Raw genomic sequence first — 461,373 nt, 5'->3', positions numbered from 1 at the left:
GATCCCGCCGCCCCCGTCTCGCATCAGCTGGCCCTCGTCGTGCGCGATCTGGCCGTGGTCATCGGACGGCTGACGGATGCCGCGGCCGCCGCGCGAGGCCTCTCCGCGGCGACCGACTGGCAGTCCGCCGCCGCCGCCGCCTTCCACGAGCGAGCCGAGGCCTGGGCCGGCGAGGTGTCAGGGCTCGTGTGCCTTGCCGAGAGCGCTCGGATCGATGCGTGTCACGCCCGTGACCGGGCGGCGCTGCGCGAAGCCGACGCCTACGCGGCCGCCTTCGCCCCGGCGGGCGCCCGATGAGCGGCGGCGGCCCTGCCCCGCAGCCCGGCGGCGACCTCGGGCTCGGCGGCGACCCCGGGGCCGACGGCGGTCGCCGGGGCGACCTCGGCGACTGGCTGAGCGGACTGGTGCAATCCTGGCCGCGAGCCGACACGGGGCTCGAGATCCGGGGCGGCGGAGCCGTGGCCGTCGACACCGGCAGCCTGCGGCACGCGGCGTCGCGGTTCGTCGCCGCCGAGGCCGACCTCGACGAGATCTGCCGGCGGCTCGGCACCTCGCACGGGGTGCTGCTCGGGCTGCGCGGGCATGCGTGGGACGCGGTCTCGTCGGTGACGGTGCTGTTCCAGCGGCTGGTCGAGGTGAGAGCCGAGGCCGAGCGGATCGCGGCGGCGCTGCGCGAAGCGGCCATCGCCTACGAGCTGGTCGAGCTGAACGCCGAGCACCGCGCGGCGGTCGCGGCGGGCGACGACGCGCGGGCGGCGGCGCTCGATGCGCGGGTGACGCGCTTGAGCCAGGAGCACCCCGAGGCGTGGCGACGCACTGGGGGCCGAGGTCGATCGCACGGTGAACTGGCCCGGCGAACTCGCGCGGCAGGCCGCCGAGAGCGGGCTCGTCGTGGGCGCCGAGTTCGGCGGGCCCGCCGGCATCGCCACCGGCGCCGCGATGGGCGTCGGCACGATCGCGGGTGCCGCGGTGCTCGGGATCGGCGGGCAGGGGCGGCTCTCCCGTGACGCGCGGCTCACCGGTCGGGCGGGCGCCGTGACCCTCACGACGGTGCGTCCGGCGGCGGCGTCCGGCGCGCCGCAGAGCCTGACCGCGGTGACGCAGCGGATGCCGGGGGCCGGGGACTCCCGCGTGCGCGTCGAGAAGTACACGATGCCCGACGGCTCGAAGCAGTTCGCGGTGTACATCGCCGGCATGCAGTCGTTCGCCTACGGGGGCGACGACCCGTGGGACAACCAGGCGAACCACGAGCTCTACACGGGCCGCGAGTCGGAGTCGTTCGCCGCGACGAAGCAGGCGCTGGTCGCGGCCGGTGCCGAGCCGGGCGACGTCGTGCACGCCTTCGGGCACTCGCAGGGGGCCATGATCGGCTCGCACCTCGCGCTCGACGGCGAGTACGACACGCGCACGCTCGTCACCTTCGGCAGCCCGGTCGCGGCCGACGTCGGCACCGGCACGCTCAGCGTGACGGTGCGCCACACCGACGACCCGGTGGCGGCGCTCGCCGGCGGCGGCCACAACGCCGCCGTCGGGGCTCCCGGCAGCTTCGTCGTCGAGCGCGTGGCCGACACCGAGGTCGGGCTCGCCGATGCCGCCGTGCCCGGCCACCGGATGACCGCCTACGCGGAGACCGCGGCGCTCGTCGACGCCTCGACCGACCCGCGCGTCGGCAATCTGCGCGACGTCTTCGACGACCTGGGCGCCGCCGAGTCCGTCGAGGTCACCGAGTACGCCGCGACCCGCGGCTGAGCATCAGCTCTTCGAGCGCGGACGCAGGATGATGCCGAAGAGCCAGTTGATGAGCGAGATGATGATCGCCGCGACGACGCCCCACCAGAAGTCCTCGACGCGCAGGCCCCAGTTCCAGAAGCCGGTGATCCACGCGGTCAGCCACAGCAGGAACGCGTTGATGACCAGGCCGATGAGGCCGAGCGTCAGGATGTACAGCGGGAACGCGAGCACCTTGATGACGGTGCCGATGATGGTGTTGACCAGCGCGAAGATCGCGGCGACGAGCAGCAGCGTGAGGACCAGCTGCAGGGTCTCTCCCGGCGGGAACGGGATGACGAAGACCTGCAGCGCGGGGATCAGGGTCACGACCCAGATGGCGAAGGCGTTGATCACGACGCGGATGAGGAAGCCCATAGTGCGCCAGTCTGGCATGCACCCCGAGCGCGGCCAATGGTTTTCCGGTGCCGCGCGGGGTGCGGCATCCGTCGTCGCTCGTAGACTCGGGAGCGTGACCGATGCCCCCGAGATCCCCGTGCGCGTGCGCCCCGAGGTGGCCGCGCTGCCGCCCTACAAGCAGGGCAGGCAGGCCGGCGCCGAGGCGTTCAAGCTCTCCAGCAACGAGAACCCGTTCGACCCGCTGCCGGGCGTGCTCGAGCGGGTGCAGGCGGCCACGGCGCTCAACCGGTATCCGGATGCCTCCGCCGCCCGCCTGCGGGAGCGCCTCGCAGCGCGGTTCGGCGTCGGGGTCGACGCCGTCCACATCGGCGCGGGCAGCGTCTCGATCCTCGCGCAGCTCGTGCAGGCGACGTGCGGCCCGGGCGACGAGCTCGTCTACGCGTGGCGATCGTTCGAGGCGTACCCCTGGCTCGCCGTGGTCGCCGGCGCGACCGCGGTGCACGTGCCGCTCCGCGCGGGCGCACGCCACGACCTCGACGCGATGGCCGGCGCGATCACCGATCGCACGCGCGCCGTCATCGCATGCAGCCCCAACAACCCCACGGGGCCGATCGTCACGCAGGCCGAGTTCGACGCGTTCGTGGAGCGCGTCCCGTCCGACGTCCTGGTGATCCTCGACGAGGCGTACGCCGAGTTCGTGACCGACCCCGACGCCGTCGACGGCCTGCGCGAGCCCGGTGGGCCCCGCCGTGCGAACGTCGTCGTCCTGCGGACCTTCTCGAAGGCGTACGGGCTCGCGGGGCTCCGCGTCGGCTACGCCGTCGGGCATCCCCGCGTGCTCGACGCGGCGCGCAGCACCGCGATCCCGCTGTCGGTCACCGCACACGCCGAGGAGGCTGCGCTCGCGAGCCTCGAGGCCGAGGCCGAGCTGCTCGAGCGGGTGCGCGAGATCGCCGGGCGCCGTGACCGGCTGGCGGCCGCCCTCCGCGATGCCGGCTGGAACATCCCCGAGGCGCAGGGCAACTTCGTGTGGCTGCCCAGTGGAGACGAGACGCTGACCTTCGCGTCGGCGTTCGAAGAGGCGGGCCTCATCGTGCGCCCGTTCGCCGGTGACGGCATCCGGATCTCGGTCGGCGAAGAGGGATCTGTCGACAAGGTCCTACGGATTGCGGCATCCGTTGTGAAGGACCTCCCAGAGGGCCATCCCGGAGTGCGGGCTAGCGTAGAACGGTGACTCCGCCCGAAGATTCGGTGACGACCGACGCCACGGCGCCCTCGGCACAGACCTCGTCCGAACCCCCCACGCTCGTCCGCTTCCTCCAGGCCGACGGCTCGTTCGCGCCGAGCCCGGCCGCCGAGCCCTACCTCGAGCTCGTCGAAGGCCTCGCCGACGCCGACCTCGAGCAGTTCTACCGCGACATGGCCGTCATCCGCGCGTTCGACGTGCAGGCGACCAATCTGCAGCGGCAGGGCCAGCTCGCGCTGTGGCCGCCGAGCTACGGGCAGGAGGCGGCGCAGGTCGGCTCGGCGCGCGCCGCGCGAGCCCAGGACCACCTCTTCCCGTCGTATCGCGAGCACGTCGTGACCCGGATCCGCGGCGTCGACCCGATCGACATCATCCGGCTGATGCGCGGACTCACCCACGGCGGCTGGAACCCGTTCGACCCGAAGAACGGCAACACGCACATCTACACGCTCGTGCTCGGCGCCCAGACGCTCCACGCCACCGGCTTCGGCATGGGACTCACGCTCGACGGCCGCTGCGGCACCGGCGACCCCGAACGCGACGAGGCCGTCATCGTCTACTACGGCGACGGCGCGTCCAGCCAGGGCGACGTGCACGAGGCCATGGTCTTCGCGAACAGCTACCGCACCCCCGAGGTGTTCTTCCTGCAGAACAACCAGTGGGCGATCTCGGTGCCGGTGTCGACCCAGTCGCGCTCGCCGCTGTACAAGCGCGGCGAGGGATACGGGATGCCGAGCATCCCGATCGACGGCAACGACGTGCTCGCGAGCTGGGCCGTCACCCGCACGGCGCTCGACGAGGCGCGTGCGGGCCAGGGGCCGCGGGCGATCGAGGCGATGACCTACCGGCTCGGCGCGCACACCACCAGCGACGACCCGACGAAGTACCGCACGTCCGACGAGGAGGAGTCGTGGCGGCGCCGCGACCCGATCGCGCGCATGAGGGCGTACCTCTTGGCGCGGGGCGCGTCGGAGGCGTTCTTCGCCGACGTCGAGGCCGAGTCGCAGGCCCTCGCCGACGACACCCGCACGCGCACCAATGCACTCGGCGGCCTCGAGGCCGACAGCATGTTCGCGCACGTGTATTCCGAGGCGCACCCCCTGATCGACGAGCAGCGGCGGTGGCTCGCCGACTACGAGGTATCCTTCGCAGGAGGCGCATCGTGAGCACCGATACCACCCGGTCGTCGAGCGAGGTCACCTCGACAGGCTCAGGAACCGCGGACGAGACGAAACGCCCCGAGCCGTCCGCAAACGCCCGGGCCGAGGCATCCACCGTCCAGACCATGCCGTTCAGCCGCGCCATCAATGCCGGCCTGCGCGCGGCGATGGCCGCGAGCGACCGCGTGCTGCTGATGGGCGAAGACATCGGCAAGCTCGGCGGTGTCTTCCGCGTGACCGAAGGGCTCGTCGCCGAGTTCGGAGACCGCCGCGTGCTCGACACGCCGCTGGCGGAGTCGGGCATCGTCGGGACCGCGATCGGCCTGGCGATGGCGGGCTTCCGGCCCGTCGTCGAGATCCAGTTCGACGGCTTCGTGTTCCCCGCGTTCGACCAGATCACGGCGCAGCTCGCCAAGATCACCAACCGCCACGAGGGCGCGGTGCAGATGCCCGTCGTCATCCGCATCCCGTACGGCGGGCACATCGGCGCGGTCGAGCACCACCAGGAGAGCCCCGAGGCGTACTTCACGCACACCGCCGGGCTCCGGGTCGTGAGCCCGTCGACGCCGAACGACGGCTACTGGATGATCCAGGACGCGATCGCCTCGGCCGACCCGGTGATCTTCCTCGAGCCCAAGAGCAAGTACTGGCAGAAGGGCGAGGTCGACACGTCGGCGCGCGCTCTGCCGCTGCACGCGTCGCGCGTCGTCCGCCGCGGCACCGACGTCACCCTCGTGGGCCACGGCGCCATGGTGACGACGCTGCTGCAGGCCGCGTCGATCGCCGAGTCCGAGGGCACGTCGTGCGAGGTCGTCGATCTGCGGTCGCTGTCGCCGGTCGACTACGGCCCGATCCTCGACTCCGTGCGCCGCACCGGACGGATGGTCTACGCCCAGGAGGCGCCGGGCTTCACGAGCCTCGGCTCGGAGGTCGCCGCCACCGTGATGGAGAAGGCGTTCTACGCCCTCGAGGCGCCCGTGCTGCGCGTGTCGGGCTTCGACACGCCCTTCCCCGCCGCGAAGCTCGAGGGCGCCTACCTCCCGGACGCCGACCGGGTGCTTGAAGCCGTCGACCGCGCCCTGGCCTACTGACCGTGCCCCTCTCCTTCCCGCGAGAGTGCAGCTGATGGACGAGAGTATGGGTACTTGCCTACCCCTCGTCCGCCCGCTGCACTCTCGCGGACAGGCGGGGGCTGAAAGGGACCGAACATGAGCACTCAGACCTTCCTCCTCCCGGACGTCGGCGAGGGACTCACCGAGGCCGAGATCGTGCAGTGGCGCGTGAAGCCCGGCGACAGCGTCGCGGTCAACGACGTGCTCGTCGAGATCGAGACGGCGAAGTCGCTGGTCGAGCTGCCGTCGCCGTTCGCCGGCACGGTGGGCGAGGTGCTGGCCGCCGAGGGCGAGACCGTGAACGTCGGAGCGCCGATCATCACGATCGCCGCGACGACGGATGCCGCAGGCCCGACGACCGTCGGCCAGTCCGAGCACGGCGAGCCCGGCGACCCCTCCGGCGACGGCGGCGACGGCGCGGTGCTCGTGGGTTACGGCACCGGGGGTCACGTGCAGTCTCGGCGCAGGAAGCCCGCGGCTCCCGCGGAGCAGCGGGTCGCGGCATCCGTCGGCGTCGTCGCGAAGCCCCCGATCCGCAAGCTCGCCCGCGACCTCGGCGTCGACCTCGCCGCGGTCCAGCCGAGCGGTCCCGCCGGCGAGGTGACGCGCGACGACGTCATGCGCCACGCGTCGCAGGCGAGCGTGTTCCGCAACATCGAGACCCCCGCGTGGGGCGACGTGCGCGAAGAGACGATCCCCGTGCCCGCCCGCGAGCCCGCCGGGCCCCCGGCGGTCGCCCCGGCCAAGCCGGTGCCCGATGCCACCCTTCGCCAGGCTCAGGAACCGGGCCGCGAGGAGACGATCGCCGTCAAGGGCGTGCGCAAGGCCACGTCGTCGGCGATGGTGCAGTCCGCCTACTCCGCACCGCACGTGTCGGTGTGGACAGACGTCGATGCCACCCGCACGATGGAGCTCGTCAAGCGGCTCAAGGCCTCGCCGGACTTCGCCGACGTCAAGGTCTCGCCGCTGCTGATCATGGCGCGAGCGGTCATCTGGGCGGTGCGCCGCACGCCGATGGTCAACGCCGCGTGGGTGGATGCCGAGGGCGGCGCCGAGATCCGCGTGCGCCGGTACGTCAACCTGGGCATCGCCGCGGCGACGCCGCGCGGCCTGCTCGTGCCGAACATCAAGGACGCGCAGGACCTGTCGATGCGCGATCTCGCCCGCGCGCTCGAGAAGCTCACGCTGACCGCGCGCGAGGGGCGGACGACGCCGGCCGATCAGCAGGGCGGCACGATCACGATCACGAACATCGGGGTCTTCGGGATGGACGCCGGCACACCCATCATCAACCCGGGCGAGTCGGGCATCGTGGCGCTCGGCACGATCCGTCAGAAGCCCTGGGTGGTCGACGGCGAGGTGCGCCCGCGCTTCGTCACGACCGTGTCGGGGTCGTTCGACCACCGGGTGATCGACGGCGACGGGATGTCGCGGTTCATCGCCGACGTCGCCTCGATCCTCGAGGAGCCCGCGCTGCTGCTCGACTGAGGCGAGGGGCATGACGGCGGGGTTCGAACGTCCTTCCGGCTCGATTTGAGAACGATTATCAGTAGCTGTAGCCTCGAGGGATGACCGCGAAGCGACGCTCCCTGACCCTGCTCGGCCTGGCCGCGGCATCCGTCGTCACCCTCGCCGGGTGTGCCGGAACGCCGGCCCCCGCGGGCGACAGCACGGACGCAACGCTCACGGTCGTCGCCTCGACCAACGTGTACGGCCAGATCGCCCAGGAGGTCGGCGGCGACCTGGTCGAGGTGACCGCGATCGTCACGAGCGACTCGCAGGACCCGCACTCGTTCGAACCGAGCGCCCGCGACCAGCTGGCCGTGGCCGACGCCGACCTCATCATCGAGAACGGCGGCGGCTACGACGCGTACATCGACGCGCTCATCGAGGCCAGCGGCACCGAGGCGCCGGTCCTCACCGCCGCCGAGTTCTCGCACGACTGGCCCGAGAACGAGGGTCACGACGACGAGTCGACGGATGCCGAGCCCGACGCCACCGCGACCGAGGAGTCCGACGAGCACGCCGACGAAGTCGGCGAAGATGCCCACGCCGACGAGGACGAGCACGAGCACGAGCACGTCGAGGGCTTCAACGAGCACGTCTGGTACGACCCGCACACCATCGCGTACGTCGCCGAGGCGATCGCCGAAGAGCTCGGCGAGCTCAGCCCCGCCGATGCCGCGACGTTCACCGCGAACGCCGAGGCCTTCGTCGCCGAGGTCGAGGATCTCGAGGCGTCGCTCGACGAGCTCGCGTCCGCGCACGAGGGAGAGAGCGTATTCATCACGGAGCCCGTGCCGGTGTACCTCGTCGCCGCCGCCGGCCTCGAGAACGTCACGCCCGACGCCTTCAGCGAGGCGGTCGAAGAGGGGCAGGATGTCGCGCCGGCGACGCTCCTCGAGTCCCTCGGCCTGCTCGAGTCGGGCGACGTGCGCGTCGTCATCACGAACTCCCAGACCGGCGGCGCCGAGACCGGCCAGATCGTCGACGCGGCCGAAGCCGCCGGCATCCCGGTGATCGCATTTTCGGAAACGCTCCCCGAGGGCCAGACTTACATCTCGTGGATGCAGGCGAACATCGAGGCGCTGAGCGCGGCATTGGACGCGTGAGCGCCGGCCGGCCCCAGCGCAGCACCGCCGCCGACACACCGCCGATCCTCAGCATCCGCGACGCCGCGCTGCGGCGCGGAGACCGCGAGCTGTGGTCGGGCCTGGATCTGGACGTGCACGCCGGAGAGCTGATCGCGGTGCTCGGCCCGAGCGGGTCCGGTAAGACGACCCTGCTGCGGGCGATCCTCGGCCTGGAGGACCTCTCGGGCGGCACCATCGAGGTGCGCGGCGCCGAGCGCGCCGCCGGTGATCCCCAGGGCCCCCGCGGCCGGCGGCACCGCGGAAACCGGCGCATCGGCTACATCCCCCAATCCCGCCCGCTGCCGCGCGACACCGCGCTGCGCGGTCGCGACCTGGTGATGCTCGGCGTCGACGGCCACCGCTTCGGGCTTCCGATCCCGCGCCGCGGCGACCGGGCCCGCGTCGACGCGCTCATCGACGGGGTGGGTGCGCGCGAGTTCGCGGACCGGCCGGTCGGGCAGTTGTCGGGTGGCGAGCAGCAGCGGCTCCGTGCGGGCCAGGCGCTCGCCGACGACCCCGTGCTGCTGCTGTGCGACGAGCCGCTCACGAGTCTCGACCTCGCCAACCAGCAGGCCGTCATCGGTCTCATCGACCGGCACCGGCGTGAGAAGGACGCCGCCGTGCTGCTGGTGACCCACGACATCAACCCGCTGCTGGGCAAGGTCGATCGCATCCTGTACATCGCGAACGGCCGGTTCACGCTGGGGACGCCGCAGGAGGTGCTCCGCTCCGACGTGCTGACCGCGCTCTACGGCGCGCACGTGTTCGTACTGCGCGCGGGCGATCGGCTGGTGGTCGTCGGCGCTCCCGATGCCGAGGCATCCCATCACCACCACGACGGCCAGGTGCACGAATGACGGGACCGCGCGCATGAACTGGGACGACATCGCCGACGCGATGTTCGGCGGCCTGCCGTTCTACGGCGAGATCCTCGCGCTCGTGTCGAACTCGGTGTGGGCGGGCGCGGCGCTCGGCCTCGTCGGCGGCCTCATCGGCGTGTTCGTGATGCAGCGCGACATGGCGTTCGCCGTGCACGGCATCAGCGAGCTCTCGTTCGCCGGCGCCGCCGCCGCGCTGCTCATCGGGTGGGACGTCGTCACGGGCTCGATCGTCGGATCGCTCATCGCCGCCGCCCTCATCGGCGTGCTGGGGGCGAAGGCGCGCGACCGCAACTCGATCATCGGCGTGCTCATGCCGTTCGGCCTCGGTCTCGGCATCCTGTTCCTCTCGCTCTACGACGGCCGCAGCGCCAACCGGTTCAGCCTGCTCACCGGGCAGATCGTGTCGGTGCAGACCGGCCAGCTCGGCTGGCTGGTCGCGATCGGCGTCGTCGTGCTGCTGGGACTGCTGCTCATCTGGCGCCCGCTGCGGTTCGACTCGCTCGACCCGCAGTCCGCCGCGGCGCGCGGCGTGCCCACGACCGCGGTGTCGCTGGCGTTCATGCTGCTGCTCGGCCTCATCGTGGCGGTCGCGGTGCACATCATCGGCGCGCTGCTGGTGATGGCGCTGCTCGTGACGCCCGCGGCCGCGGCCATGCGCGTCGCGTCCGGTCCGCTGTCGGTGCCGCTGCTGTCGGCGCTGTTCGGCTTCGTGTCGGCCGTGGGCGGCATCCTTCTCGCGATCATGGGCACGCTGCCGGTGAGCCCGTACATCACGACGATCTCGTTCGCGATCTACGTCGTGTGCCGCATCGTCGGGGCCCGCCGCGGTCGCGTGACCCGCGCGCCGGCGTCTGCCCCCGCCGCGGCGTGACCCTGCGCGGGCCGGGCCCGGGCGCGAGCGCGCGCTCGGCGCGGGCTCGGGCGCGTTCGTTCCCGTTCGTTCGGGTGGCACGACACGCGGGGTGGGTGTGGTGATTCCGCGTGTTGTGCCACTTGAAGTGGGGGCGGGCGCGGGGCTCGTTCGTTCGGGTGTCACGACACGCGGGGTGGCTGTGGCGATTCCGCGTGTTGTGCCACTTGAAGTGGGGGCGGGCGCCGGGCTCGGGCGTTCGGGTGGGCGGGGCGGCGTGACGCGCGCGCCGGGCTCGTTCGTTCGGGTGGCACGACACGCGGAGTGGGTGTGGTGATTCCGCGTGTTGTGCCACTTGAAGTGGGGCCCGGGGCCGGGCTCGGGCGTTCGGGTGGCACGACACGCGGGGTGGGTGTGGTGATTCCGCGTGTTGTGCCACTTGAAGTGGGGGCGGGCGCGGGGCTCGTTCGTTCGGGTGGCACGACACGCGGAGTGGGTGTGGTGATTCCGCGTGTTGTGCCACATGAAGTGGGGGCGCAGCGGCGCCTGCGCGCGCCCGGCCTTTGCTCAGGACCCGCCGGTAGACTCCCGGGCATGGCCCAGCGCAATACGTGGCAGCGCGAACGCGTGCGCGAAGCGCTCGCCGACGCCCGTGGCTTCGTGAGCGCCCAATCGCTGCACGCGACCCTGCGCGACGAGAACACCGGTATCGGACTCGCGACCGTGTACCGCGCGCTCGCGGGCCTCGCGGCCCAGGGCGCGGCCGACTCGCTGCAGAGCCCCGAGGGCGAAGCCCTGTACCGCGCGTGCGTCAGCAGCGACCACCACCACCACCTGATCTGCCGTTCGTGCGGGCTGACCGTCGAGATCGAGGCGAGCGACGTCGAGCAGTGGGCCAAGAGCACGGCCGAGCGCCACGGCTTCCGCGACGCCGAGCACATCGTCGACATCTTCGGGCTGTGCGCTTCGTGCGCGCAGGCTCGGGACGAGAAGCGTGACGCGGACTGACCCCGCCCTGCGGGTCGGCCATGCCGGCCACGCCCACGGATCGACGGATGCCGCGCCGCGGCCATCCGCGCAGGCGCGCACCCTCCTCTGGCTCGGTGTCGGGCTCGCCGTCATCGCCGTGCTCTTCGTCATCGACTGGCTCGCGCCGGCGCTGTTCCCGGCATCCCTGTCCACCCGCGCTCAGGACGGACTGACGCTCGCGGTCAGCGTGCTCATCGAGTCCCTGCCGTTCGTCGCGCTCGGCGTGGTGCTGTCGATCGTCGTGCAGGTGTGGGTGCCGCCGGGCGTCATCGAACGATGGATGCCGCGCCGCGCGTGGGCGCGCCGCGCGGTGCTGTCGCTGCTCGGCATGATCGTGCCGGTCTGCGAATGCGGCAACGTGCCGTTCGCGCGCGGTCTGCTGATGCGCGGGTTCTCGGTGTCCGAGACGCTCACATTCCTCATCGCGGCGCCGATCGTGAACCCCATCGTGATTATCACGACGCACCAGGCGTTCGGCTCGAGCGACGGCATCCTGGTCGCGCGCCTGCTCGGCGGCTACGCGATCGCGAACCTCATCGGATGGCTCTACTCGCGGCATCCGTCGCCCGACACGCTGCTGACGGACCGCTTCCGCGACACGTGCGCCCTGGTGACCCACGAGCCGGGCGGCAAGGGGCGCCGCACCATCGCGCAGTTCGTGGTCGAGCTGCGCGCGGTCATGCCCGCGCTCGTCATCGGCTCGGCGCTCGCCGGCGCCGTGCAGGTGCTCATCCCGCGCGAGGCGCTCGTCGCCATCGGCTCGAACCCTGCCCTGTCGATCGTCGCGATGATGACGCTCGCGATGGTCGTCTCGATCTGCTCGAACGTCGACTCGTTCTTCGCCCTCTCGTTCGCCTCGACCTTCACGCCGGGATCGATCGTCGCGTTCCTGCTCGTCGGACCCATCGTCGACGTCAAGATGCTCGCGCTCATGCGCACGACGTTCACATGGCGCACCCTCGGCGGCATCGTCGTCGTGGTGGTGCTGGCGGCGTTCGCCATCGGGACGGCGGTGAACCTCCTTGCGTAGCGCGCAGTTCCTCGGCACACGGTGGCTCGGCGTGGGGCTCGCCGCGATCCTCGCCGTCGTCACCATCTCGCTCGCCGTCACCGGACAGCTCGCCCTCTACATCAACCCCGACTCGACGTGGTTCGCCGTGTCGATGGCGGTGGTGGTGCTCGTCGGCACGGTGGCGTCGTTCGCGCTGCCGCTCGGCGCCGAGTCCGACCACGGTCATGACCACGGCCACGGCCACGGCACGGGCTCGGGGGGAGCGGGCGGTCACGGCGTTTCGTCTCGCTTCGCTCGCTCAACGACCGGGGGTGAGGAGTCGGCGGACGGTCACGGCTCCGCGGAGGGTCACGGCGTTTCGTCTCGCTTCGCTCGCTCAACGACCGGGGGTGAGGAGTCGGCGGACGGGCACGGCTCCGCGGACGGTCACGGCGTTTCGTCTCGCTTCGCTCGCTCAACGACCGGGGGTGAGGACGGCGTTTCGTCTCGCTTCGCTCGCTCAACGACCGGGGGTACCGAGCCGGCCCGCTTCGCTCGTTCGACGAACGGGGGCGCCGAGGGCGTTCCGGCCCGCTCGACGAGCGGGGAGGTCGCGGCCGTCGCGGCGACCGTGGTCGGCGGCATCGCGGCATCCGGTGTCGTCGTGCTCACGCTCGTGCTGCCGCCTGCGTCGCTGAGCGCCGAGCTCGCGATGTCGCGCGATGTCGGCGCGACCCCGCTGTTCGGCGGCGCCGACACGATCCAGCTCGCATCGACCGGCGACACCGCGTCGTTCGGCGTCGGCGAGTGGTCGACGGCGTTCGCGACCGCCACCAACCCCGACGCGTTCGACGGCGACCCGGTCGAGCTCACCGGGTTCGTCACGCCCGGCGAGGACGGCGACTTCGACATCACGCGCCTCGTGATCACCCACTGCGTGATCGACGCGCAGCCGGCGAGCGTGCCGGTCGTCGCCGGCGACCTTCCCACGACCGGGCAGTGGGTGACGGTCACCGGCACGGTGCGCTCGTCGTCCGACGGCCGGCTCGTGCTCGAGGCGGCGTCGGTGGAGGAGATCCCCGAGCCCGAGGACCCGTATGAGTACTGACGCCGGCACGCGGCGGGCGCGGACCCGGCGTCGTCGCGGGCGCGCGTTCGCGGGCGCCTTCGCGATCGTCGTCGGCGCGCTCGCGGTGGTCGGCCTCGCCGGCGCGGCCGCGAGCGTCGCGCAGGGGCCGCGGGTCACCGACGTCTTCGTGGATCCCGTCGCGGCGGCCGAGGCATCCGGTTCCCGTCTCATCCTCACCACGTCGCACACGCTCGCCGAGGTCGACCCGTCGCAGGTGACCGTGACACCCGCGACGCCGTTCGAGGTCGACACGTCGGGGCGGAGCGTCGGTGTGCGCTTCACCCTGCCGCTGTGGGACGACACCGAGTACACGGTCGAGATCGCCGATGTCGCCTCGCTCGGCGGCGGGCCCACGGGGACGATCACCGAGACGTTCCGCACGCCCGAGGCCGAGGTGTTCCTCCTGCAGCGCGGCACCGACGACGGCGACATGATCTACCGCACCGACCTCACCGGACAGGCCGCGGTGCCCGTGTTCACGCATCCGCACATCGAGGACTTCCGCGCCACCGCGACCCACCTCGTGGTGTCGGTCCGCACCGAGAACGACCGTGCCGGGCTCCTCGTCACCGACCTCGACGGCGAGAACCCGCGCGAGCTGCCGCTCCCGGGCAACGGCTACGTCTCGAACCTCCAGAGCGCCGACCGGGGCGAGCTCATCGGCTACACGTTCTCGGACGCCACGCTCACCGCCGACTCCGGCCGGGAGAGCCGCCTGTTCACCGCGTCGCTGAAGGATGTCGAGGCCGACCCCGTCGAGATCGCCGTCGACGGCGCCGACCCGCGCGTCGCCGAGTGGCGGTTCGTGCCCGACACCGACAGCATCCTGCTGCTCTCGTTCGACGGGTCCCTGCTGCTGACCGGCTCGACCGGCTCGACCGGCTCGGCCGGCTCGACCGGCTCGGCCGGCTCGGGCGCGACGGCGCAGGGCGCCACGGCATTGGGGGCGGCGCTGGGCATCGACGGCATCGCCCGCGGGTCGAGCGAGGCCGTCGTCGACCGGCTCGAGCAGTCCGTCACGATCGACCTCACCGACGCGAGCGAGGCGCCGCTGGTCACGCCCGACGTCGAACTCGGAGGCACGACGTCGGTGACGCCGCTGCCGGACGGCTCGACGATCCGCACCGCGGCGGTGCTCGACGGCGACGTGCCGACCGGGCGCACGTCGGTCGCCCTCGTCGCCCCGGACGGCGAGACGCGGCTGCTCACCGAGATCGCCGAGACGGATGCCGTGCTGCAGGTCTGCGTGTCGCCCAGTGCGCGCTACGCCGCGGTGCTGGTCGCGCCCGACGCCGTCGGCAACCCGTACGACACCTACCAGCTGCCGCTGCCCGAGCGGCCCGAGACCCGCATCCTGCAGATCGCCGACGGCGAGCCCGTGGTGGCCCTGCTCGGCACGGCGATCTCGTGGTGCCAGGTGCCGTCGCTGTGACCCGGCACGCGCCGACGGGCGTCCGGCCGGCGAAGCGCGACGACCTGCTCGGGCTCGCGTCCGAGGTCGCCCCGAACCTCCTCGGCGGCCGCCTCACCACGGTGGTCGACGGCGAGACGGTGGTGGTCCGGATCACCGAGGTCGAGGCGTACCACGGCCTCGGCACCGGGCCGGTCGCCGACCCCGGCTCGCACGCGCGCATGGGGCCGACCGCGCGCAACGCCACGATGTGGGGCGAACCCGGTCACCTCTACGTGTACCTGAGCCACGGCATCCATTCGTGCGTCAACGTGGTGTGCGGTCCCGAGGGCGTCGCCGGCGGGGTGCTGCTGCGCGCGGGCGAGGTGATCGAGGGGACGGATGCCGCGACCCGGCGCCGGCCCGCCGCGCGGTCGGCGCGCGACCTCGCGCGAGGACCGGGGCGTTTCGGCGACGCGGTGGGGCTGCGGCATCCGGTGCACGACGGCATCGACGCGATCACCGCCGACCCGCGCCACGGGGCCACGGCGCGGCTCGAGCTGCCCGATGGACCGCTCGCCGACATCGCGTCGGGCCCGCGGGTGGGTGTCGCCGGTGTCGCCGGCACCGCCGTGTTCCCGTGGCGGTTCTGGATCCCCGACGACCCGACCGTGTCGCCGTTCCGCTGGGGCCGAGGCGCCCACGAGGCCCACCTGGAGCGCGACGCCTCGACGGGCGCGGGGCGTCGCACGCCGCGCATGCTAGACTGACTGTTTGTCTGCGCGCACTCCAGCACGCAGTTCGCGTTTCGCCTCGCTTCGCCTGCTCAACGACCGGAACTTCCGGGCGGTGACGGCGTGCGTCGGAATGCAGACAAGGGATCTTGGGTGTGACCGTCCGGTCACACGGTACTAAGGAGACATCACCATGGCAGCAGTGTGCCAGGTGACTGGAGCAGTTCCCGGCTTCGGTCACAACATCTCGCACTCGCACCGCCGGACGAAGCGCCGCTTCGACCCGAACGTGCAGAAGAAGACCTACTTCGTTCCGTCGCTGGGTCGCAACATCAAGCTCAACGTCTCGGCCAAGGGCATGAAGGTCATCGATGCCCGTGGCATCGAGGCCGTCGTCCGTGACCTCAAGGCGAAGGGTGTGAAGCTCTGATGGCCAAGAAGGCTCAGGACGTCCGTCCGATCATCAAGCTGCGTTCGACCGCGGGCACGGGTTACACCTACGTCACGCGCAAGAACCGCCGCAACAACCCCGACCGCATCGTGCTGAAGAAGTACGACCCGGTCATCCGCAAGCACGTCGAATTCCGAGAGGAGCGCTGATCCATGGCTAAGAAGAGCAAGATCGCGCGCAACGAGCAGCGCAAGGCGGTCGTCGACCGTTACGCCGCCAAGCGCGCCGAGCTGAAGAAGGCGCTCGTCTCGCCGACCTCCACCGACGAGGAGCGCGAAGCCGCTCGCGTGGGCCTGCAGAAGCTGCCCCGCAACGCTTCGCCCGTGCGCGTCCGCTCGCGCGACGTCATCGACGGCCGCCCCCGCGGTGTGCTCACGAAGTTCGGCATCTCGCGTGTCCGCTTCCGTGACATGGCCCACCGCGGCGAGCTGCCCGGCGTGACCAAGTCGAGCTGGTAAGCATCCGGTCGCAAGACCTCTCAGAAGGCCCGGAGTTCCTCGGAACTCCGGGCCTTCTGCTGTGTGGGACTTCTGCTGTGCGGGCCTTCTGCTGTGCGCCGTCAGTCCAGCCGGTGCCCGTAGCTGCCGGCGACGGCGCGCAGCACGTCGTCGGTCGACTCGCCCGTGATCTGCGGGTACTGGTCGGTGAGCACGCGCGCCAGCTCGTCCATCACCTGCGCCAGGAATGCGCCGGCGGCGTGCAGATCGCCGTCGTCCGATCGCAGAGCGCCATCGCGAAGCACCATGGCGTAGCCGATCGCGCGGGCCGCCGACAGCCGCTCGTCGCGCTCGGTGAAGTAGAAGATCTCGTTGCTCTGCACGAGTTCGGCCGTGAGCTCTGCGATCAGACGGGCCACGGAGGAGACGACGGATGCCGCCCGCGCCGTGGAGATGGTCGCCGGAAGCGTGGTGAAACCGGAGGCGTGGAGGCTCGTCAGCTCGATCGCGAGGGCGCGGCGGCGTGCCAGGGCGGGATAGATCTGCATGAACCACGACACGGCGGCGGACAGCAGCGCGAAGCCCGTCAGCGCTTCCAGAGGCGACAGCGCGCGGATGATCGGCTCCACCGCCACGACGTCGCCGAGACCCAGCGTGGTCATCGCGACGAGGGAGTAGGTGAGCGCCTCGAGGAACGGGTGGTAGTCGCCCGGGTCGACGCCGCTGTACGAGAAGCCCTCGGGGACGTGAGGCAGGTAGATCAGCGCCCAGCCCACGGCGACCATCACGAGCCAGGCGCCGATGGTCGCGACGACCGTCAGCGGTCCGCTGACCGCGAGGGGCCGGCGCCTTCGCGACAACGACCACACCGCGCGGAACAGCAGTGTCGTGAGCCGGCCGGTGGATGCGGGACGCAACAGGGTGTGGAACACGTCGTTGAGCGCCACGGCGATCAGGAGGATGCCGGCGAGCGTGCTGACGACGGTCATGCCGCCACACTAGTTCGCCGGCAGGCGTGAGCGCGGTCTCCGGGGCGCGGGACGGGTACCCGGTGGGTTGTCAAGGTCAGGACCGCCGCGCCGGTGGGATCCTATGCTCTGAGTCATCCGACGCGGAGGGGGACCGGTGGATCTCGATCCGTTCTTCGAAGAGCGACTGCGCGTGCACCGCAGGTACCTGTTCGACCAGGCGCTGGGCTCGGTGCGCTCACGGCTGAGCGCGCTGTGGCCGTTCGCCAAAGGGCCGGCCCCGGTCATGGGCATGGGCGGCGGGGGCGCTGGTGCGGCATCGACGGCCGCTCACAAGCCGAAAGGCGACGGTGCCGCCGCCCCCGGCACGACGACGGCGCCGGTCGGTCCGCGCGCTCGCGCGCGGGCGCGGCATCGCAAGGCGGCGCTCGCGTGGGACCGCCGTGAGTTGCACAACGTGGGCATGGCGGGGCCGCGCATCCGCACCACCGAGCACGTCGTGGAGGTGCCGGGTCACCCTGCGGTGCGGGTGCGCGTGTACCACCCCGACCCCGAACCGGCCCCGCCGCACGGCGTGCCGGGGGTGCTGTCGCTGTTCGGCGGCGCCTTCCGCATCGGCGGCATCGGATACCCGACGACGGATGCCGCGCACCGACGTCGTGCGCTCGACGCGGGGGCGGCCGTGGCCGCGGTCGACTACGCGCTGGCCCCGGAGTACCCGTACCCCGTCGCGATCGAGCAGGCGTACGCCGCACTCGAGTGGCTGTTCGCGTCGGCCGGCGAGCTGGGCATCGACAGCCGGCGCATCGGCGTCGCGGGAACGTCGGCGGGAGCCAACCTCGCCGCAGCGGTGACGCTGGTGAACCGCGACCGCGCTCGGCTCCCGCTGCGGCTGCAGGTGCTCGAGGTGCCGGTCGTCGACCTCACCGGGCGGCACCTCGACCTCCGCGCGACGCGGGCTCTCGGCATCCCCCGCTTCATCGCCCTGCGCGAGCTGCGCTCGGTCGCCCGCACGTATCTGCCCGATCCCGCGGTGGCCCGCCACGCGTACGCCTCGCCGCTGCTGGCCGCGTCGCACGAGGGGCTGCCGCCGGCCGTGATCCTCACGGCCGAGTACGACCCCCTGCGCGGGGACGGCGATGCCTACGGTGCGGCGCTGCGCCGGGCGGGCGTCGACGCGAGCGTCGTGCGCTACCAGGGCGTGACGCACGACACCCCGATCTTCGGGGGCACGCTGCCCGCCGCGCGGCGCTGGCACGACGACGTCGTCAGCGCCCTGCGCCGCCTGCACGCCTGACCTCGCTCCGACGGGCGGATGCGGCATCCGTCTACTGCTTCGCCGGCTCGGTGCGGACCGCGTGGCTCGTCGCCCACTCGAGGGCGAAGTCGGCGATCTCCTCCCAGCCGTCCTGGCTGACCAGGCGGTGGGTGCGGCCGGGGTACTCCTTGTACTCGACGACGGCGGGGCTGCCCGACGCCCGGTACTTCTTGACGAGGGCCCGGCCGATCGCGGGCGGCACGACGTGGTCGATCTCGCCCGTGATCACCAGGAACGGGGCGCGGTCGGCCCGGCCGTAGTCGACGTGCGTGACGCCGTGCTTCTCGTCGAGCACCGACGTGACGCCCTCGAAGAAGACCTTGTTGTACGAGTTGACGGCGTACTCCTCCCAGAGCTTGTCGGACTCCGTGCGCGGGAGGTCGTTGCCGAATGTGAAGTGGAAGTGGCGCTTGCTGAGCGGCTTGGCGCCGTTGACGCCGAACGGGTTCGACAGGATCGGCGTGCCGGTCCACAGGGTCGACAGCGGGAGCGTGGTGACGCCGGCCGTCTGGCCGGGTGCGACACCCACGTACGCGACGCCGAGGCCGCGGTCGGCGAGCAGCTGCGTGAGGACTCCCCCGAAGGAGTGGCCGATGATGATCGGCTTCTCGGGCAGGGCGCGGATGATGCGCTCGTAGTGGTCGGCGATCTGCTTCAGGCCGATGCCCTTGAGCGCCTCGGGGTGGCGGCGGATGTCGTCGACGGTGCGGTCGTCGATGCCGGGCCAGCCCGGGACGAGCACCTGGTGGCCGGCGGCGCGGAAGCGCTCCGCCCAGGTGTCCCAGCTCTTCGGGGTCATCCAGAGTCCGTGGATCAGGACGATGGGGGTCTTGGTCGTGGTGTTCATCTCGTGCTCCTTCGGTTGATGGTCCTGCGGTGGTGGGGTGGTGCATCTGCGATAGTAGACCGAACGTTCTATCTATGCAAGACTATTCCCATGAGAACTTCGGATGCCTCGCCCGCCCGTCCCTCCCCCGCACGGCAGCGGCTGCTGCAGGCGGCGACCGAGCTCTTCTACAACGAGGGCATCCACTCCGTGGGCGTCGACCGCATCATCGAGACCGCCGGAGTCACGCGCGCCACGATGTACAAGCAGTTCGACGGCAAGGAAGGGCTCGTTCTCGCGTACCTGCAGGGCGAAGACCAGGGCCTGCGCGGGCTTTTCGCCCAGGCGGCCGAAGCCTCGGACGACCCGGCCGTACTCCTCGACCTCGTCGTGACCGGCATCTCCGACGACATCCGCGACCGCCACACGCGCGGGTGCCCGTTCATCAACGCCGCCGCCGAGTACCCGGCCGAGGGCCCGGTGCGCGACCTCATCGCCGACCACCGCGAGTGGTTCCGCAGGACGCTCGAGCAGCTCGCCGCCGGAGCCGGTCTGTCAGCTCCCGGTGAGGTCGCGGCATCCCTCGTGCTGCTGCGCGACGCCGCGCTCGTGGGCGGCTACCTGGACGGTCAGGATCGCGTCGCGCCCGCGTTCGCGCGCACGGCGCGAGACGTCATCGCCGCGCACCGGGGCTGAGCGGACGCCGGGTCACGCCGGGGACTCCTCCAGGCGGAGCTCACGCGCGACGATGCGGGACGCCACCAGACTCAGCGGGAGGCGATTGTGGCGCGCATAGCCGCGGATCAGCTCGAACGCGTCGGAGATCGGGACGTCCGCAGTGAAGGAGACGACACCCTTCGCCTGCTCGATGACGACACGGCTGCTCAGGGCGACCTTGAGCTGCTCCGCGAGCAGCTCCGACTCGCGCAGCGAACGCTCGTGGAGGATCCCGATGGTGGCGACATCGGCGAACGCGCGGACCGCCGCCTGCGACTCGCCCGGCAGCGCGCCTTCGGCCGCGTTCATGATGTTCAGCGTCCCGATCGTGCGCTCCCGCAACCGCAGCGGCACCGCGTAGATCGACGAGAAGCCGTTCGCAAGGGCTTCGGCGCGGAACGCACCCCACTCCGTCGCCGACTGCAGCGACACGACGGCGACCGGCTCGCCCGTCCGGTAGCACTGGATGCACGGGCCGTCCTGGGCGGCCAGCTGCATGATCTCGACCAGCCGGCTGGCTTCGCTGGTCGACGCGACCAGCTCCAGCTGGCCGGTGCTCTCGTCGGTGAGCAGGATGCCGGCCGCGGTGACACCCAGGATGTCGCGGCACGCGTCGACGAGAGTCTGCAGCAGATCCACGACGTCGTAGTCGTCGACGAGCGTGTCGGCGAGTGCCGTGAGGGTGTTGAGCAGGCGTGAGTCGAAGGTCGTCTGGTTCATCGGATCGCCTCGATCTCGCCGTCGACGCGGTGGAAGCCCAGCCGCCGCTCGACGATGTCGGAGGCGATGGCCATCACGGGCTCGCCCGCCGCGAACGCGTGGCCCTGGATCACCAGCTGAGCCTCGTCGGCCGTGATGTCGAGCTGCGCCAGCACCATGCCGGTCGCCTGGTGCACGACGCGGCGCGTGGAGAAGCCCTCGGCGTCCTGATCCTTCGTCCGGCCGATCGCGTCGCGGAGAAGGCTGTGGCCCAGCACGCGCGCCATCGCCGAGGCCTGGCGAGTCTGATCCGAGGACAGCGTCAGCCGTTGCCTGGTGAACAGGTCGACGGCGCCGAAGCGCAGCGACCCGACCGCGACGGGGAACGCGTAGATCGATGCCGCCGGCACTCCCTCGGACGCAGCGGGTGCGAAGGCGGGCCACCGGCGCGCGCCGCCGCGGGCGAGGTCGGGCTCGCCGACGGGCTCGCCCCGTCGCATCGCATCCCAGCAGGGTCCTTCGCCGAGGTCGAACTGCAGCTCGTCCAGCCGCCGCGCGTCTGCGCCGGTGGCCGAGACGATCCCGGTGCCGAGGACGTCGCCGAGCGTCGACACCGACGCGCCGTCCACGGGGAAGACGGTCAGAAAGGTGCCGCTGTAGTCGTCGGGCGTGCCGGTGCGTTCCAGGACGGCCATGGCTGTCGCGAAAGCGTCGTCCATGCGGGCCTCCCAGCACGCCGCGTCTCATCGCGGTTGAGGAAATCGTAACCCTCGTCGGTGTGCGCGGGATGGGAGCGGCCGATGTCCGCACGGGTCCCGCTCGTAGCCCCATCTGTCACATTCGTCACTTCCGTCACACGACACGCCGCATGAAACCCGGGAAATCCGCGGAAATACGCGGATCTGGGAGGCATGTCGGGTACATTCGGTCCCGGTCGATCCGACCAGCCGGGGGGCGAAGCCGTCCGGTCCGAGCAATGACAAGACGGCCTCCGCCGTCTTTGGAGGACATACCAAAATGGCCGACAAGTCCATCACCAAGACCGAGCTCGTCGCGAGCATCGCCAGCGCGACCGGCCAGAGCCAGGCCGCCGTGTCGGGTGTGCTCGACTCCCTCTTCTCCACCGTCTCGGAGGCGGTCGCCAAGGGCAGCAAGGTTTCGATCCCCGGCTGGATCTCGTTCGAGCAGGTCGCCACCTCGGCGCGCACCGGCCGCAACCCGCAGACCGGCGAAGAGATCAAGATCCCCGCGGGCAAGCGCGTGAAGGTCACCGCGGGCTCGAAGCTCAAGGCTGCCGTCAAGTAATCCGACGCAGACCAACAGGAGAGGGGATGCCGCGATCTGCGGCATCCCCTCTCCTGTTGTCTGCGGGGGGCGGGGTGCGGGAGTGCCGGCGTTTCGTCTCGCTTCGCGGGTCCTGAGTAGGGCGCTCTGCGCCCGTATCGAAGGGCGCTCAACGACCGGGGGGTGGGAGTGCCGGTCGTTGAGCGAGCGAGCGCCAGCGAGCGAGACGAAACGTCCCGGGACAACGCGCAACCCCGGCCACCGCGGATCAACCCCCGAAGACCGCGACGTAGGCTGGACGTGTGAACCCCCGCGCCCTGCGGGCCGCCGGGCCCGCGATCCTCGTCGTGGCCGCGCTGGCCGCCCTGATCTGGGCGCTCGGGTTCGGCGGCGGTGCGGCGCCGCTCGCGATCGCCGACCCGGGCCCTGTCGCGCGCTGGGGGCTTCCGGTCGCGAAGCTGTTCGTCAACCTCGCCGCGGCGGGCATGGTCGGCACGCTCGTTACGGCCCTGTTCGCGCTGCGTGCCGGAACCCGCGAGTTCGATGTCGCGCTCGACACCGCGTCGATCTCGGCGGCCGTCTTCACCCTGGCGGCGGCGGCGACCGGGTTCCTGACCTTCATCGTCGCGTTCAATCCCACCATCGACGCCGGGCCCGAGTTCGGCGGGCAACTCGGCCGCTTCCTCGTGGAGTGGGAGCTCGGCCGCACGTGGCTCATCACGACGATCGCCGGAGCCGCCCTCACCGTGCTCACCTTCGCGGTGCGCTCGTGGACCGCGACCGTGTTCGTCGCGCTGCTGGCGGCGGCATCCCTCGTTCCGATGGGGACGCAGGGCCACTCGGGCGAGGAGGCGTTCCACCACGAGGCGATGACGGCGCTGATCCTGCACATCATCGCCGCGGCGGTGTGGCTCGGCGGCCTGCTGCTCATCGTCATCGTGCGGCCGCTGCAGTCGCGCGAGCAGCAGATCGCGACGGTGTCGCGCTACTCGAGCATCGCGATCGCGGCGTTCGCGGTGGTCGCCGTCTCGGGCATCGTGCGGGCGGGTCTCGGCCTGCAGGACTGGGGCGCGCTGTTCAGCCCGCTCGGGCTGTTCTCGCCCTACGGAGCGATCCTCGGCGTCAAGATCGTCGCGCTCATCGCGCTCGGCCTCTTCGGCGCCTGGTACCGCACGCGCCTGATCGGGCGCATGGGAGCGGCCGCGGCATCCCGCGCCTTCTGGACGCTCGTCGCATTCGAACTCGTGCTGATGGGCCTCGCGAGCGGCGCCGCCGCCGCCCTCGCACGCACTCCTCCTCCGAACGCCACGACGCTGCCCCTCGCGCAGACGCCGGCCGAGCGGCTCTCGGGCGCGCCGCTGCCGCCCGAGCTGACCCTCGAGCACTGGCTGACCGCATGGAACGTCGACCTGCTGTGGGCGGTCGCAGCCGGATTCGCGGTGTTCTTCTACCTCGCCGGTGCCTGGCGCCTGCGCCGCCGCGGCGACACCTGGCCGCTCTACCGCACGATCATGTGGATCGCCGGGCTGGCCCTGCTGGTGTGGGTGACCGGAGGCGTCATCAACGTCTACCAGGACTACCTGTTCAGCATGCACATGGTCGGCCACATGCTGCTGACGATGGCGATCCCGGTGCTGCTGGTGGCGGGTGCGCCGGTGACCCTCGCGGCGCGGGCGATCCGCAAGCGCGACGACGGCACGCGCGGCGGGCGCGAGTGGATCCTGTGGGCCGTGCACTCTCCGGTCGCGCGCGTGCTGACCAACCCGTTCGTCGCGGCCGGTCTCTTCATCGGATCGCTGTGGGTCTTCTACTACACCGACCTGTTCCGGTGGTCGCTCTACGACCACCTCGGACACGAGTGGATGGTGGCGCACTTCCTCATCACGGGCTACCTGTTCGTGCTCACGCTCATCGGGATCGATCCCGTGCCGTACCGCCTGCCCTACCCCGGGCGGCTGCTCCTGCTCATCGGTGTCATGGCCATGCACGCCTTCTTCGGCATCGCGATCATGATGCAGGAGGGCCTCATGGTCGCGGAGTGGTTCGGCTCGATGGGCCGCACGTGGGGCGCGACGCCGCTCGAAGACCAGTACGCCGGCGGCGGCGTCGCGTGGTCGATCGGCGAGATCCCGACGCTCATCCTCGCGATCACGGTCGCGATCCAGTGGAGCCGCAGCGACGCCCGCGAGACGAAGCGCCGCGACCGGCATGCCGACCGGACCGGGGATGCCGAGCTCGAGGCCTACAACGCCCACCTCGCCGCCCTGGCCGACCGCGACGCCCGGGCGGGCTCGAAACGCTGAGCGCGACCGCGGCTCAGGTGGTGTCGGGCCCGGTGACGACGATCGACAGGCTGCCGTCGGGCGTCACCGAGATCGTGCCCGTCACGATGAACGGCACGTCTTCGCTGACCTCGCGCACCTTGCCATCGAAGATCGAGCGGATCTCGACATCGATGTGCGCGATCGCCTCGGCGGGCAGGAGCGTCCAGCCGGCGCCGTCGGGCGCGACATCGACGGTCGGCTGGCGCGTGATCGACCACGCCGGGAGCGAGTCGATGCGGTCCTGCACGAAGTAGCCGAACGGGCAGGCGGTCGGCTGCAGCACCTCCTGCGTCGCGCACGCGGTGAGGAACTCCTCGACCTTCTGCTGCACGACGCCCACGAACTCCTCGGTGGGCTGCGCCTGCACCGTGATCGGGATCGTGTGGAAGGGGCTGTCGGAGAGGACGGCCACCCCCGGCGTGCTGGCGATCCGGTTGTCGACCGACACCGAGTACAGGCCGGGTGAGAAGACCAGCAGCGGCACGGGCGCGGTGGGATCGGCATCCACCCCGTCGGGCGAGGCCTGGCGCTTGTCGACCGTGAAGCCGTTGACGTCGAAGCTCATCGAGCCGACCACGGTGAGGTTCATGACCGCGAGCGGGCTCGTCGCGAACCGCCACGTCGGGGCGAGCCCGATCGAGCCGTCGCGCTCGACCTCGAACGTGGTGACGCCCGGGTAGCCGCGCGCGTCGTACTCGACGGTGACCAGCGTCACGTCGCCCCGCTGCTCCTCCGAGACGACGCGGACGTCCGAGAGGGGAGCGAGCGCGGCCCCGCGCAGGAGGGCTTCGGATGCCGTGGCCGCGAGCCCCGCCGCTTCGAGGTCGGCGGTGCTCACGCTGACCCCGGGCACCGCGAGCGCGTCGGTCGCGCGCTGATCGGCGAGGAGGCCGATGTAGCGCTCGACGAACGCGGACGGGCTGTAGAACTCGCGCTCGATCGCCGCCCAGGCGGCGAACACGGCGGCCACCAGCACCACGCCCACCACGCCCAGGAGCGTCAGATCGAGCCACAGGCGCGACCGGCGCTGCGGCTTGCGCGGGGGCTGGATCAGGACGGGGCGGGCGTCGGGCGGGGTCGCGGAGCCGGCCGGAGGCGCACTCGCGCGACCGGGTTCCGTGTCCACCGCCCCTTGGTCCACCCGCCCAGTCTAGAAAGCGCCGGCCGGGAGCGCCCTGTGGACCGGGACCTGTGGACAACTCGCCTCGCCGTGCCTGTGGATGGAGGGATGCCGTCCACCGATGCCCGCGTGGAGGGCCGGGCGGAGGCATCCGGTCGTTAGCATGAATCGGTGACCACGCCCACGTCCGCCGGTCTCGCGCTCTCGTCCGAGCAGGAGGCGCTCTTCCGGCTCATCGAAGACACGCGCGAGCACGTCTTCGTGACCGGTCGCGCCGGCACGGGCAAGTCGACCCTGCTGCAGCACCTCGCGTGGAACACCTCGAAGCAGATCGCGGTGTGCGCGCCGACCGGCGTCGCCGCGCTCAATGTCGAGGGACAGACGATCCACTCGCTGTTCAAGCTGCCCCTCGGCGTCATCGGCGCGCACGACGAGCCGCAGTCCGACGCGACGCGCAAGCTGCTGAACGCGATCGACACGCTCGTGATCGACGAGATCTCGATGGTCAACGCCGACCTCATGGACGCGATCGACCGTGCGCTGCGCCAGGCGCGGGGGCGGCGCGGCGAGCCGTTCGGCGGCACGCAGATCGTGATGTTCGGGGACCCGTATCAGCTCGCGCCGGTTCCGCCGCGCGGCGACGAGCTGAGGTACGTGCGCGACCACTACCGCTCGTTCTGGTTCTTCGACGCCAAGGTGTGGGTGGGTGAGGCCGCCACCGACGGCATCCTGGACGTCGGCTCGTACGGCGCCGAGCTCAACATCCGCGAGCTGGTCGACATCCACCGGCAGGCCGACCCGGCCTTCAAGGCGATGCTCAACGCGGTGCGCTACGGCCGGGTGACCGCCGACATCGCGCAGATCCTCAACGACACCGGCGCCCGGACCCCGCCCGACCCCGCCGACGGGGAACATCCGATCATCACGCTCGCCACCCGCAACGACATCGTCAACGCCATCAACCGTCGCCACCTCGACGAGCTCGTGGGCCGCGAGCAGACCGCCGTCGCCGAGGTCAACGGCGATTTCGGGCGGGGGGATGCCGCCTACCCGGCCGACCTCGAGCTGAAGCTGAAGGTCGGAGCACAGGTGATGTTCCTGCGCAACGACACCGCGGCGTTCGGCGAGCCGCCACGGTGGGTCAACGGCACCATCGGCACCGTCACCCGCATCGCGGGCGACACCGTGCGAGTCGACGTCGAGGGCGAGGAGTTCGACGTCGAGCCCTCGGTCTGGGAGAAGTACCGGTACTCGTACAACCCGGGCTCGAAGTCGCTGACGCGCGACATCGTCGCCGAGTTCACCCAGTTCCCGCTGAAGCTCGCGTGGGCCGTGACGATCCACAAGTCGCAGGGCAAGACCTACGACCGCGCGGTCATCGACCTCGGCTCGGGCGCCTTCGCCCCCGGGCAGACCTACGTGGCGCTGTCGCGGCTGACCTCGCTCGACGGGCTGTACCTCTCCCGCCCGCTGCGACCGCGCGACATCCAGGTCGACCCCGACGTGCAGCGGTTCATGGCCTCCGCGGTGCGCCGGCCCGCGGCATCCTGAACCCTCCTCGACGGATCCCGCCGCGTTTCGTCTCGCTCGCTGGCGCTCCCTCGCTCAACGACCGAGTGTGAGGATGCGTCGTGCTGCTTGTGGGCTGGGGCGTTTCGTCTCGCTCGCTGGCGCTCCCTCGCTCAACGACCGAGTGTGAGGATGCGTCGTGCTGCTCGCGGGTCCGGTCGTTGAGCGAGCGAGGAACGAGCGAGACGAAACGCGCTCAGGCGACCTGGGAGGAGGCCTTCGCGGCGGCGAGGTCGTCGAACAGCTCGGTGTTGAAGCGGTAGGCCAGCAGCACCTCGTCGATGACGCGCTCCTGCTCGGCGGCATCCCACGGGGCCGCGTCCAGCTGCTCGCGGTAGACGTCCTTGAAGACCTTCGGGTCGGCGATGTCGTCGAAGAGGTAGAACCCGATGCCGTTGGTCTCGAAGCCGAACCGACGCGCCATGAGGCGCCCGATGAACTGGCCGCCGGACAGGTCGCCGAGGTAGCGCGTGTAGTGATGGGCGACGAAACCGCCGGCCCACGTGGCGCCGACCTCGTTGATGCGGTCGACGTAGCGCCGGGTCGTCGGCAGCGGCTCGATGCGCTCCCGCCAGTCCGGGCCGACGAGGTACTCGAGGTCGGCCTCGAGCGCGGGCAGTCGGGTCAGCTTGTCGCTGAGGAACACCGCCGCGACGGGGTCGTTGCGCATCTGACCGGCGGTGCGCTCCAGCGCCTCGTAGATGAACCAGTGCTGGGCGACCAGCGCGACGTAGTCCTCGCGCGTGCCCTCGCCCTTCATGAGATCGGCCATGAATCCGGCGGTCTCGCTCGACGAGTGCGCGCGGCTGGAACGCTCGCGGAGCGCGGTGGAGAACGGGATCGGGTCGCTCATGCGCCCAGTGTACGAGATTTAGGGTCGCCTAACCTAGCGTCGCCTCACGCGTGGGGACGGGGCTCGACACCGAGCCGCCGGCACGCCTCGTCGTACAGCGCGACGACTTCGCGCCGCACCTGCGGGCGTTCGTCGATGGGGCCGCCCGGCCAGGGGACCGCGACGACCGCCGTCGAGCCGTCGGCGAGCGTGACCGTCCACCGGCCCCCGTCGCCGTCGAACCCCTCCATCCGTGACGCGACGATGCGGTCTGCGGCGATGCCGGCGTCCGCGGCGAACGCGCGGGCGATGAGGAGGTTGTCGTCGCCGTGGTCGCCGTTCATGTGACCGAGCACGCCGGCGAGCACGGCATCGTCGAAGAGGTGCGTCATGGTGACAACCCTACGGAGGCCGCGGCAGGCGGAAGGCACCGCGGTGTGTTTGAATTCAAGACACGATCATCGGGGGGTGAGCATGCGGACCCGCTCCAGGAACCACCGCGTCAGCGCGGCGGTCGCGGGCGCTGTGGCGTCGTTGCTTGCCCTGTCGGCGTGCTCGGCCGACACGCACGTCGACATCGACGTTCCGCCGCAGTCCGAGGTGCAGCTGCCCGACGAGACGGTGCAGCGGTTGCAGGATGCCGTCACCCACGCGATGGAGGCCACCGGATCGTCGGGGGCCATCGTGGGGGTGTGGGCGCCGTGGAGCGGCAGCTGGGTGACCGGAATCGGCACGCAGCGCCCCGACGGCGGCGGCGACGTGACGGCCGACATGCAGTTCCGCGCGGGGAAGGTCACGCGGGCGATGACGTGCGACGTGCTGTACGGAGTGGCCGCGGCCGGCCACGTGAAGCTCAGCGACAGCATCACGAAGTACGTCTCGGGCGCGCCCGATCTCGCCGGTGTCACGCTCGGCCAGCTGTGCGACGGCACATCGGGCATCGGGTCGTTCACCGGCCGGCTCTACTCGTCGTGGCTCACGAACCCGGGGCGCGAGTGGGAGCCCCGCTATCTCGCGACCTTCGGGATCGGGCAGCCGCGGGCGGGAAAGCCGGGGGTCGCGTACCGCGACTCGGATGCCGGCTACGTGCTGCTGGGGCTCGCCCTCGAGCGGGCGACCGGCACGTCCGCCGCCGAGCTCTTTCAGACCTACGTCGCCGACCCGCTCGACCTCGAGGCGACGGCGCTCGGCGCGCTCGACGGCGCGGCGGTGCTGGCCGGCGGTCAGTCCATGCCCGGCGAGGGCGGCGCGCTGGACTGCGCGCAGTCCCGTGATCTCACGGACGCCTCGTGGACGCTCGGCTACACCGACTCCGGCGCGGTGACCGACATCGACGACCTCGGCCGGTACGTCCAGGCGCTGGCCGCCGGCGCATTGGCGCCCGCCGACGACAGGCTCGACTCGCCCCTGCCGGTCGCCGCGGACGGACCCTCCTGGTACCTGTCCGACGGTGGCGCGCTGCTGGCGGCCTCGCTCGTCGGGCAGGCCGGCAAGATCCCCGGCTACATCACCGCGGCGTTCGCCGACCCGTCGAGCGGGTTGACCGTCGCGGTCGTCCTCAACAACTCGGCGGCGAACGGCAGCGTCGGCGCGTACCTCGCGTGGGAGCTCGCGGCCATCGCGTCCAAGGCGCCTGCGGCCGGTGGGGCGACGATCCCCGAGGCGGGACTGCCGTGGACGGCCGAGCAGTACCACGAGGCGATCACGGCCGCGGCGGTGTGCGCGCCGCCCGCGGAGTGACCGCGCACCCGGCAGGTCGATCGGCGGCGACTCCCGCGATCCTGCTCGTGATCGCCGGCCTGGCCTGCCAGGAGGTCGGCGCGTCGCTCGCGGTGCTGCTGTTCCCGCAGGTGGGGCCACTGGGGATGGTCATGCTCCGGCTGGTCTTCTCGACCGTCGTGCTGCTGCTGATCGCCCGGCCGCGGCTGCGGGGGCACTCCGGCGCGGACTGGCGCGCCGTGGCGCTCTTCGGCCTGGTCCTCGCCGTGATGAACGGCCTGTTCTACCTCGCCCTGGAACGCCTGCCGCTCGGCGTGACGGTCACGATCGAGGTGCTCGGCCCGCTGGTGCTGTCGATCGTCGCGAGCCGCCGCGCATCGGCGTGGCTGTGGGCGCTCCTCGCACTCGCGGGTGTCGTCGCGCTGGGCGGCGGCGGGTGGGACCGGCTCGACCCGATCGGCGTGCTCTTCGCGCTCGGCGCCGCAGCGAGCTGGGCGTTCTACATCCTCGCGTCGGCGCGCGTCGGCCGTGCCTTCCCCAAGCTCGACGGGCTGGCGCTCGCGATGGCGGTGGGTGCCGTGATCTCCCTGCCCTTCGGGATCGCGGATGCCGGGCCCGCCCTCCTGCGGATCGACCTGCTCGCCCTGGGCGCGGCCGTGGCGGTGCTGTCGTCGACGATCCCCTATGCGCTCGAGCTCATCGCGCTGCGGCGGCTGCCGGCGGCGGCGTTCGCGATCCTGATGAGCCTGGCGCCGGCCACCGCCGCGCTCGCCGGGTTCGTGCTCCTCGGCCAGCACCTCACGTGGCTCGAGGGGGTGGGCATCGCGCTGGTGATCCTCGCGAGCGTCGGCGCGGTGCGCTCGTCGACCCGCGCTGCGCGCGAGGCCGCCGAGCCCCTCGCCTGACCGGTGCGCGGGCCTCGAGTCCTCCGCGGGCGGGGGTCGCGGCATCCGTCGTCGCCGGCGCCCGGGTTCTCGGATCCGGATTTCGGAGTTCGCGCCGGTTTTCGGATGCCTCGGCGGCGGTGGCTCCGGAAAGCCGGCGAATCTCCGAATTCCGGAGCCGCCTCGCGAGGCCGCAGGCTCAGCGGGCGGGGGCGGTCGAGTCGCGCGCGCGGAGCTCGGGCAGCAACGACACGCGCTGCACGGGGCGGCGCGGGCCGTCGGCGAGGCGCGCGACCATCGTCTCGACGGCGAGGCGGCCGACCTGCTGCTTGGGCGGGCGGAGCGCCGTGATCGCGGGGTCGGCGCTCTCGGCGACCTCGTCGTCGTAGGCCATCACGGCGAGGTCCTGCGGCACCGACCAGCCGTGGTCGCGCGCGTGCTGCTGCAGCAGCACCGCCTGCGGGTCGGAGTGGATCAGCACGGCGGTCGTCCCGGTCTCGCGGCAGGTGGCGAGGAGGTCGTCGATCGCACGATCGCGCTCGGCGCCGTCCAGAGCGTCGAGGGCGGTGTCGAGGTCGAAGGTCGAGGTGAGGCCGAGCTCGTCGACCGCGCGCGACCAGCCGTGCCGCAGCTGCTTCGAGGTCGGCGATCCCGGAGATGCGAGCAGGCCGACGCGCCGATGCCCCAGCGACGCGAGGTGCGCCGCCGCGAGAGACCCGCCGAAGACGTGGTCCGAGGTCACCCACTCCAGCCGGGTGAGGGCGAGCCCGGACGGCACCCGGCGCTCGGCGAGCACCACGGGGATCGGGAGCCCGTCGAGCCAGTGCAGCAGCGCCGACCCCTCGGGGCCCTGTGTCTCCGTCGCCACGATGAGCCCGTGCAGCGTGCCGGAGTCCACCAGCGAGCTGATCTGCCGGCGCTGGTCGGCGGGGGAGTAGCTCGCCCCGCGCAGCACCAGCTGGACTCCGGCATCCGTCGCCGCCGCGCGGGCGCCGATGATGATGTGGGGCCAGTAGTACCCGAGCGAGGGCACCACCATGCCCACGCGGAAGCGGGGCGGCCCCGAGGCCGGCGCCCGCTGCGGCACCGACGTGTCGAGCCGGCTGCGCAGCGTCGCGCCGCCGTGCACGCGGGTCAGCAGACCGCGGTCGGCGAGCGCGCCGATGTCGCGGCGGATCGTCAGCTCGGCCACCCCGAACTCGCGCGCGAGATCGGCGACACGGACGGATCCGACGCGGCGCAGCTCGTCCATGATGCGCTCGCGCCGCGACAGGCCGAACGGCGGCGGCGTGTGGGGCTCCACGACGATCTCCTTCGACCCGTGCGTGCGAACGTGTTCGATTGACGATAGCGGGCACCGACGGATGCCGCGGAATCACGGCATCCGTCGACGCGTCCTGTTCGATCCGATTCGACTCTGTTCGTATCTGATTGCTTCGCTTTGCCGCGGGGGCACCGTGGTGGTTCCCTGACAGGCGACCCGAGTGGGCTCTCTTTCGACGACGAGGAACTCCATGGCGAAGATGTCATCGGCCCGGATCGCTGCCGCCCTCACCGCGGCCGCGGTGACGCTGGCCACGGTCGCGATCCCCCTTTCTCCCGCGGCCGCTGCGGGAGCCGACCCCGTCACGGTCACGCTGAACGGTGCCGACATCGCGGCGGCGGCGCAGAACCGGAACGGACTCACCTTCAAGGGCTTCGGCGTGCTCTCGGCGAACTCGACGAGCGCGCTGCTGCTGGACTACAAGGCGCAGCATCCCGACAAGTACTGGGAGCTCATCGAGACGCTGTTCGGCGGCGAGCACCCGATCATGAACACCGTCAAGATCGAGATGGGCAACGACCGCAACACCTCGACCGGCCCCAACCCGGCGACGATGCGCTCGCGGGACGAGTACCCGAACGTGCTGCGCGAGCCCGGCTTCCAGCTCGCCGCCGACGCGCAGCTCGTCGCCCACGGCGACATCCACGTCAGCATCCTGCGATGGACCCGCCCGACGTGGGTCACCAGTCACGCCGACCAGTACATCTGGTACAAGAACACCGTGCTCGCGGCCTACCGCGAGCTCGGCATCATGGTCGACTCGATCAACCCCGACACGAACGAGACCGGCAACCCCGACATCCCGCTCTACAAGGACTTCTCGAGGTGGATCGCCGACGACACCAAGGGCTACGAAGGCGCGACAGCCGCCGACCCGAACAACGGCTTCGCGTCGGAGGAGGAGAAGAACCTCTTCCACGCGATCCAGACGATCGCCGCCGACACCGTGGGCACGCCGCCGGTGTCGTTCGGCAACGCCATGACCTCGACCACCGACCCGTCGCTGCGCGATGCCGTCGACATCGTCGGCTTCCACTACTCCAGCGCCGACGACAGCGCCGGCAACATGAAGAAGATCGCCGAGCAGCTCGATCTCGAGGTGTGGAACTCGGAGGGCCAGTCGACGTTCTCGAGCTCGGCCGACCGCCCGAACAACAACGCGAGCGACGAGCAGGGTGGCTTCGGCACGCAGTTCGGCGGCACGAACAGCGCCCTCGAGATGGGCAACTGGGTCACGACCGGGTTCGCCGCGTCACGTCGCACGATGAACATCTTCCAGCCGGCGATCGGCTCGTTCTACGACGGGTTCCAGTACTCGTCGAAGGAGCTCGTGAACGCCCGTGAGCCGTGGTCGGGCTGGCTCGCCTACGACGGCGGGCTCGCAGTGATCGAGCAGTTCACGCAGTTCGCGAAGCTCGGGTGGGAGAACGCCGACAACACCGCCGGCATCTGGCGGGCGATCCCGCAGGCCTCGCGCAGCGAGCTCGGCACGGGCAACCCGCCGGGCGGCGCGCGGGCGGGCGGAGCCTCGTACACGACGCTCGCGGCGCCCGACGCCACCGACTTCTCGACCGTCATCATCAACGACTCGAAGTTCGCCAAGACCTACCGCATCGTCGCGAACGGCCTGAGCCTCGGCGCAGACCAGACCGCGGAGCTGTGGGAGACCCGCGCCGCCGACGCGGGCGAGGCGTACGACGCCAACTACCTGCAGCCCATCGGCGAGATCGCACCGGCTGCCGACGGGTCGTACTCGGTCACGGTGAAGCCGTGGTCGGCGCTGACCGTCACGACGCTCGACCACGCGACGGCCGGAGCGGACGGCACACTCACCCCGAGGGACGGCTACGGCAGCTCGCTGCCGAGCTCGAAGGAGTACACCGCGGCCGGCGGCGGACGGGACGCGCTCGACACCGACGCCTCGGGCGCGGTCAACGGCGTGACCGATGACGGAATCCTGTACGGCGACGACTTCGACTACCGCGAGCAGGGCACGATCCAGGGCTACGACCCCGCGACCGGGCAGCTCGTCGACACCGGCCAGTCGTTCCTCGACGTGCGCGGCGCCCAGCCGCGGCCGGCGGGAACGCCCGCCGTGGACGCCGCAGACAACGGCGTGACCCCGCGGTACACCAACGATACGAACGGCGCTTTCGAATCGGTGCTCACCGCGGACGCCGCGCACGGCCGCGTGCTGCGCCAGCAGGTGGGACCGGGCATGGCCGGCGGAGCCTGGAACGCGGGCGACCCGAAGACCACGATCGGCGACGCCCGCTGGGCGAACTACACCGTCTCGGCGGATGTGCTCTTCGAGGCGGCCGGAGCACAGTACGCGACGATCGGCGCCCGGGAGCAGGGCGGCACGGCGAACGGGCAGAACGTCTCGGCCGCCGAGCTGAGGATCGACCCGGCGGGCGCCTGGACGTTCCTGCGCTACGGCACGACGCTCTCGGCCGGAAGCGTCGCGAGTATGCCCGAGGCGGCATTCAAGGCCGGATCGGGCGTCTGGAACACCATCGCGGTGAAGGTCGCCGGCAACGCGTACTCCGCGTTCGTCAACGGCGTGCAGATCGCCACCTACACGGATGCCGCGCCGCAGGCGGCGGGGCGGATCCAGCTCGGCTCGAGCTTCAGCTTCGTGCAGTTCGACAACCTGAAGGTCGAGACCGTGCCCGGCTACACGCCGTACTACGCATGGATCGTCGACGGCATGCATCAGACGAGCTGGGAGGACACCTCGGTTCCCGTCCTCGACTTCGACGGCAGCTGGAGCCACGTCAACGGTCAGGGCATGTTCGAGTGGCAGCGGACGGCGTCCAAGAGCACGGCGAAGGGCGCGGCGATGACGTACTCGTTCACCGGCACGGGCCTCGACATCATCGGCACCAACAGCGGGGCGACGACGCTCGACGTCGTGGTCGACGGCGTGACCATCGTCGCGGCCGCCCCGACCTTCGCCGCCGGCAGTGAGAAGACGACGTTCATGCTGCGCGGACTCCGGAACGAGCCGCACACGGTGGTCATAAAGACCGCGAACGACAGCTCCCTCAACGTCGACGCGGTCGGCGTCATCCACGCCTCCGCCGACGCCGCGAGCGTCGACACGGCACCGCTGTCGGCCGCTGTCGAGTCGGTGGCCGGGCTGGACGAGGGCGAGTACAGCGCCGAGACGTGGGCCGTGTTCGCGGCGGTGCGCGCCGCGGCACAGAACGCGGTCGACGACCCCGAGCAGTACGGGCTCGACGCCGAAGGAGCCGCCGCGATCGCCGCACGACTCACCGCAGCGGCCGACGGCCTGACCCCGAAGGATGTCAGCCCGGACGTGCTCGACCTCGGGGTCATGACCGTGGTCTCGGGCGATCGCACGCTGCCCGATGCACTCGAGCTCGGCGGCGGCGATGCCGAGGTGACCTGGAGTCTCGCGTCGGAGGCGGCGGCCGCGACCACGGCCGAGCTGGCGACCTTCGCGGCCTCGGGACGGTCGACCGAGAAGCTCGCGTCGGGCTACTACCAGCGCTTCAGCGCGACCGTGCTCGTCGTGCCCGCCGACCTCGAGTACTTCATCGACTCGGGCTCGAGCGGCGCCGCCGAGGGCTCGGCCTATGCCGCTGTCGCCGCATCCTTCCCCGACCTGCGCAACGACGCCGCCGACCAGAAGTGGGACGGCACGAGCGCCGGCCCGACCTGGGGGTACTCGACGACCGCGACGACCCTGCAGGCGGGGAACCCGCAGGACTGGGGCTCGTCGTTCGTCGGCGCCGACTACAACAAGCCCGTCACCTACCACCTGCCGCTTCCCGCGGGCTCATACAACATCGTCGCCGTGCAGGCTCCGCGTGCGGGGCTGACCACGAACGTGTACGCCAAGGTGCGCGCCGCGGGCGCCGAGACGACGAAGACCGCGGTGTCGACGGGGGCCGCCACCCCGGTGGCGCAGCCGCTCACCCTCGAGAACGACGCCGTGGTCGGCGTCGAATTCGGCACCAACGGCACGAGCGGCTACAACGCGCGCCTCGCGCTCGTGTACGTCCAGCGGCTGCCGCGGGATCTGGGCGTGCAAGGCGCGCTCGCGATGAAGGACGAGCTGCCCGGGACGGTCACGGTCGCCGGTGCCGAGAAGGCGGTGGAGTGGGATGCCGCATCCGCCGCGCAGCCGCGCGCCGAGTACGCCAGGCTCACGGTCACCGGCCGGCTCGCCGACAGCGGCGAACGCGTGGTCGCGGCCTTCGAGATCGTGCCGCCTGCGCTCGTCTACTACATCGACTCGGGAACCGGCGGGGTGGCCTCGCCGCAGTACTCGGCGGTCGCGGCGGCGGTGCCGAATCTGCGCAACGACAAAGTCGATCAGGTGTCGGCATCCGCCGACCAGTGGGGATATGTCGCCGACGGCATGAAGACCAAGGGCGCCACCGACATCAACGACAAGTACTCGACCGGCCTGTACCAGGACACCACGCGACTGATCTACCGGCTACCCCTCGAGGCGGGCACGTACGCACTCACCGGCGGCTTCACCGAGTGGTGGAACCTCAACCGCACGATGAACCACACGGTGTCGGTCGCGGGCACCGAGCTCGCCAAGGGCAACATCCCGCTGTCGGGCTCGAACACACCGCTCGCCGCGCCGCTGACGTTCACGCTCGCCGCGCCCGCGACGGTCGACTACGTCGTGACCAACGAGGGCGCGGGAAGTGAACGGCCGGTCATCTCGTGGCTCGCCGTCGCCGACACCACGCTGCCCGGCGCGCCGCAGAAGCCCGCGGCGACCCGCGCCGGCGACACCTCGATCACGGTGACGTGGGAGGCCCCGGCGCTGATGGGTCCCGGATTCTCGGGCTACCGCGTGTACGAGGCGGGCGGCGACGAGCCGGTGTGCGAGGCCGCCGAGACGAGCTGCACGGTGACATCGCTCGAGCTCGGATCCACCCACGCCTACGAGATCGCCGCGGTCAACGAGCTCGGTGAGGGCGAGCGCTCGGCGGCCACGGCACCCGTCACCCTTCCCGAGGTCGCGTCGGACGACGGCGCCCGCACCGCGCCGGCCCGGGCATCGCTGGCCTCGAACGACGGCTGGGACACCGGTCTCGAGGACGGCACGTTCCAGGTGACGATGAACCTGTGGTGGGGCGAGAACGGCTCGCTGTTCAAGCTGTACCGCGACGGCGAGCTCGTCGCCAAGATGCCGCTCACGATGGACTCTCCGCGCGCGCAGCGAGCCGTGGTCGACATCGAAGGGCTGCCCGACGGCACGTACGCGTTCACCGGCGAGCTGGTGAACTCGAAGGGCACGACGGCCACGCAGCCGCTCACCGTCACGGTGACGGATGCCGCACCCGGCAAGCCCGCGATCTCGGCGGCCAACAAGGACGGCGACGGCACGTACACCGTGGTCGCCGACCTGTGGTGGGGCACCAACGCCACGTCGTACCGGTTCCTCGAGAACGGCGCCGAGGCGGGCGCCGGCACGCTCGTGGCGGCGAGCCCCGGCGCGCAGCGGGCGAAGCTCGAGGTGACCGGCAAGCCGGTGGGCACGTACGTCTACGTGGTCGAGTTCACCAACGCAGCCGGCACGACCGCCTCGAAGGAGCTCAACGTCAAGGTCACCAGGTGACGGAGGGGGTGACCGGATGCCGCGACCCGAGGCATCCGGTCACCCCGCCAGCGCGTCGTGGCTCTTCTGGTTCTCCCACACGGCATCCATGTTGGCGATCGCCCACTCCTCGAGCGCGCGCAGCGGCTGCTGCAGTGAGCGCCCGAGCGGCGTGAGCGCGTATTCGACGCGCGGCGGGATCTCCGCGTAGACGGTGCGCGTCACGAAGCCGTCGCGCTCGAGCGAACGGAGCGTCTGCGTCAGCATCTTCTGCGAGATGCCGCCCACGGCAGAAGCCAGCGCCGAGAAGCGATGCGGACCGGTGTCGAGCACTCGCACGATCAGGACGGTCCATCGGTCGCCGATGCGGTCGAGCAGTCGTCGGCTCGGGCAGTCGGGCCGATACGGGTCCCACGGGATCTGACTCACCACGGAGTTCCCTTCTTACTGCAAAGTGCGTTCTTCCGGAGCTCCTTATTCTCTCGTAAAGTAACTGACTTACCGAAAGAGAGCAAGGAGAAGCGGTACATGGCACACATCACGGTTCTTGGTGGCAGCGGGTACGCGGGCTCGGCCATCGTGGCGGAGGCGCACCGGCGCGGGCACCAGGTCACGGCGGTCAGCCGGAACGAGCCGGCGCAGCCGATCCCGGGCGTCGAGTACGTTCGCGGCTCGGCGCTCGATGCGAGCGTGCTCGACGCCGTCACCGCCGGCCGCGACACCGTCATCGTCGCCCTCTCGCCGCGCGGCGACATGGCCGGCAAGCAGGAAGGCGTCGTCGAAGACCTGATCGGGCGGCTCGCGGGCACCACGACGCGCCTCGGCTACATCGGCGGCGCGTCGTCGCTGCACGTCGAAGAGGGTGGCCCGCGCGTGTGGGACGTGTCGCACGAACAGCTCCCGGCCGACGTCAAGCCCGAGATCGAGACCGGTCTGAATGCGCTCGACCTGCTCACGGCGAGCCCCGAGACGCTCGACTGGTTCTACGTGAGCCCGCCCGCCGACTTCGGGTCGTGGCTCGCCACCCCGTCCAAGGGCACCTATGTGCTCGGCGGTGACGTGCTGCTGCGCGACGCCGACGGGACGTCGACGATCTCCGCCGCCGACCTGGCACTGGCGATCGTGGACGAGCTGGACTCGCCGGCGCACCACCGCCGCCGCTTCACCGCGATCCACTGACGACGTCTCATCCCGCCGCCGCGCCGCGCGTCACGCGCCGCGCGGCGGCGCCGTCGATCCCCGCACGTTGAGGGTCGGGTTGAGCACCACGCGGTGCACCGCCCGCGCCGGGTCCTCGAGGCGGCGGGCGACCAGGTCGACCGCGGCCCGCCCGACCGCGCCGCGCGGCGGGCTCACCGCGGTCAGCGCGGGCGTGAACAGCTCGGCGACCTCGTCGTCGTACGCGATGATCGACAGGTCGCCGGGCACCGAGATGCCGCGATTGAGCGCGAGGTCGACGAACGCCATCGCCTCGGGGTCGGAGTGCACCACGAGCGCCGTGACCGAGTTCGACAGCGCGGCGTCGAGGGCCGCGTCCACCACCGCCGAGAAGTCGGGGCTCGTGCGAGGCGGGAGGCTCGTCTCGAAGTGGTCGGCCGGCGTCAGGCCGAGCTCGGCGCACGCGGCCTGCCAGCCGGCCGCGATCTTGCGGGACGTCGGCGAGTCGCGCGCGATGATGAGTCCCACACGGCGATGGCCGAGCGAGGCCAGGTGGCGCGCTGCGAGGACGGCGCCCAGCGCGTGGTCGGTCGTGACGTTCTCGACCGGACTGCCCTCCGGGAGCACGACGGCGTCGCGCTCGACCAGCACGCTCGGCACGCCGCAGCCCGCGAGCCACTGCACGACGTCCTGCGCGTGCGGCGTGTCGGTGTTGGGGGCGACCACGAGGCCGCGGACGCCCTCGGTGTGCACGAGCCGCTCCAGCACCGGGCGCTCGTCCTGCAGCTCGTACGACGCGCCGCGCAGCACGACGCGCATGCCCAGCTGCGCAGCCTCCGCCTCGGCGCCGCGGACGACGCTCGGCCAGTAGAAGCTCAGCGACGGCACGAGCATCGCGATGGACCCGGTGCGCGATCGCGCCCCCGCGGGGTCGGACTCGTCGAGTCCGTTCGCCGCGGGCACGGCGCCGCCGTGGACGCGCACCAGCAGCCCCTCGCGCTCCATCTGGGCGAGGTCACGGCGCAGGGTCACCGGCGCGACGCCGAGCTCGTCCATGAGCTGCGCGACTCGTACGGCGCCGTCGCGCTCGAGCGCGGCCAGCACGTGCGCCCGTCGCTCGGCGGCGAGCAGTGCCGGGTGCTGGTCGGTCATCGTGTGTCCTCCGCGTTCGTCAGGTCCTGTTCTACCGTGACCGCGACCCGCTCGCGGGTCGTCACGTCGAGTTCGAGCCGTGTCAGGCGGGGCCCCCACACGCTCGAGAGCATCGGATCGTCCAGCTCGAGCACGACGATCGACGTGCCGATCCCCTCCGGCCACGCGATCCGCACGGGCGTCGCGCCGTCGAGCGGCGTGACGTGAGCGGATGCCGCAGACAGCCGTACCTCGCCGGCGAGCAGCATCCGCACCGTGGTGTGTTCGCGGGGGCGCGTTTCGTCTCGCTCGTTCCTCGCTCGCTCCACGACCGGGGGGTGTGTGGTGTGGTCGTGGGTGGCGGGAGCCGACGCGGTCCAGGTGTCTTCGATGACGACGCGCCCGGGGGCGCGCTCGAGGCGCACGGTGCGGCGCCACGACGAAACGGCGGCGCCGGGATACGCCCGTGCGATCTCGGCCGTGAACGACGAGGTGTCGCCGGAGATCGCCGCCCGCGCGCCGGATGCCGCGAAGGGGCGGCCGGCGCCCTGCTCACGACCGCCGATCACGGGCACGTTGTGCCAGCCGCTCTGCATCGTCCAGATGTCGTAGCGATCCGGCCCGAACGTCTGCAGCGTGTAGGTCGGGCGGCCCGCGTCGACGACGACGGGCACGCCGTCCGAGGCGACCACGAACGACCCCACGTCGTTGTGGTTGTGGTGCTCGTCGTTGTGCCCACCCTTGGCGGCGACGGCGAGCCCGGCCGGCGTGCCGGCCGTGCTTCGCGCGAGCAGCACCTCGGTGGACGGGAACCAGACGTCGCGCGGCAGGGGGGAGTGCTCGGGCGCGGCCTCGATCCACGCGGTGTCGGTGAGCCCGCGCAGCAGGCGTCCGAGGCCCGCGCGCTCGTCGGCGACGGGCGCGCCGGCAGTGCGGTGCGACGCGGCGTGGGCGGCGGCATGATCGTCGCCGAGCGCCCGGGCGGCGCGGTGCAGTGCGTGCCAGGGCTGCGCCTCGGCGGGCTGCGCCTGCCCGTCCGCGAGGTTCAGATACCAGGGGCCGCCGAGGTGCACGCGATGCGGGAAGGCGACCGTCTCGCGCAGCGCGGTGATGCCGGTCGCGTCGAGCACGCCCCCGGTCGCGTGGCGCAGCACGTCGAGGGCCTCGAGCGCCCGGCACGCGCCGTTCCACCAGTACGAATAACCCTCGTCGATCGCGCCGTCGTCGGGGAGCGCCGTGACGTAGCGGTCGAGGCCCTCGACGGCGAGGGCGACGACGTGGGCGCGCTCGTCGCGCTCGGCGGGGCCGTCGAGCAGCCGCAGCGCGGCGACGAGCACGTTGCCGTGGATCCACGGGTTCCAGTTGTGGACGTCGCCGTCGAGCCCCAGCCAGTGCCAGTCCCGGCGTCGCGTGAACGGCTCGAAGACGCGCGTGCGAGCCTCGTGCCGGATGCGGGCGCGGAAGCCGGGGTACCGGGCCTCGACGACCTCGCCCAGCACGTGGTCCGTCCACGCCAGCTGCGCGACGACCTCGCCGGCGCCGAGATCCAGGTACGGCTCGGTGACGGTCGCGAGCACCGAGCCCCGCGCGGCGAACGCGTCGTCGTGGGCGGGCCAGCACCACGAGCTCTGCTCGCACAGCAGCCACACGCCGTCGAGCACCTCCGACAGCCACGTGTCGTCGAGCGTCGTCGCGGCCGCGACCACCGCCCGGCTCAGGCGCTGCTGACGCGCGAACGCCGCGTGCTCCCAGCCCTCGCGATCGCCGTCCGCGTGGACGCGCGCCGCTGCGCTCGCCAGCGGGATGGGCCAGGTCTGGGAACGGTCCGCTTCGGCGCGGGAGAGGATGGATGCCACGGCCTCCGCATCGGCCGACCCCGAGCCGCCCCACACGGTGCGGTCGCGGGCGGGCGAGACGGGCAGCGACGACGACGGCGGCTGCAGCAGGGCGGGCAGAGCGGCCGCGAAGGCTGCGGCATCCGTCCCCGCCTGCGGCGCGAACGCGGCGGCGAGCCGGCCGTGGAACCGGTCGTCTCGGGCGGCCGTCGGCATGGTTCCTCCTCGAATGTCCGAATCGACGTCGACTCGGTCGTCAGTAAAGCGATCAAAAACGATCATAACGAATCTGATTCAGCCTTGCAATGACCGAAATGGATTGCTACGCTCCCAAACGGTCGCTTCAATGGCGAACACATCGAAGGAGATTCCGTGACCGTCCCCATCCCGCAGCAGCCCCCGTCGCCCATCGCGACGCGCGCCGACTGGACGCGGGATCACTGGCTCGCCTACGCCGACCGCCTCCTCGACGCCGCGCGCGAGCACGCCTCGGCCGGTCACGCACGCATCACGTTCCCGGGCGCCGAGGGAGGCTACGGCCGCGCGGTGGACGGACTCGAAGGATTCGCCCGTACGTTCCTGCTCGCCGGCTTCCGCATCACGGGCGCGCGCGGCGAGGGCACCGACGAGCTCGCCGACTTCTACCGACGCGGCATCGTCACGGGAGTCGACCCCGACGCCGACGACCGCTGGGTGCGGCTCGACGAGCATGCGCAGGCCAAGGTCGAGGCGGCATCGCTCGCGCTCGTGCTCGACATGACGCGGCCCTGGATCTGGGACCGGCTCGACGCGCTCACGCAGCAGCGCGTCATCGACTACCTCGCGCCCGTCGTCGGCGACGCGACCTACCCGAAGACGAACTGGCTGTGGTTCCGGGTCGTCGTGCAGACGTTCCTGCGCTCGGTCGGCGGCCCGTGGTCGGCGCAGGACATCGCGGACGACCTCGCGCTGCACGAGGACCTCGTGCGGGAGGACGGCTGGATCTCCGACGGCTTCGAGCGCTCGTACGACCACTACGTCGGCTGGGCCCTGCACACCTACCCGGTGCTCTGGGCGCGCATGCACGGTGCGGACGAGCTCGCCGGCGGGCGCACCGCCGCCGACGTGGCGCGCCTGGACCGCTACCTGGAGGATGCCGTCGCCCTCGTCGGCGCCGACGGCTCGCCGCTCGTGCAGGGGCGGAGCCTCATCTACCGCTTCGCGGCCGCCGCGCCGTTCTGGGTCGGCGCGATGGCGGACGTGCCGTCGGTGCCGCTCGGGCAGCTGCGCCGCGCCGCGAACGCGATCGTCGGCCACTTCGACGACCACGCGGTCCCGGCGGCGGACGGCATCCTCACGATGGGCTGGCACCACGAATGGCGCGAGCTCGCGCAGTCGTACTCGGGGCCGGGCTCGCCGTACTGGGCGGTCAAGGGGCTGCTCGGCATCGCCCTGCCCGCCGACCACCCGGTGTGGACCGCACCGGCCGAGCCGCTCCCGATCGAGACCGGCGACGACCTGCGCGCGGTGCGCGCCGCCGGCTGGGTCGTCTCGGGCACACGGGCCGACGGCATCGTGCGCATCGCGAACCACGGCACCGACCACGCCGCCGCCGGCAGCCTCGTCGGCGACTCGCCGCTCTACGCCCGCATTGGCTACTCGACCGCGACGAGCCCGCTCGCCGACGCCCGCGCGTGGGAGGAGCCGCTCGAGCAATCCGTCGCCCTCGTCGACGGCGCGGGCCGTGCCACGCACCGCGCCGCGATGGAGCTCCTCGACGTGCGCGTGCAGGACGACGCCGGCGGTCGCGTCGCCGTCGCGGGCTCGGTGTCGCGCGCCCACTGGGTCACCCCGCGGCCGTCGGCGCATCGTCACGGCTCAGGGCTCGAGGGCGATGTCGAGCTCGCGGGCGTCGTCACGGTGCACTCGCTGCTGCGCGGGCCATGGGAGCTGCGCCTCGTGCGGGTCGACGCGCTGGAGCCGGGGGTGGACCCCGGCTCCCTGCGCCTGCGCGTCGGAGGCTGGGCTCTCGCGTCGGGTGACGCGATCACGGCGTCCGGGGGAGAGGGTCTCGGTGCCGGCGCAGCGCCGCTCGCAGCCACGGCCTTCGCCGGCGGCCTGCGCTCCGGCATCCGTCCCGTCCTCGGCCACGGCGTCGCGACCGTCGAGACGCGTCACGACGCCAGCCCGCTCGGACCCGAGGCGGCCGTGCCGCTGGTGACGTACCCGGTCGCCGTCGGCGACTGGACCGCGACCCTCCTCGAGCTCACCGCCGCCGACGCCGAGCCGGCAGCGGACGCCGCCGTCGCCGTCGGCGCGGACGGAGACCAGACCACCGTCACGGTCACGTGGCCGGACGGGACGGCGACCACGAGTCGCCTCGTGAACCCCGGAGACGCGTTCGGCGCGAACCGGTAACCCGATGGGCCCGATGACGGGTCCGCAATCACAAAGGAGTACCCCCAGAATGAAGCGCAAGTACGCAGCCGCGGCGGGAATCGCCGTTGTGGCGACGCTCTCGCTCGCCTCCTGCAGCGGCGGCCCCGAAGCCGCGCCGGAAGAGTCGGGCCCCGTCACCCTCACGCTCTCGGGCTGGAGCCTGGACACCACGCCCGAGTTCCAGGCGCTGGCCGACGCGTTCCACGAAGAGAACCCCGACGTCACCATCGAGCTCAAGGGCTACGACCCCGCCGAGTACAACACGCTCCTCACCGCCGACCTCGCCGCCGGCGCCGGCCCCGACATCATCACGCAGAAGGAGGTCAAGTTCGTCCCGACGTTCGTCGACGGCGGCCAGCTCCTCGACGTGTCGGACGTCGAGCTGCCCGACGGCATCAGCGGCGCCTCGTCGTACGAGGTGGACGGCGCGGCGTACGCGGTGCCCTACCGCAACGACTCGTGGGTGCTGTTCTACAACAAGGCCCTCTTCGACCAGGCCGGCGTCGAGCACCCCGACGGCTCGTGGACGTGGGACGACTACAGCGAGGCCGCCGCAGCGCTGACGGAAGGCCTGTCGGCCGCGGGCAGCGCCGCCAAGGGCGCCTACCTGCACCGCTGGCAGTCGACGGTCCAGGGCTTCGCGAACGCCCAGACCGGCTCCGACATCCTCGAGGGCGATTACGAGTACATGGAGCCCTTCTACGACGACGTCCTCGCGCTGCAGACCGCGGGCGACCAGGTCGACTTCAACACGTCCAGCGCCAACCAGCTCACCTACCAGGGCGAGTTCGGCAAGCAGAACGCCGCGATGCTCCCCATGGGCACGTGGTTCGTCGCGACGCTCATCGCGCAGCAGGCCTCCGGCGACGCCGATGACTTCGAGTGGGGCATCGCGCCGATCCCGCAGGTCGACTCCTCGACCGCGGGCCTGGACAACACCCCGGTGACCTTCGGCGACCCGACCGGGTTCGGCATCAACGCCGCCATCGACGAGTCCAAGGTGCAGGCCGCGAAGGACTTCCTCGCGTTCGCCGCGGGTGAAGAGGGCGCACAGATCCTCGCCGGCATCGGCATCACGCCGGCGCTGCTGACCGACTCGGTCGTCGAGACGTACTTCGCGGTCGACGGCGCGCCCACCGACGACCTGTCGAAGTTCGCCTACTCGACGCACGAGGTGTTCCCCGAGAACCCGACGTCGAACAAGACCGCGGCGATCCAGGGAATCCTGGGCGACATGCACACCGCGATCATGTCGGGCTCGGTGTCGGTCGCCGACGCCATCGCGGAGGCGCAGCAGCGCGTCGCCAACGAGGTCGGCCTCGACTGAGCATGACGCACTGAGCCTCACCGCTCACCCCTCCGGCAGGCTCGGACCCGAACCGAGCCTGCCGGAGACCACTCCCCGACTCGCATCCACCCGGAGGTCCGCCATGGCGACCATCACCGCCACCGAGACCGGTGCCGCGCCGCCGCCTGTGCCCGTGAGCCGCCGGCGCTCGAAGCTGCGGCTGCGCAACACCCTCATCGGGTGGAGCTTCATCCTGCCGAACTTCCTCGGCTTCGGGCTGCTCACGCTCATCCCCATCGTCGTGCTGTTCTACATGTCGTTCACGAACTGGAACGTGTTCGGCAAGGCGGACTGGATCGGCCTCGCCAACTTCGAGCGGCTGATCGGCGACGGCAGCTTCCGCGTCTCGGTCGTCAACACCCTCTACTACTCGGCGCTGCACATCCCGCTGACGATCGCGGTGTCGCTCGGGCTCGCGCTGCTGCTGAACAACAAGCTCCGCGGCGTCGCGTTCTTCCGCACCGCCGCGTTCTTCCCCTACATCACCTCGATCGTGGCGATCGCCGTGGTGTGGAACCTCCTCTTCAGCCCCGACTACGGGCCGATCAACGAGTTCCTCCGATTCATCGGCATCCAGAACCCGCCCGGCTGGCTGACCTCGCCCGAATGGGCCATGCCCGCGGTGGTCATCGTCGGCACGTGGCGCGACATGGGCTACTACATGATCCTCTTCCTCGCCGGCCTGCAGACGGTGCCCCGCGAGCTCCACGAGGCCGCCCGCGTCGACGGTGCGAGCGTGTGGCAGCGGTTCGTCAACGTGACGCTGCCGTGCCTGCGGCCGACCATGTTCTTCGTCACGGTGATGCTGACCATCAACTCGTTCAAGATCTTCGACCTGATCCTCGTCATGACCGACGGCGGCCCCGGCCAGTCCACGCTCGTGCTGTCGCAGTTCATCTACCGCAAGGGCTTCGAAGAGAGCCAGTTCGGGTACGCGTCGGCGGCGGCGGTCGCACTGTTCTTCATGTGCATCGTCGTGACGATCCTGCAGTTCCTGTGGAACAAGAAGCGGAGCATCTGATGGCCGTGACGACCCAGACCTCCTCTGACCTGCAGACCGTCGCGATCGTGGCGCCGCCCGCGCCGCGCCGCGGGCTGCGCAAGCTCGCAGGCGGCGCGCCCCGTCCCGTCGACACCGAGAGGATGACGCCGCGCAGACGCCTCGCGCGCATCGCGATGTACGTCGCGCTGATCGTGTTCGCGATCGGCCTGCTCACGCCGTTCTTCTGGATGGTGATGAGCTCGCTGAAGGCGCCGAACGAGGTCTTCTCGGTGCCGGTGTCGTGGTTCCCCGAGACGTTCGTGTGGGAGAACTACGTCGACATCTGGACCAAGACGAACATGCTCACCTGGATCCGCAACACGCTGTTCCTCGCGGTGGTCGTGACGTTCCTGCAGGTGCTGACGGGCTCGTTCGCGGCCTACGGGTTCGCCCGCATGCGGTTCCGTGGCCGAGACGTGCTGTTCCTGCTCTACGTCGGCACGATCGCGGTGCCGTGGCAGTCGTACATGATCCCGCAGTTCATCCTGCTGTCGAACCTCAAGGTGTCGAACACGCTGTGGTCGATCATCCTGCTGCAGGCGTTCGGCGCGTTCGGCGTGTTCCTCATGAAGCAGTTCTACGAGACGATCCCCGAGGAACTGTCGGAGGCGGCGCGCCTGGACGGGCTGAGCGAATACGCGATCTGGCGCCGGATCATGTTGCCGCTGTCGATCCCGGCGCTGGCCTCGCTGACGCTGCTGACCTTCGTCAACACCTGGAACGACTACCTCGGACCGCTCATCTATCTGCGCGACCCGAACCTGTGGACGATCCAGCTGGGACTCAAGAGCTTCGTCTCGAACCTCTTCGACACCAACTACGCCCTGCTGTTCGCCGGTCTCACGATCTCGGTGATCCCGATCGCGATCATCTTCCTGCTCGGGCAGAAGTACTTCGTCGAGGGCATCGCCACGAGCGGGCTGAAGGGGTAGTGCCGTGAAGAAGCTCGACAGCCTCAACCGCCTGGTCCGGCACGACACGTGGGCATCCATCATCGGGATGCTGTACCTCGCCCTCATCGTGAACCTGCTGCTGGTGGTGGCCTGCCTGCCGCTGGTCGCCCTGCTCATGACGACGGATCCGGTGAGGTCGTGGCCGCTGCTGGCGCTCGCGGCCCCGCTGGCCGCGCCGGGCCTCGCCGCCGCCTTCCGGGCATTCCGCGAGCACCACGCCGGCGGTCTCGGGCCCATCCGCGCGTTCGTCACCGGGCTGCGCGAGACGTGGCGCCGGGCGCTGGTGATCGGCGCGGCGGTCACGGTGGTCGTCGTGGTGCTTCTCGTGGACGTGCGGATGCTGTCGGCCACGCCCGCGGCGGTGTTCACGGTGCCGCTCCTGGCCGTTCTGGTGGTGCTCGCCGCCGCCATGGGCCTGCTCTCGCTCGTCGCGATCGCCGAGGTGCCCACCGCGCGCCTGCGCGATGTGCTGCGCGCAAGCGTCTACCTCGGGCTGCAGCGCTGGTACCTGACCGCCGTCTCGCTCGCCGCGCTCGCCGCCCAGGCCGCGGTGTTCGCGACGGCGCCCGCCCTCGGACTCGGGCTCACGGCATCCGCCGCCCTCTACCTCGCATGGACGAACTCGCGGTTCACGCTGCGTCCCGTGCTCGACCTCGACGAGGCCGTCGCCGCCTGACGGCGCGGCGCCTCGCTCTCCCCGACGAAGGAACCCTGACTCATGACGTCCTCTTCGCCCTCCGCGGGCACCCGCTCGGCCGCCACCACCCCGGTGGCCGGGTCCGACGACGCGATCGCCGCCGCTGTGTCGACGATCCGCCGCAACATCGCGACCTTCGGCGGCGGGTTCCCCGGCGACACCACCGTGGGCGACCGCTACCCGCTCCGGCCGGCGGAGGGCGGCATCCCGGTGGGCGGGAACCGCGGGTGGACGACGAGCTTCCGCACCGGCATGCTGTGGCTGGCATGGGAGCTGACCGGCGACGAGGTGTTCCACGACGCCGCGCGCATCGACGTCGCCGACTTCGAGCGCCGCGTGCGCGACGAGGAGGACCTCGACACCCACGACCTCGGGTTCCTCTACACGCTGTCGACGGTCGCCGCATGGCGCCTGATCGGCGACGAGGCGGCGCGGGATGCCTCGCTGCTCGCGGCCGACCACCTCATGCGGCGCTTCCTCGAGCCCGCGGGCATCATCCAGGCCTGGGGGGATCTGTCCGACCCCGCGCAGCGCGGCCGCACCATCATCGACAGCCTCATGAACATGCCGCTGCTCACGTGGGCGGGCGAGCAGACCGGCGACGAGCGCTTCGCCGACGCGGTCCGCCGTCACACCGAGCAGCTGCGCGAGCACATCCTGCGCGAGGACGACTCGACGTTCCACACCTTCTACTGGGACGCCGAGACCGGGCAGCCTCTGCGCGGCGCCACCGAGCAGGGCGCGTTCGACGAGTCCTGCTGGGCGCGAGGGCAGGCCTGGGGCGTGTACGGCTTCGCGATGAACTACGCCGTGACCGGCGACGAGCGGCTGCTCGAGGCATCCCGTCGCTGCGCGGAGTACTTCCTGCGTCACCTGCCCTCCGACGACGTGCCGTTCTGGGACCTCGTGTACACCGACGGCAGCGACGCCCCGCGCGACAGCTCCGCGGCGGCGATCGTCGTGTGCGGCCTGTTCGAGCTCGCGACGGTCGAGACGGATGCCGAGCGCGCGGCCGAGTGGACGGCAAGGGCGAACGCGATCCTCGCGTCGCTCATCGCCCACTACACGCCGGCCGTGCCCGAGGCCTCGGACGCGCTGCTCCTGCACTCGGTGTACGACCTGCCGAAGGGCAACGGTGTCGACGAGGGCACGCTGTGGGGCGACTACTTCTACCTCGAGGCCCTCATGCGCGCGACCCGGCCCGAGTGGAGGAAGTACTGGTGAGGCTCGTCTCGTACCGCGGCCCGGACGGCGTGCGGCCCGCCGCGGTCGTCGTGGGCGACCGGCTGCTCGACCTCGGGAAGGTGGCGGGCGACGTCGTCTCGATCCTCGAGGCCGAGGAGCTGCGCGCCGCGGCACGTGCGTCGGTGGCGGCGGCCGACGCCGCGACGCTCCCGCGGCTCGACCCCGCTTCACTGGTCGCGCCGGTGCGGCCCGGCAAGATCCTGTGCCTCGGCTACAACTACCGCGGACACGTGCCGGACGGTGCCGAGCCCGCGGCGGAGCCGGAGTACCCGGACGTCTTCGTGAAGACCCCGAACACCCTCGCCGGCCCGGACGACGCCGTCGTCATCCCGCCCGGCGCCACCGATGTGGACTACGAGGGCGAGCTCGCCGTGGTCATCGGACGCCGGGCGCGGCGCGTCTCGATCGACGATGCGCTCGATCACGTCGGGGGCTACATGATCCTCAACGACGTGTCGGACCGCGCGTGGCAGCGGCGGCAGAGCCAGTGGGCGCTCGGCAAGTGCTCCGACGGGTTCGCGCCGCTCGGGCCCTGGGTGGTGACGGCCGACGAGGTCGCCGACCCGCAGGACCTGCTCGTCGAGGTGGTGCGCGACGGCGTCGTCACGGTGTCGCAGTCCACCTCGACCACGATCTTCAGCGTCGCGTTCGTCATCCATCATGTGAGTCAGGTGCTGACGCTCGAACCGGGGGATGTCGTGTCGACCGGCACGCCGCAGAAGCTCCCGGCCGCGCAGGCCGTGCACCGACCGCTCGCCGACGGAGACGCGGTGACCGTGCGCATCTCGGGCATCGGCGAGCTCACCACCCGCTTCACCACCGCTCACCCTCGCTCAACGACCGGTGACGACACAGGAGACAACGCATGATCCTCGACTCGTTCCGTCTCGACGGGAAGATCGCCCTCGTCACGGGGTCGAGCCGCGGACTCGGCCAGGGGGCCGCGGTCGCGCTCGCCGAGGCAGGGGCCGACGTGGCGCTGCTGGACCGCGGCGATGCGTCCGCGACCGCCGAGCTGATCGCCGCGACGGGCCGTCGCGTGCACCGCGTGCAGCGCGACCTGGTGTCGGCGGCACCGCAGGAGCTGTCCGCCGCGGTCGACGAGGTGGTGGCCGAGCTCGGTGGGCTCGACATCCTCGTCAACAACGCCGGCACGATCCGCCGCGCACCCGCCGCCGACTATCCCGCCGGGGACTGGGACGACGTGCTCGCCGTCAACCTCGACGCGGTGTTCCATCTCTCGCAGGCGGCCGGTCGCCACATGCTCGCCCAGCGGAGCGGTCGCATCATCAACGTCGCGTCGATGCTGTCGTTCCAGGGAGGAATTCTCGTTCCGGCATACACCGCGTCCAAGCACGCGGTCACGGGGCTCACGAAGGCCCTCGCGAACGAGTGGGCCGCGCACGGCGTCACCGTCAATGCGATCGCGCCGGGCTATATGGCCACCGACAACACCGCTCCGCTGCGGGCCGACCAGGACCGCGCGGCATCGATCCTCTCGAGGATCCCGGCCGGGCGGTGGGGCGAGGCCTCCGACCTCCAGGGCGCGTTCGTCTTCCTCGCCTCGGACGCCGCCGCGTACGTCACCGGAGCCGTGATCCCGGTCGACGGCGGCTGGCTCGTCCGCTGAACCCGATCCCACCTTCGACAGGAGACCCCCGTGACCGAGAGCCACATCCCGCAGCGCTACGCGACGAACCCGGCCCAGATCCCCGGCATGACGACGCAGGACCTGCGCGACACCTACCTCATCGCCGACGTCTTCGCGCCCGGTGAGATCCGCCTCACCTATACGCACCACGACCGCATCGTGCTCGGCGGCGCGGTGCCCGCGGGAGGTGTCCTCGACCTCGGCGGATACCCCGAGATCCGCAGCGAGTACTTCCTCGAGCACCGCGAGGTCGGCATCGTCAACGTCGGCGGCACCGGCACGGTCACCGCCGACGGCGAGGTCTACACGCTCGTGAAGGGCGCGTGCCTGTACCTGGGCCGCGGCATCCGCTCGGTCTCGTTCGCCGACGCGGGCGATGCGGGCGCGCAGTTCTACCTCTTCTCCGCTCCGGCGCACACCGCGTACCCGGCGGCGCTCGTGTCTCCGGGCGAGGGCACCGTGCGCGAGCTCGGCGATCAGCTCACCTCGAACCGCCGCACGCTGAACCAGTACATCCACGAGAACGGCGTCAAGAGCTGCCAGATCGTGATGGGGGTCACCGAGCTGCACCCGGGCTCGATGTGGAACACGATGCCGGCCCACACGCACGACCGCCGCACCGAGTGCTACCTGTACTTCGACGTGCCGGCGGACGCCCGCGTCATCCACCTCATGGGCGAGCGCGAAGAGACCCGCCACCTCGTCGTCGCCGACCGTCAGGCGGTCATCTCGCCGTCCTGGTCGCTGCACTCCGGCGTCGGCACGGCGGCATACTCGTTCGTATGGGCGATGGCGGGAGAGAACCAGGCGTTCGACGACATGGACGCGGCACCCGTCACCGACCTGCGGTGAGCGGGGACCCCGCGATGCCGGCGAAGACACTCCTCGCGGCCGGCGAGACGATGGCGATGGTCGCGCCGGTCGTGGCGGAGCCGGTCGCCGACGCCGATGCGTTCCTGCTGGATGCGGGCGGCGCCGAGTCGAACGTGGCCGCCCACGTCGCCGCAGCCGGGCACCGGGCGCTGTGGTTCAGCCGGCTCGGTGACGACGCGCTCGGGCGTCGCGTCGCGCGGCAGCTCGCGGCGCGCGGAGTCGACGTCTCGCGGGTGGTGTTCGACGACCGGCATCCGACGGGGCTGTACGTGAAGGACCCCGGCAACGGCGTGCTGTACTTCCGGCGGGGGTCCGCGGCATCCCATCTCGACGTCGCCGATGCCGACGCGGTCTCGTTCGACGGCGTGGATGTGCTGCACGTGTCGGGCATCACCGCCGCGATCTCGGCGTCGGCGGCCCAGTTCCTCGTGCGGGTGATCGCCCGGGCGCGGGCGGCCGGCGTGCCGGTGTCGTTCGACGTGAATCACCGCGCTCCGCTGTGGAGCGCCGAGACCGCAGCGCCGGTGCTGCTCGCGCTCGCGCGGTCCGCCGACCTCGTGTTCGTCGGCCGCGACGAGGCCGAGACGCTGTGGGACACGGCGACCGCGGCCGAGGTGCGGGCGCTGCTGCCGCACGTGGCCGAGCTGATCGTCAAGGACGGCGACGTGGGAGCCACCGCGTTCGCGGGCTCCGACGAGGTGTTCGAGCCGGCGCTCGTGGTCGAGGTCGTCGAGGCGGTCGGCGCCGGCGACGCGTTCGCCGGCGGCTACCTCGCGAGCCTGCTGTCGGGCGCGACGGTCGCCGAGCGCCTGCGCGCCGGGCACGCCCGCGCCGCCCGCACGCTGCAGACCACCACCGACTCGATCGACGATCCGGCATCGTGACCGCCACGCATGGGTGGAACGTCTGCGGTGGTCGCCGGCCCGGCTCGGGGGCGCCTCCCGGGGCCGGGTCGTGGCGGGGTGAGGCAAGAGCGAGCATGAACTTCGAAGAGAGGACAGACGGATGACCGAGCAACAGGACGACTGGTTCGAGCGGGCTTTCGCCGGGGCGCCGCTCATGGCGATCCTGCGCGGCATGGGCGTCGATCGCTCGGTGCGGCTCGCCGAGACCGCATGGGACCTCGGTCTGGACTCCGTCGAGGTGCCGCTGCAGACCGACGAGGACGAGCGGGCGCTGCGCGCGGTCGTCGAGCGCGGTGTCGCGCGCGGCAAGAGCGTCGGCGCCGGCACGATCATCACACCCCGGCAGGTGACGCTCGCCGCCGAGTCGGGTGCCGAGTACCTCGTCTCGCCCGGGCTCGACCCGGCGGTCGTGCGGGCCGCGCAGGATGCCGGCATCCCGATCCTCGCCGGCGTCGCGACGCCGAGCGAGGTCCAGCTCGCCGTCTCGCTCGGTCTCACGTGGCTCAAGGCGTTCCCCGCGACGTGGCTCGGCAGCGGCTGGTTCCGCCACATCCGCGGACCGTTCCCGCAGGTGCGGTTCGTCGCGACCGGCGGCCTCGACGCGTCCAACGTCGAGGAGTTCCTCGACGCCGGGGTGCGCGTCGCCGCGGTCGGATCGGCCCTGGAAGACGCGTCGCAGCTCGAGCGCCTGGCGGCGGTGCTGCAGGCGAGAGCCGTGCGATGACGGCGGCCGAGGCATCCGGTTCTGCACGCTCGTTCGAGATCGGCGAGTCCGACTTCCTGCTCGACGGCGAGCCCTTCCGGGTGCTGTCGGGGGCGCTGCACTACTTCCGCGTGCACCCGGGGCAGTGGGCTGACCGCATCCGCATGGCGCGGCTCATGGGCCTCAACACGATCGAGACCTACGTCGCATGGAACGCGCACGAGCCGCGGCGCGGCGAATGGGACGCGACCGGGTGGAACGACCTCGGCGCGTTCCTCGACCTCGTCGCGGCCGAGGGGATGCACGCCATCGTGCGCCCCGGACCGTACATCTGCGCCGAGTGGCACAACGGCGGACTGCCGGTGTGGCTGACCGCGATGCCGGAGATCGGGCTGCGCCGATCGGAGCGGGCGTACCTCGCCGAGGTGACGACGTACCTGCACCGCGTGTACGAGATCGTCGCACCGCGCCAGATCGACCGCGGCGGGCCGGTGATCCTCGTGCAGATCGAGAACGAGTACGGTGCGTACGGCGACGACACCGCGTACCTCGAGCATCTCGTCCGGGTGACGGAGGATGCCGGCATCACGGTGCCGCTCACGACCATCGACCAGCCGACCGACCAGATGCTGCGCGACGGCAGTGTCGCCGGTGCGCACCTCACCGGCTCGTTCGGGTCGCGTGCGGCCGAGCGACTGGCCGCCCTGCGCCGGTATCAGCCGAGCGGTCCGCTCATGTGCGCCGAGTTCTGGGACGGCTGGTTCGACTGGTGGGGCGGGCAGCATCACACCACGTCGCCGGGCGACGCGGCCGCCGAGCTCGAGACGCTGCTCGAGGCCGGGGCATCCGTCAATCTCTACATGTTCCACGGCGGCACGAACTTCGGGCTGACCAACGGCGCGAACGACAAGGGCCGCTACCTGCCGATCGTGACGTCGTACGACTACGACGCACCGCTCGACGAGCGCGGCGACCCGACCGCGAAGTACTTCGCGTTCCGCGATGTGATTGCGAAGTACGCGCCCGTGCCCGACGAGGTGCCGGCGGTGAGCGGACCGGCGCCCGAGTTCGCCGTCGCTGTCGAGCCTGTCGACGTCGACCCGGTCGCCGTGGACCTCGCCGGCGCCGCGTCGCAGGTCGCGGTCGAGCCGCCCACGTTCGAGCAGCTCGGCTACCTGAGCGCACTCGTGGCGTACGAGACCGACCTCGGCGGTCGCGGGGGAGCGCTGCGGTTCGGCGACGTGCGCGACCAGGCCTGGATCTCGGTCGACGGGGTGCCGGTGGGCGCGGTGTCGCGGACTCGTCACGAAGACGCGCTGCGCGTGCCCGCGGGGCGGCGGCTGCGCGTGCTGGTCGAGGAACAGGGCCGGGTCAACTACGACGTGCGGCTGGGCGAGTCGAAGGGACTCATCGGGCCGGTGACGCTCGACGACGTCGCCCTCGCCGAGTGGACGGCCACGCCGATCGACGTGGCCGCGCTGGGACGAGCGGCGACGGATGCCTCGCCCGCCGCTGCAGCGCCGACCGCCGACGTGGGCCCGTTCGTGCTGCGGGGCTCGTTTTCGCTCGATGCGGCCGTCGACCTCTTCCTCGACACCGCCGGATGGGGCAAGGGCTTCGCCGTCGTGAACGGGTTCCTGCTCGGCCGGTACTGGAGCAACGGTCCGCAGCGCACGCTCTACGTCCCCGCGGCCGTGGTGTCGGGAGGGGCGAACACGGTCGTCATGATCGAGCTGGATCGCGTCGTGACCGAGCCCCTCGTGCGCTTCGTGTCGAGCCCCGACCTCGGCCCGCGCGAGGAGTAGCGGATCGCGGATCCCGGGACGACACCGCGGTCCGGAATGGGCCGCACCAGGGCTGGGCTGGTTGACTGACCCGGGTGACTCTTCCCCTCGCCTCCGGGCAGCTGCCGGCTGCGCGGGTCGCCGTGTGCGGACCCGCTTCGTGGAACCATCTGATCCTGCTCGACCGTCTTCCCAAGCCCGAGCCGCACATGCAGTTCGCGCTCGGGATCTCGTCAGGCCGTCGTGGCGCTGTCATCCGAGCACCTGCACCCGGCCGTCGCCGCCGGCTGCTAGGCCCAGACGCGACCAGCCGACGAGCATCCTCGAGCGGCGTGCAGGCAGTCGGTTGGACTCGCCGTCAGGCTCCCGTCGTCTCTCCGCGGCGGACGGTCCGGACGATGCCTCCCGCGAGCTCGGGCCACAGCTGGTGGGCGATGAGGTGGCCCATTCCGGGGTGGATCTGCAACTCGGCCCCTGGCAGCGCTTCGGCCATGTCGACGGCCGAGACCCAGTGCAGCACGTCGTCGTCGCGCCCGTGAAAGACGAGCGCGGGAACGCCGACCCGACGCAGCGCCTCGAGCCGCTCGGGCGCGCGCAAGAGGGCGGACCATTGCCTCGCGAATCCCTCTGGCGCGTAGCCTCGGTCGAACGCGGTGCCGGCTGCCCACGCCATCCACTCCTGATCGACCGGGTATCGGTCTCCGACGCTCTCCGCAGCGGAGTAGGCAATCGCGCCCGCGACGAGTTGCTCCCTCGTATGCCGCACTGGCGGCTCGAGGAGCTCGGGGCGCTCGCCGTGGAGGATGTAGCGAGGGTCCCGACCGGGAATGGTCGAGATCAGACCCAGGCTGCGCACCCGGTCGGGATGCCCGATGGCCGCCATCTGCGCCATCATGCCGCCCATCGAATGCCCGACGAGGTGCGCTGCCGGTACCTCGAGATGATCCAGCACGCGAATGACGTCGTCCGCCATATCGGCGAGATCGTAGCCCCCGTCGATATCGTCCGGCCCCCCGAATCGAGCGGACAGGCCCACGTCGCGATTGTCCATGCGCACGACGCGGAGTCCTGCCGCGACGAGCATGGCGACGAGGTCGTCGTGCCAGCTGATCAGCTGCGCACCGCCGCCGGAGAGCAGCACGACCGGCGGACCGTCAGAGCCGCCGGATACTTCGTAGTAGATCGCAGGACTGTCGGTGTGAGGCATCCGGGACCTTTCTGTCGATGGCGCCGCTGCGGCGTCTGGGGACGGTGCTGCTTATGCGTCGACGACGAGCCTCGGTGAGAGGGCGCGCGAGACGCACGGGTAGATCGTGGTCGAGACGTCGTCGGTGTTGAGCGAGTCCCGGTGCTCGGGCGTGCCGTCGAGCACCCGCAATGCGCACGAGCCGCACACTCCTCGCAGGCAGGAGCCGCGCACTTCGACGCCCGCTCCCTGCAGCGCCTTGAGCATCGATCGGCCCGCCGGCACCTCCACGGTCACCTCCGACCGCGCGCAGCCGACAGAGAATGCCTCGTCCGGCCGGAACTCCCTCTTCTTCGGCTCGAAGCGCTCCACATGCAGCCGTGGACCCTGCGGAAGCATCGTTCCCGCCCCGACGAGCGCATCGATGAATCCCTGCGGCCCGCAGGCGTAGACGTCGGTGTCGGCGGTGAGTCCGTGCAGCAGCTGTGAAGCGTCCAGGCGCCCGCGCTCACGGCTGATGTGCGTGCTCGCACGATCCCCGAATACGGCGAGCTCTTGCTGGAAGGCGACGTCGTCACGGGACCGGGCGAGGTAGACCAATCGCCAGTCTGCGCCGGTGGCGGCAAGGTGGCGGGCCATCGACAGGATCGGTGTGATGCCGATACCGGCCGCGAGCAGCAGGTACGAGGAGGCGTCTCCGAGAGCGAAGAGGTTGCGTGGCGGCCGCACCCACACGGTGCTCCCCACGCGCAGGAAGGAGTGGATGTAATGCGATCCGCCTCGCGACGACGGCTCACGGCGTACCGCGATCCGGTAGGCGCCCGTGTCCGCGGGGTCGCCGCAGAGCGAGTACTGACGCTCGTGCCGCGTGATCAGCTGCACATCGATGTGCGCCCCGGGCTCCCATGCCGGCAGAGGGGAGGCATCCGGATTCTCGAGTCGGATGCCGACGATCGAGGGGGTCTCGTTCGTGATCTCTCGGACGACCAGCGCCGTCATACCCTCCCGGCTGCGCATTCAGTACAGTGCGCGGTAGGCGCTCGAGGTGGCGTCGTCGATCACGTCGCCGACCGAGGTGTCCCAGCCGGACATGCTCGCCCAGATCTGGCCGGACGAGGGCACGTGGCTCGCAAGATCCTGCATGTCGGAATCCCACAGCCCGGCGCGGAGCAGAGCGCGGCCGCAGTGCAGGTAGACCTCCTCGGTGTGCACCACGATCGCGAGATCGGGCACCGAGTGATCCTGCTCCAGCATGCCCAAGAGCGTCGGGTCGTCGGTCACGAAGGCGGTGCCGTTGATGCGCAGCGTCTCGGTCATGCCCGGGACGAAGCAGAGCAGGCCGATGTGGCCGTTGGTGACGATGTTGCGCATCGAGTCGGCGAGCTTGTTCCCCAGGCGATCCGGAATGACGACGGTGCGCTCGTCGATCGCACGGACGAAGCCCGGATAGTCTCCGCGGGGCGAGCAGTCGCAGTTGCCCGTCGCATCTGCCGTCGACAGGCAGCAGAAGGGGGAGTGGGCGAGAAACGCCAGGCAGTTCTCGTCCAGGTGATCCGTGATCTTCCGGAAGGACGCGTCATCCGGTTCGCCGAGCGTCGCGCGGATCTCGTCGAGTCCCACGGCGCGAAAGTCCGTCGAGAGCATGGCCTCGACGCTATCCGACCGCAGCTCGCCACGCCTCGTCACGCCGGCACAGAGTCGAGGGGTGAATGTGTGCTCTGGGCACAGGAATCCGCCCTCAGAACCTCAGCGGCTGCCCGCACCGAGCAGTCTCACTCGACAGGCGAGCTCGACGGCGAAGCGCGTGTCGGGATCATCGAGGTCGACGTCGAGGACTTCCCGCGCACGCCGAATGCGATAGCCGACCGCGTTGGGATGCAGGTTGAGCTCCCGCCCAGCCTGCACGAGCGAATTGCGGTTGCTCAGATACGACAGGAGGGTGCGCACTGCCGTGGCCGACCGCTCGGCCCCCAGCGCGTCGAGCGGCTGCAGGATGTCGTCGAGGAGATTGCGGCTGATCGGCGAGGCGTAGAAGTCGAGGAGCAGTCGTCGCAGTCCTGTGACGTCGGTCAGTTCGACGGCGTCCAGCCGGCCGCCCGCGATCGCGGAGTCGGCGGCCACTCTGGCTTCGGCGGCGGACTGCCGAAGCCCCGCGGCTCCCGTCTGCGGGGTGCCGAGTCCCACCGTGTACGTCCAGTCGTCGCCCGCGATGCGCCGCGCCTGCGCCTGCACCTTCAGCATGACGTCGCGCAGTCGACGCTGATGATCGCCGGCGCCGTGCTCCTCCGTGCTCACCGCGATCACGTCGTCCTGGATGAATGCGATGTGCCACCGCTCGGGACGATCCTCGATCAGCTGGAGAGTGAACAGCTCGAGCGCGGCCTCGACGAACCGTGGGGCGCGTAGGCCCGGATCGCTGCGGTGGCGCGGCCGCATCCAGGCGACGGCGTGGGACAGATGCAGCGGCAGCCCGAGCCGCGCCGCTGGGGCGATGAACCCGTCGACCCTCCCGGCCTCGGCGAGCACGAGCTCGACGATGAGGTCTGCGCGCGACTGGTTCGGCGCGAATCGCGCCTGCAGATCGCGCTGCATCGCGCGGGAGACGAGCGAGGCGATCACGGGAAGAGCGACCGTGGCGGCGGGGTCGGATGTCTCGGCGACGAGTCGGCCGACGGGCACCTCGCCGACGAACACGGCATCGCCGTCGGTCCATGACGTCGCCAGGCGATCGCTCAGTTCGATGCGGACGCCCAGTGCCGCTCCCGCCGCTTCGAGGATCGCGGCGGCTGCGTCGCCCCCCGGCTCGGCGGCGGCCTGCGTGGCCTTCTCGACGGCGTAGGCGGCACGGGTCATCGACTCGGCGGCGCCGCCGCTCAGCATGCGATCGATCGCCACGGCGAGGTCGGGCGGGCGCATCTCGTGGGCGATGATCAACGGGACGGCGCCGCGATGTGCGAGTACGACGGCGGTCTCGGTGGCCGAGAACCCGGCCGGCATCACGATGCCGGCGAGCCCCCTCGCGCTGGCGTGACGGATCGCGACATCCACCAGATAGGGCGGCGGGGAGTCCTCCCCAGCGATGACCGCCAGCGTGCCCGCTGTGAGCGCGGCGAGCTCGGGCAAGGTCGTCACGTCGACGCGCTCGATCGGCGCGCCCTCGCGCGGGCCGGCGACGAGTTGAATGCCCAATCTATCGGCCTGCATCAGGAGGTCAGCGGTGGTCAGTTGTGCCACGGGCACAATCTACGCCGATTCTCTGGGCTGTAGACACATTGTCGGTTCAAGGAGCGCTACCTACTGTCGTGACATGGCATACCCGTCCCTCGCCCCGTCGTCTGGTGAGCGCACCGCGCAGGTCACCGCTGACGACATCGATGCGCTCGCGGCAGGCGCCGCGATCTTCGGAACGGGAGGAGGCGGCGCCGTCTACACGGCGCAGCTCACGACCGAACGCGCGATCCGTGAGAACGGTCCGGTATCGCTTGTGACCGTCGACGAACTGGGTCCCGATGACGCGGTCATCATGATGAGCGGGATCGGAGCGCCCACCGTCGGCATCGAGATGCTCTCGTCGGTCGAGCAGGTGCGAACACTCCTGCGTGAGGCGGAACGCGTTGCCGGGCGGCCCATCACGGCGATCATGCCCGCCGAGATCGGCGGCAGCAACGGCGTCTCGCCTGCGGGATGGGCTGCGCGGCTCGGCGTGAAGCTGCTCGACGCCGACGGCATGGGGCGGGCCTTTCCCGAGGCCACCATGATCTCGACGAACGTGGCGGGCGTGCCCTGCGACTTCGCCGTGCTCAGCGATGTCGTGGGCAACGTCGTGGTGCTGCACACGGTGGATCTCGCCTGGCTCGAGCGCCACGCCCGCGCCGTGACGGTGGCGGCCGGTGGGATCTGCCTCGGTGCCCACTACCTGCTCACGGCCGAGTCTGCCGCCGGCGCGGTCATCCCGGGGACGGTCAGCACCGCCATCCGAGTGGGCCGTGCCCTCCTCACCGCGGCCGATCCCGTCCCGGCGATCGCCGACGCACTCGATGCCGACGTGCTCATCTCCGGAAAGATCACCGACGTCTCCCGCCGCACCGAGGGCGGCTTCGTACGGGGATCGATCACGATCTCCGGTATCGGCGCCGACCGCGGGCGCCTCCAGCGCGTCGAGCTGCGCAACGAGAACCTCGTCGTGCTCGAAGACGGGGAGGTGCTCGCGACCGTCCCCGATCTGATCACGGTCGTCGACTTCGAGACGGGCCACGCCATCTCCACCGAGATGCTGCGCTACGGACAGCGCGTCGCGGTGCTCGCGTGGGCATGTGACCCGCTGTGGCGCACCGACCGCGGCCTCGAGCTCGCAGGACCACGCGCGTTCGGCTACGACCTGCCCTACGTGCCGTTCGAGAGGAAGGGGTCGCGATGACCGCGGAGCGCGATCTGTCCATCGGCGTCGATGTCGGAGGGACCAACACCGACACGGTCGTCGTCGACAGCGACGGGGCGGTGCGCGCGTGGACGAAGCAAGCGACCACCGAGGACGTCGTAGGAGGCATCCGTGCCGGCATCTCCGCCGTGCTCGCGCAGCTCGGCGACGGGCGCAGCAGGGTATCGCGCGTGATGCTCGGCACCACCCACGCGACCAACGCGATCGTCGCGCGACGCAACCTCGACCGTGTCGCTCTCGTGCGGCTCGGCGCACCGGCCGCGACCGAGTGGCCACCGTTGACCGGGTGGCCGGCAGACCTCTCCGATCGTGTCCTCGCGGGATCGGCGATGCTGGGCGGCGGGCATATGGTCGACGGAACGCCGATCACGCCGCTCGATCGGGACGGCATCCGCCGTTTCATCGATTCGCTCGACGGAGCCTTCGACAGCGTCGCGGTGTGCGGCATCTTCAGCCCGTCGTCCCCGGATCAGGAGCGTGAGGTCGAAGCTCTCATCCACGCGCACCTCGGCCCGACCGTTCCCGTCTTCCTCAGTCAGGACATCGGGCCGGATGGACTGCTCGAACGCGAGAACGCCACCGTCCTCAATGCCGCGCTGCGCGGGGTGGCCTCCGACGTCACGCGAGCGCTCGTCGCCGTGGTGGCCGAGGAGGGCCTGGACGTCGCGACGTTCTTCGCCCAGAACGACGGCACGCTGATGTCGCTGGACTACGCCGTCCGCTACCCCGTGCTCACCATCGGTTCGGGGCCGGCCAACTCGATCCGCGGCGCCGCATTCCTCTCGGGCGCCTCCCATGCGATCGTCGTGGACGTCGGCGGCACGACGAGCGACCTCGGCGTCCTGGTCGACGGCTTCCCTCGCGAGTCGACGCTCCCGCGCGAGATCGGGGGAGTGCGGACCAACTTCCGCATGCCCGACATCCTCAGCCTGGGGATCGGCGGCGGCACGATCATCGACACGGCGACCGGCGCCGTCGGACCGGGTTCGGTCGGCTATCGCATCGCGCAGGAGGGGCTTCTTTTCGGCGGCTCCACCGCAACGCTGACGGATGCCGCAGCGGCGGCGGGCCACGGCATCGGAGGTCGTGCGCTCCCGGCCATGCCCGCGGCACGACGGGAAGCGCTCCTGAGAGCGATCGCGGTCGCCCACGAACGCATCGAAGAGGCCGTCGAGCGGCTCTCGCTCGGGCGCGTCGATCTTCCCCTGATCGTGGTCGGCGGCGGCGCCATGCTCGTTCCCGACGGACTGTCGGGTGTGGGTCCGGTCATCCGTCCCGAGCGGGGGGAGGTCGCCAACGCCGTGGGCGCCGCGATCTCGCTCGCGGGCGGTCGCGCCGACCAGATCTCGGATCTCGAGGATCGCGACGCGGCCATCGCGGCGGCGTCGCAGGCCGCGATCGCGAAGGCGATCCAGGCCGGGGCGGATCCGCTCACGGTCGAGGTCGTCGAGGTGCTCGAGACGTCGCTGTCGTACACCACCCGGCCGACCATCAAGGTCTCGGTCAAGGCCGCCGGACCACTCAGCCAGCTGGCCGCGGTCGCGCCGGCCGTCGGATAGCACCCGCATCACCGACAGCAGTACCCGACAAGAGGAGATAGGCAATGAAACGCAGCAGGCTCGTCCCGGTCCCGGTCCCGGTCGCGGCCGGGGCCGTCATCCTCGCGATGACACTGGCGTCATGTTCGGGGTCGTCCGACCCTCAGGGGAATGCCGAGGAAGGCGAGTTCGTCTCCGGGGGCACGTTCGTGAAGTCGCTCAGCGACGACCCGGGCGACATCAATCCGATGAAGACCGTCTCGCCCGACACGTGGGAGGTCGTCACCCTGGCGTACGAGTCCCTGATCTACATCACCCCCGATGGTGAGGCCGAGCCTTGGCTCGCTGACAGCTGGACCGAGACGGGGACGGAGGCGACGTACGAGATCAAGGAGGGCATCACGTGCGCGGACGGCTCGCCGTTCACCGCCCAGACGGTCGCGGACAACATCAACTACAACGCCGACCCCGCCAACGCGACGTTCTCGTACGGCACCGTGATCACCGAGGCGGTCTCGGCGACGGCCGAGGGCAACACCGTGACCGTGACGAGCACGGTGAACGATCCGTTCCTGGCCACCAACATCGGCACCATCCTGATGGTCTGCGACGCTGGGCTCGCCGATACGGCAGCGCTCGCCGACACGACCGACGGCACGGGGCTGTTCCAGTTGAGCGAGGCTCGCCCCGGCGACGCCTACATCTTCACCAAGCGGGACGATTACGAATGGGGCCCCGACGGCGTCACGAGCGACACCGTCGGACTCCCGGACACGATCGAGGCGCGCATCATCGCGGATCAGAGCACAGTCACGAACCTCCTGCTCTCGGGTGAGCTGAACTCGGGCGTCGTGACCGGCCCCGACCAAGAGCGACTGGAAGCGGCCGGACTGGAGTACGTCGGGGTGCGCAATCCCGTCGGGCAGATGCTCTTCAACGAGCGGGAGGGTCGTCCCTTCTCCGACCCGCTCGTCCGGGAGGCGCTGTCGACCGCGATCGATCGTGACGAGGTCGGTCCCGTGATCGCCGGCAGCACGGGTCTGCCCGCGGTCTCGCTCGTGCAGAAGACGCCGCTGCTGTGCGTGCAGGATCCGCCGAGCTGGACTCTCCCCGACACCGACCTCGACCGGGCGGCGGAGCTGCTCGATGAGGCCGGCTGGGTGCTGGGCGATGACGGCGTCCGCGCGAAGGACGGGAAGCCGCTCGAGATCAAGTTCATCTACGACGCCCCGACGGCCTCGCACGCGCCGGCGGCCGAGCTGGTGAAGGAGACGTGGGACGAGCTGGGTGTCGTCACGACGCTGGTCGCCAACGACTCCGCCGCCTGGTCGGATCAGCTCTACACGAGCTTCGACTGGGACACCGGATGGATCCAGATCGCGCCGGGCAGCCCGGTGGTGCTGGCGCTCTTCTTCGCGGGAGCGACTCCCGACGAGGGTGGGCTGAACTTCATGTTCGTGGACAATCCGGAGTACAGCGCGCTGGCCGAGCAGGCCAAGACGGCGTCGCCGGAGGAGGCGTGCGGACTGTGGCAGCAGGCCGAGCTGGAGCTCATCGAACGATTCGACACCTTCCCGGTGATCGACAACATCCTGCCGAACTACCAGAGCGGTGCGGTGTTCGACCAGCCGAACTTCATCATGCCGACCACGATCCGGATGCTGGGCTGACACCATGACGACGCCGCCTCCGCCCATCGCCGCCGACCTGGCGGACGCGCCCACGTCCGCGCTCGCGGTGCGGGCGGAGGGGCTTCGTCGCCCGCGCCTGTCGGCGCGCGGGTCGTTCCTCCTCCGTCGGCTCGGAAGGCTCTTCGTCTCGCTCCTGGTCGTCGTCGTCGCGTCGTTCTTCCTCGTCCATCTCGTGCCGGGAGATCCCGTGCGCGCCGCGCTCGGCATCCAGGCATCGCCCGAGCTCGTGGCCGCGACCAGAGCCGAGCTGGGTCTGGACAAGCCGATCCTTCAGCAGTTCGCGGACTACGTCGCCGGCCTCCTCCACGGCGATCTCGGCGTGTCGATCCGCACCGGGCGGCCGGTGTCGGACATGATCGCGCAGCGATTCCCTCCCACCGCGACCCTCGGAGTGGCAAGCTTCCTGGTGGCGCTGTTCGCCGCCGTGCCGATCGGCATCGGCGCCGCTCTGAGCACGCAGCGGCGAGGTCGTTCCGCGCTCGACGCGACCCTGTCGGGAGTCCTCGGCATGCTCATCGCGGTGCCGGGGTTCCTCCTCGCGGTGGGGCTCATCGCGCTGTTCGCCGTGCAGCTGGGCTGGCTGCCGGCGGCCGGATGGGGCGAACCGCAGGACGCCATCCTGCCGGTGCTCGCGCTGGCCCTCGGGCCCATGGCCTACCTCGCACGCATCGTGCAGGTCGAGATGGTGGGTGTGCTCGGCGCGACCTACATGACCACGGCGCGCGCGAAGCGCCTGCCCTCGCGCCTGGTCTACATGCGCCACGCGCTGCCCAACATCATCACGGCCTCGCTCACCGTCGGCGGTCTGCTGCTGAGCGGCCTGATCGCGGGGACGGTGCTCATCGAGACGATCTTCGCGATCCCGGGAATGGGCGGACTCATGGTGCCCGCCGTCGGGGCGAAGGACTACCCGGTCGTCCAAGGGCTCGTGATCGTCTACGCGCTCATCATCCTCGGCGTCAACCTCGTCGTCGACCTGATTCTCGTGACCGTCGACCCGCGGTCCTCGATCACGGAGGGCTGACTCATGCAGCTGCGCGCCCGTCTGCTCTCCCCCGTCGGCATCGCCGCGATCGTGGGCTCCCTGCTCCTGGTGCTCGTCGCCGTGCTGGGGCCGATCGTGTTCGCCTCCGCCGCCGAGACGAGCTCCGTTCCCGACCGGCTCCTCCCGCCGAGCCTCGCGCACCCGTTCGGAACGGACGACCTCGGCCGCGACATCTTCGCCCGGGTCATGGTGGCCGCGCGGCTCTCATTGCTGCTGACCCTCGGCGCCACCGTGGTCTCGACCGTGGGCGGCATCGCGTTCGGCCTCATCACGGTCATCCTGCCGCGGCATCCGCGACGGTGGATGACGGGACTGCTCGACGTGCTGCTCGCCTTCCCCTGGCTGCTGATGGTGCTCTTCTTCACCGTCATCTGGGGCGCGAGCGCCTCGAGCGCGATGCTGGCGATCGGCATCTCGGGGATCCCGTTCATGGCGCGACTGGTGTACAACCTGGCGTCGTCGGTCTCGGGACGCGACTACGTCCGTGCGGCCCGGGTGGTGGGGGTGGGGCCCTTCGGCATCCTCGTCCGCCACATCCTGCCGAACATCGCCAACCCGCTCCTCGTCAACGCGGCGGCCACGGCGAGCGTCACGCTGCTCTCGTTCGCGGGGCTGTCGTTCCTGGGCCTGGGTGTCCAGCCTCCGGAGTACGACTGGGGCCGGCTTCTGCAGGACGGCATCACCCGGATCTACGTCAACCCGCTCGCCGCGATCGGGCCCGGCATCGCGGTGGTTCTCGCCGGCCTCGTGTTCACGTTCGTCAGCGAAGCGCTCGGCGACAACAGGGGCGCGGGATTCCGGGCGGTGGGAGCCCGCTCGGCGGGGGCGGCCCTGCTGCAGCGCGCGGCGTCGCGGCGCGCAGAGCCTGGCGCGCAGGGGGCCGGCGCACCGGTGGCCGGCACGGAGTCGGGGTCGGCACGCCCCGTCGCCGAGGTCCGAGAACTGCGGATCGCCTTCCCGACGCCGGAGGGCGGCACGGTCGAACGCGTGCACGGGGTCGACGTGCGTGTGAACTCCGGCGAGATCGTGGGGATCGTCGGCGAGTCCGGATCCGGCAAGTCGCTCACAGCCATGGCTCTCGCGGGCCTGCTCGGCGGGGATGCGCTCGTGACGGTGGCGGCCCACCGGTTCGACGGCGTGGACATGACCCGGCCGATCTCGGCCTCCGATCGCTCGAAGCTGGGCATCGAGCTCGGCATGGTGTTCCAGGATCCGTTGACCTCGCTCAACCCCGGCCTCACGGTCGGACGCCAGCTCACCGAGGTGCCGGAGGTGCACCTGGGGATGAGCCGGGCCGAAGCACGCGATCGGGCGACGGCGGCACTCGATGCGGTCGGGATCGAGCACGCGCGCACCCGGCTGTCACAGTATCCGCACCAGTTCAGCGGCGGAATGCGCCAACGCGCGATGATCGGCATGGCGCTCACCGGGCGTCCGAAGCTCATCATCGCCGACGAGCCGACGACCGCGCTCGACGTCACGGTGCAGCGTCAGGTCCTGGGCGTCCTGCGCGCGGCGCAGCGCGACACCGGCGCGGCGATCATCTTCATCTCACACGACATCGCGCTCGTCTCGGCGTTCTGCGACCGGGTGCTCGTGATGAAGGACGGGCGGATCGTCGAGGAGCTCGATGCGCAGCGCATCCGTGAGGATGCCGTGCACCCGTACTCGCGCGCGCTCGTCGCCTGTCTGCCCGACATGACGTCCGACCGGACCCAGCCCCTTCCCGTCATCCCACCCGAACTGGCGGCGGCCGCCCTCGCCGAGGAGGTGAGCGTGTGAACGCGCTCCAGATCGACCGACTCACCGTTCGCTACGGCCGTGCGACCGTCGTGGACGACGTGTCCATCGCCGTCCCGGAAGGACGAACGGTGGGGCTGGTCGGCGAATCGGGATCGGGCAAGAGCACGATCGCCGCGGCGGCTGTGGGTCTGGTGCACCCCGCTGCAGGCGAGATCCGGGTCGGCGGAGTCGTCGCGTCGGGACGCGGTGCCGCCGCCCGCGAGGCTCGGCGGCGTCTTCAGCTGGTCTTCCAGGATCCGTTCTCGGCGCTCGATCCACGGATGTCGGTGGGTGACTCGATAGCCGAGGCGCTGCGTGCGACCGGCCGGCCGTGGAGCCGCGCCGACAAGGTCGCGCGCGTACGCGAGCTGCTGGGTCTCGTGCACCTCGACCCGGATCGGGCTGACGAGCTTCCCGCCGCGTTCTCGGGCGGGCAGCGCCAGCGCATCACGATCGCGCGCGCCCTCGCCGGTGAGCCGTCCGTGCTGATCGCCGACGAGGTGACCAGCGCGCTCGACGTGTCGGTGCAGGGCGCGATCCTGAATCTCCTGCGCGAGCTGCAGGACCGGCTCGGACTGTCGATGCTGTTCATCTCGCACAACCTGGCCGTCGTGCGCTACGTGAGCGACGAGGTCTGCGTCATGCGGCACGGGCGAATCGTCGAATCGGGGCGAACCGAAGAGCTGCTCGCCGCGCCGGCAGAGACCTACACGCGGGAACTGCTCGAGGCGGTTCCGGTGCTGGGCGTGCGGATGGTCACCGGGTGACGGCCGCATCGTCGGCGCGGGGTGACGGCGCCGGCGAAGACGGACTGTCGCGGTGCAGCGTCTCGGGGAGGAACGCGATGCCCACCAGCCCGATGACGCTCAGGCCCACGAGGTAGCCCGCGACCAGCCACGGTGTGCCGCCGCTCGCGGCAACGAGCGCTGTGGCCACGAGCGGGGCGGTGCCGCCCACGAGCGCCGCCGGGATCTCGCGTGAGATCGCGATGCCGCTCCAGCGCATGCGCGTGGGGAAGAGCTCGGCGAGCATCGCGGCGCTGACCCCGATCGTCGCGCCCTGGATCACGGCGAGACCGAGGATCAGCCCGGCGGCGACCAGGAGCGAGTTCCCGGTGTTAAAAAGGACGAACATGGGGAACGCGAACACGACGCCGAAGATCGCGGCGCCAAGGAGCACCGGCTTGCGGCCGATCCGGTCGGCGAGCCGGCCGAAGAGCAGCGTCGCGGGGATCGTGAGCAGCTCGGCGACGATGAGGGCGATGAGCGCGTGGGTCGGATTCACCGACAGGGTGCCGGTCGTGTACGAGAGCGAGAAGGTCTGCACGACATAGACCCACGGCAGGGCGAAGACGAACAGCGCCATCCCCGGGAGCAGGAACCGCCAGTGCGTGCGGACGGCCTCGGCGAGCGGCGCGCTGGCCACGGCGCCTGCGCGCTCGGCATTTTCGAACGCCGCCGTCTCCTTGACACGGAGCCGGAAGTACAGGGCGAACGCCACGATGACCACGCTCGCGATGAAGGGAACTCGCCAGCCCCACGACAGGAACTGGTCCGCCGGGAGCAGGCTGATGAGCGCGAACGCGGTCGTGGCCAGTGCCATGCCGACGTACACCGACGCGCCCGGGAAGCCCGCGATGAACGCCCGGTTCCGGTTGGGCGCCGACTCGCTGGCCATCGTCATGGCCCCTGCGAACTCTGCACCCGCGCCTGCGCCCTGGAACAGCCGCAGCACGATGAGCAGGATGGGCGCCCAGATGCCGATCGCCTCGGCCGTCGGGAGCAGGCCGATGAGCGTCGTCGCGGTGCCCATCATCAGCAGCGTCACCAGGAGGGTCGTCTTGCGGCCGACGCGGTCGCCGAAGTGGGCGAAGATGAGGCCGCCGATCGGGCGGGCACCGAAGCCCACCGCGAAGCCGGCGAATGCGCCGAGCAGACCGGCAAGCTCGCCGGCGCCCGGGAAGAAGAGCGGCGCGAAGACGAGCGCCGATGCGAGCCCGTACAGCGTGAAGTCGTACCACTCGATGACCGTTCCCACCGAGCTGCCGATCACCGCTCGCCGGCGTTGCTGCGAGCTGTCCAGTCCGGATCGGTCGATCTCGTCGACGCTGTCGTCGTGCATGACACTCCTTCGTGCGGGTTGGTGCGGGGTGGTGCGGGGTGGTGCGGGTGGTGCGGTGACTCAGCTCCGGCGACGCCATGCGAGTCCGTGTGCCCGGTCAAAGCTACGGGCTCAGCGCCACGTGCCGGATGGACGATGACCACGCGGATGCCTGGGAGTGCTGGGTGATGACCACATACGTCGTCATCCGAGGGCGACGCCCTGCAGCCGCCGATTTCCCGGCGACCAGAAACACGGCGGAAACGTGTCCGACCTCCCCGCGTCGGAATCGGCCGTCGTGCGTGTGCTCCACACATTCCCGCGCCTTCAACATGGGACATCGGCCCATAGGCGGCGATTCCGCGGCTCCCGCACACTGACAGGCAACGAGCCGGTGGTGCGCATCGGCCGCGCGAGAAGCGGAGCATCATGGAGTCTTTCGAGGTGGCTGTCGTCGGCATGGGGGCACTCGGCAGTGCAGCCACGTACCAGCTCGCGCGCCGGGGTGCGAAGGTGGTGGCCTTCGAGCAGTACGAGCTGGGCCACGTGCGAGGCGCCTCGCACGACACGTCGCGGATAGTGCGGACCTCGTACGGAGCCCCCGAGTACGTGCGGCTCGCGCAGTCCGCGTACCGCGACTGGGCCGATCTCGAGCGGGAGTCGGGCGAGCGGCTGCTCACGATCACCGGCGGTGTGATCTTCCTCCCGATCGACGGCCCCTACTCGGCCTCGGACTTCACCTCGGCGCTGAGCGAGTGCGGCGTCGAGCACGAACTGCTCAGTCCCGCTGAGGTGCAGGCGCGCTGGCCGCAGTTCCAGGTGCCCGAGAACGTCGAGACGGTTTACACCGCCGACACCGGCATCGCCCACGCGTCCCGGACGGTCGCGACCCTGCAGATGAGGGCCCGCGTGCACGGCGCCGACATCCGCGACCGCACGGCTGTGGAGTCGCTCACGCCGGACAGCGCCGGGGTGATCGTGCACACCTCTGGAGGCGACATCCGTGCCCGCAAGGTGATCCTGGCCACCGACGCGTGGACGAACACGCTCCTCGAGCCGCTGGACGCGGCCATCCCGCTGGATGTGATGCAGGAGCAGGTCACCTACTTCCGCCCGTCGGCGCCGCATGACTACGACCCCGCGCGGTTCCCGGTGTGGATCTGGGAGGACGACGAGTGCTACTACGGCTTCCCCACGTACGGCGAGCCGACCATCAAAGCCGCACGCGATGTCTCGGAGAACCGGATGACGCCCGCAATGCGGTCCTTCGTCCCCTCACCCGAGCTCACTGCACAGCTGTCCGGCTTCGTGACGGGGCTCATCCCCGGTGCCGGGTCCGAGCTGCGCACGATCACGTGCCAGTACGCGCTCACCAAGGACCGCCGCTTCGTGCTCAGTGCGCTGCCGCAGCACCCCGACATCATCGTCGGCCTCGCCGCCGGGCACGGCTTCAAGTTCACCCCGGCGCTCGGCCGCGTGCTCGCCGAGCTGGCGCTGGAGGGCGAATCCACCGATGACCTCAGCGAGTTCGGCGCCGTCGCAGCGATGGCCCAGTGAGGCGTCGCGGCGCCGGCCACCGCGTACGGACCCGCCCACAACCCGTCCCTGCTATGGAGGATTCGCCCATCATGCGACCGTTCCCGTGGGGCGCCGCACCGTTCAGGCGGCTTCACACGCTCAGTAGCGTGACCGCCATGTCACCGACGACACCCTCCGTTCTCGCCGCCCATGCGCGGGCGAGCGCGGACGAAGGTCGTCGCTCGCCGAGCGCTGGGGAGTGATCGGACGTGACCCGATACATCCTCTCTCGGCTGCTGTCGTCGCTGTTCGTCCTATTCGTGCTGTCGGTGCTCGTGTTCTCGATGGTGCGTATCATTCCGGGCGACCCGCTGGCCGCCTTCGCCGATCCCGCCAACCCCGACCCGGCGAAGCTCGCCGCCCTGCGCAGCGAGCTGGGTCTCGACCAGCCGTGGATCACGCAGTACTTCGTGTGGCTACTGGGGGTGGTTCAGGGCGATTTCGGCCGTGCGATCACCGTGCCGGGCGAGGTGTCGGACCTCATCGCGTCCCGGCTCCCGTTGAGCCTCACTCTCGCAGTCATGGCGACGGTGTTCGGCACGGTGATGGGCATCCCGGCCGGGGTCCTCGCCGCGACGCGGTGGCGGCGTCCTTCCGACCACGCGGTGCGCGGACTGTCGTTCATCCTCCTGGCGACGCCGCCGTTCGTCCTCGGCACAGTGCTCATCCTGATCAACTCACTGACGCTGCGCCTGCCGCTGGTCGGCTACTCGGGAGCGGCCTCGGATCCGCTGCGCGCATTCGGGGTGCTGCTTCTGCCCGCGCTGCTGATCGGGATCGTGCTCGCCGCGATCATCGCCAGGTACACGCGCGGAACGCTGCTGGACACACTGGGGCAGGATTTCGTCCGGACTGCCAGGGCCAAGGGCGCCTCGCCGGGTCGACTGGTCGTGCGTCACGCACTGCGCAACGCACTCATCCCGGTCGTCACCGTGATCGGCATCGAACTGGCAGCCCTTGTCGGCGGCACCGTGGTCATCGAGGCGGTGTTCTCCCTGCCCGGGATGGGCTCGCTTCTGCTCACCGGCATCCGCTCGTCGGACTACCCAATCATCCAGGCCACGGTGCTCCTCATCGGCGTCGTGTACGTGCTGATCAACTTGGTCGTCGACCTGCTCTATCCACTGATCGATCCCCGAGTGAGGGTGCACACACGATGACCGTGACAAGGGAGCTCACCCTCGCCAGGGCCGCGGGGAGCCGTCCGCGCCGCCGGCGCCTCGGCCCGGCGTTCTGGAGCGGGGCCGGCATCCTCGGCGGCATCCTGATCCTCGCGGGCTGGATGACACTGTGGCCGCCGTACGACCCGTTCGTCGCGTCCGGCCACCCCATGGCCGGCCCCAGTGCCGAGCACCTTCTGGGCACCGACAACCTCGGCCGCGACACGTTCACGCGTCTCGTGCTCGCCGCCCGGACCAGCCTCGTGATCTCGGGTGCCGCCGCCCTCCTCGGTGCGGTCATCGGCACGTTCTTCGGGCTGATCGCCGGTTTCGTCGGCGGCCGAGTGGATGCCGTCATCATGCGGATCGTCGACGCGATCCTGGCCCTTCCGGCCATCCTGGTCGCCCTGGTCGTCGGCGTCATCGTCGGCAACGGCGCGGGGCCGCTCATCCTCGCGCTGGGGCTGGTGTTCGCTCCCGGCTTCGCCCGGGTCATGCGCGCCCCCGTCATCGCGCTCCGAGAGCGGGACTTCGTCCTCGCCGCCACCCTCAGCGGCGTCCGTCCCACCCGGGTGATCGCCGAGCACCTGCTCCCGAACGTCCTCACGCCGCTGTGCGTGCAGTTCGCATCGGTCGCCTCGCAGGTCGTCTTGATCGAGGCGGCGCTCAGCTATCTCGGCCAGGGCGTGCAGGCGCCCGAGCCCTCCGCCGGCCGGATGATCAGCGAGTTCACCCGCTTCATGCAGGTGCAGCCGCTGCTCATCATCCTCCCCTCCATCGTGATCATCCTCCTGTCGGCCGCGTGGAACCTCCTCGCCGACGGGTTGCAGGACTACCTCGCTCCCCGACGCGAGCCGGCGTTCTCGCTGGGTCGTCACCGCTCTCGTCGCCGCGACTCTGCACCGGCATCCGACCGCACCACCACATCCACGAAGCACACACCAACGGAGAAGCAATCATGAACAGACGACACTGGGCGGGCGTGGCAGCGCTCGCCGTCGCGACCCTGACGATCGCCGGATGCACGTCCGGCGGCGCGACAGGCGCCGAGGAGGAGCCCGGTGAGCCGGTCGCAGGCGGCACGCTCACGTGGGGCGTGTCGGCGGAGCCCTCGGCGGGAGGCCTCGACCCGATGGTCGCGTCCGCCATCGCCGCCGAGGTCATCGACTCGATCGCCTACGACACCCTCCTCACCCGCGACGATGACGGCGACGTCGAGCCGGCTCTGGCCACCGAGTGGGAGCAGCCCGACGAACTGACCTGGGTGTTCCAGCTCCGCGATGACGTCACCTTCGCCGACGGCACGCCGTTCGACGCCGGCGACGTCGTGTACTCGTTCGAGACGCGAGCGGACGGCGGCTCCAACGCCACCTACCTCAGCAGCATGGAGAGCGTCGAGGCGACCGGCGACCACGAGGTGACGTTCCACTTCAGCCAGCCCGACGGCACGTTCCTCGACGCCGTCTCGGCCCGCCAGACCTTCTTCATCGTCAGCGAGGAGGCGTACGGGAACGCCACCGAGGAGGAACGTCAGACCCGCACCGTCGGCACCGGCGCATTCCAGGTGACGGACTGGGAGCAGGGCGTCTCCATCACGATGGAGAAGAACGAGGACTACTGGGGCGACGAGCCGTACCTCGACGAGATCGTGTTCGAGCTGTACCCCGACGAGAACACTCTCCTGGCCGCCGTGCAGCAGGGCAGCGTGCAGGCGGCGTCGTTCATCGACGGGAGCCTCGCCCAGCAGGCGGAGGCATCGGGCTTCACCCTCGGCGACGCCGCGTTCCGTCAAAATCTTGCGATCTACATCAATCCCGAGTCCGGCCCGCTCGCAGACGTCGACGTCCGTCGTGCGTTCTCGCTCGCCCTGGACCGCGGGGCCCTCGTCGAAACCGCGATGCTCGGCAACGCAGGCGTCTCCTTCGTTCCTCCGGCCGGCGACCCGGGTGCTCCCGATGCCGCCGACCTGCCGTACTACACGCGGGATGTCGACGAGGCGAAACGGCTCCTCGAACAAGCCGGCCAGCCCAACCCCGAGATCACCCTCAGCTACATGGGTGACGTCGCGGCGGCGCACCACCCGGTCTACGAGATGATGCAGCAGCAGCTCGCGGAGGCGGGTATCACGCTGAACCTGAAGGCCACCCCGCTGGCCGAGATCTCGCCGATCTTCACCACGGGCGAATCCTGGACCGATCTGGTCGCGATCCCGGGCAGCCCGAGGGCCTCGGCCGTGTTCTACCTCGAGCCGGTCCTGCTCGAAGGGGGCGTCTACAACCACTGGGACGGAAACCCGGATGCCGCCAAGGCGCGCGAGCTCCTGCAGCAGGCCAAGGCCGCGACCTCGCCCGAGGAGTACGCCGACCTCGTCGACCAGCTTGCCACCGAGGCCGCCGAGCAGGCGCTGGAGTTCGTCCCCGCCGCAGTTCCGGTGTACTTCGAAGTGTGGGACAGCAGCAAGCTGCACGGCTATGAGAGCGACGCGTTCTACTCGCGTTCCGCTCTCGACACCAGCTGGCTCTCGCAGTGACACGCGCCCGGGCGCTTCCCCTCCCGGAGCGCCCGGGCGCTCATCCCGGCCCCACCAGACCGAAAGAGAGTCGCGCATGACCGATGACGCAGACGCCCTCCGCGTCGACGACCTGACCATCGCCTACGGCGCCGCGCCCCCGTCCGTCTCGGGTGTGTCGCTGCGTGTGCGCGAAGGGGAGATCGTCGGCGTCATCGGCGAGTCCGGCAGCGGCAAGTCCAGCGTCGCCCTGGCGATGATGGGCCTGCTGCCAGACTCGGCACGCATCACGGCCGCGAACATGGAGATCGCGGGCGTCGACATGAAGGGAGCCACCGAGCGCGACTGGGCCGAGGTGCGTGGCGTGAAGGCGTCGATGGTGTTCCAGGAGCCGATGTCGGCGCTCAACCCGTGCATGCGGATCGGCGCTCAGATCGCCGAAGTGCTGCAGATCCACGGCAACGCGGACAAGGAGGGCGCGCGCGCCCGGGCACTGGAGATCCTCCGGCTCGTGCAGATGCCGGACGCCGAGAAGCGTCTGCACTACTACCCCCACCAGCTCTCCGGAGGTCAGCGTCAGCGCGTGGTCATCGCGATCGCCGTCGCCGCCGGGCCGTCGCTCCTCGTCGCGGACGAGCCGACCACAGCGCTCGACGTCACCGTGCAGGCCCAGATCCTCGACCTCATCAAGGGTCTGCGCGACGAGACCGGCATGGGCGTGCTGTTCATCAGCCACGACCTCGGGGTCATCGGCCAGCTGTGCGAGCGCGTCGCGGTGATGTACCGCGGCCGGGTCGTCGAGTCGGGGTCGGCGCGCCGGGTCCTCGAGGATCCGCAGCACCCGTACACGAGGGCATTGCTCGAGAGCATCCCGCGTCCATCTGTTCCGGTGCGTTCGCCGCTTGCCGTGATCCCGGCCGTCAACGACTTCGCCGAGATTCCCGCGGTCTTGGAGGACGTCGCATGAGCGACGACGTCCTGCGGGTGAAGAACGTCACCCAGCGTTTCGGCCATGGCGACAGTGCGATGATCGCGCTCGACGACGTGAGCCTGAGCGTGCCGCGCGGCGAGACTCTCGGCCTGGTCGGAGAGTCCGGGTCGGGCAAGAGCACCCTCGCGCGCGCGATCCTGCTGATGCGCAGACCCACCGCGGGCACCATCGAGTTCGACGGCGCCGACGTCACGGGCCTGCGTGGCAGCGCCCTGCGCCGCCACCGGCGCCGCGTGCAAATGGTGTTCCAGGACCCGAACGACTCGCTCGATCCGCGCTTCACGGTGGGCCGCTCGATCGCCGAGCCCCTGGTCGCCGCCGGCATCGGTCAGAAGGAGCGTCGCCGACGGATCGCGGATTCACTCGATCGGGTCGGCCTGCCGACCGACGCGGTCGCACGCTACCCGCACGAGTTCTCGGGTGGCCAGCGTCAGCGCATCGCGATCGCCCGAGCGATGGCCGCGGACCCCGAGTTCGTGGTGCTCGACGAACCCACCTCGGCGCTGGACGTGTCGGTGCAGGCGCAGGTGCTGAATCTGCTCGTGCAGCTGCAGAACGACACGGGCGTCACCTATCTGTTCATCACGCACAATCTCTCCGTCGTGCACCACATCGCCCATCGCGTCGCCGTGATGCACCGCGGCGAGGTCGTGGAGGAGGGAACCGGTGATCAGGTCATGAACGCGCCGCAGCATCCGTACACGCAGCGCCTGCTGGAGTCGATGCCGGTCCTCTATCGCACCTGAATCGCCACGCCGTCCAACCGAGGAGGATCAGCATGCGAGTGCAGAAGCGCGGCGACAACGCCCACGAGTGGGAGCTCTACGACGGTGCGGGAAGCATCGGCATCGAGTGGTACTTCAAGGAGACCACGGCGCTGCCCGTCTCGGTGATGCGGTATCAGCTGATGCCGGGCGCCGAGGAAGGCCAGCATCATCATCTGGCGGGCGACCCGGACAGCTGTTCCACGGACAGCTCCGACGAGATGTACGTCGTCACGCGTGGCGAGGTCGTGGTCACCTCCGGGACAGAGCGTCGGGTGCTGCATGCCGGCGATGCGTTCTACGCACCGGAGGGCATGCGGCACGGCGTGCGCAACGATTCCGACATGGTCGCCGAGCTGATCCTCGTATTCGGCCCGCGCGGGCGCCACCCGTTCTCCCAATCGGAGACGGAGGGGTTCGACGCCGACGCCGCCCGCTGAGCGCGCCCGTCACCCGCGGCGGGCCTCCAGCCGCTCACGGAGCTCGTCGAGGCGGACAGCGATCCCGATGCGGAACATCCGCTCGTCATCGCGCCAGTCCGTGCCCAGTACGTGGTCCAGGCGATCCAGGCGCTGCAGGATCGTGTTGGTGTGGAAGTTCAGCGCCCGTGCGGTGCGCGTGGGGCTGGCGTTGTTGCGGACGAACGCCCGGAGCGTGCCGAGCAGGTCGGCGTTGCGTTCGGTGTCGTACTGCCGCACAGGGCCGATCGTGTCGCGGAGGAACGCAGCCAGCCCCTGCGAGTCGGAGTCGAGCACGGCGGAGTAGGGGAGGAAGTCATCCACGTGCGCGGTGAGGTCGGACAGATCGAGTGCGGCAAGCAGCCGTGCGGTCCGCATAGCCCCTTCGAACGACGCCGGCAGCGATCCCTTCGTCGGGCGCGGCACCACGACGGTGACGGGATGCTGGATGGATGCCGCGATGTGGGCGCGAAGCTGCTCCGGTGCGATCTCACCCCCGCGGCTGGACTGAGCGGCGACGACGAAGCCGCGATACTCGCCGACGAGGGCGCGGTCGTCGAGCTGGCGTGCCAGCGCCCGTGCGGCGGACGTCTGCTGATCGCCGGGCACCGCCACGAGCAGCAGGGAATCGAGCTCCGCGAGGTCGACGCCGAGGCGCCGGGCCCGCCGGTCCACATCCGACCGCCGTTCCGGCACGTCGTCCAGGAGGTCCGCCATGAGCTCGCTGCGCACGCGGTGGTCGGCGCCCGCCGCGGCCTCCTGCTGCAGCTCGAGCAGGGCGCCGACCTGAGCCGCGCGCTCCACCGTCCGGAAGTCGACGGCGCCGAGCTCGAAGTCCCCGTCGCCGAGCAGCAGCGCGCCGAACTGCCGACTTCCTGCGGTGAGCGCCGCGACCGCGCGGACCCCAGGACCCGCGACCGCGACGCAGTGGCCGTGACGTCGGCTCTCCTCCAGTGCCGCGCGTACCGGTTCGTCGAGCGAGAGCATGACGGGCGGGAGCGGCAGACCCGCGGCGGCGATGATCCGCTCCTGCGCGTCGACGATCGCCACTGCCCGCCCGAGCGCGGAGGCGAGCGTCTCGGCCACCGGGGCGAACCCGCCGCCGGCGAGCACGGCCTGCACGAGCTCCTGGTGCACGGTGTTGGCCCGGTCGCGCTCGACCAGGTGCGCGGTGAGGCTCGCGAGCGTGCGCCTGCTGGCATCCTCGGACTCCTGCAGGTCTCGCAGCGTCTGGGTGGTCTGGAGGATGACGGACGCATGGTCGGCGAGCGCCGACAGCAGGGCGACCTCATCGGGGGAGAAGGTCTTCTCGGTCCGGTTCGCGACGAACAGCACGCCGAGCACGTCGTCGCTAGTGAGCATCGGCACGCCCAGCAGTGACACCAAGCCTTCGGCCGAGACCGCGTCGTCGATGCCGGCGTCGTGCCGTTCCTGCGCGTACCCGGTGTAGTCGGCCACCCAATGTGCTGTGCGGGACTCCACGACGACGCTCGCGAGCCCGCGGCCCGGCGGCACGCGGAGCGTCTGGAAGGACGCACTCACTGATCCGCTGGTCTCGCGGACGCGCAGCTCACGCGTGTCGGGATCGAACTCCGAAAGGTAGGCGAGATCGACCCCCATCATCTCGTGGGCGCGCTGCACGAGCCGGGCGAGCACGGCGTCGCTGTCCCGCAGCTCCGCGAGCTCGCGCGCACTGGAGAACAGGGCCGACAGCTCGTGCTCCCGTCGCCGCAGCCGCGACAGCTCGCGCTGCGCCCGGCCGACGCGCTCGACCAGCGCTGCGGCATCCATCTCGGTCGCTCCCAGTCGAAGCAGCGCATCGCTGACACCGGTCGGACCGACCCGTTCAGGGTCGTATGCGGCATCCAGGAGCGCGGCGATGGGCTCGGTGTTCTCGGGCATCGGGTTCCGAGTCTAGGTCGCGCCGACGTGCTTGACGGTGTGCCATCCGCCTACAGAGGGGCCCTGGTGCTGAGTGTTCCACCCATCGTGGGGCACGCCCGCCGCTCCTAATGTCGTCCTTGACCGCAGCGCCGAGGACCCGGTGGCGGTTCCGAAGGAAGGTGGCCGATGCCGATCAACAGCCGAATCTCAGGTCTGCGCGACCACACCCCCGACGAGCGGCTCACCCTCGTCGCAGAGCGTGCCGGTCTCGACTCGGACGCGCTGGAGGCGCTGCGGCCCGACGCCGGACTCTCGCTCGCCCAGGCCGACCACATGATCGAGAACGTGGTGGGCCTGATCGGGATCCCCGTCGGCATCGCCACGAACTTCACCATCGACGGTCAGGACCGGCTGGTCCCGATGGCCACCGAGGAGCCGAGCGTCGTCGCCGCGGCCTCCAACGCCGCCCGGGTGGCCCGCGGGCACGGCGGCTTCACCACCTCGTACACCGGCGACGTGATGATCGCGCAGATCCAGGTGCTCGACGCGGTCGAACCGCACGGCACCCGCTTCGCACTGCTCGAGGCGCGCGACGAACTGCTCGCCCTCGCGAACGAGCAGGATCCGCTGCTCGTGTCGCTCGGCGGCGGCGCGTTCGACGTCTCCGTCCGGGTCCTGCGTACGCGGGCCGGTACGCAGGTGATCCTGCACCTGCACGTCGACGTGCGCGACGCCATGGGCGCGAACGCGGTGAACACGATGGCGGAGGCGATCGCCCCGCGCGTGGCAGAGCTCGCCGGTGCCCGCACCCTGCTGCGCATCCTGACCAACAAGGCCGAGCTGCGACTCACCCGTGCGCGCGCGGTGTTCGACGCCGAACTGCTGGGCGGCGCGCAGGTCGTGGACGACATCGTCGCCGCCAGCGCCTTCGCCGAGGCAGACCCCTACCGCGCCGCGACGCACAACAAGGGCATCATGAACGGCATCACCGCCGTCGTCCTCGCCACCGGCAACGACACGCGCGCGGTGGAGGCGGGCTGCCATTCGCACGCCGCCCGCTCGGGCAGCTACGCCGCCCTGTCGCAGTTCGAGAAGGATGCCGACGGCAACGTCGTCGGCACGCTCGAGGTGCCTCTCGCCGTCGGTCTCGTCGGCGGCGCCACACGTGCGCACCCCACGGCACGGGCGGCGGTGACGCTGCTCGGAGTGCAGACGGCCCGCGAGCTCGCCGGCGCGATCGCCGCCGTCGGGCTCGCGCAGAACCTGGCCGCGTGCCGCGCGCTCGCCGCCGAGGGCATCCAGCGCGGGCACATGACGCTGCACGCCCGGACCATCGCCGCCAGCGCCGGCGCCGATGTGGACGAGATCGGGCCGGTCGCCGCGCGGATCGTCGCGGAGCGCCGGATCCGCGTCGAATACGCAAGGGAGGTTCTGGCCGAGCTGCGCGGGGACGGGGCGGGCGCATGACGCGCACCCCGCCCGGACCGCGCGTGCAGCGGGAGCCGGGGCTGCCTGCGCGAGTCACGGTGTTCGAGGTCGGCCCGCGGGACGGCCTCCAGGCCGAGACCGACATCATCCCCGCCGCCGTGAAGACGGAGCTGTGCCGCCGGCTCTACGCCGCCGGCACCCTCAACCTCGAGGTGACCAGCTTCGTGCCGCCGACATGGATTCCGCAGCTGGCGGACGCCGAGCAGGTGGTGGCCGCGCTCGACGTGCCGGACGGGGCTCGGGCCGTGGGCCTGGTGCCGAACCTCCGCGGGCTCCAGCGTGCCCTCGATGCCGGCATCAGGGAGGTGTCCGTCGTGGTCAGCGCCACCGAGGCGTTTGCGCAGGCCAACCTCAACACCACCCGCTCCGGTGCGATCGACCGTGCAGTGGAGGTCGTCGCCGCCGCGACGGCGCAGGGTATCCCGGTGCGCGGCTACGTCTCGATGGCGTTCGGCGATCCCTGGGAAGGGGCGGTCGACACGGCTGCCGTCACCGAGGCGGCGGCCGTGCTGCACCAGGCGGGGAGCCGCACCGTCGCCCTCGGCGATACCATCGGCGTCTCTACCCCCGGTTACACGGCCGCGGTCATCGCCGAGACTCTTGCGGCAGGCATCCCCGTCGAATCCCTCGCGCTGCATCTGCACGATACTTACGGTCAGTCGCTGGCGAACGTGCACGCCGCGCTGCGCCTGGGTGTCGCGGAGTTCGACTCCTCGGTAGGGGGCCTCGGTCGCTGCCCGTACGCCAAGGGCGCGACAGGTAACCTCGCGACAGAGGACCTGGTGTGGATGCTGCACGGCCTCGGAATCGAGACCGGGCTCGATCTCGACGCCCTCGCGGCCACCACGCTCTGGCTCTCCCGGATCCGCAACGTGCGTGCCTCATCCAACGTGGCTCGCGCGCTCGCTGCGGCTGGGTTCGACACGCCGGATCCCGTACTGGAGGCACCGTCCGCATGACCCTCAGCCCGCTCCCCGCACCCGGTGCGCTCGCCGGGGTCACCGTGCTCGACTTGTCCCGAGTGCTCGCCGGCCCGTACGCCGCGCAGATGCTCGCGGATCTCGGCGCCACGGTGATCAAGATCGAGAATCCACGCGATCCCGACGTATCGCGCGGCTTCCCGCCCTACCTCACCGACGGCGAGGAGGAGTTCAGCGCCTACTACGCGCAGTACAACCGAGGCAAGCTCGGCGTGGGACTGGACCTCGCCACGCCGGAGGGCGTGCAGGTGCTCAAGGATCTCGTGTGCTCGGCCGATGTGCTCGTCGAGAACTTCCGGCCCGGCACGATGGACAAGCTCGGCGTCGGCTACGACGTTCTGAGAGAGGTGAACCCGAAGCTCGTGTACACCGCCATCTCGGGCTACGGCCGGACCGGTTCGCGCAGCAGACGCCCCGCCTTCGACAACACCGCACAGGCCGCCGGCGGGATCTGGTCGATGAACGGCTACGCCGACCAGCCGCCGGTGCGGGTCGGGGTCACGATCGGCGACCTCTCCGCCACCCTCTTCGCGGTCGTCGGAACGCTGGCCGCGCTCCGGCACGCCGAGACGACCGGGGAGGGCCAGGTCGTCGACGTCGCGCAGGTCGACAGCATCGTCGCCCTGACCGAGACCGCGGTGGTCGACTACACCGTCAACGGCGCGGTGGCCTCGCCCCAGGGCAACGCCCACGCGTGGGTGCGCCCCTACGAGCTGTTCGACTGCGCCGACGGCCAGGTGTTCTTCGGCGCGTACACCGACAAGCTGTGGAACGCGAGCTGCGACCTGTTCGGCACCCCGGAGCACAAGGACGACCCGGAGCTCGACACGATGCGCAAGCGATTCGACGCCGACGTGTACGAGCGTCGCGTCAAGCCCATCGTGGCGGGGTGGCTCGCGACGCGCACGAAGCAGGAGCTCGAGGACCTCGCCGGCGACATCGTGCCCCTCACCGCGATCAAGACGATCGGCGAGGTCGTGGACGATCCCGGCACGGCCGAGCGCGACATGATCGTGTCCGCCGACTACGGCGATCTGGGTGTGCTGCGGATGTTCGGCCAGCCGATCAAGCTGTCGGCCACGCCCGCGACCCCGGCGCGTACGGCCAACCGGTTCGCGGAGCACGCCGACCAGGTGCTCGCCGAGTTCGCCGGGTACGACGCCGAGCGCATCGCCGAGCTGCGGGCGGCGGGAGCTCTGCCGTGACCGTCGTGCGCACCGAACGGATCGGGGAAGCGGTCGTCGAGGCCTATCGCGGCACGTTCGCCGTCGCCGACGCCCCGGCACGCGACGGCCACGAGCTGCCCCCCGCGTGGGAGGGCGTGTTCTTCCCGTACACGGCCGCGCTCGCCGATCTGCGCCCCGACGGCTCGCCCGCTCGAGACGGGGTCGTGCCCGAGGTGGACCTGCCGCGCCGCATGTACGCGGGCGAGACGACGGAGTTCCTCCGGCCGATCCGCATCGGCGACGACGTGACGCAGACCACGAGCCTCGGCTCCGTCGTCGAGAAGGCCGGCTCGCGTGGCCGGCTGATGTTCGTGGACGTCGAGCGCGAGTACGCCGTGAGCGGCGAGACGGCGGTGCGCAGCGTCTGGCACGACGTGTTCCTGGAGGCCGCCGATCCGGCCGCTCCGGCGCGACCGGCGCGGCCCGATCCCTCCGCCTCGGCGGACGCGGATTGGGTCGAGGAGCTGACACCGGACGCCCGGCAGCTGTTCCGCTTCTCAGCGCTGACGTTCAACACGCACCTCATCCACTACGACCGCGCGTGGGCACGCGACGTAGAGGGTCTGCCCGACCTCCTCGTGCACGGTCCGCTCACACGCATCCTCCTGATGGACGCCGCGCGCCGACACGTGCCCGGCCGCCGGCCCGCACGTCTGGACGTGCGCGCGATCGCGCCGGTTCTCGTGGATCGCCCGCTGCGGATCGTCGGGCGCACCGAGGGCGACGCGACTCGCGTGACCGCCGTGGACGACGAGGATGTCGTCCTCGCGACCGCGGACGTGGACTGGGCGTGAGAGCACTCCACCGCCCCGACATCCGCGCCTTGATCGCATTGGAGTCATCATGAGACCGAACCCCGACTACGCGCTCGACGACATCGACGCCGTCCGCGCGCTCGTGCGCGAGCATCCCTGGGCGACGATCGTCAGTCACGTGCCGGGGGGAGGCCTCGTCGCGTCGCACTATCCGGTCCTTCTCGACGAGAGCGCGGATGGCGTCGTGCTGCTCAGTCACGTCGGTCGTCCGGATGAGCGACTGCACCGGCTGGGCTCGCACGAGCTGATGGTGATCGTCTACGGTCCGCAGGGCTATGTCTCGCCCGGCTGGTACGAGACGCCGACGGCCGTCCCGACCTGGGACTTCGCCGTCGCGCACCTGTTCGGGACTCCGGAGATCCTTTCGGACGAGGAGAACCTGCAGGTGCTGGAGCGCCTCGTCGCGCGGTTCGAGAGTGCGCTGCCCGAGCCGTTCCTGATGAACAGGACGCTGGAGAACGCGGACTACGCTGCGCGGATCGTGCACGGCACGGTCGGGTTCCGGATGCGGGCGGAGCGCATCGAGGCGAAGGAGAAGATGAGCCAGGACAAGCCCGCCGAGGTGATCGCACGGGTCGTCGAGGCCCTGCGCAGACCGGGCCCGTATGAGAACCCGAAGCTCGCCGACCGGATCGCGACCGTGAACGGACAGGAGGTGCCGACATGACCGCCTTCGTGGGCGTCGCCGACATCGTGCAGTGGATCTCGCGCCGCGGAGCCGAGGCGATCTTGGCCGAGCTGACCGACGTCATCGAGGCCGACTTCCGTCGCTGGGAGTCGTTCGACAAGACGCACCGGATCGCGAGTCACACGCCGTTCGGCGTGATCGAGCTGATGCCGATCAGCGATCCGGACGTGTACGCCTTCAAGTACGTCAACGGCCACCCGTTCAACCCGGCCCGGGGCTATCAGACGGTGACAGCGTTCGGCGTGCTGGCCGACGTGCACAACGGCTACCCGGTGTTCCTGGCCGAGATGACCCTGCTCACCGCGCTGCGCACCGCCGCCACCTCGGCGATGGTCGCCCGGCACCTCGCCCGCGCGGACTCCACCACGATGGCGATGATCGGTGCCGGGAGCCAGGCGGAGTTCCAGGCCCTGGCCTTCCGTGCGGTGCTCGGAATCGACCGGCTCCGGGTCTACGACGTGGACCCCGCGGCATCCGCCAAGTTCGTGCGCAACCTCGCGCCGCGCGGCTTCGACATCACCATCTGCGCGTCCGCGTCCGAAGCGGCATCCGGTGCCGACGTCGTCACGACCTGCACGGCCGACAAGGCGGTCGCGCAGGTGCTCACCGACGCCGACGTCGCGCCGGGCATGCATATCAACACCATCGGCGGCGACTGCCCGGGCAAGACGGAGCTCGACCCGCGGATCCTCGGGCGCGGACCCGTGTTCGTGGAGTACGCACCGCAGACCCGCATCGAGGGCGAGATCCAGAACGTCGCGCCCGATTTCCCCGTAACGGAATTCTTCAGGGTGGTCACGGGGGCGGCCAGGGGCCGCAGCTCGGCCGACGAGGTGACGGTGTTCGACTCCGTCGGATTCGCGATCGAGGACTTCTCGGCCCTCCGCTACCTCCGTGCCGATGTCGCAGGCACGGGCCTAGAGAGGCACATCGACCTGGTCGCCGCACCCGACGATCCGAAGGATCTCTTCGGCTTCGCGACTGCACCTGTTCCCGCCTTCTGACGTGTCCACGCCACGCGACCTGTGCCACATCGCGTACCGCTGCCACTTTCCTGATCGGAGCATCATGATGGAGCCCGTGACTCTCCGGGGCGCCCGCCCGTTCGACGGCGGCGAGCCCGTCGACCTCGTCCTCCGCGACGGCGTCATCGCCGAGATCGCGCCTCTCGGCACTGCGGACGCCTCCGGCGAGGTCGTCGACGTCGATGGTCGCTGGATCGGGCCCGGGCTGTGGGATGCGCACGTGCACTTCACGCAGCATGTGATCCGCCGCCGTCGGCTCGACCTCACCGAGACCCGCACGGCGGACGATGTGCTCGACGTCGTCCGGCGCGCCGGCGCCGCGGACGCGCCGCTGACGAACGGCATCCTCATGGGGTACGGCTTCCGCGACGGCCTGTGGCCCGTGCCGGCGACGCTCGTGGCGCTGGACGAGGTCGTGCCGGATGTGCCGGTCGTGCTCGTCAGCGGCGACCTGCACTGCGGGTGGATGAACAGCGCAGCCGCCCGGCGCTTCGGCGTCGAGCTCGACGCCACCGGACTGCTCCGCGAGGGCCCGTGGATCAGCCTGCTGCACTCTTTCGACGAGGCCTCCCAGCTGCCGCTGAGCGCCTACCGCGAGGCGGCAGACGCCGCTGCGGCACGGGGCGTGGTCGGAATCGTCGAGTATGAGAAGACCGACAACGTCGCCGAGTGGTCGTCGCGCACTGCGGGCGGGGTCACGAGCCTCCGCGCCGACATCGCGGTGTGGCCAGACCTGCTCGAGTCGGCGATCGCCGCCGGACGCCGCACGGGCGACGCCGTGGACGACCAGGGGCTCATCAGGTTCGGACGCCTCAAGGTCGTGGTGGACGGCTCGCTCAACACCCGCACCGCGTGGTGCTGGGACCCGTACCCCGGCATGGATGCGGGGCACCCGCACGCGTGCGGAATCGAGGGCGTGCCCATCACCGAACTGCGGCGCCTGCTTGAGCGGGCTCGCGACGCCGGCATCGAGGCTGCCGTGCACGCCATCGGCGACCGCGCGAACACCGAGGTGCTCGACACGTTCGAAGCGCTGGGCATGAAAGGCGTGATCGAGCACGCGCAACTCGTCCGCGACGACGACTTCGCCCGGTTCGCAGAGCTCGGGCTGATCGCGAGCGTTCAGCCCGAGCACGCCATGGACGATCGCGACGTGGCCGACCACCACTGGGCCGGCCGTACGGGCCGTGCCTTCGCATTCAGGTCACTGCATCGCGCCGGCGCCGCCCTGCGCCTGGGCTCCGACGCCCCGGTCGCGCCGCTGGACCCATGGATCTCGCTGGCCGCGGCCACCGCTCGCAGCCGCGGCGACCGGGAGGCGTGGCATCCCGAGCAGCGGCTGCCGCTGAATGTCGCGCTCGCCGCCTCGGTGCGCACGTCTCTGGCGATGGGCCAGCCCGCCGACCTCGTGCTCACCGAACGCGACCCGTATGCGAGCGACCGCGACGAGCTGCGCGCGATGCCGGTCGCCGCGACGCTGCTCGGCGGCCGGTTCACCTGGCGGGAGGTCTGAGACGGCCATGACGACGACGACCTTCACCAACGCTCGGGTGTTCACGGGCGAGTCCGAGACCGCATTCGCTTCGGCCTTCCGGATCACGGACGGCCTCGTGGATTGGGTCGGGGAGGCGGCGGATGTCACCGAACCGGGGGCCATCGACCTCGGCGGCCGGACGGTCGTGCCCGGGCTTCTGGACAGCCATACCCACCCGGCGCTGCTGGCAGGGACCGCGGCGGCGGTGGAGTGCTTCCCGCCTGCCGTGACGTCCATGGACGCGCTGGTCGACACGCTCCAGCGGCACGCCGGGACGGTGACCGGCCCGGACGGGTGGGTGCTCGGCCGCGGGTTCGACGACACGAAGTTCGCGGACGGCCGCATGCCGACCGCGGCGGATCTCGACCGCATCGCCACGGACCGTCCCGTGCTGGTCTGGCGCTGCGACGCCCACTCCGCCGTGTGCAACTCGCGCGCCCTGGAGCTCGCCGGCATCACCGCGCACACGCCTGACCCGGACGGCGCACGGTTCGAACGGAACGCGGACGGCAACCCCAACGGCGTGCTCACGGAGATCGCCGCCGTCGACGCGGTTGCGAAGTTCATCCCTGCGCCCACGCGCGACGAACAGCTCGCCGCCATCGGGTCGATCGGCGACGAGCTGGCCTCGCGCGGCATCGTCGCCGTGTGCGACCTGCTGTCCACTCGGATCGATGATCCGCTCGCGACATTCCGTGCCGCCGCCGAGCGCGGTCTGCGCACGCGGGTCGCGCTCTACCCGGGCTGGGATCCGGCGGCTCCGCTGGCCGACCTCGATCCGGGTGATCGCGAGGGGCAGATCCGCGTGGCAGGCGTGAAGGTCGTGCTCGACGGCGCCTATTCCAACCGCACGGCCTGGGTGCATGCGCCCTACCCGGACTCGTGCGACCACGGCCTGCGCCTGGTCGACGACGAGGACGTCCTCGCCGCGGGCGACTGGGCCCGGCGCAACGGCGTGCAGCTCGCGGTCCATGCCATGGGCGACCGGGCGCTGGATCGCGTGGTGGAGCTCTTCGAGGATGCCGAGCCCTGGCTCGACGGCATCCCCTCGGTGCGGATCGAGCATGCCACGATCGTCAGCGGCGCCTATCTGGAGCGCCTGACCTCGGCGCGGATGTCGTTCGGCGTCGCGACGCACACCGTGTTCTTCTTCGCCGAGTACGACGGCTACGAGAAGGCCCTGCGCGTGGAGCAGGTGCCGGACGCCTATCCGATCGCCCGTCTGTACGACGGTCTCGGCCCGCTCGCGCTGTCGTCCGACCGACCCGCCACCGCCTGGAGCGGCGCCGACGACGTGATGCTGTCGGTCGAAGCGGCCGTCCGCCGCCGCACCTACAACGGCGTGGAGTTCGGCCCCGAGGCCGCGATCACGGTGCCGCAGGCGCTGCTGCTGTACACCTCGCGGGCGGCGTCCCTCTCGCCGCTGACCGGCGTGGGCACGATCGCACCCGGCTTCGACGGCAGCTTCGCCGTGCTCGACCGCGACGTCTTCACCGTGCCCGTCGAAGAGATCGCCGCCGTCCGCGTCGCCGAGACCTGGATCCGCGGCGAGCGGGTCTTCGCCTGCTGACCTGATCGGCACGACGACAGCCGAGGGGCTCACACATGACCGACGACATGAACGGGGCGTTCCGGCCGCTCTCCGGCATCCGCATTCTCGACTTCACGCGCCTGCTCGCCGGTCCCTACGCCACGATGACGCTCGCGGAGCTCGGTGCCGACGTGATCAAGGTCGAGCAGCCCGGCATCGGCGACGAGACGCGGCACTGGGGTCCACCGTTCGTGCACGGCGCGAGCGCGTACTTCCACGCGATCAATCGCGGCAAGCGCAGCATCGCACTCGACCTCGCCGATCTCGCCGACCGCGACGTCGCCCACCGACTCGTCGGCTCTGCGGACGTGCTGGTGGAGAGCTTTCGCCCCGGCGTCGCCGACCGGCTCGGGATCGGTGCTGCGGCGATGCGCGAGCGGTTCCCGCGGCTCGTGTACGCCTCGATCAGCGGCTTCTCGCAGCGCGGGCCGCTCTCGGCGGAGCCGGGCACGGCGGTGACGGTGGAGGCGGAATCCGGGCTGATGCACGTCACCGGCTACGAGGGCGCCGATCCGGTGCGCTCGGGCGTCGCGATGGTTGACATCGCGACGGGCATGTCGATGATCAACGGGGTGCTCGCCGCGCTGCTCGAGCGAGAGCGCACGGGGGTCGGCCGCCGGCTCGAGTTCTCGCTGTTCGCCACCGCGCTCAGTTCGCTCGGCACGGTCATCGCCGCGGCCTCGGCCGGCGCGCCGCCGTCGAAGCCGTGGGGCAGCTCCCATCCGTCGATCGTCCCGTACCGTGCGTTCGCGGCCGCCGACGGGTACGTGGTGCTGGGAGCGACGAATGACGCCATGTTCGCCCGGCTCGTCGCCGCGCTCGATCTCGGCGACGAGGTCGGCGCTGCACGCTGGGCTCGCAACCGGGACCGGGTGGAAGGACGAGACGAGCTCGAAGGCATCCTCGCCGCGCGGATGGCCGAGCTCCCCGTCGACGCCGTCGTCGAGACATTGAAGGCTGCGCGCGTGCTGGTCGCCCGGGTGCGCAGCCCCGAAGATGCCGCTCGGGGCCCGCAGGCCGACGCGCTGGGGCTCATCGAGCACGACGACGGCGTCTCGATCGCGCGCTCGGCGCTGGGGACCAACGGCACCCGGCATCTCCCGCGCGCACCGCAACTCGATGCGGACGGTGCGCAGCTGCGCGCCGAGCTGGGGCTCTGATGACGGGATGCCGGGGGCCCGGCGATCCGGTGAAGGCGCTGCCCGCGAGTCAGAGCGACGGACATGGATCGGGGTCGCTCGGTGAGATCCCGACACACGGAGAGGGCGGATTCCGGATGAGAGCACAGTTCGAGGCCGCGGCGGAGGAGCTTCGCGACGACCTGGTCGCGGTGCGGCGTGAGCTGCACGAAGCGGTGGAGGTGGGTCTGGATCTCCCGCAGACGCAGACGATCCTGCTGCGCGAGCTGGACGGGCTGGGGCTGGAGATCAGCCGCGGCAAGTCGCTGTCGTCGATCACTGCGGTGCTGCGCGGCGGACGTCCGGGTCCCGTCGTGCTGCTGCGCGGCGACATGGACGGGTTGCCGATCGCCGAAGCGACCGGCCTCCCGTTCGCCTCGACCTCGGGCGCGATGCACGCGTGCGGGCACGACCTGCACATGGCGGGAGTCCTCGGGGCCGCCCGGCTTCTCGCCGACCGGCGCGAGGAGCTGCCCGGAACCGTCGTGTTCATGTTCCAGCCGGGCGAGGAGGGGCAGGCCGGCGGTCGCCTCATGATCGATGAGGGCGTGCTCGATGCGGCGGGCGAGAGGCCCGTCGCGGCCTACGCGCTCCACGTCGACAGCGCCACCCCGCGCGGCCGGCTCGTCACCCGCGAGGGAACGATGATGGCCAGCGCCAGTGCGCTGCGGATGACCCTGCGCGGCACCGGCGGCCACGCCGCGTTCCCTCAGCTCGCGATCGATCCGGTGCCGGTGGCCGCGCAGCTCATCCTCGCCGTGCAGGCGTTCGCCGCCCGCCGCCTGCCCGCGACGGACCAGGCCGTGCTCTCGATCACGCGGCTCCGCAGCGACTCGGAGGCCGGCAACGTGCTGTCGGCGACCGTCGACATCGAGGCGAACATCCGCACGCTGTCGACGGCGACGCTCGACACCGTGCGCGAGCACCTGCCCGCCCTGCTGGCCGGCATCGCCGAGGCGAACGGCTGCACTCTGGACACGGAGTTCATCGCGTCGTACCCCGTAACCTACAACGACCCCACCGAGACCCGAGAGGTGCTCGCCGCACTCGATGAGCTGGTGGGGGCGGAGCGCGTGACGCGGCTGGAAGCGCCGTCGATGGCGTCCGAAGACTTCTCGTACGTGCTGCAAGAGGTGCCGGGAACGCTGGTGTTCGTCGGCGCGGCCCCTGACAGCGGCCCGCTGCCGCTGCACTCCGAGCACGCCCTCTTCGACGACGCCGTCCTCCCGCTGCAGGCGACGGTGCTCGCCGAGCTCGCCTGGCGGCGGCTCGAGCGCGGCTGACCGAGGAACAGAGAGGGAGGCTGCGGCAGCCATATCCTCGCTCATGAATGTGGCCGGCGCGCACATACTCCGATGCGACCCGCCCTGACAGGCTGGGTCGAGCCGTCGTCAGTGGTGACGCGGTGGAAGGGATTCACCATCATGACCTCGGCACCCACCGGGACCCTCGCCTCACCGGAGAGCTCTGCGCCCTCCGATACCGCCGCCTCCTCGCAGATCCGCACGATCGTCGCCTCGAGCGTCGTCGGCACCACGGTGGAGTGGTTCGACTTCTTCGCCTACTCCACGGCTGCCGCGCTCATCCTCAACTCGCTGTTCTTCCCGGAGTACGACCCGCTCGTCGGCACGATCCTCGCCTTCGGCGGCATCGCCGTCGGCTACTTCGGACGACCGCTCGGATCCATCGTGTTCGGCCACTTCGGCGACCGGATCGGCCGCAAGCGGATGCTTGTGCTGTCGCTGGTGACGATGGGCATCGCCACTTTCCTCATCGGCCTCCTGCCGACGTACGCCGCGATCGGGGTCGCTGCCCCGATCCTCCTCATGGTGCTGCGTTTCGTGCAGGGCTTCGCTCTCGGCGGCGAGTGGGGCGGTGCGGTCCTGCTCGTCGTCGAGCATGCCGCACCGCGTCGGAGAGCGTTCCTGGGCAGCTTCCCCCAGGTGGGCCTCGCGCTCGGACTCACGCTGTCCACTCTTGTCTTCCTGCCGCTGGTGGCGCTTCCCGGCGACGCGTTCGCAACGTGGGGTTGGCGGATCCCCTTCCTGATCAGCGCCGTCCTGGTGCTGGTCGGTCTGTTCATCCGGCTTCGCATCACCGAGACGCCCGAGTTCGAGGAGATGCGCAGCGCGGGGCAGGCCGCGCGCGTGCCGCTGTGGGACACGCTCAAGACGCACACCGCTCAGGTGCTGCTCGCCGCGCTCAGCTTCGCCGTGATCGGCGCCGTCTTCTACATGCTCTTCACGTTCAGCCTCACCTACGGCACCGAGTTCATCGGACATGACCCGTCGCAGATGCTGACCATCGCGACGATCTGCTCGGTGCTCGCCCTCGGCGGTCTGCCGCTGGCCGGCCGGTTCGCCGACCGCTTCGGCGTCGCCCGGGTTTTCGGTGGCGGAACGGTGCTCTCGATCGTCCTCGCCTTCCCGGCGTTCTGGCTGATCGACACCGGCAGCCTGGCCGCGGCGTATGTCGCCTATATCGCCATGACCATCGGCTTCTGCGCCACGTACGGCACGCTCGGTGTGCTGTACGCGCAGGCGTTCGCGGTCCGCATCCGCTACACCGGGATGTCGCTGGCCCTCGGCATCGGCACCATCGCCGGATCGGCGTTCGTGCCGATGATCTACCTCGAGCTGCTGTCGGTGTTCGAGGGGTCGTGGGCGATCGCGCTCTACATCGTCGCGGCCGGCCTCGTGACGCTCGTCTCGTCGGCGCTGCTGCACCGCCTCACCGCTCGCGCCACGCGCCGTGCCGAGGCACCCGTCCCCGCCGTCTCGAAGGGATCCGCTCGATGATCGACGCGACCGCCCACAGCCCGGTGCTGGACGCCTGGGAGGAGGTCGACGCTGCGCACGGGTCGCTCGCGGGTGTCGTCGTCGTCGACGTGACGCGCGTCGTGGCCGGACCGTACTGCTCGATGATCCTCGCCGATCTCGGCGCGACGGTGATCAAAGTGGAGAACCCGGACGACCCGGACTACACCCGCACCTTTCCGCCGCTCCTGCCGCGAGAGGGAGCGGAGCCGCTGAGCGGGTTCTTCGCCCAGTACAACCGCAACAAGCTCGGCATGACGTTGAATCTGAAGAGCCCGGACTCCGCCGACGTGCTCGACCGGCTCGTGGCGCGGGCCGACGTACTTGTGGAGAACTTCCGCCCCGGCACCATGGATCGGCTCGGACACGGCTACGAGCGGCTGCGGCAGGTCAACCCGCGCCTCGTCTACGCCGCGCTCAGCGGCTACGGGCAGTCCGGCCCGTACCGCAGCAGGCCGGCATATGACAACAGCGCCCAGGCGACCGGAGGTCTGTGGTCGATGAACGGCCCGGCGGGCGGGCCGCCCACTCGCGTCGGGACCATCATCGGCGACCTGGCGGCGAGCCTGTACGGCGTGATCGGGGTGCTGGCCGCCCTCCGGCACGTCGAGCGGACCGGCGAGGGCCAGTTCGTGGACGTCTCACAGCAGGACTCGGTGCTCACCCTCACCGAGAACGCCGTGGTGTCGTACACCGCCGAGAGCAAGGTCCCCGAGCCGCTGGGAAACGCCCATCCATTCGTCCGTCCCTACGAGCTGTTCCCGTGCCGCGACGGCTACGTGTTCTTCGGCGGCTACACCGACAAGTTCTGGCGGATCTCGTGCGAGACGTTCGGGAGCGCCGCCGACTGGGACGCGCACCCCGACCTCCACACCATGGCGACCCGTTTCGACGGCGACGTGTACCGCGAGCAGGTGCGACCGATGATCGAGCGCTGGTTCGCGCACCGCACGAAGGCAGAGCTCGAGGCACTCGCGGGCGATCTCGTGCCGTTGAGTGCGGTGAAGGATATCGGCGAGGTCGTCGAGGATCCTCAGATCGCCGCGCGCGACATGATCGTCGAGGCCCAGTACCCCGGGCACGGCGCGCTGCGAACGTTCGGGTCGCCGATCAAACTGGACCGCACGCCGCCGCGAACGGGAGGTCTGGCCCCCGAGACCGGTCAGCACACGACGGATGTCCTGCGCGATCTGCTCGGCTTCACCGCCGACGAGGTCGACGCCCTGCGCTCGGGCGGGACCGTCTGATGGGCAGGGTCCGGCTGGAGCGCTCCGGCGGCATCGGCGTCATCACGATCGACCGACCCGACAAGCTCAACGCGCTCACGCTGGCGATGTACGGCGAACTGGGCGAGGCGTTCGCCGAGGTCCGCGACGACCCGCGAATCGGTGTGGCGGTTCTCACGGGCGCGGGCGACCGGGCGTTCTGCGTCGGCGCCGACCTGGCCGAATCCATCCCCGCGCTCACCGAGGAGCGCTTCGACATCAGCGAGTGGGATGCCGCCCACCAGAAGCACTCCACGCTCGAGAAGCCGGTGGTCGCGGCTGTCAACGGGCTGTGCTTCGGCGGCGGGTTCGAGATCATGCTCTCCACCGACATCCGGCTGGCTTCTGCCGATGCCGTTTTCGCGCTGCCTGAGACCGGCGTCGGGGTCGTGCCGGCGGGTGGGACGCTGGTGCGGTTGATCCGGCAGATCCCCTATGCGTTCGCGATGGATCTGATGCTCCGCGGCACTCGCATCGACGCCGACACCGCGCTGCGGTACGGGCTCGTGAACAGGGTTGTGCCGGGGGCGGAGGTGTACGCCGAGTCGATCGCCGTGGCAGAAGAGCTGCTCTCCAAGAGCGGCACCGCCGTCGCGACCGTGAAGCGGGCGGTGCGCTCGCTGGCAGATCTGCCCGAGGACGAGGCGTTCCGGCAGGAAGCGGTGCTCGGTCAGCAGGCTTTCGCGAGCGACGACGCCCGCGAAGGGCTCTCGGCCTTCGCCGCGCGGCGCCCGCCGGTGTTCCCGTCGCACGTCGGCGCCGGGGTGGCATGACCGGCGATCGTCGCTCCTAGACTGCTGTCAGTCTCATCGCCGCTGCCCGAGGAGGTGCGTTGGCCGACACGCCACGTGCACGCCCGCGCTCCGCGGCGGCGGCGCTCGTTCGCGAGGTCGTCGTCGCAACGCGCGCCGAACCCGGTAGCGGGATGGCTGCGTTGGCTCAGCTCTTGGCCCACGCGGACGTCGCGGCGACCGAGGCCGAGGAGCTCCTCGCGTCGGTGCGAGAGTCGCAGCAGTCCACGGCGCGCCTGCGCCGTCGCGCCGCTGAACTGGAGGCGCTGTTCTCCACGGCCCGCGAACTGGTGCGTCTGCAGGACGTGACCGACGTGCTGCGCCGCCTGGTGGAACGCGCTCACGAGCTGATGGGCACGGACGTCACCTACCTCTCGGAAGTCGACAACGAGAGCGGCGATCTGCGTGTGCGGTATTCCGCAGGCACCGTGACACCCGAGTTCAGGGACCTGGTGGTTCCCGCCGGGTTCGGCCTCGCCACCATGGTCGCGAGCACGCGTGAGCCGGCCTGGGTGAGGGAGTATGCGCGGATGGGGGAGGCGCCGCACGACCCCACGATCGACGCCGCTGTCGAGCGCGAGGGACTGGTGTCGTTCCTCGGCGTGCCGCTCGCCGTGGGGGACCAGGTGCTCGGCGCCCTGTTCGCGTGCAACCGGTTCGCGCACGACTTCATCCCCGACCAGGTGCTGCTTCTCTCGGCTTTCGCCGATCACGCCGCGAGCGTGCTGCACAGCGCTCGAGTGCTGGCCGAGAGCGCGGCGGCCCGTGCGCGTGCTGAGGACGCATATCGGGAGCTGGAGAGTCATGTCGCCGCGACCCACGTCGCCAGCAGCGTCCATGAAGAGCTGACCGCTGCGGTGATGTCGGGCGGTACTGTCGTCGACCTCGTCGCGACCGTATCCGACCGGTTGGGGCGCCGGGTATGGGCGCTCGACGAGACCGGACGTCCGCTCGACGCCCCGAGCTCAGGCCTGCCGTCCCGGCGCGCGCTCGCCGATGCGATGCGGGAGAGTCAGGCGAGCGGGCACGCCGCTACGATCGTCGAGGATCGGCGACATTGGATCGTCGTGGCGATCCTCGGCGCGGACCGCGTGCTCGGAGCGATGGTCGCGGAGGAAGGCGACGCGCCAGCCGACGCCGTCGCACGGCCGACGCTCGAGCGCGCGGCGCACGTCGCCGCGCTGGTGTCGTTCAAGCGCGATGCCGTGACCGCATTGCGCGTCCAGCGGCGCGCACGTCTCCTGCTCGGGCTTCTCGACGCGCCGGAAGGACGGCTCTCCGAGCTCTCGGCCGAGCTCGCGACGCCGATCACCGCGTGCGCGGTGATCGACGTGCGTGGCCGTGACCGGGCGCTTCCCGTGGCGGCAGACACGGTGGGAGACGATGGCTTGGTGGCGCAGCGCGAGCACCACCTGATCATCGCGTGGGCCGTGCCGGATCCCGCGGCAGCCACCGAGCGGGTCCGGCGCGCGCTCGCCGACCATCTGCGCGACTCGGAGGTGACCGCGGTGGCCGGCCCGGACCTCGCAGGCGTCGCAGAGCTGCACAACGCCGTGGACCGCGCGGCAAGAGACATTCGCTTCCTGGCCCCGCTGGGGATCACGGGCGCGACCGTCCGCTCGGACGCGTTCGCGCCGTATCACGTGCTCACCTCGGCGGAGCCTGAGACGGCTGCGCGGTACGTGGACGACCTGCTCGGTCGGGTGCGGGCGTGGGACACCCGACGCGGCACCGCGCTCGTGGAGACCCTCGCGACGTACTTCGACAGCGGTGAGAGCCGCCAGGGTGCGGCGGCGGCCCTGCGTGTCCACACGAACACGGTGCAGCAACGCTTGGAACGCATCTGGTCCCTGATCGACGGCGACTGGAACGACCCCGAGTTCCGCTTCCGCGTCCAGGCCGCGGTGCGTCTCGATCGATTGCGCCGCACGCTCGTGGGCGGTGACGAGACGCGCTCATCCGGCTGACCACGGGCGAGAGTGGAGGAAGCCGCCACACTTCGCTGGGATACCGAGCTGGACACGGAGCAGGTCAGGTGCTTGTTCAGCACACCGACGCAGCGCGGGATGCGACGGGATGCCGAGCACGGCCGCGACCACACCGCTCTGTGGCACGAGGTGTGGGTCCCGAACGAGCGCGACTTCGAGGCGCGCTTCTCGCCTCGGGAGCGAGCCGACGTGCTGGTGCGCTGAGCACCGTCCGGAGGCACGGCATCCGTCGCCGACCCCGCCCCGAACCGCACCCGCGCGCGTGACCTATCGCAGCCCGGCCGCCGGCTCGGGCCGGTGCACGCCGCGGGGCCGATACCCGAGCGCGTGTGAGATGCCGACGAGGTCGGCGAGGTACCAGACGATCGCGAGCCACATCTCGGTGCCCTGCAGCCCGGGCTCGGCCTCGGCGGTGCCGTGGGCGGCGGGGCTGGGCTCGCGGAAGGACAGGCCCGCGCCGGGCACCCAGATCGCCAGCGCGTCCGACAGCAGGTCCGTGGCGAGCGCCCGCACCTCGTCGCCCCGATACCCGGTGCCGCGCGTGAGCCACAGTGGGTGCACGATGTCGAGCACGTTGCACGCGTCGCGCACGCCGGGTGCGAACCAGCGCGGATCGCGCGCATGGCGCAGCACCGTGTCGATCACGCGTTCGGGATACGGCAGCGGCACGCCGAACTGCGCGAACGTGCCGCGCGACGCCCGGTAGAAGCCGTTGACGACCGGGAGCAGCCCGCGGTCGGCCGTCGGCGCGCCCCACATGCCGGTCTGCGGATCGGCGCGCGTGAGCAGCCAGCCGAACAGGGCCTCTTCCACACCCGCGGGAATCGGATGCCTCGCCCGCCGTGTCCACAGCAGCGCGGTGCCGAACCCGTCGATGTGGTGCCCGGCGTTCCAGGCGTCGGTGGTCCACGGCAGGCTTTCGCAGAACGCGACCACCCGTTCGGGCGTCGCGGCGGTCACCCAGGTGAGAGGAGCCTCGAACGCCGACCCGAGCAGATCCAGCGCGTACCCGGTGCTCAGCACGTGGTACGCGACATCGTCGTGGGCGAACCCGAGGCCCGCCACCTGGCGGCCGTCGTCCCCCAGCGGTGCGACGACTCCGGTGGTGGCATCCTGCCAGTCCTGAAGACGGCGGACCTGCGCGTCGGCCGGGAGCTGCGGCGGCGCGGCGCCGAGCAGCAGGTCGGCGATCTCGATCGCGTCGCACTGGGCTCGCACGGTCGCAGCGGTACCGGGCCGGTCGACGAAGAGCCCCAGGTCGTCGCGCCATGCGCGCTGCAGGAGAACGGATGCTTCGGCCCGTGCGCGATCGGCGAACTCGGCGACGCGCCGCGCGAGGCCGGCGGAGTGGCCGGCCGCCGGGTCGGCGGTGACGTCGGGGGAGTGGTTGCTGGTGAGGTCGGCGGTGAGGTCGACGCTGGGGAGTGCGGCGGGATCTGAAACGAGACCCGCTGTCGCACCCGTGTCGGGCCCTTCGCCCGTCACGCCCCCGTCACGCTCTCCGTCCGTCGCGCGCGACGCGGTGGCCGCGAGCCGCTGCGCCGCGATGTCGGTCGGGCGCCAGGCCGCGGCATCCGTCTCGCCCTCCCTCGCCTCGGCGGGCTGCGCGGTCCCTCCCGACTCGTCGTCGGTGCCGCGGGCCGCCGCCTCGGCCGCTGCGCGAGGCTCGACGCCGGTGTCTTCGGGAGCGACGCGCCAGCGGATGAACTTCGCGGGGTTGCCGCCGACGATCGCGCCGTCGGGGACGTCCTTGGTGACGACCGCGCTCGCCGCGAGCACCGAGTGCGACCCGACGCGCACGCCGTCGAGGATCACGACGTGGGAGCCGATCCAGACGTCGTCGCCGATGACGATGCCCTTCGAGGTGAGGGGCTGGCGGAAGACGGGCTCGCCGGGCTCCATCGAGTGGTTGAAGCCGAGGATCGACGTGTGCGCCCCGATGCGCACCCCGTCGCCCATCGTGACGGTGCCGCGGATCACGGCGTACGGGTTGATGCTGCAGTCGGCGCCCGCGATCAGCTCGCCGGTGAGGTAGGCGCCCGCGGCCACGTACGTGCGGTCGCCGAGGCGCAGCACCTCGTTGTCGACCGACGCGAGTTCCGACACGAAGCACTCCGTGCCGAGCCGGTGACCGGGCCGGCCCGCGACGATCGAGCGCTGCCACGCGAGCTGCCCCTCGCGGGCGTCGGCATCGGCTTCGCGCCAAAAGTCCCACGGCGAGAACTCGTGGGCGGCGACGGAACGTGACATGGAGGGGCTGACGGGAATCGAACCCGCGCTGTCTGCTTGGGAAGCAGAAGTTCTGCCATTGAACTACAGCCCCGGAGCCCGGCGAACCAGGCTCGCAGGCACCTGTTACGGCGCCCGGCCAGCATAACAGCACCGCCCCGCTAGGCTGGCCCCGTGCTGCTGAGTGACCGCGACATCCGGCTCGAGATCGACGCGGGGCGCATCGGCCTCGACCCGTGGGAACCCGCGATGGTGCAGCCCTCGAGCGTCGACGTCCGCCTCGACCGCTACTTCCGGCTGTTCGACAACCACAAGTACCCGTTCATCGACCCGGCCGAGGACCAGCCCGACCTGACGCGCCTCATCGAGGTCGACCCGAGCGAGCCGTTCATCCTGCACCCGGGCGAGTTCGCGCTCGGCTCGACGTTCGAGCAGATCACGCTCCCCGACGACGTCGCGGCCCGGCTCGAGGGCAAGTCCTCGCTGGGTCGCCTGGGTCTGCTCACGCACTCGACGGCGGGCTTCATCGACCCCGGATTCTCGGGCCACGTCACGCTCGAGCTGTCGAACGTCGCGACGCTGCCGATCAAGCTGTGGCCCGGCATGAAGATCGGCCAGCTCTGCTTCTTCCGGCTGTCGTCGCCGACCGAGAACCCGTACGGCTCCGGTCCGTACGGCAACCGGTATCAGGGTCAGCGCGGGCCCACGGCCTCGCGTTCATTCCAGGGCTTCCACCGCACCGACGTGGGGGCGACGGATGCCGGGAGCCGCGGCGCCTGACGACGTCGATGCACGTCGAGCCCGTGGGCCGGCCCTCCCCGGCAACGCGCCCGCACGAGCCGTTCACGTCCGGACGCCGGAACGTCGCCGTCTGCTCCCTCGGCGTTCACTCGGCAACGCGACAGTGAGGCGCGGACGCGCCCATCCCCCAGTTCGGCGCGCCCTCATCGAAGACGAGGAAGGACGCGACCCCAGATGCGGCCGATCAGCAGGCGCCCCCACGACCGACCGAGCGGTGAACCCACGACCTGGACGGGAAGGACCGCGCTCGCGGCGGCGGCGGTCGCCGGTGCCCTGGTGCTGTCGGCGATGACCACGCCCGCGGCATCCGCCGCCCCCGGCGGAGGAAAGGAGCCCACGCCTCCGCCCGCCGCACCCGCCCTGGCTCCCGCCGACGGCGCGTACCTCGAGGGGCAGGTGACCATCGCGGCCGACGCCACCACCGCGGGCGACCCGGTGTCGAGCCTCACGATCGACGATCAGCCGATCGGCGCCACCCCGACGCCTGGTGTCTCGCACCTCACCTTCGACATCGGCAGCAACTCCGCCGCGGTCGGCTACCGCAACTGGATCGTCGTCAACGGTCACCGCATCGACCAGGACCGCACCTGGGTCTCGGAGCGCGTCGCGCTGCCGGTGCCCAACGACTGGCTCGTCACGGGCGAGAACATCGTCGAGATCTTCGCGGGCACCTCCGAGACGGCGTGCGGCGTGAACTATGACGACTTCGTGCTCAGCGACGTCGGGCTCGAGCTGCTCGGCGAGATCGCCGACGGCGAGGAGAACCCCTTCACGTTCTCGTTCGGCGACGGCGACTGCGGAACGCAGCCCGGCGACATCGTGCACGCCGAGCTCTCGTTCTTCGTACTCGGCGACCCGCTCGCCTCGCAGGGTCTCGCCGCGGACGTCGACACCTCGACGCTCGCCAACGGCGCGCACCGGATCGTCGCGACCACCGCGGCGGGCGGCACCGTCGCCCACACGGTGACGGTGAACAACGCCCCCGTCGGCGCGCCGGCGCTGACGCCCGAGGATGGCACGCTCGTCCGCGGCACGCAGACGGTCACCGCCGCGCAGTCGGCGACGGGCGCGGGCGGTGTCGCATCGCTCACGATCGACGGCGCCGAGCCGGTCGCGGTCGAGAGCCTCGGCGCCGGGTCGTCGACGTTCAGCTTCGACGTCGGATCGAACTCGATCGAGCACCGGTACCAGAACCACCTCCTCGTCAACGGCCACAAGGTCGACATCCTCGGCGACTGGGTCAGCCAGCGCGTGGAGGTGCCGGTGCCCAACCGCTACCTGGTCGCCGGCGACAACGTCATCGAGATCGTCGCGGGCGACATCAGTTCGAGCTGCGGCGCGAACCTCGACGACTTCGTCATCTCGAACCTCGCACTGAGCGTGAGCACGGGCACGGCCGCGGGTGTGTCGGTCGCCCCGAGCTACTCGATGGGCGACGGCAGCTGCGGCTCGTCGAGCACCGCCCTGCCGAAGGCCGAGACGCGCTGGACGGTCGACGCACCGTCGGTCGCGGTGCTGCCCACCCTCGGGTCGGGCGAGGCGACGCTGAGCTTCACGGTCGGCTCCAACTCGATCGACTCGTCCTTCGCGAACCTGCTCTTCATCAACGGGATCCGCTACGTCCTCGGCGGCGACTTCGTGAACGAGCGCGTGAACGTCGTCGTCCCCAACGAGTGGCTGCTGCCCGGCTGGAACACGGTCGACGTCGTCACGGGCACGACGGCGACCGGCTGCAACCGCGACGACTTCACGATCTCGGATGTCGCGCTCACGCCGGCGTCCGGCTCGGCGACACCGCAGCGGGCGAAGACGTCCTACGCCCTGGGCGACGGCACATGCGGCTCCAACATCAACCTGTTCCGTGAGGTCGACCTCCACTTCCTGGTGACGGATGCGACAGCCCAGGGTCTGCGCACGGAGCTCGACACCACCTCGGTCGCAGACGGCGCGCACGTGCTGGCCGCGGCGTCCACCACCGGCGAGATCGCCACCCGGACGCTCCTGACCGACAACTCGGCGCCCGCCGTGACGGCGAGCACGCCCGCCGCCGGGGCGACGATCTCGTCGGCCGTGGCGCTCGACGTGCAGCTCGACGACGCGACGGGTCTCATGGGCACGCCCGAGCTCACGCTCGACGGGCAGCCGATCTCGCTGGGGGCCCCGGTCGGTCCCGGTCTCGGCGCCGGCGAGCACACGATCGCGGTGACCGCCGCGGACGCCCTCGGCAATTCGGCGACGCGCGAGATCGTGTTCGCCTCGGCGGGCATCCCCGACACCCCGACCGCCCTCGCCCCGGCGGGAGGGACGACGGATGTCGCGGGCACCGTGACGCTCGAGGCGACGGTCTCGGAGCCCGACGGCGGAGCGGTGGCGGCGGAGTTCCAGCAGGCGGAGATCCTGACCCCCAATCAGGGGTGGCAGGGCTCCGCGGTCGAGGTGCCGACGACGCTGTCCGTGGCGGGCGAGCGCAAGGTGGGCAGCACGAAGGCGCTCGCACCCGGTGACGGCGTCACACTCGATTCCCCCGCGAGCCGTGAGGTCTCGTTCCAGCGCTTCGACGTGCAGGTCAAGGGCCAGGTCGGCGACCCGGTGCTGCGCTGGGAGGGCGTCATCGACCCGACGCGGGTCGTCTCGCTGCGGGCCTGGAACACCGAGACCTCGACATGGGATGTGCTGGCGAGCTCGCGCGGCGCGCTCGAGGGCGACACCGAGCTCATCGCGATCGTCGACGAGCGCTATCTCGACGGGCAGCAGGTGCATGTGATGATCACGGGCGAGGATCCCTTCGCCGACGAGATCCACCCCGGCACCGAAGGCTTCGCCGACCCGTCGTCGTACGACTTCTCGATCGCGCACTTCACCGACACGCAGTACCTGTCGGAGGGAGCGGTCGAGCAGGAGACGGCGGCCGAGCGGGCCATCTGGGAGAAGGCCTACGGTGACACGACCCGCTGGATCGCGGCGAACGCCCGGGAACGCAAGATCAAGTACGTCGCGCACACCGGCGACATCATCGAGAACAACATCCGCACGCCCGCGGACGACGCGATGATGCAGCAGGTGATCGGCGAGTTCGAGGTGTCGTCGCGGCAGCAGCGCATCCTGGACGAGGCGGGCGTGCCGAACCAGGTGATCGCCGGCAACCACGACAACCGGTCGGGCACCGAGGACGGCCCCGGTGCGATGTACAACCAGTACTTCGGACCCGACCGCTACGCGGCCGCCGCCGGCCAGTGGGTCGACGCCGAGTACGGCGGCCCGTGGCGTGAGGGCGACAACCAGAACAACTACACGCTGTTCTCGGCGGGCGGCATCGACTTCGTGTCGGTCGGTCTCTCGTACGGCGTCACCCGCGAGGAGGCCGCCTGGGCGGACTCCATCTTCAAGCGGTACCCGGAGCGCAACGGCATCCTGCTGTCGCACGACTATCTCGCCGCGGGCACGCAGCGCGACGGCCGTGACGCGGCGTTCGCCGCTCCCGACGGGTCGATGCTGTTCAAGACCGTCGTGGCCGAGAACCCCAACGTGTTCCTGATCCTCGCCGGCCATGTGCACGGCGTGGGCACGAACGTGAAGCCCGAGGTCGGGGAGGTCGCCCACGGCGTGGTCGAGCTGCTCGCCGACTACCAGGCCTACACGATCACGGCCGAGGAGCTGGGGCTCACCGAGATCGGCGGGTACGCTCCGACCGACCGGCTGCGGTTCGGCGCGAGCTACCTGCGCCTGCTGCAGTTCGACGTGGACCGCGGCGAGATGATCGTCGACACCTACTCGCCGTTCCTCGACGACTTCGGCGCCGGAGAATACGACCCGGCACTGCGGTACGACCCCGAGGCCGACAACATGGTGCTGCCGGTCGATCTCACCTCGCGCACGACGAGCTTCCGCACGGACTCGCTGGCGCTGTACAACCCGATCGCCGTGATCGGCAAGTCGACGGTGCCGTCGGGCGGCGTCGCGTCGGTCGAGTGGCAGAAGCTCAAGCGGGGCACCGCGTACGCGTGGCTCGTCATCGCCCACTCCGAGGGCGGCGGACGCACCGCGTCGCAGCCGAGCGTGTTCGTCACCAGCGGCGCGAAGCCGGGCACGGTCACGCCCGAGCTCGAGCCGTACACGACGCCGTCCCCGACGCCCGCGCCCACTCCGAGCACACCGGAGCCTACGGCGCCGGCGACCGAGACGCCGATCGCGCCCGAGCCGACCGAGACCCCTTCCGGGGAGTGATCTCGATCGGCTGATCCGGGGCGCTCCGCGTTTCAGGGCGTCGCGCCCGGGACGGGGGCGGCCGCGTACACCCGCACCTGTGACCCGTCGAGCACGAACTGCAGAGCGGTGCCCGGCTCGAATCGCTCGCGCAGGCCGGCGGGCGCCTGCTCGGTGACGAGGATCGCCGCGGTCGCGGGGAAGGTCCCCGCGCTGCATCCCGCGCCCATCATGCCGTTGGAGGGGGCACGCAGCACGTACAGGCAGTTGCTGACCGTGCCCTCGGGCCCCATCTGCTGCGGAACGCGCACCGGTGTCAGGCCGTGGAAGTCCTGGAAGGTCGCCCCGCCCTCCGGCGGCGGGCTGAAGAAGCCCTCCGGCCACGAGCCGTCGGGATCCTCCGCGAGCACGGCGACCTGACCCGACCACACCGCCTGCATCGACACGGACGCGGCCGCGCCGAGCAGCGCCGCCGCGACCAGCGATGCCGCCCAGAGCACCGGCATCCGTCGCCGCCACCAGGGCGGGGTCTCGGGACGCGTCGTGCCCTCGGCGGGGGATGCGGCGTCGCCGTCGGGTGCGGCCGGCGCCTCGGCCGCCGCGGCCTCGCCGGCGTCGGCAGCCGGCGCGAGTGGCGACGCATCCGCGGCTCCGGGCGCGTCGCCCGCCGAGGATTCGTCCTCCGGTGCGGTCCCCGCTGGGGCGACGAGCTGTGGTGCAGCCGCCTCGTCGTCGAGACGCTCGCGCTCCTCGAGCTCACGCAGACGCTGCATCGCCACAGGATCGTCCTGGATGTCGGCATCCGGCCCGTACGCGCGCTCGCGCAGTTCGCGCAGCTCGGCGCCCGGGTCATCGGCGATCGCAGACATCGAGGCCCATCTTGCCCCATCCGCGAACTGCCGAGGCCGCCCGGGCGGACCCGGGCGGCCTCGGACTCTCGGTCGTGCGCGTCAGTCCGCCGGAAGGAAGATCCGCTCGGGGATCTCCTCGTAGGCCTCGGGGTCGAGCGACTCGATCGATCCGTCGGCCACGGCCGTGATGAGGCCCTTGAGGCCGATCTCGACCTGCTTGGTGAGGAATCCGTTGCGCTTCTGCCCGTCGGACTGCGTGTTGCTCGACGTCTCGAACAGAACGGTCGCGCTCCCGCGCAGTGCGAACGAGCCCAGCGCCGTGCCCGGCAGGTTCGTGTTCTGCGGGTACAGCGTGAGGTCGCCGAAGGCGGATTGGCCGTGGCCCTGCAGGGCGTCGTAGACGGCGACGTTGGCGCGCCGGGAGGCGTCGTAGTCGAAGTTCGGCCAGTCCCCGAACTCGGTCGGGTCCGCGATGAACCGCGCCGAGATCGACAGCGGAGACATGTCGCCGGTGCCCTCCTGTGCGTAGCACGGCCACTGGTTGTGGAGGTCGACGAAGTAGTCGACCACGCCGAACTCGCTCTCCAGGCCCGCGTAGACGTCGCGCAGGGTCTGGGCTTCGGGCGTGATGTACCAGCCGGTGTCGGCGCTGTTGCCGGGGAAGTCCTGCGGCTGCGGGACGTAGTCGAGATCCGGGTTGAAGTCGCGGTTCACGTCGAAGCCGGGAACGGCGGGCTGGTAGTTCCATGCCGGGTCCACACCGGCGAGCTGCGGGAAGTCCTCGACGACGTCGTCCCAGCTCATGTGGTTCTGCCGCGTGTCGCGCTCGCCGCCGTCGACATTGAGGCGCGGGATCGCCACGATCGTGACGTTGTCGCGGATCTGCTGAGCCGCACGCGTGCCGGCGCCGAACTCGCGCAGCAGCGACAGGAGGGCCTCCGTGCCGTGGTTCTCGTTGCCGTGGATCTGCGACTGCACCAGCACGACGGTGTCGCCGGTGCCGACGCGCGCCTGGTAGATCTCGCGGCCCTCGTTGCTGTAGCCCGCGACCGAGACGTCGACGACTCCACCGGTCGTGTGCTCGATCTGCTGGAGCTGCCTGGTGAGCTGGTCATGGCTCACGAATCCCGCACGGTTGCCCGCGGACTCGGTGCCGCAGTGGGAGTTGACGGGAATCGCCTGAGCGGCGGGTGCGGCGACGATGCCCGCGGTTGCGACCAGGACGGCACTCGTGAGGGGTGGCGACGGTGACTCTTCTTCTGCGCACGATCTCTCCAGTTCTGCATGTTCTCGTTCCTTGCATGCCGATGCATGAAGGCCTCGAGTACATGCCAGCGCAGGGAGGTCGACCGAGGGAAGCGGTTGCCGAACCTTCTCACCGAAGGCTCATCTGCGGGATCGGTCCGCCCAGCCGCTCATCGAGAGGCGGGGACTCAATGCGCGGTGCGGACTCCGACGGCGTCGTGCACGATGACGGCCGCGGCGCGCGCGCCCTGGCCCGCCGCCACGATCAGCTGCTGCGGGCCCGGGGACGCGGCATCCCCCGCGGCGTATACGCCGGGCACCGACGTGCGTCCCGAGCGATCGGTCACGAGGTTGCCGAACCGGTCGCGCTCGAGGTCGAGCCCGGCCGCGAAGTCGAGCGCGGGGTGCCACTGCGGTCGCACGAACCCGCCGTCGACGGCGACGCGCTCCCCGTCGGCGAGACGCACCGCCGACACGGCGCCCCGCTCGCCCTCGAGGTCGTCGATGACGCGGCGCTCGACCACGATCCCGGATGCCGCGAGCTCGGCCTCCTCGACCGTGTCGAGCGCGTCCGTCCCGTTCGTGAAGACCGTGAGCCGGTCGGTCCAGCGCGCGATCAGGCGTGCGCGGGCGGCGAGGTCGGGCGTCTCGCCGATGAGCGCGAGGGAACGGTCCTGCAGCTCCCACGCGTCGCACGCGGCGCAACTGAAGATCGTCATGCCGTAGTAGGCGCGCAGGCTCGGGATGCCCGGCAGCGTCTCGCGCAGCCCGGTCGCGATGAGCACCGACCGCGCGGCGACGGCAGGAGGGATGCCGGCGCCGCGGCCCTGCAACGCCACGACGAAGCGCATGCCGTCCGAGGAATCGATCGGGAGCAGCCCCGACACGGCCGTGCGATCGAAGAGTCGGACGTTCGAGTAGGCGGCGAGTTCGGCCCGGGCGAGCTTGCGCAGCTCGAGCGGAGGGATCCCGTCCCGCGTGAGGAAGCCATGCGAGCGCAGCGTCGCGGCGTTGCGGGGGCGTCCGGCGTCGACCACCACGACGGACGCTCGCGCACGACCCAGATTGAGCGCCGCCGAGAGCCCTGCAGGGCCGCCGCCGACGATCACGACGTCGACCTCGGTCCCCGGCGCCTCCACGGCTTCGCCGACGTATGCCGTATCAGTCATGCTCATCTCCCTGCGGCGGGAGCGCGGCGATGATCGGGTGGTCCATGTGGATCACGCCGACCTTGGCGGCGCCGCCGGGCGAGCCGATCGCTTGGATCGAGCCCGTCGATATCTCGAAGAAGTCGACGTTGGCCTTGTAGTAGTCCTGCCACTCGTCGGGCAGGTCGTCCTCGTAGTAGATCGCCTCGACGGGGCAGACCGGTTCGCATGCTCCGCAGTCGACGCACTCGTCCGGGTGGATGTACAGCGACCGCTCGCCCTCGTAGATGCAGTCCACCGGGCACTCGTCGATGCAGGCGCGGTCCTTGACGTCCACGCAGGGAAGGGCGATCACGTACGTCATAGGACGAGTGCTCCTGAGCGCGAGACGGCCACCTGCTCGTCGCGGGGAACGACCTTGACGCGCTCGCGCGTGTGGACGTGGTTCGCGCCCAGCTCACGCTCGTGCGCGTCGAGCGCCAGCCAGCCGTCCCACGTCGTGTACGCGACCTCGCGCTCGTCGAGCAGGTCGAGGACGTCGCCCTCGACGACCGGAGCAGACAGCGCGCCGGCCTGGGCGTCGGCCACGAGGTGCGCGACGGTCTCCATCGCGTCGGACTTGGTGTGCCCGATGAGACCGACGGGTCCGCGCTTGATCCAGCCCGTGGCATAGAGCCCGGCGATGACCGGCGCGTCGACGTCGCCGGTGGTCGCGGCATCCGTCACCCGTCCTTCGACGTTCGAGACGACACCCGCGCGGGCGTCGAAGGGCGCGTCGATCACGGGCGTGCCGTAGTAGCCGACCGCCCGGTACACCTGCTGCACCGCGATCTCGCGGAACTCGCCGGTGCCGCGCACGCGGCCGTCGCCGTCCGGCTCCGTGCGCTCGAAGCGCAGGCCCTCGACCTTGCCGTCGCCGAGCACCTCGACGGGCGAGTGGTAGAAGTGCAGGTGCAGGCGGCGGCTCGCGCCCGTGGACTCGCGCGTGCGCCAGCTCTCGAGGATGCGGAGCATGACCTTGAGCTGGTTGTTCGCCGGGGTGTGGCCTTCGAGGTAGGCGAAGTCCTCGTCGTGCACGACGATGTCGACGTTCGGCACCTCGCCCAGCTCGCGCAGCTCGATGGGGGTGAACTTGATGTCGCCCGGGCCGCGGCGGCCGAACACGTGCACGTCGGTGACGGCCGAGGACTCGAGGCCCGCGAGCACGTTGTCGGGGATCTCGGTCGGGCGCAGGTCGACAGCGTGCTTGGCCAGCACGCGCGCGACGTCGAGGGCGACGTTGCCGTTGCCGATGACCGCGACCTCCTTCTGGTCGAGCGGCCACTCGGTGGGCACGTCGGGGTGCCCGTCGTACCATGCGACGAAGTCGGCCGCGCCGTACGAGCCGGGCAGGTCGATGCCGGGGATGTCGAGCGCCGCGTCGCGGATGGCGCCGGTCGCCAGGATCACCGCGTCGTAGCGCTCGTGCAGCTCGTCGAGCGAGATGTCGCGGCCGACCTCGACGTTGCCGATGAAGCGCGTGTCGCGACGGTGCTCGACGACGGAGGAACGATCGAGCATCTCGTGCAGCGAGTTGACGATGCCCTTGATGCGCGGGTGGTCCGGAGCGACGCCGTAGCGGATAAGGCCGTACGGAGCGGGGAGCGACTCGAACAGGTCGATCGCCACCGACCCGCCGGCGTCCCGCACCGTGTGGGTGAGGATGTTGCCGGCGTAGATGCCGGCGGGGCCGGCTCCGACGATCGCGACGCGGAGGTTCTGGAGGTTCGACGAGGTCACTGGGCGGGGGCCTTTCGCGTGCGCTCGGGGGCGAGCGGGTCGTACAGGGAGGGATGCCACGCATCCTGGTCGTCGAGGAGCGACGAGGGAGCGTACTGAAGCGCGGCGGGCGCATACGGGCTGAGCCGCACGACGTCGCCGACGACCACGACGGCGGGGGAGCGGATGCCGCGTTCCGCCGCCTGATGGGCGATCGTGGCGAGCGTGCCCACCGTGACGCGCTGGCGTGCGCCGTAGCCGTCCTCGACGACGGCGACAGGGCAGTCCGCTCCGCGCTCGCCGCGGGCGAGGATGATCGCGGAGTGCGCGAGCGTGCCGACGCCCATGAGCAGCACCACTGTGTGGTCGCGGCCGCCGCCGAGGTCGCGGATCTGGTCGTGGCCGGTCGCGACGGTGAAGGCGGTGGCGACACCGCGATGCGTGAGCGGGATGCCGGCGATCGCGGGAACCGAGATGGCGCTGGTGATGCCGGGCACGACCTCGACCGAGATGCCGGCGTCCTGGCACGCGGCGAGCTCTTCGCCGCCGCGCCCGAACACGTACGGATCGCCGCCCTTGAGCCGGACGACGGCCTTGCCGTCCTGTGCGAGCTGCACGAGCAGTGCGTTGATCGCGTCTTGCGGCACCGCGTGGTGGCCGGGGCGCTTGCCGACGTCGACGACCTCGGCGCGGAGGTGCACGCCGTCGGCCGCGAGTCCGTCGAGCACGGCGCGCGCGCCGAGCCGGTCGGCGACGATGACGTCGGCGGCCTCCAGAGCGCGCAGCCCCTTCACCGTGAGGAGCCCGGCGTCGCCCGGGCCGGCGCCGACGAGCCACACCTTGCCGGCGGCCGGGGGCGTTTCGTCTCGCTCGTTCCTCGCTCGCTCAACGACCGGGATGAGGTCTTCGGTCGTTGAGCGAGCGAAGCGAGGCGAAACGCCTCGAGACTCGAGTCCGGCGTCGGTCATCGCGCACCTCCGGTGATGAGGAGCCCCCGGCGCTTCAGCATCCGTCGCTCGAGAGGGCCGAAGAAGACGAGCTCGATCAGGATGCCGATCGCGAGGATGAGGATGATCGTGCCGAGCACCCCGGCGAGATCGGCGAGCTCGCGCGACTGCTGCAGCATCGAGCCCAGGCCGAAGCCGATGGAGCCGCCGGTCGCGATGATCTCGGCCGCCATCAGCGAGCGCCACGAGAACGCCCAGCCCTGCTTGATCCCGGCGAGGTAGCCGGGCAGCGCGGCGGGGAGGATCACCGAGGTCGCCAGCTGCCAGCGCGACGCGCCCAGGACGGTGCCGACCCGTCGCAGCTGCGGGGGCACCTGGTCGATGCCGGCGATGAGGCCGTTGACGATGGAGGGGATCGCCCCCATGAGGATCACGAAGTAGACCGTCGCGTCCGAGAGGCCGAACCAGATGATGGCGGCAGGCACCCAGGCCACGGACGGCAGCACCTGCAGGCCGGAGATGATCGGGCCGACGGCGCGCCGGATCGGGCGCACCTCGGCCAGCAGGAGACCGATGGGCGTGCCGACGACGATCGCGATCAGGAAGCCGACGACGCCGCGTTCGAGGCTCGTCGTGACGGCCTCCTGCAGGCGTCCGGTGTCCCACGCCAGGCCGAGCGCGTTCCACACGTCGAGCGGGCTGGGCACCTTGTCGGGTCGAGGGTCGGCGATCACGACGTACAGCTGCCACGCGACGATCAGCAGGACGAGGAAGACGATCGGCGGCACGACGCTCGCCGCGAACCGGCGCCAGCGGCCCGCCTCGCGGTCGGTCGTTGTCTGGAGCCGGTCGAGCCCGGCCTCGAGCGAGCGGAGGTCGTCGGTGTGTACGGATGCCGCGGCATCCGTCCTGTCGATGGTGGAGGCGTCACGCGGCATTGCGGCGGATCTCCTTCCGCAGCTGGTCGGTGATCTCGACCGAGAGCGCAGCGACCTCGGGCGACTCGATGCGGCGCCCGGTGGTCTTGGCGATGGTCCACTCCTGCACGATGCGGCCGGGGCGGCTGCCCATCAGCACGACCCGCTGGCCGAGCCGCGCCGCTTCGCGCACGTTGTGCGTGACGAACACGATGGTTCGGCCGGTCGCGCGCCACACGCGCTCGAGCTCCTCGTGGAGGAGGTCCCGCGTGATGGCGTCGAGGGCGGCGAACGGCTCGTCCATCAGCAGCACCGGGCGGTCCTGCGCGAGCGCGCGGGCCAGGGCCACGCGCTGGCGCATGCCGCCCGAGAGCTCGTGCGGGCGCTTCTCGGCGGCATCCGCGAGGTTCACGGTGTCCAGAAGCGCGATCGCCTTCTCGCGGCGCTCGCGACGTGCGACCCCGCGCAGCCGCAGCGCCAGCTCCACGTTGCGGCGTGCGGTGAGCCACGGCATGAGCGCGGCCTCCTGGAACATGACGGCCGAACCCGCGGGCGGGGTATCGATGCGCCCGGACGTCGGCCGGTCGAGCCCCGCGATGAGGTTGAGGAGCGTCGACTTGCCGCAGCCCGAAGCGCCGAGGAGGCACACGAACTCGCCGGGGGCGATGTCGAGCGAGACGTCATCGAGCACGACAGGGCCGGTGCCGAACCGCTTCGAGACGCCGTCGATGCGCACCGCCGGCGCGGGTGCGGTCGCGGGCGCGCGCACCGGCGCGACGCCGTCGAAGCTCGGGCCGAGCGGTGTGGACGCCCCCGCGCCCGGCGTCGCCTGAGCGGCACCGGACGCGGGAGCGGGAGCGGAGTTCATGTCAGTCCTCACCGAGTCCTGCCGCCGACACGGTGTCGGCGCCCGCGGCCTCGAGCAGCTCGTTCAGCAGACGCAGGTCGAACAGGCCCTCGATCGAGCCCTCCTTCTGCGTGCCGGCCGCGATGCCGTCCTCGACGAGCACCTCGAACGTGTCGGCGTGCGGGTCGACCGAGAACGTGACGTGCTCGAGCGCGCGCGTGATGACCTCGTCGGCGAGCGGCTTGCCGGTCTCGGCCTGGATCGCCCCGTTGATCACGGTGGGCGCGTCGGCGGGGTTGTCGGCGATCCACTGCACGGCGGCGGCGTGGCCCTCGAGCAGGCCGGCGACCACGTCGGGGTGCTGGTCCAGGAACTCCTTGCGCACCAGCAGCACCGTGGTCGGGAACTCGCCGTCGTCCCACAGATCGGCCTCGTCGACCAGCACGTGCGCACCGGCGTCGACGATCAACCGCGACACCCATGGCTCGGGAAGCCACGCGCCGTCGAGCGCGCCGTCCTGGAACAGCGTCAGCGTCTGGGCGTTCTCGGTCGGCGTGATCTGCACGTCACCGCCGCCCGAGGTGTCGGTCTCGTACCCCTCGCCGGCGAGCCAGGTGCGCAGCGCGACGTCCTGCGTGTTGCCGAGCTGGGGAGTGGCGAGCGTCGTGCCCTCGAGGTCGTCGACATCATCGATCCCGTCGCGCACGACGAGTGCGGCACCGCCCGTGGCGGCTCCGGCCACGATGCGCGCGGACTCGCCCCGCGACTGGATGAAGGTGTTGATCGACGGATTCGGGCCGATGTAGGTCGCGTCGATCGCGCCCGCCGAGAGCGCTTCGATCGCGGCGGGTCCGGCGTTGAACACCTGGGTCGTGACCTCGATGTCGCCGAGGGAGTCCTCGAAGAGGCCCTCCTGCACCCCGACCAGAGCCGGCGCATGCGTGACGTTGGCGAAGTATCCGAGTCGCAGCTCACTCACCGAGTCGCCCGTCTGACCTGGATCAGCCGAGGCGGCGGCACAGCCGGTCATCATCGCGGCCACGAGTCCCAGGGTGGTGATCGTCGTCGCAGTGCGGATGTTGTTCACGGTGTCGCCTCCTTCGTTCGGCTGATGCAGGGATGGGTGGAGCGGGTGCGAACCGGCGGATCAGTCGCGCACGATGCCGGCGGCGAGTGTCGCACCGTCGGACGGGTGGATCACGAGGAACGAGCCCCCGTGGCGGCTGGTGCGGTACGGCTCGAGCGGCAGGTCGGCCGCCAGGCGCACGCGCACGCGGCCGATGTCGTTGGTCTCGAGCGTCTGCGCCGGCACATGGGTCAGCTCGTCGAGGTCGTAGCGCGATTCGATCTGGGCGACGATCGCCTGCACGGTCGCGGTGCCGTGCTTGACGAGCACACGGATGCCGGGGGTCAGCGTCCGCGTGTCGAGCTGGAACAGCTCGGCCTCGAACTCGCGCCGGGCGGCAGGGAGCGAGCCGGCCGCGACCACGACGGCGCCGCGGGCGGTGTCGACGTCGTCGGCGAGCTCGAGCGACACCGACTCCGGGGCGGTCGCCTCGTCCACCTCGACGCCGGCGGAGCGGATGCCGGTGACCGTGGTGGCGATGCCGGACGGGAAGATCTCGACCGGGTCGCCGACGCGCACCGCGCCGCTCGAGATCCGGCCGGCGACCGCGCGGTAGTCGCGCAGGCGCTCGGCCTCCGCCGCGTCGGCGGCGACCTCGGGCGCGAGGCCGCCCTGCGGGCGGAGCACGAGCTGCACCGGCAGGCGCAGCGGCTCCCGGTCGTCGGGCTCCGCGGATGCATCCTGTCCAGACGCGGCCTCGGACTGATCCGCGCCGGGGAGCGTCTCGAGCAGCTCGAGCAGCGCCGGACCGTCGTACCACGGGGTCCGCTCCGACAGCTCGACGATGTTGTCGCCCTCGAGCGCCGACACCGGCAGCACGTGCAGGTCGTCGATGCCGAGCTCGGTCGCGACGACAGCGGCATCGCGGGCGACGCCGGCGAAGGCATCCGCCGAGAAGCCGACGAGGTCGATCTTGTTGACCGCGAGGATCACGTGGGGCACGCGCAGCAGCGCGACGACGGCGAGGTGGCGCCGCGTCTGCTCGACGACGCCCTTGCGTGCGTCCACGAGGACGACCACCGCATCGGCTGTCGTCGCACCGGTGACCATGTTGCGCGTGTACTGCACGTGGCCGGGGCAGTCGGCGAGGATGAACGACCGCGAGCCCGTGGAGAAGTAGCGGTAGGCGACGTCGATCGTGATGCCCTGCTCGCGCTCGGCGCGCAGGCCGTCGGTCAGCAGCGCGAAGTCGAACTCGCCGTGCGCGAAGCCGCGGTCGGCCGACGTGCGCGCGACCTGCTCGAGCTGGTCGGCGAGGATCGCCTTGGAGTCGTGCAGCAGGCGGCCGACGAGCGTCGACTTGCCGTCGTCGACCGATCCTGCCGTCGCGAAGCGGAAGAGGGTCGGCGTCTGCGGTTCGTCTCGTCGCTGCGCTCCGCGCTCAACGACCGTGTCGGCATCGGTCGTTGAGCGCCCGAAGCGAGACGAAACGCCCTGCGTGGTGAGAGCGGTCATCAGAAGTACCCCTCCTTCTTGCGGTCTTCCATCGCGGCCTCGCTGAGGCGGTCGTCGGCGCGGGTCGCGCCTCGCTCGGTGAGGGTGGAGACGGCGACCTCGGCGACGATCGCGGCGAGGGACGAGGCATCCGATTCCACCGCTCCGGTGCAGCTCATGTCGCCCACCGTGCGATAGCGGACGGTGCGCACCTCGACGGTCTCGCTCTCGCGCGGCGGCGAGAACGGGCCGACGGGGCGCCACATGCCGTCGCGCGAGTAGACCTCGCGCTCGTGCGCGAAGTAGAGCGGCGGCAGGGCGATGCCCTCGCGCTCGATGTAGCGCCACACGTCCAGCTCGGTCCAGTTCGAGATCGGGAACGCGCGCACGTGCTGGCCGGGCGTATGGCGGCCGTTGTACAGGCTCCACAGCTCGGGCCGCTGGTTGCGCGGATCCCACTGGCCGAACTCGTCGCGCAGCGAGATGATGCGCTCCTTGGCGCGCGCCTTGTCCTCGTCGCGGCGCGCGCCGCCGAAGACGGCGTCGTGGCGGCCCGCGGCGATCGCGTCGAGGAGGGGGACGGTCTGCAGCGGATTGCGCGTGCCGTCGGCCCGCTCGTGGAGGCGGCCGTCGTCGATGTAGTCCTGCACGCGTGCGACCTCGAGACGGATGCCGAGCCGCGCGACGGTCTCGTCGCGGAAGGCCAGCACCTCGGGAAAGTTGTGACCGGTGTCGACGTGCAGCACCGGGAACGGCACCTTGCTGGGCGCGAACGCCTTGGTCGCCAGGTGTAGCACGACCACGGAGTCCTTGCCGCCGGAGAACAGCAGCACCGGGCGCTCGAACTCGGCGACGACCTCGCGGATCACGTGGATCGCCTCGGCCTCGAGCACGTCGAGGGTGGAGAGGGGGGAAGGGCGTTTCCCAGAACAGGTGATCTCGCGGACGCAGGAGGATTCCTCGCGGATCGTCCTGCCTTCGCCAGATGTCCTGATTTCAGAGACGGAGGTCTCGGTGAGTGTCTCGGTCATACGTGGAGTCCGCATTCCGTCTTCGAGAGGCCGGCCCAGCGGCCGGATCGGGGATCTTCACCGGGAGCGACGGGCTTCGTGCACGGTTCGCAGCCGATCGAGGGGTAGCCGTTCGAGACGAGGAGGTTGACCGGCACCTGGTGCGCGCCCGCATAGTCGAGCAGGTCGTCGAAGGTCCACGCGGCGACCGGGTTGACCTTGACGAGGCCGTTGCGCTCGTCCCACGTCACCAGCGGCGTGTTCGCGCGGGTCGGCGCCTCCTCGCGGCGCACGCCGGTGAACCACACCTCGTACCCGCCCAGCGCGTCCTGGAGCGGCGCGACCTTGCGGCGCGCGCAGCACAGCGCCGGGTCGCGCTCGAAGAGCTTCGCGCCGAACTCGGCGTCCTGCTCGGCGACGGTCTGCTCGGGCAGCACGTCGACGATCCGCACGTCGAGTACGCGTCCGACCTCGTCGCGCGTGAAGCGGGTCTCGGCGAAGTGGTAGCCGGTGTCGAGGAACAGCACATCGACGCCCGGCAGCTGCTCGGCGACGAGGTGGGGGAGCGCGGCGTCGGCCATCGAGCAGGCGACGGCCGCGGCATCCGTCCCGAAATTGCGGGCGACCCACGCGACCACGTCGGCGGGGGATGCCTCGTCCGCGGCGAGGCTGCGCAGTTCGCGCTCGCCCTGCTCGGCGAGCGCCTTGAGCTCTTCGCGCGAGCGCTTGGCGGTGAGGCGCGGTGCGAACGACACGGTCACTGGAGGGCCTCCTCGTCGGCGCGGTGGGCCCACTGGGCGAACGTCTCGTCGGCAGCGGCGTCGCGCTCGTCCAGGAACCGGCGCACGACGCGGTCGACGTAGTCGGCGATGCCGTCGGCGGCGACCTTGAGACCGCGCACGGTGCGGCCGAGGCCCGGCTCGTCGCGGTCCTGCGAGGCGAGTCCGCCGCCGAGGTGCACCTGGTAGCCGGGGACCTGCTCGCCGTCGATCATGACGAGCTGACCCTTGAGCCCGATGTCGGCGGTCTGGATGCGGGCGCACGAGTTGGGGCATCCGTTGACGTGGAGCGAGATCGGATGCGGGAGGTCGAAGCCCTTCAGCCGCTCCTCGAGGTCGAGCACGGCGGCGGTGGCGTTGACCTTGGTCTCGACGATCGCGAGCTTGCAGAACTCGATGCCGGTGCACGCGATCGTGCCGCGGCGCAGCAGGCTCGGCCGCGCCTGCAGCCCGAGGGCGTCGAGGTCGGCGATGAGCGGCTCGACGCTCTCTTCCGGCACGTCGAGGATCACGAGCTTCTGGTGCGGCGTCGTGCGCAGGCGCGTCGAGCCGTGGGCCTCGATGACGTCGGCGAGCTTCGTGAGGATGGGGCCCGACACGCGGCCGACGATCGGCGTGACGCCGATGTAGAAGCGGCCGTCCTTCTGGCGGTGCACACCGACGTGATCGCCGTGCGTCTTGGGCTTCGCGGGTGCCGGGCCGTCGGGCAGGGCGGCGCCGAGGTACTCGTCCTGCAGCACCTGCCGGAACTTCTCGACGCCCCACTCCGCGAGCAGGAACTTCAGGCGGGCCTTGTTGCGCAGGCGCCGGTAGCCGTAGTCCCGGAAGATCTGGGCGACGCCGTGCCAGGCATCCGCCACCTGATCCGGCCGGACGAAGACGCCCAGGCGCTCGCCGAGACGCGGGGTGGTCGAAAGCGCGCCGCCCACCCACAGGTCGTAGCCGACACCGAGCTCGGGGTGCTCGACGGCGACGAAGGCGACGTCGTTGATCTCGTGCACGACGTCTTGGCTGGGGTGACCGGTGATGGCGGACTTGAACTTGCGGGGCAGGTTCGCCAGCGACTCGTCGCCGATGAAGCGCTCGGTGATCTCGTCGATCTGCGGTGTCGGGTCGATGAGCTCGTCGGCCGCGATGCCGGCGACGGGCGAGCCCAGGATGACGCGCGGCACGTCGCCGCAGGCCTCGGTCGTCTGCAGGCCCACGCCCTCGAGCCGGCGCCAGATCTCGGGCACGTCCTCGACGCGGATCCAGTGCAGCTGGATGTTCTGGCGGTCGGTGATGTCGGCCGTGTCGCGCCCGAACTCGGTCGAGATGCCCGCGATGACGCGCAGCTGCTCGGTGGTCAGCTGTCCGCCGTCGATGCGCACGCGGAGCATGAAGTACTCGTCCTCGAGCTCTTCGGGGCTCAGCGTCGCGGTGCGGCCGCCGTCGATGCCGGGCTTGCGCTGCGTGTACAGGCCCCACCAGCGGAAGCGTCCGTGCAGGTCGGTCGGGTCGATGCTGGCGAAGCCGCCCTGGGCGTAGGTGGACTCGATGCGCTCGCGCACGTCGAGCCCGCCGCCCTCCTGCTTCCACTCCTCGTTGCCGTTGAGCGGCGCGGTGCCGTCGATCTTCCACTGGCCGTTGGGCTTGGACGACGGCCGGGGAGGGCGAACGGCAGCGCGCGGCCGCTCAGGGCTGCTGAGCGCTTCGGTCTCGCTGATGGTCACGGTGCCTCCGGGGGACTCCCGAGCGGGGCTCGGGCGGACTCCATCGAGTCCATTCCGTGAGGCTAGAAGCGCGTGCGGCCAGGGCCTATCCGGATGTCAAGCGGCGTTAACCGACGTAACCGTGCGTCACACAGTTGCGCCGGTGAGGATCGCGGCCCCGATCCGGCGGCGGGGAGCCGCGAGGGCCCGTCACCGTCCTGTCATCGAATGGTCAGCGCTAGAACGTGTCGGACGCGCCGCGCGTTCATCCACGCGCCGGATGGTCTGTCGTGGCGGCGGGGCCGCCGCCATATTGGGGAATGGCGCCGTGCGGCGCGGAAAGAGAAGCGTCGTGACTGACGTCGTCGCGATCGAGGGGCCGGGGTTCGGGCGCCCGCGCATCACCTTCACAGTGTTCCGGTCGATGGACGACCCGATGCTGCGCTCGTGGGTGCGGTTCCGCTCGCCGCTGGTGGGCTCATCGGCGCCCGACGAGCCGCATGCACCGGGCCGCGGAGACGATCCGCCGTGGCGCGGGCGGCCGGCCGAGGCCGCCGAGCCGGGGTTCTGGCGGCTACTGGCCTCGAACAACCGCGAGGTGGGGCGGAGCTACCTGCTGTACCGCAGCTTCGAGCACGCCCGTGCGCACGTGCAGCAGGTGCAGGCCGAGCCCGACGCGCTCGCGGTGGCGTTCGTGTCAGGCCCGCACAACGGTGCGCGCGGATGGGTCGTGACGTTCCAGGGCACGCCGGTCATGACGTGCGCCCGGTGGTACGACTCCACGTCGGCGCGCGCCGCGGCGGCGGCCGGAGCGCTCTCGGCGCTGCCCGCCGCCCACGTGGCGGACGGGCCGGATCGCAGCGGACCGTCCGGGCGCTTCCTCCGGCGCGCCGAGCAGGGCGCCGGCATCGCCTGACGCGCCCCGCGGGTCTAGGCGGCGGGCAGGACGGCGAGCAGGTCGGCGACGAAGACGATCGTCTCGCCGGTGAGGTCCTCGTCGTTGATCTCGCCCTCGCCGTACGCCTGGCCGGGGGGAATGGCCACGAGCACCTGCGAGCCGATCGTCTGACCCTCGAGGGCCTGCCGGTAGCCGGGGATGATGTCGGTCGTGACCAACGCGGTCGGAGACCCGTTGCTCCAGCTGGAATCGATCGTTTCGCCATTCGACCAGCGCACGCCGAGGTACTGCACCATCACGGTGTCTCCGGGTGCGACGACGGCGCCGTCACCCTTCTTCAGCAACGCCACCTTCGTCTCGGTCGGCGGGTCCCCGGCAGGCATGGTGATGGTCGGAGCTCCCGTGTCGGAGAGCTCGACCGTCGGCATTCCCTCGACGGGCTTCTGATCGACGCCGGTCGCGCGGCCGACCCGAGAGCTCAGCACGTCGAGCACCCACACGCTCGCGGCTTCCTGATCAGTCGCGGGCACCGCGACGACCAGACGCGAGCCGACCGTGGCGCAGCCCACGAAGGGTCCGATCGCGGCTGCGGGGATCGGCAGTCCGGGCGCCCCGTCGTATCCCTGCGAGCTCACCAGCTCGCCGCTGGTGGCGTCGAACACCGTCGCGGCGTAGTCGACGAGGCTCGCGCCGTCGAGCTTCTCGCCGTCGCCTTCGACGACAACGCTGCGCTCGGTCGCCGAGATGATCAGCGGGTCGGCGAAGGTGACGGATGCCGGTGCCCCGACCTCGCCGTCGACCACGATGCCGTCCGACACCGTGCCCGACGGGGCCGCCATCGCGCAGAGGTCGACGGTGGGCGCGACCTCGGTCTCGGTCGTCTCGTCGCCGGTCGCGGCACACCCGGCGACGAGCACCGTGGTGACGGCGGCGGCTGACAGGGCGGCGAGGACTCGGGAGCGCACGCGGAACCTCCGGGTAGGGCGGTGAGCGGGGACGAAGGGGGAATCGGCGCGGCTCATCCGACCGAATAGAGGACGGTGCCGTCGCCGTCGAGCACGACCGCGTCGATCGCCCCGGGGACCTGCAGGTCGTACGCGAAGCGGGTCCACACGCGGTCCGTCACGCGGGTCACGCCGAGCACGCCGTCCTCGGCGGTCAGCGCGAGGGGCCAGCCGCCGCCCTCGTAGGCGGCGGTCAGCGGTCCGGTCGCCGACAGGCCGGTGGACTGGGCGTCCCACGCGACGTCGCCCCGCGTGATCCGGATCACCTCGCCGTCGATCGCCGTCATGGCCTCGGGCGCGGGGCCGTCGACGTACACGGCGTCCACCTGGGCTCCGACCTCGAGCCGCGTGTCCGAGACGTTCCACAGCCCGCCCTCGGCGGGAGTGAGGTGGTAGAGGTAGCCGGACTGCTGCAGCATCGCGTGCAGCCGGTTCCCCGGCAGGGCGACCGCGCTCACCGTGCCCGAGAAATCGTGGCCGGTCCAGGTCTTGGTCCAGCCGGTGGCGTCGCGCACGATGTGGAGCAGCTTTCCGTCCTCCACGGCGAACAGCTCAGGAGACCCGGTCCCGGTGTCGGCGCCCGAGATGCTCGTCGCGTCGAGCGCGAGGCCCGTGGGCGTCTTCGTCCACTCGCCGTCGACGACGGCGATCTGGTTCAGCATCCCTCCTTCGCTCACCATCACGGTGGCGGTCCGGGCACCCATGTCGATCGCGGTGAAGACGTCCGAGCCGACGCTGATCCCCGTCGAGATCGAGGCGTACCCGCCGTCGCCCTTCTCCCGGATCTCGTAGAGCAGCCGGGAGTCGGTCGCCGGCGCGGTCTCCGCTGCGGCAGGGTCCGCCGGATCGGCGGTCCCCGCCCCGGTCAGGAACGCGATCGGATCGACGTGCTGTCCGTCCTTGGTCACCTCGAAGTGCAGGTGGCGCTCGACCCGGTGGAGATCTCCGCGCTGGCTGCCGCCCATGTATCCGATGAGCTGGCCCGCTTGGACGCGCTCGCCGAGCTCGACGACCGGCGCCGATGCGAAGTGGGCGTACCGGGTCGCGTATCCGTCGGCGTGCGCGATCTGCACCTGATTGCCGAAGCCGTGGCGATCGCGCCGGCTGGTGCGCCACGTGCCGTCGACGACGATGCCGTCGGCGACGGCGAAGATCGGCTGACGGACGCCGCCCTGGGCGTCGATCCCCATGTGCCGGCGCACGACGCGACCCTGCCCGTCCGTGCGGGGATCGAGGAACCGCGTGCCGGGCAGGTCGTTGTAGATCCAGGGATTGGTGGGGTAGACCCGTCCGAAGGCGGCGGGCGCGGCAGCGGGGAACGGCCCGACGGGAGCGAGCGGCCCGGCGCCGCCCGGCGCGGGCGACGGGACGTAGGGGATCCAGGGGCCGGGAGCGGATCCGGGCGAGGACGGCGTCGGCGCCGGTCGTGGGGGGACGGATGCCGAAGGCTGCTGGCGCGGCTCGGTCGGGCCGGGCTCGGTCGGTCCCGGAGTCGGTGTCGGCTCGACGGGCGTCGGGTCGGACGGGGTGGGCGCCGGGTCGGTCGGGGTGGAGTCGCCCGGTGCCGGGTCGGCGGGAGGTGTGGCATCAGCGGTCACGACGCGCGTGTACGCTGTCGCGGCGGAAGGGATGCCGGCACCCACGAGGCCGGCCGACACGGTCATCGTGCAGACCAGGAGCAGGGCACGTCGCGCGGACGATCGACGGCGGGAAACCAACACCACGTCACGATCAGAGGCAAAGGTGACGTTCAGGTGACGGGTGTGCACTGTACGGATGTATGTGGGGGCACATGTCTGATCGCGCAGACGAGGCACACGCGGGCACGGCCCGTGCCGCCGGCGGCTCGCCCGGAACCTGGCTGGTGATCGCCGTCCTTGCGACGCTCGCGGTGCTGGCCGGCTGGATCGTGGCCGGCGCGCTGCAGACCCCCGACCCGGACGGCTACCTCGTTGCGCCACCGGCTGATGCCGAGCCCGCAGTGGGAGACTCCTCGGCGGACGCTCCGCAGCCGCAGGACTCCGTCGCGACGCGCGGCGCGGGCAACGCCGATCGCGTCGACGCGGAGTGGGCCGCGCGCACCGCGGCCGCCACGGGCATCCCGCTGCGGGTGCTGCTCGGCTATGCCGGAGCGGAGCTCGCGATGACCGCGGACGCGCCGGGTTGCGGCATCCGTTGGAGCACGCTCGCCGCGCTCGGCCGCATCGAGTCCGCGCACGGCACCCACGCCGGTTCGGTGATCGGCGAGGACGGCCTGACCCGACCGGGCATCTTCGGCATCGATCTCACGGGCGACTCCAGCGCGCGCATCGACGACACCGACGACGGCGCGTGGGACGGCAAGGCCGACATCGATCGCGCGGTCGGGCCGATGCAGTTCATCCCCGCCACGTGGGAGGCGTGGGGCGCCGACGGCAACGGCGACGGCGTGAACGATCCGCAGCACATCGACGACGCGGCGCTCGCCGCCGCCCGGTACCTGTGCCACCACGGCGATCTGACGCAGCCGGGCAACTGGCGGACGGCCATCTTCGCGTACAACCACCTCGACTCGTACGTGAACGCCGTCGCGCGGGCGGCGAACGACTACGCGGGTCGCGCACCCCGAGGCTGAGGCGGCCGCCCCGATCGCGGCCACGTGCCGGCCACCTTCCGGACAGGCCTCGATCCGATTCCGGTAGGCCGTCCGTTCACCGTGTGACCCGACACTCTCGGGAGTGGGCGGCTCCTCGCGCGTGCTCGCGGGCCGGTTCCGGCTCGGCGAACTGCTCGGCACGGGCGGCTCGGCATCCGTCTTCGCCGCCGTCGACGAGCGCACCGGACTGAGTGTCGCCCTGAAGGTGCTGCACCCGCACCTGTCGGAGCGGCCGGCGGCGCGTGAGGCGTTCCTCGCCGAGGCCCGCCGCGCGCAGCCGCTGCGGCACCCGCACATCGTCGGCGTGCTGGGAGTGGGCGTCGACCGCGACGCCGACGCGCCGGTCGCGTGGATCGCGCTCGAGCGCGCCCCCGGGTCGAGCCTTGCGCAGCACGTCTCGAGGCACGGGCCGCTGTCGCCCGCCGATGCCGTCGTGGTGATCGACGGCGTGCTGCAGGCGCTCGAGGCGGCCCACGCGATCGGTCTCATCCACCGCGACGTCTCGCCTTCGAATGTGATGGTGGCGCGGGATGCCTCGGGCGCGCTCGCCGCGGACGCTGTGCGCCTGCTCGACTTCGGGCTCGCCGACGCCGCGGGCACCGCCGCACTCGGAACCGATGACCTGCTCAGCGTCGAGGCGAAGGGCCGCGCGGGCGTGATGGGCAACGTCAACTACATGTCGCCCGAGCAGGTGCGGGGCATGCCGATCGATGAGCGGGGCGACGTGTACCAGGCGGGCGCGCTGCTGCACTTCACGCTCACCGGGCGCCCCCCGTTCCCGCACGAGACGACGGGGCAGACGCTTCGGGCCCACCTCGAGACGCCGCCTCCGCTCCCGTCAGCCTCGAACGGGAACACCCCGCGCAGCCTCGACCGGCTCGTGGTGCGCGCGATGTTCAAGGATCCCGGCGATCGTTTCGCCTCCGCGGCCGCGATGCGCGCCGCCCTGAATTCGGTCGTTGAGCGAGCGAGGCACGAGCGAGACGAAACGTCGCGGGTTGCGGCCCGGTCATCGGTCGTTGAGCGAGCGAGGCACGAGCGAGACGAAACGTCGCCGGCTGCGGCCCGGTCATCGGTCGTTGAGCGAGCGAGGGACGAGCGAGACGAAACGTCGCACACCCCGGACCTCCCCATTCCGGTCCCTGAGACCGTCGACGCCCTGAACGCCACCCGCGTGCTCGGCCGCACCGTCGTGCCGCCTCGGCGCGAGGCATCCGTCGTCGTCTCGTCACGACCGCCGCGCCGCGTGCGCTCGGGCGCCGCCGGGTGGCTTGCCGCGGTCGGTGCTGTGGCGGTGTTCGCGGTCGTCGTGGTGCTCGCGGCGACCAGCCCTCCGACCGAGTCCGTCGCGCGCCCCACGGCGACGCCGACCCCCACACCGGCGGCCGTCGTCCCCGAAGCACAGCCGCAGCCGCCGCCCGATCCAGTGGCTCCGGTGGTCTCACTCCTGGAGGTCCCGGAGCTGGCCGGGCTCGCGATCGGCGACGCGATGCGGGCGCTCGCCGGTGCCGGGCTGGCTGTCGGAGATGTCGTGCACGCGGACTCGCCCTATGCGCGCGACATCGTGCTCGAGGCGAGTCCGGAGGCCGGGCACCGCGTCGCGGCGGGCGCCGCCGTCGGCTTGACGGTCGCCTCGGGCCGGAACGTGGTGCCGGACGTCGCGGGTCACGGGCGCGAGGCGGCCGTCGCCGCGCTCACCGCGGCCGGGTTCGCGGTCGCCTTCGGACGCGCTCCGCGCCGGCCGACACGGCACCCGGGGCGATCCTGGGGACGGCACCCGGAGCGGGCACCGGGGCGGCGGTCGGCGGCTCGGTGACGATCATCGAGGCGGCGGCGCCCGAAGAACCGCGTCCGACGCCCACCCCCACACCGACCCCGACACCCACGCCGCCGCCCCCCGAGACCTCGCCCTGACGCGCGCCCACGCTCCTCAATACGCGGGACAGGTGTCCTTGACCGACCGGATGCCCCCCGTTCACATTGCGCGCTCACGCTGACGAAGGCCGTGGGAGCCCACCCGACTCCGCGCCGCCGCACACCGATTCCCGCAAGCTGCCCGAGGAGACGCATGACCGCTTCGTGGCGTCCCGAGGTGCTCGGATGAGTCACGGCGTGCCGACCGGCCCGACGCGCGCCGCCGACGGCGCGACCGCGGTGCTCACCGACGAGACGACGATTCTGCCGCCCCTGCGCGACGCGTTCGACGCCCCGCAGGTGAGGGATCTGAAGAGCACGCCGACGGCAGCCGACACGATCTTCCGCCGCACCGCGTACGGCGCGGGCGGCATCACCGTGGCGATCATGCTCGCAGTCGGCGTGTTCCTCGCGCTGCGCGCGGGGCAGGCGCTGCTGCCGCCAGACGGCGTGGGGCTGAGCTTCCTCACCACCCAGGAGTGGTCGCCCGAGACCGGCCAGTTCGGCATCGCCGCGGTGCTGTTCGGCACGTTCACGATCGCGATCATCGCGATCTGCATCTCGCTTCCGCTCGCACTCGGCACCTCCCTCCTCATCTCGGAGGTGCTGCGCGGGCGCCTGAAGCAGTGGTCGATCACACTCGTCGACCTCATGGCCGCCGTGCCCAGCGTCGTGTTCGGGCTGTTCGGCGTGTACTTCCTGCAGGAGGCCATCATCCCGGTCTCGCGCTGGATCTCGACGTACTTCGGCTGGATCCCCGTGCTGGCGGTGACGGATGCCGAGGGTCACGCCCTCACCGACGCCTCGGCGTTCACCTCCTCGGCCTTCATCGCCGGCATCGTCGTCGCACTGATGGTCGTGCCGACCCAGACCTCGATCATGCGCGAGGCGTTCATGCAGGCGCCGGCGGGCGAGCGCGAGGCCGCGTACGCCCTCGGATCGACGCGCTGGGGAATGATCGGCGCGGTCGTGCTCCCGTTCGGCCGCGGCGGCATCATCGGCGGCACCATGCTCGGGCTCGGCCGTGCCTTGGGCGAGACGATCGCGGTCTACATGATCATCTCGCCGATCTTCGCGATCAACTGGCAGGCGCTGAAGACGGGCACGAACTCGGTGTCGGCCCTCATCGCGCTGCGGTACGGCGAGGCGAGCGAGTTCGGCCTGTCGGCGCTGATGGCGGCGGGACTCGTGCTCTTCCTCATCACGCTCGTCATCAACTTCACCGCGTCGTCGGTCGTCGCCCGCTCGCGGTCGGGCGCCCAGAGCGAGGGATGACATGACGATCACCGTCGAACCACCCCGTCTCGAGGCATCCGGAACCTCCGATACGGACGTGCCCGATGTCGTCGAAGCAGGCGGCGCCCCGCGCACGACGATCCCCGCCCGCGACGACATCGAGATCGGCGAGCGCCGCCAAGTGCACTCGGCGCGGCTGGACGACCGCTACGCGATCCTCGGCGCGGCCGCCGGCGCCCTCGCACTCGCGGCGCTGCTGTTCGGCTGGATCGCGCCGCTGAGCGGGGTCGTCGGGTTCATCGCTGTCGCGTTCCTCGCGTTCCTGGTGTTCTACGCGCTGCTGGTGAGCATCACGGGCGACAGGCGGGAGGTCGTCGACCGGGTCATGACCGTGGTGCTCGCGAGCGCCGGCGTCATCCTCTTCAGCGCCCTGACGTTCGTCGTCATGTTCACGCTCGTGCGCGGCTGGCCGGCGCTCATGAACCTGAACTTCTTCTTCCAGGACATGGAGTTCGCCGGCCCACTCGACGGACTCGACGTCGGCGGCATCGCGAACGCGATCGTCGGGACGCTGATCCAGATCGGCATCGCGCTGGCGATCTCGATCCCACTCGGAATCGTGACGGCGCTGTTCCTCAACGAGATCGGCGGCCGGTTCGCCCGGTTCGTCCGCACGATCGTCGACGCCATGACCGCACTGCCCTCGATCGTGGCCGGCCTGTTCATCTACTCCGCCTTCATCCTGGTGTTCACGAACCAGCGCTCCGGCTTTGCGGCCGCTCTCGCGATCACCGTGATGATGCTGCCGATCATCATCCGCGCGTCGGACGTCGTGCTGCGGCTCGTACCGGGCAATCTCCGTGAGGCCTCGTACGCGCTCGGGGCGTCGCGGTGGCGCACCGTGTGGCACGTGGTGCTGCCGACGGCGCGCTCGGGACTGGTCACCGCGATCATCCTCGGCACCGCGCGTGGTATCGGCGAGACCTCGCCCGTGCTGCTCACGTCGGGCATCACGAGCGTCATGAACACGAACCCGTTCGAGGGCCCGATGATCTCGCTGCCGCTGCAGGTGTTCACCTTCGTCGGGTCGCCCGAGCCCAACTTCATCGCTCGCGGGTTCGGCACGGCAGCCGTGCTGATGCTGCTCGTACTCACCCTCTTCGCGATCGCGCGCGTGCTGGGCGGCCGCGGCGCGGGCGAACTGTCACCGCGTCGGCGCCGGGCAGCGCTGGCCCGTTCGCGGCGCGACCTCGCCCGCTTCGACGCCGCCGTCGCGGCCCGCGCGATCGAGACGACCGGGTACGCCGGATTCGGCTACCAGCGCGACCCCCGCTCCGCCCGCCCACAGGAGGAAACGAAATGACCCGGCCGAATCGCCGCCGCCGCGTGAGCCTGATCGCGGCCTTCAGCGCGCTGCTGGTCGTCGTCGGCATCGCGCTGCCCGCGCACGCCGCGACGTACGAGCCCATCACCGGCACGGGCTCGACGTGGTCGCAGAACGCGCTCGACCAGTGGCGCCGCAACGTCGCGCAGAACTACGGCATGACGGTGAACTACTCCGGCGTCGGCTCGACCGCCGGCCGACGCGACTACATCAACAGCAGCGTCGACTTCGCGGTCAGCGAGATCCCCTTCCAGCAGCAGCCCGAAGACGGCTCGGCGCCCGAGATCCCGCCGCGCGGATACGCCTATATGCCGATCGTGGCGGGTGGCACGGCGTTCATGTATCACCTCAACATCGGCGGCAAGCGCGTGACCAACCTGCGGCTGTCGGGGCCGGTGATCACGAAGATCTTCACCGGCGCGATCACGAAATGGAACCACCCCGAGATCCAGGCCGACAACCCGGGTCTCGCGATGCCCGACAAGGCGATCGTGCCGATCGTGCGCTCCGACGGGTCGGGCACATCGGCGCAGTTCTCGCTCTGGATGTCGAGCCAGCACGGCGACCTCTGGCCGCACGGCATGAGGTCGCAGTTTCCGACTCCCGCGAACGGAAAGGCGCAGAAGGGCTCCGATGGCGTCTCGGGATACGTCGCGCAGGGGTACGGCGAGGGTTCGATCACGTATGTCGAGTACTCCTACGCGATGAAGGCCGGGTTCCCCGTGGCGAAGGTGCTCAACCGCGCCGACTACTACGTCGAGCCCACGGCCGATTCGGTGGCCGTCGCGTTGCTCAAGGCGCAGATCAACCCCGATCTCACCCAGAATCTCGGAAACGTGTACGCCGACGGAGATCCGCGCACGTACCCGCTCTCGAGCTACTCGTACATGATCGTGCCCACCGCGGTCGGCGGCACGTTCACCGAGAAGAAGGGCGCGACGCTCGGCACGTTCGCCAGCTACATGCTGTGCGAAGGACAGCAGCAGGCCGAGGATCTCGGGTATTCGCCGCTGCCGATGAACCTCGTGCTGGCGGGGTTCGAGCAGATCCGCCGCATCCCCGGTGCGGGCGCGTCGAACGTCGACCCGAACTCGTGCAACAATCCCACGTTCAAGCCCGGCGACTCGCCCAACAACAACCAGCTCGCGCTCACCGCACCGCCGCCCGCCGCCTGCGACAAGCGCGGGCCGAACCAGTGCACGACCGGCACGGCGGGCGCCCCACAGGAGACTCCCACGACCGGGACCGGTGGCGGCGGGGCCGCGTCGAATGCACCGGGAGCCAGCGGGGGCACCGGCGCGGCTCCCGTCGGCGGTGACCCTGCGGCGGCGACGGCCGACACCGGCGCCGCCGTCTACGACGCGGACGGCAACCTCATCTCGGGCAACGGAGCCGTCGCGGGGGCGGCCGTGTCGTCCCCCTTCACCGTCGACAGCGAGGGCTGGGGCTGGCAGCAATCGGTGATGCTGTGCGCGGTGCTGCTGCTCATCGCCGCCGTCGCCGTGCCACCGGTCCTGTCGCCCCGCCTGCGGCGGAGGGCGCCGGGATCTGGAGCGGCGCGATGAGCCGGATGTTCGCGCGAGCCGGCCTGACGGGGCTCACGGTCGCCGTCCTGACGGCGTCGCTGATCGGAGCGGGCGGTGCGCTGATCCACGCCGAACCGGCCGCAGCGGCCGAGGGTGAGGCGACATCGAGCGCAGTCACGCTCACGAACGAAGGGGACGCGCTCAATCCGGATGGGGCACCGTTCCCCGACCTCGAGGTCACGATCTCGCAGACGAAGGACCTGGTCTCGCAGGGCATCCGTGTGAGCTGGACCGGCGGGAAGAAGTCGGCGAAGCCCGACCAGAACCAGGGCGGGGCGAACTTCCTGCAGATCGCGCAGTGCTGGGGCGAGGATCCCGCCCACCCGGGCCACCCCGACCGCCGCACCTGCCAGTACGGCGGGGGCCGCGGTCCCGGCAGCGACCGCGACGGTTCGATCGACCTCGAGTCCGTCCACAGCGAGGATCGGAAGTACACGGCGGATCTCGGCTGGTACGCGTACAGTGCCATCCCCTTCGTCGCCAGCAACCCCGCGGGGATCGTCGACGAATACGCCGCACCCGCCGATCGCGTCCTCAACAACTTCAGTGCGCCGGGCGTGGTGAAGCCCGAGGATCAGCAGGCCGACATGGCGAACAATCAGTTCTTCAGCGCTTACACGACGAACGAGGTGCGCTGGGCTGGTGCGGGTGCCGACGGGTCAGGGTCGGTGTCCTTCGAGGTGCAGACGGCGATGCAGTCCACGGCTCTCGGCTGCGGCACGCCGATTCCGCGGGCCGACGGCTCCGCGGTCGGTCAGTCGTGCTGGCTCGTGATCATCCCGCGCGGCACGAGCGACTCAGGCGTACCGAACATCACACGCTCCGGTCTGTACTGGGATGCGTGGGAGCATCACCTCGCGGTGAGGCTCGAGTTCAAGCCGCTCGGCGTGCGCTGCCAGATCGGTCAGGCCGAGCGGCAGCTGGCAGGCAGTGAGCTCGTCGCGGGCGCCGTCGCGTCGTGGCAGCCAGGGCTCTGCCAGGGCGAGGACGGTGCGCCTTTCGTGCTCAGTCAGGGAAACGAGGCGGATGCCGCGGTCCGCGCGGCGGGGACCGAGCCGAGCCCGCTCGCCTTCACTTCGCGATCACTCGACCTCGGTCGCGTCGGTGACACGACCGACCCCCTCGCCTACGCGCCCGTCGCCATCGCGGGGATCGCTCTCACCTTCGCGATCGACCGGGAGCCGAATCCCAACACCGAGAACGCCGACTACCGCGATAGGGCCGGCCTGCCCTTCACCGAGATGAAGCTGACGCCTCGGCTCGTGGCCAAGCTGCTGACGGCCTCGTATCTCGACGCGCTTCCGAACCGGGCCGACAAGGACCACCTGGGTCGCGACAAGGATGGCGACGGCGAAATCGACGAATGGAACCCGCGCACCATCGTGTGGGATCCGGAGTTCCGCAAGATCAACGACCCGGAGTGGAGCGAGCAGGTCATCATCGGCGCGTCGGTCGCCGACGCGCTTCTCCCGTCCGGCCGGTCGGACGCCGCGGTGCGCCTGTGGGAGTACGTGCTCGCCGATCCCGAGGCCCGCGCGTGGCTCGGCGGGGCCGACGACGGCCACGGGATGTTCGTCAACCCGTGGTACTCGACGGACCCCGACCTGAACGGCGCCGGCGGACTCGCCCTTCCGGCGGATTCGTTCCCGAAGGCCGACCCGGTCGTCAAGCCTGACGAGTCGACGACCGGCGGCACGGGTGAGATCAACCTCGTCACGTGGCGTCCCTACACCGCCAGCCTCGCCGAGGGCGCCCACTTGGTCCTCCGCGGCGACGGTCTGATCCTCGGCAACTGGGAGCCGGTGCCGCTCCCAGCGAAGTTCGGCAAGTCCCAGCGCAACCTGTTCGGCAGCCAGCGGGTGATCGGGCTCACCTCGACTCCCGCGGCGAGCCTGTTCCACACGGTCACGGCGTCGCTTCGCAATCCGGCGGGGGAGTTCGTGGCGCCGACGCAGAACAGCCTGGCCGCCGCCGCCGCCGCGATGACACCGACCGCCGCGCAGCCGAGGGTGCTCCGGTACGACCTGAGCGGCGACAGGGTGAAAGCAGCCACGACGTCGTACCCGCTCACCATGCCGGTCTACGCCGCGTTGAACCCGAAGCAGACCGACGCGGAGCTCCGCGGAGTGTACGCCAACCTCATCCGGTACGCGGTGGAGGAGGGGCAGACTCCCGGCACCGACGTCGGCGAGCTGCCTCCCGGGTACGCGCCGCTCCCCGACGCCTGGGTCGCGCAGGCGCTCGCGATGGCCGACGCGATCGAGAGGGGCAGCCTGCCTCAGCAGAGCGGCGGGAATTCCGGCGGATTCACTGGGGCGCCCGGCACGTCGAGCCCGGTGCCACAGCCGCCGTCCTCCAGCGTTCCGGCGGCGAACTCGAATCCGCCCGCGACCGGTGACCCGGTGGCGACCGGCGCACCGGCGGGCGACCTGACCGGCGCGGAGACCCCGGAAGACCCCGACACCGGCCCCATCGCTGCCGCGGTCCCCATCGGCGTCGCGGCAGGGCTGCTCGCAGGGCTGGCCGTGCCGGTGGTCTCGCGCGTACGGAGGCGTCTGTGATCCTCTCGCACAGGACCGGGACAGCGGTCCTTACCCGGGAGAGCCCCGTCCGTTCACTTCTGGCCCCGAGCCTGGACAAGGCGGGAAACCACCCGGACCCCCACAGACTTGACGGCTCCCCTGCCAGGGAGCCGTCAAGCCGGTCGCTCGCAGAGCGACCGGTTGTCACACCACCCCTCATCAGAAAAGGAAAGCTGTGAACAAGAGGAAGTTTATCGCTGCCGGTGCCGCTGTCGGTCTGGCAGCAACCCTGTTCGCGGTCGCCCCGGCGGCGAACGCGGAGCCGGTCTCCAACTACGCGGTCGTCGGCTCCGACACCCTGCAGGACGTGCTCAACGCGCTCGCCAACGGCACGACGATCTCGGGCGGCTCCGTGCGCTCGACAGCCGGCGACTCGCCGGTGGGCTCGTTCGACGCCACCGGCTCGGCGCTCATCCAGACGAAGGTCAACGGCCCCCGCTTCGTCCGCCCCAACGGCTCCGGCTCCGGGGTCTCGGCGCTCAGCCGTTCGGTCGACGGCGCGGCCTACCAGGGCACCGTCATCACCGGCCAGGTCGACATCGCCCGTTCGTCGTCGGGTGCAGGCTCGCTCGCGAACCCGACCGGCCAGCTCCTCTACATCCCGTTCGGTCGTGACGCCCTGTCGTACGCCCACTCGGGTGGCGCCAACGCGGCCTTCGACAACATCAGCCTGGCGGCGCTGAAGAGCATGTTCGAGTGCACGGCGACGACGATCGGCGGCGTGACCGCGATTCCCGTCATCCCGCAGCCCGGCTCTGGCACGCGCGCCGACTTCATGTCGAAGATCGGCGTCACCGACGCGACCCTCGGCAACTGCGTCGTCGTCGGGCAGGAGCACGACACCTCGAAGCTCTTCGACGGCAGCCCGTTCCCGGCCAACGGCGTGACCGCGATGTCGGCCGCCCAGTGGGTCGCGCAGAACACCGGTGCCGGTATCGACCGCCGAGGCACGGGCGTCAAGATCGGATCGCCGATCGCCGGCGTGCCCGCCGTGACGGGATCGGGCACTTCGATGGCACCCAACCCCGCGTTCTACTCCGACACCACCTGGGGTCGCGACACGTACATCGTGGTCGAGAACGCCCGCATCACCGCCGGCAACACCGCCTTCGACGCGAAGCTCGCGAATCTCGTGAGCAACCAGGGCCCGAAGCTCGGCAACCACGGCTCGCTCTCGAGCCAGGCCGGTGCGGTGAAGAAGAAGTTCGGCTTCCTCGCGCCGTCCACGACCGTGCCCACCCGCGCCAACCTCCGCCCCTGACCTCCTCGCCTCACCCGAGACATCTCAACGAAGGAATCGAAATGACCATCAGCAAGAAGTGGCAGGCGGCCGCGGCCGGTGCCCTCGCCCTCGCGCTCGTCGGCGGCGGCGCCGGCGCCGCGAATGCCGCCCCCGGCGACCCGCTCAACCCGCAGCCCGACGGAACCGCTGCGGCGGGTTCGAAGGGTGGATTCTTCCTCTTCGACGGAAACACGGGCGAGCCCGCAGACAGCAACGGGACCCGCGTCTACGCCAAGGACGAAACGATCATCGGATCGGCCAGCGCCACGGACGTCGACGCCGAGATCAACGCGGCCGCGTCGCGCCCCGTGACGGGCGCGACGACGTTCACCGGCGTGTACGCATTCCTCGCCAAGAAGAACTCGACGGACCTCATGGGCGGCATCAACACGTGGAACGCGTACCACGTGGACGCCGCGGCTGGTCCGAATGGCGGCACGCTGCAGCCGGCGCTGACGCTCGAGTCCTTCGTCGACGGCCCCGGTGGCATCGCAGACGACATCGCCGCAGGCGGCACCTACTGGTACGGCATCGCGTACACCAACCTGAACGGTGTGCAGGTCGCGGGCGCGGTCTACCGCGAGATCACGATCGAGCCGGGCACGGGCAACTACACGGTCACCCCGAGCGTCCTCGAGACCGAGGCTCCCGCATGGGCTCCGGACTTCGCCGGCTACACCCAGAACGGCTCGGCGATGCTGCGCAACGGCAACGTGGAGCTGCAGGCCGGCGCCGGCAACGCGGGCAAGACCGTCGACGTCTACGCCGAGGGCACGGCCGCGCCGGTGCACACCGGCATCGTGCTCGACGCGTCGGGCAACGCCATCGTGACCTCGTCGATCGCCGCCGGCACCCGCCTGGCGATCGCCGACACGGCCGCCGAGACGGTGCTGGCGTGGGCGACGGCGACGGGCTTCGTGCTCGCGCAGCCGGTTGCGGGCGACCCCAACCAGGTCACGATCGAGAACCCGGCCGAGGGTGAGACGGTCGTCACCATCGCGGCGGGCGCGGCGAACGCCAACCAGACGTTCACCGCCGTCGGCTGGTCGAACCCCACCACGATCGGTCAGGTCACGACGGATGCCGACGGCAACGCGATCGTCGATGCTGCGGTGCTCGGCACCGGCGATCACACCATCGCGCTGGTCAACGCCAACGACGAGATCGTCGCGTGGGGCACCGTCACCCTCGTGAACGGGCCGAACGTCAGCGAGACCGACATCACGGTGGACGTCTCGACCTCGAACCGCTTCGAGCTGTCGGGCGTCCGCACGTCGGTCAACCTCGGCACCGTGCGCCGCGGCGCGACGACCGCTCCGGCCGCCCTCGGCGCGTTCACGGTGATCGACGACCGCGACCTGCTCCCGGGCTGGACCCTGAACGCCGAGGTGTCGGACTTCGTCAACGCCGAGGCCGGAGGCGACGTCATCCAGAAGTCGGCTCTCGGGCTCGCGCCCAAGCAGGTCGGCACGGCCGTCCCGGGCATCTCGCTCGGCGCGGCCCAGTCGGCGGGCTCGGGCACGTACTCGGCGCTGTTCGCCGAGGGCGCGGCGGAGTCGTCCACCCTCGAGGCCGGCACGCAGTTCGATGCCGACCTGACCTTCGCCGCTCCCTCGAAGGCCAAGAAGGGCACCTACACCTCGACGCTGACGCTCACGCTGGCCTCGAAGTGAACCCCGCGCCGGTACCGGCGCGACGCAGCACCCACAACTGAACATCCCCGTGCGGGAGGCCGTCCGCGGCCTCCCGCACGGTCGCGTCCGGCCGCGGCATCCGTCATCACCGGTCGTGAAAGCGCGGTTCACACCTCGTTCAGCCGCCGCACCCCTCGCCGTCGAACGACCGTGCGGAAATATGCCGTGGCCATCTCACCCGAACTCCCGCGCGCCCGTACGCGGACCCGCGCCGCGCTGGTCGCTGCGCTGATCGCGGTCTTCGCCGCGGTCGCGGCGCCGTTCGCCGCCCCCGCTCATGCCGACGACACGATCGGCATCTCGGCACGACCTGCCGGCACCGACGGCAACCCGGACGGGCGCACGCGCTTCAGCTACCACGTCGACCCGGGACAGACCCTGCAGGACGCCTTCCTCGTGGCGAACACGGGAACGGCGACGCAGGACTTCACCGTGGTCGGCACGGACGCGTACAACGACGACGAGGGCGAGTTCTCACTGCTCGCGACCGCGGAGCAGCCCACCGGCATCGGGGCATGGGTGCTGTTCGAGAACGGGTCGAACCGCATCCAGTTCGCGCTGGCCCCGGGCGAGAGTCGCGTGCTGCCGTTCACGATCGCCCTCCCTCCCGAGGCGACCCCCGGCGATCACATCGGCGGCCTCGTCGCATCGGTGGTGACTCCCGGCGAGCAGGTCAACCTCGATCGGCGCGTCGCGACCCGCGTGTACGCGCGCGTGTCGGGCCAGCTGCAGCCGCGGCTCTCGATCAGCGGGCTGGATGCCTCGTACTCCGGCGACTGGTGGAATCTCTTCAGCGGCACCGTGACCGTGCGCTACACCGTCGAGAACCCGGGCAACATCGCGCTCGCCGCGAACCTGACCGCGGGCGTGAACACCTGGTTCGGCATCCCGGCCGCCCCGACCTCGACCGGCACGATCGAGGAGGTGCTGCCCGGCAACTCCGCGTCGTACGAGTTCGATGTGCCCGGCGTCGCGCAGTGGGGCTATCTCGGCCCGTACCTGCGGCTGAGCCCGTTCGTCGACGAGACCGATCCGGCGAGCCAGCTGCCCGTCGCGCCGGTCTCGCGCGACACGTTCCTGCTCGCGATGCCGTGGCTGGTCGTCATCGCGTTCGCGGTCGGCGTGCTCGTGTTCCTCGGACTGCGGTGGCGTCGCCGACGCGACGAGGCGCGCGCCGAGGCCTGGATGGAGTACACCCGCAACGAGGCGATCGCGCAGGCGCGGCGTGATGCCGAGCTGGTCGGTGCCGGAGGCTCGCGGCAGGCAGGCGATGGCTGAGCGACGTCCGCGGCGAACGACGTGGGCGGGAGCCCGGCGGGCGTCCGCGCTGGCCGTGCTGTCGTCGGCCCTGGTCCTCTCGGTCGCCGCCGGAACGCCGGCGCTCGCGGCAGAGGACGACGAACCGACCGGCGGCAGTGGCGGCATCAGCGTCGACGTGACCGACGGCGGCCCGCCCTTCCCGGTCCCGACCCCCACCCGAACAGGTCCCGGCGGTCCCGGGGGGAACGCCGGAAACCCGGGCAGCCCCGGGAACCCGGGCAACTCCGGAAACCCGGGAAACCCGGGCAATGGGGGCAACTCCGGCAACGCGGGGAACCCCGGCGACGGCGGGAACCCCGGCAACACCTCGCTCCCGGGAGCGCGCGTGCTCGTGGCGATCGGCGGGCTCGGGGCTTCGGTCTCGCCGTCGTTCCAGCCGGGCGGCGGTGTCACGACGCTCTCGGTGATCGTGCGCAACACGTCGGACGAGGCGTTCGACGCGACCGCGACCTTCCGGGTCGCGAACCTGCTCGGCCTCACGATCGCCGAGGTCGGCGACGTGCCGATCGCGCAGCTCGAGCCGAACGAGGCGCGCCGGGTCAGCACGACGGTCGAGGGGCTGGGGCAGGCGATCCTGCTGCGCGGGTACGTCACCGTGACCCCGCCGCCGGTCGTGGCCGAGCAGAAGGTCGCGCCCGCGACGCGCGAGTCGGTGTTCTTCGTGCCGCCGCTGTTCCTCGCCTCGACCCTCGGTGCTGCGGGCGTCGTCGCGGCAGGGCTGTGGTGGACTCTCGGTGCCGGGCGCTACCGGGCCGTGCTCGCCGTCCTGCCGTTCGCGAGGGCGGGCGCGTGAAGTCGTCGCTCATGAAGGCGTCCCGGTACGCGGCGCTGCTTCGCCCGGCGAAGCCGTCGCAGCCCAGGCCACGAGGCGCCCAACCACCTCATCCGCCCTGGCCGCCGAAGCCGCCGCGGCTCCCGAAGGGGCAGGGCCCGCCGAAGCCGCCTCGACGGATGCCGAAACCCCAGCCCCCGGTCGTACCGCTGTCGCCGCGGCAGCAGGCCGTCCGCGGCGCGCTGATCGTGCTGTCGGCCCTGCTCCTCGCCCTCGCGCTCAACGTCATGGTCGTCGGGCATGTGCGTCATCTCGTCGCGCAGCAGCAACTCAGCGACACGTTCCGCGCCCAGCTCGAGGAGGGCATCGCCCCGGCCAGCGAGGGTGACTACAACGACGTCCTGCTTCCTGACGGCGCGCCCGTGGGGATCCTCGAGATCCCGAGCCTCGGCGTCCGCGAGGTGATCGTCGAGGGAACCGATTCCGAGGCCACGCAGGCCGGGCCGGGACATCGTCGCGACACGAGCCTTCCCGGGCAGGCCGGAGTGAGCGTCATCATTGGGCGTGCCGCAGCCTACGGCGGGCCCTTCGGCCGCATCCAGGAGCTGGGCCCGGGCGACGAGTTCACGATCACCACGGGCCAGGGCGTGCACGAGTTCGAGGTGATCGGACTCCGCTACGCCGGCGACCCCTCGCCGCCGCGCCTGCGGGCGGGCGAGAGCCGCGTGATCCTCGCCACGGCGCGCGGCATCCCGTTCCTGCCCTCCGGCGTCGCGCGCGTCGACGCGGAACTGGTGAGCGAGACCCAGCCCGCCGGCATCCGCGAGACCCGCTTCGCCACCCTGCCCGAGGCCCACCGCGAGCTGAGCGGCGACACCTCGATGGCGTGGGCGCTCGTCTTCGCGCTGCAGTTCCTCGTCGTGATCGAGGCGGCCGCCGTGTGGGCGTACCGCAGCGTCGGGACGCGCCGCACCTGGATCGTCTTCGTGCCGCTGACCCTTCTCGCGGCCCTGTGGGTGACGGGCGAGATCGTCCGGCTCCTCCCCAATCTCATGTAGGGCCGCGCCCGAACCCGGCCCGCGCACGTCAGAACGGATCAACCATGGCAAAGTCTGTGACCAGGATCTTCGGACCCTTCACCCGCACCGAGAAGCCGGCGCGGCCCCTTTCTCCCGCGACGACGGATGCCGCGCCCGGCGCCGCACCGGCGGTCGCCGTGGCCGAGGAGCTTCCGCCGACGGATGCCGAGCCCGCCGTGGCCCCCGAGGCGCCGGTCGCCGAGATCATCGGCGAGGAGCCGGTATCCGACGTCACGGTGTTCGTTCCGCTCCCGGAGGGGGAGCAGCTCCCCGAGGACGCCGACCGGGCTATGGTCGCGCCCGAGGCCACGACGACGTCCGACGTCACCGAGTTCATCCCCGTGGCACCGGTCAGCACCACCGCCCCGCACGCGCGCGAGCGTGCCGAGGCGCTCGTGGCCGAGGACGGCGACCCCGAGTCGCTGTCGTGGTCCCCGAACGGGCGTCCCACCGCGCCGTCGTCGCTCGCGACCCTCGAGGGTCGGAACGTCTCGGCATGGTTCGGTGACCACCAGGTGCTCGACCGGGTCTCGCTGACCATGCCGGCCGGTGTCATCACGTCGCTCATCGGTCCGTCGGGGTGCGGCAAGTCCACCTTCCTGCGAATCCTCAACCGCATGCACGAGCTGGTGCCCTCGGCATCCCTCGCAGGAGAGGTCCTGCTCGACGGCGAGGACATCTACGACCCTTCCCGCAAGCTCGTGGACGCGCGCAAGCACATCGGCATGGTGTTCCAGAAGCCCAACCCGTTCCCGGCGATGTCGATCTACGACAACGTCGTCGCCGGCCTCAAGCTCACCGGCGCGCGAGCCTCGAGGTCGGAGAAGGACGAGCTCGTCGAGTCGTGCCTGACGAAGGCGGGCCTGTGGAAAGAGGTCAAGGACCGTCTGCGCGCGCCCGGCTCGGGTCTGTCAGGCGGTCAGCAGCAGCGCCTGTGCATCGCACGGTCGCTCGCGATCCGCCCGCGGGTGCTCCTCATGGATGAGCCGTGCTCGGCGCTCGACCCGACCTCCACGCGCGTCATCGAAGAGACCATGCTCGAGCTCGTGCACGACGTCACGATCGTCATCGTCACGCACAACATGCAGCAGGCCCAGCGGGTGTCGCAGCAGTGCGCGTTCTTCCTCGCCTCGCACGGCACGCCGGGTGCGATCGTCGAGCACGGCGACACCGACGCGATGTTCTCCGACCCGATCGACCCCCGCACCTACGACTACGTCAACGGCCGGTTCGGATAGCCGCGTCAGAGCGCGGCTCGGTATCGGTCGACCACGAGGTCGACGAGCGCCGGCGCGGGCTCGTCGTCGTCAAGCAGGGGGCGGGCGACGGGCGCGCCGCCGGCGAGCCGCACCGCGAGGTCGTGGAAGTACCCGGGGGCGAGCAGGTAGTCCGCCACGACGACCCGTCGCGCGTCGGCGGCGGATCGCGCGACTGCGACGTCGAGCCTCGGGTCTGCGGCCGCGAGGAAGCCGACCTCGACCTGCCGGCCGAGGCGGGCGCCCAGCATCCGTCCCACTTGCCGGCAGTCGTCGTTGGCCCGCTCGTCGCTCGATCCGGCGACGGCGAGCACGACGGCGTCGCCGGCACCGACGGCGAGCGGCTCGAGCCGTGCGAGGAGGCCGTCGACCAGTCGGGGATCGGGGCCGAGGGCGGATGTGATCGTGACGCCGTCGCGTCCGGCGGTCTGCTCGCGCAGGTCGATGCGCACGTGGTAGCCCGCCGACAGCAGCAGCGGCACGATCACGACCGGCTGACCCTCGGGGAGGGCGTCGAGGGATGCCGCGACGTCCGGCTGCTGCACGTCCACATGCCCGAGCCGCACCGCGACGTCGGGCAGCCTGCGGGCGACGGCGTCGACGAGCGCGGCGACGGCGGCCTGCCCGGCGGGGGAGGACGTGCCGTGCGAGATCGCGAGGAGCGCGGGCGTCGAGGTCACGCGCCCCATTGTGCCCGCCCCGTATGTCGCGCGTGTGACGCGCCGCCGACTCGGCGTCTCACGCGGGTGGAGGTTGAGAAACCACACGGAGGTTGAGAAACCGCGAGAAATGCGGTGTCTCAACCTCCGTGTGGTTTATGAAGGTGAACGACGGATGCCGGAGCTCAGGCCGCGCCGGACTCCCGGCCGCGGGAGAATCCGGCGTCGAAGCCGCGCTCGTACGCGCGCTGAGCGCCGCGCCCGCCGTGGTGACCGTGGCCGTGGCCGTGGCCGTGGCCGTGGCCGTGGCCGTGCCCGTCGTGATGTCCGTGACCGTTCCCGTCGTGATGTCCGTGGCCGCGCCCGTCGTGATGTCCGTAGCCGTGGTGGGGCCCGCAGTCATGCTCCTGGTGGTGGAGGGAGTGCCCGCCGTGCCCGAAACCGGGGTGGCCCGGACGGCCGGGCTCGAAGCCGTGGTGGCGGTTGGGGCCCCACCCGAAGCGGATCTCCGGGCGGAACGGGCGCGGGCGGCCGAACCCGCCGAAACCGGGGCCGTGGCCGAAGCCGCCGAACCCGTCCCGGCCGGCGTCGTCCTCGTCCCAGCCGAGCTCGCGCGCGATGGTTTCGAGCGAGGTCATCGTCGTGGCGAACGCCTCGTCGCCGACCGCGTCGACGACGCGTGAACGGATGCCGTCCACGATCGCGCCGATGCGCTCCTTCTCGGAGCGGCCGAGGTCGGTGAGGTCCCACGTGCCGTCGCCGCGCTGCTCGATCCAGCCGCGGTCCTCGAGCGAACGCAGGCGCTTGCCCTTGCGGGCGAGGCGCTCGCGGATGCCCGGAGCGTCGCCGTCGTCCGACAGGACGTTCAGCAGCATCCAGTCGCGGCGGCTCAGGCCCTCGGTCTCGAGCGCGACCGCGAACTCGCGGGTGAGGAGGCCATCGACCACGCGCAGCCAGTAGCCGAGCGGCCGGCGGTCGGTGGGGCGGGGGTCCTCGTCAGTGTGGTTGGTGTCTTCGGTGTTCATCAGGAAGTCCTTTCGATGCGACCGCTCGGTCGCGATATATGTCGAAGTGCATGTACATGCAGTGTGACATACGTTCTGGAAGCATGTCAACTCGCATATAAACTGGCGCCATGCCTTCCCGCCCCGACGACCCCGCCGACGCCATCGCCACCGCTCTGGCCCGCCTGCGCGGACGACGGATGCCGCGACCCCCGTGGGGCGACGGACCCGGACCGCGCGGGCACGGCCACGGGCACGGCGGTCCGCACCCCGGCCCCCACGGCGCGGCGATGCACGGCGGCCCGCAGCCGGGTCACGGCGGATGGGGCCACGGCGGGCCGCCGCACGGCGCACCCCCGTGGGCGGCGCGGATCGGCGGCCCCGCGCGCATGAGGATGCTCGAGGCGCTCGCCGCGGCATCCCACCCCCTCTCGGTCGGCGAGATCTCCGACGCCGTCGGGGTCGATCAGCCGCGCGCCTCGCGACTCGTGCAGCAGGCCGTGCAACTCGACCTCGTGCGCCGCGAGGCCGACCCCGACGATGCCCGCCGCACGCGCGTCGCGTTGACGGATGCCGGAACCCGCCTGGTGCGGGGATTCCGAGGGGAGCGCCGCGAGGCGATCGATGCCGCGCTGACGGACTTCACCGACGACGAGCGCGCCGAGCTCGCGCGGCTGCTCACCAAACTCGCCGACTCCTGGCCTCTCGTCTAGCCCCTGAACCTCGCTCCGGCGGGTGGCTAACCTGAAGACCGTGAGTGACAACGTCACGCCGTCGGAACCCACTCCCCACGCCGACGCAACGACATCGCCGCCGGGCACGACCCCCGCCGCGGCGCAGGTCGCGGCTCGCAGCAGGATCCAGCGCTGGGTCTTCTGGCCCGCCGCCGGCGTCGTGCTGGTCTTCAGCGCCTTCGCCATCCTCGCGCCGCGTGCCGCCGAGGCGATGTTCGCGGCGATCCAGTCGACGATCGTCAACGCGTTCAACTGGTACTACGTGCTCATCGCCGCCTTCTTCGTGGCGTTCGCGCTCGTCATGGGGTTCTCGCGCTTCGGCGACATCAAGCTCGGCCGCGACGACGACAAGCCCGAGTTCTCGGTCGGCGCGTGGTTCTCGCTGCTGTTCGCCGCGGGCATGGGCATCGGGCTCGTCTTCTACGGCGTGAGCGAGCCGCTCAGCCACTTCGTCGATCCGCGGCCCGGCGTCAGCGGCACGCCTGAGCAGCTCGCGCAGCAGGCGCTCACGCAGACCTACCTGCACTGGGGCGTGCAGGCGTGGTCGATCTACGTCGTCGTCGGGCTCGGGCTCGCGTACGCGATCCACCGTCGCGGTCGGCCTATCTCGATCCGGTGGACGCTCGAGCCGGTGCTCGGGCGCAAGCGGGTCGAGGGACCGTGGGGGCACGCCATCGACGTGGTGGCGCTCGCCGGAACGCTCTTCGGCGTCGCCACCTCGCTCGGCCTCGGCGTGCTGCAGATCAGTTCGGGGCTCGAGTCCGCCGAACTCGCCGAGCCGACCGTCGGTGTCCAGGTGGCGATCATCGGAGTGATCACGGTGTTCGTCCTGCTCTCGGTGCTCTCCGGCGTCGCCCGCGGGATGAAGTGGCTGTCGTCGGCGAACCTCGTGCTCGCGGGGCTGCTCCTGCTGTACGTGCTGGTGTTCGGGCAGACCGAGTTCCTGCTGCGCGAGTGGGTGCAGTCCATCGGCGGCTACATCCAGAACTACGTCGGCCTGTCGTTCACCGTGAGCGCGTTCCAGGGCGCAGAAGGCGAGGCCTGGCAGGCCGCGTGGACGTCGTTCTACTGGGGCTGGTGGATCTCGTGGTCACCGTTCGTGGGCATCTTCATCGCGCGGATCTCGCGCGGGCGCACGGTGCGCGAGTTCGTGCTCGGGGTCATCCTCGTGCCCACGATGCTCGGGATCCTGTGGTTCGCGGTGCTGGGCGGCTCCGCGCTGTATCTGGAGCTGCATGAACCGGGGTCGATGACGCTGCCGGACGGCACGGTCGACCTCGAGGGCTCGATCTTCCAGCTGCTGGGCCACTTCCCGGGCACCACCGTGCTGACGATCGGCGTGTTGACCCTCGTTACGATCTTCTTCGTGACGTCGTCGGACTCGGGTGCGCTCGTGATGGGAATGATCGCCACTGGGGGCGACCAGCACCCGCCGAAGTGGGTGCGGACCTTCTTCACGCTCGTGACCGCACTCCTCGCCGTCGCCCTCCTCCTCACCGGGGGGCTCACCGCGCTGCAGACGGCCGCGATCACGATCGCGCTGCCGTTCAGCGTCGTGATGCTGCTGATGTGCTGGTCGACGATCGTGGCGTTCCAGCGAGAGCGGCGTGCGTACGAGCACGCCAGGCGGGATGCCTTCGTCGAGCGAATAGGCGACTACTACGGGCTCGAGGTCGAGGAACCCGACCAGCGCGGGATCGACTGGCCCCGGCTGCGCCGCTGGACGCGACGGCCGCGGTGACCGGCGTCAGAAGCTGGTGACGAGGTCTCCGAGCACCGCTTCGAGCTTCGACGGGTCCGTCGCGTCGTAGTAGTGCGCGCCGGTCGCGCTCGAGATGGACTGCAGGGTCGCGACGTCGGCGTCGGCGCCGTAGGCCAGCGTGAACACGAGCACCGGCGTGGAATGGTGCAGGTTGCGCAGGTTCTCGAGCATCTGCTCCTGGCCGATCGTCGCCGCGTTGGGCGCGTCGTTCTCACCGTCGCTGAGGAGCACGACCGCGTTGATGCGGTCGGGCGACCACGACGCCGCCTGCTGCCCGGCGAAGGTGTCGACCGCCTGGTACAGCGGGGTGTCGCCCATCGACGCGAGCCCCCCGAGCGAGTGCAGGAACGCGTCGCGCGACGCCCCGATATCACCCACCGGTGCGACCAGGCCCGGCACCATCGCGCCGTCGGGCGCCTGCGCGAAGGCGGCGAGGCCGATGTCGTCGCCGGTCGTGAAGTGGCCGAGCGCGGCCTCGATCGCCTTCTTCGCCTGCGTCAGCTTCGAGTCGGCGGGCGAGATCAGCTCGTCCATCGATCCCGACACGTCGAGCAGGAACAGCACATTGGCGCGCTTGCGCACTTCCGGGAACGCCGCCTGCACGGCGGTCACGACATCCGGCTCGGGGAACGCGACGACGCCTGCCTGGCCGACCCGGAGCTGACCCACCTGCTCGACGCCGGGGTCGAGCACGCGGTTCAGGTCGCGGTATCCCGACAGGCGGACGACCTCCTGGCCCTGCGCCGTGAGGGCGAAGCGGATGAAGTCCGCCGCCGCCTCCGACTCGACCGGGTCGATCCACTCGCCGGTCAGCCGCATCGCCGGATTGTCGGCCGCGTAATAGCCGTCCGACGGGTAGATGGGCACGAGCTGCTCGGCGGGCGGAGCCTCCTGCGTGCGGCTCACGCCGTCACGGCTGACGATGCCCCGGTTGTAGTCCCACACCGACTTCTCGTCGACGATGACGGCCGAGAGGAAGTCGGCGGCAGACCCGGATGCCTCGGCCTGGCGCGCGTGCCAGAGGAAATGCTCCGGCGTGGCCATGTAGTGGCTCGTGGCGAGCTCGTTCTCGTGCACCACGGTCTGGACGGCGGGATCGGCGACGTCCCGTGCGGTGAGCGTTTCGAGTCCGCCGGCCGCCGTGCCGAACGACGCGAACATCGCCGCCTCGCCCGAGGTCGCCATGAGCGGGCTCGTCTTACCGAGCTTGAACGCGCCCCACTCCGGGTGGCCGAGCCCGCTCCACAGCTCGGAGTCGCCGGCGGCCTCGAAGACTTCGGTCCACGTGGGGGCCTCGGCGTCCCACCCGACCGCCTGAGCCAGCTGCTCGGGCATCGCCAGCACGATGTCGGACGTGCCGACGCTGGTGCCCTCGGCGCGCAGCGCCGTCGCGCCGGAGGACTGGGCGACGTCCACCCACGTGGACGAGTCGGGCAGCCACACCGCGGGCCTCTGGTCGTCGGCGACGGCCGGGAACCCGGCCGCCACGGTCGCCGCCGCGAGGCCGGACTTGTCCTTGCTCGGCGTCACCGTGACGCACGAGCCCGCGACGTTGCGCGGCTGGCTGTTGTAGGCGGTCGCGAGGTTCTCGACCATCTCGGCGTTCTCGAACGACGACAGCACCCGCACGGTCGTGCACGGCTCCGCACCCGGCGTGGCGGCGGGCTCGTCGTCGGGGAACTGCAGCAGCTCGGCCTCGGGTTCGGCGGGCGGCTGCTGCTCCTCGGCGGCGGAATCCTCCGGCGTGACGTTCGACATGATCGCGTACGCCACCGAACCGATGGCACCCAGCAGCACGACGATCGCCGCGGCCGAGGTCCAGATCACGGCCAGACGGCGTCGGCGACGGCGGCGCTCGCGGCGCTCCTCGATGGCGCTGCGCGCCGTGGGCGCGGGCGCCGATGCGGCGCTCGCCGGCTGCGCGACGGCGCCGCGGCGAGGGCCGGGCACGGCAGCATCGTCGTCAGGCCTGGGCTGGCGCATCGGGAACCTCGGTCGTCGGGGGGTCGGAAGGTCCGGATCCGTTCGGGTGGACGGCTGGGCAAGAGCCTAACCCGACCTCACTTGCGAGGCGAGTGTGAGCCGGCTGGCAGATCACTGCGACGCGGTGTTCAGCATCCCGATCAAGACGGCCGTCCACCAACCCGCCTGCGACACCAGCGCGCTCCACACGCACCACAGCCGCAGCCGCCGCGGCAGCGCCGAGAAGCGCGCGCGCCCGGGCAGGCGGGCCAGCTCGGCGGTGAGCTTCGTCATCGAGACGCCGTTCATGGCGACCACGAGCACCGCCGTCATCTTCAGCGCCGTGAGCGGCTGCGACAGATCGGGCTGGAGGAATGCGCCGGTGGCAAGGAGCCCCGCGATGCCCAGCCACGCCAGGCCCGAGACGATGCCCTCGACGCGCCGGAGGTCGTCGAGGGTCGCGCGGCGCAGCATCCAGAGCAATCCGCTGGTCTCGAGCAGCACTGCCGCGCCCAGACCCACGATCACCGACGCGAGGTGCGCGAACAGCGCGGGGGTGCGCACCCACTCGGGAGGGGCGACGGATGTGCCCACCCACAACGAGACCGCCATCGCGACGAGCACTCCCCAGTACGCGACCGCGCGCCGATGGCGCGCGCGGCGGCGTCTCTCGGTGAGCGGGATCGTCACTGTGCCTCTCGGGAACGACTGGTGCGAGGTGCGCGACGACCCCCCGTCGCACGGTGAAGCATCACCCGCAAGCGAGGCTAGCGGAACGGACCGCGCCCGCCGACAACGCTCAGCTCTGCGCGACCCGCTTCGGCGCCTTGACGAACAGCAGCAGCACGAATCCGAGGGCGAGGACGAGGGCGATCCCGAGGATGCCGTACAGGGTCTGATGCGCGGCGGCGGCGATGAACACGCCCCACAGCAGCGGCGCGATCCAGCTCGCGGCGCGCCCGGTGGTCGCGTACAGGCCGAAGACCTCGCCCTCGTGTCCGGCCGGCGTGACCCGGGCGAGGAACGAGCGCGACGCGGCCTGAGCGGGGCCGACGAACGCGGCGAGCACGATGCCGACGACCCAGAACAGGACCTTGCCCGCCCCGGCGCCGAAGAACACCGTGAGGCAGCACAGCACCAGGACGCCGATCGCGACGAGGATCACGGGCTTCGGACCGAAGCGGTCGTCGAGCCGGCCCGCGAAGATCGTCGAGACGCCGGCGACGAGGTTCAGCACGATGCCGAACACGACGAGATCGGTGAAGCCGAAGCCGAAGACGCGTCCCGCGATCACCGAACCGAACGTGAAGACGGCGGCGAGGCCGTCGCGGTACACCGCGGATGCGAGCAGGAACCAGAACGTGGGGCGCGTCTCGCGCCACAGACGCGCGATCGACCGCGCCAGCTCGACGTAGCCGCGGAAGAACCCGACGCGTCGCGCGTCGGCTGCCGGCGGCGGCTCGGGCACGTTGAGGAAGACCGGGATCGTGAAGATCAGCGTCCACACGGTCGCCCCGGCGGCGATGAGCTGGAAGGTCAGCGGCTGCGTGCCGTCGAGCACCCCGCCGAGGATGAGCCCCACGACGAGGGCCAGCGCGATGATGCCGCCGAGGTAGCCGAATCCCCAGCCGAGGCCCGACACCTTGCCGACGGTCTTCGGGGTCGACACCGACACCAGCAGCGCGTTGTAGTTCGCGCCCGCGATCTCTCCGACGATGCTGCCGACGGCGATCATCGCGACACCGAACCAGAAGTGGGCGGGCACGCCGCCGACGAACGCCATCGCGAGCTGGCACAGGATGAGCAGCGCCGTGAAGATGCCCAGCATGAGCTTCTTGCGACCCGCCGCGTCGGCGCGCTGGCCCAGCACGGGCGCGAGGAGGGCGATCAGGATTCCCGCCGCCATGATGCCCCAGCCCAGGTTGCTGTCGAGCGTCCCGAGCGCGCGGCAGTACTCGGTCGCCGTGTTGACCGCGGTGTCGCAGTCGATCGCGTCGCCGTCGACGACGCCGCTCGCCGCGACCACCGGGTCGAGGAAGAACGGCGACACCAGGAAGCTCGGCACCCACACGAACGTCAGCAGCACCGTGTTGAACGGCTGGGTGGCCCAGTCCCACAGCGCCCACGAGATCACGCGCTTGCGCGGGATCTGCGCGCCCTCCTGCAGATCGAGGCCCATCACGGCGACGGCGCCGGTGTCCGCCGTCGCGGGCGGTGCCGGCGGCCGCTCGGGGCCGAGGGGCTGCGGTGCGGGGGGTTCGTGCTCGTTGCCCATGGTCGGCAAGGTATGACCCTTCGGTGAACGGCGGGTGCCGCTGTGGCGCGCCGCCTCTTCGCGACGCGTGGCCAGGTTACCCACTGAGGACCTGGGTCGTCGTGAACGCGCCCCGGGCACGACACAATGAGGGGACGCCCACCGTCGGAGAGGGTCCGATGACTGCAGCCCCCCGCGTGCGCTCCGCGCTCTCGCGATCGCTGGATCGCGCGCTCGCGCTGATCTCGCTGCTGGCGCTGATGCTCGTGGTCGTCGAGGTCGCGCTGCTTCCGCTGGCAGGTCCCGCGGGCCCGCTGCTGCTCATGCTGCCGCTGATCTTCGCCATCTATGTGGTCGCGGGGCTCATCGCGTGGCGGCGCCGCCCGAGCAACGGCATGGGGTTCCTCATCGTGGTGGCGGGGCTCGCGCTGTACCTCGGCAGCCTGCAGAACACCGGTGTGGAGCTGCTGGTCGGTCTCGGCGCGGTGTGCGCCACGATCGTCGTGGCGGCGGTCATTCATCTGCTGCTGGCGTTCCCGACCGGGCGGCTGCCGGACCGGCTGTCGCGGGTCCTCGTGGTGCTGGCGTACGTCATCGCGCTCGTGCTCCAGGCGCCCGGCTACCTGCTCGACCCCGAGGGCCCCTTCCCGCCGTTCGCCGTGGCCGACCTCCCCGGTACCGCCGCATTCTTCAGCCTGTTCCAGACGATCGTCGCCACCGTGTTCAGCGTCGTGGTGGCGGTGGTGCTGTGGGGCAGGCTGCGCCGTGCGGATGCCGCGCACCGGCGCGTGCTCATCCCCCTGTTCTCGTACGGCATCTTCGCGGTGCTGTTCATGCCGCTCATCGCGGTGGCGCTGGACCGGGTGTTCCTGGTGCACCCGTTCGTTCGCGGTTACCTCCAGTTCGCGGTGCTCGCCGGCATCCCGATCGCGTTCGCGCTGGGCACGCTGTGGGGCGGTTTCGCGCGAACCGGGGAGCTCGAGGAGCTCGGCACCTGGCTGGGTGCGGCGGGCGCCTCGAAGGAGCCGCTGACGACGGCGCTCGCGCACGCGCTGGGCGATCCGTCGCTGCGCCTCTACTTCTGGGCCGACGATCGCGGCGAGTTCCTCGACGCCGACGAGCGCGCGGCGCCGGCCCGGCCCGCCGACAGCCGGCGCGGCTGGGAGACGATCGTGATCGACGGCCGGACGATCGGCGCCATCGGCTACGACGCCGCACTGCTCGCCGACCGCGACCTGGTGCGCAAGGCCGGGCGGATCGTTGCCATCGAGGTCGAGCGGTCGAGGCTCACCGCCGAGCTCCGGGCGAGCCAGCGCGCGCTGATGCAGTCGCGCGAGCGGATCGTCGAGGCGGCCGATCGCGAGCGGCGTCGCATCGCCCGCGACCTGCACGACGGGCTGCAGGTACGGCTCGTGCTGCTCGCGCTCGAGGCGCAGCAGCTCGCCACCGCCCCGTCCGAGACGGTCCACGAGCGCGCGACTCGCCTGCGCGTCGACATCGACGCCGCCGCCGCCGACGTGCGCACGCTCGTGCGCGACCTCGTGCCGGCCGCGCTGATCGAGCGGGGGCTGGCGACGGCGGCGGAGGACCTCGCCGACCGGATGCCGATCCCGACGCAGTTCGAGTCGGACGTCGAGGACGGCGCGATCCCGGATCTCGTCGAGGCCACCACGTACTTCGTCCTCACCGAGGCGCTCGCGAACGTCGTCAAGCACGCGCACGCCACGCTCGCCCGGGTGCGCCTCGCCGTCGAGGACGGCCACGTGCACCTCGAGGTCGAGGACGACGGCGTGGGCGGCGCCTCCCTGGGTGCGGGCTCGGGCCTGCGCGGCCTCGCCGACCGCGTCGAGGCGATCGGCGGGACGATCCGCATCTCGAGTCCGCGGGGCAAGGGCACCCGCCTGCGAGCGGAGGTGCCATGCGCGTGATCATCGCCGAGGACGAGGCGCTCATCCGCCGGGGTCTCGAACTCGTGCTGCGCGAAGGCGGCCACGATGTGGTCGCCGCCGTGGGGGACGCCGAGGCGATGACGGTTGCCGTCGCCCGCGAGCACCCGGACCTCGTGGTCACCGACATCCGCATGCCGCCGACCCGCACCGACGAAGGGCTCGAGGCCGCGCTGCGGATCCGCCGCGAGCATCCCGGCACCGCGGTCGTGGTGCTGTCGCAGCACGTCCAGCGGCGGTACGCGAAGGACCTGCTCGCCGAGGGGGAGGAGCGGGTGGGCTACCTCCTCAAGCAGCGGATCGCCGACATCGGGACGTTCCTGGAGGACCTCGAGCGCGTCGCCAGCGGGGGCACAGCTCTCGATCCCGATGTCGTCGCCGTCATGGTGGGGCGGGCGCGGCACTCCGAGGCCGCCGTGGGAGGACTGACGACCCGGCAGCAGGAGGTGCTCTCGCTCGTGGCGGAAGGGCGCAGCAACGCGAGCATCGCGGGAAAGCTGTTCCTCACCGAGAAGGCGGTCGTGCAGCACGTCTCACGCATCTACGACGCCCTGGGCCTGCCCCCGGATGCGGATGCGCACCGGCGCGTGCAGGCGGTCATCCGTTTCCTCAACCGCGATTGATGCGGACTTAAGTCCTCAATCCGCGCCGAGCGCGTGACACCGTGCGGCGGCGCTCGCTACGGTGCGTTGTGGGCGGCCGGCTGGGGTGCCGCCCGGAGCCCGTTCCCGATGGGCTCCGCCCGTGGACCTGGGGTTACACGCCTTCGGCGGCGGCGACGTCTGGGGTCGCCGCCGCCGCAATGGGCCGGTCCTGGCGCGTGTGCGTCACAGCGTCCAGGTGGCGGGCGGCTTGACCTGGTCCCAGAGCCAGATCTGGAAGAACTCGTCGAGGTCCTCGCCCGACACCTCTTCGTAGACGGCCTGGAAGTCGGCGCTCGTCGCGGTGCCGTCGTCGAAGCGCTCCACCCAGAGCCGCGCACCCTCGAAGAACGCCTCGTCGCCCACCTCGACGCGCAGCGCGTGCAGGGTGGCTGCTCCGCGGTTGTACACCTGCGTCGCGAACAGGCCGAGGTGGCCCGGGTCGCCGATCTGGAACGACCAGTAGGCGGTGTTGCGCGGGGGCGCGTACCAGGTGTTGTAGGCCTGCTGCGCCGTGTTCCCGCCGCGGTGCTCGGTCCAGAGCCAGCTCGCGTACGTCGCCCATCCCTCGTTCAGCCAGATGTCCTGCCACCGGTGCGGGCTGACGGCGTTGCCGAACCACTGGTGCGCGAGCTCGTGGGCGACGGTGTTCTGCCCCGCGGAGCCCGAGTAGACGGGGCGCGTCTGCGTCTCGAGGGCGTAGCCCACGCTGTCGTTGTCGACGATCGCCCCGTACGCGACGAACGGGTACGACCCGAACCGTGACTCGAAGAAGTCGATCATGGCGGGCTGCAGCGCCAGGCTCGCGTTCGAGGTGTTGAGCTGGTTCGCCGTGAGCTTCGTGTCGACGGCGTCGATGATGGGCACGCCGCTGGACGAGGTGTAGGTGGGCCGCAGCTCGAAGTCCCCGACGGATGCCGTCGTGAGGTAGCTCGCCTGCTGGTCGGGGGCATCCCAGAACCAGGTGGTCAAGCCGCCGGCGGTCTCGGCGGGCTTGTACGGCAGGCCGTTGGCCACCGCGACCTTGCCCTCGGGCACGGTGATTGCGAACCGGTAGGTCGCCTTGTCGGTCGGATGGTCGCTCACCGGGTACCACGTCATCGAGCCTTCGGGCTCGCTGACCACGATCGCACCGTCCCTGGTGGTGACCCAGCCGTAGAGGGCGCCCTCGACGTCGAGAGGGCGCACGGTCGTGCCGCTGTACTCGACGACCACCTGCACGGTCTGACCCGACTTGATCTTCGGACGTGGCTGCACGGTGAGCTCCCACCGGCGGGCGGCGTCGTCCTGCTGCTGCCAGTACGCCGCGCCCTGCACCTCGGCCCCGCCGGCCGGCACGCCGACCTCGGCGGCGGGCTTGCCGCCCACCGTCACCGCCGTCACGTCCATCCCGCGCAGATCGAGGCTGAACCGGTCGAGGTCCTGCGTCGCGACGAGGTCGATCGTCGCCACACCCGAGAGGCTGCCCTGGAGCGGTGCGGGGGCCACGGCGGGGGGCGTGTACGTCAGCGCGAGATCGTAGTGCTGCACGTCGTAGCCGCCGTTGCCGGAGAAGGGGAAGTACGGGTCGCCCGCCCCGTCCGATCCCGCGGTGTACCGCGGTCCGGCGGTGTCGGGAGGCGCCGCGACGGCCCCCGTGGCGCCGAAGCCGGCCAGCACCGCCACCGCGGCGGTCAGACCGCCGATCATCCTCGTTCTCGTCGTGCGCATGACCCCTCCCAAGGTTCGCCCGCGGTCGTTCTGAGCTGACTCTAGGGCGCGCGCGTTTCGCGCATAAGGCCACCGTGTGACCGCGCCGCTTCGAGCAAGTTGAGTCGAGTCGTATCAAGTTCGAATTGACGGATGCCGCACCCCGGCGTATCGTTGAGCCATCGCGACTCAGCTTTGGGTCCGCGAGCCCGGCTTTTCACACGAACCGCGGGCGCCGGCATCCGTCGTCGCCCCCACGAAGGAGAGATACACATGGCACGTGCTGTCGGAATCGACCTCGGTACGACCAACTCGGTCGTGAGCGTCCTGGAGGGCGGCGAGCCCAAGGTCATCGCCAACGCCGAGGGCTTCCGCACGACCCCCTCGGTCGTCGCATTCACCAAGGACGGCGAGGTGCTCGTCGGCGAGACCGCCAAGCGCCAGGCCGTCACCAACGTCGACCGCACCGTCTCGTCGGTCAAGCGTCACATGGGCACCACGTGGGGCTTCGACGTCGACGGCAAGAAGTGGACGCCGCAGGAGGTCTCGGCGCGCATCCTCCAGAAGCTCAAGCGCGATGCCGAGCAGTACCTCGGCGACACCGTGACGGATGCCGTCGTCACCGTCCCCGCGTACTTCAACGACGCCGAGCGCCAGGCCACCAAGGAGGCTGGCGAGATCGCGGGCCTGAACGTCCTGCGCATCATCAACGAGCCCACCGCCGCCGCCCTCGCGTACGGCCTCGACAAGGGCAAGGAGGACGAGCTCATCCTCGTCTTCGACCTCGGTGGCGGAACCTTCGACGTCTCGCTGCTCGAGGTGGGCAAGGACGACGACTTCTCGACGATCCAGGTGCGCGCGACCGCCGGTGACAACCGCCTGGGCGGCGACGACTGGGACCAGCGTCTCGTCGACTATTTCATCAAGCAGTTCAAGGACACCACGGGCGTCGACGTCTCGAACGACAAGATCGCCCTGCAGCGCCTCAAGGAGGCGGCCGAGCAGGCGAAGAAGGAGCTGTCGAGCTCGACCTCGACGTCGGTGAACCTGCCGTACCTGTCGCTGACCGACTCGGGGCCGGTGTCGCTGTCCGAGACCATCACGCGCGCGAAGTTCGAGGACCTCACCAAGGACCTGCTCGACCGCACCAAGAAGCCCTTCGAGGACGTCATCCGCGAGGCCGGCATCAAGGTCGGCGACATCGACCACGTCGTGCTCGTGGGCGGCTCGACCCGCATGCCCGCCGTGTCTGAGCTCGTGAAGCAGGAGACCGGCAAGGAACCCAATAAGGGCGTCAACCCCGATGAGGTCGTCGCCGTGGGCGCCGCGCTGCAGGCGGGCGTCCTCAAGGGCGAGCGCAAGGACGTGCTGCTGATCGACGTCACCCCCCTGAGCCTCGGCATCGAGACCAAGGGCGGCATCATGACGAAGCTCATCGAGCGCAACACCGCCATCCCGACCAAGCGCTCCGAGACCTTCACGACCGCCGACGACAACCAGCCGTCGGTCGCGATCCAGGTGTTCCAGGGCGAGCGCGAGTTCACGCGCGACAACAAGCCGCTCGGCACCTTCGAGCTGACCGGCATCGCCCCGGCTCCTCGCGGCATCCCGCAGATCGAGGTCACGTTCGACATCGACGCGAACGGCATCGTCCACGTGTCGGCGAAGGACAAGGGCACCGGCAAGGAGCAGTCGATGACGATCACCGGCGGCTCGTCGCTGCCCAAGGACGACATCGAGCGCATGGTGCGCGAGGCCGAGGAGCACGCCGCCGAAGACAAGAAGCGCCGCGAGGCCGCCGAGGTGCGCAACCAGGCCGAGACCCTCTCGTACTCGATCGAGAAGCTCATCAAGGAGAACGACGACAAGCTGCCCTCCGACGTCAAGGAGTCGGTGCAGGCCGACGTCGACGCGCTCAAGACCGCGCTCGCCGGTGACGACGACGACGCGGTGAAGACCGCGTTCGACACGCTGTCGCAGTCGCAGACCAAGCTGGGCGAGGCGATCTACGCGTCGAACCAGGCTTCGCAGGCGACGGATGCCTCGGCCGCCGACGCCGGTGACTCCCAGGAGTCCGCGACCTCCGATGAGGACGTCGTCGACGCCGAGGTCGTCGAAGACGAAGAGGAAAAGAAGTAACCATGGCCGACAAGGACTTCGATGACACCGAGGTCCCCGGTGGCGAGGACCCGGAAGCGAACGCTTCCGGGTCCGACCCGCAGGAGGGCCAGGACACCGCCGGTGAGCAGGCCGAGAGGCCGCAGGACGAGGCCGAGGGCGACGAGCTCACGGTCGACGACATCCTCGGTGCCGCGCAGAGCGCAGAAGCGGCCGCCGAGGACGCCGTGCTCGCCGACCTCGAGACGCAGCTGCTGAACGACCTCAAGCGTCTGCAGGCCGAGTACGCCAACTACCGCCGGCGCACCGAGGAGCAGCGCGAGGTCGAGATCGAGCGCGCTCAGGGCGCGGTCGCCAAGGGCCTGCTGCCGGTGCTCGACGACCTCGACCGTGCCGAGAAGCACGGCGACCTCGAAGAGGGCTCGCCCTTCTCCGCGATCGCCGAGAAGCTGCGTGGCGTGGCCGAGCGCATGGGCCTCAGCACCTACGGCGCGGCCGGCGAGGCGTTCGACCCGCAGCACCACGAGGCGATCTTCCAGGTGCCGACCCCCGGCACGACCGAGGCGACCGTGCTGGAGGTCGTCGAGATCGGCTACCGCCTCGGCTCGGTGGAGCTGCGACCGGCGAAGGTCGTCGTCGCGGTTCCCGCCGAGTGACCGAGGAGGCGGCATGGCCAGCCAGGACTGGTTCGACAAGGACTTCTACTCGATGCTGGACGTCTCGAAGGACGTCAGCGACGCCGACCTGAAGAAGACCTACCGCAAGCTCGCGCGCAAGTACCACCCCGACTCGAATCAGGGCGATGCGGCGGCGGAGGCCAAGTTCAAGGAGATCAGCGAGGCCTACTCGGTGCTGTCCGACCCCGAGCAGCGCAAGGAGTACGACCAGATCCGCGCCATGGGCTCGGGTGCCCGCTTCACGGCGGGTGGTCAGGGCGCCGGCGGATTCGAAGACGTCTTCAGCATGTTCGGGCAGGGCCGCGGCGCGCGCTACCAGAACGCCGAGGACTTCGACGACATCTTCGCGATGTTCAACCAGCAGCAGGGCGGCCGCTTCGGCAGCGGCCGCTTCGGCCAGCCTTCCGGCGGGTACCGAGGGTACGGCGGGCCGACGCGCGGCGCCGATGTCACGGCGCGCACGACGATCGACTTCATCACCGCCACCAAAGGTGAGACGATCACGCTGCAGGGCGAGGACGGCAAGCCGTTCAAGGTGAAGATCCCGGCCGGCGTGTCGGACGGGCAGAAGATCCGGCTGCGCGGCCGGGGGCGCCCGTCGCCCGACGGCGGCGAGCCCGGCGACGTCGTCGTGCAGGTGGCGGTGCGGCCGCACCCGGTGTTCACCCGCGACGGCCTGAACCTCCGCGTCACGGTGCCGGTGACGTTCACCGAGGCCACGCTCGGCGCGACGATCGAGGTGCCGACTCTCGGCGGCGACCCCGTCAAGCTGCGGGTCGCCCCCGGAACGCCATCGGGCCGGGTGCTCCGCGTCAAGGGCCGGGGCGTGCAGACCCAGAAGGGCACCGGCGACCTGCTCGCCGAGGTGCAGGTGGCGGTGCCGTCGCACCTCGACGACGCCGCACGCGAAGCCTTGGAGCGCTTCCACGACCTCGAGCCGAAGGAGAACCCGCGCGCCGACCTGATGACCAAGGCGCGCGGCTGAGATCATGAGGCCGGTCGTTGAGCGAGCGAGGAACGAGCGAGACGAAACGCCTCGAGCCGACGTTCGGCGTGTGCGCGAGGCGTCTCGTCTCTGCGTTTCGACTCGCAAGCTCGCTCAACGACCGGGTACGAGGAGGTGAGACGCATGGGTGAGCAGCACGACATCGACGAGGATGCCCCGATCTTCGCGATCGCGGTGGCCGCCGAGCTGTCGGGCATGCACCCGCAGACCCTCCGCCAGTACGACCGGCTCGGGCTGGTCGTGCCCGCCCGCACCCAGGGCGGCTCGCGTCGCTACTCGCTGCGTCACATCGCGCAGCTGCGCGAGGTGGCGCGCATGTCGGCCGACGGCATCGGTCTTCCCGCCATCGCGCGCATCCTCGAGCTCGAAGACCGCGTGCGCGAGCTGCACGGCCGCGTCCGCGACCTCGAGGAGCGAGTGCGTGCCGAGCTCGAGAAGCGCCCAGGAGCCCGCGTCTTCGCCGCAGGATCGACCGGCGCCGTCGTCACGCTGCGCCACGGCACCCGCGTGCGCCGTGCGACCGAACTCGTCGTGTGGCACCCGCGCCAGCCGCTCTCGCAGGCCGCCGAGACCGAGGACGACGACGAAACCTCGACGTGACGCCGACTCCCGGGTGATGGGGTGAAGGACCGGGTGAAATTCTGAGAAGACTCTCAGAATCCCGATAGGAACGATTCAAGGGCATGCGTGCCAAGCCGGCGCGAACCCTGTGACGTTCCCAAGGGGGGAAATCTTGAGTCGTCTCATCGCGCCAGAAAACTCAGTTCCGACATCTCACGTGCAGCGATCATCTGGCCGCCGCCGCGTTGCGGCAACGGCATTCGCCGGAGTCGCCGCCCTGATCCTGTCGCTTCTGCCGACAGCTGCCGCTCAGGCCGCGCCGCTGTCGGTGCATGAGATCACCGCCAACTGGGCCGGCGATCCGACGCCGACCGAGGCGCCGTTCGGACAGCCGGTGACCGCCGAGTTCCACGTGAACACCAACGACGCCGAGGACCCGTACTCGAACGAGCCGGTGGAGAACGTGCGCGCCACGCTCACCGTGGGCAACGGCGCTTTCACCAGCATCCCGCAGGTCTGCAAGACCACGGATGTCACCCCTGCCTCCGCGATCTCGGAGGATGGCACGACCCTGCTGTGCAACTTCGGCACGATCACCGAAGGCACCGCCTCGGTCATCCAGGCCCCGGTCCGTGCCACGTCCACGGAAGGCGGCGACCTGACCGTCGTGGGCACGGCGACGTCGGATTCCGCGGTCGCCGAAGCCGGCCCGGCCGACCCCGGTCCGCTGCCGATCACGTACGTGCACGGCATGGACCTGTCGCTCGTCCAGGCTCCCGGCCAGACCGGCCAGGGACAGACAAAGGCGAGCCGCCTGGGAGGCAACCGGCCCTTCCTTCAGATGAACTACTCGCTCATCCTGGACGCGGGCAGCCGACCGGGACCTGCGAGCTACTCGTTCCCGGTGAGTATCAGCGCGAACATCGCCGGCGCGACCAACGGTCTCGCGTGGGAAGGCTGCGTGCCGATCGACGCGTCCTCACGTTCTACGGGTCAACCGTTCTCCCACCCGGAGCGGGCGGACCGCACCAACTTCCCGACGTGCAGCGTGAGCGGTGCCGGCACCACCTACACCGTCTCGCTCTCGGATCTCGACTACACGCTGGTCAACGCGCCGGTCAACGACAGCATGGGTCAGCCGCTCCCCGGCAACGGCGTCTACATCGCCTCGGGCACCGTGCAGTTCAGCATTCCCGCAGCTGTGACCGCGATCACCACGTACACATTCACCGCGTCGCCCGGCGCGTTCGTCTTCGACGACGGTGTCTCAGAGCCTGACGGCAACGCACAGAACAACGTCTCGAGCGCCACGCTCACTCCGCCCGGCGGATTCAGCAACCACTGGATCGGATCGCCGGCGAACTCGCGGACGGCGTGGGATGACAACCTGTGGGTGAGCCCAGGCACAAGCCTGGACGCGGTCATGCCGCAACCCGGGATCACCGAAGAGAACTGGGACGAGCAGGTCGCTGCCGGAAACGTCGGGCCGATCCCGCTCTACCACCAGGCGAACAGCCTCGTCTGGAACGGATACAGCGGCCCCGGTGGGGCGCAGCTGGCGGGCCTCTGCACGATGAACCAGAACCCGGCCTTCGTCCCGACCTCGTTCGAGGGCGGCGGCTGGAACGGCGGCGGCCTCGACGGCTATGAGAACTACGAGACGGCGCGGTTCTTCTACACCACCCAGGCGATCGACACGAAGACCGAGACCTGCGGCCAGGCGGCGCCGAGTGCCATGTGGATCGAGGCCACTCCGGCGCCCGGTACTTCTCTCACCGACCCTCGCATCAGCACCGACATCCTGATGGCTCTTCCGGCCGGCGTGACTGCTGTGAAGATGACGTGGGACCCGGCCGTCGACACTTCCGCCCACACGTTCCTCCGCGCCTTCGGGCACATCGATCCGGCAGCCCCCACCTCGGGGGAGGGCTGGACCGTCGGAACGTTCAACGCCCCGTACAACGTCGCCACCGCATTCCCGGGGTATCCGACGCTGAACAACTGGGTCAATCTCAGCACCATAGGCGGTGGAACCGTGATCCCGGGCAGCACCTACGGCCCGAACACCAACGGCTTTCGCGACGTCTACCGTCTGCAGGGCGCCCAGGGACTGATCGAGAAGGAGGTCTCCGACACCACCGCGCAGCCCGGAGTCCCCGTGACCTACACGCTCCGCGCTCAGGCGCAGAACCTCGTCACGAGCCCGCCGCCGGCGACGTTCGACGTCGTCGACACGCTGCCGCAGGGGATGGTCTACGTGCCGGGCACGGGCCAGCCCGCCCCGACGAGCGTGAGCCCGGACGGGCGCACGCTCACGTGGAACTTCGCCGGGGTCACCCCGAACGTGTTCCAGACGATCAGGTACCAGGCGCAGCGCCCGGCCGACAGCGTGATCGCACCGGGAACCCGGCTCACGAACGTCGCGGTCATCAATACGATCGGCGACAACCGCCCCGCGAGCACGCCGGGCCGCACGGCCGCCGCGACGGTGACGGTGCCCAGCGCCTCGGCTACGGTCTTCGGGAAGTCCGCCGCCGCGAATGTGCTGTCGTTCGATGGCGACAGCTCGTCGTGGGTGCTGACGATCAACTCGCAGGACCCCGAGCCGAGCGACTTCACCGACACCATCGACATCCTGCCCGCCGTCGGCGACGGTCGCGGAACGGACATCGACGGCACCTACACGGTGACCGACGTCGTCGCGCCCGCTGGTTCGACGGTGTACTTCACGACGGCACCGCTGGCCTCCCTGAGCTCGGACCCGCGCGATGCCTCCAACGGCGGCACGCCCGGATCGGTTGCCGGCAACACCGTGGGATGGTCGACGACTGCGGTCGACAACCCGACCGCCATCCGGATCATCGGCCCCGAGCTCGCTCCGGGCGCGACACAGACGATCCGCATCGACTTCAGCACGCCTGCCGGCACCAGCTGTCAGGAGCCCGCCGCCGACGACAACAAGCCGGGCCAGATCCTGGTGAACTCGGCCGGCTCGTGGGCCGAGCACTCGGCGCTTCCCATGCTGTCGTCTGCGGTCACCGAGATCGCGAACTGCTACGCCGTCAACCTGAAGAAGTACGTTCAGGACTCCGACGGCGTGTGGCACGACGCGAACACGCCCGCCGACTATCCGACATACCGAGTCGGTGACGAGGTGCCGTATCGCATCGTGGTGGAGAACATCGGACAGGGCACGGTGACTGATCTCGAGATCACCGACAGCCTCTTCCCGGAGGGATCCTTCACCGTGGCATCGCTCGCCCGAGGCGAGCAGCAGGTGCACGAGTTCGTCGCCACCATGACGGGCGGCGGAAGCGTCGTGAACAACGCCTGCGGCACGGCGGCGACCCCGCCGGACGCCGAGGCGCCGACGATCCTCTGCGATCCGGCTGGGGTCGAGGTGGTGAACTACTCCACGGTGAAGTCGTCTGACCCGGTTCCGGGGACGGTGCTGAACCCGGGTGACGAGGTCACCTACACCGTGACGGTGACCCAGGAGGGCACTGTTCCCGCGGTGGCGCAGTTCACCGACGACCTGTCGGCGGTGTTGGACGACGCTGATCTGACAGCGGGCCCGACGGCTTCGGTGGGAACTGCGACGATCACGGACGGCGTGCTGTCGTGGGACGGTACGGTCCCGGTCGGTGAGGTGGCGACCGTGACCTACACCGTGACGGTGAAGGACTCGGCAGCGCTCGCGGAGGGTGGCAGCTACTTCCTGGAGAACGGGGTGACCAGCCCCGGATGCCCGGACGCCGGTTGCCCGCCGGTGGAGCACCCGATCGCCGACTTCACCGTGGTGAAGTCGTCCGACCCCGTCGACGGCTCGAACGTCGACGAGGGCGAGACCATCGCCTACACCATCACGGTGACCCAGGTGGGTGAGGCCGAGTACGAAGGTGCCTCTCTGGTAGATGACCTGAGCGACGTGCTGGATGACGCCACTTGGAACGACGAGCTGACCGCCTCCGCCGGGACGGTCGGGTTCGATGCGACCACGCAGGAGCTGTCGTGGTCGGGTGATCTGGCGGTCGACGAGGTCGTGACGATCACCTACACCGTGACCGTCACCGGCGCCGGAGACACCCACCTGCACAACGTCGTCACCAGTGATGGCTGTGCTTCGCAGGAGGTGTGCGAGACCGAGCACTACACCGCTTCGTACACGACGGTGAAGACGTCCGACCCGGCGTCGGGCAGCGATGTGCAGATCGGCGATGTCATCACCTACACCGTCACCGTCACCCAGTCCGGTGAGGGCAGCGTGGTGGCTCAGTTCTTCAACGACGACCTCACCGAGGTGCTGGACGACGCGACGTTCAACAACGACATCGTCGCGTCGGCGGGCACGTTCACGTTCGTCGACGGGGTGATCTCGTGGACGGGCGACCTGGGCCCGGGTGATGTCGCCACGGTGACGTACTCGGTGACGGTGACCGCTGCCGGTGACACGCTGATCGGCAACACGGTGCAATCGCCCGGCTGTGAGACCGCCGCCGAGTGTGAAACCGAACACCAGACCGGCCGCTACGAGACGGTGAAGACCTCGGACCCGGCGACGGGAAGCGACGTGCAGATCGGCGACACCATCGAGTACACCGTCACCGTCAGCCAGTTCGGTGCCGCGTCGGTGGAGGGCGCATCGTTCGCCGACGACCTGACCGCGGTGCTGGATGACGCAACGTGGAACGACGATCTCGCCGCGACGGGAGGCACGGCCGACTACGCCGAGCCGACGGTCTCGTGGACGGGCGACCTGGCGGTGGATGCCGTGGTCACGGTGACCTATTCGGTCACGGTGACCGGTGCCGGCGACATGACGTTGACCAACGTGGTCACCAGCGACGGCTGTGTCGAGGAAGCGGATTGCACCACGACGCACCAGACGGGCGACTACACGGTGGCCAAGACGTCGAACCCGACGCCGGGCAGCGATGTCGCGGTGGGCGAGACCATCACGTACACGGTGACCGTCGCCCAGCGGGGTCCTGGTGCGGTCACGGCAGCGTCGTTCGATGACGACCTGGCGGCCGTGCTGGACGATGCGACCTGGGACGATGCGCTGGTCGCGAGTGCGGGCGAGGCGTCGTTCGACGCGGATGCCGAGACCATCGAGTGGACCGGTGATCTCGCGGTCGGCGCGACGGTGACGGTCACCTACTCCGTGACGGTGACGGGCGCGGGCGACATGACGCTCACGAACGTCGTGGCGCCGGGCGAGAACGGCGAGTGCGTGCCGGCCGGCGACGGCAACCCCGACTGCACCACCACGCACGAGACGGGCCGGTTCGAGTACTCGAAGATGGCCGATCCCGTGCACAACAGCGACGTGCAGGCAGGGGACGTCATCACCTACACCGTGACCGTGGAGCAGGTCGGCCCCGCCGGGGTGGCGGCATCCGTCGTCGACGATCTGTCGGGCGTGCTCGATGACGCCTCGTACAACGGCGACGTCGCTGCCACGACGGGCGAGGCCGTCGTCGACGGGCCGGTGCTGACCTGGAACGGTGCTCTCGGCGTGGGGGAAACCGCGACGATCACCTACTCCGTGACGGTGACCGGCGGGGGCGACACGACGCTCGCCAATGTCGTGACCTCGCCCTCCGAGGCCGGCTCATGCGTGACCGCGGCCGACGGCACCGAGGAGTGCCGCACCCTGCACAAGACGGGCGGGTACGTCTACGCGAAGACGGCGGATCCGGTATCCGGCACCGCCGTGCGCACCGGTGACACGGTGACGTACACGGTCACGATCACGCAGCGCGGCGAAGGCGTCGTCACCGACGCGATCGTCACGGACGACCTGTCCGGCGTGCTCGACGACGCGACGTGGAACGGCGACGCAGTCGCGACCGCGGGTGCCGTCGCACGGGTGGGCGACGTGCTCACGTGGACCGGCGCTCTCGGCATCGGCCAGCGCGTGACGGTCACCTACTCGGTGACGGTCGCGGCTGCCGGACCGGCGCAGTTGCGGAACGTCGTGACGAGCCCTGACGAGCGGGCCGTCTGCGATCCGGCCGGAGCGTGCGCGACCGAGCACAGCGTCGACGCGCCGCCGCCGCTCGCCGTCACCGGCGGCACCCTCAGCTGGGGCGTCGCGGGCTTCGCGGGCATGCTGCTCGTCGCGGGTGCGTTCGCGCTCGTGATCCACCGCCGGCGCTTCCCCAGAGCGTCGCGTGGGCCGGTGAGCTGAGCCCCTTCAGCCCGGCACGCTGTGCCCCGCGTCCCCAGGGGCGGGGCACAGCGTCGTCTCTGGCCCCGCAGCGGGTCGGATCGGTCGGCGCAGTCGGGATCCGCTTCGGGGGAACGCGGACCCCAGCCTGGGCGAACTGACAGACTGAATCCTTGGGGGGGACGTACAAAGGAATCGAATCGAAGTGTGGTCATTGCAGCGGCTCGATACCGGCGCGCCGCGCGTCCCCGGCGACGTCATCACGCGGCCGAGGCTGCTCGCGCATCTGGAGGTCGGCGCGCCGCTGACTCTTGTCCGGGGAGCGTGCGGCGCGGGCAAGACGGTCGTCCTACGCGAATGGGTGCAGCGCACCGAAGATCGTGCACTGTGGATCACGGCCGATCCGGCCGGCGCCGATAGCGGCGGCCTCGCGCGCATGATCCTGCGGCGGCTGCCGCGCCGAACGGACGCCGGCGACCCCGGCGTCGCGGATGTCGGCTGGCAGGCGGTGCGCGACCGGCTCTCGGACCTCGGCGAACCGGTCACGATCTTCGTCGACGATGCCGCGACGCTCGAACGGGATGCCCTCGTCGACCTGTGCGAGACGGTGGCGGCGGTCCCGGCCGTGAGGGTCGTCGCGGCCGCGAACCGTCGCACGGTGCTCGACAGCGACGCGGTCGGGATGCTCGTCGACAGGACGGCGGTCGAACCTCCGGATCTGATGTTCGACGAGGAGGAGATCCAGCGTGCCCTGGGCGTCGACGCGGACCTCGCCCGCAGGATCCGCGCCGTGACGAACGGATTCCCTGCCGTCATCCACGCGATGGCCCGACGCGGCATCCCGGCGGACCATGGTTCGCTGGTAGAGACCGCAGCCGAGGGCGTCGAGGAGTACATGCGGCTCCGGGTCGCGCGCTCGGGCTACGATCCCGCGCTGATCTCCGCACTGGTGCGGATCAGTCTCGCCGAAACCGTCGACGACGCGGGCGCGCGCGAACTCAGCGGCGACCCTCGCGCCGTTCACTACCTGGACGACGCCGAGAGCTACGGCTTCGGATCGTGGTCCGCAAGCGAGCGCGGGCGCGCGTTCCGCTTCGCACCGTTCACTCGCGCGCTTCTGCGGCGCGAGCTCGAGCGCCGCCACTCCGGCGAGATCCCGGCGCTGCGGCGGGTGGTCGTCGCGGGCGCGCAGCGCGCCGGCAAGCCCACCGAGGCGCTGCGAGTGGCGGTCGAGGGCGACGATTGGGAGCTGGCACGCCGGGTGGTCATGTCGTCCTGGCATCAGCTGCTCAATCACGGCGCCGCGGTGCGCGAGATCCTGGGATCGATCCCTCTATCGCAGTTGCGCGACGAGCCGCTCCTCGTGATGCTGTTGGCCATCTGCTACAACGCGGTGCGGGTGAGGCGGCTGCGCGGGCTCCAGCTCTTCCGGCTCGCCGTCTCGGCGGCGAACTCTCAGCGCGCCGACGTCAGCGACTCCGACCGCCTGTTCATCTGGGTCACCGAGAGCGTCGCCCTGCGCGTGCTCGGCATGCACGAGCGTGCCGCGAGCGTCGCAGTGCGCGCCCTGCGTCTGCTTGCCGACATGCCGGAGGCGGAGAAGGAGGCCTACTCCGTGCAGGTGCCGCTCCTGTCTGCGCAGCTGGGCATCTCGCTGTACTACGGGGGCAGCCGGCGGCAGGCGATCGAGTGCTTCGCGTACGGCGCCGCCGTGGCGGCGGTCGGGGAGCCCGAGAACGGGATCTCGAACCTGTCGATGCTGGCCGGCATCCATGCCCTCGACGGCGACATGCCCGAAGCCCGCCACTATGTCCAGCTCGTCCGAGAGGGGAGATGGAGTAACCGGTACCTGGACGGCTACCAGGGCACGTTCTATCGCGTGGCCGAGGCTCTCCTCGCGCTGGAGGAGGGCGACGTCGAGAAGGCGGCCGAGCAGATCGCGGTCTTCGGGCCACACCGCGCGACGAGCGAACACTGGATCGTCATGGCCACCGTGGAGGCGCTCGTGGCGCTGCGCCGGGGGAGGGCGGCTCTGGGTGCCACCCAGCTGGAGTCGCTCGTCCAGGTGCGAGGGCGCGAAGGCCACAGCGCGAGCGCGCGTCGCGCGTTGAGCCGCACGCGGACGCTGCTGCTGCTCGCGCAGGGCCAGACCCACGCGGCGAGGGCCATCCTGCAGAAGGACGCCCCAGAGGACCGTTTCGAGACGATCGTGGAACGCGCGCGCATCGCCCTCATCGACGGCCGGCCTCGCGACACGCTGCGCATCCTGAGCCAGGCCCGGGCGCAGCCGACAAGCGTCCGGCAGAGCGCCGCAGCGGCATCGCTGCGCACGGCGGCGCTGGTGCGGACGGGCGGCGAGGCGGCCGCGCGGCACGATGCGCAGACCCTCGCCGCCCTGCTGTGCGACCGGGGCCTTCGCCTGCCGCTCGCACTGCTGCCTCCCGCCGACACGCGCGCGGTGCAGGAGCTCCTGCGCGAGACGGACTCGTGCGAGATCCCCCCTGTCGAGTCGGCCCTCCCCGAGTCGATCGGCGCTCCGGCGCTCACCGAACGAGAGCAGATCGTGCTGCGGGCGCTCGCCTCGGGCAGGCCGCTGACGCTGATCGCAACAGACCTCGGCGTCTCGCCGAACACCATCAAGACGCAGGTGAAGAGCGTGTATCGCAAGCTGGGCGTCGCCGGCCGCGAGGAGGCGGTCGCGGCGGCGGCGGCCCGGCACCTCCTGGCGGATCATGGCTGAACGCCGGCGGGGAATGCCGACGCGCGCGCTCCTGGTGGCGGGAGCGTTCGCGGCGCTGCAGACACTGCTGTTCCTCGCGGTCGTGCCCCTGACCACCATGCTCGTCGTGACCGCGCCCCCGGCATATGCCCTGATCGCCGGCGTCCACAGCCTCATGCCGTTTCTGGCTCGGCTCGTCACGGCGGTGGCGGGCACGGCGATCGTCACCGCGGTGATCACGGGTCTCCTCACGGCGGCAGTGTCCCCCGTCGGCCCGCTTGCGGCGGTGCCCATGGTCACCGCCGCGGTCGTGTTCGACGCGCTGATGCCGTGGCGCACGCGGCGCCGCCCCCAGTGGTGGCGCGTGCTCCTCGCCGCAGCCGTGGCGGGCGTCGCGCTGTTCGTCGTCTCGCTCCCCGTCTTCTCGAGCGAGCACCTCAGCGCGCCGATCCTGATCGCGACGCTGGTGGGTCGCCTCCTCGGCGAGGTCGCCGCCGCCGCTGCTGCGCTGGCGTTCACCGCGATGCTGTCGCGCGCCGGAGTCGTCCGCCGGGGCACGCCGAGCCCACGGGGTGAAGGGCGGGGTGAAGCGGCGGGTGAGGTTTCGCCGAACTCGCGAAGACAGGGCTAGAAAGGAAGACGGCGTCGCGACCGTGACGCCGATGCGCGGGGGGAACGCGCGGGGGGACGTCATCCGGTTTCGCGGGCTTCGGCTCGCGCGGCCGTGGTGCTCCACGACGGTCACTGGGGTCACTGGGATCTCTGGGACATGTCCACGGGACATCCGACGTACCTGCGGTTCGCCCTGTGCAGGCCCGACCCGAGGACGCGAGCTCGTCCCCGCCAGGTCGCGGAGCACCCGACGCGCCGCGGCACCCGACTGGCGGGGCGACTCGCGGGCACGCCCCGAGTCGCGGCCCTCGGTCGATGACCCGTCAGGGGACGGGTCATGCTCCACCCGATCCAGAGGACCCGCATGTCCAGCACTTCCGTTCTTCGCCGCACCGAGCGCGACGACAGAGCCCTCCGCCGGCGCGGCATGACCATCGCGGTCGCCACCGCAATCCTGAGCCTGTTCGCCACCATCCTGGTCGCGCCGCCGGCCGCGGCGGCAGACGCCGCGCTCACCGTGCGCAAGGTCGTCGACGGCGTCGAGCAGGCCACGCATCAGCCCGGCGACGAATTCACTTACACGATCACCGTCGGCTGCGACGACTCCGACTGCGTCGACGCCCAGCTGGCCGACGAGATCCCGCCGGCGTTCGCGGGGTTCGAGATCCTCGGCGCCGGTGTTCGCCCCACGTCGCAGCCCGCGACGCTCGAGCTCGTCGGGTGTGACGCGACGGTCACCGCGGAATGCGCACTGGATGCCGTATTCCAGCAGCCGCTCGACGGCGGCGGCATCGGCATCCGTGCCGGTGACACGTACCAGGTCACGCTGACGCTCAAGGTGCCGCAGGACCTGCCGCCCACGTGGCCGTCGAACGGCGTGGCGGTGCCGAACACCGCTGCCGCGACCGCGACGACCGCCGACTCCGTGGCGGACACCGCGACCGTGACGGTCGAGATCCCGCGGGTGATCGACGTCACCGTCGGTAAGCAGTGGCAGCCGGCGTCGCAGCAGTTCCAGCCGGGCGCCGCGTCGACTATCGCGTTGTCGGTCGCGAATGCGTCGAACGTGGATGCCGCGTCCCTGAGCCTGCAGGATCCCGCTGCGGCCGACGACGCCGCTGCGGGGCTCGACGCCTCGAACCCGTTCCGCCTCGTGGACTTCACCGGCTTCGGGGCCGTCACCGCGCCCGAGGGCGCCGACCGCGTCGCCGTCGACGCGTACGTCTACAACGCCGGCTCGTGGACGTGGGTGTCCGGCGAGGCCACCGCGATCGGCGGCATCCGTCTTCCCGACGGCGTCGACCCGGGTGATGTCGGGGGACTGCGTTTCACCTTCACGAGCTCGCAGGGCGCGGCGCTCGCCGCTGCCGGCGCAGCAGGCTCGGTCGAGGTCGGCGTCGCGCAGCGCTCAGCCGACCGCAACACCGGCGACTCGCTGATCGCGGGCGCTGAGGTGACCAACCGCGTCTCGGGCACGGCGACCGCGCCCGACGCCGAGCCGGTCACCGAGACCGCCATCGCCCCGTATGCCATCGGCGGTCTCACGGTCGCGATCGAGGCCACGAAGTCCATCGCCCCCGCACGCATTCCGGCGGGCACCGCGGCGACTGCGACGATCGGCGCCCGCAACGACTCGAACGGGCCGCTCTCGACGCTGACGCTCACCGACGCGGAGTACTTCACCGACGGCGTCACGTTCGACGGATTCACGGGCCCGCTCGCGTACCCCGCCGGCGCCGCGTCCGGCGCGGTCAGCTGGACCTTCAGCGACGGCACGGTCGTCGACACGGCGTTCGGCGACGGAGAGACCCCGGGCGTGCCCGCCGCTCCCGCCGGTGCGCACCTCACCGGCTTCGCGCTCACGCTCGAGGGGTCGATCGCGCCCGGCGCGGTGTTCAACGCGTCGTACCGGATCGGAACCGCGGCCGACGTCGTCGAGTCCGAAGCCCGCAGCCCCATCCAGCTGCCGAACACGGTCGTCGTGTCGGGCGAGAACCCGGCCGGCTCGGCATCCGATTCCGCGACCGCGCCGCTCGCGGTCTACTACCCCGACATCCGCATCGCGCTCGACAAGAAGCTCTCGCCCGCCGCGCCCGTGACGGCAGGCGGCACGGTCGTGGTGCAGCTGCCCACGACGTCGACGACGGACTCCGCGTTCGTCGACCCGAGCACGATCGTGGTCGAGGACGTCTGGCGCGAGGCCGAGGCCGACGACTTCTGGAACGCGTTCACTCCGGTCGGCATCGCTCCGACCCAAGTGCTCTCGGGTTCGACGCTCACTGTCGAGGCGCTCACGCCCTCGGGCTGGCAGCAGGTGACGGTCGTCGCCCCCGCAGGTGCCACAGAGGTCTTCTCGGGCGACCTGGCAGAACTCGCGCCCGGCATCGACCCCGCAACGGTGACGGGGCTCCGCTACACCTTCTCGAATGCGGCAGGCTTCCCCGCCGGCACCACGGTGAGTCCGAACACGGTGTTCGAGGCGCGTGCCGCGCTCCGAGACGGTGGTGACCCGACGGCCACCCCCGGTGGCGACCCCGTGCGCTACGAGAACGTCGCGACGGCGCAGGCCGAGGGCATCGTGGCCGGCGGAACCCGCATCTCCAGTGATGAGGTGACGGATGCCGCACCCGCCGAGATCGTCGCATTCGACGGCGACGGCACGCTCATGGCCGACAAGACCTGGACGCCCTCCTCGCTCAGCTCGCAGTCGGGCGCCTCGGCGACCAGTCGTCTCAGCTGGGCCGTGACGGCCACCGGCTTCGAGTCGGTGACGATCGCCGACCCGAACGGCGGCGAGACGATGCCCGCCGAGACGGTCTTCCAGGCGTTCGACCTCCGCGAGATCCGGCCGTCGAACGACGCCCGATGGAAGTGGGACTCGGTGTCGAGCATCGAACTCTTCATCGGCGGATCATGGACGACCGTGCCGGCGCCGTCGGGCTCGTGGATGAACGGCGCGAGCTTCAAGGGCCACGCCCTCACTGCCGCGCAGTCGGCGGGCACCACGGGCGTGCGCATCACGGCAGTACCGAACGATGCCGCACGCGCGGCGAGCGCAGACCCGCTGCGTCCGGCTCCCGGATCGGGCGTCACCACGAGCGCCGTCGGAAGCCTCCGCGTGTTCGACCTCGTCTGGCGCCTGCGCAACGTCGTGCGCGTGGCGGACGCCGAAGGGCCATGGGTGACCGCGACCCACGGCTACAACGACGCCGACCCGGCCACGATCTGGAACACCGTGGGCGTCAGCGGCGTTCAGCACGGAGAGCCTGTCGGGCCGCACGGCGCGCGCGACGACATCACGCTGATCGACCAGCCGCCGGCGGTCGTGGTCGCGAAGTCCGCCGATCGCGACGTCGTGCCGATCCCCGTCCCCGGCGAGGTGCCGGCCGACGGCTACCCGCAGATCGTCTGGACCATCGACGCGCACAACGACTCCGCCTCGCGAGCCTCGTACCTGCGGGTGACCGACCCGATGGCGTGCACCGACGCGGCCGTCGAGGACTGCGTCTCGCCGGCGGACGGCTGGGAGGCGAACCCCTATGCGGGGGTCTCGTACGACCCGGCCACCAACCCCTTCGAGCGCATCGACCTCATCGGCATCGCGTTCGCGATCCCGGGCAACGCCGGCGTGGACTCGACGGCCTCCACCGTCACGCTCTGGAAGCGCGGGTCCGACGGCACGCTCAGCACGCAGAGTCTCAGCATCACGGCTGCGGCCGCGCTCACGGGCGCACAGCTCGCCGATGTGGTGGGCGTCAGCGTCCTCTATCAGGGGACCGGCCCCGAGACGGCGGGCGGCACGATCGCCACGGACGCGAAGCTCGGGATGACGCTCACGACGCGCCTGCGCGTCACCGAGCGCAGCACGGGCGAGAACGCGACCGAGCCCGTCGTCACGACGAACGACGCGTTCGCACAGTCGTACGACCCGGTGCTGTTCGCGACGGCGACGCCGTACGACACGGCCGGCGACGACGTCCAGCTCGTGACGGGCCTTCTCGATGTGACCGCCGCGAAGACGATCACGCCCGCGACCCTGCTCGAACGTGATCGGCACGAGCCCGTCGGCGTGCGTCTGCAGGCCACGGACGGCGAGTCCACCGTGGCGACGCAGCGGGTGACGGTGGAGGACAGCGACCCCGCGTTCTGGAGCCGCTTCCGTCTCGCGTCGCTCGACGCAGTGGAGTTCCCCGGCGGCGCGGACCGGGTTCGGGTGGACGTGCTCGTGGGCGATGAATGGATCGAGGGCGTGCCGGCGGCGACCGCGGCACTGCCCGACGCGCCGCTCGACGATGTGATCGGCATCCGTCTCGTGTTCACACGGGAGGACGGCGGTGTGTTCTCGCGCACCGCCCCGCCCGCGCACTGGACCGCGACCGCCGACCTCACCGTGCACCTGCTCGAGACGGTGCGCGGCACCGACGAGGCCATCGCGTTCCCGAGCACCGTCGAGAACGAGGTGAACACGGAGTCGGCCCGCGCGGACGGCGACGTCTACCCGGCGGCCACCGCCGACGCGGCTGACGACATCGCGCTCACGACCGGAACGGCTGCGCTCGACGTCGCCAAGACGCCCGAGAACAACGTGCACACGGTGGAAGCGGCGACCACGAACCCGTGGACGCTCGAGTTCACGAACGCCGGCACCGGCTACCTCACGGTGGAGCACGTGATCGACACGCTGCCGACCTCGCTCGAGCCCGACTTCGCCGAGGAGCCGGCCTTCGAGACATCGGACGGAGGCCTGCTGTCGACCGATGTCGCGTACGAGTACGACGCGGCGACCCACCGGATCGCGTTCACGTGGCCGGAGGGCGGCCGCCGCATGGCGCCCGGTGAGACGTTCACGATCACGCTCGGCATCGTGCTCAAGCCCGGCCTCACGCAGGGGGAGCGCGCGACCAACCAGTTCGTCGTGACGACCGCTCAGGAGCTGTCGTCGTGCGCCAACACGTCGGGCAACGGCCAGGGAATCCTGGCCGGAGCGGGCGTGAACGAGTGCGGCACGACCAACTTCGTCGAGCCGATCCCGGGCGCCTCGCTGGCGACGTTCAAGGGGGTCAGGGGTGAGATCGACGGCGACGTCGTCGACGGCGCTGTCAACACGGTGCGTCCCGACGGTCCGTGCCTCACCGACGCCGAGGGCTACTACCGCACGCCGTGTGCGGCCAACACCGTCGTGGGCGCCACGGACGCGTGGAAGCTCGAGGCCGTCAACAGCGGCACCTCGTCGTACCGTTCGATGACGCTTGTCGAGCCGCTCCCGACCCCGGGCGACCGCATGCTCGCCACCGGCGGCTCGCGCGGGTCGACCTACCGTCCCGTGTTCGACGGTGCGGCCGGGCTCGACATCGCCGTGCCCGCGGGCACGACCGTGCGCTGGCAGGTCACCACCGGAGCCGACGTATGCGTCGGCTCGGGCAGCAGCACGACGTGGCCCGCCGACCCGACGTGCGACGCCGACTCCTGGACCGACAGCGACGCGTTCAGCGGCGACTGGACGACGGTGACGGGCCTGCGCGTGCTGGTCGACTTCACGACGTCCACGGCCGGCTCGCTCGCGCCCGGCGGGGCGGTGACCGTTCGGTATCAGACGATCAACGCGCCCGCGACGGCCGACGATCCGGACCTGGCGCCGATCGAGGTGCCGGTGACCGAGCAGTTCGCGTGGAACCAGTTCGGCGCGCAGGCCGTCCTCTCCGACGGGGGCACGTTGCGGCGCGCACCGGTGAAGGCCGGCGTCACGCTGGTCAGCGGTCCCATCGAGGTGCAGAAGCAGGTGAGCGGCCCGGCCGCGCGCTACGCGGCCGACGCCTTCGTCGCCGACGTCGCGTGCACGGTCGCCGGAGCGACGCTCGACCTCGGGCCGGCGGCATCCGTCACCCTCGACGCCGGCAGCGGGTACGCCGCGCGCATCGACGGCATCCCGCTGGGCGCGGAGTGCTCGGTGGCGGAGCAGGGCCCGGCCGGCCGCTTCGGCGAGACGAGCCGTACCGTGGTCAACCCTGTGCTGCCCGTGACGCAGATCGGCGGCGACGAGGTTCCCGCCGCGCAGGTCGCGACGCTGGGCAACGTGTACGAGTTCGGCGGACTGAGCATCGCCAAGCACGTCGACACGCTCGCGGACGTCGGGTCCTTCGGTCCCTTCGCGTTCGCGCTGTCGTGCACGACGTCGATCGGCGATGAGGTCGAGCTCGCGGCATCCGATCGCTCGTTCTCGCTCGCAGAGGGTGAGACCCACGCGGTGACGGCGGGCACGATCCCCGTCGGATCGACGTGCGAGGTGCGCGAGACGGATGCCGACGACGCCGACGCGACGACGTTCAGCGGTGAGGGCGTGACCGATGCCGGCGACGGCTCTGCGACGGTCGCGGTGGGAGCCGCCGCCGAGGTCGTCGCCACGAACCGCTACGAGGCGGGCACCCTCTCGGTGCTCAAGACCGTGGTGGGCGACGGTGCGGCGGAGTACGGCGACGGCCCGTTCAGCGCGGCGGTGTCGTGCACCTACGACGGTGACGTGATCTACACCGAGCCGGACCTCGCCATCGTGCCCGACGAGCCCTCGCTCGTGCCCGCGCAGTTCCCCGCCGGGACGGTGTGCGAGGTGGCCGAGGTGCTCACCGGAGGTGCGACGGAGACTGAGAACCCGCCCGCGGTCGTCATCGTCGGCCCCGAGGAAGGTCAGCCCCTCGGCGCCGTGACGGCGCTCGTGACGAACGACTTCCGCATCGGGGGTCTCGTCATCGAGAAGGAGCGCATCGGCGACGGCGTCCAGGAGTTCGGTGCCGGTCCGTTCGAGGCGCAGGCGGTCTGCACGTGGGTCAAGGACGACGCGACGCTCACCGTTCCGCTCGCGGGCGGCGGCATCGTGACCCTCTCGGAGGAGAACGGCTACCGGGCCCGCATCGACGGGATCGTCGTGGGCGCCGAGTGCGCGGTGACCGAGACCGATCAGGGTCTCGCGACCGCGGTCACGATGTCTCCCGAGGACGGCGTCGTCACGGTGCCCGACCCCGAGATGACCGAGGATGTCGCGACCGTCGTGATCACGAACCGGTTCGACGTCGGCCAGCTCGAGATCGAGAAGACGGCGGACCGTACGGCGGCGCTCGTCGGCGAGACCGTCCGCTACACCATCACGGTGCGCAACTCCGGGCAGATCGACGCGTCCGACCTGACCGTCACCGACTCCCTCCCGCAGGGCGCCGCGTTCGTCGCGGCGAACCCGGAGGCTCGCGTGGACGGCGGCACCGTGGTCTGGCAGGTTGCGGATCTGGCCGTGGGCGAAGCGGCCACGATGACGGTCGACGTGCGGTTCGACCGCGCGGGCGAGACCGTGAACCGTGCCACCGTCACGAACCCCGTGGGCCCGTGGCGATCGGTCGACGGTGGAGACTCGTGCCCCGACGACGACACGGCCGCGTGTGCCCGGGTGGTCGTCACCGAACCGCTCGCGACCACGGGAGGAGCCGGCTGGCTCGTGCCCGGCGGTCTCGCCGCCATGCTGCTCGCGCTGGGCGCCGCACTGCTCGCGGTGCGCCGCCGGCACCGCGCGTGAGGCGGTGGTGAGGCGGCCCTGGTTGCCGCCTCACCACCATCGCCCAGCCGTCCGCCGCGGCTGAGCTCCAGGGGCCGCCCGGCTCACGGCAGGGCACCCACCGCCCTCGTCCGGCGTGTCCGCGGCTGGGGCCTCTGACGGCGTCCCGGCCCGGCGCGGACATGAAATCGATTTCGTATTCGACCCTCTCCGACGTATCGTGGCAACCGACGATCGAGGAGGATCATGTCCGTATCGCGCTCCCGCGCCCGTGCCGCGGCGGTCGCGGCATCCGCTTCTCTCACCGTGCTGCTCGCGGCATGCTCCGGATCGCCGGCGACCCCCGTGGTCGACGTCGACGCCGGGACTGACACGCCGTTCGTGCTGGCGGACGTGTCGAACGTCACCCAGATCGCGCAGCTGACCGGACCCGACGGCATGAACGACACCGAGAAGGCCGCGGTCGCCGGCACCGACCTCGGGTCGATGACGAACCTCGGAGACCGCACGTACTTCTTCTTCGGCGACACGTTCGGCGAACGGGACCCCGAGGCGATCGGCGGTCAGGGCGGCATCTGGCGCTCCAACGTCTCGGCCTGGACGACCGACGTCGATCCGTCCGACGGCATCACGTTCGATGGCTGGGCGCCGGCCGACGACATCGGGTGGGCCGAGGCGCTCGTCGAGGGCGAGCACGACCCGAACGACGGCGAGGGCGAGGTCACGAAGATCCCCACCCACGGCTTCGCGATCGGCGACACGCTCTACATCTCGTACATGTCGGTGGCGTACTGGGGTGAACCCGGGGCGTGGGACGCGAACTATGCAGGGCTTGCGAAGTCCATCGACCAGGGCGAGACCTGGACCGTGCTGGATGCCCCGCGCTGGCCGGGGGATTCGAACTTCATCCAGGTGGCGCCGGTGATCGTCTCGGACGGCGGCGACGAGTACGTGTACTTCTGGACCATCCCGTCCGGTCGCTTCGGCGGCGTTGCGCTCATGCGCGTGCCGGCGACCGTGGCGGCGGTGGAGGACCTCGCCGCCTACTCGTACTTCGCCGGCACGGGTGGAGACGGCGCCCCGGTCTGGTCGTCCGACATGACGGATGCCGAGCTCGTCGTCGACGGGACGATCGGCGAGCTGTCGGTCATGTTCTCGGAGTACCTCGACCGCTGGCTCATGACCTACTCGGACGACGGGAACGCCTACCTCCGCGAGGGGATCACGCCGTGGGGACCGTGGAACGACCCCGTCCTGCTGGCTTCCCGCTCGGACTACCCAGGGCTGTACTCGCCGTACCTGAATCCGCGATACGTCACCGAGGGCGGACGCCGCATCCACTTCTCGCTGTCACTGTGGGGCCCCTACAACGTGTTCTGGTTCTCGGCCGATCTCGAGAAGGCGTCGTGACGACGGATGCCGGGCCCCGTTGTGAAATCGATACAGACCGGCCCGCGCGGGCTCGGAGCATCGAGCGACGCCGTTCGGCGGGCATTTCCGGCCGTTTCGCTCGCCGATGTTGCTCTCCACGACCCAGACAGGACTACGAGGCGACTCGCCGCCCATTGCACTTGAAATCGATTTCGCCTACTCTGACCCGAGACGAGATCACCGGCGATCCACCGAGGCCGCCGATCGCTCGATACGTCAGACCGGGCTTCCTTGACCGGCCACAGCTCCGACTCACCGAAGAGTCGTGTTCCTGAGGAGGGACGAATGCACAAGAGAAACAGCAGGCTCATGCTCGCCGCCGTCGCGGCGGCGGCCGCGGGCACGCTCCTGGCGGGCTGCGCCGGCGGAGGTGGCGCACCGACCACCGAGGACGGCAAGACCAAGGTCATCTTCTGGCAGCAGCAGTTCGAGGACTACCAGCAGGCGTGGTTCAAGGAGCAGGTCAAGGAGTTCAACGCGCAGAGCGACGATGTCGAGGTGGAGCACCTCGTCGTGCCGGCCGACACGTGGGACCAGAAGCTGAAGGCCGCCCAGGCCGCCGGCAAGGCACCCGACGTCAAGACCACGAACTACGGCAACATCAAGCCGATGCAGGCGAACGGGCAGCTCGCCGACCTCACCCAATTGATGGATGCGTCGGCGTTCGAGGACATCGCCGAGAACATCGAGCCCTTCGTCACGGTCGACGACGGGATCTACGCGTACCCGCTCCTGGTGGAGCCGTCGACGGTGCTGTTCTATCGCGCCGACCTGTTCGAGGCGGCCGGCATCGACGCGCCCGCGACCAGCTGGGACGAGCTCATCGAAGACGCCCGCACCCTCACGGGCGACGGCGTGCTCGGAATGAACATCGCTCAGACCGCCCCCGACCTGGGCTGGTCGAGCTGGGGACTGCAGTACAACGTCGCCGGCGACCTCCCGCTCCGCGGAGACTGGTCCGAGGCATCCGCCGACGACCCCGCGTACGAGGACCTCGCCGCGTTCTACCAGACGCTCTACCAGGAGAAGCTCATGCCGCAGGAGGCGACGTACCCGTACGCCGACTGCTCGTTCTTCGGCGAGGGCAAGGTCGCGATGAGCGCGTGCGGCTCGTGGGCCCTCGGCCAGCTCTCGGCCAACCCCGACTGGGCACAGGTGTGGGAGAACACCCGCGTGGCGCCCTTCCCGTCGCACAACGGCGACGCCACGCTGCCCACCTCGACGCTGGGCGGCTGGACGCTGACGGTCGACTCCAAGTCCAAGGCGCAGGAAGGCGCGGCCGAGTTCGTGCAGTGGCTGCTCGCCGACGACACCGACCGCCTGGTGGACTTCTTCACCGCCACCGGCTTCTCGAAGTACCCGGCTCGTGTCTCGGTGACCGAGGCCCTCGCGGCGACGGACGAGGCGAGCGCGAACCCGTTCCTCGCCACGATCACCGAGCAGATCGTGCCCTACGCCAAGGCCGAGCCCGCCTACCCGTGGGACGTCAGCCTCGCGTTCTCGACCGCGATCGAGAAGGCGATGAAGGGCGGTGACATCCCCGCGGCCATGCAGGAGGCGCAGGTCGAGATCGAAGACATCATCCAGAAGCAGAAGCTGGCAGGAACCGGGTCGGGAAGCTGACACCGGACGGTGGGGCGGATGCCGCGGCATCCGCCCCACCCGCCTGAACCCGACACGAGTCGAAGGAGACCGCCATGACGATGTCGCCGCAGACGACGACGCACATGGGCACCGCTGCGAGCGTCGCGCTGCAGCCCGAGCCGCCCGTCAAGGGCCGCCGCCGCCGCAAGACGCAAGAGCGGATCAGCAAGCACCTGATGGCCAACAGGACGGCGTATCTGATGATCGCGCCGATGGTGATCCTGCTGGGCATCTTCGTGTGGTGGCCGCTGGCGTACTCCTTCTACCTGTCGACGTTCGAGATCAGCTTCTACGAGGATCCGGTGTTCGTCGGCCTGCAGTTCTACCAGTACGTGCTGGAGGACCCGCAGTTCTGGCGGTCGATCGGCATCGGCGCCATGTACGTCGTGTACACGGTGCCGGCGATCATGATCATCGCGTTCCTCATGGCGAGCTTCATCCGCACGTGCGGCATCAAGCTCGCCGGGCTGCTCAAGACGACGGTCTACGTTCCGACGGTGGTCTCGGCCGTGGTCGCCTCGATCATCTTCGTCTTCATGTACCGCGCCGACGGAGGCATCATCAACTGGCTCCTGAGCTTCGTCGGCCTCGGGCCGTACGCCTTCCTGTCGGATCCCGACCTCGCGCTGCCGGCGATCTCGGTGCCGGGCATCTGGCTCGCCTTCGGGATCACGACGCTCATCATGCTCGCGGGCATGTACGACATCCCGCAGAGCTACTACGAGGCCGCCCAGCTCGAGGGCGCCAACTACCTCCAGCGCACCTGGTTCATCACCATCCCGCTCATGAGGAACGTGCTGCTGTACCTGCTCGTGACGGCCACGATCGCCGGGATGCAGCAGTTCGAGCTCCCCCTCATCATGACCGGCGGCGGGCCGACCAACGCCACGATGACCCCGAATCTCTTCATCTTCAACACGTTCAAGGACCCCACGCCCTACGCGACCAGCTTCTCGCTCACTGCCGCACTCATCCTGTTCTTCGTGCTGGGCACGATCAGCGTGATCATCTTCCGGCTGATCCGCTCCGACAAGGCGATCGACGCGTAGGGACCCCGACACCCATGAAGACTTCCATCCGGCGCCGTGTCGCCACCGTCGTCCTCGCCACCCTCATCGTGGTCAGCACCATGCTGCCGCTTGCCTGGATGGTGATCTCGGGATTCAAGGGCAAGAGCGAGGTCGTGCGGACCCCGTTCCAGTTCTTCCCGGACATGTGGATCTGGCAGAACTACCTCGACATCCTCAGCGACCCGGCCTTCGTGCAGGCCATGGTGCTCACCTTCATCGGCGCGGTCATCTTCACGCTGCTGAGCCTCACCGTCAACTCGTTCGCCGCTTACGCGTTCGCACGCCTGGACTTCAAGCTCAAGCGGTTCTGGTGGATCTACTGCATCACCCCGATGTTCATCCCCGGAATGGCCATCCTGCTGACGTCGTTCGTCGTGGTCTCGAATCTGGGGATGCTGAACACCCTCGCGGTCCTGATCATCCCGGGCGTCGCGGCCGCGGCGCAGATGTTCTTCATCCGCCAGTTCTACCTGAACACGCCGATCGCGCTCGAAGAGGCGGCGCTCATCGACGGCGCGAGCCGGTGGCGGATCTTCTGGTCGATCTTCCTCCCGCAGTCGCAGGGCGTGTTCGTGGTGGTCGGGGTGGGCTCCTACCTCGCGTACTGGAACGCGTACGTGTGGCCGATCCTGACGATCCAGGATCCGGGGCTCCAGCAGATCATGCAGTACCTCGCCGGCTTCCGCTCCGAGCGGGGGAACGAGTGGGGTCTGCTCATGGCCGGGTCGACCCTCGCTGCCCTGCCCACGATCGTGCTGGTGCTCATCTTCCAGCGGTACATCGTGAACGGTGTGCGACTGGCGGGCATGAAGTAGCGGCTCGCCCCCGCGAATGCGGCGCACCGGCGAAGACCTCCGCCACACCGACGTGGCGGATGACAGGAAGGCGCGAACATGCGACGACTACGAAGGAACACCGCCGCGCTCGCGGCGATCGGCGCGCTGGCCATCGGCGCGGTCGCACCGCTGGGTGCTGCCGCCGCGGCCCCGGCACCCGTGGTGAAGGCCGCGCTGCCGCTGCCCGCCGACCATTCGCCGGCGGTGCTCGTCAGCAAGATGACCGGACCCAAGTCCGTCAGTGCGACCGACACCCGCTGGCGGGTCACGGGCACCGATCTCGGCATCATGTGGGACAACGGCCACGGCGAGATCCTGACCGCGCTCGGCGACACCTTCGGCGACTGGGGCGGGCCGGGTGGCGGAGGCGGCGACTGGCGTTCCAACGTGCTGCTGCGCAGCACAGACACCGACCTGTCGGACGGCATGACGTTCGACTCCGCGGTGGAGGACGTGCCCGGCCACGCCGGTGAGATCATCCCGTCGCTCAAGATCAACGGCGAGGAGATCACCACGATCCCGACCGCGGGCATCGCAGTGGGAGAACGGCAGTATCTCGCGTTCATGTCGGTGCGCCAGTGGGGTCCGCCCGGGGAATGGGACACCAACTTCAGCCGCATCGCGTACTCCGACGACAACGGCGAGACCTGGAACTCGACGGACGGCCCGCAGTGGACGAACACCGCCGACGGACAGCATCCGTTCCAGATGGTCGCCTTCGAGCGCCACGACGGCTACGTGTACATGTTCGGCACCCCCAACGGCCGGCTCGGAGCGGCGCACGTCGCCCGCGTGCCCGAGGCGCAGCTGCTCGACAAGTCGGCGTACTCGTACTGGAACGGCTCGTCGTGGGTCATCGGCGACGACACCGCGGCCGCACCGATCGTGCCGCCGAATGTCGCCGAGCTGTCGGTGCAGTACAGCGAGCACACCGGCGGGTGGCTCATGACCTACCTCGACGAGAACCTCGACATCGTGCTGCGGACCGCGCCGTCGCCGGAGGGACCGTGGAGCGAACGGCAGCGGCTCGCGAGCTTCGCGGACTACCCCGGGCTGTACGGCGGATACATCCACCCGTGGTCGGACGGCGGCGACCTCTACTTCGCGCTGTCGCAGTGGGATCCGTACAACGTCTACTTGATGCGCGCCGAGATCGATGAGAACGGCGCAGTGGTGAACCCGAACCTCATCCAGAACGGCGGCTTCGAGCGTGCGGCAGACGGCACGATGCCGGCACCGTGGGCCTGCACCGGCAACTGCGGGATCGACACCAATCACGCGTGGGCCCACGGTGGGTCGAAGCAGGGCTGGATGCGCTCCAACGCCGGCTGGATCGACATCCACCAGGACGTCGCGGTCGAGCCGAACACCACTTACACCCTCACCGGTTTCGTCGTCACCGGCGGGACCCCGGCGGCCGGCTCGATCGGCGTGCGCGAACTGGGTGCCGGCGCGGCGACCATCGCCGAGGCATCCTTCGAGGCGGTCGGTGCCTACACCCGCTACTCGGTGACCTTCCACAGCGGCAACCGCACCGCGGTGCAGGCCTTCGTCGGCAGCCATCTCAACGGCGACCGCTGGGTGCAGATCGACGACCTGTCGCTCGTCAAGGCGAAGGAGCAGCTGCCGGGCCTCACGGTGTCGGTCACGTCCGATCCGGCGCTGGGCACCGACGTCGTGCGCGACGACGTGGTGACCTACACGGTGACCGCCGCGACCGACAGCGCCGGCCCCGAGGCCGTGGAGCTCGCGGTCGATCTCGCAGGGCTCGTCGACGACGCGACGCTGAATCCCGCATCGGTCAGCGCGTCGATCGGCGCCGCCGTCCTCGACGGCTCGACGCTGCGGTGGGCTGACGCGATCCCGGCGGGCGAGACGCTCACGATCACGTTCGCCGCGACGGTGCGGCGCGACGCATACCGTGCGGACTCGCAGCTGGTCGTGACGACGGATGCCTCGGCCGAACGTGCGATCCTCACCTCGTGCGAGGGCTGCGCGCACACCTTGACGGCGGTGCACTACGACCCGCGGCCCCCGCGCCCCGAGTTCCCCGACAAGCCCGGGAAGCCCGAGAAGCCCGGCAAGCCCGACAAACCCTGAGGGGACGCGACCCCGCCGGCCGGCTCGCCCGGAGCCGGCCGGCGGAGTCTCACCCCCTCACCCCGGCTCGGCGGGCATCCTGCTCGTCGCGCTCCGAGCGATACGAGAGGAAGAAGTCGATGGAGACCACGCCCCGTGTGAGTCGCAGGACCCTGCTGCAGGGAGGCGTCGCACTCGGCGCCGCCCTCGTGGCGTCGACGGCCGTCCCGGCGGCCGCCGCCCAGCTGTCGGTATCGAGGATCAAGGTCCTCGCCGGCACCCAGAGCCCTGTCCAGTACGGGATCGGCGCGACCGACCTCGGCATCCCCGTGCGCACGCCGGACGGCCGGATGCTCTTCATGTTCGGTGACACGTGGGCCGACACCGTCGGCGGAACGAACTGGCGCTCGCCGGTCGCCCTCTACTCATCGACGACGAACCTGCCCGCGGGCATCACCTTCAACGGGTGCGCCGGTGCGGGCGGCAACACGCAGGGCACCGCACCGCAGCTGTGGTACTACCCGCACGACTGGTACTTCACGACGGTCATCCCGTCGGACGTCATCACCATCGGCTCCCGTATGTACCTGCACGCGATCGTCAACGGCCCGCACTTCGGCGCGGTGCGCTGGACGGAGCTGTGGAAGTCCGACGACAACGGCGCGACGTGGCAGCACACCGGGCTGCAGTTCCCCGCCGACATGGCCGGCGGCAGGTTTCAGTGCATCACGTGGGGTGAAGGGAACGACGGCTACGTGTACATCTACGGCACCGGCTTCCAGCGCGACAAGGGCATCGTGCTCTACCGCGTGCCCTCCAACAACATGACCTCGCTCTCGGCGTACCAGGCGTGGGGCTGGGACGGCTCGTGGGGTTGGGGCAAGCCGGTCACCGAGGTGCTGCCGGGCTCGTTCGGCGAGATGTGCCTGCGTCCGCTCGGAGGCAAATGGATCCTCGTGTGGTTCAACGCGGCGGCGTACCGGATCGACGCGATGGTGCTGAACACGCCGACCGACAACCTCTACACCGCGACCAAGACGACCCTGCTGAGCGGCACTGAGTGGGGGATGGAGGATGCGTCGCACGTGGCCCAGCTGTACGGCGGCTACATCATCCCGGGATCGACCCTCTCGGATCTTCACCTGAGCGTGAGCCAGTGGAAGACGGCCGACAACAGCGTGTACCACTCGGAGCAGTTCCGTATCCAGGGCCTCGTCTGACGAGCCGCCCGCACCGCACTGGCGGGCGCGGTGCGGGCGCGGTGCGGGCGCGGCAGCTTCTGACGTTCGCGCCGTCGCAAGACGTAGCGAGCGTCGGAACGTGCCGCGCATGGTCACCGCGCACTGCCGCGGCTGCAGATGCTGCAGCGTGCGCAAGCGACTGCAGCGCACGGGAAGCGCGTCCACGGCCGACTCCACACGCACATTCATCCGTGCTCCTCCCCAGAGATCAGCCACACCTCGAGCTCGGCGATCGACGTGTACCGCAGGTGGCCGCCCGGCGTGCCGATGATCCGGACGCCGTCGGCGCACACCTCGGCGAAGTCGAGCGCGTATTCGTCCTCTTCGAGCGCCGTGAAGTCGTTGCGATAGGGCGGGGCGACGGATGCCTCGACCGCCCGCCACTCTCCGTCCACGCGCACCTCGAGCCGCGGCCCGTCGGCGAACCACCCGCCCAGCGAATCCTGCGGGCCCGGCACATACACGACATGGTCGAAGCGGCGCGGCGACGGCCACTGGTAGCCCCACATGTCGTCGCCGGCGCCCGGACCGCGCGAAGAGTCCTCGGCGAGGTCGCGGCGGCCGTCGTTGAGCACCGACGTCTGTCCGTCGGCCACGCGCGAGACGAACGGCCACGTGTCGGGCGATAGCGCGAGGTTGCCGTCGGAGTCGGGAGCGACGGCATCCGTCCCCGGATCGAAGCGCACGCGACGCAGGCCGAAGGTGTACGCGCGGCCGCCGCGCGATGCGGCGCCGAAGAACCAGTTGCTCTGCAGCCACAGGTCGCGCCCGTCGGGGGAGAGGAACTTCGACGGCATCGTCGGCGCGTACCCGCCGTGCTTCGCGAGCGGCGAACGGGGGCCCTGCCACGGGAACATCCCGTAGTCGGCCGAATGCAGGTGCCGCCAGGGTCCCCACGGTGCGGGCGCCTCGAAGAACTCGTGGGTGTACTCGCTCCAGGACGAATAGAGGTAGCGTCCGAGTCCCGGGTTCCACACGATCCCTCCCTGGGCGATCGTGGTGAAGCCCGAGCGGCTGCCGTCGGGTGCGGGTTCGGGGTACATCACCCGCTCGTCGACGAGCACGGGCCGCTTGTCTCCGATGTCACGGCTCCAGCGAGGCATCCCGTCGTCGTCGCGCCCCGCGAAGAACTCCCACGCGGAGCGTCGCTGGACGGATGCCGCGGCCACCCGCGCGAGGAACAGCTCGGTCGGATCGGGCACGATGCGGGTGAACGACGTGCGCCAGTTGCCGTCGATGCCGTACGCGTAGACCCACGGACTGCCGCCGTTCGACTGACCGAGATCGAGGAACATCACGGTCGTGAACACGTGATCGGTGAACAGGGGTGCACCGGGCCACGTCCAGGTGCGACCGTAGTCCGACGAGCGTACGACGGTCGCCGTCGGCGCCTCGTCGAACACGCCCGGCTCGTCGCCGCACCGCAGATCCTGCACGGCGAGATACAGCTCGTCGCATCCGTCGCCGTCGCCGTCCACCGCCACCATGCCCGTCGGCTTGCGATTGAACCGGGGCGCACCCCACACCGGTGCGACCGCGTCTCCGGCGGCGAGGGGTGTGCCGGTCAGCCCCGTCTCGGGCGTACCGTCTATCCGCCCCACGAGGATGTCGTGCCACCCGTGCCTCGCGAACCCGGTGCCGTCACCCGCCGCGGTGTACAGTGCACCGTCGTCGGCCCACGCCGACGGCCACAGGTCACCGTCGCCGTCGGCCCACACCGTGTCGGCCTGATCGACATGTGCGACGCGCAGGCGCAGGGGCGTGGCATCCGAGTTCACCGGAACACCGTCGATGAGAGGAAACCGGGATGCCTCCATCAGCCCTCCTGCGACAGGTGCAGGGATCGCAACCCGAACCAGTACGACGACATGCCGGCGGGTGCACAGGGGCACACGTTCGACTGCACCCACATCGAGAGGTTGTCGTCCGAGACGAACTTCGACGGGATCGTGGTGCCGTAGCCGCCGTAGCGATCGTCCGTCCACGGGTACGGGCCGAAGTCCTCCGACAGGAACAGCGTCCACGGTCCCCACGGCGCGGGCGCCTCGTAGAACTCGAACGTCAGCTCGGTCCACGACGCGTACACGTACCGGTCGAGCTTCGGCAGGTACGTCACTCCGCCCTGCGAGATGACAGTGAGGTTCTGCGCACCGACGGTCTGCCCGTCCTCGGCGTCGCCATCACCCGGGTGCTGGACCCGCTCGTCGATCAGCACGGGGCGCTTGGCTGCGATGTCGTCGGTCCAGGTCGGCTCGGCGTCACCCGGCTCGCCCGCGTAGAACCGCCAGGTCGAGGCATCCTGAACCGACTCCACCGGAACCCGGGCGAGGAACAGCTCGGTGGGATCGGCGACCGAATCGTCGAACGAGTCCCGCCAGTTGCCGTCGAGACCGTACGCGTAGGCGTATGCCGGGTCGGGGGCATGTTCGGCGTCCCGGCCGTAGTCGGCGAACCACACGGTCGTGAAGACGCCGTCGTCGAACATCGGGGCGCTCGCCTCCCATGTCCAGGTCTTGCCGTGGTCGTCGCTGCGCGCGATCGTCGCGGCCGGCGCCTCGTTGAAGTCGAGCTTGAGGTCCTGCACCGCGAGATAGATCGTGCCGGCGACGCACAGCATTCCGGTCGGCTTGCGGGTGAAGCCCTCGCCCCACCACACCTGGCCGACGCCGTCGCCGCCCGCGAGGAACTCGCCCTCGAGTCCGTTCGCGTCGGTCGGCGACCCGGTGATGCGGTTGACAGCGATGTCGAAGAACTCGTTGCCGAACCCTGCGCCGTCGCCGTTCGCGGCATAGAGCGCGTCGTCGTCCGACCAGCAGCTCGGCCACAGGTCGCCGTCCGAGACGCCCACCACCGTCACCGCGTCGCCGACGCTCGCGCGCAGCGATGCTCCCGGCAGCGCGTCGCCGAAGGCCACGTCCGGATCGGGCGAGCTCTGCGCGCACGCGGAGAGGACGAGAACGGATGCCGCGACCGCTGCGGTCCCGAAGTGCGTCCGACTCGAGCGGAGTGCGGGCACCACCTCAGTCCTGAGGTGCGCGCGGGGGTGTGGCGCCGATGTCGGGCACCGGGGCGGTGCCTAGGTGCACCTCCAGATCGTCGACCGTAGGCGTTCTCGGCCGGCGTGCGGTCGGCCGGTCGAGGTAGAACATCGCGGTCGACGAGATGTCGTCGCGAAGCGGCAGGTAGCGCCAGCCGCTCCGCCAGCCGAGAGCCTGGATGTCGACCTTCGGGATGCCGGTCGCGAAGAAGATCGGGTCGAGCAGGTGCCAGCGGTACATGCCGAAACGCTGCTGGCTCACGTAGAGGCCGTCGGGGCGGATCACCTGCGGCATGCCGAGGTACGGAGTCGAGAACTCGGTGTACCCCTTGCCGGGGATGTCGAAGTTCCACGCGCCGCCGAAGTAGTCCTCGGTGCCGGTGCCGCAGATGGTGGGGTAGTCGGTGTCGTCGTCGAGATAGAACTTGATCTCGCCCTCGCCCCACCAGCCGTTGGAGTTCACACCCCACGCGATGTAGGTGCCGACGTACTGCCCCTGGCCCTCGATGCCCTCCAGAATCGTGTGCGGCACGAGCTCCTCGAGAGGGTTGGAGCGGCGCCACTGCGCGTGGAAGTAGCCGTCCTGCGAGTAGTCGCCGCCGAGCTCGTACGTCACCTGGTAGTACACGCGGACGTCGACGACCGAGGTGTTCTCGACCGTCAGGCGCGCGCCCGAACGGAACGGCATGGGCCAGTACGAGTTGAATCCGCCGTGCGGGTTGGCGGCGATCGTCTGCGAGTTCACCTGGGCGAACACGCCCCACCCGTTGCAGAAGAAGTCGCCGTACGGCACCTCGACCGCAGGTTCGGCGGCGCCGTCCCAGTACGCCCGCAGGATCAGGGTGCGCCAGTTGTCGGTGTGCGTCGTGATCCAGATGTGCGTGATCTTGCCGGGACCGTCGATGGTCGCGAGATCGAAGGTCTCGCCCGCCTTGATGTCGACGCTCGGCGAGATCTTCCAACCCGGGCCGAGGTCGCGAGCGCACGAGGCACCCGTGCCCTCGGTCGCGCGGCCGCCGCCGCCGGCGGCGCCGTCGAAGTTCTCCGGAGAGATCGAACGCGTCTGCAGCGGGCGCAGCCCGGCGATCGACGAGAGGTCCGGGGACGGGAATTGGGGTGAGCTCATCGGGAAGGCACATCCTCGTGTCGGCACGCCAGAACCCGGCGCACTTCTGGAATCGATTTCAACACTGTATTGTTGGCTGACCGGCATGTCAACGAAGGCCGGGCGCGCGGGAGCGAGGTGCCATGGCCACGATCTACGAGGTCGCGAAGCTCGCCGGCGTGTCTCCTGCGACGGTCTCGCGGGTCTTCAACGGCATGGGCGTGTCGGATGAGAAGGCGCTCGCCGTCCGAGAGGCGGCGCGTTCGCTGAGGTTCACTCCGAACCGCACCGCTCGCACGCTGCGCAAGCAGGCGTCCGAGGTGATCGCGCTCGTGATCCCCGACATCGAGAACCCCTACTTCACCGAGATGGCCCGCGGTGTCGAGGATGTCGCGTCCCAGGCGGGCTACTCGGTCGTGCTGTGCAACACCGACTCGCAGATCGAGAAGGAGGCGACGTACCTCCAGATCGCGATCTCGGAGCACATGGCCGGCGTGATCCTCGCCGCAGCGTCCGACCACACGAATCTCGACGATCTCATGGCGATCGGCCGCCCCGTGGTCGCGGTCGACCGCGGCACGGGCTACGACATCGACGGTGTCGTGATGTCGAACCGCACGGCGGGCCAGGCCGCTACCGAGAACCTGGTGCAGGCGGGCTATCGCCGGATCGCCTGCATCACCGGCCCGCAGCACATCGAGACCGCCTACGAACGTGCGCAGGGCTGGCGCGCCGTGCTGGCGCGCCACTTCCCCGACTCCGATCCCGACGAGCTGCTGCGCTACTCGACCTTCCGCGTCGACGGCGGACGCGAGGTCATGGAGGAGCTGCTGGCTCTGCCCGATCCGCCTGACGCGGTCGTCGCCGGCAACAACCTCCTGGGGGTCGGCGCCATCCAGGTGCTCACCGAGCACGGGCTCACCCCTCCCAAGATCGGCGTCGCGGTGGTCGGCTCACTGCCTTTCACGACGCTCTCTCCGACCGCGGTGACGGTGGTGCGACTGCCCGCACGGCACATGGGCGTGACGGCGGCCAAGATGCTCCTCGAACGCATCAACGGCGACGACCAGCCGGCGCGCACCGTCGTGCTGCGCAACGAGGTCCAGCCGGCTCGTGCCTCGCAGCGGGTCTGAGCCGAACGCCGCGGTTTCAGATCGACCCCCGTTTCGCGCGGTTGATCATGAAATCGATTTCGTCTAGAGTGAACGCGTTCGTCAGCCCGTCATGATCGAGGAGGATCGATGGCCGTCACGTGCACGCTCGGTGTCGACATCGGCACGTCCAGCAGCAAGGGCGTGCTCGTCGACGGGTCGGGGCACATCCTGGCGAGCGCGACCGTCGCGCACGACGTGTCGCGCCCGAAGCCGGGTTTCGTCGAGATGGACGGGCGGGTCTGGTGGGACGAGTTCGTCGGGCTCGCTCGTGAACTGCAGCTGACCGCACGCGCCGACGGGGTCGAGCCCGAGATCACCGCGGTCGGCGTGAGCGGCATGGGCCCCTGCGTGCTGCTCGCCGACGCTCACGACGAGCCGGTGCGCCCCGCGATCCTCTACGGGGTCGACATGCGCACGGGCGAGCAGATCGCCCGGATGAACGCCGAGCTGGGCATCGACGAGATCACCCGCGTCGGCGGCTCGATGCTCACTTCCCAGGCCGCCGGGCCCAAGATCCGGTGGATCGCCGACGAAGAGCCCGCGGCGTACGCCCGCGCGCGCCGGCTGTTCATGCCGGCGTCGTGGCTCGTCCGCCGTCTCACCGGCGCCTACGTGCTCGACCACCAGTCCGCGAGCCAGGTCTCGCCGCTGTACGACGTCGAGGCCGCAGCCTGGCACGACTCCTGGTGGCAGCGGTTCGCGCCCGGCATCGAGGCGCCGGCGCTGGCATGGGCGGGCGACATCGCCGGTGCCGTGACGGATGCCGCAGCCGCCGTCACCGGCATCCCCGCCGGCACGCCGGTCATCGTGGGCACCGTCGACGCCTGGACCGAAGCGGTGAGCGCCGGGGCGCACCGGGACGGCGACCTCATGCTGATGTACGGCACCACCATGTTCCTGATCGCGACCGGCACGCGGACGCTGCGCACCCCCTCGATGTGGACCACGGCAGGGGCGTTCCCCGGCACGCGCAACCTCGCCGGAGGCCTCGCGACCTCCGGCGCGCTGACCGCGTGGCTGCGCGACCTCACGGGCGCCGACTATCCGACGCTGCTCGCCGAGGCGGAGGCGTCCGGTCCCGGTGCGCACGGACTCGCGATGCTGCCCTACTTCGCCGGCGAGCGGACGCCGATCCTCGACCCGGACGCCCGCGGCGTCGTCGCGGGCCTGACCCTCGACCACACGCGCGGCGATCTCTACCGCGCCGCTCTCGAGGCGACCGCGCTCGGCGTGCGGCACAACGTCGAGACGATGCGTGCCGCGGGTGCCGACATCCGTCGCATCGTCGCGGTGGGCGGCGGCACGCAGGGCTCGCTGTGGCTGCAGGTCGTCTCGGATGCGACCGGGCTCGTGCAGGAGGTGCCGCGGACGACGATCGGCGCGAGCTACGGCGCGGCGTTCCTCGCGGCGTGCGCGGTCTCGGCCGATCCTCCGCGCATCGGCGACTGGAACCCCGTCGACACCGTGGTGCGCCCGGATCCCGAGCTGACGTCCTTCTACGACGAGCTGTTCGCGCGCTACGTCCGGCTCTACGACACCACCAAGCACCTCGTGCATGAGCTCGCCGCCGACCAGCGCCGCGCGCCGCAGGCGGTGTCGGCATGAGGCGCCGGGCACGCGGCATCCCGCACACCGCTGAGCGCGCGGCGTTCCCGCTGGGCGGCGTCGGCACCGGCAACGTCTCGCTCGGCGCCCGCGGCGAGCTGCGCGACTGGGAACTCGAGAACCTGCCCGACAAGGGACGCCTCAACCCGTACTCGTTCTTCGCGATCCACGCCGCGCCCGAGGCCGGTGCTGCCGTGACGCGCGTGCTCGAGGCACAGCTGACCGGGCGGCGCGACTGGGATGCCGGCTACCCGTTCGAGCGCCAGGCCGGCCTGCCGCGGCTGCGCGCCGCGACGATGCACGGCGAGTACCCGGTCGTCGACATCGACTTCGACGACGACGTGCTGCCGGTCACCGTGTCGCTGCGCGCGTTCACCCCGCTGGTGCCGCTCGATCCCGATTCCTCCGGCATTCCCGCGGCCGTGCTGAGGTACCGCGTGACCAACCCCGGCACGGGCCGGGTGCGGGCGACCGTCGTCGGCAGCATGAGCCACACCGCCGGCCGCGGCGAGGGCCCGTTCGGCATGAGGGCGCAGCAGACCGTGCGGTGGCGCGAGGAGGACGGGGTCCGGGGTCTGGATTTCGGCATCCGTCTTCCCGAGGACGACCTGGGCTACGGCACCCTGAGCCTCACGACGACGGATGCCTCGACCACCGTCAAGCCGCAGTGGGTCACCGGGTTCTGGCCCGACGGGCCGCGGCTGTTCTGGAACGATCTCTCGGCAGACGGGCTTCTCGAGCCCGAGCCGCGCCTGACTCTCGAAGACCGGCCGCGCGGGCTGTTCGCGGACTCGGCGAGCGAGACGCCCATGGCCGAGGAAGAGCTGTTCGGCAAGCTCCCGCGACTGCGCACCGGTTCGCTCGGCATCGTCCATGAGCTCGAACCCGGCGAGAGCCGCGACTTCGAGTTCGTGCTGGCATGGAGCTTCCCGAATCGGCACCGCTCGTGGCGCGGGCACATCGTGGCCGACGCGCGCACTCCGGACGAAGGGGTCATGCGCAACCATTACGCAACGCTGTGGCCCGATGCGTGGGCTGCGGCATCCCATCTCCATCGTGAACTGCCCGCGCTCGAGGCGACGACGCTCGCGTTCGTCGAGGCGCTGTACGGCGGCAGCCTCGACCCTGTGGTCGCCGACGCGATCGGCGCCAACATCGCCGCGGCCCGCTCGACGACGGCGTTCGTCGTCGAGAGCCCGAACCTCGAGCTCGGCGACGGCCCGGTGTTCGCCGCGTGGGAGGGGTCGTTCGACCACGCCGGGTCGTGCGAGGGCACGTGCACGCACGTGTGGTCGTATGCGCAGACGGTGGCCTGGCTCTTCCCTTCGCTGGAGCGCAGCGCGCGCCGCGCCGAGTTCCTGCTCGAGACCGACGATGCGGGCGCCCAGAAGTTCCGCGGCAACCGCGTCTTCGGCGGCGAGTCGTGGTTCATGGGACCCGCGGTCGACGGTCAGCTCGGCACGTTCCTGCGGCTGCATCGCGAATGGCGCTTCTCGGGCGACGACGGCTTCCTGCGGGAGTCGTGGCCGGCGGCCGCGCGCAGCCTCGAGTACGCCATCCGCGAGTGGGATCGCGACGGCGACGGGCTCCTCGACGGCGAGCTGCACAACACCTACGACATCGAGTTCCACGGGGTCGACCCGCTCGCCAACGGCATGTTCGCGGCAGCGCTCCGAGCGGGCGCGCGCCTGGCGGCGCACCTCGGCGAGACGCATCGCGCGGCGGACTGGCTCGACCGCGCCGACCGCGTCTCCCGCGGCATGGACGACATGCTGTGGAACGGCCAGTACTACCGACAGGTGATCGACGACGTCGACGCCCACCGCTACCAATACGGCGAGGGCGTCCTGTCGGACCAGCTGCTCGGCCAGTTCCACGCGTGGATCAACGGCCTGGGCGACCTGCTGCCGCGCGAGCGGCTGCGGCGGGCGCTCGGCGCGATCGTGACCCACAACCACCGCGGCGACCTCACGGCGCACGAGAGCACGCAGCGGGTGTACGCACTGAACGACGAGGGCGGGCTGCTGCTGGCGTCGTGGCCCCTCGGCGGCCGGCCGGCGATCCCGTTCGTCTACTCGGACGAGGTATGGACCGGCGTCGAGCATCAGGTCGCGGCATCCCTCGCCTACGCCGGCATGACCGACGAGGCCCTCGAGATCGAGCGCACGCTGCGCGCCCGCTACGACGGGACGACGCGGAGTCCCTGGAACGAGATCGAGTGCGGAAACCACTACGCCCGGTCCCTCGCCTCGTGGGCGCTGCTGCTCGCCTTCACCGGCGCCCAGTGGGACGCGCCGACGCGCACCCTCTCGTTCGACCCCGCCGGTGACCAGCCCATGCGCGCCCTCTTCACGACCGGCGACGCATGGGGCCGCGTCGAACTCGACGGCGACGACGTCACGCTGCACGTCGACGGCGGCCGATTGACGCTCGACCGTCTCGTCGTGCGAGGGCGCACGGCATCCGGCCCTCTCATCGTCGCGGCGGGCGAGAGCGTGACCCGCACCGCCGCCCCCGTCCCAGACCCCTCACCACAGGAGACCCCATGACGACCTACACGCTCCCCGCACCGCGCGCTCAGCTGGCCACCCCGCCCCGGACCGCGTATCTCATCGCGTCGGGCGATCTGCGCGAGTCGGCGAATGCGGCCGGCTGGCCCACCCAGGTCGAGCTCGAGGCGGCGGTGACCCGGGTGCTCGGCGAGCTCGGCTGGCAGGTGATCCGCGCGAACGATGTCGACCCCGAGACCGGACACGGGTTCATCTCGAGCCAGCGCATGGGGCTCGAGGTGTTCAAGACCATCCCCGCCGACGCGCCGCTGATCGTCGCCGAGGCGGTGTGGCAGTACTCGCACCACGTGCTCGCGGGGCTGCGGACGCACCGGGGCCCGATCGTGACCGTCGCGAACTTCGCGGGGGACTGGCCCGGCCTGGTCGGACTGCTCGGGCTCAATGCGGGCCTGACCAAGATGGGCAAGGACTACGCCACGATCTGGTCGGTCGACTTCACCGACGAGTGGTTCCGGGCGGGCCTGAAGGAGTGGACCGAGACCGGGCGCATCACGCACGACGCGTCGCACGTGCGTGCCCTTCCCGAGCTGCCCGACACCCCCGAGGTCGAGCTCGGCCGGGCGCTGGGCGACCAGCTGCTGGCCGACAAGGCCATCATCGGCGTGTTCGACGAGGGCTGCATGGGCATGTACAACGCCATCTTCGACGACGAGCTGCTCAACAGGACCGGCATCTACAAGGAACGGCTGAGCCAGTCGGCGCTGTACGCCGAGATGCTGACGGTGACGGATGCCGAGGCCGACGCCGCGCGCGACTGGCTGGTCGAGCGGGGCATGACGTTCCGCTTCGGCACCGACGAGGCCACCGAGCTCACCGTGGGCCAGGTGCGCTGGCAGATGAAGATGTACATCGCCGCCCTGCGGATCGCCGACGACTTCGGCCTGGACGCCGTGGGCATCCAGTACCAGCAGGGGCTGAAGGATCTGGTTCCGGCATCCGATCTCGCCGAGGGCGTGCTCAACTCCACCGAGCGCCCGCCCGTGTACTCGCGCGACGGGCGCCGCGAGCTGTTCGCGGACCGCGCGTTCCCGCACTTCAACGAGGCCGACGAAGGCGTCGCGGTCGACGCGCTCGTGACCGACCGGGTGTGGACCGCGATGGGACTCCTGCCCGACAACACGCTGCACGACGTGCGGTGGGGCGAGGAGCACGACGGCCGGTTCGTGTGGGTGTACGAGATCTCGGGCTCGGTCCCCGGCTCGCACCTGGGCGGGTGGGACAAAGCGGAGGGCTGGCGGCAGGGGCCGGTGTTCTTCCCCGCCGGCGGCTCGACGATCAACGGGGTGTCCCGGCCCGGCGAGGTGGTGCTCTCGCGCGTGTTCATCGCGGACGGCATCCTGCAGGCCGACATCTTCCGCGGCACGGTCGTCGAGCTGCCCGAGGACGAGACGCAGCGCCGCAAGGACGCCACCAACCCCGAATGGCCGATCGCGCACGTCGTGCTGCACGACATCAGCCGCGACCAGTTCATGGCCCGCCACAAGGCCAACCACGCGCAGCTCGTGTACGCGCCCGATGCCGACACGGCCGACCGTGCGCTCGTCGCGAAAGCCGCGATGCTCGACCGCATGGGCATAAAGGTCAACCTCGTCGGCCGCGTCGACGGGCTCTGAGCGCACCCGATCGAAGAGGAGAAGATCCGTGCCGACGGATTCCGAGGGCCGCGACTGGACCGAGGCCGTGGTCGACGGGCGCTGGCTGCGACCGGCGCCCGGCGGGGGGCCGCGGGAGCCCCGCTGGGGACATCCGGGCGGCATCCAGCTCGGCCTGCACCCGCTGAGCGGCCCGCGCGGGCTCCTGCGCATCTTCACGCCGTACCTGGGCCAGCCCCGCGAGCGACTGCTCAACTTCATCGCCGTCGAGCCCATCCCCGCCGGGGACAGCGAGCGCGGGTACAGCGAGCTCGAGCGCAGCCGTCTGGACGACGTGCCGGGACTGCGCATGTGGGCGGCCGACGACGCCGCTGACGCCGCGCCCCGCGACCCGCGCGACCCGGCGCGGGGCACGGTGGCCGTCATCGACGGCGTCGAGACGCTGACCGTCGACGTGCTGGTCGAGCCGTTCGCGAACGGCGCCGACGTGTGGGTGCGCGTACGGTTCCGCGCCGACCGGCCGCACGAGCTGACGGTGGCCGCCTACCGCCGCGACTCGTCGGTCGAGCTCGAGGCGTGCGTCCTCACCGCCACGATGGGCAATTGGGCGCGGCTGCGTACCCTCCACCTCGCCGAAGGCCGTGTGGCGACCGCGGGCAGGCTCTGGCCCGGCTACCGCGGCATCCACTTCGCCGACCACGCGGCCTTCGGCGTGGACGAGCTGGCCCGCGCGGGTTCCGAGGTGGTGGTCTCGGCGACGCCCGACGAGGCCGAGCCGCACCGCGCCGAGTACGCGCAGGGCACCCGCGAGCACTGGCACTACGTCGGCGATCGTGCCGTGCAGACGTGGCGGGCCGCCGATCCCGATTCGCGTCTGATCGCGCAGGTCAACGGCCGCCACACGTACTGGATGAGCGAGGCGCCGATCCCCGGCGGCATCGCGTTCGAGAACTTCGAGCTCGTCGAGCCCTTCCGCCAGGGCCGCGTCCTCACCTTCCAGGTCGAGCCGCTGGCCTGACCCGGCGCGGGCGGGCGCCGTTGCCCCTCGCCTGCGCGGGCGTTGCGGCGCATGATGGGTGCGTGGCGACTCTTGACGACGTGCGCGCGATCGCGGCGGGGCTCCCCGGCGTGGAGGAGCGCATCGACGGGCACCGCGGCGGCGCGACCTGGCGCGTGACGTCGGGTGCGTTCGTGTGGCAGCGCGGTCCGAGCGGCCGCGATCTCGAGCAGCTCTCCGCGCTGGGCCGCGAGTGGCCTCCGGGGGAGGTGGTCGGCGTGCGCACCGACGGGCTCCCGGTCAAGGATGCCCTCCTCGAGACCTACCCCGAGGTGTTCTTCACCATCCCGCACTTCGACGGATTCCCGGCCGTGCTGGTGCGCCTCGACGCGATCGAGGTCGATCACCTGCGCGAGGTGATCACCGATGCCTGGCTGCTCAAGGCGCCCAAGCGGGCGGCGAGCGAATGGCTCGCCGCCCACCCTCCGGCGCCCGGCTGACTCAGAGCTCGCCGGTGTCGTACTCGGCGCGACCGGCGACCACCGTCCGCACGACGCGGGCTCGCAGCAGGGACTCGGCGCCGGCGGTGAACGGATCCACGTCGACGACCGCGAAATCGGCGGCCATGCCCGCCGCGAGCCGGCCGCGCCGGTCGCCCTCGCCGACCGAGGCTGCGGCATCCCTCGTCGCGTGCCCGAGCGCCTGCTCGAGCGGCAGCGCAAACTGCGGATGCCGCGGCGCGAACGACGGATCGAGCGCCGAGCCCCGGGTCGCGGCGATGTACATGTTGGGCAGGGCCTCGTGCGGCGCCGTCGGCGCGTCGGTCGAGAACGCCAGGAGCGCGCCGGCCGCGACGTACTCGGGCCACGCGAACGCGCGGTCGACGCGATCGTCGCCGAGCATGGCCGCCCAGTTGCCGAAGATCGCGGGGTCGGCGTGCACGGGCTGCATCGAGGCGGTCACCCCGAGCCGGGCCATCCGCTCGGCGGTGCCGGGTGCGGCGTACTCGAGGTGCTCGATCCGATGGCGGCGTGCACGGGGGCCGTTGACCTCGGACGCGTGCTCGAGCGCATCGAGCGCGATGTCGCTGGCGAGGTCGCCGATGGCGTGGAGCGCCACCTGGAGTCCGGCGGCGTCCGCCGCGGCGACGACCGGCTTCAGGTCGTCGAGCGACCAGATGGGTTCGGCGTTCGAGCCGTCGGCATACGGATGCCGCATCGCGGCGGTGCACGCATCGATCACGCCGTCGACCACGAGCTTGATCCCCGCGATGCGCAGCCACGGCGACCTGATGCTCTCGGCGAGCTCTGCCGCGCGGGCGACCTGTGCGAGGTTGGCCGCCTCGTCGCCGGTGTTCTCGATGAACCAGTGGGCCGCGACGCGCAGCGGCAGGCGGCCGTCGCGGCGCGCGGCGGCGCGCTGGAAGGCGGCGAGGCCGAGCTCGTCGAAGGCCATGTCGACGACTCCCGTGACACCCGTGGCGAGATACGCGGCGAGCGTACGCTCGACGGCCTCGTCGCGGTCCGCGTCCCCGGCCGCCGCTGCGAGGAACGCCCACGCGTGCGCCTGCGCCGCGGTCTCGTACAGCATGCCGTCGGGCTCGCCGTCGGCGTCGCGGCCGAGGCGGCCGCCCAGCGGGTCGGGGGTCTCGCGCGTGATGCCGAGTTCTGCGAGCGCCGCGGAGTTGACCCAGCACGAGTGGTAGTCGTTCGCGTCGAGGTACACCGGCACGTCGGCGACCGCCGCGTCGAGCATCGCCGCGGTCGGCGCGCCGCCGGGTACCGAGTCGAACAGCCAGCCGCGTCCCAGCACGCGCGCGGCACCGGGGTCGGCAGCGCGCGCGGCGCGCAGCCGGGCCTGGATCTCGTCGAGGCTCCGCGCGTCCGTGAGGCCGACCCGCCCGAGCGCCTCGCCCATCATGACGAGATGCGTGTGGGCGTCGGTGAAGCCGGGCAGCAGCAGGCGTCCCGCGAGGTCGACGCGGGCGCAGTCGGGTCCGGCCGCCGCGCGTGCGCGCGCCAGGTCTCCGGCGAACACCACCGTCTCGTCGTCCACGACGAGCGCGTCGGCCCACGGCTCGTCGCCGGCCGTGAAGATGCGGCCCCCGGTGTACAGCGTCGCGCTCACGCCCCGACCTCCTCGGCGGCGTCGGCCTCGACACCGTCGGCCGCGGAGTCCGTCGCGGCGGCGGCCGCGGCATCCTTCTCGACCCGCCTCGAGATCGTGGCGACGATCGCTGCCGGGATCGCGAGCACGAAGCTCGCCGTCCCGAGGACCGCGACGAAGCCCTGATAGCCGAACAGCTCGACCAGCGCCGCGCCGATCACCGGCGTGAGCGCCGACCCGACGAGGTAGACCGCGAGGAGCGGCCCCGACCAGCGGCCGTCGGCATCGAGCGCGGCCGACGTCGAGACGAAGTACATGAACGCGATCGCGTAGATGGTGTTCCACACGATGAAGATCGTGATGAACGCGGTCTGGTCGGTCACGAAGCCCAGCGAGATCTTCAGCGCCCCGCCGGCGACGAGCAGCACGACCAGGGGCACGGCGCGTCCGAGCCGGTTGCCGACGATCATCAGCAGCACCGAGCCGAGGAGGCCGCCGGCCGTGCTGCCGCTGAGTGCGAGCCCGAGTCCCTCCGGCGTGAGTCCGGCGCGTTCGGCGCCCATGACGCCTGCCATCGCCCACAGCGAGTCCTCGCTCACGGCCCACAGTGCGAACGTGACGAGCAGTGCGAAACCGGCGATCGTCACGGCCCGAGAGGTCGTGCGCGCCCGGACGCGGACGGTTCCGGTCGCGGGAACCTCGATCGGCACCGCCTCGGCGACGGCGGCACCGGCCTGCGGGTCGATCACCGGGGCCACGGGGAGCCAGCCGACGGCGACGAAGCCGATGAGGCAGAACAGCGCCAGCGCGCCGAAGACGTCGATGGGCGCGAGCCCGATCAGCGGCACGACGGCGAGCACGATCGTGATCACGCCGCGGTTGGCGAGTCCGTTGAACCCCGCGACGCGATCCGGGTTGCGGAACGCCGCGAGCGCGGCTCCGGCGGCGGCGACCGCGCCGCCCGCGCCGACGCCGCCGACGAGGAGTCCGGCGACGGCGAGCGCGGGCACGCCCACGAGAGCTGCCACGAGGAACCCCGCGACGCCCGCGGCGAGGCCGATGCGCGCGACGAGACGGCGGTGCCGGCCCGCGCACCACGGCGCGGTGACCAGGCCCGTGACGGCGGTCGCCAGCAGCGTCGCCGTGACGATCCAGCTCGCCGTGAGCACGTCGGTGCCGAAGCCCTCCTGGAGGGCGGTGATCATGTAGGGCGAGAGGTTCACGCCGAGGTAGCCGGCGATGCCGATCGCGAAGGTCGCCGCGCCCGTGCGGACGCGGAGCGGGACCCGTGCTTCGAGGTCGTTCATGCGAGTGTCTTCCTGTCGTCTGGTGCACGGCGGTGTGCGGGGGACCGGCGTCGCGGCCGGTTAAACGAACGGTATTCGTTTATTGTTGCAGGAACATGTCGGTTCTGGGAAGACCGGATTGCACGGGCGGAGGCCGGCCCTAGGCTGACCGAGAGACGGAAGGAACCGGATGCCGCGCCCCCGCGTGAACCTGCTGTCGGTGGATCTGATCGCCGACGCCGCCATCGAGCTCGCCGATTCCGGCGAGACCTTCGGGGTCAACGCGCTCGCACGCCGCCTCGGCGTCACGCCGTCCTCCCTGTACAACCACGTGGACGGCAGGGACGCCATCGTCGAGCTCATGCGCGCGCGGCTGGGCGAGCGGTATCTTCCCGACCCGGTCTCGGGGGAGTGGGACGAGATCGTCGTCGGCACCGTGCGCGGGCTGCGACGCCTCTACGCCGACCATCCGCTCATCGTGCCGCTCCTGGTCGGCAAGACCATCACCGATCCCGGCGTCATCGCGAACTACGATCGGCTCGCGACCGCCCTGGTCGATGCCGGCCTGCCCGACGACGAGGTGCTCGCGATCGTGGCGGTCGTCGACGCGTTCGCGATGGGCTTCGGCCTCGACGTCACCTCGCCCGACGAGATCTGGAGCGCCGACACCCCGACGACGACCCTGGCGCGGCTGATGGCGGATGCCGCGACCGGCCGCGAACGCAGCGACCGGGCCTTCGAGATCGGCCTCGAGATGCTGGTCGCCTCGCTGCGCCTGCGGGTCGAGCGAACCTGAGCGCGCCTCGTCGCTACGCCGGGTCGGCGGTCCCGCGGTGCGCCGCGACGAACGAGTCGTAGTCGCTGCGCGACAGTGCCGCGTACGCGTACGCCCACTCGAGCAGGGCCTCGCCGACGACGCGGCCGGTGCCGATGTACCCCGCCACCAGCGCCGCCTGCGGGGATTGCGAATGCGCCCGCGCGAGCGTCGCGGCGCACGCCTCGGCGTACGCCCGGAACGGGCGGTCCTCGAGCACCTCGGTTTCGACGGACCCCTTCATGTCGTGGAACTGCCGCACGTAGAAGTCGCCGGTCTCGGACCGCAGATGGCCGAGGAACGGGTCCGACACCGCCTGCAGGATGCGCTGCAGCGCGACGACGCGACCGCCGTGCCCGTGCGCGGCGATGTGGTCCGTCGCCGCGCGCGGCTGCTCGATCCCGCCGTGCGCCACCAGCACGCTCTCGCCGGCCTGCTTGGCCTGCAGCAGCAGGGTGTTGCCGTCGCCGTCCTGGAACAGCACCAGTCCGCACAGGGTGCCCACGCTGCCGACGCCGACGACGCGGCGCGCAAGATCCGACTCCGTGTAGTGGCTGAGCACCATGCGGACGTCGATGTTGGCCGAGGCGGTGTAGCGCCGCACGTTCTCGTGCAGGCGCTCCCGGCTCACCACGTCGCCGTGCACCATCGCCGGCGGATGCTCGACGAAGACCATGCGTCCGTCGGCGAGCGTCTCGGTGAGCCGTCGCGTGGCGCGCTCGGCCGTGCGCCTGCGTGCGTCGCGCATCGCCTCCTTGAGCACGCGCCGCGTCTTCCGGTCGGCGTCGTCGGCGAACGCGTGCACGTCGAAGTGCTCGAAGAACCGCAGCAGCGGGCTGCGGCGCGCATGCGAGTCCATCGCGCGCGCGTACGTCCGCACGGCCGCCAGCGCGGCATCCGTCACCACCGCGTCGTCGCGCGAGCTCGCCTGCCCGCCGATCACGAGGCTGGTGACGAGGCGCTTGACGTCCCACTCCCAGGGCGCCCACGCCGCCTCGTCGAAGTCGTTCAGATCGAATACGAGAGTGCGCTGCGGCGAGGCGTAGAACCCGAAGTTGGCGACGTGCGCGTCGCCGCAGGAGGGGACGAGGATGCCGCTGTGCGGGTCGCGCCCGAGATCCGCCGCCTGCAGGGCCGCGGTGCCGCGGTAGAAAGCGAACGGGCTCGCCGACATCCGCTCGATGCGCAGCGGGACGAGCTCGGCGATCCGCGTCGCGTTCTGCCGCTCGAGGATGCCGAGCGGGTCGCGGCCGGCGCCGCTGAGGCGCGCGAGCGCACGCCGTGGCGTGTGCCGCCGCGCGGCTCGGCCCTCGGCCACGCGCTCCGAAACGCTCGCCGGCACCGCCCAGGATCCGGCAGCCGCGGAATCGCTCATGGGGTCATTGTGGACCCCGCGATTGCCCGAGCGATACACGGCTCTTCGATGACCGTCCCCGAGAGCGCGCTCGTGGAGGCCGGCGCACACGGGTTCACCGTCGTGAGCGTGCGCGACGACTGGTCACGGGTCTTCCCGGTCGAGGCGTGACCGATGAGGGGGCTCAGCGCGCCCCCGTCGCCGTGGTCGCCGCGACCCCTACCCTGAACTCGTGAAGCGCTCCGACCCGCCCTCTGCCACCCCCGTGCTGTCTCCGGGCCTTCGCGTGCTCCTCGGGCTCGCGGCCGCGGTGGTCGTGCTGGCCGGGATCTTCTTCGCCCGCGAGATCTTCGGCCCGCTGGTGCTCGCGATCGTCCTCGTCGTCATCTGCGAGCCGGTCCGCCGCCCCCTCGAACGGCGCGGGTGGCCGCGGTGGGCGGGCACCACCGCGGTCATCGTCGTCGGCTATCTGGTGCTGGTCGCCATGGGCGTGCTGCTGTGGATCGCCGGCACGCAGTTCGCGCAGCTGGTGGGGCAGTACGCCGACCAGCTCCGTGCCGGCGTCGGCGACCTGATCGCGTGGCTCCAGTCGGTCGGCCTCGACGAGGAGGCGTCGGATGCCGCAGCCTCCGTCCTCGACCCGCAGACGCTCCTCCAGCTGGCGTCGAGCCTCGGCGCCGCCGCGATCGGCGTCGCGACGGCGCTCTTCTTCGTGTTCGCGTACATCATCTTCATGGCCGTCGATGCGGCCCGCTACCGCGATGCCGGGCGCGTGTTCGGCGACGGGCATCGTCCGGTGCTGGCCCGGATCGGGCGCCTGAACACCGGCATCCGTCGGTACTACATCGTCAACGCGTCGTTCGGCGCCATCGTGGCGGTCATCGACGGCTTCGCGCTGTGGGCCCTCGGCGTGCCCGCCCCCGTCGTGTGGGCGATCCTCGCGTTCGTGACGAACTTCGTGCCCAACATCGGGTTCGTGCTGGGGCTCATCCCGCCGGCGGTGCTCGGGTTCGTCGTCGGCGGCTGGCCGATGCTGCTCGCCGTGATCGCGATCTACTCGGTCGTGAACGTGGTGCTGCAGGTGCTCGTGCAGCCGAAGTTCGTCAGCGACGCCGTCGACCTCAGCCTCACGCTGAGCTTCTTCGCCGTCATCTTCTGGACCTTCGTCATCGGCCCGCTCGGGGCCATCCTCTCGATCCCGCTGACACTGTCGGCGCGGGCACTCGTGCTCGAGGGCGATCCCCAGGCGCTGTGGATGCGATGGCTGTCGGGCGATCGCTCCGCCACCCCGGCGCGTGCCGCGCCGGCCGCCGGGCGCGACGTGCGTCCGGGCGCGCCGCGCGCGTGACCGGCGCGGCTCGGCGAAGCCGGGCCGCCGGTGCGGGATGATCCAGCGTGTGAACGAGGAGACGTGGCGTAGGCGCACCGAGATCCCGCTGATGATCGCGGGCTTCGCGTACCTCCTCGCGTACTCGTGGCGGGTGATCGCCGACCTGGTCGGGCCGGAGCGTGCCGTCGCATCGACGATCGTGCTCGTCACGTGGGCGATGTTCATCGTCGACTACCTCGTGCGGCTGTTCATGGCCGACCGCAAGATGGTGTGGTTCCGCACGCACCTCGCCGATCTCGCGTTCGCGCTGGTCCCGGTGCTCAGGCTGGTGCGGCTGCTGCGGGTGCTCACGCTGCTGCCCGGCATCAGGTCCACCGCCGGCGACCGGCTGCGCGTGCGCATCATGGTGTACGGAATCGGCGCATCCGCGATCCTCATCTACGTGTCGTCGCTCGCGGTGCTCGAAGTCGAGCGGCACGCTCCCGATGCGACCATCACGTCGTTCGGCATCGCGATCTGGTGGGCGTGCGTCACCGTGACGACGACCGGATACGGCGACTACATCCCCGTGACGGATTCCGGGCGTGTGGTCGCCTCTGCGCTCATGTTCGGCGGTGTGGCGCTCGCCGGCATCATCACCGCGTCGCTGGCGTCGTGGGTGCTCGAACGTGCCGCCGGCGGCCACGAGCACGAGCCGGCCACCAACGCGCAGGTGCGGATGCTGATGGCCAAGATCGACGACCTCGCCGCGAGCACGGCCGGCCGCGACGCGGATCACCACGGCCGTGCGGTGAACGGCGGCGCCGTCGCGCCGCCGCACGAGGCCGACGTCGAGGGGTGGGACGACCTCGGCAACGGTGGTGACGCCCGCCCCGGGGGCTGACGGCCGGGAACGTCGAGAGGGCCGCACCTCTCGACGGTGCGGCCCTCTCGGTGTCGGGATTCTCAGGCGAGCAACTTGGCCTTCGCGGCGGCGAACTCGTCGTCGGAGAGGATGCCCTGCGCGTGCAGCTGGCCCAGCTGGCTCAGCTGCGCCATGAGCTCATCGCCCGCGCCTGCCGCCGGTGCCGCCGGCGCCGGTGCCTGCGCAGGCATCTGCGCTGCGACGGCCTGGGCGGCAGCGGCTTCCATGGCAGCCTGCTGCTGCTGGGCCTCGTAGGCCTGCGCTTCCTGCTGCTGGAACGCCTTCTCCTGCTGGTGGCGTGCGATGCCGCCCGAGACGGCGGTCGCCGTTCCGGCGACGACGGCGGTGCGCGCCGCCATCCCGATGAGACCGGGGCGTCCGAATCTGCCGAGCATGTCTACCTCCTTCAGCTGGCGTTCTCTGCGAGGAACGCGTTCACGATCGGTGCGGGGATGCCGTGGCGGGCGATGACCGTGCCGCCGGCGTCGTAGAGCGCGGCCGCGAACGACTTCGCCCACAGCAGCTCGACCACGAGGATCGCCGCGGACGAGCCCGGCTCGAGGCCCTCGGCGAGCGTCGCGATGTCTTCCTCGCCGGCGAGGCCGGCCAGGTCGAGGGCCGGAACGCCGCCGTCGTCGATGGTGTCGGAGAGTTCGAGGATCTCGAGCTCACCCTCGGGGGAGCGCCGCGCGAACACCAGGTCGAGCAGGTTCACGGTGCCCGATGCCACGAGGTCGTCGATCGCCGCGAGCACGTCGGGACCCGGCCGGTCGCCGTCGAAGCCGATCGCGTAGAACTCGATCGGACCGTAATCGAAGGTCGTCATGTCTTTTCCTTTCACTCGCTGACTAGGCCGACAGCGCCTTGGCCTTGAGCGCGTCGAACTCGGCCTGCGTGATCGTGCCGGCGTCCAGCAGCGACTTCGCCTTGGCGATGTCGTCCGCGGCGCTCGGGGCGGACCCCGCGGTCTGACGGATGTACTCGGCCTGGGCCGACTGGATCGCCTGAGCCTGCGCGAGCGATCGCTTCTGCATGCCCGAACCGCGCGCGATCAGGTAGATCAGGGCGGTCAGGAACGGTACGAAGATGAGGAAGAGGATCCAGATCGCCTTGAGCCAGCCGTTCAGCTCATGGTCGCGGAAGATGTCGGCGATGATCGAGAACACGACCATCAAGTAGGCGACGAAGACGAAAACCCAGAAGATCCAGAGGAGGAAGTCCCAAAAGCCCATGGTGTGCGGTGCCAATCTATGGAACGGGCCCAGCGCCCGTCATTGGTACCGAACCTAGCGCGCGCTCTCGCCCGCGGCATCCTCTTATCCGCGTGAAAAGGGGGTGAACAGTGCCGACCCTGCTGCCGGCCGCCCCGCGCGGTGCGCGGGAACCGCGCGAGCGCGGTTCCCCCAGATCGCGTGAAGCGCGCGCGGGCGCGCACCGACAGAATGTGGCGGGGGAGCGTCCGAGCTCCCCGATGGGGAGGTCATACGCATGGGGAACGATCGCAGCCGGGCGCCGATGCGCCGCACCATGACGGGAGCGGCTCTCGTGCTCGCGGTCGTCGTCCTGGCCGGATGCGCCGCCGACGTGAGCGACGTCGACATCGCGCGGGCCAAGGTGACGGCGAAGGAGAAGGCAGTCGCAGAGGCCGTGGCCGCGGAGTCCGCCGCCATGAGCGGGTTCTGCCAGGCGGGCGAGGACTACATCCGCGCGCTCGACCGCTACGGCGACGTGCTGAACGCCACCGCCCCCACTGTCGGCGACGTCCGGGTCGCCGGTGCCGATCTCGCCGGACCGCACGACGAGGCCGTGAACAGCGCCGAGGCGATCGCCGAGGCGCAGCAGGCGGTCGTGACCGCCCAGCAGGAGCTCGCCGACGCGCAGGAGGCGCTCGCGCTGATCGATCCCGACGCCCCCGCGGGGACCGCGGACGAGCCGATGCCCGAGCCCACGCCGCTCGCGCCCGCCGCCTCGGTCGACCGCGTGACACAGGCCGAGGCCGACTTCGCGCAGGCCCAGGAGGGGATCGGCGACGGCACGCCGCTCGTCGACGCCGCCGAGCAGTTCAACAGCGCCGCGGTCGCTCTCGAGATGGCGTGGCTGTCGCTGTTCGCCGACACCGGATGCCTCTCCGGCGAGCAGCAGGTGCAGGCGATCGCGGCCGCGCGCGCGTACACCTCGGCGCTGCAGCAGGAGCTCACGACCGCCGGCTACTACGGCGGCGCGGTCGACGGCGTCTACGGACCCCTGACGACGCAGGCCGTCGAGGATCTTCAGGCCGCCGCGGGACTTCCCGTCACCGGCACGGTCGACAAGGCGACCGCCGAGGCGCTCCAGGCCGAGCTCGTCGCGATCGGCGAGACCGCCGCACAGGACTCGGTCGCCTCCACGGCCGCGGTGCAGCAGACGCTGAAGCTCGCCGGGTTCTGGGACGGCCCGGTCGACGGTGTGTGGACGCCCGAGCTCACCGAGGCCGTGAAGGAGCTGCAGGCCGAACTCGGTGTCGAACCCACCGGCGCCGTCGACGCGGCCACCGTGCACGCCTTCCAGGAGGCGCTGGCCGAGCTCGAGCGCGTGGAGCCGGAGCCCTCGCCGACAACCGAGGACGGCGAGGACGGCGAGGACGAGTGAGGGATGCCGCGGGCCGCGGTCGCACCGCGGCCCGCGGCATCCGTCGATCTCAGTTGAGCGCCGAGGTGAGTCGCATCACGCCGTCGAGGAACGTGGCCTTCTTGGGCTCGCGGCGCCACTCCTCGAGCATCAGCTCGCGCCCGGCGTCGCGATAGCCCTGCTCGACGTCCCGCATCGCCGCGACGAAGGTCTCGCCGCGCACGAGCAGCGAGACCTCGCTGTTGAGGCTGAACGAGCGGATGTCCATGTTGCTCGAGCCGATCACGGCGATGTCGTCGTCGATCGAGAAGTGCTTCGAGTGCAGGATGAACGGCGCCGGGTAGAGGAAGATGCGCACGCCGGCCTCGAGCAGCGCGCTGTAGTACGACCGCTGGGCGTGCCACACCATGAACTGGTCGCCGATCTCTGACACGAACAGCTGCACCTCGACGCCGCGCTGGCACGCGCTCGTGATGGCGTAGACCATCGCCTCGTCGGGGACGAAGTACGGGCTCGTCAGGATGACCTTCTCGGTCGCGCCGTAGATGAGCGAGAGGAACAGGCGCAGGTTGTTCTCGGTGTCGTAGCCCGGCCCGCTCGGCACCACCTGGCACATCAGCGTGTCCGGGGCGGTCGACTGGGCGACCTCGGTCGCCGGCACGTGCTCGGTCGACGAGAGGTCCTCGCCGGTCTCGATGAGCCAGTCCGACATGAAGACGGTGTTGACCTCGGCGACGACCGGTCCGGTGAGCCGGGTCATGAGCTCCTGCCACTTGAGGCCGCGCTTGATGTTCTTGGGCGAGTCGTACGTGCGGTCGATGAGGTTCTGCGACCCCATGAAGCCGACCCGGCCGTCGACCACGACGATCTTGCGGTGGTTGCGCAGATCGGGGCGCTGGTACTTGCCCTGGAACGGCATGACCGGCAGCATCCACGCCCACTTCACGCCGATGCGGTCGAGCTCGGCGAGCGTCTGCTTGGCGTTGGGGAGGCGCTTCGTCGAGAAGTGGTCGGCGAGCAGGCGCACGGTCACGCCCCGCGCGACGGCGCGCTCCATCGCGGCGAAGAAGCCGCGCGTCGTGTCGTCCCACGCGACGATGAAGAACTCGACGTGCACGAAGTGCTGGGCGGTCTCGATCTCGGCCGTCATCGCGTCGATCGACGCCTGGTAGTCGCCGTACAGGGCGGCCTCGTTGCCCCACGAGGCCGGCAGGGCCGTCAGCGTCTCGTTCTGCTGCACCACCCGCTGGAACCACCGCGGCCAGTCGGCGTCGGTCTTCTCGAGCTGCTTGTCGGCGACGTTGCTGCGGATCATCGCGTCGATGCGGGCCTGCTCGCCCCGGCGACGCGCAGGAAGCCGGAAGTTGCCGATGACGAGATAGAGGAAGATGCCGATGCCGGGCAGGATCGCGATCAGCAGCAGCCACGCCATCGCCGCGGTCGGCTTGCGGCCGCGGGGGATGTAGATGAGCGCGACGACGAGGATGACCAGGTGCACGAGCACCGCGACGCCCCAGGACAGGTTGGCGCTGAGAAGGAGGTCCACGGGGTCAGTCTGCCGTGCCGCGCGTCGGCGCACATAATGCAGTGCGCGTGAATCCGGGCGGGGTCAGGCGTCCTGAACGCAGCGGAACCCGATGTGCGACATCCCGGTGTCCTCGGCCTGCGGTGAGCGCGCGGCCGGACGGAAGCGCAGGCAGTACTCCGGCGAGCACAGGTGCGACCCGCCTTTGAGCACGCGCCGCGGGATGGTGGGGAAGCCCTCCTGCGCGCTCGCGGCGGCCAGGAGGTTCTCGCGCTTGCCCGCGTCGACCGGCTTGTCGGACAGGCGCAGGTGCCGCGGCGTGTAGTAGTCGGTGGTCCATTCCCACACGTTGCCGGTCATGTCGTACAGCCCGAAGCCGTTGGCGGGGTACGAGCCGACGGGCGCGGCATCCCCCACCCCCTGGTTGTCGTAGGGGAAGCGGCCGAGCCACGAGTTCGCCTGCGGAACCCCGCCGGGGTAGGGCTCGTCGCCCCACGCGAACCGCGCGCCGTCGAGTCCGCCGCGTGCCGCGTACTCGTGCTCGGCCTCGGTGGGCAGACGCAGACCCGCCCAGTCGGCGTAGGCGACGGCATCCTCGAAGGCGATGTGGACGACGGGGTGCCGCATCCGCTCGTCGATCGACGAGTCGGGGCCGAACGGCCGGCGCCAATAGGCGCCCGGCTGCCAGCGCCACCAGTTGCGCCAGTCGCCGAGGTCGACCGGCCCGGGGGTCGGCGTGAAGACCATCGCTCCCGGCACGAGGTCGGCCGGGTCGGCTCCCGCGAACGCGGCCGGATCGAGCTCGCGCTCGGCGACCGTGACGTACCCGGTGTCGTCGACGAACGCCGTGTACTGCTCGTTGGTCACGGCGTACCGGTCGATCCGGAAGGGCGCCACCTCGCGCTCGTGCACGGGGCGCTCGTCGGGGTAGAAGTCCTCCGAGCCCATGCGGAACGTCCCGCCGTCGAGGAGCACCATGTCGTGTTCGGGTCGGCGCGCGGGGGAGGTCACGCGTTCCACCGTATCGCTCCGGCGCACAGGCGGCCCCGGCTCAGAAGGCGGCGATGCCCTTGCCGATGAGGTTCACGCCGATGACCAGCAGCAGCACGGCCATGATGACCGCGTTCTCCTTGGCGAGCCAGCCGCGCAGTGCCGCCAGCGGCGCCTTCAGCTTCTCGGCGGCGATGAGATAGCCGACGACCGGGATGAGGATCGTGGATGCCGCGATCAGCGTGAACACCGCGACCACCAGCACGATCGAGCCGGTGTCGAGTCCCGCCGATCCGATGTCGGTGCCGCCGGCGGCGGCCAGCAGCAGGTTCTTGGGGTTGACCGCCGACAGCAGGAACCCGAGGCCGAGCGCCTTCGCGAAGGTGACGTCGTCGATCGCGTGCATCCACTTCGGCAGCGCCGGCTCTTCACCGGCCTTCGGCCGGCTGCGCCACTGGCGCAGCGCGACCAGCAGGAGCAGCGCGCCGAGCGCGATCTGGATGATGCCTGTGATCGGCTTCGAGTCGTCGGCGTCGCTGTCGGGCAGCACCGAGGACAGCAGCGTGAACACCGTGACCGCGACCACGATGCCGGCCACCCAGCCCAGCAGGAACCCGACGCTCGTGACGCGCGCGCGGGGCGAGAGAAGCATGAGGATCGCGGCGATGATCGGCACCGGGCTGATCGCGACACCGAGTGCGAGGGGGAGGATGTCTCCGATGACGGCGCCCATGTGAGGCCTCCTGACGGCGATGCGGCTGGTCTGCGCCCACCGTATCGCTGCGGCGGCCCGGTCGGCTCATGCGAATCGAGCGAGCCGTCACGCGTCGCGGGCTCAGCCGCGCGGCTCGATGCGCAGCACGTCGGGCGAGGCGTCGACGGTGAGGTCGTCGACCACGCGGAGGGTCCGTGCCAGGTCGTCCACCGAGCCGATCACCGTGCCGAAGCGCTCGCGGTCGGAGCAGACCGCGGTCACCGTCACGAAGTGCGTGCCGGTGTCCCACGTGTAGGTGGCGAACGGGGGAGTGCGCGGATCGGGCGGAAGCGCCAGCTCGAGCTTCTCGCCGACGCCCAGGTGCGGATTGCGGAACGACTCGGTGTCGTCGTACTCCATCGGCATCATCGCCCGCGCGGCGCGGAGGTCGTTGGTCGCCTGCTGGATCTGCGCCATCACCACGACGAGCTCCGGGTCGGACTTGAACGTCCACACCAGCACGCGGCCCGCGGCTTTGCGCATCAGGAGCGGTGCCGCCTGACTCATCGCCCACGCGGCGACGCCGCCGCCGCGCCTGCCGGTCGCCGCGGCCGTCGACGCGCCGCTCGCCGAGCCGATCGCCGGGGCGTTCGGGTCACCGAGCGCGGCGCCGGCCTGTGACAGCAGCATCCGGATAGCCGCCTTGCGGTGGCGGCGGCCTCGGAAGCCGAAGGACTCGGTCACCGGTACCCAGAGGTTCGGATCCGCATCGGCCTGGAGTCGGGGCATGTCTCCAGCGTACGTGGCGCGCCCCTGGGCGTTCCCAGGGCGTGAGAACCCCCTCGGGTACAGTGGATGCGCGTCACCCCACCCCCTGACCGACGCTCGCCCGCCGCACAGACAGGCCCCCTATCCCGTGACCGATCCTGCGACGCCCGACGCCACCGACGCCGCGAAACCGCGTCCTCTCACCATCCTCATCGGCGCCGACACCTTCCTCCCCCACGTCAACGGCGCCGCGCGCTTCGCCGAGCGCCTCGCCGCCGGTCTTGTCGCGCGCGGCCACGACGTCCACGTGATGGCCCCCAGCGCCGGCCACCGCAACCACGGCACCTTCCCCGAGACGATCGAAGGGCAGCCGATGACGATGCACCGGCTGCCGTCGTGGCGCTGGTATCCGCACGACTGGCTCACCTTCGTGCTGCCGTGGATGTCGAAGCACTACGCGCGTCGCGCGCTCGACGAGGTGAAGCCCGACGTCGTTCACATCCAGTCCCACATCGTGATCGGACGCGGACTGGCCCGCGAAGCCCGCAAGCGCGGCATCCCGATCATCGCGACCAACCACGTGATGGCCGAGAACATCCTCGACTTCACCACGCTGCCCGACTCGCTCAACAAGGTGGCCGTCAAGATCGCGTGGGCCGACGCGAAGCGCACGTTCGACCTCACGCGCGCGGTCACCACTCCGACCCGCCGGGCCGCCGACTTCCTCGAGTCGACGATCGAGATCGAGGGCGTCATCCCGGTCAGCTGCGGCATCGACGCGAGCAACTACAGCGCCGACCTCACGCCGCGCGACGCGCACCGCCTGGTGTTCGTCGGCCGGCTCACCACCGAGAAGCAGATCGACGTGGTCCTGCGCGCGATCGCACAGCTCGACCCCGCGCTCGACGTGCGCTTCGACATCGTGGGCAACGGCGACCAGCGCCGCAACCTCGAGCAGCTGACCGCCGAGCTCGGGCTCTCGGACCGCGTGTTCTTCCACGGCCACACCACCGACGAAGAGCTGCGCAGCTACCTCACCCACGCCAGCCTGTTCGTGATCGCCTCGATCGCCGAGCTGCAGTCGATCGCCACGATGGAGGCGATGGCCTCGGGTCTGCCGATCGTGGCGGCCGACGCCGTGGCCCTGCCGCACCTGGTGCACGACGGCGAGAACGGCTACCTGTTCCGGCCGGGCGACGTCGACGACCTGACCGCGAAGCTCACCACGGTGCTGACCCAGTCGCCCGAAGAGCGCCTGCGCATGCAGCGCGCCTCGCTCGAGGGCGTCAAGGTGCACGACATGCGCCGCACGCTCGACACGTTCGAGGCGCTGTACCGCGACGAGCCGCTGCCCGAGTAGCGCCCGATGCACGTCGTGATGTTCGGCGACCAGCACGCCGAGACCCTCGGCGGGGCTCAGGTCTCGATGCGGCTGCAGCGACGCTTCCTCGAGAAGGCCGGTCACACCGTGACGATGGTCGCTCCGGCCGTGCACGGAGCCCGCGGGCGCTCGATCGCCCCCGACGAGGTCTACGTCGACATCCCGTCGATCCCGATCACGCCGGATCGGGAGTACTCGATGTCGTGGCCGGGCCGACGGACCGATCGGCGGGTGGATGCTGCGCTCGCCGCGCGCCCGCCGGTGGACGTCGTGCACGTGCAGGCCGACTTCTGGGGCGCCTTCATCGGCCACCGCTTCGCCGCGCGGCACGGTCTGCCGGTGGTGCACACGATGCACAACCGCGTGGACGTGGGGATCGAGGCGACCGCCCCCTTCCCGAAGCTCGTGCTGCGCGCGCTCAACGCGTGGCAGCGCCGCGCGCTGCGCGCTTCGGGGACGGGTTCGGACGGCTGGGCGTACCTGCGGCGATTCGCCGCGCAATCCGATGCCGTGACCGCGCCGTCGTCGCACTTCGCCCGACGGCTCGAGGCCCATGGCGTCGCTCCGCGGGGCCGCCGCGGCCTGGCGCCCTCTCTCGAGGCGCCGTCGACGACCCCGGTCGTCGACGTGATCTGGAACGGCATCGACGACGACATCCTCGACGAGGTCCTGGCCGAGCTCGCCCACCCCGATAAGGCACGGAGGCCGCGGTTCGTGTGGCTGGGGCGCATGAGCCCCGAGAAGCGGCTGCTGCCGTTCCTTGAGGCGCTCGACCTGTCGGGCGTCGACGCCGACGTCGAGGTGATCGGCGGCGGCGGGCAGCTGCGCGCGGCCCGCCGGCTCGTCGAGAGGCTGCGTCCGCGGGCGACGGTCGTGTTCGCGGGGCGGATGCCGTACGCGCAGACCCTGCGCCGGATCGCGGCCGCGGATGCCGTCGTGCAGACCTCGATCGGATTCGAGACGCAGGGCATGACGATCTTCGAGGCCGCGTCGCTGGGCACGCCGGCGATCGTGAGCGACCCCGATCTCGCCGCCGAGCTCGGCACGGGCTGCTGGACCGTCGGCGACGGCGTCACGCCGGACCCATCGGTCGCCGCCCTCGCCGACGCGCTGCGGGCCGCGGCATCCGCCATCTCGGCCGGCACGCCGCGCGTGCCCGACCCGGCGATCCGCGAGCGCTTCCGGCAATCGTCGCGGACGGCCGCGATGATCGAGGTCTACGCCCGCGTCACCGCTTGACCCGGCGCGCCGGCGGTGGGTCGGGGCCGGGTGGGTCGGGGCCGGGTGGGTCAGGGAAGGCGGGTGGGATCGATCGGCGTCCGGCGGTAGCCGTCGGTGCGGAGCTGGACGACGGTCGAGGCGACCGCCAGTGCGGAAAGGGCTGCGAAGAGGATCACCATGAACATGGCAGAAACGCTACGCTTGTGCCACGACTGCCACTAGTGGCAGGATAGACACGTCTCGCAGGAAAACTGCCAGCCAGGAGGTACACGTGAAGACAGTCGCCTGCATCGTGATGGACGGCTTCGCGCCGTTCGAGTTCGGCGTGGCCTGCGAGGCGTTCGGCCTCGATCGCTCGGACGACGGCGTCCCGAACTTCGACTTCCGTGTCGTCACGGCCGACCCCGGGGTCGTGCAGTCCAAGATGGGGTTCTCGATCAACGTCGACGCCGACCTGTCGTTCGCCTACGAGGCCGACCTCGTCGTGGTGTGCCCCACCCCGCGCGAGTACTGGCAGCGCACCGATCCGCGTGTGCTCGACGTCGTGCGCGCGGCGGTCGCACGAGACGCGTGGGTGCTGAGCGTGTGCAGCGGGTCGTTCATCCTCGCCGCCGCGGGCGTGCTCGACGGGCGACGCGCGACGACCCACTGGATGTACGCGCCCACCATGATGGGGATGTATCCGCAGATCGACGTCGACCCCGACGTGCTCTACGTGCAGGACGGTCGCATCATCACGAGCGCCGGAACCGCGGCGGGTCTCGACGCCTGCCTGCACCTGCTGCGGCAGGAGATCGGCGCGGAGCTCACCAACAAGATCGCCCGGCGCATGGTCGTGCCCCCGCAGCGCGACGGCGGGCAGGCGCAGTTCATCGACAAGCCGCTGCCGGCCACCACGTCGCTCTCGCTCGCGCCGGTCACGGACTGGATGCTCGACAACCTGCGCCTCGACCTCACCGTCGACCAGCTCGCCGCCAAGGCCCACATGTCGCCGCGCACCTTCGCCCGCCGGTTCAAGGCCGACCACGGCGCGACTCCGGCGGCGTGGCTGGCGCGTCAGCGCATCATCCACGCGCAGCGACTGCTCGAGAAGACCGACCTCGGCCTCGACCGTATCGCCTACGAGAGCGGCTTCGGCTCGGCCGCGGTGCTGCGGCAGAACTTCGCACGCGTGCTGGGCACGACCCCCACCGCGTACCGCGCGCGTTTCCGCTGCACCGACGAAGAGCACGACATGACGGATGCCTCGGCCCCCGCCGAAGCGGGAGCCGAGGCATCCGTTCTCGTCGCGTGACGGGCGCGTCAGGCGGTGCCCGTCAGTGCGGCGTGGTTCAGCGCGCCTTGAGCTCGCGACCGTGCACCGTGAGCGCGTAGATCACGAGGATGTCGAGCGCGAGGACGGCGAGCGAGAGCCACGGCTGCGCCGCGATCAGCGTGAGCTGCGCGATGGCGTTCAGCGCGACCAGGATGACCGCGATGACGCGTGCCCACGTCGCGCCGCCCCACAGGGCGAGGCCGACCAGGAGGATCAGCACACCGAGGATCAGGTGGAACCAGCCCCACGCTTCGATGTCGAGCGAGAACAGGCCCGCCTCGCCGAGGAAGTAGGCCGTGTCGGGCCCGATGAGGGCCTGCAGGCCGTGGAAGATGTTGATGATTCCGGAGATGATGAGGACGACGGCGGCGAACACGCCCCATCCCACCCAGCCGGTGACGGTGGTGTCGTTGTCGGTCATGGAGGATCCCTTTCAGGTTGGCGGAGTCACTGCGCTCCTGCAGAGCGCCGATGTGGAACCCTGCGTCACCTTCGATTCTGAGAGAAGGCTGAGTGTCTGCGCGTCACGCAGGTCGCGTGAAATCCTCTCGGAGGGTCCGCTCGGGGGCCCTGCAGGGCGGCGCCGGGGGGAGGCGCTTCGCTAGCGTGGGCCTGTGAGTCTGGATCCGCGCACGTGGTTCTCGCGCAAGACGCTGCGCCGCGACCTCGTGGCGGGCGTCACGCTCGGCGTCGAGAGCGTGCCCGACGGGCTCGCGCAGGGCCTGCTGGCGGGCGTCAACCCGCTCGCCGGCCTCTACGGCCATCTGTTCGGCATGGTCGGGGCCGCGCTGTTCACCAGCAGCGCGCTCATGACCGTGCAGGTCACCGGCGCGATGGCGCTCATCGTCGCTGACGCCGATCTGCAGACCCGCGCCGACCCCGACCGCGCGCTGTTCACGCTCGCGATGCTCAGCGGCGTGCTGCTGGTCGTGCTCGGGCTCCTGGGCGGCGGGCGGCTGGTGAGGTTCGTCCCCACCGCCGTGATGACCGGGTTCGTCACCGCCGTCGGGGTCAACATCGTGCTGGGCCAGCTGTCGAACCTCACCGGCTACGCCTCGCGCGGCGTGAACCGCATCGCGAAGACGCTCGACCTCGCGACGCACGTCCTGGAGTGGAGCGTGCCGTCGCTCGTGGTGGGCGCCATCACGATCCTGATCATCGTGCTGCTCCAGCACACGCGGGTCGGCGCGCTCAGCCTCGTCGTCGCGGTCGTCGTCGGATCGATCTGTGCCGTTCTGCTGAACCTGTGGGTGCCGCATCCGGTCATCGTCCTGCACGATCTCGTCGACGTGCCGGGCTCGCTGCCGGCCCCCGTGCTGCCCAGCCTCGACGACCTCCTCTTCGTGGCGATCCCCGCGGTGTCGCTGACGTTCGTGGCGCTCGTCCAGGGGGCGGGTGTCTCGGCGGGCATCGCCTCACGGGACGGCAAACCCGCCGACGTCTCGCGCGACCTGATCGGTCAGGGCGCCGGCAACCTGCTGTCGGGGCTGTTCCGCGGGATGCCGGTGGGCGGATCGTCGTCGGGATCGTCGCTGGTGGTGACCGCCGGCGCGCAGACCCGGCTGGTGTACTTCCTCGCGGCCGGAGTCATGTCGCTGGTGATCCTGTTCGCGTCCGACCTCGTCGCGTTCATCGCGATGCCGGCGCTGGCGGGCCTGCTGATCGTCGTCGGGGTGACGGCGGTGAAGCCCAGTCGCGTGTATTCGGTGGTCAAGAGCGGGCCCCTTCCCACCGTCGTCATGGCGGTGACGTTCGTGCTGATGCTCGTCATCCCGCTGCAGTTCGCCGTCCTGGCGGGCGTCGGGCTCGGCATCATCCTGTTCGTCGCGCAGCAGTCCAACCACCTCCGCGTGCGCCGCGTGGTGTTCGCCGCCGACGGCCGGATGCGCGAGATCGACCCGCCGCACGCCATCCCGCCCCGCGAGATCGTCGTCCTCCAGCCCTACGGCAGTCTCTTCTTCGCCAGCGCGCCGACGTTCGAGCGCCAGCTTCCCGAGGTCACGGCCGAGTCGCAGAACTCCGTCGTCATCGTGCGGCTGCGCGGCACCGACGACGTCGGGCTCGCGTTCGTCGAGGTGCTGCGCCGCTATGCGCGCGATCTGGCGCGGGTGGGCTCGAGCCTGAAGGTCGTGGTCAGCGAGGAGGTCGTCGTGCGGCAGCTCGAGGCCGGCGGGCTGGCCGTCGACATCGGCGACGACAACATCTACCGCGGCACCGAGTGGGTGGGCGCGGCGCTGCGGCGCGCGTACGACGACGCGCGCGACGAGCGCAACCGCTCCTGAGCCCGGCGGCCGGCCGGGCGCTCAGTCGTCGAGGACGAAGGTCACTTCCAGCACGACCTGGAACGTCGTGATGGCGCCGTCGTCGCACTCGACCGTCTGTTCCTTGACCCACGCTCCGCTGACGTTGCGCAACGTCGCGTGGGAGCGGGCGATGCCTTCCTTGAGCGCCGCCTCGAAGCTCTCGGGCGACCGGGCGGTGATGGTGGTGACGCGTGCGACCGACGTGTTGCTCATGATGAACTCCCTTGTTCGCGTGGCTCCAGGATCGTCCTGCGTGCGCGGGCGATCAACCCCTCCCCGTGCGCGGCCCGCGGTCACCGGCCCGCAGGGCGCTGCGCCCGGCCTGCGGCATCCGCCCCTACCGCCGCAGCGTTCGCTTTGCTAAACTTGAGCCCGCACGACTCAAGTTTCGTGAGCACAGACTTCCAGGAGAACGAATGAACGCACAACCCATGCCCGGGCAGGAGGAGCAGCAGAGCGCCCTCGAGCAGTTCGGGATCAACCTCACCGACCGCGCCCGGCAGGGCAAGCTCGATCCCGTCATCGGTCGCGACAGCGAGATCCGCCGTGTCAGCCAGGTGCTGACCCGCCGCACCAAGAACAACCCCGTGCTCATCGGCGAGCCCGGTGTCGGCAAGACGGCCGTCGTCGAGGGGCTCGCGCAGCGCATCGTCGCGGGCGACGTCGCCGAGTCGCTGAAAGACAAGGAGCTCGTCACCCTCGACATCTCGGCGCTCGTCGCCGGAGCGATGTACCGCGGTCAGTTCGAGGAGCGCCTCAAGGGCGTGCTGAAAGAGATCACCGAGTCCGACGGGCGCATCATCACGTTCATCGACGAGCTGCACGTGCTCATGGGTGCGGGCGGCGGCGAGGGCTCGGTCGCGGCGTCCAACATGCTCAAGCCCATGCTCGCGCGCGGCGAGCTGCGCATGATCGGCGCGACCACGCTCAACGAGTACCGCGAGTTCATCGAGAAGGATGCCGCGCTCGAGCGCCGCTTCCAGCAGGTCTACGTCGGCGAGCCGAGCGTCGAGGACACCGTGGCGATCCTGCGCGGCCTGAAGGGCCGCTACGAGGCGCACCACGGCGTCACGATCACCGACGGCGCGCTCGTCGCGGCGGCATCGATGAGCAACCGCTACATCCCGAGCCGGCAGCTGCCCGACAAGGCGATCGACCTCATCGACGAGGCGATGAGCCGCCTCAAGATGGAGATCGACTCCAGCCCCGTCGAGATCGACCAGCTCCGCCGCCAGGTCGACCGGATGCGGCTCGAAGAGCTCGCGCTGAAGAAGGAGAAGGACGACGCCTCGAAGGAGCGGCTGGCGAAGCTGCGCGAGCAGATGCGGCAGTCCGAGTCCGAGCTGACGCAGCTCGAGGCCCGGTGGGAGCGCGAACGCGCGGGACTGAACCGCGTCGGCGACCTCAAGAAGCGGCTCGACACCGCCATCACCGAGCGCGATCAGGCGCTGCGGGCCGCCGACTACGCGAAGGCGTCGCGCCTCGAGTACGAGACCATCAAGCAGCTGCAGGCCGAGCTCGACGCGGCCGAGAGCGCGGAGGCCGACCCCGCCGAGGAGCGCATGGTCAACGAGCAGGTGACCGACGAAGACATCGCCGCGGTCATCGCGGCGTGGACGGGTATCCCGGTCGGGCGACTGCTGCAGGGCGAGACCGAGAAGCTGCTGCATCTCGAGGCCGAGCTCGGCAAGCGCATCATCGGGCAGCGGGATGCCGTGAAGGCGGTGTCCGACGCGGTCCGCCGCTCGCGCGCCGGCATCAGCGACCCCAACCGCCCGACAGGCTCGTTCCTGTTCCTCGGGCCGACGGGTGTCGGAAAGACCGAGCTCGCCAAGGCGCTCGCCGAGTTCCTCTTCGACGACGAGCACGCCATGGTGCGCATCGACATGTCGGAGTACGGCGAGAAGCACTCCGTCTCGCGGCTGGTCGGCGCCCCTCCCGGCTACATCGGCTACGAGCAGGGCGGCCAGCTGACCGAGGCGGTGCGGCGCCGGCCCTACAGCGTCGTGCTGCTCGACGAGGTCGAGAAGGCCCACCCGGAGGTCTTCGACGTGCTGCTGCAGGTCATGGACGACGGGCGCCTCACCGACGGGCAGGGCCGGACGGTGGACTTCAAGAACGTCATCCTGATCCTGACGTCGAACCTCGGCTCGCCGATCCTCATCGACCCGACGCTCTCGTTCGAGCAGAAGCGCGAGCAGGTGCAGGGTCTCGTGCGGCAGGCGTTCAAGCCGGAGTTCGTCAACCGGCTCGACGACATCGTCGTGTTCCAGGCGCTCACCGAGGACGACCTCGCCCAGATCGTCGAGCTCGCCGTCGACGCCCTGCAGCGGCGTCTGCACGAGCGGCGCCTGACTCTCGCCGTCACGCCCGACGCGCGCGCGTGGCTCGCCGAGCGCGGGTACGACCCGGTGTTCGGCGCCCGGCCGCTGCGCCGGCTCATCCAGTCCGAGATCCAGGACCGCCTCGCGATGGGCCTGCTGTCGGGCGGCGTGCGCGACGGCGATGTGGTGCGGGTGGATGTCGAAGCCGACGGCTCGCACCTGGCGCTGACCAGCGACGGCCCGGCCGCGGCGCCCGAGACGGAGGACGAGGACGAGGTCATCGAGGCCGAGCTCCTCGACGACTGAGCCCGCCGGGTGGGTTCCGCCTTGCGGAAACACCGGTCGGTGACGGGACACGCCGGGGTGGGGCATCCGTCGTCGGCGTGTCGTGGTGACGGACTGGTGTTTTCGCACTCGGGGTGGGGCTCGGCGGGGCGGTGCGTGAGAGCATCGAGCGTGCGCACGCTCCGAGCCCTGTGGGGATCGTCCCACCCGGGACCCACGCTCGTCGTCACGGCGCTCGCCTTCGCCCTCGGCCTGGCGATCGGGCTCCCGCCCTGGCGCCTCGCGCTGCTGACGCTCGCGGTCTTCGCGGGCCAGCTCTCGGTCGGCATCTCGAACGACGCCGTCGACGCGCCGCGGGATCGCGCCGTGGGGCGCAGTGACAAGCCCCTGGCCCGCGGCGACGCGTCGGTGCGGGCGGCGTGGATCGCGGCATCCGTCGCCCTCGCCGCCGCGCTGGCGCTGTCGGCTCCGCTGGGATGGCGGATGCTGGCGGCACACGCCCTGACGCTCGGTTCGGCGTGGGCGTACAACGTGGGCCTGAAGTCGACGGCGTGGTCGATCGCGCCGTTCCTGGTCAGCTTCGGCGTGTTCCCGTCGCTCGCGACGCTCTCGGCCGAGCCCCCGGCGTTCGCGGCCGGATGGGCGTGGATCGCGGGCGCCGCGCTCGGTGCCGCGGTGCACCTCACGAACGTGCTGCCCGACCTCTCCGACGATGCGCGGACCGGGGTGCGGGGGCTGCCGCATCGCCTCGGTGCCCGTGCTTCGGCGGTCGTCGCCGCGCTCGCCGTGGCGACCGGCGCGCTCGCGGTGCTCCTCGGTGCCGCCGGCGGCGAGCTCGCCGCGGTGGCACCGGTGTCGTGGGTGTTCTTCGCCGCCGTCGTGGTGGTCGCCGGGGCGACCGCATGGCTCGTGGCGACCCGGCCTCCGTCGCGCATGCTCTTCCGCCTCGTGATGCTCGCAGCACTGCTTCTCGCCGCGCAGCTCGTCGTGTCGGGCGGCATGCTCGCCGGGCGTTGAGGAACCCCACGGAGGTTGAGGAACCATGCGGAGGTTGAGGAACCACGCGGAGGTTGAGACTCGCCCTGGGGGTTGAGGAACCACGCGGAGGTTGAGAAACCACGTAGAGGTTGAGAAACCACGCGGAGGTTGAGACTCGCCCCGGCGTGTGGTTTCTCGACGGGGATGTGGTTTCTCGACTGCCTCGGGCGACCTCGCCTCGCCCCGACCCCCTCGCCCCGACCCACCCGCCCCGGCCCACCCGCCGCGAGCCACCCGCCGCGAGCCCCGCCCCGCCCCAGCCCGGAGCCGCGCCCCGCCCGGCCCGCCGCCGCGAGCGGCGCCCGGGCTCAGGCGTCGGCGTCGAAGCCCATGGCGTAGGCGCGGGCGAACACTCGGTCGAACGGAGCCGCGAGCATCGCGCGCACCGTGGTGCGCCGCGCGCCGTCGAGGACCCCCGGCATCGCGCGGCCCAGCGCCGTGTTCGCCCACGCCAGCCGCGCCGCCGCCCGTGCGGAGCGCACGCGCCGGCGCTCCCACCGCTGCAGCTCGGGCTCGGGGGCCTCGCCGGTGCGCACCCACCGCGCCAGCAGCGGCGCGAGCGTCGCGGCGTCCAGCAGGCCGAGGTTCATGCCCTGACCGCCGATCGGGCTCACCTCGTGCGCGGTGTCGCCGATCACGAACACCCGTCCGTTGCGCAGGCGCGGCGCGACGAAACGGCGCACGCCGAAGGACGTCGCGTCCTCGACGGCGTCGGCGGCCGACTCGCCCCGGCGCTCCAGCGCGGCGCGCAAGCGCCGCACCCGCGAGGCCGGATCCGCCGAGGCCCGCGGGTCGTCCCACGCGACGAACCGCCGCACGCCGCCGGGCAGCGGGAAGGACTCGAGCACGCCGCCCGGATCGAGGTGCACGACCGCGACCTCGGCGTCGGCGGCGCGGTCGTCGGTGCGGGCGCCGGCCGCGGCATCCGTCATCAGGTACCGGTCGCGGTACTCCCGCGGGCGCAGCGCCTCGGGCCGGTACACCAGGCCGCGCCCGCCGGCCCCGGCGGCGACGACGACGAACCGGCTGTCGAGCTCGATCGGCCGCCCGCCGAGGCCCGCGCGCACCCGCACGCCGCCCGCCGCGGGCAGCACGGCCATGACGTTCGCGCCGCGTCGCGGTTCGGGCGCATCGGCGGCGAGCACGGCCTCGGTCGCCGCCTGCGGCAGCGTCGCGACGAACGGGAACCTCGTCGCCACCCGGTCGAACCGCACCACGCCGAGCAGGCGGCCTCCGCTGCGCGCCTCGCCGCGGCGGACGCGCACGGCGTCCTCGAGCAGCCGCTCGGTGACGCCGGCGTCCTCGAGCGCCGCGAGCACGGGAGCGTGGATGCCGATCGCCCGCGTTCCGCCGCCGGCCGCGGCTCGACGCTCCAGCACCTCGACGTCGACTCCGCGCCGGGCGAGGTCGCCGGCGAGCAGCAGGCCGACCGGCCCGGCGCCGACGACGGTGACCTCAGCCACGCCCCGGCCCCTGCACCAGCAGGCGGAACGGCACCGGCTCGGACACCGACCACACGCCGGGCATCTCGCGGGCGAGCACCTCGGCGAGCTCGCTGCGCGTGTAGCTGCGGCGGATCGAGCGCAGGCCGTCGGTGCGCAGGAACGTGCCGGGCGCGAGCGGTGTGATGCCCACGGCGTACAGTCCGTACGCGAGCCGGCTGCGGGCGATGTCGCTGTGCAGCACGATGCCGCGCGAGAGCAGGGACGAAGCCGACAGGAACGCCGGCAGCTGGTCGCCCAGGTGATGCAGCACGTGGTTCGACAGCACCGCATCGAACGCATCGCCCTCGGCGACGAGGGCCGCGGCATCCGTGCACCGGAACGTCACCTCGGGCGGGCGCCGGCGTGCGAGCGCGGCCCGGTGCGAACGCGCGTCGGGATCCGCACCCGTCCAGGCGACGTCGAGGCCGTCGCGCCGGGCGGCATCGGCCAGGCGCACGACGATGTCGCCCCCACCCGATCCGAGGTCGAGGACGCGGGCCGGTCGCGAGAGCGATGCGAGGTACGGGCCCAGCGTCGACCGGTACACCGTGCCCCACCCCGCGACGAGCCGGTTCACGGTGTCGAAGCGGCGCAGCGTCGCGTCCAGGCGCGCGGGGTCGCAGTCGGGGTCGTCCATCAGCTCGGTGAGAGCCTCGTCGCGGGCCGTGAGCGTCATCGCACGCCCGTCATGCCGGGACCGCGACGGCGGCGGGCGTCCCCGCGGCAGCGGCGGACGGCACCTGCGCGCGCTTGGTCAGCATCGCGGACTCGACGGTCAGGCCCGGGCCGAACGCGAGCCCGGCGACGCGGGCCCCGTCTGCCACCGCGTCGTCGCGCAGCAGGGCGCGCAGGATGAACAGGATCGTGACGCTCGACATGTTGCCGTAGTCCCGCAGCACCGTGCGCGAGGCGTCGAGAGCCTCCGGGGCGAGGGCGAGCCCCGACTCGACGCGGTCGAGCACGCTGCGTCCGCCGGGGTGCACGGCCCACACGTCCGGCGGCCGGTCATCGCCGACGAACCGGTCGACCGCGCCGCGGATCTCGCGCCCGATGATGCGGGGCACCTCGGCCGACAGCACCATCTCGAACCCGTGGTCGCCGATCGTCCACACCATGTCACTCTCGCCCTCGTCGGTCAGAGCGGTGCCGAACCGGTCGAGCTCGAGGCCGCCGGCGCGCCCGACGTCGGCGGCGGTCACGACGGCGGCGGCCGCGCCGTCGGCGAAGACGGATGCCGCGACGATCTGCTGCGGGTCGTCCGAGGCGCGCACGTGCAGCGAGCAGAGTTCGGTGCACACCACGAGCACGACGGCGTCGGGCTGGGCGCGCGCGAGCCGCGCGGCCAGCCGGAGCGCGGGCAGGGCGGCCGCGCAGCCGATGAAGCCCAGGTGGTAGCGCTCGACCGTGGCGGGCAGGCCGAGGTCGCGCACGAGCCGGTAGTCGGGCCCCGGGGCGAAGAAGCCCGTGCACGAGACGGTGACGACGTGGGTGACGACGGATGCCGCGATGCCGGCATCCGTCAGCGCCTGAGTGGCGGCGGCCGCCGACAGCGGCGGCGCGACGCGGGTGTAGAGGTCGTTGCGCTCGCCGGTCGTCGGGGCAAGGAGGGTGCGCGCGCCGTCGAGGAACCGCGGGGCCGACCCGTCGCGCGACCCGGGATCGCCGAGCTCGGTGAGCACGGTGTGCCGGTGCTCGATCGCGGAGGCGCCGAACGCGGCGTGGACGCGTCGGCGCGTGAGGCGGTCGAGACCGGGCTGGCCCGCGAAGAGGTCGCGCACGTTCTCCTGCGCGATCCTCGTGGGGGGAACAGCGGTGCCGATCGACACGATGCGGGCCGTCATGCTGCAACCTAAGCACGGCGAGGCGTCGCCGCGGCAGAGGTTGCGCGATGTCTCCCGGCGGGTTACCGGTTTCGCGCGGTGTCCGCCGCGGCGGATCAGGGCGACTCGGACGCGTGCTCGGCGTGGGCGTCGGGCAGTTCGCGCAGTCCCCAGAACGGTCCGATGACGACGAAGAGGCACGCCAGCAGTTCGCCCGTCGCAGCGAGCCACAGCGTGGGGACCGTGCCGATCCACGTGCCGAGCGCGCCCGCGAGCAGGGCGCCGATCGGCATGACGCCCCACACTACGAAGCGGATCGACGCGTTCATGCGACCGAGGAGGCGCGGTGGCGTGATGCGCTGGCGGAAGGTCACCTGCGTGATGTTGTACAGCAGGATCGTGAAGCTCATCAGGAAGAACTGGATGACCAGCAGCGGGAACGCCAGGGCGGGCACGAGCGATATGGCCGGCAGGAAGAACGGGGCCAGCGAGAACGCGATCGCGCTGACCGGGATGGCGCGCGCCTCGCCGAGGCGCGCGACGATTCGCGGCGTCGCGATCGCGCCGAGGAGGCCCCCGACCGCCGACAGCGAGAACACCACGCCGAGCATCTGCGGCGTCAGCCCGAGCTCGCGCAGGGCGAAGATCGGCAGGAGCGTCGTGGCGATCGTGCCGAAGAAGTTCGCGACGCCCGTGGTGCCGACGATGCGCCGCAGCAGGGGGTTGTCGAACACCCAGCGCAGGCCTTCGCCGATCTCATGGGCGAGCGGCTTGTGCTCCTCGGGTGCGCGGAGCGTCTCGTGATCGCGCGTGAACAGCAGCGCGATGAACGAGGCCACGTACGTGCCGACCGTGATGAAGATCGCGACCGGCGCCGCCAGCACGCCGACGAGCCACCCGCCGAAAGCCGGACCGGCCAGGCCCGCCAGCTGCTCGGTGGACTGCAGCTTTCCGTTCGCCTCGGCGATCTGGTTGGAGCGCACGAGCGAGGGGATGAGGCTCTGGTTCGACACGTCGAAGAACACGGTCGCGACGCCCATGACGAGTGCGACGACGATCATGTGCCAGATCTCCAGCACGCCCAGGATTGCCAGCACCGGCAGCGTCGAGAGGGCGACGGCGCGCACCGCGTCGGCCCAGATCATGACGTGGCGCTTGCGCATGCGGTCGATCCATGCGCCGGCCGGCAGCCCGACCACGAGGAACGCCGCGACCTGCGCCGCGTTCAGCAGACCCACCTCCCACTCGGTCGCGTTGAGGATGAGCACCGCGAGCACGGGGAGGGCGAGCTCGGTGATCTGCGCCCCGAACTGGCTGAGCGCCTGGCCGCCCCACATCGTGAGGAAGTTGGCGTCGCGCCACAGCGAGCCCTTCGGCGCGGGCGTGGGAGGCGGGGGTGCCGCGGCATCCTGATCCGCCTCGACGGCGTCGTCGGCGCCCGCGCGGGAGGTGAGGGTCGACGCCTCGGCGCGGGCCTCGGCGAAGGCTTCGCCGATCGACGGATCGAGCCCCTCCGGCTCCTCTGATTGGGACATGTCAATCAGTGTAGCCACCGATTGAGAACTGTCAATCACTCTTGTACCCTGAGCCCATGGCCGCGGATCGCGAGGAGCGCATCGAACTGCGACGGGGCGATCCCGAGGCCGAGGCACGCATGCGCGCGCTGAGCTCGCCGCTGCGCCTGCGCGTGCTCCGGCTGTGCGCGTTCGAGTCGCGCACCAACAAGGAGCTGGCCGAGCTGCTGGGGGTCAACCCCGGCACGATGCTTCATCACGTTCGCACGCTCGTGCAGACGGGATTCCTCGCCGCCGAGCCCGAGCGCAGCGGTGCGCAGGGGGCTCGCGAGGTGCCGTACCGCGCGACCGGCCTGTCGTGGCGCACATCGATGCCCGGGGGCTCCTACGTGCTGGTCGAGACGTTCCTCCAGCAGATCGCGGGCGTCGCCGACGAGGATCTCGACGCGACGTGGCTCGGGCTCAAGCTCAACGACGAGCACAAGAGCGAGTTCCAGCACCGCCTCTACGCACTCCTGAACGAGTTCAAGGAGCGCGGCGCCGACCCCGACGGCGACACCTACTCGTTCTTCAGCGCGCTGCACCCCGACCTGAACCCGCCGGCGAACCCCTCGTCGGTCGGCGAGAGATCCGGCTGACGCAGCGGACACGACTTCACGGCAGCGGAAACAGGCCGAATCTTCCCGGACTTCCCGACCGCATGCCGTGCGTCGCGCCGCGTAGCGTGGCGCCATGGCCATCGCAACAGCCGACCTCTACGACGAACGCGGCGACGATCTCGACTCGCTCGCGCTGCAGCTGCACGACTTCGGCGGGCGCACCGCCTTCCACGGGCCGATCCGCACGGTGCGCTGCCATCGCGACAACGCGCTGGTGAAGTCCGTGCTCGCGACGCCCGGCGACGGCGGCGTCCTGGTGATCGACGGCGAGGGCTCGCTCGAGTCGGCACTGGTCGGAGACCTGATCGCCGCCTCGGCCGTCGCGAACGGGTGGGCAGGCCTCATCGTGCACGGGGCGATCCGCGACCGGGATGCGATCGCGTCCCTGCCGCTGGGGGTCAAGGCGCTCGGATCGAACCCGCGCAAGAGCGCGAAGGACGGCGTCGGCGAGGTCGACGTCCCCGTCACCATCGCGGGCGTCGTCTTCGCACCCGGCAGGCACGTGTGGGCCGACGCCGACGGGGTGCTCGTCGAACGCTGAGGCGGCCGCCGTGATGCCCCGGTTCGTCGACGTGCGATTCGATGGCCGCGGCGACCGGTCCGCCGGCTCGTGAGCCGCTTCAGGGCAGTTTCGGCCACCCTTCCGGCCCGAGCGAGCCCGCCGCGTACTCCTCGAGCGGGACCTCGCCCGCGCGCCAGGCGGCGAGCACCGGGTCGACGATGCGCCACGACTCCTCGGCCGCATCGCCGCGCACCGCGAGCGCCGCGTCGGCGTCGAGGATGCCCGACAGCACCTCGCCGTACGCCTTGAGCGCGCCGGCGCCGAGATCGGCCTCGAGCCGTGCGCGCTCGAGCTCGAACGGGTCGTCGCCGCCGTTGACGTTGAGCTCGAGGTCCATGCGGTCGGGGCCGAGCGAGAAGCGCAGCACCGATCCCGGCGCGTCTCCGGTGAGACCGTCCGGCACGTGGTTGACGCGCCGGAACGTCACGACCACCTCGCCGTCCTTGCCCGCGAGCGCTTTGCCCGAGCGCAGCGTGAACGGCACGCCCTCCCACCGCTCGTTGCGCACCTCGCACGTGAGCTCGGCGAGGGTCTCGGTGGCGCGCGCGGCGTCCACTCCGGGCTCGTCGACGTAGGCCGGCAGCGGGCGGCCGCCCACCGTGCCCGCCGTGTACCGCGCGCGCCGCGAGGCCGTCGCGGGGTCATCGCCCCACACGCGGGTCGCCCGCAGCACCGCGGCCGTGGCATCCCGCAGGTCTCTTTCGCGCAGGGTCGCGGGCGGTTCCATGGCGAGTACCGCCATGACCTGCAGCAGGTGGCTCTGGATCATGTCCACGAGCGCGCCGGCGTGGTCGTAGTAGCCCGCGCGCCCCTCGAGCCCGAGCGTCTCGTCGTAGCGGACGACGACGGACGCGATGTGCTGCGCCGACCACACCGGCGCGAACACGCGGTTCGCGAACCGCACCCCCAGCAGGTTCAGGGTCGTCGACCGCCCGAGGAAGTGGTCGACGCGGAAGATCTGCTGTTCGGGCACGAGCCGCGCCACCGTCGCGTTGAGTCGGCGCGCGCTGGGCTCGTCGACGCCGAACGGCTTCTCGAGCGCGAGCACCGTGCCCTCGGGGATCGCGACGTCCGCGAGCGCCGCGCACGCGGCGGCCGCGACGGCCGGCGGCACCGCGAAGTACAGGGCGAGCCGGTCGCCGGGGTCGGCCATCAGCGTCGTGAGGTCGCCCGGGTCGGTGATGTCGGCGCGCTGGTACGTCGTCTCGGCGATCGCCTCGAACGCGTCGGCGAAACCCGCCGAGGCGAACGCGTCGCGCACGACCTGCTGCCAGCGGGCGTCGTCCCAGTCGTCCATGCCGGCGCCACGCAGCCGGATCCGCCGCTGCGGCTCGAGCGTGAGCAGCTGGCCGAGCGCCGGCAGCAGCAGCCTCGACGTGAGGTCGCCCGACGCGCCCAGGATCAGGAGCGTGGTCTGCGGCGGCATGCGCCCAACCTATCCGTACGCGGCCGGCCGCGGCAGGGCTGTCGCGCGGGACGTCTCTTTGCCACAATCGGGACGATGCCGGCCCCGATCGAGGACTACGCCCTGCTCAGCAGCTGCCGCACCGCGGCGCTGGTCTCACGGGAGGGCAGCATCGACTGGCTGTGCGTGCCGCGTTTCGACTCGCCCTCGGTGTTCGGGGCGCTGCTCGGCGAGGAGGACCACGGATGCTGGAGCCTGCGCCCCAGCGACCCTGAAGCGACGAGCACCCGGCGCTACGACGGCGACACCTTCATCCTCGTGACGCGGTGGGAGACCGCCGAGGGCGTGGCCGAGGTGCACGACTTCATGCCCATCGACGGCAACCGCGTCGACGTCGTCCGCCGGATCGTGGGCGTCACCGGCACGGTCGAGTTCACCGACACCGTCCGCCTGCGCTTCGACTACGCCCAGGCGCTCCCGTGGGTGCGGCAGGTGTCCGGCGTCCCGCTCACCGGGCTCGCGATCGCCGGACCCCATGCGCTGGTGCTGCGCGGAGCCGCCCTCCGCCCGGTAGACCACGCCCATACCGCCGCGATCACGGTCGGTCCGGGCGAGGTCGTCGACCTCTCGCTGACGTGGTTCAAGTCCCACCACGATGTGCCCGAGCCCCTCGACGTCGACCGCTCGCTCGCCGCGACGCGAACGTGGTGGCAGGACTGGGCCGACCGCATCGACCACCACGGCCCGCACCACGACGACGTCGTCCGGTCTCTGCTCGTGCTGCGGGCGCTCACGCACGAGAGCACCGGGGGGATCGTCGCGGCCGCGACGACGTCGCTGCCGGAGGACTTCGGCGGGTCGCGCAACTGGGACTATCGCTACGTCTGGCTGCGCGACGCCGCCCTCACCCTCGAGACCCTGCTCGAGCACGGCTTCACCCATGTCGCGGAGCGCTGGCGGGGCTGGCTCCTCCGCGCGATCGCGGGGGACCCCGCGGACGTGCAGATCATGTACGGACTCGCCGGCGAGCGCGATCTGGCCGAGCGCGAGCTCACGAGCCTCCCGGGATACCGCGGCGCCGCACCGGTGCGGATCGGCAACGGCGCCGTGAGCCAGTACCAGGCCGACGTGATCGGCGAGGTGATGGTGGCGCTGGAGGCCACGCGCCGGGCCGGAGTCGCCGAAGACTCCTTCTCGTGGCCGCTGCAGTGCGCGCTGCTCTCGCAGGTGATCGAGTGGATCGACCGCCCCGACCGCGGCATCTGGGAGATCCGCGCCGAGAGCCGGATGTTCACCCACTCCCGCGTGATGATCTGGGCCGCCCTCGACCGGGGCGTCCGGGCTGTCCGCGAGACGGGCCTCGAGGGCGACGCCGAGCGATGGGCGCAGGCCCGCGACCGCATCCGCGACGAAGTCGACCAGCGCGGGTACGACGCGGCGCGGGGCCACTTCGTGCAGCACTACGGGTCGACGGAGGTCGACGCCTCGCTGCTGCTGATCCCGCAGGTGGGCTTCTGCGCGTACGACGACCCGCGGATGCTCGGCACGGTCGCCGAGATCGAACGCACCCTCCTGCGCGACGGGCTCGTGCGGCGTTACCGCACCGAGGCCGGGGTCGACGGTCTCTCGGGCGACGAGCATCCGTTCCTGGCGTGCTCGTTCTGGCTGGTCGAGCAGTATGCGAGCAGCGGTCGCGTCGACGATGCGAACGCCCTGATGGATCGGCTGTGCGCGCTCGCGAGCGACCTCGGCCTGCTCTCGGAGGAGTACGACGTCGAGGGCGGCCGCCACGCCGGCAACACGCCGCAGGCCCTCACGCACCTCGCTCTGGTGCGCGCGGCCGACGCCCTCGTCGGGCATGCCGGGCGTGCCGCCCTCCGCCGCTGACGCCCCCGCCCCCCCGCCCCCGCCCCCGCCGCGCCCGCCCCGCCCCTGCCGCGAGAGTGCACCTGGCGGACGAGAGGGAGGGAAGCCACCTACCTCTCGTCCACCAGGTGCACTCTCGCGGAAAGATGACGGATGCCGCGGTCCCGCGCAGGGCGTCGGCCGCGGCATCCGTCACCTGCGTCAGCGGGCGAGGGCCTCCGAGAGCTTCACGCGGCCGCCCATGCGCAGCAGCGAGTTCTCGTAGATGCGCGCGCCGACGAGGATCGCGGCGACGCACGTGGCGACGAGGATCGCGAGCGACACGAGCGGCTCCCACCACTGCGCCTCGCCGAGGAAGATGCGCATCGGCATGCCGACCGGCGCCGAGAACGGCACGTACGACATGACCGCCAGCACGAGCGGGTTGTCGTTGAAGAAGATCACCAGGAAGTAGGGCGCCATGATGAGCATCGTGAGCGGGGTCGTCGTCGAGCCGATGTCCTCCATGCGCGACACCATCGACGCCGCCGCCGCGAAGAGGGACGCGAGCAGGATGAACCCGAACAGGAAGAACACCGCGAACCACGCGATCGGCGCGCCCAGGCCCTGCAGCAGCGCCGTCTGATCGGTCACGGTGAGCCCGACGATCGCGATCGCTGCGAGGAGGAGGATCTGCGCCATGGCGAGGATCGTGTTGCCGATGACCTTGCCCGCCAGCAGCACGCGCACCGGGATCGCCGAGATGAGCAGCTCGACCACACGCGTCTGCTTCTCTTCGACGACGCTCTGTGCGATGGTGCCGCCGAACATCGACGCGGCGAAGAGGAACACGATGCCGAATCCGATGGCGGCGATGTAGCCGAGCGCCGCGTTCACGTCGTCGGGCGAGAGCAGCTCGACCGGCGGCACCTGCGCGAGCTGCAGCAGCAGCTGGGTCGGCGCGCTCGTGTCGGCCAGCACGGCGAAACCCGTGGGCGAGGACGCGTCGGCGACGATCGCCGCATCCACGTCGCCGGCCGAGACGAGCGCTTCGGCCTCGGCGCGGTCGGCGACGTCGGTGACCTCGAGGCCGTCGACGGCCGAGACGTACCGCGTGGCGTCGGCGGTGACCGCGACCGGGGTGCCGCTCGAGTTCGACGCCTGGAAGCCGGCCCAGATCACGAGCGCCAGCGCACCCACGAGCAGGATCACGGTCGAGATGACGAACGCCTTGCTGCGCAGCTTCGAGCCGATCTCTCGCTCGGCGACGAGCCACACGCCCTGCGCGGCGCTGAGCGACCGTTCGGCGGGTCGGACGGTGCTCACTGGATGACCTCCTTGAAGATCTGGGCGAGGGTGGGATGCTGCGGGGCGAAGCTCGCGACATCGCCCTGCTCGACCGCGCGGCGCAGGATGCGCTGCGCGGTCTCGTCGCTGTCGGCGTCGAAGACGGCGTAGCCGCCGTCGAAACTCAGGACCTCGACGCCCGGCTCGGTGCGCAGCCACCCGGCATCGCCCGCCGAGACGAGCTCGTAGCGGCGGGTGGAGTGCTCGGCGCGCAGGGCGTCGCGGGGTCCGGCGGCGCGGATCGTGCCGCCGGCGATGATGACGAGGTCGTCGCACAGGCGCTCGACGACGTCGAGCTGGTGCGACGAGAACAGCACGGCGGCGCCGGCGGCGGCGCGCTCCTGGAGCACTGCTGCGACGACGTCCACGGCGAGGGGGTCGAGACCCGAGAAGGGCTCGTCGAGGATGAGCACCTGCGGATCGTGCACGAGCGCCGCCGCGATCTGCGCACGCTGCTGGTTGCCCAGCGACAGCGTCTCGACGTTGTCGCCGAGGCGCTCGCCGAGTCCGAGCTGCTCGAGCAGCGCGGTCGCGCGGGTCGAGGCATCCGTCTTCGAGAACCCGTGCAGTCGCGCCAGGTACACGATGTGCTCGAGCACCTTCATCTTCGGGTACAGGCCGCGCTCCTCGGGCATGTACCCGAAGCGGCGGCGGTCGGATGCCGTCACCTCGGCACCGTCGAGCGTCACGGTGCCGGCGTCCTTGGCGAGCACGCCCAGCACGATCCGCATGGTCGTGGTCTTGCCGGCGCCGTTCCCACCGACGAAGCCGGTGAGCCGGCCCGGGCGGACGTCGAACGACACCTCGTCGAGCACGCGACGACCCGCGTAGCTCTTCGTGATGCCCTGCAGCTTCAGCATCCTGTCTCCTCTGGTCGAAGTCGTGACCTCCACGCTAGGGCCGGCGGCGTCGGCAGGCCTCCCCCTGGCGGGGGAGATCCGGCTCCTCCGCTGCACGGGGGAGGATCGGGGATCGCGGATTTGCATACCTTGGAATAGATCGCAGATACATGTGCTTGCATGGAAGTGGAACGTCCACGGTGGTCCCCGCCGGGGACCTCTCTGTCTGAAGGAGCACAATTCATGTCCGACCGGACCATCGGCTACATCGTCGGCAGCATCTCGTCGACCTCGATCAACCGCCGCCTCGCGAAGGCGCTCGAGCGACTCGCCCCCGAAGGCACGACGCTCGTCGAGATCCCGATCGAGGGCCTCCCGTTCTACTCGCCCGACTACGACGCCGACTTCCCCCAGGTCGCGCGCGACTTCAAGCAGGCGATCGAAGACGCCGACGGCGTGATCATCGTCACCCCCGAGTACAGCCGCTCGATCCCGGGCGTCCTGAAGAACGCCCTCGACTGGTCCGCACGTCCGTGGGGCCACGCGTCGTTCAACGGCAAGCCCACCGCCGTCATCGGCACCTCGCAGGGCGGCATCGCGACCGCCGCCGCGCAGCAGCACCTGAAGGCCATCCTCAGCCACTACAACGCTCCGACCCTCGGCCAGCCCGAGGGCTTCGTCCAGACCCTCCCCGGCCTGTTCACCGAGGACGGCGAGGTCACCAACGACCAGACCGCCGAGTTCCTGGTCGGCTTCCTCGAGGCCTTCGGCGCGCTCGTCGACCGCTACGCGCCCGCGCGCGAGGCCGTCGCCGCCTGACCTACTCCTCCCGAGTTTCCTCCCGAGTGCGGATGCCTCGGCCCTGAGCCCTTTCGCGGCCCCGGGCCGAGGCATCCGTCGTTCTCGCCCCCGCCCGGGGTCGCTCCGCAGTCACTTCTCGCAGTTCCCGTGCCCTCGCCCGCGCACCTTGTGACTGCGGAGCGACGTGCCGGGGGCCGGGGGCTCCGCAGTCGGTTCTCGCGGTTCCGCGGCCCTCTCCCGCGCACTTTGCGACTGCGGAGCGACGTGCCGTGGGCTCCGCAGTCAGGAAATGCGGGTTGCGGCGGTGCGGTCGCGCGATTTGTGACTGCGGAGCCTCCGGGCGCGGAGGCGCGGGGGCGAGGGCGGTGCGGAGGCCGAGGGGCGGAGGCGCGGAGGGGTGAGGGGGTCAGGCGAGGCCGTGGCGATGGGCGTAGACGACCGCGGCGACGCGGTCGCGGGCGCCGAGTTTCTGCAGCACGTTCGACACGTGGGTCTTCACCGTCGCCTCGCCGATGTAGAGGCGCTGTGCGATCTCGGCGTTGCTGAGCGCCTGTGCGACGAGCCGCAGCACCTCGGTCTCGCGCTCGGTGAGCTCGACCGCCGCCACCCCGCCCCCGGCCCCGCCCCCGCCCCCAACCCCGACCCCGCCCCCGGCCCCCGGCCGCGGAGATCCCACGCTGGGCGAGAGTGCAGCTGGTGGACGAGGGTGAGGGTGCTTCCCTGCCTCTCGTCCGCCAGCTGCACTCTCGCGGTCAGGGTGGGGTGAGGACGCGGCCGACGAGGCGAAGCGGGCGATCACGCGGCGGGTGACCTCGGGGGCCAGCAGCGCGTCGCCGGCGGCCGCCACGCGCACGGCGCTCACGAGCTCTTCCGGGCCGGCGTTCTTCAGCAGGAACCCGCTCGCGCCCGCCGCGAGCGCGTCGAACAGGTAGTCGTCGCGGTCGAACGTCGTCACGACGACGACCGCGGCATCGACCGCGGTGTCGGCGACGATGCGCCAGGTCGCCTCGAGCCCGTCCATGTCGGGCATCTGCACGTCCATGCAGATCACGTCGGGTCGAAGAGCGGATGCCGCCGCCACCGCCTGGCGGCCGTCCGACGCCTCGCCGGCGACGACGATGTCGCCCGCCGCCTCGAGGATCATGCGGAATCCCGCCCGCATCACGGCGTGATCGTCGACGAGCAGCACGCGGATCGGGCCGGTCACGCGCGCGCCTCCGCCGCGGCGGCCGCCCGCAGCGGCATTCGCAGGCGCACGAGGAAGCCGCCCCGCGGTCGCGGCCCCGCCTCGAGTGCGCCGCCCGACGCGAGGGCCCGCTCGCGCATGCCGACGAGGCCGAGGCCGGGCCGCATCGCGACGACGGCGCGACCGGTGTTGGTCACCTCGAGCTCGACGGCGTCGCCCGCGTACCGCAGCCGGACGTCGGCCGTGGCATCCGGTCCGCCGTGGCGGCGCGCGTTGGTGAGCGCCTCCTGCGCGACGCGGTAGACGTTGACCTGCATCAGATCGGGCAGGTCGACCGGCTCGCCCACGATCGTCAGAGTCGTGGGCAGCCCGTTGTCGTTCGCATGCACCACGAGGTCGGCGAGGCCCGACAGGTGCACGGTCGACCCGCCCTCGCCGTCGCCGTCGGGCGTGCGGAGGGTCTCGAGAAGCTGCCGGAGGTCGTCGAGGGCGGAGCGGGCGGATGCCTCGACCCCGAGCAGCGCCGAGCGCGCGGCATCCGGATCCCGCTCCAGCACGGCGCGCGCCGCGCCGGCCTGAACGCCCATCGCCGACACGTGGTGCGCCACGACGTCGTGCAGCTCGCGCGCGATGCGCACGCGGTCGAGCGCGACCGCCTGCGCGGCAGTCACCTCGCGCTCGCGCTCGAGCTCGCGCGTGCGCTCCTCGAGCGCCGCGCGCTCCATCGCCGACGCGTACGAGCGGTCGCCCAGGTAGTACGCACCGCCGAAGAACGCCGCGTTCACGAGGAACTGGATGAGCATCATCGCGGCGAACGGCGAGAACAGCCCCGCGCGCGACAGCTGGTCGTCGGAGGGATCGATGGCCGCCTGGAACGTCGTGATGAGCAGCCACACGAACATGCCGACGATCACGGCGACGCGCACGTACATCGCGCGCCGGCGATCGTCCACCCACGCACCCACGGTGTACATCGCGATGAACATCGAGATGTTGCTGACGTACAGCTCGGGGATCCGAGCCGTCACGCCGATGACGAACACGACCGAGATCACGACCACCACGATCTCGGGGAAGCGGCGGCGCACGGCCAGCGGCGCGGTGAGCCCCAGGGCGTACAGCAGCGCCCATTGCATCCCGGGCGCATTCTCGGCGCCGTAGAAGCCGGCGACAGAGCCGAGGGCCGCGCTCAGGATCGCTCCCAGGAGCAGGGCCGCCGCCAGCCAGACGTCGTTGCGGAGTTCCTGCGCGGTCGGCCTCGGCCGGTGCGCCCGGCGGGCGACGGGGGTTTCGAGCATTCCTCCACGGTAGGCGGCGGGCGGCGGCGCGGCATCCGCCCCACGGGGGAGAAGTCGCATAACTTGTTATTGACAAGCACGGTTGTTTTTTGCAAGCATGATGTCCACCCACCCACCCGCCCCCACCCACAACGCAAGGAGCACCGCAATGACGCACATCTTCGTCAACCTCCCGACGAACGACCTCGACCGGGCCAAGGCCTTCTACACCGCGCTCGGCGCCGACATCAATCCGCTCTTCACCGACGAGAACGCCGCGTGCATCGTGTGGGACGAGAACGTGTTCTTCATGGTCCTCACCAGGGAGTACCTCGCGACGTTCACCGACAAGCCGATCGCCGACCCCGCCTCGGTCGCCCAGACGCTGATCGCGCTCAGCCGCGAGTCGCGCGAGCACGTCGACCAGACGGTCGAGGCCGCGCTCGCCCACGGCGGCACCGAGCCCAAGGAGCCGCAGGACTACGGCTTCATGTACACCCGCCACCTCGAAGACCCCGACGGGAACATCGTCGAGTTCGTCTACATGCAGCCGGACGCAGCTGAGCAGGGCCCCGACGCGTACGCGGCCGAGCACGCGCAGGCGTAACGTGGCCGCCCGCAGCTACGGCCAGTACTGCGGGGTCACGACGGCCGTCGAGCTGATCGGCGAGCGGTGGGCGCTGCTCATCGTCCGCGATCTGCTCGTCGGGCCTCGGCGCTACACCGACCTCAAGCAGGGACTGCCCAAGATCCCCACCAACATCCTCTCCACGCGGCTCAAGGAGCTCCAGGAGGGCGGCGTCGTGCGCCGCGTGCCGCTGCCCAACTGCGGGCTGGTGTACGAGCTCACGCCGTACGGGCGCGAGCTCGAGCCGATCGTCCTCGCGCTCGGACGGTGGGGGTTCCGGCAGATGGGCGACCCGGCCGCGGACGACGTCGTGACGGCCGACTCGCTCACGATGGCGTTGCGCACGGCATTCCGGGCGGATGCCGCAGCCGCACTCCCCGCGGCGGACTACGAGCTCCACGTCGCCGACGTCGTCCTCCGCGTGCACGTCGACTCCTCCGGCCTGCGCATCGCGCAGCTGCAGCCGGCCGGGCGGCCGGTCGACCCGAAGCTGGGGACGCAGGCCCCGACCGCCGCAGACCCCGACCTCGTGTTCGCCGCGGGGCCCGGCATCCGTCGCCTCATCTCGGGGGAGGTGGCCCCGGCCGAAGCGATCGACCGCGAGATCGTCGCCGTCGTGTCGGGGGACGCGGGCCTGCTCGAGCGCTTCGCGCAGACCTTCCACATCGACCCGGGGGCCGTCCTCGCCGCGTGAGGCGGGGCGGCCTCAGGCGACCGGAGCTTCGGCGGCGAGCACCGTCACGACGAACGTGGCGAGACGCCCGAACCGGCCCGTGTGCGGATCGACATAGCGGATGCCGATCACGTGGTCGCCGGGAACCGTGTCGTACACGACCCGCACGACCGGATTGCCGGTCAGCACGTGCACGTTCCCCGTCGGCGTGCCGTCGAACGAGACGACGGCTCGATGGCCCGGGGCGCCGTCGAGCAGGAGCGCGAGGTCGTCGGCGACCCCGTCGCCGTCGGCGTCGTGGAGGCCTGTCCGCAGTGTGCCGTCAGCCGTCGTGATCGTCGGAGCCGGAAGCGCGAAGGGGCCGACGGCGGCGCTCGGCTCGGACGCGCGAAGGCCGGGCGCGGTCTGCACCGCGCGCACCGTCATCCCCACACGCAGCAGATCGGCGGGGATGTCGGTGCTGAACGTCCCGTCGGGCTGCACGGTGACCTCGGCCAGCGTCGAGCCCGACTCGTCGATGAGCACCACCCGCGCGCCGGCGACGCCGGTGCCGGTGATCGCGTCGGGCACCGGCGCGTCGAGATCGGCCACCGGCGCGAGCGTCGGCGCGCCCGTGCGGGCGGGCTGGGGGGTGGGTGTCGGCGTGGGCGCCGGAGTGGGCGCCGGAGACGGTGCGGGCGCCGGCGCGGGCGCGGGCGCAGGCGCGGGCGCGGGCTCGGGCACAGGCGCGGGCGCCGGGTCGACGATCGCCGGAGCGACCGGCTCGGGCACCGGCGGCTCTTCGGGGGTTGCGGGCAGGGCGTCGGTGTTCGCCGGAGGTCGCTCCAGACCGCTCGACGCGTCCGCGACGACGGGTGCGGCATCCGTCCCACCTGCCGGAGCGTTCCACGGCGCGACGGCGATCACGATCGCGACGGCCGCCGCCGCGGCGACCGCTCCTGCCGAGATGCCGACGGCAGGCAGGGCGGTGGTGCCGGCACCCCCCGCGCCGGCACCACCTCCCGAGGCGCCCCCCGATGCGCCTGTCCCCCCAAGTCCGGACGTCCCCCCTCCCCAGATGGGCGCTCCGGTGGCCACCGCCGCCACGGCCGGAGTGGCGTCGGCGGTGTAGGCGAGGGCCCCAGCCCCGCCGAGTACAAGAGGCAGCAGCACGGCGCGCAGCCGCTGCGACACGTTCTCGAGGTCGGCCGCGACGATGCGGCACGCCTGGCAATCCCGCAGGTGCGCGTCGAGACGGCGCCGATCGCCGCGGCGCACCGGCTTCTTCTCGCTCGCGACGAGCAGCTCGCACACCCAGCGGCACTCCGCGGGGCGGGCCGGGTCGCTGATGTGCGCCTGCAGCCACGACTGCTTGAAACCCTCGCGCGCGCGGTACGCCAGGGCCGACACGGCGTTCGGACTCATCCCCAGCAGGGGAGCCACCTCCCGCGGCTTCATGCCCTCGACCTCGGTGTACCACAGCAGCTCGCGCCACCGCTCGGGCAGCTCGCGGAAGGCCTGCGCGAGCACCGAGCGGTCGGCCACGAGCTCGGCGAACTCGGCCGACGACTCGGCCGCCCGCTCGTCCAGGTCGTCGAGCGGGACCTCCTTGGCGCGGCGCCCCCACGACGCCGCGATGTTGCGGATGGCGCTGAACAGGTAGGGCCGGAAGCCCTCGTGAGGGCCGCCGCCCTTGCGGATGGCGCTCAGGATCGACGTGAACGCCTCCGAGACCAGGTCGTCGGGGTCGACGTTCGGGCTGATCGCTCGTGCGGCATTGCGTCCGCTCGCGACGTGGCGCTCCCACAGCTCGGCGTAGGCGGCGTCGTCCCCGGCGCGTGCGGCATCGACGAGCTCCTCGTCGGAACGCACGGGCAGCGCGTCGTCCACGACGGCGGTGCGGGGGGTGTTCACGTCGTCTCCTCGCCGGAAGGCGTCACTGGGTTGGGGGCGACCGGCGGGGCGGATCCGCGCCAGGCTAGTGGTGCGCGCTGGGAAACCCCTGGTGAGGGGACTCCGCGGCCGGGTGCACGGCGCGCTCCATCTGTACATGACGCGCCGGGGGCGCGATCATGACGCGGCGTGCGGAAGAACTTCAGAAGATCATGGGGCGATCGTCGTCGTCGGGACCCTCGAGGTCGAGGTCGACGACCACCGGCACGTGATCGCTCGGGGCCTCGCCCTTGCGCTCGTTGCGGTGGATCGCCGCGCCCGTCACGGCGTCGGCCAGGGCGTGCGAACCGAGGATGAAGTCGATGCGCATGCCCTCATTGCGGGGGAAGCGCAGCTGCTTGTAGTCCCAGTACGTGAAGCCGGTGGGCACCAGCGGACGCACGACGTCCTGGAGGCCGGCCGCCTCGAGCGCCGAGAACGCCTCGCGCTCAGGGGGCGAGACGTGGGTCGCGAAGCCCTGGACCACCGACGGGTCGCCGTTGTCGGCATCCGTCGGCGCGATGTTGAAGTCGCCGACCAGCGCGAGCGGCAGGTCGGGGTTCGCGGCGAGCGCCGTCGCGGTGTACTCGGTGAGAGCCGACAGCCAGTCGAGCTTGTAGTAGTAGTGCGGGTCGCCGAGCGAGCGGCCGTTCGGCACGTACAGGCTCCAGACCTCGACGCCGCCGATCGTCGCGCCCATCGCCCGGGCCTCGAGCGGGGCGTCGGGCGCCTGCCCCGAGCCTGTCGCAGGCTGGCCCTTCGCGAAGCCGGGCATGCCGGGGAACGCGGTGCGCACGTCCTCGATCGGCTCTCGGCTGGCGATCGCGACGCCGTTCCACTGCGAGAACCCGAACGCCTCGACGTGGTAGCCGGCGTCCTCGAACCGCTCGAACGGGAACTGCTCGGTTTTGCACTTGATCTCCTGCATCGCGAGCACATCGATGTGCTCGCGCACCGCGAAGTCGACGATGCGGTCGACCCGGGCGCGGATCGAGTTGACGTTCCAGGTGGCCAGGCGCATGGGCTCAAGCCTATTCGCGGCCGCGGACGCAGCCGCCGCGGTCGCTCCGTAGACTCATCGGCATGACCGTCGCCTCCACGCCAGAGCTCGAAGCCGACCGCCAGTACCTCATCGCGCTCATCGAGGACGAGGCCGTGTTCCACGGCGACTTCACGCTCTCGAGCGGCAAGCAGGCGACGTACTACGTCGACATGCGCAAGCTGACGCTCGACCACCGGGCGGCTCCCGCGATCGGGCGCATCATGCTCGACCTCATCCGCGAGGTCGACGGGATCGTGGCCGTCGGCGGTCTGACGCTCGGCGCCGACCCCATCGCGAACGCCGTCATGCACGAGTCCGCGCGCACGCATCGCCCGCTCGACGCCTTCGTCGTCCGCAAGGAGCCGAAAGACCACGGCCGCGGTCGCCAGATCGAGGGGGCGGATGTCGCGGGCAAGCGCGTGGTCGTCGTCGAAGACACCTCGACCACCGGCCAGTCGGCGCTGAAGGCGGTCGAGGCGCTCCGCCGCGAGGGCGCCGAGCCCGTCGCCGTCGCGGTGATCGTCGATCGCAAGACCGGCGCGCAGGCCGCGGTCGAGGCCGAGGGCCTGCAGTGGCTCGCCGCGATCGACCTCGACGACCTGGGCCTCGAGCCGCAGTAGTAGCCTGCCCGGGGCGTCTCGGTCGCCGAGCGCCCTTCGATACGGCCCTGGCGGGCCTGCTCAGGGACCGCTTCGCGAGACGAAACGCGCGTCAGTCGTCGCGCCGACCCCGGCCGCGCCACCACTGCCACACGAGGGCCACGAGGGTGCCCAGCACGATGACGGCCGACACCGACAGCAGCAGGGTCTGATCGGTCTGCGAGATCACGGTCGCTTCCCCTCCGCGGCATCCGTCACGATCTTGGCGATGCGCGCCGCACGCGTCTCGGGGCGACGCGCCAGGTCGACCTGCGAGATGCCGAGCTTGCGCGTCGACGGCGGAAACGCGTCCCACGCCGCTCGCGCCGCCGGCACCTCGTCGAGTGCGGCCGCGAGGTCGTCGGGCTCGCGCAGCGCCTCGGCGTTGTCGAGCACGCTCCACGCGCCGTTCGCCTTCGCGACCTCGATCGCGCGGTTGCCGGCTTGCGTGAGCAGTCCGTCGGCTTCGAGCCGCGCGACCCGGGCCTTGTTCGTCGCGGCCCACCCGCTCGTGGGCCGCCGGGGCGCGAACCACAGCCCGCCGCGCTGCTCGTCGAACGTCCGCACCGGACCGTCGATCCAGCCGAAGCGCAGCGCCTGCACGATCGCGTCCTCGTACTCGACGAACGTCAGCCCCGAACCGGCACGCGCACGCACCAGCCACGCCCCCGTGGAGGTGCGATGGTTCGACTCGAGCCACGCAGCCCAGGCCTCGGCATCCGTCGCCTCCACCATCTCACCGTCATCGAGCGCGCCCATGCGACGAACCTACCGGGCGCCTGCGACGTCGGACCTCGGGGCGGGTCAGAGCAGCTCGGGATCCTCCGACTCGACCGGGTCGGCGTCGAGCAGGTCGGCCACCGAGTCGAGCACCTCGTCGGGGCGGAACGGGTAGCGCGCGATCTCGGCGGCGTCGCTGATGCCGGTGAGCACGAGCACGGTGTGAAGTCCCGCCTCGATGCCGGCCACCACGTCGGTGTCCATGCGGTCGCCGATCATGCCGGTGGTCTCGGAGTGCGCGCCGATGCGGTTCAGCGCCGAGCGGAACATCATCGGGTTCGGCTTGCCCACGACGTACGGCTCCATGCCGGTCGCCTTCGTGATGAGCGCCGAGATGGCGCCGGTCGCCGGCAGCACGCCCTCGGTCGACGGCCCGGTCGCGTCGGGGTTCGTGGCGATGAATCGCGCGCCGCGCCCGATGAAGCGGATGGCCTTGGTGATCGCCTCGAACGAGTAGTTGCGCGTCTCGCCGACGACGACGTAGTCGGGGTCCGTCTCGGTCATGATGAACCCGGCCTCGTGGAGCGCCGTCGTCAGGCCCGCCTCGCCGATGACGAACGCCGTGCCGCCGGGCATCTGCGACTTCAGGAAGTCCGCGGTCGCCAGCGCCGACGTCCAGATCGACTCCTCCGGCACGATGAGTCCGGAGGCCCGCAGTCGTGCCGACAGGTCGCGCGGCGTGAAGATCGAGTTGTTCGTGAGCACCAGGAACGGCACGCCCTGATCGCGCCACTGCTGCAGGAGAGCGGATGCCCCGGGGATGGGCGTGTTCTCGTGCACGAGAACGCCGTCCATGTCGGTGAGCCAGCATTCGATGTCGGAGCGCGTGCGCATGCGTCCAGGCTAGGGGGTGGCGGTGTCGGAGCGCGTCGCGCGGGCGTAGGGTCGAACCGTGACGTGGGACCCCCGGAGTCTTCCCGACCTTTCCGGACGCGTGTACCTCGTGACGGGATCGAATGCCGGTCTCGGCTACTTCGCCTCGGAGCAGCTCGTGCGCGCGGGGGCCAGGGTGCTGATGTCGGGCCGCCACCCGAATCGGCTGTCGGCGGCGCGCGCGGCGATCCGTCGCCGGGTTCCGGATGCCTCGCCCGACGCGACCGAGCCGCTCATCCTCGACACATCCAACCTCGGGTCGGTCCGCTCGGCCGCGGCGAGCGTGCGCGGCCGGGGAGGCCTGGACGGCGTGCTGTTCAACGCCGGGATCGTCCACCCGCCGCGTTCGCGCGAGACGACGATCGACGGCCACGAGGTCGTCTTCGCCACGAACGCGCTCGGGCATTTCGCCCTCGGCGGCGAACTGCTGACCGCGCTCGCCGTGAGCGCCGGCCGCATGGTGTGGGTCGGCAGCATGTCGACGGCGCTCACGCCGTACGACCCGGTCGACCCGCAGCTCACGACCCGGTACTCGGCCTGGCGGTCGTACGTGCAGTCCAAGGTCGCCACCGCCGCCCTCGGGTTCGAGGCCGACCGCCGCCTGCGGGCCGCGGGCGTTCCGGTCGAGAGCGTCGTCGCCCATCCGGGGTACTCCACGGGCGGACGCACGCCCGGCATCGTCGGCGTCAACGAGCCGTCACGCGCCAAGCGCTTCCGCGACAACCTGCAGGCGGCGTTCGCGCAGTCCAAGGAGCACGGCGCGTGGCCCCTCGTGCGCGCGCTCGCCGACCCGGAGGTGGCCGGCGGCGAGTTCTGGGGGCCGAAGACCGGGAGCCGCGGCATCCCCACCCGTCAGAATCCGTCGAAGATCACGCACGACCCCGAGGTGGGCGCCCGGATGTGGGCCTTCGCCGAGGCGGCGGCCGGCGTGAAGTGGCCGTTCGCCGAGGCCGCGGCATCCGCCCGCACTTGAGCCCGGTTCCGCGCCGACGCCCGGGGCAGTCGGGCTTCGAGTGTCACGACACGCGGGATCGAAGGACGGATGCCGCGTGTTGCGCCACCCGAAACTCGGGCCGGCGGGCTTCGAGTGTCACGACACGCGGGATCGAAGGACGGATGCCGCGTGTTGCGCCACCCGAAGCGCGGGGAGGCTGGGCGCGAGGTGCGGCAGGTCGGACGGTCAGGCGCTCAGCCAGACCGCGTCTGCCGCGGCCGGGGGCAGCTCCACCCGCGAGCCGCCGATGACGAGGATCGAGGCACCCACGACCGCCGCCTCAGCCCCGACCGCCACGCCGGCGGTCTCGACGGCGCGGAGCAGATCGGGGTCGCGGTCGCTCACCCGCAGCACGCGCCCGACGTGACCGGCGGGGGCTGAGCCGAGCAGCACGAAGGGCTCGCGGTGCACGTCGCCCGCGGCATCCGGAATCGCATCGCCATGCGGGTCGAAGCGGGGCCGCCCGAGGCGCTCGTCGATGCCCTCGAGGAGGCGGTCGCTGATGGCGTGCTCGAGCACCTCGGCCTCGTCGTGCACCTCGTCCCACGCGTACCCGAACTCGCGCACGAGCCACGTCTCGATGAGCCGGTGTCGGCGGATGATGCCGGCCGCGCGCTGCTCTCCCGCCTCGGTCAGGGCGATGGGTCCGTAGGGGCGGTGGGTCACGAGGCCCTGTGCCGCGAGCTTCTGCACCATCTCGGTCACGCTCGACGGTGCGAGACCCAGCTCGCCCGCGAGCTGCGACGGCGTGATGCGCTCGGTCTGCCACTCGGTGTGGTGGTAGATCGTCTTGAGGTAGTCGTCGATCGCGGGGGAGGGCACGGCATCAGGGTACCCGCGGGCGAGAAGGCCGCATGCTCCAGCTCATGACGCGATGGGGCGACGGCCGCGGGGAAGACGGCGTCCACGGGGAAGACGGCGCCCGACGAGTCCGTGCTTCGGTGCGAAGAGGTAGGCCAGCAGGAAGAGCGTGCCCATCGCCACCACCACCATGCCGCCCGACGACGTGTCGAGGTAGTAGCTGAGGTACAGCCCCACGATCGCGCTGACGGCCGCGATCAGGGGGGCGATCACCAGCATGCGTCCGAACCGATCCGTCAGCAGATACGCGGTCGCTCCGGGGATGATGACCAGCGCGACCACGAGGATGACGCCGACGGCCTGAAGCGCGACGACGACGGTCACGGCGAGACAGCCGAGCAGCAGCGCGCTCAGCAGCCGCGGTCGAAGCCCGATCGCCGCAGCGTGGGCCGGGTCGAAGGCGAACAGGGTGAGATCCCGTCGCTTCAGCACCAGCACCGCCACCGTCGCCGCCCCCAGCACCAGCACCTGCACGAGGTCGTCGACCCCGACGCCGAGCAGGTTGCCGAACAGGATGTGAGTGAGATCGGTCTGACTCGGGATCACCGAGATCAGCACGATGCCGACGGCGAACAATGTGGTGAAGACCACCCCGATCGCGGCATCCTCCTTCACACGGCTCGTGCTCCGGATGACGCCGATCGCCGCCACCGCGGCGAGGCCGAACACCAGCGCCCCCACGGCGAACGGCGCGCCGAGCAGGTAGGCGAGCACCACCCCCGGCAGGACGGAGTGCGAGACGGCGTCCCCCATCAGCGACCAGCCGATGAGCACGAGCCAGCAGCTCATGAGGCCGCAGACGACCGCGGCGACGAGGCTGACGCTGAGCGCGCGGACCATGAAGTCGTACTGCAGCGGCTCGAGCATCCAGTCCAGAAGGGTCATCGGGATGCCTCGCCCTCGGCGCCCGCGGCGGCATCGAAGACGTCGACGCCGAACGCCCGCACGAGGTTCTCTGGCCGGAGCACGACGTCGGGTGTGTCATGCAGCAGCACGGTGTGCAGGAAGAGGACGGCCTCGTCGCACAGTCGCGGAAGCGCCGCCAGGTCATGGGTCGCGATCAGGACGGTGCGTCCGTCGAGGGCCAGCTCGCGCAGCACGCGCGTGAGTGTCGACTCGGTGCGCTTGTCGACGCCTGCGAACGGCTCGTCCAACAGCAGCAGGCGGGCATCCTGGGCGAGGCAGCGGGCGACGAACGCACGCTTGCGCTGACCGCCCGAGAGCTCGCCGATCTGCCGGTCGGCGAGCTGCGTCAGCTCCACCCGTTCGAGCGCCTCCGCGACGGCAGCCCGATCGGCGCGGCGCGGCCGCCGTGTCGGTCCCTGGAACCCGTACCTGCCCATCATCACGACGTCTCGCACCCGCAGCGGGAAGCCCCAGTCGACCGATTCGGACTGCGGGACGAAGCCCACAGCGCCCTTCCGGCGCGCGTCGCGCGGCGGCATCCCGTCGATCCTGACGCTGCCCCTGTCGGGCCGCACGACGCCCATCACCGCCTTCAGCAGCGTCGACTTGCCCGACCCGTTCATGCCGATGAGCCCGCACACCGTGCCCGCGGCGAGCTCCAGGTGCGTCCGGTCGACGGCCACGATGTCGCCGTAGCGGACCGTGAGGTCTCGCACGTCGAGTGCGGGGACGGATGCCTCGGCCGGCCGTCCGGCGGCGTCGCTGGTCAGTCGCTGAGCCACGCGGTCATCCCGTTCCGGTAAGACCGGCGATGATCGTGTCGACGTCGTGCTCGATGAGGTCGAGGTAGGTCGGGACGGGCCCGTCGGCCGCCGAGAGCGAGTCGACGTACAGCACGCCGCCGAACTCGGCCTCCGTCGCCTCGACGACCCGCTGCATCGGCGCGTCCGACACGGTGGACTCGCAGAACACCGCCCGGACGCCGTTGCTCTCGACGAACTCGATCGTGTCGGCGATCTGCCGGGGCGTCGCCTGCTGCTCGGCGTTCACCGCCCAGAGGTACGCCTCGGTCAGACCCGCGTCGCGGGCGAGATACGAGAACGCGCCCTCGCACGTGACCAGCGCGCGCTGTTCGGCGGGAAGCGCGCCGAGCTCGGCGACGAGGCGATCGGCGATCTGCTGCAGACGGAGCTTGTACTCCTCGCCGTTCTCTTCGAACGCGGTCGCGTTGTCGGGGTCGAGCTCGCTGAACGCGGCGACGATGTTGTCGACGTAGACCTGCGCATTGAGGGGAGACATCCACGCGTGCGGGTTGTCGCGTCCGGCGTAGGCGTCCTCGGCGATCGGGATCGTGTCGACCCCCTCGCCCACGACGACGTGCGGGGCTTCGACGTCGGCCACGAACTGCGCGAACCAGGCCTCGAGGCCCATGCCGTTGTCGAGGATCAGGTCTGCGCCGTGGGCACGACGGATGTCGCCCGGCGTCGGCTCGTAGCCGTGGATCTCGGCGCCGATCTTCGTGATCGACTCGACCGTGAGGTGCTCGCCCGCGATGTTCTGGGCGATGTCCTCGATCACGGTGAACGTCGTCAGCACGAGCGGCCTGTCGTCGGCGTGCGTGTCGGGTGCGGCGCAACCCACCAGCGCGGCGCAACCCGCCAGCACGGCGAGTGCGGCACACGCGCCCGCGACGAGCGCGCGAGAGCTTTTCGGCATACCGAAATCATAGTGATATTTCGGCGTGCCGAAAACCCCTCGCCTGCTCACGACTCAGGCAGGATGCCCCGGCACGTCCGCGCGCCTGCGCGGCGGCGGCACGCTGCCCGAGTTCGCGCGGGAGCCGGATAGCCTGGGCCGATGACGACGCCGGAGCCCGGTCGCGACGAGCCGACATTGCCGGTGGGCGTGGGTCCGTGGCCGGGCGGCCCCGACGCGTGGCCCGACGACCCGCGCTACGACCGCGAGCTGCTCGCGCACGGCGACGCACGCAACGTCGTCGACGAGTACCGGTACTGGACCATGGACGCGATCGTCGCCGACCTCGACACGCGGCGCCACGGGTTCCACGTCGCCATCGAGAACTGGCAGCACGACATGAACATCGGCTCGATCGTGCGCAGTGCCAACGCATTCCTCGCCGCCGAGGTGCACATCATCGGCAAGCGCCGCTGGAACCGCCGAGGCGCGATGGTGACCGACCGCTACCAGCACGTGCGCCACCACGAGTCGATCGCCGACTTCACGCGATGGGCGGATGCCGCATCCCTGCCCGTCATCGCGATCGACAACGTCGCAGGGTCCGTCGCCCTGCCCGACGCCAAGCTGCCGGAGGCGTGCGTGCTGCTGTTCGGTCAGGAGGGGCCCGGGCTGTCGCCGGAGGCGCTGGCTGCGGCATCCGGTGTCGTCGAGATCACGCAGTACGGCTCGACGCGCTCCATCAACGCGAGCGCTGCGGCCTCGGTCGTCATGTACGAGTGGTGCCGCCGCTGGGCGTGAGTCGACGGTGACGCTCAGGCGCCGGCGGTCATCCAGGCCGAGCCGCGCACGCGCGAGCCCAGGGTGACCAGGCGCGCCAGCATGTAGACGCCGAAGAACGCGACCGCGAGCCAGGCGAGCCCGGCGGCGCCGGACGGGTGCAGCACGGCGATGATCACGAGCACCGGGGCGAACGGCACGAGGTTCAGCACGCCGACGATCGCGAGGTACTTCGCGTCGCCCGCGCCGATCAGCACGCCGTCGAGCACGAACACGATGCCGCACACCGGCTGCGCCACGGCGAGCACGATGAGGGCGGGCTGCACGAGGGCCGCGATCGCGGCATCCCCCGTGAAGAGCAGCCCGATGACACCCGACAGCGCGCCGATGACGGCGCCGACGGCCAGGCCGAACCACGCGCCCCACGCGACGGTGCGGCCGAGCACGCGCCGCACCAGCGGCGTGTCCTCGGCGCCGAGGCCCTTGCCGACGAGCGCCTGCGCCGCGATCGCGAGGGCGTCGAGCGCGAACGCCGCGGTGGAGAAGATGGTGAAGGCGACCTGCCAGCCGGCGAGCTCGTCGGTGCCGAGGCCCGTCGCCACCGCGACGGTCGCCAGCAGCGCGATGCGCAGCGAGACGGTCCGCACGAACAGCCAGCCGCCTGCTCGCGCCGATCCGCGCACGCCGTCGCGCTGCGGCCGGACGGATGCCTCGTGCCGGCGTGCCAGGCGCGCCACCACGGCGACGTACGCGGCGACCATGCCCCACTGCGCCACGACGGTGCCCCACGCCGATCCGGCGATCCCCCACCCGAGGCCGTAGATGAAGGCCCAGTTCAGCAGCGCGTTGGCGGCGAAGCCGAAGCCCGCGATCCACAGCGGGGTCACCGTGTCCTGCATGCCGCGCAGCAGTCCGGTCGCGGCGAAGACCACCAGCATCGCCGGCAGGCCCCACATCGAGATGCCGAGGTAGATCCCGGCCTGCTCCGCGACGTCGGGCGCCGCGCCGAAGAGTCCGACCAGGAGCGGGGTCGCCAGGTATCCGCCGAGCGCGAGCGCCGCGCCCATGCCGAGGGCGAGCCACATGCCGTCGATGCCCACCGACACCGCGCGCGACGGGTCGCCGGCGCCGAACCGGCGTGCGACGGCCGGCGTGGTCGAGTACGCCAGGAACACCATGAGCCCGACGATCGTCTGCAGCACCGCCGACGCGATGCCGAGGCCCGCGAGCGGCACGACGCCCAGGTGCCCCACCAGCGCCGAGTCGACGATGAGGAACAGCGGCTCGGCGACGAGCGAGCCGAGCGCCGGCACCGCGAGCCGCAGGATGTCGCGATTCAGCGTGTCGGGGGCGGTCGTCACCCTGAGAGCCTACGAGGGCAGGACGACAGCGGCGGCCCCACCGCCCCGGCTCGCGGCCGAACCCATCCCGCCGGGCGGCTAACCTGGAACGCATGACCGATGCCCTCCGCTCCGGTCTCGCGCTCGAGGAGCTCAGCGCCGAGATCCGCCCGCAGGACGACCTGTTCCGTCACGTCAACGGCGCCTGGCTCGATCGCACCGAGATCCCGGAAGACAAGGCGCGGTGGGGATCGTTCCACCTCATCGCCGAGCAGGCCGAGAAGGACGTCCACGCGATCGTCGAGGAGTCGCAGGGCGCCGAGCCCGGCACCGAGACGCGCAAGATCGGCGACCTCTACACGAGCTTCATGGACACCGAGCGCATCGAGGCCCTGGGCGCCGCGCCGCTGCGCGATGTGCTGGCGCAGGTCGACGCGATCGACGGCATCCCCGCGTTCCTGCGCACCGTGGGCGAGTTCGAGCGTGACGGGGTCGCGGCGCTCATCCACCTCTACATCGAGCCCGACCCGGGCAACCCCCAGCGCTACGTGCCGTTCTTCATCCAGGGCGGCCTGTCACTCCCCGACGAGAGCTACTACCGCCTCGACAACTTCCAGGAGACCCGCATCGCGTTCCGCACCCACGTGCACCGCGTGCTGGAGCTGGCGGGCGTGACGGATGCCGAGTCCGCCGCCGACCGCATCGTCGCGCTCGAGACCGAACTGGCCACCCATCACTGGGACAACGTCGCCAGCCGCGACGCGGTGAAGACGTACAACCTGAAGACGTGGGACGAGGTGCAGGCCCTCGCCGGCGTCGACCTGACGCCGTGGCTCGAGGGAATCGCGCCCGAGCACACCGCCGCCTTCGCCGAGATCAACGTCTACCAGCCGAGCTTCCTCGAGGGCCTCGGGCTGCTCCTGGTCGAGGACCGCCTCGACGACTGGAAGGCGTGGCTGCGCTTCGCGATCGTGCACTCGGCCGCGCCGTTCCTCTCGGAGGAGTTCGTCGCCGAGAACTTCGGGTTCTATGGCACGCAGCTCACCGGCGTCCCGGTCAACCGCGAGCGCTGGAAGCGCGGCGTGAGCCTCGCCGAGGCCGCGATGGGCGAGGCGATCGGACGCGTCTACGTCGAGCGCCACTTCCCGCCGGCGGCCAAGGAGGCGATGGACGAGCTGGTCGCGAACCTCATCGAGGCGTACCGCCAGTCGATCTCCGACCTCGAGTGGATGAGCCCCGAGACGCGCGAGCGCGCTCTCGCGAAGCTCGACGCGTTCACGCCCAAGATCGGGTACCCGGTGAAGTGGAAGGACTACTCGACCCTCGAGATCGATGCGACCGACCTCATCGGCAACGTCCGCCGTGCCCACGTGTGGGAGCACGACCGCCAGCTCGCGAAGGTCGGGCAGCCGATCGACCGGGACGAGTGGTACATGACGCCGCAGACCGTCAACGCGTACTACAACCCGCTCATGAACGAGATCGTGTTCCCCGCGGCGATCCTGCAGTACCCGTTCTTCGAGGTCGACCGCGACGCCGCCGCGAACTACGGCGGGATCGGCGCGGTGATCGGGCACGAGATCGGCCACGGCTTCGACGACCAGGGCAGCCGGTTCGACGGCGACGGCTCGCTGCGCGACTGGTGGACCGACGCCGACCGCGCGGCGTTCGAGGAGCGCACCAAGGTTCTGATCGACCAGTTCGAGCAGCTCGTGCCGCAGGGTCTCGCCGACGAGCACCACGTGAACGGCGCCCTCACGATCGGCGAGAACATCGGCGACCTCGGCGGTCTCGGCATCGCGATCAAGGCGTACCGGCTCCACATCGCCGACTCCGCCGACAGCGCCGGGGAGCAGGGCGGCGACACCGACCTGGACGGGTTCACCGGCATCCAGCGACTGTTCCTCAGCTGGGCGCAGATCTGGCAGCAGAAGGGGCGGGATGCCGAGACCATCCGCCTGCTGACGATCGATCCGCACGCGCCCAACGAGTTCCGGTGCAACCAGATCGTGCGCAACATCGACGCGTTCTATGATGCCTTCGGTGTCACCGAGTCCGACGCCCTCTGGCTCGACGAGGAGAAGCGCGTCACGATCTGGTGATCGTGCGGGCCTCCCGGCCCGCACGCGTGCGACCGACACCACCCCGAATCCGAAGAACACTGGGAATCAAAGAACCGGAAGGACACCCGTGGGCACCGAGCCCAGAAGGGATGCCGAGTCGCAGCGGGGGGCGCGACGGAGCACCAGCAGACGACTGCCGAGGAGGGCGGCGGTCGGCCGCCGATCGTTCACGTCGACGCTGAAGGCGCTCGACGAGCTCGCCGCATCCGGCGCGAAGATCTCGGTGCGCATCACCGATCTCGATCGGGGCACATCGGTGCTCTCGGGCGACGACTTCGTCACGCTCCCGGTCGCGGGGCTCGGCGTCGTGCCGCTGCTGATCGAGGTGGCCGCCGGGTTCGAGTCGGGGCGGCTCGATCCGCTCGAGATCATCGACCGCTCCCATGTCGACGCGGTCGCGGTGGCCGGCGTGTGGCAGCACCTGAAGGCGCCGGCGCTCCCGCTGTCGGACCTCGCCGTGCTGACCGCGTCGACCGGCGACGCCCTCGCGGCGAACGCGCTGCTGTCGAGGGTGGGCCTGCCGGCGGTGCGGGCGCGCATCGAGCAGCTCGGCCTGGCGCGGTCGGCCCTGCTCGACAGGTTCCGCGACGAGCGCGGCCCCGACGACGCCCCGCACTTCGCCCTGGGCTCCTCGCGCGAGCTCGCGCAGGTGTTCGCGGCTCTGGTCAACTCGCAGGTCGTCTCTCCGGGCGTCAGCGCTCAGGTCGCCGAGTGGCTGAGCCTCAATCACGACCTCTCGCTCGTCGCCTCGGCGACCGGCCTCGACCCGTTCTCGCACGAGAACGACGAGCACGGTCTGCTCTTCGTCAACAAGACCGGCCGGGATGCCGGCATCCGTGTCGAGGCGGGCGTGCTGGCCGGTCCGCGCGCCGGCGTCTCGTACGCCCTCATCGTGTGCTTCGACGACCTCTCCATCTACCACCGCATGCGCGCGCACGAGGCGTTCCGCATCCTCGGCACCGACCTCATGGAGTACGTGTTCTGAGCCCGTCGACGGCCGGCGAGGCGGGAACGGTGGCTGCGGCCGCCCCCGCGGACCGCAGCCACCGGGCCGTCAGCGACTGCCGGAAGGCGTGCTCTCGGACGTGCCGACGATGTTGGTCGCCGTCACGTCGAACGTCTCGCCCTCTTCGTGCCCTGCCACGCGGCACGTCACCGCGCGCGTCTCGCAGACGACCGCGCCCTGCCCGTCGCGCACCGTGTAGCCGGTGATCGGGAGCGCGGACGACGCCGGCTTCCAGTGCACGCGCGTCCCGGCGTTCGAGACGACCGCGCGCACGGCCGTGGGCGCGTCGGGGCCGGAGAGCAGATGCTCGCCCGCCGCGAGGGTCACGGTGCTGCTGAGCGCGCCGCGCCGCAGCGTGACGTCGGTCGGTCCGTCGGTCGTCACCGCGACGGCGGCGGGTGCGGATCGATCCAGTCCGGCACGGTCCAGGTCGATGGTCAGCGCGGCGACGTTGGCGGCGTCCACCTCGATCCGGTTGCCCGGTTCCACCGCGCCGACCGTGACGAGCCGCTGGTTGCGCACCTGCACCGTGCGTCCGTCGATGACCGTGGTCGTGTCGGTGAGCTGCGCCTGCACGATCCCGGTGTCGAGCACGAGGGAGCGCGCCTCGACGCGGCTCCAGCGGGCGGCCGCGTCACGAGCCTCCAGCCCTTCGAGCCAGTACGCGCGATCCACCGGCATCCCCAGGTCGGCTCGCTCGTCGCCGGGCTCCCAGCGGAACACGATGCGTCCGGGGTTCGGCTCGCGGGTCCGGGACGGGTCGAGGTATTCGGCCACCTCGCTCCAGCCGATCCTCGTGCCCAGCATCCCGTGGTCGGCGCCGTCGTAGTAGTTGGCGCGGTACGGGATGCCGGCGGCCTCGGCCGCTCGGTCCCATCGCTGGGTGTTGGTCAGGGCGATGTCGCGGCTGCCCGAGTCCAGGAAGGTGCGCAGGTGACCCAGATTCTCCAGGCGCAGCTCGGCGCCCTCGCGGTCGCGCTGGCCGGCGGAGTTGTAGTAGCCGGCGCCCGAGACGATGGCACCGCCGGCGAAGAGCTCCGGATGGGTGGTCAGGAACCGCGTCGCTCCGACTCCGCCCATCGAGAACCCGCCGATGACGGTGCGGTCCGGGTCGAGCGAGAATGCGTCGGCGGTACGTGCCCAGGCCTCCCACACGTCGAGTTCGCCGTGATTGATGTACCACGTCGACAGCCCTCGACCCATCGGGCTGAGGCAGATCGACTCGCGCTGCTCGCACACGGGGACGTACACGGCATCCTTGTGGTCCCCCGCGAACCCGTTGTGGTTGGCGTCGCCGCCGTGCAGCAGGATCGTCAGCGGCGTGGGCGATCCCGGCTGGTACGACTCCGGCACGTAGATCGTGTAGGGCTGCACGCGCCCCCAGAAGGTGGCGGGGAGGACCTGAGGGCCGGGGCTCCTTCGCGCGCCCGGGTCTCGGCCCTGTGCGATCTCGACGCTGGAGACGTACCACCGCGTCGAGTAGCCGGCCGGGATCGTCTCGGGAGTGCTCGTGCCCGAGGCCAATGCCGCCCAGTCGACGTCCACCGAGAAGTCGTTCATGACGCCGTCGCGCAGCTGCTCGGACTGGCGGCCGTTGCTCCACTGCGTCGAGGCGTCGCGGAAGCCGCCGACGAGGTGCGGCTCGTCCGCCAGGTCGCGGAACGCGGCGTTGTAGATCCGAGTCCCGTCCGGCGCTTCGGGCGCCGCCGCGAAGCCGGTGCCCTCGGCGTCGGCGATGCCGCCGGCGAGCCGCACGGTCCACGTCCCGTCCACCGCGAGGGCATCGTGCGGGACGGTCACGACGAATGAGCGCGCGACGACGTCGACGCTGAGCGCGCCCCCGACGGACGCGACCGCGACGGTGTCGCCCGTCACGGCGTCCACCAGCCACGCGCCGCGGGACGACACGATCAGCGCCGAGTCGATGCCGGGTGAGGTCGCTCCGGCCTGCGCGGGCCACTCCGCGACGCCGGTCGCGGCATCCGCATCGGTGTCGAAGGTCCACGCCGCGATCGGCACGGCAGGGTCGATGAGGGTGTTCCAGTCGATGCGCCAGTACGAATTCGCGGCATCCGTGGCGATCCCGGCGCGGAAGATGTCGGCGCCGTTCGACGCCGCGGCCGCATCGGCGTACGTGAAGGCGCCTGCGCCGGTGTCGTCGTACAGCCAGTCGCTCCACAGCAGCGCCCCGGCGTCCAGGCGGCTCGTCCCGGAGGTGCGGGGGAACGCCTCGGAGAAGTCCCAGGCGGCGGGCGCGGGCAGCTCGGGTTCGGGAGCCAGCGCCGCAGCGGGCATGCCGTCGGGCAGTCCCGCGACGCCCGCTGCGCCCGTGCTCTGAGACGCCGTCGTGCTGGCGCTCGCGCCCGTCGCGCCCGTCGCGCCGTGCGCGAGAGACGTGGTGGCGATCGCGCCGGCAGCCAGCGCAGCGACGGCAGCCGCCCCGACGGCCCAGCGCCGGTGCCCGGGAGGATGCGCGGGCTCGTGGCGTGAGCCGGTCCGGCCGAGAGGAGCGTTCATCGTGGGTCCTTCCTTCGTCGTTGAAAGAAAACATCAACTAGATTGATATTCCCACCCGAAGCTACTGGCTCCGACGGAAGGGCGTCAACGTTCATCTCGACGGCAGCGGTCGGTGAGGGGGCGGCAGGCGACGGGCATCATCGCGCATTGTGACGGCCCGTTTCCCTATGGCAGGAGGCATCGGCTAGCCTCGCAAGCGTGTCAACACCGCCGTTCCGCGCCGACATCGTCGGCAGCTTCCTCCGCCCCGCAGCCCTCGCCGAGGCGCGCCGCCGCTTCGCGGACGGGCAGATCGACGCCGACGCGCTGCGCGTCGCCGAAGACACCGCGATCGCCGAGCTCGTGGTCCGTGAGGCCGACGCCGGCCTGAAGCTCGCCACCGACGGCGAGTTCCGCAGGTCGTGGTGGCACTTCGACTTCTTCGGGCTGCTCGACGGCGTCGACATCGTCGAGCTCGACCACGGCATCCAGTTCCAGGGCGTGCAGACCCGGCCGCGCGGCATCGAGATCACCGGGCCGATCGGCTTCAGCGACAGCCACCCGTTCCTCGATCACTTCCGCTCGCTCAAGAGCCTGCTCGAGCGCACCACCGGCGCCGTGCCCAAGTTCAGCATCCCGGCGCCTACGGTCCTCGACTTCCGCCTCGAGCCGGGACACATCCTCACGCCGGAGTACGACGGCCGCGAGGACATCGTCGACGACCTGGTGCAGGCCTACCGTGACGCGGTGGCGGCGTTCTACGATGCCGGCGCCCGCTACCTCCAGTTCGACGACACCGCGTGGGCGTACCTCTGCTCGGACGTCGAGCTCGACAAGGCCCGCGAGCGCGGCATCCGCACCGACGGGATCGCGGAGCGGTACGCGGGCATCCTCAACCGCATCCTCGACGGCAAGCCCGACGACCTCGTCGTCACCACCCACGTGTGCCGCGGCAACTTCCGCTCCACGTGGATCTCGTCGGGCGGCTACGAGCCGGTGGCCGAGCAGCTGCTGGGCAACACCGCCTATGACGGCTACTTCCTCGAGTACGACAGCGAGCGGGCCGGCGGCTTCGAGCCGCTGCGCTTCCTCCCCGAGGGAGACAAGACAGTCGTGCTCGGGCTCATCACGTCCAAGAGCGGTGAGCTGGAGGACGTGGATGCCGTGAAGAAGCGCATCGACGAGGCATCCGCGTTCGCGCCGCTCGAGCAGCTCGCCCTCAGTCCTCAGTGCGGCTTCGCCTCGACCGAGGAGGGCAACCTGCTCACCGAGGACCAGCAGTGGGCCAAGGTGCGCGAGGTCACCGACATCGCGGCCGACGTCTGGCGCTGACCCGGGGCGTTTCGTCTCGCTCGCCGCGCTCCCTCGCTCAACCACCGGGGCCGCCGTGTCGGCGAGAGTGCAGCTGGTGGACGAGAGGTAGGGAGGTTCCCTCTCCCTCGGCGACCAGGTGCACTCTCGCGGATCAGGGACGGGCTCAGACGAGCGGGGTGCCGTGGGTGTGGAAGGTCTCGATCGTCTTCATGCCCCAGGCCTGGCCCTTGCGGCGCTCGGCCTCGGACCACTCGACCACGGGCTGATCGGGGTCCAGCAGCAGCCGGGCGCCGGCCTGCGCGAACTCGATGCGGTTGCCGCCGGGCTCCCACACGTAGAGGAAGAACGTCTGGTTGATGGCGTGCTTGTGCGGCCCCGACTCGATGTGGATGCCGTTCTCGAGGAAGATGTCGGCGGCCTTGAGGATGTCTTCGCGGGTGTCGGGGGCGAACGCGATGTGATGCAGTCGGTTGCCGTGCTTGGTCCAGTCGTCGGAGTAGACGACGTCGTACGACTTCAGCGAGAAGTGGAACCACCACGCGGCGAACCGGCCGTTGTCGAGGCGGATGCGCTCGGACTCGCGCATGCCGAGCGCACTCGCGAGGAACTCGCCGCCTGCCTCGACGTCCTTCGCGAGGTAGTTGATGTGGTCGAGGCGCCGGGCGTTGACCCCGCGGCCCGGGAACCGTGACGCCTGGTTCTTCAGCGCCGGCTTGTCGTCGGTGGCGACGTACCGCTCGGCCTCGTAGAAGATCGCCATCGCGTGCCCGTCCGGGTCGGTGAACTCGTAGGTCGGCCCGCAGCCGAGGTCGCCGTCCACCCACCCGCGGCCGAGACCGGTCGCCTCGATCGCGGCGACGCGGCGCTCGAGGGCCTCCTGCGAAGACGCGCGGAACGAGGTGCGGCCGACGCCCGCGGCATCCGACCCGGTGAGCTTGATCGTGTAGAGCTGGTACTCGTCCCACGTGCGCAGGTAGACCGAGTCGCCGTCCTCGGCGACGACGCGCATCGCCAGCAGCTCCTCGAAGAACCAGCGGCTCTCGTCCGGTGTGGGGGTGAGCAGCTCGACGTGGGCGAGGTGGGCGACGTCGAACGACGTGTGGGCGGTCATCGTGGTGTCCTCTCTGACAGGGGGATCATCGGCGCGGCCTCGGGAAGACCCTGCCGTCGAAGAGCTTGCGCGCCGTGCGCACCGAGGACGACGTCGCCCTCCAGACGCCGTCGGCGTCGCGGGCGACGCGCACGTGCGACGGCGAAGAGCCGCCCGGGTGCTCGACCTCGGTCGCGTCGCCGTCGACGGGCCCGGCGATGTCGGACCCCACGGCGCCGGGGATGCGCAGCGCCGCGGCGACGGATGCCGCCATCAGCACGCCGATCGCCGTGTGCACGCGCGCCGGGATGAAGGCTCTCGTCGAGATCGCCCCGCCGTGCCGGGGCGGCGAGAGCAGGATCACCTTCGGCACCGTCTGCTCTGCGACCTCGCCGAGGCCCATGAGCGGACCGGCGGCGCGGCGGACGCGCTCGATGCGGGCCGCGAGCTCGGTGTCGGCCTCCAGCGCGCCGGGCGTCTCGGTGCCGTCCACGCCGAACTCGTCGGCGCGCAGCAGCACCACCGGCATGCCGTTGTCGATCAGCGTCACGGCGTGGCCGTCGATCTCGTCCGTCGCCTCGCCGGTCGGCAGCAGCGGCTTGTCCGGTCCGCCGCCGACCTCCAGCGAGACGGCCGCCGCCGTGCCGGGAACGCCGTCGATCGCGACGTCGCCGTCGTAGTCGGGGCGGCCGCCGGGCGTGGGGAAGACTGCGGTCGCGGCATCCCCCGTGTTCACGAGCCGGATGCGGACCGCCGTGCGTTCGCCCGTCGCCGGGACGAGGCCCCTCTCGACGGCGAACGGGCCGATGCCCGCGAGCAGGTTCCCGCACGTCTGCGCGTCGCCCACCGTCGCCTCGGCGACGCCGACCTGCAGGAACACGTAGTCGACGTCGATGCCCTCGGCGGTCGAGCGCGACACGATCGCGACCTTGCTCGTGAGCGGATGCGCGCCGCCGATGCCGTCGATCTGGCGCGGGTCGGGGCTGCCCATGATGCGCAGCAGCAGGTCGTCGCGCGCCGCCCGGTCCGCGGGCAGGTCGTCCGCGAGGAAGTAGGCGCCCTTCGACGTCCCCCCGCGCATCAGCATGCAGCGGATGCCGTCGCGCACGGCATCCGTCCCGCCCGTGTCAGCGGCCGCCATCGTGCCGTGCCTCGTAGTCGGCCTCGTAGTCGGCCTGTGTCACGTACTCGACGCCGAGCTCGGCGAGGAGTGGGCGCAGCCCTTTGCGGTCGAGGCTCAGCTCCGCGCCCGACCCGTAGGCCGCGCGGTCGGCCGCCTCTTTCGCGACCCGGGCATCGGCCGCCGCGCGCACGGCGGACGCGCTCTCGCGGGGCACGACCACGACGCCGTCGTCGTCCGCGACGACGACGTCGCCCGGGCGCACGGTCGCACCGGCGACGACGATGGGCACGTTCACCGAGCCCGGCGTCGCCTTCACGGTGCCCTGCGCGTGCACGGCGCCCGACCACACCGGAAAGCCCATCGCGCGAAGATCCGCCACGTCGCGCACGCCCGTCGTCGTGACCAGGCCCCGCACGCCGCGGGCCTGGAGCGCGGTGGCGAACAGGTCGCCGAAGGCGCCGTCGGTCGAGGGCGAGGTCGTCGCGACGACCAGCAGGTCGCCCGCGCGGCACTGCTCGATCGCCGCGTGGATCATCAGGTTGTCGCCGGGCCAGCTCAGCACCGTCACGGCGGTGCCCGCGACGCGCGCGCCGTCCTGGATGGGACGGATGCCGGGACCCACGAGTCCCGTGCGGCCCTGGGCCTCGTGCACCGTCGCGACTCCGTGCGCGCCGAGCGCGTCGGCGGTGGCGGCGTCGGCCCGTGCGATGCCGGTGACGACGACGGGCCTCATCGCGGCATCCGTCCGCTCACGACAGCCTCCCGGTGACCTGCGGGAAGTACCGCATGTACGCCTCGCCCATCGTGTCGTGGGGGAGGCCCAGGTTCGGGCCCGCGTTGCGCTTGAGCTGCACGCCGCGGCGGACCGCGAGGTCGGTGTAGTACGACCACATGTGCTTCTGCGCGGGGAGGCACTCCATCGCCGCCTGCTTGCGGGGGAACGCGTCGGTGATGTCGAGCAGCACGTCGGGCGTGAAGTCGCACTGCTCGGGCTGGTGCGGCTCGAAGAAGAAGACCGGGGGCGCGCCGATGATCTCGTCCTGCGCAGGGAACGACCCGTCCGAGTTCGCGACGCCGATCGCCTGGGCGAGCACGCGCGCTTCGAGCGCCATGCGCGCCGCCGCCGGGTGGTCGCCGTTGTACGGATCGCGCAGCGTGTGGGTCAGCACGATGGTCGGCTGCACGCGGCGGTAGAGGTCGACGAGCCGGGCGATCGCCTCGCGGGACTCGATGAGCGGATAGTCGCCGAGGTCGAGGAACTCGATCTCGGCACCCAGGGCGGATGCCGCGGCCTCGGCCTCGTCGCGGCGGAGGGCCTTGATCTCGTCGAGGCCCTTGCCCTGCAGCCACTGGCTCGCGGACTCTCCGCGCTCGCCGTACGACAGGCAGGCCACGACCGCCCGTTCGCCGCGCATCGCGGCGGCGGCGATCGCGCCGCCCGCCCGCCACACGAAGTCGCCGGCGTGGGCGCTGACCACGAGGAGAGTGTCGGCGGTGTCCGTCATGGGGCCCAGCGAACCACACCCCTGGCGGAATGGTCAACATATTGTCTACAATCGTGGCGACCAAATACCTCTGGATATAGGTATCAGGCCCACGTAGCATCGCGGTCAGACCCGCGGTACGAACGGCAGACGAGGAAGTCGGGGGATCCATGGCCAGCAATCTCCAGGAGCTGCTGCAGGAACGCACCGGGGGGAGCGTCGTCGAGATGCTGCGCAATTCGCAGCTCGGGACGTACATCTACCCGGTGGTCCCCGCGGAGTTCACGAACTGGCGCCGCGAGCAGAAGGCGTGGCGCGAGACGGCGGTGCTCTACGACCAGACGCACCACATGGTCAACTTCTTCATGACGGGGCCCGGCGCGCTGAAGCTGCTCTCCGACACCGGGATCAACTCGTTCGCGAACTTCCCCGTGAACACCGCCAAGCAGTTCGTGCCGACCTCGTCGACGGGAGGCGTGATCGGCGACGGCATCCTGTTCCACCTGGCCGAGGACGAGTACGTGTACGTCGGCCGCGCCCCCGGTGCGAACTGGCTGCAGTTCCACGCCGAGACGGGCGGCTACGACGTCGAGACCCGGTACGACGACCGGTCGCCGTCGCGCCCGTACGGACAGGCGGTCACCCGCGAGTTCTACCGCTTCCAGATCCAGGGCCCGAACGCGTGGCAGATCATCGAGAAGCTCGCCGGCCGCGAGGTCGAGCAGGTGCGCTTCTTCCACATGGGAGAGCTCGAGATCGCCGGCCAGCAGGTGCGGACGCTCCGCCACGGCATGGCCGGGGCGCCGGGCCTGGAGATCTGGGGGCCGTATGAGCAGCACGGCCGGATCCGCGACGCCGTGCTCGAGGCCGGTCGCGAGTTCGGCATCGAGCCGTGCGGCTCGCGCGCGTACTCGTCGAACACGCTCGAGTCGGGCTGGATCCCCTCGCCGCTGCCGGCGATCTACACCGGCGGCGACATCGAGCGGCGCTATCGCGAGTGGCTGCCGGCGACCAGCTACGAGGCGATCAACGCGCTGGCCGGCTCGTTCGTGTCGGACGACATCGAGGACTACTACCTCAACCCGTGGGACCTCGGCTACGGCTCGTTCGTGAAGTTCGATCACGACTTCATCGGCCGGGAGGCCCTCGAGAAGCTCGACCCCGAGCGGCAGCGCAAGAAGGTCACGCTCGCCTGGAACGACGAGGACCTCGGCCGCATCCTCACCTCCGTGATCGACCGGGAGGGTCCGGGGTACCAGTTCTTCGACCTGCCGAACGCGAACTACGGTTCGTCGAACTACGACGCGGTACTGGATGCCGGCGACAACGTCGTGGGCCTGTCGCTGTTCACGGGTGTCACGGCGAACGAGCGGCGCGGGCTGTCGCTGGCCACCGTCGACCGCGACGTGCCGATCGGCGCCGAGGTGCGGGTGGTGTGGGGCGAGCCGGACGGCGGCTCGGGCAAGACCACGGTCGAGCCGCACGAGCAGATCGCCGTGCGCGCCGTGGTGAGTCCGGTGCCGTACGCCGTCACGGCGCGGCAGGAGTACCACGGCGGCTGGCGCACCGCCGGGGTGGCGTAACGGGTCCGCCCATGGCGCGCGGCTCGGACGGCGAATCCGTCCTGCACAAGCACCTCCGCGTGCTGCAGGCGTTCGACATCCTGCGCCCGTTCCTCACGCTGACCGAGATCGCCGAGGTGACCGGGTTGCCGGCATCCACCACCCACCGGCTCGTCGCCGAGCTGGAACGCGAAGGGCTGCTCGAGCGGATGCCCGACCGCTCGTACCGGCTCGGCGTGCGGCTGTGGGAGTTCGCGTCGCGCACCCCGGGCGCGGTCGGGCTGCGTGAGCTCGCGCGCCCGTGGCTCGAGGCCGTGCACGCGCGGGTGCGCCAGCACACGCAGCTCGGCGTGCTGAGCGGCCGGGACGTGCTCTTCATCGAGCGTCTCTCGACCCGCGAGGCCGTCGTCAACGCGACGCTGATCGGCGGCCGCGTGCCGCTGGCGGTGAGCTCGAGCGGACTCGTGCTGCTGGCCCACGCGTCCCCCGGGATCGTCGACGAGGTGATCGCGGGCGGGTGGCCCCACTACACGCCGGCGACCATCCGCGACGGCGACGAGCTGCGCGCCCGGCTCCGCCGGATCCGCGCCGACGGCTTCGCCGTGACCGAAGGGCACATCCACCCCGAGTCGCGGGGGATCGCGGTGCCGGTCATCAGCGCGCGCGGGCGGACCCACGCCGCGATCGGCGTCGTCGTGCCGAACGACGGCACGTCCGCTCAGCCCGAGATCGAGCTGCTGGCGGTGGCGGCCTCCGGCATCTCGCGCGCGCTCGAAGAGGCGTACCTGCCCCAGGGCGCCGGCGAGGCCGGCGGCGCCGGGCACGGGCTCCGGGCGCTGGTCAACGGCTCCCGTCAGTCTCTGGACTACTTCGCGTCGCTCGACGCCCGGGCGGCGTCGGCCGCGCCGGCGCGCTGAGCGGCCGCGCCTGGACGTCCGCGGCAGCACCCCGGCGGTGGAGCGAACTTCCACGTCGAGAACACGCGATGGCACCGTTCTGCGCGCTTGCACGGTGCTATCGCGTGTTCTCGACGCAGGAGGACGGGTGACGGATGCCGGGGGCAGCGGGGGACGGGCTCGGTCAGCCGGTCACGCCACGGCGGATGCGGGTATCGTCGCGTGGCGCGGCGAGCCGAGAAGACGTCGGAACCGTCAGGGGTCGCGCTGCTCGCCGACGATGCGCTCGAACCAGGCGAGCGTCGCGCGCGTCATGTCGGCGGGCTGACCGGACTCGTCGATCGCGTCGAGGGCGGCGCGCACTTCGTGCTCGCGTCGCGCCGCGTGACGACGTGTTCCCTCGATGAGGCGGTCGACGAGGAGTGCGCCGTCGGGCCCCAGCTCGGCGGCGATCTGCGCGCGCAGCCACTCCTCGGCGCCGACGCTGCGCGCTGCGCGAGTTCCCTCGAGGACGAGCGCGGCCAGTCCCTTCATGAACACGCTCCGCAGCAGGCGCAGCCGGGCCGCGTCGCCGGCATCGCCGTCGATCACATCCACGGGCACCTGGTAGGGCGCGAGGCGCACGGCGAGTTCCCGCGCCCCGGCGCCGCTCGCGAGAAGGGGCGTGCGGTGCCCCTCTCGCACCACCGGGGCGAGCACCGCGACGTCGGCCATGTCGCGGCCCCGGTCGGCCGCCAACCGGGCGATGCGCTGCTTGACGTCGGGCGCGGCGGTGTTCAGATCGGCGTACACGGATCCGGCGGGCATGTGCGGCAGGGCGTCGCCGGCGACGGATGCCGCGGCCTGCCCCGTCACCAGGCTCAGCGCGACGTCGGCACCGGCCAGGGTCTCGGCGAGGGTCGCGAACTGCGGCACGTCGGGGTCGCCGAGACGGTGGTGCGGGTCGTGGCCGCGCACCGTCGCACCGGCGCGCGCGAGTCCGCGGGCGTAGAGACGCCCCGCTTCGCCCAGACCGAGGATCGCGATGGTCGTCATGCGCGGCCGCCCCGAATCCCGGCCGCCGCGCCGGAGTGCGCCGTGATGCCGTCGTGCGGGTCTGTCTCGAGGCTCTCGAGGTATTCGAGCGATCGTCGCGAGCCGCTGACCAGCGGGCGGATGCCGTGGGTGCGCTCGTCGACGTCGGGACGGTACGCGGCCGCGAGGTCGCGGGCGATGCCCGCCGCGGCGCGTCGCAGCAGCTCCACGTACGGGTAGGGCGAGCCGCCGTCGTTCGGCAGGACGACGCCGATGGCGGCGTACACGGTGCCGCCGGGACCCGTGACCGGCACGGCGATGCCGCGCGACTCGGGGTGGATGTGGCCGTCGGCCAGGGCGTAGCCGTCCTCGCGCACCTGGCTCAGTCGCGCACGCAGCTCGCCCTCGGTGCGGATCGTGCGGTCGGTGTAGACGCGGAGTCCGCGCTCGACCACCGCGTCGACGAGGTCGGGCTCGGCGTGTGCGAGCAGCACCAATCCGCTGGAGGAGGCGTGGAGCGGGATGCGTCCGCCGATGAGCGTCGCGTTGACGACGGCGTCGCGGGTCGACAGGCGGTCGATGAACAGCACGTCGCGTCCGCTCAGCACGGCCAGCTGGGTGTGCTGTCGCACGCGCTCGTGCACCGATCCGAGCCACGGGCGGGCGATCTCACGCAGGCCGACCGCGCCCGGCGTGCGGCTGGCGAACTCCCACAGCCGCACGCCGAGCCGGTACGTGCGGTCGGGCAGCCGCTCGAGCAGGCCTTCCGCCTCGAGCTCGCCGATCAGCCGGTGCGCGCTCGATCGGGCCAGGCCGGCCGCGTCGGCGATCTCGCTGAGCGTGAGGAACGGATGCCACGCGTCGAAGCTCTCGAGCACGCGCAGGTGGCGGTGCAGCACCGACTCGCCCGCTGATCCCCGTGCCACGGCATCCTCCTCGATGACGGCATCGTAACCCCGGCGACGAGACGCGCTGCGCCTCACGAGTCCTGGCGATAGACCGTCCGCGCGTAGTCGTGGTACGGCGCCGGCGCCACCGTCGCGCGGATGCGCACCTGGCGGTGGTCGGCGTCGACCGAGTCCTTGCGCGAGATCGGGTCCTCGCCCCACACGACCTCGACCTCTTCGCCCTCGCCGATGCCGGAGTCGAGAGTCGCCAGCGACATGTAGAGCTGGTCGTACGCGACGTATCCGGCATCCGTCGAGATCCCGACGCGCTCGCCGTCCTTGAGGATCTCGTCCATCTGGTAGAGCCCGTAGCGGGCCTTGGGGAAGTCGAGGTACTTCGCCGGCGTGCCGGGCTCGAGCTGCGACCGCACGACCGCGGCGACGTCCTCGGCGTTCCAGATCAGCGTGACCTTGCGCCGGCGCTGGTTCTCGGCATGCTTCTCGAGCGCTTCGCGACCGTGGAAGTCGTGGTCGAAGCGCACCGAGCGGCCGAGGCCGATGTCGAACGGGGTCATGTAGTAGTCGTGGATGTCGGGGGAGTACAGCGAGCCCCCGACCGACCCGATGCGCGCCGCCGGGAGCCATTCCCGGTACTCGGCGAAGTCGTCGTCGAAGACCGCGGGGAACGGCGTCGGCACCCATCCGGACTCCAGCGGCGAGGACGAGTACGCCTTGGCCCCGACGCGACGGATGCCGTGCTCGACGCCCGCCTCCAGCAGTGCGTCGAGCACCACCTGGTGGTCGTCCCACGGACCGTAGAACTCGAAGCCGGGCTGCCCGGCCATGCCGTGCCGGAGCGCCTTCACGGGTCGCCCGGCGATGCTGACGTCGCCGATGTGGAAGAACTTGATCTCGGGCGCCGGGCCGCCGAAGACCTTCTCCATGACGACGTCGGCCTTCGGGCCCTGCAGCTCGTAGCGGTAGAACGTCGGCGGCCCTTGGCGCATGTGCGAGTTGGCCTCGAGTCGGTAGCGCACATCGCGGCCGGCGGCCTGGGCCTTCTCGACGTTGTACCGCACCCAGTCGATGAGGATGTGGTGCCCGATGAGCACCACGCCTTCGGGACCCTCGGCGTTGTAGAAGAGGATGCCGTCGCCGATCAGGTAGCCGTCCTGGTTGACCGAGATCAGCTGCTTGGCCACGCCCGGACGGAAGGTCGCGAACGTGTTGGGCGAGATCGAGCTCAGCAGCGGGAGGAGGTCGGCCCCGTCGAGGAACAGTTGCGTCATGTGGTGGGACTGGTCCATGAGCGCGACCGTGGTGTTCCATGCGCGCTGCTCATCGCGCCAGTTGGTGAACTCCGGCGCCACCGGGAAGGTGAACGCCGGCCAGTTCTGGTTGCGGAGCAGCTCGACCGCGCTTCCGACGCGGTCGATGGCCTGGGCAAGTGTCTCGGTCATCGTCGACCCCTTCTGTGGACTGTGGGCGATCCGGGCTCCGGTCAGCGTAGGAGCGGGGTCGAGAGCGATCGCTTCGAGATTCCGTTGAGTGGAATCGGATGCCGCGGCACGGCGTCCTGCGGTCCAGCATCGAGTCACGACGGGATCAGCGACGATCCGCTTGATCACGATTCTCGAACGGTGACGAATCTCACACCAAAATCGTTGACAATCTCACCGCGGCTCCGTAGTTTCCCAGCAAGGGGGAGGACTCGAGTCCCCCCGCCGCCGGTGGCGACAGGTCAGCAGTGACGACGGCAGCCGCAGACAACGCGAAGACGCGAAAGGTGGACCATGGGCGCTCGACTCGCTCTCCGCGACGTCAGCCTTCACTTCGGCGGCGTCAAGGTCCTCGAAGCCGTCTCGTTCACGGTCGAGCCGGGCCAGATCTTCGGCCTCGTCGGTCCGAACGGGGCGGGCAAGACCTCCCTGTTCAACTGCGTGAGCGGCCACTACCGCCCGAGCGCGGGCTCGGTCATGATCGACGACGCCGAGGTGCTGGGATCCCGCCCGGCGACGCTCGCGAGGCACGGGCTCGCACGCACGTTCCAGCATCCGGCTCTGCAGCTGCGAGAGACCGTCCTCGAGAACGTCCTCCTCGGCGCACACAGCCGTCTTCCGGGCGGCGCCGTCGAATGGTCCCTCCGCCTGCCGCGCACGGGCCGGTCCGAGAAGGCGCTCCGCCGGGAGGCGCTCGACCTCCTCGAGCGCAACGGGCTCGGCTGGGCGGCGAAGATGCGTGCCGAAGAGCTCTCGCACGGCCTCCACAAGGGGATCGAGCTGTGCCGGGCGCTCCTGATGAAGCCGCGGCTGCTCCTGCTGGACGAGCCCGCAGCGGGGCTCCCGCACTCCGAGGTCGAACAGCTCATCGCGACCGTGCGGCGCGTGCGCGACGACGACATCACCGTCGTGATCGTCGAGCACAACATGGGGCTCATCTCGGCGCTCACCGACCGCGTCGTCGTGCTCGACCACGGCCGCAAGCTCATGGAGGGCTCGGCCGCCGAGGCGCAGGCCGACCCTCGCGTGATCGAGGCGTACATCGGCAAGGAGGCGGCCGATGACGCTGCTTGAGCTCGTCGACATCACCGCCTCGTACGGGCGAATCCAGGTGCTCGAGTCGGTCTCGCTCGCGGTGCCGGAGGGCGGTGCCGTCGGCATCCTCGGCGCGAACGGCGCGGGCAAGACGACGACGCTGCGCGCGATCTCGGGCACGGTGCGATCGACCGGCACTCTCCGCTTCGACGGCAAGGACCTGCGCGGCCTCCGGCCCGACCAGGTGGCCTCCCTCGGGATCGCACACGTCCCCGAGGGACGCGGCACCCTGTCCGACCTGACGGTGCGCGAGAACCTCCGCATCGGCGCGTACAAGCGCAAGGACCGCAAGGCCATCCAGACCGACGTCGACTACTGCCTCGACCTGTTCCCGCAGCTGCAGGACCGGATCCGCTCGAACGGCTCCGCGCTGTCGGGCGGCGAGCAGCAGATGCTCGCCATCGCGCGGGCCATCATGGCGCGGCCCCGCCTGCTGCTGCTCGACGAGGCATCCCTCGGTCTCGCGCCCAGCACGGCCAGGGCCGTGTACGCGGCGATCCGACGGCTGCGCACCGAATCCGGCATCGCGATGCTCGTCGTCGAGCAGAACGCGAACCTCGCGTTCACCCTCGTCGACACCGCGACCGTGCTCGAGACCGGCCGCAGCGTCCTCACCGGCTCCGCGGCGGAGCTCAAGGGCATGGACGAGATCCGCCGCGCGTACCTGGGAGGCTGACGATGGGGACGTTCATCCAGCTCGTGATCGACGGACTGTCGACGGGGTCGATCTACGCCGCCCTGGCCCTCGCCATCGTCCTGGTGAACCAGGCCACCGGGCTCATCAACTTCGCCCAGGGCGGCATGGCCGTGCTCTCCGCTTACATCGCATGGGCCATACACGGCCTCGGCGTCCCGCTGATCCTCGCGATCGTGGCATCCATCGCGATCTCGTTCGTGCTCGGCGCGGTCATCGAGCGGTACCTGATCCGCCGGTTCGAGCGCGGCGACCCCGACACCGCCGTCGTCGTGACGATCGGGCTGCTCACGCTCATCACCGGCCTGTGCGCGTGGATCTGGACGTACAACAACCGGCTGTTCCCGTCGCTGTTCCCACTCGAGACCATCCAGATCGCGGGGGCAGTCGTCAGCGTCCGCTCGCTCGGCACCTTCCTCGTGATCGTCGCGATCATGCTGCTGCTGCAGGCGCTGTTCCTCGGCACCAAGCTCGGCCTCGCACTGCGGGCCGTCGCGATCAACCCCGCTTCGGCGGCGTTCTCGGGTGTGCCGGTCGGCCGCCACCTCATGATCGGGTGGGGCCTGGCCGCGTGCCTCGGAGCGGTGGCGGGCGTGCTCGTCGCCCCGCAGCTGACGCTCACCCCGGGGATGATGGACTCCGCGCTCGTCTACGCCCTCGCCGCCGTCATCCTCGGCGGACTGTCGAGCCCCATCGGCGTCGTCGTCGCCGCGTGGCTCATCGGCGTCCTCGAGAACCTCGCCGCCGTCTACGTGCCCTTCATCGGGCACGACCTCAAGATCGCGGTGCCGTTCATCCTCATCTTCGTGGTACTCATCCTGAGGCCCCAGGGCCTCTTCGGCCGGAAAGCGGTGGTGCGCGTCTGATGTCGACGACCGAAGCGACCCCCCGCCGCACGCCGGCGCCCGAGGCGACGCCGTTCTTCCACCGTCCCTGGGTGCGGTGGGCCGGCATCGCCCTGATCGTCGTGCTCGCGGTGGTCGTGCCCCTCATGCTGCCCGAGTTCGCCAACCAGACGATCGCACGCATCGGCGTCTTCGCCGTCGCGGTGCTCGGTCTCAACGTCGTGATGGGATACACCGGCCAGGTGTCGCTGGGGCAGATCTTCTTCGTCGGACTCGGCGCGTACGTGACGGCCTGGGGCGTGAAGTCCGACCTCAACATCGTGCTGGTCTTCGTGCTCGCCGTCGTCGTGCCCGCCGTGGCGGGGCTGCTCATCGCGCTCGCCGCCGCACGTCTGGGCGGTCTCGCCATCGCGATGGTGACGATCGCACTGCCCATCGTCGGCGTGCCGCTGGCCAAGCGCCTGTCGGAGTTCACCGGCGGCTCGCAGGGCATCTCGGCGCGCTTCTCCGACGCGCCGGAGTGGACCGGCCTGTACGACGACCAGTGGCAGCTGTACATCGTGATCCTGATCGGCGGCATCACGTTCCTCCTGACGCGAAACCTCGTGCGCGGCAAGTACGGCCGCGCCTTCGCGATCGTCAAGGGCAACGAGGCGGTCGCCGGGGCGATGGGCGTCTCGCCGTACCGCTACAAGGTGCTCGCGTTCACCATCGCCTCGCTGATCGGCGGCGTCAGCGGCTTCCTCTACATGGTCGTGGTGCAGTACACCTCGCCCGAGACGCTGCACTTCGGCCACTCGATCGAGCTGCTGGCCTCGATGGTGATCGGCGGGGCCGGAAGCATCATCGGGTCGCTGCTGGGCGGCATCTGGTACGTCGTGGTGCCGCAGATCACGAACATCATCGACCCCAACATCACGGCGATGCTGCAGGGCGCGATCCTGCTCATCGTGCTGTTCATCCTCCCCGGCGGGCTCGTCTCGCTGCCGCGCCTGTTCCGGCGCCGCCGCGGCTCGGGCCGCGCTCCGAGGGCGGGCGGTCCGGCGCAATCACCACCCCCTACGACGCAGTCGTAAACCACACAGAGAGGCAGGACCCATGAGCACGAATCGCAGAAGGATGCGCGTCGCCTCGGTCGTCGCGGGAATCGGCATCGTCGCCGTCCTCGCTGCCGGCTGCGCGCGCGGCGGCGGCTCGCCCGACGCCACCGACGGCGGTGGTGCGCCGGCGAGTCCCGGCATCACCGACGAATCGATCACGCTGGGCATCACGACTCCGCTGTCGGGGCCCACCGCCGGTCCCGGCACCTGCACGGTCGCCGGCATCACCGCCTACTTCGGCGCGAGGAACGCCGAGGGCGGCGTCGAGTTCGGCGACGGCCAGACCCGCACCGTCGAGATCGACGCGCTGGACGACGAGTACGACCCGCAGAAGGCCAAGGCCAACTACGACCAGCTCAAGAGCAGCGTGTTCGCGATGACCGCGGGCCTGGGCACGCCCACCAACCGGGCGTGGCGCGAGGCCGCGATCGCCGACGAGGTGCCGCAGGTGCTGATCATGACCGGAGACCCGATCTTCAGCGACACGGCCGAGAGTCCGTGGCAGCTCGGGTTCGTCCCGATCTACCAGAACGAGGGCGGGGCGTTCGGCGAGCTGCTGGCGGGGTCGGCCGAAGACCACAAGGTCGCCATCCTGTCGCAGAACGACGACTACGGCGAGGGATACGTCGAGGGCTTCAAGGCCGCGATCGAGGGCGCCGACAACATCGAGGTCGTGAAGGAGCTCACCTACGAGGCCACCGACACCTCGGTGGACGCCCAGCTCACCGAGCTCGCCGGATCGGGCGCGGACGTCTTCTTCAACGCGATGTCGATCACGCCGCTGGTGATCTCGTCGCTGCAGAAGACGCAGGAGCTCGGGTGGCTGCCGTCCTGGTTCCTCCCGTCGAACACCTCGAGCCCGAGCGCGATCCTCGAGCCCGGCGGCGCGGCGGCCTTCCCGGGCGTCTACACCGTCGCGTTCGCGCAGTCCGCGGCCGCGCCGACGTTCGCCGAGAGCGAGGATGGTGCCGCGTTCCTCGAGCAGATGGCGGAGTACGCGAACTACCCCGACGTCCCGGCGTTCCCGCACTGCGTCTGGTCGTACCAGATCGGCGCGACCCTCGAGCAGGTGTTCGGCGAGATGACCGAGCCGACGCGCGAGAACTTCATGGCGGCGCTGCGCGATGTCTCGGGCTACACGGCGCCGCTCATGCTGGAGGGGTCGGCGGTCGACACGACGCAGGACGGCCAGCCCGCCGTCTCGACGGTGCAGGTGCAGAAGTACAACGGCAAGGGCTACGCCCCGGCCGAAAGCTGGGACGAGTGATCTGATCCCGCGAGGGGCGCGTTTCGTCTCGCTTCACTCGCTCGACGACCGGGGATGCACCCCCGGTCGTCGAGCGAGCGAGGAACGAGCGGGACGGAACGCGCCGAGCCTCGGGCTCACTCCATGCCGTGCAGCACCTCGACGATGCCCGAGAGGTGGGCGCGGGTCGCCGCCTCGGCGGCGTCGGGGTCGCGCGCGAGGATCGCGTCGATGATCGCGATGTGCTCCGGCGCCGACTGGGCCGCGCGGCCGGGGTGGAACGCGAGACGGAACTGATGGCGCGCCGACTGCGCGCGCAGGCGCTCGAGCAGCTGGGTGGCGGTGCCGTGGCGGCTGAGGTCGCGGATGCGGCGGTCGAGCTCCTGGTTCAGGCGCGAATAGCCCACGAGGTCGCCTGAGCGCACCGCGGCCTCGATGGCGCCGCGCAGCTCCTTCAGCTGCGCGGCGTCGGACGGCGTGAGGTTCTCGGCGGCCTTGCGGGCGCACAGCGTCTCGAGGCCGATGCGCACTTCGACGATCTCGATGGCCTCATCGACGCTGATCGCACGCACGCGTGCGCCGCGGTTCGGGAGACGCTCGACCAGGCCTTCCCCGGCGAGGTTCAGCAGCGCCGTCCGCACGGCGGCGCGGGACGCGCCGTAGCGTTCGCTGAGGTCCGCCTCGATGAGGCGCTGGTGCGGTGCGAACTGCGCGTCGAGGATCGCGTCCCGGATCTGCTGCGTCAGATCAGGGCGTTCCATCGTGTCGTCCGTGTCCAGCAGCGCGGCATCCGTCATGTCGGCCATCCCCTCGGCATCCTCGCCCGCACTGACACTATCTCGCGATCCGCGGGGTGTTGCGCAGCATTCGATACGAGATCTTCGCGAATTTCGTCGACAATCTTGATTCAGTCGCATGCAAGGAGCACGCTGGAGTCGACGCGGTCTGTGCACGCGAGCACGGACCTGGCACGGAGAGGTGGGCGTTCGATGGGCGAGACGGCGACAGGGACTTCGGTCCGGACGGGACTGTTCATCGGGGGTGAGGAGCGCTTCACCGACGACGTGCTGTCGATCCCCGATCCCGGCAAGCCGGGTGTGATCGTGGGCGAGGCGGCCGCAGCGTCCGCCGCGGATGTGACGGATGCCGTGGCTGCGGCGAAGGCCGCGTTCCCGGCATGGTCCGCCCTGTCGCCGCAGGAGCGCGCGCGGCGGATGACCGAGGCGATCGCCGGCATCGCCGACGACCGCGACACCGACGCCGCGATCCTGTCTCAGGAGAACGGCAAGGTGCGCCTGGAGGGATGGATCGACGCGCTGGTGTTCGAGCTGCGCTGGAACCTGGCGCTGATGCTGGCCGACGAGGTCGACACCGGCAAGACGCTGCCGGTGGTGCCGGGGGCGATCCCGGTGTCGACCGAGGTGTCGTACCAGCCGCTGGGAGTGGTGACGGTGATCGTGCCGTTCAACTGGCCGATCGCGATCCTCGGGGCGTCGCTGCCGCATGCGCTGCTGGCCGGGAACACCGCGATCGTCAAGCCGCCGCCCTCCGCGCCGCTGGCGACGGCCCGGGTGGTGCAGCGGGTCGCCGAGAAGCTGCCGCCGGGCGTGCTCAACGTCGTCACGGGCCGCGACCAGGACATGGCGGGACTCATCCAGAACCCCGATGTCGCGAAGGTGTGCTTCACCGGGAGCGTGAACGGCGGCAAGCGGATCATGGAGATGGCGTCCAAGACGCTCACCCGGGTGACGCTCGAGCTGGGCGGCAACGACGCGGCGGTGTTCCTCGAAGACGCCATCCTCGACGACGCGCACCTCGACCGGCTGTACGCGGCGATCTACGACACCACCGGTCAGATCTGCATGAACGCCAAGCGTGTGTTCGTGCACCGTTCGCGGCTCGACGAGCTCGTCGCGGGACTCGCCGCGCGGCTCGAGAAGGCGCGCCTCGGATACGGGCTGGACGAGGGCACCACGATGGGGCCGCTGCACTCCCCGGCGCAGAAGGCGTTCGTCGACGAGATCATCCAGGAGGCGAAGGATGCCGGAGCCGACGTCCGCGAGTTCGGCTCGTTGCCCGAGGGAGACCTGGCGGGCGGCAACTTCGTGCGGCCGGCGATCGTGGTCGACCCCGACCCGCAGCTGCGCGTGGTGACGCAGGAGCAGTTCGGCCCCGTCATCCCGGTCATCCCGTTCGACACCGAGGAGGAGGCCGTGCGCCTGGCCAACGACACCTGGGGCGGATTGTGCGGGTCGGTGTGGACCGCGTCGCCCGGGAGCGCGACGCGCATCGGCTCGCAGTTGGTGTGCGGCTACGTGTGGGTCAACGACCACGGCGCCACGCGCCTCGACCTGCGCGCTCCCTTCGGCGGCATGAAGCAGTCGGGGTTCGGCCGCGAGCAGGGGATCGAGGGCGTCCGCGCCTTCCAGGACACGCGCTCCATCGCCACGATCGATCCGGAGGCTCTCGCGTCGATGGCCCACTGACCCGGGAACGGAAAAGCGGGATGTCATGATGTAGCGCATGACCCTCGCCGACGAAGCCCCCAACGGCTTCGGCATCCGTCGCGCGTCGCCGGTGCGGCTCGTGCTCACGATCTTCGGCGACTACTGGTGGCACGTGCGGGAGCCGCTGCCCACCGGCGCCCTCGTGGCGGCGCTGACCGACCTCGGGCTCAAGGAGGCGGCCGCGCGTGCCACCCTCACGAGGATGACGCGCAACGGGCTGCTCGACGCCGAGCGCGCCGGCCGGCGCACCACGCACCGGCTCACCGAGCGCGCGGTGGCGATCGTCGACGAGGAGGCGCGCTGGCTCGACGACTTCGGCGTCGATGAGCAGCCGTGGGACGGGCTGTGGACCGTGCTCGCCTTCTCGATCCCCGAGTCGCAGCGCGCCACCCGGCACCTCGTGCGGTCCCGGCTGAAGTGGCTGGGGTTCGCACCGCTGTACGACGGCGTGTGGATCTCGCCGCGGGACCACGCGGCCGAGGCGATGGCGCAGCTGCGTGAGCTGGAGGTCGCCGATGCGACCGTGATGCGCGCGCAGCTCGAGACCTCGATCCCGGGCGGTCCGCAGTCGGCGTGGGATCTCGCCGGGGTCGCGAACCGCTACCGTGCGTTCGCAGCGGAGGTCGCGGCATCCGTCGACGGCGCCGTTCCTGCGGACGCGTTCGTCGAGCGCACGCGGTTGATGCTGGCGTGGCAGGCGTTCCGTGTGCTCGACACCGGGATACCCGTCGAACTCGTACCCGGCGACTGGCCGCGCGTGGCGACACGGCGCGCGTGGGCGGGTCGCTACAACGAGCTCGGGCCGGGAGCCGAGCAGCGGATGCGAGGGTTCGTCGCCGAGATCTCGGCGGAACTCGCCGAGCTCGTCACGCGCCGCCGGCTCTCGAGGTAGCCCGGGCGCGTCGGCAGTCGCCTTCGTGGTGGGTTGTTCCGCCGTGTGAGCAATAGTTGATCTTTCGTTGACGGGCGTCACCTGTAGTTCTAATCTGTGCTGTGAGGTCGCGGCGACGATGCCGTGGCCGGGCCGCGGCGCGGATGCCGCCGGCCACGGACGACGGCGTCTACGGAAGGTCGCACGATGAACAGATCCCGAATCGGCCCCCTCGCGATCGGAGTGTCGGCCGCGGTCGGCGCACTCGTGGCGGGGCTCCTCATGCCGGTGGCCGCGACTGCGGCGCGGCCGGTGCAGATCGACGTCCTCTCGGGGCGCGCCGACTCCGTCACCGGCGGCGATGCGCTCGTCTCGGTGACCGACGCGCGCCGCGACTTCCGCATCCTCGCGGCGGGCGTCGACGTGACCGACTCGTTCTCGCCGCTCGGCGACGCCCTCGTCGGGCTCGTCGACGGGCTGCCCGTGGGGGCGAGCGAGATCGCGGTCACGAAGAAGAACGGCCAGGTGCAGGCCGTGCTGGAGGTCGAGAACCACCCGATCACGGGTCCAGTGTTCTCGGGCCCGCAGCATCCGATGTACTGCACGGCCGACCGGGCTCCGTGGAACCTGGGCGCCGTCGACGAGGATTGCCACGTCGCCGCGCCGGCCGTCACCTACCGGTACCGCACCACGACGGGCCAGTTCGCGAACTATCCGACCGACGGGACCGTGCCGGCGAACGTGGCGACCGCCACCGTCGACGGCGAGCCGGTGCCGTACGTCATCCGCATCGAGCGCGGCACGATCAACCGCGGTGTCTACGAGACCGCGGTGCTGCACCAGCCGGGGACGCCCGACCCCGTTCCGACGCAGCCCACGCCCGGCTGGAACGGCAAGTTGGCCTACACGTTCGGCGGCGCATGCGGCGTCGGGTACTGGCAGGGTTCGAGCACCGGCGGCGTCGAGAACGACCTGTTCCTGAGCCGCGGATACGCGGTGGCGTCGGCGACCTTCAACGTCTACGCGCAGAACTGCAACGACGTCACCAGCGCCGAGACGGCGATGATGGTGAAGGAGCACGTGATCGAGCAGCTCGGACCCGTCGAGTACACGGTCGGCTCGGGCGGATCGGCGGGGACGATGCAGCAGCTGCTGCTCGCGAACAACTATCCGGGCATCATCGACGGCGTCCTGGGCGAGATCGGCTACCCCGACGAACGGTCGACGACCGTCGGCGGCCACGACTGCCGCGGCCTGCTCAACTACTGGAACTCGCCGGCCGGGGCCGGCTGGACGAACGACCAGAAGATGGCCGTCACCGGTCACGCGACGCCCAACACGTGCTTCGGCTTCACGTTCTTCGACGGCGTCGACGACCCGAACCGCGGCTGCAACGCGGCCGTCCCGGTCGCCGACCGCTGGTCACCGGCCAACCCCGACGGCCTGCGCTGCACGATCGCCGACATGGTCAAGAACGTGTACGGGACGGATGCCTCCGGCCGCGGTCTTCGCGTCGAGCCCGACAACGTCGGCGTGCAGTACGGCTGGAACGCGCTGCAGGAGGGCGCGATCACGGTCGAGCAGTTCGTGGCGCTCAACGAGAGCGTCGGCGGCATGGACGTCGACGGCACCCGCACCGCGGCGCGCTCCGAGGCGAGCGTCGAGGCGATCGAGCGCGCGTACGCGACGGGCCGGATCAACATGATGACGGGCGGGCTGGCCTGGACGCCGGTCATCGAGATCCGCAACTACACCGACCCGACGGGCGACTTCCACGAGCGATACCGTTCGGCGATCATCCGGGAACGGATGCTGGCCGCCCACGGCGATGCCGGCACCCACGTGAGCTGGACCGGGGCCAACATCGGCGCCAACACGAATCAGATGCGTGCGGTGGCGCTCGACCAGCTCGAGGCGTGGCTGGATGCGATCGAGGCGGCGGGCGGTCCGGGCGACCGGGAGCGCACGATCGCGGCGCGTCCGGCGGGCCTGGCCGACGGCTGCTACGACGCCCAGATGTCGTTCATCGAGGAGGTGCTCGACTACGACGACCCGTCGACGGCGTGCAACCAGCTGTATCCGTTCCACTCGCAGCCGCGTGCGGAGGCGGGCATGCCGCTTCTGGCCGACGGCCTGAAGTGCGCGCTGACCACGCCGGTGCGTTCGGACTACCCGGCGATGAGCGATGCGCAGTGGCAGCGGCTGACTGCGGTGTTCCCGACGGGCGTGTGCGACTGGTCGCAGCGTCCGCAGGGCTACGCCGAGCTCGAGGGCACCTGGCTCAGCTTCGGCTAGTCCGGGAAGCTCGCACCGGAGGGGCAGGTTCTCGCGCGGCGAGGACCTGCCCCTCCCGTCTGCGGGTCGGAGCCGGTCCCGATCACACGCGGAGTGAGTCTTCACGCACCGGCGGACGAAGTGTCGCAAGAGCTCGACGTCGGCGAAGGCTACGAATGGGATTCGTTCTTGCGGCAGTCAACGAAAGCAAGGGGGCCGCATTCCGGCGCGGGCTTGAAGTCTCGCCAGTCACCGATTCGAGCGATCAGTCCGCGCGGATCGGAAGCAATTGCCTCGCCAGTGGCGCGCGCAGAACGCAGGTCCTCCGCACGCAAGTACGGCGTCCCGACGGCGGCGGCGGCTTCGTCCTCATCCTTCCAAGTGACGACGAATTCCGGCGAGATCAGTAGATCGAGGTGCCAGTCGACGGCATCAATGCAACATGCGCGGCGAGTCTTCTCGGACTCCAGGTTCACGTACCAGCCGAGAAAGTCGTCGGTCTCGGTGTTCCAGAAGTGAAGAACCTGCCAGCGCTCGTGCAACGGGACGACGCGGAGCGTCCCGCCCCCGGTCCACGTGCGCCGAGCAGTGGTCAGCTTTCGGGTGAACCTCGCGTCGAGCGGGATTGTCCGAGGGTCCGCTCCGTCCAGCGTCGCCCAATACGAGATCTCGGTGCCCGTACTCGTCCAGCCCACCACGACGTCGGACTCGTCGCTGACGACATGCATGGGAATGGCTGCCTGAAGCCGTCCATCGGGGTACAGGTAGCGCTGCTGGATGGTGGCGAGAGCCATGATCCGTAAGTGTAAGTCGCTGTGAGGAGCGCACCCTTGGATAGGAACTGGTTGAGACGCCGCGCTCATGGTCGATGAGCACGGGCTGCCCACGCGGACACGGGATACTGGACGCATGTCGTCCTCTGTCGAACGCCGATCCAACCCGACTGCCTGGGCCGCCTTCTGGTTCGCCCTGGCCGGGCTCGTGCTCATGCCCATCCCTCTGTTCATCGGGCTGATCCTGGGCGGCGGGCTTTCCATCGTCGCCGCGATCCTCACCGTGATCGCGCTTCTCAAGGGACTCGCGCGCAGCGGCAAGGGCATCGCGCCTGTCGTGTTCGCCGCGATCTTCGTCCTGCTCACGTGGGGCGGCATCTCGATCGGCGGCGGCACCGTCTGGTAGGCCGAGCGCCGTGACGTCGATCGCGGCGCGTCAGCCCTGTCCCGGGGCTCCGTACATCCCACCATCGGGCAGGGGCGGGCAGACCGCGGATTCGGTTTGAGCCGCGATCTCCGCCCTGACCGCCACGCCATCGTGGGTCTTCGCGACCGTGTAGACGATGCCTTCTTGAGAGTCCGCCGCAGGGATGTAGCCGACGATCGCGGAGTCGATCGCCGGATCGTCGGGCACGGGCGCCACCGACGTGGTCATGAGGTCCGCGGTCGGATGCTCCCTCAGCCAATTGGCCGTGCCGCTGACTGTCGCACCCGGGATCGTCCAGAACGCTTCGAGCTCCTCGACGGGGCCGCATGGCCATCCCGTATAGGAGCTGAAGCTGCCGACGCTCGCGTCGGAGCGGATGGCGCCCGGCGGCAGGGTGGCCGCGTCGAGCCACGCCTGGGCTTGCGCGCGTGCGGCGGCATCCGTCGTCTCCGAAGACTCGGCGGACGCACTCGTCTCGGTGGGCTCACTCATCGTGTCGCGTGCTGCGACCTCGCCATCGCCTGCGGCCGTGGCGCAGGCCGCCAGGGAGAAAGCGGCGATCAACACACCGACCGCGAGAGCTGCACGAGACCGCATGCTCTCACCGTAGTAGGCCGAATCGGCAGCTGGCTCACGTCCGCATCGCGATGAGATCGCGCCGGCGGGTGGGGGACTTCGTTGCGGGGCGCCATCGCCTGGTGTGGTCCCACCAGTACGGCCCTCGCACGTGGGGGATGCCGTCGATCATGCGGATGTGCCACCCGCCGGTGTCGATGGTGCGGTGGTGGAACCAGCACAGCAGCACGCCGTTGTCGGTGTGGGTCCGGCCGCCGCGCGAATGCTCTTCCACATGATGCACTTCGCACCACTGGGGCGGCACCTGGCAGCCGGGGATGAGGCATCCGCCGTCTCTGAGGGTGATCGCCTTGCGCTGGTGGTGGTTGAAGATGCGGTCCAGCGTGGTGATCGACACGACCCGCCCGCCTTCGCCCACGACGACGCGCTGCACCGCGCCGGTGCAGGCGGTGTGGCGGGCGGCCGCGAGCGGGATCGGCTGGTCGTCGCCGGGCAGGTGGGCGCGACCCCGGTCGGAGGCGAGGTCTTCTGCCCGCACCGACACGACGAGCGTGGGTGCGGCCCCACCCAGCGTCGGCAGCCGGCCGGATGCCGCGGCCGCGGTGAGCAGCACCGCCAACGCGTCGTGCTGCTTCTGGCTGTGGCTGCGCTGGTCGGCGGCGCCTGCCACCGGCTCGGCCTGGTCTTGCTCCGCGTCGTCGACGAAACGGGGCCCCGGAGCCGGCGCCCCGTCGACGCGCGGATTGAGGACGCTGTCGACGCCGAGCTGCAACTGCGCCGCCACCTCGGGCAGCAGTCGACCGCGCAGGGGGACGAGGCCGTCATCGCCGCGGCGCCCGATGGTGAGACCGCGCCGGCGGAGCGCCCTGGTGTCGTCGGGTTCGGCGCCGTCCTGATCCAGGTACGCCGCCCACACCTGCGCGAGAGCGCGCAGCTCATCCGCCGACGCCGGGGGTGCGGCATCCGCCCCCTCGCCACGCGCGGCAGCGGCCAGCTCGGTGTCGGCGGCGAGAACCTCGGCCCGCCCGGCCTGGCAGCCGCGGAACGCGCCGGCGACGGCGCTCACGCCGTCGATCCCGACTTCCCCGGCACTGAGCGCCTCGCGCATCCCGGGGTACTGCGCGGGGAGCACTTCACCGGTCGACAGCGCGACCGGCTGCTGCACCGCGCCTACCGCAGCGAGGATCTCGGACGCCGTCCGCCCTGACACCCGCGTCGCCCGCTGCACGAGCTCGCCGGTGTTGCGGCATCCGTATCGCGTCGTGATGCGGTCGGCATGCCCGGTGCGGCCGTCGCGGTCGACGATCACCGCGACCGCTTCGACCATGACCGCCTCCGCAGTCCGCCGGATCCGGCCCGCCGACGCCAGCGCGCCCATCACGTCGACGTCGTCCGTCAGCCGCAGGCCACCTTCGGCGACCGCCGCCGCCGCCACTTTCGCGAGCGCATCGCCGAGCTCTTTCAGAGCGTCGGCGAGGTCGGTCATACACCCATTCTGACGGGGGCCTCCGACATTCAAACCCCCAGATCAGCGTTCGAAACCAGACTGTGTAGAACCTATCCGCCACCTCCGCGGACAGCACCTGTGGAGGAGCCGAGACGACGTCGGCGACCACGACCAGGGCGGGAGTCCGCCGCACTGCAGCCGACCCATGACAAACTGATAGTTGAAATTCTCAATCATCAACTTTTATGATGTTCTTGCGGTGATCGACTGACACCGGCCCGATCTGCACAACGATGTGGAGTCCCCATGCGCACCTCCAAAGGCCTTGCCGCCCTCACCCCGCTTCTGGTCCTCGGTCTCGTCGCCGGCTGCTCGTCGCCGGCCTCGCAGGCCGAGCCGGCCGAGACGGATGCCGCGAGTGAAGCCCCGCTCTACGACCAGCTGCCCGACGCGATCAAGGAAGCCGGCGTCATCAAGATCGCCGGCGACACCCACCCGCCGTACCGCACGATCGAGGAGGGCGGCGAGATCACCGGCATCGACCCCGATCTGCAGGCAGCGCTGTCGGAGCAGCTCGGCGTGCCGTTCGAGATCATCACGGCGTCGGGACTGGACGCCATGCTCACCGGCATGCTGTCGGGCCGCTTCGACGCGTTCAACGGCCCGGTCCGCACCACGCCCGAGCGGGAGGAGGACTTCGACGCGGTGGTGTGGATGACCACGCGCACCTCGTACGTCTACCTCGCCGAACGAGCCGACGAGCTCAGCGACCCGGAGGCGCTGTGCGGCGCGCGCGTGGCCGGCGTGACCGGGTCTGTGACCGAGAGCCAGCTCGCCCGCTACAACGAGTGGTGCGCCGCCGAGGGACTCGATCCCGCAGAGTTCATCGGCCTTGAGGACAGCAACGCCACCTTCCTCGCAGTCAACTCCGACCGCGCCGACTACGCCGGCACGACGCAGTCCGCCGCGATCGACCTGCAGGCGTCCGACCCCGGCCGGTACGAGTTCCTCCTCCAGTCCGACGAGCAGGGCGCCGGCGTCGACCAGCTGGCCCTGTTCATGCCCAAGGGCAACGGACTCGCCGTGCCGATGCTCGCCGCCTTCGAGGCGATCTTCGCCAACGGCGAGTACGACCGGATCATGACCGAGTGGGGCATCGAGGACGCGGCCGTCGACACGCCCACGCTCAACCCGATGAGCAGCGAGTGACGATGACAGACCTGACGACCCAGCCGGTGCGCAACCCGTCGGCCGATCGCTCGATCGACGCGGCTCTGGCCCGGCGCCGGATCCACCCGTGGCGGGTGGTGGTCGGCATCCTGCTCGTCGTCGTCACGGTGCAGATCGTCGTCTTCCTCGCCACCAACGAGCGATTCGACTGGCCCGTGGTCGCCGAGTACCTTTTCAACCCGAGCGTGCTCACCGGGCTCGGCATGTCGATCATGCTCACGATCGTCGGCATGGTGCTGGGGTCGCTCCTGGGCACGGCCCTCGCGGCCGGACAGCTCACCGAGTTCCGGCCGCTGCGATGGGCGTGCATCGTGTTCGTCGGGGTCTTCCGCGGCGTCCCGCCGCTGGTGCAGCTGATCTTCTGGTACAACCTCGCCTACCTGCTGCCGCGTCTCGCGGTGGGGGTGCCGTTCGGCCCCGAGCTGTTCAGCTGGCCGACGAACGACCTCATCACCCCGCTCACCGCGGCGATCATCGGCCTGTCGCTCCACGAGGCGGCGTACATGGCCGAGATCATCCGCGCCGGCATCCTGTCGGTCGACTCGGGCCAGCGCGACGCGGCCGCCGCAATGGGCTTCAGCCGCTGGCACTCGTTCACCCGCGTCGTGCTGCCGCAGGCGATGCGCGTCATCATCCCGCCGACGGGGTCGCAGGTCATCGCTCTCATGAAGGGAACCTCGCTCGTGAGCGTCATCGCGATGGGCGACCTGCTGCACTCGGTGCAGGTCATCTACAACCGCACGTACGAGGTGGTGCCCATGCTCCTGGTCGCGGTGATCTGGTACCTGGTGGTCGTCACCGCCCTGACGCTCGTGCAGCGGCGGGTCGAGCGGCACTTCAGCAAGGGCATGTCGCGCGCGGCGGTCGCCCGGCGCGTCGTCGAGCGGACGGAGGCGGCGGCATGACCCGCGAAGACGCGTCGGTGACGCCCGTGCTCCAGGTCGTCGGACTGCGCAAGACGTACGGCGACAACGTCGCTCTGGACGGAGTCGACTTCGAGGTGCACGCGCAGGAGGTCGTGGCGGTGCTCGGCCCCTCGGGCTCGGGCAAGTCCACGCTCGTGCGCTGCATCGACCAGCTCGAGACGATCGAGGGCGGCGCGATGTACCTCGACGGCGAACTGCTCGGCTACGAACGCCATCGTGACGGCATCCGTCCCCTCGCCGACGCCGACGTGAAGCGCCAGCAGCGCCGCATGGGCATGGTGTTCCAGCAGTTCAACCTGTTTCCGCACTGGACCGTGCTGCGCAACATCACCGAGGCGCCGATCAAGGTGCACGGGGTGCCGCCCGCCGAGGCGAGGGCCCGCGCGATCGAGCTGCTCGACCGCGTCGGCCTCGCCGACAAGGCGCAGGCGCACCCGCGCCAGCTCTCCGGCGGTCAGCAGCAGCGCGTCGCGATCGCCCGCGCGGTGGCCACGAACCCGCGGATCCTCCTGTTCGACGAGCCGACGAGCTCGCTCGACCCCGAGCTCGTCGACGAGGTGCTGCAGGTGATGAAGGACCTCGCCGAGTCGGGCATGACCATGATCGTGGTGACCCACGAGCTGGAGTTCGCCCGCAACGCCGCCGACCGGTGCGTGTTCATGGCCGACGGTCAGATCATCGAGGACCGGCCGTCCGCGCAGTTCTTCGACCGCCCCGAGTCCACGCGGTTGCGCGCGTTCCTCACGCGGACGTCGGCGGGCGTCGCCGGTGACGCCGCGTGATCACGATCCACGCCGTCGGCGACCTCGTGCTCGAGCGCGAGGATGCGCGGTCGCTGCTGGCTCCCGCGGCCGACACCCTGCGGGGCGCCGACCTCGTGATCGGGCAGCTGGAGATCCCGCATGTGCACGACGGAGTCGTGCAGACGACCGACGTTCCGGCCGTGCCGGGCCCGCCGTCGGCGCTCGACGCGCTCGCCGACGCCGGGTTCGGCATCCTGACCCTCGCCGGCAACCATGTCTACGACTTCGGTGCCGAGGGCATGCGCGAGACGGTGCGGCACTGCCACGACCGGGGCCTGCGGACCGTCGGCACCGGCGAGACGATCGACGACGCGTTCGAGCCGGAGATCGTCGAGGTCGCGGGCACCCGCATCGCCGTGCTGAGCGTCAACTGCGTCGGTCCTCGCGAGAGCTGGGCGACGACCCTCAAACCCGGTGCGGCGTACGTCGAGGTCGTGACCCACTACGAGCCGCGGGGGGCGAACCCCGGCGGGCCGCCGCGAATCCACGCGTTCGCCGAGGCCTCGAGCCTGCGCCGGTTCGTGGCGGCGGTGACGGATGCCGCGGCCCGCGCCGATGCCGTGATCGTGGCCCTCCACAAAGGGCTCGTGCACGTGCCCGTCGACATCGCGGCGTACGAGCGGGAGATCGCCCACGCGGCCGTCGATGCCGGGGCGACGGCGGTGATCGGCCACCACGCGCACATCTTCAAGGGCGTCGAGGTGTACCGCGGCCGCCCGATCCTGCACGGGCTCGGCAACTTCGCGACGATCACGAGCGCGCTGTCGGCCGCGTCCGGCGACGCGCCGGAGCGAACCGCGTGGGCGCGCGAGCGACGCCGGGTCTTCGGGTTCGAGCCCGACCCCGCGATGCCCGAGTACCCGTTCCACCCCGAGAGCCGCCACACCGCGATCGCCGTGCTGAGCGTCGACGCCGGCCGGGTCGAGGCATCCCTCATCCCCTGCTGGATCGACGACGAAGCCCGGCCCGTCCCGGTCGCCCGATCGGAACGCGGCGGCGAGGTCGCGGCGTACCTGCAGAGGATCACGAGCGAGGCCGGGTTCGACACCGAGCTCCGATGGAACGGCGATCGACTCGTCGTCCGCACGAAGGAAGACTGACATGAGCACGACCGACGGGCCCCTCGCGGGCAAGACCGTGATCGACCTGACCACCGCCCTGGCGGGCCCGTACGCGACGATGCTGCTGGCCAGCCTCGGCGCGCGGGTGATCAAGGTCGAGAACCCCGCGCGCGGCGGCGACTCGTCGCGCAACAACTCGCCGTACGTGACCGCGGACGGCCTGCAGATGCGCCGCTCCGCACCCGACGACATGTCGGTGTCGATGATGGCGCGCGGCCGCGGCAAAGAGAGCATCACGCTCAATCTCAAGCATCCCGAGAGCCGCGCCGTGTTCTTCGACCTCGTGCGCAACGCCGACATCGTGGTCGAGAACTACAGCGCGGGCGTGACACGACGACTCGGCATCGACTATGCCGCGGTGCAGCAGGTGAACCCCCGCGTCGTCTACACGTCGATCAGCGGGTTCGGTGCGCAAGGCGTCCCGGGCGACGGCAAGGCGATGGACACGATCATCCAGGCGCTCAGTGGCGTCATGATGACCGCCGGCGAGCCCGGCGACGCGCCGATCCGCTTCGGCCTTCCGATCGGCGACCTGGTCGCGCCGCTGTTCGCGGTGATCGGCACGCTGGCGGCGGTGATGGATGCCGAAGCCACCGGCGAGGGGCAGCACGTGGATGTCTCGATGCTCGGCAGCCTCACGTCGCTCGTGGCGTGCGAGCCCTTCGACGCGCTGGAGTCGGTCGGGTTCCCGCTGCGGACCGGCGCCGTCGTCCCGCGGCTGGCGCCGTTCGGCACCTTCCAGGCGGCGGACGGCTGGTTCGCGATCTGCGCGCCGACGGATCAGTTCGCCGAGGGGACGCTGGCCGCCATGGGCACCCCGGAACTGGTCGACGACCCGCGGTTCTCCTCGCGCGATGCGCGCGTGACCCACGCCGACCAGCTGCACGGCATGATCGCGGACTGGGCGGCCGCCCGCTCCACCGCCGAAGTCCTCTCGGCGCTCGAGCGCAACGGCGTCCCGGCGGCGCCGGTGCGCGACACCGCCACGGCGGTGCGCGACGACATCGTCACCAGCCGGCGCGAGGTCGTGCCGCTCGTGCATCCGCGGTACGGGCACTTCGAGGGGCTGTACGGAAGCGGGCTGCCGGTGGTCTTCTCCCGCAGTCCGGTCGACCTGTCGCGACCCGCTCCCGGCCTCGGCGAGCACACCGACGACGTCCTGGGCGCGCTGCTCGGCTACGACGACGAGCGCGTGCAAGGGCTCCGGCGCGACGGAGTGCTGTGACACGGCCCCGGCGACCGGTGGTCGGGATCGTCGGGAACGACGTCCCGCGTCAGCTCGTGCTCGCGAGCGGAGCGACCCCGCATCGAGTCACCGGGTCGTGGACCGGTGACGTCGACCCGGTGGCCCGCGACCTCCTCGGAGCGGCGGACGCCGTCGCCGGACGCATCCTGAGCCAGGTGCGCGCGGGCCGCCTGGACTGCGACGCGCTCGTCGTGTGCGCCGACAGCCAGGCGAACGTGCGGCTGTTCTACGTCCTGCGATCGATCGCCCCCGAGCTGCCGCTGCACCTGGTGGACCTGCCGCGCGCGCCTTCGACGGCAGCTCGGCGGTTCGCGCGCTTCCAGTTCGCGGGGCTCGTCGCCTTCCTCACGGGACTCACTGGGCAGGCGCTCGACGCCGCGGCGCTCGCGAGGTCCGCCGACGCCGAGCGTGCGCTCGGGTCTGCGCTCGAGCGCCTGCGGGCGCGTCGGCGTGCCGAACCGCCGCAGTGCTCGGGAGCCCTCGCCCTCGAAGCCCTGCTCGACGCCGCCCGCCTCGATCCTGCGGACGCCGTCGTGCGCGTCGACGGTGCGCGCTCCGACGTGCCGCAGACGGCGGTGCGGGTTCATCTGACCGGATCCAGTCACCCGGATGCCGGCCTCTACCGTGCCCTCGAAGAGCAGGGCTGCGTCATCGTCAGCGAGGATCACGACACCGGCGACGGCGCGTGGCTCGGGGTGGCGGTCGACGCGGCGACGGTCGAGGAGGCCATCGACGGCCTCGTCGACCGGCACTTTGACCGCGTCGGGGGGTCGGCCACGGCATCCAGCGCTGCGCGGGCGCTCCTCACGCGCGACACCGCCCTGCTCGGCGCCGCGCGCGGCGTCGGCGGTGTCATCCGTGAACTCGACGAGGCGCCGGCGTGGGACGTCCCCGATCAGGCCGAGCTCCTCGGCGAGATCGGGGTGGCGCTGCACGTGCAGACCCGCGTGCACCCGGGCGACGAGCTGCGCGCCGTGCGGGAGCTGGCTCGCGACCTGACGGGAGCGGCAGCCGCATGACCGGGCGCACCGCGGCATCCGATCGCCTGCCGAGCGCGGCCGAGGCCACCGCCTACCAGCGGGAGTGGTTCCATTCCCTGGCGGCGCGGGTGGACGGAGGGGAGTCGCTCGCGCTGGCGAATGCGGATGCCCCGCACGAGGTGCTGCGCTCGCTCGGCGTGCCGTACGTCGTCAACCAGTGGTGGTCGTCGATCATCTCGGCCAAGCGCGCCGGACCCGGCAGCCTCGGGTCCGTCGCCGCGCGCGGGCTGCCCGACTACAGCAGGCAGTACGACGTGCTCCCGCTCGGCGCCCAGGACCTCCCTGCGGACCGGGCGCCGTGGGGCGGCCTGCCCGAGCCGCGCTTCGCGATCACCGAGAGAGGCGGCGACGTCACCCACAAGATATTCGAGCAGTGGGGCCGCCGCGCCGGCACCGAGACCTTCCTGCTCTCGCGCACCGCCGCGGTTCCCGCCCCGGAGGGCTGGTGGGACCTCGTGGACCACCGCTGGGAGGACGTGTTCGGGGCGGAGCGCATCGACCTGCTGCAGGGAGAGATCGAAGAGCTCATCGCCTGGCTCGAGGAGCGCCTGGATCGTGCCCTGGACCGCGCACGCCTGGCCGAGGTGATGGCGCTGGCCAACGAGCAGGCGGAGTGGAACCGGCGTACCCGCGACCTGCTGGCCGCCGCGCGGCCGCTGCCCGTGCCGGTGACCGACATCATCCCGAGCGTCATGGTGCCGCAATGGCATCGCGGAACCCGATGGGCCGTGGACGCCGCCCGGCGCCTCCACGACGACGTCGCCGACCGCATCGGCCGGGGGGTGGCCGTGTGGCCGGGCGAGCGACGCCGGCTCATGTGGATCGGCCGCGGACTGTGGTCGGACCTCGAGATGTACCGCGCCTTCCAGGAGGAGTTCGGAGCGGTGTTCGTGTGGTCGATGTACCTGGCGATCGCCGCGGACGGGTACGCGCGGTACGGGGACGATCCGGTGCGCGCCCTGGCGGCGCGGTTCGTGGGCCTGACGGACCTCCTGTACGTGCCGCCGATGTCGTCCTCCTGGTACGTCAAGGAGGCGCTGGGGCACGGTGTGGACGGCGTCGTGCATCTCGTCGCCGACGACACGCCGGGCGGCGCCCTGATCTCGGCGGCGCTCGAGGAACGCGGCATCCCGGTTCTCGAGATCCGCGGCAGCAACGCCGACGCACGATCCATCGCCGGCGTGCGCGAGCGGATCGGGGCGTTCCTGCGCGACCGGGTCCCCGCCCGCGCGTGATCCGGTGACCTCGTGGGGCGTGTTCCAGCCGTTCGCGAACGGCCGGTTCTCGCTCTACTTCAGCGGTCAGGTCGTCTCCAACACGGGCACGTGGTTCCAGAACCTCGCCCTGTCGCTCGTGGTCCTCGAGGCGACCGGCAGCGCCCGCGCGCTGAGCGGCGTCACGATCGCCCAGTTCCTGCCGCTGCTGCTGCTCAGCGTGCCGGCAGGACGCGTCGCCGACCGGGTGCGCCCGCGCACGATCCTGCTGATCACGTCGCTGCTGTCGGCTGCCGTCGTCGGCGGACTCGCGGTGGCGACGCTCACCCCCGACGCGCCGGTGACGGTGTTCTACGCGCTGGTCGCAGCGCTCGGCACCGTCCACACGTTCGAGCGCGTCGCCGCGCAGGCGATCGTGTTCGAGCTCGTCGGCCCGGGCGAGCTGGGGCGGGCCGTCTCGCTCAGCACCATCGCGCTGGCCTCGGCGCGATCGGTCGGTCCGGGGCTCGCGGGCGTCGCGTTCCAGAGCCTCGGCCCGACGGCGTGCATGCTCGTCAACGCGGCGTCGTTCCTGCTGGTGTTCCTCTCGATCGTGCTCATCCGTCCGTCGCGACTGCACGCGCGCGAGGTGCGCCGGCGGGACGAGGGCGCAGACAGGTACCGGGTCGGGCGGGACCCGGCACTGGTCACCCTCCTCATCGTGAACGCCGTCGTCGCCCTGCTCGCGCTGAACCTCATGCTCGTGCTCACCTCCACCGTGACGCTCACCTTCGACGGCGACGCGACCGCGGTGGGCGTCGTCCACACGCTCAACGCAGTCGGTGCGATCGCCGGCGGCATCATCGCCGCTGGGCGCGCGAGCGTCTCGGTGCGCTCGCTCGTCGTCGCCTGCACCGGACTCGGCCTGGCGCTCCTCGCGAACGCGGTCGCGCCGGGCCTGCCGGTCTTCCTCGCGCTCGGGCCGGCTCTCGGGCTCGGAGTCGGCTACTACCAGGGCGTGCTCAACGCGGCCGCGCAGGTCAGCGTCCCCCCAGAGCACATCGGGCGCATGATGTCGCTCGTGACGCTCGGCAACTACGGCATGGTGCCGTTCGGAGCCTTCGTGATGGGGTGGGTCGTCGACGAGGCGGGCGGACAGGCCGCCCTCGCGATCGGGGGAACCGCGGCGCTCGCGTGCGCGGTGTTCGTGCGCCTCCGGTCGGGCCGGCGCCCCACCGCGTGACGTCGCGTCAGACCGGCGCCATGCCGACGCCCTTGCTGGGGCGCCGGCGCCGTGCGACCGCCTGCGCCTCGGCATCCTTGTCGCCGAAGTACCCGCCGGCGAGCACGTCGGCGGCGTGCTCGAGGATCTCGGCGAGCGTCTCGCCCAGGTCCGGTCCGATCTCGTCGGCGAGGCGATCCTCGCGCGCCCGGATCTCGCTCTCGCACTCGGCGAGCGTCGCCCAGCCCGCCTCGCTGAGCCGCACCAGCCGCACGCGCCGATTCGTAGGGTGCTCGACCCGTTCGATCAGCCCCGACGCGAGGAGCTCGCCCGAGACCACGTGCGCCGCCTGCGAGCTGACGAACGTGCGCCGGGCGACCTGCGCGTTCGACAGTGGAACCCCCTCGCCGAGCACCTGCAGGATCAGCAGCTGCGGGAGCGTGATTCCGTGCGCGAGCGCGGTGTTCTCGGCGGCGCGGTTCAGCGCACGCGCGAGTCGATAGGCCGTGTAGTTGAGCCGATCGGTCGCGGGAGTCCCCCGGGGGTCTCTGTTGATGTCCGGCACGTCTCCACCCTAGGCGCGGAGGCGCTCGACGAGCTCCAGCCCGCGGCGGGCCCACGCGATCTCGCCCTGGGCCCGCTCGACCAGGCCTTCGTACGCGAAGCGCTTGTAGGCGATCGTCCGCTCGCGGTCGGCATCCGCGGTCACCGCCAGACGCCGCACCAGCATGGGGTTCGCGACCGCGTCGATGCGCTCGAGCTCGCCCTCCCACTGCGCGAGCTCGCCCTCCCACTGCGCGATGTGACGCTCCAGGAACGCGCGGGCGGCCTCCGGCGTGGTCGTCTCGAGGTAGGCCGCGCGCAGGTGTGCGGGGTCGCGCACGCGCTGATACTCCAGCGCAGACGTCATCCATTCCAGGAACGCGCGGTCACCGGCATCCGTCACGTGATAGAGCCGGCGGGTGCCGCGCTCGCCGCGCGGCTGCTCCTCGCCCTCGATGAGGCCGAGCTGCTCCATCTTGCGCAGCTCGGGGTAGATCTGCGAGTCCGGCGCATGCCACACGTGCCCGACGGACTGGTGGAACTGCTTCTGCAGGTCGTAGCCCGAGAGCGGGCCGACGCGCAGGATCGCCAGCAGCGCGTATCGCAGACTCATGGATCTCCCTTCGCTAGCCGAGCGTACCGACACGCCACGTCGGTCGTTGAGCGAGCGAAGCGAGACGAAACGCTCCAGGCCCCTGGAAGGGCCGGGCGCGTTTCGTCTCGCTCGTTCCTCGCTCGCTCAGCGACCGGGGCGCGGTCGTCGCTTCGCGCAACGACCGCGCGAGGTCAGGCGGACTGCTGGTACCCGGTGCGCCACCCGCCGTGGTAGGTCTGGCGGGCGACCGTCGAGTACGGCACCGGCGAGACGACGGCGCGTACCTCGAGCTGGCGGTGCGGCTCGACCGACGCCTTCGAGGTGCCGCCGTCGGGCTCGCCCCACACCACGGTCACCTCCGCGCCCTCGGGCACGTCGGGGGCCACGGTGGCCAGTGACAGGGCGCGCTTCTCGTTGGCGCTGTACCCGGTGAACATCGAGAAGCCCACGACGGTGCCTCCGGCATCCGTCACCGCGTCGTAGTTCGCCGAACCGTAGTTCGCCAGCGGCAGGTCGAAGAACTTGTAGCTGTCGTTCTCGGTGTCGAACAGCGACGCGAAGATCTTCGTGACGTCCTCGGGGTTCCATGCGAGCGTGACCTTGCGGCGCTGCGTGGCCGGGTCGATCTTCTCGAGCGCGTCGCGGCCGATGAAGTCGTGGTCGAACTTGACGAACGAGCCGTATCCGAGCTCCCACGGCGTGAGGTAGTAGTCCTCGATGTTCTGCGACACGAACGACCCGGCGAGCGTGCCGGTGGCCTCGTAGCTGTCGATGCCGAGCCATTCGCGGTAGCCGCGCTCCGCCTCGCCCGAGTAGATCGCGGGCAGCGGCGACGGGATCCAGCCCGATTCGAGCGTGTTCGACGGATATGCGCGCGATCCGACCGGCACCAGGCCGAACTCCGCGCCCGCTTCGACGATGAGGTCGCGCACGCGGTGGTGGTCCTCGTAGGGTCCCCAGATCTCGAGCCCGGGCGCACCGGCCATGCCGTGACGGAGGGTGCGGACGCTCGCCCCGCCGACCTGCATCTCGGACATGGCGAAGAACCTCAGCTGCTCGAGCGGTCCGCCGTTGAGCTTCTCGATGACCTGCCACGCCGCCGGGCCCTGGATCTGGAACCGGTAGTAGCGGCGGCTCACGGCGTCGCCGTACGGGCGCGAGGGGGAGCGGCGGTCGACGGTGACGTCGAGGTTGCGGTAGCCGCCGGTCTCACCGTGGTACATCAGCCAGTTCGACGCGGGCGCGCGGCCGACGTAGACGTACTCGTCCTCGGCCTCGTGGAAGAGGATGCCGTCGCCGATGACGTGGCCCGACGCGGTCGTCGGCACGTACTGCTTGGCACGGTTCACGGGGAACGTCGCCACCGAGTTGATCGCGGTGTCCGAGATCAGCTTGATCGCGTCCGACCCCTTGAGGAACACGTTGTCCATGTGGTGCGACTGGTCGTAGAGCACGGCGGTGTCACGCCACGCCTTCTGCTCCTTGATCCAGTTCTGGAAGTCGGCGGGCACCACCGGGTAGATGTACGAGCCGATCTGCGAATTGCGCAGCATCTCGACCGGGTTCTGCTGGTCGATGAGCTCCTGCAGGTTGTTCGCCATGGGGAACCTTTCTGTTCGTTGTGTTGTTCGGACGGGTGGATGACGGATGCCGCGAGGTCGATGCGTCTCGTCTCGCGGAGCCCCGCGCTGAGCGAGCGAAGCGAGTCGAAGCGTCGCTCGACGACCGGTGGGGGCTACGTGAAGACGATGGTCTGGTTGCCGTGGCGGATCACGCGGTCCTCGGCGTGCCACTGCACCGCGCGCGAGAGCACGGCGCGCTCGACGTAGGCGCCGCGGGCCTGGAGGTCGGCGGCGGTCATGGCATGCGTGACGCGCGCGACGTCCTGCTCGATGATCGGCCCCTCGTCGAGGTCCTCGGTGACGTAGTGGCTCGTGGCGCCGATGAGCTTGACGCCGCGCTCCTTGGCCTTGCGATACGGCGCGGCGCCGATGAAGGCGGGGAGGAACGAGTGGTGGATGTTGATCACGGGCGCCCCGACCTTCTCGAGGAATCCGCTCGAGAGGATCTGCATGTACCGGGCGAGGACCACCACGTCGACGTTCCCGGTGAGCAGCTCGAGGATGCGCGCCTCGGCCCCGCTCTTGTCGGCACCTTGCGAGGGGACGTGGAAGAACGGGATGCCGAAGCTGCGGACGTCCTCGGCCACGCCGGTGTGGTTCGAGATGACCATCGGGATGGTCACCGGCAGCTCGCCGCGGCGATGCCGCCACAGCAGCTCGAGCAGGCAGTGGTCGCTGGTCGAGACGAGGATCGCCATCCGCTTGGGGATGGATCGGTCGGTCAGCCGCCATTCCAGCCGGAGCGGGCCGAGGGTCTGGTCGAGATCGGCCTCGATCTCGGGCAGCGCCGCCTGCAGGTCGGTGCGGTGGAATACCACGCGCTGGAAGAACTCGCCGCTCTCGGGGTCGTCGGAGTACTGATCGAGCGTGACGATGTTCCCGTGGTTGCGCGTGATCAGGGCGGTGACGGCCGCGACGATGCCGGGCTGGTCGGGACCGTGGACGATGAGGCACGCGTGGTCGCGCAGCGCCTCGAGGTGAGCTGTCATCGCCGCGCTCCCGACGACTGCGCGGCGACGAACTCGCGTGCCCACTGGGACGTGGCCAGGAGCCCCCCGAACGTGTAGAAGTGCAGCTTGACGTCGCCGTGCCCGGTCCCCGGGCCTGGCGACGGGTCGGCCCCGAGCAGCTCGGCGAGGTCGGTGACGAACCGGTCGGGCCCGGCGGTGCCCATGAGGTTGGTGAGCGAGAAGCCGTACTTCTTCACGATCATCGCGTTCGCGCCCACGCCGAAGCGGCGCGCGAAGCCGATGAGGCGCTTGATGCCGGCGGGGCCGGGCGTGCCGATGCGGATCTGCGCGTCGATGCCGCGCTGACGCACCTGGTCGATCCACGTCATCACCGGGTCGGTGTCGAAGGCGAACTGCGTGAGGATGACCGCACCGAGGTCCTGCTGCGCGAGCGCGAGCGCCTTCTCGTCGAGGTGCCGCCACAGCACGTCGCCGGTGATGTCGGGGTGGCCCTCGGGGTAGCCGGCGATCGAGACCTCGCGCGCGCCGTACTTCTTCAGCAGGCCCGAGCGGATCAGGGTCAGGGCGTCGGGATACGGTCCGGCGGGCTCGGCCGGGTCGCCGCCGACGGCGAACACGTGCTCGGTCGCCCCGACCTCCCGCAGCCTGTCGAGGAACTCCTCGAGCTGGGCCTGCGACTCGAGGCGGCGGGCCGAGATGTGGGGGACGGGCACGAAGCCCATGTCCTTGACGGCCTTCGCCGCGGCGACCCGCATCTCGAGGTCTTCGTTGCCCAGGAAGGTCACGTTGATCTTCGTGCCGGGCGGGATGGTCTCTCGGGCCTCTTCGAGCCCGGGTACGTCCTTGCCGGTCATCTCGAGCGAGAAGCCGTGCACGAGCGCGGCCGCCTTCGGGGAAGCGGGGTGCGGGTGAGCCACTTTCGAGGTCCTTTCCTCTGCCGATGCTTCGCCGCATCGGTCCGTCCAGAATAACTATGACCATAGGTAATGGCAATAGGTACGCGATGTGCGCGTCGGACCATCCTCGACGCCGGTCGGGGCTCGGCCGCTGCCCGATTCCATTGAGCTGACACAGGGATCGTGCGGCACTATGTTCAACGAATTGGTGACGGGCGTCACGAAACTCTTGACACTGGTCGTCGCGTGGCGCACGATGACTTTGTCCGGCACGCCGAGGTGAGGACGCCCGACTCGCCTCCGACAGAACAAGCCGGCGTTCACCTGCACCGTCCACGAGAGGCCCGTCAATGAAGAAGAGTCTTGCCACCATCGGCGTTCTCGCCGCCGCCGCCATCGCCTTGAGCGGCTGCACCGATTCCGCCGCCCCGTCGAACTCACCCACCGGCGACGCCGGCCCGGAAGAGCTCACCACCGTCCGCGTCGCCGCCCTCCCCATCGCCGAGACCGGCGCGCTGTGGGCAGCGATGGAGGAAGGGATCTTCGAGGAGCACGGCCTCGAGATCGAGGTCGTCCCCGCCCAGGGCGGCGCCAACGCCATCCCGGCGCTGCTCAGCGGCGACATCCAGTTCGCCATCGGACAGCCGTTCGGGCCCATCCGCGCCGACCTCCAGGACCTCGGTGTCGTGATCGTCGGCAACTACGCCAACAGCCTCGCCGACGGCACCGACGTCAACGCGGTCGTCGCGCTCGGCGACTCCGGCATCGCCCGCCCCGCCGACCTCGCCGGCAAGAAGGTGTCGGTCAACACGCTCGGCGCGGCCGGCGACCTCACCATCCGCAAGGCCGTGCAGGACGACGGCGGCGACCCCTCGACCATCGAGTTCGTCGAGGTCGCCTTCCCCGACGTCCCGGCGCAGCTCGAGGCCGGCACGATGGACGCCGCGTGGGCGCCCGACCCGTTCCGGGGCATGATCCTCGGCGCCGGCGGCGTGTCGGTGGTCGCGCCGTACCAGGCCACGATCCCGGGTCTCACCGTGCTCACGAGCATCACGACCCAGGCCCTGCTGGACGAGGACCCCGACCTCGTCGCCGCGTACTCCGCGGCGATGGCCGAGGCGCTGGAGTGGGCCTCCGACAACGAGGACGCCGTGCGGGCCGCGATCGCGACCAACCTCGAGATCCCCGAGGAGGCCGCGGCCGGTATCACGCTGCCGACGTTCACGTGGGACCTCGGCGACGCCGGCATCGAGGACCTCGGCGCCCTCGCGGTCGAGTTCGAGTACATCGAGACCGCGCCCGACTACGACCGGCTGATCCAGCAGCAGTAGGAGCGGAACCCGGGTGGACGGAGCCCACGCCCCTCCCGGGCGTGGGGCCCCGGCCGCGAGCCGCGGCATCCGTCCACCCCACCGCCCCCTCCCGCCCGCCCGTACGATCGGAATCCACCGTGACCGCCACCGCTGACGCCCCGATGATCGTGGCCGCCCCGCTGCGCCGCAGTCGCCACCGCACGCTGCGCAAGGTCGTGCTCGGTGTGGCCGGCATCCTCGGATTCCTGGTGACGTGGCAGCTGCTGCCGACGCTCGGGATCGTGAACCCGGCGTACTTCCCGACCGCGACCGAGACCATCGCGCAGCTGTTCGTCGAGTTCCAGGACCTGGAGTTCTGGCGCAACGTCGGGCGCACGCTGACGTCGTGGGCCCTCGGCCTGGTGATCGCGACGGTGCTCGCGGTCGTGCTCGGCACGGTCATCGGGCTGGTGCCGTTCCTGCGGCGGGCCACGCACACCACGGTGGAGTTCCTGCGCCCGATCCCGTCGGTCGCGCTCATCCCGCTCGCGATCCTGATGTTCGGCTACCAGCTGCAGGCCGCGCTCCTGATCATCGTGTACGCCAGCTTCTGGCAGGTGTTCATCCAGGTGCTCTACGGCGTCGCCGACGTGGATGCCGTCGCACGAGACACCGCCCGCAGCTTCGGCCTTTCGCGCGGCTCGCGCATCGTCAACCTCGTCTTCCCGACGGCCCTGCCCTATCTCATGACCGGGCTGCGGCTGGCGGCGACGGTCGCCCTGATCCTCGCGATCACCGCGGAGATGTTCATCAACGTCCCCGGACTCGGACGCGCCATCATGTTCGCGCGCGAGGCCGGCCAATGGACCACCGTGTACGCGCTGGTCATCGTCACCGGCATGCTCGGCCTGCTCGTGAACCTCGGGTTCCGCGCGATCGAGCGCCGCACGCTGTCGTGGCACCAGTCGGTGCGCGGGGAGGAAGTCCTGTGACCCTCTATACGAGCACCGTGGTCACGCCGCGGCCGCGCTCCCGGGCGTGGGCGACCTTCGGCGAGAACACCGCCTACGCGCTCGGCCTCCCGATCCTCCTGCTGGTGATCTGGGGCATCTGGTCGTCGATCTCGTCCGCACCGTTCTTCCCGAGCCCGCTCGTCATCGCCGAGGCGTTCGTCGAGACGTGGGTCGGACCGGCCTTCTTCGCCGACGTGCTGCCGAGCCTCGGGCGCCTCGCGATCAGCATCGTGCTGGCCGTCGTCCTCGGCATCGCCGTCGGCACGGTGATCGGCCTGGTGCGGTGGCTGCGCGAGCTGCTCGAGCCGATCTTCGAGTTCTTCCGGGCCGTGCCGCCTCCCGTGCTCATCCCGATCGTCGCCGTGCTCGTCGGCGCGAACGACACCATGAAGGTCGTGGTGATGGTCACCGGCGCCGTGTGGCCGGTGCTGCTGAACACCATCGAGGGGGTCCGCGCCACCGACTCGGTCATGACCGAGACCGCGCGGTCCTTCGCCCTCACCCGCGGCGAGCGGCTCCGGTACCTCGTGCTGCCCGCTGCGAGCCCGCGCATCATGACGGGCGTGCGCCAGTGCCTCTCGATCGCCCTCATCCTCATGGTCATCTCGGAGATGTTCTTCTCGTCGTCCGGGCTGGGCTATCAGATCGTCTTCTTCCAGCGGAACTACCTCATCGCCCAGATGTGGAGCGGCATCGTGCTGCTCGGCCTCATCGGCGTGCTGCTCGCGGTGATCTTCGGATTCGTCGAGCGTCGGGTGCTGCGCTGGTACCACGGAATCAAGGAGGTCGAGCGTGCCTGAATCGCTTGGAACTGCCCAGACGGGTCCCACCGCACAGACGCTCCTCACGGTCGAGCATCTGCGCAAGGTCTACGAGTCCTCGACCGGCAACGTCGAGGCCATCGGCGACATCAGCTTCACGATGGGCGCCGGACAGCTGGTGTGCATCGTCGGGCCGTCGGGCTGCGGCAAGACCACGCTCCTGAAGTGCATCGCGGGCCTCCTCGGCCCCACGTCGGGGGTGGTCGAGCTGCACGGACGCCGCGTCACGGCGCCGCCGCCGAACATGGCCCTGGTGTTCCAGGAGTACGGGCGCAGCCTCTACCCGTGGCTCACCGTGCGAGGCAACGTCGAGCTGCCGCTCAAGCACAAGAAGCTCTCGCGTGCCGACCGGGACCGGCTGATCGACGACGCCCTGACCGCGGTCGGGCTCGAGCACGCCGCCGGGAGCTACCCCTGGCAGCTGTCAGGTGGCATGCAGCAGCGCGTCGCGATCGCTCGGGCCGTCGCGTATCAGCCCGAGGTGCTGATCATGGACGAGCCCTTCGCCGCCGTCGATGCGCAGACGCGTGCCGACCTCGAGGACCTCGTGCGCACCCTGCACCGCGAGCGCGGCATGTCGATCCTCTTCGTCACGCATGACATCGACGAGTCCGTGTACCTCGGCGAACGCGTCATCGTGCTGTCGAAGTCGCCGACGTGGGTGCAGGAGGACCTCGCCATCGACCTCGACGCCGATCGCGACCAGATCACCACGCGCGCCCTGCCGCGCTTCACCGAGCTGCGCACCCACGTGTACGAGCAGATCCAGCGCGCGAAGCGGGGCGAGGCCGTGCGTCCCGGGACGAGCGCGGCGTGAGCACGTCCGTCGCGGCGAGCGTGCTCGGCGACGGCACGGGGGAATCCTCGGTCCTCGCCCGCAAGCCGCGCCGGCTGCTGCTGGCGTTCTTCGGAGAGTACGTGTGCGACCGCTACTTCGAGCCGCTGCGCGCGAGCGTCCTGATCGGAGTGCTCGAGGGCGCCGGGGTCGCAGCATCGGCGGTGCGGACGAACCTGGACCGCATGGTGCACAGCGGCGTGCTCGAGCGGCGGCGCCTCGGGCGCGAGATCGGGTTCGAGCTCACCGAGCACGGCAGCGAGGTGCTGCGCGAGGCATCCGGTCGTGTCAACGGCCCCGCGCCGTTCGAGCCCCAGGGCGACGGGTGGACGCTGGTCACCTTCAGCGTGCCGGAGCACCTGCGGGATCTGCGGCACCGCCTTCGCGCGGCGCTGACGTGGGCGGGATTCGCTGTGCTGCGCGACGGCCTGTGGATCGCCCCGGGTGCCGTCGACCTCGCCGCCGCACTGGGCGCCATCATCCCCGACCTTCCTCCCGCGGCCGTGAACGCCTTCGCCGCCTCGGAGCTCGACGGGTTCCCGATGGCCGACGCGGTCCGCGTCGCGTGGGACGTGGAGCGCATCCGTGGCGCCCATCACGAGTTCATCGAGCACTGGGAGCGGGAGGACGCGGCATCCGAGCTCCCTCCCCTCACCGCGCGCACGCTGCTGGTGGCGGACTGGCTCGCGCTGCTGCGCGCCGACCCGCGCCTGCCGCGGCAGTACATGGGCGACGACTGGCCCGCCGACCGCTCGTTCGAGCTGTTCACGCGGCGGCATCGCGAGTTCGCGTTCCCAGCCGTGCGCGACTTCGCCGCGCTCGTCGGCTGATCACCTTCGTACGCGCGGCGTCGCTGGTCGCGGCATCCGTGCTTCCCTCGCTTGCACAGGTCAACCGGTGTTCCGCAGGATCGTTCGGACCCGGATTTTCCTGTAGAAGCGCGGTTGACCTGTTGGCGGGCGTGCGAGGTCGGCGACGGCGCCGGTCGTCGGGTTCCTTCGGGCCGATGGGGAAGAACGCCTTGGTGAAGATGTCGATCGATTCGCGTCGCCGGCCGTCCAGGGTTTATATATAAAGTGACCACACGGCCTCGATGCGCCGTCGGGCAAGGAGGCCCCATGACCCATCCGCTCAGCTGTCATCTGAACGTCTTCGTCCCCGATGTGCGCGACGAGGCGACATCCTCCGCTCTTGACGTCATCGCTGACGCGGGCTTCTCGCACGTGGGGCTCCCGCCCTTCGTTCCGGCCGAAGAGCTGCCGCTCCTGGCCCGGCGGCTTGGCGAGCGCGGTCTCGAGCCGATCCCGTTCGTCGTGCAGCGCGCCGACGCCGACGTGTCCTCCGCCGACCCCGGCGTGCGCTCGGCAGGCCGGCGCGCGCTCGACGACGCGGTCGAGGTGGCGAGTGCGCTCGGAGCGACGCGCCTCACCGGTGTCCCCTATGCGGCCTACGGCCACGCGACGCGGTGGACGCCGGACGACCGTGCCCGGGCGGCGCAGGAGGTCGCGCGGTTCGCCGCGGTCGCCGCCGATCGCGGGATCACCGTCAGCATCGAGGTGCTCAACCGCTACGAGACGTCGGCGCTGACGACCGCGGCGCAGGGCCTGGCGTTCCTCGAGGAGTGCGGGTCGGAGCATCTGCGCCTCCACCTCGACGGATTCCACATGCTCATCGAAGAGGCGGACGTCGCCGCGGCGATCGCCGCGGCGAGGCCCGTCCTCGGCGTCCTCGAGTTCGGCCAGTCCGGTCGCGGCGCGCTGCAGGACGGCGGTCTCGATGTCGCCGCCGCCGTGCGCGCCGCGGTGGCGGACGGCTACGACGGCGCGATCGCATTCGAGGCGTTCTCGCGGTCAGTGCTGCCCGAATCCGCCGACCGGCTGCGGTTGTGGCGGGACGTCGGCGCCTCTCCTGCGACTCTCGCACGCGAGGCCGCGCGCCTCCTGGGGGACGCGGTCGCGGCGGGGGTGCGGGCGCGCGAGCTCGCCCGGACGACGGATGCCGCACCCCAGGCGGTGCCCGCATGAGCGGGGCGGTCATCCGCTGGCGGATCAAGGACACCCTGCTCGCGTACATGACCCGCGATCGCAGCTTCTCGGTGACGGCGACCGGCGGCGCGACGTTCGGCGCGGTGGAGGGCATCGCGCTGCCTGCTGTCGATGTCGGCGAGGGAACGTGGCGGGCGACGGGCGCGGTCACGCTGAGTGCCCACGGGGGAGCGCTGCGGGTGCCGCTGATCGGGGTGCGTCTGACGCGCGACGCACTCTGGATCGAGGCGCCCGACGGGGACGCCGGCGACCAGATGGTGCGGCTGGTCACAGTGCATGCGGCCCCCGCGGGCGGCTTCGCGACCGCCCTGGCGCCCGAAGCCGATCTGCTCTTCCTCTACAACTACGTGCCCGGCACGCCGTTCGGGGAACTCTCGATCGAATCTTCCTGAGAGGATGCCGCGGTCACCGGGGCTTCGTGCCCAGCATGTCGTGCTCGTACTGCTGCATCGAGTCGATCGAGTCCAGCATTCGCACCAGCAGACGGTTGAGCTGGGCGACCTCGTCGGCGTCCAGCGACTCGTGCAGGATCTCCTGGCGCCTGAGCGCGATCGGCATGAGCTCGTCGTGGAGGATGTTTCCCTCGGGTGTGAGGTACAGGTAGCGCGAGCCCCGCGGACCGCCGAGCTGCTCGATGAATCCGCGCGAGAGCAGCGCGTTGACGCTCTTGGACGCGATCGACTTGTTGATCCCCAGCACCTCGCACAGCTCGGCGGCCGTCGACCCCGGGTGATTGCCGAGCGCGCTGACGATCCGCCACTCGTTGGTGCCGATCCCGTGCAGATGGTAGAAGACGCGTGAGCCCCCCCAAACCAGCAGATTGCTCAGCAGGGCGAGGAGTGCGGGCGTGTAGGTGTCGCGGTCGATCGTGTACGGCAGGGGCTCGACGACGAGTCCCATCGCCGCGGCGCGTTCGTCGATCTCCTTCGCGCGCTTGGTCATCGGTGACGATTCCTTCCCCGTCGGGGCTCCGGCGTCTCCGAATCATATCTGCGCGAAGAAGTGTTTGCAATTGAACTGGTTCATATATAACCTGTCATCGATCTCATCTCGCAGCAGCGAGTGCCGGAACAATGGAGTCTCAGTGATCAACGCCGTGACAGCCGACCCCGTCGTCAGCGACCTCGATCCCTTCTCGTTCGCCAGTCTGGGTGCGCCGCAAGACACCGACGAGCGCATCCGCGAGTCGGGCGAGGTGATCCGCCTCGACAAGTACGACGTCTGGTTCACCGGGCGCTACGAGCTGTGCGAGCAGATCTTCCGCGATTACGAGACCTTCGAGTCGTCGGCCGGCACCGGCATCACCAACACGAAGAAGACCGAGAACTGGCGCAAGCCGAGCGTGATCCTCGAGAACGACCCGCCGTCCCACACGAAATACCGACGCATCATGACCTCGATCCTCAGCCAGCGCGTCGTGCGACGGCTGACGGACGGATTCCAGGCGCAGGCCGACGCACTCGTGGACAGCGTCATCGGCAAGGGCGATTTCGACGCGGCCAAAGAGCTCGCAGAGCCCTACCCGCTGCAGGTGCTGCCCGACGCCGTGGGCCTGCAGCCGGACGGGCGGCAGCACCTCCTTCCTTACTCGAACCTCAACTTCCAGGCGATGGGCCCGCGAAACGAGCTGTACACCGCGGCCGCGGAGGCGGCCGAGGAGGCGGCCGCGTTCGTGAACTGGCAGATGCGTCGCGAGGCGCTCGCGCCGGGCGGGCTCGGCCACACGATCTACGGCTACGTCGACGAGGGCGAGATCACCGAAGAGGACGCCGGCATGCTCGTGCGCACGTTCCTTTCTGCGGGAGTGGACACGACGATCTTCGGCATCCAGTTCACCATCAAGGCCCTCGCCGAGAACCCGCAGGCATGGACGGCTCTTCGGGCCGACCCCTCGCTGGCGCGCAAGGCCTTCGAAGAGGGGCTGCGCTGGAACGCGCCGAGCCCATATATCGGGCGCACGACAGCGCGCGAGACGGTCCTCGGCGGCACCCGCATCGGTCAGGGCGAGAAGGTCATCATGGCGCTCGCCGCCGCCAACCGCGATCCGCGGCACTGGGAGCGTCCCGATGTCTACGACCTCGACCGGGACCCCTCCGGGCACCTGGCATTCGGCACGGGCATTCACGGATGCGTCGGCCAGATGATGGCGCGCATGGAGGCCACCTGCCTCCTGAGCGCCCTCGCGCGGCGCGTCGAAACCATCGAACTCGTCGCGGAGCCCGAGCCGTTCTACTCGAACTGGCTGCGCGGCTTCGAATCCCTGCCCGTCCGCGTGACGGCGGCCTGATTGCCGCAGCGGTCGCGGCAACCTCGCGACCGCCGCACCTCGCGCCCGACATCACCACCCTTTCTGCACCACTCAATGAGGAGACAATCCATGAAACGATCACTGAATGCGCTCGCGGGACTCGCGATCGCGGCACTCGCTCTCACCGCCTGCAGCTCGGGCGACCCCGGATCGCCGTCGGCGAGCCCGGATGCCGAAGAAGTGCGGACGGTCAACATCGGGGCGGTTCCGGTCGTCGACGTCGCCGCCTTGTACATCGGCCAGAACGAGGGGTACTTCGCAGAAGAGGGCCTCGAGCTCAACATCGAGTTCGGGCAGGGCTCCGCCGCGATGATCCCCGCCCTCATGAACGGCCAGTACGACATCCAGTACGGCGGTTCGGTAAACCTGCTGCAGGCAGTCGGGTCGGGCCTGCCGCTCGTCGCGATCGCTGCGGGCGGTCGCACCACCGGCGTCGAGGGCGAGGACCACGGCGGCGTCGTGGTGGCCTCCGGCAGCGACATCCAGTCCGCGAAGGACCTCGAGGGCAAGGCGGTCGCCGTCAACGCACTCAGGGGACTTCACGAGGTGTTCCTGTGGCGCGCCATCAAGAACGACGGCGGCGACCCGACGAAGGTCAACTTCGTCGAGCTCGGGTTCGCCGACATGGGCCCGGCGCTCGCGGCGGGCCAGATCGACGCGGCATCGACCGCCGAGCCGTTCCTCGGCATCCTCCTCTCCGAGGGCAACCGACTCGTCTCCAGCCTCTACGTCGAGGCCGATCCCGACCTCGTCACGGCCATGTACTTCGTCACCGACGAGACCGTCGCGAAGGACCGCGACCTCATCGAGCGTTTCAACCGCGCGCTGGAGAAGTCCTTCGCGTACGCCGACGGCCACCCCGACGCCGTGCGGGCCGAGCTGACGAACTTCACGAAGATCGACCCCGCTGTCATCGACACGATGGTGCTCACGAACTTCTCGTGGGGGCTCAACTACGACGACCTGCTGCTGATCGCGGATCTCGCCGCGGATGCGGGCACGCTCGAAGACCCCGAGGCCGCCGCCGAGAAGACCGGCGCGTTCGTCCTCGCCGAGTGATCACGAGCGGCCTCCTCGCATGAAGAAGATCATCAACGCCCCCGGCGACGTCATCGAGGATTACATCTCGGGACTCGTCGGAGCGTCCCCGCACCTAGCCCGCGTGGCAGGCTGGCCCGTCGTGGTCCGCACGCCGTCCGACCGCAAGGATGACGAGCGGGTCGCGCTGGTCAGCGGAGGCGGCTCGGGTCACGAACCCGCCCACGCCGGCTACGTGGGGCGAGGGATGCTGGATGCCGCCGTGCTGGGCCCCGTCTTCACGTCGCCGTCGGTCGACGCCGTCTACGCCGCGATCCGCGCGGTGGCGACGCGCGCGGGCGTGCTGCTCATCGTGAAGAACTACACGGGAGACCGCCTGAACTTCGGCCTCGCGGCCGAGCTCGCGCGCGCCGACGGCATCCGAGTGGAGATGGTCGTCGTCGCCGACGACGCGGCGCTCGGGGACGCTTCGCGCGCGGGCCGGCGGGGGCTGACCGCCACGGTCCTCGTCCACAAGCTCGCCGGCGCCGCCGCCGAACGCGGATGGGATCTCTCGCGCATCGTGGCGGCCGCCGGCGGGTTCGTCGCCGGCGCCGCCACGATGGGCGTCTCGCTCGGGCCGTGCTTCGTACCCGGCGCGGCCGCGCCGAACTTCACGCTCGGCGCCGACGAGATCGAGTGGGGCCTGGGCATCCACGGCGAGGCGGGGGCTGAATGCGGCCCGATAGTGCCGAGCGCGGCGATCGCCGCGCGGCTCGTCGACACGGTCGTGGGCGACAGTCGCTTCGATCCGGGCACGGAGGTCGTCGCGCTCGTCAACGCCCTGGGCGGCACGCCCGACCTCGATCTGCGCATCCTCCAGGGCGACATCCTGCGCGAGCTCGCGGCGCGCGACCTCTCGGTGCGGATGACCTGGGCGGGGCCCTTCCTCACTTCGCTCGAGATGCCCGGCGCTTCGCTGACCGTCGCCCAGGTCGGTGCAGAGGAGCTCGCGCTGCTCGCCGACGAAGTGAACGTGCTCGCCTTCCCTCGCGTTTCACAGGTGCTCGATCCCGCCCGCCCGCTGACGGTGCCGGGGCCGCCGGCCTTCGAGGTGCCTCTGCCGGCATCGGGGGGCGGGTCGCCCGATCCCGTCGTGGCGCGCACCGGCGACGTCGTCGAGGGGATCGCGCGTGCGCTCATCGCGGCCGAACCACACCTCACCGAGCTCGACCGCACCGTCGGTGACGGCGATCTGGGGGTCAACCTCGCCCGCGCCGCCGAGACGTTCCTCGCGACGGGCGACGCCTTGCGCGCCCATCACGGCGTCGAGCGTTACCTCGCCGCCGTGTCGGACCTGCTCCGGCACGTGGTCGGGGGAACGTCCGGGCCCCTCTACAGCCTGCTCGTGCTCACCATCGCCGAGGAGCTGCGGGGGCGCCCGGTGCCCACCCCCGCGGACTGGATCCGCGCGCTCGCGGCAGGGGTGGCCCGGATCAGGGAGGTCGGCGGGGCGGCGCCCGGAGACAGCACGATGATCGACGCGCTGCAGCCGGCCGTGGACGTGCTCCAGTCGCAGCACCGGGCGTCCGGCATCCTCTCGCTCGCCGTCGCCGCGGCCCGCGCAGGTGCCGACTCGACCGCGTCGCTCACCCCGTCGCTCGGCCGTAGCAGCTACGTCGGCGAACGCGCCGTCGGGGTGCCCGATCCCGGGGCGGTGGCGGTCGCCATCCAGTTCGAGGCCGCGCAGGCGGTCCTGAGAGGAGGAAGGAGCTGATGGCAGCACCCGCCACCTCGCCGACGACGACGATCCGCCTGCGGCACCACGCCAAGCGCGCGACGAACCTCGAGCCGCTCTGCTGGGGACTCGCCGGCATCGCCACGCTCGCGGTGCTGCTGCAGTTCCTGCCGTCGTCCGGCGCGGTCGACCCGGCCTACTTCCCACCGCTGACGGAGGTGCTCGGCGCTCTGGGCGAGCTCGCACGGACCTCGGCGTTCTGGCAGGCGCTGGGAGCGACGCTGCTCGGATGGAGCGTCGGCCTGTCGATCGCGATCGTCGCCGGCGTCGGCCTCGGCGTCATCGTCGCGAGCATGCCGACGGTCGACCGCCTGCTGACCTCGACGATCGAGTTCCTGCGCCCCATCCCGTCGGTCGCGCTCGTCCCGATCGCGGCTCTGCTGTTCGGCACCACGATGCAGGCGACGCTCCTGCTCGTCGTGTTCGCGAGCCTGTGGCCCGTGCTCCTTCAGGTCATCTACGGCGTACGCGATGTCGATCGCGTCGCACTCGACACCGCGCGCACCTACCGCTTCGGCACGTTTCGCACGGTGCGCGAGGTGGTGTGGCCGAGCATGATGCCCTATCTCATCGTCGGTGTGCGGCTCGCCGCGGCCGTGGCTCTCATCCTCGAGATCACCGGCGAGCTTGTCATCGGCTCCCCGGGACTGGGCAAGCTCATCGCGCTCGCGCAGTCCTCGGCGGCCGTGCCCATGATGTACGCGCTCGTGCTCGTGACGGCGGTCCTGGGTGTCGTCGTCAACGTCGGCACACGGCTTCTCGAAGGACGCCTGCTTTTCTGGCACGCCTCGGTGCGGTCGGAGGTGCGCTGACATGAAAGCCCTCCGCTGGACCGCCGTGACCTTCGCCGTCCCCGTCGTGCTGCTGTGCCTGTGGCAGCTGTACGCCGAGATCAGCCAGAACTTCTACTTCCCGTCTCCGTTGTCGATCGCCGGAGTGATCCCGCAGACGTGGCTGGAGGGCCGTCTGACCGACGACGTGCTGCCGAGTCTGACCCGCCTCGTGATCGGCTACGTCTGCGCGCTCGTGATTGGCATCGCGCTCGGCATCTTCGTCGGGACGTTCCGCCGTCTCCGGCTGTTCGCCGAACCGGTCTTCGAGCTGTTCCGTGCCATCCCGCCGCCGGTGCTGGTGCCGATCATCATGCTCTTCACCGGGTTCGGCACGGGCATGCAGATCACCGTCATCGCCTTCGGGAGCGTGTGGCCCATCCTCATCAACTCGATCGAGGGCGTCCGTGGCATCGACCTGACGCAGGTCGACACGGCGAAGTCGTATCGGATCGGTGGGCTGCGGCGCCTGCTCACCGTGACGATCCCGTCCGCCGGACCCAAGGTGTTCGTCGGCGCACGCCAGGCGCTGTCGATCGCGATCATCATGATGGTGATCAGCGAGATGTTCGCCTCGAGCAACGGTATCGGCTTCAACATCATCCAGTTCCAGCGACTCTTCCAGATCAAGGAGATGTGGAGCGGGATCATCCTGCTCGGCATCGTCGGAGTCGTCGCGAACATCGTCTTCAAGCTCGTTGAGCGTCGCATGCTCCGCTGGTACGTCGGCATGCAGACGCTGGAAAGGTGATCCGCCATGTCGACTCCCCCCTCCGGGCAGATGCTCGAGGTGCAGCATCTGCGCAAGGTCTACGGCTCGGGGCCGACGGCCATCGAAGCCATCGGCGACCTCGACTTCGCGATCGGCAGGAACGAGCTCGTCTGCATCGTCGGGCCCTCCGGCGCCGGCAAGACGACGTTCCTGCGTTGCGTGTCGGGGCTACTGTCTCCGACATCCGGTCAGGTGCTGCTCGAGGGCTCCAAGGTGTTGGGCCCTCCCGAGGGCATGGCCGTCGTGCTGCAGGACTACAGCCGCAGCCTGTACCCATGGCTGAGCGTGCACGACAACGTCGAACTGCCCCTCAGAGCCAAGGGCACTTCGCGCTCCGCGCGCACCAGACTCGTCGCCGAGGCACTGGAAGCGGTCGGTCTTGCCCACGCGCACAAGAAGTACCCCTGGCAGCTCTCGGGCGGCATGCAGCAGCGTGTCGCGATCGCCCGAGCGATCGCGTATCAGCCGCACATCCTCGTGATGGACGAGCCGTTCGCTGCCGTCGACGCGCAGACACGCGCGGATCTCGAGGACCTCGTCCGTCGGCTCTGGCAGCAGCTGGGCGTGACCGTCCTGTTCGTGACGCACGACATCGACGAGTCGGTGTACCTGGGGCAGCGCGTCCTGGTCCTCTCGCACGCTCCGACCTTCGTGCTCGAAGACGTCACGATCGACCTCCCGGCCGAGCGCGACCAGCTCACGACACGAGCGCTTCCGGAGTTTGCGGCGCTGCGCACGCGGGTCTACGCGCTGATCCAGCAGGCCAAGCACACGAGCTACCGCGCTTCCGCGGCGGTGCCGCCGTCGGCGTCGTGAGGTGCCGAGGATGCTGACTCTCCAGGTCACCGCGCACATGGACGAGGCCCGTGGAGTAGCCGGGCTCGTACTCGCGGACCCGCATGGGCTCGATCTTCCCGAGTGGGTGCCCGGCGCGCACATCGACGTGCATATCGACCGCCCCGGCGCACCGCCCCTCGTGCGGCAGTACTCCCTATGCGGCGACCCGGGCGATCGGACGGTCTACCGCATCGCGGTTCTGCGCGAGGACGCGGGCGAAGGCGGCAGCATCCATGTGCATGACCACGTGCGTCAGGGCCAGCTCGTGCGCGTGTCCGAGCCGCGCGACCGCTTCGGGTTCGCTCCTCGGGAGCGGATGGTCTTCGTCGCCGGCGGAATCGGGATCACCCCGATCCTGCCGATGCTGCGCGCCGCCGAGGCCGCGGGATCGGAGTGGACGCTGCACTACGCAGGCCGCGAGCCCTCGACCATGGCCTTCGGTGCCGACCTGGAGATCTACGGCGATCGCGTGCGCATCTATGTGAGCTCCGAGGGACAGCGCATGGGATTGACCGACGTGCTCGCGCGGGCGCGCGCCTGCGACGCCGTCGTGTACGCGTGCGGCCCGGCGCGACTCCTCGACGCGCTCGAGAACGAAGCGGACGCAGCCGGCGTCGAAGTTCACCTCGAGCGCTTCGTCAACTCGAGCGAGCTGACCGTCCAGACCGACCACGCGTTCGAGGTCGAGCTGTCGCTCACTGGGAAGACCTTCACCGTGCAGCCGGGCGAGACGATTCTCGACAAAGTCGTCGAAGCGGGCGTGCCCGCTCCCTCGTCGTGCCGTGGCGGGACGTGCGGGACGTGCGAGACCTTCATCGTCGAGGGCGCGGCGGATCACCGGGACGCCGTGCTCAACGCCCGGGAGCGTGCGGAGAACGAAGTCATGATGATCTGCGTCTCGCGCTGCACTGGAAAGCGCCTTGTGCTCGAGCTCTGAGAGGCGACAGGCGCATCGCGTACGAGACGACCGCGGGTTCGCCGTCGAGGTCGCCCGCTGGCTACGGGCCGCCGGCGACCGCACTGCCGAGGCGAGCGAGCGGCTGCGGCGCGGGCGCAGCTGGGTCGATCAAACTCTCGACGAGCCGGTCGCACCCGAAACGTCGCGCCCGTGGTGGGGGCGGCATCCGGGTCATCGGTCTGCGTACCGGGCGCGGAGGTCGGCCTTGCGCACCTTGCCGGACGCGGTGCGGGGCAGCTCGTCGACGATGACGACATGCTTGGGTATCTTGTAGCGCGCGATGCGGCCGTCCAAGTGCGCTCGCACCGCGGCGGTGTCGACGGATGCTCCCTGCCGCACGGTGACCACGGCCCACGGCACCTCGCCCCACCGCTCGTCGGGCATGCCGATCACGGCGACGCCGGTGACGCCTTCGAGGTCGCTCACCAGGTTCTCCACCTCGGCGGGGTAGATGTTCTCGCCGCCCGAGATGATCATGTCCTTCAGCCGATCCGCGACATAGAGATAGCCGTCGGCGTCCAGATAGCCGAGGTCGCCCGATCGGAACCAGCCGTCCGGGGTGAACGCTGCGGCCGTCGCCTCGGGGTTCCCTTGGTAGCCGGCGAACACGTTCGGGCCAGAGATCTCGATCTCGCCCACCGTGCCACGCGGCACCATCTCACCGTGCTCGTCCGCGATCCGGACTTCGGTGAAGAAGTGGGGGAGTCCGACGCTGCCCTGCTTCGCGCGGGTCATGGCGGGCGAGAGCGATGTCGCCCCCGGCGATGTCTCGGTCATGCCGTAGCCCTGCGAGAACGACAGGCCACGCTCCTCGTACGCGTTGAGGATGCGCGTGGGCACGGCCGAACCGCCGCACGTGAGCTTCGCCAGGCTCGACAGGTCGGTGGTCGCCCAGGCCGGATGATCGGCCATGAGCTGGTACGTCGTCGGCACGCCCGAGAGCATCGTGACACGATGGCGCTGGATCTGCTCGAGCGCGCGGCCCGCGTCGAAGCCCTTCTCGAGCACGATCGTGGCGCCCTTGAGGATCACCGGCAGCGCGCCCATCCCCAGCGAGGCGACGTGGAACAGCGGCGAGATCATCAGCGCGATGTCGGTCGACACCACGTCGTAGTCGACGATGCAGTTGAGTGACACCCACGTAAGGTTGCCGTGCGTCAGCACCGCTCCCTTGGCCTTGCCGGTGGTCCCGGAGGTGTAGATGATCGCGGCAGGGTCGTCCAGCGCGACCTCTGCGCGGGGGTACCCGGCGGGCGCGGTGCGCATCAGCGCGGCCAGGCCTGGGTGCTCTGGTGAACCCTCTCCGGTCGCGATGCGGTCGGGGAGGTCGCCCTGCACGAGCGCGGCCTCGAGTCGCTCGGCGAACTCCCGGTCATGCACGAGAATGCGCGCTCCCGAATCGGTCAGCACGTGCGCTACCTCGGGCGGTGCGAGCCGGGTGTTGACGGGCACGACGACGGCGCCCAGCTGTACCGCGCCGAACAGCACCTGCAGGAACTGCGGGCTGTTCTCGCCGAGATACGCGACCGCGTCTCCCTTGCGGATGCCGCGCTGCCACAGCAGCGCCGACACGTCGTCGGCGGCATCCGCCAGCTGACGGTACGTGATCGACTCGCCGTCGAAGACGAGCGCGGTCTTGTCGGGTGTCTTGAGACGGCGCTTGGCCATCCACGATCCGAGTCCGTGGTTGTGCATCGTTGCCTGTCCTCTGCGTTGAGGTGCGGTGACTGGGTGAGGCGCCGTTCCCGAGCCCTTCGAAGGCTGGTGCCGTCGGGTCAGGCGTAGAAGCGGTAGAGCCCTCGGGCGACGACAGCGGGCTTGTCGGCGCCCTCGATCTCGATCGTCTGATCGACGGCGAACTGGTAGCCGCCGCGTACCTCGGTGACCTCGGAGATGATCGCCCCGCCGCGCACGCGCGCGCCGACCTTCACCGGCGAGACGAACCGCACCTTGTCGAGGCCGTAGTTCACGCGCGTCGAGACGCCGGTGACGTCGAACAGCTCCGACCAGAACTTCACGGTCAGCGAGAGGCTCAGGAAGCCGTGGGCGATGGGTCCGCCGAAGGGGCCGGATGCCGCCCGCTCGGGGTCGACGTGGATCCACTGGTGGTCGTCGGTGGCGTCGGCGAACAGGTTCACGCGGTCCTGCGTGACCTCGAGCCACTCGGTCCAGCCGAGGTCGGTGCCGGCGAGTCCGGCGACGTCGGTGTAGTCGACGGTGGTGGTCATGGGTGCTCTCCTTGGCTGGGGACGGGGATCAGGTGAAGGCGGAGGCGCCGGTGAGGGCGCGGCCGACGATGAGGGCGTTGATCTCGTGCGTGCCCTCGTACGAGTACACCGCCTCCGCGTCGGCGAAGAAGCGGGCGACGTCGTGCTCGAGCAGGATGCCGTTGCCGCCCAGTACCTCCCGGCCGAGCGCCACGGTCTCGCGCGCCAGGCGCGCGGTCTGCATCTTGGCGAGGGCGGAGTTCTCGTCGGCGTACTCGCCGCCGAGACGTGGCGACGCGTCTGCGGCGAGGGCGGTCGAACCGTCCTGCCGCGCCGACAGCTGCACGACGAGCGCCAGCGAGGCGACGGTGTTGCCGAGCATGCGGGCGAGCTTCTCCTGCACGAGCTGGAAGCCGCCGAGGGGCCGGTCGAACTGGCGCCGTTCGCGCACGTACCGGACCGCCGCGTCGAGTGCGCCGGCCTGCAGGCCCGCGGCGATCCAGGCGACGTCCGATCGCATCGCGCGCAGGATGCGGGCGACATCGCGCCAGCCGTTCACGTTCTGCAGGCGGGATGCCTCGGCCACGCGCACGTCGCGAAGGGTGATGAGCGCGTTCGGCATCGGGCGCAGCGAGACCTTGCCGCCGATCGCGTCGACGCTCACGCCGTCGGCATCCGTCGGCACGAGGAACGCCTTGACCTCGTGGTCGTCCTGATCGCGCGCGAAGACGACGAGCACATCGGATGCCGCGGCCCCGCCGATCCACTTCTTGCGGCCGTCGATCACCCACTGGTCGCCCTCGCGCCGCGCGGTGGTCGCGAGACCGCCGGCGATGTCGGAGCCGTGCTCGGGCTCGGTGAGCGCGAAGACGCCCTTCAGCTCGAAGCTGCGCACGCGCGGATCGAGCTCGGCGGCCTGCGCGGGCGATCCGCCCAGCGCGACGGCGGTGCGGAACAGCCCCGACTGCGCGTTGTACAGCGTGGCCACCGACACGTCGGTGCGTGCGAGCACGTAGTTGCGCAAGCCCGAGAACATGCTCGAACCCGCCTCCGCGGCATCCACCCCCGCCGGCGCCATGAGGTCGAGCGGGATGAGCGCGTCGAGCACCTCGGGCGGCATCGTCGCCGTCTCCCACGCCTCGGCGAGAAGGGGACGGATGGTGCGCTCCAGCGTCCGCTGCAAGCCCTCGAGCGCAGCGCGCGCGGCGGGACTCAGGTGGGCGTCCGCGATCGCGTACGGGTCGAACCCGAACGTCGCATCCGCCTCGAGCGCCGGCACGTCAGCCCCCGAGCCCCAGCAGACGCGCCGCATTGAGCTTGAGGATGCCGGGCATCGCCTCGGGCTTGAACGAGCCGGCGGTCTCGGCATCCGTCATCCAGCGGTCGGGCGTGAGAAGCGGGAAGTCGGAGCCGAAGAGCACCCGCGACTTCAGGTAGGAGTTCGCGGCGCGCGCGAGCGATTCGGGGAAGTACTTGGGGCTCCAGCCCGACAGGTCGATCCACGTGTTGTGCTTGTGCGTCGCGACGGCCAGCGCTTCGTCCTGCCACGGCACGGACGGGTGGGCCATGATGATCTGCAGCTCGGGGAAGCGTGCGGCCACGGGGTCGAGGAGGATCGGGTTGGACAGTCCCAGCAGCAGGCCGCGACCCCCGGGAAGGCCCGCGCCGATCCCGGTCTGGCCGGTGTGGAACAGCGCGACCACACCGGCGTCCTGCAGCAGCTCGTAGAGCGGGAAGTGCGCCTCGTCGGACGGGTCGAACCCCTGCACGGTGGGGTGGAACTTGAAGCCGCGCACGCCGTGCTCGGCGATCAGCGTGCGGGCGAGCTCGAGGGCCTCGGCGCCGCGGTTCGGGTCCACCGAGCCGAAGGGGATGAGCACGTCGTTGTTGCACGCGGCGCCCTCGGCGATCTCGGCGCTCGAGATCGCCGGGTGACCCAGGCGGGTGTGCGCGTCGACGGTGAACACCACGGCGGCCATGCGGCGCTCGCGGTAGTAGTCGGCGATCGAGTCGAGGTCGGGCCGCGGGCTGTCGGCGCTGAAGTACCGCGACGCGGCCTCGACGAGGTCCTGCGGCAGCGACGCGTGACCATGGCCGTCGACCTCGATGTGCACGTGCACGTCGATCGCGCTGATGGCGTCGAGGTCGATCGCCGGTTCGTAGCGGGTCATCGGCTACCTATCGGTCGTTGGGTGGGGCTGTCGTGGAGCGGGGGCCGGTCGTTGAGCGAGCGGTGGTCGTTGAGTGGGGGTCGGTCGTTGAGCGAGCGGTGGTCGTTGAGCGAGCGGTGGTCGTTGAGCGAGCGGAGCGAGGCGAAACGCAGAGACGTAACGCCCAGTCGAAACGCACAGCCGAAACGCGCAGCGTCGTCACGGCCGCTGGAGCTCCTCGGGGAGGGGCGGGAACTTCTCGCCGACGGACTGCAGTCCGCCGACGGCGTCGTCGAACCCGGTCTGCAGCGCGTCGTGCGTCCAGCCGCCCTCGCGGTAGGCCGTCGCGACGGGCTCGGGATGCGACCACAGCTGCAGGCGGTCGCCGCCGATGCCGATGGCCTGTCCGGTGACGGCGGCCGCGGCATCCGATGCGAGATAGGCGATGAGGCCCGCGACGTCGTCCGACGTGCCGAACCCGAGGTCGTGGCGGAAGAAGGCGGGCATCGGCTCGCCCTTCTCGTCGGCCTCGACGGCGGCGGCGAAGTAGGGGACGGTCGCGGTCATCGCGGTCGCGGCGACGGGGATGACCGCGTTCGCGGTGATGCCGGCCTTCTTCAGCTCGAGCGCCCATGTGCGCACCATGCCGACGATGCCGGCTTTGGCGGCGGCGTAGTTGGTCTGGCCGAAGTTGCCGCGCTGCCCGGTGGGGGAGCCGATGCAGATGATGCGGCCCGGGATCTCGTTCGCGCGCATGTACGTCGCGGCCTCGCGCACGCACGTGAACGTGCCGCGCAGGTGGACGTTGATCACGGTGTCGAAGTCGTCGTCGCTCATCTTCCACAGCACGGTGTCGCGCAGCACGCCGGCGTTGGTGACGAGGATGTCGAGGCGGCCGTACGTGTCGACCGCGGTCTGCACGAGCCGCTGCGCGGTCTCGGTGGGGCCGACGGGCGCGACCACGGCGACCGCGCGACCGCCCGCGGACTCGATCGATGCGACGGCCTCCGCGGCGGTGGCCTCGTCGACGTCGTTGACGACGACGGCTGCGCCCTGGCGGGCGAGCTCCTGGGCGTAGGCGAGGCCCAGGCCGCGGCCCGAACCGGTGACGACGGCGACTCTGCCTTCGAGCGACATGGTGACTCCTTCGTGTCGGTTCCCATTGAAGTGCCGACTGTTGAAAAAGTCAATCATTCTGTTCATCCATGAAGTGGGATACCATCGACGCCATGCCGAAGTCCGTCGACGCCCCTGCCGGAGGCCTGAAGTCGTCGGCGCTCACCGACGACCTCAGCTTCCTGCTGGCACGGGCCAACGCGATCGCGCTCGCCGCCGGCAACGCGGCGCTCGCCGAGCACGGACTCAAGGCTCGGTCGTACTCGGTGCTCGTGCTGTCGGCCGGCGATGCGCGCCCGTCGCAGCGCGAGCTCGCCGAGTTCCTGCGGCTCGATCCGAGCCAGGTCGTCGCGCTCGTCGACGACCTCCAGTCCCGCGGCCTCGTCGAGCGGCGGCCCGATCCGGCCGACCGCCGCGCCAACGTCGTCGTCGCCACCGACGCCGGCCGCGAACTCGCCGCACGGGCGCGCGAGACGGCGCGCGCCGCCGAGGTGCACGTGCACGCGCAGCTTGCCGGCGACGAGCGCGAACTGCTCGCAGGGCTGCTGCGCACGCTGGCCTTCCCCGAGGAGTGACCGCCGCCCCGGGATCGAGGGTCGGGGTGTTCGGCGTCGGGGTGTGGGGGTCGGGTTCGGGCTCGCGCATGGCCTTCAGGTGTCACGACACGCGGGGTGCGTGTGTCGATTCGGTGTGTTGTGCCACGTGAACGGTCGGGGTGTTCGGCGTCGGGGTGTGGGGGTCGGGTTCGGGCTCGCGCATGGCCTTCAGGTGTCACGACACGCGGGGTGCGCGAGTCGATTCCGCGTGTTGTGCCACGTGAACGGTCGGGGTGTTCGGGGTCGGGTTCGGGGTGTTCGGGTGCGCCGTCGGGCTCGCGCATGGCCTTCGGGTGTCACGACACGCGGGGTCCGTGTGTCGATTCCGCGTGTTGTGCCACGTGAAGGGTCGGGTCGACGGCGATCAGGGTGTGGGTGCGGGATTCGGGTGTCACGACACGCGGGGTGCGCGAGTCGATTCCGCGTGTTGTGCCACATGAACCGGCGGGCGGACGACCTGAGCCGGCGAGGGCGGGATGCCGCGGCATCCGTCGATGGCGTCAGCGGCGGTCGAGCACGTAGCGGTCGCGGCCGGTCGGCGAGTCGAACTCGGGTGTCACGACACGCGGGGTGCGTGTGTTGATTCCGCGTGTTGTGCCACATGAACCGGCGGGCGGACGACCTGAGCGGGCGGGCGACCTGAGCGGGCAGGCTGTGAACCGGCGGGCGGACGACCTGAGCGGGCAGGCCGCGGGCTGTGGGCGGGCGGGTGGCCTGAGCAGGTTGTGGGCGGGCGGGTGGCCCGAGCGGGCGGGCTGCGGGCGGGCGAGCTGTGCCGGCCAGGGCGGGATGCCGCGGCATCCGTCGATGGCGTCAGCGCCGCTCGAGCACGTACCGGTCGCGGCCGGCGAAGACTCCGACCACGGTGAGGGCCACGAGCACGGCCAGCACGAGGGCCAGGGAGGCGACCCACCCGCCGGAGATGCTGTGCAGCGCGCCGAATGCGACCGGACCGAGCGCCGCGATGACGTAGCCGACCGACTGCGACATTCCCGACAGCGCCGTGGAGGTGTCGTGGTCGCGGGCGCGCTGCGCCATGAGCGTCATCGACATCGCGAGCGTCGCGCCGCCGGTGAGGCCGATGAGCGAACCCCACACGATCACCGCGGCCGGGGCGATCATCAGCCCGGCGACGCCGACGATCGCGAGCGACGGGATGAGCGCCGGAGCCCAGCGCTCGAGCCCGCCGCGCAGGATCAGCGGCAGCAGCATGCATCCGGCCAGCGAGAACAGCTGGTAGACCATGACGTCGATGCCCGCGACCACCTCCGAGCGGCCGACCGACATCGACAGCGGTGCGAGCCACGTCACGAACATGTAGAACATCGAGGCCTGCAGCCCCATGTACACGGCGACGAGCCACGCCACCGGGTCGGACCAGATGCCGGTGCGGCCGCGGGCGGAGTCCGAGCGGACGTGGACGTGCTCGGCTCCGCGATGCGCCCACCACCACCCCGCGACGGCGAACGGGAGGAGCACGGCGCCGGTCACGAGCAGCGCGGTCCGCCACCCCGCCGGCTCGCCGCCGACCTCGATGTGCGAGACGGGCACGGCGACGCCCGACGAGACCGCGCCGAACCCCGCGAGCAGGGCCGTGTAGATCGCCGTGACGGCCGGGACGCGGGCAGGGAACTCCCGCTTGACCACCGCCGGCATGAGGACGTTGATGATCGCGATGCCGATGCCGATGATCGCAGTGCCGACCCACAGGCTTACGACCGGGCCGGGCAGTGACCGCACGAGGGTGCCGGCGAAGAGGACGAGCAGGGACCACAGCACCACTCGCGGTTGTCCGAAACGGCGGCTGAGGTCGTGCGCGAGCGGCGAGAACACCGCCCACGCGACCAGCGGCACGGCGGCCAGGACGCCCAGGGCCGGAACCGGCATGCCGGTGTCGGTGCCGATCTGATCGAGCAGCGGCCCGAGGTCGGTGATCGCGGGCCGCATGTTGGCGGCGACCAGGCACACGGCCGCGAGCAGCATCGCCGCCGAGGCGGTGCGAGACGGCTCGGGCGGTGCGGTCCGCGGCGATGGGCCCATGGGCACCGGACTATAGCCGAGACGCAGGCGGCGGCATCCGTTCGCTCCCGGTCAGCGGCAATCGCGTGCCCGGCGCCGCGGCTCGCCGGCGGTCGGCCCTCATGCGAGGCCCTCGAGCGGCCAGCCGGTGTACGCCTCGGCGAGGAAGCGGCGGCCGGCCTCGGACTCGACCACCGAGCGCAGCTCGCCGAGCTGCCGCAGCCGGTCGAAGTCCGACGCGTCGGGGGCGACGTGGAGCATGTTCGTCATCCACCACGAGAAGTGCTGCGCCTTCCAGATGCGGTGCAGCGCCGTCTCGGGGAAGGCCTCGAGGAGGCGGTCGTCGTTCTCGAGCAGGAGGGCGCGCAGTGCGCGCTCCAGCACCATGACGTCGGCGACGGCGAGGTTCATGCCCTTCGCCCCGGTCGGCGGAACGGTGTGCGCGGCATCCCCGATCAGCGCGACCCGGCCGCGTAGCAGTTCGTGTGCGACGAAGCTGCGGAACCGCAGCACGTCGCGCTGGAAGATCGGGCCCTCCGCGAGCGTCGTGCCGGGAACGCGGGCCTGGAGCGCGTCCCACAGCTGGGCTTCGGTGAGCGCGTCGGGATCGGCATCCGGATCGCACTGGAAATACATGCGCTGCACGGTGGCACTGCGCTGACTGATGAGCGCGAACCCGTCGGGCGAGTTGGAGTAGATGAGCTCGTCGGCGCTCGGCGGCGCCTCGCACAGGATCCCGAACCACGCGAACGGGTACTCGCGGAAGTAGCCGCCCGTCGACGAGCCGGTCACCGCCTCGCGCGCGACGCTGCGCGAGCCGTCCGCGCCCACGACGAACTCGGCCTCGATGACGAGGGGCGCACCGTCCGCGTCGGTCGCGATGACACGCGGGCGAACGGATGCCGCATCCTCCACTCGCAGCGCCGTGACGCCGAAGCGGAGGTCCTGCCCCTTGCCGAGACGTACGGCGATGAGGTCCTTGAGCACTTCGTGCTGCGGATACAGCCACACGCCGCGCCCGACGAGGGAGGCGAAGTCGATGCGGTGGCCCTCCCCGGAGAAGCGCAACTCGATGCCGTCGTGACGGTGTCCGGCCGTGCGGACACGGCTGGACGCACCTGACGAGTCCAGCACCTCGACCGTGCCCTGCTCGAGGATGCCGGCGCGGATGGTCGTCTCGATCTCGTCGCGGGACCGCTGATCGATCACGACGGACTCGATGCCGGCGATGCCGAGCAGGTGCGACAGCAGGAGCCCGGCGGGGCCCGCGCCGACGATCGCGACGCGGGTGCGGATCGTGGTCATGGCGTCTCCTTCGACGGTTCGACGACGTTGATGCCGACCAGTGTGCCCCGGGCCGTGGCGGAAGGGTGGGGATGCCCGTTCATCGGGAGTGTGCTCTCGTGCGGCGGGTCCGAGTCGCGAGGGTCGGCGCGGTTTGGGCTCGGCGACTTGAGGTTGAGAAACCATATGTAGGTTGAGGCATCTGCAGCCGTATGGTTTCTCAACCTGCACATGGTTTCTCAACCTGCACATGGTTTCTCAACTTCATGGCGGCGGAGGAGCGCAGGCGCGGGGGAAGCCCGGGCAGCGTGAGAGGTGCGAGCAGCGCGGGCGTGAGCGCGGGCGGGGAGTGGGGAACAAGGCCTCCGGATCAGCGACGGTCGGCGCGCAGCGCCGCTTCGATCGCCGCGGCCGCGTCGCGCAGCGCGGCGATCGACGGCTCGGGGGAGGTCTCGCGCGGGAGCACGACCGAGAGCGCCGCGACGACCTCGCCGCGGTCGCGGATCGGGACCGCGATCCCGGTCGACACCGTCTCGACGGATCCCGGTGCCACCACGACGCCGGTGCGGCGGACCTCGGCGAGCACGCGGCGCAGGCGCGCGGCATCCGTCACCGTCTCGGGTGTGAGGGCGCGCAGCGGGCCCGCGAGCACGCGTTCGCGGACGGATGCCGGGGCATACGCCAGCAGCACCAGGCCCGACGACGACGCGTGCACCGGCAGCCGCCCGGCCACGCGCGTGATGTTGGCGCCCGCGTCGGGGTGCGAGAGGCGCTCCAGGAAGAGCGCCTCGTCCTGTTCGAGCACCGCGAGCTGCGTGTGCTCGCGGATGCGGGCCTGCACGGCCTCCATGTGGGGGAGCGCGGCTTGCCGCAGGCGCAGGGCGGTGGATCCGCGCAGCGCGAGCTCCCACAGGTGCATGCCGAGGTGCACGCGGCGGTCCTCGTCGCGCTCGAGCAGGCCGGACGCGACGAGCTCGTCGACGATCCGGTGCGCTGTCGTCGAGGGCAGGCTGGCACGGCGTCCGATCTCGGCGGTCGTCTGCAGCGAACGCTCCGCCGTGAACGTCTCGAGCACGCGCACGATGCGCGCGGTCATCGAGTCACCGGAGGGCGAGTTGGCCATGCGCCCACTCTCTCACTCGCGCGGTGTGCGCAACTCCTGAGAGCCGGTGTGGGTGTGGCCCGAATCGCCGCGATCCAGTCGACCCGACGCCGATTCTCAGGAGTTCGGAACGGGCGGGGCGGGTAGCCTCGCACGAGGGAGGCGCCATGACCGACGGCGAGAGCATGCTCGAGCGCATGCTGCGCGTTCTCGGCTGCTTCTCCGACGACGAGCCCGCGATCACGGCAGCCGAGCTAGGCGAGCGCACGGGCCTCCCGTCGTCGACGCTGCACCGCCTGCTCGCGGGGCTGGTGTCGGAGGGTCTGCTCACGCGCGGGCCGGGGCGCACGTACGCGATCGGTCCGCGGCTGTGGGAGCTCGGCGAACTCTCGCCGCTCTCGCTGCGGCTGCGCGAGACGGCGCTGCCCCACATGGTGCGGCTGTACGAGGCGACGGGCGAGAACGTGCACCTCGCGGTGCTCGACGGCGCGACGCCCGAGACGACCACGGCGCTGTACGTGGGGCGTCTCACGGGCCGCCAGTCCATCCCGACGCTCAGTCGCATGGGCGGACGGGGCCCGCTGCACACCACCGGCGTCGGCAAGGCGCTGCTCGCCACTCGCGACGAGGAGTGGCTCGAGCGCTACTTCCGCGCGCCGCTGGAGCGCGAGACCGTGCACTCGATCACGACCGAGGCCGCGTTGCGCGCCGACATCGCCCGTACGCGCGCGCTCGGCTACGCGACCACGCGGGAGGAGATGACGCTCGGCAACGTCTCGGTGGCGGTGGCGCTTCCGCGGGTCGACGGCCTTCCGCCGACCGCGCTCGGGATCGTCGTGCACCTCGAGCGCGCCGACGAGCGCCGCCTCGCGCCCCTCGTGATGCAGGCCGCCAAGGACCTCCACCACGACCTCCGCGCGTCCGGTTGACGGCCCTCGAGCGCCTCTCCGCGGGGCCGTCCGCGCCGCGGGTCGCGTGCGTGGGTCGCTCCGCAGTCACAAGGTGCGGCGTGCGGTTTGGTCGCTCCGCAGTCACAAGATGCGGGGTGCGGGGTCCGGGGCGCGCGAGAAGTGACTGCGGAGCATCGGGTGCGGAGGCGGGTAAGGGTAACGGTGCGCGTGCGGGCGCGGGTGCGGGTGCGGGTGCGGGCGCGGGTGTGCCGCGGGTCGCGGTCGGTGGGTCGCTCCGCAGTCACAACGTGCGGGATGCGGGGGCCCGGGCACACGAAAAGTGACTGCGGAGCACCGGGCGGGGCACCGTGCGGAGCACCGGGGCGGAGCACCGGACGGAGCACCGGGCGGAGCACCGGGCGGGGGCGCGGGAGAACACCGGGACCGGGTGCGGCTGCGGCTGCGGGAGCACCCGGGCGCGGGTCGCGGCGGAAGAGACGGACGCCGCGGGCCGCGGCATCCGTCCACTCCCGCTGAGTGGGAATCCGCGGTGCCGCGAGAGCGAGCCGGTGCGACGCTGGGACGACCCGAGTCGTCGAAGGAGACCTCATGACCTCAGTCCAGCCCGACCCCCGCGGCGAGGAGGCGTTCTCGTCGTCGGTGGTGCTCGAGCAGACGGCCCCAGCTGCTCCGGAGTCGCTGCTCGCGTCGCCCGATCAGCTCACGCAGTCCGAGATCACGCAGGAGATCGTCGACCACCACGCCGCCGCCGCTCGGCGCGAAGCGGCGGGCGAGAAGCTGAACATCAGCCTGCACGACTTCCCGCCGTACCGTTCCAGCCTGCTGCGTCACCCCACCAAGAACCCGAAGCTCGTCGATCCCGAGACGATCGAGCTGTGGTCGCCGGCGTTCGGGCAGCGCGACGTGGCCGCGATCGAGTCCGACCTCACGCTGCAGCACACCGGCGAGCCGCAGGGCGAGCGCATGACGGTCGAAGGACGCGTGCTGGACTCGTGGGGCCGCCCCGTCGCGAACCAGCTCGTCGAGATCTGGCAGGCCAACGCCGCGGGCCGCTACATCCACCAGCGGGATCAGCATCCCGCGCCCCTCGACCCGAACTTCACCGGCGCCGGCCGCATCGTCACCGACGACAACGGGTTCTACAAGTTCACGACGATCAAACCCGGCGCGTACCCGTGGAAGAACCACGTCAACGCGTGGCGTCCCGCGCACATCCACTTCTCGATCTTCGGCTCGGGGTTCACCCAGCGTCTCGTGACGCAGATGTACTTCCCGGGCGATCCGCTGTTCCCGCTGGATCCGATCTACAACACGATCTGGCGCCAGAAGGACCGCGACCGCCTGATCGGGATCTACGACCACGACCTGTCGGTGCCCGAGTTCTCGATGGGGTACCGCTTCGACATCGTGGTGGACGGCCCCGACGCCACCTGGTTCGAGCCTGAAGAAGGAGAGCACTGATGGCCGGTCTCGACAGGCTCGACCAGCGGGGGGTGCGCGCGAAGCGCGACCTGGGCCCGAAGACCCACGAGCCCACGGGCGGCCAGACCGTCGGCCCGTTCTTCGCGTTCGGCCTGGACTATCCGAAGAAGCACGAGGTGGTCTTCCCGCACAGCCCCGGCGCGATCGTGCTCGGCGGCACCGTGTTCGACGGTGCCGGTGCACCCATCCCCGACGCGGTCGTCGAGATCTGGAGCGCCGACGAGACCGGCGAGATCCCCCGCGCGCACGGCGCATTCCGCCGCGATGATCACTCGTTCACCGGCTTCGGTCGCGCGGCGACCACCGATGTCGGCCGCTACGAGTTCTGGACCCGCAACCCCGGGCCGGTCGACGGCGGCGCGCCGTTCTTCTCGGTGATCGTGTTCGCGCGCGGTCTGCCCGACAAGCTCGTGACGCGCGTCTACCTGCCCGAGCATGAGGAGCTCCTCGCGGCCGATCCGCTGCTGTCCTCGCTCGAGCCCGACGAGCGCGCTACGCTCATCGCGACGCGCCTGCCGGACGGGAACCTCCATCACGACATCCACCTGCAGGGCGAGAAGGAGACCGTGTTCCTTGCGTTCTGACCGCGAACGGCCCCGCCCCTCGATCCGCGAGCGATGCGAGGGCCGGTCGTGACGGCGGTCGACGAGGGGCTGCTCTCACCGGTCACGGCCGGGCATGACGAGACGGTGACGGATGCCGCATTCCTCGACGCGCTCGTGACCGCCGAGGTCGCGCTCAGCCGTGCCTACCGAGAGCTCGGTCTCGCACCCGACGAGGCGGTCGACGAGATCGAGGCGGAGTTCGGCTGGCACGGAGCGCTGCGCGGATGCCGCGGGCATGGCCTCGACGTCGCGGCGCTCGCGGCGGCATCGGTGGCGGGCGGCAACCCGGTGATCCCGCTGGTCGCGCAGATGCGGGAACGCGTCGCGGCCGACGCGCGGTCCTGGCTGCACCGCGGTGCGACCAGTCAGGACATCGTCGACACGGCGCTCATGCTCGTCGCGCGCGCCGCGTCGGAGCGGGTGATCGCCGCGCTCGCGCACGCCGAGGTGTCGCTCCGCTCGCTGGCGCGGTCGCGGCGCGACGACGTCGCCGCGGCGCGCACACTGACCCAGCACGCCGTTCCCACGACGGTCGGGCTCCGCGCCGCGGGGTGGCTGCGCGCGGTGACACGCGCGAAGCACCGGCTCGATGGGGTGCGGCGCGAGCTGCCGGCGCAGCTGGGCGGCGCGGCGGGCACGGCTGCCTCCTTCGTCGAGCACACCGGGTCGGCGGCACGGGCGCGCGAGCTCATCGCCGGATTCGCGCACGAGGTCGGGCTCGACGCCCCGCCCGCGCCGTGGCACACCTCGCGCTGGCCGGTGACCGAGCTCGGCGACGCCCTCGTCCAGGCCGTCGACGCGGTCGGCAAGATCGCGACCGACGTCGCGACCCTCAGCCGCACCGAGATCGGCGAGGTCTCGACCCTTCGACAGGCTCAGGGAGAGGGCTATGGAGCATCGTCGGCGATGCCGCAGAAGCGCAACCCCGCGGCATCCGTTCTCATCCGCTCCGCCGCGCTGCGCGCCCCGCAGCTCGCAGCGACGCTGCATCTCGCCTCGGCTCTCGCCGGCGACGAGCGCCCCGACGGTGCGTGGCACGCGGAGTGGCCGACCCTGCGCGAACTGCTGCGCCTCGCGCTGGGTGCGACGGCGCACACCGCGTCGCTCGTCACCGAACTGCACGTCGAGCCGGATGCCGTCGCGCGCAACCTCGGCGCCACGCGCGGACTCCTCGTGTCGGAGCGGCTGTCGATCGTGCTGACGCCCCTCATCGGCGCCGAAGGCGTGCGAGGGATCGTCGCGGCGGCCGCGCGCGGCGACGACATCGCGACCCTCGTACGGGGGTTCGCGGCGGTGCGGGAGGCCGGCGTGGATGTCGACGCCCTGCTCGACCCGGCGCGATACACCGGTCTCGCCGGCGAATTCGTCGACGACGCCGTCGGGCGCGACGGGGTCCACGACACTCTCGCGAACCACGGCGGCACGGACCACGGCGGCACGGACCAGGGCGACACGGACCAGGGCGACGGACCAGGAGGGGAGGGAACGTGACCGTTCCTGAGATCGCACTCACTCGGGCAGGTTCCGAGACGGGGCCGCTCGTCGTGCTCGGACCGTCGCTGGGTACCTCGACGATCCTGTGGGAGAACGTGACGCCCGCGCTCGCCGGTTACCGCGTGCGGGCATGGGACCTTCCCGGGCACGGGGCGTCGTCCCGCGCGACCGCGCCCTTCACGATGGCGGAGGTGGCGGATGCTGTCGCCGCGGCCGTCGGCGAACCGTTCCTGTACGCGGGAGTCTCGTTCGGGGGCTGCGTCGGGCTCGAGCTGCTGCTGCGCCATCCCGACCAGGTGATCGGCGCCGCGATCGTCGCCTCTGGGGCGCACATCGGCGAGCCGCAGGCCTGGCACGAGCGCGCGGCGCAGGTGCGCGCGCAGAGCACGTCGGCGCTCATCGTCGGCTCCGCCCAGCGGTGGTTCGCCCCGGGGTCGATCGAGCGCAACCCCGAGATCACAGGCCGCCTGCTCCATGCGCTGCAGGACGCCGACGACGAGAGCTACGCCCTGTGCTGCGAGGCGCTCGCCGCGTTCGACGTGCGCGAGCGCCTCGGCGAGATCACCCGGCCCGTGCTCGCGGTGTGGGGAGCCCACGACGGCGTCACCCCCGAGGCATCCGCTCGCGAGATCGCGGACGGCGTGCGCGACGGGCGTTCCGCCGGCATCGCCGATGCCGCACACTTGCCTCCCGCGGACGACGCCGCGGCCACCGCGGCCGTGCTGCGGGAGTTCTTCGATCGTGTCGCGAAGGAGAAGACGGATGCCGCGTCCTGACGGCGAGGGCCTCACCGACGAGCAGCGCTATGAGCAGGGGATGGCGGTACGCCGCGAGGTGCTGTCGGACGAGCATGTCGATCGCGCGATCGCCGGCACCACGGAGCTGACCGCCGACTTCCAGGACTTCATCACGCGCGTCGCGTGGGGTGACGTCTGGTCGCGACCCGGCCTGGATCGCCGCTCCCGCTCGGTCGCGGTGATCACGGCGCTCATCGCGCTCGGGCACCACGAGGAGCTCGCGATGCACCTGCGCGCCGGGCTGCGCAACGGGCTCACGGTCGAGGAGATCCGCGAGGTGATCCTGCAGGCCGGGCTGTACTGCGGGGTCCCCGCGGCGAACACGGCGTTCCGCATCGCAGCCGAGGTCTTCGCCGCCGACGCCTGATCCGCCGCGCCGGTGGTCCGTGCTTCGTCCGCAGTCATTTTTGGTGCGCGCGTAGGGCGCGGGGTCGCGGAATGTGACTGCGGAGCCGTTCCGCGGGTGCGGGTGGGGCCTTTGGCGTCCGCAGTCACTTTTGGTGCGCGCGGCGGGCGGGGGGTCGCGGAATGTGACTGCGGAGCCGTGGTGCGGGTGCGTGGGGCCTTTGGCGTCCGCAGTCACTTTTGGTGCGCGCGGGGGGCGCGGCCCCGCGGAATGTGACTGCGGAGCTGTGGTGCGGGTGCGTGGGGCCTTCGCCGCGGGTGCGTGGGGCGCCCTCCGTGGGTGCGGGAGGCCTTTGGCGTCCGCAGTCACTTTTGGCGCGCGCGTAGGGCGCGGCCCCGCGGAATGTGACTGCGGAGCTGTGGTGCGGCGGGTGAGATCGAGGTAGGATGGTCGCAGTACGGACAAGTGTTCGCAGAGCGAACGAGGAGTTCAGGTGATCGACAAGACCGTGGCATCCGTCGAGGAGGCGGTCGCCGGCATCCCCGACGGCGCGACCGTCATGATCGGCGGCTTCGGGCGGGCCGGCCAGCCCGTCGAGCTGATCGACGCGCTGATCGCGCAGGGGGCCTCCGGCCTCACGATCATCAACAACAACGCCGGCAACGGCGACACCGGGCTCGCGGCGCTGCTCGCCAAGAAGCGGGTGCGCCGCATCCTGTGCTCGTTCCCGCGCCAGCACGACTCATGGGTCTTCGACGGGCTCTACCGGGCCGGCGAGATCGAGCTCGAACTCGTGCCGCAGGGCAACCTCGCCGAACGCATCCGTGCCGCAGGTGCCGGCATCGGCGCGTTCTTCTCACCGACCGGCGTCGGCACTCAGCTGGCCGAGGGCAAGGAGCAGCGCGAGATCGACGGACGCACCTACGTGCTCGAATACCCGATCAAGGCCGACTTCGCCCTCGTCAGCGCGCTCCAGGCCGACCGTTGGGGCAACCTCGTGTACCGCGAGACGGCGCGCAACTTCGGCCCGATCATGGCGTCCGCCGCGACGACCACGATCGTCCAGGTCGACGAGGTCGTGCCACTCGGATCGCTCGACCCCGAGACGGTCGTGACGCCCGGCATCTTCGTCGACCGCGTCGTCGCGGTGGGTGAGCGCGGGTGGCTGCGCGGCGGCGAGTTCACCGGCGGCGTCGACATCGAGGGCCGGCCGCTCGACGCGCCGGAGGCCGAGACCGAGGCGGAGGTGGACCAGTGAGCGCCGGCGAACCGAAGCCGCAGGCCACCCGTATCAGTCGCGACGAGCTCGCCCGGCGCATCGCCGCCGACATCGCCGAGGGCTCGTACGTGAACCTCGGCATCGGGGCGCCCACGCTCGTCGCGAACTTCCTGCCGGCCGACCAGGAGATCATCCTCCACACCGAGAACGGGCTGCTCGGCATGGGTCCCGCCCCCGAGGCCGACCGCATCGACCCCGACCTCATCAACGCCGGCAAGCAGCCGGTGACCGCGCTCCCCGGCGCCGCGTACTTCCACCACGCCGACTCGTTCGGCATGATGCGGGGCGGGCACCTCGACGTGTGCGTGCTCGGCGCCTTCCAGGTGTCGCAGACCGGCGACCTCGCCAACTGGTCCACGGGGGCGCCCGGTGCCATCCCCGCCGTCGGCGGAGCGATGGACCTCGCCATCGGGGCGAAGAACGTCTACGTCATGACCGACCTGCTCACCAAGACCGGGGAGTCCAAGCTGGTGGAGGCGTGCACGTACCCCCTCACCGGCGTCGGCTGCGTCACGCGCGTGTACACCGACCACGCCGTGTTCGACGTCACCCCCGACGGCTTCGCCGTGCGCGAGGCCTTCGGCGACAACACGGTGGAATCCCTCGCCGAGATCATCGGACTGGAATTGACGGATGCCTCAGCCTCCGGCATCCGGGAGGAGACCTGATATGCCCGCCACGTACATCTACGACGCCGTCCGCACGCCGTTCGGCCGCGCCGGGGGCGCACTCTCGGGCGTGCGTCCAGACGACCTCGCCGCCGTCGTCATGAAGGCCGTCGTCGAGCGGACCGGCATCGACCCCGCCCGCATCGAGGACGTGATCTTCGGCGACGCCAATCAGGCCGGCGAAGACAACCGCGACGTCGCGCGCATGGGTGCGCTGCTGGCCCGCTTTCCCACGAGCGTGCCCGGCGTCACCGTCAACCGGCTGTGCGGTTCGTCGGTCGAAGCCGTGATCCAGGGTTCGCGCGCGATCGAGGCGGGCGACGCCGACCTCATCCTCGCGGGCGGAGTCGAGTCGATGAGCCGTGCACCGTACGTCGTCGAGAAGTCGCCGAAGCCCTGGCCGGCGGTCGGCAACCAGACGTTGTGGAACACCTCGATCGGTTGGCGCATGGTCAACAAGGCGCTGCCGAAGGAGTGGACGATCTCGAACGGCGAGTCCGCCGAGAAGCTCGCGTCGATCTACGGCATCTCACGCGAGGAGCAGGACGCCTTCGCGCTGCAGAGCCACCGCCGCGCGGCCGAGGCCTGGGCCGACGGTGCCTTCGACGACGAGATCGTGCAGGTCCCCGGGGCCGGGCTCACCCGCGACGAGGGCATCCGCGACGACACGACGCTCGAGAAGCTCGCCGGGCTGAAGGCTCTGTTCGCCGCCGACGGCACGGTGACGGCCGGCAACTCGTCTCCCATCAACGACGGCGCGTCGGCCGTGCTCCTGGGCAGGGAGGGGGCGACGGATGCCGAGCCCCTCGCCCGCATCACCGGCCGCGGCGTGTTCGGCAACGACCCGGATGTCTTCGGCGTCGCGCCCGTCGAAGCCGCGAACCGCGCCCTCGCACGCGCCGGCCGCACATGGGCGGACGTCGACTTCGTCGAGCTGAACGAGGCGTTCGCGTCGCAGAGCCTCGCGTGCGCGCAGCTGTGGACCGAGCTCGACCCGGCACGGCTCAACGAGCGCGGAGGCGCCATCGCGATCGGCCATCCGCTCGGCGCGTCGGGCGGCCGCATCATCGGGCGGGCCGCGCACGAGCTGCGCCGGCGCGGGAGCGGAGTCGCGGTCGCCGCGATCTGCATCGGCGTCGGGCAGGGCCTCGCGGTCGTCCTCGAGCGGTAGTCGAGAATGTACGGATGACCGAGATCGAGGCCTCCGGCGACTTCGTCCAGTCCCTCGCACGCGGGCTGGCCGTCATCCGGGCCTTCGACGGCGAGCACTCCGAGCTCACGCTGAGCGACGTGGCGCGCCGCGCCGGCATCCCGCGCGCGGCGGCGGGTCGGTTCCTGCGGACGCTCGAGCGGCTCGGCTACGTCCGCGCCGATGACCGCTTCTTCGCCCTGACGCCCCGCGTGCTGGAGCTCGGCTTCAGTTACCTCTCTTCGCTGTCGCTGCCCGAGATCGTCCAGCCGCACCTCGAGAGGCTCTCGCGCGACGTCGATGAGAGCGTGTCGGCGGCGGTGCTCGACGGCGGCGACATCGTCTACATCGCGCGCGTGCCGACGCGTCGGATCATGAGCGTGCGCATCACGATCGGCACCCGTTTCCCCGCATACGCGACGTCGATGGGCCGCGTGCTGCTGGCAGGGATGCCGGATGCCGCGCTCGAGGCGCTGCTCCCGGCATCCGGTCTGCCGTCCCTGACCGAGCGCACCGTGACCGATCCGCACGAGCTGCGCCGCGAGGTCGAGCGCGTGCGCGAGCAGGGCTGGGCGCTCGTCGACGGTGAGCTCGAGCCCGGGCTGCGTTCGGTCGCGGCGCCCGTGCGCGGCCGTCGCGGCGAGGTCGTCGCTGCGGTGAACGTCTCGACGAGCGCGACGCGCGACACCGTCGACCACGTCGTGGCAGAGTACCTGCCGCGCCTGCTCGAGACATGCCGCGCGATCGACGCCGAGCTGCGGCTGGTGTGACCCGCCCGGTGTCGGCTCGCCCGCCGGGCCCGGCGCGGTGCGCGGGCGCGGGCGCGGTGTCGCGCCGCGCGCTTCAGGTGGCGCAACACGCGGTATCGCGTGTGCGATGCCGCGTGTCGTGACCCGCGAACCCCGGGTCGCGCCGCTTCAGGTGGCGCAACACGCGGAATCGCCTCCGTAATTCCGCGTGCCGTGACCCGCGAACGCCGGGCCCGTGACCTGCGAACACCGGGTCGCGCCGCGTCACGCGTGACGGATGCCGCGGCCCGCGGCTGGGCCTACGCGCCCGGAGGCTCCGGACGACGCGCCAGCGGCGTCTGGAAGGGGCGTGGGGACCGTCGTCAGAACACGATCGTGTGGTTGCCGTGGCGGATCACGCGGTCCTGCGCGTGCCACAGCACGGCGCGCGAGAGCACCTGGCGCTCGACGTCGGCGCCGCGGCGGGCGAGCTCGGCGGCGGAGTCGGCGTGGGTGACGCGGACGGTGTCCTGCTCGATGATCGGGCCCTCGTCGAGGTCGCCGGTGACGTAGTGGGACGTGGCGCCGATGAGCTTGACGCCGCGCTCCTTGGCCTTCTTGTACGGTTCGGCGCCGATGAAGGCGGGCAGGAACGAGTGGTGGATGTTGATGACCGGCACCCCGAGCTGCTCGAGGAATCCGGCCGACAGGATCTGCATGTACCGCGCGAGCACGACGAAGTCGACGTTGCCCTTCAGCAGCTCGAGGATCTTCGCCTCGGACGCCGCCTTGTCGGGCCCGGCGACGGACGGCACGTGGAAGAACGGCACCCCGAACGAGCGGACGTCCTCGGCCGAGGTGGTGTGGTTCGACACCACCATCGGGATCGTGACCGGCAGATCGCCGCGGCGGTGACGCCACAGCAGGTCGAGCAGGCAGTGGTCCTGCTTCGAGGCGAGGATGGCCATGCGCTTGGGCACCGACTGGTCGGTGAGCGACCACTCAAGCTCGAAACCCGCGAGCGTCTGTCCGATCTCAGCCTCGATGAGCGGCCGGTCGACGGCGAACCGCGGACGGTGGAAGACCACCCGCTGGAAGTACGCACCGCCGATGGGGTCGTCGGAGTACTGGTCGAACGCCACGATGTTGCCGCCGACGCGCGTGATCACGGCCGACACCGCCGCGACGATCCCCGGGCGGTCCTTCCCGTGGACGATGAGGCAGGCGTGGTCGGGGGTGAGGTTCACGGGGACGGCCATTGTTCGATTCTGCCCTGCCGGCGGCTGGCGCCGTGGACGGATGCCGCTACGCGGCGTCCGCGCGACGGATCAGGTCGCCGTGCCGCGTCAGCTCGAGATAGCGCGCGACCGCGTCGCGGCTCTTGGTGAGGCACGCCAGGCGGTCCTCCAGCACGGCGAGCTCCTCGGCGAGCTCTTCGGCGAGGGCGAGAGAGCACTGCGGGGGAGCGGCGAGCTCGCATTGCCGCTCGATGTCGAGCACGACCTTCGCCATACGGGTGGACAGGCCCGCCTGCACGAGGCCGCGCACGCGGGCGGCGCGCTCCACGCTCGCCTCGTCGTACGAGCGGTAGCCGTTCGCCGACCGCTCCGAGCTGAGCAGCCCCTGCTGCTCGTAATAACGCAGCATGCGCGTGGGGATCCCGGTGCGTTCCGACAGCTCGCCGATCTTCATGTCGTCTCGTTTCGCCGAAGAGCTTGACATTGACATCAATGTCAAAGTTTAGCCTCGCTTCATGACGACGACAACGACCGCCCCGGCCGGGGCATCCGCCCCACCGTCCCGCTTCCCGATGCGCGCCCTGCTCATCCTGAGCTTCGGTGTGCTCGTGACCGTCACCGCCGAGTCGCTCCCGGCCGGAATGATGCCCGAGATGTCGGCCGATCTCGGAGTCTCGTCGATGCAGATCGGCCTGCTCATCTCGGTGTGGGCGCTCACCGTGATCGTCACGAGCATCCCGCTCTCCCGGGCGCTGGGCCGGGTCGACCGGCGCCTCGTCGTGGGCGTCTCGCTCGGCGTCTTCGCCCTCGCCAATCTGGCGACCGCACTGGCGCCGTCGTACGGCTTCGCGTTCGCGATGCGCATCGGGGCGGCGGCGGCGCACGGCGTCTTCTGGGCCGTCGTGATCGTGTACGCGACGTCGCTGCTGGCCCCGTCGCACCTGGGCCGCGGCCTGGCGATCGTCACCGCCGGCGGCACGGCCGCGACGGTCGCGGGGCTGCCGGCGGCCACGCTCCTCGCGCAGGCGGTCGGATGGCGGGCCGCGTTCGTCGTGCTGGGCGGCATCGCTCTCGTGATCGGCGTCATCGTGATGCGGGGGATGCCGCGCTACGTGCCCGCCCGCGAGGTCACCGCCGATCGGGTGCGCGGCTTCTGGCGCGACCCGTCGCTGCCGGCGCTCGCCGCGTTCGGAGCCTCGGCCGTGCTCATCGCGGTCGCGCAGTTCGCCTCGTTCACCTACATCCGCCCGTACCTCGAGGTGTCCGCCCGCATCGAGGCCGAGTGGGCGGCAGCCCTGCTGTTCGCGTACGGCATGGCCGGGATGGTGGGCGTCGTGGTGGCCGGCTTCCTCGCCGACCGGTTTCCCCGCAGCGCGCTCGTGGCGATCCTCGCCGCCTTCGCGGTGGCGTTCGCCGTGCTCACCGTCGCCGCCGGAGCGCTCGCCGCGGTCGTCGGCGCGCTCCTGGTGTGGGGCTTCGCGATCGGAGCGCTCTTCCCGCTGCTGCAGACGACCCTGATGCGCATCGCCACCGAGCGCACGCGGACGCTCGCGAGCGCCGGGATCGTCGTGCTCTTCAACGTCGGCATCGCGGTCGGCCCGTGGCTGGGCGGGATCACCGGCGGTGAGACCGCCCCGGCCGTGACCACAGCGGTGTCGGCGGCCGCGATGGTGCTCGCGGCGGTGCTCGGGACGGTCGGCGTCGTGCTGGCGCGCGCGAGGCTCGCCGCCTCAGCGGTGCGCTGAGGCCGCCGGTGCGTCGGGGGCCTCGGCGACGTAGGCTCCGGCATCCACGATCCGTCCCGCCTCCACGAAGAGGTCGCGCATCCAGGCGTGCTCGGGATCGCGGCCGTGAACGGGGTGCCACCACAGCGCGTTGGTGAGGGGAGTGGGCCGGAACGGCAGTCCGACGGTGCGCACGCCTCCGGCACGGACCGCCAGCGGTGCGATCGCCGCCTGGATGATCGCGATGCGAGGGGTGCCCGCGATGAAGTGGGTCATCGACAGGAAGCTCTCGACGACCACCTCGATGCGCGGCTCGATGCCCAGCTGCTGCACCTGCCGGCCCGCCGAGGTGAACGCCGACCGGGATTGGTACGTCATCGCCCACGGGAACTCCGCGAGCTGCTCCATCGTGAGGGTGCTGCCGACGGCGTGGTTGGACTCCGCGACGAGCGCCACCCACTCGTCGTGCCAGAGGTCCACATACGGAAGATCCGAGACCGGCCCGTGCGGGATGATGAGCCCGTCGGCCGAGCGCAGCCGCGCCGCCGCGTCGTCGACGATCGCCGGATTGTGCAGCATGAACCGGAACCGCACGCCCGGGGCGCGCTCGGCGGCCAGACGCGAGACGACGCTGCCGACTGAGACGAAGCCGTAGTCGGATCCGTAGATCGAGAACTCGCGCGTCGACTCCTCGGGCGACCACGTCGCCTGGCTTTCGAAGACCCGCCGCGCGGCTTCGAGAGCTGCGGCGGTGTGCTCGGCGAGCTGCAGTGCGAAGGGTGTCAGCTCGTAGGTGTTGCCGCGGCGCGCCAGGATCGGGTCGTTGAAGTGCAGGCGCAGCCGGGCGAGCGAGGCGCTCAACGCGGGCTGGCTCAACCGCAGTCGCTCGGCGGCGCGCGTCACGCTGCGCTCGGTCAGCAGCGCATCGAGCGCCACCAGCAGGTTGAGATCGAGTCGGGAGACAAGCGGTCGGTCGGACACGTCGTCGTGGTCCTCCGGGTCGGAAGCTTGGACATAAACAGCGTTGATCGAGCATATAGCGGGAATCCGCTTTGCTGATGGATCGCCGCCGATCACGATGGAGAGATCAGGGCGGCGCAGCCCAGGCAGCTTCGGAAGGGTTCAACGATGATCAAGCTCCTCTCCCACCTCTCCTACGTGGAGATCACCTCGCCGGATGTCGAGGCATCCGTCGACTTCTACGTCAACCAGGTCGGCCTGACCGTCGTCGACCGCGTCGACGGCGCCGTCTACCTGCGCTGCTGGGGCGACTACTACGCCTACAGCGTCGTCGTCGTCCCGGGCGACGAGCCCTCGCTCGTCACCGCCGCGTGGCGCACCTCCAGCGCCGAGGCGCTCGAGGAGGCCGCCACGCGCATCGAGGCCGCCGGCGTCGAGGGCGAGTGGGTCGACGTCCACAAGATCGGCCGCGCATACCGCTTCACCGGACCGTGGGGTCACACCCTCACCCTGCACTGGGACGTCACCCGCCACCACGACACCGAGGGCGACGCCGCGTCGATCTACCCCGACCGGCCGTCGCGTCGCAGCAAGGTCGCCGGCGCCCCGCGGCAGCTCGACCACGTCACCATCGCCACGAGCGACGTCGACGCGTTCACCGCCTGGTACAGCGAGGTGCTCGGGTTCCGCATCATGGCCAGGACGATCCTCGACGAGGCCCCGATCTCGGTGTTCTCGGTGCTGACCACGAACGAGAAGTCCCACGACCTCGGCGTCGTGCTCGACGGCTCCACCCGGGCCGGCCGCGTGAACCATTACGCCTTCTGGGTCGACACGCGCGAAGAGCTCCTCATCGCGGCGGATGTGCTCATTGAGAACGGCTACCCGATCGAGTACGGACCGTCGATCCACGGCATCGGCGAGCAGAATTTCCTCTACTACCGCGAGCCGTCGAGCCTGCGCATCGAGCTGAACACCGGCGGCTACCGCAACTACGTGCCGGATTGGGAGCCCAACACGTGGCGCCCGTCGCAGGGGTCGAACAACTTCTATCGCAACAGCGTCATGCCGATGTCGATGACGGAGTCGTTCCCGCCGGCCGACGGCCCGAGCGCGACCGAGGAGGGCGTGCCCGACGAGATCAAGGACGCCCTGTTCAACCCCTACGCCAAGCACGGCCAGGGCTGACCAGACCCGGCGGAGGCGACCGATCGACCGGTCGCCTCCGCCGCACCACACCGCACCAGGAGTTCGCATGACGACGACGTCGCACGGCCCGACCGTCCCCTTCGCCCTCGCCCGCTACCGGCAGGGCGATTCGCCGCGTCTGGGCCTGGTCGCCCACGACCGCATCCGCCCGCTCCCGCCCGAGGACCTCGGCGCGGCATCCCTCAACGACTTCCTCGCCGATCCCGAGTGGGACCGCCTCGCCGCGCTCGCCGACGGCGACGACGGCGGGTGGATGCCGCTGACCGACGTCACCCTGACCGCTCCGGTCGAGCCGCGCCAGGTGCTGCAGACGGGCGCCAACTACCGCCAGCACGTGATCGAGCTGGTGGCAGCCGGCCTCACGAACACCTCCGACCGCACGCTCGACGAAGCCCGTGCGGCCGCCGCGAAGATGATGGACGACCGCGCCGCGAACGGCGAGCCGTACTTCTTCATCGGGCTCTCCGCGTGCGTCGTCGGCGACGACGTGCCGCTCGTGCTGCCCTCGTACAGCGACGTGCACGACTGGGAGCTGGAGCTCGCCGTCGTGATCGGACGCGAGGCGTTCCGCGTCTCGCGCGAGGACGCGATGGACCACATCGCGGGCTACACGATCGTCAACGACATCACCACGCGCGACCTCGTGTTCCGCAAGGACATGAAGGAGATCGGCACCGACTGGTACCGCGCCAAGAATGCGCCGGGCTTCCTTCCGACGGGGCCGTTCCTCGTGCCGGCGCCCTTCGTCGACGGGGCGAACCTCAGCGTGCGCCTCGAGCTCAACGGTGAGGTGATGCAGGATGCCTCGACCAGCGACCTGCTGTTCGGCATCCCGGCACTCGTCTCGGGCGCGTCGCAGAACATGCCGCTGCTGCCCGGCGACGTGCTGCTGACCGGCAGTCCCGCCGGAAACGGCCAGCACTGGCGCCGGTTCCTGCGCGACGGCGACGTCATGACCGGCGCGATCGAGGGCCTCGGCACCCAGGTGGTCCGTTGCCTCGCGGAAGGACCCGTTTCGTCTCGCTTCGCTCGCTCAACGACCGGGAGGCGATGAAATGACCCTTCCCTCCGAGAACCCGGCCGACCTCGACCGACAGGACCCCGAGGGTGAGATCGCCGCGCGCGCCGCGGCCTACCGCAACTGGGGTCGCTGGGGCGAGGACGACGTGCTCGGCACGCTCAACTTCATCGACGAGGCCAAGCGCGTCGAGGCCGCCGGGCTCGTGCGAGACGGCGTGGTCGTCTCGCTCGCACAGCGGTTCGACACCGACGGGCCGCAGAAGGGCTGGCGGCGTCGCACCAATCCCGTGCACACCATGACCGACACCGGTGTGGACGCCGAGCGCGGCAACCAGGGCTTCCCGCACGGCATCGGCGGCGCCGACGACGTCATCGCGATGCCGCTGCAGTGCTCGACGCAGTGGGACGGGCTCGGCCACATCTTCGACCACGGCAACGCGTGGAACGGGCGGCGCGCGGGCGACGTCGTCACGAGCGAGGGCGACCTCGTCACCGGCATCGAGCACGCGGCATCCGTCATCGTCTCCCGCGGCGTGCTGCTCGACGTCGGCAGCCACGTCGGCCCCGAGTCGGGTGAGCTCGGCGACGGCTACGCGGTGACCGTCGCCGACCTCGAGGCGACGGCGGTCGCGCAGGGCGTGACGGTCGGGCGCGGCGACATCGTGCTCGTGCGCACCGGGCAGTACGGCCGCACCCGGCGCGAGGGCTGGGGCGACTATGCGGGTGGACCCGCGCCCGGGCTCTCGCTGACCACGGCGGGCTGGCTGCACCGCACCGAGATCGCCGCGATCGCGACCGACACGTGGGGATTCGAGGTGCGCCCGAACGAGTTCGATGCCCCCGCGTTCCAGCCGCTGCACCAGGTCGTGATCCCGAACATCGGCCTCACGATCGGCGAGATGTGGAACCTCGAAGCGCTCGGTGCCGAGTGCGCCGCACGCGGACGCTGGGACTTCCTGCTCTCGGCCGCGCCGCTGCCGATCACCGGGGCGGTCGGCTCGCCGATCAACCCCGTGGCCATCCTCTGACCCGCACCATCCCAAGAACAGAGAGGTTCTGACATGACCGCCGTACGCAAGGTCGCCGTCGTCGGCGCCGGGGTCTCCGGCCTCGCCGCCGCCATCCAGCTCGCGAAGGCGGGCGTCGAGGTCGAGGTCTTCGAGGCGAAGCCCGAACTCACCGCGCTGGGGTCGGGCATCTCGCTGCAGGGCAACGCGCTGCGCGTGTTCGACGCACTGGGCGCGTGGGACGACGTCCGCGCCGCGGGCTACCCCTTCGAGGGCCTCAACCTGCGCGCCCCCGGCCCCCACGCCCCGATCGTCGCCGAGCTGCCCGACGTCAAGACGGGCGGGCCGGACTATCCGGCGGCGATGGGGATGCCGCGCCCCGCGCTCGCACAGATCCTCCTGGCGCACGCGCAGCAGGCCGGCGCGAACGTGCGCTTCGGCGTGAAGCTCACCGGGCTCGCGTCGCGAGAGGACGCGGTCGAGGTGCTCGTCGATGGCGAAGACGCCGCGGAGAGCGCGGGCGAGTACGACCTCGTGATCGGCGCCGACGGGCTGCACTCGACCGTGCGGGAGCTGATCGGCATCGACGAGAATCCGCAGCCCACCGGCATGGGCATCTGGCGCACGTTCGTGTCGCGCCCCGCCGAGGTCGTGCGCAGCGAGCTCTACTACGGCGGTCCGGTCTACATCGCCGGCTACACGCCCACCGGCGACGACACGATGTACGCGTTCCTCGTTGAGAAGGCGCAGGACCGTTTCACCGTCTCGGACGAGGAGGCCACCCGGATCATGCTCGACGACTCGCGCGCCTACGGCGGTCCGTGGAACTCGATCCGCGCGGATCTCGAGACGGGCGCCAAAGCCCACTACACGTGGTTCACGCAGCACCTCGTCACCGCACCGTGGAATCGCGGCCGCGTCGTCATCATCGGGGATGCCGCGCACTCGTGCCCTCCGACGATCGCGCAGGGTGCAGCGCAGGGCCTCGAGGACGCGCTTGTGCTGACCGAGCTGCTGGTGCAGCGGGATGCCGTCGACCAGGAGCTGTGGGATCAGTTCCACGCGCGGCGGCTGCCGCGCGCGCAGGCGGTGGTCGAGGCATCCGTCCAGCTCGGCCAATGGCAGATCGACGGCGACCGCGACGCGGACGCTGGGGGTCTGATCTTCGGCATCGCGCAGCAGATGGCGCAGCCGGCATGAGCGGCGCCACGATCGCCGGCGTGACCGACGTCCACGCGCACCTGCTCCTGCCGCAGGTGCATGCCGAGGTCGAGAAGCGTGCGCCCGAGCTCGTCGCCGAGGCCGCCGAGCTCGAACGCCGCCGCAACGGCGCCGAGAGCATGAGGGTCTCGGGGCCGATGGTCGGCGCCCGGATTCCGAAGCTCACCGACGTGCGGGAACGGCTCGCCGCCATGGACGCGCAGGGCGTCCAGAGGCAGTGGGTCAGCGTGTCTCCCAACCACTTCTACCCCTGGGCGCCGGAGGGCCTCGCGGTGTGGGTCGCGGGTGAGACCAATCGCCTCATCGCCGAGCACGTCGCCCGGGCCCCCGACCGCCTCGTCGGTCTCGGCGTGGTGCCGCTGCAGCATCCGTCCCGCATCGTCGAGTACCTCGACGACGCGGTGCTCGGGCGCGGACTCGCCGGGGTCGAGATCTCGTCGTCCGCCGGTGACGTCGAGCTGTCGGACGAGCGCCTCGAGCCGTTGTGGGCACGCGCCGCCGAGCTCGGCTGCGTGGTCTTCCTGCACCCGTTCGGGTGCTCGCTCGACGAACGCCTCGACCGGTTCTACCTCGCCAACACCGTCGGACAGCCCGTCGAGAACGCGGTGGCGCTGTCGCACCTGATCTTCGCGGGCGTGCTCGACCGGCATCCCGGCTTGAAGGTCGTCGCGGCGCACGGCGGCGGATACCTGCCCACCGCGATCGGCCGCTCCGACCACGCATGGCGCGTGCGGCCGGACGCGCAGGGGTGCGCGCACGAGCCCTCGAGCTACCTGAGGAGGATCTGGTTCGACACCGTCGTGCATGACACTGCGACCCTGCGGCACCTCATCGAGGTCGCGGGCGCGTCGCAGGTCGTGCTCGGCAGCGACTTCCCGTTCGACATGGGGCTCGACGACCCGGTGGGCTTCGTGACGTCGGCGGGGCTGCCCGACGATGTCGCGGCCGGCATCCTGGCCGGCAACGCCGAGGAGCTGCTGCGGACGAGGGTGCGCGCATGAGGATCGCCCGGTGGACCCCGGTCGTTGAGCGAGCGGAGCGAGACGGAACGCCGCATGTCTCGGTCGTTGAGCGAGCGGAGCGAGACGAAACGCCGCACGATGTCCGCGAAGGCTTCGTCGTCGGCGATCGCGTCGTGCCGTTCCCCGACGGGATCACCGTCGCGGACGTGCTCGCCGCGGGGGTGGATGCCGCGCACGACCTGTACGGACGGGTCGCGGACGCGCCGGGCATGCCGCTCGGTGCCGTCCGCCTGCTCGCGCCGCTGGTCCCGGCATCCGTTCGCGACTTCGTGGCGTTCGAGGAGCACGTCGAAGGGGTGAGCGCCGGCGTCGAGGGCAAGAGCCACGTCGCCGACGAGTGGTACCAGGCGCCGACGTTCTACTTCACGAACCCGCACACGATCCTCGGTCCTGGGGAGGCGGTCCGGCCTCCGGTGACCGAGCGGCTGGACTTCGAGCTGGAGGTCGCCGCGATCATCGGCGGTGTAGCGGGGTCGGACGGGGTGAACCTGACGGCCGAGGCCGCGGCATCCCGCATCTTCGGCTACACGATCATGAACGACTGGTCGGCGCGCGACCTCCAGGGTCGCGAGATGAAGGTGCGGCTCGGCCCGGCCAAGGGCAAGGACTTCGGCACGAGCTTGGGGCCCTGGATCGTCACGGCCGACGAGCTGGAGCCGTACCTCGACGCCGACGGCTTCCTGGCGGTGCGCGCCGAGGTGCGCGTCAACGGCGAGCTGATCGGCGAGGACCTCGTCTCGAACATGGGGTGGCCGTTCCCCGAGCTCGTCGCCTACGCCTCGCGCAACTCACGGGTGGTGCCCGGTGACGTGCTCGGGTCGGGCACCGTCGGCAACGGCGGATGCCTCGGCGAGCTGTGGGGTCGCAACGGCGGGCTGACCCCGCCTCCGCTGCAGCCGGGCGACGAGGTGGTCATGACGGTCGAGGGGATCGGCGAGCTGCACGGGAGGGTGGGCGACTCCGTGCCGGCACCGGCGCTGCCGGCCGCGCGTCCGCGCCCGCGGGCACGTCGCCGAGCCGACTGATCGCCGGACGTCCGCCCGCACGCGGAAGAGGGCCGGACCCGTCGACGACGGGTCCGGCCCTCTTCCGTATGTCAGCGAGCGGTCGGTGCAGCCTGTTCGGTGCGCGTTCCCGCACGCATCCCGAAGGCGAGCACCACGGCGACGACAGCCGCTGCGATGCCGACCATGCCGACGGCGACCGGCAGTGGCGCGCCGGTCGCGGCGGTGAGCGCGCCCATGATGATGGGGGTGACGAACTGGCCGAAGAAGAACGACGCCGTCCACCAGCCGGTGGCCCGGCCGCGCTCCTCGAAGCGGGTGCGCGAGACGACCCACGTCACCAGCGACGGCAGCAGGATGCCGGAGCCGTAACCGACGATGACGGCCCCGACGAGCACGCCGACGAATCCGCCGAACAGCCACACGACGACCATGCCGACTGCCTGCAGGCCGAAGGCGAGAGGCAGCAGCACCGCGGTGCCGCGGCGCGCGATCCGCGGGAACGTGAGCGCGCCGGCGGCCGTCGCGAGGGAGGCGATGGCCGCGACCAGGCCGATCACGGCGGTGTCACCCGCGGAGACCCCGGTGCCGACGACGAGGTAGCTGACCTCGATCACCATGACGTAGAACGTGAAGCCGCCGAAGACGGTGACCACGAGCGGCAGTCCGAGGATCCGCCACGGCACGCGGGCCTTCTCGCCGACCGCGATGTGCGCATCCGTCGCGTCTCCGCGACCCGGCTCCCACAGCACGAAGACCATGACGATCGCGATGGGGGCGGCGATCGCGTAGATCCAGAACGGCGCGTGCCAGCCCGCTGAACCGACCGCACCGCCGAGCGCGATGAACAGTGTCGCGCCCAGCGTCGTGGCGACGGTCTGCAGACTCAGGTACTTGTTGCGCCGGCGCTCCTCGTGGAAGTAGTCGACGATCAGCGTCGTGCACACGGTCATGATCGCGGCTTCGAACAGCCCCACGAACGCGCGGCTGATGAGGATGCCGGTGAGGCTGTCGATGTACGCGGGCACGGTGCCGGCGATCGCATACGCCAGCATCGCGACCACCAGCAGGTTCTTGCGCCCCAGCCGGTCGATGATCTGACCGGCGAACGGCGCGAAGATCGCGATCATGAGCGCCGGGATCGCCACGATCATCGGCACGAGCACGTCCGAGCCGGGTTCGCCCGCGAAGTGCTGCGAGAGCTGGGGCAGGACCGGCGTGATGAGGACCGCCCCCATCACGGGCATGCAGCTGCCGGCCAGCAGGAGGGCCGCCTGCCAGGCTCCGGCGCGTCGGGTGGTGGTGCCTTGCTCGACACCGAGGGTTGGCTTCGTCATTGAATCTCCTTCGACTCACCCTCATTGAAGGGCGTCGGGGAGGATCAGCGAAGATCGATTAGGTTATCGAGCTCATCGATGCCGGTTATGAGCGCGGCCCGCGGCATCCGTCACCGCACAGTGCCTACTGGGGCTTCGCCCCAGACCCGCGGATGCTCACCGCACCCCCCGCATCATCGCGAGCACCGGCTTCACCGAGAACCACAGCGCGATGCCGAGGCCGATCGAGATGAATCCGAGGATGGTGAAGTACGGCACCTCGTTCGCCGGGTCGTAGAACTGCGCCAGCCAGCCCGCCAGTGACGTGCCCAGCGCGACCGACAGGAAGTACAGCGCGACCATCTGCGTGTGGAACCGCTGCGGCGCGAGCTTGGTCGACGCCGACAGGCCGACGGGCGAGATGAACAGCTCGGCGATGGTGAAGACGAGCAGGATGCCGACGATCGCGAGCAGCGGTGTGGAGTTCGGCGCGCCGTTCGCGAACGGCAGGAACAGCAGGAACGCGATGCCCATGATGATCGCGCCGAGTGCGAACTTCACCGGGGTGGAGGGCTGGCGCGTGCCCATCTTGGTCCAGATCGCGGCGAAGACGCCCGACAGGATGATGACGAAGATCGGGTTGATCGAGTTCACCCACGACACCGGCATCTCCCAGCCGAAGATGTCGCGGTTCAGCTGCTTGTCGGAGTAGAGCGTCAGCACCGTGAACTGCTGCTGGTACAGCGACCAGAAGCCGACGTTCACGATGAACAGCGGGATGAAGCCGTACACGCGCGACCGCTCGGTGCCGCTGATCGCACGCGACGACAGGATCACCGCGAAGTAGGCGACCGCTGCCACGAGCGTGACCAGGATCACGATGCCGGCGAGGTTGTCGGCACGCACCACCCCCAGCAGCACGAGCGCGGCGATGACGATGAGCCCCGCGACGGCGACGCCGGCGACGATGAGCCGCCGGTCGTGCGGCAGCGGATTGGGCACCACGCGCGACGACTCGGGCAGCTGCTTGCGCCCGAACGAGTACTGGAGCAGGCCCAGCGCCATGCCCACCGCGGCCGCGGCGAATCCGGCGTGGAAGCCGATCGACGACTGCAGCGCCCCCGTGACGATCGGACCGAAGAAGGCGCCGAGGTTGATGCCGAGGTAGAACAGCGAGAAGCCTGCGTCGCGGCGCGGGTCCTTCTCGGCGTAGAGCGTGCCGACCACCGAGGTCGCATTGGCTTTGAGGCCGCCCGAGCCGACAGCGACGAACACCAGGCCGATGCCGAGGCCCCATGTGCTCGGGAGCACGGCGAGCGCGACGTGCCCCGCCATGATGACGATCGCGCTGTAGAACAGCACGCGCTCCGAGCCGAGCATGCGGTCGGCCACCCACGCGCCGAGGATGGTCGAGAGGTAGACGGTGCCGCCGTACGCGCCGACGATGCCGGTCGCGACGGCCTCGTCGATCCCGAGCCCGCCCTCGGCGACCGAGTAGTACATGTAGAGGAGCAGGATGCCCTGCATGCCGTAGAAGCTGAACCGCTCCCACATCTCCACGCCGAAGATGTGCGCGAGTGCCCACGGCTGGCCGAAGAACCGCGTGTCGTGGTCGCCGCCGTCCGCGGGAGCAGTGGTGCCGGCCGCGTCGGTTCCGCTCGCGCGTGCCGCCGCCTCACCGCCCCGGGTCGAGGGGACCGCCGCCGCCGTCGCGCCGTCCGGCGCCCCCACCGGCACCTGCTCGGGCTCGTCCCGCCGGTCCTGATCCCGCCCGTCCATGCGCGTGCTCCCGTCGCCCCCCGACAATGACGTCAGGCTAGCGGTCGCGCCGGGCCGCCGTCAGTAGGGTGTGTCGCCTGTCGCACACGGCCGCCACGGTGGGCGGTTCGTGCCCGGCGAGCGGGCGACTTCACTCCGGCAGCGACGGATGCCGCTCCTCCGGCGCGCGCCGGGACGGGATGAACACCGCGATGACCAGGGCCACGACCGCGGCGCCGCCACCGAGGATCAGCGACAGCGTGAAGCCGTCGGGGGTCGGAACCGGCACGCCCTCGAAGTCCACGGAGTAGCTCGCGAGCACCGCCCCGACGACGGCGGCGGCCGTGCTCGTGCCGAGCGAGCGGAACAGCGCGTTCAGCCCGTTCGACGCGCCCGTCTCGCTCTGGGGCACGGAGCGCATGATGAGCATCGGCATCGACGCGTAGCCGAAGCCGATGCCCGCGCCGATGAGGATGTTCGCGACGACGAGCTGCCAGACCTCGGTCGACCACAGCAGCGTGAAGCCGTACGCGACGATCAGCGAGACGGCGCCGAGAAGAAGCAGCAGCTTGGGCCCGGTGCGCTGCGCGATGCGGCCCGCGACGGGGGAGAGGAGCATCATCACGATGCCCGACGGCATGACCACGAGACTCGCCGCGAGCAGCGAGAGCCCGAACCCCGCGCCGGTGGCGACCGGCAGCTCGAGCATCTGCGGGTAGACGACGTTCGACGCGAACAGCGAGAACCCCATCGCGACCGACGCGATGTTGGTCAGGAGCACGGCGGGCCGGGCCGCGACCCGGAGATCGAGCAGCGGCTCGGCGATGCGCAGCTCGAACCAGCCCCACAGCAGCAGCACCGCGAGTCCGCCCAGGCCCGAGACGAGGACGGCCGGCGACCCCCAGCCCCATTCGTTGCCGCGCGAGATCGCCAGGAGGACGCCCACCAGGCCCACCGCGAGCCCGGCCGCGCCGACGAAGTCGAAGCGTCCGGCAGTGCGCAGCACGCTCACCGGCACGATCCAGATCACGAGCCCGAACACGACGACGCCGAGGCCCGCCGCCATCCAGAACAGCATGTGCCAGTCGCTGCGCTCGGTGACCACGGCGCTGATCGGCAGGCCGAGCGCCCCGCCCACGCCGAGTGTCGCGCTCATGAACGCGATGGCGGCGTCGACGCGGTCCTCGTGGAGCACGTCGCGCATGATCGAGATGCCGAGCGGCACGACGCCGACGATCGCGCCCTGCAGCGTGCGCCCGACGACGATGCCGACGATCCCGGGCGACAGCGCCGCGATGACGGAGCCCACGATCATCACGGCCACGAGCACGAGCAGGATGCGGCGCTTGCCGTACATGTCGCCGAGGCGCCCCGAGATCGGCGTGATCACCGCGGCCGCGAGCAGCGTCGAGGTCACGACCCAGGCGGTGTCTTCGCGGCTGGCATCGAGCAGCTCGGGCAGCTTCGACTGGATCGGCACCATGAGGGTGAACATGAACGACGAGCACAGGCCCGCCACGGCCAGCACCGCCACGATGGCGCCCTGCCGAGGCATCCGGGTGAGTCGACGTCTCGCGTCCTCGTCACCTGCACCCATCGGTCCAGGCTATCGGCGGCTTCGAGGGGTGGGCTCGGACGCCGTCGGGCCGCGCGGCGGTCCGGCCGTCCCGTACGCAACTCCTGAGGAATCGCGCGGGCGGTCGACGTCGCCCGCGGGGCTCCGTGCCGCGACGACGCGGTGGAAGCAGAAGTTCAGGAGTTGCGCGCGCGGGGGCGGGTGCAGACTGGAGGAATGGCCGACACCGCGACCCCGCCGGGCATCGAGATCCGTCCGCTCGACACCGTCGAGGAGGTGTTCCGCGCGTCCGACGTGCTCGCCGACGTGTGGGGCGGCGACCGCGGCGGGATGCCGCCGAACCTGCTGCGCGCCCTCGCCCACGCGGGCAACTACGCGGTCGGCCTGTACGAGGGTGATGACATGGTCGGGGCCTCCGTCGCCTTCTTCGCCGCCCCCGCCGCGCGTTCGATGCACAGTCACATCACGGGTGTGCTGCCCGATCGCCAGGCGCACGGCCTCGGTCGCCTGCTGAAGCAGCATCAGCGCGAGTGGGCGCTCGCGCGCGACGTCGGTCACATCACGTGGACCTTCGATCCGCTCGTCGCCCGCAACGCCCACTTCAACCTGCGCGTGCTCGGCACCCGTGTGACCGAGTACCTCGTCAACCACTACGGACCCATGGACGACGGCGTCAATCGCGGCGACGAGACCGACCGCATCATGGTGTCGTGGGCGCTCGCCGCGCCGCCCGCGCCGACCCCGGGCGCCGATCGCGTGGTCGCGTCGGTCGCGATCCCGCACGACATCGAGTCCATGCGTCGCGAGGCGCCGACGGATGCCGCGGCCTGGCGCCTGCGCGTGCGCGACGCCGTGCTCGGGCATGTGGCCGACGGCCTCGCCATCGGCGGCTTCGACGACGAGCGCGGCTACCTGTTCGTCCGCGGTCGTTGAGCGAGCGAAGCGAGACGAAACGGCTGGGGCGTTCGCGAGACCTCACTGCGTTTCGTCTCGCTCGCTGGCGCTCGCTCGCTCAACGACCGGGTGGCGGATCCTTGGTGGGGTCGCCGGGCCGCACGTCGGCGTCGTCGCGGATGTCGATCCGCGTCACGCCGTCGCGATGCGTGACGTCGATGCGCGGATCGGCGTCGGATTCGACTGCGTCGGGCGCTGAGGTGAGCTGGTCGCGCCGCTTCTCTTCGTCCGTCATACCCGTGGTGTCTTCAGCGTCCATCGTCATCCTTCTCGCCACGCGTCGCTGGTGAAGTGCGAGCCGGCCTGCGGGCCCATCTGCAGCATCCCGCCGTCGACGCTCCAGCTGGCGCCCGTGACGTAGCCGGCGGACGGTGAGGCGAGGAACGCGACCACCGCCGCGACCTCCTCGGGCCTGCCCGGGCGGCCGAGCGGGATTCCGGGTCGATGCGTGTGCTCGGCGTCTTCGGACTCCATGGCGTTGATCGGCGTCGCGATCTCGCCCGGTGCGACGGCGTTCGCGGTGATCGCGTACTCGCCGAGTTCCTGCGCCATCGTCGCGACGAGACCGCCGAGCCCGTGCTTGGCGGCGACGTACGCGGCCGAGCCGACGCGCGGCTGCGACTCGTGCACGCTCGTGATCGCGATGAGGCGTCCGCCGCGGCCCGCGCGCACCATGTGCCGCGCCGCCGTTTGCAGACCGACGAAGGCGCCGTCGAGGTTCAGCGCGACGATGCGCCGCCAGTCCTCGATCGACACGTCGAGGAACGACCCGCCTGAGCCGCCGCCGGCGTTGTTGACGAACACGTCGATGCCGCCGAGACGCTCGACGAGGTCGTCGAGCGTCGGCGCGACGCGCTCGAGGTCGGTCGCGTCGAACCGTGTCACCTCGGCGGTGCGGCCGCGTTCGCGCACGGCCGCCGCGGTGCGCTCTGCGCCCTCCTGGTCGCTGTGCCACGTGATGCCCACGTCCATGCCTGCGTCGGCGAGCGCCAGGGCGGTGGCCCGGCCGATGCCGGAGTCCGACGCCGTCACGATCACGCGCCGGGGAGCGAAGTCGAAGGTGCCCATATGGCGACGCTAGGCGCCGGACCGTTCTGCCGGCACGGGGTTGCCCTCCCGGGGCCGAGCGGCTACTGCGGCGGGGCCGCAGGAGAACTGCCCTTCCGCGGACGGATCCTGCCCACTTCGTCCTGCGGGACGTCATGTCTCCTGCAGGTGAACCGCGGGCCCCTAGGCTCTCGCCATGCCTGCCCACACCGAGTACCGCGCACACTTCGACTTCGACATCCGCTTCGCCAACGGCGGGGGGATGTCGGGCACCGGCTTCCGGCTCGACCTGCCCTCGCCCGACCTCGCCGAGGACGAGATCGGGCGCCTTCTCGTCACCCACCTCGGGCTGGCGCTGGTCGACGAGGTCGAGCTGCGCGGGCTGCGGATCGTCGAAGAGCCGCATCGCGGCAGTCGCGGCGTCGACGCCTCGACGCCGACGGAGGGGACGGTCCCCACGGCCCGCGGCCGCGTCGTCGACCTGAGCCACCCGATCCGGGCCGGACTCGTCACCTACCCGGGGCTCCCCGCGCCGACGATCACGCCGCACCTCACACGCGAGGACTCGCGCGCCCGGTACGCGCCGGGCACCGAGTTCGCGATGGACGTCATCACGATGATCGGCAACACCGGCACCTATCTCGACTCGCCGTTCCACCGCTACGCGCAGGGTCCCGACCTCGCGGGACTCGATCTCTCGACGCTCGTCGGCCTGCGCGCCGAGGTCTTCCACCTCGAGGACGCGTGGGACTCCTCGAGGCGAGGCATCCGTCCCGAGACGCTCGCCGATCGTGACGTGCGCGGGGCGGCTGTGCTGCTGCACACCGGCTGGGACCGCTGGTTCGGCCGGCCGGAGTACGGCGCCGGCGCTCCCTTCCTCACGGGCGAGGGTGCGCAGTGGCTCATCGACCAGGGCGCGATGCTGGTGGGGATCGACTCGCTCAACATCGACGACACCGAGTCCGGCGGAGAACGGCCGGCCCATTCGCTGCTGCTCGGCGCAGGGGTGCACGTCGTCGAGCACCTCACGAACCTCGGCGCCGTGCCCGCGCGCGGCGCGCGCTTCAGCGCGGCGCCGCCCGCGGTCGAGGGCTTCGGCACGTTCCCGGTTCGGGCGTTCGCGGAGCTTCCCGCGCCCGCGCGCTGAGCGAGCGCAGCGAGTCGAAACGCTCTGAGTGTTCTCGCGGGTCCGGGGCGTTTCGTCTCGCTCGCTGGCGCTCGCTCGCTCAACGACCGGGGGGCTGGCGTCGCTCGCTCAACGACCGGGAGGGGAGGGCTGGCGTCGCTCGCTCAACGACCGGGAGGGGAGGGCTGGCGCTCGCTCGCTCAATGACCGGTGGGGGAGGGCTGGCGCTCGCTCGCTCAACGACCGGTGGGGCGGGCTGGCGCCGCTCGCTCGACGACCGGGGGGCAGGGCTGGCGCCGCTCGCTCAACGACCGGGAGGGGAGGGCTGGCGTCGCTCGGTCGATGACCGGTGGGGGCCTGGCGCCGCTCGGTCGACGACCGGTGCGGGAGCGGTGGTATCTAGCAGGCGCGTTCGCACTCCTTCTCACTGAACAGAGGAGGAGCCATGCGAGAGCACATCGAAACCCTGATCGCGGCGCTGAGCGACGCGCTGCGGCCGGTCGACCGCGTCGCCGTCCGCGTGGTCTCGGCCGAGCCGCGGCGCCGGCGCCCGCGCGTCGCGCGATCGACCTACACGCCGGTGCGCCGCGACCCCGCCGCGCCCACGCGTTTCGCTCACTGATCCGGGCGCCCGGCGCCCGTCGGCGCGGGTGTCCGGCGCGCGTGTCAGTCGGAGTCGTCGGCGGGCGCGCGCGAGGGGATGTCGGTGGGCTTCGCGCCACGCGCCCGGTCCTCGTCGTCCGCGTTGACCTGGGTGTCGGCGGTCGGCGCGTTCGGCCGCCAGTGCATGCTCTTGTTCTGCGCCCAGCGCTTGTCGCGGGCAGCACGCTGCTCGTCGGGCGTCTGCTCGCGGCGGGGGACGGGACGGGTCATCCCCAGAACGTACCCGCCGCACATGTGCGGCTTCCCAGCCTGCCGTGGCCGCGGTGTGCCTGTTCGCGCTCGGAGCGGGCCGTGCGGCGGGCGTACGCTGAGCGCATGCCCATCGCCCGGCCCACGGCATCCGTCGCCCTCGAAAGTGTCGAGCTGCGCGTGCTGCACCTGCCGCTCGTCGCGCCGTTCACCACGTCGTTCGGCACCGAGACGGTGCGCGAGGTCATCGTGGTGCGCGCCCTCACCGCGGACGGCGAGGGCTGGGGCGAGATCGTGACGCAGGCCGACCCGCTGTACTCGAGCGAGTACACGCAGGGGGCGTGGGATGTCGCGCTGCGCTTCTTCGCGCCGGCCCTGCTCGACCGCCATCGCGTCGCCCCGCACGAGGTCGCCGAGGTGCTCGAACCGTTCAAGGGGCACCGCATGGCGAAGGCGGGACTCGAACTCGCGGTGCTCGACGCGGCGCTGCGCGCCGAGGGGCGCAGCTTCGCCGAGTACGCCGGTGCGGTGCGCGACCGCGTGCCGAGCGGGGTGTCGGTCGGCATCCAGCGCGATCCGGCAGCCCTCGTCGACACCGTCCGCGCCTACCTCGACGAGGGATATGTGCGCATCAAGATCAAGATCAAGCCCGGGCGCGACGTCGCCGACACGGCGGCCGTGCGCGACGCCTTCGGCGCGATCCCGCTGCAGGTCGACGCGAACTCCGCCTACACGATGGCGGATGCCGACACCCTGGCCGAGCTCGACCGCTTCGACCTGCTCCTCATCGAGCAGCCGTTGCAGGAGGACGACCTCGTCGACCACGCGACGCTCGCGCGGCGCCTGCACACGCCGGTGTGCCTGGATGAATCCATCGTGTCCGACAAGGCCGCGGCCGATGCACTCGCGCTGGGGTCGGCATCCGTCGTCAACATCAAGGCCGGACGCGTCGGCGGATACCTCGAGGCGCTGCGGATCCACGACCGCTGCCACGCGGCCGGCGTGCCGGTGTGGTGCGGCGGCATGCTCGAGACCGGCATCGGCCGCGCGGCGAACGCGGCGCTCGCGGCGCTGCCGGGGTTCACGCTGCCCGGCGACGTGTCGGCGTCGAGCCGCTTCTACGCCCGCGACATCGTGACCGAGCCGGCGGTGCTCGAGGACGGGCGCGTGCGGGTGCCGACCGGCCACGGCCTCGGCATCGAGATCGACCCCGTCGCGCTCGACGACTTCACCGTCGCGCGCGAGACCCTCGCGCGGTGAACACGCCACGCCGCCGGCAGCGGTGGCCGCTCGGCGCAGGAGCCGCGTGGGTGGGGGCGGTGCTCATGCTGGCCGGTTGCGGCACCCCGGGCGACGCGCCGGCCGTCGAGCCGACGCTGCCGCCGGGGGTGACGGTCGAGCTCATCCAGCTGCGCGCCGACGTCGCCCCGCGGCACGCGCAGGTGCACGTCACGAACGGATCCGGCTCGGCGATCACGATCGGCGACGTGCGCGTCGAGGATCCGCGGTTCGGCGCGCCCGCCGCGCGCGTCGTCGCAGGGCGGACGAGCACCGTGCCGGCGGGCCGCAGCGTCGATGTGCGCGTGCAGCTCGCCGCGGTCGACTGCGACGCCTCGGACGACGGCGAGCCCGTGGTCGTGCTCGAGCTCCTCGCCGACGACGGCAGCACCGAGGTCACGGCATCCGCGTCCGATCCGCTCGGCTTCGTGGCGCCGCTCCACGCCCGCGAGTGCCTGAAGGAACGGCTGACGGATGCCGCGACCCTCGCCTTCACCGGGTTCACGGCATCCGCTCCCGGCGATCCTGCCGCGCTCGAGCTCACGGTCGTGCCGACGGGCGACGGCGCCGCGACGATCGTCGGCGTGCAGCGCACCAACCTGATCGACTTCGGCGGGGCGACCGTCGCCGGCGCCTACCCGCTGGACCTGGAGATCGAACCGGGCGCCGGGCCGAGCGTCGTCGAGCTTCCGCTCGTGCCGTTGCGCTGCGACCCGCACGCCGTGCAGGAGGACAAGCGCGGCACGATCTTCGACGTGCGGATCGAGCTCGACGGCCGACCCGGCGAGATCGAGCTGTTCGTGGGCGACCGGATGCGGGGCGAGATCCTCTCGTGGGTCGCCGCGTGGTGCGGCTTCGGCGGCTGAGTCGCGCGAGCGAACGACCCGCCGCGCGTCACGCGCCCGGGCCCGGGAACGCGCATGGCCGGCCACCCGACGGTGACCGGCCATGCGTGCTCGGTGTCAGCTCACGCGTCGCCGCGCGGCGGCCGCGATGGCCAGGCCGCCGAGGAGCAGCAACAGCCCCGCAGGCAGCAGTCCGCCGAGCGGATCGGCGCCTCCCGTGGCGGGCAGCCTGCCGGTGCCGCCGCCGGTGGAGCCGCCGCCGGTGGAGCCCCCGCCCCCGCCGCCCGACGTGACGGCGATCGTCACGGTGATCGGGGTGGCCTGGGGACCGGTGTTGCCGGCTTCGTCGGTCGCGGTCGCGGTGATGGTGTGCTCGCCGTTCGTGAGCGGCGTGGTCGGCGTGAACGTCCAGTTGCCGGAGCCGTCGGCGGTGGTCGTGCCCGCGGGGACGCCGTCGATGATCACCGTGACCGTCGAGTTCGGCTCGGCGGTGCCGGTGATGTCGGGCGTGTTGTCGGTGAGCGACTGGCCATCGGTCGGGCTGGTGATGACCGGGGCTGCGGGCGGAGTCGTGTCGATGATGAAGGACACCGGGGTCGCCTCGGGGCCGGTGTTGCCGGCTTCGTCGGTGGCCGTGGCGGTGACGGTGTGCGGGCCGTCGGCCAGCGGCGTGCCCGGGGTGAACGTCCAGTTGCCGGAGCCGTCCGCGGTGGTGGTCCCGGCGGGGACGCCGTCGATGATGACGGTGACGGTGGAGTTCGGCTCGGCGGTGCCGGTGATGTCGGGCGTGCTGTCGCCGATCAGCTGCCCTTCCGTGGGGCTCGTGATCACCGGGGCCGCGGGTGCGATCGTGTCGATCGTGAACGACACCTCGTCTGCCGGCGGGCTCACGTTCCCGGCTTCGTCGGTCGCCGTCGCGGTGACGGTGTGCGGGCCGTCGGCCAGCGGTGCACCGGGCGTGAACGTCCAGTTGCCGGAGCCGTCGGCGGTGGTCGTGCCCGCGGGGACGCCGTCGATGATCACCGTGACCGTCGAGTTCGGCTCGGCGGTGCCCGTGATGTCGGGCGTGCTGTCGCCGAGCACCTCACCCTCGGCCGGACTCGTGATCACCGGGGCCGCGGGGGCCGTGGCGTCGATGACGAAGTTCACCGGCGTCGCCTCGGGGCCGGTGTTCCCGGCTTCGTCGGTCGCCGTGGCGGTGACGGTGTGCGGGCCGTCGGCCAGCGGCGTGCCCGGGGTGAACGTCCAGTTGCCGGAGCCGTCGGCCGTGGTCGTGCCGGCCGGGACGCCGTCGATGATGACGGTGACGGTGGAGTTCGCCTCGGCGGTGCCCGTGATGTCGGGCGTGCTGTCGCTGAGCAGCTCGCCTTCCGTCGGGCTCGTGATCACCGGGGCCGCGGGGGCCGTCAGGTCGACCGTGAAGCCCACGGTGTTCGACTCGGGGCTCACGTTGCCGGCGGCGTCCGTCGCGGTCGCGACCGCCGTGTGGGGGCCTTCGGCCAGCGGGGCCGGCGGGGTGAAGGTCCAGTTGCCGGAGCCGTCGGCGGGGGTCGTGCCGGCGGGGACGCCGTCGATGATCACCGTGACCGTCGAGTTCGGCTCGGCGGTGCCCGAGATCGGCGGCGTCGCGGTGTCGACGCTGGAGCCGTCCGCCGGGCTCGTGATCACCGGCGCTGCGGGTGCGGTCGTGTCGACGGTGAAGCCGACGACGTTCGACAGGTCGCTGGTGTTGCCCGCCGAGTCGGTCGCGGTGGCGACGGCCGTGTGCGCGCCCTCCTCCAGCGGGACGGGCGGCACGATCGACCAGTTGCCGGAGCCGTCCGCGGTGGTGGTGCCGATCGACGCCCCGTCGACGAACACCTCGACGGAGGCGTCCGCCTCGGCCGTTCCCGAGATCGTCGGGGTCGTCGTGTTCACCGACGACCCGTCAGCGGGGCTCACGATCACCGGCGGCGCCGGAGCGGTCGCGTCGATGACGAAGTTCACCGGGGTGGCCTCGGGGCCGGTGTTGCCGGCTTCGTCGGTGGCTGTGGCGGTGACGACGTGCGGGCCGTCGGCGAGCGGGGCGGCCGGGGTGAAGATCCAGTTGCCGGAGCCGTCGGCGGTGGTGGTGCCGGCGTCGACACCGTCGATGATCACGGTGACCGTCGAGTCGGGCTCGGCGGTGCCGGTGATGTCGGGCGTGCTGTCGCTGAGCACCTCACCCTCGGTGGGGCTGGTGATGACGGGCGCGGCGGGCGCCACGGTGTCGATCGTGAAGTTCACGAGGTTCGAGTCGGGGCTGACGTTGCCCGCGGCATCCGTCGCCGTCGCCACCACCGTGTGCGGACCGTCGGCGAGCGGGGCCGCCGGGGTGAAGATCCAGTTGCCGGAGCCGTCGGCGGTGGTGGTGCCGGCGTCGACACCGTCGATGATCACGGTGACCGTCGAGTCGGGCTCGGCGGTGCCGGTGATGTCGGGCGTGCTGTCGCTGAGCACCTCACCCTCGGTGGGGCTGGTGATGACGGGCGCGGCGGGCGCCACGGTGTCGATCACGAAGTTCACCGGGGTGGCCTCGGGGCCGGTGTTGCCGGCCTCATCGGTGGCTGTGGCGGTGACCACGTGCGGACCGTCGGCGAGCGGGGCCGCCGGGGTGAAGATCCAGTTGCCGGAGCCGTCGGCGGTGGTGGTGCCGGCGTCGACACCGTCGATGATCACGGTGACCGTCGAGTCGGGCTCGGCGGTGCCGGTGATGTCGGGCGTGCTGTCGCTGAGCACCTCACCCTCGGTGGGGCTGGTGATGACGGGCGCGGCGGGCGCCACGGTGTCGATCGTGAAGTTCACGAGGTTCGAGTCCGGGCTGACGTTGCCCGCGGCATCCGTCGCCGTCGCCACCACCGTGTGCGGGCCGTCCGCGAGCGGAGCGGGCGCGGTGAGCTCCCAGTCGCCGGAGCCGTCGGCGGTGGTGGTGCCGATCGAGGCGCCGTCCACGATGACGTCGACCGTCGAGCCCGCCTCGGCGGTCCCCACGAACGTCGGAGTCGCGGTGCCGACGGAGGCCCCGTCCTCCGGGCTCGTGATCACCGGGGGCTCCGGCGCGACGGTGTCGATCGTGAAGTTCACGAGGTTCGAGTCCGGGCTGACGTTGCCCGCGGCATCCGTCGCCGTCGCCACCACCGTGTGCGCGCCGTCCGCGAGCGGAGCGGGCGCGGTGAACGTCCAGTTGCCTGAACCGTCGGCGGTGGTCGTGCCGGCGAGCACGTCGTCGATGTACACCGTGACCGTGGAGTCCGCCTCGGCCGTTCCGGTGATGTCGGGCGTGTTGTCGTTGAGCACGTCGCCGTCGGCCGGGATGGTGATGACCGGTGCCGGCGGTGCCGTGGCGTCGACCGTGAAGGGCACCGGGGCCGATGGCGGCGAGACCTGATCGGCGACCGTCGCCGTCGCGGTGGCGGTGTGGGGGCCCTCGGCGAGCGGCGTCGTGACGTCGATCGTCCAGTCGCCCAAGCCGTCGGCCGTCGTCGTGCCGATGGAGGCGCCGTCGATGAAGACCTCGACCGTCGATCCCGGCGTCGCGGTTCCCGCGATCGTCGGGGTGGCGCTGGTAGTCGCGCCGCTCGCGGGAACCGTGATGACCGGGGCGGGCGGCGGGCAGTCGATGCCGCCGGCCGGAGCCGTGGCAGAAGCCTGCAGGGGCAGCACGTCGACGGTGGCCTGCGTCACGGCGGGCAACGGCGCGGCCGGAAGCCGCACGCCGATCGTGAGAAGCGAGACGGACGCGGATGCCGATGTCGCCGTCGTCGTCACGCTCGGGGTGTTGAGGCTGACCGTGACCGAGCCGACGCCCAGGATGTTGATGGTCGTGGTCGGGGCCGCCGGCGTCAGCGTCACGCTGCCGGACGGGCCGGTGACGGTGACGGTGGCAGGCGAGTAGTCGACCGTGCCGGCGGAGGTGCCCGTGGCCGTGGCCGTGAGGGTCGTCTCGCCGGCGACCGCCACGGTCACGGTGCCGCCGAGGATGCTGATCCCCGCGACCGTTCCGTCCGCGACGCTCTGAACGCCGTAGTTGAGGCCGGAGTTGTTGACGAGGCTGGTCTGGCCGGTGGTCTCGGACACGCCCAGGCTCACGATGCCGCCGTTGAGTGCGGGCAGCACGCCGACCCCGGCGGTCTGCGTGGTCGCCGACGACAGCACGCCGTCGGTGACGCACGCGGTGTCGAGGCCCCAGTGGGCTTCGTTGAGCGTGGTGATCGCGCCGATGTCGATGAGGCCCGTGACCGCCGCCGCGATGCCGCCCGCGACGGGACCCGCATCCGGCGGCGCCGACACCGAGTTCGTGCTGACCGAGATGGGCAGTCCGACGGCGGCGACCGACAGGTTGCTCGAACTCGACACCGCGCGCGGCGTCGCCGTCGAGCTCGCCGTGGCGGAGCTCGTCGCGATCCCGAGGTCCGCGACGTTCAGGCCGACCGCGGTCGTGGTGACATTGGCGACCTCGCCTCCTGCAGACCCGCTCCACGGGTCTGTCGGTGGTGCGGCGGCGGCGGGCGCGACGGCGCCGACCGTTCCGATCACCAGGGCGAGTGCAGCCGCAGCCGACGCGAACAGAGAGCGCTTCATTGTTCCCCCACGTGGAGCTCTATCCCGGTCCGGCTGCCTGTTGCCGGGCGGTGACCCCCGATCGGAACCTAGCCGCGGCGTGCTGTGCGGCGGTATCCCCCATTTGGGGGACAGGCGCCTGATCGGGCGAGAAGCGCCCCGGCCGTGAGGATTCCGTGAGGGCGCGGGCGTCCGCGGCCCGGACGGCACTACGTTGTCGGAGTGCGTCGACGTTCCCCCGAGGTGTCCGCCCGTCGGCGATCGGCCGTGGTGCGGTTCCGGCTCCACCCCGCCCAGGCGGTCGTGGTGGGCTTCGGAGCGGCCATCGCGGCGGGCACCGTCCTGCTGATGCTGCCCATCGCGAAGGCCGGTCCGGGTGGCGCCTCCTTCGTCGAGGCGCTGTTCACCGCGACCAGCGCGGTGTGCGTGACCGGGCTCGTCGTCGTCGACACCCCGACCTACTGGTCGGGATTCGGTCAGGCCGTGATCCTGCTGCTGATCCAGCTCGGCGGCCTCGGCATCATGATCTTCGCGTCGCTGATCGGGCTGCTGCTGGCACGCAAGCTCTCGGTGAGATCGCGGCTGAACGCGGCGACCGAGGCCAAGGCGCTGGGGCTGGAGGACGTGCGCGGCGTCGTCCGGGGCATCGTGCTGATCTCGGTGATCATCGAGGCGGCGGTGTTCGTGCCGCTGTTCCTGCGATTCGTGTTCCAGTACGGCTACTCACCGGGCGATGCCGCCTGGCACAGCGTGTTCCACGCGGTGTCGTCGTTCAACAACGCGGGCTTCTCGCTCTACGGCGACAGCCTCATGCGATTCGTGGCGGACCCCTTCATCTGCCTGCCGATCGCCATCGCGATCATCCTCGGCGGCCTGGGCTTCCCGGTGATCATGCAGCTGCGCCGGGAGTTCCGGCATCCGCTGCACTGGGCCATGAACACGAAGCTCGTGCTGGCGGCGACGGCCGCGCTCCTGGTCGCCGGCACGGTGTACATCACCGTCATCGAGTGGAGCAACCCTGCGACGCTCGGCCGCCTCGACCCCGCCGTGCGCGTGATGGCCGGGTTCTTCCAGTCGGTGCAGACGCGCACCGCCGGCTTCAACTCCGTCGACATCGGCGCCCTGCACGACGAGACCTGGCTCGGCATGGACGTGCTGATGTTCATCGGCGGCGGCCCCGCGGGAACCGCGGGCGGCATCAAGGTCACCACGTTCGCGGTGCTCTTCTTCATCATGCTCACCGAGCTGCGCGGCGAGGGCGCCGTGAACATCTTCGGGAAGCGGCTGTCTCGCGCCGTGCACCGGCAGGCGATCACGGTGGTGCTGATCGCCGTCGCCGCCGTGGTCGCGGGAACCGGGGCGATCATGCTCCTGACCGGCGAGAACCTCGACCGGGCCCTCTTCGAGACGGTATCCGCCTTCGGTACGGTGGGGCTGTCGACCGGGATCACCACGGACCTCTCGGATCCCGCACGCGTCGTGCTCGTGCTGATGATGTTCCTCGGCAGGCTCGGCCCGCTCACCCTCGGATCCGCGATCGCGCTGCGCGAGCGGCGCATCCTCTACGAATACCCGAAAGAGAGGCCCGCAATTGGTTAGATTCCCGCACTTCGGCGCGACGGACCGTTCCCGGCGCATCGCCGAGGCCGGCTCGGTCGCCGTCATCGGCCTGGGCCGGTTCGGACGCGCCCTCGCCCTCGAACTGATGGCCGGGGGCACGGAGGTGCTCGGCATCGACGTGGAGGAGGACCTCGTCCAGTCCCTCAACGGCGAGCTCACGCAGGTCGTCCGGGCGGACTCCACCAAGCGAGAGGCCTTGGAGCAGCTCGCCGTCGACGAGTTCGACCGTGTGGTGGTCGCGATCGGCGGCGACGTGTCGGCATCCATCCTCACGTGCTCGGTGCTGCTCAGCATGAACATCCCCGCCATCTGGGCGAAGGCGGTCACCGACCAGCACGGCCTCATCCTCGAGCAGCTCGGCGTGCACAAGGTGATCTACCCCGAGAAGGATATGGGCCGCCGCGTCGCGCACCTGGTGCGCGGTGCCGCGCTGGACTTCATCGAGATCGCCCCCGGTTACGCGATGGTCAAGGCGCCCGCGCCGTCGTCGATCCTCGACATGCCGCTCGGCGACACCGGACTGCGGCGCACGCACGGGGTCACGATCGCGGCGTTCCAGCACGGCGACGACCCGTGGGACAACGCCGACAACCGCACCGTGCTGCGCGCGGGCGACACCATCCTCGTCGTGGGCAAGACCGGCGACGCCGAGGCGTTCGCCCAGCTGCTGTGAGTCGCCTGCCGCTCCTGCCCCCGACGCGATAGCGTATGCGTCGGAGTGCCGGGAAGCCTGGTCGGCGATGTCCATCATCGACCAGGAGGAAGACATGAAGGTCCTCATCTTCACCTTCGGCACCCGTGGCGACATCGAGCCGTTCGCCGCCCTCGCGGAGCGGATCGCCCGAGCGGGCCACACCGCGGTGCTCGCCGCGCCGGAGGCGTACCGCGGCGCGGTGGCGGAGCCGGCCGGGTTCCTGCCCATGGCGACCGAGATGGACGAGGTCATGCGCGCCGGCATGACGGGCATGAGCGGTCCGTCCCAGGCGCTCGGGATCGCACGGCGCATGTCGGCCGCGATGAAGAAGTCCCTCGACGAGCAATGGGATGCCGCGCAACAGGTCGAGCCGACGATCATCGTCTCCCATCCGAAGGCTCTGGGTGGTCCGCACGTGGCCGAGCGCCTCGGCATCCCGGTGGTGCCCTCGCTGCCGCTGCCGTTCCTGACGCCCACCGCGGCCTTCCCCGTCCCCTTCATCGCACGGTCGTTCCCGGGATCGTGGAATCGTGCCAGCTACCAGTTCAACCGCTTCACGGCGCTCGCGTACGGAGGGATGATCAACAGGTTCCGTCGCGAGAAGCTCGGTCTTGCGCGCATGAGCCGCTTCAGCGACTACTTGCACGCGGCCGACGGATCGCGGGTTCCGGTGCTCTACCCGTTCAGTCGTCACGTGGTCCCCGTGCCCGCCGACTACCCCGCGTCGGCGCACGTCACCGGGTACTGGTTCCGCGACGACCCCGAGGCGGCACCGGCTCCGTCGCCGCGGCTGCAGGAGTTCCTCGCCGCCGGCGCGCCGCCGATCTACGTCGGCTTCGGCAGCATGGGGTTCGGGCGGGGTGCCGAGGCCCGCGGCCGCCTGGTGATGGAGGCGGTGCTCGAGGCCGGCGTGCGCGCCGTGGTCTCGACCGGGTGGGGAGCCCTCCACGCGCAGTCGACCGCCGAGGTCATGGTCGTCGACGAGGTCTCGCACCGCTGGCTGTTCCCCCGGGTCGCCGCGGTCGTGCACCACGGCGGGTCGGGCACCACGGCCGCCGGCCTGCGCGCCGGCCGGCCGACCCTCGTGTGCCCGGTGCTGGGCGATCAGCCGTTCTGGGGGCGACGGGTCCACGAACTCGGCGCCGGCCCCGAGCCGCTCCCGCTCCGCCGTGCGACGGCCGAGACGCTCACCGACCGCATCCGCAGGCTCGTGGGCGACCCCGGCTACGCCGGGAAGGCGGCCGCGATCGGCGAGGCGATCGAGCAGGAGGACGGCACGGCGCGGGCGCTCGAGGTGCTCCTCGAGATCGAGGCCGCGCACGCGGCCCATCGCAGCACCGCGTGAGCGATCTCCGGCGCCCGGGCGGCGTGCCCGACGCCGATAGAATCGACGGATGCCGCGGTCTGCGGCCGCCGGACCGAGTGCTCGCCCTGCGAGCGCGTCGTGATCGTCCTGCGCCTTCGTGCACCCCCTTCCCGACCATTGGAGCCACCGTGGCCGAACAGTCCCGCCTCGACAAAGTCATCGCCCTCGCCCGCCACCGCGGGTTCGTGTTCCAGGCCGGTGAGATCTACGGCGGATCCCGGTCGGCGTGGGACTACGGCCCGCTCGGCACCGAGCTCAAGGAGAACATCCGCCGGCAGTGGTGGCAGACGTTCGTGCGCGGCCGGGGCGACATGGTCGGGCTCGACTCGTCGGTGATCCTGCCCAAGCGCGTGTGGGAGGCATCCGGTCACGTCGACACGTTCACCGACCCCCTCGTCGAGTGCCTGCAGTGCCACAAGCGGTTCCGCGCCGACAATCTCATCGAGGACTTCGAGGCGCGCAAGGGCCGCAAGGCCGAGAACGGCCTCGCCGACATCCCGTGCCCCAACTGCGGCACGAAGGGGCAGTACACCGAGCCCAAGGCGTTCTCGGGTCTGGTGAAGACCTACCTCGGCGTCGTCGACGACGAATCGGGCCTGCACTACCTGCGCCCCGAGACCGCTCAGGGCATCTTCGTGAACTTCTCGAACGTGCTCACCGCCAGCCGCAAGAAGCCGCCGTTCGGCATCGGCCAGGTGGGCAAGGCCTTCCGCAACGAGATCACGCCGGGCAACTTCATCTTCCGCACGCGCGAGTTCGAGCAGATGGAGATCGAGTTCTTCACGCCGCCGGCCGAGGCGCAGCACTGGTTCGAGCACTGGGTGGAGGAGTGCTGGAACTGGTTCACCGACCTGGGCATCGACCCGGCGAACATGCGCCGGTTCGACGTGCCCGAGGACGAGCGCGCGCACTACTCAGCCGGCACCATCGACGTCGAGTACCGCTTCGGATTCCCCGGCAAGGAGTGGGGCGAGCTCATGGGCGTCGCCAACCGCACCGACTACGACCTCGGCAGCCACACCGAGGCGTCGGGGCAGTCGCTGTCGTACTTCGATCAGGCGTCGGGCGAGAAGTACATCCCGTACGTGATCGAACCGTCGTTCGGCCTCACCCGCAGCATGATGGCGTTCCTCGTCGACGCGTACCACGAGGAGGAGGCGCCGAACGCGAAGGGCGGCACCGACACCCGCACGGTGCTCAAGCTCGACCCGCGCCTGGCGCCGGTCAAGGCCGCGATCCTGCCGCTCTCGCGCAACGAGCAGCTGTCTCCGATCGCGCGCGAGGTGGCCGAAGACCTCCGCGGCGAGTGGAACATCGACTTCGACGACGCGGGCGCCATCGGCCGCCGCTACCGCCGCCAGGACGAGATCGGCACGCCGTTCTGCGTCACCGTCGACTTCGACTCGCTCGAGGACCGCGCCGTCACCGTGCGCGACCGCGACACCATGGGCCAGGAGCGCGTGCCGCTCGAGGGCCTCAAGTCCTACCTCGCGGAGCGTCTGCGCGGAGCCTGACGCTCCCGCCGTCGCGGCCGCGCGGTGTTCCGCCGTGCGGTGGCAACGGTCCTAGGCTGGCCGATGCGGGCGACGGAGCCCGCGACGGGGAGTGGACGTGACCGCGAGCAACATCGAGATCGCACAGCGGGCCGAACTGCGGCCGATCACCCGGATCGCCGAGAGCCTCGGCATTCCGGACGACGCCCTCGAGCCGTACGGGCGCTACAAGGCCAAGGTCTCGCTGGCGCATGTGCGCACGCTGCGCGAGCGCCCGCGCGGGCGCCTCGTGCTGGTGACGGCGGTCTCGCCCACACCCGCGGGCGAGGGCAAGACCACGACGACGGTGGGGCTCGGCGACGCGCTGACCCGCATCGGTGAGCGCGCCATGATCTGCCTGCGCGAGCCGGCGCTCGGGCCGGTGTTCGGCATGAAGGGCGGCGCGGCGGGCGGCGGCTACGCGCAGGTCGTGCCGATGGAAGACATCAACCTCCACTTCACGGGCGACTTCCCGGCGATCGCCGTGGCCACCAATCTGCTCGCGGCGCTGATCGACAACCACATCCATCACGGCAACGAGCTCGGCATCGATGTGCGGCGCGTGACCTGGCGGCGCGTGCTCGACGTCAACGACCGGGCCTTGCGCGACACGGTCGTGGGCCTCGGCGGCCCGTCGAACGGATACCCGCGCGAGAGCGGGTTCGACATCGTGGTGGCGTCCGAGGTCATGGCGATCTTCTGCCTCGCGACGGATCTCGCCGACCTCAAGGAGCGCCTCGGCGACATCGTCGTCGGATACACGCGCGACCGCGCGGCGATCCGGGCGCGCGACCTCCACGCGCACGGCGCGATGGCCGCGCTCCTGCGCGACGCCCTCGCGCCGAACCTCGTGCAGACCCTCGAGCACACGCCGGCGTTCGTGCACGGCGGCCCGTTCGCCAACATCGCACACGGCTGCAACTCGTTCATCGCGACGGATGCCGCGCTCCGGCTGGCCGACTACGTCGTGACCGAAGCGGGCTTCGGCGCCGACCTCGGCGCCGAGAAGTTCGTCGACATCCTGTGCCGGTCGACAGGTCTGCGTCCGGACGCCGCCGTGATCGTCGCGACGGTGCGGGCGCTGAAGTACCACGGCGGCGTCGAGGTGGCAGACCTCGCCCGTGAGGATGTCGCGGCGGTCGAGCTCGGCGCCGCCAACCTGCGCCGTCACCTCGAGACGGTGCGCGAGACGTTCGGCATTCCCGCCGTCGTCGCCATCAACCATCGTGCGGAAGACACGGATGCCGAGACCGCGGCGCTCGTCGCGATCGTCGAGGCCGCGGGGGCGGAGGCGGTCGTCGCGCGGCACTTCGCCGAGGGCGGCGCCGGAGCCGAGGATCTCGCCCGTGCGGTCGTGCGCCTGTGCGCGGAGCCCGCGGCGGACTCGGCATCCGGACTTCGCTTCACCTACCCCGACGACGCCACCCTGTGGCAGAAGATGACGGCGATCGCGACCCGCATCTACGGAGCATCCGAGGTCACGGCCTCGACGGCGGTGCGCGCGCAGATCCGGCGCCTGCAGAACGAGGGCTACGGCGCGTACCCGGTGTGCGTCGCCAAGACCCAGTACTCGTTCTCGACCGACCCGCGGCTGCGCGGTGCGCCGACCGGCCACGTGGTCGACATCCGCGAGGTGCGCCTCGCCGCCGGCGCCCGGTTCGTGGTGATGGTCTGCGGCGACATCATGACGATGCCGGGGCTGCCGGCGGTGCCGGCCGCGACCACGATCGACGTCACCGAGGACGGGCGGATCGTCGGGCTGTTCTAGCCGCCGGTGCGCGCGGTCATGCTGCGGGGAAGGAGCGCACGCGCTGTACCCGCAGCGTGTGGGGGAGGGCGTCGGTGTCGCGACTGCCGTCCGCGCGGGGGAACTCGTAGACGTCGAGCATGAACTGCACCGGGTAGTCCAGGCGCTGGGCGACGGTCTTGACCCAGCGGCCGTCGACGAAGAAGCGCACGCGTTCGGCGGTCCACTCGACCGCATAGTCGTGGAAGTCGGTGAGGTCGCCGTCGACGCGGATCTTCTCGAAGTCCTCGTGCAGTCGAGGGTCGTTCTGCGGCTTGACGCCGACGCCGACCCAGCCGCCCTCGTCGTCGAGGTCGCGACCGAAGATCTCGGCGATGCACAGTTCGCCGCAGTCGTCGGGGCGGTCCTCGAACCCGATCGGCCAGAACGCGACCATCGCGTCGGGGTGGCGGATGGCGGCCAGCCGCACCTCGATGACGCCGTGGTGCACGAGCCACAGCCGGCGCTCCGGCTGCTCCTCGCGCACGACCAGACCCTCGCGGAAGCGGTGCTGTCCGATGCCGCTGCCGACAGGTCCTGAGAACTGCCCGGTCTGCAGGTGCGACACGCGCAACTCGCCGTCGAGGTCGGGAGCCCAGGGGGCGGTGTCGTCCTCGATCGACAGTTCCAGGCCGCGCGGGCCGGTCCGCACGCGGGCGGCCGAGGCGTCCCGTGACGCCCAGTGAGGTGTGTAGTACGGCCACCAGCGCGTCTGGTCGAGCCCGGGAGCGGTGAACGTCTCGTCGACGTCGGCCACCCGGGCGGACAGGTCGAGGGGTGACATGTCGAGCACCCAGATGTTGAAGGTCAGCGCGCCGCCGCGCCACGGTGCGGTGGCCGATCCGCGGTGCTCGAACCCGGCGCTGCGGCACAGGGCGTTCGATGCCGCATTGCCGACGCCGGGGTATGCGACGAGCAGGTCGCGATCGCCGCGCTCGGCGACGGCGCGGATGAGCAGGCGCAGCGCCTGGCGCGCGATGCCCCGGCCCTGCCACTCGGGCAAGACGTTCCACCCGGTCTCCCAGGCCGGAGTGCCGTCGTGCTCGACCTGCCAGTAGCCGATGCCGCCCACCGGCGTGCCGTCGAGCTCGATGCGGAACATGGCCGCCTCGCCCGCCGCCATCAGGCGCAGATACCGGTCGTGCCGCTCCTCGAGCTGCGCCGCCGTCTCGGGCCCGCCCAGCTGGGCCGTCATCTCCGGCGTGTTGGCACGCTGCAGCAGGGGAAGGTCTCCCGGACCCCACGGCGCGAGCGTCAGGGTTCCGTCCATCGCTCCATTGTGCGCCGCACCTCCGACACCCGCAGCGGCCCCACGGGGAGGCGTCGCGCGCCGGGCTGTGCGTCTCGCACAACCCGACGGCCCGACGCCACCCCCGCACCTTGTGGGTATCCACCAGACGCTTTGAGGCCAGGTTGTGGGAGTTCTACGGTCGAAGGGAGTTTGCACCCCATCCGTCGCACCCGAGAGGTGATGCACATGGCCGACGCCGTCCGCACGAAGAAGCCCGCAGTCCACAAGCGCACGCCCGCCGGCGGCGCCCCGACCGCACCGCACACCGCGGAGGAGGCGGCCGAGCCGCGCATCGATGTGGCCGCGGTCACCGATCTGCTCCTCGGCACGTGGGCCGAGACCCGCCGCGAGGCGCGCGAGATGATCAAGGACCCCGCGTTCTGGCGCATCGAGGGCCAGCCCATGCCTGAGCACCGCGAGCGCGTGCTCACCCAGCTGCACCTGCTCGTCGAGCACGGCGGATCGCGCCGTGCGATGCCCGAGGCGTACGGCGGGAAGAACGACAACGGCGCCAACCTCGCAGGGTTCCAGGAGCTCGTGCTCGCCGACCCCAGCCTGCAGATCAAGTCCGGCGTCCAGTGGGGGCTGTTCGGGTCGGCGATCTTCCAGCTCGGCACCGAGAAGCACCACGAGAAGTGGCTGGAGGCGGTCATCGACCTGAGCCTTCCCGGCGCGTTCGCGATGACCGAGACCGGACACGGATCGGATGTCGCCGCCATCGGCACGACCGCGACCTACGACCCCGACACCGAGGAGTTCGTCATCCACACGCCGTTCCGCGGCGCGTACAAGGACTACCTGGGCAACGCGGCACTGCACGGCAAGGCGGCCACGGTGTTCGCGCAGCTCATCACGGGCGGGGTCAACTACGGCGTGCACTGCTTCTTCGTGCCGATCCGCGACGACGAGGGCGCCATGCTGCCCGGCATCGTCAGCGAGGACGACGGCGTCAAGGGCGGCCTCAACGGCATCGACAACGGCCGGCTCGCGTTCGACCACGTGCGCGTGCCGCGGTTCAACCTGCTCGACCGTTACGGCCAGGTCGCCGCCGACGGCTCGTACACCAGCGACATCGCAAGCCCGGGCCGACGCTTCTTCACGATGCTCGGCGCGCTGGTGCAGGGGCGGGTGTCGCTCGACGGCGCCTCGACCACCGGCACCGCGCTGGCCCTGCACATCGCGCTCACGTATGCGAACCAGCGCCGCCAGTTCGATTCGGGCGCGGGCACCGAAGAGGTCGTGCTGCTCGACTACGGCAAGCACCAGCGGCGCCTCCTGCCCCTCCTCGCGCAGAACTACGCCCAGTTCTTCAGCCACGATGAGCTGCTGAAGAAGTTCGACGGCGTGTTCTCGGGCCGCGCCGACACCCCCGACGAGCGCGAGGACCTCGAGACGCTCGCCGCGGCGCTCAAGCCCCTCAGCACCTGGAACGCCCTCGCGACGATCCAGGAGGCGCGCGAGGCGTGCGGCGGTTCGGGCTTCCTCGCCGAGAACCGCATGGTGGGGCTCCACCAGGACCTCGACGTCTACGTCACCTTCGAAGGCGACAACAACGTGCTGCTGCAGCTCGTCGGCAAGCGGCTGCTGTCGGACTTCGCCAAGCAGTTCAAGGGGAAGGATGCCGCGGCCCTCGCCCGCTACGCCGTCGGCCAGACCGCGGGCAAGCTGTTCCACGGCGCCGGCCTGCGTCAGCTCGGGCAGGCCGTCGCCGATCTCGGCTCGACCGCCCGCTCCGTGGAGCTGGGCCTGCGCGAGGAGCAGCAGCACGAGCTGCTCGCGGGTCGCGTGGAGCAGATGGTGGCGGATGTCGCGGCGGCACTGCGCCCCGCCTCGAAGCTGTCCCCCGCCGAGGCGGCGGCGCTGTTCAACACCCACCAGGCCGAGCTCATCGAGGCCGCCCGTGCGCACGGCGAGCTGCTGCAGTGGGAGGCGTTCACCGATGGCGTGAACCACATCGCCGACGAGGGCACCCGGCGCGTGCTGACGTGGCTGCGCGACCTGTTCGGCCTGCATCTGATCGAGAAGCACCTCGCGTGGTACCTCATCAACGGGCGTCTCTCGACCCAGCGCGCGGCATCCGTCTCCCGCTACATCGACCGCCTGTGCGCGCGGCTCCACCCGCACGCGCAGGACCTCGTCGACGCCTACGGCTTCGAGCCCGAGCACGTGCGCGCCCCCATCGCCTCGGGCGCCGAGCGGCAGCGCCAGGACGAGGCCCGCGAGTACTACCGCGCGCTCGCGGCGTCGGGCGACGCCCCGGTCTCCGAGAAGTCGCTCAAGAAGAAGCAGGGCGCCTGATCACGAAAAGGTAACGAATCGCGGCGGTCTGTCAGGAACCGCGACACAGCGGACACATCCCTGTGAAGGCTCCTCCCGACAGCCGCGCCATCGGGCTTCGCGCGCGGTGGGAGGGTCTTCACGGGGGATCGCGTTCTGGGGACGCGGTCCCCTTACCTCTGCCCGCGGCGCGCCGGCTCAGCCTGCAGGCCCCGGGTCAGTCGCCCGACCAGCCGCACATGCCGCACTCGCCGGTCGCCGAGACCTCGACGAAGCAGTTCGGGCACATCGCGCGCTGACGCTCCGGGATCGTGGGCTTCGCGGGCCGCCGCTCGGCGGCCGGGCGCGGTGCGCGCGTGCCGCCGCGCGGCGGGGCGACGGATGCCGCGGGCCGGCGCTCGATGACCGGCCGGTGCTCGGCGCAGTAGAACCGCACGTAGCCGTCGTGGTTCTTGGGATGACGGTGCTTGTAGGCCCACAGCTCGGTGCGCGGGCGGGGCTCGGAGTCGGCGCCGCAGGCGAAGCAGCGCGTCGGGTCGCCCGGCACGACATCGGCGACGAGCACGAGCGTGTCGAACGGGATGGCATCGCGCCAATCCGACGAGGCGACGATCTTCACGGCGGTTCCTCCCAGCTGTGCGGGCCGAAGCCGGCCCGACATTCCAAGGTAAGCGACGCACGCGGCATCCGGAACCGAGACGCCGTCCGTTCACCAGCCCGAACCGGAGTGTTGGGGGCGATGGAGCGGGGGTCGACGGGGATCGCTGCGACGTCGGCGGGCGCACATAGGCTGGCGCGATGAGCACGGACGTCCGCATCGGTCCCGACGAGGTCGCGCGCTGCGCGTGGGTCGGCGACGACCCCGAGTACCGCCGCTACCACGACGACGAGTGGGGCACGCCCCTGCACGGCGACCGGCCCCTGTTCGAGAAGATGAGCCTCGAGGGGTTCCAGGCGGGCCTGTCGTGGATCACGATCCTCCGCAAGCGGCCGCGGTTCCGCGAGGTGTTCGCGGGTTTCGACCCCGAGGCGGTCGCCCGGTTCGGCGATGCCGACGTCGAGCGATTGATGACGGATGCCGGGATCATCCGCAACCGCGCGAAGATCCTGGCCACGATCGGCAATGCCCGGCTCGTCGTCGAGATGGCACCGGGCGAGCTCGACGAGCTGATGTGGTCGTTCGCCCCGGTCGCCGGCCGCCGTCCGCGCGCGCTCGCCGAGGTTCCGGCCACGACGCCGGAGTCCGACGCGATGAGCAAGGCGCTGCGGGCACGCGGCTTCCGCTTCGTCGGCTCGACGACGATGTACGCGCTGATGCAGTCGACCGGAATGGTCGACGACCACGTCGAGGAGTGCTGGCGCGCGCGCTGAGACCCGCGCTCAGCCGGTCGCGGGCCGGTCGTCCGTCTCGCCGCTCCCCAGGAACGCCAGTACCGCCGCCACGCGGCGGTGGGTCTCGGCGTCGGCGCCCGACAGCCCCAGCTTCGCGAAGATCGCGTTGATGTGCTTCTCGACCGCCGACTGCGACAGGAACAGCGACCGCGCGATGGATGCGTTCGAGCTGCCCGACGACATCGCGGCGAGCACCTCGAGCTCGCGCGGCGTCAGCTGTGCGAGTGCACGATCCGACGCCGAGGTCTGGCGGTTCAGCAGCGCCTCCACGACCATCGGGTCGATGACGGAGCCGCCCGTGATCACCGCCCGCAGTGCGCGGAGCAGTTCGTCCAGGTCGCCGACGCGATCCTTCAGCAGGTACGCCAGGCCCTGCGTGCCGTCGCGGAAGAGCTCGAGCGCATACAGCGAGTTCGCGTGCTGCGACAGGACGACCACCCCCGTGCCGGGATGCTCGGCGCGGATGGTGCGCGCGACATGGATCCCCTCCATCTGGTGATGAGGCGGCATCCGGATGTCGACCACCGCGGCGTCCGGAGACAGGCGCGACACGGCCTCCAGCAGCTGCTCGCCGTCGCCGACGGAGGCCACCACGCGGACCTCGCCCGAGGCCTCGAGCAGCTGCCGCGTGCCTTCGCGCACCAGGAAGTGATCGTCGGCGATCGCGACCTCGATCATCGGGCGCCTCCCCTCGGCCGGGCCGGCAGCTGGGCGCGCACCGTCGTGCCCGCGCCCGGCGCGGAGTCCACCGACATCGAGCCGCCGAGTGCCGTGAACCGATCCGCCAGGCCCACCAGCCCGTGCCGGTGCACGCGGGCCGGGTCGAACCCGACGCCGTCGTCGGCGACGGTCAGCGAGAGTCCGGAGCGGTCGCACGACAGCTCGACGCGCGCGTGCGAGGCGCCGGCGTGCTTGAGCACGTTCGTGAGCGCCTCGACGACGAAGAAGTAGGCGGCGCCCTCGATGTCGTCGTCGAACCGGGCGCCTCGAAGCCCCGGTCCGACCGACAGCCGGATGTCGACGGGCAGCCGGTCGCATCGGTCCTCGACCGCCGCCACGAGCCCTCCGTCGGTGAGCACCGACGGGTGGATCCCCTGAGCGAGCTCGCGCACCTCGCGCAGCACCCCTTGCACCTCGTGCTGCAGCTCGATGAGGATCTCCTCGTCGAGACTGCCGGTGCGGACGCGGGCGCGTGCGAGGCCGAGCTTGGCCACCAGCGACACGAGCTCCTGCTGCGCGCCGTCGTGCAGATTGCGCTCGATGCGGCGACGCTCGGCCTCCTGCACCTGCACGATGCGGCCGGCCAGTCGCCGGTTGGCGACGAGCAGTGCGGACTGCTGCCCGAGCGCGCTGATGAGACGGATGTCGCGGTCGGAGAGACGCCCCGTGAGCTTCGGGCCGCAGCGGATCTCGCCCACCCGCGTGCCGTCGCTGCCGAGCGGAAGCGTGAGCGCGGTATCGGCTGACGGGGTGCCCGCGGTCCCCTCCGGGCCCGGCGGGATCCGCACCGCCACCCAGCGCAGGCGCACGGCCGAGCGAACCAGCTGGGCCAGCCGTGCGGCGACCTGCTCGTCATCCTGGTCGTCCGGGCTGCCGGCATCGAGCACCGCTGCCGGCCGCGCGCCGAACACCCAGCGATCGGCGATCGTCCGCAGCCGCTCACGGAGCGGCTGGAAGCCGAAGGCGAGCACGGCCGTGACCGCGATGGCGACCTCGACCGGCAGGCCCGCGCCGGCGGTCACGCCCAGGCCCGTCACGACCACGGCGTACACCGCCAGGATGCCGAGCGAGAGCGCGCCGTAGATGAACGACTTGCGCATGACCGCTTCGGAGTCGAGCCACGTCGGCGGCTCGAGCGCGACCAGCAGCGACAGCGGGATGAGCGGTATCGCGAACGTGCTGAGCGTGATCGCGAGATCGCCGTGCTCGGGGGCGTCCGCGCCGAGGATCGGCTGGACGAGGAACGGCACCAGCCCGACCGCGAGGGCCGCGCCGCCGCCGAACAGCACCCAGCGGATCTGCGTGCGGTGCTCGAGCGACTCGTGGCGGTACCGGACGACGAGGGCGACGATGGCGGCCGCCACGACGGCGTAGAGCATCTCGCGCATCGAGGCGGTGAACGGCGCCAGGAACGCCAGGGCGGGCACATGCACGGGGTTGGCGATCGGCGGCAGCTCGCCGTACGCGATGCGGTCGACCAGCACGTCCTCGTGCGAGAGCAGTGCGATCAGCATCGGCAGCGGCAGGAACCACAGCGCGCGCACGAGACGGCGCTGCAGACGCGTCCGGGCGATGCACGACGGGAAGAGGCCGATCGCCACGGCGAAGCACGCCAGACCCCACGTGACGATGAGCGCCTCGCCGGTCAGGGCCCACGGCATCCATTCCTCCGCACCGTACGCCGCGTACCGCGCCTTGAGGAGCACCTCGAGCGGTGCCGCGAACCCCGGCCCGAGGATCGACCCGAGCAGCACGAACGCGCCGGCGCGGTGTCCTCCCGCGAACAGCACGATCCCGACCACGAGGAACGGGATCGGGACGACCAGCAGGTAGAGCAGCATCAGCCACGGCAGCGGCCGCTCGTAGAGCACGGCGAAGAGGGCGGCGGTCACGGCCGACACCGCGACCGCCGTCAGCCCCCAGATCAGGCTCCGCACGGCAGGTCGCCCCACGGTGCCATCTTCCGGCCAACCGAGGGCCGCGTCTACCGTGCGCACCGCACCGCAGACGTGCGGTGCACCTCACCTCCGCGGGTGGCCTGCATCCTGTCGCGACGTGCCGCGCGGTTCGTACCGTGGGCTCGATCGCGAATGAGCGCGGTCACGATCGAGGGGGTCCTCATGCGCAAGGTGTTCTTCGTCGTCAGCCTGCTGGCGATCGCGGTCGTCGCGGTGCAGTACTACCTGGCGGCCGTGGGGGTGTTCTCGGGCTCGCACGACGGCTTCGTCTTCCACGGCACGTCGGGGCGCATCGTCGCGCCGATCGTCTTCCTGCTGCTGATCGTGACGGCCGCTCTCGCGCGCGCCGGCAAGAAGACGATCTGGCTCACGGTCCTGATGCTCGGCCTGCTGGTGATGCAGACGCTCATCTTCGTCTTCACCGGGCTCATCTTCGGCGTCGGACCCGACACGCCGAACCCGCCCGTCGCGGCGATCCTGACGGTGAGCCTGCACGCCCTCAACCCGATGTTCATGATCTGGGTCGGCGTCGTCATCGCCCTGCGTGCGCGGCGGCTGGCCTTCCCGGGCGCGGGTGCCGCGCCTGACGGCGCAACGGCGACGGATGCCGAAGCAGCAGTGTCGCCGGCACTCGATCGGCCCGCCGGCCCGCCGCCGACGTCATGAGCGAGCAGCTGCGCATCTGGGCGGGGGTCACCGGGTTCATGGCGGCGGCGGCCCTGGTCGCCCTCGTGCTCTTCTTCGCACTCGCGCGGCCCTTCGGCGCGGAGCAGCGCCAATGGTCGTGGCTCGGGCCGGTGAACGACTGGCTCATGGTGCTCTCGGCCGGGCCGTGGATCGTCGCGACCGTGCTCGTGGCGGTGCGGGCGCACCTCGACGGCGCGTGGTGGATCCTCTCGGGCGCGGTGATCGTGGGGATCGCCGCGATGGCGGTCGTGACCCTGACGATGCTGGCGGGACGCACGGGCCTCGGTCTTCAGGTCGCTGTCACGCTCCCCGCGACCGTCCTGGCCTTCACCTGGGCGGCGGTCGCGACGTACGCCGCGGCGCGCCGGGCCGTGGTGCCCGACGGCGTCGCGACGCTGGCGCTCGTGCTCCTGATCGCCCTCGTGGCCGGCGGCGCCGTCGTCGCGATCTCGTTCCTCGTGCCCGAGGGTCCCGTGCGCACCGCGCTGTGGGTGCTCGGCGGCGTGCCGGCCGGCCTGGCCTGGATCGGCTATCCGGCCCTGTGGCTGAGCATCGCGGCGACCGCGAGGTGAGGTCGCGATGAGTTCTGCCGTGCTGCAGCTGCTCTGGGGAGCAGTGGTGCTGGCGGCGGCCGCGACCTGGGCCCTGCTGGCTGTGCGGCTGGGGAGGACGGACGGGCGGGGGAGCGCGTCCCGCACCCGCGGCGCGCGGTCGGCCCGGCCGGGGCCCGGGGACTGGGGCCTGGTGGCGGCGGGGGCGGCACTGCTCGCGGCGCGCGGGGGGATCGTCGCAGCGCTGGCGGCGGCATCCGTCGTCTTCGTCCAGGACCGGGCATGGGGCCTCGCGCTCTCGGCCGTGACGGCGGTCGCCGCGGTCGCCGCGATCGCGCTGCGGCTGCGCGTCGGGCCGGCGTTCGCCGGCGGTGCCGCCGTGGCTGCCGGCGCCGAGCTCATGCTCGTCGTCGTGGTGGGCGCGCCTGTGCCGCTGTGGGCGGGGCTCGCCGTCACGGCGGCCGTCGTGGCGGCGACCGTCGTGTGGGCGTTCGTGCGGCTCGGCACGGGCCGTCGTCCGCTCGCCGCGACGATCGCGGCCGCCACAGTGGCTGTCGCGGCGCTCGCCGCCGTCGGGGTGGGGGTCGTGGGCCGGGGCGCGCTGGCCCAGGAGGGCTTCCAGACGCACGGGCACGGCGCCGCCCCCGGCACGGCGGCCGCCGATGCCGTGGCGCCCCCGGCGACGCCTCCGTCGATCCCGGTGTCGCAGCTCGCGGGCGAGCCCGACGCGGGTGCCCCTCGCGTCTCGGTCGTTCTGCGGGCGCAGCGGCAGACGATCGACCTCGGCGCGGGCGCCGCCGTCGAGGCGTGGACGTTCGGCGGCCTCGCGGGTCCTGCGATCGTCGCGACCGAGGGCGACGTGCTCGACGTGACCCTCGAGAACGTCGACGTCGAGGCCGGTGTGACGGCGCACTGGCACGGGTATCCGGTGCCGGCGGCGGCGGACGGCGTCGCCGGAGTGACGCAGGATGCCGTGCGCCCCGGCGAGTCGTTCCGCACCGCCTTCACGCTGACGCGGCCGGGGACGTACTGGTACCACACGCATCAGCGCGGCTCGGAGGGCGTCGTGCGCGGGCTCTACGGCACCCTCGTGGTGCAGCCGGCGGGCGGCCAGGCCGAGGACGTCGACGTGGTGCTGCCGGTGCACACGTTCGGTCGCACCGTGGTGCTCGGCGACAGCGCCGGCGAGCAGCGCACCACGGCCCGCGAGGGCCAGTCCGTGCGGGTGCGCCTGATCAACACCGACCAGCAGCCGCAGCGGTTCACGGTCGCGGGAGCGCCGTTCCGGGTGCTCGCGCTCGACGGCGCCGACGTCGAGACCCACGAGGCGCGCGACGCCGCGGTCGAGGTACCGGCGGGCGGGCGGGTCGACATCGGATTCCGGATGCCGCAGGCCGCCGTCGCGGTGCGGGCCGCGGCATCCGGCACCGCCGCCATGGTGTTCGCGACCGGCGACTCGCCCGCGCCGGCGGCTGCGGCGAAGGACGGCCGGGCGTTCGATCCGCTCACGGACGTGACCGCGTCGGCGCCGCCCGATGCGGCCACCGCCGCTGCGATCGCGCGCGCAGCGGCATCCGGCGGCTTCGATGTGGACGAGACGTACGCGCTCGACCGCCTCCCGCGTGTGGTGGGCGGAGTGCCGCAGTATGCGTACACGGTGAACGGCGCGGTGTATCCGTTCGTGCCGTCGACGGTGGTGGGCGAAGGCGACGTGGTGCGGCTCACGGTGGTCAACCGCGGGTTCGAGACGCATCCGATGCATCCGCACGGCCATACCGTGCGGGTGCTCGCGGTCGACGGTGCGGCGCCGGCGTCGCCGCTGTGGCTCGACACGTTCGACGTCGGCCCGGGTGAGGTGTGGGAGGTCGCGTTCGTCGCCGACAACCCGGGCATCTGGATGGATCACTGCCACAACCTCGAGCACGCTGCGCTCGGGATGGTGATGCACATCGCCTACCGCGGCGTGTCGACCCCGTTCGCGCACGGCGGGCCCGCCGGGAACGCGCCGGAGTGACGCTGGCGCCGCGGGACGCTCGCAGGTCGTCCGCGCTCTTGACGCGTGATGCGTGATGCATGATGCTTGATGCATGCGCACGACGGTGACCATCGACGACGACGTCCTCGCGGCGGCGAAGCAGTTCGCCGACGCCCGCGGCCTGACCCTCGGCGAGGCGCTGTCGCAGCTCGCGCGGGCCACCCTCACCGAGCGCCGCCGCTATGGCGGCACGCGCAACGGCATCGTGCTGCTGCCGGCTCCCGCCACCGCGGCCAGCGGCGAGATCGAGGACGTCAACGCCCTCCGGGACGAGCCGTGACGCGGCACCTGCTCGACATCAACGCCGTCATCGCGCTCATCGATCCGCTGCACGTCAACCACGACCGGGCCCACCGGTGGTTCGCGTCGCGGGGCGGGGCGATCTGGCACACCAGCCCCACCGTGCAGAACGGCGTCGTGCGCGTGGTCAGCCACCCCAAGTACCCGAACAGCCAGCCGGCCCCGGTGGTGCTCGCGAGCCTGGCGAGCCTGTCGGCCCGCGAGGACCACGCGTTCCTCGCCGACTCGGTGAGCCTCCTCGACAGCTCGGTCCACACCGAGCGCCTGCTCGCGAGCTCTCAGGTGACCGATACGTACCTCCTCCATCTCGCCGCGTCGAACGACGCGATGCTCGCGACCTTCGACACGCGCATCGTGACCTCGGTGGTGCCGTCGGGGGCGACGGTGGTCTTCGCGATCCCGTAGCCGAGCGCACGGGCCCATGCGGCGGAATGAATCACGGATGCCGTCGGTTCCTGTTCGCGGAGGACCACATGGATTACGGCCACGCGCTCGAGTTCGGCGCGTTCATCACCCCGTCCGCTGCCGCTCCCGACGCGCCCGTCCTGCTGTCGCAGGTCGCCGAGGCATCGGGACTCGACCTCGTCACGTTCCAGGACCACCCCTACCAGCCGGCGTTCCTCGACACGTGGACGCTCATGTCGTTCGTCGCGGCCCGGACCGACAGCATCCGCATCGCCCCCAACGTGCTCAACGTGCCGCTGCGTCCGCCCGCCGTCGTGGCGCGCGCCGCGGCGAGCCTCGACCTGCTGTCGGGCGGCAGGTTCGAGCTCGCGCTCGGCGCGGGCGGGTTCTGGGATGCGATCGAGGCGATAGGCGGCACGCGCCTCACGCCCGGCCAGGCGGTGACCGCACTCGAGGAGGCCGTCGACCTCATCCGCGAGCTGTGGCGCACCGACGAGCGGCGCGGCGTCTTCACCGACGGCCGCCACCACCGCGTGCACGGGGCGAAGCGCGGCCCCCGGCCCGCACACGATCTGCCGATCTGGATCGGCGCCTACAAGCCGCGCATGCTCTCGCTCACCGGACGCAAGGGCAACGGCTGGCTGCCGTCGCTCGGCTACCTGAAGCCCGGGGACCTCGCCCGGGGCAACGCCGCGATCGACGAGGCGGCCGCCTCGGTCGGCCGCGACCCGCGCGAGATCCGCCGGCTGCTCAACGTGGGGCAGCTCGCGGCCGACCCGAACGAGTTCGCCGAACGGCTGGCACGCCTCGCGCTCGACGACGGCATCGGGACGTTCATCCTCGCGGGCGACGACCCGCGCCTGCTGCAGACCTTCGGCGAGGAGGTCGCGCCGGCGGTGCGCGAGCTCGTGGCCCGCGAGCGCGGATCCCGCGGCACGGCCGAGGCCCCGGTCCGCTCGGCGGCCGCGCTGGCCGCACGCCGCGCGGGCATCGCCTACGACGACGTGCCCGCAGGGCTCCACGCCATCGAGCCGGGCGACTTCGAGTACGGCGACGTGCGCGCCACCTACATGCGCGGGGGAGCTCCGGGCATCGTGCTGCAGCCCGACTCGCCGCAGCAAGTGGCCGACGCGCTCGCGTTCGCGCGGAGGCATCCCGAACTGCCGCTCGCGGTGCGCAGCGGCGGCCACGGCATCAGCGGCCGCAGCACGAACGACGGCGGCATCGTGATCGATCTGCGCCGCCTCGACGACATCGAGGTGCTCGACGCGACCCGGCGGCTCGTGCGGATCGGCCCGGGAGCCCGGTGGATGCAGGTGGCGGCGGCACTCGGCGAGCACGGCTGGGCACTGAGCTCGGGCGACTACGGCGGCGTGGGCGTCGGCGGCCTCGCGACGGCGGGCGGCATCGGGTTCCTCGCGCGCGAGCACGGCCTCACCCTCGACCACCTCCGCGCCGCCGAGGTCGTGCTGGCCGACGGCTCGATCGTGCGAACGGATGCCGAGCACCACCCCGACCTGTTCTGGGCGGTCCGCGGAGCCGGCGCCAACATCGGCATCGTGACGGCCTTCGAGTTCGAGGTCGACGAGGTCGGTGACGTGGGGTGGGCGCAGCTGGCGTTCCAGGTCGACGACCTCGCCGGGTTCCTGCAGGGCTACGGGCGCATCGTCGAGGCCGCGCCGCGCGATCTCACGCTGTTCCTGCTCGCCGGCGGGCCGCGTCCCGGCCAGCCCCAGGTCGTGCAGTTGTACGGCGTGGTCGACTCCGACGACCCCGACACGATCATCGCGCGCCTGCAGCCCTTCGCCGAGCTCGCGCCGCTCGTGCAGCAGTCGGTGCAGCTCGTGCCGTACGCGCAGGTGATGGCGAACGCCGACCTCGGCCCGCAGCACGGCGCCGGAGAGCCGCACTCGCGCTCCGGGCTGATCGAGCACGTCACACCGGAGTTCGCGAACGCGGCGGCACGCATGGTGCAGTCGGGTGCCATCCCGTTCTTCCAGCTGCGCGCGGTCGGCGGTGCGGTCGCCGACGTCCCCGAGGACGCCACGGCGTACGCCCACCGGTCGGCGGGCTTCTCGGTCGTCGCTCTCGGCTCGAACGCCGATCGTCTCGACGCGCAGTGGCAGACGCTCGCCGATCACGTGCGCGGCATGTACCTGAGCTTCGACTCGTCGCAGCGCCCCGAGCGCATCGCCGAGGCGTTCCCGCCCGCGACGCTCGCACGCCTGCGCCGGATCAAGGGTCAGTACGACCCGACGTGCGTGTTCCGCGACAACTTCGCGATCGAGCCCGCCGCCGACGCCGCCTGACGCGTTTCGTCTCGCTCGTTCCTCGCTCGCTCAACGACCGGCCCTCGCTCGGCGAAACGCGTCGCCCCTCGGTCGTCGAGCGAGCGGAGCGTCGCCCCCGGTCGTTGAGCGAGCGAAGCGAGACGAAACGCCCCGGCCCTCGGTCGTTGAGCGAGCGGAGCGAGACGAAACGCCCCGGGCGGCACCAGCGCATCGAGCAGGATTCAGGAAGCGGGATGTCCGCGTCGACCGGCAGACTTGTCGCCATGCCTGACACCCACCCGCACATCGCCGACTCGCACGAGGTCATCCGTGTGATCGGAGCCCGTGAGAACAACCTCAAGAACGTCTCGGTAGAGATCCCCAAGCGCCGGCTGACCGTGTTCACCGGGGTCAGCGGCTCAGGCAAGTCGTCGCTCGTGTTCGGCACCATCGCCAACGAGTCGCAGCGCCTCATCAACGAGACCTACCCGACGTTCGTGCAGCAGTTCATGGGGCAGCTGAGCCGCCCCGAGGTCGACGGGCTCGAGAACGTCAGCCCCGCGATCATCGTCGACCAGGAGCGCATGGGGTCCAACGCGCGGTCGACCGTGGGGACGGCGACCGACGCGCATGCGATGCTGCGGATGCTGTTCAGCCGGCTCGGGCAGCCGCATGTCGGGTCGCCGCAGGCCTTCTCGTTCAACATCCCCTCGGTGTCGGGCGCCGGCGCCATGACCGTCGAGAAGGGCGGCAGGAAGGTCGAGGAGCGGCGCAGCTTCGAGATCACGGGCGGCATGTGCCCGCGATGCGAAGGACTCGGCGAGGCGAGCGAGATCGACCTCGACGAGCTGTACGACAAGACCAAGTCGCTCGCCGAGGGCGCGCTCACCATCCCCGGCTACAACGTCGACGGCTGGATGGTGAAGGGGTTCACCGAGTCCGGCTTCGTCGACCCGCGCAAGCCCATCCAGGACTACTCCGAGCAGGAGCTCGCCGACTTCCTCTACAAGGAGCCGACGAAGGTCAAGATGTCGGGCATCAACATGACCTACGAGGGTCTCGTGCCCAAGATCACGAAGTCGATGCTGCAGAAGGACCGCGATTCGCTGCAGCCGCACATCCGGGCGTTCGTCGATCGCGCGGTGAAGTTCACGGCATGCCCCGACTGCGGCGGCTCGCGCCTGAACGAGGGCGCCCGGTCGTCCAAGATCCGGGGGATCAGCATCGCGGATGCGGCGGCCATGCAGATCTCGGATCTCGCGGACTGGCTCGCCACGATCGACGAGCCCGAGGTGGCCCCGCTCATGGCGGGCCTGCGGCAGACGATCGCGTCGTTCGTGGAGGTCGGACTCGGCTACCTGTCGCTGGACCGCTCGTCGGGCACGCTGTCGGGAGGCGAGGCGCAGCGCACCAAGATGATCCGCCACCTCGGCTCGGCGCTCACCGACATCACGTACGTGTTCGACGAGCCCACCGCGGGTCTGCACCCGCACGACATCGCGCGCATGAACGACCTGCTGCGCCAGCTGCGCGACAAGGGCAACACCGTGCTCGTGGTCGAGCACAAGCCCGAGGTGATCGAGATCGCCGACCACATCGTCGACCTCGGTCCCGGGGCCGGCCGCGCCGGGGGCGAGGTGCAGTACGAGGGCGATGTCGCGGGGCTCCGCGCCTCGGGCACGATCACGGGCCGCCACCTCGACGACCGCGCCCGGCTGAAGCCGGCGACGCGCGACCCGAAGGGCGTCCTCGAGATCCGCGGTGCGAACCAGCACAACCTCAAGGACGTCGACATCGACATCCCGCTCGGCATCCTCACCGTCGTGACGGGCGTCGCGGGGTCGGGCAAGTCCTCGCTCATCCACGGCAACGTGCCCGCGTTCGACGACGTCGTCGTCGTCGACCAGTCGCCGATCAAGGGCAACCGCCGCAGCAGCCCCGCGACCTACACGGGCCTGCTCGACACCATCCGCGCCGCGTTCGCGAAGGCGAACGGCGTCAAGCCGGCGCTGTTCAGCGCGAACTCCGAGGGCGCGTGCGTCGCGTGCCGCGGCCTCGGAGTGATCATCACGAACCTCGGGTTCACGCAGACCGTCGAGACGCTGTGCGAGGTGTGCGACGGCAGCGGGTTCTCGGACGAGGTGCTCGAGTACCTCCTCGACGGCAAGAACATCGCCGAGGTGCTCGCGATGACGGCGGCCGAGGCATCCGTCTTCTTCACCAAAGGACCGGCCCACACGACGCTCAGCCGCATGATGGACGTCGGACTCGGCTATCTCACGCTCGGCCAGGCGCTGAACACGCTGTCGGGGGGTGAGCGCCAGCGGTTGAAGCTCGCCATCTCGATGGCGAAGAAGGGCGCGATCTACGTGCTCGACGAGCCGACGACCGGCCTGCACCTCGCCGACGTCGACAACCTGCTCGGGATGCTGGACCGCCTCGTCGACGCGGGCAACAGCGTCATCGTCATCGAGCATCACCAGGCCGTGATGGCGCACGCCGATCGCATCATCGACCTCGGGCCCGGCGCCGGTCACGACGGTGGCGAGATCGTGTTCCAGGGCACGCCCGCCGACCTCGTGGCGAACGGCGACTCGCTCACCGCGAAGCATCTGCGCGAGTACGTCGGCGGCTGACCCCTCGGCCCCGCGCGCCCGATGGGGGATTGTCCCCATGGGGCGTGCGGCGTGCACGCACTAGCCTCGTCGAGGGGAGTGGACCGTTCGCCGCGGGACTCCGGGTTAGGCTGTCACTACCCCCCTCTCTTGCGAGCACCCGGCCTTCGGCCAGGTGCTCCGTCGCACCGCACGATGACGCCCAGAGGAGGCCCAACTCGCATGAGGTCGTTCACCTGGCTCCGGTCGCGCCCGCGCACGCTCGCGTCGGCCGGCGCGGTGACCGCAGCCGCGGTGACTCTCACGACGATGGCCTTCGTGTATCAGGGGCTCCCGACGACCGAGGTCGACCTGCACGACGGCGGGGTGTGGGTGACGAAGCAGTCGAGCCTGCTCGTGGGCCACTTCAACCACGAGTCGAAGGTGCTCGACGGCGGCCTGCGCACCACGGGCGACGAGTACGACATCCTGCAGTCCGGCGGCACGGTCCTCGTCGTGGACGAGGGGTCCTCGAGCGTCACCGTCGTCGACCCGGCCATGGTCGCGCTCGCCGAGGCGGCGAACGTCCCGGCCGGCGCGAAGGTGACCCTCGGCGGGTCGACGGTGTCGATCCTCGACCGCGCCTCGGGCGACCTGTGGGTCGTCGGCGCGGCCGCGATGGGGTCGTTCCAGATCGAGGGCACCGACCCGGCCGTCAACGTCGGCAAGGGGGCGGATGCCGCGGTCGGCGTGGACGGCCGCGTCCACGCCGTCTCGCTCGAGAGCCGCGAAGTCGTCACCCTGACGCTCCAGGAGGACGGGACCCCCTCCGAGCCGCAGCGGACGGCTCTGTCCGACCTCCCGAAGGACGCCGAGGTGTCGATCTCGGCGGTGGGCCATCGTCCCGTCGTGCTCGACGCGTCGACGGGAACCGTCTACGCCGACGGCAGGGCGGTCGTGGTCGAAGGCGCCCGGAGCGCCGTGCTGCAGCAGCCCGGCGCGGACTCCGACGCGGCGACGCTGTCGACGGCTGCCGCACTCGTGCGCGTGCCGTTCGACGGGTCCGATCCGACCGTGGTCGAAGCCGGCCCCGACGGTGCGCCCGCCGCCCCGGTCTGGCTCGAAGGCTGCGCCTACGGTGCCTGGAGCGCCTCCGCGCGGTTCGTGCGCGACTGCCCCGGCGACGACGACGACCTCACGAGCGACATCGAGGGCGTGGAGCCGACGTCGGTGCTGCAGTTCCGCGTGAACCGCGACGTCATCGTGCTCAACGACATCGTCGGCGGCGCGACGTGGATGGCTGCCGAGAGCATGCAGCGCGTCGACAACTGGGACGAGATCACGCCGCCCGAGGGCGAGACCGAGGAAGACGAGGAGACCACCGAGGAGACGGTCGAGACGACCCTCCCGGAGCGCTCCGAGGTCAACACGCCTCCGATCGCCACCGACGACGACCTGGGCGTGCGGCCCGGCCGCACCACGATCCTGCCGGTGCTCGACAACGACAGCGACCCCGACGGCGACGTGCTCACCTCGCGCGTGCTCGACGGCGGGCCGTCCATCGGCGAGATCCAGTCGATCGACAACGGCCGCGGTCTGCAGATCGCGGTGCCCGAGGACGCGAGCGGCGCGGGATCCTTCTCGTACGAGATCTCGGACGGCCGCGGCGGCACCGACACCGCGTCGGTCTCGCTCGTCGTACGCCCCTGGGACGTCAACGACGCCCCCACGCAGAAGCGCGTCACGACGATCGCCGTGGAGTCCGGCGGCACCGTGACCTACAACGTGCTGCCGGACTGGATCGACCCCGACGGCGACGACGTCTTCCTCGCCTCGGTCACCCCCGCCGAGGGCGACGAGGCCGACTTCACCTCCGACGGGCGCATCACGTACCGTGCGGTGGGCGGCACGCAGGGCCGCAAGGACGTCGCGATCACGGTGTCGGACGGCACCGACATGGCGGTGGGCACCGTCAGGTTCGACGTGCGTCCGGTGGGCTCGATCGAGCCGGTGACCAACGCCGACTACGTCGCGGTGCGGGTCGGCCAGACGGCGACCGTCGCGCCGCTCGCGAACGACGTCGGAGCCGGTCGTGAGCCGCTGCGGCTGGCGCGCGTCGACGAGGTGACCGGTGCCGAGGTGGTGCCCGACTACCCGAACAAGACGTTCACGTTCACCTCTGCCACTCCCGGGACGTACTACGTGCAGTACCTCGTGGCGGCGGGCACCGGCGGCGTGCCGGGTCTCGTGCGGATCGACGTCCTGTCGGAGGGCGAGACCAACCTGCCGCCGGTGGCCGTGCGCGATGTCGCCCTGCTGCCCGCGGGCGGCGAGGTGCTCGTGAACGTGCTGTCGAACGACTCCGACCCCTCGGGCGGCATCCTCGTCGTGCAGTCCGTGACGGTCGAGCCGAACTCGGGCATCGCGGTGGCCGTGCTGGGCCATGAGACGCTGCGCATCAGCGACCAGGCCGCACTGTCGGAGCAGGTGCGCATCTCGTACCGCATCTCGAACGGCGCGCAGTCCGCCGAGGGCGACGTGATCGTCATCCCGATCCCCGCCCCGTCGCAGCTGCGGCCGCCGGTCGCGAACGACGACCAGGTGGTCGTACGGGCGGGCGACGTCGTGACGATCCCCGTGCTCGAGAACGACTACCACCCGAACAACGACGTCATCCACGTCGCGCCCGACCTCGTGCCCCCGCTCATCACGCGCGACAAGGGCGAGATGTTCGTCTCGCAGGACGCCGTGCGCTTCCGCGCGTCGGACGAGCCGGGCACCGTGTACGCCACGTACGAGGTCGTCGACAGCACCGGGCAGAAGGATGCCGGGTACATCACGATCCAGGTCCTCCCGGTCAATCCCGAGAACAACGCCGCCCCGCGGCCCCGCGACCTCACCTCGCGCGTGCTCGCGGGCAGCCGCGTGCGGATCCCGGTGCCGCTGGATGGCATCGACGCCGACGGCGACTCGGTGAGCCTGGTCGGCCTCGCATCGGCCCCCGAGAAGGGCCGCATCGCCGAGACCGGCTCGAACTACCTGGAGTACGAGGCCTTCGACGACACGGCAGGCGTCGACACGTTCCGGTACCGCGTGCGGGACCGGCTCGGCGCCGAGGCCACTGCATCGATCCGCATCGGCATCGCGCCGCCCGAGAGCGTCAACCAGGCGCCGTACGCGGTCAAGGACGCCGTCGTCATGCGCCCCGACCGGCGGGTGGCCGTGCCGGTGCTCGCGAACGACTCCGACCCGGACGGCGACGAGTTCGGCCTGGTCCGAGACGGCCTGATCCTCCCCGATGTGCCGGGCCTCTCGGCCAAGGTGGACGGGAACCGCGTCATCGTCTCCTCTCCGGGCGAGCCGGTCGAGACATCGCTGCAGTACACGATCCGCGACGCCCGCGGGGCGGAGGCCAAGGCGGTGCTGCAGATCACCGTCGCCGAAGACGTCCCGCTGCAGCGGCCCATCGCCCGCGACGACTACGTGCGCGCGCAGGACGTCGAGGAGGGGACCGCCGACATCGAGGTGCTCGCCAACGACGAAGACCCCGACGGCACCATCGAGGACCTCGACGTCGCCGTGAGCGAGTCCACGGCCCGCGTGCTCGCCGACGGCAGGGTCCGCGTCACCCTCGGCGACGAGAACCGTCTCGTCACCTACACCGTCACCGACCGCGACGGCAACAAGGCATCCGCGTTCATCCACGTCCCCTCGCTCGCATCGCTGCCGCCGACGGTCGTGACGACGGCGCCGATCGAGGTCGCCAGCGGCGAGACCGTCGAGATCCCGCTGGCCAAGCACGTGCGTGCGGCCGGCGGCGGCACGGTCGTCATCACCGAGGCCGCCAAGGTGACGGCCGCCCACCACGACGGCTCATCGCTCGTGAAAGACCAGACGACGCTGCTGTACACGTCGGCCACCGGCTATTTCGGTCCGGATGCGATCACCTTCGAGGTCACCGACGGCACCGGCCCCGACGACCCGAAGGGCCGCAAGGCGACGCTCGTGCTGCCCATCACAGTGCTTCCGCCCGAGAACCAGCAGCCGTCGTTCGTGACCGGTCAGGTGGATGTCGCGCCCGGGGAGGACCCGGTGACGCTGGACCTGCTCGGCCTCACGACCGATCCCGACGTCGAAGACCTGGATGGCATGCGCTACGAGATCGTCGGAGGGTCGCCCGCCGGGATGTCCGCGTCGGTGGACGGGCAGGATCTGCGCGTCAGCGCTGCCGCCGACACCAGGAAGGGCACGGCCGGAACGCTCCGCCTCCGGATCGACGACGGCACCACCGAACCCGTCGAGGGGATCGTCAACGTGCGCGTCATCGCCTCGACGCGCGAACTGCCGACGGCGAACGACGACATCGTGCCCGAGGCGCACCAGGGCAAGGTCACGACCGTCCCCGTGCTCGCGAACGACGTGAACCCGTTCCCCGAGACCCCGCTGAAGGTCACGACCGCGCTGGTCGAGACCGGTCGGGGTACGGTCGACGTCGCCGGCAGCGAGGTGCGCGTGACCCCGGACGACTCGTTCTTCGGGACGATGGTGGTGCGCTATCGCGTGCAGGATGCGACGGGCGACCCCGACCGCGAGGTCGAGGGCCGGATCCGCCTGACCGTGCAGGGCAAGCCCGACGCGCCGGGCACGCCGACGGTCTCGAGCGTCCAGGACCGCACGGTCGTGCTCGCGTGGACGCCGCCGGCCAACAACGGCGCCGAGATCGAGCGGTACCTGGTGTCGTCGACGGCGGGCAACTACGAGAAGGTGTGCCTCGCCACGACCTGCACGCTCGACGGCCTCACCAACAACGTCGAGTACAACTTCACGGTGGTCGCCGAGAACCGCGTCGGCCCGTCCGAGCCCTCGGCGCCGTCCGAGACCGCGCGCCCGGATGCGCGCCCCGACACCCCGGAGCCTCCGACGCTGGTGTTCGGCGACCGCAGCCTCACCGTCACGTGGAAGACCCCGCCCACCCCCGGTTCGCCGGTGGAGTCGTTCAATCTCGAGATCTCGCCGGCGCCGCCGTCGGGCATCGGCCAGAAGACCCTGGTGACCGGCAACTCACTCGTGTGGGACGGGCTCGAGAACGGCACGTCGTACCAGGTGCGGGTCCAGGCCGTGAACCGCGCGCCCGAGCCGTCGAGCTGGAGCGCGTGGTCGCTCAGCGAGATCCCCGCCGGGCCTCCGGCCGCGCCTGCGGCGCCGACCACCTCCCGGCTCGAGCCGGTGGGATCCCAGGCGCAGATCCAGGTCTCGTGGGCCAGGCCCGCAGAGAACGGCGCCCCGATCTCGGGGTACCAGCTCGACGTGCTGCGCGGGTCGAGCCTGGTCAACTCCATCCCGGTGGCGGCGGGCCAGACGAGCCAGGCGGTCGTCGTGGACACCTCCACCACCGACTACACGTTCCGCGTGCGCGCGCAGAACAAGGCCGGCTGGGGCGAGTTCAGTCCGAACTCCGCGCCGCAGCGCGCGTTCACGCCGCCCGGAGCGCCGACCAACGTGACTCTGCGGGAAGGCGATCGCATGGTCACGGTCAGCTACCAGCCGGGTCCGCTCAATGGCGCGAACCAGTCGGAGGTGAGCTACCAGGTCTCGCTGAACAACGCCGGGTGGCAGGCGCTGCCGGGCAACGGGCAGATCGGCGGACTGGCGAACGGCACGGACTACACCGCTCGCGTGCGCGCGGTGTCGAACGTCGGGGGAGCCAGCGAAGCGGGGGCGGCGTCGGCGCCGTCGAACACCGTCAGGCCCTACGGCCCGGTGCGCGACCCCGGCGTCAGCGCGCAGCGCGAGGGCACGAGCGTCCGCGTCAGCTGGAGCGCGCCGGCCGAGAACGGGCGCCCCATCACGCAGATGCAGATCCGCATCGACGGCGGCGGCTGGCAGAACGTCGCCATGAACGGCAACAGGCTCGTCGGCAACGGGTACGACGAGCGCCACACGATCGACGTGCGCGCCTACGACTCCGTGGGCCAGGTCTCGCGCGTGGTGTCCGATGCCGCGACCACCGCACCCCGGCCGCAGCCGCGCGTCTGGGTGACCAAGGGCTCGTTCGTCCCCGGCTGCTCGACGAACTCGCTCGGCAACGGCTGCCACAAGTACGTGGTCAACACCGCGAACTTCAACGGCGGCTCGTACCGCATCGAGTGCCACGACGTGGGCGGCTACTTCGCCAACAACGCGGGCTACCCGGTGAACATCCCGTCGAACGGGTCCATCGAGCTCGACTGCTACAACGGCTACGCCGGCCCGCACTACGTGCGGATCATCGGCGGCAATCCCGAGTGGAGCGAGCGCGCCACCTGGTAGCGGCCGCATCCCCCTCCCGTGCCCACCCCTCCCCAGAAACGAGAGACCCGCGACATGACGATGACCCCCGAGCAGGCAGCCTGGTTCCAGGGCACGTTCGCGCGCCTGGTCGACAACGTCGACCAGGCCCTCATGGGCAAGCGCGAGGTGGTCGGCCTCGTGCTCTCGGCGATGCTCGCCGAGGGCCACGTGCTCCTCGAGGACGCCCCCGGAACCGGCAAGACCAGCCTCGCGAAGGCGCTCGCGGCGACGGTGCAGGGCACGAGCAGCCGCATCCAGTTCACGCCCGACCTGCTGCCTTCCGATGTCACCGGCGTCACGATCTACGACCAGGCGGCTCACCGCTTCGAGTTCCACCGCGGACCGGTGTTCGCCTCGATCGTGCTCGCCGACGAGATCAACCGCGCGTCGCCCAAGACGCAGTCCGCGCTGCTGGAGGTCATGGAGGAGTCGCGGGTCACCGTCGACGGCGTGACGCACGAGGTCGGCCGGCCCTTCCTCGTGATCGCCACGCAGAACCCGATCGAGCAGGCCGGCACGTACAAACTCCCCGAGGCGCAGCTGGACCGGTTCCTGGTGAAGACGTCGATCGGCTACCCCGACCTCGCGGTCGCCGAGCGCATCCTCGCGGGCGCCGCCGACCGCAACCCGTCCGCCCACCTGCCGGCGATCATCACGACGGGTGCCGTCGCCGACATGGCCGACCTCGCCGCGAGCGTGCACGTCGACCCGGCGGTGCTGCGCTACACGGCGCAGCTCGCCGAGGCCACGCGTGAAGACCCGGCGACACGCCTGGGCGTCTCGGTGCGCGGCTCGCTCGCCATGATCCGCCTCGCCAAGGTGTTCGCCGCCGCGCAGGGCCGTCACTTCGTGCTGCCCGACGACGTCAAGGCGCTCGCCGGTCCCGCGTGGACGCACCGCATCGTGCTCGACCCCGAGGCCGAGTTCGCGGGCACCTCTGCCGAGACCATCATCGCGCGCGTGCTCGAGTCGGTGTCGGCGCCGCAGGCGAGGTCCGCCGCCTGATGACGACGGACGCACTCGGAGCGGCGGCCACGGCAGCCGACCGCCGCGCGTGGCTCGCGGAGCACGCGGGCCCTGCGCTGCGCGCGCTGCGCGGCGTGCTCGCCGTGGTGCGTCCGGTCGCATGGGTGCTGATCGCCGCGGCGATCGTGCTGTGGGTGTTCGGCAACATGCTCGGATGGTGGGAGCTCACCGTCGCGGCGGTCGTGGTGACCACCGTGCTCGTGCTGTGCGTGCTGTTCCTCATCGGACGCACCGCGTACGACGTCACGCTCGACCTCAACCGCACCCGCGTGGTCGTGGGGGAGCGGGCAGTCGGCGCACTGACGCTCGCCAACACCGGAGCCCGCGCCATCCTCCCCTCGCGCGTGCTGCTGCCGGTGGGTTCCGGACGCGGCGTGTTCGACATCCATCGTCTCGCCCCCGGCGACTCGGCCGAGGAGCTCTTCGCGATCCCGACGTCGCGTCGTGCCGTCGTCAAGGTAGGCCCGGTGAGCGTCGTGCGCGGCGATCCGCTCGGGCTCTTCGAGCGGGTCCACCGCCGCGATCAGCCCGTCGACCTGTTCGTGCACCCGCGGACGGTGAACTTCGACGGGCAGTCGCTCGGGTTCCTCCGTGACCTCGAGGGCCTTCCCGCCACCGACCTGTCGCGCGACGACGTCTCGTTCCACGCCTTGCGCGAGTACCAGCCCGGCGACGACCTGCGGCACGTGCACTGGAAGTCGACCGCGCGCACCGGTGACGTCATGATGCGGCAGTACGAGGAGACGCGCCGCTCCCACTTCGTGATCGGTCTCACGACGAACCCCGCCGACTACCGCGACGACGAGGAGTTCGAGCTGTCCATCTCGGCCGCGGGCTCGCTGGGCCTGCGCGCCCTCCGGGACTCCCAGCGCGTCGAGGTGCGGGTGCAGCAGCGCCTGCTGCCGTCGGCGACCGGCAAGCAGTTCCTCGACTCGCTGTCGGCCCTGTCGCATTCCGGCGCCCGCGCGGGCCGCATGGTCGACCTCGCGGGCGTGGTCGCCGCCACCCTTCCGACGGCGAGCGTCGTCGTGCTGGTGTGCGGCAGCCGCGTCGACGCCAACGATCTGCGCGCCGCGTGCAGCCGGCTCCCGTTCGGAGCTCGCGTGCTGGCCGTCGTCGCCGAGAGCGGCGCGGCGCCGTCGCTGCGACGGATCGGCGAGGCCAACGTCGTGACGGTCGGCGCCCTCGACCAGCTCGCGGGGGCCCTGCGGAAGGTGCTGGCATGACCGCTCCGGCTCCGGCTCCGGCTCCCACCCGCACCTCCGCCGCGGCGGTCTCGCTGCCGCTGCGCCGCTGGGTCGCCGACCTCTCGGCCGTGATCCTGCTCCTGACCGTTCCCATCGTCGGCTTCCAGCCGACGTTCGACAGCCCGGGCTATCTGGTGACCGCGTTCGGCGCGCTCCTGCTCGGCGTCGCGCTCGGCGTGCTCGGCACGCTGCTGCGCTGGGGCATCCTGCTGCTGGCGGGCGCCACGGTGGTCGCGTACTTCCTGTTCGGCGGTGCGCTCGCGCTGTCGCACACCGCCGTGGCAGGAGTCGTCCCGACCCTCGAGACCCTGCGGCAGCTGGCCCTCGGCTCCGTCGAGTCGTGGAAGAAGCTGCTCACGACCGTCGCCCCGGTGTCGTTGGCCGACGGGCACCTCATCGTGCCGTTCCTGCTGGCGCTCGTCGCGGGCGTGCTCACGACGTCGCTGGCTCTGCGCGCCCGCCACGCGGCGTGGTCGCTGCTGCCTGCCGCGGGGTTCCTGGCCGTCGAGATCGCGCTCGGCACGTCGCAGCCGTTCGTGCCGGTGGTGCAGGGCATCGCGTTCGGCCTGATCGCGGTCGTGTGGCTCGCGCTCCGCCAGGCGTGGCTGCCGCACGTGGCGGCGGTCTCGGTCGGCGAGCGGGCCTCGTCGACCCGTTCGGCGGCCGTCCGGCGCACGCTGATGGGGGCCGCGGTGATCGCGCTCGCGGTCGTCGCCGGGGTCGCCACGAGCGCGTTCGCCGCGCCGTCGTCGCCGCGCTACGTGCTGCGGGACGTGGTCATCCCGCCGTTCGACATCCGCGAGTTCCCGAGCCCGCTGCAGTCGTTCCGCGCGCTGGTGCGCGACTACCCCGACGACACGCTCTTCACAGTGTCGGGCCTGCCCGAGGGGGCCCGGGTGCGTCTGGCCACGATGGACGCCTACAACGGCACCGTGTACAACGTCTCGGACGAGGGCGCCGGCTCGTCCAGCGCCTTCTCGCCCGTGCGCACGAGCATGTCTGCCGGTGCCGAGGGCACGCCGGCGACGCTGCACGTCGAGATCGGCGCGTTCGAGGGCGTGTGGATGCCGGATGCCGGCGCCGTGCAGGGAATCACGTTCGACGGCGACCGGGCCGACGACCTGCGCCGCACCGCGCACTACAACGAGTCGACGTCGACCGCCGTGGTCACGGCCGGCCTCGCCGAGGGCGATTCGTACACGCTCGAGAGCGTCATCCCCGAGGTGCCGAGCGACGAGGCGCTGGCCGACGTGGCGTTCGCGCCGCTGTCGCTGCCAGACCAGAAGGGCGTGCCGCAGGACGTCGCCGACGTCGCCTCGACGGCCGTGGCCGACGCCACGAGCCCCATCGAGCAGGTGCGGGCGCTGCAGACGATGCTGTCGGAGGGCGGATACTTCAGCCACGGGCTCGAGGGCCAGCCGCTCTCGCGCGCGGGCCACGGCGCCGAGCGCATCATGACTCTCCTCGGCTCTGACCAGATGGTCGGCGACGACGAGCAGTACGCCACGGCGATGGCGCTCCTCGCTCGCGAGATCGGGATCCCGGCGCGCGTCGTGATGGGGTTCTATCCCGACGAGGAGCAGCAGGGTCAGCCGGTGTTCGCCGCGAACGGCGACACGCTGCACGCGTGGGTCGAGGTCGCTTTCGACGGTCACGGCTGGGTGCCCTTCGACCCGACGCCACCCGAAGACCAGGTGCCCAGCGACCAGACCACGAAGCCTCGCGCCGACCCCAAGCCCCAGGTGCTCCAGCCGCCGCCCCCGCCGCAGGAGCCGGTCGACCTGCCGCCGACCATGACCGACGACAGCGGGTCGGACGACGACGAAGGCTTCGACGCCGCCCTGCTCTGGATGATCGTGACGATCGGCCTGGGCAGCCTCGGCATCCTGTTCGTGCTCCTCGCCCCGTTCGTCGTCATCGGCGCGCTCAAGGCGGCGCGCCGCCGCCAGCGCCGGTCGGCGCAGCGAGCCTCCGACCGCATCAGCGGCGGCTGGGACGAGCTGGTCGACCGCGCCGCGGACTACGGCGCGCCGGTGCGGCCGGGCGGCACGCGGCGCGAGGAGGCCGGCGTCCTGAGCGCCGCGTTCGCCGAGCCGCGCGTGGCGACTCTCGCCACGCGCGCCGACACCGAGGTGTTCGGGCCGGCCGAGCCGACGACGGCCGACGTCGAGGAGTTCTGGACCCAGGTCGACGAGATCGTCGGCGGCATGGGCCGCGGCCGGTCGTGGTGGCGCCGCCTGCGCGCGCGACTCAGCGTCCGATCGCTCCTCGCGGGCACGCGCTTCGCGCTGCCGCCGCGCAGTCCCCGTCCCCCTGCCGAGCGCGCGACGGCGCGTCGCTCGGCGAACCGGAGTGAACCCGAGCACTCCGGGCCCGCACCGCTGGAGACCGAATGACCGCCTACCCGCCCCCCGCTCCCCGTCCCGCGTCCATCGGGCGCCGGGTGGGCGCCTTCGCGATCGACGTCGCCATCTCGTGCGGGCTGGCCGCCGTCCTCGGCGTCCTCCTCGTCGTCGTCGTGATGGGAAGCAGCGCCCGGCGTGACTACGCCCTCGTCGCGGTCGTCGCGATCATCTCCTACGCGGTGCTGGCTGCCTGCCTCCTGGCGTGGTGGCTCGTGTACTCCGCGATGCAGGGCGGGCGCGGCTCGATCGGCCAGCGAGCGCTCGGACTGCGCCTGCACGACGCGTCGGCGCCGCAGCCCATCGGCTTCTGGCGTGCGGTGCTGCGCAATGTGGTGTGGGCTCTGGCAGGGTCCATCGTCGTGGGGTACTTCACGCCGCTCTTCGACTCGAGCCCGCGCCGCCAGGGCTGGCACGATCTGGCCGCGCGCGCGACGGTGGTCGACGCGCGAGGGATGACGAAGGATGCCGCAGCCGCGGCATCCGCGATGCACGCCGTGAACCCGTATGTCGCCGCGCCGGCGCCCGCTCAGCGCCGGCGCCCGCTCACGCTCCTGCGGCCGCCTCGGCGCTCGCGCCCGCGGCGCGGCCCGTGCCCGCGGCGCCCCCGGCGTACGCCGCGCCGCTCGCATCGTCGGCGACGCCCGCGACGGTGCCGGTCATGGTTCCTGCGGCGCACCGGGCACCGGCGCCTCGCGGGCTCGCGCCGGCTCCTGCTGCCGCCGCCTATGCCCGCCGGCTCCTGCTCCCGCCGCCTATGCTCCGCCCGCGTACGTCCCGGCCTCGCCTGCGTACGCGCCGGCCCCCGCCGTGTTCGCGCCCGCTCCGGCTGCGTTCGCCCCGGCTCTCGTGCCCGCCGGGGCGGGGATCTCCGAAGACGTCGAGCAGACGCGGGTCTCGGCATCCGTGCCCCCTCCCGCGCAGCGGGCCGCGCTGTATCCCGACGCGCCCGTGCTCGCGGTGCTCACGTGGGACGACGGCACGCGCATGGCCGTCTACGGCCGCACGCTGTACGGCCGCAACCCGGCCGGCGAGGCGGGCGCGGTGACCGTCGCGGTACGCGACGAGACACTGTCGCTGTCGAAGACGCACTTCGAGGTGGGCTCGGACGAGCGCGGTCCGTGGATCGTCGATCGCCATTCCACGAACGGGACCGTGCTGGTGCGCGATGGCGGGCGCCTTCCGCTCGTGCCGGGCGTGCGCACCACGCTGCGCGACGCCGATCGGCTCGAGCTCGGCGACCGCAGCACGGCGGTGGTCGTCGTATGACCCAGAACCCACCGATCACGGTGCGGTGTGGCGCGGCGACCGACCCGGGGCTGCGCCGTCGCATCAACGAGGACTCGTTCCTGGCGCGGTCGCCGCTGTTCCTCGTGGCCGACGGCATGGGCGGGCACCAAGCGGGCGAGATCGCGAGTGCCACCGTCATCGACGAGTTCCTCGAGTTCTCGGGGCGCGACAGCCTCACGATCGACGACGTCCACGCCGCGGTCGCCCGTGCGCGACGGCGGGTCGACGCGCTGCCGTCCGGCTCCGGCGCGGGCGCCGGCACGACTCTCAGCGGCGTCGTCATCGCCGATGTCGCGGGCGAGGGCTACTGGCTGGCCGTCAACCTCGGCGACTCACGGACGTACCGGCTCAGCGGCGGCGGGTTCGAGCAGGTGAGCGTCGACCACTCCGTCGTGCAGGAGCTCATCGACAGCGGTGAGCTCAGCGCGGAGGCCGCCCACCGCGACACGCGACGCAACGTGATCACGCGCGCGATCGGCGCCGGCAGCGACGGCGAGCCCGACTACTGGATGTTCCCCGCCGAGGCCGGCGACCGCATCCTGGTGTGCTCCGACGGCCTCTCGAGCGAACTCGAGGACTCCCGCATCCTCGAGGTGCTGCGCGACGAGACCGATCCGCAGGCGGCGGCCACGCGGCTCGTGCACGAGGCGATGATCAGCGGCGGACGCGACAACATCACCGTGCTCGTGATCGATGCCGTCGTCGTCCGCACGCGCGCCGACCACTCGGGCGAGCGCGATACGGTACCAGCAGCCCCCACGACCGATGTCGAGATCGACGGCGACACGCTTCCCCGCGCCGTCGCCGCTGGAGGATTCTGATGCCCACGCTGTACTCCCCGGGCGCGTCGCTCGTCGCGGCCACGCCCCACGGCGTCGTCGTGCTCGAACCCGGGAGCCCCGTGGCGGTCGCGGCGCGGGTGCGCGGACTCCTCGCCGAGGGCCGCGGTCTGGGCGGGGTCATCGAGACGCTCACCGGGGCGTACGGCGCGTCGCTGACGGCCATGCCGTCGTTCGCGGTCGCGCTCGCCGAGGGCGACCGGGTGCGCGTCGCGGTGCGCGGCGCCTTCGTGCTGCAGGTCGGGTCCGACCACCCCGAGACCATCTCGGGCGAGGGCGTCACGACGTGGAGCGAGCGCGTGCTGGATCACGCCGGTCGTGTCACGGTGTCGTCGCGCTCGGCCGCGGCGACGGACACGTCGACGGCCTCGGCAGCCGTCCCGTCCGGATCGCCGGAGCTGCCGGTGGCCGACGGCGTGGTCCTCGCGTCGGTCGTCGCGTGGGAGCCGGAGGGCGCGGCGCCTGCCGCCGGCGGGACCGCAGCGCCTGCGACGCCCGAGGCGCGGCCCGCCCCGCTCGGGGCCGAGCCGGAACCTGGGCCCGCCCCGCTCGGGGCCGAGCCGGAACCTGCGCCCGCACCGGAGCCCGAGCCGGAGCCGGAGCCCGAGCCCGCGCTGACGCCCGCGCCCCGTCCGGCGCTGGGGGCCGAGCCCGAGCCTCGCGCCGCGCTGGCGGCCGAGCCGGAGCCCGACCCCCGCCCCGAGCCGGCGCCTGCGCCTGCGTCGGCACGGAGCGGAATGATCGATTCGTCCTCCGTGCCGTCGGTCGCGCACCTCGACACGCTGCTCCCCGACGAGTCCACGCTCATCCCCTCGGACGATGAGCCGGCCGAGGCGCCCGGAAGCGCCGGGCAGGACGATCCGCTGCTGACCACGGTCATCCGCGGCCGCGAGCTGCCGGCCGACCCGCCGCTCATGGGCGACCATGACGGAGCGACGGTCTCGCTCGCGCAGGCCCGTGCGCTGCGCGGCAGTGAGGCACCCACGTCGTCGGTGCCGCCGCTCGCGCCGCCGCGACCGCGGTCACCCGGCCGGCTGCGGGTGTCGAACGGCCAGGTGGTCGCACTCGATCGCACCGTCGTGATCGGGCGGCGCCCGCGATCGACGCGCGTCTCGGGCACCGACCTGCCTCATCTCGTCGCCGTGGACAGCCCGCAGCAGGACATCTCCCGCAGCCACGTCGAGGTGCGCGTCGAGGGCGACAGCATCGTCGCGACCGACCTGCGCACCACCAACGGCACCACGCTGCGCCGGGCCGGCAGCGACCCGGTGCGCCTGCACCCGGGCGAGGGCACGGTCGTGGTGCCGGGCGACGTGCTCGACCTGGGCGACGGCATCACCGTCGCCGTCGAGGAGATGCCGTGAGCAAGCGCTCCCCGATGACACCGCCCGACCTGCCGGGCTTCACCTACCTCGATCTGCTGGGATCGGGCGGGTTCGCCGACGTGTACCTCTACGAGCAGCAGCTGCCCAAGCGCCGCGTTGCGGTGAAGGTGCTGCTCACCGATCGCATCTCGAGCGCCTCGGTCGAGGAGTTCACCGCCGAGGCGAACGTCATGGCGATGCTGTCGACGCACCCCGCGATCGTGACGATCTACCAGGCGGGGGTCGCGCGCGACGGCCGCCCCTACCTGGTGATGGAGTACTGCCCGAAGCCCAACCTCCAGGTGCGTTACCGGCGCGAGCCCTTCTCGGTCGCCGAATCGCTGCGGGTGGGGATCCAGGTCGCGGCCGCCGTCGAGACGGCCCACCGCGCCGGCGTGCTCCACCGCGACATCAAGCCCGCCAACATCCTGGTCACGGAGTACAACCGTCCCGCCCTCACCGACTTCGGCATCGCCTCGACGACGAGCGCCGCCGCCGAATCCGCGGGCCTGTCGATCCCGTGGTCGCCGCCCGAGTCGTTCGCCGACGTGCCCCGCAGCGACCCGCGGTCGGACGTCTACGCCCTCGGCGCGACCGTGTACACGCTGCTGGCCGGCCGATCGCCCTTCGAGCTGCCCGGCCAGCGCAACGGCGCCGCCGAGCTCATCCAGCGCATCGAGACGATGCCCCTCCCGGCGCTCGGCCGCGCCGACACGCCGGTGTCGCTGCAGCGCGCCCTCGAGCGGGCCATGGCCAAGCCCTCCGCCGACCGGTACGAGAGCGCGATCGCGTTCGCGCGCGCCCTGCAGAAGGTGCAGATCGAGCTCTCGCACGGGGTCACGGCCATCGACATCCTCGACGACCATGTGCCGGAGGATGTCGAGCAGGACGAGGACGACGGTCTCACGCGCGTGCGCGGCGTCGTGAGCATCGACCCCGAGACGGCCCCCGCGGCAGGACTGACCCGCCCCTCGGCGACCACCGCGCCGAGCGGGTCGCCGTTCGCTCCGCAGTCCGGTCCCGAACCGGCCGTCGACGCGACGATCGTCCGGGCGCCGACGGCCGCGCCCGCGCCCGACGCCGTCGACGCCACGATGCGTCGCGCGTCCTCCTCGACCGCACCCGCAGGGCTCGACGGGACAGGCCTCGACCAGACCGGGCTCGACGAGACCGTGATCCGGGGCCGAGACTTCACGGCCGCGCCCACGCGTCCGCAGGTCGCCGGCGACGTGCCTGCTGGAGCGGACGTGGCGGCCACCGCCTCCTCGGCCTGGGGTCCCGGCGCGGCCGATCGGCCGGCGGTCCCGGCCTTCGACGCGCCCGCCCCGGGCGACACCGCCGGTTCCGCGCGCCGTCGCCCGCGCCTCGGCCTCTGGATCGGGCTCGCGGCAGGACTGGTCGTGGTGGCGGGTGTCATCGTCGGGGTGTCGCTGCCGGGGATCCTGTCGGGCGGCGCGGCCGAGCCGGCACCGTCCGCGACCGCGGCCCGGCCCCAGGATCCGATCAGCACCGTCGTGCCGCCGCCCGAGGATCTCACGGGAACCGCCGCGGCCGAGGGGGTGCGGTTCGCGTGGACCAACCCCGATCCCGCGGACGGCGACCACTACATCGTCGCCGTCATCGACCGCACCGGTGCCACCGGCGAGCCCGAGTCGGTCGACAGTCCCGACTACACCGTGCCGGCGGATCCCTCCGGCACCACGTGCGTCGAGGTGATGCTCGTGCGCGAGAACGGCCGGGCCTCCGAGCCGGTGACGGAGTGCGTCCCGTGACCGGGGACGCCGCCGGGCTGACGGTCGACTTCGCCGGCGAGCGGTTCGAGGTCGAGCCGGAGCGGGTCTTCACGGTCGGACGCGAGGGCGACCTCGCGATCGACGACAACCTGTTCCTGCACCGCAACTTCCTCACGATCGAGAACCACGACGGGCTGTGGCTGCTGTCGAACGTGGGCAGCCGGCTCACCGCGACGGTGACCGACACCGGCGGGCGCGTGCAGGCGTGGCTCGCCCCCGGTGCGCGGCTGCCCCTCGTCTTCGCCGCGACGTCGGTGATCTTCAGCGCCGGGCCGACGACGTACGAGCTCACGATCCACTCCGCCGCACCGCCTTTCCGCGAGACGCAGACGATCGCCGACGACGACGGCCTGAGCACGATCGGCGACGTGCCGCTGACCCACAGCCAGCGCGTCATGATCCTCGCGCTCGCCGAGCCGGTGCTCAAGCGCGAGGGCACCGGCATGAGCGAGCTCCCGACATCGGCGCAGGCCGCGGACCGCATCGGGTGGACGCTCACCCGCTTCAACCGCAAGCTCGACAACGTCTGCGACAAGCTCGATCGCATCGGCGTGCCCGGACTCCGCGGCGGGGTGCGCTCCTACGCCACGAACCGCCGCGTGCGGCTCGTCGAGCACGCCATCGCCGCGCGCCTCGTCACGCGCGACGACCTGCCGCTGCTCGACGAGGAGCTGCGCGCCAACACCTCGAGCGCGGCCACCGGCGACTGACCCGGCCGCTGACCGATCGGGGGGCGAAGCTCGGTCAGCGCCCGGCGTCGTAGAGGTGACGGCCGCCGTGGCTGAGCACCTTCACCACGACACCGCGGCGGTGCAGCTCGGCGACGGTGCGCGTCTCTTCGTCGATGTCACGACCGAGGGCGTGGACGTTCGCCACGACCAGCACGTCCCCGCTCTTCAAGGTGCCGAAGAGGCGCACCAGCCGCTCCTCCCACGACTCGAGCGTCTCGGGTGCGGGGTGACGGAATCCCTCGATCGGCACGCCGAACCGGGTGAGATCGTTGCGCTGCTCGACCACCGAGGGCATGTCGTCGCGGGCGATCACGAGGCCGACGAGGCGCGAGCCGGCGGGACGCGCGAGCCACCAGGTGCCGTCGGCCTGCAGCTCGGTGAAGCACTTCGGGCACTCCGCGGCCGCGTGCGGCAGGTGCAGCGGGGAGGTCTCGGCGCCGGCGGACGCGTCGGCGGATGCCGCATCCGTCCGTGTGATCTCGCTCATGGCGCCCCCTTGCTCTGGTCCATTGTCCCCCATCGGCCACAGGCCGCGCGCACCCGCCCGGACGGCGTCAGTCCTCGTCCTCGAGGCGCAGCTCGAGGCTGAGCTGGTCGGCGTCGAGCTCGGCGAGGGCGTGGCGCAGCGCCGGAGTGCTGTACCCACCGCCCGAGCTCAGCTCGTTCAGCCGCGCGCGCATCGCGTCGATGACCGCGAGCCGCAGTTCGAGCATCTCGTGCATGCGGGCGCTGGCCTCGTCGTCGGGCGGCTGGAGGTACTTCGCGTCGACGCGCTGCAGCACCTCGTCGGGAAACGGCGTGCCGTCGCGGCGGCGCAGCTCCGACCGCGCGAGGGCGGTCACCGCGGCGTCGCGGAGGTCTTCGTCGAGCGCCGACTGCTCGGCGCGGTCGAGCGTGTCGTCGCCCGGGCGCTCGAGCCGGAGGAGGCGCACCACCCACGGCAGCGTGAAGCCCTGGAGCATGAGGCTGCCGACCGCGACGGCGAACGCGATGAAGACGAGCAGCGCGCGGTCGGCGGTGTCCTCACGGGGGAGGGTCTGCGCGGCGGCGAGCGTCACGACGCCGCGCATGCCGGCCCACACGATGATGACGCCGTGCTTCCAGCCGAGCGGTGAGGCCTGGTAGTAGTCGAGGTCCCCGAGCGCGCGCCGGAGGCGGTGTCGCATCCGATCGAGCCGGCGCTGCGCCCGCGGGCTGCCGGGATCCGGATCATGCCGTCGTCGCCCGCTCCAGGGCGCAGGGGTCGCCGGGCTCTCTGCGGGCGGCGTCCCCGCCGCCTCTTCCTCCGTCGCCGGCGCGTCGAGCGGCGTCCGCGCCGGCGGGGCCGCGATCTCGCCCGAGCCGATCGTGTCGATCCTCTCCTCGAGCGCCTCGAGGCGGGCGCGCTGCCGGCCCCGCGCGCGGCGGCTCTGCGCCCACACCAGCAGCGACACGTACGCGGCGCGCACGGCGAGGACGATCCCGAGGGCGGCGGCGGCGATCCCGAGCCCGGTGCCGAGCCCGTTGTGGTCGGCGATGTTCTCGGCCACGATCGCGTTGAGCTCGAGACCCATCACCAGGAACACGGCACCCTCGAGCACGAGCTCGATCGTGCGCCAGTTGTGCTCGTCGGCCATGCGCTGCTCGGGTGTGAACCTGCGGGCGGCGCCCTGGCCGGTGACGATGCCGGCGACGACCGCCGCGACGAGTCCCGAGCCGCCGAGCTCCTCGGTGGGGATGTAGGCGACGAAGGGCACGACGAACCCGATCGCGGTGTTCGCCGCCGAGTTGCCGATGAGGGCGCGCAGCCGCAGGTTGACATAGCCGACCACCGCCCCCACGACGACGGCGACGACCACTCCCCACGCGAAGGCCGGCAGGAACCCGACTCCCACGGACGCGTCTGCGGCGACGGTCGTGGCGACGGCGGCCGAGGCGATCATCGTGCGCAGCAGCACGAGGGCCGTCGCGTCGTTGAGCAGGCTCTCGCCCTCGAGCATCGTGACGACGCGCCGCGAGACGCCGAGCCGCTTCACGATTGAGGTGGCGACGGCATCCGTCGGGCTCAGGATCGCACCGAGCGCCACAGCGATGGCGGGATGGATGCCGGGGATCACGGCCAGGAAGAACAGCCCGAGCACGATCGAGCTGACGATCACGAGCACGAACGACAGTCCCGCGATGGGGCCGAAGTCACGCCGGAACTCGATCGCCGGCAGCGCGACCGCGGCGGAGTACAGCAGCGGCGGCAGCACGCCCACCAGGATCCACTCGGGGTCGATCTCGGGCACCTCGACGAACGGCAGCAGGCTCACCGCCGCCCCGATGAGCACCAGCACGAGCGGTCCGGCGATGCCGACCTTGGGCGCGATGGCCGTGGCCAGTGCGATCACGACGACCGCGGCGATGGCGAGCAGGAGAACGTCCACGCGCGGCCCTACAGCACCCCGAGCGCGCGCACGGCGTCGCGCTCGGCGACGAGCTCGGCGACCGATGCCTCGAACCGGCGGCGACCGCGGGCGTCGAGCCCGACCCCCTCGACGATCCGGTAGCCGTCGCCGTCCGACGTCACCGGGAACGAGCAGACGAGCCCTTCCGGGACGCCGTATTCGCCGCGCGAGAGGACGGCGGCGGAGGTCCACGGCGTGCCGCGCTGCTCGTCGCGCACGTGCTCGATGGCCGCGTTCGCAGCGGACGCGACCGACGACGAGCCGCGCACCTCGATGATCTCGGCGCCGCGCTTCGCGACCCGCGGGATGAACACGTCGTCGAGCCACGCCGTCGCGGCGTCCTGGCCGCCCAGGCGCTCCGCCAGGGCATCGAGCACCGGCATCCCGTCGACCCGCGCGTGCGACACGTCGGGGAACTGCGTCGCCGAGTGGTTGCCCCAGATCGCGACGCCCTCGATCGCGCCCGGCCCGACGCCGATCGCCTCGGCGAGCTGGCCCACGGCGCGGCTGTGGTCGAGCCGTGTGAGGGCCGAGAAGCGGTCGGCGGGAACGTGCGGGGCCGCGGATGCCGCGGCGATGAGCGCGTTCGTGTTCGCCGGGTTGCCCACCACGACCACGCGCACGTCGTCGGCGGCGACCGCGCCGATCGCGGCTCCCTGCGGTCCGAAGATGCCCGCGTTGGCGGCGAGCAGGTCCGCGCGCTCCATGCCGGGCCCGCGCGGGCGCGCACCGACCAGCAGTGCGATGTTCGCCCCCTGGAAGGCCGTCAGCGGGTCGTCGGTGATGTCGACGTCGTGCAGCAGCGGAAAGGCGCAGTCCTGCAGCTCGAGCGCCGCGCCCTCGGCCGCGCGGAGACCCTGCGGGATCTCGAGCAGCCGCAGCCGCACCGGCCGATCGGTGCCCAGCATGTCGCCCGCCGCGATGCGGAACAGCAGCGCATACCCGATCTGGCCGCCCGCCCCGGTGATGGTCACGGTCGTGGGTGCGCTCGCCATGCCCCGAGCATATTCCCCCTGATTCGGGGCCGGTTCCGAGCAGGTTCGGGGCCCGCGGGGTACCGTGAACAGCATGACGTTCAATCAGAACGCCAACGTCGGGGGGAACCGAGCTCGACGTAGGGGGGCAGGAGCCGCGGTCGCGGGTGGCGGGATCGCGGGGATCGGCGCGCTCGCCGTCATCCTCTTCCAGCTCTTCACCGGTACCGACATCTCGGGGCTCGTCCCGAACGCCCCCCAGCCGGGCGGCGGCGCGGAATCCCAGATCGAGCAGTGCGAGACCGGCGCCGACGCGAACGCGCGGGACGACTGCCGGCTCGCCGCAGGCAGCGTCGTGCTCGACGAGTACTGGGAGCAGCAGGTGCAGGGGTACCGTGCGCCCGGGCTCATCGTCGTCGACGGCCAGACGCCCACGCCGTGCGGCACGGCGTCGAACCGGACCGGTCCGTTCTACTGCCCGCCCGAAGAGACCGTCTACATCGACCCCACGTTCTTCGCGCTCATGCGCGAACGGTTCGGCGCGTCCGCCGGGGAGCTCGCGCAGCTGTACGTCCTCGCGCACGAGTACGGCCACCACGTGCAGCACATCACCGGTGTCATGGACCGGTACCCGAACAACGGCCCCGGCCCCGACAGCAACGGCGTGCGCACCGAGCTGCAGGCCGACTGCTTCGCGGGCGCCTGGGTGGGCGCGATGACCGAGCAGCGCGACGAGAACGGCGTGCCCTACTTCGAGCCGGTCACGCCGCAGCAGATCGCCGATGCGCTCAACGCCGCCGGGACCGTCGGCGACGACCACATTCAGGAGCAGTCCGGCGGGTTCGTCAACCCCGAGTCGTGGACCCACGGGTCGAGCGAGCAGCGGCAGCGCTGGTTCCAGGAGGGCTACCAGAACGGCGTCTCGGCCTGCGACACGTTCGCCGTGTCGGGGAGAGACCTGTGAACGAGCAGCTCGAGGCCATCCTCTATCCGCCGATCGAGCCGTACGAGACGGGCGAGCTGATCGTCGGCGAGGGGAACCGCGTCTACTGGGAGCAGAGCGGCAACCCCGACGGCAAGCCCGTGGTCCTGCTGCACGGCGGCCCCGGCGCGGGCACGTCGCCGTCGCATCGGCGCTTCTTCGATCCCGAGCGCTACCGCATCGTGCTGATGGATCAGCGCGGCTGCGGGCGATCCACGCCGCACGCGAGCGAGCCGCGCGCCGACCTGCGTCACAACACGACCTGGCACCTGGTCGCCGACATCGAACTGCTGCGCAAGAACCTCGGGATCCCGCGGTGGCAGGTGTTCGGCGGATCGTGGGGCAGCGCCCTCGCCCTCGCCTATGCGCAGGCCCACCCGCGCGCGGTGACAGAGCTCGTGCTGCGCGGGATCTTCACCCTGCGCCGCCACGAGCTGGAGTGGTTCTACGAGGGCGGTGCGGCATCCGTCGCGCCCGATCTGTGGGAGGACTTCATCGCTCCCATCCCGATCCTCGAGCGCTCGCAGCTCATCGAGGCGTACCACCGGCGGCTGAGCGATCCCGACCCCGCCGTGCACGTGCCGGCGGGCGTCGCGTGGTCGCGGTGGGAGGCGTCGACCCTCACGCTCCTGCCCGATCCCGAGCTCATCGCCGCGATGACCGAGCCGCGCGCCGCCGTGGCGTTCGCGCGCATCGAGAACCACTACTTCCTGAACGGCGGATGGTTCGACGAGGGCCAGCTCCTCGCCGGAGTCGACCGGATCCGGCACCTGCCGGCGGTCATCGTGCAGGGCCGCTACGACGTGTGCACTCCTCCCATGACCGCCTGGGATCTTCACCGCGCGTGGCCCGAGGCGTCCTTCGAGATGATCCCGGATGCCGGTCACGCCGCCTTCGAGCCGGGCATCGCCCGCGCGCTCGTCGCCGCGACCGACCGCTTCGCGGCATCCGTCGCCCCCGCCTCCGACGCCGACGCCCCCGACGCCGACGCTGACGCCCCCGCCGCCGACGAACCCCCCTACGAGCAGCCGGCCGCCTCCTGACCCGCGGTCGGGTTGCGAAAACACCCGTCCGTCGCGCGACACGCCGAGCCTCGGCATCCGTCACCGGCGTGTCGCCGTCACCGACGGGTGTTTTCGCACGGTGTTCGTGCCCGCTGCCGGTGCCGTGGCGGGGAACGCCCAGGTGAGCACTGCTAGTGTGGGAGGTCTTGCAGCGCTTCGTGCGCTTCTCGCGTCGTAGAACGCTTCCATACCCGCCGCCGCCTTCTCATCGAAGTGCGATGCCGGTGACGACTTTCGTACGGCGACCCGTGGGTGAAATCCGCCCCGGCCACCGACAGGGCACCGACGTGCCCAGAGAATCCTCATGACTGAAACCACTTTCGGCGCGCTCGGCGTGCCGCAGCCCCTCGTCGACGCGCTCGCCGCCGACGGCAAGACCACCGCGTTCCCGATCCAGATCGACACGCTCCCCGACACCCTCGCCGGCCGCGACGTCCTCGGCCGCGGCAAGACCGGCTCGGGCAAGACCCTCGCCTTCTCGATCCCGATGGCCGCGCGCCTCGGCGGCGCACTCGCCGGCGGAACGCGCCGCAAGGGCCGCCCGCTCGGCCTCGTGCTCGCCCCGACGCGCGAGCTCGCCACCCAGATCGACGCGGTGCTCGCGCCGCTCGCGAAGGCGTACGGCCTCACCACCACGACGATCTTCGGCGGCGTCAACCAGAACCGTCAGGTGCAGGCGCTGAATGCCGGCGTCGACATCATCGTGGCGTGCCCCGGCCGCCTCGAAGACCTGATGAAGCAGGGCTACGTGCACCTCGACGCGATCGAGATCACCGTCATCGACGAGGCCGACCACATGGCCGACCTCGGGTTTCTGCCGGGTGTCACGCGCATCCTGAACGCGACGCCGTCCGGCGGGCAGCGACTGCTGTTCAGCGCGACGCTCGACAACGGCGTCGACAAGCTGGTGAACCGCTTCCTGCAGAACGAGGTGCTCCACTCCGTCGACGAGGCGAACTCGCCCGTCGCGGCGATGACCCACCACGTCTTCACGATGGATGCCGAGACCAAGAAGGACGTCGTGAAGACGCTCGCTTCGGGCAAGGGCCGCCGCATCCTGTTCATGCGCACCAAGCACCACGCGAAGAAGCTCGCCAAGCAGCTGACCTCGCAGGGCATCCCGTCCGTGGACCTGCACGGCAACCTGTCGCAGCCGCAGCGCGACCGCAACCTCGCGGCGTTCTCGTCGGGCGCGGCCCGGGTGCTCGTGGCGACGGATGTCGCGGCCCGCGGTGTGCACGTCGACGACGTCGAGCTCGTCATCCACGTCGACCCGCCCATGGAGCACAAGGCGTACCTGCACCGCTCGGGCCGCACCGCCCGCGCGGGCGCCGAGGGCGCGGTCGTGACCCTCGTGCTGCCCGGCCAGGAGAAGGACGTCGCGCAGCTGCTGCGCAAGGCGGCCATCAAGGTCGCCCCCGTGGCCGTGACGGCCGAGTCGGCCGAGGTCTCGCAGCTCGTCGGCGAGGTCGCCCCCTACGTCAAGCCCGAGCCCGTGCAGCAGCAGGTGCGCGGCGGCGGCACGAGCCAGGGTGCCAACGCACAGCGCAAGCGCGCAGCCCGCGACGGACAGCGGTCGTCGACGACGGATGCCTCGCGCCAGGGCCGCGGCGCCGGCTCGGGCGGCTCGCGCCGCCGCGGGTCGGGTCAGGGCTCGGCCGGAGGCCAGGGCCGCGACGCCGCCACCGCGCGCGACAAGGCCACGCACCAGCGCCACGACCAGAGCGCGGGCCACTCCCGCTCGGCACAGCCCGCGCAGGGCAACCCGCGCACCCCGGGCCGCCGTGCCTCGGGCGGCGGCACCGGCAAGCTCATGGTCGGCTCCGTGGTGCGCACCAACGGCACGAACCGCCGCAGCGGCCGCTGATCCCGGGCGTTCGCGCGTTCGCGCGCTCGCGTGTTCGTGCGCTCGGCGGTCGCGCGCTCGGGCGCTCGGGCGCTCGGGTGTTCGCGCGCTCGGCGTGGGGTATTCGTGTGGCGCGACACGCGGCATCCGTTCGCTCATTCCGCGTGTTGTGACACTTGAGGTGGGTGCTCGCGGTCGGTCGCGCTGACCACGGCCTTCGCGCGCTCGGCGCTCGGCGTGGGGTGTTCGTGTGGCGTGACACGCGGCATCCGTTCGCTCATTCCGCGTGTTGTGCCACTTGAGGTGGGTGCTCGCGGTCGGTAGCGCTGGCCCCGGACCTTCGTGTGGCGCGACACGCGGCATCCGTTCGCGCATTCCGCGTGTTGTGCCACTTGAGGTGGGTGCTCGCGGTCGCTCGCGCTGACCACGGCCTTCGCGCGCTCGGCGCTCGGCACTCGGCACTCGGCGTCCGGCGTTCGTGTGACGCAACACGCGCGTCGCGCGGTCGGCGTGGGGTGTTCGTGTGGCGCGACACGCGGAATCGGCTTGCGCATTCCGCGTGTTGTGGCACTTGGGGTGGGTGCTCGCGGTCGGTCGCGCTGGCCCCGGACCTTCGTGTGGCGCGACACGCGGAACCGGTTTGCGCATTCCGCGTGTTGTGCCACTTGCGGTGGGTGCTCGCGGTGGGTTGCGCTGACGGCTGGGGTTCGTGTGGCGCGACACGCGGCATCGGTTCGCGCATTCCGCGTGTTGTGACACCCGAATCGGCGACACCCGCAGCGCGGCCACCCGCAGCGCGGCCGCCCGCAGCGCGGCCACCCGCAGCGCGGCCACCCCGAGACGGGGCCACACCCGAAGCCCCGCGGCCCCCGGGATGTCAGGAGCCGCGGCGGATGAGGTCGGCGGCGACCTCGCCGATCACGATCGCCGGAGCGTTCGTGTGCCCGCGGATGATGGTGGGCATGACGGATGCGTCGGCCACACGCAGACCCGTGACCCCGCGCACGTGCAGCGACGGGTCGACGACGGCCGCGTCATCCGTGCCCATCCGTGCGGTGCCGACCGGGTGGTAGAGGGTGTGCGAGTAGCGGCGGAGTGACAGCTCGGCGCGCTCGGCGGGTGTCAGGCGCTCGCCGTGCTCGGGCTGGATCCAGGCGCCCGTGGTCACTGCGCGCAGCGCGTCGGTGTCGATGAGACGCTCGCATTCGGCGAGTCCCGCGATCATCGTCTCGGCGTCGATGCCGTCGGGGTCCGACAGGTACGCCGGGTCGATGAGCGGCTTCGCGTGCGGGTCGACCGACGCCAGCCGGATCGTGCCGCGGCTGCGCGGCCGCAGCAGGATGGCCCCGACGGTGAGCCCCTCGCCCGGCAGCGGCACCAGCCCTTCGCCGACGTACGGCGCCGGGGCGAAGATGATCTCGATGTCGGGGAGCCCTGCGGGCACTCCGGCCCGGTCCGCGACCTCGGTGCGCACGAACCCGTACGCCTCGGCGACGTTGGAGGTCAGCATCCCCCGCCGCCCGGCGAGGTAGCGGGCCAGCTCGCGGCGGCTCTCGGCGGTGAACAGCGTGCCGCCCTTCGCGGCAGGCGCGAGCCCGGCGACGAGGTGGTCCTGGAGGTTGGAGCCCACGCCACGTGAGTCGACGACGACACGGATGCCGTGCCCGGCGAGATGCTCGGACGGCCCGATGCCGCTCAGCATGAGCAGCTGCGGCGTGTTGATCGCGCCGCCGCACAGGACCACCTCGCGGCGCGCGCGGACGTGCCGCGCGATGCCCCGGATGTCGACGTACACGCCCGTCGTGCGCGCCCTGGTGGCATCGCCGGCCGGCGCATCCGCGAACGTCACCCGCCTCACGTGGGCTCCGGTCAGCACGCGCAAGTTGCCGCGGCGCCGCGCCGGGCGCAGGTACGCATCGGCCGTAGACGCACGGGCGCCGCGTCGCTGCGTCACCATGGTCTGCGAGAACCCCTGGCCCTCCGGCAGATTCGCGGGAGTGACGGGATGCCCCGCCTCGGCCGCCGCCCGCAGGAACGCGGCCGTGTGCGGCCGGGGATCGCGCTGCGGCTCGATCGGCTGCGCGCCGTCCGCGCCCTGCGTCTCGTCGGCGGCGTCGGCGGTGCGCTCGACGCGGCGGAAGCGGGGGAGCAGCGACTCCCACGACCACGCCTCGCCGGCAGCCGTCGCCCACTCGTCGTAGTCCGCCGCGAATCCGCGGACCCACATCATCGCGTTCAGCGACGACGACCCGCCGAGCGTCCTGCCGCGGGGCCAGTACACCGTCCGGCCCTCGAGCTGCGGCTGCGGCACGGTGTCGTAGTCCCAGTCGTAGGAGCTGCGGAAGAGTTTCTTGAACGCCGCAGGCACGTGCAGCTCGAGGGCCCGATCGGGGCCGCCTGCCTCGAGCAGCAGCACCGAGACGCCGGGATCCTCGGTGAGCCGCGCGGCCAGCGCCGACCCGGCGGAGCCCGCGCCCACCACGACGTAGTCGGCCTCGAGCCCATCGGCGCCGAAGGGCCGCGCGGTCCTCATGCCCTGAAGGCGTGGACGAAGGTGACCATGAGCTTCGCGAAGTCGCCGTCCATGCGGAACCGCGTGAAGCCCTCGCTCACGGCCGCGCCGGTGCGGGACGTGACGAACCACGGCGGCTTCGGCAGCACCGAGAACGACCGGCCCTTGGAGGCTCCGAGCGACCGCGGTGCGAGGGCCCGCGGGAAGGGCCGGAACGGACCGCGGGTGACCGACCGCTCGACGCCGTCGAGCAGCAGCGCGTTGTGGACGAACCCGATGCCGCTCTCGATGTTCTGCGGCGTCGCCCCGGGGAACCCGCCCCACGTGAGCGTGGGCGTGAGGAAGCCGAAGGCCGTCCACGAGTTGATCGACACGGTGCCGTAGCGCAGGTCGGCCACCGCGAGCTCGAAGCCGTCGCCGAGCGCCGCCTGCGTCTCGGGGTCGATGAGCACGTTGACCCCGAGGGTGCCGACGAGCGCCTCGTTCGCGTGCGCGACAGCGGTGTCGAGGAACTCCTGGCCGGTCCCCGGCAGCGAGACCACCCCCAGCACGGGGGAGAAGTACTCCGTCGTCTCGAGCGCGGTCGCGTCGTCGTCCGGGCCGATCTCGATGAGCGCGCGCGTGCCGTCCGCGCACCACGCCGCGTTCGGATAGTGGGATGCCGCGGCCCCGAGACTCGCGTCGCTCCGGGGGTACCACGCCGAGCGCCGCGGCGCGGCCTCGTACGCCGCACGCAGCGCGCGCAGGAACGCGGCGCGCTGCGGCCAGTCTGCGCTCACGATCACGATCTGCGCCGCGATGCAGTTGTGCCCCGCGTTGTAGAGCCGCATCGTCGCGACGTGCTCGGCCTGGAACGCGAGGTCGGCCTCGCTCCATTCGCCCGGGACGATGATGATCGGCGAGACCCCGCCGAGCTCGGCCGAGATCGGCTTCTTCAGCTGCGGCCGGTTCTCGCGCCTGCGTCGCGCCGCCGTCTTGCCGGACCCCCACACGATCGCGTCGAACGTGGCCGCGGCACCGGTGATGTGCACGTGCGCGATGCCGCGGTGCCGGGTGAGGTAGGCGCCGACGTCGCCGTCGCCGCGCACGATCCGCAGGAACCCGGGCTCGATGAGCGGCGCCAGCGCGCGCTCGAACACGGGCACGAGGGCGTCCTGCGTCGGGTTCACCTTGAGGAGGGCTACGCGGTTGTGGGCGAGCAGCTCGTACAGCACGTCGAGCACGGGGATGGCGGTGACGTTGCCGGCGCCGAGCACGAGGCCGACCCCGCCCGGCGTGGTCGGGGTGAGCTGTGCGAGGCCGGCGCGGCGCCGCGCGTCCTCGGCGGTCACCCCGGGCTCGAACCACACTTCGCCGGTGTAGCCCGACAGCAGCATGCCGTCCACGGCCGTCGTCGGGAAGACGTGTGCGCGCACGCGACCGCCGGGCGCGGCATCCGTCGTCACGTCGTCGAGCGGACTGCCGCCACGGGCGAGCACGCGCAGGGTGCTCGCGTACGCGTCCACCGCCACGATGGCGGCGTACGGACCCGACAGCCACTCCTCGCCGCGCAGGGGATGCCCCGGCGCGAGGTCCTTCGAGGTGGCGGCCGTGTCGACCCACTCCTCCGCCGCGGCCGAGATCGAGTCGTGCAGCCGCGTCATGAGTCGCGCGCGCTGGTCAAGGGTGAGGGCCGACCACACCCGCGCGCCCTCGTCGAGCCGGGCGATGCAGGCGTCGAGGTGGTCACGCACCTCGTCTGCGAGGGCCGGGTCGTCGGCGCGCGGTCGGGACTGTGCGGGGGCGGCGTTCGGCACGGGCGCTCTCCTTCGGGCGGGAGCCCCAGTCTACGTCCGCGGACTCGGTGTCATCCGTCGTGCGACCGGATCCCGTCCGCCGGGAGGTCGACGTCGCGCCGACGCAGCGGGTACCGGGCGAGCGTCGCCAGGCTGAGCGCGATCAGGGCGGCCGGGACGACGCTGAAGCTCACGACGATGCCCGTGACCGCGGCATCCGGCTGCGTCACGACCTGCCCCGCGACCGACGAGACGTATCCGGTCAGCGCCAGGATGATCGACAGCGCCGTCGCGCCGAGCGCGAATCCGACGGTCTCGCCGGCGGTCCACACGCCGCTGAAGGCTCCGGCACTGCCGGGGCCCGAGGTGCGCTCGTCGTGCGAGATGACATCCGGCAGCATCGCCATCGGCAGCGACTGCATGCCCGCGTACGCGATGCCGGCGACGCCCACCGGCACATAGATCCAGTCGCCGGGCGCCCACAGCACGCCGAGGATCGACAGCGCCGCGACGGCGAACACCGTGCTCGCGATCCGGAACGCCCGCTCCTTGCCGAGGCGTCGGGCCACCACACCCCACGCGGGGGCGGCCAGCAGCGCCGGCGCGATGAGCGCCACGAACAGCAGTTCGACGGCCGCCTCGGAGTGGAGCACCCACGTGGCGACGTACTGCGCGCCCGCCAGCATGAGCCCGGTGGCCAGGGCCTGCAGCACGAACGTGCCCAGCAGCGCCCGGAACGGCGCGCTGCGCCGCAGCGCCCGCACGCCCGCCGCGTAGTGCTCGCGGATGCCGGGCCCGCGCCCGCGCTCGCCCCCTCGCCCTCGCTCCGCCCGCTCCGCCCGCTCCGCCCGCTCGGCCCGGCCCTCGGCCTCGGCCCCTGCCCGGGCCTCGGCCCCGGCCGGGCCCCGGCCCGGCCCTCTTCCCGCGAGAGTGCAGCTGACGGACGAGGGACAGGGAAGCTGCCTACCTCTCGGCGACCAGCTGCACTCTCGCGGGAGGAGGGAGGGGTCACGGCAGGGAGCTGGGCGGCCGCGCGCCGCGCGACGGTCGTGGCGACGAGCATGCCGAGGCCGATCGCGACGCCGGCGACGACCCCCATGACGAGGTAGCCGGCGACCGGATCGTCGGCGACGCGGCGGAGCGCCGGACCGCCCGCGCCGAACAGCAGGATCGCGAGCGTCAGCACGACGACGCGCCACGTCAGCAGCCGCGTGCGTTCGTCGTACCGCGGCGTGAGCTCGGCGGGCAGCGCGATGTACGGCACCTGGAAGAGGCTGAACGCCGTCGCGGTCAGCGTGAACGCGATGAGCACCCAGATCGCCCCGACGACCGGTCCGAGCGCCGGGGGCACGGCGAACGTCAACGCGAACAGCACCGGCAGCGCGCATGCCCCGATCAGCATGAGCCGGCGCCTGCTGCCGTGCCGGGCCAGGTCGCGATCGGTCAGAGCGCCGATCACCGGGTCGATCACGACATCCCACACCTTCGCGATCGTGATGACCGCGCCCGCCGCGAGCGCCGCGACACCCAGGGAGTCGGTGAGGTAGTAGGCCAGCACCAGCCCGGGCAGCGTCGCGAAGCCGCCCGTGCCGAGAGAGCCGGTCGCGTAGCGCGCGATCGTGCCGCGGCCGAGACGGGACGACGGGATGCCGGTGGCTTCGGGTGCCGCGGGAGCCTCGTTGCTCATCGCGCCAGTGTAGGTCAGAGCGCGCGCTCACCCCGGGGCGTTTCGTCTCGCTCCTTCGTCGCTCGCTCAACGACCGGGGGTTGAGGACGCGCTCACCCCGGGGCGTTTCGTCTCGCTCCTTCGTCGCTCGCTCGACGACCGGAGCTGCCCGCGGGTCAGGACTCCGCGCGCACGGCGGCCTCGACGGCGCGGAGGCCCGCGAGCGTCTCGGTGAACGATGTCGACAGCGGCGACAGGCCGATCCGCAGACCACCGGGGTCGCGGTAGTCGGGGATGACGTCCTGCTGCCACAGCCGCGCGGTGACCGCGCGCATCGCCGGGTGCGACAGCGTCACGTGGCCGCCGCGCTCGGCGGGGTCGCGGGGCGACGCGACGGTCACCCCGAGCGGGGCCAGCAGGTCGTCGGCGACGCGCACCGTGAACTCGGTGAGGGCGAGGGACTTCGAACGGATGCCGTCGATCCCGGCTCGCTCGAGAAGCTCGAGGGTGTCCTGCATCGCGAGCATGCCGACGATCGGCGGCGTGCCCGAGAGGAACCGGCGCATCCCGGCCGCAGGCCGGTACTCCGGGCCCATCGCGAAGACATCGGCCGCGCCCATCCATCCCTGGATCGGCTGGGCCAGGCGGTCCTGCAGCCCGGCGGCCACATACGCGAAGGCGGGCGACCCGGGCCCGCCGTTGAGGTACTTGTAGGTGCAGCCGACGGCGAGGTCGAACTCCCACGCATCGGCCTGCACGGGCACGGAGCCGGCCGAGTGGCACAGGTCCCACACGATGAGCGCGCCGGCGTCGTGGGCCACACGGGTGAGGGCGGCGGCATCCGCGAGATATCCGGAGCGGTATGCGACGTGCGACAGCAACACCACCGCGGTGGCCGGGCCGACCGCGGCGCGCAGCGCATCGGCGGTGACACCCGCGGTGACGTCGACTGGGCTCACGCGCCCCGAGGCTCCGCGCGACGCGCCAGCGGCGTGTGGAGTGGGCGTGGGGACGATCCATCGCACGCGCCCGCCGCGCTCGGCGGCGATCCCCTCGACGACGTAGCGGTCGGTCGGGAAGTTGTCGCGGTCGACCACGATCTCGACGCGCGCCGGATCGGCCGCCTGCGCCGCGTCGAGGGCCGCGCGCACGAGCTTGTAGAGCAGCACCGTCGTCGAGTCGCCGACGACCGTCTGGCCCGGCGCCGCGCCGATGGCCACGCGGCCGATGGTGTCGCCGATCTCGAACGGCAGCTGCATCCACGACTCGTCCCAGCCGCGGATGAGCCGCCCTCCCCACTCGTCGCGCGCGAAGGCGGCGAGCCGTTCCACGCTCGCGCGCGGCGGGCGTCCGAGCGAGTTGCCGTCGAAGTACACCAGCGACGTCTCGGATCCGACGAACGCGTCGCGGAACGCGCGCAGCGGGTCGGCCTCGTCGAGGGCGGATGCCTCGGCCTCGAGTGCAGCCGTCACGGCCGGGTCAGTGTTCGTCATGGATGAGCTCCTCCGTCGGCACGACCGTGGCGCCGGCCAGCCACCGCGCGATGTCGTCGAGCGTCTCGGGGGGCGTCCCGGGGACGAACGTGCTGACGCCGGGCGGCGGCGCGTCGAGCGGCCACGGGTCGGACATCGCCGCGATCAGCGCGGCGCCGGTGACGCCGGCCCGGCCGAGCGCCTCGATCTCGTCCGCGTTGACGCCGACCGGCAGCTCGCCGTTGCCGAGGTCGGTGCCGTAGAGCACGCGCCCGCCCGCCGCGGCGAAGCCCGCGAGGTTCAGGCGCGCGTTCTCTGCCGCCTCGGGATCGTCGCGGTGGATCGCGAGCGTCGAGATCCACACCTGCCCGGCAGCCACGGCGTGCGCGACGAGCTTGCGTCCGACGAGTTCGGTGAACGGCGTGTGCGCGAGCGCCGCGGCTCCGGCGTCGAGGGCGAGCTGCGGCATCCCTTCGCCCTCCGTGTGCGCCACCACCGGAAGCCCCCGCGAGCGCGCCGTCGCGGCGATGACCGCGAGCGTCTCGGCGTCGAGCACGGGCCCGGCGACGCTGTTGAGGACGACTTTGACGACGGATGCCCCGAACGACGCCTGCTCGTCGACCGCGGTCGCCGCGCCACCGGCGGCGCCGGCGTGTTGCGAGGCGCTGCTGATCTCGCGCACGATCCCGTCGGGCGCCCAGGATCGCCCGACCGGATAACCGCCCGCTGCGGTGAGGAAGGCGCCGGCATATGTCACGAGAGGAATGCCGCGTCTTGCTCGGCGCGCGAGCGTGAGCGGGTCGCCGCCGAGGTCTACGACGCCGGCGATGCCGTGCGCGGCCAGCCCGCTCTCGTCGATGAGGTGCAGGTGCACGTGGTGGTCGATGAACGGCGGGAGCGACACCCCGTGCTCGCCGGTGATGGCGCGACGGCACAGCCCCGCGTCGTCGCCGAGGAGGGCGCGCAGCCGGAACGGGTCGGCCATCACAGCTCGGTCCGTACGGCGTACAGCTCGGGGAAGAACGTCAGCTCGAGCGCGCGTCGCAGGAACGGCACGCCGCTGGATCCGCCGGTGCCGGTCTTCAGCCCGATGATGCGCTCGACCGTCTTGAGGTGGCGGAAGCGCCACAGCTGGAAGTTGTCCTCGAGGTCGACCAGTTCCTCGCACGTCTCGTAGGCGGCCCAGTGGGTCTGCGGGTCGGCGTAGATCTCGACGAGCACCGGCACGAGCTCGGGGGTGTACGTCCAGGCGGCGGTGACGTCGCGCTCGAGCACCGAGGCGGGGACCGGATAGCCCGACCGGGCGAGCATGCGCAGGAACTCGTCGTACAGGCTCGGGGCCTCCAGCGCGGTCCGCAGCATCTCGTGCGAGGCCGGATCGGCCTCGAACACCCGCAGCATGGCGGCGTTCTTGTTGCCGAGCGTGAACTCCACCGCGCGGTACTGCGGGGACTGGAACCCGCTCGCGTTGCCGAGGACGCCCCGGAACTGCGCGTACTCGGCGGGCGTCAGGGTCGCCAGCACCGACCACTGCTCGGTCAGCGTCTTCTGGATGTGCTTGACGCGCGCGATGCACTTGAGCGCGGGCGCGAGCTGGTCCTCGCGCAGCAGCCGGCACGCGGCCGCCAGCTCGTGCAGCACGAGCTTGAGCCACAGCTCGGTGGTCTGGTGTTGCACGATGAACAGCAGCTCGTCGTGGTGCTCTGGGTCGCTCAGCGGCCGCTGCGCCGACAGCAGGGTCTCGAGGTCGAGGTAGCCGCCGTAGCTCATGCGGTCCTCGAAGTCGGTCACGACCGTGCCCTCGATCGCCCGGGTATTGCGTTCGACGCCCTCACTCACGGCCTCAGCCTAACGACGACGGATGCCGCGGCGTCAGGGTCTGCCCGAGGTCCGGGGCGTTTCGCCTCTGCGTTTCGTCTCTGCGTTTCGTCTCGCTTCGCTCGCTCGACGACCGGTCGCTCGCTCAACGACCGGTCGCTCGCTCGACGACCGGTCGGAACCACCCGGTCGTTGAGCGAGCGAGGAACGAGCGAGACGAAACGCGTCAGATGAGCGACAGCTCGCGCAGCTTGGCTTCGACGGCGGCGTTCGACGGCTCGACGTGGTGCGAGGCGTCCGGGTACACGACGACGGGGATGTTCGTGCGACCCGAGATGTCGCGCGCGACATCGGCCGCCGCCGGATCGGCGACGAGGTCGACGTACGTGTACGAGACGCCGAGCTGGTCGAGCTGTCGCTTGGTACGGATGCAGTCACGGCACCAATCGGCGCCGAACATCGTGATCGTGCTGGGGGAGGTCACCGTTCCATTCTCACCCGGGAATCCTGGATGGGCGCCGTACGGCCATGCGTGCGAGGATGGGCCGCGATGCAGCTGTCGATCATCGTCCCGACCTACAACGAGGCTCCCAATGTCGCGGAGCTGGTGAGGCGTGTCGCCGCGGCCGCGGACGGCATCGACGCCGAGATCGTGTTCGTCGACGACAGCACGGATGCCACGCCCGACGTCGTGCGCGAGGTCGCGGCATCCGCCCCGCTGCCGGTGCGCGTGATCCACCGCGATCGACCCAGCGGGGGGCTCGGTGGAGCGGTGCTCGAGGGGTTCGCGGCGGCCGCCGCCGATGCGTGCCTGGTCATCGACGGCGATCTGCAGCATCCTCCCGAGAAGATCCCCGAGCTGTGGCAGCGCTTCTCGCGCGGCGACGTCGATGTCGTGATCGCGTCGCGGTACGCGGGCGGGGGCACCGCCCACGGTCTCGCCGACCGCACGCGGGTGATGGTCTCGAAGGTCGCGACGGCGCTCACGCGGGCGATGTTCCCCATCCGGCTGAAGGACGTCACCGACCCGATGACCGGGTACTTCCTCATCGACCGCCGCAGCGTCGATCAGGCGCTCCTCAAGCCGCGCGGCTTCAAGATCCTGCTCGAGATCCTCGCGCGGCGGCCGCTGCGTGTCGCCGAGGTGCCGTTCGACTTCGCCGATCGTCACGCGGGGGAGTCGAAGGCGTCGGTGCGACAGGGCGTGCACTTCCTGACGCAGCTGACGGGCCTGCGATTCGGCAAGATGTCGCTGTTCGCGGTCATCGGCGGACTGGGCGCGGTCGCCAACATCGCGATCGTGTGGGGGCTCACCCAGCTCGGCGTCGACTACATCGTCGCGGCGATCGTCGCGGCCGAGACGACGATCATCGGCAACTTCCTGCTGCAGGAGCGGTTCGTGTTCCACGACATGCGCGAGCATGCGTCGGGCGGCTGGCTGCGGTTCGCGAAGTCGTTCACGTTCAACAACGCCGAGGCGCTCATCCGCATCCCGATCATGGCGCTGATGGTCGAGACCTGGCATTTCTCGGCCGTCGTGGCCACGGCCATCACGCTCGTCGTGGCGTTCTTCGCGCGGTTCGTGTTCCACTCGCTCGTCGTGTACGCGCCCCGCAAGCCCGGCGCCGAGCCGAGCCGTGCCCGCCGCATCGTCGAAGAGATCGACGCGCAGGCGACGGCCCCCGGCGAGCTGTAGGAGCCCGAGCCAGCAGGGTGCCGCCCGGCGTCGCTGTGGCTGTCAGTCCACGAGCCGGATCGCGTCGCCGACCTCCACATACCGCTCGCCGGAGTCGGGGCACACCCAAACGTCGCCCTCCCGATCGAGAGGCTTGCCGGTGCGCCCGACCCAGCCGACGCGACGCGCCGGCGTCCCGACCATCAGGGCGTGGGCGGGGACGTTCTTCGTCACCACCGCGCCCGCCGCCACGAGCGCCCACGCACCGATCCTGACCGGGGCGATGCACACCGCTCGCGCCCCGATCGACGCGCCGTCCTCGACGGTCACCCCGACCGCGTGCCAGTCGTCGGCGCTCTTGAGCGTGAGATCGGGGTTGACAGCGCGCGGGAACTCGTCGTTCGTGAGCACCGCGGCCGGTCCGATGAAGACGCCGTCCCCAAGCAACGCCGGCTCGTAGACGAGTGCGTGATTCTGGATCTTGCACGCATCGCCCACAACGACGCCCGGGCCGACATAGGCTCCTCTGCCGACGATGCAGTCCGCCCCCAGAATTGCGTCCTCGCGAACCTGGGCGAGATGCCACACACGCGTGCCGTCACCCAGCTGGGCGCTGTCGGCCACATCGGCGGAGGCCTCGACGATCGCTGGGTCACCCATGGAGCTGCTTCCTGCTCGTTTCCGATTCTGGGTTCCATTGTGCGACGGATTGGGGTTAGAATGCGCGCGGGACCCTCCGCGGGCACTGGGGAATTATCGCTACGCGGATGTCATTCCAGCCGGTCACCCGAAGGCCGACGGAAGGGCAGCACCGACGAGGGCGTCGGGAATCAGGGACATCCATGGGGAACAACCAGCCTTCGGCGTCGGTTCAGCCCGACGCATCGCAATACCGGACGAAGCTCGGCTCTCTCGCGGCGCTCGTCGTCTTGATCGCTGCCCTGCTGCTGGCGTTCACGCCCGAGCCCCGTGCTCAGGCGGCGAGCCCGTGCGGTGCGACGATCAACCCGATTGCGTGCGAGAACCAGAGGCCCGGCGCGAACCCCTCCGAGTGGGACATCGACGGAGCCGGCGACCCCACGATCCAGGGCTTCGCGACCGACATCTCCGTGAACGCCGGGCAGCGGATCGACTTCAAGATCGACACGAATGCCACGTCCTACAGCATCAAGGTCTACCGCACCGGCTGGTATCAGGGTCTCGGCGCGCGCTTCGTCACGACGGTGCCGGTATCCGCCACGCTGCCGCAGAGGCAGCCCCAATGCGTCTCCGACGTGAGCACCGACCTGTACGACTGCGGCACCTGGCGTGTGTCGGCGTCGTGGGACGTGCCGGCCGATGCGGTATCGGGTGTCTACGTCGCGCTGCTCGAGCGTGCTGACAACGGCGGCGCGAGTCACATCATCTTCGTCGTCCGAAACGACAGCAGCACCTCCGATATCGTCTTCCAGACGTCCGACCCGACGTGGCACGCATACAACGTCTACGGCGGGGCGAGCTTCTACCAAGGCGGGTCGAACGGACGCGCGTACAAGCTGAGCTACAACCGTCCCTTCTCGACTCGGAACTGGCAGAAGGGCCGCGACTTCTACTTCAGCTCCGAGTACGCGACCGTTCGCTTCCTCGAACGCAACGGCTACGACACGACGTACATCGCGGGTGTCGACAGCGACCGGCGCGGCGCCGATCTCAAGAACCACAAGGTCTTCCTCTCTGTCGGGCACGACGAGTACTGGTCGGGTGCGCAGCGGGCGAACATCGAGGCGGCGCGGGACGCGGGCGTCAACCTGCAGTTCCTCACGGGCAACGAAGGATACTGGCGGACTCGCTACGAGCCCTCGATCGACGGCTCGCAGACGGCCTACCGCACGCTCGTCTCCTACAAGGAGACCTGGGCGAACAGCAAGATCGACCCCGCGCCGGAGTGGACCGGCACTTGGCGCGATCCGCGCTTCGCGAGTCAGTCGCAGGGCGGTCACAATCCAGAGAACGCGCTGACCGGGACGATGTACATGGTCAACGACATCGACCTTCCCATCACCGTCGCGAGCGATGAGGGCAAGCTCCGGATCTGGCGGAACACCGGCCTGAGCACGCTCGCGACGGGAACGCGGGCCCCGCTCGCGCCGCACACGGTGGGATACGAGTCGAACGAAGACCTCGACAACGGGTTCCGGCCCCCCGGGCTCATCCATCTGTCGACCACCACAGGCGCTGTGCCGCAGTACCTCGTCGACTACGGCAACACCGTGGTGCCCGGCAGCACCGTTCATCACACAACCCTGTATCGGGCGGCCAGCGGAGCCCTGGTGTTCTCAGCAGCGAGCATCCAATGGGGATGGGGCCTCGACCAGACGCACGACGGGAACGGCGCGGCGGCCGACCCTCGCATGCAGCAGGCGCAGGTCAACCTCCTCGCCGATATGGGCGCCCAGCCGGGTACGCTGACGCCGGGGCTGGTCGCCGCGGCCAAGAGCACCGACACGACGGCGCCGACCACGACGATCACCACGCCGTCGGCGGGGGAGACCATTCCGCACGGAACGAGCGTCACCATCACCGGAACGGCCTCGGATGTCGGCGGCAGAGTCGCCGGCGTCGAGGTCTCCACGGACGACGGACTCACGTGGCACGCTGCCACCGGCACCGCCCAGTGGAGCTACACCTACCTTCAGCAAGGCTCGGGTCTCGTGACGCTGCGAGCCCGAGCGATCGACGACAGCGCCAACTTCGCCGCCGGTGCGACACGTCAGGTGAACGTCACCGGACCGTTCTCGGCTTTCGGTGCGCTGACGCCGGCGGTCGCCTCCGCCGACGACAGTCAGCCAGTCGAACTCGGTCTTCGCTTCACACCGGAGGTCGACGGATTCGTCGCAGGCGTGAGGTTCTACAAGGGCCCGGCGAACACGGGCCAGCATGCCGGGGCGCTCTGGGACGCGACGGGAGCAAAGCTGGCTGGTGTCGTGTTCGGAACCGAGACGGCGACCGGTTGGCAGACCGCCGAGTTCACCACACCGGTGCAGGTGTACGCCGGGCAGGAGTACACCGTCTCGTACACGGCGCCCCGGGGCGGCTACTCGATGCAGGCGCGATTCTGGCCGTACACCCCGAAGACATCCCCGATCGCGGTGAGCGGCGCCGTCGGGACCGCTGCCGCAGGCGTGTACGGCGTCGCTGGTTCCCGCCCCACGAGTACGTGGAGAGAATCGAACTACTTCGCCGATGTCCTGTTCACGAAGTCCGACACCTCTCCGCTGCGCGTGCTCACGCGGACACCCGCCGCCGGAGTGTCGAGTGTGCCCCTCACGACCGACGTACGCGCGACCTTCACGCGGGCAGCCGATCCAGCGACGGTGTCGCTCACCGTCACCCCCGCCGGGGGGCAGGCGGTGGCGGGCACGACGACCTACGATGCGGGGACGCGGACGGCGGTCTTCACTCCGTCTCAGAGCCTGGCGCCGAAAACGACCTACTCCGTCGCGGTCACTGCCGCCGACATGAACGGCGTCGGCTTGGAGGCCGGGGCGGGCTGGAACTTCACTACGCAGGACATCGACCGACCCGTTGGCGAATGCCCCTGCTCGCTCTTCCCGGAGAGCCGAGTGCCCACGGTGCCGGCGGCGAACGACGGCGACAGCGTCACTCTCGGGGTGAAGTTCACGGTGTCGACGGCCGGCACGATCACCGCCGTCAGGTTCTACAAGGGATTCGGCAACGGCGGCACCCACGAGGGAGCGATCTGGAGCGCGAGCGGGGAGCGTCTGGCTTCGGCGACGTTCGCCGGCGAGTCCACGCAGGGGTGGCAGGCCGCGCAGCTGGATACGCCGCTTGCGGTCGAGCCCGGGGTCACCTACGTCGCGTCGTACACGGCGCCGCAGGGACACTACGCGGCGACGGCCGGCGCGTTCTCCGACGCGTACTCGCGAGGGCCGCTGGCGGTTCCCGCGTCGGGTGCCGTGTTCACCTACTCCGGGGGATTCCCGTCGTCTCCGTCGACGACCGACTACGGCGTCGACGTGGTCTTCGCGCTTCCCACCGATGCGCCCAGCGTGGTGAGTCGCACGCCCGCTGCGGACGCGATCGGCGTCCCTCAGGGCACGACGGTCTCGGCGACATTCGCCGAGACCGTGCAGTCCAACTTCTCGGGCTCGGTGGCGGCGGACGGCGTCGAGGTCGCCGGCACATGGAGCCGGGACGCTTCCCAGAAGACCCTCGCTTTCACACCTGCCGACGTGTTCACCGCCGGCGCGCATGTCGTGGTGACGCTCACCGGCGTCAGGAGCGCATCCGGCACCGTCGCCGCCCCGATCAGCTGGGCCTTCACCGTCGGCGGCGGCGCCGCTGCGATCAGTCTGTTCAGCACCGCTGTACCGGCGGCGGTCGACGCGGACACCGCGGCGGTCGAACTCGGGATGGCTTTCACTTCGACCGAGGCCGGACGGATCCGGGCGATCCGCTACTACAAGCCCGTCGGGACGACGGGGACCCACGTCGGGTCCCTGTGGGGGCCAGGTGGGCAGCGGCTCGCCCAGGTGACCTTCACTGCCGAGACGACATCCGGATGGCAGCGTGCGGTGCTGAGCACACCGGTCGCGATCGTCCCGGGCTCGGTGTACACCGTCTCGTACCATGCGCCCAGCGGCCGCTACGCCTACACGCCGCAGGGATTCGCAGCGCCGGTCACGAACGGTCCCCTGACGGCGCTCAGCCCGGACAACGGGCGCTACCGATACGGCGCGGGCGGCACGATGCCGACGTCGTCGTGGAACTCCTCCAACTACTTCGTCGACGTCGAGTTCCTCAGCGACGACGGACCATCCGTCGCGGTCGAGTCGGTGGTGCCCGCCAAGGACGCCGTCGACGTCGCGGTGACGACGAACGTCCAGGTGACGCTGACGGCGGATCCGGGCAGCCGATCCGTCGCGGTGACGCTCGTCGGACCGGGTGGCGCCATCGCGGGGACATCGACCTACGACGCCGCCGCACGCCGCGTCACCTTCGACCCGGCCGATCGCCTCGCGCACGCGACGACGTACTCCGTCTCGGTCACGTCCGACGGTGCCGCCGTCGACACCTGGTCGCTCACGACCGCCCCGGCGATCCAGTCGCTGTTCGGCACCGCATCCCCGCAAGGGGTCGTCACCGACGCAGATCCCATCGAAGTCGGAACGGTCTTCCGGGTCTCCGAACCGGGGTCGGTGACGGCGATCCGCTTCTTCAAGGCGACGGGATCGACCGGCATCCACCGGGGAACGCTCTGGAACGAAGAAGGCGAGGTCCTCGGGCAGGTGGACTTCGCGAACGAGACGGAATCGGGGTGGCAGCGGGCGCCGCTGCCATCCCCCGTCGCCGTCGAACCCGGCGTCACCTACATCGTCTCGTACTTCGCTCCCGCCGGCCGCTACGCCTACACGAGCGCATACTTCGCGCAGGAGCGCACGGCCGGGTTCATCACGGCCCCGGCGACGATCAATGGCCGCTACCTGTATACGGCGGCGGGCGGGCTGCCCACGCTGTCGTGGAACGCCACCGCGTACTTCGTCGACGCGGAGGTCGATTTCAGCGGGGGCCAGATGCCTCCTCCGTCTCCGGCCCTGACGAGCTTCGCTCCGCCGGCCGGTGCGACCGATGTCGATCCGGCGACAGCGGTCGTATCGGCGAACGTCTCCAACGCCACGACGGCAACGATCCAGGTGACTTCCGCCGGCGCGCCCGTCGCCGGCAGCTCGGCGTACGACAGCGCGACGGGCGCCGTCGTCTTCACGCCGACGGTTGCGCTGGAACGCGGGAAGACCTACACCGTCTCGGCCACGGCTGATGGGGCCCCCATTCCCGGAGGGACCTGGAGCTTCTCGACGCGCCCGGCCGTGAGCATCACCTCGACGTCCCCGGCCGCCGGGCAGACCGGCGTCGACCCCGCCGGTGCCACGGTGTCGGCGACGCTCGCCAACGCCGCCTCCGCGACCCTCGCCCTCACCACCGACGGCGCAGCCGTTCCGGGTGCCTCGAGCTTCTCCGCGTCCACCGGTGTGGTGACGTTCACCCCCTCCACGTCGCTCGCATGGGGCCGGACCTACACGGCGACGGTGACCGGCGACGGGGCTGTCGTAGGTTCGGGCTGGTCGTTCTCGACTCTGTCGAACGCGACGCTGTCGTCGATCACGCCCGCCGCCGGGGCGACGAACGTCGACCCGGCCACCGCGAAAGTCACCGCGACACTCGGGAGCGCCGTTTCGGCCGCGATCAGCGTCAAGCTGGGCACAGCGGCTGTCGAGGGGACGTCGAGCTTCGCCGCCGCGACCGGGGTCGTCACATTCACGCCGGCCGCGCCGCTGGACTGGACGAAGACGTACACCGCGACGGTCACGGCCAATGGAACCGCCGTGGCAGGCGGCACATGGTCCTTCACGACGATGGCCAAGCCGGACCAGGTGAGCCTTTTCACGACCGGCACACCGGCCAACGCGAACGCCAACGCAGTGCTGGCCTACCAGGTCGGGACCCGCTTCCGCACGAGTCTCCCGGGAGTCGTGACGACCATCCGCTTCTACAAGGGCAACCGGAACAAAGGGACGCACACCGGCTACCTGAGAAGCGCGAACGGCACGGTGCTGGCACAGGTCACCTTCCGGGACGAGACCGCGTCCGGATGGCAGACGGCGGTGCTGTCGTCGCCGGTGCGTCTGACCGTCGGCACCGAATACCGGGTGACGGTCCTCAATGCGTCGGGGCGTTACGCCGTCACCACCGGGGCGCTCGCCGCCTCCGTGTCGACGGGACCCTTGTCCACCCTCGCCAACGGCGGTGTCGCCGGCTACGGATCGGGCAACCCGACGGCGACGGACGGCAACAAGTACTGGGTCGACATCGTCTTCGATCCTGACAACTGAACACGCGAACTGATCAGGACAACGCTCGGGTGAACGAGCTGACGCTCCAGTGGGGGACAGGAGCGGAAGAGATTGGGGGTTCTCGAGATGGCGACGCGACTGACAGCGGCTGTGATCGGCGCGGGGTACTGGGGCCCCAACCTGGCGCGGAACTTCCGCGCGTCAGCGGAGTGGGACCTTGCCGGCATCTGCGATCTGGATGTCGCGCGTGCGCGGCGGGTGTCCGACAGCATCGGCGGCGTGGCTGTGACGGCCGACCTCGGGGACATCCTCGCCGATCCGACCATCGACGCGGTGGCCATCGCGACACCCGCGCACACACACCACCGGGTTGCGCTGGCTGCGCTGGACGCGGGCAAGCATGTCATCGTCGAGAAGCCGGTCGCCGACACGCGCGAGCGCGGCATCGAGATGGTCGATCGTGCGCGTCAGAACGCGCTCGTGCTCATGGCGGATCACACCTACTGCTATACGCCGGCTGTGCTGAAGATCCGGGAGCTCATCGACGAGGAAACGCTGGGCCAGATCCTCTTCGTCGACAGTGTGCGCATCAATCTCGGGCTCATACAGCCCGACGTGGACGTGTTCTGGGATCTCGCTCCTCACGATCTTTCGATCATGGACTTCGTCCTTCCCGGCGGACTCGATGTCACCTCTGTCGCCGCGCACGGTTCCGACCCGCTCGACACGGGCAAGGCCTGCATCGGGTACCTCGCCATGCCTCTCGACAGAGGCGGCATCGCCCACGTTCACGTCAACTGGCTGAGCCCGACCAAGATCCGCCAGATGGTCATCGGCGGCACCAAGCGGACGCTGGTGTGGGACGACCTGAATCCGCAGCAGCGCGTCAGCGTCTATGACCGCGGTGTCGACCTGGCGCTGCAGTCCAAGGAGACCGCCGACAGCCGCGCGGCGAACATCTCGTATCGGCTCGGAGACACGTGGGCGCCGGCGCTGCCGGAACGCGAAGCGCTCGCCGCGGTCGTCGCCGAGTTCGCCGCCGCCATCCGCGAGGGGCGGCCGGCGCGCACGAGCGGCGACGCCGGCCTTCGCGTCCTGTCGGTGCTCGAAGCAGCGTCGGCCAGCGTCCGCGCGTTCGGGGCCCCCCGTCCTGTCGAGACCCTCGTCCCGGAGGTCCAGGGAGCATGACCGACCTCGAAGGCACCCGCGTCCTCGTCACCGGCGGGGCGGGCACGATCGGATCCACCCTCGTCGACCAGCTCCTCGCCGCCGGAGTCGCCCACATCGACGTGGTCGACAACCTCGTGCGCGGACGACGCGCCAATCTCGACGATGCACTGGCCACCGGTCGGGTCGAGCTGGTCGTGGGCGACATCCGCGACGCGCGACTGCTCGACGACGTGACCGCCGAGAAGGACCTCGTGTTCCACCAGGCCGCGATCCGCATCACCCAGTGCGCCGAGCAGCCGCGTCTCGCACTGGAAGTGCTGGTCGACGGCACCTTCAACGTGGTCGAAGCCGCTGCGAGACATCGTGTGAAGAAGCTCATCGCCGCATCGAGCGCATCGGTGTACGGAATGGCGGAGGAGTTCCCGACGACCGAGCGGCATCATCACGAGAACGACGACACGTTGTACGGCGCGGCGAAGACCTTCAACGAGGGGCTCATCCGGAGCTTCCGCGCCATGCGGGGCATGGACTACGTGCTCCTGCGCTACTTCAACGTCTATGGCCCGCGCATGGACGTGCACGGTTTGTACACCGAAGTGCTGGTGCGGTGGATGGAGCGCATCGCCGACGGCAGACCGCCGCTGATCTTCGGCGACGGCACCCAGACGATGGACTTCGTGTGCGTGCCCGACATCGCCCGGGCGAACGTGCTGGCTGCGCGCAGCGATGTCGTCGAGGGCACGTACAACATCGCCAGCGGCGTCGAGACCAGCCTTCTCGAGCTGGCCGAGCGGCTGCTGCGCGCGATGGGGTCCGACCTCGGGGTCGAGCATGGTCCCGAGCGAGCGGTGAATGGTGTGGCCCGCCGGCTCGCCGACACCTCGGCGGCCAGGCGAGACCTCGGGTTCGAGGCGACGATCGGCATCGACGAAGGGCTCCGGCAGCTCGTCGAGTGGTGGCGGCCGCTGCGCGACGAAGTGGCCGCAGGCCGGGCGGTGACGGAGCGGTGAGCGAGCGCCTGAACGTCATGGTCCCGTGGCTCGGCCAGGAGGAGGCGGACGCCGTCGCTGAGGCGATCGCCAGCGGCTGGATCGCGCAGGGCCCGCGTGTCGCGCGGTTCGAGCATGCGTTCGCTGAGGCGATGCAGGCGCGATACGCCGTGGCGACCAGCAGCTGCACGGCGGCCCTTCACCTCTCGCTGGTCGTTGCGGGAGTCGGCGCGGGGGATGACGTCGTGGTGCCGTCCTTCTCCTTCATCGCCACCACGAACGTGGTCCGATACGTGGGTGCGAACCCCGTGTTCGCCGACGTGGACCCCGTGACCGGCAACGTCACCGGTCACACGGTCGCCGAAGCCCTCACTCCGCAGACGCGCGCCGTCATCGCCGTCGACCAGGGCGGCGTGCCCGTCGACATCGGCGACATCCGTTCGTTCACCGACCAGCTCAACATCGTCGTCATCGAGGATGCGGCGTGCGGCGCCGGATCGACCTACAGGGGGCGCCCGGTCGGCGCGGGCGCAGAGATCGCCGCGTGGTCCTTCCACCCGCGGAAGCTGCTGACGACCGGTGAAGGCGGGATGCTGACCACCTCGAAACCGGACTGGGCCGATCGCGCGCGGCACCTCCGCGAGCACGCGATGAGCGTGTCGGCGGTTGATCGCCACGCGTCGGTCCTGCCGCCGGCTGAGGAGTACACGGAGGTCGGTTTCAACTACCGAATGACCGATCTGCAGGCCGCGGTCGGCCTCGTCCAGCTCGGACGACTGCCGCAAATGGTCGCTCGTCGGCGCGAGCTCGCCGAGCGCTACCAGGCGGCGATCGAAGAGATCCCCGGCCTGCGGGCGGTGGCGGACCCCGAGTACGGCACCGGGAACTTCCAGTCGTTCTGGATCGAGGTCGGCGACCTGTACTCCACGGACAGAGACGGTCTCCTCGAAGCGCTCGCGGAGGCGGAGATCTCCGCTCGCCGCGGGATCATGGCCGCGCATCGCCAACCGCCGTACCTGGGCCTCATCCCGGAAGCCGGGCTGCCGGTCACCGAGCGCCTCAACGACACCACCCTCATCGTGCCCGTGTTCCACCAGATGACCCAGGAGGAGCAGGATCGAGTGATCGCCGTCCTCCGCGCGCCGGACGGAGTGGCACGGTGACAGACGGCATTCTCCTGGTGGGTGCGAGCGGACTCGCCCGCGAGGTGCTCGCGGCCGGCATCACCGGTGTGGTCGGCATCCTGGACGACGACGCGGAGCTGCACGGCACCGAGATCGGCGGGGTGCCGGTCATCGGGTCCGTGATCGAGGCGATCCCGCGCACCGAATCGCTCCTCGTGTGCGTCGGAGGCGGCCGGGGTCGGCGCGACGTGGTGCATCGCCTGCGCGAGTCCGGTCTCGGCGAGGACCGGTATGCCCGCTTCGTCACGCGTTCCGCTCGGATCGGTTCCTCGAGTGACATCGGCCCGGGCACGATCGTGCTCGACAACGTCGTGGTGACCGCGGACGCCGCGCTGGGGCGGCACGTCGTGATCATGCCGGGCTGCACGGTCACACACGACGGTGTGCTCGAGGACTTCGCGACGCTCGCGGCGGGCGTGTCGCTCGGCGGATCGGTGCGCATCGGCGAAGCGGCCTACATAGGGATGAACGCATCCGTGCGCCAGGGAGTCCGCGTCGGAGCCGCCGCGACCGTGGGCATGGGCGCCGCGGTGCTCGGCGACGTGCCGGCGGCGGCGACGTGGGCCGGCGTGCCGGCTCACGAGGTCGGGGGGTCGGCATGAGCAACCCGGTGCCGTTCCTCGACCTCGCCGCACAGCAGGCCGAGGTCGCGGACGAAGTACTGGCCGCGTGGCGCGATCAGCTGGCCTCGGCGTCGTTCATCGGCGGGCCGGCGGTCGAGGCGTTCGAGCACGAATACGCCGACTACATCGGCGTGCATCACGTCGTCGGCGTCTCCAACGGCACGGACGCGCTCGAGCTCGCGTACCGGGCGATGGGAGTCGGTCCCGGCGACGAAGTCATCATGCCTGCGAACACGTTCATCGCGACGGCCGAGGCCGCCTCGCGAATCGGTGCGGTTCCGGTCTTCGTGGACGTCGACGACGATCACCTGCTGATCGACCCCGAGGCCGTCACGGCGGCGATCACCTCCCGCACGAGGGTGATAGCCGCCGTTCATCTGTTCGGCCAGACCGCTCCGATGGAGCGCCTCATGACGATCGCGGAAAGGCATGGCGTGAAGGTCGTGGAGGATGCCGCGCAGGCGCAGGGCGCGTCCGGTCTGGCGGGGCGCGCGGGCGCCCTGGGTCATGTGGCGGCGACGAGCTTCTATCCCGGCAAGAACCTGGGTGCCGCCGGGGACGCCGGCGCGGTGATGACGGATGACGCGGATGTCGCAGCGCTCGTCCGCAACGTCGCTGCCCACGGCAGCTCGACGAAATACGTTCATGCCCGTATCGGAATGAATGCCCGGCTGGACGCCGTCCAGGCGACGGTGCTGCGGGCGAAGCTGCGTCGGCTGGACGCCTGGAATGCGGCTCGGCGGACCGCTGCCGAGCGCTACGGCGAGATGCTCGCGGACGTCGAAGGCATCCGGCTGCCCGCGGTGCGCGACGGCAACGCCGACGTCTGGCACCTGTACGTGGTCCGTGTGGCCGAGCGCGAGCGGATGATCGCCGAACTGCGCGCCGGAGGAATCGAGGTCGGCATCCACTACCCGACGATCGTTCCCCAGAGCGCCGCATACGAGGGGCTCGGATATCGACGCGGTGAGTTCCCAGTGGCCGAAGCGGCGGCCGGACGGGTCCTGTCGCTGCCGATGTTCCCGCATCTTTCCGAGGGGCAGTGCCAGGCGGTCGCAGACCGACTGCGCGCCGCAGCGAGAGGGGGTGGTCGGTGACCATGCGGGTGCTCGTCCATCTCAACAGCCTCGAACTCGGCGGATCGCAGATCAACGCGGTCGATTTCGCGCGCGCCCTGCGTGATCGGGGGATCGACTCGATCCTGGTGGGGGAGCGCGACACGATCGGGGGCGGTCCGTCGCTGCTCGACTACGCCGATCTGCACGGCATCGGCATCACCGTCTACGACCGTGCGGCCGGACTGCTGCCCCACGCCAGGCAGCTGCGCCGGATGGCGGACGAGCTCGGCGTCGACCTCGTCCACGCGTATGGGATGTGGGGTGCGGCACGCAACGTCTACTGGGGGCCCGCGACGTTCGGGAGGATCCCGTGGGTGCACACCGTGTACGAGATGAGCGTCAGCGATGTCGTTCACAGCCACGTACCACTCATCGTGGGAACCGAGTACCTCGTCGAAGACCTGGTCGACCGCCCCGCGCCGACCGTCCTCATCTCGCCTCCGGTCGACCTGACCGCCGACTCCCCGCGGGTCGACGCCGGCGCGGCACTCTTCCGCGACCGGTACCGTCTCGGCGACGGTGTCGTGCTGGGGATCGTGAGCCGGCTGGAGCGGCAGCTCAAGGCCACGGCCATCCTCGTCGCCATCGACGCGATGCGCGACCTCGCGTCGACGGGTGCGACCCTCTTCGTCGTGGGGGACGGCGATGCACGCTCTGTCCTGCGGGCCGAGGCGGAGGCCGTCAACGAGGATGTCGGCAGGCCGGCCGTTCGCATGCTGGGCGCGCTGTCCGACCCGCGGCCCGCATACCTCGCGGCCGACATCATGATCGGGATGGGGGGATCCGCCGCGCGTGCGCTCGCCTTCGGCAAGCCCCTCATCGTGCACGGCGAGGCCGGCTGGTCGCGGCTGTTCGAGCCCGAGAGCGCGCGGGCGCTGGCACGATCCAGCTTCTGGAGCCCGGAGCATCCGGAGGATCCTGTCGCCGACCTCGTGCGGATCGCTCTCCCGCTGATCGCCGACGAAGCACGGCGTCGCGCACTCGGTGGGTATGGGCGAGACTTCGCGCGGGCACGCTTCGGCCTCGATGCCATGTCGGATCGACTGGCCGGCTTCTATGCCGACGCGATCGGTGCCTACGGCGCGCGGGAGTGGGTCCTCGACCTGCCCCATGAATGGCGGCGGCTGGTGAGGAAGGTGGCTCGCCGAATAGGGCGGATGAACCCGGGGTATGCGAGGCGGGGCGGCCGAAGGTGAAGAGCCCGCCACCACCGGACGCGCCGGACTTCGAAGCACTCCCCCCCAGGGAGTGGGCGCCGCCGAGCCCGTTGCCGGAAGGCGAGGGCATCGCTGTCGCGGGTTCCGACGCCCATGTCGAGCCGAGCGAGGTGAGTGGTCGCGCCGCATCCGGAGTCCTCTGGCTCACGGCGCAGAAGTGGGCCGTCCGGCTGTTCGGCTTGGTGACGATCGCCGTTCTCACACGCCTGCTGAGCCCGGAGGATTTCGGCACCGTCGCCGCAGCCTCGACCGTGCTGCCGTTCTTCTACCTTCTGGCGGATCTCGGCTTCGCGGCGTACATCGTGCAGGCCGACAAGACCGACGCGAGGATGCTGAGCACCGCATTCTGGTTCTCGCTGGGTGCCGGCGTGGTGCTGAGCGCGGCCCTGTTCGCGGTCTCCCCGGTGTTCGGCGCGGTGTTCCGCGACGAGGGGGTGGTTCCAGTCCTGCAGACGCTGTCGCTGTGCGTGATCCTCGCCGCCGCCGGCTCAGTGCCGACAGCGCTGCTGCGCCGGGACATGCGATTCCGGACGCTCGCCTGGCAGGGTGCGACAGGCGCCGCGATCGCGCAGGTGGTCGCGCTGGCGGCTGCGTTCAGCGGGTGGGGCGTCTGGGCTCTGGTCGCCCAGAGCCTCGTGGCTCCATCGATCTCGACCGTGCTCGCGTGGACCGCATCGCGATGGCGACCGAGCTTCGCGTTCGCCGCCTCCGACTTCCGGACGATGGCGACGTTCGGCGGCCAGGTCCTCGGTGTCGAGTTCGTCGCGATGCTGAGGGCGTGGGGCGAGGCCGCTGTCATCTCCGCGACTCTCGGGATGGCGGCGCTGGGATTCATGAACATCGCGCTGAGGCTCGTGCAGATCGTTCAAGACCTCACGGGCAGCGCGATCGTTCCGGTGACGAACGTCGCCTTCGCCAAGATCAGGAACACCCCCGCCCGGCTCCGCAGCGCCTACCTGCGCGCCCTGCGTCTCACCTACTTCACCATGTCGCTCCCGCTGACCGTGCTCGCCGTGACCGCACCGCTCATTCTTCCGATCGCGTTCGGCGACGGTTGGGAACCGAGCTACCAGGTCGCGCAGATCCTCGCGCTCGCGGGCACGCTGTCCGTCGGCGCCTGGCTCGACCACGGCCTGTTCTACGGCGTCGGCAAGCCCGGTGTGTGGTTCGCATACGCGCTGATCATCGACGCCCTCACCCTCGGCGCCACGGTGCTGCTCGCGCCCCGCGGGCTCGTCGCGATCGCGTGGGGTTTTCTCGCGGTCTGCATCGTCGCGACGGTCAGCCGGTGGTTCCTCACCGCCCGCTTGCTCCATGCCCGACTGCGGGAGGTGGCGGGCCCCTTCGGGTATCTGATCGTTGCGGTCGGGATATCGGCCGCCGCCGGCTGGGCGATCGTCACCGTGGCCGGTTCCCTGCCGGTCTGGCTCTGCCTGAGCCTTACCGCGATGAGTGTGGCCGTCGTCCATCTGCTGGTCACCCGGGTCATGTCACCCGGCGTGATCCCAGAAGCCCTCGGCATCATCGCGCAGTCGAGAGTCGGTGCGCGTATCCCGGTCGTCCGCCGCTACAGGAAAGGCGCCTGATCATGGAGCTCGAACGAGAGGGCACAGCGGTCCCACTGGGAGGAACCCGAGTCGCGATCCTCGTCCAGAACCTGCCGGTGCCGTTCGATCGTCGCGTCTGGCAGGAAGCGACGTCGCTCGCAGCAGCGGGCGCGGATGTGACCGTGATCTGTCCGGGCGATGAGCGTCACCCCGTGGGCGACTTCCTGATCGACGGGGTCGCTGTGCACCGGTACGAGGCCGCACGCGAAGCGAACGGCGTGCTCGGCTATCTCGACGAGTACGTCGTCTCGCTCCGGCGCATGACCGGCGTCTTCGATCGTGACCGGGCCGTCGAGCCGTTCGACATCGTCCACTTCTGCAATCCGCCCGATCTGCTGTATCTCGTCGCCAAGCGTGCGAAGCGGGAGGACGGCAGCATGCTGGTGTTCGATCAGCACGACCTCGGCCCGGAGCTCGTCGAGGCGAAGCGGATGCCGCTGCCCCGGCTGTTCGCGTCGGTGGCGCGGTTCTTCGAGCACCGCACGTACGCGTGGGCGGACCACGTCATCTCCACCAACGACAGCTACCGGGACATCGCGATGCGTCGTGGCCGCTTCCGCGGCGAGGACGTGGCGGTCGTGCGCTCGGGCCCGTTCCGGTCGTGGGCCGCGTACCGCTCGACCGGCGAGGACTGGCACCGCGGACGCCGGTTCCTGCTCGGCTACGTGGGCGTGATGGGACGGCAGGAAGGCATCGGCTATCTGATCGACGCCGTGAAGATCCTGGTCTCCGAGCGGCACCTTGACGTGCACCTCGCGCTGATCGGGTCGGGGCCCGACAGAGAGCGACTGGCGAGCCTGGCCCGCGACCGAGGGATCGCGGATCGGGTCGAGTTCCATGGTCGTGTCCCCGATGACCAGATGAAGAGCATCCTCGCCGATTCCGACGTGTGCGTGAACCCCGACGAAGTCAACACCATGAACGATCTGTCCACGATGAACAAGATCATCGAGTACATGGCGCTGGGGCGGCCCATCGTGCAGTTCGACGTGCGCGAGGGGCGCTTCTCCGCCGGCGATGCCTCCCTCTACGCTTCCCGCGCCAACGACGCGCGGAGCTTCGCGCGCGCGGTGGAGCGCGTGCTGCGCGAACCTGAGCTCGCCCGCGCGATGGGCGACGCCGGCCGGGCGCGATTCGAGCACACCCTGTGCTGGGAGATCCAGGCGGAGACTCTCGTCTCGTCATACCGCCGATGGGCGTCGGGACGGGTGCCGCTCAGACGCGACCGCAGCACGACAGCGCACACGACAGCGAGGAGTGTGGGAACGTGAGAGTAGCAGTATTCGGGCTCGGCTATGTGGGGAGCGTGACCGCGTCCTGCCTGGCCGACGCCGGGCACGAGGTCGTCGGCGTCGACCTCTCGCAGGCGAAGGTCCACGCCATCCTTCAGGGCCACGCGCCGCTCGCGGAGCCGGGCCTGGACGGCCTGACGCGCAGCGTGGTCGAATCCGGTCGTCTGACAGCAACGACGGACGTCGCGATCGCCCTGACCGGCGCTGAGGCGGCCGTCATCTGCGTCGGCACACCGTCCGCACCGAACGGCTCGCTGGTCACCGAGTTCGTCGAAACTGTGCTGAGGGAGATCGCGGAGTTCCTCGACGGAAATCCTGATGCGGGTCGTCTGACGGTCATCATCCGGAGCACGCTCCTGCCCGGCACCACCGAGCGGCTCATCGAGTCGCACCTGCCCGTACGCAACGGCGGGCGCTACGGCGTGGCCTATTGTCCCGAGTTCCTTCGGGAGTCGACGGCGATCGAGGACTTCCGGCATCCCCCGTTCACCATCATCGGGACAGACGACGACGTCACCTTCGCCTCCGTCGTCGCACTGTTCGAGTCCGTCGGCGCACCGATCCGCCATGTCACGATCGCCACGGCGGAGTCCATCAAGTACGCCAGCAACGCCTTCCACGCCGTGAAGATCGCATTTGCGAACGAGATCGCGCGATTCGCCGACGCCTACGGTGTCGATGCGGACACACTGATGGCCGTGTTCGTCGAGGACAGGGTCCTGAACGTCTCGGAGCGATACCTCCGGCCGGGGGCATCGTTCGGAGGATCATGTCTGCCGAAGGACGTTCGGGCGCTGACCTACGCGGCTCGACGCGCGGATGTCGATGCTCCGCTGTTGGAGAGCCTGCTCGCCAGCAACTCGTCACACACACGGCGAGTCGTGGACCACGTCCTCCTGCTGGGATGGCGACGGGTGGCGCTCCTCGGCCTGGCGTTCAAGACCGGCACCGACGACCTGCGGGAGAGCCCCTACGTCGATATCGCCGAGACGCTGACCGGCAAGGGCGTCGAGGTGCACATCTACGACGCGGTCGTGAATCCCGCGGAGCTGGTGGGGAGCAACGAGTCGTACATCCGCCTTCGGCTGCCGCATCTCGAGAAGCTGCTGTTCGACTCGCGCGCCGCTGCGGTCGAGGGGGTGGACGGAATCATCCTGGGCTCCGACCGCCCTCCCGGCCGCTTCGTCGAATCATCGGGGATCCCCGTGCTCGACGCCAACACCCCCGCCCGTCACTGGCCGCAGTTTGCGCCCGTGACGCGCTGACGAGAAGCCGGAGGAGGTCGTCGCATGAACGCTTTCGCGGAGATGCTGCTCGCCGCGCGAACGCAGAGCCCGCACGTGCTCGCCGTCACCGACACCCGGGGCGGCCTCACACACGCGGAACTCGTGGCGGCCGCCAGGGCGGAGGCCGCGAGGATCCGAGGGGACGCCAGGCGTCCCTCGCCGGTGGTGGCGATCTGCCTGCCGCTGTCCACCGACTGCCTCGTGAGCCTGGTCGCCGCGATACTGGGGAACTACTCCATCTGTTTCCTCGACCCGGCGGTCGACCCGGATCGACACGCGGCTGTGCTCGCCGCACTGCGGCCGGACGTGACGGTGACCGTCCGCGGGCTTCGACGGTCAGCCGGACAGGATGCCACCGCCGTCGCGATCGCCGAGCCCGGCTATGTCGCGAGGTCCTCCGGCTCCACCGGAGGGGCACCCAAGGGCGTCCTGGCGTCCTGGGCCGCCATCGCCGCGTTCGTTCCCGCCGGCGCGCAAGCGCTCGAGCTGGACCGCGACGCCGCCTGGGCCGAGGTCTCTCACCCGGCGTACGACATGGCGATGACCAACCTGCTGGTGGCCCTGGCCAGCGGCGCCGCGATCCACCTCTCCGGCGCCCTGAGCGACCAGCTCCGGCCCCTGCGCTTCATCGAACGCGTCGCGGCGACGCACGTGCGGCTCGCCCCGCGGTTCATCGAACTCGCGTCGGCCGAGCGACGTCCTCCGGACGGACTCCCGCTGCGCGTGTGGGGCTCCGGTGGAGACCGCCTCCACATCGCGCACGTGGATCAAGCCTTCGCCCTCGGCGTCCCGACCGTCATCAACACGTACGGCACGAGCGAGACGGTCGGTTTCGCCAGCGCTGCGCGACTGATCCCGTCGGAGGAGGTGGCCTCCGTGGGGGGATGCGCGCCGATCGGCCGCGGGCGCGTCGGTCGCTGGAGCGCCGGGCTCGTCGGAACCGAGCCCGACCGCATGCTGACCATCAGCTCGCGGCATCTGCCTCGGGGCTACCTGTTCGGCGCCGCCCCCGACTACCCCCGTTGGGAGGAACCGAACACCGTCGTGACGGGAGACATCGGCGCCTGGGACGGGGACAACCTCTTCTGTCTCGGCCGGACGGGACGACGCGTCAAGCGCAACGGAAGCTTCGTCGAGCTGGATGCCATCGATCGCGCCCTGCGAGACGCGAGGGCCGTTCTCTCGTTCACGGTCACGACGCGCTCAGGCGAGCTGCTGAGCCTGGTCGAAGGGGAGAGGACGCAGACCGACGGACTCCGGCGAGAGCTGATCTCGTCGCTGCGCCCGGAGTCTGTCCCCGATGGGGTGATCGCCGTCCCCCGACTTCCCCGGCTCGCCAACGGGAAGGTGGACCAGTCGGCGGCTGCCGCGCTCGCCGAGTCCCTGTCGTCGCGAGGGGAGGGGTGACGAATGCCGGCCGAGCTGAGTCCCATCACTGCGGCTGACCTGCCCGCCGTGGGGAAGTTCCTGCACGAGAAGCTCAACGGACGGGTCAGCGCCGCAGCGTGGGCCGATGCGCTGCACGTCCCGTGGACGGTGTCGGCGCCGAATCACGGCTACTTCCTCCGGAGCGACGGCGAGGTCGTAGGCGCGTACCTGGCGTACTACTCCGATCGCACGATCGGAGGCACGACCGAGAGGTTCTGCAATCTCGGCGCGTGGTGCGTGGACGAGGGCCACCGCGCACAAGGTCTGCGGCTTCTCATGGCCCTCCTGCGCCAGCGCGGGTACCACTTCACCGACTTCTCGCCCAGCGGCAACGTGGTGGCGCTGAACCGGAAGCTCAGCTTCACCGACCTCGACACCACTACGGCACTCATCCTCAATCTCCCGTGGCGGACACCGCCCGGCACCCGGATCAGCAGTGAGCCGGCCCTGCTGGAACGCGTGCTGACGGGCACCGAGCGGAGGATCTACGACGACCACCGCACAACCAGTGCCGCGCGACACCTGCTGCTGCTCTCGGGCGAGGACCGCTGTTACGTCATCTTCCGCAAGGATCGCCGCAAACGCGTCCGCGCGTTCGCATCGATCCTGTACGTCGGGAACAGACCGCTGTTCCAGCGTCTGATCCGTCCCCTGGGGAGCCACCTGCTTCTGCACCACGGCGCCGCTGCGACGCTGCTGGAGTGCCGTGTAGGAGGCGGGCCACCCCGAGGGTCGATCGTGCTCGGCCGGTCCCGGCCGAAGATGTACAAGAGCGACACCTTGACTCCTGACGACATCGACTACCTCTACAGCGAGCTGACATGCCTTCAGTGGTAGCCGCAGGCGCGCGTCGCGTCGCGTCCCGGGAAGGAAGGTGAAGCGGCAGTGGCGTATCGACCTCGTTTTCAGACCCGCGACGGCGGCATGCTGCTCGGCGGGCTGCCGATCGAGCGCCTCGCGCGGCGCGTCGGCAGTACGCCGTTCTTCGCCTACGACCGCGCGGCACTCAGCGAGCGGGTCGCTCTCCTGCGCGCAGAGCTTCCCGACGATCTCGAACTCAGCTATGCGGTCAAGGCCAACCCGATGCCCGCGGTCGTGCAGCACCTCAGCGGGGTGGTCGACTCGCTCGACGTCGCGTCAGGGGCCGAGATGAAGCTCGCGCTGGATACCCCGATCGGCGCGGGCGCCATCAGCTTCGCGGGGCCGGGGAAGTCGAACGCCGAGCTTTCGCAGGCCGTCGCGGCCGGGGTGATCATCGAGCTGGAGTCCCCGATGGAGGCCGACCGCGTCGTGAAGGCCGGCGAGGAGGTCGGTGTCCGTCCTCAGGTGGCCATTCGCGTGAATCCGGACTTCGAGGTGAAGGGGTCCGGCATGCGGATGGGCGGGGGCGCTCAGCAGTTCGGCGTCGATGCGGAGAACGTGCCGTCCTTGATCCGACGACTCGAGCAGGCAGATGTCGACCTGCTCGGCTTCCACGTGTTCGCCGGCTCGCAGAATCTGCACACCGAGATCATCCTCGACGCGCAGGTCAAGACGGTCGATCTGCTGCTCGCACTCTCCGAGGAGGCCGGCTCTGCGGTGTCGTACCTGAACCTCGGCGGGGGGCTCGGCATCCCTTACTACGAGAACGACGATCCACTGGATCTGCACGCCGTGGGCGCGAACCTGGAGAACCTGCTTCGTCACCGCATCCGGCCCGCGCTGCCGGACGCGCGCGTCGTTCTCGAGCTGGGTCGATACATCGTGGGCGAGTGCGGGGTCTACGTCACCCGTGTCGTGGACCGGAAGGTGTCGCGAGGCAAGATCTTCCTCGTCGTCGACGGTGGCATGCACCACCAGATGGCGGCCTCGGGGAACTTCGGGCAGGTGATCAGGCGCAACTATCCGATCGCAGTGGCGGATCGATGGGACTCCGCCGACGTCGAGTCGGTGCAGGTGGTGGGCTGCCTGTGCACACCGCTGGATCTGCTGGGAAACGGGGTGCATCTCCCGCGCGCCGAGGTGGACGACCTGATCGTGCTGTTCCAGGCCGGTGCCTACGGTCTCACGGCGAGTCCCACGGCTTTTCTCAGCCATCCTGCGCCGCCGGAGGTGCTCGTATGACCGCCGATCTGGTCGAACTACGGGGGAAGAGGATATGAACATCAGCAGCGACACCCTCGACAGCGTCAAGGCTGTCGTCGTGAGGACACTGGAGATCTCGGATCGCGCCGACACTCTGGACGCCGCGACGCCGCTCTTCGGCAGCATGCCCGAGCTGGACTCGCTCGCGTTGCTCGAACTCGCCGCCTCGCTCGAAGAGGAGTTCGGGTTCGTGATGGCCGACGAGGACTTCACGGAGGAGGTGTTCGAGACGGTCGGATCTCTGGCTGAGTTCGTCGAGCGCCGGCGAGCCTGATCGCGGCCGCGTGACCCTGCACCATGTCGGCGACGCTCGTGAGGATCGCCGGGGGCACTCGGCGCGTCGGGTCGGCGCGGACGCGATGGGCGACCACCGAGAGGGCCTCGGCGAACGCACCACGGTTCGACTGTCGTCGTGAGCGACGGCGGGCGGCGCGGACGCGCGCGTCGGTGACTGCCGCAGCCTCGCCCACCGCGTTCGGGATGAGCACGGACCGAGTCGCATCGAAGGAGACGAGCTCTGCACCGCCCCCCACTTCGCTGAGAACAAGCGGCAGGCCTGTGGCGGCCGCCTCGGTGGCCGCAACCGCCCAGCCCTCGAAGAACGAGTTCAGCAGGAAGGCATCGGCTGCCAGAAGCAGTGTGCGCGCGTGCGAGTTGGCCAGCAGATGAACCCGGTCGCCCTGTGGGCTGCAGCGCCGGATCGCGTCGGCACGCCGGACCTCGACCCAGTCCGACGGGTCACCGGCGAAGACGAAGCGCACACCGGCGAGCCCGTTCTCGAGCGCATAGACGAACGACGCGACGGTGCCGGCCACGTTCTTCTGCGAGTCGTACCGAGCGAGGCAGACGAACACGATGTCGTCTCCGAGCGGCACTCCGAGCACACCGGCAAGGGCGTCGCGCGCCGCCGCGCGGTCGCCGTCGGTTGCCGGCGCGGATCCCGGGACTCCGTTCGGGACGACGCGGAACCTCCGGGCGTCTGGCCCGGGGACGTGGCGGGCGTGGAACTCGCGCACCGTCTCGCTCACCGCGACGCCCACCTCTGACCGGCGGATCAGCGCGCGGAACGCAGTCCAGCGCCGGCGTGTGAAGTGGATCTCGGTGTTGTGCATGGCGGTCACCAGGGGCAGGCCGCTTTCGATCGCCGCCGTTTCGACAAAGGCGGGCGCACTGTGAAGAGCGATCACGTCGACGTCGCGGAGTGCCGCAGCGGCCTCTCCGGAGGTGGCGACGGGGCGCACTTCGATCCCGTCCGCGCGCAGTCGCGCGGCCCGGGGGCCCTCACCACGACACACGACGACGGGATGCACCTTCGCCGCAGGAAGTCGCACAGCGAGTTCCTCGATGACGAAGCCGATGCCGCCGATCTCCAGCCCGTCGGTGGCCAGCGCACACGTGAGGTCGGCGAAAGGCTCAGGGTCGCCTGGGTGGGCAAGCGGGCTCGATCCGGTCGCGGGAGATGGGAGAACCGGTAGGGGCCGACGGAGGACCTTCGCTGTGATCCTGTGCACGTATCCGTACCGGATGCGTGGCGGCAGCAGGTCGGTGAGCGTGACGAGGGCACCGTAGCCCCTGGCCGCCAACTGCGCGTGGACCCGCGCGACGCGCAGACGGCCGTTCACAGGCCGCTCGATGCGGAGACCGCGTCACGCGGAACCCGCATGAGCCCGGCGAACGGCCGGTTGCGGATGCGTGACCACAGTGGCGCGAGTCTGGCGGCAGGAACGCCGATCAGCACCCAGACGCCGGTATCGCGTGAATGCCCGACGACGTGCGGGACGTCCCCTACCGGTCCGAGGGCGGCGAGACGGCGAGCATCTGCGGCCGTGATGAGGAGGAGCTCCGTCGGATCGCGGTGCCCGATGGCCTCTCGGGCGACGTCGGTGGAGACTGACGCGACGACGAAGGGCCTGCCGTGGCGGCTCATGCCGTCCGCTCTCGTGGGTTCGCCGTCGCCGGTGTCGAGGTCGAGTGCCCGCAGAGACCTCATCTCGCCCCGTGCGAGCATCTCGTCGATGAGGATCCGCACATCCGCGAGGACGATCGGGCTGGAGGGGGCGACGCGGGACAGTGCTCGCGCCTCGAGCGACTCCCCCCACCACACCCGCGCTCCTCGCACGCGCCGCAGCCGGCGGCCGACGCCGCGAGGCGCCTCGCCGCCCCAGATGGTTCCGCACGTCGTCCGGATTGGAACGAGGCGCGGATACAGGTCCGCGACGCGCTGATGGGCGAGATCGAGGGCGTCGAGATTCGTCGTGAGGCTGTTGTGGGTGAGGGGGATGTCGAGGGCGACCGCACGCAGACCGGCACTTCGTGCACGAGCGCAGTACTCGACGCCATATGCGTGCCAGGCGAGCAGCGGATCCTCGCTCAGCGGTTCCTTCAGAACCAGATCCCGGCGCACGAGAAGGAGCACTTCATCGAGCGAGTCGACATCGCGCGGTCCGCTGACGGTCTCTCCGATCACGACGACTCGATCCCGGATACGGCCCAGGACGCGCTGACGTGAATCGATGCCGACCGCGCCCGCGATCCCGATGCCCGGATCTGCGACCAGGACTCCCGCCGCCTCCTCGAGAGCGACGAGGGAATGCAGCACGACGTCCTGATGGACGAAGACGACGACGTCGTTTCGCGCCTGCCGGGCTCCGTGATTGAGCGCCGCCCCGGCGCCCGGGAAGGGGTTGCCCCGGTTGTCGACGGCGATGAGCTCAGTCTGCGGGGCGGAGTGAAGTCCCGCACTGATCGATCGCGCGAGGCAGCTGCCCAGCACCTCGGGATCGTTGTAGACGCACACGATCGAGGTGGGTGTCCTCCAGGCTCGGTCGGACTCTGGCATCGATCACCCCCGCGGGGAAGCAGCGCCAAGTATCTGGGCCCAGAGTGTACTCGCCGGCCGGGACGGCGCCCAGACCCGCAGGGTCGCCGCACCGCTGCCGGCACCCATCATCGCGATGGCGCGGCCATGAGGCACCTCTCATACGGCATTAGATGTCGCTCATATGGCGGGGCGGGGGCCGGGCGGCCTCGTAGGCTCGCTAAGCCTCCCCACAAGCTCCCCCTGGATGTGCTATGCGAACCCGATCCCAGCTTCGACGCGCCCGAGTGCGCTCGTCTCGCACCCGCCTCGCCTTCGTCCTCGCTGCGGTGCTCGGGCTGACGACTCTCGCCGCCGTGCCCGGAATGGCCGCCGCAGCCGCCCCGGTCGGCATGTTCGCCGACGATCTGACGCCGACCGACGCCTCGTCGGGTCGCGGTGCCGCGATCGAACTGGGCGTGAGGTTCTCGCCACAGCGCGACGGCGCCGTGACGGCGCTGCAGTACTACCAGGGGCCAGACGCGACCGGGGTCACGGAAGCGACCCTGTGGTCCTCCCAGGGCACCGTGCTGTCACGCGCCCGGTTCACGGCGACCACGACGGCCGGATGGCGGACGGTCGCACTCGAGCAGCCCGTGCGGCTGCAGGCGGGCAAGAGCTATACGGTGTCGTACCATGCTCCCGAGGGACGCTACCCCGTGATCCGGCGAGACCTGACCTCGAAGCGCGTCCAGAACGGATTCGTCCTCGAGCGAGGCGCGGGTGTCTATCGCTATGGCGACAGCCGGTTCCCCAGCCGCTCGTCGCGGGGTACCAACTTCCTCGTCGACATCGCGTACGAGCCGGACGCGGTGTCGCCGACCCCGAGCCCGACCGCGACTGCGGCCCCGACTCCTACTCCTACTCCTACTCCCACGCCGACGCCGACGCCGACGCCGACGCCGACGCCGACGCCGACGCCGACGCCGACGCCGACTCCGACGCCGACTCCGACGCCCACCCCGCCGACGACCTCCGATCCGGTCGGCGGCGCCCAGAGGAACTGCATCGATCTGCCGAGCGCGTGCGGATATCCGGACGCCACCAACACCGGTGTTGCGGACGAAGCCGCTCTCATCCGCGTCCCGGAGGACGCCGTCAGCGGTCCGGGTTGGTCGTACAGGTCCGACATCCGCGCGATACAGACCACCGGCAACGGCGTGACCATCCAGAACCTCAGCATCGCCGATGGCATGATCATCGTGGCGCACAGCGGTGTCACGCTCCGGAACATCTTCCTCGACTCGGGCGCCTACTACCCGATCGACTGCGACTACACCGGTGTCACGCGCGACGCCCATAGCTGCCTCGGACTGACCGCGGAGAACGTCGAGATCAAGGGAACGGCGAAATGCCAGGCCGGTCTGTCCTTCCGCGGCTACACGGCGCGAAACGTGCACGTGCACGGTTGCCTGGACGGGTTCAAGGCCAACGCCGATGTCCGCATCGAGGACAGCTACGTGACAGCGCTCGCCGTCGTGGACGGCTCGCACAACGATGGGCTGCAGTCGACCGCTGAAGGCGGCATCGTCGTGAGCCACAGCACCTTCAAGCTGGGGAACCAGTCGGGCGTGAATGCGGTCTTCCAGATGGGGCAGAAGGATCGCGGGGGGCGGGGCGTCACGATCGAGGACAGCCTCGTCGATGGCGGTGGCTGGATGCTGAACTCCACGCCGATCACCGGCATCGTCGTCAAGGACAATCGCTTCACCCGCCGGTCGGCGTATGGCATCGGCTACGTGAGCGGCGGGACATGGACGGGGAACATCTGGGACGACACGCTCGGACTGATCCCCGAGAACGACTGACGCGCGCGCGCCGCGCGTCGGGCGACTCCGCCTCCCTGCGAATCCCACCGGCGCCGGGGTTTCGCGGGGTAGCCTGTCACCTGTGCGGCCACTGGGGGCCCGCCTGCCGCGAAGAGGAGGCAGACCGTGACAGTGCGCGAGATCCTTGGCGTCGTCGCGCGGCGGTGGTACACGTCCGTGGCGGCCCTCGGGCTTGCGACCCTCCTCGCGATCCTCCTTCTGCAGGACGGCGGCATCCACTCGACACGTACGGTGGTCGAGTTCCGCTGGCCAGGAGCGGCGCGCATCGCGCCCGAGAGCGGATTCGTCGATGAAAGCGTGATCGCCTTCGCCGATCTGGTGGCGCGCAAGGTGAACGGCGGTCATGAGCCGAAGCACTACTCGGAGGAAGAGGCGCAACTCTACGGTGCAGGCCTTCGCGAGGCCGAACTGGTCTTCATGTCGTATGTGGGGAACCAGTTCGTGACCGATCATCCCAATGCGGCGATCGAGGTGCGCGTGGTGGGGCGCTCGGAAGACTCGGTCAACGAGCGCCGGACTGCGCTCGTCGAAGAAGTCCTGGCGACCGCCACCCGGCTGCAGGAGACCGTCGGCACCCGCAAGTCCCAGCTCATCTCGCAGTCGGTCCAGCCACTGTCGTGGAGGATCGAGCACATCACGCCCTCCCGCACGACCCAGTTCCTCGCGTTCGGAGCCATCGGAGTGGCGGGGATCATCGGGGGTGTCGGCGCCGCATTGCTCTGGGATCGCGGCGCGCAACGGCATCGCCGCCGCAGTCGCACGGGGCCGGAGAGGGGGCCGGCGCATGAAACCCGCTGATCTGCTCTGGAGGCTGCGGAGGCGTTGGTACATCGCGATCCCCGGTCTTCTGCTCGCGGTAGCGACGGTCGCGGGTGTATGGAACGCCGTGGGCCCTGAGTACGAGCGCGCCGGCACGCAGATGCTGCTGCCGGGCCCGGCATCGCTCCCCGAGGGTGCGACCAATCCCTTTCTCTTCCTCGGTGGGCTCTCCATCCCGGCCGACGTCATCGTTCAGTCGGTCAGCGGCGAGAACGTGCAGGGTGCGGTGCTCGACAGGTTTCCCGGCTCCGAAGTCGTCGTCGACCGCGGAGCAGGGTCGGCGCCGGTCGTCAGGATCACCGTGACGACGGGCGACGACGAGTCGGCCGCGGAGCTGCTGGCGACGATGATGGATCGCACGGTCACCACGCTCGAGCAGATACAGAACTCGGAGAACATCCCCGACCGGGACAGGATGTCGCTGATCACCCTCGCCGTCGACACGGAGAGCACTCTGCGGCAGCGTACGCGCACCGTCGCCGCTGCGGGAGCGGGTGTCGCGGTCGCGGTGGTCGCCCTCGCGCTGGCCGCGCTCGTCGACGGGCTTGCGAAGCGCCGGAGACGGGGGGTGACGGCGGACGAGCCCGCTGCCGAGGGACCGCAGCGGCAGACGTCGCCGGACTCCGACGCGGAGCTCGAAGAGCAGTGACGGCGCTCCGGCCCGGCTTGAGTCCTGTCTCGGCGGCGTCGCACCGCGGCCTCGCGGGCAGGTTCGGATGGGATGCCGTCAGCCTGATCACCGTGTATCTCGTGCTTCTTCTGGGCATCCCGTCCAACGTGACCATCAGCAGCCTCGGGAGCTTCGGCCGCCCGGCCATGCTCTGGGGACTCGTCCTCTTCGCCTACTGGGCGCTCTCGCGCCTGCAGTGGCGCAGCGTGGACGTCCCGCCCGTCTGGCAGCCGGTGCGGATCGCGTTCGTCGTGCTGCTCGTCATCGCACTCGTGAGCTTCGCCGCCGCCCTCCTCCGCGGACAGCCCGCGGATCAGGTGAGTCCGCTGATCACGTCGATCTTGCGCCTCGTCTCGTGGGGAGGAGTGCTCCTCGTGATCGTCGACGGCATCCGCACCATGTACGACGTCACGCGCCTTCTGCGTCGGGTCTGCATCGGCGCCGCCCTCCTCGCGCTGCTCGGTCTGCTGCAGGCAGTCACCGGCTCGTCGTTGCTCGACTTCTGGGGGTCGGTCCCCGGGGTCACGCACGGCGACGGCGGCACCGTCGAGCGCTTCGGCATCACCCGCTCCGCGGGAACCGCGACGCACCCGCTCGAGTTCTCCACCGTGCTCAACGCCGCGGTGCCGCTGTGTATCGCAGCCGCACTCTCGCGCGGCTTTCGGTGGACACTCGCGAAAGGGTCCGGAGTGTGGTGGTGGGTCGTCACCGCACTACTCGTCCTGGTTGCTCTGACCGGCGTCTCCCGCTCGGCCATCATCGGGTTCGTCATCGCGGTCGTCGCGATGATCCCCGCGGTGCCGAGACAGTACCGGTGGCCGGTCATCGGAGGCGGTGTCGTCGTCGCTGCCGCCCTCGTGGCGGCGGTGCCGGGGCTCGCCGGTTCGACCATCGGTCTCTTCACGGGTATCGCCGAGGACGGTAGCACCCTGTCGCGCGCCGGCGCACTGGACCGCCTCCCCGAGTTCGTCTCGGTGTCGCCCCTGTACGGCATCGGCTTCGGCATCTTCTTACCGCGCTACTACATCCTCGACAACCAGTGGGCGCAGCTGGCGATCGATCTGGGCGTGCTCGGTGTCGCCGCCTTCGGCGCCATGCTCGCGTCCGCGATGTGGAGCGCGTGGAATGCTCGGCAGCAATCGCGGGCGCCTGACGCGCAGCTCGTCGGTCATGCGCTCGCGGCGTCGGTGCTCACGATCGCCGTGGTCTTCGCCTTCTTCGACGGCCTCGCCTTCCCGATCGCCGCGGGATTCCTCTTCGTCCTCGTGGGACTCTGTGCCGCCGTGCGGACGGCTGTGGCCCACGACATCCGGAATCTCGAAGTCATTCCGAGATCGAGCCTGCCCACGCTGGCGGAACCGGCGGAGCCCGTCAAGAGTCAGCAGGAACCGTCGCGCGAATGATCGCTCGACACGCGGGCGGTCATCTGCGTGCGACCTCTGCGGCTATGTAGCGGAGCACGGATTCCTCGGTCGAGGTGTTCGACTGGACGTGGATGGCGAGGTCCTCCGGCGCCAGCATGTCGACGAACCGCCTGGCGGCATCCATCGTCAGCGGAGTCGGTCCCCAGTGACTGTGGCTGAGGCTGCGATCACCGAGGAAGGCGCGCCGGTCGGCGTCGGCCAGCAGCATCACGTAAGTGCCGTACGTGATGAACTCCGAGAAGTCGAGGCTCTGTCCCACGCAGTCCTGCCACGGCCGCCCCGTCGTCGTCTCCAGTCTGGCGAGCATCCGCCGCACGAGGGACGGATCCCAGCTCACGATGCCGGCGATGTAGTCCGGAGAGCATGCCTCGCCCCCGGGGAGATCCAGCAGCTGGAGCGCCTTCGCCCGTTGTGCGAGGTGGCGCGTCATGTCCGGGGTGATCCCGTCCGGCAGCCGGTAGAGCCGCACCACGCCGTCGGGATCCCGGAACATCGACTCTTCCACTCGGCGCACCAGGAGCACGTCGGAGTCGATGATGAGCGCCACATCGACCTCCAGCTGGGAGACGACCGCGAGCTTGACCATCTGCTGCAGGATCCATCCCCGGATGGGGGGCCACGGACGGGTGATGTTCAGCGCTGCGATGCGGAATCCGCGCGGGATGCGGGGAATCCTCGTCAGCCTCGTCACAGAGACGAACCGTCGCGGCAGCGTGTCCCGCTCGCTCACCACCCGCAGGCGCCTCGACCCGATCGACTCGAACAGCGGAACATCGATCTCCGGCACAGCGACGATGTGCAGCGTCGACGGATCAGTGTGCTCGAGCACCGAGGCGTGCAATCGCAGGAAGGACGGGAAGTCCGGCTTGTGGCTGGTGGTGACGATGGCGAGACTCATGCCGGGGTCCCCTCGGCTTCGCGTGCCACGCGGGGGGCAGGAGTGCGGGATGCTCTCGGAAGGGCCGACCACGAATGCGGAGTAGCGACGGTGCGAAGGATCGCCCGGTGACCTGGATCCGCCGATCGTACGAGGTGGTTCAGCACGGCCACGCCGAGGAACGTCGTCGTGGCGAAGCGGCCGTGGTGTTTCGCGTAGTACCTGATGCGGTTGACGGCGAGCAGCCGGTCCAGGTCGACGGATACGCCCGACCCACCCTCCGAATGACGTACGACCGCCGTGGGCTCGAACCACGCCGCATATCCCGCTTCGCGGGCGCGACGGAAGTAGTCCGTCTCCTCCGAGTAGAGGAAGTACCGTTCGTCCCAGTCGCCCACCGCCCCGGCTGTCTCCCGCGAGATGAGCAATGCCGCCCCGGTCGCCCAGTCGACTCGATGCGCGGTCGTGTACTCCGCCGACCGGAGTACCGTCTCGGCGAAGACCCCCGGTCGTCGATGGAAGCGACCGCCGAAGACCGCGTCGCCGACGGAGCGCATCACGCTCGGCTCGCGCCGCAGCGACCGCGTCCGCGCGCCTTCGCCGTCGAGGATCGTCGGCACGACGATGCCCACTCCGGGCTGCGAGAGCCGCGCGCGCATCGCTGCGATCGCGCCCGGAACCACGACCATGTCGGGATTGAGGACGAGGATCGCGTCGGCGTCGCCGACGGCCGCCATGGCGACGTTGATGCCGCCCGCGTAGCCAAGGTTCCCGCCCGTCGGCATCGCGACGACATCGCGATGCGCCCGCGCGACCTCGAGAGTCCCGTCCGGGGAGTCGTTGTCGGCGACGACGACGCGCATTCGATGCGTGCCGGCCTCGCGGCGCAGCGATGGGATCAGGCGCTCGATGTGGGCGGCGCTGCGGTACGTCACGACGATCACCGCGATGTCGACAGGCTCGCCGGGACCGATGAAGCGACCGGTCGTCGAAGATCCACCGTCTGACTTCTTCATGGCCGCACCACCGACGGCGACCATGCGTGCTCGATGAAAAGCTCAGGCGCCCCCGACCCATCGGTCTCGAGTGCCCACACGTCGCTCTGGCCGGGGTCATCTGCTCGCGGCATCCCGTACAGGATCGTGCTGTCGTCGAGCCATTCGATCTGATCGTCGAGAGGGCGGGTCTCGGGCAGCACGGTCACCTCTCCGGTCGTCAGGTCGAGGATCGCCGGCGTCCGATGTGCGGACGGTCCGGACCCGGCGGTCACGCGTTTGAAGGCGATGCGGGTGCCGTCGGGGGAGAGCGACGGGCATTCGATGTCCTCGGCGACGGTCAGGAGGGTGCGCGCGGGAATGTCGCCCTTGACCAGGTAGGTCCTGCCAGAACCCGTCAGACCGGCGGTCGCGTAGAAGGTCGTCTCGTCGATGAAGGTCACCCCCCAGAAGTTGCGGTCGACCGGGGCGCTCGTCGAGCCACCGACGATGAACGTCCACTCCTCCAAGTCCCCGAAATCACCGCCGAGAACGTCGTGGATCTTCGTCGTGGTCGAAAACCCGCTCGTCGCGTACGAGTGCCCGGTCACGAACGACGTGGTCGCGATCCGCGTGCCGGCGTCCGACATCCGGGTTCTGCTGGGGATGCCGGGAAGCGCCCAGGTGAGGACGACCGCGCCGTCGTTGGTGTACAGCGACGCCGAGTACGACGGGACGATCCCCCGCTCGGTCCGCAGGCACGAGAACTCGTCCTCGATCGCGTCGACCCGATCGCACGCCACTTCGGTGAGGGACCTCGGGCCGGCCGGATCCTCGAGGGGCACGCTCGCGACCATTCCGTAGCCCTCGCCGAGCGCCGTGTTGCGGAAGACCACTCGATCGCCCGATGGCCGTGTCGCGGACACGGCCCCGGTTGCTGCGCTGGGCGCGTCCTGGCGGAGCCGGTGCTGTTGCCAGGCCGCGACGCCGGCGACGGTGGTCGCGCCGAGTGCCACGACGGACGCTGCGGCGACGAGGATCCACTTCTGGCGACTGTTCACGGGCCGGAGACCTCCGTGTGCTCGGCCTCGGCGGTGGCGCCGACACCGGCCGAGGCCCTCAGCGGACGTGTGACCGACAGATACGGGCGGAGCATCAGCGCGCAGACCGGAATCGCGACGGCCAGCAGGGCGGCGACCAGGAGCATCGCCGCCTCGGCCCCGGTGAGGTACCAGAGGACGCCGAACGCCGTCGCGGAGAGGAAGCGTGTGACGGCCACGACGGTCTGCGCGGCGGCGATGCCGGTGGCTCGCGTCTCGGGCGACGTCAACTGGCTCGCCAGGGCCGCCAGCACGCCGTCCGTCGAGGCGTAGAAGCCGCCCAGCATGATCAGGCACAGGATCGTCGCGGCGGCGTCGGCGATCGGCACGGCGGCGATCACGTACGCGCCGAGCAGTGAGAGATGGCCCAGCACGAAGACGCGTGCACGTCCCACGCGATCTGACAGTCTTCCGAGGGGGATGGCGAACGCCAGGAAGGCGACATTCGTGCCGACGTAGAGGAGCGGGAACCATTGCGCGGCGAAATCGCTGCGCGATTGGAGCGTCAAGTAGATGAAGCCGTCTCCGATGGTGAGCAGGCCGAGGATCCCGGCCGCGGCGAGGACGCGGCGCAGGGGGCCGCTGGCCACGGCGGACCAGTTCCACCTCTTCCGGCTCCGCAGGACCGACGTGGCGGCATCCGTTCCGGTCGTCTCTTCGCGTGCTCCTGCTCGGACGTTCGGCACCACCAGCCCGAGGATGAGCACGCCGACGAGGGCGAAGGCCAGGGACGCGACGAACACGATGTGAAAGCCGTCGGGGATCACCAACAGTATGAAGAACGCGATCAGCGGGCCGATCGCCGCGCCGATGTTGTCGAGCGTCCGGTGCACGCCGAAGGACCTGCCGAGCCTCCCCGGCTCGGACACGGCGGTGATGAGGGCATCCCGCGGCGCCGTGCGCAGGCCCTTGCCGATGCGATCGGCGGTGACGACCGCGGCGATCGCTGCGAATCCCGTCGCGAACAGCAGTCCGACGCGCGCCACCGCAGCGAGCGCGTAGCCCGCGAACGCGACCCACTTGGGCCTGTCGTACCGGTCGGCGGCGTAACCGCCGGCGATGCGGATGAGTGCGCTCGTGCCTTGGTAGAGGCCGTCGAGGAAGCCGAAGGCGATCGTCGACAGGCCGAGCACACCCGTGACGTAGAGCGGCAGGATGGCGGCGACCGACTCGGACGAGATGTCGGTGAGCAGAGAGACGATGCCGAGCGTGACCACTGTCGACGAGACCGTCCGCACCCCGCGCGGCGCTCGCGGCGGGACGCGGGTCTCGGCTCCGGATTCCGGCGAGTTGGAGAACGAGAGGTACACCGCGTGCCTCAGCTCAGGCGGAAGACGCCGTACACGGTGTACACGGTGCCGGTGCCGGAGGACGTGAAAGCGAGCGTCAATGACGACAACGCGTCCGAGTACGAGGTATCGGCTCCGTCGCTCGAACCGGTCGCAGCCAGTCCGAGACCGCTCCACACGGCACGGTAGTGCTGGCTCACCTCGTCCGGTGTCGCGTCGGTGCGGGCCTGCAACGTCACCTGCATCGTGTCGCCCTCGGTCGCGATGGAGCTCTGCAGTACTTCAGAGGGCGGCGCAGGCGCCATCACACCGGTCGGGAATCCGTCTACGAGTTCGCCGGAGGCCGAACCCGAGTCCGGAAGCGGTGCGCTCACCAGCGGGGAGGGAGTCGACAGCGCGGGTAGCCGATCGGCGGACGGCGCAGTCGCGTCGGGCGCCTGCACTTCGCTGCCCGTCGTGGGTTCCGCGCCGGGCAGCGGCCCCCGAGTCGGGCGCGGGGTCGGAGCGGTCGTGGCGTCGACGGCGCCGGGTGCGCCGGACGCGCCGGGTGCGCCGGCGTCGCCGTCCGCCGTGAACCCCCAGAGGGCGATCGCCAGTCCGGCGACCACGGCCGCCCCGACTGCCCACAGCACCCACCGCAGCGCGCGCGTGTGGCCTCCGCGCTCCTCACCGTCCGGCGTGATCCTCTCGGGTCTGCCCTCGGTCAGGGTCTTCTCTTCTCCATCCATATCGCATCCCCAGACTGCGATCCGGCGCCCCCGAAGGGATGCCTCGCTCCTGGCCGACCCGCGTGTGCGGACGGCTACCTCATCCGCTTGACGGCGCTGGCCGCGACGTTCCTCATCTCCTCGATTCCCGGACGATGCCGCAGGATGTGCGTGACGGACTCCACCGTGTCGGCGGAGCGGACGCTGTAGCGCGCCCGCAGCCATGCGCTCCGCCGGGCCGGGAACCGGTCGCTGGAGTACACGGCGCGGTACCCCGCCGCCTTGAGGCGCCGCAACGTCGAGCGGTCGTAGCCGCCGAGCGGGCACGCCGCTTCCGTGATCTCCCCGCCGCTCGCCTCCTCGAGAACGATGCGCGCGTCGAACAGCTCTCGGCGGGCTTCGGCGTCGCTCAGGCCACGCCACGTCGTGTGCGCCCACCCGTGCGAACCGATCGACATCCCTTCGGCGCGCAGCTCGCGCAGGTCCTCGGGGTCGACGCTCGCTGGATCGTCCAGGCGGCCTGCGAGTGGGAAGAACGTCGCGTGGAGCCCGCGCTCGCGAAGCGACGGAAGCGCGAGGTAGACATCGGATCGGTTGCCGTCGTCGAAGCTGATTCCGACGTCGCCGAGCGGTGCGACCACGTCGAGCACGCTCAGGAAGACATCGCGGCCCGTCCAGTACGCGGCCTCGCCGGGTTCGCGCTCCCGCGCGCAGACACCCACCCCGTGGAAGCAGAGATTGACGATCACCGCGCCGTCTCGATCCACGTCGTGTGCGCGACGCGCGTGCTTTCATCGCGCCCCCACGAACCTTCTCCGCGACGAGTGCCGCGTGCACGCAGGGCGGCGGTCAGCGTGATCATCAGGTAGGCCACCGCGGCGAAGGCCAGATGCGGATGCGGCAAGACCACCTCGCGCAGCCACGCCCATCTATCGGACTCCCGAACCGCGCCGGAGACTGCGCCGGTCGCCGCCGCCGACCGCATCTCGGCATTGCCGCGACGCACGCGGACGAGCCGGTTCACGAGCGCCCTCGTCGTTCGTGGCGCCTCGACGACGACCACCACATCGTCGGCCTCCGCCTTCTCGGCCGACGAGAACTGCGCGTCCAGGAACAGGTCGTCCGCCGTCAACGAGGGGAACTGGCCGAACCGCCTGCGACCGGTCTCGGAGAGCGCGATCATCCCGCGGCCGAACAGGCCGTCCCGAAAGGCGGGGAGGCGCCCGTTGATCGCGAAGTACGCCCGGACGGCGAGCGGTCGACCGGATGTCTCCACCCTCCGGCGCGGCACGGCGGCAAGGGCGCCCCCTTCGAGGAGCCGTTCGAGCCGGGCCACCCCGTGGGCGGGTACGCGGATGTCCGCGTCCAGGTACACCCTCGGGAAACCGGTCGCGTGCTCGTCGCCGGCGTTGAGTGCTTCCGGCTTGCCGGGCGTGCTGCGGTCGACGACGATGGCCCCGTGGTCGCGCGCGATCTCTGCCGTGCGATCGATGCACCCGTTGGCGCTGACGATGATCTCGGCGTCTGGCCCGGTCGCGCGTCGGAGTGCTTCCAGACACGACCCGATGACCGCCTCCTCATTGTGTGCGGCGATGACGATGCTCACCATGCGCGGCCCCTTCCGTGAACGCGGTCTCCTGGACGTCGGAGCCGAACGACGTCTCTGCGCGCTGCGCGCGCCGCCCCAGGGACCCGCGGCCATGCCCGTATGGGGGATGGGGCGACTGCCGCGCGCAACACTCCAGGTGCACCTGGCACGCGTTCACGACAGCTGACCGCGGATCCGGTCGCATCGGCCGACGACGCCGTTGTCATCGGCCGACTCTTTTCGAGGGACATCAGTACGCCCCCTTCGGCACGACCATGACCTTTGCCGTGCGCCACATGATCATGAGGTCGGTGGCGATCGACCAGTTCTCCACGTAGCGAAGGTCCATCCGGACGCTTTCGTCCCACGAAAGGTCGCTGCGGCCGCTGATCTGCCACAGGCCAGTGATCCCGGGCTTGAGGTAGAGGCGGCGATATACCGTGCCGTCGTAGGTGGTCACCTCGGTGGGAAGCGGAGGTCGCGGCCCGACGATGCTCATGTCGCCGCGGAGCACGTTCAGGAACTGCGGCAGTTCGTCGATCGAGAACCTGCGCAGAACCGCGCCCACACGCGTCACTCGCGGATCGCGCCGCACCTTGAACAACGGGCCCGAGCCTTCGTTTCGGGCGCTCAATTCGTCGCGCCTCTCTTCCGCGTCGACCACCATGGTCCGGAACTTCGTCATCCAGAACTGGCGGCCGTCGCGTCCGACGCGCAGCTGGTGGAACAGCACAGGCCCGCGCGAGTCGAGCTTGATCGCCAGCGCGATGAGCGGGGTGACGAGGACGATGGGCACCATAGCCAGTAGTGAGAACACGACGTCCATGCCGCGCTTCATGGCGTGGATGCCGCCCTCGAACTCGGGGATCTTGACTTGCACGAGTGGCAGCCCGTCGAGCGGCCGCAGCGACAGCCGTGGCCCAGCCACGTCGGTGAGCCGATTGCAGAGCACCAGTTCCGCCGCGGTTCCCTCCAGTTCCCATCCGAGTCGGCGCACGAAGTCGCGGTCGTCGTCGGGTGTGCCGGCGACGACGATCGTGTCGGCGCCCGCCTCTCGTCCGTAGACCGCGGTGAACTTCATGGGCCCGATCACGGGATAGTGTCGACCCCCGATGTCGATCGGGTCGCTCACGCCGTCCGTCGTCGTCGCCCCGATGACCAGGTAGCCGTGGTGCGGATCGTGCACGAGCTTCTCGATGACGTACTCCACGTCCACTCGCGCGCCGGCCACGATCACCCGCGAGACGCACTCGCCGCGCTCGCGCTCGTGGATCAGCCATTTGCGCCACAGCCAGCGGCTGAACACGAGCGCGACCAGCCCCGACGGCAGGGCGATGATCAGCTGCGCCCGCAGCCCGGGGAGCTGGGCCACGATGAAGATCGTCGACAGTATGCCGAACGCGAAACCCGTGGCGTGCCCGATGCGCTTGTACTCGGTGGAGCCGGCGCCGAGCACGCCCGGCTCCCGTGTGCGGGCGAGCACCAGCAGCGCCATCCACGCGCAGATCACGAAGATGCCGATACGGGCGGGTTCCGCGAGTGCGGCGGGGTGCAGGGCTCCGCCGGTCTCGAACATCACGGCGGCCACTGCCGCCAGGACGACCCCGAGGGAATCGGTGGCGGCCAGCCGTCGCCGGTAGCGTCGCTCCCAAAGGTGGCGGCGCTCCAGCGACGGCTGAACGCGTGGAGCGATTGCCGCAGGATGCGTATCGATGGAAGGGCGCGTCGGGGTCGGGCGTCGGGGGAGCGTTCGGGTCACTCCTCCGGCGCCCGCGGGCGCCGCGTCGATCGCGGTCGCAATCAGACCGCGGTCCACCGCGCGCACGACGACGCGTCCTCAGCAGACATCAGCTTTCCACAGTCCGGAGCGACGGCATCGTCGCGCGGACCACCCCAGAGCGCAGACCCGGCCGGGTTGTCGGGTCGAAGGGCTCCCAGTGCCCTTGCGCACGGCCACTTTACTGCCGCAGCGCCGCGATCGGAAGGCCTATGTCAGAAAAAACTTGACACGCCATTCGCGAGTCCGATATAGGCCCTCGGAGGAGCTCCTGTCAGCCGATGAGGCCGACGAGCGCGTCGAGGCCCATGCCGTAGTTGATGCGGATGGTCGGGAGCGCGAGCTTGTCGGTGCCGATCGTGACATAGCCGGGCTCGATGGTGCGGGCCATCTCCCACCCGGCCTGGCGCAGTCCCTCCTTGGCGGTGTCGTTGTAGTGGCCGAACGGGTAGGCCATGATCTCCTTCACCCCGAGCACGCCGGCCGACGTCTCCATGTCGGCGACGATCTCGGGCACCGACCAGTTGACGATGCGGCCGTCGCCGTTCTCGCCGGCCTGGTGCATGTCGTGCGTGTGCGAGCGTCGCAGCACGAACGGGTTCGGCGCCGCATCCTGGCGGTACGCCGTGATCATGAACGACGTCGCCAGCACCTTGTGCGCCGCGACGACGGGCGCCGCGAGGTCGAACCAGGTCTGATCGGCATCGTCGTCGGTGACGATCACGGAGTGCGTCGGCAGAAACAGGCGCCCGTCGATGAAGGCCGACAGCTCGTCCCAGGTCGGCAGGTAGAACCCCGTCGACGCGATGTGGGCCATGTGCGCGTCGAAGTCGCCGATGTAGGCGTAGTTGCCGCGCAGCCACCCGCTCTCGCCCTCGGGCTTGGTCGTGAACTGGTGGTACATGAGGATCGGGATGCGGGCGTTCTCGGCCGCGTTCTGCTCGGGGCTCATCCACGCGCCGTGAAGGGTGATGCGCCGGTCCGCGCAGGCGACGAGCTCCGATCCGTTCACGCGATCCGGGATCGCGTACGCGGCGGCGGCTTCGGGCGTCGCGTACCAGCCGGCGAAGACCTGACCGTCGCGCGCGGGGATGGGCAGCGCCGCGTACAGCGCCCCCTGGGTCTGCAGCATGGGCGGGTCGGCGATGCCGTCCCCCGCGAACGAGACCGCGCACGCCGCGGGGTCGGTGGTGCCGGCGAGCAGCTGCTCCTCGGCGGTGAGCGGCGTCGGCTCGGGGGTCGCGACCGGGGACTCGGCGACCGGAGGCGTCGGCCCGGCGGCGGGCGGGGCATCCGCTCCCTGGCGTGCCAGGGCGATGGCGGCGACCGTGCCGGCGACGGCGAGCAGCACGAGCCCGCCCGTCGCGAAGGCGAGCGCTCGCCGGCGGCGCCCGCGCTTGGCGGGGCGCTGCGGCGCGCTCGTGCCGAATGTGGCCATGCGATCCCCCACGCGTCGGACCCCGCATCCCCACGCGCGGTCGATGAGGGGATGCTACCCGGATGCCGCCGCCCGGCGCACGCGCCGCGCGCCGAGCGGCTACGCTCGATTGCCGTGCTGCCTGCGGACTGGATCGAACATCGCCGCGCCGACCGCGAGGTCCTGGGGTGGATGCTCGCCGACGGCGACGGCTTCCGTGTCTTCGACCTGCTCGGACGCGAGCGCACGCCGCTCGGCGCGGCGGGCGAGCCGGCGCCGATCGACTGGCTCGCCGCCGAGGAGCTGCTGGACGCGCTCGGCCTGAGCTACCTCGCCGACCGCTGGACGCTGCGCCTCCCAGACGGCTCCGAGCGCCCGGTGCGCATCGCCGAGGCGAGCCCTCGCGGCGTGACGGTCGTGGCCGACGAGTACGGTGCGGCGTCGGCCGTCGGCGCGGACCAGGAACGCTTCCGCCTGCCCTTCCCCGTCGGCGCCGACCTCACGCCCCGCTGACCCGGCAGACACGACGCTGCCCGGCGACCGAGGTCACCGGGCAGCGTGCGATCGTGCTCGAGCGTCAGCCCTGCGCCGCGGCGAGGGCGGCGATCGCCTCCGCCAGCGCGGAGTCGGGTGCCGCGCCCGACTTGCGGACGGCGTTGGCGAGATGGTCGAGCGCCGAGGCGGTGTTGCCCTTGGCCACGAGCTTCTCGGCCTTGTCGAGGTGGCTCCGGACGTCGGCCAGCGCCTTGCCGGTCAGGGTACCGGCGCGCTCGGCCTGGTCGACGTGCGACCGCACCACCGCGAAGCTCGGCGCGTGGACGAGCTTCGTCTGCAGCTGCGCGTTGAACTCGGCGAGCTGGATCTCTCCGGCCGCCGCGATCTCGTTCGCCGACATCATCGCGCTCGGGATGAGGCCGAGGGTCTCGAACCCGCGCGCGATCTCGCTGCCCAGGATGCTGCCGTTGTACCAGTACGTCGACCAGTACCCGCCGAGGTTCAGCCCCGTCGGGTTCGGCTCGTCGATCGGTCCTCGGTCGAGGTACGCGATCTCGACCGGGTTGGCGGTGTCGGTGAAATCGATCACCGAGACCCCGCCCTGGTACCAGGCCTGCACCAGGATGTCCCGGCCCGGGACCGGCACGAGCGAGCCGTTGTGCGCCACGCAGTTCTCCTGCAGCGTCTGCACCGCCGGCAGCTTGTAGTAGCTGCGGAACTCGAGCTTGCCGTCGACGATGTCGAACAGCGCGTTCGCGCCCCACTCCGGCTGGTCGGTCACGCGGCAGCGGGCCGACGTGCCGCCTCCCCACTCGTCGGTGAAGATCACCTTGGTGCCGTCGTTGTTGAACGTCGCCGAGTGCCAGTACGAGAAGTTCGGGTCGGAGACCGCGTCGATCCGCACCGGGTTCGCCGGGTCGGAGATGTCGAGCAGGATGCCGTTGCCCTGGCACGCGCCGGCGGCCAGACCGATCTCGGGGTAGGCCGTGATGTCGTGGCAGGTGTTGGTGTTCGGCAGCGGACTGTAGCTCGTGCCCGACGGATGCGGCGCGCCCGGCAACGTGTTCTGCAGGCCGTTGTAGGCGCCGGTCGCGGGGTCGGTGAAGATCCGCGGCTGGTTCACCACCGCCGCCGTCTCGGGCGCCGCGAGCGGCACCTGGATGACGTCGATGCGCCACTGCGTCGGGTTGCCCGTGGTGACCGGATCGGCGCTCAGCCCGGCGTTCTCGCAGCCCGCCAGCTCGGCGCCGGAGCGCACGGTCGACGTGCCCGAGTTGTAGATGTAGACGTTGCCCGGGTCGTCGGGGTCGGTGACGAGCGTGTGCGTGTGCGATCCGCGGCAGGTCTGCACGCCGGGCAGCTGCACCGGGTTGTCGATGTCGCTGATGTCGAAGATCCGCACGCCCCGGAAGCGCTCCGCGTTCACGGCGCCCGGTGCGCCCTGCGTGCCGCAGTCGATGCGCCCGCGGGTCTCCTCGACCGACATGAACAGCAGGTGGCCGTACACCGAGACGTCGCCCTGGCCACCCGGACACACGAAGGCGCTGCGCCGCGTCGGGGCCCCGGCATCCGTCACGTCGTAGACCTGGAAGCCGTTGAAGCTGCCGACGATCGCGTGGTCGCCGGTGAAGGCGAGGTCGGAGTTGACGAACCCGAAGTTGCCGGGCGGCGCGTCGAAGGGCGCCTCGCGCGGCAGGCTCGCGAGCAGCTCGATGTTGCTCGCCGCGATGCCGGCGTCGAAGTAGCCGGGTGCGAGACCGACGCGGGGATCGACCTCGTCCTCGGCGGCGGTGGCGGTCGCGGTGGCCGCCAGCACCGACGCGCCGAGCAGGAGCGCCCCTGCTGCGGCGAGCGTGCGTCTGCGCCATCGCGCGGATGGCCGGGTGATCGTCATTGATGTTCCCCTCTCACTGCAGTGTGGAGGCGCCTCGGGCAGACGGGCGGGCACGACCGTGTGCACGCGCAGCCCGGGTACCGATGGATCGGAATCTATCGCGCCGGCGGGCGGTCTCGCTAGGCGTCGCGATCGGTCGTCGGCACGACACGAAGGTGCCCGGTGGACGAGGTCCACCGGGCACCTTCAGAGCGAGGACGCCGCCGCGCGCGGCGGCTCCGGTCGGGTCAGCCGAGCGTTGCGGCCAGGGCCGCGAGCGCCTGCACGAGTGCAGAGTCGGGCGCTGCGCCCGACTTGCGGGCCGCGTTGGTGAGGTGGTCGACGACCGAGCCGGCGTTGCCCTTGGCGGCGAGCGTCTCCGCCTTGTCGACGTGCCCGCGCACATCCACGAGCGCCTTGCCCGAGAGCGTCCCCGCCCGCTCGGCCTGGTCGACGTACGACCGGACCACCGCGAAGCTCGGCGCGTGCACGTACTTCGGCTGCGCCTGCGCGTTGAACAGGCCGACCACGTACTCGCCGGCTGCGGCGATCTCGTTCGCGCTCAGATGCTCGCTCGGCTGCAGCGCCAGGCTGTCGAAGCCGCGGCCGATCTCGTTGCCGTAGACGTGGCCGTTGTACCAGTACGTCGACCAGTAGCCGCCCGTGACCAGCGACGTCGCGCTGTTCGGACCGCGGTCGAAGAAGGCGATCTCGACCGGGTTGGCGCTGTCGGTGAAGTCGAACACCGAGAGGCCGCCCTGGTACCACGCCTGCACCATGATGTCGCGGCCCGGCACCGGGATGAGCGATCCGTTGTGCGCGACGCAGTTCTCCGTCGCCGTCTGGACCGCCGGCATCTTGTAATAGCTGCGGAACTCGAGCTTGCCCTCGACGATGTCGAAGATGGCGTTCGCGCCCCAGTTCAGCGGATCCTGCGCCCGGCAGCGCGCGCCGCTTCCGCCGCCCCATTCGTCGGTGAACACGACCTTCGTGCCGTCGTTGTTGAACGTCGCCGAGTGCCAGTACGCGAACCGCGGGTCGGTGACCTGGTCGATGCGCATCGGGTTCGCCGGGTCGCTGATATCGATCAGGATGCCGTTGCCCTCGCAGGCGCCGGCGGCCAGGCCGATCTCGGGGTACGCCGTGATGTCGTGACACGCGTCGGTGGCCGACGTGCTCTGCATGCCCTCGCCGTGGCTGCCGCCGGGCCACAGGCCCGCCGGGCTGCCGGTCTCGGCGTCGGTGAACAGGCGCGCGTGGTTGACGACCTCGGCCGCGGCGGGGTTCGCCAGCGGCACCTTGATGACCTCGACCAGGAAGCGCGACCCGAGGATCGGGTTGCCGTCGGCGTCGAGCTGCGACTCGACGGTGTTTCCGTTGACGTTGGTGCAGCCGCCGGGGACGTTCGGCGAAGTGGTGCGGACACCCGCGGTTCCCGAGACGTAGACGTAGACGTTCTCGGCGTCGTCGGGGTCCTCGACGACGGTGTGGGTGTGCGAACCGCGGCAGGTCTGAACGGCGGTGACCTGCACCGGGTTCAGGATGTCGCTGATGTCGAAGACGCGGACGCCGCGGAAGTTCTGCGGGTCGCTCGTCGCGGGGCTGGGCGTCGCACCGCAGTCGAGGCGGCCGGGGGCCGATTCGACCGACATGAACAGCAGGTCGCCGAACACGGAGACATCGCCCTGGCCACCCGGACACACGAAGGTGCCACTGAGGCTCGGCGCCGCCGGGTTGCTGATGTCGTAGATCTGGAAGCCGAAGTAGTTGCCGGCGATCGCGTAGTCGCCCGTGAAGGCGAGGTCGGAGTTCGTCGTGAACGGAGACTGCTTCTGCTGCGCTGACAGGAGAGCGATGTTGCTGGCGGCTTGCCCGGCGTCGTGCAGGCCGGCGGCCAGGCCTTCGCGCGGGTCGGCGTCGGTGTCGGCGACCGCTGCGGTCGCCGACATCATCGAGATTCCCAGTGCCAGGGCGCCGACGGCGGCGAGCGTACGCGCTCGCCACCTCGATCCCTGAGGCGAGGTTCTGTTCATGTGGTGGGTACCCCTCCCAATCGGCATTACGTCATCGATATGTCGGTTCGTTGCTCCGGCCGAAGCGCATCCCGCACAAATGCAAGCTCACAGGGATCGCACTTCGCATACTTCCTCGTTGTGAGGTTGTATGAGGGGGAATGTATCGGTGTCCTGCGAGTTACCGCTACCGCCCGTGTGAAATTCTGATTTCGGGCCGTCGCGCAGTCCGGCGGGAGCGCATGATGGAATGAGCCCGACGAGAGGTTGCGATGATGCCGAGACCGGTCCGATCGATTGCGGTCGCCACCGCAGCCCTGCTCGCGCTCGGGCTCACCGCCTGCACGGCCGAGGACGATCCGGCACCGGTGCCCACGACGCCCGTGGTTCAGCTCGGCGGCCCGGGCGAACCGAACCGCACGCTCTCCCCCGAGGAAGCGGCCGCGCTCGAGGCGCCGGGGTACGTGGAGCAGGACGTCGCCTTCGTCCGCGACATGCTCCATCACCACGCCCAGGCGATCCAGATGACCGGTTACGTCGACGAGCGCAGCAACGACCGTGACATCGAGCTGCTCGCCGAGCGCATGGATGTGAGTCAGACCGACGAGATCCGGCAGCTCGAGCGGTGGCTCCAGGAGCGGGGAGAGCCGGCACGCGATCCGGACGCTTCCCACGGCGAGCACGGGTCGAAGCCGATGCCGGGCATCCTCACCGACGACGAGCTCGCGCAGCTGGAGGCGGCGCGTGGCGAAGCGTTCGACGCGCTCTTCCTGCGGTACATGATCATGCATCACGAGGGCGCCATCCAGATGGTGGCCGAGCTCTATGCGTCGGGCGGCGGTCAGGAGCCCGACATCGATGCGTTCGCGCGCCATGTCGAATCCGATCAGGCCATCGAGATCGCGCGCATGCGCGATCTGCTCGCCCAGCGCGCGGGTTGAGCAGGCGACGCCGCTCGGTACAGTGAACGCATGACGACCCTCGTGCTCGCCGTCGTCGGAGACGATCGCGCCGGGCTGGTGGCGGCTGTCGCGGACGCCGTCGGCGCCCACGGCGGCAACTGGGAGAACAGTCAGCTCGCCGAGCTGTCGGGCGCGTTCGCGGGCATCATCGAGGTCTCGGTCGCGCCCGAGCGCGCCGACGAGCTGCGCGAGGCGCTGGCCGAGCTCGACGGTCTGCTGAAGGTGACCGTCCACCCCGGCGCCGCGGCCGAGCGCGAGCGCGCATCGGCACGCCCGCTCACGTTCGACGTCGTGGGCAACGACCATCCGGGCATCGTGCGCGACCTCTCGGCCGTGCTGCGCGGGCACGGCGTGAGCATCGACCGCATGGTCACGACGACGCGGGATGCCGCGATGTACGGCGGCCGGCTCTTCGAGGCGACGGTCTCGGCGAGGGTCCCGGCATCCGTCGATCTCGGCGCGTTGACCGCAGAGCTCGAGCGGCTCGCCGCCGAGATCCAGGTGGACGTCACGCTCGGCGCGTGACCGGCCCACGCGTCCGCGCCGATCCGGCCGGGGTCAGTCGGCGCGGAGCTCTTTCGAGCGGGTGACGATCGTGCGGAGGTGGTGGCGCAGCTGGGGCAGGGCGTCCGCGCCCAGTTCGTCCGACCACCGGGCTGCGAGCTCGGCGCTGATGCGGGTGGCGTCGGCGCACAGCTGGGCGCCGCGTTCGGTGAGCGACACCAGCGTGGTGCGGCGGTCGGTGGGGGAGGGGGCGGTGACGACATAGCCGTGCGACTCCAGGTCGCGCACGGTCATGCTCATCGCCTGTCGGCTCACGCCGCTCCGCTCGGCGAGTACCGAGATCGGCGTCCCCTCCGCATCGATGTGGACGAAGACCGGAACGTGTGACAGGCGCACCGCCGGATGCCCCGTCGCCGCCAGCTCCGACAGGGCTGCGGTCGTGACGATCGAGGCGGCGGTCATGAGCAGCAGGCCCAGGTCGTCGGCGGCACTCTTCGCGAAGGACGCGATCTCTTGCTCGAAAATTACGCAACCTCCTTGACAGATATAGGCAACATGGTTGACGATCTACTCGAACCCACATCCCGAACCGGAAGAGAGTCGTCGTGAACACCACCCTAGAGACAGGCCGGCCGTTACCGGTGCTCGATCTCGTGAGCGCCACCGGCGCCGAGACCTCGCTCGCCCGCGAGATCGCAGGGCGCATCGCCGTCGTGCACCTCATGCGCACGAGCAGCTGCCCGGTGTGCCTGGCGCACGCCGCAGCGCTTCAGCGGATGTCGGACGACGGTTCGCTCGGCGACGCCCTCCTCGTCCTGATCGCTCCGGGCGGCGCGGCAGAGGCGAGCGACGCCGCGGCCCGTGCAGCGCGGCGCAGCCCGTCGGCGACGGTCTTCGCGAGCGCGAGCGCCCATGCCGCACTCGGGCTCGGCACGGTCGCGCTCCTGCAGCAGACGGCGACGATCGTGGTCGACCCGGCGGGCGCCGTCCGGTCCGTCCGCGCCAGCACGCTCCCGACCGGATCCTTCTCTGCCGACGAGGTGCGCGCGGCCGTGGCCGCGGCGTCGTCGGGCGAGGGGTCCGTCCCCCTCCGGACGGACGGCACCCCCGGCGCGTGACGCTCCTCGCGCCGGCGTGACGCCCCTCACGCCGGCGTGGCGCCCTTCACGCCAGATCGCGCAGCCTCGCCGCGATGCCGCTGCCGTCGCCGGCGCGCCGCTCGTAGCCGACCGCGATGATGAGAAGCACCGCGCCGACCACCGACAGCGTGATCCACCACGGCATCGCCTCGATGCCCCGGCCGATCTGCACCAGGAACGCCAGCACGTTCTCGACCGGGAGCACGACGATGCCGATGATGAAGGGCGCCGCCAGGCGCCGCGTCGCTCCCACCAGGATCGCCACGAGCGCGATCGCCATGACGAGGATCGCGCGCCACGTGCGCGGGTCGGTGTAGGTGGCCGCGACCGACGCGCTGAGCATCACCACCAGCCCGGGACCGAGCAGCGGCCACGAACCGGTCCAGCCCGTCGGCCAGGCCCACAGCGAGGGCTTCGCGGGCGCCTCGGCGGGGATCACGCGCAGTGCGACGGCGCCCGCCGCGAGCAGGAAGATCCCGAGCGGCAGCGAGAACCACTCCACGCGGAGGTCGCGCGGGCTCCACGCGACCACGGCGGTCACGAACGCCACGGCGAATACGAACGGGACGGGCGGCAGGCCGGTCGGCGCGCGCAGGCCGCGCACCGCCACCGCGACCAGGAACGCGAGGAGGACGATCATGAGGCCCCACATCGTCCAGATCGCGAACCAGTCACGGTCGATGGCGGGCCAGGTCGCGACCGAGACGTAGAGGACGGCGGGGACGCCGAGCATCCTCGTGCGGGCGAGGAGCGATCCGCCGTCGGCATGGGCCCGCAGACTTCGTGCGGCCCATGCGGCGGCGCCCGCGCCGAGCGCACCGAGGGCGAGGCAGGCGACGATGACCGGCGCTGCGAGTGCCGGCGCCGGGTCGAGACCCCAGCCCCACCGCACGCCCTCCACGGCGGAAGCCGCCGCCGCCAGGATCGCGACGGACAGCGTCGGAGTCCGAAGCGACTGCAGTCGCCCCGCAGTCCGCGCCGTCGCCCGCGCCACGAGCGCGCCGGCCGCCGCGAGGGCCCAGGCCGCGCCGACCAGGGCATACGCCCGCGCCGGACCGGCCGCCTGGTCGCCGTCGCCGCCGACGGCGAGCCGGATCAGCATCGGCACCACCGCAGCCACGAGCCCTGCCGCGTACAGCCCGGTCGCCGGGAGGCCGCGCGCGGTGAGCAGCGCGCCGATCGCGGCGGCGCCCAGCGTCGGCGGTAGCAGGTACGGCTCGAGTCCGGTGACGCCGGCGATCCCCCAGGCGCACCAGAGCGCACCCGTGAACGCCCCGCCGGCCAGCCACCAGCCGTAGCGTCGCCGCGCGAAGACGGCGCTCGCGGCGAACCCGATGCCGAGCACCACGAGCACCACGAGTGCGGTCCCGAGCCCCGCGGCCTCCCGCGTGAGCGACAGGGCCACGGCGATCGCCGCGGTGACGAGGGCGGATGCCTCGATCGCGACGCCCGCCGCGCGCGCCTCGACGGGCGCGATCCGACGTGCGAGGCCGCGGCGGATGACGTCGCCGGCCGACAGCACCGCGGCGACGACCGCCGCGATGACCGGCAGCACGACGGGCGAGCCGCTCGTGGCGAGCAGCTGCGCGCCGAGACAGACGGTCACCACCGCGACCGAGGGCACCAGCGCCGCTGCCGCCGCCGTGCGCACGACCACACCGAGCCCGGAGCGCGTGGTCGTCACGAGAGTCAGAGCCAGCAGGAAGATCACCGCGGTCGACAGCGCGGTCCAGCCGCTGCGCTCGAACACCACCTGAACCACGCCGATCACGAAGGGCACCGTCGTCACGACCAGGACCGCGTGCCAGTCGCGCGACGACACCCGGCGCGCGAACGTGGCGCCGATCGCGACGACGCCCGCGGCGCACGTCGTCAGGCACAGCACGACGACGGCGTCGAGTCCTGCCCGGGCGAGCGCCGTGGCGAGCACCGCGAGGGCGTACGACAACCCCGCACCGACGTGCACGAACCGCGCCCGGCGCGGCACCGTGCGGGCCGCGACGGCGACCGCCGCGAGCGCGGCCACGCCCGCCGTCACCGTGATGTCCGGGTCCCGCCACGACATCACCGCGGTCATCACGATCGCGGCGTGCGCGCCCACGATGAGCGGCAGGCGAACGGATGCCGAGGCATCCGCCCCCCTCGTCGCCACCAGTGCGCTCGCGCCGATCGACACGGCCAGGCCCAGGGCGACACGCACCCCCACCTCGAGCGTCGGCAGGCACAGCACCGTGAGGAAGGCGAGCACCGCGTACCAGGCTCCGAGGTGCGCCGGCCACCGCATGCCGAGCGGCTCCGGCGCGGTGCCGGCGACGAGCGGCCGCCCGACACGGCGAAGCCGCGGATCGGTGACCGCCGCGAATGCCACGAGCGCACCGGCGAGCGCCGCCAGGCCCAGCGTCAGCGCAACCGCGGCGTCGGGCGGCAGCAGCTGCGCGCCGCCCTCGCGGCCGGTCACCACCACCGCGATCGAGAGGAAACCGGTCAGCGTCGGGATCGCGGCGACGGCCGCGACCGCGGCGATCGCTCCCGCGAACAGGGGCATGGGCGACACGGCGCGGTGCAGCGGCCGCAGAGCGCCGAGCGCGACGAGCGCGGCACCGGCGGCGGCGGGGAGCACTCCGAACCAGCTGTCGACCGGCAGCGACGATCCGCCCGACAGCGGCAGGACGGTGACCGCCCCGACTGCGGCAGCCCCCGCGACACCGCTCCACAGCGGGCCCGCGAGATGCCGCGCCGAGGCGGCCGCCACCGCGCCGATCGACAGCAGCGTCGCCGAGACGGCGAGCGCCGGGTCGACTTCGCCGGCGGCACCCGAGGCGACCGCGCTCGACAGCGCAGCGAGCATGAAGCCGCCCTGGGTCACCGTCAGCGTGATCTGCGCGGCGGTGAGCGGTCGGCCGGCCACAGGCCCCAGCCTCCGGGCCGCGGCCACCAGCGCGCTCGCCGCGGCGGCCGAGGTGAGGCATCCCGCGGTCGTCGCCGGCATCGAACCCGCGCCCGCGGCGAGCATCACGGGCACGAAGGCCAGAGCCGACGGCCCCAGCCAGAGCCACGAACGGATGCCGCAGCGCAGCCCGAGAGCGGCGAGACCCGCCGCCGAGGCCAGCGTCGCCAGCCCCGCGAAGACCCAGGCGTCGAACGCGGCCGGAAGCAGCGGCAGCATCGAGGTCACCGTCAGTGCCAGGAACACCGCGCCCAGCGCGCCCACCGCCTCGGCCGAGAACTGCAGCCGCGTGCGGGCCAGGATCGCCGCTCCGCCGAGGAAGCCCGCCGCGATGGCTCCCATGACGAGCGAGCGCGGGAGCGCGCCGGTCAGGTCGGGGTTGAAGAAGACGAAGACCGCCGCGGCGATCGCGACGAGACCAGCCCCCGCGACGGCGAGCACCGACTGCACCGTCGCGGATGCCGCGGGTGCGGGCGCGAACGGGTCGGTCGCGCTCGCCGCGGCGGGCGACGCGTCGGCAGGCTCGGTCGGCGCGCGCTCGGGTCTCGCGGTGGGGGACAGCGGCACCCGGGCGAGCAGGGACTGACGCGCGCGCAGCGCGTCGGCGGCGGCCTGCGACGCCTGCCAGAGATCGTGGCCGATACGACCCGAGAAGTCAGCGCCGCACGCCGGGCACCGGCGGTCCGTCACGGTCGCGCGACGGCACGCCGGGCACCGGACGACGTCGAGCAGTTCGGCGATCGCGGTCTCGCTCCATGCGGGCGCCCGCCGTCCGCGCATTGCCACGCTCACCCGTCCGCCTCCCGCGCGGCGACCGCGGCGGGGTGATCCTCGGGTACCCACTGCAGGATGTCGCCGGGCTGGCACTCGAGCACGCGGCAGATGGCGTCGAGGGTGGTGAAGCGCACCGCCTTCGCCCGGCCGTTCTTGAGCACCGAGACATTGGCCGGCGTGATGTCGATCGCAGCGGCGAACTCGGTGACCGACATCTTCTTCTTCGCCAGCTCGACGTCGAGGTTGATGATGATCGGCATCACACCACCTCCGAGAGGTCGTGCTCGAGCTGCGACGCCTTCCGGAGCAGGCCGCGCAGCACGACGATCAGCAACGACAGTCCCGCGCCCACGACGACGCCGAGCACGAGCAGCAGCGTGATCGACGGCGTCATGAAGCCGGTCAGGCTCAAGGCGATCAGCGCGACGAGGACGAGGAACGTCGCGAACGCGACGGCGCTCAGGCTCACATCGACGTCGGGGAACGCGCTGTCGCTGAAGATGCTGTCCTCCCGCACCAGCGAGAGCAGCCGCCACACGCAGACGAGGACGACCTGCACGCACAGCAGGAAGAGGATGCCGACGATCGTGCCGGGGATCTCGAAGTATGCGATCTCGGAGTACCGCACGGCGGACTGGGCGGCGACGGCCGGCACGACGAAGACCTGACAGCACAGCAGGAGTGCCAGCAGCACGGCGATGAGGGACTTCAGGACGATGATCGTGGTGCGCTGCATGCGAGAGACCTATCGATAAACGGTACGTAGCTATCGAAAAACAATAGGCCAATGATGCCGGTCTCGCGCAAGGGGCGGCTGCTGTGATGTGCCTGGGTGCGACGACTCTCGATCCGGACGCGAACGTGCGGGTGGGGGACCCGGCCCCCACCCGCACGTTCGTGTCGATCAGCTCCCGGGCAGGCGGGTCACCTTCGCGTCGGCCCAGTCGGCGTGGTCGCTGTTGTTCGTGTCTCCTGCGTCCGTCACCCGCAGCACCAGCCGCTCGACGCCGAGCACGTCGAGCACGACGGTCTGCGGCGGCGTCGCGGGCTGGGCACGCACGATCCCGCTGTCGAACATCACGACACCGTCGGCGAGCACCTGGAACACGACCGACGAGTTCGGCGAGTTCTTCTGGGCGTCGTCCACTCCGATCACCGCCGAGAACCGCATGTCGGCCGGGTCGAGGTCGTACACGATCTCGGAGTTGGCGTGCGTGCCGATTCCCTTGGCGTACTCGACGCCGCCCACGCGGATCGGGTTGCCGGAGACCGCCTTGTCCTTCAGCACGGTGCGCCAGCCCGACGTCGCGGAGACCCACTCACGATCGCTGAGGTGGACGGTCGGCCCATCGCCGGGCGCCGCCTGCTCTTCGACGATGACGGATGCGCCCGCCCCGGCCTCGTTGGATGCCGAGACACGATAGCGGTACGGCCCACCACCGGCGTCCCTGTCGAGGTACGACGTTCCGGTGATCTCCGCGGCGATCACGGCGAAGTCCTCGCCGCCTGCCGGTGCCCGTTCGACGGTGGCCGACACCGCGCCGTCGGGAAGGGTCCACGTGACCCCGACCAGTTCTCCCACGCGATAGGCGCCGACCCCGGTCGGCTCGGCGGGGGGCGTCGACGGCATGGTGCGGAACGTACGCTCACCGCCGGGCACGACCAGCCGCTGCCCGGTCTTCGGGTTCTGAGCGGTGACCTCCCAGTAGTAGGTGCGGCCCGGCTCCAGCCCCGTGACGGATGCCTCGGTGTCGGCCACCGTCCGCTCGGCCACGACGTCGGTCATCGCCGCGTCGCGCGCCACCTGCAGGCGGTACCGCTTGGCGTTCTCGGAGGCGCTCCAGATGAACTGCACGCGAGCAGCGTCGATGCGCGTCGCCGCCTCGGCGGGAGACTGCAGCGTGAAGTCCTGGGGGTGCGTGAGGATCAGATCGCCGTGGCGCTGCGGGTGGTCCTCGCCGCCTGTCGCGAACGAGACGCTCCTGCCGACCGGCACCTCGACGGTCACCTGAGACACGGCGCGACCGTTGACGTGGACGTACTCCGGCTTCTTCGGCTCGCCGTCGACCTTGATCTGCGGCCAGCCGCCGGCGAACTGCACCGTGACGGCGAGGGGCGCGGAGCCCTCGTTGTGACGCACGGTGGTCCTGGTGCGACCGTCATGGCGCACGGCGATGTCGTGGTCTCCGACCTGGATGTGGTCCAGCGCCAGCCAGTCGACCCCGGACGGCAGGTGCGACCGCACCGACACCGCGTTCTCCGGGGCGTTCGGCCGTACGCCGGCGAGGCCCTCGACGGTCTGCGACACCAGCGTGTAGCTGGTCTCCGGGTAGTCGCCGTTGGACCCTTGCGTGCGCACCTCGTGCGGCAGGTGCAGCTTGGAGATGATGTCCTTCATCCACGCCCACGCGGCATCATCGCGCCCGTAGGCGAACAGGGCGTCGGGAACGTACGTGGTCGCCTCGATGTTGGGCGGGCGATCCTCCTGATACATCCTGTCGAGGTAGTCGATGAAGTCCCACGTGCGCTTGTCGCCGGCATCCAGGAACTCCTTGACGCCGTAGAAGACGGAGTTCTCGCGTCCGAAGCCCGCGTAGGCCTCACCAGCCGGGCCGCGGCCGCGCACGTACTCCCACGCGTCTCGGATCACGCCCCAGTCGGTGGCGAAGTACTTCTGCAGGGCGTCGGCGCGCTGCTCGAATTCGGCGGCCGTCGCGGCGTCGCCCTTCTCCGCCGAAAGGTAGGCGTAGGCGAGCAGGGCGCGGTACTGCGACGCGACGCCGTCGCCGGCCTCGATCACCGCGTGGTCGGCACGCTCGTTGTAGCTCGCGGCCCCCTGGAAGATGCCCCTGCCGGTGCCCTCGGCGATGCCGTTGGGCAGCTGGGTGTCGTGCAGCTCGATGAAGTCCGTCACGGCCTTCGTGTAGTACTGCCACAGGACGGGGTCGTCGAGGTAGTCGGCGTCTCCGGTCCAGCGGTACTGCTCCTCGGCCTCCTGTACGAGCTCGAACACCGCGGGTACCTCGCGCACGAAGTTCGTGTCGCTCCTGTAGTCGACGTTGTAGGGGCTGCCGTCGAAGTTGAGCGCCCACAGCGGATACCACTTGCGGGCCTCGTTGGCGGATGCCGCGAACGCGCGCAGCATGGACTTGTTCTCCTCCTCGAGACCCAGGAGGTGCCCGCCGGCCGCCTGATGGACGAAGTCCCGCGAGTAGAACGCGGTGCGGTGGGCGTAACCGGCCCAGTACGACGGGATGTACGCCGCCGTGCCCGTGCCGGGGTTGCTGCCGTTGCCGTTCAGCGGGCCCGTCTTGCCGGTCTGCACGTGCTGTCGCGCGCGCCACTTGGCCCAGTCGAACGCGTCGACGAGCTCCTGCGACGAACTGTCGATCGTCACCGTCTCGGCCTCGATCGTGACGGTGACGGTCCACTCCGCCGTCTGCCCGCCGGCGTCCGTGACGACGAAGGAGCGGGGCTGCGAGTAGTCGCCGGGCGCCGCGGGGTCGGGCGAGATCGTCGAACCCTCCGGCAGTTCCGCCTGGGCTCGGAGCGCCGTGACGTCGGTGTCGTAGGGCACCTGGAACGTGATGGTGCGGCTCGCCTGGTCGATCGCGCTCGGTCCCTGCTGGCGCGCCGCCTCGAAGCCGAACAACGTGCGCTCGTCGGCGGCGAAGGCGACGTCGTCGATGTTGGTCCACCCTCCGCCGCCACGGAAGAACACCTCGACGGTGGTACCGGCGGCGATACCGACAGGGGGCAGCACGTAGTGCCGATAGGCGGACTGCTGCGGCAGGTCGATGGAAGACAGGATGTCGCCCGCGGTGGTCCGCAGACCGAACACTCCGCCCGTCCGGGACGAGGCGACCCAGGCCTCCGCCGTGAAGCTCCCGGTCTGGTCGACGGTCACCGGCTGCACGAGCTGGTTCGCCGCTCCGGCATCCAGATATGCCAGCCGTGTGCCGGTGCGCGGATTGTTCGTGGCGATGCCGCTGCCGGCCACGAACTGCCAGCCCTCCGCTCCCGCCTCGAAGCCGCCGTTGATCAGGGCGGCGGTCGGCGCCGCCGTGGCCGGCGCTGACCCGCCGAAGATCATCGCCACGGCGGTGACGGCGGCGGCGATCATCGTCGCGCGCCGCGTCGGCGGGCGTGTCGCCCGTGTCGGTCGTGCGTTTCGCATAGCTCTCCTCCTCGAGAACGCGCGCGGAACCAGCGCCCTCGCAGGCGCGCGGAACCGCTGTGGGTGGGTCGATATCGGGTCTGTGGGACTGTCGGGTCGGGGTCGGGGTCGGGGTCGGGGTCGGGGTCCGGGGTCAGGTGGTCGGCGGCGCGTCCATGGAGGGGTCGCATCCGCACGAACGTCTGATCAGAAGTTCCGTCGGGAAGGTCGTGTAACCCGGATCGCCCGCGCCGTCGACGAGGCGCCGGATGGCGGCATCCGCCATCTCGGCGATCGGCTGCGCGACGGTGGTGAGGGCGGGGCGCGTGTAGGCCGCCTCGGCGATGCCGTCGAACGAGACGACGGCGATGTCGTCGGGGACGCGCAGACCCGCGTCGGCGAATGCCGCGAGCAGGCCTATCGCGATCTGGTCGGATGCTGCGAACACCGCGCGCGGGCGGCGGTCGGCCTCGGCGATCGCCCGCCCTGCCGACAGCCCGCCCTCGTACGAGAACGGCGCGTGCACGCTCTGGCCGAGCGGAAGGCCGGCATCGCGGAGGGCATCCGCCCAGCCGCGCTCGCGCTGGTCGATCGCGAGTGCGCCGCCCACGAACGCCACGTCACGGTAGCCGTGGCCGATCACGTGGTCCACCGCTTGGCGCGCGCCGGCGCGGAAATCCACCCCCATCGCCGGCAGGAGCCCGCCCGAGCCGGTGTACTGGTTGATGAGCAGCGCGGGGACCCCGAGGGAGGCGACGATCTCCTGCTCGGTATCGGTGAGCACGTCGGCGAGGATCAGCCCGCCGACCTGCCGGGCGAGGAGGTCGTGCACCTGATCGACGGCGGATTGGCGCTCGCGATCGCTGTTCACGATGAGCAGTGAGCGGCCGTTGCGGACGCTCGCGCGATCGAGCGCGTGCAGCAGCTGTGCGAAGAACGGGTTGCGGCTGTCGACCACGATCATGCCGATCGTGTCGGCGGTTCCCCGCGATAGCGCACGGGCGGCCGCGTTCGGGCGGTATCCGAGCACGCGGACCGCCTCGAGCACCCGCTCGCGCGTCACCTTCGCGACCGGCTTCGGGCCGTCGTTGAGCACGTAGCTCACGACGGCCGTGCTCACGCCGCTGAGGCGCGCGACATCGGCGCGTGTGACCTTGCGGGGCATCAGGTGCTCGTCCATACGGGATCCTCTCGCCGATCGCCCGGAGGCGCCCGGTTTCACGCGGTCGCGACCTCGAGCGGTGCGACACTGCCCACAGCATCGCCGAGATCAGGCACGATCAGTCGCTCCCCGCCGCGGCGCGCCGATTCGTGCGCGATGATTCCGGGGAGCGTGAACCGCGCCGCGGTCCAGGCGTTGACCGGAGGCAGTGTCTGCGACGCCACGGCGCGCACGAAGTCGTCCACCAGGAAGTGGTGGCTCCCTTCGTGGCCGTTGTGCAGACCGCGCAGCTCGGCCGGGATGCGCCCGAGGTCGTGGATCGGCGCGTAGCCCGACACGAAGGCATCCCGAAGGGCCGGCGAGACGTGGGCGAGCGACGGATCGTCGTGCGAGATGGACGCGTGCGTGTCGATGAGGCTCGACACGTCGTCGACGCTTTCGCGCGTCTGCCAGAACGACGCCGTCGTCACCTGCTCGAAGGTGCCCTCGGTGCCGAACCAGCGGAAACGGGATTCGCGCCGATGCGAGGGGAACCCCACGCGGCGGAACTCATTGATGCGCATCGACCCACCCGCCGCCAGCTCGAACAGGGCTGTCGCGTTGGAGAAGTCGTTGTCGAACTGGCTGACGCTCCGGTCGAAGACGCCGTCGCCGCGATCGTCCACGACGCCTACGGCCGAGACGG

Annotated in this window: 376 protein-coding genes, 1 tRNA gene and 2 pseudogenes (2 of these 379 cut by a window edge); 233 read left to right on the top strand and 146 right to left on the bottom strand. The window is 71.1% G+C overall.

The genetic code is table 11. The annotated features are described in order from the left end of the window. Both IM778_RS17245 and IM778_RS17240 read left to right on the top strand, forming a co-directional pair. A protein-coding gene (locus IM778_RS17245) for a hypothetical protein (protein WP_194410010.1) crosses the window boundary here: on the top strand, positions 1 to 297 show its 3' portion. Its footprint begins 6 nt before the window's first position; the window shows 297 of its 303 coding nt (coding positions 7-303); its start codon lies beyond the left edge, outside the window; the stop codon is at positions 295 to 297. Between the two features lie 543 nt (positions 298 to 840). Next, complete coding sequence (locus IM778_RS17240) at positions 841 to 1,749, top strand: alpha/beta hydrolase family protein (RefSeq protein WP_194410009.1); 909 nt, start codon at positions 841 to 843, stop codon at positions 1,747 to 1,749. A gap of 3 nt (positions 1,750 to 1,752) precedes the next feature. On the opposite strand, the gene IM778_RS17235 is transcribed toward IM778_RS17240, so the two are convergent. Beyond that, entirely contained in the window at positions 1,753 to 2,145 is a 393-nt protein-coding gene (locus tag IM778_RS17235; RefSeq protein ID WP_194410008.1) for a phage holin family protein, read from the bottom strand. Between the two features lie 94 nt (positions 2,146 to 2,239). Here IM778_RS17235 and IM778_RS17230 point away from each other — a divergent pair, with 94 nt between their 5' ends. From IM778_RS17230 to rpsN, 15 genes are all read left to right on the top strand, one after another. Then, positions 2,240 to 3,361, top strand: coding sequence for a histidinol-phosphate transaminase (locus IM778_RS17230; RefSeq protein WP_228484641.1), 1,122 nt, complete (start codon positions 2,240 to 2,242; stop codon positions 3,359 to 3,361). 17 nt (positions 3,362 to 3,378) lie between these two features. Further along, entirely contained in the window at positions 3,379 to 4,539 is a 1,161-nt protein-coding gene (locus tag IM778_RS17225) for a thiamine pyrophosphate-dependent dehydrogenase E1 component subunit alpha (protein WP_194411962.1), read from the top strand. A 119-nt stretch (positions 4,540 to 4,658) separates the two neighbouring features. Next, complete coding sequence (locus tag IM778_RS17220; RefSeq protein ID WP_194411961.1) at positions 4,659 to 5,624, top strand: alpha-ketoacid dehydrogenase subunit beta; 966 nt, start codon at positions 4,659 to 4,661, stop codon at positions 5,622 to 5,624. A gap of 117 nt (positions 5,625 to 5,741) precedes the next feature. Then, a complete protein-coding gene (locus tag IM778_RS17215) occupies positions 5,742 to 7,133 on the top strand; it encodes a dihydrolipoamide acetyltransferase family protein (protein WP_194410006.1) in 1,392 nt (463 codons plus the stop codon). An 80-nt stretch (positions 7,134 to 7,213) separates the two neighbouring features. Further along, on the top strand, positions 7,214 to 8,257 hold the full coding sequence (locus IM778_RS17210; protein WP_194410005.1) for a metal ABC transporter solute-binding protein, Zn/Mn family: 1,044 nt from the start codon (positions 7,214 to 7,216) through the stop codon (positions 8,255 to 8,257). After that, a complete protein-coding gene (locus IM778_RS17205; protein ID WP_228484640.1) occupies positions 8,254 to 9,135 on the top strand; it encodes a metal ABC transporter ATP-binding protein in 882 nt (293 codons plus the stop codon). The genes IM778_RS17210 and IM778_RS17205 overlap by 4 nt, the downstream gene beginning before the upstream one ends. 13 nt (positions 9,136 to 9,148) lie before the next feature. Further along, entirely contained in the window at positions 9,149 to 10,030 is an 882-nt protein-coding gene (locus tag IM778_RS17200) for a metal ABC transporter permease (RefSeq protein WP_194410004.1), read from the top strand. Between the two features lie 573 nt (positions 10,031 to 10,603). Next, positions 10,604 to 11,017, top strand: coding sequence for a Fur family transcriptional regulator (locus IM778_RS17195; protein ID WP_194410003.1), 414 nt, complete (start codon positions 10,604 to 10,606; stop codon positions 11,015 to 11,017). Continuing rightward, complete coding sequence (locus IM778_RS17190; protein ID WP_420488836.1) at positions 11,004 to 12,068, top strand: permease; 1,065 nt, start codon at positions 11,004 to 11,006, stop codon at positions 12,066 to 12,068. Before IM778_RS17195 ends, IM778_RS17190 begins: the two co-directional genes overlap by 14 nt. Next, on the top strand, positions 12,061 to 13,137 hold the full coding sequence (locus tag IM778_RS17820) for a TIGR03943 family putative permease subunit (protein WP_228484639.1): 1,077 nt from the start codon (positions 12,061 to 12,063) through the stop codon (positions 13,135 to 13,137). The genes IM778_RS17190 and IM778_RS17820 overlap by 8 nt, the downstream gene beginning before the upstream one ends. Then, on the top strand, positions 13,127 to 14,590 hold the full coding sequence (locus IM778_RS17175) for a hypothetical protein (RefSeq protein WP_194410002.1): 1,464 nt from the start codon (positions 13,127 to 13,129) through the stop codon (positions 14,588 to 14,590). Before IM778_RS17820 ends, IM778_RS17175 begins: the two co-directional genes overlap by 11 nt. Next, complete coding sequence (locus tag IM778_RS17170) at positions 14,587 to 15,318, top strand: DNA-3-methyladenine glycosylase (RefSeq protein WP_194410001.1); 732 nt, start codon at positions 14,587 to 14,589, stop codon at positions 15,316 to 15,318. The genes IM778_RS17175 and IM778_RS17170 overlap by 4 nt, the downstream gene beginning before the upstream one ends. A 157-nt stretch (positions 15,319 to 15,475) precedes the next feature. Next, positions 15,476 to 15,712 (top strand): 50S ribosomal protein L28, encoded by a 237-nt coding sequence (rpmB, locus tag IM778_RS17165; protein WP_127820368.1) that lies wholly within the window; start codon positions 15,476 to 15,478, stop codon positions 15,710 to 15,712. Continuing rightward, the gene (gene rpmG / locus IM778_RS17160; protein ID WP_005051772.1) at positions 15,712 to 15,882 is read left to right on the top strand and encodes a 50S ribosomal protein L33; all 171 of its coding nucleotides are present in this window, start codon (positions 15,712 to 15,714) and stop codon (positions 15,880 to 15,882) included. Before rpmB ends, rpmG begins: the two co-directional genes overlap by 1 nt. Before the next feature lie 3 nt (positions 15,883 to 15,885). After that, positions 15,886 to 16,191 (top strand): 30S ribosomal protein S14, encoded by a 306-nt coding sequence (gene rpsN, locus IM778_RS17155; RefSeq protein WP_163615787.1) that lies wholly within the window; start codon positions 15,886 to 15,888, stop codon positions 16,189 to 16,191. 101 nt (positions 16,192 to 16,292) lie between these two features. Here rpsN and IM778_RS17150 read toward each other — a convergent pair whose 3' ends face one another. Beyond that, entirely contained in the window at positions 16,293 to 17,159 is an 867-nt protein-coding gene (locus IM778_RS17150; RefSeq protein WP_194410000.1) for a potassium channel family protein, read from the bottom strand. A 136-nt stretch (positions 17,160 to 17,295) separates the two neighbouring features. Between IM778_RS17150 and IM778_RS17145 the strand changes: the two genes are divergently transcribed. Next, a complete protein-coding gene (locus IM778_RS17145; RefSeq protein WP_194409999.1) occupies positions 17,296 to 18,435 on the top strand; it encodes an alpha/beta hydrolase in 1,140 nt (379 codons plus the stop codon). A gap of 31 nt (positions 18,436 to 18,466) precedes the next feature. Here IM778_RS17145 and IM778_RS17140 read toward each other — a convergent pair whose 3' ends face one another. Continuing rightward, the gene (locus IM778_RS17140) at positions 18,467 to 19,303 is read right to left on the bottom strand and encodes an alpha/beta hydrolase (RefSeq protein ID WP_194409998.1); all 837 of its coding nucleotides are present in this window, start codon (positions 19,301 to 19,303) and stop codon (positions 18,467 to 18,469) included. Positions 19,304 to 19,393: 90 nt separating this feature from the next. On the opposite strand from IM778_RS17140, the gene IM778_RS17135 reads away from it, so the two are divergent. Beyond that, positions 19,394 to 19,978, top strand: coding sequence for a TetR/AcrR family transcriptional regulator (locus IM778_RS17135; protein ID WP_194409997.1), 585 nt, complete (start codon positions 19,394 to 19,396; stop codon positions 19,976 to 19,978). Positions 19,979 to 19,990: 12 nt separating this feature from the next. On the opposite strand, the gene IM778_RS17130 is transcribed toward IM778_RS17135, so the two are convergent. Together IM778_RS17130 and IM778_RS17125 are read right to left on the bottom strand one after the other, a co-directional pair. Continuing rightward, on the bottom strand, positions 19,991 to 20,719 hold the full coding sequence (locus IM778_RS17130) for a GAF and ANTAR domain-containing protein (RefSeq protein ID WP_194409996.1): 729 nt from the start codon (positions 20,717 to 20,719) through the stop codon (positions 19,991 to 19,993). After that, complete coding sequence (locus IM778_RS17125; RefSeq protein WP_194409995.1) at positions 20,716 to 21,417, bottom strand: GAF and ANTAR domain-containing protein; 702 nt, start codon at positions 21,415 to 21,417, stop codon at positions 20,716 to 20,718. Before IM778_RS17125 ends, IM778_RS17130 begins: the two co-directional genes overlap by 4 nt. A gap of 298 nt (positions 21,418 to 21,715) precedes the next feature. Between IM778_RS17125 and IM778_RS17120 the strand changes: the two genes are divergently transcribed. After that, on the top strand, positions 21,716 to 22,003 hold the full coding sequence (locus IM778_RS17120; protein WP_127819842.1) for an HU family DNA-binding protein: 288 nt from the start codon (positions 21,716 to 21,718) through the stop codon (positions 22,001 to 22,003). A gap of 281 nt (positions 22,004 to 22,284) precedes the next feature. Further along, the gene (locus IM778_RS17115) at positions 22,285 to 24,285 is read left to right on the top strand and encodes a bifunctional copper resistance protein CopD/cytochrome c oxidase assembly protein (protein ID WP_228484638.1); all 2,001 of its coding nucleotides are present in this window, start codon (positions 22,285 to 22,287) and stop codon (positions 24,283 to 24,285) included. Between the two features lie 13 nt (positions 24,286 to 24,298). Here the strand turns inward: IM778_RS17115 and IM778_RS17110 are convergent, their stop codons facing one another. After that, a complete protein-coding gene (locus IM778_RS17110; protein ID WP_228484637.1) occupies positions 24,299 to 25,432 on the bottom strand; it encodes a hypothetical protein in 1,134 nt (377 codons plus the stop codon). Positions 25,433 to 25,597: 165 nt separating this feature from the next. On the opposite strand from IM778_RS17110, the gene IM778_RS17105 reads away from it, so the two are divergent. After that, on the top strand, positions 25,598 to 26,977 hold the full coding sequence (locus IM778_RS17105) for an ATP-dependent DNA helicase (protein WP_194409994.1): 1,380 nt from the start codon (positions 25,598 to 25,600) through the stop codon (positions 26,975 to 26,977). A 214-nt stretch (positions 26,978 to 27,191) separates the two neighbouring features. Here IM778_RS17105 and IM778_RS17100 read toward each other — a convergent pair whose 3' ends face one another. Continuing rightward, on the bottom strand, positions 27,192 to 27,848 hold the full coding sequence (locus tag IM778_RS17100; protein WP_194409993.1) for a biliverdin-producing heme oxygenase: 657 nt from the start codon (positions 27,846 to 27,848) through the stop codon (positions 27,192 to 27,194). A 44-nt stretch (positions 27,849 to 27,892) separates the two neighbouring features. Next, entirely contained in the window at positions 27,893 to 28,219 is a 327-nt protein-coding gene (locus tag IM778_RS17095; protein WP_194409992.1) for a DUF2470 domain-containing protein, read from the bottom strand. A gap of 82 nt (positions 28,220 to 28,301) precedes the next feature. Here IM778_RS17095 and IM778_RS17090 point away from each other — a divergent pair, with 82 nt between their 5' ends. Both IM778_RS17090 and IM778_RS17085 read left to right on the top strand, forming a co-directional pair. Beyond that, the gene (locus IM778_RS17090; RefSeq protein ID WP_194411956.1) at positions 28,302 to 29,567 is read left to right on the top strand and encodes a serine hydrolase domain-containing protein; all 1,266 of its coding nucleotides are present in this window, start codon (positions 28,302 to 28,304) and stop codon (positions 29,565 to 29,567) included. Then, a complete protein-coding gene (locus IM778_RS17085; RefSeq protein ID WP_228484636.1) occupies positions 29,564 to 30,451 on the top strand; it encodes an EamA family transporter in 888 nt (295 codons plus the stop codon). The genes IM778_RS17090 and IM778_RS17085 overlap by 4 nt, the downstream gene beginning before the upstream one ends. 178 nt (positions 30,452 to 30,629) lie before the next feature. Here IM778_RS17085 and IM778_RS17080 read toward each other — a convergent pair whose 3' ends face one another. Further along, on the bottom strand, positions 30,630 to 31,733 hold the full coding sequence (locus IM778_RS17080) for a substrate-binding domain-containing protein (protein WP_228484635.1): 1,104 nt from the start codon (positions 31,731 to 31,733) through the stop codon (positions 30,630 to 30,632). A 211-nt stretch (positions 31,734 to 31,944) separates the two neighbouring features. On the opposite strand from IM778_RS17080, the gene IM778_RS17075 reads away from it, so the two are divergent. Beyond that, positions 31,945 to 37,365 carry a fibronectin type III domain-containing protein gene (locus IM778_RS17075; protein ID WP_194409991.1) on the top strand — a complete coding sequence of 1,807 codons (5,421 nt, stop codon included), beginning with the start codon at positions 31,945 to 31,947 and terminating at the stop codon, positions 37,363 to 37,365. A gap of 39 nt (positions 37,366 to 37,404) precedes the next feature. Here IM778_RS17075 and IM778_RS17070 read toward each other — a convergent pair whose 3' ends face one another. Beyond that, entirely contained in the window at positions 37,405 to 37,773 is a 369-nt protein-coding gene (locus IM778_RS17070) for a winged helix-turn-helix transcriptional regulator (protein WP_420488859.1), read from the bottom strand. Between the two features lie 99 nt (positions 37,774 to 37,872). On the opposite strand from IM778_RS17070, the gene IM778_RS17065 reads away from it, so the two are divergent. Next, the gene (locus tag IM778_RS17065; protein ID WP_194409990.1) at positions 37,873 to 38,523 is read left to right on the top strand and encodes an NAD(P)-dependent oxidoreductase; all 651 of its coding nucleotides are present in this window, start codon (positions 37,873 to 37,875) and stop codon (positions 38,521 to 38,523) included. Positions 38,524 to 38,553: 30 nt separating this feature from the next. On the opposite strand, the gene IM778_RS17060 is transcribed toward IM778_RS17065, so the two are convergent. After that, positions 38,554 to 39,654: a substrate-binding domain-containing protein gene (locus tag IM778_RS17060; protein WP_194409989.1), complete on the bottom strand. Its 1,101-nt coding sequence runs from the start codon at positions 39,652 to 39,654 to the stop codon at positions 38,554 to 38,556. After that, the gene (locus IM778_RS17055) at positions 39,651 to 41,684 is read right to left on the bottom strand and encodes a heparinase II/III domain-containing protein (RefSeq protein WP_194409988.1); all 2,034 of its coding nucleotides are present in this window, start codon (positions 41,682 to 41,684) and stop codon (positions 39,651 to 39,653) included. Before IM778_RS17055 ends, IM778_RS17060 begins: the two co-directional genes overlap by 4 nt. A gap of 156 nt (positions 41,685 to 41,840) precedes the next feature. On the opposite strand from IM778_RS17055, the gene IM778_RS17050 reads away from it, so the two are divergent. The 12 genes from IM778_RS17050 (at position 41,841) to IM778_RS16995 (ending at position 55,108) form a co-directional block, all read left to right on the top strand. Continuing rightward, positions 41,841 to 43,865: a DUF2264 domain-containing protein gene (locus tag IM778_RS17050; RefSeq protein WP_228484633.1), complete on the top strand. Its 2,025-nt coding sequence runs from the start codon at positions 41,841 to 41,843 to the stop codon at positions 43,863 to 43,865. Between the two features lie 49 nt (positions 43,866 to 43,914). After that, positions 43,915 to 45,213, top strand: coding sequence for an ABC transporter substrate-binding protein (locus IM778_RS17045; RefSeq protein WP_194409987.1), 1,299 nt, complete (start codon positions 43,915 to 43,917; stop codon positions 45,211 to 45,213). 103 nt (positions 45,214 to 45,316) lie between these two features. Continuing rightward, the gene (locus IM778_RS17040; protein ID WP_194409986.1) at positions 45,317 to 46,255 is read left to right on the top strand and encodes a carbohydrate ABC transporter permease; all 939 of its coding nucleotides are present in this window, start codon (positions 45,317 to 45,319) and stop codon (positions 46,253 to 46,255) included. Beyond that, positions 46,255 to 47,208, top strand: coding sequence for a carbohydrate ABC transporter permease (locus IM778_RS17035; protein ID WP_228484632.1), 954 nt, complete (start codon positions 46,255 to 46,257; stop codon positions 47,206 to 47,208). The genes IM778_RS17040 and IM778_RS17035 overlap by 1 nt, the downstream gene beginning before the upstream one ends. Before the next feature lie 4 nt (positions 47,209 to 47,212). Next, complete coding sequence (locus tag IM778_RS17030; protein ID WP_228484631.1) at positions 47,213 to 47,905, top strand: ferredoxin-NADPH reductase; 693 nt, start codon at positions 47,213 to 47,215, stop codon at positions 47,903 to 47,905. Between the two features lie 42 nt (positions 47,906 to 47,947). Beyond that, the gene (locus tag IM778_RS17025; RefSeq protein ID WP_194409985.1) at positions 47,948 to 49,150 is read left to right on the top strand and encodes a glycoside hydrolase family 88 protein; all 1,203 of its coding nucleotides are present in this window, start codon (positions 47,948 to 47,950) and stop codon (positions 49,148 to 49,150) included. Beyond that, complete coding sequence (locus tag IM778_RS17020; protein WP_194409984.1) at positions 49,147 to 50,040, top strand: fumarylacetoacetate hydrolase family protein; 894 nt, start codon at positions 49,147 to 49,149, stop codon at positions 50,038 to 50,040. Before IM778_RS17025 ends, IM778_RS17020 begins: the two co-directional genes overlap by 4 nt. Further along, positions 50,037 to 50,801, top strand: a complete 765-nt coding sequence (kduD, locus tag IM778_RS17015) for a 2-dehydro-3-deoxy-D-gluconate 5-dehydrogenase KduD (protein ID WP_228484630.1) — start codon at positions 50,037 to 50,039, stop codon at positions 50,799 to 50,801. The genes IM778_RS17020 and kduD overlap by 4 nt, the downstream gene beginning before the upstream one ends. 30 nt (positions 50,802 to 50,831) lie before the next feature. Next, entirely contained in the window at positions 50,832 to 51,674 is an 843-nt protein-coding gene (kduI, locus tag IM778_RS17010) for a 5-dehydro-4-deoxy-D-glucuronate isomerase (RefSeq protein WP_228484629.1), read from the top strand. 14 nt (positions 51,675 to 51,688) lie between these two features. Next, positions 51,689 to 52,579 carry a sugar kinase gene (locus tag IM778_RS17005; protein WP_194409983.1) on the top strand — a complete coding sequence of 297 codons (891 nt, stop codon included), beginning with the start codon at positions 51,689 to 51,691 and terminating at the stop codon, positions 52,577 to 52,579. Between the two features lie 121 nt (positions 52,580 to 52,700). Next, complete coding sequence (locus tag IM778_RS17000; RefSeq protein ID WP_194409982.1) at positions 52,701 to 53,324, top strand: bifunctional 4-hydroxy-2-oxoglutarate aldolase/2-dehydro-3-deoxy-phosphogluconate aldolase; 624 nt, start codon at positions 52,701 to 52,703, stop codon at positions 53,322 to 53,324. Next, positions 53,321 to 55,108 carry a glycoside hydrolase family 35 protein gene (locus IM778_RS16995; RefSeq protein WP_194409981.1) on the top strand — a complete coding sequence of 596 codons (1,788 nt, stop codon included), beginning with the start codon at positions 53,321 to 53,323 and terminating at the stop codon, positions 55,106 to 55,108. The genes IM778_RS17000 and IM778_RS16995 overlap by 4 nt, the downstream gene beginning before the upstream one ends. Positions 55,109 to 55,445: 337 nt before the next feature. On the opposite strand, the gene IM778_RS16990 is transcribed toward IM778_RS16995, so the two are convergent. From IM778_RS16990 to IM778_RS16975, 4 genes are all read right to left on the bottom strand, one after another. Further along, positions 55,446 to 56,294, bottom strand: a complete 849-nt coding sequence (locus tag IM778_RS16990; RefSeq protein WP_194409980.1) for an alpha/beta fold hydrolase — start codon at positions 56,292 to 56,294, stop codon at positions 55,446 to 55,448. Positions 56,295 to 56,345: 51 nt separating this feature from the next. After that, positions 56,346 to 57,272: a PDR/VanB family oxidoreductase gene (locus IM778_RS16985; RefSeq protein WP_194409979.1), complete on the bottom strand. Its 927-nt coding sequence runs from the start codon at positions 57,270 to 57,272 to the stop codon at positions 56,346 to 56,348. A gap of 18 nt (positions 57,273 to 57,290) precedes the next feature. Next, positions 57,291 to 57,917, bottom strand: coding sequence for an MSMEG_1061 family FMN-dependent PPOX-type flavoprotein (locus IM778_RS16980; protein ID WP_194409978.1), 627 nt, complete (start codon positions 57,915 to 57,917; stop codon positions 57,291 to 57,293). A gap of 102 nt (positions 57,918 to 58,019) precedes the next feature. After that, positions 58,020 to 59,507 carry a PucR family transcriptional regulator gene (locus IM778_RS16975; RefSeq protein ID WP_194409977.1) on the bottom strand — a complete coding sequence of 496 codons (1,488 nt, stop codon included), beginning with the start codon at positions 59,505 to 59,507 and terminating at the stop codon, positions 58,020 to 58,022. 73 nt (positions 59,508 to 59,580) lie between these two features. Between IM778_RS16975 and IM778_RS16970 the strand changes: the two genes are divergently transcribed. From IM778_RS16970 to IM778_RS16945, 6 genes are read left to right on the top strand one after another with little or no spacing between them, the layout of a single operon-like run. Continuing rightward, positions 59,581 to 60,690, top strand: a complete 1,110-nt coding sequence (locus IM778_RS16970) for a DUF917 domain-containing protein (protein WP_194409976.1) — start codon at positions 59,581 to 59,583, stop codon at positions 60,688 to 60,690. Next, the gene (locus tag IM778_RS16965; protein WP_194409975.1) at positions 60,687 to 62,270 is read left to right on the top strand and encodes a hydantoinase/oxoprolinase N-terminal domain-containing protein; all 1,584 of its coding nucleotides are present in this window, start codon (positions 60,687 to 60,689) and stop codon (positions 62,268 to 62,270) included. Before IM778_RS16970 ends, IM778_RS16965 begins: the two co-directional genes overlap by 4 nt. Before the next feature lie 44 nt (positions 62,271 to 62,314). Continuing rightward, positions 62,315 to 63,919, top strand: a complete 1,605-nt coding sequence (locus IM778_RS16960) for an ABC transporter substrate-binding protein (protein WP_194409974.1) — start codon at positions 62,315 to 62,317, stop codon at positions 63,917 to 63,919. A gap of 4 nt (positions 63,920 to 63,923) precedes the next feature. After that, entirely contained in the window at positions 63,924 to 64,964 is a 1,041-nt protein-coding gene (locus IM778_RS16955) for an ABC transporter permease (RefSeq protein ID WP_194409973.1), read from the top strand. A 3-nt stretch (positions 64,965 to 64,967) separates the two neighbouring features. Further along, entirely contained in the window at positions 64,968 to 66,767 is a 1,800-nt protein-coding gene (locus IM778_RS16950) for a dipeptide/oligopeptide/nickel ABC transporter permease/ATP-binding protein (RefSeq protein ID WP_194409972.1), read from the top strand. After that, a complete protein-coding gene (locus tag IM778_RS16945) occupies positions 66,764 to 67,534 on the top strand; it encodes an ABC transporter ATP-binding protein (protein ID WP_194409971.1) in 771 nt (256 codons plus the stop codon). The genes IM778_RS16950 and IM778_RS16945 overlap by 4 nt, the downstream gene beginning before the upstream one ends. Here IM778_RS16945 and IM778_RS16940 read toward each other — a convergent pair. After that, positions 67,524 to 68,888 (bottom strand): MFS transporter, encoded by a 1,365-nt coding sequence (locus tag IM778_RS16940; protein WP_194409970.1) that lies wholly within the window; start codon positions 68,886 to 68,888, stop codon positions 67,524 to 67,526. The genes IM778_RS16945 and IM778_RS16940 overlap by 11 nt on opposite strands. Positions 68,889 to 69,296: 408 nt before the next feature. Here IM778_RS16940 and solA point away from each other — a divergent pair, with 408 nt between their 5' ends. The 7 genes from solA to IM778_RS16905 all read left to right on the top strand — a co-directional run bounded on the left by solA (position 69,297) and on the right by IM778_RS16905 (position 76,309). After that, positions 69,297 to 70,424 carry an N-methyl-L-tryptophan oxidase gene (gene solA / locus IM778_RS16935; protein WP_194409969.1) on the top strand — a complete coding sequence of 376 codons (1,128 nt, stop codon included), beginning with the start codon at positions 69,297 to 69,299 and terminating at the stop codon, positions 70,422 to 70,424. A 230-nt stretch (positions 70,425 to 70,654) separates the two neighbouring features. After that, entirely contained in the window at positions 70,655 to 71,605 is a 951-nt protein-coding gene (locus tag IM778_RS16930; protein ID WP_194409968.1) for an ABC transporter permease, read from the top strand. After that, positions 71,602 to 72,567, top strand: a complete 966-nt coding sequence (locus IM778_RS16925; RefSeq protein ID WP_194409967.1) for an ABC transporter permease — start codon at positions 71,602 to 71,604, stop codon at positions 72,565 to 72,567. The genes IM778_RS16930 and IM778_RS16925 overlap by 4 nt, the downstream gene beginning before the upstream one ends. Then, positions 72,564 to 74,135: an ABC transporter substrate-binding protein gene (locus tag IM778_RS16920; protein WP_194409966.1), complete on the top strand. Its 1,572-nt coding sequence runs from the start codon at positions 72,564 to 72,566 to the stop codon at positions 74,133 to 74,135. The genes IM778_RS16925 and IM778_RS16920 overlap by 4 nt, the downstream gene beginning before the upstream one ends. Before the next feature lie 76 nt (positions 74,136 to 74,211). Continuing rightward, positions 74,212 to 75,081, top strand: coding sequence for an ABC transporter ATP-binding protein (locus IM778_RS16915; protein ID WP_194409965.1), 870 nt, complete (start codon positions 74,212 to 74,214; stop codon positions 75,079 to 75,081). After that, positions 75,078 to 75,851 (top strand): ATP-binding cassette domain-containing protein, encoded by a 774-nt coding sequence (locus IM778_RS16910; RefSeq protein ID WP_194409964.1) that lies wholly within the window; start codon positions 75,078 to 75,080, stop codon positions 75,849 to 75,851. Before IM778_RS16915 ends, IM778_RS16910 begins: the two co-directional genes overlap by 4 nt. A 38-nt stretch (positions 75,852 to 75,889) precedes the next feature. Next, positions 75,890 to 76,309 (top strand): cupin domain-containing protein, encoded by a 420-nt coding sequence (locus IM778_RS16905; RefSeq protein ID WP_194409963.1) that lies wholly within the window; start codon positions 75,890 to 75,892, stop codon positions 76,307 to 76,309. A gap of 9 nt (positions 76,310 to 76,318) precedes the next feature. Here IM778_RS16905 and IM778_RS16900 read toward each other — a convergent pair whose 3' ends face one another. Further along, the gene (locus tag IM778_RS16900; RefSeq protein WP_194409962.1) at positions 76,319 to 78,229 is read right to left on the bottom strand and encodes a GAF domain-containing protein; all 1,911 of its coding nucleotides are present in this window, start codon (positions 78,227 to 78,229) and stop codon (positions 76,319 to 76,321) included. Between the two features lie 168 nt (positions 78,230 to 78,397). Between IM778_RS16900 and IM778_RS16895 the strand changes: the two genes are divergently transcribed. From IM778_RS16895 to IM778_RS16825, 15 genes are all read left to right on the top strand, one after another. Further along, the gene (locus IM778_RS16895) at positions 78,398 to 79,678 is read left to right on the top strand and encodes a hydroxymethylglutaryl-CoA reductase, degradative (protein WP_194409961.1); all 1,281 of its coding nucleotides are present in this window, start codon (positions 78,398 to 78,400) and stop codon (positions 79,676 to 79,678) included. Continuing rightward, entirely contained in the window at positions 79,675 to 80,658 is a 984-nt protein-coding gene (locus IM778_RS16890; protein WP_194409960.1) for a hydroxymethylglutaryl-CoA lyase, read from the top strand. Before IM778_RS16895 ends, IM778_RS16890 begins: the two co-directional genes overlap by 4 nt. Continuing rightward, positions 80,655 to 81,884 carry a CaiB/BaiF CoA transferase family protein gene (locus tag IM778_RS16885; RefSeq protein WP_194409959.1) on the top strand — a complete coding sequence of 410 codons (1,230 nt, stop codon included), beginning with the start codon at positions 80,655 to 80,657 and terminating at the stop codon, positions 81,882 to 81,884. Before IM778_RS16890 ends, IM778_RS16885 begins: the two co-directional genes overlap by 4 nt. Continuing rightward, positions 81,881 to 82,699 carry an FAS1-like dehydratase domain-containing protein gene (locus IM778_RS16880; RefSeq protein ID WP_194409958.1) on the top strand — a complete coding sequence of 273 codons (819 nt, stop codon included), beginning with the start codon at positions 81,881 to 81,883 and terminating at the stop codon, positions 82,697 to 82,699. The genes IM778_RS16885 and IM778_RS16880 overlap by 4 nt, the downstream gene beginning before the upstream one ends. 49 nt (positions 82,700 to 82,748) lie before the next feature. Next, a complete protein-coding gene (locus IM778_RS16875) occupies positions 82,749 to 83,387 on the top strand; it encodes an FMN-binding negative transcriptional regulator (protein ID WP_194409957.1) in 639 nt (212 codons plus the stop codon). Beyond that, a complete protein-coding gene (locus IM778_RS16870) occupies positions 83,384 to 84,412 on the top strand; it encodes an ornithine cyclodeaminase (protein WP_194409956.1) in 1,029 nt (342 codons plus the stop codon). The genes IM778_RS16875 and IM778_RS16870 overlap by 4 nt, the downstream gene beginning before the upstream one ends. Positions 84,413 to 84,479: 67 nt before the next feature. Then, positions 84,480 to 85,946 (top strand): amidohydrolase, encoded by a 1,467-nt coding sequence (locus tag IM778_RS16865; RefSeq protein ID WP_194411947.1) that lies wholly within the window; start codon positions 84,480 to 84,482, stop codon positions 85,944 to 85,946. Positions 85,947 to 85,953: 7 nt separating this feature from the next. After that, complete coding sequence (locus tag IM778_RS16860) at positions 85,954 to 87,537, top strand: amidohydrolase (protein WP_194409955.1); 1,584 nt, start codon at positions 85,954 to 85,956, stop codon at positions 87,535 to 87,537. A 35-nt stretch (positions 87,538 to 87,572) separates the two neighbouring features. Then, positions 87,573 to 88,718, top strand: coding sequence for a CaiB/BaiF CoA transferase family protein (locus IM778_RS16855; protein WP_194409954.1), 1,146 nt, complete (start codon positions 87,573 to 87,575; stop codon positions 88,716 to 88,718). A 116-nt stretch (positions 88,719 to 88,834) separates the two neighbouring features. After that, the gene (locus tag IM778_RS16850; RefSeq protein WP_194409953.1) at positions 88,835 to 90,019 is read left to right on the top strand and encodes a M20 metallopeptidase family protein; all 1,185 of its coding nucleotides are present in this window, start codon (positions 88,835 to 88,837) and stop codon (positions 90,017 to 90,019) included. Between the two features lie 141 nt (positions 90,020 to 90,160). Continuing rightward, positions 90,161 to 91,534: an MFS transporter gene (locus IM778_RS16845; protein ID WP_194409952.1), complete on the top strand. Its 1,374-nt coding sequence runs from the start codon at positions 90,161 to 90,163 to the stop codon at positions 91,532 to 91,534. Beyond that, positions 91,531 to 92,799, top strand: a complete 1,269-nt coding sequence (locus tag IM778_RS16840) for a CaiB/BaiF CoA transferase family protein (protein WP_194409951.1) — start codon at positions 91,531 to 91,533, stop codon at positions 92,797 to 92,799. The genes IM778_RS16845 and IM778_RS16840 overlap by 4 nt, the downstream gene beginning before the upstream one ends. Further along, positions 92,799 to 93,590, top strand: coding sequence for an enoyl-CoA hydratase/isomerase family protein (locus tag IM778_RS16835; RefSeq protein WP_194409950.1), 792 nt, complete (start codon positions 92,799 to 92,801; stop codon positions 93,588 to 93,590). The genes IM778_RS16840 and IM778_RS16835 overlap by 1 nt, the downstream gene beginning before the upstream one ends. A gap of 161 nt (positions 93,591 to 93,751) precedes the next feature. Further along, positions 93,752 to 95,575, top strand: coding sequence for a helix-turn-helix domain-containing protein (locus IM778_RS16830; protein ID WP_194409949.1), 1,824 nt, complete (start codon positions 93,752 to 93,754; stop codon positions 95,573 to 95,575). 72 nt (positions 95,576 to 95,647) lie between these two features. Continuing rightward, positions 95,648 to 95,800 (top strand): hypothetical protein, encoded by a 153-nt coding sequence (locus IM778_RS16825; protein ID WP_194409948.1) that lies wholly within the window; start codon positions 95,648 to 95,650, stop codon positions 95,798 to 95,800. 63 nt (positions 95,801 to 95,863) lie between these two features. Here IM778_RS16825 and IM778_RS16820 read toward each other — a convergent pair whose 3' ends face one another. Next, positions 95,864 to 97,846, bottom strand: coding sequence for a DapH/DapD/GlmU-related protein (locus IM778_RS16820; RefSeq protein WP_194409947.1), 1,983 nt, complete (start codon positions 97,844 to 97,846; stop codon positions 95,864 to 95,866). Further along, positions 97,846 to 97,919 (bottom strand) — tRNA-Gly (locus tag IM778_RS16815). Before IM778_RS16815 ends, IM778_RS16820 begins: the two co-directional genes overlap by 1 nt. An 80-nt stretch (positions 97,920 to 97,999) precedes the next feature. On the opposite strand from IM778_RS16815, the gene dcd reads away from it, so the two are divergent. Together dcd and IM778_RS16805 are read left to right on the top strand one after the other, a co-directional pair. Then, positions 98,000 to 98,605, top strand: coding sequence for a dCTP deaminase (dcd, locus tag IM778_RS16810; protein ID WP_194409946.1), 606 nt, complete (start codon positions 98,000 to 98,002; stop codon positions 98,603 to 98,605). Between the two features lie 195 nt (positions 98,606 to 98,800). Next, positions 98,801 to 102,850 carry a metallophosphoesterase gene (locus IM778_RS16805; protein ID WP_194409945.1) on the top strand — a complete coding sequence of 1,350 codons (4,050 nt, stop codon included), beginning with the start codon at positions 98,801 to 98,803 and terminating at the stop codon, positions 102,848 to 102,850. A 32-nt stretch (positions 102,851 to 102,882) separates the two neighbouring features. Here the strand turns inward: IM778_RS16805 and IM778_RS16800 are convergent, their stop codons facing one another. The 13 genes from IM778_RS16800 to IM778_RS16740 all read right to left on the bottom strand — a co-directional run bounded on the left by IM778_RS16800 (position 102,883) and on the right by IM778_RS16740 (position 116,603). Beyond that, positions 102,883 to 103,698 (bottom strand): hypothetical protein, encoded by an 816-nt coding sequence (locus IM778_RS16800; protein WP_194409944.1) that lies wholly within the window; start codon positions 103,696 to 103,698, stop codon positions 102,883 to 102,885. A gap of 81 nt (positions 103,699 to 103,779) precedes the next feature. Next, positions 103,780 to 104,802 (bottom strand): M14 family zinc carboxypeptidase, encoded by a 1,023-nt coding sequence (locus tag IM778_RS16795; protein WP_228484627.1) that lies wholly within the window; start codon positions 104,800 to 104,802, stop codon positions 103,780 to 103,782. A gap of 311 nt (positions 104,803 to 105,113) precedes the next feature. Next, positions 105,114 to 106,094 carry an NAD(P)/FAD-dependent oxidoreductase gene (locus IM778_RS16790; protein WP_194409943.1) on the bottom strand — a complete coding sequence of 327 codons (981 nt, stop codon included), beginning with the start codon at positions 106,092 to 106,094 and terminating at the stop codon, positions 105,114 to 105,116. Beyond that, positions 106,087 to 106,437: a ferredoxin gene (fdxA, locus tag IM778_RS16785; RefSeq protein WP_194409942.1), complete on the bottom strand. Its 351-nt coding sequence runs from the start codon at positions 106,435 to 106,437 to the stop codon at positions 106,087 to 106,089. The genes IM778_RS16790 and fdxA overlap by 8 nt, the downstream gene beginning before the upstream one ends. Further along, positions 106,434 to 107,852 (bottom strand): FAD-dependent oxidoreductase, encoded by a 1,419-nt coding sequence (locus IM778_RS16780; protein ID WP_194409941.1) that lies wholly within the window; start codon positions 107,850 to 107,852, stop codon positions 106,434 to 106,436. Before IM778_RS16780 ends, fdxA begins: the two co-directional genes overlap by 4 nt. After that, on the bottom strand, positions 107,849 to 108,799 hold the full coding sequence (gene cobA / locus IM778_RS16775) for a uroporphyrinogen-III C-methyltransferase (protein ID WP_228484626.1): 951 nt from the start codon (positions 108,797 to 108,799) through the stop codon (positions 107,849 to 107,851). The genes IM778_RS16780 and cobA overlap by 4 nt, the downstream gene beginning before the upstream one ends. Next, positions 108,796 to 109,716: an ABC transporter permease gene (locus tag IM778_RS16770; RefSeq protein WP_194409940.1), complete on the bottom strand. Its 921-nt coding sequence runs from the start codon at positions 109,714 to 109,716 to the stop codon at positions 108,796 to 108,798. Before IM778_RS16770 ends, cobA begins: the two co-directional genes overlap by 4 nt. Beyond that, the gene (locus IM778_RS16765) at positions 109,706 to 110,563 is read right to left on the bottom strand and encodes an ABC transporter ATP-binding protein (RefSeq protein ID WP_228484625.1); all 858 of its coding nucleotides are present in this window, start codon (positions 110,561 to 110,563) and stop codon (positions 109,706 to 109,708) included. Before IM778_RS16765 ends, IM778_RS16770 begins: the two co-directional genes overlap by 11 nt. Before the next feature lies 1 nt (position 110,564). Further along, positions 110,565 to 111,629, bottom strand: coding sequence for an ABC transporter substrate-binding protein (locus IM778_RS16760; RefSeq protein WP_194409939.1), 1,065 nt, complete (start codon positions 111,627 to 111,629; stop codon positions 110,565 to 110,567). 60 nt (positions 111,630 to 111,689) lie between these two features. Continuing rightward, entirely contained in the window at positions 111,690 to 113,123 is a 1,434-nt protein-coding gene (locus IM778_RS16755) for a sulfate adenylyltransferase subunit 1 (protein WP_194409938.1), read from the bottom strand. After that, the gene (gene cysD, locus IM778_RS16750; RefSeq protein WP_194411944.1) at positions 113,123 to 114,040 is read right to left on the bottom strand and encodes a sulfate adenylyltransferase subunit CysD; all 918 of its coding nucleotides are present in this window, start codon (positions 114,038 to 114,040) and stop codon (positions 113,123 to 113,125) included. Before cysD ends, IM778_RS16755 begins: the two co-directional genes overlap by 1 nt. A gap of 89 nt (positions 114,041 to 114,129) precedes the next feature. Continuing rightward, entirely contained in the window at positions 114,130 to 114,873 is a 744-nt protein-coding gene (locus IM778_RS16745) for a phosphoadenylyl-sulfate reductase (protein WP_194409937.1), read from the bottom strand. Beyond that, positions 114,870 to 116,603, bottom strand: a complete 1,734-nt coding sequence (locus IM778_RS16740; RefSeq protein ID WP_194409936.1) for a nitrite/sulfite reductase — start codon at positions 116,601 to 116,603, stop codon at positions 114,870 to 114,872. Before IM778_RS16740 ends, IM778_RS16745 begins: the two co-directional genes overlap by 4 nt. Positions 116,604 to 116,934: 331 nt before the next feature. Here IM778_RS16740 and IM778_RS16735 point away from each other — a divergent pair, with 331 nt between their 5' ends. Further along, positions 116,935 to 117,498 carry a hypothetical protein gene (locus IM778_RS16735; RefSeq protein ID WP_194409935.1) on the top strand — a complete coding sequence of 188 codons (564 nt, stop codon included), beginning with the start codon at positions 116,935 to 116,937 and terminating at the stop codon, positions 117,496 to 117,498. Between the two features lie 14 nt (positions 117,499 to 117,512). On the opposite strand, the gene IM778_RS16730 is transcribed toward IM778_RS16735, so the two are convergent. Together IM778_RS16730 and IM778_RS16725 are read right to left on the bottom strand one after the other, a co-directional pair. After that, a complete protein-coding gene (locus IM778_RS16730; protein WP_194409934.1) occupies positions 117,513 to 118,445 on the bottom strand; it encodes an FKBP-type peptidyl-prolyl cis-trans isomerase in 933 nt (310 codons plus the stop codon). Between the two features lie 53 nt (positions 118,446 to 118,498). Continuing rightward, positions 118,499 to 120,082 carry a M23 family metallopeptidase gene (locus tag IM778_RS16725; protein WP_194409933.1) on the bottom strand — a complete coding sequence of 528 codons (1,584 nt, stop codon included), beginning with the start codon at positions 120,080 to 120,082 and terminating at the stop codon, positions 118,499 to 118,501. Positions 120,083 to 120,276: 194 nt separating this feature from the next. On the opposite strand from IM778_RS16725, the gene IM778_RS16720 reads away from it, so the two are divergent. The 12 genes from IM778_RS16720 (at position 120,277) to IM778_RS16665 (ending at position 137,206) form a co-directional block, all read left to right on the top strand. Next, positions 120,277 to 121,098, top strand: coding sequence for a lytic transglycosylase domain-containing protein (locus IM778_RS16720; protein ID WP_228484624.1), 822 nt, complete (start codon positions 120,277 to 120,279; stop codon positions 121,096 to 121,098). 103 nt (positions 121,099 to 121,201) lie between these two features. Next, complete coding sequence (locus tag IM778_RS16715; RefSeq protein WP_194409931.1) at positions 121,202 to 122,935, top strand: serine/threonine protein kinase; 1,734 nt, start codon at positions 121,202 to 121,204, stop codon at positions 122,933 to 122,935. A gap of 284 nt (positions 122,936 to 123,219) precedes the next feature. Next, on the top strand, positions 123,220 to 124,308 hold the full coding sequence (gene pstC / locus IM778_RS16710; protein ID WP_194409930.1) for a phosphate ABC transporter permease subunit PstC: 1,089 nt from the start codon (positions 123,220 to 123,222) through the stop codon (positions 124,306 to 124,308). A 1-nt stretch (position 124,309) separates the two neighbouring features. Continuing rightward, positions 124,310 to 125,632 carry a phosphate ABC transporter permease PstA gene (gene pstA / locus IM778_RS16705; RefSeq protein ID WP_194409929.1) on the top strand — a complete coding sequence of 441 codons (1,323 nt, stop codon included), beginning with the start codon at positions 124,310 to 124,312 and terminating at the stop codon, positions 125,630 to 125,632. After that, entirely contained in the window at positions 125,629 to 127,218 is a 1,590-nt protein-coding gene (gene pstS, locus IM778_RS16700; RefSeq protein ID WP_194409928.1) for a phosphate ABC transporter substrate-binding protein PstS, read from the top strand. Before pstA ends, pstS begins: the two co-directional genes overlap by 4 nt. Next, a complete protein-coding gene (locus tag IM778_RS16695) occupies positions 127,215 to 129,800 on the top strand; it encodes a hypothetical protein (protein ID WP_194409927.1) in 2,586 nt (861 codons plus the stop codon). Before pstS ends, IM778_RS16695 begins: the two co-directional genes overlap by 4 nt. 196 nt (positions 129,801 to 129,996) lie before the next feature. Continuing rightward, positions 129,997 to 131,082, top strand: a complete 1,086-nt coding sequence (locus tag IM778_RS16690) for a hypothetical protein (RefSeq protein ID WP_194409926.1) — start codon at positions 129,997 to 129,999, stop codon at positions 131,080 to 131,082. 41 nt (positions 131,083 to 131,123) lie between these two features. Further along, entirely contained in the window at positions 131,124 to 132,776 is a 1,653-nt protein-coding gene (locus IM778_RS16685) for a hypothetical protein (protein ID WP_194409925.1), read from the top strand. Positions 132,777 to 132,962: 186 nt separating this feature from the next. Further along, positions 132,963 to 134,075: a DUF916 domain-containing protein gene (locus tag IM778_RS16680; RefSeq protein WP_228484623.1), complete on the top strand. Its 1,113-nt coding sequence runs from the start codon at positions 132,963 to 132,965 to the stop codon at positions 134,073 to 134,075. Further along, the gene (locus IM778_RS16675) at positions 134,068 to 134,910 is read left to right on the top strand and encodes a hypothetical protein (RefSeq protein WP_194409924.1); all 843 of its coding nucleotides are present in this window, start codon (positions 134,068 to 134,070) and stop codon (positions 134,908 to 134,910) included. The genes IM778_RS16680 and IM778_RS16675 overlap by 8 nt, the downstream gene beginning before the upstream one ends. A 158-nt stretch (positions 134,911 to 135,068) precedes the next feature. Next, positions 135,069 to 135,947 (top strand): sortase, encoded by an 879-nt coding sequence (locus IM778_RS16670; RefSeq protein WP_194409923.1) that lies wholly within the window; start codon positions 135,069 to 135,071, stop codon positions 135,945 to 135,947. Positions 135,948 to 136,390: 443 nt separating this feature from the next. Beyond that, the gene (locus IM778_RS16665) at positions 136,391 to 137,206 is read left to right on the top strand and encodes a phosphate ABC transporter ATP-binding protein (RefSeq protein WP_228484860.1); all 816 of its coding nucleotides are present in this window, start codon (positions 136,391 to 136,393) and stop codon (positions 137,204 to 137,206) included. A gap of 5 nt (positions 137,207 to 137,211) precedes the next feature. Here the strand turns inward: IM778_RS16665 and IM778_RS16660 are convergent, their stop codons facing one another. Together IM778_RS16660 and IM778_RS16655 are read right to left on the bottom strand one after the other, a co-directional pair. Continuing rightward, positions 137,212 to 137,913 (bottom strand): sirohydrochlorin chelatase, encoded by a 702-nt coding sequence (locus IM778_RS16660; protein ID WP_194409922.1) that lies wholly within the window; start codon positions 137,911 to 137,913, stop codon positions 137,212 to 137,214. 155 nt (positions 137,914 to 138,068) lie between these two features. Further along, positions 138,069 to 138,908 carry a MarR family winged helix-turn-helix transcriptional regulator gene (locus IM778_RS16655; protein ID WP_194409921.1) on the bottom strand — a complete coding sequence of 280 codons (840 nt, stop codon included), beginning with the start codon at positions 138,906 to 138,908 and terminating at the stop codon, positions 138,069 to 138,071. 110 nt (positions 138,909 to 139,018) lie between these two features. Between IM778_RS16655 and IM778_RS17815 the strand changes: the two genes are divergently transcribed. Beyond that, a complete protein-coding gene (locus IM778_RS17815; RefSeq protein ID WP_228484621.1) occupies positions 139,019 to 139,600 on the top strand; it encodes a MarR family winged helix-turn-helix transcriptional regulator in 582 nt (193 codons plus the stop codon). Positions 139,601 to 139,640: 40 nt separating this feature from the next. After that, complete coding sequence (locus IM778_RS16645; RefSeq protein ID WP_194409920.1) at positions 139,641 to 141,362, top strand: BCCT family transporter; 1,722 nt, start codon at positions 139,641 to 139,643, stop codon at positions 141,360 to 141,362. A 6-nt stretch (positions 141,363 to 141,368) separates the two neighbouring features. On the opposite strand, the gene IM778_RS16640 is transcribed toward IM778_RS16645, so the two are convergent. The 3 genes from IM778_RS16640 to IM778_RS16630 form a co-directional block, all read right to left on the bottom strand. Further along, positions 141,369 to 143,333 (bottom strand): vWA domain-containing protein, encoded by a 1,965-nt coding sequence (locus tag IM778_RS16640; RefSeq protein WP_228484620.1) that lies wholly within the window; start codon positions 143,331 to 143,333, stop codon positions 141,369 to 141,371. 144 nt (positions 143,334 to 143,477) lie between these two features. Further along, positions 143,478 to 144,035, bottom strand: coding sequence for a hypothetical protein (locus IM778_RS16635; RefSeq protein WP_194409918.1), 558 nt, complete (start codon positions 144,033 to 144,035; stop codon positions 143,478 to 143,480). Positions 144,036 to 144,144: 109 nt separating this feature from the next. Next, positions 144,145 to 145,620 (bottom strand): MFS transporter, encoded by a 1,476-nt coding sequence (locus IM778_RS16630; protein WP_194409917.1) that lies wholly within the window; start codon positions 145,618 to 145,620, stop codon positions 144,145 to 144,147. Between the two features lie 158 nt (positions 145,621 to 145,778). Here IM778_RS16630 and IM778_RS16625 point away from each other — a divergent pair, with 158 nt between their 5' ends. After that, entirely contained in the window at positions 145,779 to 147,527 is a 1,749-nt protein-coding gene (locus tag IM778_RS16625) for a sensor histidine kinase (RefSeq protein WP_194409916.1), read from the top strand. Further along, positions 147,518 to 148,168: a response regulator transcription factor gene (locus tag IM778_RS16620; RefSeq protein WP_194409915.1), complete on the top strand. Its 651-nt coding sequence runs from the start codon at positions 147,518 to 147,520 to the stop codon at positions 148,166 to 148,168. Before IM778_RS16625 ends, IM778_RS16620 begins: the two co-directional genes overlap by 10 nt. 204 nt (positions 148,169 to 148,372) lie before the next feature. On the opposite strand, the gene IM778_RS16615 is transcribed toward IM778_RS16620, so the two are convergent. Beyond that, on the bottom strand, positions 148,373 to 149,896 hold the full coding sequence (locus IM778_RS16615; RefSeq protein WP_228484619.1) for a M1 family metallopeptidase: 1,524 nt from the start codon (positions 149,894 to 149,896) through the stop codon (positions 148,373 to 148,375). Between the two features lie 252 nt (positions 149,897 to 150,148). On the opposite strand from IM778_RS16615, the gene dnaK reads away from it, so the two are divergent. The 14 genes from dnaK to IM778_RS16545 all read left to right on the top strand — a co-directional run bounded on the left by dnaK (position 150,149) and on the right by IM778_RS16545 (position 179,557). Continuing rightward, positions 150,149 to 152,014 (top strand): molecular chaperone DnaK, encoded by a 1,866-nt coding sequence (dnaK, locus tag IM778_RS16610; RefSeq protein WP_194409914.1) that lies wholly within the window; start codon positions 150,149 to 150,151, stop codon positions 152,012 to 152,014. 2 nt (positions 152,015 to 152,016) lie between these two features. Continuing rightward, positions 152,017 to 152,649 carry a nucleotide exchange factor GrpE gene (locus IM778_RS16605; protein ID WP_194409913.1) on the top strand — a complete coding sequence of 211 codons (633 nt, stop codon included), beginning with the start codon at positions 152,017 to 152,019 and terminating at the stop codon, positions 152,647 to 152,649. Between the two features lie 13 nt (positions 152,650 to 152,662). Next, positions 152,663 to 153,655: a DnaJ C-terminal domain-containing protein gene (locus tag IM778_RS16600; RefSeq protein ID WP_194409912.1), complete on the top strand. Its 993-nt coding sequence runs from the start codon at positions 152,663 to 152,665 to the stop codon at positions 153,653 to 153,655. Positions 153,656 to 153,799: 144 nt separating this feature from the next. Then, positions 153,800 to 154,276 (top strand): heat shock protein transcriptional repressor HspR, encoded by a 477-nt coding sequence (locus tag IM778_RS16595; RefSeq protein WP_194409911.1) that lies wholly within the window; start codon positions 153,800 to 153,802, stop codon positions 154,274 to 154,276. 133 nt (positions 154,277 to 154,409) lie between these two features. Next, a complete protein-coding gene (locus IM778_RS16590) occupies positions 154,410 to 160,430 on the top strand; it encodes a DUF7927 domain-containing protein (protein WP_194409910.1) in 6,021 nt (2,006 codons plus the stop codon). A 193-nt stretch (positions 160,431 to 160,623) separates the two neighbouring features. After that, positions 160,624 to 163,149: a LuxR C-terminal-related transcriptional regulator gene (locus IM778_RS16585; protein WP_194409909.1), complete on the top strand. Its 2,526-nt coding sequence runs from the start codon at positions 160,624 to 160,626 to the stop codon at positions 163,147 to 163,149. Beyond that, the gene (locus IM778_RS16580) at positions 163,142 to 163,759 is read left to right on the top strand and encodes a hypothetical protein (protein ID WP_194409908.1); all 618 of its coding nucleotides are present in this window, start codon (positions 163,142 to 163,144) and stop codon (positions 163,757 to 163,759) included. Before IM778_RS16585 ends, IM778_RS16580 begins: the two co-directional genes overlap by 8 nt. Positions 163,760 to 164,104: 345 nt before the next feature. Next, entirely contained in the window at positions 164,105 to 171,298 is a 7,194-nt protein-coding gene (locus tag IM778_RS16575; protein WP_194409907.1) for a DUF5979 domain-containing protein, read from the top strand. Between the two features lie 225 nt (positions 171,299 to 171,523). Next, positions 171,524 to 172,687 (top strand): DUF4185 domain-containing protein, encoded by a 1,164-nt coding sequence (locus IM778_RS16570; RefSeq protein WP_194409906.1) that lies wholly within the window; start codon positions 171,524 to 171,526, stop codon positions 172,685 to 172,687. A 306-nt stretch (positions 172,688 to 172,993) separates the two neighbouring features. Next, positions 172,994 to 174,331: an ABC transporter substrate-binding protein gene (locus IM778_RS16565; protein WP_194409905.1), complete on the top strand. Its 1,338-nt coding sequence runs from the start codon at positions 172,994 to 172,996 to the stop codon at positions 174,329 to 174,331. Between the two features lie 74 nt (positions 174,332 to 174,405). Next, positions 174,406 to 175,401 carry a carbohydrate ABC transporter permease gene (locus IM778_RS16560; RefSeq protein ID WP_228484618.1) on the top strand — a complete coding sequence of 332 codons (996 nt, stop codon included), beginning with the start codon at positions 174,406 to 174,408 and terminating at the stop codon, positions 175,399 to 175,401. Between the two features lie 14 nt (positions 175,402 to 175,415). After that, the gene (locus IM778_RS16555; RefSeq protein ID WP_194409904.1) at positions 175,416 to 176,237 is read left to right on the top strand and encodes a carbohydrate ABC transporter permease; all 822 of its coding nucleotides are present in this window, start codon (positions 175,416 to 175,418) and stop codon (positions 176,235 to 176,237) included. Positions 176,238 to 176,315: 78 nt separating this feature from the next. After that, positions 176,316 to 178,358, top strand: a complete 2,043-nt coding sequence (locus IM778_RS16550; protein ID WP_194409903.1) for a DUF4185 domain-containing protein — start codon at positions 176,316 to 176,318, stop codon at positions 178,356 to 178,358. A 119-nt stretch (positions 178,359 to 178,477) separates the two neighbouring features. Beyond that, positions 178,478 to 179,557, top strand: coding sequence for a DUF4185 domain-containing protein (locus IM778_RS16545; protein ID WP_194409902.1), 1,080 nt, complete (start codon positions 178,478 to 178,480; stop codon positions 179,555 to 179,557). A gap of 206 nt (positions 179,558 to 179,763) precedes the next feature. On the opposite strand, the gene IM778_RS16540 is transcribed toward IM778_RS16545, so the two are convergent. From IM778_RS16540 to IM778_RS16530, 3 genes are read right to left on the bottom strand one after another with little or no spacing between them, the layout of a single operon-like run. Beyond that, positions 179,764 to 181,395 carry a hypothetical protein gene (locus IM778_RS16540; RefSeq protein ID WP_194409901.1) on the bottom strand — a complete coding sequence of 544 codons (1,632 nt, stop codon included), beginning with the start codon at positions 181,393 to 181,395 and terminating at the stop codon, positions 179,764 to 179,766. After that, positions 181,395 to 182,594, bottom strand: coding sequence for a DUF4185 domain-containing protein (locus IM778_RS16535; protein ID WP_228484617.1), 1,200 nt, complete (start codon positions 182,592 to 182,594; stop codon positions 181,395 to 181,397). Before IM778_RS16535 ends, IM778_RS16540 begins: the two co-directional genes overlap by 1 nt. 4 nt (positions 182,595 to 182,598) lie before the next feature. Further along, positions 182,599 to 183,741, bottom strand: a complete 1,143-nt coding sequence (locus IM778_RS16530) for a glycoside hydrolase family 172 protein (protein WP_194409899.1) — start codon at positions 183,739 to 183,741, stop codon at positions 182,599 to 182,601. A gap of 122 nt (positions 183,742 to 183,863) precedes the next feature. Here IM778_RS16530 and IM778_RS16525 point away from each other — a divergent pair, with 122 nt between their 5' ends. From IM778_RS16525 to IM778_RS16500, 6 genes are all read left to right on the top strand, one after another. Next, on the top strand, positions 183,864 to 184,853 hold the full coding sequence (locus tag IM778_RS16525) for a LacI family DNA-binding transcriptional regulator (RefSeq protein ID WP_194409898.1): 990 nt from the start codon (positions 183,864 to 183,866) through the stop codon (positions 184,851 to 184,853). A gap of 108 nt (positions 184,854 to 184,961) precedes the next feature. Beyond that, positions 184,962 to 186,479, top strand: coding sequence for an FGGY-family carbohydrate kinase (locus tag IM778_RS16520; RefSeq protein WP_194409897.1), 1,518 nt, complete (start codon positions 184,962 to 184,964; stop codon positions 186,477 to 186,479). Next, complete coding sequence (locus tag IM778_RS16515) at positions 186,476 to 189,028, top strand: GH116 family glycosyl-hydrolase (protein ID WP_194409896.1); 2,553 nt, start codon at positions 186,476 to 186,478, stop codon at positions 189,026 to 189,028. Before IM778_RS16520 ends, IM778_RS16515 begins: the two co-directional genes overlap by 4 nt. Then, the gene (locus tag IM778_RS16510; protein ID WP_194409895.1) at positions 189,025 to 190,662 is read left to right on the top strand and encodes a fucose isomerase; all 1,638 of its coding nucleotides are present in this window, start codon (positions 189,025 to 189,027) and stop codon (positions 190,660 to 190,662) included. Before IM778_RS16515 ends, IM778_RS16510 begins: the two co-directional genes overlap by 4 nt. Positions 190,663 to 190,690: 28 nt before the next feature. Continuing rightward, the gene (locus tag IM778_RS16505; RefSeq protein ID WP_194409894.1) at positions 190,691 to 191,659 is read left to right on the top strand and encodes a hypothetical protein; all 969 of its coding nucleotides are present in this window, start codon (positions 190,691 to 190,693) and stop codon (positions 191,657 to 191,659) included. A 62-nt stretch (positions 191,660 to 191,721) separates the two neighbouring features. Beyond that, positions 191,722 to 192,138 (top strand): MmcQ/YjbR family DNA-binding protein, encoded by a 417-nt coding sequence (locus IM778_RS16500; protein ID WP_194409893.1) that lies wholly within the window; start codon positions 191,722 to 191,724, stop codon positions 192,136 to 192,138. A gap of 1 nt (position 192,139) precedes the next feature. Here the strand turns inward: IM778_RS16500 and IM778_RS16495 are convergent, their stop codons facing one another. Both IM778_RS16495 and IM778_RS16490 read right to left on the bottom strand, forming a co-directional pair. Next, the gene (locus IM778_RS16495) at positions 192,140 to 193,765 is read right to left on the bottom strand and encodes an amidohydrolase (protein ID WP_194409892.1); all 1,626 of its coding nucleotides are present in this window, start codon (positions 193,763 to 193,765) and stop codon (positions 192,140 to 192,142) included. Beyond that, positions 193,762 to 195,051 carry an MFS transporter gene (locus IM778_RS16490; protein ID WP_194409891.1) on the bottom strand — a complete coding sequence of 430 codons (1,290 nt, stop codon included), beginning with the start codon at positions 195,049 to 195,051 and terminating at the stop codon, positions 193,762 to 193,764. The genes IM778_RS16495 and IM778_RS16490 overlap by 4 nt, the downstream gene beginning before the upstream one ends. 169 nt (positions 195,052 to 195,220) lie before the next feature. Between IM778_RS16490 and IM778_RS16485 the strand changes: the two genes are divergently transcribed. Next, positions 195,221 to 195,826, top strand: a complete 606-nt coding sequence (locus IM778_RS16485) for a TetR/AcrR family transcriptional regulator (RefSeq protein ID WP_194409890.1) — start codon at positions 195,221 to 195,223, stop codon at positions 195,824 to 195,826. A gap of 13 nt (positions 195,827 to 195,839) precedes the next feature. On the opposite strand, the gene IM778_RS16480 is transcribed toward IM778_RS16485, so the two are convergent. Continuing rightward, entirely contained in the window at positions 195,840 to 197,219 is a 1,380-nt protein-coding gene (locus IM778_RS16480) for a DUF2252 domain-containing protein (protein ID WP_194409889.1), read from the bottom strand. 211 nt (positions 197,220 to 197,430) lie between these two features. On the opposite strand from IM778_RS16480, the gene IM778_RS16475 reads away from it, so the two are divergent. Both IM778_RS16475 and IM778_RS16470 read left to right on the top strand, forming a co-directional pair. After that, the gene (locus tag IM778_RS16475) at positions 197,431 to 198,546 is read left to right on the top strand and encodes an AI-2E family transporter (RefSeq protein ID WP_194409888.1); all 1,116 of its coding nucleotides are present in this window, start codon (positions 197,431 to 197,433) and stop codon (positions 198,544 to 198,546) included. Between the two features lie 49 nt (positions 198,547 to 198,595). After that, positions 198,596 to 199,411 (top strand): potassium channel family protein, encoded by an 816-nt coding sequence (locus tag IM778_RS16470; RefSeq protein ID WP_228484616.1) that lies wholly within the window; start codon positions 198,596 to 198,598, stop codon positions 199,409 to 199,411. Positions 199,412 to 199,473: 62 nt separating this feature from the next. Here the strand turns inward: IM778_RS16470 and IM778_RS16465 are convergent, their stop codons facing one another. Genes IM778_RS16465 through IM778_RS16455 form a run of 3 tightly spaced genes read right to left on the bottom strand, consistent with a single transcriptional unit; the run spans position 199,474 to position 200,664 of the window. Continuing rightward, positions 199,474 to 199,827, bottom strand: coding sequence for an SHOCT domain-containing protein (locus IM778_RS16465; protein ID WP_194409886.1), 354 nt, complete (start codon positions 199,825 to 199,827; stop codon positions 199,474 to 199,476). Between the two features lie 11 nt (positions 199,828 to 199,838). Continuing rightward, positions 199,839 to 200,258, bottom strand: coding sequence for a DUF6325 family protein (locus IM778_RS16460; RefSeq protein ID WP_194409885.1), 420 nt, complete (start codon positions 200,256 to 200,258; stop codon positions 199,839 to 199,841). Positions 200,259 to 200,280: 22 nt separating this feature from the next. Beyond that, positions 200,281 to 200,664 (bottom strand): SHOCT domain-containing protein, encoded by a 384-nt coding sequence (locus IM778_RS16455; RefSeq protein WP_194409884.1) that lies wholly within the window; start codon positions 200,662 to 200,664, stop codon positions 200,281 to 200,283. Between the two features lie 256 nt (positions 200,665 to 200,920). Between IM778_RS16455 and IM778_RS16450 the strand changes: the two genes are divergently transcribed. After that, entirely contained in the window at positions 200,921 to 202,060 is a 1,140-nt protein-coding gene (locus IM778_RS16450; protein ID WP_194409883.1) for a peptidoglycan-binding domain-containing protein, read from the top strand. Between the two features lie 49 nt (positions 202,061 to 202,109). Here IM778_RS16450 and cls read toward each other — a convergent pair whose 3' ends face one another. The 4 genes from cls to IM778_RS16430 all read right to left on the bottom strand — a co-directional run bounded on the left by cls (position 202,110) and on the right by IM778_RS16430 (position 206,037). Next, positions 202,110 to 203,585, bottom strand: a complete 1,476-nt coding sequence (cls, locus tag IM778_RS16445; protein ID WP_194409882.1) for a cardiolipin synthase — start codon at positions 203,583 to 203,585, stop codon at positions 202,110 to 202,112. Positions 203,586 to 203,648: 63 nt separating this feature from the next. Then, complete coding sequence (locus IM778_RS16440; protein ID WP_194411938.1) at positions 203,649 to 204,542, bottom strand: formylglycine-generating enzyme family protein; 894 nt, start codon at positions 204,540 to 204,542, stop codon at positions 203,649 to 203,651. A gap of 73 nt (positions 204,543 to 204,615) precedes the next feature. Further along, the gene (locus IM778_RS16435; protein ID WP_194409881.1) at positions 204,616 to 205,287 is read right to left on the bottom strand and encodes a GAP family protein; all 672 of its coding nucleotides are present in this window, start codon (positions 205,285 to 205,287) and stop codon (positions 204,616 to 204,618) included. A 102-nt stretch (positions 205,288 to 205,389) separates the two neighbouring features. Continuing rightward, on the bottom strand, positions 205,390 to 206,037 hold the full coding sequence (locus tag IM778_RS16430) for a hypothetical protein (protein WP_194409880.1): 648 nt from the start codon (positions 206,035 to 206,037) through the stop codon (positions 205,390 to 205,392). A gap of 127 nt (positions 206,038 to 206,164) precedes the next feature. On the opposite strand from IM778_RS16430, the gene IM778_RS16425 reads away from it, so the two are divergent. The 3 genes from IM778_RS16425 (at position 206,165) to IM778_RS16415 (ending at position 209,912) form a co-directional block, all read left to right on the top strand. Further along, positions 206,165 to 207,376, top strand: a complete 1,212-nt coding sequence (locus IM778_RS16425; protein ID WP_228484615.1) for a glycosyltransferase — start codon at positions 206,165 to 206,167, stop codon at positions 207,374 to 207,376. Positions 207,377 to 207,382: 6 nt separating this feature from the next. Next, positions 207,383 to 208,636, top strand: coding sequence for a glycosyltransferase (locus tag IM778_RS16420; RefSeq protein WP_194409878.1), 1,254 nt, complete (start codon positions 207,383 to 207,385; stop codon positions 208,634 to 208,636). A gap of 253 nt (positions 208,637 to 208,889) precedes the next feature. Then, positions 208,890 to 209,912: a GlxA family transcriptional regulator gene (locus tag IM778_RS16415; protein WP_194409877.1), complete on the top strand. Its 1,023-nt coding sequence runs from the start codon at positions 208,890 to 208,892 to the stop codon at positions 209,910 to 209,912. A gap of 37 nt (positions 209,913 to 209,949) precedes the next feature. Here the strand turns inward: IM778_RS16415 and IM778_RS16410 are convergent, their stop codons facing one another. Continuing rightward, positions 209,950 to 210,354, bottom strand: a complete 405-nt coding sequence (locus IM778_RS16410; RefSeq protein WP_194409876.1) for a DUF7144 family membrane protein — start codon at positions 210,352 to 210,354, stop codon at positions 209,950 to 209,952. 193 nt (positions 210,355 to 210,547) lie between these two features. Here IM778_RS16410 and IM778_RS16405 point away from each other — a divergent pair, with 193 nt between their 5' ends. Further along, a complete protein-coding gene (locus tag IM778_RS16405) occupies positions 210,548 to 212,215 on the top strand; it encodes a SulP family inorganic anion transporter (protein WP_194409875.1) in 1,668 nt (555 codons plus the stop codon). A gap of 21 nt (positions 212,216 to 212,236) precedes the next feature. Here the strand turns inward: IM778_RS16405 and IM778_RS16400 are convergent, their stop codons facing one another. Next, entirely contained in the window at positions 212,237 to 212,449 is a 213-nt protein-coding gene (locus tag IM778_RS16400) for a dodecin family protein (RefSeq protein ID WP_194409874.1), read from the bottom strand. A 203-nt stretch (positions 212,450 to 212,652) separates the two neighbouring features. Here IM778_RS16400 and IM778_RS16395 point away from each other — a divergent pair, with 203 nt between their 5' ends. Then, complete coding sequence (locus tag IM778_RS16395; RefSeq protein WP_194409873.1) at positions 212,653 to 214,866, top strand: ATP-dependent Clp protease ATP-binding subunit; 2,214 nt, start codon at positions 212,653 to 212,655, stop codon at positions 214,864 to 214,866. A 150-nt stretch (positions 214,867 to 215,016) separates the two neighbouring features. Beyond that, entirely contained in the window at positions 215,017 to 215,862 is an 846-nt protein-coding gene (locus IM778_RS16390) for a UbiA family prenyltransferase (RefSeq protein ID WP_194409872.1), read from the top strand. A 329-nt stretch (positions 215,863 to 216,191) separates the two neighbouring features. Here the strand turns inward: IM778_RS16390 and IM778_RS16385 are convergent, their stop codons facing one another. The 4 genes from IM778_RS16385 to IM778_RS16370 all read right to left on the bottom strand — a co-directional run bounded on the left by IM778_RS16385 (position 216,192) and on the right by IM778_RS16370 (position 220,722). Beyond that, positions 216,192 to 217,346 carry an FAD-dependent oxidoreductase gene (locus IM778_RS16385; RefSeq protein WP_194409871.1) on the bottom strand — a complete coding sequence of 385 codons (1,155 nt, stop codon included), beginning with the start codon at positions 217,344 to 217,346 and terminating at the stop codon, positions 216,192 to 216,194. After that, positions 217,339 to 218,043, bottom strand: a complete 705-nt coding sequence (locus IM778_RS16380) for a methyltransferase domain-containing protein (protein ID WP_194409870.1) — start codon at positions 218,041 to 218,043, stop codon at positions 217,339 to 217,341. The genes IM778_RS16385 and IM778_RS16380 overlap by 8 nt, the downstream gene beginning before the upstream one ends. Positions 218,044 to 218,053: 10 nt before the next feature. Continuing rightward, the gene (locus tag IM778_RS16375; protein ID WP_194409869.1) at positions 218,054 to 219,208 is read right to left on the bottom strand and encodes a type III polyketide synthase; all 1,155 of its coding nucleotides are present in this window, start codon (positions 219,206 to 219,208) and stop codon (positions 218,054 to 218,056) included. A 95-nt stretch (positions 219,209 to 219,303) separates the two neighbouring features. Beyond that, on the bottom strand, positions 219,304 to 220,722 hold the full coding sequence (locus IM778_RS16370; protein ID WP_194409868.1) for an MFS transporter: 1,419 nt from the start codon (positions 220,720 to 220,722) through the stop codon (positions 219,304 to 219,306). A 56-nt stretch (positions 220,723 to 220,778) separates the two neighbouring features. Here IM778_RS16370 and IM778_RS16365 point away from each other — a divergent pair, with 56 nt between their 5' ends. Then, positions 220,779 to 221,339, top strand: coding sequence for a winged helix-turn-helix domain-containing protein (locus IM778_RS16365; RefSeq protein WP_194409867.1), 561 nt, complete (start codon positions 220,779 to 220,781; stop codon positions 221,337 to 221,339). 94 nt (positions 221,340 to 221,433) lie between these two features. Beyond that, positions 221,434 to 221,901 carry a ribonuclease E activity regulator RraA gene (gene rraA / locus IM778_RS16360; RefSeq protein WP_194409866.1) on the top strand — a complete coding sequence of 156 codons (468 nt, stop codon included), beginning with the start codon at positions 221,434 to 221,436 and terminating at the stop codon, positions 221,899 to 221,901. Between the two features lie 79 nt (positions 221,902 to 221,980). Here the strand turns inward: rraA and IM778_RS16355 are convergent, their stop codons facing one another. Continuing rightward, positions 221,981 to 223,348, bottom strand: a complete 1,368-nt coding sequence (locus IM778_RS16355; RefSeq protein ID WP_194409865.1) for a glucose-6-phosphate dehydrogenase — start codon at positions 223,346 to 223,348, stop codon at positions 221,981 to 221,983. A gap of 75 nt (positions 223,349 to 223,423) precedes the next feature. Here IM778_RS16355 and IM778_RS16350 point away from each other — a divergent pair, with 75 nt between their 5' ends. Beyond that, positions 223,424 to 225,214, top strand: a complete 1,791-nt coding sequence (locus IM778_RS16350) for a glycoside hydrolase family 15 protein (RefSeq protein ID WP_194409864.1) — start codon at positions 223,424 to 223,426, stop codon at positions 225,212 to 225,214. Positions 225,215 to 225,394: 180 nt separating this feature from the next. On the opposite strand, the gene IM778_RS16345 is transcribed toward IM778_RS16350, so the two are convergent. Continuing rightward, entirely contained in the window at positions 225,395 to 226,498 is a 1,104-nt protein-coding gene (locus IM778_RS16345; RefSeq protein WP_194409863.1) for an ABC transporter permease, read from the bottom strand. Beyond that, a complete protein-coding gene (locus IM778_RS16340) occupies positions 226,495 to 227,379 on the bottom strand; it encodes an ABC transporter ATP-binding protein (RefSeq protein ID WP_194409862.1) in 885 nt (294 codons plus the stop codon). The genes IM778_RS16345 and IM778_RS16340 overlap by 4 nt, the downstream gene beginning before the upstream one ends. A 222-nt stretch (positions 227,380 to 227,601) precedes the next feature. Between IM778_RS16340 and IM778_RS16335 the strand changes: the two genes are divergently transcribed. Continuing rightward, a complete protein-coding gene (locus IM778_RS16335) occupies positions 227,602 to 228,177 on the top strand; it encodes an NADPH-dependent FMN reductase (RefSeq protein ID WP_194409861.1) in 576 nt (191 codons plus the stop codon). Between the two features lie 388 nt (positions 228,178 to 228,565). Here IM778_RS16335 and IM778_RS16330 read toward each other — a convergent pair whose 3' ends face one another. Together IM778_RS16330 and IM778_RS16325 are read right to left on the bottom strand one after the other, a co-directional pair. Continuing rightward, the gene (locus IM778_RS16330) at positions 228,566 to 229,366 is read right to left on the bottom strand and encodes a response regulator (protein ID WP_194409860.1); all 801 of its coding nucleotides are present in this window, start codon (positions 229,364 to 229,366) and stop codon (positions 228,566 to 228,568) included. After that, on the bottom strand, positions 229,363 to 230,643 hold the full coding sequence (locus tag IM778_RS16325) for a sensor histidine kinase (protein ID WP_194409859.1): 1,281 nt from the start codon (positions 230,641 to 230,643) through the stop codon (positions 229,363 to 229,365). The genes IM778_RS16330 and IM778_RS16325 overlap by 4 nt, the downstream gene beginning before the upstream one ends. Before the next feature lie 148 nt (positions 230,644 to 230,791). Here IM778_RS16325 and IM778_RS16320 point away from each other — a divergent pair, with 148 nt between their 5' ends. Then, positions 230,792 to 231,229 carry a VOC family protein gene (locus IM778_RS16320; protein ID WP_194409858.1) on the top strand — a complete coding sequence of 146 codons (438 nt, stop codon included), beginning with the start codon at positions 230,792 to 230,794 and terminating at the stop codon, positions 231,227 to 231,229. 1 nt (position 231,230) lies between these two features. Continuing rightward, a complete protein-coding gene (locus IM778_RS16315; RefSeq protein ID WP_194409857.1) occupies positions 231,231 to 231,944 on the top strand; it encodes a winged helix-turn-helix transcriptional regulator in 714 nt (237 codons plus the stop codon). Between the two features lie 12 nt (positions 231,945 to 231,956). On the opposite strand, the gene IM778_RS16310 is transcribed toward IM778_RS16315, so the two are convergent. Together IM778_RS16310 and IM778_RS16305 are read right to left on the bottom strand one after the other, a co-directional pair. Beyond that, positions 231,957 to 233,816 carry a sigma-70 family RNA polymerase sigma factor gene (locus tag IM778_RS16310; RefSeq protein ID WP_194409856.1) on the bottom strand — a complete coding sequence of 620 codons (1,860 nt, stop codon included), beginning with the start codon at positions 233,814 to 233,816 and terminating at the stop codon, positions 231,957 to 231,959. Positions 233,817 to 233,997: 181 nt separating this feature from the next. After that, positions 233,998 to 234,855, bottom strand: coding sequence for an exodeoxyribonuclease III (locus IM778_RS16305; protein WP_194409855.1), 858 nt, complete (start codon positions 234,853 to 234,855; stop codon positions 233,998 to 234,000). Between the two features lie 62 nt (positions 234,856 to 234,917). Between IM778_RS16305 and pyrE the strand changes: the two genes are divergently transcribed. Beyond that, positions 234,918 to 235,496 (top strand): orotate phosphoribosyltransferase, encoded by a 579-nt coding sequence (pyrE, locus tag IM778_RS16300; RefSeq protein WP_194409854.1) that lies wholly within the window; start codon positions 234,918 to 234,920, stop codon positions 235,494 to 235,496. Positions 235,497 to 235,700: 204 nt separating this feature from the next. Here pyrE and IM778_RS16295 read toward each other — a convergent pair whose 3' ends face one another. After that, positions 235,701 to 236,273, bottom strand: a complete 573-nt coding sequence (locus IM778_RS16295) for a YdeI/OmpD-associated family protein (RefSeq protein ID WP_194409853.1) — start codon at positions 236,271 to 236,273, stop codon at positions 235,701 to 235,703. Positions 236,274 to 236,318: 45 nt separating this feature from the next. Continuing rightward, positions 236,319 to 237,128 carry an HAD-IIA family hydrolase gene (locus tag IM778_RS16290; protein ID WP_194409852.1) on the bottom strand — a complete coding sequence of 270 codons (810 nt, stop codon included), beginning with the start codon at positions 237,126 to 237,128 and terminating at the stop codon, positions 236,319 to 236,321. Between the two features lie 58 nt (positions 237,129 to 237,186). Here IM778_RS16290 and IM778_RS16285 point away from each other — a divergent pair, with 58 nt between their 5' ends. Next, entirely contained in the window at positions 237,187 to 238,140 is a 954-nt protein-coding gene (locus IM778_RS16285; protein WP_194409851.1) for an SDR family NAD(P)-dependent oxidoreductase, read from the top strand. Positions 238,141 to 238,347: 207 nt separating this feature from the next. On the opposite strand, the gene IM778_RS16280 is transcribed toward IM778_RS16285, so the two are convergent. From IM778_RS16280 to IM778_RS16265, 4 genes are read right to left on the bottom strand one after another with little or no spacing between them, the layout of a single operon-like run. Beyond that, positions 238,348 to 238,983, bottom strand: coding sequence for a metal-dependent transcriptional regulator (locus IM778_RS16280; protein WP_194409850.1), 636 nt, complete (start codon positions 238,981 to 238,983; stop codon positions 238,348 to 238,350). A 42-nt stretch (positions 238,984 to 239,025) separates the two neighbouring features. Further along, positions 239,026 to 239,907, bottom strand: coding sequence for a metal ABC transporter permease (locus IM778_RS16275; protein WP_194409849.1), 882 nt, complete (start codon positions 239,905 to 239,907; stop codon positions 239,026 to 239,028). Continuing rightward, on the bottom strand, positions 239,904 to 240,710 hold the full coding sequence (locus tag IM778_RS16270) for a metal ABC transporter ATP-binding protein (RefSeq protein ID WP_228484614.1): 807 nt from the start codon (positions 240,708 to 240,710) through the stop codon (positions 239,904 to 239,906). Before IM778_RS16270 ends, IM778_RS16275 begins: the two co-directional genes overlap by 4 nt. 4 nt (positions 240,711 to 240,714) lie before the next feature. Further along, entirely contained in the window at positions 240,715 to 241,644 is a 930-nt protein-coding gene (locus tag IM778_RS16265; RefSeq protein WP_194409848.1) for a metal ABC transporter substrate-binding protein, read from the bottom strand. Positions 241,645 to 241,785: 141 nt separating this feature from the next. Here IM778_RS16265 and IM778_RS16260 point away from each other — a divergent pair, with 141 nt between their 5' ends. Beyond that, positions 241,786 to 242,424, top strand: a complete 639-nt coding sequence (locus IM778_RS16260; RefSeq protein ID WP_194409847.1) for a TrmH family RNA methyltransferase — start codon at positions 241,786 to 241,788, stop codon at positions 242,422 to 242,424. Between the two features lie 14 nt (positions 242,425 to 242,438). On the opposite strand, the gene IM778_RS16255 is transcribed toward IM778_RS16260, so the two are convergent. Then, the gene (locus tag IM778_RS16255) at positions 242,439 to 243,764 is read right to left on the bottom strand and encodes an MATE family efflux transporter (RefSeq protein WP_194409846.1); all 1,326 of its coding nucleotides are present in this window, start codon (positions 243,762 to 243,764) and stop codon (positions 242,439 to 242,441) included. 92 nt (positions 243,765 to 243,856) lie between these two features. Here IM778_RS16255 and IM778_RS16250 point away from each other — a divergent pair, with 92 nt between their 5' ends. After that, positions 243,857 to 245,845 carry a M13 family metallopeptidase gene (locus IM778_RS16250; protein WP_194409845.1) on the top strand — a complete coding sequence of 663 codons (1,989 nt, stop codon included), beginning with the start codon at positions 243,857 to 243,859 and terminating at the stop codon, positions 245,843 to 245,845. An 88-nt stretch (positions 245,846 to 245,933) separates the two neighbouring features. Next, positions 245,934 to 246,851 (top strand): serine hydrolase, encoded by a 918-nt coding sequence (locus tag IM778_RS16245; protein ID WP_228484613.1) that lies wholly within the window; start codon positions 245,934 to 245,936, stop codon positions 246,849 to 246,851. 69 nt (positions 246,852 to 246,920) lie between these two features. Here IM778_RS16245 and IM778_RS16240 read toward each other — a convergent pair whose 3' ends face one another. Then, on the bottom strand, positions 246,921 to 249,389 hold the full coding sequence (locus IM778_RS16240) for an alpha/beta hydrolase-fold protein (RefSeq protein WP_194409844.1): 2,469 nt from the start codon (positions 249,387 to 249,389) through the stop codon (positions 246,921 to 246,923). A 198-nt stretch (positions 249,390 to 249,587) separates the two neighbouring features. Here IM778_RS16240 and IM778_RS16235 point away from each other — a divergent pair, with 198 nt between their 5' ends. Then, positions 249,588 to 250,700, top strand: a complete 1,113-nt coding sequence (locus IM778_RS16235; RefSeq protein ID WP_194409843.1) for a 5-methyltetrahydropteroyltriglutamate--homocysteine S-methyltransferase — start codon at positions 249,588 to 249,590, stop codon at positions 250,698 to 250,700. 145 nt (positions 250,701 to 250,845) lie between these two features. On the opposite strand, the gene IM778_RS16230 is transcribed toward IM778_RS16235, so the two are convergent. The 4 genes from IM778_RS16230 to IM778_RS16215 are packed head-to-tail and all read right to left on the bottom strand — an operon-like array spanning position 250,846 to position 254,400. Continuing rightward, positions 250,846 to 251,793: a VOC family protein gene (locus IM778_RS16230; protein WP_194409842.1), complete on the bottom strand. Its 948-nt coding sequence runs from the start codon at positions 251,791 to 251,793 to the stop codon at positions 250,846 to 250,848. Positions 251,794 to 251,818: 25 nt separating this feature from the next. Next, on the bottom strand, positions 251,819 to 252,913 hold the full coding sequence (locus IM778_RS16225) for a 4-oxalomesaconate tautomerase (RefSeq protein WP_194409841.1): 1,095 nt from the start codon (positions 252,911 to 252,913) through the stop codon (positions 251,819 to 251,821). Then, positions 252,900 to 253,628, bottom strand: a complete 729-nt coding sequence (locus tag IM778_RS16220) for a 4-carboxy-4-hydroxy-2-oxoadipate aldolase/oxaloacetate decarboxylase (RefSeq protein ID WP_194409840.1) — start codon at positions 253,626 to 253,628, stop codon at positions 252,900 to 252,902. The genes IM778_RS16225 and IM778_RS16220 overlap by 14 nt, the downstream gene beginning before the upstream one ends. 16 nt (positions 253,629 to 253,644) lie before the next feature. Continuing rightward, the gene (locus IM778_RS16215; RefSeq protein WP_194409839.1) at positions 253,645 to 254,400 is read right to left on the bottom strand and encodes a PIG-L deacetylase family protein; all 756 of its coding nucleotides are present in this window, start codon (positions 254,398 to 254,400) and stop codon (positions 253,645 to 253,647) included. 149 nt (positions 254,401 to 254,549) lie between these two features. Here IM778_RS16215 and ligM (IM778_RS16210) point away from each other — a divergent pair, with 149 nt between their 5' ends. Further along, positions 254,550 to 255,962, top strand: coding sequence for a vanillate/3-O-methylgallate O-demethylase (gene ligM / locus IM778_RS16210; RefSeq protein WP_194409838.1), 1,413 nt, complete (start codon positions 254,550 to 254,552; stop codon positions 255,960 to 255,962). An 11-nt stretch (positions 255,963 to 255,973) separates the two neighbouring features. Then, positions 255,974 to 256,858 carry an IclR family transcriptional regulator gene (locus IM778_RS16205; protein WP_194409837.1) on the top strand — a complete coding sequence of 295 codons (885 nt, stop codon included), beginning with the start codon at positions 255,974 to 255,976 and terminating at the stop codon, positions 256,856 to 256,858. 234 nt (positions 256,859 to 257,092) lie between these two features. Here the strand turns inward: IM778_RS16205 and IM778_RS16200 are convergent, their stop codons facing one another. From IM778_RS16200 to IM778_RS16190, 3 genes are read right to left on the bottom strand one after another with little or no spacing between them, the layout of a single operon-like run. Beyond that, positions 257,093 to 257,872 (bottom strand): DUF1932 domain-containing protein, encoded by a 780-nt coding sequence (locus IM778_RS16200; RefSeq protein ID WP_194409836.1) that lies wholly within the window; start codon positions 257,870 to 257,872, stop codon positions 257,093 to 257,095. Then, positions 257,869 to 258,777 (bottom strand): IclR family transcriptional regulator, encoded by a 909-nt coding sequence (locus tag IM778_RS16195; protein WP_194409835.1) that lies wholly within the window; start codon positions 258,775 to 258,777, stop codon positions 257,869 to 257,871. The genes IM778_RS16200 and IM778_RS16195 overlap by 4 nt, the downstream gene beginning before the upstream one ends. Positions 258,778 to 258,830: 53 nt before the next feature. Next, positions 258,831 to 260,198 carry an aminomethyl transferase family protein gene (locus IM778_RS16190; RefSeq protein ID WP_194409834.1) on the bottom strand — a complete coding sequence of 456 codons (1,368 nt, stop codon included), beginning with the start codon at positions 260,196 to 260,198 and terminating at the stop codon, positions 258,831 to 258,833. Positions 260,199 to 260,531: 333 nt separating this feature from the next. Between IM778_RS16190 and IM778_RS16185 the strand changes: the two genes are divergently transcribed. The 5 genes from IM778_RS16185 to IM778_RS16165 are packed head-to-tail and all read left to right on the top strand — an operon-like array spanning position 260,532 to position 265,238. Then, complete coding sequence (locus IM778_RS16185) at positions 260,532 to 261,311, top strand: ABC transporter ATP-binding protein (protein WP_194409833.1); 780 nt, start codon at positions 260,532 to 260,534, stop codon at positions 261,309 to 261,311. After that, positions 261,298 to 262,008, top strand: a complete 711-nt coding sequence (locus tag IM778_RS16180; protein WP_194409832.1) for an ABC transporter ATP-binding protein — start codon at positions 261,298 to 261,300, stop codon at positions 262,006 to 262,008. The genes IM778_RS16185 and IM778_RS16180 overlap by 14 nt, the downstream gene beginning before the upstream one ends. A 2-nt stretch (positions 262,009 to 262,010) precedes the next feature. Next, positions 262,011 to 262,892 (top strand): branched-chain amino acid ABC transporter permease, encoded by an 882-nt coding sequence (locus IM778_RS16175; RefSeq protein ID WP_194409831.1) that lies wholly within the window; start codon positions 262,011 to 262,013, stop codon positions 262,890 to 262,892. Beyond that, positions 262,892 to 263,947 carry a branched-chain amino acid ABC transporter permease gene (locus tag IM778_RS16170; protein ID WP_194409830.1) on the top strand — a complete coding sequence of 352 codons (1,056 nt, stop codon included), beginning with the start codon at positions 262,892 to 262,894 and terminating at the stop codon, positions 263,945 to 263,947. The genes IM778_RS16175 and IM778_RS16170 overlap by 1 nt, the downstream gene beginning before the upstream one ends. A 22-nt stretch (positions 263,948 to 263,969) precedes the next feature. Beyond that, positions 263,970 to 265,238, top strand: coding sequence for an ABC transporter substrate-binding protein (locus IM778_RS16165; RefSeq protein WP_228484612.1), 1,269 nt, complete (start codon positions 263,970 to 263,972; stop codon positions 265,236 to 265,238). Positions 265,239 to 265,354: 116 nt separating this feature from the next. Here IM778_RS16165 and IM778_RS16160 read toward each other — a convergent pair whose 3' ends face one another. Then, complete coding sequence (locus tag IM778_RS16160; protein WP_228484611.1) at positions 265,355 to 266,023, bottom strand: GntR family transcriptional regulator; 669 nt, start codon at positions 266,021 to 266,023, stop codon at positions 265,355 to 265,357. A gap of 183 nt (positions 266,024 to 266,206) precedes the next feature. On the opposite strand from IM778_RS16160, the gene IM778_RS16155 reads away from it, so the two are divergent. From IM778_RS16155 to IM778_RS16145, 3 genes are all read left to right on the top strand, one after another. Then, on the top strand, positions 266,207 to 267,703 hold the full coding sequence (locus IM778_RS16155; RefSeq protein WP_194409829.1) for an aldehyde dehydrogenase family protein: 1,497 nt from the start codon (positions 266,207 to 266,209) through the stop codon (positions 267,701 to 267,703). A gap of 37 nt (positions 267,704 to 267,740) precedes the next feature. Continuing rightward, a complete protein-coding gene (locus IM778_RS16150) occupies positions 267,741 to 268,616 on the top strand; it encodes a PaaX family transcriptional regulator (protein WP_194409828.1) in 876 nt (291 codons plus the stop codon). 186 nt (positions 268,617 to 268,802) lie between these two features. After that, positions 268,803 to 270,890 (top strand): DUF6351 family protein, encoded by a 2,088-nt coding sequence (locus tag IM778_RS16145; protein WP_194409827.1) that lies wholly within the window; start codon positions 268,803 to 268,805, stop codon positions 270,888 to 270,890. A 149-nt stretch (positions 270,891 to 271,039) separates the two neighbouring features. On the opposite strand, the gene IM778_RS16140 is transcribed toward IM778_RS16145, so the two are convergent. Further along, positions 271,040 to 271,663, bottom strand: coding sequence for a ribonuclease FAU-1 family protein (locus tag IM778_RS16140; RefSeq protein WP_194409826.1), 624 nt, complete (start codon positions 271,661 to 271,663; stop codon positions 271,040 to 271,042). A 115-nt stretch (positions 271,664 to 271,778) separates the two neighbouring features. On the opposite strand from IM778_RS16140, the gene IM778_RS16135 reads away from it, so the two are divergent. Beyond that, positions 271,779 to 272,048, top strand: coding sequence for a hypothetical protein (locus IM778_RS16135; protein ID WP_194409825.1), 270 nt, complete (start codon positions 271,779 to 271,781; stop codon positions 272,046 to 272,048). Positions 272,049 to 272,078: 30 nt separating this feature from the next. Here IM778_RS16135 and IM778_RS16130 read toward each other — a convergent pair whose 3' ends face one another. Both IM778_RS16130 and IM778_RS16125 read right to left on the bottom strand, forming a co-directional pair. Next, positions 272,079 to 272,561, bottom strand: coding sequence for a hypothetical protein (locus IM778_RS16130; protein WP_194409824.1), 483 nt, complete (start codon positions 272,559 to 272,561; stop codon positions 272,079 to 272,081). A 139-nt stretch (positions 272,562 to 272,700) separates the two neighbouring features. Next, positions 272,701 to 274,131, bottom strand: coding sequence for an HNH endonuclease signature motif containing protein (locus IM778_RS16125; RefSeq protein ID WP_194409823.1), 1,431 nt, complete (start codon positions 274,129 to 274,131; stop codon positions 272,701 to 272,703). 267 nt (positions 274,132 to 274,398) lie between these two features. Here IM778_RS16125 and IM778_RS16120 point away from each other — a divergent pair, with 267 nt between their 5' ends. Genes IM778_RS16120 through IM778_RS16085 form a run of 8 tightly spaced genes read left to right on the top strand, consistent with a single transcriptional unit; the run spans position 274,399 to position 282,894 of the window. Further along, positions 274,399 to 275,301: a transporter substrate-binding domain-containing protein gene (locus tag IM778_RS16120; RefSeq protein ID WP_194409822.1), complete on the top strand. Its 903-nt coding sequence runs from the start codon at positions 274,399 to 274,401 to the stop codon at positions 275,299 to 275,301. 2 nt (positions 275,302 to 275,303) lie between these two features. Next, positions 275,304 to 276,227 carry an amino acid ABC transporter permease gene (locus IM778_RS16115; RefSeq protein WP_194411933.1) on the top strand — a complete coding sequence of 308 codons (924 nt, stop codon included), beginning with the start codon at positions 275,304 to 275,306 and terminating at the stop codon, positions 276,225 to 276,227. Then, a complete protein-coding gene (locus IM778_RS16110) occupies positions 276,224 to 277,030 on the top strand; it encodes an amino acid ABC transporter ATP-binding protein (RefSeq protein WP_194409821.1) in 807 nt (268 codons plus the stop codon). Before IM778_RS16115 ends, IM778_RS16110 begins: the two co-directional genes overlap by 4 nt. After that, positions 277,027 to 278,151 (top strand): CapA family protein, encoded by a 1,125-nt coding sequence (locus IM778_RS16105; RefSeq protein ID WP_194409820.1) that lies wholly within the window; start codon positions 277,027 to 277,029, stop codon positions 278,149 to 278,151. The genes IM778_RS16110 and IM778_RS16105 overlap by 4 nt, the downstream gene beginning before the upstream one ends. 1 nt (position 278,152) lies before the next feature. Beyond that, positions 278,153 to 279,397: a CaiB/BaiF CoA transferase family protein gene (locus IM778_RS16100; protein WP_194409819.1), complete on the top strand. Its 1,245-nt coding sequence runs from the start codon at positions 278,153 to 278,155 to the stop codon at positions 279,395 to 279,397. Next, positions 279,394 to 280,437 (top strand): 2-hydroxyacyl-CoA dehydratase family protein, encoded by a 1,044-nt coding sequence (locus tag IM778_RS16095; RefSeq protein ID WP_194409818.1) that lies wholly within the window; start codon positions 279,394 to 279,396, stop codon positions 280,435 to 280,437. Before IM778_RS16100 ends, IM778_RS16095 begins: the two co-directional genes overlap by 4 nt. Then, complete coding sequence (locus IM778_RS16090) at positions 280,434 to 281,693, top strand: 2-hydroxyacyl-CoA dehydratase family protein (RefSeq protein WP_194409817.1); 1,260 nt, start codon at positions 280,434 to 280,436, stop codon at positions 281,691 to 281,693. Before IM778_RS16095 ends, IM778_RS16090 begins: the two co-directional genes overlap by 4 nt. A 4-nt stretch (positions 281,694 to 281,697) precedes the next feature. Beyond that, positions 281,698 to 282,894 (top strand): MFS transporter, encoded by a 1,197-nt coding sequence (locus IM778_RS16085; RefSeq protein WP_194409816.1) that lies wholly within the window; start codon positions 281,698 to 281,700, stop codon positions 282,892 to 282,894. Between the two features lie 7 nt (positions 282,895 to 282,901). Here the strand turns inward: IM778_RS16085 and IM778_RS16080 are convergent, their stop codons facing one another. The 5 genes from IM778_RS16080 to IM778_RS16060 all read right to left on the bottom strand — a co-directional run bounded on the left by IM778_RS16080 (position 282,902) and on the right by IM778_RS16060 (position 287,521). Continuing rightward, entirely contained in the window at positions 282,902 to 283,438 is a 537-nt protein-coding gene (locus tag IM778_RS16080; protein ID WP_194409815.1) for a MarR family winged helix-turn-helix transcriptional regulator, read from the bottom strand. 9 nt (positions 283,439 to 283,447) lie between these two features. Beyond that, the gene (locus IM778_RS16075; protein ID WP_194409814.1) at positions 283,448 to 284,029 is read right to left on the bottom strand and encodes a PadR family transcriptional regulator; all 582 of its coding nucleotides are present in this window, start codon (positions 284,027 to 284,029) and stop codon (positions 283,448 to 283,450) included. A gap of 173 nt (positions 284,030 to 284,202) precedes the next feature. Next, entirely contained in the window at positions 284,203 to 285,612 is a 1,410-nt protein-coding gene (ligM, locus tag IM778_RS16070) for a vanillate/3-O-methylgallate O-demethylase (protein WP_194409813.1), read from the bottom strand. Between the two features lie 134 nt (positions 285,613 to 285,746). Continuing rightward, a complete protein-coding gene (purU, locus tag IM778_RS16065; RefSeq protein WP_194409812.1) occupies positions 285,747 to 286,622 on the bottom strand; it encodes a formyltetrahydrofolate deformylase in 876 nt (291 codons plus the stop codon). Further along, the gene (locus IM778_RS16060) at positions 286,619 to 287,521 is read right to left on the bottom strand and encodes a methylenetetrahydrofolate reductase (RefSeq protein ID WP_228484610.1); all 903 of its coding nucleotides are present in this window, start codon (positions 287,519 to 287,521) and stop codon (positions 286,619 to 286,621) included. Before IM778_RS16060 ends, purU (IM778_RS16065) begins: the two co-directional genes overlap by 4 nt. A 329-nt stretch (positions 287,522 to 287,850) precedes the next feature. On the opposite strand from IM778_RS16060, the gene IM778_RS16055 reads away from it, so the two are divergent. The 7 genes from IM778_RS16055 (at position 287,851) to IM778_RS16025 (ending at position 293,898) form a co-directional block, all read left to right on the top strand. Continuing rightward, positions 287,851 to 288,831, top strand: coding sequence for an ABC transporter substrate-binding protein (locus IM778_RS16055; RefSeq protein ID WP_194409811.1), 981 nt, complete (start codon positions 287,851 to 287,853; stop codon positions 288,829 to 288,831). Between the two features lie 119 nt (positions 288,832 to 288,950). Next, complete coding sequence (locus IM778_RS16050) at positions 288,951 to 289,784, top strand: ABC transporter permease (RefSeq protein WP_228484609.1); 834 nt, start codon at positions 288,951 to 288,953, stop codon at positions 289,782 to 289,784. Then, positions 289,781 to 290,605 carry an ABC transporter permease gene (locus tag IM778_RS16045; RefSeq protein ID WP_194409810.1) on the top strand — a complete coding sequence of 275 codons (825 nt, stop codon included), beginning with the start codon at positions 289,781 to 289,783 and terminating at the stop codon, positions 290,603 to 290,605. The genes IM778_RS16050 and IM778_RS16045 overlap by 4 nt, the downstream gene beginning before the upstream one ends. Next, complete coding sequence (locus tag IM778_RS16040; protein ID WP_194409809.1) at positions 290,598 to 291,443, top strand: ABC transporter ATP-binding protein; 846 nt, start codon at positions 290,598 to 290,600, stop codon at positions 291,441 to 291,443. The genes IM778_RS16045 and IM778_RS16040 overlap by 8 nt, the downstream gene beginning before the upstream one ends. After that, positions 291,440 to 292,291 (top strand): PaaX family transcriptional regulator, encoded by an 852-nt coding sequence (locus tag IM778_RS16035; RefSeq protein ID WP_194409808.1) that lies wholly within the window; start codon positions 291,440 to 291,442, stop codon positions 292,289 to 292,291. Before IM778_RS16040 ends, IM778_RS16035 begins: the two co-directional genes overlap by 4 nt. A gap of 288 nt (positions 292,292 to 292,579) precedes the next feature. Continuing rightward, on the top strand, positions 292,580 to 293,485 hold the full coding sequence (locus IM778_RS16030) for a sugar phosphate isomerase/epimerase family protein (RefSeq protein WP_194409807.1): 906 nt from the start codon (positions 292,580 to 292,582) through the stop codon (positions 293,483 to 293,485). Beyond that, positions 293,482 to 293,898: a hypothetical protein gene (locus IM778_RS16025; protein WP_194409806.1), complete on the top strand. Its 417-nt coding sequence runs from the start codon at positions 293,482 to 293,484 to the stop codon at positions 293,896 to 293,898. Before IM778_RS16030 ends, IM778_RS16025 begins: the two co-directional genes overlap by 4 nt. A 13-nt stretch (positions 293,899 to 293,911) precedes the next feature. Here IM778_RS16025 and IM778_RS16020 read toward each other — a convergent pair whose 3' ends face one another. After that, positions 293,912 to 294,448, bottom strand: coding sequence for a MarR family winged helix-turn-helix transcriptional regulator (locus IM778_RS16020; RefSeq protein WP_194409805.1), 537 nt, complete (start codon positions 294,446 to 294,448; stop codon positions 293,912 to 293,914). 154 nt (positions 294,449 to 294,602) lie between these two features. Between IM778_RS16020 and IM778_RS16015 the strand changes: the two genes are divergently transcribed. From IM778_RS16015 to IM778_RS15985, 7 genes are all read left to right on the top strand, one after another. After that, complete coding sequence (locus IM778_RS16015) at positions 294,603 to 295,793, top strand: cytochrome P450 (RefSeq protein ID WP_228484608.1); 1,191 nt, start codon at positions 294,603 to 294,605, stop codon at positions 295,791 to 295,793. Positions 295,794 to 295,883: 90 nt separating this feature from the next. Next, positions 295,884 to 296,873 (top strand): ABC transporter substrate-binding protein, encoded by a 990-nt coding sequence (locus IM778_RS16010; RefSeq protein ID WP_194409803.1) that lies wholly within the window; start codon positions 295,884 to 295,886, stop codon positions 296,871 to 296,873. 19 nt (positions 296,874 to 296,892) lie between these two features. Further along, positions 296,893 to 298,608, top strand: a complete 1,716-nt coding sequence (locus IM778_RS16005) for a dihydroxyacetone kinase family protein (protein ID WP_194409802.1) — start codon at positions 296,893 to 296,895, stop codon at positions 298,606 to 298,608. Further along, positions 298,608 to 299,441: an ABC transporter permease gene (locus IM778_RS16000; protein WP_194409801.1), complete on the top strand. Its 834-nt coding sequence runs from the start codon at positions 298,608 to 298,610 to the stop codon at positions 299,439 to 299,441. Before IM778_RS16005 ends, IM778_RS16000 begins: the two co-directional genes overlap by 1 nt. Before the next feature lies 1 nt (position 299,442). Further along, positions 299,443 to 300,210: an ABC transporter permease gene (locus tag IM778_RS15995; protein ID WP_194409800.1), complete on the top strand. Its 768-nt coding sequence runs from the start codon at positions 299,443 to 299,445 to the stop codon at positions 300,208 to 300,210. A gap of 6 nt (positions 300,211 to 300,216) precedes the next feature. After that, positions 300,217 to 301,047 carry an ABC transporter ATP-binding protein gene (locus IM778_RS15990; protein ID WP_194409799.1) on the top strand — a complete coding sequence of 277 codons (831 nt, stop codon included), beginning with the start codon at positions 300,217 to 300,219 and terminating at the stop codon, positions 301,045 to 301,047. Between the two features lie 10 nt (positions 301,048 to 301,057). Continuing rightward, a complete protein-coding gene (locus IM778_RS15985) occupies positions 301,058 to 302,005 on the top strand; it encodes a PDR/VanB family oxidoreductase (RefSeq protein WP_194409798.1) in 948 nt (315 codons plus the stop codon). Positions 302,006 to 302,197: 192 nt separating this feature from the next. Here IM778_RS15985 and menE read toward each other — a convergent pair whose 3' ends face one another. The 5 genes from menE to IM778_RS15960 form a co-directional block, all read right to left on the bottom strand. After that, entirely contained in the window at positions 302,198 to 303,721 is a 1,524-nt protein-coding gene (gene menE / locus IM778_RS15980; RefSeq protein WP_194409797.1) for an o-succinylbenzoate--CoA ligase, read from the bottom strand. A gap of 80 nt (positions 303,722 to 303,801) precedes the next feature. Beyond that, positions 303,802 to 304,254: a MaoC family dehydratase gene (locus IM778_RS15975; RefSeq protein WP_194409796.1), complete on the bottom strand. Its 453-nt coding sequence runs from the start codon at positions 304,252 to 304,254 to the stop codon at positions 303,802 to 303,804. A gap of 28 nt (positions 304,255 to 304,282) precedes the next feature. After that, positions 304,283 to 305,545, bottom strand: a complete 1,263-nt coding sequence (locus tag IM778_RS15970; RefSeq protein ID WP_194409795.1) for an acyl-CoA dehydrogenase family protein — start codon at positions 305,543 to 305,545, stop codon at positions 304,283 to 304,285. Beyond that, a complete protein-coding gene (locus IM778_RS15965) occupies positions 305,514 to 306,404 on the bottom strand; it encodes an amidohydrolase family protein (protein WP_194409794.1) in 891 nt (296 codons plus the stop codon). Before IM778_RS15965 ends, IM778_RS15970 begins: the two co-directional genes overlap by 32 nt. A gap of 198 nt (positions 306,405 to 306,602) precedes the next feature. After that, on the bottom strand, positions 306,603 to 307,520 hold the full coding sequence (locus IM778_RS15960; protein WP_194409793.1) for an SDR family NAD(P)-dependent oxidoreductase: 918 nt from the start codon (positions 307,518 to 307,520) through the stop codon (positions 306,603 to 306,605). A gap of 68 nt (positions 307,521 to 307,588) precedes the next feature. On the opposite strand from IM778_RS15960, the gene IM778_RS15955 reads away from it, so the two are divergent. Further along, positions 307,589 to 308,074, top strand: a complete 486-nt coding sequence (locus IM778_RS15955) for a MarR family winged helix-turn-helix transcriptional regulator (RefSeq protein WP_228484607.1) — start codon at positions 307,589 to 307,591, stop codon at positions 308,072 to 308,074. A gap of 834 nt (positions 308,075 to 308,908) precedes the next feature. Here IM778_RS15955 and IM778_RS15950 read toward each other — a convergent pair. The 3 genes from IM778_RS15950 to IM778_RS15940 all read right to left on the bottom strand — a co-directional run bounded on the left by IM778_RS15950 (position 308,909) and on the right by IM778_RS15940 (position 312,521). Then, positions 308,909 to 310,135, bottom strand: a complete 1,227-nt coding sequence (locus IM778_RS15950) for an MFS transporter (protein ID WP_228484606.1) — start codon at positions 310,133 to 310,135, stop codon at positions 308,909 to 308,911. A gap of 99 nt (positions 310,136 to 310,234) precedes the next feature. Continuing rightward, positions 310,235 to 311,419, bottom strand: coding sequence for a 4-hydroxybenzoate 3-monooxygenase (locus IM778_RS15945; protein ID WP_194409792.1), 1,185 nt, complete (start codon positions 311,417 to 311,419; stop codon positions 310,235 to 310,237). A gap of 349 nt (positions 311,420 to 311,768) precedes the next feature. Continuing rightward, positions 311,769 to 312,521 carry an IclR family transcriptional regulator gene (locus IM778_RS15940; RefSeq protein ID WP_194409791.1) on the bottom strand — a complete coding sequence of 251 codons (753 nt, stop codon included), beginning with the start codon at positions 312,519 to 312,521 and terminating at the stop codon, positions 311,769 to 311,771. Positions 312,522 to 312,667: 146 nt separating this feature from the next. Between IM778_RS15940 and IM778_RS15935 the strand changes: the two genes are divergently transcribed. From IM778_RS15935 to IM778_RS15890, 10 genes are all read left to right on the top strand, one after another. After that, the gene (locus tag IM778_RS15935) at positions 312,668 to 313,429 is read left to right on the top strand and encodes an IclR family transcriptional regulator (protein WP_194409790.1); all 762 of its coding nucleotides are present in this window, start codon (positions 312,668 to 312,670) and stop codon (positions 313,427 to 313,429) included. Positions 313,430 to 313,999: 570 nt separating this feature from the next. After that, positions 314,000 to 314,872, top strand: coding sequence for a protocatechuate 3,4-dioxygenase subunit beta (pcaH, locus tag IM778_RS15930; protein ID WP_194409789.1), 873 nt, complete (start codon positions 314,000 to 314,002; stop codon positions 314,870 to 314,872). Further along, a complete protein-coding gene (gene pcaG, locus IM778_RS15925) occupies positions 314,872 to 315,477 on the top strand; it encodes a protocatechuate 3,4-dioxygenase subunit alpha (protein ID WP_194409788.1) in 606 nt (201 codons plus the stop codon). The genes pcaH and pcaG overlap by 1 nt, the downstream gene beginning before the upstream one ends. Before the next feature lie 48 nt (positions 315,478 to 315,525). Further along, positions 315,526 to 316,989 (top strand): lyase family protein, encoded by a 1,464-nt coding sequence (locus IM778_RS15920; protein ID WP_228484605.1) that lies wholly within the window; start codon positions 315,526 to 315,528, stop codon positions 316,987 to 316,989. Next, complete coding sequence (locus IM778_RS15915) at positions 316,986 to 317,768, top strand: alpha/beta fold hydrolase (protein WP_194409786.1); 783 nt, start codon at positions 316,986 to 316,988, stop codon at positions 317,766 to 317,768. The genes IM778_RS15920 and IM778_RS15915 overlap by 4 nt, the downstream gene beginning before the upstream one ends. Further along, positions 317,755 to 318,156: a 4-carboxymuconolactone decarboxylase gene (gene pcaC / locus IM778_RS15910; RefSeq protein WP_194409785.1), complete on the top strand. Its 402-nt coding sequence runs from the start codon at positions 317,755 to 317,757 to the stop codon at positions 318,154 to 318,156. The genes IM778_RS15915 and pcaC overlap by 14 nt, the downstream gene beginning before the upstream one ends. A 472-nt stretch (positions 318,157 to 318,628) precedes the next feature. After that, on the top strand, positions 318,629 to 319,393 hold the full coding sequence (locus tag IM778_RS15905) for a 3-oxoacid CoA-transferase subunit A (protein WP_194409784.1): 765 nt from the start codon (positions 318,629 to 318,631) through the stop codon (positions 319,391 to 319,393). Then, positions 319,390 to 320,082, top strand: coding sequence for a 3-oxoacid CoA-transferase subunit B (locus IM778_RS15900; protein ID WP_194409783.1), 693 nt, complete (start codon positions 319,390 to 319,392; stop codon positions 320,080 to 320,082). The genes IM778_RS15905 and IM778_RS15900 overlap by 4 nt, the downstream gene beginning before the upstream one ends. A gap of 1 nt (position 320,083) precedes the next feature. Further along, the gene (locus tag IM778_RS15895) at positions 320,084 to 321,253 is read left to right on the top strand and encodes a thiolase family protein (protein ID WP_194409782.1); all 1,170 of its coding nucleotides are present in this window, start codon (positions 320,084 to 320,086) and stop codon (positions 321,251 to 321,253) included. A 14-nt stretch (positions 321,254 to 321,267) separates the two neighbouring features. Next, positions 321,268 to 322,041, top strand: coding sequence for an IclR family transcriptional regulator domain-containing protein (locus IM778_RS15890; protein ID WP_194409781.1), 774 nt, complete (start codon positions 321,268 to 321,270; stop codon positions 322,039 to 322,041). A 341-nt stretch (positions 322,042 to 322,382) separates the two neighbouring features. Here IM778_RS15890 and purU (IM778_RS15885) read toward each other — a convergent pair whose 3' ends face one another. Continuing rightward, the gene (purU, locus tag IM778_RS15885; protein WP_194409780.1) at positions 322,383 to 323,258 is read right to left on the bottom strand and encodes a formyltetrahydrofolate deformylase; all 876 of its coding nucleotides are present in this window, start codon (positions 323,256 to 323,258) and stop codon (positions 322,383 to 322,385) included. A gap of 46 nt (positions 323,259 to 323,304) precedes the next feature. Beyond that, positions 323,305 to 323,691: a MerR family transcriptional regulator gene (locus tag IM778_RS15880; RefSeq protein ID WP_194409779.1), complete on the bottom strand. Its 387-nt coding sequence runs from the start codon at positions 323,689 to 323,691 to the stop codon at positions 323,305 to 323,307. 61 nt (positions 323,692 to 323,752) lie between these two features. On the opposite strand from IM778_RS15880, the gene IM778_RS15875 reads away from it, so the two are divergent. Then, positions 323,753 to 324,982: an MFS transporter gene (locus IM778_RS15875; RefSeq protein ID WP_194409778.1), complete on the top strand. Its 1,230-nt coding sequence runs from the start codon at positions 323,753 to 323,755 to the stop codon at positions 324,980 to 324,982. On the opposite strand, the gene IM778_RS15870 is transcribed toward IM778_RS15875, so the two are convergent. Continuing rightward, positions 324,968 to 325,942 carry a LysR family transcriptional regulator gene (locus IM778_RS15870; protein WP_194409777.1) on the bottom strand — a complete coding sequence of 325 codons (975 nt, stop codon included), beginning with the start codon at positions 325,940 to 325,942 and terminating at the stop codon, positions 324,968 to 324,970. The two genes, IM778_RS15875 and IM778_RS15870, sit on opposite strands and share 15 nt — an antisense overlap. Before the next feature lie 147 nt (positions 325,943 to 326,089). Here IM778_RS15870 and IM778_RS15865 point away from each other — a divergent pair, with 147 nt between their 5' ends. From IM778_RS15865 to IM778_RS15840, 6 genes are all read left to right on the top strand, one after another. Beyond that, positions 326,090 to 327,109: a VOC family protein gene (locus tag IM778_RS15865; RefSeq protein ID WP_194409776.1), complete on the top strand. Its 1,020-nt coding sequence runs from the start codon at positions 326,090 to 326,092 to the stop codon at positions 327,107 to 327,109. Between the two features lie 67 nt (positions 327,110 to 327,176). Beyond that, positions 327,177 to 328,184 (top strand): fumarylacetoacetate hydrolase family protein, encoded by a 1,008-nt coding sequence (locus IM778_RS15860; RefSeq protein WP_194409775.1) that lies wholly within the window; start codon positions 327,177 to 327,179, stop codon positions 328,182 to 328,184. Position 328,185: 1 nt separating this feature from the next. Continuing rightward, on the top strand, positions 328,186 to 329,178 hold the full coding sequence (locus IM778_RS15855) for a cyclase family protein (protein WP_194409774.1): 993 nt from the start codon (positions 328,186 to 328,188) through the stop codon (positions 329,176 to 329,178). Between the two features lie 33 nt (positions 329,179 to 329,211). Further along, entirely contained in the window at positions 329,212 to 330,357 is a 1,146-nt protein-coding gene (locus IM778_RS15850; protein ID WP_194409773.1) for an FAD-dependent oxidoreductase, read from the top strand. After that, on the top strand, positions 330,354 to 331,379 hold the full coding sequence (locus IM778_RS15845) for an amidohydrolase family protein (protein ID WP_194409772.1): 1,026 nt from the start codon (positions 330,354 to 330,356) through the stop codon (positions 331,377 to 331,379). Before IM778_RS15850 ends, IM778_RS15845 begins: the two co-directional genes overlap by 4 nt. Next, on the top strand, positions 331,376 to 332,425 hold the full coding sequence (locus IM778_RS15840) for a fumarylacetoacetate hydrolase family protein (protein ID WP_194409771.1): 1,050 nt from the start codon (positions 331,376 to 331,378) through the stop codon (positions 332,423 to 332,425). Before IM778_RS15845 ends, IM778_RS15840 begins: the two co-directional genes overlap by 4 nt. 71 nt (positions 332,426 to 332,496) lie before the next feature. On the opposite strand, the gene IM778_RS15835 is transcribed toward IM778_RS15840, so the two are convergent. The 3 genes from IM778_RS15835 to IM778_RS15825 all read right to left on the bottom strand — a co-directional run bounded on the left by IM778_RS15835 (position 332,497) and on the right by IM778_RS15825 (position 337,033). Then, positions 332,497 to 333,741 carry an MFS transporter gene (locus IM778_RS15835; protein WP_194409770.1) on the bottom strand — a complete coding sequence of 415 codons (1,245 nt, stop codon included), beginning with the start codon at positions 333,739 to 333,741 and terminating at the stop codon, positions 332,497 to 332,499. Between the two features lie 156 nt (positions 333,742 to 333,897). Further along, positions 333,898 to 335,499, bottom strand: a complete 1,602-nt coding sequence (locus IM778_RS15830; protein WP_194409769.1) for a peptide MFS transporter — start codon at positions 335,497 to 335,499, stop codon at positions 333,898 to 333,900. Positions 335,500 to 335,629: 130 nt separating this feature from the next. Further along, entirely contained in the window at positions 335,630 to 337,033 is a 1,404-nt protein-coding gene (locus IM778_RS15825; RefSeq protein ID WP_194409768.1) for an MFS transporter, read from the bottom strand. Positions 337,034 to 337,270: 237 nt separating this feature from the next. Between IM778_RS15825 and IM778_RS15820 the strand changes: the two genes are divergently transcribed. Continuing rightward, entirely contained in the window at positions 337,271 to 337,987 is a 717-nt protein-coding gene (locus IM778_RS15820; RefSeq protein ID WP_194409767.1) for a GNAT family N-acetyltransferase, read from the top strand. Between the two features lie 79 nt (positions 337,988 to 338,066). On the opposite strand, the gene IM778_RS15815 is transcribed toward IM778_RS15820, so the two are convergent. Both IM778_RS15815 and IM778_RS15810 read right to left on the bottom strand, forming a co-directional pair. After that, positions 338,067 to 338,267, bottom strand: coding sequence for a hypothetical protein (locus IM778_RS15815; RefSeq protein WP_228484604.1), 201 nt, complete (start codon positions 338,265 to 338,267; stop codon positions 338,067 to 338,069). A 2-nt stretch (positions 338,268 to 338,269) separates the two neighbouring features. Beyond that, positions 338,270 to 339,076 carry an SDR family oxidoreductase gene (locus tag IM778_RS15810; RefSeq protein ID WP_194409765.1) on the bottom strand — a complete coding sequence of 269 codons (807 nt, stop codon included), beginning with the start codon at positions 339,074 to 339,076 and terminating at the stop codon, positions 338,270 to 338,272. Between the two features lie 175 nt (positions 339,077 to 339,251). Between IM778_RS15810 and IM778_RS15805 the strand changes: the two genes are divergently transcribed. Further along, positions 339,252 to 340,202, top strand: coding sequence for a cyclase family protein (locus tag IM778_RS15805; RefSeq protein WP_194409764.1), 951 nt, complete (start codon positions 339,252 to 339,254; stop codon positions 340,200 to 340,202). A 424-nt stretch (positions 340,203 to 340,626) separates the two neighbouring features. After that, positions 340,627 to 340,803, top strand: a complete 177-nt coding sequence (locus tag IM778_RS15800; RefSeq protein ID WP_194409763.1) for a hypothetical protein — start codon at positions 340,627 to 340,629, stop codon at positions 340,801 to 340,803. Positions 340,804 to 340,847: 44 nt separating this feature from the next. Here the strand turns inward: IM778_RS15800 and IM778_RS15795 are convergent, their stop codons facing one another. Then, positions 340,848 to 341,054: a hypothetical protein gene (locus IM778_RS15795; protein WP_194409762.1), complete on the bottom strand. Its 207-nt coding sequence runs from the start codon at positions 341,052 to 341,054 to the stop codon at positions 340,848 to 340,850. A gap of 105 nt (positions 341,055 to 341,159) precedes the next feature. Between IM778_RS15795 and menC the strand changes: the two genes are divergently transcribed. Both menC and IM778_RS15785 read left to right on the top strand, forming a co-directional pair. Further along, entirely contained in the window at positions 341,160 to 342,293 is a 1,134-nt protein-coding gene (menC, locus tag IM778_RS15790) for an o-succinylbenzoate synthase (protein ID WP_194409761.1), read from the top strand. Beyond that, on the top strand, positions 342,290 to 343,177 hold the full coding sequence (locus IM778_RS15785) for a hypothetical protein (RefSeq protein WP_228484603.1): 888 nt from the start codon (positions 342,290 to 342,292) through the stop codon (positions 343,175 to 343,177). Before menC ends, IM778_RS15785 begins: the two co-directional genes overlap by 4 nt. A 96-nt stretch (positions 343,178 to 343,273) precedes the next feature. On the opposite strand, the gene IM778_RS15780 is transcribed toward IM778_RS15785, so the two are convergent. Further along, positions 343,274 to 347,755, bottom strand: a complete 4,482-nt coding sequence (locus IM778_RS15780) for an Ig-like domain-containing protein (RefSeq protein WP_194409760.1) — start codon at positions 347,753 to 347,755, stop codon at positions 343,274 to 343,276. A 201-nt stretch (positions 347,756 to 347,956) separates the two neighbouring features. Here IM778_RS15780 and IM778_RS15775 point away from each other — a divergent pair, with 201 nt between their 5' ends. The 5 genes from IM778_RS15775 to IM778_RS15755 all read left to right on the top strand — a co-directional run bounded on the left by IM778_RS15775 (position 347,957) and on the right by IM778_RS15755 (position 354,714). Next, on the top strand, positions 347,957 to 349,333 hold the full coding sequence (locus IM778_RS15775; RefSeq protein ID WP_420488835.1) for a TrkH family potassium uptake protein: 1,377 nt from the start codon (positions 347,957 to 347,959) through the stop codon (positions 349,331 to 349,333). Further along, on the top strand, positions 349,326 to 350,027 hold the full coding sequence (locus IM778_RS15770; RefSeq protein ID WP_194409759.1) for a potassium channel family protein: 702 nt from the start codon (positions 349,326 to 349,328) through the stop codon (positions 350,025 to 350,027). The genes IM778_RS15775 and IM778_RS15770 overlap by 8 nt, the downstream gene beginning before the upstream one ends. A 67-nt stretch (positions 350,028 to 350,094) precedes the next feature. Further along, positions 350,095 to 351,393 (top strand): glycosyltransferase, encoded by a 1,299-nt coding sequence (locus IM778_RS15765; RefSeq protein WP_194409758.1) that lies wholly within the window; start codon positions 350,095 to 350,097, stop codon positions 351,391 to 351,393. Positions 351,394 to 351,542: 149 nt separating this feature from the next. Beyond that, positions 351,543 to 352,928: a glycine--tRNA ligase gene (locus IM778_RS15760; protein WP_194409757.1), complete on the top strand. Its 1,386-nt coding sequence runs from the start codon at positions 351,543 to 351,545 to the stop codon at positions 352,926 to 352,928. 97 nt (positions 352,929 to 353,025) lie between these two features. Then, positions 353,026 to 354,714 (top strand): formate--tetrahydrofolate ligase, encoded by a 1,689-nt coding sequence (locus IM778_RS15755; protein WP_194409756.1) that lies wholly within the window; start codon positions 353,026 to 353,028, stop codon positions 354,712 to 354,714. Positions 354,715 to 354,730: 16 nt separating this feature from the next. Here the strand turns inward: IM778_RS15755 and IM778_RS15750 are convergent, their stop codons facing one another. Then, positions 354,731 to 356,002, bottom strand: a complete 1,272-nt coding sequence (locus tag IM778_RS15750) for a GNAT family N-acetyltransferase (RefSeq protein ID WP_194409755.1) — start codon at positions 356,000 to 356,002, stop codon at positions 354,731 to 354,733. A 207-nt stretch (positions 356,003 to 356,209) separates the two neighbouring features. On the opposite strand from IM778_RS15750, the gene IM778_RS15745 reads away from it, so the two are divergent. After that, the gene (locus IM778_RS15745) at positions 356,210 to 358,321 is read left to right on the top strand and encodes an acyl-CoA dehydrogenase family protein (protein ID WP_194409754.1); all 2,112 of its coding nucleotides are present in this window, start codon (positions 356,210 to 356,212) and stop codon (positions 358,319 to 358,321) included. Between the two features lie 196 nt (positions 358,322 to 358,517). On the opposite strand, the gene IM778_RS15740 is transcribed toward IM778_RS15745, so the two are convergent. After that, complete coding sequence (locus IM778_RS15740; RefSeq protein WP_194409753.1) at positions 358,518 to 358,919, bottom strand: glucose-6-phosphate dehydrogenase; 402 nt, start codon at positions 358,917 to 358,919, stop codon at positions 358,518 to 358,520. A gap of 179 nt (positions 358,920 to 359,098) precedes the next feature. Between IM778_RS15740 and IM778_RS15735 the strand changes: the two genes are divergently transcribed. Continuing rightward, positions 359,099 to 359,671, top strand: a complete 573-nt coding sequence (locus IM778_RS15735) for a DNA-3-methyladenine glycosylase I (RefSeq protein ID WP_194409752.1) — start codon at positions 359,099 to 359,101, stop codon at positions 359,669 to 359,671. A gap of 9 nt (positions 359,672 to 359,680) precedes the next feature. Here IM778_RS15735 and IM778_RS15730 read toward each other — a convergent pair whose 3' ends face one another. Both IM778_RS15730 and IM778_RS15725 read right to left on the bottom strand, forming a co-directional pair. Beyond that, entirely contained in the window at positions 359,681 to 360,370 is a 690-nt protein-coding gene (locus tag IM778_RS15730) for a response regulator transcription factor (protein WP_194409751.1), read from the bottom strand. Beyond that, positions 360,367 to 362,364 carry a sensor histidine kinase gene (locus tag IM778_RS15725; RefSeq protein ID WP_194409750.1) on the bottom strand — a complete coding sequence of 666 codons (1,998 nt, stop codon included), beginning with the start codon at positions 362,362 to 362,364 and terminating at the stop codon, positions 360,367 to 360,369. Before IM778_RS15725 ends, IM778_RS15730 begins: the two co-directional genes overlap by 4 nt. 138 nt (positions 362,365 to 362,502) lie before the next feature. Here IM778_RS15725 and IM778_RS15720 point away from each other — a divergent pair, with 138 nt between their 5' ends. From IM778_RS15720 to IM778_RS15645, 17 genes and pseudogenes are all read left to right on the top strand, one after another. Continuing rightward, complete coding sequence (locus IM778_RS15720; RefSeq protein ID WP_194409749.1) at positions 362,503 to 363,036, top strand: DUF6220 domain-containing protein; 534 nt, start codon at positions 362,503 to 362,505, stop codon at positions 363,034 to 363,036. Further along, the gene (locus tag IM778_RS15715; protein WP_194409748.1) at positions 363,033 to 363,629 is read left to right on the top strand and encodes a hypothetical protein; all 597 of its coding nucleotides are present in this window, start codon (positions 363,033 to 363,035) and stop codon (positions 363,627 to 363,629) included. The genes IM778_RS15720 and IM778_RS15715 overlap by 4 nt, the downstream gene beginning before the upstream one ends. Before the next feature lie 7 nt (positions 363,630 to 363,636). Next, positions 363,637 to 365,622 carry a multicopper oxidase family protein gene (locus tag IM778_RS15710; RefSeq protein WP_194409747.1) on the top strand — a complete coding sequence of 662 codons (1,986 nt, stop codon included), beginning with the start codon at positions 363,637 to 363,639 and terminating at the stop codon, positions 365,620 to 365,622. A gap of 73 nt (positions 365,623 to 365,695) precedes the next feature. Then, entirely contained in the window at positions 365,696 to 365,923 is a 228-nt protein-coding gene (locus IM778_RS15705) for a CopG family transcriptional regulator (protein ID WP_194409746.1), read from the top strand. Next, entirely contained in the window at positions 365,920 to 366,348 is a 429-nt protein-coding gene (locus tag IM778_RS15700) for a PIN domain-containing protein (RefSeq protein WP_194409745.1), read from the top strand. The genes IM778_RS15705 and IM778_RS15700 overlap by 4 nt, the downstream gene beginning before the upstream one ends. 68 nt (positions 366,349 to 366,416) lie before the next feature. Beyond that, complete coding sequence (locus IM778_RS15695; RefSeq protein ID WP_194409744.1) at positions 366,417 to 368,657, top strand: LLM class flavin-dependent oxidoreductase; 2,241 nt, start codon at positions 366,417 to 366,419, stop codon at positions 368,655 to 368,657. A gap of 245 nt (positions 368,658 to 368,902) precedes the next feature. Further along, a complete protein-coding gene (locus IM778_RS15690) occupies positions 368,903 to 371,254 on the top strand; it encodes an ATP-binding cassette domain-containing protein (protein ID WP_194409743.1) in 2,352 nt (783 codons plus the stop codon). Between the two features lie 201 nt (positions 371,255 to 371,455). Beyond that, positions 371,456 to 377,521 (top strand): Ig-like domain-containing protein, encoded by a 6,066-nt coding sequence (locus tag IM778_RS15685; RefSeq protein WP_194409742.1) that lies wholly within the window; start codon positions 371,456 to 371,458, stop codon positions 377,519 to 377,521. 54 nt (positions 377,522 to 377,575) lie between these two features. Then, on the top strand, positions 377,576 to 378,547 hold the full coding sequence (locus IM778_RS15680; protein ID WP_194409741.1) for an AAA family ATPase: 972 nt from the start codon (positions 377,576 to 377,578) through the stop codon (positions 378,545 to 378,547). Beyond that, on the top strand, positions 378,547 to 379,794 hold the full coding sequence (locus IM778_RS15675; protein ID WP_194409740.1) for a DUF58 domain-containing protein: 1,248 nt from the start codon (positions 378,547 to 378,549) through the stop codon (positions 379,792 to 379,794). Before IM778_RS15680 ends, IM778_RS15675 begins: the two co-directional genes overlap by 1 nt. Continuing rightward, a complete protein-coding gene (locus tag IM778_RS15670; RefSeq protein WP_194409739.1) occupies positions 379,791 to 382,211 on the top strand; it encodes a transglutaminase-like domain-containing protein in 2,421 nt (806 codons plus the stop codon). The genes IM778_RS15675 and IM778_RS15670 overlap by 4 nt, the downstream gene beginning before the upstream one ends. Then, positions 382,208 to 382,633, top strand: a pseudogene (locus IM778_RS17810) (RDD family protein); the annotation flags it as partial. The gene IM778_RS15670 and the pseudogene IM778_RS17810, both read left to right, overlap by 4 nt. Positions 382,634 to 383,027: 394 nt before the next feature. Beyond that, complete coding sequence (locus IM778_RS17805; protein ID WP_228484872.1) at positions 383,028 to 383,486, top strand: FHA domain-containing protein; 459 nt, start codon at positions 383,028 to 383,030, stop codon at positions 383,484 to 383,486. Continuing rightward, positions 383,483 to 384,328, top strand: a complete 846-nt coding sequence (locus IM778_RS15660; RefSeq protein ID WP_194409738.1) for a PP2C family protein-serine/threonine phosphatase — start codon at positions 383,483 to 383,485, stop codon at positions 384,326 to 384,328. Before IM778_RS17805 ends, IM778_RS15660 begins: the two co-directional genes overlap by 4 nt. Next, on the top strand, positions 384,328 to 385,710 hold the full coding sequence (locus IM778_RS15655) for an FHA domain-containing protein (RefSeq protein ID WP_194409737.1): 1,383 nt from the start codon (positions 384,328 to 384,330) through the stop codon (positions 385,708 to 385,710). The genes IM778_RS15660 and IM778_RS15655 overlap by 1 nt, the downstream gene beginning before the upstream one ends. Beyond that, entirely contained in the window at positions 385,707 to 387,482 is a 1,776-nt protein-coding gene (locus tag IM778_RS15650; protein ID WP_420488834.1) for a serine/threonine-protein kinase, read from the top strand. The genes IM778_RS15655 and IM778_RS15650 overlap by 4 nt, the downstream gene beginning before the upstream one ends. Beyond that, positions 387,470 to 388,213, top strand: coding sequence for a hypothetical protein (locus tag IM778_RS15645; protein ID WP_420488833.1), 744 nt, complete (start codon positions 387,470 to 387,472; stop codon positions 388,211 to 388,213). Before IM778_RS15650 ends, IM778_RS15645 begins: the two co-directional genes overlap by 13 nt. Before the next feature lie 34 nt (positions 388,214 to 388,247). On the opposite strand, the gene IM778_RS15640 is transcribed toward IM778_RS15645, so the two are convergent. From IM778_RS15640 to IM778_RS15630, 3 genes are all read right to left on the bottom strand, one after another. Continuing rightward, complete coding sequence (locus tag IM778_RS15640) at positions 388,248 to 388,721, bottom strand: recombinase family protein (protein WP_194409735.1); 474 nt, start codon at positions 388,719 to 388,721, stop codon at positions 388,248 to 388,250. A 67-nt stretch (positions 388,722 to 388,788) separates the two neighbouring features. After that, positions 388,789 to 390,642 (bottom strand): cation:proton antiporter, encoded by a 1,854-nt coding sequence (locus IM778_RS15635; RefSeq protein ID WP_194409734.1) that lies wholly within the window; start codon positions 390,640 to 390,642, stop codon positions 388,789 to 388,791. A gap of 8 nt (positions 390,643 to 390,650) precedes the next feature. After that, positions 390,651 to 391,658, bottom strand: coding sequence for a malate dehydrogenase (locus IM778_RS15630; protein ID WP_194409733.1), 1,008 nt, complete (start codon positions 391,656 to 391,658; stop codon positions 390,651 to 390,653). Between the two features lie 73 nt (positions 391,659 to 391,731). On the opposite strand from IM778_RS15630, the gene ypfJ reads away from it, so the two are divergent. From ypfJ to IM778_RS15615, 3 genes are all read left to right on the top strand, one after another. Further along, positions 391,732 to 392,601: a KPN_02809 family neutral zinc metallopeptidase gene (gene ypfJ / locus IM778_RS15625; protein ID WP_194409732.1), complete on the top strand. Its 870-nt coding sequence runs from the start codon at positions 391,732 to 391,734 to the stop codon at positions 392,599 to 392,601. Continuing rightward, a complete protein-coding gene (gene pip, locus IM778_RS15620) occupies positions 392,598 to 393,662 on the top strand; it encodes a prolyl aminopeptidase (protein ID WP_194409731.1) in 1,065 nt (354 codons plus the stop codon). The genes ypfJ and pip overlap by 4 nt, the downstream gene beginning before the upstream one ends. A 325-nt stretch (positions 393,663 to 393,987) precedes the next feature. After that, complete coding sequence (locus IM778_RS15615; RefSeq protein ID WP_194409730.1) at positions 393,988 to 395,550, top strand: DEAD/DEAH box helicase; 1,563 nt, start codon at positions 393,988 to 393,990, stop codon at positions 395,548 to 395,550. 856 nt (positions 395,551 to 396,406) lie between these two features. Here the strand turns inward: IM778_RS15615 and IM778_RS15610 are convergent. The 8 genes and pseudogenes from IM778_RS15610 to IM778_RS15575 form a co-directional block, all read right to left on the bottom strand. Continuing rightward, complete coding sequence (locus tag IM778_RS15610; RefSeq protein ID WP_194409729.1) at positions 396,407 to 398,062, bottom strand: GMC family oxidoreductase; 1,656 nt, start codon at positions 398,060 to 398,062, stop codon at positions 396,407 to 396,409. After that, positions 398,059 to 399,837, bottom strand: a complete 1,779-nt coding sequence (locus IM778_RS15605) for an aldehyde dehydrogenase family protein (RefSeq protein WP_194409728.1) — start codon at positions 399,835 to 399,837, stop codon at positions 398,059 to 398,061. The genes IM778_RS15610 and IM778_RS15605 overlap by 4 nt, the downstream gene beginning before the upstream one ends. A gap of 50 nt (positions 399,838 to 399,887) precedes the next feature. After that, on the bottom strand, positions 399,888 to 400,580 hold the full coding sequence (locus IM778_RS15600) for an MFS transporter (RefSeq protein WP_337905414.1): 693 nt from the start codon (positions 400,578 to 400,580) through the stop codon (positions 399,888 to 399,890). A 308-nt stretch (positions 400,581 to 400,888) separates the two neighbouring features. Next, positions 400,889 to 401,503 (bottom strand): annotated as a pseudogene (locus IM778_RS15595) (MFS transporter); the annotation flags it as partial. A gap of 155 nt (positions 401,504 to 401,658) precedes the next feature. Further along, a complete protein-coding gene (locus tag IM778_RS15590; RefSeq protein WP_194409727.1) occupies positions 401,659 to 402,975 on the bottom strand; it encodes a kynureninase in 1,317 nt (438 codons plus the stop codon). Next, the gene (locus IM778_RS15585; protein ID WP_194409726.1) at positions 402,962 to 403,939 is read right to left on the bottom strand and encodes an amidohydrolase family protein; all 978 of its coding nucleotides are present in this window, start codon (positions 403,937 to 403,939) and stop codon (positions 402,962 to 402,964) included. The genes IM778_RS15590 and IM778_RS15585 overlap by 14 nt, the downstream gene beginning before the upstream one ends. Beyond that, positions 403,939 to 404,793 carry a tryptophan 2,3-dioxygenase gene (gene kynA / locus IM778_RS15580; protein ID WP_194409725.1) on the bottom strand — a complete coding sequence of 285 codons (855 nt, stop codon included), beginning with the start codon at positions 404,791 to 404,793 and terminating at the stop codon, positions 403,939 to 403,941. Before kynA ends, IM778_RS15585 begins: the two co-directional genes overlap by 1 nt. A gap of 205 nt (positions 404,794 to 404,998) precedes the next feature. Next, on the bottom strand, positions 404,999 to 405,256 hold the full coding sequence (locus tag IM778_RS15575; protein ID WP_194409724.1) for a glutaredoxin domain-containing protein: 258 nt from the start codon (positions 405,254 to 405,256) through the stop codon (positions 404,999 to 405,001). 66 nt (positions 405,257 to 405,322) lie between these two features. On the opposite strand from IM778_RS15575, the gene IM778_RS15570 reads away from it, so the two are divergent. Then, a complete protein-coding gene (locus tag IM778_RS15570; protein ID WP_194409723.1) occupies positions 405,323 to 406,468 on the top strand; it encodes a glycosyltransferase in 1,146 nt (381 codons plus the stop codon). 42 nt (positions 406,469 to 406,510) lie between these two features. Here IM778_RS15570 and IM778_RS15565 read toward each other — a convergent pair whose 3' ends face one another. Further along, complete coding sequence (locus IM778_RS15565) at positions 406,511 to 407,107, bottom strand: acyltransferase (protein WP_194409722.1); 597 nt, start codon at positions 407,105 to 407,107, stop codon at positions 406,511 to 406,513. 182 nt (positions 407,108 to 407,289) lie between these two features. Between IM778_RS15565 and IM778_RS15560 the strand changes: the two genes are divergently transcribed. The 14 genes from IM778_RS15560 (at position 407,290) to IM778_RS15495 (ending at position 427,610) form a co-directional block, all read left to right on the top strand. Continuing rightward, positions 407,290 to 413,337 carry a DUF4082 domain-containing protein gene (locus tag IM778_RS15560; RefSeq protein WP_194409721.1) on the top strand — a complete coding sequence of 2,016 codons (6,048 nt, stop codon included), beginning with the start codon at positions 407,290 to 407,292 and terminating at the stop codon, positions 413,335 to 413,337. Positions 413,338 to 413,424: 87 nt separating this feature from the next. Further along, positions 413,425 to 414,486: a Gfo/Idh/MocA family protein gene (locus IM778_RS15555; RefSeq protein WP_194409720.1), complete on the top strand. Its 1,062-nt coding sequence runs from the start codon at positions 413,425 to 413,427 to the stop codon at positions 414,484 to 414,486. After that, positions 414,483 to 415,478 carry an NAD-dependent epimerase/dehydratase family protein gene (locus tag IM778_RS15550; RefSeq protein WP_194409719.1) on the top strand — a complete coding sequence of 332 codons (996 nt, stop codon included), beginning with the start codon at positions 414,483 to 414,485 and terminating at the stop codon, positions 415,476 to 415,478. Before IM778_RS15555 ends, IM778_RS15550 begins: the two co-directional genes overlap by 4 nt. 17 nt (positions 415,479 to 415,495) lie before the next feature. Further along, positions 415,496 to 416,620 carry a DegT/DnrJ/EryC1/StrS family aminotransferase gene (locus IM778_RS15545; protein WP_194411925.1) on the top strand — a complete coding sequence of 375 codons (1,125 nt, stop codon included), beginning with the start codon at positions 415,496 to 415,498 and terminating at the stop codon, positions 416,618 to 416,620. Further along, complete coding sequence (locus IM778_RS15540; protein ID WP_194409718.1) at positions 416,617 to 417,243, top strand: NeuD/PglB/VioB family sugar acetyltransferase; 627 nt, start codon at positions 416,617 to 416,619, stop codon at positions 417,241 to 417,243. Before IM778_RS15545 ends, IM778_RS15540 begins: the two co-directional genes overlap by 4 nt. Then, positions 417,240 to 418,361 carry a DegT/DnrJ/EryC1/StrS family aminotransferase gene (locus tag IM778_RS15535; RefSeq protein WP_194409717.1) on the top strand — a complete coding sequence of 374 codons (1,122 nt, stop codon included), beginning with the start codon at positions 417,240 to 417,242 and terminating at the stop codon, positions 418,359 to 418,361. Before IM778_RS15540 ends, IM778_RS15535 begins: the two co-directional genes overlap by 4 nt. A 2-nt stretch (positions 418,362 to 418,363) precedes the next feature. Beyond that, positions 418,364 to 419,578: a glycosyltransferase family 4 protein gene (locus tag IM778_RS15530; protein WP_228484856.1), complete on the top strand. Its 1,215-nt coding sequence runs from the start codon at positions 418,364 to 418,366 to the stop codon at positions 419,576 to 419,578. Between the two features lie 131 nt (positions 419,579 to 419,709). Beyond that, the gene (locus tag IM778_RS15525) at positions 419,710 to 421,185 is read left to right on the top strand and encodes a lipopolysaccharide biosynthesis protein (protein ID WP_228484602.1); all 1,476 of its coding nucleotides are present in this window, start codon (positions 419,710 to 419,712) and stop codon (positions 421,183 to 421,185) included. 2 nt (positions 421,186 to 421,187) lie between these two features. Further along, entirely contained in the window at positions 421,188 to 422,477 is a 1,290-nt protein-coding gene (locus tag IM778_RS15520; protein ID WP_194409714.1) for a glycosyltransferase family 4 protein, read from the top strand. Next, entirely contained in the window at positions 422,399 to 423,763 is a 1,365-nt protein-coding gene (locus IM778_RS15515; protein WP_228484601.1) for a nucleotide sugar dehydrogenase, read from the top strand. The genes IM778_RS15520 and IM778_RS15515 overlap by 79 nt, the downstream gene beginning before the upstream one ends. A gap of 24 nt (positions 423,764 to 423,787) precedes the next feature. Continuing rightward, entirely contained in the window at positions 423,788 to 425,191 is a 1,404-nt protein-coding gene (locus IM778_RS15510; protein ID WP_194409712.1) for an AMP-binding protein, read from the top strand. 3 nt (positions 425,192 to 425,194) lie between these two features. Next, positions 425,195 to 426,049 carry a GNAT family N-acetyltransferase gene (locus IM778_RS15505; RefSeq protein ID WP_194409711.1) on the top strand — a complete coding sequence of 285 codons (855 nt, stop codon included), beginning with the start codon at positions 425,195 to 425,197 and terminating at the stop codon, positions 426,047 to 426,049. A 48-nt stretch (positions 426,050 to 426,097) separates the two neighbouring features. Then, on the top strand, positions 426,098 to 427,315 hold the full coding sequence (locus tag IM778_RS15500; RefSeq protein ID WP_228484600.1) for a pyridoxal-dependent decarboxylase, exosortase A system-associated: 1,218 nt from the start codon (positions 426,098 to 426,100) through the stop codon (positions 427,313 to 427,315). A 34-nt stretch (positions 427,316 to 427,349) separates the two neighbouring features. Next, positions 427,350 to 427,610: a phosphopantetheine-binding protein gene (locus IM778_RS15495; protein ID WP_194409710.1), complete on the top strand. Its 261-nt coding sequence runs from the start codon at positions 427,350 to 427,352 to the stop codon at positions 427,608 to 427,610. Here the strand turns inward: IM778_RS15495 and IM778_RS15490 are convergent. Together IM778_RS15490 and IM778_RS15485 are read right to left on the bottom strand one after the other, a co-directional pair. Then, positions 427,546 to 428,847, bottom strand: coding sequence for a glycosyltransferase (locus IM778_RS15490; protein ID WP_228484855.1), 1,302 nt, complete (start codon positions 428,845 to 428,847; stop codon positions 427,546 to 427,548). The genes IM778_RS15495 and IM778_RS15490 overlap by 65 nt on opposite strands. Positions 428,848 to 428,954: 107 nt before the next feature. Then, the gene (locus IM778_RS15485; protein ID WP_194409708.1) at positions 428,955 to 430,175 is read right to left on the bottom strand and encodes a glycosyltransferase; all 1,221 of its coding nucleotides are present in this window, start codon (positions 430,173 to 430,175) and stop codon (positions 428,955 to 428,957) included. Positions 430,176 to 430,408: 233 nt separating this feature from the next. Here IM778_RS15485 and IM778_RS15480 point away from each other — a divergent pair, with 233 nt between their 5' ends. The 4 genes from IM778_RS15480 (at position 430,409) to IM778_RS15465 (ending at position 434,914) form a co-directional block, all read left to right on the top strand. Further along, positions 430,409 to 432,001 carry a DUF4082 domain-containing protein gene (locus IM778_RS15480; protein ID WP_194409707.1) on the top strand — a complete coding sequence of 531 codons (1,593 nt, stop codon included), beginning with the start codon at positions 430,409 to 430,411 and terminating at the stop codon, positions 431,999 to 432,001. 252 nt (positions 432,002 to 432,253) lie between these two features. Beyond that, a complete protein-coding gene (locus IM778_RS15475) occupies positions 432,254 to 432,820 on the top strand; it encodes a hypothetical protein (protein WP_194409706.1) in 567 nt (188 codons plus the stop codon). After that, positions 432,807 to 433,490, top strand: a complete 684-nt coding sequence (locus IM778_RS15470) for a hypothetical protein (RefSeq protein WP_194409705.1) — start codon at positions 432,807 to 432,809, stop codon at positions 433,488 to 433,490. The genes IM778_RS15475 and IM778_RS15470 overlap by 14 nt, the downstream gene beginning before the upstream one ends. After that, complete coding sequence (locus tag IM778_RS15465) at positions 433,487 to 434,914, top strand: O-antigen ligase family protein (protein WP_194409704.1); 1,428 nt, start codon at positions 433,487 to 433,489, stop codon at positions 434,912 to 434,914. Before IM778_RS15470 ends, IM778_RS15465 begins: the two co-directional genes overlap by 4 nt. A gap of 19 nt (positions 434,915 to 434,933) precedes the next feature. On the opposite strand, the gene IM778_RS15460 is transcribed toward IM778_RS15465, so the two are convergent. The 9 genes from IM778_RS15460 to IM778_RS15420 form a co-directional block, all read right to left on the bottom strand. After that, positions 434,934 to 435,833 (bottom strand): DUF6492 family protein, encoded by a 900-nt coding sequence (locus IM778_RS15460; protein ID WP_194409703.1) that lies wholly within the window; start codon positions 435,831 to 435,833, stop codon positions 434,934 to 434,936. After that, complete coding sequence (locus IM778_RS15455) at positions 435,830 to 436,828, bottom strand: glycosyltransferase family 2 protein (protein WP_194409702.1); 999 nt, start codon at positions 436,826 to 436,828, stop codon at positions 435,830 to 435,832. The genes IM778_RS15460 and IM778_RS15455 overlap by 4 nt, the downstream gene beginning before the upstream one ends. Then, positions 436,825 to 437,847 (bottom strand): hypothetical protein, encoded by a 1,023-nt coding sequence (locus IM778_RS15450; protein ID WP_228484599.1) that lies wholly within the window; start codon positions 437,845 to 437,847, stop codon positions 436,825 to 436,827. Before IM778_RS15450 ends, IM778_RS15455 begins: the two co-directional genes overlap by 4 nt. Further along, the gene (locus tag IM778_RS15445) at positions 437,844 to 439,196 is read right to left on the bottom strand and encodes an MFS transporter (RefSeq protein WP_194409701.1); all 1,353 of its coding nucleotides are present in this window, start codon (positions 439,194 to 439,196) and stop codon (positions 437,844 to 437,846) included. The genes IM778_RS15450 and IM778_RS15445 overlap by 4 nt, the downstream gene beginning before the upstream one ends. Before the next feature lie 8 nt (positions 439,197 to 439,204). Beyond that, positions 439,205 to 439,903: a hypothetical protein gene (locus IM778_RS15440; protein ID WP_194409700.1), complete on the bottom strand. Its 699-nt coding sequence runs from the start codon at positions 439,901 to 439,903 to the stop codon at positions 439,205 to 439,207. A gap of 74 nt (positions 439,904 to 439,977) precedes the next feature. Beyond that, the gene (locus tag IM778_RS15435) at positions 439,978 to 440,631 is read right to left on the bottom strand and encodes a polysaccharide deacetylase family protein (protein WP_228484598.1); all 654 of its coding nucleotides are present in this window, start codon (positions 440,629 to 440,631) and stop codon (positions 439,978 to 439,980) included. Continuing rightward, positions 440,628 to 441,491, bottom strand: a complete 864-nt coding sequence (locus IM778_RS15430) for a glycosyltransferase family 2 protein (protein ID WP_194409698.1) — start codon at positions 441,489 to 441,491, stop codon at positions 440,628 to 440,630. Before IM778_RS15430 ends, IM778_RS15435 begins: the two co-directional genes overlap by 4 nt. A gap of 229 nt (positions 441,492 to 441,720) precedes the next feature. Beyond that, positions 441,721 to 443,229: a sugar transferase gene (locus IM778_RS15425; protein ID WP_228484854.1), complete on the bottom strand. Its 1,509-nt coding sequence runs from the start codon at positions 443,227 to 443,229 to the stop codon at positions 441,721 to 441,723. Between the two features lie 292 nt (positions 443,230 to 443,521). Beyond that, the gene (locus IM778_RS15420; protein ID WP_194409697.1) at positions 443,522 to 444,685 is read right to left on the bottom strand and encodes a polysaccharide deacetylase family protein; all 1,164 of its coding nucleotides are present in this window, start codon (positions 444,683 to 444,685) and stop codon (positions 443,522 to 443,524) included. Between the two features lie 114 nt (positions 444,686 to 444,799). On the opposite strand from IM778_RS15420, the gene IM778_RS15415 reads away from it, so the two are divergent. Then, entirely contained in the window at positions 444,800 to 445,177 is a 378-nt protein-coding gene (locus IM778_RS15415; RefSeq protein ID WP_194409696.1) for a hypothetical protein, read from the top strand. Positions 445,178 to 445,241: 64 nt separating this feature from the next. On the opposite strand, the gene IM778_RS15410 is transcribed toward IM778_RS15415, so the two are convergent. Both IM778_RS15410 and IM778_RS15405 read right to left on the bottom strand, forming a co-directional pair. Then, entirely contained in the window at positions 445,242 to 447,053 is a 1,812-nt protein-coding gene (locus IM778_RS15410; protein ID WP_194409695.1) for an LVIVD repeat-containing protein, read from the bottom strand. A 227-nt stretch (positions 447,054 to 447,280) separates the two neighbouring features. Next, positions 447,281 to 449,065, bottom strand: coding sequence for an LVIVD repeat-containing protein (locus IM778_RS15405; RefSeq protein WP_228484597.1), 1,785 nt, complete (start codon positions 449,063 to 449,065; stop codon positions 447,281 to 447,283). A 254-nt stretch (positions 449,066 to 449,319) separates the two neighbouring features. On the opposite strand from IM778_RS15405, the gene IM778_RS15400 reads away from it, so the two are divergent. Further along, entirely contained in the window at positions 449,320 to 449,985 is a 666-nt protein-coding gene (locus IM778_RS15400; RefSeq protein ID WP_194409693.1) for a DUF305 domain-containing protein, read from the top strand. A 30-nt stretch (positions 449,986 to 450,015) separates the two neighbouring features. Next, the gene (locus tag IM778_RS15395; protein ID WP_194409692.1) at positions 450,016 to 450,531 is read left to right on the top strand and encodes a glycine cleavage system transcriptional repressor; all 516 of its coding nucleotides are present in this window, start codon (positions 450,016 to 450,018) and stop codon (positions 450,529 to 450,531) included. A 33-nt stretch (positions 450,532 to 450,564) separates the two neighbouring features. Here IM778_RS15395 and IM778_RS15390 read toward each other — a convergent pair whose 3' ends face one another. Continuing rightward, positions 450,565 to 450,972, bottom strand: a complete 408-nt coding sequence (locus IM778_RS15390) for a MarR family winged helix-turn-helix transcriptional regulator (protein ID WP_194409691.1) — start codon at positions 450,970 to 450,972, stop codon at positions 450,565 to 450,567. Between the two features lie 143 nt (positions 450,973 to 451,115). Here IM778_RS15390 and IM778_RS15385 point away from each other — a divergent pair, with 143 nt between their 5' ends. Then, the gene (locus IM778_RS15385) at positions 451,116 to 451,628 is read left to right on the top strand and encodes a redoxin family protein (protein ID WP_228484596.1); all 513 of its coding nucleotides are present in this window, start codon (positions 451,116 to 451,118) and stop codon (positions 451,626 to 451,628) included. A 46-nt stretch (positions 451,629 to 451,674) separates the two neighbouring features. Here the strand turns inward: IM778_RS15385 and IM778_RS15380 are convergent, their stop codons facing one another. From IM778_RS15380 to IM778_RS15355, 6 genes are all read right to left on the bottom strand, one after another. Then, positions 451,675 to 455,388: an SCO7613 C-terminal domain-containing membrane protein gene (locus IM778_RS15380; protein ID WP_194409689.1), complete on the bottom strand. Its 3,714-nt coding sequence runs from the start codon at positions 455,386 to 455,388 to the stop codon at positions 451,675 to 451,677. After that, positions 455,385 to 455,630, bottom strand: coding sequence for a helix-turn-helix domain-containing protein (locus IM778_RS15375; RefSeq protein WP_194409688.1), 246 nt, complete (start codon positions 455,628 to 455,630; stop codon positions 455,385 to 455,387). Before IM778_RS15375 ends, IM778_RS15380 begins: the two co-directional genes overlap by 4 nt. After that, positions 455,630 to 456,106, bottom strand: a complete 477-nt coding sequence (locus tag IM778_RS15370; RefSeq protein ID WP_194409687.1) for a DUF2975 domain-containing protein — start codon at positions 456,104 to 456,106, stop codon at positions 455,630 to 455,632. The genes IM778_RS15375 and IM778_RS15370 overlap by 1 nt, the downstream gene beginning before the upstream one ends. 168 nt (positions 456,107 to 456,274) lie before the next feature. After that, entirely contained in the window at positions 456,275 to 459,547 is a 3,273-nt protein-coding gene (locus IM778_RS15365; protein WP_194409686.1) for an NPCBM/NEW2 domain-containing protein, read from the bottom strand. Between the two features lie 133 nt (positions 459,548 to 459,680). Next, positions 459,681 to 460,706 (bottom strand): LacI family DNA-binding transcriptional regulator, encoded by a 1,026-nt coding sequence (locus IM778_RS15360; RefSeq protein ID WP_194409685.1) that lies wholly within the window; start codon positions 460,704 to 460,706, stop codon positions 459,681 to 459,683. 38 nt (positions 460,707 to 460,744) lie between these two features. Continuing rightward, positions 460,745 to 461,373, bottom strand: the 3' portion of a protein-coding gene (locus IM778_RS15355) for a Gfo/Idh/MocA family protein (RefSeq protein WP_194409684.1). 601 nt of this gene lie beyond the right edge of the window; the window shows 629 of its 1,230 coding nt (coding positions 602-1,230); its start codon lies beyond the right edge, outside the window — the gene reads right to left on this strand; the stop codon is at positions 460,745 to 460,747.

It is taken from the genome of Microbacterium cremeum, assembly GCF_015277855.1.
Taxonomy (GTDB): Bacteria; Actinomycetota; Actinomycetes; order Actinomycetales; family Microbacteriaceae; genus Microbacterium; species Microbacterium cremeum.
The sequence above is the reverse complement of the archived record's forward strand: the minus strand, read 5'-3'. Positions and strand labels throughout refer to the sequence as shown.

What these genes read in the sequence shown, in the direction of transcription:
- IM778_RS15455 (WP_194409702.1), bottom strand. Translation starts at nt 436,828, where the DNA reads ATGAAGAAGTCAGACGGTGGATCTTCGACGACCGGTCGCTTCATCGGT.
- IM778_RS15610 (WP_194409729.1), bottom strand. Translation starts at nt 398,062, where the DNA reads ATGAGGACCGCGCGGCCCTTCGGCGCCGATGGGCTCGAGGCCGACTAC.
- IM778_RS15750 (WP_194409755.1), bottom strand. Translation starts at nt 356,002, where the DNA reads ATGGACGGAACCCTGACGCTCGCGCCGTGGGGTCCGGGAGACCTTCCC.
- IM778_RS15555 (WP_194409720.1), top strand. Translation starts at nt 413,425, where the DNA reads ATGGCGACGCGACTGACAGCGGCTGTGATCGGCGCGGGGTACTGGGGC.
- IM778_RS15685 (WP_194409742.1), top strand. Translation starts at nt 371,456, where the DNA reads ATGAGGTCGTTCACCTGGCTCCGGTCGCGCCCGCGCACGCTCGCGTCG.
- IM778_RS17195 (WP_194410003.1), top strand. Translation starts at nt 10,604, where the DNA reads ATGGCCCAGCGCAATACGTGGCAGCGCGAACGCGTGCGCGAAGCGCTC.
- IM778_RS15655 (WP_194409737.1), top strand. Translation starts at nt 384,328, where the DNA reads ATGCCCACGCTGTACTCCCCGGGCGCGTCGCTCGTCGCGGCCACGCCC.
- IM778_RS15825 (WP_194409768.1), bottom strand. Translation starts at nt 337,033, where the DNA reads ATGCCTCGGCAGGGCGCCATCGTGGCGGTGCTGGCCGTGGCGGGCCTG.
- IM778_RS16365 (WP_194409867.1), top strand. Translation starts at nt 220,779, where the DNA reads ATGGCCGCGGATCGCGAGGAGCGCATCGAACTGCGACGGGGCGATCCC.
- IM778_RS16940 (WP_194409970.1), bottom strand. Translation starts at nt 68,888, where the DNA reads ATGCACGACGACAGCGTCGACGAGATCGACCGATCCGGACTGGACAGC.
- IM778_RS15995 (WP_194409800.1), top strand. Translation starts at nt 299,443, where the DNA reads ATGAAAGCCCTCCGCTGGACCGCCGTGACCTTCGCCGTCCCCGTCGTG.
- IM778_RS16435 (WP_194409881.1), bottom strand. Translation starts at nt 205,287, where the DNA reads ATGGGCGCCGTCATCGGAGACATCCTCCCCCTCGCACTCGGTGTCGCG.
- IM778_RS17815 (WP_228484621.1), top strand. Translation starts at nt 139,019, where the DNA reads ATGCCTTCCCGCCCCGACGACCCCGCCGACGCCATCGCCACCGCTCTG.
- IM778_RS15660 (WP_194409738.1), top strand. Translation starts at nt 383,483, where the DNA reads ATGACCCAGAACCCACCGATCACGGTGCGGTGTGGCGCGGCGACCGAC.
- IM778_RS15550 (WP_194409719.1), top strand. Translation starts at nt 414,483, where the DNA reads ATGACCGACCTCGAAGGCACCCGCGTCCTCGTCACCGGCGGGGCGGGC.
- rpmG (WP_005051772.1), top strand. Translation starts at nt 15,712, where the DNA reads ATGGCCAAGAAGGCTCAGGACGTCCGTCCGATCATCAAGCTGCGTTCG.
- IM778_RS15530 (WP_228484856.1), top strand. Translation starts at nt 418,364, where the DNA reads ATGCGGGTGCTCGTCCATCTCAACAGCCTCGAACTCGGCGGATCGCAG.
- IM778_RS15880 (WP_194409779.1), bottom strand. Translation starts at nt 323,691, where the DNA reads ATGAAGATCGGCGAGCTGTCGGAACGCACCGGGATCCCCACGCGCATG.
- IM778_RS16215 (WP_194409839.1), bottom strand. Translation starts at nt 254,400, where the DNA reads ATGACGGACACCGCCGACACTCTCCTCGTGGTCAGCGCCCACGCCGGC.
- IM778_RS15810 (WP_194409765.1), bottom strand. Translation starts at nt 339,076, where the DNA reads ATGGGCACCTTCGACTTCGCTCCCCGGCGCGTGATCGTGACGGCGTCG.
- IM778_RS16980 (WP_194409978.1), bottom strand. Translation starts at nt 57,917, where the DNA reads ATGCTCTCGACGGACTTTCGCGCCGTGGGACTCGACGAGATCCGCGCG.
- IM778_RS16485 (WP_194409890.1), top strand. Translation starts at nt 195,221, where the DNA reads ATGCCGCGCCCCCGCGTGAACCTGCTGTCGGTGGATCTGATCGCCGAC.
- IM778_RS16005 (WP_194409802.1), top strand. Translation starts at nt 296,893, where the DNA reads ATGAAGAAGATCATCAACGCCCCCGGCGACGTCATCGAGGATTACATC.
- IM778_RS15395 (WP_194409692.1), top strand. Translation starts at nt 450,016, where the DNA reads ATGACGACCCTCGTGCTCGCCGTCGTCGGAGACGATCGCGCCGGGCTG.
- IM778_RS16200 (WP_194409836.1), bottom strand. Translation starts at nt 257,872, where the DNA reads ATGACGACCATCGCGATCCTCGGTCTGGGCGAAGCGGGGCGTCTCTAC.
- IM778_RS17140 (WP_194409998.1), bottom strand. Translation starts at nt 19,303, where the DNA reads ATGAACACCACGACCAAGACCCCCATCGTCCTGATCCACGGACTCTGG.
- IM778_RS16515 (WP_194409896.1), top strand. Translation starts at nt 186,476, where the DNA reads ATGAGGCGCCGGGCACGCGGCATCCCGCACACCGCTGAGCGCGCGGCG.
- IM778_RS15565 (WP_194409722.1), bottom strand. Translation starts at nt 407,107, where the DNA reads ATGGGTGACCCAGCGATCGTCGAGGCCTCCGCCGATGTGGCCGACAGC.
- IM778_RS16800 (WP_194409944.1), bottom strand. Translation starts at nt 103,698, where the DNA reads ATGTCTGCGATCGCCGATGACCCGGGCGCCGAGCTGCGCGAACTGCGC.
- IM778_RS16600 (WP_194409912.1), top strand. Translation starts at nt 152,663, where the DNA reads ATGGCCAGCCAGGACTGGTTCGACAAGGACTTCTACTCGATGCTGGAC.
- IM778_RS16450 (WP_194409883.1), top strand. Translation starts at nt 200,921, where the DNA reads ATGGGGAACGATCGCAGCCGGGCGCCGATGCGCCGCACCATGACGGGA.
- IM778_RS16540 (WP_194409901.1), bottom strand. Translation starts at nt 181,395, where the DNA reads ATGGAGGCATCCCGGTTTCCTCTCATCGACGGTGTTCCGGTGAACTCG.
- IM778_RS16225 (WP_194409841.1), bottom strand. Translation starts at nt 252,913, where the DNA reads ATGGCGGCCGCTGACACGGGCGGGACGGATGCCGTGCGCGACGGCATC.
- IM778_RS15735 (WP_194409752.1), top strand. Translation starts at nt 359,099, where the DNA reads ATGAGCACGGACGTCCGCATCGGTCCCGACGAGGTCGCGCGCTGCGCG.
- IM778_RS16240 (WP_194409844.1), bottom strand. Translation starts at nt 249,389, where the DNA reads ATGAACGCTCCTCTCGGCCGGACCGGCTCACGCCACGAGCCCGCGCAT.
- IM778_RS15780 (WP_194409760.1), bottom strand. Translation starts at nt 347,755, where the DNA reads ATGAAGCGCTCTCTGTTCGCGTCGGCTGCGGCTGCACTCGCCCTGGTG.
- pyrE (WP_194409854.1), top strand. Translation starts at nt 234,918, where the DNA reads ATGACCGTCGCCTCCACGCCAGAGCTCGAAGCCGACCGCCAGTACCTC.
- IM778_RS17150 (WP_194410000.1), bottom strand. Translation starts at nt 17,159, where the DNA reads ATGACCGTCGTCAGCACGCTCGCCGGCATCCTCCTGATCGCCGTGGCG.
- IM778_RS16580 (WP_194409908.1), top strand. Translation starts at nt 163,142, where the DNA reads ATGGCTGAACGCCGGCGGGGAATGCCGACGCGCGCGCTCCTGGTGGCG.
- IM778_RS16295 (WP_194409853.1), bottom strand. Translation starts at nt 236,273, where the DNA reads ATGGGCGCGCTCGATGACGGTGAGATGGTGGAGGCGACGGATGCCGAG.
- IM778_RS15430 (WP_194409698.1), bottom strand. Translation starts at nt 441,491, where the DNA reads ATGGTGAGCATCGTCATCGCCGCACACAATGAGGAGGCGGTCATCGGG.
- IM778_RS17065 (WP_194409990.1), top strand. Translation starts at nt 37,873, where the DNA reads ATGGCACACATCACGGTTCTTGGTGGCAGCGGGTACGCGGGCTCGGCC.
- IM778_RS15590 (WP_194409727.1), bottom strand. Translation starts at nt 402,975, where the DNA reads ATGACGAACACTGACCCGGCCGTGACGGCTGCACTCGAGGCCGAGGCA.
- IM778_RS16965 (WP_194409975.1), top strand. Translation starts at nt 60,687, where the DNA reads ATGACCGCGGAGCGCGATCTGTCCATCGGCGTCGATGTCGGAGGGACC.
- IM778_RS16990 (WP_194409980.1), bottom strand. Translation starts at nt 56,294, where the DNA reads ATGCCTCACACCGACAGTCCTGCGATCTACTACGAAGTATCCGGCGGC.
- IM778_RS15535 (WP_194409717.1), top strand. Translation starts at nt 417,240, where the DNA reads ATGAGCAACCCGGTGCCGTTCCTCGACCTCGCCGCACAGCAGGCCGAG.
- IM778_RS15935 (WP_194409790.1), top strand. Translation starts at nt 312,668, where the DNA reads ATGACCGACGGCGAGAGCATGCTCGAGCGCATGCTGCGCGTTCTCGGC.
- IM778_RS15390 (WP_194409691.1), bottom strand. Translation starts at nt 450,972, where the DNA reads ATGACCGCCGCCTCGATCGTCACGACCGCAGCCCTGTCGGAGCTGGCG.
- IM778_RS16955 (WP_194409973.1), top strand. Translation starts at nt 63,924, where the DNA reads ATGACGACGCCGCCTCCGCCCATCGCCGCCGACCTGGCGGACGCGCCC.
- IM778_RS15965 (WP_194409794.1), bottom strand. Translation starts at nt 306,404, where the DNA reads ATGACCCGCTACGAACCGGCGATCGACCTCGACGCCATCAGCGCGATC.
- IM778_RS15420 (WP_194409697.1), bottom strand. Translation starts at nt 444,685, where the DNA reads ATGGCCACATTCGGCACGAGCGCGCCGCAGCGCCCCGCCAAGCGCGGG.
- IM778_RS16380 (WP_194409870.1), bottom strand. Translation starts at nt 218,043, where the DNA reads ATGACGCTCACGGCCCGCGACGAGGCTCTCACCGAGCTGATGGACGAC.
- IM778_RS16480 (WP_194409889.1), bottom strand. Translation starts at nt 197,219, where the DNA reads ATGAGCGATTCCGCGGCTGCCGGATCCTGGGCGGTGCCGGCGAGCGTT.
- IM778_RS16565 (WP_194409905.1), top strand. Translation starts at nt 172,994, where the DNA reads ATGCACAAGAGAAACAGCAGGCTCATGCTCGCCGCCGTCGCGGCGGCG.
- IM778_RS17100 (WP_194409993.1), bottom strand. Translation starts at nt 27,848, where the DNA reads ATGAGCGACCCGATCCCGTTCTCCACCGCGCTCCGCGAGCGTTCCAGC.
- pstC (WP_194409930.1), top strand. Translation starts at nt 123,220, where the DNA reads ATGAGTCACGGCGTGCCGACCGGCCCGACGCGCGCCGCCGACGGCGCG.
- IM778_RS15895 (WP_194409782.1), top strand. Translation starts at nt 320,084, where the DNA reads ATGCCCGCCACGTACATCTACGACGCCGTCCGCACGCCGTTCGGCCGC.
- IM778_RS16885 (WP_194409959.1), top strand. Translation starts at nt 80,655, where the DNA reads ATGACCCTCAGCCCGCTCCCCGCACCCGGTGCGCTCGCCGGGGTCACC.
- IM778_RS16130 (WP_194409824.1), bottom strand. Translation starts at nt 272,561, where the DNA reads ATGAGTGAGCCCACCGAGACGAGTGCGTCCGCCGAGTCTTCGGAGACG.
- IM778_RS16865 (WP_194411947.1), top strand. Translation starts at nt 84,480, where the DNA reads ATGGAGCCCGTGACTCTCCGGGGCGCCCGCCCGTTCGACGGCGGCGAG.
- IM778_RS16570 (WP_194409906.1), top strand. Translation starts at nt 171,524, where the DNA reads ATGTCCGTATCGCGCTCCCGCGCCCGTGCCGCGGCGGTCGCGGCATCC.
- IM778_RS16135 (WP_194409825.1), top strand. Translation starts at nt 271,779, where the DNA reads ATGTCGTCCTCTGTCGAACGCCGATCCAACCCGACTGCCTGGGCCGCC.
- IM778_RS16525 (WP_194409898.1), top strand. Translation starts at nt 183,864, where the DNA reads ATGGCCACGATCTACGAGGTCGCGAAGCTCGCCGGCGTGTCTCCTGCG.
- IM778_RS17055 (WP_194409988.1), bottom strand. Translation starts at nt 41,684, where the DNA reads ATGCCGACGGCCGCCCGAGACGACCGGTTCCACGGCCGGCTCGCCGCC.
- IM778_RS17090 (WP_194411956.1), top strand. Translation starts at nt 28,302, where the DNA reads ATGCGGACCCGCTCCAGGAACCACCGCGTCAGCGCGGCGGTCGCGGGC.
- rpsN (WP_163615787.1), top strand. Translation starts at nt 15,886, where the DNA reads ATGGCTAAGAAGAGCAAGATCGCGCGCAACGAGCAGCGCAAGGCGGTC.
- IM778_RS17005 (WP_194409983.1), top strand. Translation starts at nt 51,689, where the DNA reads ATGCCGGCGAAGACACTCCTCGCGGCCGGCGAGACGATGGCGATGGTC.
- IM778_RS15865 (WP_194409776.1), top strand. Translation starts at nt 326,090, where the DNA reads ATGATCAAGCTCCTCTCCCACCTCTCCTACGTGGAGATCACCTCGCCG.
- IM778_RS17210 (WP_194410005.1), top strand. Translation starts at nt 7,214, where the DNA reads ATGACCGCGAAGCGACGCTCCCTGACCCTGCTCGGCCTGGCCGCGGCA.
- IM778_RS15615 (WP_194409730.1), top strand. Translation starts at nt 393,988, where the DNA reads ATGACTGAAACCACTTTCGGCGCGCTCGGCGTGCCGCAGCCCCTCGTC.
- IM778_RS15370 (WP_194409687.1), bottom strand. Translation starts at nt 456,106, where the DNA reads ATGCAGCGCACCACGATCATCGTCCTGAAGTCCCTCATCGCCGTGCTG.
- IM778_RS16340 (WP_194409862.1), bottom strand. Translation starts at nt 227,379, where the DNA reads ATGCTGAAGCTGCAGGGCATCACGAAGAGCTACGCGGGTCGTCGCGTG.
- IM778_RS16560 (WP_228484618.1), top strand. Translation starts at nt 174,406, where the DNA reads ATGACGATGTCGCCGCAGACGACGACGCACATGGGCACCGCTGCGAGC.
- IM778_RS16855 (WP_194409954.1), top strand. Translation starts at nt 87,573, where the DNA reads ATGACCGACGACATGAACGGGGCGTTCCGGCCGCTCTCCGGCATCCGC.
- IM778_RS15940 (WP_194409791.1), bottom strand. Translation starts at nt 312,521, where the DNA reads ATGGCCAACTCGCCCTCCGGTGACTCGATGACCGCGCGCATCGTGCGC.
- IM778_RS16925 (WP_194409967.1), top strand. Translation starts at nt 71,602, where the DNA reads ATGACCGTGACAAGGGAGCTCACCCTCGCCAGGGCCGCGGGGAGCCGT.
- IM778_RS15745 (WP_194409754.1), top strand. Translation starts at nt 356,210, where the DNA reads ATGGCCGACGCCGTCCGCACGAAGAAGCCCGCAGTCCACAAGCGCACG.
- IM778_RS16670 (WP_194409923.1), top strand. Translation starts at nt 135,069, where the DNA reads ATGCCGAAACCCCAGCCCCCGGTCGTACCGCTGTCGCCGCGGCAGCAG.
- IM778_RS17075 (WP_194409991.1), top strand. Translation starts at nt 31,945, where the DNA reads ATGGCGAAGATGTCATCGGCCCGGATCGCTGCCGCCCTCACCGCGGCC.
- IM778_RS15720 (WP_194409749.1), top strand. Translation starts at nt 362,503, where the DNA reads ATGAGCGCGGTCACGATCGAGGGGGTCCTCATGCGCAAGGTGTTCTTC.
- IM778_RS16230 (WP_194409842.1), bottom strand. Translation starts at nt 251,793, where the DNA reads ATGACCGCCCACACGTCGTTCGACGTCGCCCACCTCGCCCACGTCGAG.
- IM778_RS16960 (WP_194409974.1), top strand. Translation starts at nt 62,315, where the DNA reads ATGAAACGCAGCAGGCTCGTCCCGGTCCCGGTCCCGGTCGCGGCCGGG.
- IM778_RS16875 (WP_194409957.1), top strand. Translation starts at nt 82,749, where the DNA reads ATGAGACCGAACCCCGACTACGCGCTCGACGACATCGACGCCGTCCGC.
- IM778_RS15855 (WP_194409774.1), top strand. Translation starts at nt 328,186, where the DNA reads ATGACCCTTCCCTCCGAGAACCCGGCCGACCTCGACCGACAGGACCCC.
- IM778_RS16595 (WP_194409911.1), top strand. Translation starts at nt 153,800, where the DNA reads ATGGGTGAGCAGCACGACATCGACGAGGATGCCCCGATCTTCGCGATC.
- IM778_RS16400 (WP_194409874.1), bottom strand. Translation starts at nt 212,449, where the DNA reads ATGAGCAACACGTCGGTCGCACGCGTCACCACCATCACCGCCCGGTCG.
- IM778_RS15560 (WP_194409721.1), top strand. Translation starts at nt 407,290, where the DNA reads ATGGGGAACAACCAGCCTTCGGCGTCGGTTCAGCCCGACGCATCGCAA.
- IM778_RS16455 (WP_194409884.1), bottom strand. Translation starts at nt 200,664, where the DNA reads ATGGGCTTTTGGGACTTCCTCCTCTGGATCTTCTGGGTTTTCGTCTTC.
- IM778_RS16260 (WP_194409847.1), top strand. Translation starts at nt 241,786, where the DNA reads ATGACGACGCCGGAGCCCGGTCGCGACGAGCCGACATTGCCGGTGGGC.
- IM778_RS17125 (WP_194409995.1), bottom strand. Translation starts at nt 21,417, where the DNA reads ATGGACGACGCTTTCGCGACAGCCATGGCCGTCCTGGAACGCACCGGC.
- IM778_RS15480 (WP_194409707.1), top strand. Translation starts at nt 430,409, where the DNA reads ATGCGAACCCGATCCCAGCTTCGACGCGCCCGAGTGCGCTCGTCTCGC.
- IM778_RS16770 (WP_194409940.1), bottom strand. Translation starts at nt 109,716, where the DNA reads ATGCCGCGTGACGCCTCCACCATCGACAGGACGGATGCCGCGGCATCC.
- IM778_RS17035 (WP_228484632.1), top strand. Translation starts at nt 46,255, where the DNA reads ATGGCCGTGACGACCCAGACCTCCTCTGACCTGCAGACCGTCGCGATC.
- IM778_RS16030 (WP_194409807.1), top strand. Translation starts at nt 292,580, where the DNA reads ATGACCCATCCGCTCAGCTGTCATCTGAACGTCTTCGTCCCCGATGTG.
- IM778_RS16020 (WP_194409805.1), bottom strand. Translation starts at nt 294,448, where the DNA reads ATGACCAAGCGCGCGAAGGAGATCGACGAACGCGCCGCGGCGATGGGA.
- purU (WP_194409812.1), bottom strand. Translation starts at nt 286,622, where the DNA reads ATGACAGCTCACCTCGAGGCGCTGCGCGACCACGCGTGCCTCATCGTC.
- IM778_RS16625 (WP_194409916.1), top strand. Translation starts at nt 145,779, where the DNA reads ATGACTGCAGCCCCCCGCGTGCGCTCCGCGCTCTCGCGATCGCTGGAT.
- IM778_RS16275 (WP_194409849.1), bottom strand. Translation starts at nt 239,907, where the DNA reads ATGACCCTTCTGGACTGGATGCTCGAGCCGCTGCAGTACGACTTCATG.
- IM778_RS16530 (WP_194409899.1), bottom strand. Translation starts at nt 183,741, where the DNA reads ATGAGCTCACCCCAATTCCCGTCCCCGGACCTCTCGTCGATCGCCGGG.
- IM778_RS16430 (WP_194409880.1), bottom strand. Translation starts at nt 206,037, where the DNA reads ATGCCCCGACTCCAGGCCGATGCGGATCCGAACCTCTGGGTACCGGTG.
- IM778_RS16510 (WP_194409895.1), top strand. Translation starts at nt 189,025, where the DNA reads ATGACGACCTACACGCTCCCCGCACCGCGCGCTCAGCTGGCCACCCCG.
- IM778_RS16465 (WP_194409886.1), bottom strand. Translation starts at nt 199,827, where the DNA reads ATGCTCGGCAGATTCGGACGCCCCGGTCTCATCGGGATGGCGGCGCGC.
- IM778_RS16870 (WP_194409956.1), top strand. Translation starts at nt 83,384, where the DNA reads ATGACCGCCTTCGTGGGCGTCGCCGACATCGTGCAGTGGATCTCGCGC.
- IM778_RS15805 (WP_194409764.1), top strand. Translation starts at nt 339,252, where the DNA reads ATGCCTGCCCACACCGAGTACCGCGCACACTTCGACTTCGACATCCGC.
- IM778_RS15440 (WP_194409700.1), bottom strand. Translation starts at nt 439,903, where the DNA reads ATGGATGGAGAAGAGAAGACCCTGACCGAGGGCAGACCCGAGAGGATC.
- IM778_RS16720 (WP_228484624.1), top strand. Translation starts at nt 120,277, where the DNA reads ATGTCTGATCGCGCAGACGAGGCACACGCGGGCACGGCCCGTGCCGCC.
- IM778_RS15850 (WP_194409773.1), top strand. Translation starts at nt 329,212, where the DNA reads ATGACCGCCGTACGCAAGGTCGCCGTCGTCGGCGCCGGGGTCTCCGGC.
- IM778_RS16220 (WP_194409840.1), bottom strand. Translation starts at nt 253,628, where the DNA reads ATGAGGCCCGTCGTCGTCACCGGCATCGCACGGGCCGACGCCGCCACC.
- IM778_RS16180 (WP_194409832.1), top strand. Translation starts at nt 261,298, where the DNA reads ATGACGCTGCTTGAGCTCGTCGACATCACCGCCTCGTACGGGCGAATC.
- IM778_RS16205 (WP_194409837.1), top strand. Translation starts at nt 255,974, where the DNA reads ATGGCGCGCGGCTCGGACGGCGAATCCGTCCTGCACAAGCACCTCCGC.
- IM778_RS16920 (WP_194409966.1), top strand. Translation starts at nt 72,564, where the DNA reads ATGAACAGACGACACTGGGCGGGCGTGGCAGCGCTCGCCGTCGCGACC.
- menC (WP_194409761.1), top strand. Translation starts at nt 341,160, where the DNA reads ATGCCCATCGCCCGGCCCACGGCATCCGTCGCCCTCGAAAGTGTCGAG.
- IM778_RS15690 (WP_194409743.1), top strand. Translation starts at nt 368,903, where the DNA reads ATGCCTGACACCCACCCGCACATCGCCGACTCGCACGAGGTCATCCGT.
- IM778_RS15585 (WP_194409726.1), bottom strand. Translation starts at nt 403,939, where the DNA reads ATGGCCGACCCGTTCCGGCTGCGCGCCCTCCTCGGCGACGACGCGGGG.
- IM778_RS15680 (WP_194409741.1), top strand. Translation starts at nt 377,576, where the DNA reads ATGACGATGACCCCCGAGCAGGCAGCCTGGTTCCAGGGCACGTTCGCG.
- IM778_RS16850 (WP_194409953.1), top strand. Translation starts at nt 88,835, where the DNA reads ATGAGAGCACAGTTCGAGGCCGCGGCGGAGGAGCTTCGCGACGACCTG.
- IM778_RS15520 (WP_194409714.1), top strand. Translation starts at nt 421,188, where the DNA reads ATGGAGCTCGAACGAGAGGGCACAGCGGTCCCACTGGGAGGAACCCGA.
- cobA (WP_228484626.1), bottom strand. Translation starts at nt 108,799, where the DNA reads ATGACCGACGCCGGACTCGAGTCTCGAGGCGTTTCGCCTCGCTTCGCT.
- IM778_RS16660 (WP_194409922.1), bottom strand. Translation starts at nt 137,913, where the DNA reads ATGGGGCGCGTGACCTCGACGCCCGCGCTCCTCGCGATCTCGCACGGC.
- IM778_RS16290 (WP_194409852.1), bottom strand. Translation starts at nt 237,128, where the DNA reads ATGCGCACGCGCTCCGACATCGAATGCTGGCTCACCGACATGGACGGC.
- IM778_RS16140 (WP_194409826.1), bottom strand. Translation starts at nt 271,663, where the DNA reads ATGGCTCTCGCCACCATCCAGCAGCGCTACCTGTACCCCGATGGACGG.
- IM778_RS15695 (WP_194409744.1), top strand. Translation starts at nt 366,417, where the DNA reads ATGGATTACGGCCACGCGCTCGAGTTCGGCGCGTTCATCACCCCGTCC.
- IM778_RS16440 (WP_194411938.1), bottom strand. Translation starts at nt 204,542, where the DNA reads ATGGTGCTCCTCGACGGCGGGACGTTCCGCATGGGCTCGGAGGACTTC.
- IM778_RS17130 (WP_194409996.1), bottom strand. Translation starts at nt 20,719, where the DNA reads ATGAACCAGACGACCTTCGACTCACGCCTGCTCAACACCCTCACGGCA.
- IM778_RS15360 (WP_194409685.1), bottom strand. Translation starts at nt 460,706, where the DNA reads ATGGACGAGCACCTGATGCCCCGCAAGGTCACACGCGCCGATGTCGCG.
- IM778_RS16120 (WP_194409822.1), top strand. Translation starts at nt 274,399, where the DNA reads ATGCGCACCTCCAAAGGCCTTGCCGCCCTCACCCCGCTTCTGGTCCTC.
- IM778_RS16000 (WP_194409801.1), top strand. Translation starts at nt 298,608, where the DNA reads ATGGCAGCACCCGCCACCTCGCCGACGACGACGATCCGCCTGCGGCAC.
- IM778_RS15820 (WP_194409767.1), top strand. Translation starts at nt 337,271, where the DNA reads ATGGCCGACACCGCGACCCCGCCGGGCATCGAGATCCGTCCGCTCGAC.
- IM778_RS17175 (WP_194410002.1), top strand. Translation starts at nt 13,127, where the DNA reads ATGAGTACTGACGCCGGCACGCGGCGGGCGCGGACCCGGCGTCGTCGC.
- IM778_RS16190 (WP_194409834.1), bottom strand. Translation starts at nt 260,198, where the DNA reads ATGACCGAGACACTTGCCCAGGCCATCGACCGCGTCGGAAGCGCGGTC.
- IM778_RS16550 (WP_194409903.1), top strand. Translation starts at nt 176,316, where the DNA reads ATGCGACGACTACGAAGGAACACCGCCGCGCTCGCGGCGATCGGCGCG.
- IM778_RS16055 (WP_194409811.1), top strand. Translation starts at nt 287,851, where the DNA reads ATGAAGAAGAGTCTTGCCACCATCGGCGTTCTCGCCGCCGCCGCCATC.
- IM778_RS16985 (WP_194409979.1), bottom strand. Translation starts at nt 57,272, where the DNA reads ATGACGGCGCTGGTCGTCCGAGAGATCACGAACGAGACCCCCTCGATC.
- IM778_RS17120 (WP_127819842.1), top strand. Translation starts at nt 21,716, where the DNA reads ATGGCCGACAAGTCCATCACCAAGACCGAGCTCGTCGCGAGCATCGCC.
- IM778_RS16025 (WP_194409806.1), top strand. Translation starts at nt 293,482, where the DNA reads ATGAGCGGGGCGGTCATCCGCTGGCGGATCAAGGACACCCTGCTCGCG.
- IM778_RS15875 (WP_194409778.1), top strand. Translation starts at nt 323,753, where the DNA reads ATGACGACGACAACGACCGCCCCGGCCGGGGCATCCGCCCCACCGTCC.
- IM778_RS15990 (WP_194409799.1), top strand. Translation starts at nt 300,217, where the DNA reads ATGTCGACTCCCCCCTCCGGGCAGATGCTCGAGGTGCAGCATCTGCGC.
- IM778_RS17200 (WP_194410004.1), top strand. Translation starts at nt 9,149, where the DNA reads ATGAACTGGGACGACATCGCCGACGCGATGTTCGGCGGCCTGCCGTTC.
- IM778_RS17060 (WP_194409989.1), bottom strand. Translation starts at nt 39,654, where the DNA reads ATGACCGACCAGCACCCGGCACTGCTCGCCGCCGAGCGACGGGCGCAC.
- IM778_RS16820 (WP_194409947.1), bottom strand. Translation starts at nt 97,846, where the DNA reads ATGTCACGTTCCGTCGCCGCCCACGAGTTCTCGCCGTGGGACTTTTGG.
- IM778_RS16370 (WP_194409868.1), bottom strand. Translation starts at nt 220,722, where the DNA reads ATGTCCCAATCAGAGGAGCCGGAGGGGCTCGATCCGTCGATCGGCGAA.
- IM778_RS16175 (WP_194409831.1), top strand. Translation starts at nt 262,011, where the DNA reads ATGGGGACGTTCATCCAGCTCGTGATCGACGGACTGTCGACGGGGTCG.
- fdxA (WP_194409942.1), bottom strand. Translation starts at nt 106,437, where the DNA reads ATGACGTACGTGATCGCCCTTCCCTGCGTGGACGTCAAGGACCGCGCC.
- IM778_RS15545 (WP_194411925.1), top strand. Translation starts at nt 415,496, where the DNA reads ATGGTCCCGTGGCTCGGCCAGGAGGAGGCGGACGCCGTCGCTGAGGCG.
- IM778_RS17220 (WP_194411961.1), top strand. Translation starts at nt 4,659, where the DNA reads ATGCCGTTCAGCCGCGCCATCAATGCCGGCCTGCGCGCGGCGATGGCC.
- IM778_RS16350 (WP_194409864.1), top strand. Translation starts at nt 223,424, where the DNA reads ATGCCGGCCCCGATCGAGGACTACGCCCTGCTCAGCAGCTGCCGCACC.
- kduD (WP_228484630.1), top strand. Translation starts at nt 50,037, where the DNA reads ATGATCCTCGACTCGTTCCGTCTCGACGGGAAGATCGCCCTCGTCACG.
- IM778_RS16910 (WP_194409964.1), top strand. Translation starts at nt 75,078, where the DNA reads ATGAGCGACGACGTCCTGCGGGTGAAGAACGTCACCCAGCGTTTCGGC.
- IM778_RS17215 (WP_194410006.1), top strand. Translation starts at nt 5,742, where the DNA reads ATGAGCACTCAGACCTTCCTCCTCCCGGACGTCGGCGAGGGACTCACC.
- IM778_RS17025 (WP_194409985.1), top strand. Translation starts at nt 47,948, where the DNA reads ATGACGTCCTCTTCGCCCTCCGCGGGCACCCGCTCGGCCGCCACCACC.
- IM778_RS16840 (WP_194409951.1), top strand. Translation starts at nt 91,531, where the DNA reads ATGATCGACGCGACCGCCCACAGCCCGGTGCTGGACGCCTGGGAGGAG.
- rraA (WP_194409866.1), top strand. Translation starts at nt 221,434, where the DNA reads ATGGCCATCGCAACAGCCGACCTCTACGACGAACGCGGCGACGATCTC.
- IM778_RS16675 (WP_194409924.1), top strand. Translation starts at nt 134,068, where the DNA reads ATGGCTGAGCGACGTCCGCGGCGAACGACGTGGGCGGGAGCCCGGCGG.
- IM778_RS16160 (WP_228484611.1), bottom strand. Translation starts at nt 266,023, where the DNA reads ATGGCCGACATGACGGATGCCGCGCTGCTGGACACGGACGACACGATG.
- IM778_RS16490 (WP_194409891.1), bottom strand. Translation starts at nt 195,051, where the DNA reads ATGAACGACCTCGAAGCACGGGTCCCGCTCCGCGTCCGCACGGGCGCG.
- IM778_RS16110 (WP_194409821.1), top strand. Translation starts at nt 276,224, where the DNA reads ATGACCCGCGAAGACGCGTCGGTGACGCCCGTGCTCCAGGTCGTCGGA.
- IM778_RS15505 (WP_194409711.1), top strand. Translation starts at nt 425,195, where the DNA reads ATGCCGGCCGAGCTGAGTCCCATCACTGCGGCTGACCTGCCCGCCGTG.
- ligM (WP_194409813.1), bottom strand. Translation starts at nt 285,612, where the DNA reads ATGGCGAACAACCTGCAGGAGCTCATCGACCAGCAGAACCCGGTCGAG.
- IM778_RS16420 (WP_194409878.1), top strand. Translation starts at nt 207,383, where the DNA reads ATGCACGTCGTGATGTTCGGCGACCAGCACGCCGAGACCCTCGGCGGG.
- ypfJ (WP_194409732.1), top strand. Translation starts at nt 391,732, where the DNA reads ATGACGTTCAATCAGAACGCCAACGTCGGGGGGAACCGAGCTCGACGT.
- IM778_RS17235 (WP_194410008.1), bottom strand. Translation starts at nt 2,145, where the DNA reads ATGGGCTTCCTCATCCGCGTCGTGATCAACGCCTTCGCCATCTGGGTC.
- IM778_RS15675 (WP_194409740.1), top strand. Translation starts at nt 378,547, where the DNA reads ATGACGACGGACGCACTCGGAGCGGCGGCCACGGCAGCCGACCGCCGC.
- IM778_RS15365 (WP_194409686.1), bottom strand. Translation starts at nt 459,547, where the DNA reads ATGCGAAACGCACGACCGACACGGGCGACACGCCCGCCGACGCGGCGC.
- IM778_RS15945 (WP_194409792.1), bottom strand. Translation starts at nt 311,419, where the DNA reads ATGACCACGATCCGCACCCGCGTCGCGATCGTCGGCGCGGGCCCCGCC.
- IM778_RS15485 (WP_194409708.1), bottom strand. Translation starts at nt 430,175, where the DNA reads ATGCCAGAGTCCGACCGAGCCTGGAGGACACCCACCTCGATCGTGTGC.
- IM778_RS16265 (WP_194409848.1), bottom strand. Translation starts at nt 241,644, where the DNA reads ATGCCGAAAAGCTCTCGCGCGCTCGTCGCGGGCGCGTGTGCCGCACTC.
- IM778_RS16250 (WP_194409845.1), top strand. Translation starts at nt 243,857, where the DNA reads ATGACCGATGCCCTCCGCTCCGGTCTCGCGCTCGAGGAGCTCAGCGCC.
- IM778_RS16805 (WP_194409945.1), top strand. Translation starts at nt 98,801, where the DNA reads ATGCGGCCGATCAGCAGGCGCCCCCACGACCGACCGAGCGGTGAACCC.
- IM778_RS16170 (WP_194409830.1), top strand. Translation starts at nt 262,892, where the DNA reads ATGTCGACGACCGAAGCGACCCCCCGCCGCACGCCGGCGCCCGAGGCG.
- IM778_RS16835 (WP_194409950.1), top strand. Translation starts at nt 92,799, where the DNA reads ATGGGCAGGGTCCGGCTGGAGCGCTCCGGCGGCATCGGCGTCATCACG.
- IM778_RS15835 (WP_194409770.1), bottom strand. Translation starts at nt 333,741, where the DNA reads ATGACGAAGCCAACCCTCGGTGTCGAGCAAGGCACCACCACCCGACGC.
- IM778_RS15410 (WP_194409695.1), bottom strand. Translation starts at nt 447,053, where the DNA reads ATGACGATCACCCGGCCATCCGCGCGATGGCGCAGACGCACGCTCGCC.
- IM778_RS16900 (WP_194409962.1), bottom strand. Translation starts at nt 78,229, where the DNA reads ATGCCCGAGAACACCGAGCCCATCGCCGCGCTCCTGGATGCCGCATAC.
- IM778_RS16630 (WP_194409917.1), bottom strand. Translation starts at nt 145,620, where the DNA reads ATGGGCAACGAGCACGAACCCCCCGCACCGCAGCCCCTCGGCCCCGAG.
- IM778_RS16125 (WP_194409823.1), bottom strand. Translation starts at nt 274,131, where the DNA reads ATGACCGACCTCGCCGACGCTCTGAAAGAGCTCGGCGATGCGCTCGCG.
- IM778_RS16555 (WP_194409904.1), top strand. Translation starts at nt 175,416, where the DNA reads ATGAAGACTTCCATCCGGCGCCGTGTCGCCACCGTCGTCCTCGCCACC.
- IM778_RS16950 (WP_194409972.1), top strand. Translation starts at nt 64,968, where the DNA reads ATGCAGCTGCGCGCCCGTCTGCTCTCCCCCGTCGGCATCGCCGCGATC.
- pcaG (WP_194409788.1), top strand. Translation starts at nt 314,872, where the DNA reads ATGGCCGGTCTCGACAGGCTCGACCAGCGGGGGGTGCGCGCGAAGCGC.
- purU (WP_194409780.1), bottom strand. Translation starts at nt 323,258, where the DNA reads ATGGCCGTCCCCGTGAACCTCACCCCCGACCACGCCTGCCTCATCGTC.
- IM778_RS16995 (WP_194409981.1), top strand. Translation starts at nt 53,321, where the DNA reads ATGACGGCGGCCGAGGCATCCGGTTCTGCACGCTCGTTCGAGATCGGC.
- IM778_RS15710 (WP_194409747.1), top strand. Translation starts at nt 363,637, where the DNA reads ATGAGTTCTGCCGTGCTGCAGCTGCTCTGGGGAGCAGTGGTGCTGGCG.
- IM778_RS16090 (WP_194409817.1), top strand. Translation starts at nt 280,434, where the DNA reads ATGACCGGGCGCACCGCGGCATCCGATCGCCTGCCGAGCGCGGCCGAG.
- IM778_RS16320 (WP_194409858.1), top strand. Translation starts at nt 230,792, where the DNA reads ATGACGCACATCTTCGTCAACCTCCCGACGAACGACCTCGACCGGGCC.
- IM778_RS16010 (WP_194409803.1), top strand. Translation starts at nt 295,884, where the DNA reads ATGAAACGATCACTGAATGCGCTCGCGGGACTCGCGATCGCGGCACTC.
- IM778_RS15830 (WP_194409769.1), bottom strand. Translation starts at nt 335,499, where the DNA reads ATGGACGGGCGGGATCAGGACCGGCGGGACGAGCCCGAGCAGGTGCCG.
- IM778_RS16145 (WP_194409827.1), top strand. Translation starts at nt 268,803, where the DNA reads ATGAACAGATCCCGAATCGGCCCCCTCGCGATCGGAGTGTCGGCCGCG.
- menE (WP_194409797.1), bottom strand. Translation starts at nt 303,721, where the DNA reads ATGCACAACCACGGACTCGGATCGTGGATGGCCAAGCGCCGTCTCAAG.
- ligM (WP_194409838.1), top strand. Translation starts at nt 254,550, where the DNA reads ATGGCCAGCAATCTCCAGGAGCTGCTGCAGGAACGCACCGGGGGGAGC.
- IM778_RS16890 (WP_194409960.1), top strand. Translation starts at nt 79,675, where the DNA reads ATGACGCGCACCCCGCCCGGACCGCGCGTGCAGCGGGAGCCGGGGCTG.
- IM778_RS15630 (WP_194409733.1), bottom strand. Translation starts at nt 391,658, where the DNA reads ATGGCGAGCGCACCCACGACCGTGACCATCACCGGGGCGGGCGGCCAG.
- IM778_RS16605 (WP_194409913.1), top strand. Translation starts at nt 152,017, where the DNA reads ATGGCCGACAAGGACTTCGATGACACCGAGGTCCCCGGTGGCGAGGAC.
- IM778_RS15705 (WP_194409746.1), top strand. Translation starts at nt 365,696, where the DNA reads ATGCGCACGACGGTGACCATCGACGACGACGTCCTCGCGGCGGCGAAG.
- IM778_RS15375 (WP_194409688.1), bottom strand. Translation starts at nt 455,630, where the DNA reads ATGCCGATCATCATCAACCTCGACGTCGAGCTGGCGAAGAAGAAGATG.
- IM778_RS17135 (WP_194409997.1), top strand. Translation starts at nt 19,394, where the DNA reads ATGAGAACTTCGGATGCCTCGCCCGCCCGTCCCTCCCCCGCACGGCAG.
- IM778_RS16765 (WP_228484625.1), bottom strand. Translation starts at nt 110,563, where the DNA reads ATGAACTCCGCTCCCGCTCCCGCGTCCGGTGCCGCTCAGGCGACGCCG.
- IM778_RS15460 (WP_194409703.1), bottom strand. Translation starts at nt 435,833, where the DNA reads ATGAGTCTCGCCATCGTCACCACCAGCCACAAGCCGGACTTCCCGTCC.
- IM778_RS16970 (WP_194409976.1), top strand. Translation starts at nt 59,581, where the DNA reads ATGGCATACCCGTCCCTCGCCCCGTCGTCTGGTGAGCGCACCGCGCAG.
- IM778_RS15840 (WP_194409771.1), top strand. Translation starts at nt 331,376, where the DNA reads ATGAGGATCGCCCGGTGGACCCCGGTCGTTGAGCGAGCGGAGCGAGAC.
- IM778_RS16115 (WP_194411933.1), top strand. Translation starts at nt 275,304, where the DNA reads ATGACAGACCTGACGACCCAGCCGGTGCGCAACCCGTCGGCCGATCGC.
- IM778_RS16325 (WP_194409859.1), bottom strand. Translation starts at nt 230,643, where the DNA reads ATGCTCGAAACCCCCGTCGCCCGCCGGGCGCACCGGCCGAGGCCGACC.
- IM778_RS15975 (WP_194409796.1), bottom strand. Translation starts at nt 304,254, where the DNA reads ATGACCACCACCGTCGACTACACCGACGTCGCCGGACTCGCCGGCACC.
- IM778_RS15495 (WP_194409710.1), top strand. Translation starts at nt 427,350, where the DNA reads ATGAACATCAGCAGCGACACCCTCGACAGCGTCAAGGCTGTCGTCGTG.
- IM778_RS15515 (WP_228484601.1), top strand. Translation starts at nt 422,399, where the DNA reads ATGGGCGTCGGGACGGGTGCCGCTCAGACGCGACCGCAGCACGACAGC.
- IM778_RS16335 (WP_194409861.1), top strand. Translation starts at nt 227,602, where the DNA reads ATGTCCGACCGGACCATCGGCTACATCGTCGGCAGCATCTCGTCGACC.
- IM778_RS15985 (WP_194409798.1), top strand. Translation starts at nt 301,058, where the DNA reads ATGCTGACTCTCCAGGTCACCGCGCACATGGACGAGGCCCGTGGAGTA.
- IM778_RS16860 (WP_194409955.1), top strand. Translation starts at nt 85,954, where the DNA reads ATGACGACGACGACCTTCACCAACGCTCGGGTGTTCACGGGCGAGTCC.
- IM778_RS15890 (WP_194409781.1), top strand. Translation starts at nt 321,268, where the DNA reads ATGACCGAGATCGAGGCCTCCGGCGACTTCGTCCAGTCCCTCGCACGC.
- IM778_RS15730 (WP_194409751.1), bottom strand. Translation starts at nt 360,370, where the DNA reads ATGATCGAGGTCGCGATCGCCGACGATCACTTCCTGGTGCGCGAAGGC.
- IM778_RS15510 (WP_194409712.1), top strand. Translation starts at nt 423,788, where the DNA reads ATGAACGCTTTCGCGGAGATGCTGCTCGCCGCGCGAACGCAGAGCCCG.
- pcaC (WP_194409785.1), top strand. Translation starts at nt 317,755, where the DNA reads ATGCCGCGTCCTGACGGCGAGGGCCTCACCGACGAGCAGCGCTATGAG.
- IM778_RS15670 (WP_194409739.1), top strand. Translation starts at nt 379,791, where the DNA reads ATGACCGCTCCGGCTCCGGCTCCGGCTCCCACCCGCACCTCCGCCGCG.
- rpmB (WP_127820368.1), top strand. Translation starts at nt 15,476, where the DNA reads ATGGCAGCAGTGTGCCAGGTGACTGGAGCAGTTCCCGGCTTCGGTCAC.
- IM778_RS16185 (WP_194409833.1), top strand. Translation starts at nt 260,532, where the DNA reads ATGGGCGCTCGACTCGCTCTCCGCGACGTCAGCCTTCACTTCGGCGGC.
- IM778_RS15800 (WP_194409763.1), top strand. Translation starts at nt 340,627, where the DNA reads ATGCGAGAGCACATCGAAACCCTGATCGCGGCGCTGAGCGACGCGCTG.
- IM778_RS16150 (WP_194409828.1), top strand. Translation starts at nt 267,741, where the DNA reads ATGACCCTCGCCGACGAAGCCCCCAACGGCTTCGGCATCCGTCGCGCG.
- IM778_RS17095 (WP_194409992.1), bottom strand. Translation starts at nt 28,219, where the DNA reads ATGACGCACCTCTTCGACGATGCCGTGCTCGCCGGCGTGCTCGGTCAC.
- IM778_RS16790 (WP_194409943.1), bottom strand. Translation starts at nt 106,094, where the DNA reads ATGACTGATACGGCATACGTCGGCGAAGCCGTGGAGGCGCCGGGGACC.
- IM778_RS16100 (WP_194409819.1), top strand. Translation starts at nt 278,153, where the DNA reads ATGAGCACGACCGACGGGCCCCTCGCGGGCAAGACCGTGATCGACCTG.
- IM778_RS15470 (WP_194409705.1), top strand. Translation starts at nt 432,807, where the DNA reads ATGAAACCCGCTGATCTGCTCTGGAGGCTGCGGAGGCGTTGGTACATC.
- IM778_RS17040 (WP_194409986.1), top strand. Translation starts at nt 45,317, where the DNA reads ATGGCGACCATCACCGCCACCGAGACCGGTGCCGCGCCGCCGCCTGTG.
- IM778_RS16695 (WP_194409927.1), top strand. Translation starts at nt 127,215, where the DNA reads ATGAGCCGGATGTTCGCGCGAGCCGGCCTGACGGGGCTCACGGTCGCC.
- pcaH (WP_194409789.1), top strand. Translation starts at nt 314,000, where the DNA reads ATGACCTCAGTCCAGCCCGACCCCCGCGGCGAGGAGGCGTTCTCGTCG.
- IM778_RS15715 (WP_194409748.1), top strand. Translation starts at nt 363,033, where the DNA reads ATGAGCGAGCAGCTGCGCATCTGGGCGGGGGTCACCGGGTTCATGGCG.
- IM778_RS16615 (WP_228484619.1), bottom strand. Translation starts at nt 149,896, where the DNA reads ATGCGCACGACGAGAACGAGGATGATCGGCGGTCTGACCGCCGCGGTG.
- IM778_RS16460 (WP_194409885.1), bottom strand. Translation starts at nt 200,258, where the DNA reads ATGACGACCTTCGATTACGGTCCGATCGAGTTCTACGCGATCGGCTTC.
- IM778_RS16375 (WP_194409869.1), bottom strand. Translation starts at nt 219,208, where the DNA reads ATGACGGCCCGCATCGTGTCGATCGGCACCGCTGTTCCCCCCACGAGG.
- IM778_RS16395 (WP_194409873.1), top strand. Translation starts at nt 212,653, where the DNA reads ATGAACGCACAACCCATGCCCGGGCAGGAGGAGCAGCAGAGCGCCCTC.
- IM778_RS15955 (WP_228484607.1), top strand. Translation starts at nt 307,589, where the DNA reads ATGAAGTGGGATACCATCGACGCCATGCCGAAGTCCGTCGACGCCCCT.
- IM778_RS17045 (WP_194409987.1), top strand. Translation starts at nt 43,915, where the DNA reads ATGAAGCGCAAGTACGCAGCCGCGGCGGGAATCGCCGTTGTGGCGACG.
- dnaK (WP_194409914.1), top strand. Translation starts at nt 150,149, where the DNA reads ATGGCACGTGCTGTCGGAATCGACCTCGGTACGACCAACTCGGTCGTG.
- IM778_RS16755 (WP_194409938.1), bottom strand. Translation starts at nt 113,123, where the DNA reads ATGACCGCTCTCACCACGCAGGGCGTTTCGTCTCGCTTCGGGCGCTCA.
- IM778_RS16165 (WP_228484612.1), top strand. Translation starts at nt 263,970, where the DNA reads ATGAGCACGAATCGCAGAAGGATGCGCGTCGCCTCGGTCGTCGCGGGA.
- IM778_RS17000 (WP_194409982.1), top strand. Translation starts at nt 52,701, where the DNA reads ATGACCGAGCAACAGGACGACTGGTTCGAGCGGGCTTTCGCCGGGGCG.
- IM778_RS16685 (WP_194409925.1), top strand. Translation starts at nt 131,124, where the DNA reads ATGACCATCAGCAAGAAGTGGCAGGCGGCCGCGGCCGGTGCCCTCGCC.
- IM778_RS16575 (WP_194409907.1), top strand. Translation starts at nt 164,105, where the DNA reads ATGTCCAGCACTTCCGTTCTTCGCCGCACCGAGCGCGACGACAGAGCC.
- solA (WP_194409969.1), top strand. Translation starts at nt 69,297, where the DNA reads ATGGAGTCTTTCGAGGTGGCTGTCGTCGGCATGGGGGCACTCGGCAGT.
- IM778_RS15960 (WP_194409793.1), bottom strand. Translation starts at nt 307,520, where the DNA reads ATGTCGCTCGAAGGCAGAGTCGCCGTCGTCACCGGTTCGGGCCGCGGC.
- IM778_RS15795 (WP_194409762.1), bottom strand. Translation starts at nt 341,054, where the DNA reads ATGACCCGTCCCGTCCCCCGCCGCGAGCAGACGCCCGACGAGCAGCGT.
- IM778_RS16520 (WP_194409897.1), top strand. Translation starts at nt 184,962, where the DNA reads ATGGCCGTCACGTGCACGCTCGGTGTCGACATCGGCACGTCCAGCAGC.
- pstS (WP_194409928.1), top strand. Translation starts at nt 125,629, where the DNA reads ATGACCCGGCCGAATCGCCGCCGCCGCGTGAGCCTGATCGCGGCCTTC.
- IM778_RS16075 (WP_194409814.1), bottom strand. Translation starts at nt 284,029, where the DNA reads ATGAGTCTGCGATACGCGCTGCTGGCGATCCTGCGCGTCGGCCCGCTC.
- IM778_RS15640 (WP_194409735.1), bottom strand. Translation starts at nt 388,721, where the DNA reads ATGAGCGAGATCACACGGACGGATGCGGCATCCGCCGACGCGTCCGCC.
- IM778_RS16915 (WP_194409965.1), top strand. Translation starts at nt 74,212, where the DNA reads ATGACCGATGACGCAGACGCCCTCCGCGTCGACGACCTGACCATCGCC.
- IM778_RS15815 (WP_228484604.1), bottom strand. Translation starts at nt 338,267, where the DNA reads ATGGACGCTGAAGACACCACGGGTATGACGGACGAAGAGAAGCGGCGC.
- IM778_RS15405 (WP_228484597.1), bottom strand. Translation starts at nt 449,065, where the DNA reads ATGAACAGAACCTCGCCTCAGGGATCGAGGTGGCGAGCGCGTACGCTC.
- IM778_RS16305 (WP_194409855.1), bottom strand. Translation starts at nt 234,855, where the DNA reads ATGCGCCTGGCCACCTGGAACGTCAACTCGATCCGCGCCCGGGTCGAC.
- IM778_RS16845 (WP_194409952.1), top strand. Translation starts at nt 90,161, where the DNA reads ATGACCTCGGCACCCACCGGGACCCTCGCCTCACCGGAGAGCTCTGCG.
- IM778_RS15400 (WP_194409693.1), top strand. Translation starts at nt 449,320, where the DNA reads ATGCCGAGACCGGTCCGATCGATTGCGGTCGCCACCGCAGCCCTGCTC.
- IM778_RS16410 (WP_194409876.1), bottom strand. Translation starts at nt 210,354, where the DNA reads ATGACCGACAACGACACCACCGTCACCGGCTGGGTGGGATGGGGCGTG.
- IM778_RS16655 (WP_194409921.1), bottom strand. Translation starts at nt 138,908, where the DNA reads ATGAACACCGAAGACACCAACCACACTGACGAGGACCCCCGCCCCACC.
- IM778_RS15570 (WP_194409723.1), top strand. Translation starts at nt 405,323, where the DNA reads ATGCAGCTGTCGATCATCGTCCCGACCTACAACGAGGCTCCCAATGTC.
- IM778_RS16895 (WP_194409961.1), top strand. Translation starts at nt 78,398, where the DNA reads ATGCCGATCAACAGCCGAATCTCAGGTCTGCGCGACCACACCCCCGAC.
- IM778_RS15970 (WP_194409795.1), bottom strand. Translation starts at nt 305,545, where the DNA reads ATGCGGCGCGTCTGCTGGGGCTCGGGGGCTGACGTGCCGGCGCTCGAG.
- IM778_RS16355 (WP_194409865.1), bottom strand. Translation starts at nt 223,348, where the DNA reads ATGCCGCCGCAGACCACGCTCCTGATCCTGGGCGCGTCGGGCGACCTC.
- IM778_RS15860 (WP_194409775.1), top strand. Translation starts at nt 327,177, where the DNA reads ATGACGACGACGTCGCACGGCCCGACCGTCCCCTTCGCCCTCGCCCGC.
- IM778_RS15950 (WP_228484606.1), bottom strand. Translation starts at nt 310,135, where the DNA reads ATGGGCCCATCGCCGCGGACCGCACCGCCCGAGCCGTCTCGCACCGCC.
- IM778_RS15845 (WP_194409772.1), top strand. Translation starts at nt 330,354, where the DNA reads ATGAGCGGCGCCACGATCGCCGGCGTGACCGACGTCCACGCGCACCTG.
- IM778_RS16620 (WP_194409915.1), top strand. Translation starts at nt 147,518, where the DNA reads ATGCGCGTGATCATCGCCGAGGACGAGGCGCTCATCCGCCGGGGTCTC.
- IM778_RS16155 (WP_194409829.1), top strand. Translation starts at nt 266,207, where the DNA reads ATGGGCGAGACGGCGACAGGGACTTCGGTCCGGACGGGACTGTTCATC.
- pstA (WP_194409929.1), top strand. Translation starts at nt 124,310, where the DNA reads ATGACGATCACCGTCGAACCACCCCGTCTCGAGGCATCCGGAACCTCC.
- IM778_RS16545 (WP_194409902.1), top strand. Translation starts at nt 178,478, where the DNA reads ATGGAGACCACGCCCCGTGTGAGTCGCAGGACCCTGCTGCAGGGAGGC.
- IM778_RS15765 (WP_194409758.1), top strand. Translation starts at nt 350,095, where the DNA reads ATGTCCATCATCGACCAGGAGGAAGACATGAAGGTCCTCATCTTCACC.